The sequence below is a fragment of the Qipengyuania algicida genome (genome assembly GCF_009828025.1).
In the GTDB taxonomy this organism is placed as follows: domain Bacteria; phylum Pseudomonadota; class Alphaproteobacteria; order Sphingomonadales; family Sphingomonadaceae; genus Qipengyuania; species Qipengyuania algicida.
On record NZ_WTYA01000002.1, the window covers coordinates 57,672 to 449,432 of the forward strand.

Genomic DNA, 391,761 nt, shown 5'->3' on the forward strand with positions numbered 1-391,761 from the left:
TCTGGGCGAGACGATCCGACCATCGCGGACGCAAGGCGATGATGGCGGTCGGGCTGCTTGGCTTCATCTTCTCCTTCGGCATCTGCGGTTCGATTCTGCTGGCGGGGCTCGACGGGCTATTCTCGGCCACGGCAACGCTGTTGATGTTCGCCGCCGCGCGCAGCCTCTATGGCGGTTTCGGTTCCGCCGCCCCGCCTGCGGTGCAAGCCTATGTCGCCAGTCGCACTCCGCGCGCCCAACGGACCAAGATGCTGGCGATCATCACCTCCAGTTTCGGCCTCGGCACTGTCGTCGGCCCGGCGCTGGCGCCGATGATGATCTTCCCGCTGGCAGGCCTCGCCGGACCGTTCTTCATCTTTGCGCTTATTGGTGTGGTCGTGCTGGTTGCACTGCGCCTGCAACTGCCCAACGACAATCCGAGCTACGCTGCGCGCGGGTCGGTCGCGGGCGCTCCATTCAGCGCCAGTGCAAGCAATTCCTTCCGCCAAGAGGACGACAGCCCGGACCGTCCGGACGGAACACCGGATCCAACGCCCCCGTGCCAACGTCTTAGCTGGCGCGACGCACGGCTCCGCCCCTGGCTCGTTGCGGGCGTCGCCGGCGGCCATGCGCAGGCGGCCCTGCTCGGGATCGCCGGCTTCTTCATCCTCGACCGGCTGGGCCTGCGTGCAACTCCGACAGCGGGCGCGGGACCGGTAGGACTGGTGCTGATGTGTGGCGCGATTGCCACCTTGCTCGCGCAATGGGGATTGATCCCCAACCTCAACCTTGGCCCACGGGTATCTGTGCTGTCGGGAATGACCGTGGCGCTGTGTGGCACCATCGGGCTGGCATTTTCGCACGATTTGCACACGATCGCGCTGGCTTTTGCTTTCACCTCGCTCGGCTTTGGCCTGTTCCGTCCCGGATTTAACGCCGGGTCGAGCCTCGCCGTCACCAAGGCCGAGCAGGGGCAGGTCGGCGGCATCGTCACCTCGATCAACGGCACTGCATACATCCTCGCCCCAGCGCTGGGCGTGTGGTTCTACGACCATTACGAATGGGTCGCCTTCGGCATGATCGCGGCGCTTTGCTGCGTGGTGCTGGTCTGGGGATCGCGCACGCTCCATAGCGACGCGGCGTTCCAGGCCATGCCGGCGGAGGACGACTGAAGGCCGCTACAGGATTTCCTCGACCCGCTCCTGCGGACGACACAGCCGCACACCCTTGTCGGTTTCGACCAGCGGGCGTTCGATCAGGATCGGTTCGGCGACCATCGCGTCGAGCACCTGATCGGCAGCGGCGGCAGGCAGGCCGCGCTCCTCGGCGTCGGTTCCGCGCAGGCGCAGCCCTTCGTTCGGCGTCATCCCGGCATCGCGATACAGCTGCGCCAGCTTCTCGCGACTGGGCGGATTTTTCAAATATTCGACCACTTCGACCTCGACCCCGTCGCGCTCCTCCAGCAGCGCCAGCGTCTTGCGCGAAGTGCCGCATTTGGGATTGTGCCAGATCGTTGCCTTCATCGTGATTGGTCCTTGTCATTGGAATTGCCGAATGCCGGGACCGAACTCTTGGCGTCCCTGCTACTGATGCCGGGTGCAGGCGCCGCGCTGATGGTCTCGACCCGCCGCGCGACACGCCCCGCCCGCTCTATCGCTCGCACCAGCCGCGGCTGGACCCCACAGCGGCACAGATTGCGGATCGCCGCCTTGATCTCTCCCTCGCTCGGCGCTGAATTGCTCTTGAGGAGGGCGGCGGCAGCCATCACGATGCCGGGGGTGCAGAAACCGCACTGGATCGCCTGTTCGGCCACCATCGCCTGCTGCACTGGATGGGTACGGTCGGCACTGAGCCCCTCAATCGTGGTGACGACGCGCCCCTCCGCCTCGGCAATGGTGACAAGGCAGGACCGCAGCACCTCGCCATCGACGTGCACCATACACGCCCCGCAATCACCCACGCCGCAACCATATTTGGTGCCGGTCAGATTGGCGGCATCGCGCAACGCCCAGAGCAGGGGTGTGTCGCCGTCGAGCAGGAATTCGACCGGCCTGTCGTTGACCGTCATGCGCGCCATTATGTTGCCGAACCCTGTTTGCTATTGCTTCGAGCGAATGCTCAGCTCTGCCAGCTGTCGTCGATCCGGGTGATCTTGCGCTTCCACGCCTCGAAGTCGAACACACCTGCCCCGCCCTGGCTGCTCATCACCGACAGGTCACGCTGGTGGACGTCGACCACATCCTGACCGACCAGCATCGGTTCGCCCATGGCAAGTGTCGCCACCTGGATCTCGCAGGCGCGCTGGAGCGCCCAAATCTGGACGAACATTTCCGGGATCGTACGCCCCATCACTACCGGGCCGTGATTGCGCAGCATGAGGATGCGATGATTGCCCAGGTTCTGCACCAGCCGCTCGCCTTCTTCTGCCCGAACCGTAACACCTTCGAAGTCGTGATATCCGATCTGGCCCTGAAAATTGCAGGCGTAGAAATTGATCGGAAGAAGGCCGTCCTTGTGGCTGCACACAGCCATCGTCTCGGTCGTATGGACATGGCAGATGGCCGCCGCGCGATCCCCCAGATGCTGGTGGAAATAGGCATGCTGGGTGAAACCGGCCTTGTTCACCATATAGGGTGAGCCGCCGACATTGTTGCCCTCCACGTCGATCTTCACAAGGTTCGACGCCGTCACCTCGTCATACAGCAAGCCGAAGGGGTTGATCAGGAAGGTATCCTTCTCATCCGGCACCTTGACTGAGATGTGGTTGTAAATCGATTCCCCCCAACCAAGGTGGTCGAAAATGCGATAGCATGCCGCCAGATCGAGCCGCGCCTTCCATTCGGCTTCGCTGCATTCGTAATTGAGGTTGGCATGTTTGGCCTGGGTCGCCATCGCTCTCTCCATATTCTCTCGTTCACAGCCAGTATCGCACGCAGCTGCGCAGTATGGCAAGCAGGCACGCATTGTAGCCGCGCGCAAGCCGTCCCACACCAATCATTAACCAAAAATGCGCATAGAGGCTCGCGAGGAACGTGGGGACGCGCACGCAATGGATGATCTGCTGGCGGATTTTATCGCCGAAACAAGAGACATGCTGGAGGCCAGCGCCAGCGAAATCGTGGCCTGGGAAGCCGATCCCTCCGATCGCGCGCGCCTCGATACGATTTTCCGCTTCGTGCACACGGTCAAGGGCAATTGCGGGTTTTTCGACTTCCCCCGGCTCGAGCGACTGAGCCATGCCGCAGAGGATACGCTGGCCGATTGTCGTGCCGGGCGACGCGAACCAGACAGCGCTCTGGTCAGCGCCGTACTGGCGATCATCGATCGGATCGGCGAGATGGTCGAGGCGATCGAGGCTGGTGAAGATCTGGCCGCGGGAAACGACGATGGGCTTGTCTCCGCGCTGTCCCAAGATCCGGTCATCGGGATTGAGCCGGCCCCTGCGGCGACTTCCAAGGACACTGCCGCTTCCGGCGGCGACAAGCCGGGACGTGCCGCCGCGCAGCGTTCGATCCGCCTCCCGGTTGGCTTGCTCGACGAGGTGATGAAGGGCGTGTCGGACATGGTGCTTGCGCGCAACGACCTTTCGCGGCGCCTGCGCGAACAAAGCGACGATCCCGCCCTGCAAAGCTCCTTCGAGCGGCTGTCTGCAATTCTTGCCGATGTCCGCAATTCGATCAGCAGGATGCGGATGCAGCGGCTCGAGCATTTGTTCGCGTCGCTCCCGCGGCTCGTCCGCGACCTTTCGACCGAACTCGGTAAGCTGGTGATGGTCGATTGCGAGGGGGGCGACGTCGAACTCGATCGCGAAATGGTGGAAATCATTCGCGACCCGCTGACCCATATCATCCGTAACGCGATCGACCATGGGATCGAGGATCCTGCCGCCCGGCTCAAATCCGGCAAGCGGGAAATCGGGCTGTTGCGCTTCGCTGCGCGCCAGTCGGGTAACCAGATCACCCTCGTCATCAGCGACGACGGACGCGGCATCGACATCGACCGGATCGCCGCCAAGGCACTCGCCAGTGGGCTGCGCAGTTCTGATGAGCTGGGTCTCATGGGCGAGCGCGAAAAGCAGTCGCTCATATTCGAACCGGGCCTCTCCACGGCGGAGGAAATCAGCAAGGTTTCCGGTCGCGGCGTAGGCATGGATGTGGTGCGCGCCAATATCGAGAAGGTTGGCGGCACAATCGACATCTCAAGCACGCCCGGCGAAGGCACGGTGTTGTACCTCCAGCTGCCGCTGACGCTGTCGATCATTTCGGCCCTGACGGTTGAATCGGGGGGCCTGCGCTATGCCATTCCACGTAGCTACGTAGAGGAAGTGATGTTCGCATCGAGCGCCGGCGTCGACTACGCCGACGCCGGTGCTCGTAAGCTGCTGACCTTCCGGAACAGCCGCGTTCCCTGCATCGAACTCAACGACGTACTCGGGTCCGCGCCCGGGGAAAACGCGGATCAAAGCGATAGGACGCTGGTACTGATCCGCCTGGCGAGCGACGAGATATTGGCTCTGGCCGTCGACCGGGTGCACGATCATGAAGATGTCGTCGTCAAGCCTCTCGCACCCGCGTTGATGCAGACAAGGCTTTACGCTGGCACCACCTTGCTCGACGACGGACGTCCGATGATGTTGCTCGACATCCCGAGCATTGCGGCCACCCACGGCTTCTCGAGCGAAATTCGCAGCCGAGCCGCGCCGGATGAAAGCGCCGCATCCCGCGGTCAGGCGACGGGCGTCCCGGTGATTTTGTTTGCCGGGCTCGACGGGCGCCGCCGCGCCGCGCGCCTGGCGCTGGTACGCAGGATCGATACTGTCGCGCGCGAGGCCATCGATATCGAGGGCGCGCGTGCGCAAGTGGTGATTAATGGACGGATCTTCCCACTGGCCGGGCATCTTTGCGGTCCCCTGCCGGAGAAGCGATGTCGCCTGCTGCGCTTGAGCGATGGACAGGACGAACTCGCCTATGTCGTCAGGGAAGTTATCGACGCCAGCTGGGTGACCGGCGAAATTGCTCCAAGCGATGGCGATCCCAGCATTGAGGGCGTGGCGCTCATAGATGGCAAGCCGGTGACGCTGATCGACGCGCGCCAGTTGTTTGCCGAGCGCCTTGGCTCCACGCAAACGGCCGGTTTGTTGACCTGTCACTTGCCCGACGATGACGAATGGAGCCGCAATATCCTCCAACCGCTGTTGATCGAGGCAGGCTATGCCATCGAACACGACCGCTGCACCCAGGCCGATCTGGCGATCCTATTGAGCGAGAACCCTGCCTCAGCGAGCCAATCGGCGCGCACCACTATCCGGGTTTCGTCTGAACCGGTCGGTCCGGACCATGACGGGAGCGTTTACCTGTACGATCGAGAAGCGTTGTTGAACGCCCTCGCCCGCGCAAGAACGGAGCGAGCGGCATGAACCAGCTATTGCTCCTATGCATGATCGCCGGACGCAAGGCGGCGATTGCGGCTTCGGAAGTACGCTCGGTCATCGAGATCGAAGCCTTCACGCCGGTTCCGGGAGCACCGCGCCATATCCCCGGCCTGACCGCTTTACGCAGTCAAGCGTTGACGCTGATCGATTGCCGGTCGGTGCTCGGCTTCGAGCCAAGCGAAGAGATCATCGGACTTCGTGCCGCAGTGGTCGAACTCAACGGCCATTCCTACGCTTTGCTGCTCGACGAAGCCCATGACGTGGCTGAGGCGATGTCGGCTCCCGAGCCGGTTCCGGGTGGCTTTGGCGAAGGCTGGCAGAATGCGGCGACGGGGATGGTGGAGACGGTGGAAGGCCCGGCACTGGTTCTCGATGTCGAGCGTCTCATTGGCGGGCAACTCGCACAAGCCGCTTAAGCGAAAAGTTACCGCTTCCCTGTAAACGGATACAGAAATTGATTTTGTAGGGGCGCCAGCAACATGAAGACCTGTCTCGTTGTCGACGATTCGCGGGTGATCCGCAAGGTTTCGCGGCATATTCTCGAAACCCTTGGCTTTTCCGTGCGCGAAGCTGAAAACGGCCAGCAAGGCTTGGATCGGTGCGCAGAGGAGATGCCCGAGGTGGTCCTGCTCGACTGGAACATGCCGGTGATGACCGGTATCGAGTTCATCACCCAGTTGCGCCAGCGCGAAGGCGGGCAAAAACCCAAGGTGGTGTTCTGCACGACCGAGAACGATGTCGCCCACATTCGCGAGGCGATCGACGCTGGTGCGGACGAATACGTCATGAAGCCCTTCGACCACGAGACATTGCAGATCAAGCTGCAGCTCGTTGGCATGGCCTGAGGACAGGCACCATGACAGCGGCATTACGCCGGGATCAGTTCACGACCGGCACCACCGATTTATCCAGCAACACCAGCGGACCGGAAACGACCCGGGTCATGCTGATCGACGATTCGCTCACGGTGCGGACTGTTTTTTCGCGCATGATCGACCGGGAAGGCGATCTGGAGGTCGTCGCCCAGGCCGGAACTGCCGAACAGGCGCTGATGACGCTGCGTGCGGTCGCGGTGGACGTGATCCTGCTCGATCTGGAGATGCCGGGGATGGGCGGCATCGAAGCGCTGCCCAAGCTGCTCGAAACCGCAGGCAAGGCGCAGGTGCTGGTCGTTTCCTCACTGACCGCCGATGGCGCCGAAGCGACATTGACGGCACTGCAAATCGGCGCCGCCGACACGATGCTGAAGCCGCGTCCCGGAGGGTTCGACGAGGATTACAAGCAAAACCTGCTCAGCAGAATCCGGGCACTCGGCGGCAAGCAGGCCGAAGTAATCGGTGCAACACCGGAAGCAAGCGCGCCTGCGCCGGGTACACCGCTGAAGCCCAGGGCCGTCGCAATCGGCGCATCGACCGGCGGTATCCACGCGCTCAACCTGTTCCTACGCAAGCTGCCGCGCCAGTTCGACCTGCCGCTGCTCATAACCCAGCATTTGCCGGAAAGCTTCATCCCGGTGTTCGCCAATCAGATGGAAATGGCGTCAGGACGCAAGGCAAGGCTTGCCGACGAGGGTGTCATCGTCGAACGCGGAGAAATCCTGATCGCGCCGGGACATGGCCACATGATTTTGCGCAAGCAGGCTGGTCGGGTGGTTATCGGACTGGCGTTCCACGATGTTCCGAGCGGCTGCCGCCCGTCGGTCGACCCGATGTTCGCCAGCGCAGCCGACGCTTATGACGGCCATGTCGCGGCAATTCTGTTATCGGGCATGGGCAGGGATGGCAGCGAAGGCGCCCGGCATCTGGCGCAGGCTGGCGGCGCGGTTCTGGCGCAGGATGAAGCCTCCAGCGCGGTCTGGGGAATGCCCCGGATGGTCGCCGAAAGCGGCCTGGCTCATGCTGTTCTCCCGCCGGAAGGCCTGGCCGCGAAAGTGGCGGTCATGGCGGGCGGCAATTGGTGACTGCAAACGATCCAGCCTATCGGGTGATTGCCGACCTGCTCGAGGCGCGCACCGGGCAAACGCTGACTGAGGGTCGGATGTGGCGGGTGCCGTCCGCATTGGCTGGTGTATTCCGGGAGCGCGGCATTTCGAACGTCGATCAGCTGGTTTGCCTGCTTGACAATCCCGCCGAGCATCGGCTCGCGGGAGAGGTGGTCGAAGCCCTGCTCAACCACGAAACCTACTTCTTTCGCGATCAGGCCTCCTTCGCCGCACTGGAGAACGACGTGCTGCCCGAACTCGCGCGTGCCAATGCAGCCACCCGCCAGATCGCAATCTGGTGCGCAGGTTGCTCCACCGGTCAGGAGGCGCTGTCGCTGGCCATGCTGTTCGCCGAGCAGGCGTCCCAGTGGAACGGCTGGCGAATTTCAATCCTTGGCACGGACATTTCGGCCAAGGCGATCAGCGCGGCGCGAACCGGGCATTACTCCCAGTTCGAAATCCAGCGTGGCATAAGCGTTGCGCAAATGCTCGACTACTTTACCGAGCACAAAGGCGGCTGGCAGGCGAGCGAGACAATACGCTCGCTCGTGCGTTTCCAGCAACACAATCTGCTCGATTCTCCTCCGCTTCCAGCCCGTTTTGACCTGATCCTGTGCCGCAACGTGCTGCTTTATTTCGATCCGGCTACACGCGCCAAGGCATTCGCGCGGATGCGCGGCGCCATAAATCCCGATGGACGGCTGGTGCTTGGCGCCGGGGAAACGGTCGTCGGCCAAACCGACCAATTCGTCAGCGCCAGTCGCGGCGTTGCACTTTATCGACCGCAATCAACGAACGTGACTTCAACCCAATTTATCGATCAGCCTTACACGCTGCGAGCACGGGCATAATCACTTTACCTTTCCTTAGCCGGACGGCCGGTAGATACACAAAATCAACCGGTCAGCTGCTGATGAGACGAAAAATCAAAATGATAACTCAGCATCGCCCTACCGGCTCATACCGGCGTCTGGCCGCATTTGCGCCTCCGGCGTCGCTGTTTTTCATCTTTCTGACGACCGTAACGATGTTGATGATGGCGCGTCACCGCAGCGCCGTGTCCGATTACGTCGTAGCAGGGGTTCTCGTATTCGGTGTCATTACCCTGATCGCGATCCGGCGAGGGTTAGCGCATATCCGGCAGCTTGACCAGGTTAGCCTGATCGACGGCCTAACCGGACTGAGTAGTCGCGAATCGTTCCACGCCGACTACAAAGAGCTTGCAGCGAACGACGAAGAACTTGCCGTAGCTCTGGTCGATCTTGATGGCTTTCTGATGGTCAACGAGCATCACGGCCATGCGATCGGTGACGAGGTGCTGCGCCGATGCAGTGCGATCCTTAACACGCAGGTAGGCGATGAGGCGAAGCTTTATCGGATGGGTGGCGATGAATTTGCGCTACTGATGTCCGGCAAGCTTGCCGGCACCTTGCTCGAAGGCCTGTGCCGCAATGTAATCGAGCGGCTGTCGCGACCCCTGCAGGTATACAATCTGTCGCTGACACTAGGTGCCAGCATCGGCCTGTCCCGTTGCAGCCCGGGTAAACCGGCCAGCGCTTCGGAAATGCTGCGACGGGCCGATGTCTCGATGTATGCCTCCAAACGTGCCGGCAAGGGGCGGTGCACCTGGTTCACTGCCGAATTCGACGCCAACCGGGCGCAGACCCGCGATATCGATGAGGATCTGCGGCAGGCTTTGGTCCACGACCAGTTTTCCCTGCTTTACCAGCCGCTGGTCGATTGCGATACAGCCCGGGTCGCGTGCGTGGAAGCACTGCTGCGCTGGCATCGCCCGGACGGCAAATCCATCGGACCTGATGTATTCGTCCCGGTGGCCGAGCAATCGGGGCTAATCCTCCCGATCGGCCTGTGGGTGTTGCGGCGCGCCTGCATGGATGCGCTGGCGTGGGACGAGATCATGCTGAGTGTGAACATTTCCGCCGCACAGCTGCGCAACGCGGAGTTTCCTGTCCAGCTGGGCCAGATTCTCGAGGAAACAGGCTTCGATCCCGGTCGGCTGGAACTGGAAATCACCGAGACCTGCCTGGTCCTTGATCCGGTGGTGGCAGAACGCAGCCTGGCGATGATCCGCAACTTCGGCGTCAATGTTGTCCTGGACGATTTCGGCACCGGCTTTGCCTCCTTCGGCTTCCTGCGCCAGTTCCGGTTCGAAAAGCTCAAGATCGATCGGAGCCTGGTCGAGGAGGCGGAAACCGACGAAGCCAGCCGCGCGGTCATGCTCTCCAGCGTCACGGTAGCGCGCGCGATGCGTATGAAGGTCACGGCCGAAGGCGTCGAAACCGAGGAACAGGCGAGGATGGTTCGCGCGGCAGGTTGCGACCAGATCCAGGGATGGCTGTATTTCAAGGCTATGCCCGCAGCGGAAATCGGCAAATATCTCAACCGGCCGCTCGACATGGCATCCATCTACCTCGGGCATAGCAGCGCGCAAGCCGAACTGTTCGACGAACCGGAACGAAAGATCGCCTGAACCGCAACCGCGCAGGGCCGCACTTTAACGCGGTGTCAAGCATCTCCGAATATGGTGAACCCTGCATTGAGACACAGGAGATCACCGCAATCATGAACGCGCCGACGGCCATTGTCGCTCAGAGCCTGACCGAGGAAATCGCGCAGCTCGCGGTAGAGCCGACCAGCATCGTCGAAGAACGCTACTGGCTGGCCAAATGGTTCAACCGTTTGCCGGTCGATCGCAAGCTTCTGCTGACTTCGGGCACGCCGATGTTCGCACTCAGCGTGGTGACAATTCTTGCGCTGATCGGATTCATCTGGCCGGCGACCATCCATTTCATGGCGCCTCTGGTCATCATCGTCGCGGGTCTCGGCCTGTTCTTCGGCTTTCTCGAAACGCGTCGAATGATCCGCGATACGATTCGCCCGCTGCGCAGCATCGTCCGTGAGATGACCCGAATTAGTGAAGGCCAGCGCGATATTTCCGTTCCTGCTCTGGACCGAGTGGACGAGATCGGTGATCTCGCACGCGCGCTGAGGCTCAATCTCAAGGCTGCCCATAAGGTCGACGAATTGTTCGAGGCGCGCAAGCATTCCGCCCAGCAGCGCCAGGACGAGCTGCTGTCGCTCGCGGCGAGCTTCGAAACCTCGATCGGCGAAGTCGTCGGCGGCGTGGCTTCGGCATCGAGCCAGCTACGCTCGACCGCCAGCGCCATGGCCTCTGCTGCAGAGCAGGCGCATCGGCAAACCACGCTGGTTGCGCAATCGATGGATCGCGCTTCCGGGGGCGTCACCGCCGCCGCTGCTGCGTCGGACGAATTTGCCATGTCGATTGGCGAGATCAGCCGTCAGGCGACCAATTCGGCCGAGCTTGCGCGAAATGCGACCAATGCAGCCGCACAGGCCGACCACACGATCTCCACGCTCGCAAGCTCGGCCAGCGAAATCGAACAGATCGTCGAACTGATTTCCTCTATTGCGCAGCGCACCAACCTCCTGGCGCTCAATGCCTCGATCGAGGCCGCGCGCGGCGGCGAAGCCGGGCGCGGGTTTGCCGTCGTCGCCTCTGAAGTGAAGGAGCTCGCCGCACAGACCAGCCGCGCGACCGAACAGGTTGCCGAGCAGATTCGCGAGATGCAGAACTCTACCGGCGCCAGCGTGAACGCGTTGCGCTCCATCGGAGACCAGATCAAGCAGCTGGAAACGACTGCCGTGGCGATTGCCAGCGCGGTCGATCAGCAGTCTGTCGCAGGGCAAGACCTTGCGCGTTCCATCGACCTCGCGGCGCGAAGCTCCGACGAGGTTGCCTCGAACGTCGACCAGGTGCGCGAAGCGTCGAGCAGCACCGGAGCCGCCGCCAGCCAGGTGCTGACATCGGCGACCGAGCTGGAAGATCAGGCCGCCATGCTCAACCACAAGGTGGCGGATTTCCTCTCGCAGGTTCGCGCCTCCTGACGACGGCGCGCGTCACTCGCCGATCTGGGCGAGGATCTGTTGTGCGCGGGACAGGTGCGGGCGGTCGAGCATCCCCTTGCGCCAGCCGATTGCCCCGGCACCGGGGTTGGCCTCGAACAGGCTAACGATCTCGCGCGCTTCGGCAAGCTCTTCCTCGCTCGGCGTGAAGGCAGCGTTGATCACCTCGACCTGCGCGGGATGGATCGCCAGCATTCCGCGGAATCCGTCGCGCCGGACCTGCTCGGCGCGCGCCTTCAATCCGTCGAGATCACGGAAATCGCCCATGATCGTCTCGATCGGTGCGACCCCTGCTGACGCCGCGCCGAGGAGGCACAGGCTACGCGCGAGTTCGAACACGGGACGATAGCGCCCTTCACTATCGGTATTGCCGAGCGCGCCGAGCGCATCCGCCAGATCCTCCGCACCCCAGGTCATCCCCTCAAGCCGCGGAGCATTGCGATAGGTGCCGGTGGTGAACATCGCCGCCGCAGTTTCGGTCACCAGCGCGATCACCCGCGTGCTGCCCGCCTCAATGCCGTGCTTTTTCTCCAGCTTGGTGAGCATGGTATCGAGCCGCTCGACATCGTGACCCCCTTCGGCCTTGGGCAGCATGATTCCACCCGGAGCTTTGGGCATCACCGCATCGAGATCTTCTTGAGTCATTCCCCCATCTAGCGGGTTTACACGGACCCAGATCCGCCCGCGCTGGTCAGCATTGGCAGCAAGGAAATCGGCCACCATGCTGCGCGCTTGGGGCTTCGCCTCCAACGCAACTGCGTCTTCCAGATCGAGGATCACCCGGTCCGCCGGTCCGGCGAGAGCTTTCTCCATCTTCCTCTCGCTGTCTCCGGGTGCGAACAACCATGAGCGCAGGGGGAATTGAGTGGTGGACATGACTTTGATCCTCGAACTGTCTGGTTTGCGCATAGCGCCTAACAAATGATCTCGCCTGCGCACAGCCTCGCAATGCGGGCGACCAGTCGCTATGTGGCATTGCGTGACCGATCTCGCACTTTCTCAAACAGACGGGCAATCGCAGGTGCAACCTCGCGCACCTCTGGATCCCGACCACGCAGCACTGGCTGCTGCGTGCGAGGAGGGTGTCGGCCTCGCGACAATTGCCGGGATCGAGGGCAGTTTCTCCCGTCGCCTTGGCGCGCAGCTCGCCGTGCGATCCGACGGATCGGTTGTCGGCAGCCTCGCCGACGGTTGTCTCGAACGTCAGCTTGCCACCGATTTGCTCGCGCTCACCGAACCTTGCCTGAAGCGCTATGGGCGCGGATCGCCGCAGATCGATTTTCGGCTGCCCTGCGGCGGTGGGCTCGATATCTGGCTTGATCCCGCGCCCGACCGGATGGCGTGTCGCACCGCTATCGAGGCATTGGAGGCGCGGCGACCTGCAAGTCTCGCAATGCCGTCTGGCTCGCCGATGGCCCGCAGAGGCTACATCCCCGCCCTCAAACTGCGCATCTTCGGCGAAGGACCGGAACCAGAAGCTCTGGAACGACTGGCCATCGCGGCGGGCTACGCCGTCGACGGCATAGCCAAGGCCGACTTGTCTTTGGGACAGCCGTCGCGGCTGCCCGTCGCCGATACGTGGACAGCGATTATCCTGCTGTTCCACGACCACGAATGGGAAGCTGCATTGCTGCAGGAAGCGCTCGCCAGTCCGGCCTTCTATGTCGGAGCGCAGGGCGGTGAAGGCGCACGGGTGGCGCGGGCGGCGCAACTGCTTGCCAATGGAACGCCCGAGGAAGATCTTGCGCAGTTACGCAGCCCGATCGGGGCAGTCGCTGCCTGCCGTACGCCCGAAACGCTGGCACTGTCGATCCTTGCCGAGGTAGCCGGAGCCTATGAGCACCTCCACGCCCCTGCTTGATCCGGGCATCGCGCTGGTCCTGCTCGCAGCCGGGAGCGCGCGCCGGTTCGGAGGCGACAAGCTCAGCGCGGAATGCGGTGGCAAGCGGGTGATAGAATGGGCGTTGGAGGCGGCAGAAAAGGCCGGATTCGTTACGCGAACGATTGTCCTCCCAGTCGGCAAGGAATCTCTCATGACTAGCGTGTCGGGTTGGCAAGTCGTCGAAAATCCCGCACCGGATGAAGGGCTGGCGAGTTCAATTCGCGTTGCAGTCAAAGCTGTCGGAACCGCGCAACGACTGGTCATCGCGCTTGCCGATATGCCCTTGGTCGCGCCAAGCCATCTGCGCGCGCTGGCGCTGGCAGATGGGACGGTTTTTACCGAACACAGCGCTGGGCGCGCAGGCGTTCCCGCAGCTTTCCCGCGCGGCGCATTCCGGCAATTGTCGGAACTCAAAGGCGATCGCGGCGCGGCGATTTTGGCGGGGACGATCGACCACACGATGCTGAGCCCTGCCGATCCATCAAACCTGATCGACGTGGATACGCCCGCCGCGCTGGCCGAAGCGTCAGACCTCCTTGGCGCGCTCAAAAGATAGCAGGGCCAGCAGCGCGAAACTCGCCAGCCAGTGCTCACCCATATAATCGCCCGCGACATGCGGCAGCGCCGCGTCGAGATGCTGCTGTGCGAGCCTGCGTAACGGCTCACATCGGGCATCGGGCGCAATCCGTCGGGCGATGTCGGACAGACACCAGCTGCGACTGAGGTTGAGACCGTCGAGATGAGCGATCTTGCCGTCGCTGCGATCCGAAACGCTCACCGGGTGGCATGACGCCTCAAGCCAGCCGCCATCGGGCAAAACTTGCCCAAACCACGGCATGAATTCGCCCTGATCGAGCACGCGACTCATCAGCAAGGTCGCAGTCAGGACCGGCGAGAGAAATTCGTCGCCGCCCGGCTCCCATCCGGCATAGACACCGCGATCGGTGAAGGCATCGCGGGTCCAACCATCTATCGCAGCAAGCAATTCCCTATCCTGTGCCTCTGCCCATTCTCGCGCCAGCACCAGCGCGAAGCTGGTGTTGTAATGCGTGCCCACGGTTATCGGATAGGTCAGCAAGGGCAGGAACGCGATGAAGCGCTCGGCAAAAGCCTGGGCGAGAGGTGCCAATCGTTCGCCCCATGGCTTGTCGCCGTGACGCATCGCCTCGAGGTGGAGATACAGCAGCCATCCCCAGCCATAGGGCCGCTCGAACCCGCGCGCGGATGGGCGCTGGAGATAGGCCAGTTCCACGGCCAGCCGGTCCTCGGTGAAGGTACTGTCCGCCAGCGCCTCGATCTCGGTCGCCTCCGGCATATCGGGGAACAGGCGGCGCAATGTCAGCAACGTCCACCAGCCATGCACGCAGCTGTGCCAGTCGAAACTGCCGAAAAACACCGGATGCAGCACGTGCGGGGGAAGCGCGTCGGCATCGCCCTCCAGCACGTGATCGAGCTTGTGCGGATATTCGCGCGCCACATGGCCCAGCGCGATGCGAGCGAAATTGCGGGCGATGTCTTGAGTGAGTGCGGTCATCGGAAAGCCAGGAAATAGATAATGGCGACATTGCAGGCGAACAGTGGAATGGCCGTGCCTGCCTGCATCCTGATCACGCCGTTCTGGCTTTTGAGTTCCAGCAGCGCGGCAGGGACGATGTTGAAATTGGCTGCCATCGGGGTCAGCAACGTGCCGCAAAAGCCGGCCAGCATGCCGACCGCGCCGATCACCGCCGCATCGCCGCCATATTGATGGATCAGCACCGGAATGCCGATAGCGGTCGCCATCACCGGGAAGGCGGCAAAGGCGTTGCCCATGATGATCGTGAACATCGCCATTCCCCCGCAATAGAGCAGCACGGCGAGAAACACGCTGCCCTGCGGCATGATGTCCCCGGCGAGCGAACCGATGACCTTGCCCACACCCGCCGCCGCGAACAGCGCGCCCAGCGCCGCCAGCATTTGCGGCAGCACCGCCGCCCAGCCGATCGAATCCATCAGCCGCCTGCCCTCCTGCATGGGTGCGGATATCGGCGGGCGCAGCCAGACATGGCACAGCGCCAGTGCCAGCAGTACTCCCACGCCGAACAGGATCAGCGTTTCGCGCCTTGGCTCGAACAGCCCCCACTGCCCGACCGGCGAGTAATTATAGAGCAGCGTCCCGACGACGGCGGTGAGCGGAATGGCGAGCGCGGGAATGAACAGCCGGTTGCCGAACCGCGCCGCCAGCGCTGCGCGCTCCTGCGGCGCGGTTGTCGGCGGATCACTACGCCCCAGCCCGCCGAACCCGGCAATCGCCACCAGCACCAGCACCAGAATGCCGTTGGCCAGATCGGACAGATACAAACCGAACAGGAAGCTCGCTGACAACAGCCCCCAGAACGCGGCATTGCCCCAGCGCTTGCCATTGCTCGCATCGCGTGCGCTGAGCACAGTCCAGATGGCAAACACCAGACCGGTCAGCAGATAGAGCCATTCGAGCGTTATCATGCGCGATCACCTGCATGTTGGCGCCCGATCCTGCGTTCGAGCAGGAACAGGCGCGCACCGTGGATGATGGTCGCGCAGATGGCCGTGGGGATCGCCCAGACCGACAATTGCAGGGGTGTCAGCACGACCCCGTCGCTGGCAAGGATCCCCTGGATCAGCAGGATCGAGGCGATGGCAAAAAAGATGTCCTCGCCAAAGAACAGCCCGACATTGTCGGTCGCCGCCGCCATTCCCAAGACCTGTTCGCGCTCATCCTCGGTCAGAGTGCCGTGGCGCTGGCTGGCGGCGGCCTCTGCCATCGGCGCGACCAGCGGGCGCACGGTTTGGGCCGGACCGCCGATATCCTTGAGCCCGATGGCGGCGGTCAGCTGGCGAAACACGAGGTAAAGCGCCAGCATCCGCGCCATCGTCGCCCCCGTGACCCCGCCGATCAGCGTGCGGGCACGTTCCTGCAACCCATATCGTTCGAGCAGGCCGATCACCGGCAGGATGATCCAGGTAACGCTGATATAGCGGTTGTCGTTGAACGCCTTGCCCAATGCCTCGATCACCGGGACCAGGTGCAATCCACCCAGCAGGCCGGTTACGACGGCAGCCACCGCCACCACCAGCAGCGGATTGAAGCGCAGGGCAAAGCCCACCACGACAAGGGCAATGCCCAGCAGCGGCCAGTAATTCATTCATCCTCCTCGCCAAAACCGCCCCCGCCCGGGGTCAGGATCACGAATGTGTCGCCCGGCTGCATTTCGGCCGAGCCGGTGGCTCCCAAGGTCTCTCGCGTACCATCGGCGCGTTCGACCCAATTTTCGCCTGCCAGCGCATCGCCGCCGCCCGCCAGTCCGCGCGGAGCGATCTTGCGGCGATTGGCGAGGATATTGGCGCGCGCAGGCTCCAGAAACGTCACCCGCCGTTCGACCCCGTCACCGCCGCGATACCGCCCCGCCCCGCCCGATCCGCGCCGGATGGCAAAGCTGTCGACCCGGACGGGCAAGCGCATTTCGAGGATCTCCGGATCGGTCAGGCGGCTGTTGGTCATATGCGTCTGCACCGCGCTCGTCCCGTCATGGTCCAGCCCTGCGCCCGAACCGCCGGCGATAGTCTCGTAATACTGCTGCCGGTCGTTGCCGAAAGTGAAATTGTTCATCGTCCCCTGGCTCGGCGCGAGCCTCCCTGTCGCCGCGAACAGCGCATCGGTCACCACCTGGCTGGTTTCGACATTGCCCGCCACCACTGCCGCACCGGGCGCAGGATCGAGCATGGAGCCTTCCGGCACCACCAGCTCGACCGGGCGCAGGCAACCATCGTTCATCGGAATCGGATCGTCGATCAGCGTGCGCAGGACATAGAGCGCGGCGGCGCGGGTGATCGCGCGCGGGGCGTTGAAATTGTCGGGCAGCTGCGCACTGGTCCCGGTAAAATCGAACACCGCCGATCGCGCGGCACGGTCCACGCGGATCTCCACGCGAACCTCGGCTCCATTATCCATCGGATAGGCAAAGCTGCCATCCTCCAGCGTGCCGACCAGGCGACGCACCGATTCCTCCGCATTGGCAAGGACGTGGCCCATATAGGCAGACAGCACCGCGCCGCCCTGTTCCTGCGCGGCAGCCTGCAACAGTTCGGACCCGCGCGTGCAGGCGGCGAGCTGGGCGCGCAGGTCGGACAAATTGCGCGCCGGGTTGCGCGCGGGCCATTCGCTGTCAGCCAGCGCATCGCGCACATCGGCTTCGCAAAAGCGCCCTGCATCGACCATCAGCAGATTGTCGATCAGCACCCCTTCTTCGGCGATGGTGCGGCTTTCGGGCGGCATTGATCCGGGCGCGATCCCGCCGATATCGGCATGATGGCCGCGCGCCGCGACAAACGCATCGGGCGTGTCGCCGTCTTCGCCATAGAACACCGGCACGATGACCGTGATGTCCGGCAGATGCGTGCCTCCGCGATAGGGATCGTTGAGGACATAGGCATCGCCGCGCCGCATTCCGCGCCCATCGCGCGGGGCGCCATCCGGCCCCGCTCCGCGCGCGGCGATCACCTGCCGGATTGATTCCCCCATGCTGCCCAGATGCACCGGAATATGCGGCGCATTGGCGATCAGCGCGCCGTCGGCGGCAAAGATCGCGCAGGAGAAATCGAGCCGTTCCTTGATGTTGACCGAGGTGGCGGTGGATTGCAGCACCAGCCCCATTTCCTCGGCGATGACCATGAAGAGGTTGTTGAAGATTTCCAGCCGTACCGGATCGACTTCGGTCCCCGCAGCGCGCCGCGTGTCACGCGGGGTATGGCGGGTGAGGACAAGGCTGCCCTCTTGCGCCAGCGCCGCCTGCCAGCCTTGCTCGACCACGGTTGTGGAACCCGGATCGACAATAAGCGCGGGGCCGATCACCGGCTCGCCATCGGTCATCGCGGCGCGCTGGATGCAGCGCCATTCGCCGCTCGCCTCGGCGTCGAGCGCGATCGGGTCGGCTGCCAGTCCGGCGAGACCGCCGACCGTTCCGCTTGCCTCGACGCTCAGCGCCTCGCAGATCACCTCGGCGGCGGCATCGTCATAGCCGAAACGGCGGCGGTGTTCGGCGCGAAAGTCTGCTTCCATCGCCGACATATCGCCGCAATCGACCGTCAGCACGCTGTCGCTCCCGGTAAAGCGCAGCCGCGCCTTGGGGGTGAGCGAAATCGCATCGTCCGGCACCGCCTGTTCGGCGAGCGCGGAGCGCGCCTCAGCCTCAAGCGCGGCAAGCTCGCCAGCAAACCCATCGGACAACGCGCGCACCACGCTTTTCTCGCGGATCGCCTTCACCGGGGCGAGCCCAATGCCATAGGCGGACAGGATACTAGCGAGCGGATGGACCAGCACGGTTTCCATCCCCAGCGCATCGGCGATCCGGCAGGCATGCTGCCCACCCGCCCCGCCGAAACAGGCGAGCGCATAGCGGGTTACGTCATGCCCGCGCGCGACGCTGATCTTGCGGATCGCGTTGGCCATGTTGTCGATTGCGATGGCGAGGAAGCCCTCGGCGATATCCTCCAGAGATTTCGGTTCGTCGAGCGCGGCGGCAACCTCCTCCAGCCGCGAACGCGATGCCGCCACATCGAGCGGCTGCTTACCGTCTTCGCCAAAGACCTGAGGGAAGAACGCCGGGTCGAGCCGTCCCAGAAAAGCATTGCAATCGGTGACTGTGAGCGGCCCACCCTTGCCATAGCAGGCAGGACCGGGATCGGCGCCCGCACTTTCCGGTCCGACCCGGAAGCGCGCACCATCGAACCGGCAGACCGATCCGCCACCTGCGGCGACAGTGTGGATCTGCATCGCCGGGGCGGCCACGCGCACACCCGCGATCACCTCGCCATCGGTCAGCTCATATTGCCCGGCGTAGTGGCACACATCGGTGCTGGTCCCGCCCATGTCGAAGCCGATCAGCCGTTCGTGCCCCAGCGGCCTCGCCGCGGCGACCATCCCGACCACACCCCCGGCAGGCCCGGACAGGATCGCATCCTTACCGCGAAAGCTGTCTGCCGCCGCCAGTCCGCCGTTCGACTGCATGAAGGACAGGCGCTCATGCCGGGGCAGATTGGCGCGCAGACCCGCGACATAGCGGGCGAGAACCGGCGAAAGATAGGCGTCGACCACAGTGGTATCGCCACGCGGTACCAGCTTGACCAGCGGCGAGACCTCGTGGCTGACGCTGACCTGAGCAAAACCCAACTCGCGCGCGATCTCCGCCAGCCTGCGCTCGTGACCGGGATAGGCCCAGCCATGCATCAGCACGATGGCCAGCGCGTCGTATCCTTGGTTTTTGGCTTCGGTCAGCGCCGCCCGCGCAGCCTTTTCGTCCAGCGCCCTAAGCACTGCACCATCGGCGGTCACCCGCTCGCCGATACCGATAACGTGGGAGGGCAGCTGGTCGGGCAACACGATATGCCTGGCAAAGATCTCCGGTCGCGCCTGATTGCCGATTCGCAGGGCGTCGGTGAAGCCCTCGGTAATCGCCAGCGCCAGCCGTTCGCCCTTGCGCTCCAGCAGCGCGTTGGTGGCAACCGTCGTCCCGATCCTGAGCTCGGCGATTGGCCCTTCGCCATGTTCGGCCATCAACCGCCGCACAGCCTCGCTCGCCGCATCGTCATAACGGCCGGGGTCTTCCGACAGCAGCTTTGCGGTGACAAGAACTCCATCCGGCGTGGTCGCCACCACATCGGTGAAGGTTCCTCCGCGGTCGATCGCGAACCGCCATGCGCGCCCATTGCTCATGGCGACACGCCTAGGGCGCACAAAGCTGCAAAGCAAACATGGACGGAAGGCTCTAAACCGGTCTAGGTTTGCAACCGAATCCAAAACGAGGAGAGAGAGCCGTGGCAACCCAGCTGGACAGCAATCCGGCAAGCGATCTGGACAGCTTCCGCGACGAAGTGCGCCAGTTCCTCGCCGAGAATTTTCCCGCCGAACTCAAGGGCACCAACAACGCGCTGTCGAGCGTCGAGGGACCGACCGAGGAAAGTCCGGCACAGAAGCAGTGGCGCGAAGCGATGGGCGAGCGCGGCTGGGGGACCCCCACATGGCCCAAGGAATATGGCGGCGGCGGACTTACTCGCAAACAGGCGCGCGTGCTCGACGAGGAAATGGCCAAGGTCGGCGCCTATAACCCGATCGGTGGCATGGGGGTGATGATGTTCGGGCCGACCCTGCTCGAATATGGCAGCGAGGCGCAAAAGAAAGAGCATATTCCGCTGATCACCCGTGGGGAAATCCGCTGGTGCCAGGGCTATAGCGAACCCAATGCGGGCTCCGATCTTGCGAACCTGCAAACCTTCGCCGAGGACAAGGGCGATCACTACCTCGTCAACGGCCAGAAGACCTGGACCAGCGGCGGGCAATGGGCGGACAAATGTTTTGCCATCGTCCGCACCGATAAGAGCGACAAGCATCGCGGGATCAGCTTCATGCTGATCGACATGAACGCCCCCGGGGTCGAGGTTCGTCCGATCCAGATGATTTCGGGAATGAGCCCGTTCTGCGAAACCTTCTTCACCGATGTAAAAGTGCCCAAGGAAAACCTCGTCGGCGAGGAAGGTCAGGGCTGGACGATCGGCAAGCGCCTGCTCCAGCACGAGCGAACCAATTTGTCCGGCGGCGGCGCACTCGCGCGGCTGATGGGCACCAGCCTTGCCGATGTGGCGAAGAAATATGTCGAACTCGATGGCGATGGCGCGATTGCCGACAAGGTGTTGCGCGACCGGATCGCCGATTTCGAAATCCGCTGGAATTCCTTTCTCCTCACCGCGCGCCGCGCGACCGAAGAAAGCAAGGCAGCGGGCGGCGTTTCGGAAATCAGCTCGGTGCTCAAGAAGCTCGGCACCAAGCTGGGGCAGGAACGCGCCGAGTTGATCATCGAGATTGCCGGAATGCAGGGTCTTGGATGGGAAGGTGGCGGTTTCACCGAGGCCGAGCTGTCCGCCGTGCGCGCATGGCTCTTCGGCAAGGCGACCACGATCTATGGCGGGTCGACCGAAATCCAGAACAACATCATCGCCAAGCGCGTGCTTGGTATGCTGGACCACCAGTAAGGGAGCACGGGAAAATGGCAGTCCTCAACGAAGAACAGGAAATGCTGCGCGACATGGCGCGCGACTGGGCGACCAACAAAAGCCCGGTGACCGAATTCCGCAAGGTGCGCGCTGCGGGCGAACCGCAAGCCTTCGATAAAGGCGCGTGGAACACGATGGCCGAAATGGGCTGGGCCGGGGTCATCATCCCCGAAGCCTATGGCGGCTCCGACTTCGGCTGGCTCTCGATGGGGCTGATCGTGGAAGAACTGGGCAAGACGCTGACCGCCAGCCCGCTGGTCGCGAGCACGATTGCGGCAAGCGCGATTATCCTCGGCGGAAGCGAGGACCAGAAAAGCACCTGGCTGCCCAGGCTGGCGAGCGGAGAGCTGGTCGCAACGCTGGCGGTCGATGAAGGTCCGCGCCATGCACCGCATTCCTGTTCGACCAGCGTTTCGGGCGGCAAGCTGTCCGGGACCAAGGCCTTCGTCCAAGAAGCGCACGGGGCGGACCTGTTCGTGGTTGCGGCGAAGGATGGGCTGTATCTGGTCGAAAAGGGCGACGGCGTGACGCTTTCGACCCGCAAGCTGACCGATCAACGCAGCCATGCCGAGGTGACCTTCGATGGCACGCCTGCCGACAGTCTGGCGGGTGGTGGTGAAAGCCTGCTCGACGATGTGCTCGACCGTGCACGCATCCTGACTGCCTGCGAAATGCTGGGCATGGCGCAACAGGTGTTCGACACCACGCTCGATTATCTCAAGCAGCGCGTGCAGTTCAATCAGGTGCTGGCGACGTTCCAGGCACTGCAACACCGCATGGCGGACCTGTTCGGCGATTTGGCGATGATGCGTTCGGCGGTCGAAGGCGGGTTGCAGGCGCTCGACAGCGGCTTCGGCGTGGCCCGCGCTGCGACCATCGCCAAGTCGGAAGCCAACCGCGTGCTCCACACCATGAGTCGCGAGGGAATCCAGCTCCACGGCGGGATCGGCATGACCGACGAATACGATATCGGCTTTTACTTGAAGCGCGCCCGCGTGCTCGAAGCAAGCTGGGGCTCCAGCGCCTATCTGCGCGATCGGTTTGCAAAATTGGGTGGGTATTGACGTGACCGGAAAGACAGACGCGCCGGTGGCGCTGCGCGATGCCGCAGCGCTCGGCTTCGATCCCGAACGGCTGGCACGGATCGACCATTTCCTCGACGAGCAATATGTTGCGTCGGGGCGACTGCCCAATGCGCAAATTCTCGTCGCGCGCGATGGTCAGGCGGCTCATTACGGACATCTGGGCACCATGCGCGCCGATGGGACAGCCATGCGCAGCGATGCGCTGTTCCGTATCGCCAGCATGACCAAGCCGGTCACCTCGATCGCCTTCATGCAGCTGGTCGAACAGTGCAGGATCGCTCTGGAAGACCCGGTGACGCGCGTGTTTCCCGAATTTGCCGACCTCGCCGTCTACAAAGGCGGGGGCGGGTCGATCCCATTCGCGCCGGGCAAACCTGCCCCGCCGATGCGGTTCGTCGATCTGCTGACGCATATGTCGGGCTTCACCTACGGGCTGCAGAACCGCAACAACATTGATGCGGTCTATCGCGAGCATAACTTCGATTTTGCCCGCGACCATCTGGCGTCGGACGAGTTTGTTGCGCGCCTCGCAAAGCTGCCGCTGGAATTCGCGCCGGGAACGGGCTGGAACTATTCCGTCTCGACCGATGTCCTTGGCATCGCGGTCGAACGGCTGAGCGGAATGCGGCTGGGCGACTATTTCGCCAAGTATATCTTCGGCCCTCTCGGCATGACCGATACGGCGTTTGGTGCAACTGACGCCGACCGACTGGTCGATGCCTACGCCTACCAACCCGGCAAGCCGCCCAAGCTGGTGGACGCGGGCGCCAAGAGTAAGCTCAACCAGCCCGGAACCTTCGACAGCGGGGGCGGCGGGCTGATCGGCACGATTGCCGACTATCATCGCTTCGCCACCATGTTGCTCAACGGCGGAGAACTGGATGGCGCACGCATTGTCAGCCCCAAGACGCTCCAGCTGATGCGCACCAACCATTTGCCGAACAATGCCGATCTGACCGAGATGTCGAGCAGCCTGTTCTCCGAGGCGAACAACGCGGGAACCGGTTTCGGGCTTGGCTTTGCGATGGTCATCGATCCGGCAAAGACGCTGATGCCATCGAGCATGGGCGAATTCTACTGGGGTGGCGCCTATTCGACTGCCTTCTTCGTCGATCCGGTCGAGCGCATCACGATGGTGTTTATGACCCAGGTCTACCCATCGAGCACCTATCCGATCCGGCGCCAGCTCAAGACGCTGATCTATTCTGCGCTTACGCAAAGCAACGCATGATCGAAGACCGGTAAACAGGTTTTTTCCAGCAACTTAGCCATTGAATTGCCACAATTCGCGGACGTGATCGACGTGTTGGCCGGACTTGCATTGTGGCAATTTCGCAACTGACCAGGCCTGCCCCACAAGGCTAAGTCATTGATGCCGTAACGTCAGCTTGCACAATGCGAAACACGTGTTGCATTTGTTATGACCGCACTTGTCTCACCGTCTTGACGCAGGCCTCGCCAGACCGTCTAATTCGCGTGACTGACGCCGCTCCCCCGGCAGGACGTCAATCAGGAGAGGGAACCCATGAAAACCAGTTTACGCTACAGTTGCGCTCTGTCGGCACTCGTCGTTGCGTTTTCAGTTGCGCCGGCAATGGCGCAAGACACCGGCGACACTACCGCCGCGCAACAACAGGCGGATGCCACCACCACCGCAACCGGCGACGATCTCGCCGCCAACGACCAGACCGTGATCATCGTTACCGCACAGGGTCGCCGTCAGGCGCTGGCCGATGTGCCGGTGTCGGTCAATGCTGTCTCGGGCGACCTGCTCGAGAAATCGGGTGTCAGCGACATTCGCGAACTCAACCAGGTCGCGCCCTCGCTGCTGTTCTCATCGACCGGCAATGAAGCCAATGGTTCGGCGCGCATTCGCGGCGTCGGCACAGTCGGCGACAACCCCGGCCTCGAAAGCTCGGTGCCGGTGTTCATCGATGGCGTCTATCGCTCGCGTTCGGGCACCGCATTGAGCGAACTCGGCCCGATCGACCGGATCGAGATCCTGCGCGGTCCCCAGGGAACACTGGGCGGACGTAACTCGACCGCCGGCCTAATCAGCATCTACACCGCCCCGCCCGAATTCACCCTGTCGGGCTATGGCGCATTCACTTACGGCAATTACGACATGGTCAAGGGCGAGGCTGGCATCAACCTGCCCCTCAGCCAGACCATTGCGGCCCGTGTGGACGGCGTTTATCTCAAGCGCGACGGCTTCTATCACGACGTCGTCAACGACACCGACGTCAACAACAAGGACCGTTTCCTTGTTCGCGGACAGCTGCTGTTCGAACCGACGCCGGATATCAGCTTCCGCCTGATCGGCGACTACTCGGAAAAGAGCGAAGCCTGCTGCGCAGCGACCTTCGTGCAGCCAAGCTTCGCGCCGCTGGCACGGGTTAGCCCCGGCCTTGACCCGTTCACCCGTCCGACGGGCGGACCGGCGCTGACCAGCACTTCTAACCCGATCATACCGATTCTGCTAGGTATGGGGCAGGATCCCCGCGCGCTCACCCAAAGCACGTTCAACCGCGACATCTATGTTTCACCGGGACGCAGCTATGAGGGCAAAACCAAGGATTATGGGGTTTCGGGTGAACTCAACTGGAAGTTCGGTAACACCAAGCTGACCTCGATCACCGCCTATCGCGAATACTCGAACAATCAGGCATCGGATACCGATTACACCCAGATCGATATTCTTTATCGAGCTCCCGGACCGGACGCCGGTGCCCGCGAATTCCAGACTTTCAGCCAGGAAGTGCGCCTCAACGGTTCGGCTTTCGACAACAAGCTCGACTGGCTCATCGGTGGCTACTTCGCGCATGAAAAGCTGCAAGTTCGCGATAATCTGCGGTTCGGCAGCCAGTATGGCACCTTTGCCAACTGCCGCATCGCTCTTGCAATCAATCCATTGCTCGCCAATCCCAGCGCGGACAATTGCTTTGGCGCCAACATCGCCGCCCTGACAGGCGCAAACAACGGTGCCGGTGCGTTCGGACCGGCGACGCCGCTGATCGTGGCCGGGATCAACAATCTCGCCCAGATCAAGGATCTTGGCAGCACGCGAGATCTGTACAATCAGACCAGCGATAACTTCGCGATCTTCACGCACAATATCATCCATCTTACCGACAAGCTCGATCTGACGCTGGGCCTCCGCTACACCAACGAGACCAAGAAACTCAATGCGACCTTCGGTAACGACAACGTCTACTGCCCGGCCAATCGGCAATTGCTCAGCAGCCTGCTGACGACGCCGCTGGCAGGTCTAGCTGGGGGCCTGATCGGCTTGTCGTGTCAGGGCAACTCAACCGCAGAACTCAACGGCAAATCGATCAGCGACGAACGCAAGGAAGACGAGCTGACTGGGACCGCGATCCTGAGCTACAAGCCATCACGGGAATCGTTGCTCTATGCGTCCTATTCGCGCGGCTACAAGGCGGGCGGTTTCAACCTCGATCGCTCGGCCCTGTCGAACCCAGTGGCGCTCGACGCCAACAATCTGAATGTAGCCAACCTCCAGTTCGGGGCGGAAAAGGTCAACGCCTACGAAATCGGGTTCAAGTATTCGGAACGCAAGTTCACCTTCAGCATCGACGCTTTCCGTCAGGAGTTCAGCAACTTCCAGCTGAACACCTTCAACGGCTCGGTCTTCCTGGTGCAGAATATCAATTCTTGCGGCACTGACCTGTCTGCGACGGGAACCTGCTCACCCGACGACGTTAAGCCAGGCGTGATCTCCGAAGGTGTCGAGGTCGAAGGTTCGGTCAGCCCGGTCAAGGACTTCACCGTCACCATGGCCGTGACCTATGCCAACACGCACTACAAGAACAAGCTGATCGGTAACGACACCGGTGCGGCGCTCGATCCGGCCCTGCGCCTGCTGCCGGGTGACAATCTGTCGAATGCGCCGGAGATCACCGCGACGTCCTCGGTCAGTTGGACGCCGGAACTGGGCAGCAGCGGTATGCGCGGACTGGTGTTCTTCGATGCACGTATGGTCAGCGACTACAACACCGGTTCAGACCTTCTCTATGGCAAGGAACAGGACGGCTTCGTGGTCGTGAACGGACGCATCGGTGTGACGAACATCGGCGGCCACTTCTCGATCGAAGGCTGGGTCCGCAACCTGTTCGACAAGCAATACACGCAGGTCGCTTTCAACACGCCGTTCGTGGCTCCGCAACAGACCTACTCGGCCTTCCTCGCCGAACCCAGGACCTATGGTGTGACCGTACGCGGCAAGTTCTGATCGCCTGAACATTTGCCAATCCAGAGGCCCGGTGTGATAAGCATCGGGCCTCTTTTTTGTTTGCCGGAGCCACACCATGACCCTGTTCGACCTCAATGGAAAAACCGCCGTCATCACCGGCTCGAGCCGGGGGATCGGACGTGCGATTGCCGAACAGCTTGCTGCGCATGGGGCGCGGGTGGTCATCTCCAGCCGCAAGCAGGAGGTATGCGAGGAGGTTGCCGCCGCGATCAACTCCGAGCATGGCGAGGAACGCGCCATCGCGATCGCAGCGAGCATTTCCGACAAGGCGCAGCTTGAAGATCTGTTTGCGCAGACGGCTCAGCGCCTTGGCCCGGTCGACATCCTGATCTGCAACGCCGCCAGCAACCCCTATTACGGGTCAATGGATGGGATTTCGGACGAGCAGTTCCGCAAGGTGCTCGACAACAATATCCTCTCGAACCACTGGCTGATCCAACTCGCCCTGCCAGCCATGCGCGAGCGCGGGGACGGGGCGATCGTGGTGATCAGCTCGATCGGGGGATTGCGCGCCTCAACCTCGATCGGTGCCTATTGCATCTCCAAGGCCGCCGACATGCAGTTGGTGCGCAACTACGCCGCCGAGAACGGGCAGCACGGTATTCGGATCAACGCCATCGCGCCGGGATTGGTGAAGACCGATTTCGCCAAGGCCTTGTGGGACAATCCCAAGGCGCTGGAGGCGACCGAAAAAGCCTTGCCCATGCGACGCATCGGCGAACCGGTCGATATTGCCGGGGCGGCAGTCTACCTGTCCTCGCCCGCCGGGCGCTGGACCACCGGGCAGACGATTGTCGTCGATGGCGGCGCCACGATCTGACGCCGCCGCACGCTACTGAGCGTCGATCGGCGCCTGGGTGTCGACTTTCGTCTCGGCGTCGCTCGCCGGGCCTTTCTCCGACCAGCCACCACCCATCGCCTTGAACAGAGCGGCGGTATCCTGACGCAGCTTGGCATTGCTCGCAGCCAGGCTCTCCCGCGCCGAAAGCGCGGAGACCTGTGCGTTGATGAGCGAATCCTGCGCAACGAAGCCAGTCTTGTACTGAGCGGCAACAGCGCTCTCGGTTCGCTCCGCATCGCTCAGTGCGCTACGCAGTTGAGCATTGCGGGCTCGCTCTGCGCTGATCTGGGCCAAGGCGTCCTCGACGTCCTTGAGCGCGCGCAATACGGTCTTCTGATAAGCAAGATACGCTTGCTGGTCGTCTTCCTTGCGCGATGCGACGGTCGCCTTGCGCTTGCCCCAATCGAGGATCGGGAACATCGCCGAAGCGCTGGCCGTAGTCTGCACACTGTCACCTTGAAACAGTGAACCGAGGCTGGTCGATATAAGCTGGGCCAACCCGGTCAGGCTGAAGCGCGGATAAAGATCGGCAACAGCCACACCCACTTGCGCCGTAGCCGCTGCGAGGTTGCGCTCTGCCGCACGGACATCTGGCCGACGGCGCAGCAGATCGGAAGGCAGACCAGCCGGGATTTCCGGGGCAGGCCCAAGCTCGGCCTTGCTGTCGGCAAGCTCGGCAGACAGCGCATCCGGCCCCTTGCCCAGCAGTGTACCAAGGGCATGGATACGGATCTTCGCATCAGCCTCAAGCGGTTGCAGGCGCGCCCTTGTTTGCGTCAGGCTTGCACGCTGGCGCACCACGTCGATGGGTGGCTGAAGGCCAGTTTGCGCGATATGGGCCGAAATCTGGTCGGCGCGTTCGAGGTTGGCGATTTCATTCTTCAGGATCGCGATCTGGGCCTGGTCCAGACGATAGGCGAAATAGGCGTCAGCGACTTCGGCGGCCAGTGTGACTGCCGCGTCGCGCTGGTTCCAGACCGCTGCCTCCGTAGACGCGCGTGCTGCCTGCCTGGTACGGGTGCCTCGCCCGAACAGGTCGAGTTCCCAGCTGGCATCGAACCCGGCGGCATAGGTGGTGATGGAACTTCCCGGCAACGTAATCCCGCCAGCAGAGCCGCTGTTATCCGACGATCCGCCACCGAATGCCCTCGCCAGCTCGGAAAAGCCCGCGTTCTTGCTGAGATGGATATTGGTCGCACCGGCCTGTGCATCGACGGTGGGCAGGCCGATCGCGCGCGCCTCTATCTCCTGCAACCTTGCCTGCCGTACGCGCGATGCGGCGATGGCGATGTCCGGGTTGCCGGCGAGCGCGCGCTCAATCAGGCTGGTCAGCTCCGGATCGCCGAAAGCCGTCCACCAATGCGCCGGGTCAACCGTCGCTCCGCTGGGCTGCTGCTCGACGTAGCGCGCGGGAACATCGACCTTGGGTGCATGATAATCCGGCCCAACGGTACAGCCCGCCAGGGCGAGAAACGAAGCGGCAAAGGCGAATTGACGACGCATCAGTGCCCTACCCCCACCGGAGCGGAACCCGATTTCCCCGAGCGCAAGAAAAGGACAAGAGGCATGACAACAATCACCACGATCATGAGTGTGTAGAAAACATCGATAAAGGACAGCATGGTCGCCTGCTGCTGCACCTGCTGAGCCAGCACCGCCAAGGCTGTGCCTTGTGGATTGCCGGTACTGGCAAAGGCGCCCTGGGCGTTCTGCATATACTGCTGATATTCCGGATTGAGCGGATTGAGCTGGTACGTGAGTTCGGCGTGGCGCAATTGCATGTGGTTGGCGAGCACCACCTGCGACATGGAAATGCCCAGTGTGCCGCCAAGGTTGCGCGCCACGTTGAGCAGGCTCGATGCCTGTGCGGTCGATCTTTGCGCCAATCCCGTATAGGCTATCGCGTTGATCGGCACGAACAGGAACGGGAGTGCCGCCGACTGCATCATCCGCGCCAATGCTGCGTCCATGAAGCTGATCTGGGCGGTAAAATGGCCCATATGCCACAGCGCCAGCGCCTGCATGGCGAATGCGCCGCCGATCATGATGCGCACGTCCACCTTGCCTGTCAGGCGTCCGGCAATCGGAACCGCAATAAGGGTCGCAATCCCTCCGACCGTCAAGGCCATTCCGGCATCGAGCGCGCTGTAACCCAGCACCTGTTGGAGCATCTGCGGGATCAGCTGGGTAGTGCTGAACAGGATCATTCCGACCAACAGCATGATCGCCACGGTGGCGGCGAAATTGCGGTTCTTGAGCAGCCGCAAATCGATCACCGGATCGTCATGATTGAGCTCCCATATCACCAGTCCGATCAGCGATGCCGCCGCGACAATTGCGGAGAAGATGATCAGCGGGCTGGCAAACCATTCCAGTCGCTGCCCCCGATCGAAAAAGATTTCGAGAAATCCGAGGCCAAGAAACACTAGGATCACACCGACATAGTCGATCCGGATGCCCGTCTTGAGCAGTTCCCGACGGTCCTCCTGCACGGCTTCGGGTTCATCGACGAACAGCGTCACCAGTATCACCGACATGATGCCGATCGGCACGTTGATCAGGAAGATCCAGTGCCAGCTAGAATATTCGGTGATGAACCCACCCAGCGTGGGGCCGAGCACCGGCCCAACGACCACAACGATTGCAAAGGCTGCAAAGGCCATGCCTCGTTTTTCCGGCGGGAACGTATCGGCAAGGATCGATTGTTCGACCGGCGCCAGTCCGCCGCCACCGATCCCCTGAAACACGCGGGCGATCACCAGTGTCGTCAGATTTGGCGCAATTCCGCAAAGGAACGAGGACAGCGTGAACAACGTAATCGAGAACGTGAAGTAGCGTTTGCGTCCAATCACATTGGTCAGCCAGCCTGAGATCGGGATGACCACCGCATTCGCGACCAGATAGCTGGTCAGAACCCATGTCGCCTGGTCCAGCGAAATCGACAGTCCGCCCGCGATATGATCGAGGCTGACATTCGCGATCGACGTGTCGAGCACCTCCATGAAGGTTGGCAGCGAGATGATCGCCACCACCAGCCACGGGTTGATACGCCCCGCGGCGGAGCGGCTTGAATCCCACTCGTGATGGACGGCCTCAGCCATGGATCAGCGAACCTTTACGGTCGGGACGACCGACATTCCCGGACCGATCGGGTATTTGCTGGGATCGGGACCGTTCTTGGTATCGAAGGAAATCCGTACCGGCACACGCTGAACGACCTTGACGTAATTGCCGGTCGCGTTCTGTGGCGGCAGCAAGGAGAACGCTTGACCTGCACCGTGCTGAAACGATTCCACATGGCCGACGAATTTCACGTCCGGAAAGGCATCGACTGTGATCGACACCGGCTGCCCCACCCGCATGTGCTGAAGCTGCGTTTCCTTGAAGTTGGCGGTGATCCAGATGTGTTCGGGAATAATCGCCATAAGCTGCGTGCCCGGCGCCACATAGGAACCGACATTGACGCTGCGGTTGACGACCTGACCGGCAACCGGCGCCCGCAGTTCCAGATCGCCCATCGTGACCTGCGCCTGCTGGATTTGGGCCTTGCGCGCGGCAACGATTTGCTGTGCCGCCTGCACCTGACGCCGCGCCACCGTGATCTGAGCGTTGGCGGAGGCGACGCTGCGTTGGGCAGCTGCCGCCTGTGCGGCGGTGGAACGTGCCTGGGCCTGCGCCTGATCGAGTTGCTGGCCGGCAACCGCCTGCGGATCGAGGGCGAGGAGGTGCTTGTAGCGGGCGAGCTCCTTGGCAGCCTTGGCAGCCTCGGCCTGAGGTGCGAGCGCCTGCGACGCCGCTTGATTTCGTGCCGCGATCGCGGATTCGACCTGGGCCTGTGCCTGATCGACCTGCGCTTCTGCCTGGCGGGCATTGGCTTTTGCTTCAGCCAGTTGCGCTTCCGGTCCGCTGGGCTGGATCACTGCGAGCAATGTCCCGGCCTTGACGTGCTGGTTGTCGACCTGCGCGACCTTCTCCAGCGTCCCTGCCACCTGCGGCGCGAGCCTCACGATATGCGCATCGATAAACGCATCGTCGGTCGATTCATACTGGCGTGCGTGAAGGTAATACAGAATTCCTCCGATCAGCAGCACCGCCACCACGATGACAAGGATGATCCAGAAACCCCGACGCTGGAACAGCGGCTTCTTGCCGTTGCTCTTGCCTTCGCCGGAATCGCCACCCTGTTCAGTATCATTGGTCTGCGACTGGTCTGCATCGTGAGATGCGTCCTGCGCGGTGGTGTCATCACGATTTTCGGAATCGCTTGCAGAACTCATGCTGAAGTCTTTTCGTGTCTGGAGTGAATGTCGAGAATGGCGTTGGCGTTGGCGATGATGACCGCCTTGACCTGGTCGAGAACGTCAGCGTCGGCGAGAGTAGCGCCCAGCAAACGTTCGAAACTGGCACGTGAGGCACGAATGGCGATCGCCTGACCAATCAATGTCATCGCGATGATCCGACATTGGCGCAGATCATCGCTATTGGTTACGATGCACACCAGCTCGGTCAGCTTGCGCCACATCTTTCCCATCGGGCCATCGTAAATGTAGTCGAAGGCTTCGGTCGGGTTCATTTGCTCGCGCACGATAAAAAGCGCCTCGTTGGCCGACCGGCTGACCTTTTCGACAAACCTTTGCAAAAGCTGTTCGATGAGCTGGCGCGCTTCAGCCGGGTCGCGCCCGGCGATCACACCGTCGATATCCAGCCCTTCGACCACCATACTCATGCCGACTGCGATATGCTTGGCGGCGGCAACATACAGCCCTTCCTTGCCACCGAAGTGATAGGTGATCGAAGACATGGCAGTACCGGCCTTCGCCGCGATTTCGCGTGTCGAAGCGCCTTCGATGCCCTTGGCACCAAATTCGCTGATGGCGGTTTCAAGAAGGCTGGTATGAGTCACGCGGGGCCAACTAGTTCGTTCGAACGAACAAAACAAGTGGCTCAGAGAAACTTTTCCTTGAGACGCTTAACCTCGGCAGTGGTTCCGGCTGCAGTTCGGGGAAGCCGGACCTCTCGAAAGTCAGCTTTCTTGCGGTACGGCATTCCCAGGCGCGGCAGTCGAGTGACGCAGCGTAAGGCGTGCTGGAATAACAATCGGCTCCGTGGACTTGGATTTTTGTGGCTTACCCGCCTTGGCTTCGATCAGCAGGCGGATCGCTTCCGCCGAAACCTCGGCAATCGGCTGGTCGATCGCGGTCAGGGGTGGAACAGCCAGTCTCACCATCGGTGTATCGTCGAAACTCACCAGAGAGAGGTCGCGCGGGACGGCCAGCCCTCGCGCATTGGCTTCGCGCAGGGTGGCCAATGCCATCTGATCGTTGCTGGCGATGATTGCGGTCACGCGCTCACCGCGGTCGAACAGTCGACCTGCCGCTGCATGACCGGACTCAGCGCTGAAATCGCCCCATTCGAGCAAACCGCCATGCTCGAAGCCAAGCGATTCCATCGCCTTGCGCCAGCCATCCACACGCCAGCTGCTGATTGCATACTCTGGCGACCCGGCAATAAAGCCGATGCTACGGTGGCCAAGCTCGGCAAGATGCTCGGTCGCTAGTCGGGCGGCGCGTTCGTCATCCATGGTGAGCATAATGCCGGGCCTGTCGTCATCCACCCCAATCCGGGCCACCGCAATCTCGCGATCCTCCAGCAGATCGAGGATCTTATTGTTCTGCGAGTGAGGCGGCGTAAGAATGACCCCATCCGGCGAAAGAGCGGCAAGCGCTGCCGAAATCTCGCGCTCCACATGATCGGCATGGGTATCGATGAGTTCCACGACCAGGCGATAACCGGACGGCTCCCCGCCCATCACCGCTCCATAAAGCATCTGATCGATCCAGTCGGTGCCTTGCCTTAGCTGCCAATCCTCGATTGTGCGCGTGCGATCGTTCAGTGCGAGGATGAGATAGGATCGCGACCCGCCCATGCGCTGCGCAGCGATCGAGGGCACATAGCCCAGCTTCTCGATCGAACGCAGAACCTTGTCCTTGACCGCCGGTCGGACGTTTGGTTGCTTGTTGATGACCCGGCTGACGGTCTGGTGCGAGACCCCTGCATCCTCGGCCACGTGCCTGATCGTGACCGATCCCTTGCGCTTCGCCATCAGGCCGCCTCAGCCTGGCTGGCGCCGCAATACCGCGCCACATAATCGCCATGCGCGGGCAGAGAGGCGACTGTGTGTGCAACATCCTGCCGCAATCCACCGAGCAGGTGCGTCAGTTCATCCTCGGACAGCTTGCCCGCCACGGGATGGTAGGATTGCGGAATGATCCCCTGCCCCATCATGACCTGAACCCAGCTGTTTTCGGCGAATAATTCCTCATTCTTGCGAAACACCCGCCCGGTTTCGCGGAACAATTCGATCTTCTGCGCAAGCGTATCGGGGATCGGCAGGTCGGCGCACAATCTCCAGAATGGGCTGTCGCGCCTTTCGGTCGCGACGTAATGGAGCACCAGAAAATCGCGGATCTGCAGCATGTCGGTCATTTGCTGCTCGTTGAATTCAGCCACGTCGCGCTCGCTGATGCGGCCAGCCGGGAGCATCCGGATTACCCGCAGAACCGCGCGCTGGATCAGGTGAATACTGGTCGATTCCAGCGGCTCCATGAACCCGCCTGCCAGACCTATGGCGATGCAGTTGCGATACCATTGCTTGCGCCTTGCTCCGGCGCGGAACCTTAACCGGTTGGGCTTGGTCCTGACCGCGCCCTCGACATTGCCAAGCAGGCGTTCCTCCGCAGCGTCGTGGTCAAGATAGCCGCTGCAATAGACGATACCATTACCGGTGCGGTGTTGCAGCGGGATGCGCCATTGCCAGCCCGCATCATGCGTCATTGCACGCGTAAACGGTACCGGCGGCGCGATATTGTCGGTCTGGACTGCAATCGCTGAATCGCACGGCAGGTAATGCGTCCAGTCGTCGAAACCCGCGTGCAAGGCGCCTTCCATCAAGAGCGCACGAAACCCGGTGCAGTCAATGAACAGATCGCCTTCGATCCGCTTACCGCTGTCCAGCTGCAGGGCTGCGATGTGGCCGTTTTCGCCATCGAGTTCGACCTCGTCGATCCTCCCTTCAATTCGCGTCACGCCATCGCCTTCGGCCATGGTCCTGAGGAAGCGCGCATACAGCGTGGAATCGAGCTGGTAGGCGTAATTCATCCGCTCATTGGGCAGATGCGCGAACTTGCCCGCCATCGCTGCGACGAGTTCGAGGCAATAATCGTCATAGGGCTCGTCACGCCCCTGCGTCTTCCCGTGCATCCAGAAGTGCTGAAAGCCTGCCGACCAGTGATCGCGTCCGGTCACCCCGAATGAATGGAAATAGCGGTCGGTCCCGTCGCGCCAGCCATCGAACAGGATACCCAGCTTGAAGGTCGCCTGTGTCGCACGCATGAAATCGGCCTCGCTTATGCCGAGCACGCGATTAAAATTTGCCAGGGGCGGAATGGTGGATTCGCCAACCCCCACAGTACCGATGGCATCGGATTCAACGAGAGTGATCGCGACAGTCTTGCCCAACGTCCGCGCCAGCGCTGCGGCAGTCATCCAGCCAGCGGTGCCCCCACCGGCAACCACGATCCTTTGTGCAACCTGCATGGCGATCAGCCCTTCCCAAGCTGCTGTAGAATGAAATTGCGTATTCGCGATGCGCTTTGCGGTGTCAGTCGGTCGAGCACGCTGCGGGCCTTTTCAGGAATGTGCGCAGTCACCGCTTCGTCATTTTCGAACACGTAATAATCGAAAAGGTCGCGCCAGATACGCTTTTCTTCGTGTGGCAGGTCGCGGATCGAGAGCATTGCGTGGTTAAGCGCATCCTGCGGCTGACCCAGCCAGCGCGGTGTGTCGCGCCACCAGTAATTCATCAGCACGTTGAACGGGGCAAGACCTTCGACATGGTGCCACCACATCGACGGGATGAACAGCGCATCGCCTGGCTCCAGCTCGGTAATTTGAGCGTGCTGGAGCGCTTCGCGAAACCTTGGGAAGCGCGCAAAGTCAGGAGCATGGAAATCGACCATGCTGATCGCCCTGCCTGCCGGAGTGTTGTCGACCGGTCCGAGGTAGAGATTGCGGAACTGCTCTGGCGGGAACAGGGTAAAGCGCCGTCGTCCCACCGCACAGCAGGCGAGATTGTCAGGGAAGTCGTTGTGCGCAGCGATACGCGTGCGCGTTCCGATCCAGATACTCTTGAGCAGATCGCGGTCGCCGAGCGGGATCGGGTGATCCTCGTCCAGACCGTCAAAAAACTGGCGCGTATCGATCGACGCGAGATAGACCGCCGGGCAATCGGGATCGTTCTCGCGCACCGCCATCTGGCTGAAAATGTCGTCGAGCCGCCCGCGACCGCTACGGAAGTTCATCCCCATGGAATCGTCGTAGAACAGCCGGCCTCCGGCCCCGCTCTCGCCCAGCGAGACGGTAAACGGCACATCGCGCCGCTTCCGCAGCAGGTAAGCACGCGCATCGTCGGCTGAATTCAGACCGGCCCTGACCAACGGCCAATCCGCGACCAAGCCACGAACAACAAAGGGTTCGCGCGCCCCGCGCACGGCTTCATCGAGCGGGCCTGCCCCGGCGATCTCTCGCTCGGCTATCGGCGCTGCCTGCACCGCAATGTCGGGATCGGCCTCAGCCACGGTCCATCCGCTGCACCTTGCGCCGGGCAAGCGTCGCAAGGTGACCCAGCGAGGCCAGTGCCATGAAGATCGGCATCAAGTGACCTGCCTCATGCAATTCGGCCAAGGCGACGCTATCGAGCGAGCGCAAACGTTCTTCATCGATCGCGTGATAGCCGACGAGGCGGTTTGTCGCCCCGCCCTCCACCGGCACTTCGAATGCCATGGGCTGAAGCAGTTGATGCCGTTTCAACGCGTCGAAGAACGCTGCGCTGGCGCGGTATCCCTCGTCGAGTTCGCCGAGCATCGATGCGACTTGTTCGAGATAGGGGGTCGGCTGGCCATCCTCGTCAAAAACCCGCACGCCATCGGCATCGCTGTGCGCAATACGCGGGCTCGCCATATCGATATGCACCTGCCCCGGCCCGTCGCCGGAGGCATCGCGTCCGACGAGGAATGGCTGGATCGACAAAGCCAGGGGCCGATAGGTGGCCGTCCAGCCGCTCTCGCCAAGAAAGAGGTTTTCCCCGTCCTCAAGCCCGAACATCGCCAATGCGGTAAAACTATCGCGCTCGGGATTGAGGCGGAACAGGATCGGGAATTCACCCTGCACCCGGCGGAATTCGTCCGGAAAGGTAAGGCAGCCCATGACAGCATCGCCGAGATCGGCAGCGGCTTCGCTGCGCACCCGCAGGTCGCGATGGTCTTCGGCGGTCAGGATGGCGTGGCTGGACATCAGTGAGTGGTAACTTTCTGTCGTTCCGGGGGTGTCCCCAATGCATCGAAATAGGCGCGATTTGAAGGAAGACTTGCCAACAGGCTGCGCTCTCGCTGGTCGCGTTGGGCAGCGAGGGCGCGCACAGCACCGGGAGAAGAATGGCGCATCGGCGATGCGAGCGGCGGTACGAAGCCCATACCATAGAGGACATACTGCCAGCTCGCCGAGGGGAACACCTCGTCTATGGCAGAAAAATCTGCCGCAAGCGGCGGACGATCGTGCCACAGGTCGAGCAATTCGGCCAGACGCGCCGGGATGGTATCCGGATCGCGATGATCGCACCAATAGGGATCGATCCGGCGACTGAGAATATAATGGAGCTTGAGAAATTCGACGATGCGTGCCCAGCGGTAACGCATAAGCGCGTTGAATCGCCTGGCGCGGGGCACGAGTGCGGCGCGGTCCCGGGGGAAATCCTCAAGTAGCGCCTCCACTCCCAGCTCAACCATCACGATGGCGGAGGCTTCCAGAGGTTCCAGGAACCCCGCCGACTGACCGATCGCAAGGCAGTTACCTTCCCAGAAGCGCTCCCGATAACCTGAGCGAAACGAGAGCAGACGGGCTTCCTGTGCGCTTGCGGAACCTGTTCCGCCAGTGGCTGCCAGATAGGCATCCAATATCTCTCGTGCCTGCCCTTCTTCAACATGGCGTGACGAATAGACGCAACCCACACCGCGCCTTTCCGGAAGACCGATATCCCAGATCCAGCCCGCCTGATGCGCGGTAGCATTGGTCTGAGAAGCGAGCGGCGCGTCCTCCAGTTGGGGAACCTGAATGGCGAGCGCGCGATCGTTGAAAAGGATGCCACCGACATCTTCGAAGGGCACTTCGTACTCGCCCGAGATCAGCAAGGCTGCCGCGCCGGTACAGTCAAGGAACAGATCGCCTTCGATCCGCCCTGTATCGCGGGTGACAACAGCATCGATCATCCCGCTGCCTCCGCGCTCTACAGTGGTGACATGATCGCTGACATGCGTGATCCCGAGCCGCTCGACTCCATGCCGGGCCAGCAGGTGCGCAAACTTTCCCGCGTCAAGGTGATAGGCATAATTGAGCGCCCCGGCATAATCCGGCATCTGCCTTTGTCGCGGGGCGAGGTTACGCTCGCAAATGGCAGGCTGAGCGCTTGCCGAAGCCGCAAAGCCTGCGGTGCCGGGCGCACTGGCCCAGCGCATTACTGCATCGCGATCAGCACCGTATGGAGCTGTAAAAGGATGGTAATAGCGGTCATTCGCTCCACCGGTAGCCCAGCCATCGAAGCGTGTACCCTGCTTGAAAGACGCGCTGCACGCAGCAAGGAAATCGGCTTCGGCAAACCCGATCTTCTCCAGAGTGCCGCGCATGGTCGGCCAGGTCCCCTCCCCCACACCGATTGTCGGTATGTCGGGGGATTCGATTAGGGTGACGGAGACAGGGTCGTTGCATGCTGCATCGACACGTGAGGCGATCAGACAAGCGGCGAGCCATCCGGCCGTGCCACCGCCGACAACCACCACACGCCGGATCGGAGGCTCCCTATCCGGCGCGCCAGCATTCTTCTGTCCGCTTACGCTCACCGACTCCCCCGCAATGCAGCGTCACCCCTGCGCACCGGGTGCGATGTGCGGTGCGCAGGGGTGAACTCTAGGCGTCAGAACTTGTACCGCAAGCCAAGGCTGTAACGCGAGTAGCCCGGAGCCGCGAAGGTGACATTGTTGTCATTACGCATATGGCCGCGGCGATTGGCGTTGGTGATGTTGATGCCGTTCATGAATACCGAGAAGGCAGACGAGATGTCGTAGCTGGCGCTGACGTCGAACTGCCCATAGGCATCGGTATAGTACGGATCAGTGCTATAGCCCGACAGGAAGGCAGCACGCCAGTTATAGGCAATACGCGCCTGGATAGCGTTCTTTTCATAGAACAGAACAGCGTTGGCGCTGTCGCTGACCCCGGTGATCGCAAATTGCGTGGCCGTATAGCGCAAGGCGTTGTCATAAGTCTTGTCGCTGTTGACGACCGTGTAGTTCAGGATCGTGCCGAAGCCGGTGTTCCAGAAGTTGTGCTGAAGGGCAAACTCCCAGCCGGAAATATTGGCGACCTGATCGCTATTACCCGGCTGCGTGATGGTAAAGTCGAGCAACGGATCGCCCGCCTGCCCGATGATACCCACCGGCGTGCCGTTGTTATAGAACACTGCGCCCGGATAATTCGCGACGACATAGTCGAGAATACCCATCGGATCGGCCGGATCGGTACGCGCCGCGAACGGGGCACCCGCACCCAAAGCCGCGACCGCTTCCTGGAAAATCGCGCCCTGGCCGGGATTGGATAGCCCGAACAACGTCGAATTGGTGAACTGCGTCCCGATGAAGTCGCTTACCTGCTTGTGGAAATATCCCACCGACAGATAGCTCGACGGTCCGTAATACCACTCAGCCGACAGATCGATGTTCTTCGACTTGTACGGCAGAAGCCCTGGATTACCCGAACCAGCGGTACTGCCGCCGTTGATACGCGCCGGCGAGTTGACCGTGAAACTTCCGTTCATATCGGCATAGTTCGGCCGCGTAATCGTGTGGCTGTAGGATGCGCGCAGGGTCACGTTGCGGACCGGCGAGATATCGAAATCGATCGCCGGCAGCCAGTTATGATACTCACCACTTAAGGTGGTGAACTGCGTATCGGCCGATTGCAGCACGCCGATCTCGTTGTAGGACAATAGATATGTGCCGGTGTAAACCGGCGACAGCGACGTGCTTGACGTCTTGGTCCGCTCGTAACGCACCCCGGCCCGGAAATGGGTCAGCATATTGCCGATGTCGAACTTGAAGCTGACCTGGGCGTAGGGCGCCAGAGTCTTTTCGCGAATGTTGTTGTCGACCGAATATTCTGCGAGGCAATTGTCACCGCCGATAGGCGTCCCAGAAACCGGACTGCTGCAAATGCCCAGCTGATCCTGAAGGTAATTGGTGAGGCCCAGCGTATCGATTTGAAAATAGGTCGGCAGAATGCCTGGAGCCTGACCTCCATTCATATTGCCCAGATTGCCCGGAACGCTCGCCGGGATAAAAAAGCTGTCAGGCGTGTCGGCCGCGCTGAGCGTGCCACCCCAGGTATCGTTCTGAAGATAGCCATAGGCGGTGCGAACGGCATTGTCGGTCAGCGTGACGCCGAAATCGAGGCTTTCGATGAAGTTGGTGTCGAAATCGAATCCGCCACGCACCGAAAGCTGATTGATCCGGTCGCGCATGTAGGCGTTGTAGAACGCGTTGCCCGACGGACGGATGTTCGCGGCAGTAATCGCCGACCCGGGATACATTGAAACCGACATCACCGGCATGGGGGTAGTATAGTCGATCGTCTGGTCTTCAACGCCATAGATGGCCGTGCCCAGCGCCACATTGCTGCCCAACGGCGACGTGGGCTTGCTTTCCGCAGTCGAATGATGCGCATCAACCTCAAGCCGGAAACCTGCCGGGCCCTGCCACTTGATATTGCCGCCCAACGAACGGTTGATGTTGCGGTTCTTGGTGAGACTTCCGGTGATCGCGAGATCCTTGTTCTCGTTCTGCTGAAAATGCTCGGAATAGAACAGCGGACCCGCAACCGGACCATCGGTCCATGCGCTGCTGGTATCGTTGTGGTTGAACCAGACACCGATCGAATTGGTCCGCGCGTCGACGGTGTACTGCGAATAGGTGTAATCGAGAGTCGCGGTCAGCGAATCCACCGGACGGAACTGCAATACCGCCTGGCCATTGATTCGCTCACGATCGATATCGGTAAAGTTGTAGGCAGCATTCTGCGTGACCTGATAAACATCGTTGGGGCCGGGACGATTGGTGATATTGGCATAACGCGGATCCCCCGGCATCGCGAGAGAGCCCCAGTTGTTCTCCGACCCCAGATAGCCTTCGCGCCAGCCTGCGGAGAAGGTGTCGAGGCTCGCCTTGCGCCGCTGATATGCACCGCTCAGCAAGATACCGATCTTGTTATCCGCGAAAGTGTCACTGACGATGCCGGAGACTTCCGGCGTAATATCAAAGCCAGCGCCGCTTGTATGATCTTTGACCGACTTGACCGCGAGGCTGCCATGGAAGCCTGGCTTGTCGAGTGGGCGCGGGGTGAGGATATTGATCGTCGACCCGATGCCGCCGCTGGGCAGCGCCGCACGGCCGGATTTGTAGACCTCTACCGCCGCAATGCCTTCAGCAGCAAGGTTGGCAAAATCGAAGCTGCGCGAGGACGGCGGCTCTGTGCCGGGGCCGATATTCGAAGCGGGCATTTCACGCCCGTTGAGCAGGACAAGGTTGAACGCCGGGCCAAACCCGCGAACCGTCACATACTGCCCTTCGCCGTTTGAACGGTCAATCGACACGCCGGTGACGCGCTGCAGCGCCTCGGCAAGGTTGGTGTCGGGGAACTTGCCGATATCTTCAGCCGAAATCGCATCGACAACACCAAGCGCGTTGCGCTTCAAATTCATCGAGTCGCGCAAGCTGGCGCGCAGACCGGTGACGATAATTTCGTTGCCGGTCGAAGCCTTGTTCGCATCAGACGTTGCCGCAGGAGCCGGTGCCGGCTGGACCTGGGCGTCAGTGTCCGTCGAAGCCTGCGCATCCTGCGCCCAGGCGGCAGTCGATCCGGTGGCGATGGCGATCGTCGAAGCTGTGATGAAAGCGCGCGCGAACAGATGGCGCTTGGCGGTGCGCATAATCAAATCCTCCCCTGTTGACGCTTGAGCGCGTCAATTTGTGAACGTTCACTTGCGCGCAATAAAAACCGCTGTCAAGAAGGTGCCACAAGCGGACGGGGAGGGAATTGCCGATGCGCGACATTCTCGCAACACCTCTCTCTGGCACGCATTAAGGGAGAGAAAGTGATGAAGTTGCGCCTGCTCGGTTTTACCTCGATTCTGGCGATCGGTGTCTGCTGCACCCCGCTGCAGGCGCAAGAGTCCCCTGCCCCATCGACAGCTACGCCCGCCGCGGGCATGCCGGTTCAGAACGCGCCATCCGCCGCGCGACAGCAGGCAGACAAACTGGTCGCGCAAATGACGCTCGATGAAAAGATCTCGCTGGTCCACGGGCTGTTCCCACCCCTTGCCAACGGCAAGACCACGCATGAACTGATCCCGTCAGCCGGTCATATCGATGGTATCCCGCGTCTCGGCATCCCACTGGTGCGCGAAACCGATGCCTCGCTGGGCGTTGCCAATCAGGTCAATCAGCGTCCCGGCGATGTCGCCACTGCGATGCCATCGGGCCTGGCGCAAGCGTCAAGCTTCGATCCGCAGATCGCACATGAAGGCGGCGCGATGATCGGTTCCGAAGCGCGCGCCAAGCGCTTCAACGTGATGCTGGCGGGCGGCGTCAACCTGACCCGCGATCCGTGGGGCGGACGCAACTTCGAATATCTGGGCGAAGATCCGCTGCTCGCCGGCGACATGGCAGGCGCGCAGATCGCCGGGGTGCAATCGAACAAGATTGTTTCGACGGTAAAGCATCTTGCACTCAATTCGCAGGAAACCGGGCGCTTTCAGGCCGACGCGATCATCGGCGATGCCGCGATGCGCATGAGTGACCTGCTCGCCTTCCAGATCGCCATTGAAAAGGGCAATCCAGGCTCGGTAATGTGCGCCTACAACCAGGTGAACGGCACATATTCCTGCCAGAACGACTATCTGCTCAACAAGGTGCTCAAGCATGACTGGGGCTATCAAGGCTGGGTCATGAGCGATTGGGGCGCAGTCCACTCGACGGTGCAGGCGGCCAACAACGGACTCGATCAGGAATCGGGCGAAGAACTGGACAAGCAGATATTCTTCGGCGCGCCGCTGAAAGCCGCCGTCGAAGCAGGCAAAGTGCCGATGGCACGGCTTGACGATATGGTTGCGCGCTATCTGACAGGACTGATCGAAAGCGGCGCTTTCGACACGCCTGCGCCCGAGACGGTCCAGAAAATCGATTATTCCGCGCACGCCAAGGTCGCGCAAAAAGCGGCAGAAGCGGGTATCGTTCTGCTCAAGAACGAGGGCGATCTGCTGCCGTTCGCGTCAAACGCAAAACGCATCGCGGTGATCGGCGGTCATGCTGATGTCGGAGTGCTGTCGGGCGGCGGGTCAAGCCAAGTGCGCTCGGTCGGCGGCGTTCCCATCGAAGTGCCCATCGGAACCGGCCCGGCGGCCAGCTTCGTGCGGATCACCTACCACGATTCCTCGCCGCTCAAGGCGCTGCGAAAGGCGATGCCGAACGCAACGATCACCTTCACCGACCAGCGTGATGTCGCTGGCGCTCGCAAGGCCGCAGCCGAGGCGGACATCGCAATCGTGTTTGCGCCACAATGGACCAGTGAGGCGATTGACGCGCCCAATCTTGACCTGCCGTATCACGGTGATGCGCTGATCGATGCCGTGGTATCCGCCAATCCCAAGACGGTTGTGGTGCTGGAAACCAGCGGCCCCGTGCTGATGCCGTGGATCGACAAGGTCCCCGCCGTGGTCGAGGCGTGGTATCCCGGCCAGCGCGGGGGTGAAGCGATTGCCAATGTCCTGACCGGCAAGGTTAACCCATCAGGCCATTTGCCGATTACTTTCCCGCGTTCAGCCGAACAGGCCCCGCGCCCCGAGCCGGTCGATTACGCGCGAATTCAGGCACTCGATGCCAAGGCCACCGCCGATCCTGAAAATGCGGCAAAATACCAGCCGCCAATCTTTCCGATCCATTATATCGAAGGCGCGAACGTCGGCTATCGCTGGTACGAGCTGAAGGGCGAAAAACCGCTGTTTCCGTTCGGCTATGGCCTGAGCTACACGAGCTTTGCCTACGCTCATCCGCAGGTGACCGGCGGCAAGACGCTGACTGTCAGTTTCGACGTGACCAATACCGGCGGTCGCGCAGGATCGGATGTCGCGCAGGTCTATGTCACACGCAAGGGATCGGGTGAACCGATGCGGCTGGCCGCATTCCAGCGCCTCTCGCTCAAGCCCGGCGAGACGCGCCGCGTGACATTGACCGCAGAGCCGCGGATTGTTGCCGATTATGACACATCGCTGCCCGGTTGGCGGATTGCGGACGGCACATACCAGATCGCCATCGCCCACGATGCCGAAGACCGCGCCATGGTCGTGGAAACACAGCTCGACCCGGCGACCATGCGGCCCTGAGCCAAGAGTGACTGGCGGGACGCGGTGCGTCTCGCCAGCACCGTCAACAATATCGCTGCGACAAGCGATAGCACGGCAGGTATCGCCAGCATCGCTGGGAAACCAAAGGTCGGGATCAGCGTCAGCGCGAAGATCGGCATGACAATTGACGGGATCGTGTTGGTAAGGTTGAAAAACCCCAGATCCCGTCCCCACCGCAGAAGCCCACGCAGGGTTTGCGCAAATTGCAAAGCCGCAGGACGCGATGGACTCCAACAGGCGGAAGGCCAGCCGTCAATCCGGGATTTCGTCCTAAAGTCATGACCTTCAAGGAGGAGGTCATGTCCAGATTCAAGCTTCGACTGGAAGACGCTCAATCATCCAAGGTGAATGAAATCGAGTTTGGCGGAGATGATCCGCACGCTGCCTTTTCGATCATGGAACGCTCTGATGGAGGCAGGTCGGCGACCTTGTGGAAAGGCGAGCAATGCATCGGAAAGCTGCGCTATTCCAGCACCAAGATCTGGGAGATAACCTAGCACGACTATCGCCCCAGCATTCACCGCCACCAGTTTCAAATTCAACGATCTGGACTGCGTGAATCAAATACAGCGATGCTTTCGAGCCCCGGGGAACGATCGCCTTATCGGCTGCATTGGAAGGAAGAACCTCTTCGGGCTGCGATTTTTGCCCGGAGCAATCAAGGAGTTCTAGCAATGCGCCCAGATTCGAAGCCGCCAGTCGTTGTTGTGACCGGAGCATCGGCCGGCGTGGGACGTGCGGTAGTGCGCCGCTTTGCTAGGGACGGGGCGCACATCGCCCTGATCGCGCGCGGGAAGGAAGGCCTTGCCGCGGCGGCGCGTGAGGTGGAAGCCGCCGGGGGCAAGGCGCTGGTGCTGCCCTGCGACGTGGCCGACCACGCGGCGCTCGATGATGCCGCCAGCAAGGTCGAAGAGCAATTTGGCCCGATCGACATCTGGGTCAACGTCGCCTTCGCCGGGGTTCTAGCCCCGTTCCTCGACGTTGAACCGGAAGACTACAAGCGCGTCACCGAGGTGACCTATCTCGGGCAGATCAACGGCACCCGCGCGGCCCTGAAACGCATGGTGCCGCGCAATCGCGGCTCGGTCGTGCTCGTCGGCTCGGCGCTGGCCTATCGCGGGATACCGCTGCAATCGGCCTATTGCGGGTCCAAGCACGCGATCCAGGGATTTCACGATTCGATCCGGGCGGAGCTGTTTCATATGAAGAGTGACGTCCATGTTTCGATGGTCCAGCTGCCCGGCGTCAACACGCCGCAGTTCGACTGGATCAAGACGACGATGCCCAAAAAGCCCAAACCTGCCAGCCCGCCATATCAGCCCGAGGTGATCGCGCGCGCGATTCATTACGCTGCCCATCACCGTCGCAAGGCCATCTGGGTCGCCTATCCCACGGTCGAGGCGATCCTGGGCGATCGGGCTGCTTCCCCGCTGCTTGATCGTTATCTCGGGTGGACGGGATACAAGGGCCAGCAGGACAGCGAGCCGGTGGAGGCGGACCGCCAGAACAATCTGTGGTCCCCGGTCGAAGGGGACCGCGGGGCACGCGGGCGCTTCAATTCAACCGCCCGCGATTCCAGCTGGCAGCTGGCGCTGACGCTCAATCGCGGCAAGGTGATCGCCGGTGTCGCGGCGGGCGTGTTGGGCCTGGGCGCGTTGTTGCTGCGCCGGGGGAAATCGGCGGCATGACGAAGGACTGGCGCGCCGCGTCGATTGCCGGACACGCCATGCTGGCCGATGGCCGGACTGCAGCGCTGGTGTTCGAAGACGCCACTATCGATTGGCTGTGTCTGCCACGCTTCAACGGCGATGTCTGCTTTGCCGCATTGCTGGGCACGGGCGACAATGGCGGCTGGTGGATGTATCCCGAAGCACAAGTCACCGACCGTAGTCGCCGGTATCTGGGTGATTCTCTAGTTTTGGAAACGCTGTTCAGCACCGACGATGGACAGGTGGCGGTGATCGATTTCATGCCGCCTGATACCACCCGCCCAACCATCATCCGCATCGTCGAAGGGCGGCGCGGCACCGTGGCCATGCAGTCCAGCCTGCTGCCGCGTTTTTCCTATGGACAGACCCATCCCACCGTCGATTGCCGGACCCCGCGTGAGGCATTGGCGCTGGCGGGCGCGGACGCACTGGTCCTGCGGGCCGATTGCGACATCGATCACGATGATCGCGCGCTGATCAGCCGTTTCGAAGTGCGTGAAGGCGAACGCACATCCTTCGCGCTGAGCTGGTATCCCAGCAATGCAAGTCCGCCGCGCGAAATCGACCCATCGGCCATGCTGGAAGCCACGCGTGAGCAATGGCAGGGCTGGTCGGGCAAGACCGACTACTCAGGCTATGCCAAGGATAAAGTCGCACGCTCGCTGGTCGCGCTCAAAGGGCTGGTGTGCGAGGAGACCGGCGGCATCGTCGCTGCCGCCACGTCATCCCTTCCCGAACGCCCGGGCGGCGCGCGCAATTGGGACTATCGCTTCTGCTGGCTGCGCGATGCAGCGTTCACGCTCGTCGCCTTCCTGCGGACAGGACACGATGAAGAGGCCAAGGCCTGGATCGAATGGCTACGCCGCGCGCTGGCGGGTGAACCGATCGCAGTGCAACCCTTCTATGCCATCGACGGCAAGCGCCACACGGTCGAATGGGAGGCCGACTGGCTGCCCGGTTTCGGCGATGCGCGCCCGGTGCGGTTCGGCAATGGCGCTGCCGATCAGCTCCAGCTGGATATTTTCGGTGAGGTAATCGACACACTCTACCTCGCCGATCAGCACGGCATCGGCGGGGACGATACGCAGCTGGTTGCCGATCTGGCGCGGTGCCTGGAAGATATCTGGACCGAGCCCGACGCCGGGATCTGGGAAGGGCGCGGCGGGCCGCAGCAGCACACCTATTCCAACGCGATGTGCTGGGTCGCATTCGACCGCGCGGCAAAGATGCTGGCCGACATCTGCCCCGAAGACGCGCAGCGGTGGCACGATCTGGCCGGTGAGGTCCGTGCGCGCACGCTCGCCCACGGGTTTGACGAAAAGGTCGGCGCCTTTACGCGGGTGTTCGATAAGCCGGAACTGGATGCGTCGGTGCTGCGCCTGCCGCTGGTCGGGTTTATCGACGCAAACGATGATCGGATGCTACGCACGGTTGCCGCGCTTCAACGCGAGCTGACCGAAGACGGCTTGCTGTACCGCTATGCCAGCGAAAGTGTCGACGATGGCGTGGGTGGCGGCGAAGGCGCCTTCGTCGCGGTCAATTTCTGGCTCGTCGATGTGCTAGCCATGCAAGGGCGCCAGCACCATGCCGAAACATTGTTCGACCGTATGGCCGGTTTCGCCAATGACCTTGGGCTGCTGACCGAAGAGATCTGGGTCGAGGACAAACGTGCGATCGGCAATATTCCCCAGGCGCTCTCACATCTGGCGCTGGTCAACAGCGCGCTGGCCATCGATGCCGGGGGCACGCCGCCGCGCATCGATGAGCCTGACGGATAAACGGGCGCGCGGGCGATGCCAGCGGACAGCCGTAGGGCATCGCCAAGCGCTGCATACCTTCAAGAAATACGAAAAGGTGGATCCGCGATGTTATTCGAAACCGTCATCCCGCAACGGGCCACAATCGGCGAAAGTCCGTGCTGGGTAGCCGAAGAACGCTCGCTCTACTGGATGGATATCAAAAAGCCCGCGCTTCACCGTCTGGCAATCGACAGCGGAGAGCGGCACAGCTGGACCCTGACCAGCGACATCGGCGGATATGCCTTTATGGAGGATGGCGGCGTGTTGGTGGCGCTGCGTCGGGGATTGCATCGGCTGGACCGGGGCAGCGGCGATCTCGATCTTGTCGCGCCCCCTCCGTTCGATCCCGACAAGTTCCGTTTCAACGAGGGCGCCTGCGATTCCGCCGGACGGTTCTGGATCGGGGTGATGTACGATCCGATCGACGGGTCGGATGGGTGCGAGAAGGCGGACCTGCACAGTTTCACGCTGGATGGGGGTCTGCGATCAGAAGGCGAACCATCGGCACTGCACAATGGCATGGCCTGGACCGGCGATGGTGAGACATTCTATCTCAGCCACAGTTACGAGCGGAAAATTATCGCCTTCGATTACGAAGCCGAGGGCGGCAGGATTTCCAATCGCCGCGCGTTTGCAAGCCTGCCGGACGACGATGAGGGCATACCCGATGGATCCTCGCTCGACATCGAAGGGCGCTATTGGTGTGCCGATCATGGCGGCGGCCGACTGCGCGTCTTCCGCCCGGACGGATCGATCGAACGGGACATACCGCTGCCGATGAGCCAGCCCACCATGTGCGTGTTCGGCGGAGAGGATCTGAACGCGCTTTACATAACTTCGGCATCCGACGGAATGAGCGAGGCCGATCTGGCACGCGAACCGCTTGCCGGCGCGATGCTGCGGTTCGATCCCGGCACACGCGGGATTTCGAGGAATTACACAGTTCGGTGAAAAGCCGGGAACACTCGGCGCGTCCGATGGGTTCGATAAATACGCGAGGGGATAATTGATGGAGCTTCTTAATGGCCCAAAATGTCTCCGAATTCGTCTGGAAACGCCTCAAGGAATGGGGTCTCGATAGAGTTTACGGCTATCCCGGCGATGGTGTCGGCGGGCTCGACGTCGCGCTACAAAAAGCCAGCGATTTCATGCATTATGTGCAAGTCCGCCATGAAGAAATGGCGGCCTTTATGGCGTCTGCCCATGCCAAATTCACCGGACAGCCGGGCCTGTGCTATGCCACCAGCGGCCCGGGCGCGGTTCACCTGCTGACCGGGCTTTATGATGCGAAGCTCGACCATGTCCCAGTTGTTGCGATTTGCGGCCAGCAGGCCCGCACCGCACTGGGCGCGAGCTATCAGCAGGAAGTCGACCTGCAGAACCTGTTCTCCGATGTGACCGAATATGTGATCACCGCCACCGTGCCCGAACAGGTGCGCACCTGCATCGACCGCGCGGTCCGCATTGCGCAGGCCAAGCGTGCGGTGACCGCCGTGATCATCCCCAACGACTTGCAGGAACTCGCCTATGAAGACCCGCCGGTCGCGCACAGCGCCACCCATACCGGCGTGGGCTACCCTGGGAAGGCAGGAACGCCCGAACGCGCCGATCTGGAAAAGGCGGCCGAAATACTCAATTCGGGCAAGAAGGTCGCCATGCTGGTCGGTGCAGGTGCGCTGGGAGCGACCGACGAAGTTATCGCAGTGGCCGACAGACTCGGCGCCGGCTGTGCCAAGGCGTTGCTGGGCAAGGCCGTACTTCCCGACGATCTGCCGTGGGTAACCGGACAAATTGGCCTGCTTGGCACCAAGCCCAGTTGGGATCTGATGAAGGAATGCGACACCTTCCTGATGGTCGGCTCGGCATTCCCCTACAGCGAATTCCTGCCTGAGCCCGGCGATGCGCGCGGGGTGCAGATCGATATCGATGGCGCGAACCTGTCGCTACGCTATCCGATGGAATACAACCTTGTCGGCGATGCCAAGGAAACCCTCGCCGCACTGCTGCCGCTGCTGCGCCAGCAGGACGATCATAGCTGGCGTTACACAATCGCAAGCAATCTGTCCGATTGGTGGAAGCTGGTCGAAGACCGCGCGATGGTCGATGCCACGCCGATCAATCCACAGCGCATCTTCCACGAGCTGTCGCCCCTGCTGCCAGACGATGTGATCATGACCGGCGATTCAGGCTCGGTCGCCAACTGGTATGCGCGCGACATCAAGATGCGGCGCGGGATGATGGGTTCGCTGTCGGGCGGGCTGGCATCGCTGGGCGCGGCAACCCCCTATGCCGTGGCCGCCAAATTCGCTCATCCGCACCGCCCGGTGATCGGCTTCATCGGCGATGGGGCGATGCAGATGAACGGGCTTAATGTGATGATCACGGTGGGCAAATACTGGCGCGAATGGGCCGATCCACGGTTCATCATCATGGTGCTCAACAATGAAGACCTCAATCAGGTCACCTGGGAAGAGCGGGTCATGCTGGGCGAAGGGCGCACGCCGCTGACCCAGTCGGTGCCCAATTTCCCCTACGCCAAATATGCCGAACTGGTCGGGCTCGAAGGGTTCTATTGCGACGAACCCGACAAGATCGCCGATACTTGGAAGGCCGCGCTCGCCTGCGACAAGCCGTGTATCGTCGAATTCAAGTCAGATCCCGAAGTGCCGCCCTTGCCGCCGCATATCAGCCTGAAGGACGCGAAGAATTTCATGATGATGATGCGCAACGAGCCCGAGCGGGGCGAGGTGATCTACGACAGCCTGCGCCAGATGTTCTCGCGAGTGATTGGATCACACGATGACTAGGATTGCGCGTTTGATCGCAATCGCCGCAACCACTGCCCTCACACTTTCGAAAAAGCGCCAGTTGCAGCGGTCACCCGCGGCAACCGGGGCATTGGTGGGACAGTCGCGAACGATTGTGACCGCTGCCAGAAGGCTCAACCGCGCTTCTGGCATGATTGCCGGTTCGGTGCTGATCGACAGCGCGATGGAACATTATCGCGGCAATTTCAGCAATCGCGCGATGTGGACACCCCTTGCGACTGCGGCGATGACCATAGGAGCAAGCGCGCATGGTCTGGGCGATCGCCAGCACGGCGCGCATACAGTACGCGACACGATTTACAGCACGGCTGGGGCGGTCGGCCTGGTGGGCACCGCGTTCCATATCTACAACATCACCAAGCAGGTGGGCGGGCTGTCGTGGCAGAACCTGTTCTACGCCGCCCCCCTGGGCGCGCCGGCGGCAATTACCCTGTCCGGCATTACCGGCTTTCTGGCCGAACGTGTCCGCCACAACCGTCCAGGCACGCCCGAGCTGATCTTTGGCTATCCCGCCGGACAGGTGGTTGCAGGCGGAACCGCGCTGTCCTTGCTCGCCACCAGCGCCGAGGCTGGCCTGCTGCATTTTCGCGGCGCGTTTCACAACCCCGCTATGCTGCTGCCGGTGACGATGCCGCCCATTTCAGCGGCTCTTCTGCTGCGCGCGGCGTTGACCGGCAGTGCCGGCAGGATGACGACCTATTTCGTCGGCGCGACCGCCGCGATGGGCCTGGCCGGTGTGGTGTTCCACGCCTATGGCGTGTCGCGCAATAAAGGCGGGTTCAAGAACTGGCGACAGACCTTGTTCGCCGGACCGCCGTTGCCCGCCCCGCCATCGTTCACCGGACTGGCGCTGGCCGGTCTTTCCGCCCTGTCCCTGATCCGGAGAGCGCGCCGTGGCTGAAAAACCCAGCTTTCCCGGCTACGACACAATGGCGAGGCGCGACACGCAGTCGTGGAACGAGCCAACCCGGCAAGCCATCGATGCGCGGCTGTCCGTCCCGCGCGAACCGCGTTTCTTCACGGTCGAGGAATGGGATTGCGCCGATGCGCTGTGCCAGCTGATCATTCCCGGCGTGATCGATCCGCCATTGGTCGCATTGCTCGATGCGGCGCTGCACGATGGCGACGGACACGGGACGCGCACCCAGACGGTTCCCTATCGGCGCGAAGCGTGGCGGCAGGGCGTCAATGCGCTCGACAGCTGCGCGCGAGGATCGCACGGCAAACCGTTCGCGCAGCTTGGCAAGGACGATCAGTCCGCCTTGCTCGAAACCATCCAGCGCGGCGAACCGACTGCGGGGCAATGGGGCGCGATGGAGCCGCAGGATTTCTTCAAGCGCTGTGTGCTGGGCGACATACCGGCGCTGTTCTATTCCCTGCCGCAAGCGTGGAATGAGATCGGGTTCGGCGGGCCAGCGTCTCCGCGCGGCTATGTCCGGCTGGAGCTGGGCCATCGCGACCCGTGGGAGGCGGCCGAAGTCGGACCGGATGGCGACAGCGATACAGTAGAACGGAAGAACCGCCATGTGGTCTGATGCATTGAATGCACCGCGCGCGCGCGATGGCAAGGCGCCCGATGTCCTGCACCAGGGCGGCTGGGTGGAGATGCGCGAATATCGCGACACCGAAGAGGTCGACTTCGTCATCGTCGGAACCGGCGCTGGCGGCGGCACACTGGCTGCGCGTCTGGCGGAACAGGGGTTCTCCGTCGTGGCGATGGATGCCGGCGGCTGGTTCCGCCCGATCGAGGAATTCGCCTCCGACGAAACCGCGCAGGAAATGATCTACTGGAACGATCACCGCGTCACCGATGGTGCCAACCCGCTGACGATGGGCGGTAACAATTCGGGCAAGGCGATCGGCGGATCGACGGTACATTATGCGATGGTGGCGCTGCGTTTTCGGCCCGAATGGTTCAAGTCGCGCACGCTGCTGGGCTATGGCGCGGACTGGCCGATCGACTGGCGCGAGATGTGGCATTGGTATGCCGAGGCGGAAAGGCAGCTGAGCATCGCGGGGCCTTTGTCATATCCCTGGGGGCCGAAACGGGGCCGCTACCCCTTTCGCGCGCATGAGCTGAACGGCGCGGCCAAGCTGCTGGCCGAAGGAGCGCAGAAAACCGGCATCGAGTGGACCGAAACCCCGCTGGCCACGCTGTCTGCCCCCTACCGCGATGCCAATGGCACCAGCCCACCCTGCGTCTATCGCGGGTTCTGCCGCTTTGGTTGTTCGACCAATGCAAAGCGCTCCTCGCTCACCGTGTTCATCCCGCGCGCCTTGGCCGCAGGGGCGGAAGTGCGCGATCTTGCAATGGTGGGTAAAATCGAAACGGGGCCGGACGGGCGGGCCACGGGCGTCCATTATCATCGTGATGGCGAGTGGCGGTTCCAGAAGGCCAAGAACGTCATCGTCGCCGGTTATGCGGTGGAAACCCCGCGCCTGCTGCTCAATTCGGCAAACGATCGCTTTCCCGACGGGCTTGCCAATTCATCTGGCTTGGTCGGCAAGAACTTGATGACGCAGTCCAATTCCGCCGTCTGGGGCCGGATGGACACGCCCGTGCGCAGTTACAAGGGGCCGCCCAGCCTCGCGATCAGCGAACACTGGAATTACGACGACAACAACGATTTCCACGGGGGTTACCTGTGGCTGGGTCAGGGGCCGATGCCGATCGAATGGGCGGGCGTGCTGACCGGCGCGAAAGGCCTGTGGGGAGACGCGCTGCGCGAGGAGATGCGCGACTATAACCACATGGTCGGGGTCAAGATGGTCGGAGAGACGCTGCCCAACGAGGCGAACCGCGTGACCCTGGCCGACGATGTCGACCAATATGGCCTGAAGGTCGCGCGGATCACTTTCAGCTATGGCGACAATGACAAGGCGATGATCGACCACGCGTTGCAGCAGATGCGCGCATCGATCGATGCGGTCGATGCGAGCGACATCTTCGACCAGCCCGACGACAATTGCCATCTCGGCGGCACGATCCGCATGGGCGACGATCCCACCACCAGCGTGGTCAATGCCGATGGCCGCAGTTGGGATATTCCCAATCTGTGGGTCTGTGACGGGTCGCTGTTCCCCACCGTGGGCGGGGTGAACCCATCGCTCACGATCTATGCGCTCGCGCTGCGCATGGCCGACCGGATCGGCGAAATGAGCAAGCGAGGAGAGCTGTATCGATGCCGCATGTAACCACGCCACCCGCCCAGGACTGGGACCTGATCGTTATCGGCAGCGGGCCGGGCGGCGCCAGCCTTGCTCAGGCGATTGCACCGGGTGGCAAACGGATACTGATCCTAGAACGCGGCGATTATCTTCCGCGCGAAGAGGCCAATTGGGACCCGCACGCCGTGTTCGTCGAAGGGCGGTATCAGGCGCAGGAAGACTGGACCAACGCAAAGGGCGATACGCTCCATCCCCAGCTTCACAATTTTGTCGGCGGTAACTCCAAAGTCTATGGTGCCGCGCTGTTCCGCTTGCGCGAGCGGGACTTTGAGGAAGTCGCCCATAAGAACGGCGTCTCGCCCGCATGGCCGCTCAGCTATGCCGATTTCGAACCCTGGTACGCAAAAGCGGAAAAGCTGTTCCACGTTCATGGCGAGCGCGGCGAAGATAATACCGAGCCCCATGCCAGCGGCCCCTATCCCTATCCGGCAGTCTCCCATGAATCGCGGATAGCGCGGCTGGCCGACGAATTGCGCAGTCAGGGCCTCAACCCGTTCCACATTCCGCTGGGCATCCTGCTCGACGAAAAGGATGGCAAGCCGACCCCGACCAGCCCGTGCATCAAATGCAGCTATTTTGACGGCTTTCCCTGCCCGATGAATGGCAAGGCCGATGCGCAGGTGGTGTGCATCGACCCGATGCTCAAACTTCACGATAACGTCACCTTGTTCACCGGTGCGGAGGCGACTGCGCTCGAAACCGATGCCGCCGGCACAAAGGTCACGGCGGTTCATGTCGAGCATAAAGGACAGCGGCTGAAATTCACCGCGCCGGTCGTGGTGGTGGCGGGTGGCGCGCTTTCCAGTGCTCTGCTGCTGCTGCGCTCCGGCAGCCCGCAACATCCCAGCGGACTCGCCAACGGGTCGGGGCAATTGGGCCGCAACTATATGCGCCACAACATGAGCGTGCAGGTTGCCGTGTCGCACGAGGCGAACGACACCGTCTTCCAAAAGACACTGGCACTTTCGGACTGGTATTGGGGCGACGAGGATTATCCCTGGCCGATCGGCCTGATCCAGATGATGGCGACCAGCCACACCCCGCAATTGAAAGGCGAGAGTCTGCCGCAATGGCTAGAATGGCTGCCCGATTTGCCGTTCGACCAGATCAGCCGCCATTCGATGGATTTCTGGCTTCAGGCCGAAGACCTGCCACACCCGGAAAACCGGATCTATTACAAAGATGGCAAAGTTCATCTCGACCTTGTCCACACCGACAATGAACCGCTCGATCAACTGCAAAAGCGCCTCCACCGGACGCTGAACGCGGCGGCGCATCCATCGGTGATGCTCGAACGCTCGCTATATCTCGGCAAGCACATCCCGCTTAGCGGCACGGCGCACCAGTCGGGCACCGCGCGCTTTGGCGACGATCCGGCGACCAGCGTGCTCGACCGAGATTGCCGGGCGCATCAGCTCGACAATCTCTACGTTACCGATGCCAGCTTCTTCCCCTCGATCGGCGCGGTCAATCCGACGCTGACGATCATCGCCAACGCTTTGCGTGTGGCCGACATCGTAGGAGATCGCCTATGACCGCCGAAGCTTGGATAGAGCTGTTCGTACGTATCGGGCTGGTGATCCTGTTCTTCCCGTTCAGCGCGCTCGACAAGGTGATTTCCTTCGGTCACGCAGTGAAACAGGCGCAGGAAATGTTCCCCCGTGCGCTGGCGATCGTGATGATCCTCGTCGGCCTTGGCATCGAAATATTCGCCTCGCTCGGCGTGGTCACCGGTATCGCCGACCGGCTCGCGGCGCTGATCCTTGCCGGATACTGCGCGGCCACCGCCATGCTGTTCAAACGCTGGTGGGAGCCCGGCGATTTCTGGTCCGATCCCGATGGCAAGGCGCGCGGATTGTTCTGGGATTTCCTCAAGAACTTCTCGCTCGCAGCGGGTTTTCTGCTGATCGTGGTGGGAACGCAGGGGCAAGGATTCCACGCCTTCCTATCCGATCCGCTCGGCTCGAGCCACCCCTACGCAACCACTGCACCCGCCGCGCCCACCGCTTATTCTCTGGAGATTCCTCATGGCTGACGATGACGACAAAATGGGGCCGCGCCCCGAAGTCCCCTATTGGCACCTGTATGTCGATGAAGATGGGGTGAGCCACCAGAAACAGTGCCACCTCACCCATTACGAAAAAGCGGCGATGGGTGACGCCGATCCGCAATGGAACAATGAGCAGGAGGACGTGACCTCCACTGTGGTCTTCACCGAACAACCCGTAGGATGGGTCGGCGAATGGCACGAAAATCCCAAACCGCAATGGATCATGGTGATGTCCGGCCGCTGGTTCATCGAAAGCATGGACGGCACCCGCATCGAGCAGGGGCCGGGAGAATTCAGCCTGGGCGAAGATCAGGGCTGCACCGAGACCGACGGCAAGAACGGCCATCGGTCAGGTACGGTGGGCGATGAACCCTGCCGGTTGATGTGCGTGCAATTGCACCAGGACCCTGATCGCAGTCCCTGCCCGGACCGCTGACGCGATGGGCATCTGGACGATTATCGACGACCGCTTCCGTCCGCTGGTGCAAGGCAATGCGGAACTGGAGGTGCTGGGCGAAGGTTTCCGCTGGCTCGAAGGGCCGACATGGTTCGGCGATCACCATTGCCTGCTGTTCAGCGACATTCCCAACGACCGGATCATGCGTTGGTCCGAAAATGACGGCGTCAGCGTGTTCCGACAGCCCTCGGGATTTACCAACGGCCATGCGCGGGACCGACAGGGCCGGTTGATTTCATGCAGCCACCATGATCGCTGCATCACCCGAACCGAATATGACGGCAGCGTCACCGTGCTGGTCGACAGCCACGACGGCAAGCGCCTGAACGCGCCCAACGATGTCATCGTCAAATCCGATGGGACGATCTGGTTTTCAGACCCTGTCTATGGCCTGCAAAGCGATTTTGAAGGCGGCAAACAGGAGAGCGAACAACCAGCGCGCTTTTACCGCCTCGATCCCGAAAGCGGCCGGTTGGCGATTGCATCGGACGAATTCATCGGCCCCAACGGCCTTGCCTTCTCCCCCGATGAAAGCGTGCTCTACGCCGCCGAAACCGGCGATCAGTTCGCCGCCAGTCCCGATCGGGCAATCTACCGTATGGGAATCGGGAAGAGCGGCTTGCCCGGCAAACGCGAGAAATTCGCCACCGTCTCCCCGGGTTATTGCGATGGGTTCAAGATCGATATCGATGGTAATATCTGGTCGAGTGCTGGCGACGGTGTCCATGTGTTTGCGCCCGATGGGGCGCTGATCGGCAAAGTCGAAACGGGTTGCACTATCTCCAACCTCTGCTTCGGTGACCGCAATAACGCGCGGCTGTTCATGGCAGCGGGTCAACGGCTTCTGTCGATCTTCACCAACACACGCGGCATCAATCCATGCTGAAGCTGCTTGCCATCCGCGCGATCCGTCTCGTCAGCCAGGATGGTGAGCGGTTGGCGCGCTTTTATGCCGGTATCGGGTTCACGATCTGCAGTGTGCAGAATATTCCGGCTGAAGACATGGCCCGGCTCGGGCTAGAGGGTGGCGGGATGCGCTGGTCACTCTCACTGGGCGAGCAGCGGGTAGAAATCGACGAATACGAGCGATCTGGCGCCCCCTATCCCGAGAGCGCAGACGCCGCCGCCCCCTGTTTCCAACATTTCGCTATCGTGACCACGCGGATAGCTGAAGATTGGCGGAGAGCGATCTCCTTCGGCGCGACTCAAATCAGCAGCGGGGGTCCGGTGCGCTTGCCCGCCAGCAGCGGCGGCGTTACCGCTGGCAAATTCCGCGACCCCGACGGCCATCCGCTCGAACTGTTGGCATTTCCCGAACCGGCGGAACACGGTTGGAACGGCGAGGGTACGCTCGGTATCGATCATAGTGCGATCAGCGTAATCGATCTGGCGAAGACCATGCGTTTTTTCGAGGACCGGGGCCTGATCCGCCACAAGGGTTCGCACAATTATGGGCCCGAACAGGACTCGTTGGATGGATTGCGCGGTGCTGACGCTGAGGTGCGACCGCTTGCACCTGCATCCGCACCGCCTCACCTCGAGCTACTCGCCTACAATCGCTCGTCAGCCGGAGATCCATTTCACGGCTCAGCAAACGACGTCGCGAGCACGCGGATCGTGTGGAAAGCCGATGGCGAGAGCGAGCCTTTCCGCGATCCTTCCGGTCACTGGCACGAAATTGTCAGATGAAATTCGGGCGGGTAACGACCCGCAGTATCAAATTTGGAAAATACACAAACGGTCAAGCCACTCTGCTAGCCCAGCCCGCGTACGGACAAAATTATCTCTAATACGAGGGTATGTTTGCGATTGCCATTTGCGTAATGAATAGCGGTGGCCCAATGGCCGAAGTTCGGCGGAAAGCCGACAAGTCATCCAATCGTCCGGAATGACCTCTTTCCGCAATTCACTCCCCCTCAAATCCGCCGTTCCGGGCTGTCCGACACTGCTGAGATTTCCGTGAGCCCCTTTGTCGCACTCACATTCTGGTCAATATTGGGTTCTTTACGAAACTTTCCGCGAGAAATATCAAAGAGAAATCACACGAAATTTAATGATTTTACATCAGAAATTTTACACATTCGCCTCGCCCCCTCTGCGGGCATGGAGCGATTTCGGGGCTCCGAGAAGTACCCCAAAAAAATCCCCACTCGCCCGCTGGCTGCACACCGAACATAGTGGGAGCATAAAGACACACGAAGTCCTGCAACACGACTGAAATGTACGGATTTCTAACGCTTCCAGCATCTCTCCCAGATACAAGCGGAACCGTGCGGATGCATGTGGACGTTGAAAATGGTAGCGGAGGAGGGACTTGAACCCCCGACACGCGGATTATGATTCCGCTGCTCTAACCAGCTGAGCTACTCCGCCACAAGGGCTGGCCATGGATACAATCCCAGGCCGGGCAGGCGGCGCGTTTACGGCGGCGGAAGCACTTGGTCAACCGCGAAAGGGAAACCGCTTAACGAGTTCCCATGGGCCGCCTAGATAGCGATGCAATGTCAGTCCCCGGAAGAAGAAATTGCGCGGCCGGATCGTGGATCCGAGCGATTGCTGCAAAGCCTTCGCCAACACCGGTTCGACCTTGTTCTGGATCGTGACATGAAGCCTTGGGCTAGCCTGGTCCTGCGCGGTCAACATCCCATGGCAATGCTCTGCAACCTGCTGTCGGAGAAAGAGAAGTTTCGAACTCGAAAGTTTAAGCGCGGTGCCGCGACCCAGACTCATGACCCCTTCCATTCGCGCGAGCACAGGCGCGGTTTCACCACAAATCCGCGAGAGGTAGCGCAGCAGTTCCGCCTCCATTTGCGGAGCAAGCGCGTGGAACAGCGTCACATGCGCTTCCAGATAATTGCGCTCGGGCGGGAAATGTTCGGCCCGTAGCCGGGTTGCCCAGCCATGCAGGTCGCGTGGCAGTTCGGCAGTCAGGATCAGCGGAGCATTCTGCACAGTCTCTCACGCAGCCCCGGGCTGCGCTACTCGCCTCTCGCGCGGCGAATGGCACGCCATTTCGCGACATTGCGATTGTGCTCCTCTAGCGTGTCGGAGAACACGTGCCCCCCAGTGCCATCGGCGACATAATAAAGTGCCTTGGTCGGTGCGGGGTCGAGCACGGCGAGGATGCTCTCACGTCCAGGGTTGGTAATCGGCCCCGGAGGAAGGCCAGCCACCGCGCGAGTGTTGTAGGGATTGGGGTCACGCAGTTCCGATTCGCGAATCATTCGCCCCAACGGCTTGCCCTTGGTGATCGGATAGATCGTTGTGGCGTCTGCGCCCAGCATCATCCCGATGCGCAGCCTGTTGGAAAGCACGCCGGCGACCATGCGTCGCTCCCCCGCCTTGCCGGTCTCTTTCTCGACGATCGAAGCCAAGGTCACGGCTTGTTCGGGCGTCGTGACCACTGTCGTCGGTTTACGCTGCGGCCAAGCGACGGAGAGAAATTTTGTCATCGCATCCTGCATCCGCTTCACTACGGATGCACGCGTATCGCCGCGCTGGTAGGCATAGCTGTCGGGTAGTATGCTGCCTTCTGCAGGGATCGCGATCTTTCCGGTCAGCAGCGGCTCCGCCATCAGCCTTTCATAGACCATGACCGAGGGCATTCCTTCCGGGATCGTGACCAGTCGCCTGATCGGCTTGCCGTGCTGCAATTGGTCGAGGATGCCCGCTTCGCTGGCGTGCCTCGGCAGCTTGAAGTCGCCGGCTTGCACCGGGTCGTGCGAACCCAGCAGCTTGGCGCGAATCAGGAAGTCCCGCGAGGAACCGATCGCACCGGCCTTGCTCAAATCACCCGCCACCGATGTCAGTGTCGAACCGTCACGAACCGTGAATTCATGCGCGGACTGCAAAGGGCCACCCCGCCACCAGCCACCGACCAGCCACAGCAGCGCCATGACCGCGATGAACGCCGGTATGGCCACGAGGACGCGGCCGCTAAGGCGCATCTCAGTCGACTTTCTTCATGACCAGCGAGGCATTGGTGCCACCGAACCCGAAGCTGTTGTTGAGCACGGCGTTGACCTCGCGCTTCTTCGCTGTGTGGGGAACAAGATCGACACCCTCTGTTCCTTCGTCGGGATCATCGAGGTTCAGCGTGGGCGGGACGATCTGATCGCGAATCGCCAGAATGCAGAAGATGCTTTCGACGGCGCCAGCCCCACCGAGCAAATGCCCGATAGCCGACTTTGTGCTGCTCATCGAAGCCCCGCACAGATCATCGCCGAACACGCGCTTGGCCGCTGCCAGTTCGATGGTATCGGCCATCGTGCTGGTGCCGTGCGCGTTGATATAATCGATATCGCAAGGCTCCAATCCAGCCTTGCGAAGCGCCATCCGCATCGACAGTTCTGCCCCGCGCCCTTCGGGATGCGGCGCAGTCACGTGATAGGCGTCGCCCGACAGACCATAGCCGACCACTTCGGCATAAATCTTCGCACCGCGTGCCTTGGCGTGCTCATATTCTTCGAGCACGACCACACCCGCGCCCTCGCCCATGACGAATCCGCCACGGTTCTTGTCGTAGGGACGGCTCGCCTTCTCGGGCGTGTCGTTCATGCTGGTGTTGAGTGCGCGCGCCTGCGCGAAACCTGCGATACCCAGCGGGTTCACGGTCGATTCGGAGCCTCCCGCCAGCATGATGTCCGCATCATCGTCGCGAATCATGCGCGCGGCATCGCCGATCGAATGCGCACCGGTGGAACATGCGGTGACGACCGCGTGGTTCGGACCCATCAGGCCATAGCGGATCGACACCTGCCCGCTGATAAGATTGATGATCCGACCATGCACGAAGTGCGGGCTGACCCGGCCGGGACCGCGTTCGTGGAGGTTCACCGATTCATACTCGATGCCCGGCAAGCCGCCGATGCCCGCACCGATCGACACGCCTGCGCGTTCGCGCGTGGCCTCGTCCATCTCGGTCAGGCCCGCGTCCTCGATCGCCTGCCCTGCGGCATCGAGACCGTAGACGATGAACGGATCGACCTGCCGCTGGATCTTCGGATCGACGCGCTTATCTGCATCGAATCCCCATTCGTGGTCCTTGTCCTTTACCTCGCAGGCGATGGTCGCCTTCTGGTTGGACGCATCGAAGCGCGTGATCTGTCCCGCGCCGCTTTTTCCGGCGATCAGATTCGCCCAGGAAGTTTCCACATCTCCGCCAAGCGGGGTGACGAGACCGAGACCGGTTACGACCACACGACGCATTCACTACTCTCCAATCAAATGTGCGGCGCTGGAGGCCGCCGATGTCATTTCACCCAGAAACGCAAGCCCTGTAACCTACAAACGACTACAGGCCCAACCCATTGGGGCTGAGCCTGTCGAAGTCCCGTGATTTTTCCAAGCCATGGCAAGGAAAAACGCAGCCCTTCGACCTGCATCAGGCGAACGGGCTCACAATGGCAGCGCGTTAGCCCCGGTGTTCGTCGATGTAGCTCGTCGCATCGCCAACAGTGGTGATCTTCTCGGCTGCATCATCGTCGGGGATTTCGACACCGAATTCTTCCTCGAAAGCCATCACCAGCTCGACGATGTCGAGGCTGTCCGCACCCAGATCATCAATAAAGCTTGCATCGGGCGTCACCTTCTCGGCTTCGACGCCAAGATGTTCGACAACAATCTTCTGCACGCGTTCGGCAGTATCGCTCATATGTATTCCCTCTTGGACTGGGTTTGGAATCTTGCCTTTCGCCCTACTGAACGCTGCGAGTGCTGGCAAGTCCCGCAACTTACATCACGCGACGAACGTGTCGTCTGGACGGATTCAACTGGTTTGGTATGCAGGGAATCAACGGGCTCGCACGTATGCGGGGTATCGCAAAAGCGAACCTTGGCCATCGTGAGGTGAAGAGGGGATATCACCATGAACCGTTCGCGATTCTTCGCATTATTAGCCGCTGCAACCTTGCTTGCTCCCATACCAGCCGTTGCTAAGGACCGCTCATCCGGTCGTCAGGCCCAGGATCGTGGAACCGCCGAGATTCCGCGCTGCACCCGCAATCTGGGGACCGTCGCGATTGTTGAGCCCGACAATCAATGGTGGCGACAGCTCAGTCTGGGAAGCCCGGAAGCCATCCTGCGGGTCTTTGTGCAAAGATCCGGCTGCTTTACGCTGGTTAATCGCGGTCGCTCGATGCAGAACCGCGCGATGGAGCGTGCGCTCGCCGAACAAGGCGAGCTCCAGCAGGGGTCCAACCTCGGGCGCGGCCAAGTCAAGGCTGCGGACTACTTCCTCCAGCCCGATATCGTCACGACCAATCGTAACAGCGGCGGCGGCGGACTTGGTGCGGCGATGGGCGGCCTTCTCGGCAGCCGGTTACTCGGCGGGATCGCCGGAGGGCTGAACATCAAGAAGAAGGAAGCCAATGTCACCCTGTCGATCGTCAATGCGCGCACGACGGTCGAGGAAGCGCTGGTTGAAGGTTACGCCCGCAAGAAGGACATTTCCTTCGGCGGCGGGGCTGGCGGCGGCTGGTGGTCCGGATTTGGAGCGGCAGCTGGCGGCGGATACCAGAACACCGAGATCGGGCAGGTGATCGTGCTCGCCTACCTTGACGCCTATATCAAGCTGGTGACCCAACTGGGCGGCTTGCCAGCGGATGCCGCCGAGGCGGCTCCGCAGGCAGACTGACCTGCCGCGATTGTCGTCCCGCCGCTGCGCTTAGGCGGCGGCGGGATCGCTTTATCAATCGGCGTTCTTCGTCTCTGCCTTGGGCGCTTCGATCGTGCGGATGTGCACATCGCGCAGCTGGCGCGGGCCAACTGCGCTGGGTGCGCCCATCATCAGGTCCTGCGCGCGCTGGTTGAGCGGGAAGGCGATGACCTCGCGGATATTGGGCTCGTCTGCGAGCAGCATCACGATCCGGTCGATCCCGGGCGCAGAGCCTCCGTGTGGTGGCGCACCGAGCTTGAAAGCTTCGATCATGCCGGAGAAATTCGCATCGACGTCGGCTTTGGAATAGCCGGCGATCTCGAACGCCTTGTACATGATTTCGGGCTTGTGATTCCGGATCGCACCCGAGGACAGCTCATAGCCGTTGCAGACGATGTCGTACTGCCAAGCCTTGATTTCGAGCGGGTCCTGATTCTCCAGCGCTTCCATCTCGCCCTGCGGCATCGAGAAGGGATTGTGGCTGAAGTCGACCTTCTTGGCGTCCTCGTCATATTCGAACATCGGGAAGTCGACGATCCAGCAGAATTTGAAGCAGCCCTGCTCGATCAGGCCCAGTTCCTCGCCAACGCGCGTGCGCGCGGCACCGGCGAGCTTGGCGGCGTCCTTTTCCTTGCCCGCGGCAAAGAACAGCCCGTCATTCTCGCCAAGTCCCAGCTCGGCATAGAGCTTCTCCATGCCTTCGGTGCCGTGATTCTTGGCGATCGGGCCGCCGAACTCACCGCCCTTGCGGGTGACATAGCCAAGCCCGGCGAAGCCTTCGCGGCGCGCCCAGTCATTCATCTCGTCGAAGAACTTGCGGCTCTTTTCATGCGTGTTGGGCGCCGGGATCACCCGCACCCGGCCACCACCGCCGACGATCTTCTCAAACAGGCCGAAACCGGACTTTTCGAAGTGATGGGTAACGTCCGAAATAATCAACGGGTTGCGCAGGTCCGGCTTGTCGCTGCCATATTTCAGCATCGCTTCGGCATAGGGGATGCGCGGGAAGGTGCCCGCCGGGGTCACGCTCTTGCTGTTCGCGAACTCCTCGAACACGCCGGCCAGAACCGGCTCGATCGCCTGGAACACGTCTTCCTGTGTGACAAAGCTCATCTCGAAGTCGAGCTGGTAGAATTCTGGGGAACGGTCGGCGCGCAGATCCTCGTCGCGAAAACATGGTGCAATCTGGAAATAACGGTCGAACCCGGCCACCATCAGCAACTGCTTGAACATCTGCGGCGCCTGCGGAAGCGCATAGAACCGACCCGGATGCAGGCGACTGGGGACCAGATAGTCGCGCGCACCTTCGGGGCTGGAGGCGCCCAGGATCGGGGTCTGGAATTCGGTGAATCCCTGATCGGTCATGCGGCGGCGGATGGACGTGATGACCTGGCTGCGCAGGACAATGTTCTTGTGCACACGTTCGCGCCGCAGATCGACGAAGCGATATTTGAGACGCGTCTCCTCCGGATAATCCTCCGCCGAATTGACGATCAGCGGCAATTCCTCGGCCCGGCTCTGCACCGTGCATTCACGCGCGAACACCTCGATCCCGCCAGTCGGCAAATTGGCATTCACCGCTTCCGGGGCACGCGCCTTGACCGTCCCTTCGATCGTGACGACCGATTCGAGCTTCAACCGATCGAGCACCGGCAAAGCCTCGCTATCGCTGTCGGCAACGATCTGGGTGATGCCGTAGTGATCGCGCAGATCGACGAACAGCACACCGCCATGGTCGCGCTTGTTATGCACCCAGCCCGAGAGGCGGACGGTTTCGCCGACGTTGTCCTGCGAAAGCTGTGCGCAGGTGTGGGTACGATAGTCGTGCATCTAAACTCTTTCCAATTTCGGGGCTATGAGGCAAGGCGTGTGCATAGCGCAGGCATTTGCCATCGGCTCGCGCGCGCTAACAGGCCAAGCTTGCCCTTTTGTCAAGGCGCGGGCGATGCCGGGGGCGGCACTCCGCCCGAACGCGAACAAAAGAAAAGACTATGCAAATCCATGAGTTGATTACCGATACCGACACATTGAGCGCCTTGTGCGAGCGGCTCGCCAAATCGGATTTCGTGACGGTTGATACCGAATTCATGCGCGAGAACACCTATTGGCCGGAACTTTGCCTGGTGCAAATCGCCAATGACAAGGAAGCCGCCGCGATCGATCCGCTGGCTCCGAATATCGATCTGGCGCCACTGCTTGATCTGCTGGTCGACAATGAAGACGTGCTCAAGGTGTTCCACGCCGGGGGGCAGGATGTCGAAATCATCTACAACCTCACCGGCAAGACCCCGCATCCTATATTCGACACCCAGATCGCGATGATGGCGATCAGCCAGTCCGAGCAGATCGGCTACGCCAACCTTGTCGAAAGCTGGCTCGGCTTCACCGTCGACAAAGGTGCGCGCTTCACCGACTGGAGCCGCCGCCCGCTGACCGACCGGCAGATCGAATATGCCATCGGCGATGTCACCCACCTGTCCAACATCTTCCCACGCATCCTCAAGAAACTGATCAAGACCGGGCGCGGCGGGTGGCTCGATGCAGAGATGGAAAAGCTCGCCGAACCGGCGAATTATGCCAATGATCCCGGTCTGTCGTGGAAGCGCATTCGCTCGCCGGGGCGCAATCCGGCAGTGCTCGGACGCCTGAAAGCGCTGGCTGCGTGGCGCGAGGGAGAGGCCCAGCACAAGAACATTCCTCGCGGGCGGATTATGCGGGACGAAACGCTGGCCGATATCGCCAGCCACCCGCCCAAGGCACAGGGCGATCTGGCCAAGGTGCGCGGCCTGTCCAACTCCTGGCGGGACAATGACATCGGCAAGCGGCTGATGAAGGTGCTCGAAAAGGCCGAACCGCTGCCCAAAGACGAAATGCCGGTGAAGCCCAAGCCCGGCGCCCCGCTGGGCAAGGAAGGCGCGCTGGTGGCCGATTTGCTCAAGCTGCTGCTCAAGATCCGCGCGCGAGAGATCGACGTTGCCGCGCGGCTGCTGACCCGCTCGGATGAAATGGAAGCGCTGGCCGCCGGTACGCGCAAGCTCCCGGTGCTCGAAGGCTGGCGCTATGAGGTGTTCGGCCGTGACGCGCTCGATCTCGTCGAAGGCAAGCTGGCGTTCGCGGTCAAGGATGGGCGGCTGCTCATGACCCATATCGACGACATGGAGGCCGACCTGCGCGCCACCGCAAACCCAACCGCCGAAGCGGCGGAATAGCGGCGCGAGAGGGGCGCAAAACATGTCGACGTATTTGCCGACGCTCAAGCAGCTGCAATATCTCGTGGCGCTGCACGAGCATGGGCATTTCGGGCGCGCCGCGGACGCAAGCTTCGTTTCGCAGTCGACGCTCTCTGCGGGGATCCGTGAGCTTGAATCACTGCTTGGCGTGACTCTGGTCGAGCGCAGTCGCCGGGTCGTGCGGTTTACGGCCCTTGGCAACCAGGTGGTCGCCAAGGCGCATCGCATCCTGCGCGAGGCGGAGGAACTGGCCGATCTGGTGCAGGCCGCAGGCAAGCCATTGGCGGGCGAGCTGTCGATGAGCGTCATCCCGACCATCGCACCGTTCCTGCTGCCGCGCATCCTTCCAAGACTGCGACGCGAACGTCCCGAATTGAAGCTGTTCCTGCGCGAGGAGACCAGCCAGGACGCGGTCGAATCGCTGCACCACGGGCGCGCCGATTGCGTGCTGCTGGCCCTCCCCTTCGACACCGGCGAGGTCGAGATGGCGCATATCTCCGACGACCGGCTGTTCGTGGCCTTCCCCGCCAACGATCCGCGCGATCCGCCGGGAGAGGTGCCGCCGAGCATGATCGAAGAAGGGCGGCTGCTGCTGCTGGAGGACGGGCATTGCCTGCGCGACCACGCGCTGGCCGCCTGCAATCGCCCCGAACTGCGCGCCAGCGCGACGATGATCGGCACCAGCCTGCACACGCTGGTGCAAATGGTCGATGGTGGGCTGGGACTGACAATGTTGCCCGAAATGGCACTCGACGCGGGGATACTGACCGGCACCAAAGTGGTCGCCCGGCCACTGAAGGCGAAGCATGCCAGCCGCGAGATCGCGCTGATCTGGCGCAAGAACTCCCCCCGAAGGGAAGATTTCGAACTGCTCGCGGAGGAACTTCGGGCCGGATAACATCGTAAAGCATAAAATAATTATTGTAGATCGATAATTTTGCGATTAGTGCTCCCTTCCGATTCGGCAAGGAGGCATATTGGTGGCCAGCCCAGATTCCAGCAGCAAACATATAGCCGCGCGGCTTGCGCCCAGCCCTGCCCTTGCGCGGCGGGGGCGGCTTTATTTCGTTGTCGCCTGCACCCTAATGCTGGCGATGGCGTCGGTCGCCGTCGTGCAGGTGCTGTTGATCCTGCTCCGCGCGGGCGATGTCGCGGGAATGCTTAATGGCGGATTTGCCTTCGTGCTGCCTGGTGGCGCGGTGGGAGAAACACCATCCACCTTCATCGCCATAAATCGTTTTGCAGTGTGGCAATCGACGCTCGCTGCAGGATTGCTGATATTGCGTTTGCTGCCCGGACTGGTGTTGCTCGCGAGTCTGATCGGGCTGTTCCATCAGCTCTCGCTCGGTGTGGTGTTCGACGCACGTAATGCCCTGCTCCTGCGGCGGATAGCTTGGGCGCTGATCGCCTATGCGCTGGTCCCGTTCCTCACCCATGCCGCGCTCTATGCTGCCAACATGAGCCCGGTGGCGATCAAGCCGGAACTACGCCAGTTGGACGCGTTGGTGCTGGGTATCCTTATGCTCTCGCTGGTCCATATCCTCGCATTCGGAAACGCGATCGAACAGGATCGGGACGGGTTCGTCTGATGGCGATCACCGTGCGGCTCGACGTAATGCTCGCCCGGCGCAAGATGCGTTCGAAGGAGTTGGCGCAGGCGATCGGGATTACCGAAGCCAATCTGTCGCTGCTCAAATCCGGCAAGGTAAAAGGCATGCGTTTCGAAACCCTGGACGCAATCTGCGAGGTGCTCGACTGCCAGCCGGGCGATCTGCTCGAGTTCGAGCGTGATCCGTGACCGGCCGGGTACGCACCACCTGACACGATTTCCAAAGGAGAATTCCCATGCGTCGATTTACGGCGATTGCCCTCGGCTGCGCGCTGTTGGGCGCTCAGGCTGCATCGACCGTCCCGCTGACCCCGGCGGGCAACGGCCATCTGGTCGCCCCCGTATTCGTCAACGGCAAGGGCACGCTGCCCTTTGTCATCGATACCGGTGCTGATGGGTCCTATGTCTATGAATGGTTCGCTCGCCAACAAGGTCTTACAAAGGGTGAACCAATGAGGGTCAAGGGGATGACCGGTGCGGCGATGATGAACCGCTATCGCATTGAAAGCCTTTCGGTCGACGGACGGACCATCCGCAATGTCGAGGCGCTGGGCCTGCCCGACCGCATGGATGCCGAGATTGAGGCTGGGGTTATCGGCAACGATCTGATGGACGGGGCGCTGGTCGCATTTGACTTTCCCTGCCGAAAGATCAGCGTGACGCCCAAACCGGTGTCGATCAACACCATGCTGAACTCGCATGCTGCAATGGTGGAGGGAAAGCCAGTGCCCGATGGTACGCAGCTCGCCTTCACGGTCAACGTCAACGGGGTGCGCGGGACCGCTATCCTCGACACCGGATCGCGCGGGACCGAAATCAACCTGGTCTTTGCGCAGAAGGCAGGAATTAAATTGGGCGGCAAGGGCGATGCGCTCTATGGCGCAGCTGGGCACAAGTTAGACACGCACGCGGCGACCATAGAACGCCTGTCTTTCGCCGGGCACACAGAACAGGATGTCGCCATCAAGGTCGCCGACTTGCCGATTTTCGCATCCTTCGGTCTTGGTGACAAACCCGCCATGATCTTCGGCATGAACGCAATGGCGAGCTTTCGGCTGCTTTACGATCACGAAAGGCGCCGTTTCTGGTTCGACCGCTCTAGCTGTTAGGAACCGACCTGCGCAGTCCTAAAATCTGGAACAGATGGAACACGGTCCTGAAGCAAGAAAATTATGCCAGCTCAAGGGCCGCGCCCTGACGTTGTCGGAGTTTACTGAGCCCGATCATCGTCATCCAGCGCTGCTGGCACGGGTCGTAACGTGTAGGACAGCAAATTGTCGAACAGGTGGATTCGATCGATCAGCTAACTACATTCTATTGCGTCATTCATGGAAGCGCGCAGCGTTTTCAATGTATCCTCAAGCGGGGAGTGCGACGCGTGAAACGGCCTAAACCCTGGCGTCTGGAAGCTGGCATAGCGGCGGGCTTGGTCATGGGCGGGCTGTGGCTGTGGATCGAATACGACCCCTTCTTCGGTATTTTTCACGATCTCCACATCGTCGTCATAGCGGCGGCAATCGGCATGGCCGTTGTGGCAATTCGGAATCGACACAAGAAGGTCGGTCCGTGGGACCCGAACACTATCGCCCGCAATCGCAAGGGGCGACCTTAGGCTCCGTCAGCTTTCGCCTGAATTCAGGCGTCACGTCACCGCGGCTCTTTCGCTGAATTCAGCGCGGCGCCATTCGCCGCTGTCGAGCACTTCGGCCAAATGGCGCGCGGCTTCTGCCATGTCCGCGAAGCGCAGATAGGCCGGCGCGAAACCGAGGCGGAGAATATCGGGGTCGCGGAAATCACCGATCACGCCGCGCGCGATCAGTGCCTGACACAGCGCGAAGGCATCGCGATGGCGGAAGGACAGCTGGCTGCCGCGCTGGGCGAGATCGGTTGGGCTTACGACGTCGAGCGATACGCCCAGCTCGCTCAGGCAATGACGGAAGAATTCGGATAGCGCCTGCGACTTGGCGTAGAGCCGTTCGACGCCGATTTGCGTCACCAGGTCGACGCCCACTTCCAGCGCCGCGAGGCCGAGGATCGGCGGGGTGCCGCACAGCATCTGGTCGACGCCCGATGCCGGGGAATAATCGTCGGAAAATTCGAACGGTGCGCTGTGGCCCATCCACCCGGTTAGTGGCTGCCGTAGCGCCTGCTGGTGCCTTCTGGCGACATAGGCGAAGGCGGGCGCGCCGGGGCCGCCGCACAAATATTTGTAGCCGCAACCGACCGCAAAATCCGCCCCGCAGCCGTTGAGATCGACCGGATACGCGCCGCAGGAATGCGAGAGATCCCATAGCACAAGCGCGCCCGCGTCGTGAGCAGCGCGAGTGAGCGCGGCCATGTCGAACAGTTCACCGGTCTTATAATGAGCATGGGTCAGCAGCAGCACCGCGACGTCATCGTCGAGCGCGCCGACCAACTCGTTGCGTGGAGCGAGCCGTCTTTGGGCCAAGCCCTGTTTTTCCAACCCGTCGATCATGTAGAGATCGGTCGGGAAATTGCCCGGCTCGCTCAGCACCACCTTGCGGCCGGGTTTCAGGGACAGTGCGCCAGCGATAAGCTTGAACAGGTTCACGCTGGTCGAATCGCAGGCGATGACCTCCTCAGGCTCGGCACCGATCAGCGGCGCGATCTTCGCGCCGACACGTTGCGGCAGGTCGATCCAGCCGGCGCTGTTCCAGGACCGGATCAATCCTTCACCCCATTCGCCTCGCACAACCTCGGCCAGCCGGTCAGGGGTCGCCCTCGGCAAAGCTCCTAGCGAATTGCCATCGAGATAGATCACGCCTTCGGGGAGGATGAAGCGTTCGCGGTAGTCTGCCAGCGGATCGGCGGCATCACGCTGACGGGCGTCTTCATGCAAACTCATGCCAGTTCTCGCAAGATTGCGCGGGTGAGCCCGGCATCGCCGCCACCGATCTTCAACGGCAGCGCGATCAGTTCATAGCGTCCTTCCTCGACATCATCCAGCACGAGCCCTTCGAGGATGCGCATATCGGCGGCATGGACCGCCTTGTGCGCGTTCATGGTCTTGCTGTCCTGCGGATCGACTGAAGGCGCATCGGTCCCCACCAGCCGCACGCCCTGCGCGGCGAGCCAGTCGATGGTCTCGGGCGCGATGGCGGTGAAATCGCTCACCCACTCATCATGTGGAAAGCGTTCAAATGTTCTGAACAACACCCGGTCGATATGCCCGATATCGGGCAAATCTCCGATGTCGATCGTTCCTCCCGTCACTGCCCGCGCATCGATCACAAGGCATTCACCGACATAGGGGGTGATATCCATGCTCGCAGCATCGAGCCCGTCCGCTGCATAGTGGAGCGGGGCATCGCCATGGGTGCCCGAATGCGTGCTCATGGTCATTCGACCGACGTTGACCGGTGAGCCTTCCTCCATCCGCCAGCTTCGCTCGAAGGCGAATTCGGTGTCGCCCGGCCACACCGGCAAATCAGGGCGCAATGTCTGGCTGATGTCGATGATCCTGCGCGTGCTCATACCTCTGTCCTCACAGCGCGGTCCTGACGCTCAGCAGTTCGGGGAAAAACGCCTGCTTCAGCACGCCCGCGAGATAGGGAACGCCCGGCGTCCCGCCGGTGCCGCGCTTGAAGCCGATGATTCGCTCGACCGTCTTCAAATGTCCGAAGCGCCAGCGCTGGAAGTGATATTCGAGATCGACCAGCTTTTCCGCCAGTTCGTAGAGATCCCAATGCGTCTGCGGATCGCGGTAGATTTCGGCCCACGCCGCCTCGACTTCTGAAGTATGATCCCATCCTTCGGCATGGGGCCGCCGCAGCACCTTGTCGGGAACAGCGAAGCCACGCCGCGCCAACAGCGCCACCGCTTCCGCATAGAGGCTGGGGCGGGTCAGTTCCTCACGCAGTTCCGCGGCCACTTCGGGCACCGCTTCGTGCATGGTAATCATATCAGGATTGCGCCCGCCGAGGAGGAATTCCATCATCCGGTATTGCGCCGACTGGAACCCGCTCGACCCGCCCAGGTGGGGGCGCAGGGTTGAATAATCGTGCGGAGTCATGGTGCTGAGCACATCCCAGCTCTGGATCAACTGCCCCTGCGCGCGCGCCACGCGGGCAAGCATCTTGAACGCCGGGCGCAGCGTATCGGCCCGAATGCAGTCGCGCGCGGCGAAGAGTTCGTGAATGCACAGCTTGAGCCACAGCTCGCTCGCCTGATGGACAATGATGAACAGCATCTCATCATGGGCATCAGATTGCGGGTGCTGCGCCGAGAGAATGCGATCGAGATCGAGGTAGGAAGAATAGGTGACGTCAGCCATGACTCTCGCCCTAGCCGCTTCGGCGCCCCAAGAAAACTAACCCTCGATGATTTGCGTCTCGGGATGATGTTTGTCGAGGTGACGCTTCACGATCCTGAGGTTGCGGCTGTTCGACCGAAACAGCAGATCGAAAGCATCGCCGGCGAGCGGGACCGCGCCCAATGTTGTGTCGAGCGCGATATTGCCTACCATCCGCCACAATTTCCAGCGCGGCAGGCCGAGCCGCTTAGCTTCCCAGATGATGAAACTGCCCATGGCTGCCGCGATCAGGTCACCGACAACCGGCAACAGCCCGATCACCGCATCGAGCCCGATCGCATACTTCGTACCGGGAATCTGAATGCTGCGCTCGAGCAGAAACTCGATGGCTTCCATGCGCCGGCGAATATCCGCCGGGCTGTTGCCCAATGGCAGGTCGATCCCCATCGCCTGGGCCTGCCTGCGCTCGCGAAATGACTCCTGTTCCATGCCCCCTAAATGGGCGCACGGGACAGCGGGAACAAGGGATGCATCGCCATCGCGCTATCGGAAAAGCCTTCGACCCCAGCGCGCACCAGCGACCAGCGCACCGGTGCGCCGATAGGGATATAACCGTTGAGGTCGGTCAGCAGCTGGGTCGCCTGCGCGATGTCGGCATCGTATGCATGGGGGTCGGCGGTCTTGCTGGCCTTCGCCACCAGCGCATCGGCGTCGGGCGAGCAGAGGCTTCGACTGACCCTGCAATTGAACTGATCGAGAAACCAGCGCTTGCCAGCGAAGCGTGCAACGCGGTCGCGCAGTTGCAGATCGCCCGCAGCGCCCTGTTTGGCACGGACAAGCTTTATTCCGACCGCTGCATATTGTTGCGCCAAACCTTGGAAGAGGGTGTCAGACCCCGGTCCCGCGGGCAGCACGACACTGAGCGTCAGATCACCGCGATTTTTTGCCTTCCACCGCGCAATTCTGCGTGCAGCCTCTGCTTGTCGGGCCGTGAAATCCATGTCGGCCCAGCGCTCGGGACGCGCAACGTCCCCGCTGGCCAGACGGGGGGCGACAAGCTGGTTGGTCGGCGGCCAGCCGGAAATGTTGAACGGTGCAATCAGCTTTGCCCTATCGAGCGCCATGGCAAGCGCCTCCCGATTGTTCGGGCTGGCCAGAAAGCCCTTCGCGTTCACGACATCCAACCCGAACAATCCGAGCGGGGAATCGACCCGGATCGTTCCGCGCGACAATGGTCCAAGATCGATTAGCGGCAAGGTGGACAGCCTGCCGCCCAGCACCAGCTGGAAGTCTGCGTCCGAAAAACCCTTGACGGCGTGCCGCGCGGATACGGTCGAAATCACTAAGCGGCGCACGCCTGCATCCCAATCCGGCTGTTGCGGCAACCCGCGCTGTTCGGGAGGGAGCGCGCTCAACACTTTTGTCCCACCGCGGTCTTTCTCGACCATCGGCCCGACTGCCAATCCGGGCATAGCAAGCCCGAGTTCCGGCTGCGCCAGCAGCTGCAGCATACCCGGCATTGGTGTATCCAGCCTGATCTCGATCACGCGTCCGGTCATGGCGCGGATATCGCGCACCGGAGCAAGATCGAGACCGAGCGATGTCCCCGAAAGCCGGTCAAGCGTGCGTTGCAGCGATTGCTGCACCAGTTTGGCGGTCAGCCGTTTGCCATTGTGCAGATCGAATTCGCGTATACGGAAAATGTAGCTTAGCCCATCATCCGTCACGATCCATCTTTCCGCGACACCTGGCACGAGTTGTCCGTTGGCATCGAACCGGACCAAGCCTTGGTGGCTGGCAGCATAGACCTGGCTTGCGGGATACGAAAGGCGCAGACCGGAATCGTTCAGGTCGCCCGCGTTGCCGATCAAAGCGACGGCCAGATCGCCGTCCCCGCCCTGACCCTGGCACGCCGAAAGCAGCAGTAACGCCGAAAAGAGCGGGAGACGATTCATGGCCCTTTCGGGCCTAGCAGTTCACGTGCTGTCCGTCAGCCGTGGGAATGGGCAAATTCAAATCTTGCGGAGATGTGCAGCGGATGGGAACGCATAATTGGCACCGACCGCCGCGCGCGCGTAAGGCGGCGCTTCACGATTGCCCCCTGATACCTGCATTCGCGCAAGCTTGGGATCGATTTCCCTGACGAAGGCGAGACCGAATCGACGTCCCTGCACCCATGCAACAACGCCGCGCACCTTGCCTATATTGCGGATATCGACGCTGACTTCCATGCCGCGCGCCACTTCCGCCGGGCCTTCCGCCATCATTCCGCCAGCCGACAGATTGCGTACTTTGACGCGCACCGGCGTGTTTTCATGCTCGACCAACAAATCGGCGAGAAGAAAGAGGCTATCGCGATCAAGATGACGGGTTTCAACCATGCTTAAGCCTATTAGTGCAAAACGCCCTGCAACCCACGCTCTGTTTTCACCCGATCCCGATTTGGATCAGGTAGCACGGAAAAGGTGACGAAAATGTTTAGCGCAACCTAGGCGCCAAGCCAGAACGATCAGTCGTCGCGCGAAATCTTTTCGCGCCTTTCATGAGCTTCCTGCGCCTCGACCGTCATCGTCGCGACTGGCCTTGCGATCAATCGCTTGATTCCGATGGGATCGCCGGTCACTTCGCAATAACCGTACTCCCCGCCATCGATGCGCCGCAGGGCGGCATCGATCTTGGCAATCAGCTTGCGCTGGCGGTCCCGCGTCCTGAGCTCGATCCCCCAGTCCGATTCGCTCGACGCGCGATCGTTGAGATCCGCTTCGCGCAACGGCCCGTCCTGCAAAGACTGCAATGTGGTTTCGGCGGCGGTGTGGATCGAGCGCTTCCATTCGAGCAGCAACATACGAAAGTAGTTGAGCTGCCGTTCGCTCATATAGGGTTCATCATCGTCGGGCGTGTAATCCGCCCCGACGGCGGCCCGGACCTTGGCAAGTTTTTCACTGTCACCGAATGCGGCGGTGGCCATTCCTACCTCTATCCCCGACCCTAAGGATCGTACCCTACAGGTCCGCCGCAGCGATCTCGATCGCCAAAAGCGGTCCCTCAGGGCGCGGCCTATAAGCGGGCCGGGCACACGGCACAAGCGACAATGCCCGGAAAATCAAAAGCTGTGCCCCGAAATGACACCCACGCTCGAATTCAGGCATCGCCGTTAACCTTTTCTTGACCATGTTCCGCCGAAAACAGTCTCGCCGGCGGGGGATGCCGGTCTAAAACGGGGGATTTATGATGACTGTATTGAATGGGATTGAAGGCGGCGGCGGACGGATCGTTCAGGGCGCACAAGCCGAACCGATGATCGCCGACTGCCTCAAGCGCTATGACGCGGGCCAGCTCGATGCGCTGTACGATCTTGGAGTCGCTTTTTCGACCGGAAGCCATGGGGTTACCTGCGACCTGGTCGAGGCGCACAAATGGTTCAACATCGCTGCCTCGGAAGGCCATGAAGAGGCCGCCTGGTGCCGGTCCGATGTGTCCGAAGAAATGACCGCACGCGAAATCGCCGAGGCTCAGCGCCGCGCTCGCGAGTGGCTGCGACAGAGCGAATCGCGCGCCGCCTGAGAGCGAATCAGCCGCGCCTGAACGGGGTGCGGCGTTCAAGAAAGTTGGCGTCCGCCGCCACACCGGCGCGCTCACGCTCGAGGAAATCGGCGACTGCATCGGCAAAACCTGCATCGGCGATCCAATGCGCCGATACGGTCTGCACCGGTTCATATCCACGCGCCAGCTTGTGCTGGCCCTGCGCCCCGGCCTCGACCCGCGCCAGCCCCAGCTCGATCGCAGCGTCGATCGCCTGGTAATAGCACAGCTCGAAATGCAGGAAGCGGATGTCGCGAGTGCAACCCCAGTAGCGGCCGTAGAGCGCATCGCTGCCGATGATATTGAGCGCGCCGGCGACGGACTCGCCATCATGCTCGGCGAGGATCAGCAGCACCTTGTCGTCCAACCGCTGGTGAATGAGGTCGAAGGCTTCGCGGGTCAGATAGGGCGTACCCCATTTGCGAGCACCGGTGTCCTGGTAAAAAATCCAGAAGGCGTCCCAATGCTCGGCGCGAATATCGTCGCCGCGCAAGCGCTTGATCGCAACCTCGGCCTGCGCAGCGGCCCGTTCCTTGCGCAGATCCTTGCGCTTGCGGGACGACAGCGCGGCAAGAAAATCATCGAAACTGGCGTAGTCGCGATTGATCCAGTGGTATTGCAGATCGGTCCGACGCATCCAGCCCGCCGCTTCGAACAGAGGTTGCTGGTCAGGTTCGATGAAGCTGGCATGGGCCGAGGAAAAGCCATTCTGCTCGCACAGCTGTTGCGCGGCAGCGAGCAATGGCAGCGCGAATTTCTCGTCCTTCAGCAGCAGCCTTGGTCCCGTCGCCGGAGTAAACGGCGCAGCGATCTGGAGCTTGGGGTAATAGCGCCCGCCCGCGCGCTGGTAGGCATCCGCCCAGGCATGATCGAAAACATATTCGCCCTGGCTGTGTCCTTTGAGATAGGACGGGAGTGCTGCGCATAGGCGTCCCTGCCCATCCTCGACCACCAGCGGCGCAGGCTGCCAGCCGGTGCCCTCCCCCACACTACCTGAATCCTCCAGTGCGGTCAGAAAGCCGTGACTCATAAATGGGTTGGCATGTGGCACCAGCGCATCCCATTGGTCAGCCGCGAATGCGCCGACCGAACCGCCCAGCTTCACTATCAATTCGGTCATGTAATGCCCGCACCCTCGGCTATTGGCGCGTCGGCGCAAGTCAAAGCGAGCGCCAGCTTTACAGGCGTGTCGATCGTCCAGGTCAGCACCGGCATCCCGTAATCGCGCAAGCCTTGAACGAAGCGATTGGGCAAGGCTGCGATATGATAAGCCATGAAGTCCGGTTTCGCGATCCACAGTGCGAAGTGCCGCTGCCACGCTTTCTGCGTATACCCCTTCTCGTCCTCGCGCATCACCAGCCCACGCACGATTTGCGGGGCATGACGGCGCAGCCAGCGCGACACGCGCGGATCGAAGCTCATTACTGCAAACTGTCCGTCATAGCTCGCCAGAGTATCGGCAACCGCGCGGCACGTCCGGTCTACATCATAACCCTTGCGCGACTTGATCTCGATCAGCAGCGGCACCTTGCCCTTCACCAGCTCCAACAGATCGGTAAGCGCAAACGGGCTGTCATCCGAATCCAGATATTTGAGCGCCCGCCATTCCTCGTGCGTCAGCGTTTCGCCTGCCTCCGCACGCCCGATCAACCGGGCGAAATCCCAGTCGTGATAGACCATCGGCCAGCCGTCGCGGGTGCGCTGGATATCGCACTCGATGCCCAAGCCAGCCTCAACCGCTGCCCGGAAGGCGCTCGGCGAATTCTCGATCCGCCCGGCACCGTGTAGCCCGCGATGCGCATAGGTCCATGCGCCCAGCCAGCCCACCCGCGCCGGGTCGGGCGGGGGAGCGAAGAAACGGTCAATCCGTGAGAGCAATGACCGCATCCACCTCGACAGCGGCGTTGAGCGGCAGCACCGGCACGCCGACAGCTGCGCGCGCATGGCGTCCCTTGTCGCCGAAAACTTCCGCCATCAGGTCCGATGCGCCGTTCGCCACCTTGGGCTGGTCGGTGAAATCGGGGCTGGAAGCGATGAAGGCGCCCAGCTTGACCACCCGGCCTACCCGGTCGAGCAAACCGGCAGCTTCGAGCTGCGCGAGAATCATCAGCGCACACGCTCGCGCCGCCTGCTGACCGCGCTCGACACCGAGATCGACGCCCAGCTTGCCGGTCACCAGCTTGCCTTCGACGAACGGCAGCTGCCCCGAGATATAGGCGATATTGCCTTCGACCACGACCGGCAGGTAACTCGCCACCGGCGCGGCAGCCTGCGGCAGTTCGATACCCATATCGGCAAGGCGGGAGACAGTGTTCATGCAATTTGGTCCTCTTGTTCGAGACGATCGATCAGCCATGGCAATGCTTCGGCCCAATTGTCGATACGGGCGTCGGCATGGCCAGCCTCATAAGCGCAATCGATATGCGGCGCGAGCATCGGTTCGCCGCACAGATGCAATGTGGAAATGCCCGGCACGGTTTCGCGCGCGGATTGGTGGTGCTGCGGCAAATCATCGATGAAAATCGCCCGCGTGGGCGCGTATTCCTCGACTATCGCGCGGAGCGCCGGACCTTTCGGTCCCTGATTGGTGAATACGCGTGCTTCTATGCCGTGACGGATCAGCTGTTGGCGCCGCTTTTCCTGCCGCTCGTCGTTGAGATTGGTCAGGATGACCACATCAGCATGATCGGCAAGTGCATTGATTCCGGCAACTGCCCCGGCAATCGGCGTCTGACGATCCATTTGCGTATCGAAGAAGCCGCCAAGCAACCGCCAGATTTCCTGCGGCGCGACGGGATCGCCACTCGCACGGTGGCGCATCGCCTGACTGAAATCATTGCTGGCCATGGTGAAGTCGACGTCGTGCTCCTCCCCCAGCCAGTCGCGGAAATGCGCGACCATGTGGAGCAGCACCTCGTCACAGTCGGAGATCACGAGCGGACGGCTCATCGGGAAAGCTCCCCGCGCGCGGCGATCAGTTCTTCAGGTTTTACACCGAGCGCATCGGCAGCGGCGACAAGGTCCGGTTCATGCGCTGCGAGAAAATCGAGCACGGCACCCAATACACCCACATCCCCCAGGCCGTCACGCAACTGATCGGGTGTAAGGCCCGTCAGCGCCAGCAAACGCGCCGCACGATCGGGATCGCCCAGCACCCAGCCGAGCGCCGAAAGCGCCAATGTGTCGGGGCCCCGTTTCGGGACAGTGGATTCAGCTTGCACTTGCGGAATTGTCAGTCTCCGATGAAAACCCTAACTGGGCGTCGCGCCATTGAACGGGACAGACAAGCCAAGTGCCAAAGCGAATACTGGTTGTCGAGGACAACGATCTCAACCGTAAGCTCTTCTGCGACGTTCTGAAAGCGAACGGTTACGAAGTCGTGCCCGTCGCTGACGGGCAGAACGTGGTCCCCACCGCGCTGAAGTTCAAGCCGCATCTGGTGATCATGGATATCCAGCTACCCAATGTCTCGGGGTTGGAGCTGATCGCCGAGTTCAAGCGCGACAAGGCGCTTGCCGAAACGCCGGTGCTGGCGGTGACCGCCTATGCCGGCAAGGGCGACGAAGACCGTATCCGTGGCGCAGGAGCGGTGGACTACCTGGCCAAGCCCGTTTCGATCGGTCCGTTCATGGCTGCGATCACGCGGTTGCTGGGTGACGAACAGCGCGAGCGCGCTTGACAAGCGGGTGGCTTAACCGCTTTGCCGCGCCTATTGGGCGCAACACAGCCCCTTGAAAGGAACACTCATGGACCGCGCAGAGGTCGACAGCCGCATCCGCACCCTGATCGAACCCTTCAACAAGAAGGGCATCGCGGTTGGCGAGGATACCGGCTTTGCCAATGATCTGGAATTCGACAGCCTCACGGTGATGGATTTCGTCGCCGCGATCGAAGACGAATTCGACATCATCATTTCGATGAACCAGCAGGCCGCAATCGAGACCTACGGCCAATTGGTCGACGCCGTTACCAAGATGGTATCCGACGCATGAGCGAAGGTATCAGCCAAAGCGACCGACCGCAGGAGATCGAGGGCGACAGCGGCGATCTGTTCAGCAAATTCGATTCCCTGATCGCGATGCGCGAAAACCTGCTCTCCGGCGGGGTCGAAGATCCGTTCAACCTGGTGATGGAGAAAGTCATCTCTCCGACCCGCGCGATCTGCAACGGGCGCGACACGATCCTGCTCGGGACCTACAATTACATGGGCATGACCTTCGATCCCGACGTGATCGAAGCCGGCCAGCAAGCCCTCGCCGATTTCGGTAGCGGCACCACAGGATCCCGTGTGCTCAACGGCACCTATCAGGGCCACAAGGAGTGCGAGGAGGCGCTGAAAGAATTCTACGGCATGGATCATGCCATGGTGTTCTCCACCGGCTATCAGGCCAATCTCGGGATCATCTCTACGATCGCGGGCAAGGGTGACTACGTCGTCCTCGACATCGACAGCCACGCCAGCATCTGGGACGGGTGCAAGATGGGCGATGCCGAAATCGTGCCGTTCAAGCACAATGATATCGAGGCGATGGAAAAGCGCCTGCGCCGCATTCCCGAAGGCGCAGGCAAGCTGGTGGTGCTCGAAGGCGTCTATTCGATGCTCGGCGATATCGCGCCACTCGCCGAAATGGTGAAAGTCGCCAAGAGCCATGGTGCGATGGTACTCGTGGACGAGGCGCATTCGATGGGCTTCATTGGCGAACACGGACGCGGCGTCGCGGAAGCGCAAGGCGTGATGGACGATGTCGATTTCGTCATCGGCACTTTCTCCAAGAGCGTAGGCACGGTGGGCGGCTTCTGCGTTTCCAACCACCCCAAGTTCGAGATCATGCGTCTGGTCTGCCGCCCCTATGTCTTCACCGCGAGCCTGCCGCCCAGCGTGGTCGCCACCGCTGCGACCAGTATCCGCAAGCTGATGCAGGGCAGCAACAAGCGCGCGCATCTGTGGGAGAATTCCAAGACCCTCCATGGCGGTTTGAAAGCGCTGGGCTTTGAGCTCGGCACCGACGAACCCCAGAGCGCGATCATTGCTGTCATCATGCCCGATCTGGAACGCGGTGCGGCCATGTGGGAAGCGCTGATCAAGGAAGGCCTGTACGTTAATCTGGCGCGTCCCCCGGCAACTCCTGCAAACATGACCCTGCTGCGTTGCTCGCTGTGCGCCGAGCATTCGGAAGAGGAAGTTCAGACGATTCTCGGCATGTTCGAACGCGCCGGGAAAGCGGTGGGTATTATCTAGCTTACATCGTTAATATTGCTTGTGTTTCAGCTTCTCGTCGCGCACGGTCTACGCAAACAGGGGAGCAGGTATGGGGCGCAATTCGATTATTACTAGCAGCCGTAATGCGGTCTCGCTTTTTGGCCTTGCTTTTGCTTTGGCATCTTGTGGCGGCGGAGGAGGATCAAGCTCATCCATCAATCGCGCACCGCAATTCTCATCTGCTTCCAAGGTATCCGTCGCGGAAAACAGTACCGGCTCTTTCTATTCCGCTGAGGCCAGCGATCCTGAAGGTAGCACGGTCGTAATTTCGATTGCCGGGGGAGCCGACGGGCCAAAATTTTCTCTGGATGGCTCAGGCGCACTCACTTTCGTAAAATCGCCTAATTTTGACCAACCTACCGATGCCAATCACGACAATATTTATGAAGTAACTTTGTCGGCAGTCGATCCTAAGGGCGCCTCGTCAACGCTTGCTTTACAAGTAACAGTAACCAACGAACATGAAGGTGTGGCCACATCATTGGTCGCCAATGGATTCGGTCCGGATGCGGTCATAACGGCACGCACCGACAAGAGCGGCTTATTGATTGCCTCTCAGGATGGATCTGTAAGCCAGATCGACCCAGCAACTGACTCGATCAGTGCAGTAGGAAATGTGTTTCAAACCGGTGAAACAGGGCGCATTCTGGCCATAAGTCATTTCAATAAAATGGGTGTAGTGATGATCGATCTCGACAATGTCGGCGTGATCCTTCGCACCATTCCTCTATCAGATTCGCTTGCCACTTACTCAAGTGACAAACTTATTGCAGGCGCAAATACCGAGAATGCACGCGGCGCATTGTACATCGGAGGCGATGGCTATCTATACGCTGCCCTCGGCGATCCGAATGGCGATAATGCGCAGAATTCAAGTTCTGGTTTGGGCAAACTGTTCCGCGTTCAAATTGATCCTTATTGCGGTGCATCGGTCGGGACATACTGCTTTTCTGCTGGTGCAATCGGCGATGGACTACATGCCCCCGCCGGTGGAGGCGGCTACCAGCAGCAAAGTTTTCTGCTAGACCGAGGGACGGACCAGCAGGAAGAAGTTGATTTCTATAATCAGGCTGCAAGCCCGCTCGATTTCGGCTGGCCATATCGAGAAGGCACATATGACCGCACAGCCAATCCGCCGGCTGCAATCAATGGTCCGTCGTTGACCTATGGTTATGGCGACGATTTCTATTCCGGCGAAGGTATGACTGGGGCAGCTTATTACACCGGCGCAATTGCAAGTCTCAACGACAAGATCCTGATGACCGATCAGTCAGGCAAGATTTTCGATTTTCCGGCAAGCTTCCTCAGTGACGGTACCCTCCATTCCGCACAAGAAATGGAGAACAGGACAGCCGATTTTGCCCCTGATTCAGGCACAATGGGCAATCCTGAAGCTATTGTTTTAGACAAGTCCGGACGGATCTTCGTTTTGGACGATCAGGGGCAGCTTTTCGGAACCAGCTGAATGATCGATAAAAGTTCGCATTATTGTATGTCGAAATTTTGACTCAGCACTTCACGTCGTGGTGGCGCTGGAACGCTACCAATATTCAGGCGTCATCTTATTGAAGGAGACATGAGATGACCACCAATTCCGCCTCAGCGCGTTATGACGGCATGGGCAAGGAGGGCAAGGGCCATATCGCTACAAAGTCCGGCGCGCTCAATGCTTCCTATGGTTTTGGCACGCGCTTTGAGGGCAAGCCGGGGACCAATCCCGAGGAGCTGATTGCCGCCGCCCATGCCGCCTGCTTCACCATGGCGCTGTCTTTCAAACTTGCCGAGGCGGGGTTTGAGGATGGCACAATCGACACCGAGGCCAAGGTGACACTCGAGAAGCAGGGTGACGGATTCACAGTGACCAAATCCGCTCTGGCAACGAAAGCCGCGGTGCCGAAAATCGACAAGGCGCAATTCGAGGAGCTGGCCGCTGACGCAAAGGCAAACTGCCCGATTTCCAAACTCCTCGATTGTGAAATAACGCTGTTTCCAGAGCTTGTATCCGGCTAACCGGCACCAGCATGCGACGGGCGCAGCTTGTGGCTAACCTGCCTCGTCCATAACCAAAAAAATTGTGATGGACGTCGAGGAAGGTGGGGTGTTGATTGGCACCTATGTCGACGTCCAAGATTTCATCCGGCGCAATTGAGGCTCTGACCGACAAGGAGCTGGAAATCCTCCGGCTTCTCACAAATGGCCATACAGTAAAGTCTATCGCTGCACGCCTCGGGCGATCCGAAACATCCATCAACGAACGCCTGCGCGACGCGCGCCGCAAGACCGGAATCGGCAGCAGTCGGGAACTGGCACGCACCCTCGCCGCCCAGAAAATCTGGGACAAGAAAATCGATCTATCTTCGCACTCTTCCGCGACCGAAATCACTACGCAGCCCGCGGGTGGCGGGCGCAAATGGTCGAAAGGAACGATTGCCATGTTCATTACTCTTCCCATCGCCGCGCTCGGTCTGGCGCTGGCAGCGACATCAATGGATCAAACCGATCAGCCGCAAACCGCGCAGGTGGGTGCAGCCGCGCAATCGCCTCTGGTGGGACAATGGTCGCTGGATACGCAAAGGTTGCCGGCTGGCGGACGACCGCGTCAGGTGACGATCAGTTTTCACCTCTCCACCGACCAGAAATGGACCACTGACGTCGAAATGATCGGTTCGGACGGAACAAGAAGCCACGCCGAATCCACGGCGGCTCTCGATGGCAAAGCGGTGCCGATTTCAGGCAATATGGACTTCATCGATACGGTATCGCTCCGCCAGCCAGCGCCGAACACGCTGGTGATGACCCTCGGCAAGGATGGTAAGTCGGTGTCCACCAGGGTCTACACTGTCTCGCAGGATCGCAAGACGATGAAAGAAACGATCGTCTGGGCTGGAGACAAGATTCCTAAGCTGGAAACCACCTATTTCAACCGGGTGGGTTGACCACCATAGTTACGAGATGGCGATAACAAGCGGGCGGAAGCGCCAGGTTCCGCCCCTCTTTTTGTGGGGTTCACTAGGTAGCCGACGCCACAGTAGCGACCGGCTGTTCGTTCTCAGCCATCGCCCGGTTCTCCGGAAAGACCGGCCATAGCAATTGCTGGCCGAGCGTTGCGGGTGCGAGGTTTTCAACGCCGTAGCTCTGCGGGAACTTTCGGGTGATCTTGGCGGTGCGGAAGATCACGTCCCAGACGAACAGCAGATTGCCGTAATTCCCTTTGTAGTGAACCGCCGGGTCGTCGGCATGGCGACCGTGGTGGGCGTGATGCGTTGCCGGGGTCGAAATGGTCCGCTCGACCACCCACATCAGCGGAGACGTCCAGCGATTGCGATACAGCGGCACATCCCATGGCATATCGGAGTGGGCGCCGATAATCACCGCCAGCTTGACCACGATATATCCGGCGTAAACCCAGCCAAGACCCAGCCAGATCAGCACGCCCGATACCCACAGGCTCGGCATCAGTGCGTAGTAGATGACGTTGTTTCGGTATGTCAGCCGGATGCTCATGTACCGCGCGTTGTGATGCGCCCGGTGAAGGTTGTAGAGCCAGTGGGTCGAATGGCTCGCGCGGTGCCACCAATATTGCAGCATATCGTCAGCAATCAGGAAAAGCACGATCGCGGCAAAAACATTCATGCCCGACAGCACCCCGGCATATTGCGGTGCAATCCAGTTGGCCAGCGCGCCTGAAGCAAACAACACGGTCGGCTGAGTGATGGCCAGCAGGGCGATCATGCTGACCGCTTCGACGATGCCATCGTCGCGGGTCTGCTCCGCTTTTCCGAACAGGTTGGAGCGCCACAGTTCGAGCGCGGCGAAGCCGAAATAGATGGCGGTGATGGCGATGGTCGATGCGGGCATTTTCTCTCTCCCTTGTCGATTTCACGCATAAAGTTTACCGATGCGAAAGAATGTCAAAATTTATACATTCTGATACGATCCATCGTTCGCTGGTTACGCCGATGCTGTTTTCGGCGCTCGAACCCTCGCTTCAGGTCCATCTGACGCGAAACGCCGTCCGGCGCGAATTCAGCGACGGCCAGATGATCCAGCACCATGGCGAAATGGCCGATGGCTTCTGGCTGATCGAGGAAGGCTCCGTCATCGTGGGCCAATTCCTCCCAGACGGGGATTTTCGCGCGGTTGCCGTCCTGGGACCGGGCGATTCCTACGGCGAGCTGGCGATCTTCGCGGGACGTCCACGGATCGTCGACGCGATTTCGCGCGGGGAAAGCCGCCTGCGGCTGATTAAGGGTCGAATCTTCCTCGATGCGCTGGGCAATTACCCGCAATCGATGCGCGCATTGCTGGGCGCGATGTCGGTGCAATTGCAGGAGCTGTTGGCGCTGATCGCCGGACTGCGCCAGGGCACCAACCCGGCGCGGATCGCCGGACTTCTGGCGAATATGGCAGGCGAGGAATCCGGAACCGCCAGCATCGCCGTGACCCAGCAGGAACTCGCCGACCTGCTCGGCGTGACCCGCGCCACCGCGAATGCAGCACTGCGCGAGCTGGAACGGCTAGCCCTGATCAAACGCGGCTACGGAAGCGTGACCATTTCCGACCGCGCCCGTCTGGTCCAGTTCGCGCTGGCCTGAACGTCAGGCGTTCTCCACACTGGTAACGTGGGCGCATTTTTCGCTGGTCGCCTTGTCTCCTCCACCCAAGAAGGTCAGCGCGAGAAAGCCCAGCACCACCGCGGCCACGAAAGCGATCGTCACCAGGCCGAGATATTTGTCGATGAAGCGCTTGATCGATGCCCCGAACACGCGGAACAGCACGCCGACGATCATGAAGCTGATCGAACGGCTGACCAGGCTGGCGAGGATGAACGGGACCAGCGCCATGTGGATGAAGCCTGCGGTGATCGTCAGCAGCTTGAACGGGATCGGCGTCGCGCCTTTCACGATCAAAATCTCGACCCCGTATTCGCGCAGGTAACAGGCCGCCTGCGGGAAACTGGCGCTCAACCCAAGCCAGCGGATCAGATCCTTGCCGATGGTATCGTACAGCCCCCAGCCGATCGCATAGCCGAGCAGGCCGCCCGCGACCGAGGCGAGCGTGGCGATCAATGCGAAGCGGATCGCCTTTTTCGGTTCGGCGAGACACATCAGCCCGAGCAACGGATGCGGCGGCACCGGAAAGAAGCTCGCCTCTACGAAAGCGACCAGCGCCAGCCACCATGTTGCGTGCGGATGCGCCGATTTCTCGATCGTCCAGTCGTAGAGCCTGCGCAGCATGTGCCGTAAAATCCCTCAATCCCTTGCGCTTGCCGATTAGGCGAGCCATGACCTCTTGGCAATCATCTCTGCAATAACCTATTTGGTACTTTTTTATTGACATCGTAACGCTGTTTAGGCACACAAATGGGGCATCGGAAAATTGCGATTCGCCAGCCACGGCGCTGAAGAGGGTCGGCCGGGACGACATGTCCTCGGGCCGCCCTTCGCGTTTTGCAATCTGCGCAATCGGGAGGGACACATGGCATTACCGGAGGGATCGGATCGGCTGGCATGGAAGGACGACTTTATCGCCGGGGTGCACGAATACGGCTCGGTCTACCGCGCCGTTGAGGCAGTCGGCAGTAAGACCGGTGCCGCCTATGGTCGCCGCAGGACCAGCGAACGCTTCAAGCGCGCGTGGGACGAGGCGGTCGCGCAGTTCCGCAAGGCCAATGGCAAGGGCATCCGCAACAGCGTGGCCAAGCCCGCCCCGCGGCAGTGGAAGCGCGCCTTTATCGAAGCCTTGGGCGAAACCTCCAATGTCACGGCCAGCGCGCAGCAGGCCGATGTCTCGCCGCGCTAGGTCTATCGCGCCCGGCGCACCGACGAGGATTTCGCCGCCGATTGGCGTTCAGCACTGTTCGAAGGCTATGCCAATCTGGAAATGGAGGTGCTGTGTTATCTGCGCGATCCGGCACCCGAGCGGAAGATGGATGTCTCTGCCGCTCTGCGCCTGCTGGCAGCGCACAAGGAAACGATCGCCGCCGAACGCGCGACCCGCGCCAATGTGAGCGCGGCGGAGGTTCGCGCCTCGATTGGCCGCAAGGTCGATGCCTTGCGCGAACAATTGCTCGCCTAGCGCGAAAAGCGGCAGAGGGCGGCCAATGGCTAACGGCCCACTGGACTTCCTCGCATGCGGCGAGGAGCGCAAGCAGGACGTCGTCGCCAAGGCCTTCGACCAGCGGGAACGCAATGCCTTTGCGCACACACTTCGCCTTCACGCGCACAAGGGCCAATTGCCGCCCGAGGGCGACTGGCGCTGCTGGATGATCATGGCCGGGCGCGGCTTCGGCAAGACCCGCGCGGGTGCCGAATGGGTGCACAGCGTGGCGGAGGAGGACGATCCCCGCGCGCGGATCGCGCTGGTCGCGGCCAATCTGGGCGAGGCGCGCACCGTGATGGTCGAAGGGGAAAGCGGTCTCATGGCTTGCGCGCCACCGCACTGCCGCCCGATCTACGAACCCTCGCTGCGGCGGGTGCGCTGGCCCAATGGCGCGGAGGCGACGCTGTTCTCAGCCGCCGAGCCTGATAGCTTGCGCGGTCCGCAGCACGGCCACGCTCGTTGGGCAGGCCCAGTAGGAAATTTTCGCAAACGAGGCGCTGGCACGTCTAGACTTGTTGGCGAATCCGGCTGTCGAAGGGGTCGCTAGCGCGCCACCGAACGATCCAGCTGAGGGATCGCTTTACATCGTGGCAGTCGGCGCGACCGGCGAGTGGTCCGGGCGCGACGGCGAACTCGCCGGTTGGGAAGCCGGTGCATAGCTTTATCAAACTCCGTCCATTGGTTGCGCCGTGCACGATCTTTCGACCGGAGCGATAGCAATTTTCGACGGGCAGTGGCGATCCGCACAGGCCCCTGCACTTCCGACCAGAGGCTCGACGATCGATATGGAGGCAGGTAACGCAATCGACACACTCATCGTTCGACTTGGCGATTTGGGCATTTTTTCTGCGGGTTGTCTGGAACCACTAGCCTGAAAGCTGGTTTCGTGGCTGCAGAGGGCAAAGGTTCAGGGCGCTTTCGTGAAATACTGCCAACAAATAGCGGCATTATTGCAACAGTTGCCTATTATTGCCCACTTGCCTCCCCATCGGGGAGTGGTTAGTTATCCACCACTCGGTGGCTTAAATTCGCAATAAAGGGGAATTACTAATGCGGAAACTCGTCATAGGATTGGCGATGGCCTCCACGGCCCTTGCTACTCCGGCCCTCGCCCGCGACAAGTCTTGGTACGTGGGCGTTGAAGGCGGCCCAATGCTGGTCGAAGATGTAAACTTCGACGTGAACAGCGGTGCCGATACTCAAACGCTGAACTTCGATACCGGCTACGATTTCGGTGGCTACGTTGGCTACGACTTCGGGATGTTCCGTCTCGAAGCGGAAGGCAGCTACCGCCGTGCGTCGCTTAGCGACTACACGGTTGGTTCGACCGGCGCCATGTCGAACGCTTACAATGCTCCGGCTGGCACTTACCCGGCTAACGGCTACATGGATTCCCTCAGCTTCATGCTGAACGGTATGCTCGACTTCGGTCCTGACGATGGAATTCAGGGCTTTGTCGGTGGTGGTGTTGGCGTTGCCCGCACTGGCATCGCCGGAGATCTCACCACCGGATATCCAACTGTCGACGACTCCGACAGCGGCTTCGCTTGGCAGGTGCTTGCGGGCGTGCGCGCTCCGCTGACCGACCATATCGATGTTGGCCTGAAGTATCGCATGTTCAACACGCCTAATGCGTCGTTTACCGACGTTTCCGGTCGTACTCTGGAAGCGAACCTGCGGACGCATTCGCTGCTCGGCACTCTGACCTACAACTTTGGTGCGCCGACGCCTCCGCCTCCGCCGCCTCCGCCGCCGCCGCCTCCGCCACCGCCGCCGCCGCCGCCACCTCCTCCGCCGCCTCCGCCGCCTCCGGCTCCGGCTTGTGAATCCGGCCCCTACATCGTGTTCTTCGATTGGGATAAGGCTGACATTACTCCGGAAGCGGCAACGGTGCTCGACAATGCGGTTTCGGCTTATGCCAACTGCGGCAACGCATCGGTCATGCTGGCTGGTTACACCGACCGTTCGGGTACGGTTCAGTACAACCTTGGTCTTGCGGCTCGCCGTAATGCCTCGGTGCGTGCTTACCTCACCTCGCACGGCATTTCCGACAACGTCATTTCGAGCAAGGCCTTCGGCGAAGCGAACCCGCGCGTTCCAACTGCCGACGGTGTTCGCGAACTGCAGAACCGCCGTGTGGAAATCACATACGGTCCGGGTTCGGGCATGTAATTGCCGCAAACTCGTAACAAATGAATCAGGGGCTGGAGCAATCCGGCCCCTTTTTCGTTGGTAACCCAAGCACGATCACATGAAGGGGGACCAACAATGCTCTTTAGGATTGCACCTTTAATCGGCCTTACGTCCGCTCTTGCCCTAAGCGCTTGCGCTCACATGGACCGAGAAGAAGTCACAACGGTTGGAACTGCGCAGTTGCGCTATGGCGATGGAAGCACAGCCGGCAAGGCACAGCTGATCAGGCAGGATCAAGCTTTGGAATTAGCCGTCACGGTCACTGGCATGACTCCAGGGATGCATGGCTTTCATCTGCACAGCGTTGGCAAATGCCTTCCGCCCGATTTCAAAAGCGCTGGAGGCCATCTCAATCCCAATGGCAACACGCACGGCAAGAATTCCACCAACCCCGCGCATCTGGGTGATTTACCCAATCTGGACGTGAGCGACAGCGGCACTGCTTCTACCCAAGTACAGATCGGGGGAAATGCCAGCCGAGATCTTGCCGATGTTTTCGACCAGGACGGCACAGCGATCGTGATCCATGCCGGGGCGGACGACTATCGCTCCGACCCGGCCGGCAACGCCGGTTCGAGAATTGCCTGCGGCGTGTTGCGACCTCTCGATCGTTAGCCTTCCTAGGCCGGTCTCGTCGCTTCGCCCATCGCCTCGCGCGCTCGCTCGTGTACGCTGGCGGCTGCCGCAGGAACGGTACGGTAGGCGTGGAACAGCAGCAGCATGGCAATCGGCGCCACTGCTATCAGCGACAGGACCCCGATACGCATGCTTCCGCTCGTTTGCGAAATCTGCCCGACCATATACGGCCCGAGCGCAAGCCCGACCAAGGTGGTGGCCAGGAAGAACGCTGCCGTCGCCGTCCCCCTCATGCGTGGCAGAACAAGGTCCTGGGTCGTTGCTGCAGCTGCCCCAAGCGCGGTCGCCCCGAACATTCCGGCGAAGAAATTCATCACGTAGAAAACCACGGCACTATCGGTCGTATACCCGATCCAGATCGGCAAAATCGGTCCGACCACGCCAAACATGATGACGAGGATACGTCCCGCCGGAATTCGCGTCCGTAGTCGATCCGACATCCAGCCGCCGATGATGACTCCAAGGAAGCCGGCGATCGCTCCGTTCGCACCGAGGATAAACGCCAGCTGCGCCTTAGGCAATTTCAGCACGACTTCGGCAAATGGTGCCGCCCAGAATGACAACGCATAGGCGGCGAGCGAAACCAGCCCATACCCAAGGGCAGTGGTAATGAACGCCGGTGTTCCCCAGATCAGCTTGAACGTCGCCGGGTCACGTACTCGCAAGGTGGTGGCCCACGAAAATACGGCGTAGTATCCAAAGGCGATCGAGGCCCATTGCGGCAGATTGCCGGTCAGCCCGATCATTACCCATGCCACCAACGCCATTGCCAGACCTACCAATATATTGGTCCCGAGCGCGCCAACTCCCCTGCGACCGGCATGGATCAGGGTAAATGGCGGCAACAAGGTCGACAAATCGACAAAAAATGCCCGCAAGGGATGGGCACGGTCAGACGATGGATCAGGCTCACGCGCAGGTTCGCGCAAGGTCGCGACCCAACCGGCCAACAGCAGCCCAGGAATGCCGACTGCCAAAAAGGCAGCCTGCCAACCGACCAGGCCTGCTGGCCCGCCTCCGGGGAAAGCATCATCCCATGCCTTTGAAATCGATGCCCCAATCAGCAGGGACACGCCACCGCCGAGATAAATGCCAGAGGAATAGATCGCCAAAGCGGTCGCTCGCTTGCGCGCAGGGAAATAGTCGGAGATAAGGGAATAGGCCGTCGGGCTTGCGGTTGCCTCGCCAACACCCACTCCCATGCGGGCTAGAGAAAGCGTGGCAAAATTTTTCGCCAGCCCGGAAAAGGCGGTCATGGCGGACCAGAGCGAAAGCCCGATGGTTAGCAGGCGGATACGTCGCCAATTGTCCGCCAAACGTCCAAGCGGAACGCCAAACAACGCATAGAACGTCGCAAAGGCCGCACCGCCGAGAAAGCCGAGCTGGCTGTCATTGAGGCCAAGATCGCGCTGGATATCAACCGCCAGAATACTGACGATCTGCCGGTCGATGAAATTGAAAATATAGACGACAACGAGGACAACCAGAACGTACCAGCTATAGGCAGGTACTTTGTCGTCATCGCCCGCATTTTCCACGGGCGGTTGCGCTTGCGTCTCAGAAATAGCCCTACTCCCTCACATCCGGCGGATCGGCAGCATAGCGTGTGCTATCGACCACTCCGGCCTCTTCGAACCCTTTTCGCCGCAAGCGACAGGAATCGCAAGCGCCACAAGCGCTCCCGTCGGCCATCGGATCGTAGCAGGACCAGCTCCAGGCCGGATCGAGCCCCAGCCGCTCGCATTCGCGCGCAATATCAGCCTTGGTCATATGCTGCAGCGGCGTGTGCACGGTGAACGGCCGTCCCCCCACCCCTTGGCGCGTGCCGAGCCGTGCGGTTTCAGCAAAGCTGGCGATAAATTCAGGGCGGCAATCCGGGTAGCCCGAATAGTCGAGCGAGTTTACCCCGATGAAGATATCGCTGGAATCGGCAGTCTCGGCGAAAGCGGTTGTCAGCGAGAGAAAAACAAGATTGCGCGCCGGGACGTAGGTGACAGGAATATCATCGCCGACACCGCTTTTCGGTACCGGGATATCTGCAGTCAGCGCCGAACCGCCGAAGGCTCGCAAATCGAGCGGCAGGACCACATGGCGCTCGACCCCCAGTCGCTCGGCAATCTCAAGCGCGGAATCGATCTCGCGTTTGTGACGCTGGCCATAGTCTATCGTCAGCCCGTGCAGCGTAAATCCGGCTTCTTTGGCCAGAGCAGCGGACACCATCGAATCGAGACCACCTGAAAGCAGCACGACCGCTTTCGGTCCGGACAAAGTGAAATTCTCGGTCATGGCCCGCAGCTAGGCGAGCAATCCCACCGCGGCAAGTATCAGCGGCAGCTCCCGGTCCGCCGTGCCTCAGCGCTGAACTGGAACGGGCGACCATTGACGATACCCTGGCTTTCGATCTGCACCAGACGTTCCGTTTCCTTGCGGATGCTCGTGCGTCCGAAACCGTTCCCGTGGCACGCATATTGAACGGTCACCGCATCGGCCGAGTCTTCGATAACGATCCTTTTGCAATCGCTACCCAGATGGCGCAGCTGCAACAGCTGGCCTCCGTTCTTGACGCATAGGCGGCTGATCGCACCGCTATCGCGATCGTGAATCTGCCACAGCCCGGGCTCCAGCTTGCCAAGCATCGCCAGCGTACCGCCCTGCGACCAGGCCGGCACGGTTGCGAACGCGGCAACGACGGCAAGCCCCATCAGGGCAAGTTTACGCATAGCCGTGACTCCTTCCATCGCTCGGATTGACAATCGCCCAAGGCCCTTCCCAAAACGGCGGCCACACTGACAATATAATACGAGTGCCGGTGCTTTCTAGGCCGCGATAGCAAACAGGCGCGAGCAGAAGGCGCAATCGACGACGATTTCGCCCTCGTCATTGCGCATGTCTTGGCGGTCTTCCTCGGGAAAGCGGGCCAGCACTTTCTTGTAATGGTCGACCGAGCAGCGACAACCGCGCCGCAAGATCGGTCCGGTAAAGACCCGCACGTCCTGTTCCTCGTGGAACAGCCGCCAGGTGATCCCTTCAAGCGAAAGGGAGGGATCGAGCAATTCTTCGTGCTTGAGCGATCCGGCGAGAATCGCAACATGCTCCCATTCAGGATGGTCGAAGCGCGTGTGCAGGCGCTCCCGGCCTTCTTCGCCTTCGGGCAAATGCTGGACCAGCAGCCCGGCTGCCCGGCAGTTGTCACCAGCGGTCGAGATCGCAACGCGGATCAGCGTCGGGACCTGTTCCGACTGGAAGAAATAGGACTGGCACGCCTCCGCAAGGCTCGCCCCCTCGAGCGGGACAATCCCCTGATAGCGCCCACGATCGTCGGCGACGTCGAAAGTCAGCGCGAGATAGCCTTCTCCGAACAGGCTCGTAAGCGAAGGGTTGGCACCAAGCGCCGCCAACGCTTCCTCATCGAACTGGGCATAGCCGCGCAGCTCTCCGCCGCGATTGTCGCATACCAGCAGTCGCACCGGCCCCGCCTGGGTCTGCGCCTGCATCGTGACCTGCGAACCATCATCCTTGAGCAGCGAGCCGACCAGGGCGGTCAGTACCAGTGCTTCGGCGAGTAAATGCGTAATCGGCGCCGGATAGTCATGCGCTTTCAGGATTTCATCCAGCACATCGTCGAGCCGGACCGCACGTCCGCGCGCGTGATGCTGTGGCAGGGTGAAACCGAGCACCCGCCCCGAAAATGTCTCTGTCGTGTCGTTATCGCTCATGGCGCGCGATATGGGGGGCAAACCCTGACTTGGTAAGAGGGTTACAGGCGACCCAGCGCCCAAAGCAGGACCGATTTCTGCGCATGGATGCGGTTTTCCGCCTCGTCGAACACGATCGACTGCGGTCCTTCGAAGACCTCTTGCGAGACTTCCTCATCGACATGCGCCGGCAGGCAGTGGAGAAATTTCGCGTCCGGCGCGGCTAGCTCCATCAATCTCGAATCGACCTGGTAAGGTGCCATTGCGGCGAGCTTGTTGTGCGTGTGCTCCTGCCCCATCGAAACCCAAGTATCGGTTACGAGCACATCGGCGCCATCCGCCGCTTCGACGGCATCTTGGGTCAACGTCACCTTCGATCCGGCAGCGCGTGCCAGCTCGACGAATTCTGTCTCTGGCTCATAGCCTTGCGGCGTCGCAACGCGGACATTGAACTTCATCAGAGCGGCCGCTTCGAGCATCGAGTGCAGCACATTGTTGCCATCGCCGAACCACGCCAGCTCAAGCCCAGGCAGCGGCTTGCCATGCTCGACCAGCGTCAGCAGGTCGGCGACGATCTGGCACGGGTGCGAGCGGTCGGTCAGCCCGTTGATCACCGGAACGCTGGCATAACGCGCCAGCTCTTCCGCCTTGGCATGATTGTCGGTGCGGATCATGATGCAATCGACCATCCGGCTGAGCACGCGGGCGGTGTCGGCAATGCTTTCGCCGCGGCCGAGTTGCGAAGTCGACGAATCGAGGATCAGCGCGCTGCCGCCGAGCTGGCGCATGGCGATGTCGAAGCTGACGCGCGTGCGGGTGGAGGCCTTTTCGAAGATCATCGCCAGCACATGGCCAGCGAGCGGAGCGTCGGCGTCTACCTTGCCCTTGGGCCAGTCTAAACGCGCGCCCTTACGGTTGATCGCATCGTTGATCATCGCCGCAATGGCATCCCCGCCCGCATCGGACAGATCGAGGAAATCGCGCTTTTCCACCGCCGGACCCTCCTGTCAGCCGCTGGTATCGGGACTGTAGCTCGCCGCACCAGCGGAAAGCTTGTCGAAGAACTCATCGAATTCGGCATCGCCCGCGACCAAGGGCGGCAACACACGCAAGGTCTGATCGCCCGCTGCCACGGTCAGCAACTGATGGTTGTCGCGCAGGTGGGCGAAGAACGGACGGCTTTCGACCTTCATCCTGATTCCCAGCATCAGCCCCTTGCCGCGCACGAGATCGAACAGCTCGGGATAATTGCCGATGAACTGTTCGAGACGGCTGCGCAGACGCTCGCCCTTCTCGGTCACTTCGGCGAGGAATTCGTCATTGGCGACCGCGTCGAGCACCGCCATCCCGGCGGCCATCGCCAACGGGTTTCCGCCATAGGTCGAACCATGCGTGCCGAAGCCCATCCCCCGCGCGGCCTTTTCGGTGGCGAGGCAAGCGCCCAGCGGGAAGCCGCCCCCGATGCCCTTGGCAGTTGCCATCACATCGGGCTCGACGCCGTAATGTTCATAGGCATAAAGCTTGCCTGTGCGCGCCATGCCGCATTGCACTTCGTCGAACACCAGCATCAGATCGTTCTCGTCAGCAAGCTGGCGCAGGCCGGAAATGAACTCCTGGCTTGCAGGGCGGATGCCGCCTTCACCCTGGATCGGCTCGACCAGGAAGCCCGCGGTTTTCGGCCCCATCTGAGCCTTGGCGCTCTCCAGATCGTCGAACTCGGCGTAACGGAAACCTTCGAGCAGCGGCATGAAGCCCTTGTGCATCTTCTCCTGATTGGAGGCACTGATGGTCGCCATGGTGCGACCGTGAAAGGCGTTCTTGAAGGTGATGAGCTCTGTGCGCTGGGGATCGCCGCCCTCATGCTGGTGATAGGCGCGTGCGGTCTTGATCGCGCATTCGACCGCCTCGGCGCCCGAATTGGTGAAGAACACCGTGTCAGCGAAGGTCTTGTCGACCAGCCTCTGCGCCAGCGCTTCCCCCTGCGGACTGCCGTAGAGGTTGGAGACGTGCATCAGCTTCGCCGCCTGCTGCTGGATCGCATTGATCAGCCCCTCGTGCGAGTGGCCCAGCAGATTGACCGCGATACCGCTGGCGAAATCGAGATAGCGAGTGCTGTCCTCGTCGATCAGATGGCAATGGTCGCCCTCGACCGGGCGTACGCCGCAACGGGGATAGACGGGCATCAGGGGGGTAATCGACATAGGGCCTCCGGCAGGAACGGAATCGGGAAACGCAAATGGCGGCCTCGCACGGAAGCCGCCACTCGCCAATATCAACGCGGTCTATGCCTTGCGACCTTCCGGGTCAAACCCGGATGGCCTGGCACCCTTATTCCGAAGCCGGAACCAGGTTCACCGCGGAATATTTCCCTCGTCGGTCGACCTCGAGGTCGAACTCGTAACGCTCGCCTTCGTTGATCCCGGCAAGCCCAGACCGCTCGACCGCACTGATGTGCACGAACGCGTCGGGTTGTCCATCGTCACGCGTGAGGAAACCGAAACCCTTGGTGGAGTTGAAGAACTTCACCGTGCCGGTCGCCTTGTCGCCGGTCAGCTCACGCTGCGGAGCCGCAGGGCGCTGGGCCGGTTCGATCACATCGCCGACGATCTGGAGATCCTGCGCAGACACCTTGCCGCCGCGATCGACCAGATTGAATTCAAGCTCCTGACCTTCGGCCAGACCTTCGAGCCCGGCGCGTTCGACCGCGCTGATGTGAACGAACACATCTTCGCCGCCGCTATCCTGCTGGATGAAGCCGAAGCCTTTCTGGCCGTTGAAAAACTTGACCGTGCCCTTGCCGGTGCCGACGACCTGTGCGGGCATGCGGTTGAAACCGCCGCCACCACCACCACCGCCGCCGCCGCGATTGCCACCGCCGCGGAAACCACCGCCGCCGCCGCCATCGCGATCGCCGCCGAAGCCGCCACCGCCGCCGCGCCGGTCATCGAACCGACCGCCGCCGCCGCCGCCAAAATCGCCTTGAGGTGCAAATCCTCCGGGGGTTCCACCGAAGGGATCGAAATTGTCTTCGCCAAATCCGTCGCGTTTGTCCCGTCCCCGACGGCGGCCTCTATCGTAACCCATAATCGTGCAACAACCTTGTCGCGCAGCCCCGCTTCACGTTTCGCGCCGGATCGTGGGCCGCATAGCGAACCCGGCGCGCGGGGAAGTCCTCAGAAACGCCCCCCATCTTCATCCTTTATAGCGCAATTTGCGACACAAGCGAATGAATTACCGCAAATCCCATGATTCCGGTAAAAATGTGGCGTTTGCGACGCGCTTTATAACATTTGTCTACCCTCGTGAGGGCCTTGCGCAACCCTGTCAGGCCAGAAAATCGAATCACCGCAGGGAAATTCGCACGAATCGGACCGGTCGAAAATCGGCAGGTCGACGATTTTGCCTCATGCCTCTCGCAGCTTCTCGACCTGACCGGGCCGGTGTGGCAAATGGCGTGGCGATGAACCAGCTGATCCAGATCATCGGCTCGCTTGCTGCCATACTGGCGCTCGCCTGGATCGCCGCCAGGCTGAAGTTAGGGGGCGACCGGCGCATCGTCGACGAGGCCGAGGCCGGCAGGCTGGCCGACGAGGCGGTGAGCGGCTTTACCGCCAGCGATATCGCGATCGATCGCGATCGTACCGCCGCATTGATGCGCGATGCGCAGGGCCGAGTCCTGCTGCTGCGGCGCCACGGCGCCCATTTCGCCGGTCGTGTGCTGGATCCGGGTGCCGAGATTGCCCTGTCCGGGAATCGAGTCGAACTCGTCCCGGCGGATCGCCGCTTCGGACCAGCGACTCTGAACTTCGACAATCGGCCGCCGGAATGGGTCGTGCGCCTGACGACGGGAGGCAACTGACCCCATGGCATCGTTCAATCCGGTCGATTACGCGGTCCCCGCCTTCGTGGCGCTGGTGATGATCGAAATGATCTGGGCATGGAAGGCGCGGCCCGAAGCCTATGAGGCGAAGGACACGCTGGTTTCGCTCGCCTTTGGCCTCGGCAGCACCATTGCCGGGCTTGCTTTCGGAGGCTTCATCGTCGCCCTGTCGCTGTGGCTCTATTCCTTCCACCTCATCGACATCGGTTGGCAATGGTGGATCTGGCCGATCTGCTTCGTGCTCGACGACCTCGCCTATTACTGGTTCCACCGCACGGCCCACCGCGTACGCTGGTTCTGGGCGAGCCACGTCAACCACCATTCGAGCCAGCATTACAATCTCTCGACCGCGCTCCGGCAGACCTGGACCGGCTTCTTCGCGATCAGCTTCATTTTCCGCCTGCCGCTGGTTCTGGTCGGGTTTCACCCGGCGATGCTGGCGATCTGCGCGGGCTTCAACCTGATCTACCAGTTCTGGATCCACACCGAGGCAATCGGCAGGATGCCGCGCTGGTTCGAAGCGGTGATGAACACGCCCAGCCACCACCGGGTCCACCACGCCACCAACCCGCGCTATCTCGATCGCAACTATGCCGGCGTGTTCATCGTGTGGGACCGACTGTTCGGCACCTTCGAACCGGAATCCGACGACGAACGCATCCGCTATGGCATCGTCAAGCAACTAGGCAGCTTCAACCTGCTGTGGGCGGTGTTCCATGAATGGGTCGGCATCGCGCAGGACGTTTGGCGCGCGCCCTGGCGGCACAAGCTGTCCTATCTTCTGCGCGAGCCGGGATGGAGCCATGACGGCAGCCGCGAGACCAGCGACATGATCCGCGCGCGCTGGCTCGAGCGGCATCCCGAGAACAAACCAGTTTCATCCAAGAACGCAATTGCGGAGCGTGGCAAGGCGGCTTAACCTCTCGTCCGAGAGAGAGGATAAGCCATGGATGAGTTCGACGTTATCGTAATTGGTGGCGGCAGCGCTGGCAGCGCCGTCGCCGGACGGCTGGCCAAGTCGGGCAAGAGTGTCTGCCTGCTCGAAGCGGGCCCGCGCAATAACACCATGCTGGTGAAAACGCCGGGCTTCATGCCATTCCTGCGCAACGCGTCGAACTATCGTTACGAGACCGTCCCGCAAAAAGGGCTCAACGGTCGCACAGGCTATCAGCCGCGTGGGCGCGGCCTCGGCGGATCGTCGGCGATCAATGCTATGATCTATATCCGCGGCAACCGCTGGGACTACGACAATTGGGCGGATTTGGGCTGCACCGGTTGGGGCTATGACGATGTGCTGCCCTATTTCCGCCAGGCGGAGCACAATGTGCGCGGGGCCGATGCGTTTCACGGCGATTCCGGGCCGCTGTGGGTGTCGGACCAGAAATGGCCCAACCCGGGCAGTCTCGCCTTTGTCGAGGCGGCAGCCCAGATGCAATTGCCGCGCAACGCCGATTTCAACGGCGCCAATCAGGCAGGCTTCGGCATGTATCAGGTGACGCAGAAGGACGGCGAACGCTGGTCTGCGGCGCGTGCCTATGTCGAGCCTTTGCGTGGCAATCGCAATCTCGACGTGCGCATCGGCGTGACGGTGCAGCATATCGATTTCGAGGATCAGCGCGCCTGCGGAGTCACTTATTCGGTCGGTTCGAAACGCCGTCAGGTGAAGGCGCGCGGCGGGGTGGTGCTTTCGGCGGGAGCGTTCAATTCGCCGCAGGTGCTGATGCTTTCCGGTATTGGCCCGGCAAGCCATCTGACGCAGCACGGTATCCCGGTGCTGCGCGAAAGCAATGCGGTCGGGTCGGACCTGCAGGACCATATCGACTATGTCTCAAGCTGGGAGACCGAGAGCCACGATTTCATCGGCGACAGCTTCGAAGGCACATCCAAAATGATCAAGGCGATCATCGAGCATCGCCGCCGCCGGACCGGGCCGATGACCACGCCCTATGCCGAGGCGGGTGGGTTCTGGACCGTGATGCCTGATTCGCCCGCGCCGGACATTCAATGGCATTTCGTTCCCGCCATGCTGGAAGATCACGGGCGCACGCGGGTGAAGGGGCACGGCTTCTCGCTCCACGCCTGCGTCCTGCGCCCCGAAAGCCGGGGCACGGTGCGGCTTGCGAGCCAGGACGCGAGCGACGCGCCGCTGATCGATCCCAATTTCCTCGATTCGGATCAGGATATGGCGACGCTGCGCGCAGGGGTGCGCCTGTCGCATCGCATCGCCAGCGCACCGCCGCTCGTAGTTTATCAGCCGCAGGACCGCTATCCGATCAATCTCGACGACGATGCGCAGCTCGACGAACTGATCCGCAACCGCGCCGATACGGTCTATCACCCGGTCGGCACCTGCCGGATGGGTGCGGATGAGGACAGCGTGGTCGATCCCAAGCTGAAGGCCCGCGGAGTCGAGAACCTGTGGGTGGCCGACGCCAGCATCATGCCGCGCCTCGTCAGCGGGAACACCAATGCACCCAGCATCATGATCGGCGAACGCTGCGCGGAGTTTGTGCAGAGTCATTTGCAATAGCCTCAGGCGCCGGCGGGGCCATCCGGCCCCTTGGCTATCCTCGCTCCCTCCGGTCGCTGCGGGCGCGCGGTCGCGCTTGCGGGCTGCTGGTCGCAGCCCGAGCCATTCCCGGCCACTAATGTCTGGCGAAATTTCGGTTTGCGACAGCGAACCGCAAGGCCGACCGGCCGCCCGCAGGTGCCCTAAAGCGCAGCGGAGGGATTAGCACCGAGGACGAACGCGCGGAGGCGCTTTCGAAAAACAAAAAAAGGGGCCGGAGCGCTTGCGCGGCTCCGGCCCTCGATAGGCTAATGTTCGCAGGAGGAACATGGTTTGGCGGGTCCGGAGTAGGAGAGGAGAGAGATCCCCGGTCCCGCCAATTCGGTAAACTCTTGTTTGGCCGGTGCCGCGCAAGGAAGCCCCCCGGCATCCTGCGCGGCACCTTGCCTCAGTTGTAGGCGCGCTCGCCGTGCTCGCCGATGTCGAGACCTTCCTGCTCGACTTCCGGGCTCACCCGCAGTCCGGTGAGGAGCTTGGCGATATAGATCGCAATGATCGTGCCGACGGTTGCGATAACGATCGTCGCCAGCACGGTCTGGATCTGGATCCACACCTGCGCCCCCATGGCGGTCGATCCGTCGCCCGGTCCGCCGAAGATCGGCTGGTAGACGATGCCGGTGCCGATCGCCCCGATCATGCCGCCGATCCCGTGGATGCCGAAAGCGTCGAGCGAGTCGTCATAGCCAAGCGCGGGCTTGAGCTTGCTGACCGCGAAATAGCACACGACCGAAGCGACCGCGCCAAGGATGATCGCACCGAACGGGCCGGAGTTGCCCGCAGCAGGCGTAACCGCGACGAGACCCGCGATTACACCCGAGGCGAAACCAAGCGCCGAACCCTTGTGGCCCATCACGCGCTCCGTCAGCATCCAGAACAGGCCAGCCGAAGCGGTGGCGACGAAGGTGTTGATCATCGCAAGCCCTGCCGAACCGTCGGCCTCCAGAGCCGAACCGGCGTTGAATCCGAACCAGCCCACCCAGAGCAGACCGGCACCAACCATGGTCAGCGTAAGGCTGTGCGGCGGCATCGGCTCACTCGGATAGCCCTTGCGCTTGCCGAGAATGAGCGCGGCGACCAGTGCCGAAACACCGGCGTTGATGTGCACGACCGTACCACCTGCGAAATCGAGCGCGCCGAGCTTGAGGAAGTGACCATTGCCCGCCCACACCATGTGCGCGATCGGGAAATAGACGATGGTCAGCCAGACGGTTGCGAACACCATGACCGCGGAGAATTTCATCCGCTCGACCACCGATCCCAGCACCAGCGCCACGGTGATCGCGGCAAAGGTCATCTGGAAACAGATGAAGACATATTCGCTGATGACCTCGTCGGTGAAGGTCGCTGCGGTCGATGCCGGCGTGACGCCATGCAGGAACGCCTTGCCGAAGCCGGAGATGAAGCCGTTACCGCCATCGCCGAAGGCCATGGTGTAGCCCCACATCACCCAGATCAGCATCGCGAGGCACGCGACCGCGCCGATCTGCGTCATGGTCGAAAGCATGTTCTTCGAGCGGGTCAGGCCGCCGTAGAACAGTGCGAGACCCGGCAGGATCATCATCAGCACCAGCAGCGTGGAGGTCATCATCCAGGCGTTGTTGCCCGGATTGGGGACCGGCGCTGCCTTGGTGGCGGCTTCCTGCGCGAAGGCAGCGGCGGAAAAGCTCAGAACGGAAAGTCCGGCGCCGAGGCGCGCGAAGTGTCGAAGCATGGCGGTTTCCCTCATCTTGATCATAGCGCGTCCTCCCCGGATTCACCGGTGCGGATCCGGGTGGCGGTGGCGAGATCGAACACGAAGATCTTGCCGTCGCCGATCGAGCCGGTGTTGGCGGTTTCGGTAATCGCTTCGACCACTTGGGTGGCGATCGCATCGGCGACAGCCACCTCGATCTTCACCTTCGGCAGCATGTTGGTTGAATATTCGGCACCGCGGTAGATTTCGGTCTGGCCCTTTTGCCGACCGAACCCCTTGACCTCCGATACGGTCATGCCTGCAACGCCCACGCCAGCGAGAGCTTCACGCACCTCGTCGAGCTTGAACGGCTTTATGACGGCGATGATATATTTCACGCTGGCCATACCCCCTGTCTGCTACCGGCCAAGTCCGGCAGAGAGCTTGCAGCAAACAGCGTGCCAAAACGCGCTCAGGCGTAATTTCATATCCCGGCAGCAGCCAGAGCAGACACAAAAGATTAATAAATGGTCAATTGCCTATTTATCAGGCAATGTCAGCGATGCGCTGATGGGCAAATGGTCGGAAGCGACCGCCGCCAGCGCCGTGCGGTGCACGTCAGCCTTCCCATTGCGCCACTGTTTCGATGCGACGATCCGGTCGAGCCGGGCAATCGGGCGGCGGCTGGGGAAGCTCGCGCCCGGAGCAATCATCTGCCAGCCTTTTCCGAATTCGCGCATCGCACCGCTCGCATGGCCCCATTGATTGAAGTCGCCCATGATGACGGTCGGCACGTCCCGGGTCCGCGCGAGATAGGCAAGCAGGCTCCTGATCTGGTCGCGGCGACGCAGGCCCGACAGGTCGAGATGCGTGCCGATCACGCGGAACGGTACGCCTTCATGGACGATTTCGCCGCAGGCCGCTCCGCGCGGTTCGAGCGTGGGCAGTTCCAGCGCCTCGCCATGCACCACATCCATGTGTCGCCTGACGAGCAGTGCGTTGCCATGCCAGCCGATGCTGCGTGGCCGCCGCGCGACCGGCACGACGCGCCAAGGGCTGTCATCCAGCAGGCCGCGCGAAAGCACGCTGGCGCGTTCACCGAACCGTTCGTCCGCTTCCTGCAGGGCGATCACATCGGCGTCGATCTCGCGCAACACCGCCATGATCCGTTCCGGATCGCGCCGCCGGTCGGTGCCGACGCCCTTGTGGATGTTGTAGCTGGCGAAAGTGAGTTGCACGCTGCCCTATTCGCCCGCGAAATAGCGGTCGGTCGGGCGTGTCGGCAGTCCATCGATGCTCGACGTGCGGCCTTGCATCTTGGCGACCCAAACTTCCGGCTCGCTCTGGCCGTGATATTTGACGAGCGTGTCGCGTTCCTTTTCGAATTCCATCAAAGGAACACCATAGCCGCAACTTGTCTGAACAGTCTCCACCTCGATGTCGAAGATTTGTCGCGTGCCGGGCAGTACGGTGAAATGCCCGGCGAGTTCGCCCCAGGCCGCATCCTGCGGCAACACCGCATGACCCCTGCCATAGAGCCGCAGGATCAGCGCAGGTTGCTCGAAATTGCAGAACATCAGCGTGATCCGCCCGCCGCCCGATCCGGGATCGGCGGCGAGGTGGGCGTGAGTCTCGTTCCCCGACCCGCCGAGATCGAGATAGGCCACCCGATCGGGTGAAAGCACGCGAAAGGCATCATACCCTTTGGGGCTGAGATTGATGCGGCCCTCGCTGGTGGCGGTCGCGACAAAGAACACCGGCTGCTTGCCGATCATCGCGATATGCTTGTCTTCGAGCCGGTCGAAGAATTCCGCCATCAGAGAAACTCCCGCAATGTCCCCATGAAACGATCGAACTGGTCGTGGTGGAGCCAGTGGCCCGCTTTCTCGAATTCGATAACGCGCGCATTGCGGAAATGGTCCAGCCGCCCGTCGCCTTCCGGGTTGGAAGCCCAGCTGTCGGCGCCGTAAAGCAGCAGCGTCGGAGCGGTGATCGCCGCCCATGTCTGGTGCAGGAACGCGTCCGCCACGTCCTCGACCGGCCAGACGTTGAGATGCGGATCGAATTTCCAGCTATAGGTGCCATCCTCGTTACGATTGACGCCGTGGATGGTGAGGTGGCGTGCCTGATCCTCGGTCAGATAGCTGTTTTCCTCGATCATCCGCGCAAAGGCGGCTTCGATACTGTCATACCGGCGCGGGATGCGGCCCGAGGCGGCGCGCTTCTTGCCGATCCATTCGGCAAGCCGTTCAGGATAGGGCTTGGCGCGCATTTCGGCCTGTCGCTTGGGGCTCGGGCCAAGCCCTTCGATAGCAACGATTTTGGTGACCATATCGGGGAACGTCCCGGCATAGCGCAGCGCGACATTGCCGCCCATCGAATGGCTGACGATCGTGACCGGGCCGACGCCTAGCTGGTGGATGAGCTGCGCAAGGTCATAGACCATGTCGCCCGACTGGTAATTGCCGTCGCTCACCCATTCGCTGTCACCATGCCCGCGATGGTCCATCGCCACGACATGCCAGTCCTCGCGCAGCGCCTCGGCAGTCCAGTCCCAGCTACGCGCATGGTCGCGCCCACCATGAACCAGAACCAGTGGCGGCTTCTTGCGCCCCTCGTCGTCGAACTGGCCCCAATCAACATAATGCAGCCTGAGGCGCTGCGAGATGAAAGTCTGCGAGGTCGGTCCGGCGATTGTCATTCCACGTCCATGGCGCGAACCGAAGCGCGCGGCAAGATTACCGCTCCTTGGTGGCGGAGAAGTTCAACTCCGGGTTCTTTTCCTGCTGGTAATTCACGTCCCACGGGCTCTTCGCCATGAACACCCAGTCGCCGTCGCGATCCTTGGCCAGATTGGCGCGGTTGAACTGCTCGAAAGCATCCATCGCCTTGGCCTCACCCCTGATCCAGCGCGCCGTGGCGAAAGGTGACGCCTCCAGCATCGCCTCGACCTTGTATTCCGCCGACAGCCGGCTGATCAGCACTTCCAGCTGGAGCTGGCCGACCACGCCCACGATCCATTGCGCGCCGATCTCGGGATAGAAGACCTGGATCACGCCCTCTTCAGACAGATCGTCGAGTGCTTTCCTCAATTGCTTGGTCTTGGTCGGGTCTTTCAGCGCCACGCGGCGCAGGATTTCCGGTGCGAAATTGGGCAGACCGGTAAAGCGCACATCGTTTCTTTCGGACAGTGTATCGCCCACCCGCAGCGTGCCGTGGTTTGGGATGCCGATGATGTCGCCCGCCTCTGCCGTGTCGGCCAGCTCGCGGTCCTGCGCGAAGAACAGGATCGGCGAATGGATCGCGATCGGTTTGCCAAGGCCGCTGGGGGTGAGCTTCATGCCGCGTTTGAACGTGCCGGAGACCTGCCGCATGAACGCAATGCGGTCGCGGTGGTTGGGGTCCATGTTCGCCTGGACCTTGAAGATAAAGCCGGTAACCTCGTCACGGCTGGGCTCGATCGCCCCGCTTTCGCTCGGCTGCGGGCGCGGCGGCGGGGCATGGGTGGCGATCGCCTCTATCAGTTCGGTGACGCCGAAATTCTTGAGCGCCGAGCCGAAATAGACCGGGGTCAGATCGCCGTTGCGATAGGCTTCGAGGTCGAATTCCGGATAGCCGATCTGCGCCAGCTCGACATTTTCGGCGACGTCTTCGGGAAGCTCGGGATTGCTGTCGCGCTGGCCGAGAAACTCTTTCGACGGTCCTTCAGGCCGCGCCACTGCGCCGCTGGCAAAGTCCAACACCCCCTGAAACTGCCCGCCCATGCCAACCGGCCAGGCCTGCGGGCTGACATCGAGCGCCAGCATGTCGGCAATCTCGTCGAGCAGCTCGAACACCGGACGCCCCTCGCGGTCGACCTTGTTGACGAAAGTGATGATCGGCACCGAACGCAGGCGGCAAACCTCGAACAGCTTGCGCGTCTGCGGCTCGATACCCTTGGCCGCGTCGATCACCATGATCGCCGAATCGACCGCGGTCAGCGTGCGATAGGTGTCCTCGGAAAAATCCTCGTGCCCTGGCGTGTCGAGCAGGTTGAAGGTCACACCGTTACGCTCGAAGGTCATCACGCTGGAGGTGACCGAAATGCCGCGCTGCTGTTCGATCTTCATCCAGTCCGACCGCGCGCGCCGCGCTTGGCCGCGCGCTTTCACCTCACCGGCAAGATGGATCGCACCGCCGGTCAGCAGCAGCTTCTCGGTCAGCGTGGTCTTGCCCGCGTCAGGGTGCGAAATGATCGCGAATGTACGGCGGCTGGAAGTCATGAAAATCCGTTCGGGTGGTTCAGTCGCGCGCAACCTGGAAGCCCGCAAAGCTTTGCGTCACCGGCATCAGTTCGAGCGTGTTGATGTTGAGATGCGCGGGCAGTTCGGCCACCCAGCGGATCGTTTCGGCGATATCCTCTGCGGTCATCGGGTCCGCACCGCCATAGAGCTTATCATGAGCCTCTTTATTGCCGCCGGTGCGCACCAGCGTGAATTCGGTTTCGACCATTCCCGGCTCGATCGAAGTGACGCGCACCCCGGTTCCGGCAAGGTCGGAGCGCAGGCCCAGCGTGAACTGGCGCACGAAGGCCTTGGTCCCGCCATAGACGTTGCCGCCGGTGTAGGGATAATTCGCCGCGACAGAGGACAGGTTGACGATTGCCCCCTTGCGCTCGATCAGTTGCGGCAGCAGCTTGCGCGTGAGCGACACCAGCGCGGTGATGTTGGTATCGATCATCGTCTTCCACTGATCGATGTCGCTGTCCTGCGCGGGTGAGGTGCCCAGCGCCAGACCGGCGTTGTTGACCAGCAGATCGATGTTCGCAAAATCCTGCGGCAGCGCATCCAGCGCGATGTCGCGCGCGGCCTCATCGGTGATGTCGAAAGCTGCGGGGCAGACCTTGTCCGCACCCAACTCCGATACCAGCGCATCGAGCCGGTCCTTGCGACGCCCGGTTGCAACGCAGCGCCAACCGCTCGCCACTAGTGTACGAACGGTCGCTTCGCCTATGCCAGCGGTGGCTCCGGTTACGAGGGCGGTCTTCACTGTGTTTCTCCTGGAGGCGTTATTGTAATGGCGAGGTGAAACGAACGGGACGCGCCCGGCGCCAGTTCCATGATCCCCGGCTTCGCACGCAAATCGCCATCAAAGTCGACCGGATCGGCAAGGCCATGCCACGGCTCGATACACAGATACGGCGCACCCGGCTTTTGCCAGATGCCCAGCAGATGGGTGTCGGGAAACTCCAGTGCAACCATGCCGCTACCCGGCGCGCAGAAAGTGCAGGAGCGCGAGTGAAGCTGGTCCCAGATCAGCGCGTCAGGCTCGAACAGCTCCGCTGCCGGGACGAGCGTGTCACCGTCAACAGGCGTTGGCTGAGACTCGGGCAGCAGCAGGCCGCTGGCTGGATCGATCCGGCGGACCGCTTCGGGCTCGGCCTGCGCGAAAGTGACGCGATGCGCCGATTTCGGAGCATTGCCGGGGAGCGGCCATGCAAATGCTGGGTGGAAGCCAAAGCTGAACGGCAGGTTTGCCTCGTCGCGATTGGTTACGCTCGCTTCGAGGGAAAGACGGTTGCCCGCCAACGCAAACGCAATCTCCAGCGCAAAGGCGAAAGGATAATGCCGCCGCGTCTCTTCGCTGTCGGTGAGCCTGAAGCGCGCGCGATTCTTTGCTACCTCGACGATATCGAACCGGCTGTGGCGGGCAAAACCGTGCTTGCCCATCGCATAGTCCTGACCATCCACGCGGTAGCGATCGTCGCGCAGCGCACCTACCACCGGAAACAGGATCGGTGCATGACCGGTCCACCAACGCGGATCGGCGTCGGTCATATAGCTGCGCCCCGCCGTGTCGGTGATCGACCACAGCTCGGAGCCAAGCGGGTTGATCTCTACGGTCAGTTCTTCGGACGATATCGCGACCAGATCGCTCACCCGCGCAACTCCGCTCCGCGCTTGGCGGCCGCGGCCACGATTTTTTCGGACACCGCCTTGATCTCGGCGTCGGTAAAGCTCTTCTCACCCGGCTGGAGCGTGACTTCGATGGCGACCGAAGTCTTGCCTTCGGGAACGCCCTGCCCGGCAAACACATCGAACACGCGGGCATCGACGATGGCCTGCTTGTCCGCGCCCTTGATCGTCCGGACCAGTTCCCCGGTTGCCAAGTCGCTGGCGACGAGGAAGGCGAAATCGCGCGTGATCGCTTGCAGCGCGGGCGGCGCATAGGCCGAACGCGCGAAGCTGCCGCCGCCGCGCTTTTCCGGGATCTTGTCGAGGAAAAGTTCCACCGCCATCACCGGGCCATCGACATCGAAAGCCTTGAGCGTGGTGGGATGCAGCGTCCCGAAACGTGCGAGGACATTCTTCGACCCCAGCCGCAAAGTGCCGGACTGGCCGGGATGGAATTGTGCCCCGGCCTCACCCATCACCATCAGGTTTTGCGTCGGCACGCCTGCCGCTTCCAGCAGCGCCAGCGCCTCGGCCTTGGCGTCGAAGGCATCGAACATCGCAGCCTTGCCGCTCGCCCATCCGCGTGCGCGTTTCTCTCCAGCCATCACCACGCCCAGCGTCGGCCGTTCGTCGCTGGCGCCATCGGCCCCGCGGAAATAGCGCCGCCCGATCTCGAACAGGCGGCTCGAGGCCGCGCCGCGATCGGCGTTGCGCTTGGCCGCCGAGAGCAGGCCGGGGATCAGCGAGGGGCGCATCGCCTTCATGTCCTCGCTGATAGGGTTGTCGAGCACCCACAGCGGCGCTTCATCGGCGAAATGCTCCGCCTGGGGAACGGGCAGGAACGACCAGGTCACCGCCTCGCTCAGCCCGCGGGCAGCCGCGCTGCGACGCAGCTTGCGCTCGATGATCTGGAGCGGTGTAGCGGTGGGTGTCGCCACGCCCTCGGCACGCGGCAGCGGCGTACTTTGAACCGCGTCCAGCCCATGAATACGCACAACTTCCTCGACCAGATCGGCGGGGCCTTCGATATCGTGGCGGCGCGGCGGGCAGGTGACCTGCCAATCATCGGCGACTGCGAAATCGAGCGCGGTGAGGATGCGCCGCTGTTCTGCCTCGTCCACCTCGATGCCGCCAAGGCGGCTGGTGAGCGAGGGGTCGAAAGCGATCACCTTGGGCGCGATCGGCGGCGATCCGGCGCGAACCACTTCGCTTGCCTTGCCGCCGCAGATGCGCAGGATCAGCTCGGTCAGCAACGCCAGCCCATCGTCGAGAAACGCCGGATCGACGCCGCGCTCGAACCGCGTGCGGGCATCGCTGGCAAGGCCTAGCTTGCGTCCGGTCACACTGATCCGCTCAGGATCGAAATAGGCGATTTCGAGCAACACGTCGGTCGTGGCATCGGTCACACCCGAATGTTCGCCGCCCATGATCCCGGCAATGTCGTGCACACCCGCATCGTCGGCGATCACGGTCATGCTCTCGTCCAGCGTATAGGTCTTTTCGTTGAGCGCTTCGACGGTCTCTCCGTTCGCGGCACGGCGCGCAACCACCGCCCCGGTGAGCTTGGCAAGATCATAGGCGTGCGCCGGTCGCCCGAAGGCGAGCATCAGATAGTTGGTGATGTCGACGATGGCCGAAATCGGGCGCTGGCCCGCCGCGATAAGGCGGCGCTGCATCCACGCAGGCGAACTGCCATTGGTGACACCCTTGATGACCCGGCCATAGAAGGCCGGACACCCGTCAGGATCGTCGGTACGGATTTCGACCGGGCACGCGCCCTCCCCTGCAATCGCTTCGATGGCGACCGGATTGAACGTCCCGACCCCAGCCGCCACAAGATCGCGTGCGATGCCATATACGCCCATGCAATCGGGCCGGTTGGGCGTGATCGCCACATCGAAAACTGGCGAGGCGGCGTGGTATTCGGCGAAGCTTTGGCCGACGGGGGCATCTTCGGGCAGTTCGATAATGCCGTCATGCTCGTCACCCAGTTCGAGCTCGCGCACCGAACACATCATGCCGTTCGACTCGACCCCGCGAATCGCGCTCTTGCGCAGTTCCATGCCGTTCGCGGGCACCACGACTCCGGGGAGGCCGAGCACGCCGAGCATTCCCGCGCGCGCATTGGGTGCGCCGCAAACGACTTGCAACGGATCACCATCTCCCGTCTCGACCGTCAGCACCTGCAGCTTGTCGGCATCGGGATGCGGCTTGGCGGTCAGCACCTTCGCAACACGAAAGCCACTGAGTTTTTCCGCCGGATCTTCAATCCCCTCGACCTCATGGCCGATGCGGTTCAGCGCCGCTGCAATCTCGGCTGCGTCAGCTTGCGTGTCGAGGAAATATTTCAGCCATTCGAGCGAGAACTTCATGTGCGCGCTCCCACTCCGGCGGACAGGGTCGGCTGGTCGAAGGGCGAGAAGCCGTAGTGCGCCAGCCAGCGCTGGTCGCCGTCGAAAAAGGCGCGCAAGTCATCCATCCCGTATTTGAGCATTGCCAGTCGATCGACCCCGATCCCGAAGGCGAAGCCCTGCCATTCTGCCGGATCGAGCCCGGCAAATTCCAGCACGCGGGCGTTGACCATGCCGCTGCCCAGCAGTTCCATCCAGCCATGCCCCGGCGCATCGCCGTCACCGCCCAGAACGCGCCGCCCGTTCACGTCCTGCCAGCCGACATCGACCTCGACGCTTGGCTCGGTGAAAGGGAAGTAGCTGGGACGTAATCGCAGCACGATGTCGTCACGCTCGAAGAATGCCTTGAGGAAGGTTTCCAGCGTCCATTTGAGGTGACCGAGATGGATGCCCTTGTCGATCACCAGTCCTTCGACCTGGTGGAACATCGGCGTATGCGTCGCATCGCTGTCGGAACGATAGACGCGGCCCGGAGCAATGATCCGGATCGGCGCGCCTTGCGCCACCATCGAGCGGATTTGCACCGGCGAGGTATGCGTGCGCAACAACATCCTACGGCCTTCGGCATCCACATCGGGGAAGTAAAACGTGTCATGCATCGCACGAGCAGGATGCGTCTCAGACATGTTGAGCGCGGTGAAATTGTGCCAGTCGTCCTCGATCTCCGGACCTGTGGCGACCGCGAAGCCGAGATCGGCGAAGATTTCCGCCAGTTCGTCCATCACCTGACTTACCGGATGGACCGACCCTCGCGGAGCTTCGGGCGCTGGCAGCGTGAGATCGAGCGTCTCGGACGCGAGTTGCGCTTCAAGCGCCCGCGCCTCAAGTGCCGCCTTGCGCCCGGACAGCGCATCGCTCACCCCGGCGCGCAAGGCGTGGATCTTGGGCCCTTCGCTCTGGCGCTCTTCCGCGCTCATCCCGCCCAACGTCTTGAGCAGCGCGGAGACAGAGCCCTGCTTGCCGAGAAATTCGACCCGCAGGCTTTCGAGATCGGCGAGGGTTTCGGCGGCGGCAATCCGGGTGCGCGCGTCAGTTTCGAGTGTGTCGATATCGCTCATGACTGACGCCCCTAGCGCCAGCGCGGGCCGAGCTAAACCCTGCTTGTGGCCGAAGCCTGCGCCGAAGACAGATTTATTGCCGGATGCAGCACTTGCATTGGCTCGCCGAGCGCAATTCGCCGTGCGTTGAGTGCAGTCTGCGCAATCGGGTGCGGCATCGCCGCATATTCGCTCGGGCGCATTCCCATGAAAAATCGGAACTCGCGCACGAACTGCGCCTGATCGTGATAATGCGAATCGAGCGAATCGATCCACCGCATGGTCGGATCGACCATGTAGCGCGCGAGGCTGCGCAGGAAACGCTGGCGGCGCAAGAGCATTTGCGGAGTGAAACCGAAATAGCGCTGGCACAGACGCTCGACCGTGCGCGCGCTCACACCGACCTTCTCCACCAACGCAGCCACCGATTGCACGTCGTCGGACAGGATCGCCTCGTGCAGCGCGACGATTTGCGCCCCCTGTCGCAACGGCTTGGCTAGGCGTTGTTCGAACACCTTGTCCAGCAGCGCGACATTGCCTGTCATATCGCTCGGCGCAGCCGCGAGCCGATCGAGAACGGGGTGCAGATACCCTGCGGCCGGCTGATCCGACGCATCCACAAAGCGATCGGCGACATCGCTCGCGCTCATATCGAGAAACCGGGCAAAGCCGAGCGGCAACAGCCCCACTCCCCAAAAGTCCCCCCCAGCGATCCTCAGCCGCGTGCCTTTGCTGGAAGGGCCTGAGATGACGGCGGTCGGGACTTGGCCCAGTGACACATCGCCATTGGCCGCTTCATAAACCTTGCCATTTCCCACCCGGATATTCGCCCATTCAGGCGGCAGCAGGTCTTCGATCGGCTCATGCGAGAGCGCCTCGGTTCGGTAATAGACCGTAATATAGGGTCGCAAAGCCGGGGCCGGGCTGAACAGGTGCAGGCTTATTCCTGCCTCTTCGATCGCTGCGCCCCCGTTCATCGATACATTTCTAGACGCCGTTTCGAAAATTTACACTCCAATTCAATCGAAAGGCATCAGGTGGAGGATGGGTGCGGCGGGTCCAGCGTCTGGACCGGCGAGCCCAGCGCCAGCTTGCGCGCTTCCATGAATGCGCCAAGGACCGGATGGTGGAGCGCTCCATATTCGCTTGGGCTAATACCCATGAAAGCGTGAAATTCTCGGCTGAAATGCGCCTGATCGTGGTAATTGGTATCGATCACTTCCGACCAGCGTGCACCGTGCTCAAGCATATAGGCCGCAAGGCTGCGCATCATCCGCTGGCGGCGGATCAACAATTGTGGCGGAAAGCCGAAATGACGCGTGCAGATCCGTTCGAGCGTTCTGCGGTTCATTCCGGTGCGCTCCGCCATGGTCCCGACCTCGTTGAGCGACGGATCGAGCAGGGCCTCGTGAACGGTTGCGATGCGCTCCGCATCACGCACGGGCTGATCGAGCGCGAGGAAATGATCACAGATCAGATCGGCCTGATTCTTGTCGGAGGCCGTGCTGGCAGACAACCGGTCGAATAGCCGGACGAATTGCGCGAACGCCGGATGCTTCAGTCCATCGTATAATCCGTTGACGAAATTGCAGGCCGGAAGACCGATGAATTTCGCCCATCCGAGCGGCAACAGGCCAACCCCCCACATCCGGGTCGAGCGCAGCCGGAATCTGATCGGGGCGGTGCTGGGACCCGTTGCAGTAAAAGGTGTGTCCTTGAGCGAGCGCTCCCCTTTCACCTGGGCTTCTGGTGCCGCCCCAAGAAAAAAGCGCAGATTGCCCCATTCGGGCTGGAGCATATCGTCGAGATAGGGATCATCGCCCGAATCACACTCGAGCAGGTAAAAGCTGGTGAAACAGCCTGCGAGCGCTTCCGGCGGCGCGAAGAATCGCGCGTTGATCGAATATCCCCCCATAGCGAGAAGATATTTGCACAGATACGACAACGGCTCAACGCTGAGACGAAAGGCGCGCCAAAACGCAAAACGCGGACCCTCAGGGCCCGCGTCTCACACTATCCGATCCCGATGGGTCGGTTGCAGATCAGCCGAGTGCGGCCTTCGCCTGCTGAATGATCGCCTTGAAGGCAGCGCCTTCGTTCATCGCCAGATCGGCCATCACCTTGCGGTCCAGCTCGATGCCGGCCAGCTTGGTGCCGTGCATGAACTGCGAATAGGTCAGGCCTTCGGCGCGTACAGCGGCATTGATACGCTGGATCCAAAGGGCGCGGAAGTTGCGCTTCTTAACCTTACGGTCGCGATAGGCGTACTGACCAGCCTTCTCGACAGCCTGGCGCGCGATGCGAATAGTGTTCTTGCGGCGACCGCGATAGCCCTTGGCCTGGTCAAGAATCCGCTTGTGCTTCTGGCGTGTGGTCACGCCGCGTTTAATGCGAGGCATTTCTTATCTCCTGCGTGTAACCGGGCTCAATCGAGGCCGTAAGGGGCCCATTTCTTCACGTGCTTGACGTCGCTTTCGGACAGCACGGAAGTTCCACGGTTCTGGCGGATGTACTTCGCATTGTGGCTGATCAGGCGGTGGCGCTTGCCTGCGACACCATGCTTGACCTTGCCGGTCGCGGTGAATTTGAAGCGCTTCTTCACACCGCTCTTGGTCTTCATCTTGGGCATTTTCATCTCCTTTGTCAGAGACACGTCCGAACCGGCCCTGGCAGCCCTTTCAGCCAGGCAGGCGGATATTTCACGTGTCGGTGAAGGCCGCGCACATAGCGTCTGATCACAAAAACGCAAGTCAGAAGTGGCTGAGATAGCCGCCATCGACCGCCAATGTTTGGCCGGTGACATAGCTCGCCTCTGGCGAGGCAAGGAATGCGACAGCCCCGGCGATCTCTCCCGGCTCGCCCCAGCGCCCGAGCGATGTGCGCCGGGCAAGGTGCTGCGCGATGCTCGCATCTTCGACCATCGAGCGATTCGCTTCGGTAGCGAAATAGCCGGGTGCGACGGCGTTGACCGTGATGCCCTGCCCGCCCAGCTCGGCAGCGAGCGCGCGAGTCATCGCGGCCAGTCCGCCCTTGCTGGCGGTGTAGAGCACGTCGCCCCTCGCAATCTCGGCAGCGATGGAAGTGATGTTGACGATCCGCCCATATCTGCGCGCCCGCATCAGCTTGGCCGCACGGCGGGCCAGATCGAATGGCGCGACGAGGTTGGATTCGAGCATCGCCCGCATGTCCGCCCGCCCCAGCTCATCCAGGCCGCGCCGATCGCGCTGCCCGACGTTGTTGACGAGGATATCGAGTCCGCCTGCGTCCTCAAGCCTGGCAAACGCCTGCTCGCTCGCCGCATCGTCAGTGATGTCGAAGGTGAGCGCTCCCGCCTTGCGACCGATTTGGTGCGCCGCCTGTTCGAGAGCCTCTGGATCACGCCCGTTGAGCCAGACCTGTGCGCCACCCTCCGCCAGCCGCCGCGCAATTTCGAAGCCAAGCCCTCGCGCAGCGCCAGTCACCAGCGCGATTCGTCCCTCCAGCTGTCCAGTCATGTCAGTCTTCGTAGATCATCTTTACCGTCATGCCACCATCGACGTTGATCGCCTGCCCGGTGACGAACCCGGCGCCGACCAGCCATTCGACCGCGTCGGCGATGTCTTCGGGCCTGCCTACCCGGCCGGCTGGATGCTGTTTGCGATCACGTGGTCGATGCTCGGGATTGCTCCGGTCGGCCTGTTTCTGCCACGGCCCGGTCTCGATCCAGCCGGGGCGCACGGCATTGACGCGAATATCTGGACCGAGCGAGACGGCCATCGCCCGGGTCAGCGCATCGAGTCCGCCCTTCGCCGCCGAATAGGCGTAGGTCTCCGGCTCGCTCATTATGGCGCGGGTCGAGGATATATTGATCACGTTGGCCTGTTCCGCCTTGCGCAAAAGCGGCAGCGCCGCACGTGTGCAAAGGAACGCGCCGGTCAGGCTGGCATCGATCCAGCTGTGCCAGTCGTCGAGCGACAGATCCTCCAGCGGTCCGCAATAGGGATCGGCGATCCCTGCGTTGTTGACCAGAACACCAAGCGGCTGATCGCCCATTTGGGCGAAGGCCTCCTTGACCGCAGACTCTCTGCCGACATCACATTCGATTAGCGAGGCGGTCGAATCAGGCAGGGCAGCGCGCAATTCGTCGAGCGCCGCCGCGTCGCGGTCGAGTCCGATTACACGCCAACCCAAGCCATGAAAATGCATCAGCACGGCACGTCCGATACCGGCCCCCGCACCGGTCACGATCAGGGATTTTGTCTGCTCCATAGGTTTGCGAACGCGGCGCGTGGCTGACGGTGCCCGAGTTCGGAACCGGTTCGCCCTGCGATCCGTCTCATGGACATAACAAGGAGCATCTCATGCAAAGATTTGAAGGTCAGCGTTTTCTCATCACCGGCGGAACATCGGGTATCGGCCTGGCAACAGCCAAGCGCCTGAGCGAAGAAGGTGCGTTCGTCCTGCTGACCGGCAACACCCAAGAGCATATTGAAACGACGCGAAAAGAACTGCCGACAGCAACCGTCGTTGCCAATGACGCCTCCGATCCAGCAGCAGTCGACGCGCTGGTCAAACAGGCGCAGGATTTTGCGCCCGACGGTCTCGACGGTGCTTTCCTCAACGCAGGGATCGGCACATTCGCCGGGATCGATTCGATCAAGCAGGACGAGCTGGAGCGGTTGTGGGCGGTGGATTTGCGCGCGCCATTTCTCCAGTCGGCGAAGCTCGGCGATTTGCTCAAGGACGGGGCATCGCTGCTGCTGATCGGATCGGGAACCGTCGGCGGCGGACGGGCCGATATGGCTGCCTATTCGATGATGAAGGCGGGTATCCGCCAGCTTACCCGCTCATTGGCCACACAGTACGCCCCCCGCAAGATCAGGGTCAACACAATCACGCCGGGCGCGACCGACACGGGCTTCCACGCTGGCGGCGGCATGGCCGAGGACGAAATCGAGACTTATCACGAAAAGGTAGCCAAGGCCGTTCCCCTGGGACGGGTCGGCAAGCCGGAAGACGTTGCAGCGGCTGCCGCATTCCTCATGTCCAGCGATGCCGCATTCATCACCGGCACCGAGCTGCGTGTCGACGGCGGCCTGACGATGGCCTGATGCGCGCGTTCAGTGGTCGTGGTGGTGGTGCGCGCTTGTCGCGCCCATCGCCTCGAGCACGTCGTCCAGCCGCGCGGGATCGCCCAGTGCGATAACCCGTCCATCGCTTTCCGCATCGAGCGGGTGGCCCTGCCAGTCGGACATGGTGCCGCCCGCACCCTCGACCACCGGCACCAGCGCGGCGAAATCGTAGAGCTTGAGGCCAGCCTCACACACGATATCGACATGGCCGCCCGACAAGAGACCGTAATTGTAGCAATCGCCGCCCCAGATGATCTTTTTCTCCGCGACCGATCCGGCGAGGCCCATGAAGGCATCGATCTCGTCGCCGGTGAACAAATTGGGACTGGTCGTGCCGAGAACGGCATCACCCAGCGCATTACAGGTTCGCACCCGCGCAGCTTTGCCGTTGAAAGTCGTCCCCGCACCGATCCGCCCGACCCAGCGTTCCTTCAGGATCGGCTGATCGATCACGCCCACCACCGGCCAGCCGCTTTCGACCAACGCAATCAACGTGCCGAAAATCGGCCGCCCGGCGATGAAGCTGGTGGTGCCGTCGATCGGATCGAGTATCCACTGCCGTTCGCTGCCCTCGCGAACCGCGCCATATTCTTCACCCACGATGCCGTCGCCGGGACGCTCTGCGTCCAATATCGCGCGCATCGCCGCTTCAGCCGCGCGGTCAGCCTCGGTGACGAAACTGCGGTCGGCCTTGCGCTCTTCGGACCATTGTCCGCGGAACAGCGGACGGATGGCTTCACCTGCGGCATCTGCGAGGCGGTTGGCGAGAGTGACGTCTGACGAATCCGGCATGGGCAGCGCGCTACACCTTCCTTGCAGCTTGTGCTATGCTTCACAAATAGCCGGGGGTCGCGTGGGTTCGCATCACCGGTAGAGGGACCGGTGACAGTGGACGAAGGCGATGGACTGACGTCTCTGACGGGGGCGACACGCGCGGGCTTGCCGCTGGCGTTCAGTCGTGCGCCCTGCGCGCGTCTTCGACCCTGGATTGCAAGAATGGGCGTAACCCAGGTCGATCTGCCCGAAGGCCAAGCGGTCGAGGGGACAATTCTATCGGAGAGCGCCGCACTCCGAATTGTGTTCGGCAGCAATTGGTCGGCCACGACCCGTGACGGGCAGCAGCTGTTCAAACCGGGAGGTCGCGGTATGACTCTCCTGTTCGGCCCCCATTCCCGGGCGATGCCGGTACGTGTCAGCGGAAGCTTCGCCGTAGCGACGATAAATCTCACTGCCGGTGCCAATGCAGCTCTCGGCGGTCCGAATCCAGTCGAAATGCTTGACCGGATTATCGATTACGATGCCCACGTCGGCCACGGGAATTTGTCCGAACGCCTGCTGCACATAAACGGGGCGGAAAACTGGATCGAAGCGATCGAACGTGAGTATCTGAGGTTTGTAGATCGTTACCGGCCGCCTCAGCCCAATACGCTGATTACGCATTTTGAAATTGCGACACTGGGCGATCCGACATTTCCCCTTGGCGATTTCGCTGCTGCGCATTCGATCTGCCAGCGCACGCTCGAGCGGCTGGTACGCAAGGAGATGGGTGTGACGCCCGGTCTTGCACTGCGCCGCGCTCGCGCGCTCGATATGGCAGCGGTCCTGCTGGGCGTTGCCATAAAGGAGGACGAGCCCGAACTCCGCCTCAGATATTTCGACCAGTCCCATCTCATTCGCGAAATGCGCCATTTCTTTGACCTGACCCCAAGCCAGTTCATCGAGATAGACCGCCCGCTGCTCAGGATCGGGGTCGAGATGCGTCAGATTCGCCGGATCGAGCTGCTCGAGAGTGTCGCAAGCGGTGAACTCAGTCCATGGCGAGACCCTATGGCAGAACCACGCCCGCAGCTGCCTGCGCGAAAGCTCAGTCGAAGAGCGAGCTGACCGAGCTCTCGTCGGCGATCCGGCGCACCGCTTCGCCGATCAGCGGCGCTATAGTGAGGATGCGGATTCGCTCGGAATCGAGCGCAGCATCGGTGGGCCGGATCGAATCGGTGATGACCAGTTCCTTGAGTGCAGAACCATCGACCCGTGCCACCGCTCCACCAGAAAGAACGCCGTGGGTGATATAGGCGGCGACGCTCTTGGCACCATTGTCGAGCAGTGCCTGCGCTGCGTTGCACAGTGTACCACCCGAATCGATGATGTCGTCGATCAGGATGCAATGACGGCCCGAAACGTCGCCGATGATGTTCATCACTTCCGATTCGCCGGGCCGGTCACGGCGCTTGTCGACGATCGCCAGCGGCGCATTGTCGAGCCGCTTGGCCAGCGACCGAGCGCGGACCACACCGCCCACGTCAGGCGAGACGACCATCAAATCCTGGTCGCCATAACGTGCCTGGATATCCGCGGCCATCACCGGCGCGGCGAACAGATTGTCTGTCGGGATGTCGAAGAAGCCCTGAATCTGCCCGGCGTGCAGATCAACCGCCAGAACGCGGTCGGCGCCCGCCTGAGTAATGATATTGGCCACCAGCTTGGCTGAGATCGGGGTGCGCGGGCCGGGTTTGCGGTCTTGCCGGGCGTAGCCGAAATAGGGCACCACCGCTGTAATCCGCCGCGCCGAGGCGCGCCGCAGCGCATCGATGCAGATCAGCAGCTCCATCAGATTGTCGTTGGCCGGGAAGCTGGTCGACTGGACCAGGAAGACATCCTCGCCGCGCACGTTCTCGTGGATCTCGACGAAGATTTCCTCGTCGGCAAAGCGACGCACGCTGGCATCGGTGAGTGGCATCTCGAGATAGCCTGCGATCGCACGCGCGAGCGGCAGGTTCGAGTTGGCGGCCATGATCTTCATGCAACGAATCCCCGTCAGCGGCTGTGCCCACCGCCTAGCCGAGCGTCATGCGATTGCAACATGGGAGTCGCGGATTTGCCCGGTGTAGCGCAATTCTGCGCGGGAATTACTCCGCCTGGTGCACGCCCTTGATCCAGCGCGTGCCTTCGTCTGCGTGCGCAGGACCGACGCGCACTTCGATGGCACTGTACCGTTCGGTATTTACTTCGCCTGGTGCTCGCCCTTGATCCAGCGCACCGTGCGGCTGGAGGCGCGCATCACCACGCTCTCGGTGGTCATGCGTCCGTCGCGCAGATATTTGACGCCGTCGAGCAGCGAGCCCGAGGTGACGCCGGTCGCGGCAAAGATACAATCGCCCTTCACCAGATCCTCGCGCTTGTAGATCTTGTCGAGATCTTCGACGCCCCATTTGCGCGCGCGTGCCTTCTCATCCTCGTTGCGGAACACCAGCCGGCCATTGAACTGCCCGCCCACGCAGGTCAGCGCGGCCGCCGCCAGAACGCCTTCGGGCGCACCGCCGGTACCCATATACATGTCGATAGTGGTATCGGGATCAGTCGTGGCGATCACGCCGGCGACATCGCCATCGCCGATCAGCACGACGCCGCAACCAAGCTCGCGCAGTTCGGCGATCAGCGCAGAATGGCGCGGACGATCGAGCACGCAGATGATGAGATCGCCCGGCGCAACGCCCTTCGCCTCAGCCACGGCGCGCACATTCTCTGTCGGGGTCTTGGCGAGATCGATAATGCCTTCGGGATAGCCGGGTCCGACCGCAAGCTTTTCCATGTAAACGTCGGGTGCATGAAGCAGGTTGCCCTCGGCAGCTGCTGCCAGCACCGCCAGCGCGTTGGGTCCGGCCTTGGCGGTGATCGTCGTGCCTTCGAGAGGGTCGAGAGCAATGTCGATCTTGGGGCCTTTTCCGGGAGCGCCGCCGACCTTTTCGCCGATGAACAGCATCGGCGCCTCGTCGCGCTCGCCCTCGCCGATCACCACGGTGCCATCCATTTCCAGCGTATCGAAAGCGCGACGCATCGCTTCGACCGCAGCGGCGTCGGCGGCCTTTTCGTCACCGCGACCGATCAGCTTGGATGCGGCGATCGCTGCGGCTTCGGTCACGCGGACCATTTCCAGCACGAGAATGCGGTCGAGCGGGTTGTCAGCAGGTGAATTCATAACCAGTTCACTCTCGAAATTGCGATTGCCACTAAGCGGTTGGCCGCGCCGATAGCCGGAGGAGATACACAATGTCGAGCCGCCAATGGCGCAGTGTCCTGTTTCTGCTCGTCGGCACACTCACCTGTTTCACCTTGGCGACCCCGTCTTTCGCGCAGGATACGGCAAGCGGTGGAAGCAGCAACGGCACACCGACCGCGCTCGGCGCGACGCAAAGCAGCCCGCCGCAGACGATCGATATCCTCGCACCACCACCTCCAGGGCAGGAACTCGACTATCGACCCTGCACGAAGGAAGAAGAAGCCGCCAAGATTTCCGGCGAGATCGTGGTCTGCCGCGCGCGCAGGAACGATTCTGAAAACGCCTATTCGTCGAAGGAGTCGGCGATGGATCGTTATGCCGCGGCCACCGCTTTCCGCGATGCCCCGGCACCCCCTGACCCGTGTGGCCCCAATTGCGGGATATTCAGCGGTCCGGCGACGGTGAGCAACCTTTGCATCCCCGGCCTCGGCAAATGTCCGCCGCCTCCTGCGCTGTTCATCGACGTGTCGGCGTTGCCGAAGGCGCCGCCGGGATCGGATGCCGACCGCATCGCACATGGGTTGGCACCGCTTGGCGAGGACGATGAAGGGCGCGCCCGGCAGGTGATCCTCAAGCAGCAGGAAAAGGCGCTCGATCTTCCGCCACCGGCTGCCGTCACCCAGGAAGTCCGAGGCAACAGCTCAGGGAAAAAAATCAAAGCCGCTGGAGAACCGGCTCCGCCGCAAGCCGACAATTCGGCGACTAGTCCCGCAGAATCGGCAGAACCAACGGGGCAGAGGTAAGGCTGGGCGAACCTTCCAGCAGCGCGAGGGCTTCGGCGACACAGCGTTCCGGGCCTTCGTGCGTGACCATGGCGAGCAGCACCTCGCCGCCCGACTCCTTGGCGCGACCGCGCTGGATCAGGCTTTCGATCGACACCCCGGCATCGCGCATCGCCGCAGTAATTTCGGCCAGCACACCCGGCCGGTCGGTGACGGTGAAGCGAATGTAATCGCGACCCGTCCGTCCCCCCGGATCGGCCCGGTCCATCGCCTCCAGTTCGGCAACCGGTAATGAGAACGGCGGTCCGGCATCGCCGCGCGCCAGATCGATCAGGTCGGCAACGATCGCGCTGGCAGTCGGCCCAGCACCCGCGCCCGCGCCCTGAAATAACAGGCGACCGACGAAATTGCCTTCCGCCACCACCGCATTGGTCGGGCCGGATACGTTCGCCAGCGGGTGGTCGAGCGGGACAAGACATGGGCGCACGCGTTGCAGCAAAGCGGACCTCCCAGTCCCGTTCTGCGGATCATCGCAATCGGCCACCCCAACCAGACGAATAACGAACCCGAGCGCCTTGGCTTGGGAGATATCTGCGGCACTCACCTGAGTTATGCCGCTGATCGCCACACCGTTGAAATCGACCTTCGCGCCGAAACCGATCGCCGCCAGAATGGCGAGCTTGTGCGCCGCATCCACTCCTTCGATATCGAAGCTGGGATCGGCCTCTGCAAAACCCAGTTCCTGCGCCTCTGCGAGAGCATCGGCGAAATCCGCGCCGGTGCTCTCCATGCGCGTGAGGATGTAATTGCAGGTTCCGTTGAGAATCCCATAGATGCGGTCTATCGAATTGGCTGCGGCGCCTTCGCGCAATCCCTTGATGACGGGAATGCCGCCCGCGACCGCCGCTTCGAAGCGCAACGCTGCGCCGCTCTGGGCCGCCCGTTCGGCAAGCTCCAGCCCGTGATGGGCGACCATCGCCTTATTTGCCGTGACCAGCCCTTTGCCTGCACCCAGTGTTGCCCCGGCCAGTTCAAGAGCCGGTCCATCGGAGCCCCCTGCGGCCTCGATCACGACATCGACATCGTCTCGTTCGGCCAACGCTGTCATGTCCGATTCGAAAGCAAAAGCAGACAGGTCCACCCCGCGATCGCGCGTTCGGTCACGGGCGCTGACGGCGGTGATTTGCAATTGCCGCCCTGCCCGCGCCTCGATCAGCGCGCGATTGGCATCGAGCAGTCGAATCACCCCGCAACCGACCGTTCCCAATCCGGCGAGCCCGATTCGCAAGGGTCGCTGCGCCCCGTTCATGCGATTGCCTTCAGCTTTTTCATCCATGCCTGCGACCTAGCGCAGGGCAGGGATCGGATGGAATGATTTTGTCTTGGGCGCACCCTAGCCGCGGTTGCGCTTGCAGGGGCCGAGTTGGTCGAGCACGAAACGGTAATCGGACTGTGCCTGTGCGCGGTCTCTGGGGTCCTGCGCAAGATTCGCGCTATCGGGCAGGGTCGATGGCAATCCGCAAGCGAGGCGATACCATTCGAGCGTATCGGGCTCGGCCGGCTTGGCCGACTGATCGACCAGCTCGGTCCACGACACGCCCCAGTGCGGTGCCATGTTCGGCCTGCGCACGATGCTGAGCGCAGCCGGATCACCGTCTGCCGTGGTCAGGAAAATCTGCGTATCCGATTCGCCGGTCAGATTGCCCGGCGTCGACAACGCATCGCTCACCCCGGTAATCGCAGGCGGCGAATTGGGCGCGGCAAATGCTGCAAGAATCGGTTTCAGTTTCTCGGCCAACGCCGGAGACCACAAAAGCTGGGCGTCGGGCTTGACCAACTGTACCTGATCTGGACGTCCGGCGACCGGGCGCGCGAACAAAATAACCTCTTCTTTCTTGAGCTTGGGAGGTTTCCCCCTGGCGTCGAACGGCACGTCGACAAGATAGTGGAGGGCCGCGCCGATCGGGGCATTGCCCAGCAGCAAAGCCTGCGTCTGCGCTTCGATGTAAAGGCGTACATGGCCCGGAGCGACGTTCGGCGCGCGCTCCGGCGGAAGGGTAATCTGGCGGAGAATCTGCGCATGTATCACCATCGGCGTGCCATCGGCCAAAGTCGCCAGATCGGCGTAGGTCGGACCAGGCGTGGCGGCAGGAGCCTGGGCAAATACGGGATTGGCCAAAGCCAGAGCGAATCCGCTTAGAGAGACGAGAAACAGGCGATTTGCGTGCATGACATACCTCGATCGTTGGCGGCGGCATTTCCACGCATACAGCAAAGGCCGCAATTTCAGGCAAGTGCGTAGGGGCACGTGACTGAAACCCGGCTTAACCGATAAAGGGTTTGCTCGCGCAGCACAGGATGGCTAAGGCAAGCGACGCGTATGGGTTGTTGATATAAAATTACCCGACGCAGCCTTTTGGCGATCCCTTCGGGAACCCGGGCGGGGTATTGCACGTCTGGGTTAAGGATGGTTTCGTTAAAGGGTTAACAGTTCAAGACGGGCGTCAACGATTTTATGATGTCTGAACGAGTGTCGCCGGGGTGACCCGGCGTGTCGATGGAGTGATGCAACCGAATGGCTTATGCTGATCAACAAATGAGTGGCAATCGCATGGTGGCGATTGTCATTGTTGTCCTTATCCACATCGCTCTCGGTTACGCGCTCATCACCGGTCTCGCTATGGAGGCGGTGAAGAAGGCGGTCGAGAAAGTGACAACGGTGGACATCAAGGAGCCGCCACCACCACCACCGCCGAGCGAACCGCCGCCACCGCCCAAGCCGGACACTGCTCCGCCACCGCCGGTCGCACCGCCACCGCCGATCAGCGTCGCCACCGCGCCGCCGCCGATCCAGACACAGCAGACGATTCCGCCGCCAGCACCGCCGGCAATCCGGATTCCGCCGCCTGCTCCTGTGGCGCCGCCTGCGCCTCCGCCGCCTTCAAAGGCCCGTGCAGCGCAATCGGAAGGCAACTGGGCACAGCGTATCATCGACAACTACCCCTCGCGCGCCGTTCGCGAAGGCACCGAAGGTACAGTTGGCGTTGCTGTTGTGATCGGCACGAATGGCCGCGTCAGCAGCTGCTCGGTGACCAGATCGAGTGGGTCTTCGGTACTGGATAGTGCTGCGTGTGACGGAATGCAGCGCTATGCCCGGTTCAAGCCCGCACTCAACGCGGCTGGCGACCCGATTACCAGTAATTATTCCACCCGGATCGTATATCGGCTTCAATAATAACCTTAGCTTTCAGCCCCAAGGGACGGGGCACAAAGTACGGATTTAAAGAGGACTCTTCGCAATGACCATTGAACTTCTCGCTGCTGCCGGTTCGGCACCCCAGACCGACTTCGGCTTCATGTCTGCCATGGAGCAGGGCGGCATCATCTCGTGGGCCATTTTCAGCGTGCTCGCGATCATGTCGATCGGATCGTTCTACATCCTGTTCAGCAAGCTGTTCGAACAGCAGAAAATCCTGAACCAGTACCGCACCGTGCGTACCCAGTTCTGGCGCGCCGGCACTCTCAAGGAAGGCGCTTCCAAGCTCGACAAGAACAGCGCATGGCGCCAGCTCGTCGACGATGCCAACATGGCCGAAGACCAGCACCAGAAGATGGGCGACAGCCTTGAAGCGCATGACTGGCTCCACGGATCGCTCGCGCGTTCGGAAGCCTCGATCAACTCGAAGCTCGCCGGCGGCCTGCCGTTCCTTGCAACGGTCGGCGCAACCGCGCCTTTCGTTGGTCTGATGGGTACGGTTATCGGTATCTATCGCGCGCTAATCGGCATCGGCATGTCCGGCACGGCCTCGCTCGACAAGGTTGCCGGTCCGGTCGGTGAAGCACTGATCATGACCGCGATCGGCCTGATTGTCGCGGTTCCCGCGGTGCTTGCCTACAACTGGCTGCAGGCACGTAACCGCCGCATCGCCGAGCTTCTGTCGGGCTTTGCCACCGACCTGCTCGCCAACATCAGCTCGAAGGGCCAGGTCAAGCCGGCAACAGCAGCTGCCGCTCCGGCACGCACCGCAGCTCCGGCTGCTGCCAAGCCCGCTACTTCGACGACCACGACCACGACGACCAAGCGCTGATCTCATTACCGGGCGTTGCGCTCGTCGCGACGCCCGGATGAGACATATGAGTTCAGAAGCGAAGAAACGGATAGGATAAACCATGGCGATTTCGACGGGCGGAGGCGGCAGCGATACGCCGATGTCGGACATCAATACCACGCCGCTCGTGGACGTGATGCTGGTGCTTCTCATCATCTTTCTGATCGCCGTTCCGGTGGCGATCCAGACAATCGACAAGCTCCATATTCCGATCATTAAATCGACGCCGTCCAAGGACAAGGTCGAGAACCTGCTGCTGACAGTGAGCACCACCGACGCCGCAGGCCGCAGTGCCGGGCAACCCGGATTTGAGGGCGCGACGCGCACGGGCCAGTGCCGGGTGTATTTCAACAACATCACCCCGGTCGATTCCCAAGAACTGTACGACAAGGCATTCAAGCGCCTTGATGATATCGTGCAGCGCGCGGGCGGCCCGGACGCGATCAAGAACGATCCGGACAAGATCCCCCAAGTGTTCATTCGCGGCGACGTTCAGGCCCCCTGGTCCTGTGTCGCAGGGGCGATCTACAACGTGCAGGCTGCGGGCTATCCCACGGTCGGCTTCATTTCCAACCCGGTCGACCCGAACGGCTGATCGGCCGCCCGACGCAATAATTCAGGAGTAACCCACCATGGCAATGTCAGGCGGCAGCGACGATGGCAGCCCGATGATGGAGATGAACACGACGCCGCTCATCGACGTCATGCTCGTGCTTCTCATCATGTTCATCATCACCATTCCGGTCGCGACCAATTCGATCAACATCGATCTTCCGGTTCCCAATCCGGCGAACAACATCACGGTCGAACCGGTGAAGAACAAGCTGGTCATTACCCAGGCCAACGAGATCCTGTGGAATGGCAACACCATCAACGAAGGCCAGTTGGTCACGCTGCTGCAAGAATCCGCGGCAATGAACCCGGAACCGGAATTGCAGTTCCAGCCTGAAGCGCTGGCGAGCTATGATCTCTCGGCAAAGGTGCTCAACATCATCAAGAACTCGGGCGTTACGAAGTTCGGCTTCGTCGGCAACGAGCAATACCGGAATTTCGGCAAGGCTGGCTAACGCAGCTTTCCCAATCAGACACAATGAAGGGGCGGAGCGATCCGCCCCTTTTTGTTGTGCCCGCTTCACCAGCTATTCGCCGCGTGAATGGTCGATCTCAACCGACGTTGCCGATCGATGACGTCCTATTTCGCGATCGTAAAGCACCGCGCTTACCAGTGCGACCAGCACAACCAGCACCGCAAATCCACCGAGGCCGAGCGCCAACGCACGATTGGCACCTGGCAGCGCGGCAGCACGCCCCGCGGCGTGAGCCTGTGACGTGCCCATCCGTGCCCGGCGGTCGTCGGCGCGCTGTTCCTCCGCGCCCCAGCGATGCAGAATCAGGATGATCGAGATCGCAAACATCATCGCGCCGGGGATCCACATGAGAAGCCCGCCGATCTGCTCGTCGATCACCGGAGCCAGCCCCAGCATCCGCCCCATCACATCATAGGCGCTGTAAATCGGCGCGGACTTGAACGCGAGATAGGCACCCAGCAGGATATTGCCCATCGCCGCGCACCAGAACATGACCAGCCGCGTTCCCAGCCGTGCCCCCGCAGGCGCGGGTCTTGGATCGAAAATCACGAAGAAGAAGAACAGCCCCGTCACCAGCAGGCTGACGTGCCAGCAGTAATGGATCGCCTCATCGAGGATCGCGATGTCGTGAAAATGCGGGATCATCCAGAACAGGCTGGTGCCCACGAACAACACGGTCGCAATTAGCGGACTGGCGAAAAAGCCGAACACGCTCCTCACTCCGCCACTCCCGGCGATCGGCGCGAACACACCGCGCCGCAACCAGTTGGGCATCCCGCGAATGAGCGTGGCCTGCGGTTGCGAGAGCAGCAGCAGCATCGGCCCGATCGAGCGCAGCAGCATGTGCTCGACCTGATGCACTGCGAAGACGTGATCTGCCAGTGGCTCGATCGGCGAAAGCAGCGCCAGCGACAGCGCCACCAAACCGCCAAAGAACAGCGCGTGCCGCCACCAGCGTGCCCTCGCGCCCCGTCGGACCCCGGAGATATACAACGCCGCTGCGATCAATAACCCAGCGACGATCTCGGGTGGAAACTGCCACATCGCCATGATCGGCTCGCCGGGATGAATTTCATCGCCATGCGCCATCGCGGCATTCGAAAAGGCCAGCCAAGGTGCGGCCAGCACGGCATAGATTTTGCGAATAATGGCGCGTGTCCCCCGCGTCTGTTGGTTCTGCCCTCCGCCCGTGCCGCTATCAGATCGCGACACCGCCGACCAGTCTCCTCACTGGCCAGGATCAGGCAGATCGTCCACTCGCATCGCAGCGGCGGCGAGGCTTTCCGCTTCCAGCAGCAATTCGTCGTCGACGCTGCCCTGCGGCGTCGCTTCGCGCCCGATCATCACCATCACCGGCACCGCGAGCGGGCTGACCCGCTCCAGCGTGACATGGGCCAGCCGTCCCGCCGCCTCGTCGAGCAGATCGCCCAGCCGCCCGGCGTCGGTCATCTGCGTGCGCGCATCGGCCCACGCCGCTTCCAGCAGCAGGTGATCAGGTTCGTATTTGCGCAGAACGTCATAAATCAGGTCGGTCGAGAAGGTCACCTGCTTACCGGTCTTGCGCTTGCCGGGATGCTGGCGTTCGACCAGCCCACCGATCACCGCCACCTCGCGAAAGGCGCGCCTCAGCAGGTAGCTTCCTTGCACCCAGTCGATGAATTCGTCCTGCAAGATATCGGGCGAAAGCAGGGGTGCGGGATCGGTCACCGGCTTCAGCCCCCACACGGCAAGGCTGTAATCATTGGCGACGAAACCACCCGGCATCAGCCCGCGATCCTCCATCCGCTTGGTGATCAGCATCCCCAGGCTCTGGTTCGCGTTCCAGCCGATGAAAGTGTAATAGACGGTGTAGTGGGCGCCTGGCGTGCGGGAAGCTTTCGACCAGCAGGCTGTCCGGCCCCGGCAAACTGCTGCGCCAGTCCTGCACTTCCAGCCATTCGCGCACATCGTCAGGGAAGCGCGCCCACCCTGCGCGGTCGACCAGCATTTCGCGCACCCGCCCGGCGAGATGGGTGGTAAGTGGCAGGCGTTGGCCGCCATAGGAAGGGATGGTGGCGCTCGTCTTGGCCGCGCGCACCAGAACTTCCATATCCTGAAGCTTGACGACTTCGAGGCTCATTCCGGCAAAGGCAAAAGTGTCGCCGGGAGAAAGGGACGCAGCGAAACGCTCCTCGACCTTGCCGAGACTGCGCCCACCACGCCCGCGTCCGGCGGCGATGCGGACCTCGAGCATTTCGGAATCCACGATGATCCCGGCGTTCATCCGGTGGCGCGCCGCCTGTTCGGGGTGTGTCAATCGCCACGTCCCGTCATTGTCGCGAGTGATGCGTTTGAACTTGTCATAAGCGCGCAGCGCGTAGCCGCCATTCTCGACGAAGGAGAGCACGCGAGACCACACGTCTTCATCAACCCACGAATAGGCGAAGGTGGAGCGAATCTCGGAGAGCAACTCGCCCTCGTGGAATGGCTCCGCGCAAGCGCAGCCCATCACGTGTTGGGCCAGCACGTCGAGGCCGCCGGGGCGGAAATCCTCTCCGTCCCTCTGACCCTGATCCACCGCATCCTTGGCCGCGGTCGCCTCGAGGAATTCGAAGCGGTTTCCCGGCACCAGCAGCGCACGGCTGGGCTGGTCGAGCCGGTGGTTGGCGCGTCCGATGCGCTGGAGCAGGCGGCTCGATCCCTTAGGCGCGCCCATTTGTACCACCAGGTCGATATCGCCCCAGTCGACTCCGAGATCGAGGCTGGCAGTGGCGACGAGTGCCCGCAGTTCCCCGCGCGCCATCGCTCCTTCGACTTTGCGCCTTGCCTCCTTGCTCAGCGAGCCATGGTGTATCCCAATCGGGAGGGTGTCCTCGTTGACCTCCCACAGCTTCTGAAAGATGAATTCGGCGAGGAAGCGCGTGTTGGTAAAGATCAGCGTGGTGCGATTTTCGCGGATGCGCTGATAGAGCTGAGGCACCGCCCAGGTCGCGGCATGGCCGCCCCAGGGCACGCGCTGTTCTTCGGGCAAAAGGATTTCGACCTCGGCCGGAGCGCCCTGCTCCCCCGCAACCAGATCCACCGTATCGATATCGCCCCAAGGGGCCAGCCACGCGCGAAACGTCTCAGGGTCGGCTACGGTGGCCGACAAGGCCGCGCGCTGCACCTGCGGAGCGATCGCCTGGAGGCGGCTGAGCGCCAGCGCCAGAAGATCACCGCGCTTGCCGGTGGCAAAGGCGTGGATTTCATCGATCACGACGCGCTTCAACCCGGCGAACATCGCGAAGCTGTCAGGATAGGACAGCAGCAGCGAGAGGCTTTCGGGCGTGGTCAGCAGCACATTCGGCGGGCGGCTGCGCTGGCGCTTCTTGCGGTCCGAAGGCGTATCCCCGCTGCGTGTTTCGACCCGGATCGGCAGGCCCATCTCATCGATCGGTGCGATCAGATTGCGCTGCACATCATGCGCCAGCGCCTTGAGCGGAGAGATATACAGCGTGTGGAGGCTGTCCGGCGGAGGCTCGCCCGCAAGCCGTGTGGACGTGAAATCGGCTAGGGTCGGCAGGAAGCCCGCGAGCGTCTTGCCCGCCCCCGTATCGGCGACCAGCAGCGCGTGATGACCTGCATCGGCAGCCGCAAGCATTTCGCGCTGATGGCTGCGCATTCGCCAGTCCCGCCCGGAAAACCAGGCAAGTATTTCCGGCGGAACATTGTCCTGATTCATCGCCCTCCATCCTGGCCGGCAATTCCGAGCGCTGCCACTACTCTCACACGCTCCGCATGAGCCCTGGTGTTGCTAGGAATTGAAAGAATATTTCTACTTATTTCAGTGGCTTCGAAAGCGCCAAAGCGCCCTAACCACAAGCCGACAAGTGCAACGTCTTCCCCCACAGATCGTTTCAATAGCACAAGCCCGCAAACGGGCACTCTCGCCATCCGATCCGCTGCGGGCTGCCGGGCAATTCGGATGTCACTCTAGTGCAGCTGCAGGAGACCATCATGACAAATCGCTACAGATATTCGCAGGATTCGGAATATGACAGCAACACGCGTCGCGGAAATCGCCAAGCCGAACAGTTCGAAGCTGATTCCAAAAACCAATATGGTGACGATCGCTACAACAGCCGACAAGCTCGCCGCGACGAAAATTGGCGTGGTCGTCAGAATCGGGACCGCGACAACGGCCTGATTCATTCCGACACTAGCTACCGCGAAGATTACCGCCCGCTCGACGATTATGACCGGGCATCTTTCGGGTCAAAGTCCCGCTACGAAGAGTTGGGCTCAACCCACAGTTATTTCCGCCCGGACGATTTCGGGGGGGAAGACTACACTCGGGGAAGCCGTGGGAGTTACGGCGTGGGTCAGTCCAGCCGAGGCTACGGCTTTCGCGGAGGTTCCACCGCAGGCTATGGTGGAGCCGCAGAGCGCAACTACGCCGCAGATCGCTATGACTCGCGCCGGAATTATGGCGATGAGCGTGGTTTCTTCGACCGCGCAAGCGATGAGGTTGCCAGCTGGTTTGGCGATCGTGAAGCAGAACGCCGACGCGAGATGGATCACAGCGGGCGAGGTCCGGCCAATTATGAACGCACGCCGGAACGCCTGCTCGAAGATGCGTGCGAGCGCCTGACCCACGATCCGCGTGTGGATGCGCGCAACATCAATGTCACTGCAACCGAAAGCGAGATTACTCTCGATGGCACGGTCGACAGCCGCGCCGCGAAGCGCCGCGCAGAAGACTGCGTGCATGACATTTCAGGCGTGAAGCATGTGCAGAACAATCTGCGGATCGACGACAATTGGTCGATGCGCAACGATCAGACCGAGCCCCGTCTCGAAAGCTGATCCAATATACATGCAGAACATAAAGAGCCCGGATCACTCCGGGCTCTTTTCATTTCGGTCGTCGCAGAAAGCACCCGAATTAATCTTCGCTGGTGCGATTCTTGGCCGCCTTGTCCGCGCGTTTTTTGGCCGCCGAGGCCATTCCAGCCTTGATCTGCGCCTGGCTCAGCCCTGTGAGCTTCCCGAGCTCAGTGCGCTGTTCCGCGCTGAGGTCAGCGTAATCACGCGGCTGCGGCAGATCGGCTTGCGCCTTGTCGAACTGCGCCTTCATCGGCCCGAGTTCCGCCATCAGCTTGGGCAGGCTTTTCATCGAGGCCGAAAGCACATGCGGATCGGACGCCAGCGCAAACGAGCGACGGGCATAGGTCATGCCCGAGGGAGTCGCGAAGAACGCGGCGATATCCGCGAGCTCCTTGCTGTTGAAGTTGACTGCGTAAGCCTCGGCCATGCCTTCGCGCATGTCCGGTTCCATCGCAGCCATCGCCTTGGTCATCGCGGATTGCAACGATTCTATCATTGCCGCATTGCGTGTGGCCGCCCCGGGATCGAGAATAGCGGCCGCCTGCTTGGCGTGTTCATCCGTGAGATCGAGCTTGGCCGAATCCTGCCCGAGATTTTTCGTAACGTCGGTCGCTGGGTTGGACTCCGCCATTTTCATGATCGGATCCATGATCCGCTTGAACAGGCTGTGATACATCTCCGCCATCGTGCCGGACGGCATGATCTGCATCATCAGCGCCTTAGCGGCAGGCAGTCGCGCCCGCTGTTCCGCGGTCAAGGGCTCGGCCTTGAACATGTCCGTGAGTGCCGCCATTGCCGCGGCATCGTCACCCTTCTTGGGCGCTGCCGCAGCTGCGGGTTGCGCGCACAACAAGCCCAAGGCCGCTCCACCGGCCAGCCACTTCTGCCATTTCATCCCGATACTCCCTGTTTCAGATCCCGATTTCAGTGGCCGACGCTCTCCCCGCGTTCGAGCCCCGACAGCTGCAATTGCTCGTCGATCTGGGCCACCAGCCGCTTGAGCCCATCCCTGCTTTCGCTTTCAGCGCGAGCAACCAGCACGTCCTGCGTGTTAGAGGCGCGCAGCAGCCACCAGCCGTCATCGGTGGTCACGCGCACACCGTCGGTCGCATCGACATCGGCATCCGATTGCGCGACCCGTTCCTTGATTTCGTCGATCGCGGCAAACTTGCGGCTTTCATCGACCTGAAAGCGCATTTCCGGCGTGTTGATCATCTCCGGCATCGCTCCGCGCAGCTCGCTGACAGACTTACCCAGCCGCGCCGAGGCTGCGATCAAGCGCACCCCGGCATAGAGCGCATCGTCATAGCCGTAGTATTCATCGGCGAAGAACACATGGCCGCTCATCTCGCCGGCCAGCGGGCTGCCCGTTTCCTTCATTTTGGACTTGATCAGCGAGTGTCCGGTCTTCCACATCAGCGGCGTACCGCCATTTTTCGCGACATCGTCGAACAGCGCGCGGCTGGCCTTCACATCGGCAATAATCGTGGCGCCCGGACGCCGCGCCAGCAGGTCCTCAGCATAAATCATCAGCAGCTGATCGCCCCAGATCACGCGGCCCTCGCCATCGATAGCGCCGATCCGGTCACCATCGCCATCGAATGCCACTCCGAAATCGAGGTTCTTCTCCGCGACCAAGGACTTCAGGTCGGCTAGATTGGATTCGATAGTGGGATCGGGATGATGATTGGGAAAATTGCCGTCAACCTCCGTATACAGCAGATGGTGTTCGCCCGGCAGGCGCGCAGCGAGCAATTCAAGCGCCGGACCCGCCGCGCCATTGCCCGCGTCCCAACCGACCTTGAGATCGGAGAGCGCGGCATGGTCGACCCCGGCCAGCCCTTCCAGCAGACGGGTGATATAGGCCTCCATGATGTCGCGCGTCTCGACGCTGCCCGCACCATCGGCCCATTCGCCCTTCGCCGCCCGCTCGCCGAGCCTGGTGATATCCGCACCGAAAAACGGCCGCCCTTGGAATACCATTTTGAAGCCGTTGTAATTGGCGGGATTATGACTGCCGGTTATCTGGATGCCGCCATCCGCCTGTTCGTCTGACGCTTCGGCGTAATAGAGCATCGGGGTCGGCCCCATGCCCACGCGCACCACGTCGCAGCCACTCGCGGTGAGCCCTTCGACCAGCGCATGTTCGAGCACTGGAGAGCTGACCCGCCCGTCATAACCAACAGCCACGCGGCTGCCGCCAGCCTCGCGCAGCATCGAAGCGAAAACGCGACCGATCGCGCGCGCATCATCGGGGCCGAGTGTTTCTCCGATGATCCCCCGGATGTCATATTCGCGCAGTACGGTGGGGTTGAATTGATGGCTCATTCGAAGAAAGCTCCCTCTAGCGGGGGTTGAGATTAGCGAGCAACAGGTCGCGCGCGCCATTGATTGCGGCAATACGCGCGGTGCTGCCGCCGCGATCGGGATGCATCTTGGCTGCAAGCTTGCGATGCGCGGCGCGAATTTCCCCGGCATCGGCATTGGGTCGCACGCCCAGCAGGCGGCGCGCCCGCGCCAGCTCGCGCTTATGCAGCGATGTGGTGGAAAGATAATCCCACGGCCATGCGCCCATCACCCGGTGGAAGACCAACGCGGCCAGTCCAGCCAGGATGAGCAGCTTGATCACGCAGCGGTGCTTTCGCGTTGCGCGATACCCGGCAGGTGGAGCGCGGCAACAAGTCCGCGCAATTCCTGTCGCGCGACCAGATGGCTGGTGCCCAGATCGCCCAATTGCCCCTTGTCGAGCAGGGTCAGGCCGGACGGGAACAATTCGCGGTAGATCACGCGTTCGGACAATCCCTTGGCGGTGCGGAAACCGACACGCTTGGCCATCTCGCCAAGCGCCTTTTCGATCCGCGTCATATTGCGCGCTTCAGTATAGCCGGTGCGGTTTCTCACCACCACCCAATCCATTTGGGGGCGTTGCTGTTCCAGCCCCGAACGGCTGCGCTTGATCCGCGCTTCCCAGATCAGCTCAGCATAGAAGGACAGCTTCTTCACCTTGAAGCTTTCGCCCTCGACCTGACCGATGAGGTCGAAGTCGACGAAGCTGTCGTTCATCGGAGTCACCAAGGTGTCGGTTTCCGCCGCCGCATGGCGCGCGAGTGCATCGTCGCGCCCCGGCGTATCGATAACGATGAAGTCGGCATCCACCGCTTCGCGCGCGATCAGCGCCTCGAATGCTTCAGGGTCCAGCCCATCGACTACATGGCTGCGAGCGCTGGGCAGATCGATCCCGCGCTTTGCCGCGGTCTCAGCGCGGTTCTCGAAATAGCGGTCCATCGTCCGCTGGCGCGAGTCGAGATCGAAGGCGACCACCGACTTGCCGCTCTTGGCCAGAGCAACGGCGACATGGACCGCAGTGGTCGATTTTCCCGTACCGCCTTTTTCATTGGCGAAAGTGATGCGATGGGGGCGCTTGCTGGACACGGGGCGAATTCAACTCTCTTTGTCTTGGTGAGGCCCCGGCCTGACGCTAGAGCAATGCCATCCGTCCCTAATCAAGGTGTTTCGCCCGTGCAAACCATCACCCGTCTCGCGATGTTGAGAAATGCCGTTGCCGATCTTCGTGACGGCGGCAAGACAGTCGCGCTTGTGCCCACCATGGGCGCATTGCACGAAGGCCATCTGACACTGGTGCGCGAGGCGCGAGAGAAGGCCGACCACGTGGTCGCCTCGATCTTCGTCAATCCGCGCCAGTTCGGTCCAAAAGAGGATTTCGGTGCCTATCCACGCCAGCTCGCGCGCGATCAGGCGCTACTGGAGGAAGAAGGCGTCGCGCTGCTGTGGGCGCCCGAGCGCGATGAGGTCTACCCCGAAGGCTATGCTACCAATGTCTCAGTCACCGGCATCAGCGACAGGCTGTGCGGCGCCGATCGTCCGGGGCATTTCGATGGCGTGGCGACGGTGGTGCTCAAGCTGTTCAACGAAGTGATGCCCGATATGGCCTTCTTCGGTGAAAAGGATTGGCAGCAGCTCGCGGTGATCCGCCGCATGGCGCGCGATCTCGACCTGACCCGTCCGCATGTCGATGCTATCCACGGTGTCGCCATCGTGCGCGAGGCTGACGGGCTCGCGATGTCGAGCCGCAACGCCTATCTCTCACCCGAACAGCGCGAGGCAGCGGCCAATCTGCCGCGCGCAATCGGCTCTGCGGTGGCCGCGCTGACCGGGGCTGATCGAGCGGCTCCGGCGTTGGAAAGCTTGCGTGGGGAACTGTTGGCCGGTGGCTTCGATTCGGTCGATTACGCCGAATTGCGTCACGGCCATACGCTATCGCTGCTCGACCGCGCCGAAACCAATGCGCGGCTGTTCGTAGCAGCGAGGATCGGTGGCACGCGCCTGATCGATAACTGGCCGGTCGAGCGCTAGATTCGTAACGGTCGAGCGTCGGCGCAACGATCGCCGACAAGCCGCGAAATCTAGCTCGCAGGATCGAGGCGCGCTTCGTTGCGAGCGCTCCACAGCGCCAGCCTCGCATCGGCCCGAGGGCTCAATGGGTGTGGCAGGGAGTGCGTCGGGAAGAAGCGTGCTTCGAGCAGTTCGTGGCCGTTGGGCCGGGGCGCATCGGTTGTCACACAGGCGACGATATGAGAGGTGTGGGCGCAGCCCGACATCGTCTCCTCGATCGTGCCGATCATGCGCAAGGCGCTCGCGCGGCAACCCACTTCCTCCATCAATTCGCGCGCAGCTGTGGCGAGATAATCCTCTCCGCGATGGGGGCCGCCGGCCGGGAAAGTCCATTCGTCGGGGCCGTAGCTGTGCCGCACCAGCAGCAGTCGCCCGTCGAGATCGCGCGCGATCATCGTCACGCCGACAATCGGCTTGCCCCGAAATTTGCGCCAGCGATGGCGCAGCTGATGGGCGAGGCGATAGGCGACGCGGAGCAGCGGAGTAGGCAACCAAGACATCAAGCTAGGCGAAACAGGTGACGGGTTGGCGGGCGGCGCCAAGCAGCCGGGCAACGGGAAGATCGCTCTCACCAGCGGCAGCGGCATCGAACACGGCGCGCTTGTCGTCGCCGCGAATGACGAACACGATCTCACCACTTGCCAGCAACGCAGGCAGCGTCAGGGAAATGCGGCCGAACGGCGCTTCGGGCGGCAGCGGATCGGGCGTCAGGCGGATAATCTGGCGCGCTTCGTCGATCCGCGGGTCCGTGTTCGGGAACAGCGAGGCGATATGCCCATCTTCGCCCATGCCGAGCCAAGCGAGATCGAAGCGGGGAACTTCCTCCATTTCCGACAGCGTCACCACCTCTGTCCCGACGCGCTCGAAGGCAGCGCGTAGCTTGCCCGTGTTGGAAGCCGGATGATCCTGCGGCACAAGCCGGTCGTCATTCGGCCACACCACCAGCCGCGCCCAGGGCAGGTCGTTGGTGAGCAATTTGGCGATGATCGGAAATGGTGTCGATCCGCCCGGCACGGTGATGGTCAGCGGCCCATCCGTTGCGCCGAAGAGCGTCGCGAGACGGGCGGCCAACCAATCGGCCACCACCCCGTCATTCGCTTTGCCTATGGTCTGCACAATCGACACGGGGCGCGCATAACACAAACGTTAATAAATCCTAGCGATTCGTTGTAAACAGACACTTATTTCCCGGTTTGTCGCAGAAACCAGATACGTTCTTCGCATGAGTCGATCCATTCATCGACCAGCGCGCTAGTAGCGTAGTCGTCAGCCTGTTCGGATGCGTCCTTGAGCTCGACCAGCCTCTTGTGCAGCACTTCGTTATCGGCCTTCAATTCCTTGACCATCGCATCAGGCCCGACACTGCTGGAATCCTGATCCTTGATGCGCGAGTGCTTGGCGATCGACCCGATCGATGTCAGCGTGTCGCCATCGTTCTTGCGCGCGCGTTCGGCAATGATATCGACAGTTCCGAACAATTGCTGCGCCTGCTCGTCGAACATCAGATGCAGATCGCGAAAGCGCGGGCCTGACACGTGCCAATGGAAATTCTTGGTCTTTAGATACAGCGCATATGTATCGGCGAGGGTGCCGTTGAGCGCTTCAATCAGTGCGGTTTTCGAATTGTCTCCGGTATTGGCCATGAATGCCTCCTGTCTTTTCATTCAACTACAATACGCGCCTTCCCTCGTTCGGTTGCACCGATTGTTTTGATGATTTTGATCGCTCTACTCGATTGTATTGCTATTGGGTGGCGCGCCTCTCCGTAAAATCGAGCCGCGCGATCAGCGGATCGGTCTCGTGCCGCGCGCCGTTGGCATCGATCATCTGCACGCTTGTGTCGGTCGCCGTCGCTTTGGGCCATGCCGGCACCTCACCGCCGCAATCGGGCGATCCGCATTTGGCGAAATTGACCCAATAGCGATGGGTGAGCGTCGCCACCGGCGCTTCCGCCGGGATCATCGGTACAGCCCGTGCCGCTACCGTATCGAATACATAGGGGATCTCGCTGGCATGGGGCGCGCCGCCCACGCGCTCAGCCCAGTCCCCCGGCATCTGGTAAGCAAAGCGGTAAAGATAGACCGGCTGGTGCGGTGCCAGCGCGCGGGCAATGGCGCGCGCGGGTTCGATCATCGCCGCATCGGCACTGGCATCGGTCGCCACCTGGAAGCCGGGCTTGTCGCCATTCGGATCATAGAGCTTCATCGCTTCGGCCTTGTCCTGTCCGAAGCCGTCGAACACCTTCGTCTTGTCGTCGGTGCCCGGAAAGCCGTCGGCCGAATTGGTCCCGATCATCACCGGCACACGGGCGTAAAGCCCTGCCTCGGCACTGTCGACCGATTGGCCCAGCACCGTCTTCCCGTCCACCATCGGACCCGAATAATCAGGCTGGTTCATTTTCGAGAGCGACAGGTCGCCGGTGATCCGCTTGGCCGGGATCGCCCGCAGCTGCGCCGCATTGTCGCCGGGGGCAAAACGATCGGCTGCCTTGGCTCCCTCGGCCATGGTCGGGATCGGCACAACCCGGTCCCGCCCGCCGCCCGATTCGATGATCGCCTTGCCGAACAACCCACGCGCGAGCGGGCTTTGCAGCAATGTATTCACCGACATTCCACCAGCGCTCTCTCCAAACACGGTCACATTGCTAGCGTCGCCCCCGAAAGCCGCGATGTTCTTTTGCACCCATTTCAGCGCGGAGATCTGGTCCATGAAGCCGAAATTGCCACCGAACCCCTCCTTCTCCAGACCCGGATGCGCGAAGAAGCCGAACCGCCCGAGGCGATAGTTGAAGCTGACGAAAACGATGCCGTCGCGGGCGAAATTCTTGCCCGAATAGACCGCTGGCGAGGTGCCGCCGTTGACAAAGCCGCCGCCGTAGATCCACACCATCACCGGCAGTTTGGCGCTCGGCTGTGTCCCCTTGGGTTGCCAGACATTGAGGTACAGACAATCTTCCTGCGGCGTCGTGCGGATCGGCGCAGCGTCGGGCGGGAACGGTGCCTGCGAGCAATCAGGTCCATATCGCGTAGCCGCTTTTACGCCGGTCCAGTGCGGAGCCGGTTGTGGTGCGCGCCAACGGTTGGGACCGATCGGCTTGGCGGCATAGGGAATGCCCCTGAAGGCCGTGCTGGGACCGTCGGATGCCCCTTGCAGCGCACCCTGGTCGATAGTTACCCGCTGCGCGATGGCAGGCGCCGCGAGCACCATCGTCGCGCTCATTGCCAGTGCCGGTTTCCACATTCCTTTCGACATTGTCACGGACCCTTCATTTTCATTTTGACCACAGACGCCTAGAACGCCGTTTGCACATCGTCGATATACGATCGGTCAAAGCAGAGACAGAAAAAGGAACCCAAGACGCGCTATGGACACCTCAGCCAGAGGCTCTGCCAGCACCGCAGAAGCGGTGTTCTCCAAGGTTCCTGCGGTCACGCTGGGGTTCTGGATCATCAAGATTCTTGCCACAACTCTGGGCGAGACCGGCGGCGACACGCTCAGCATGACGTTGGGTTGGGGCTATTTGCTGGCGACCTTCCTGTTCGCTGCAATCCTCGTGGCGATGGTGTGGTGGCAGATTGCCGCCCAGCGCTTCCATCCGTTTCTCTATTGGGCGACGATCGTGGCCTCGACCACGGCGGGGACGACAATGGCCGATTTCGCCGACCGCTCGCTCGGCATCGGCTATACTGGCGGGTCGAGCCTCCTTCTGGCGCTGGTGCTGTTGTCGCTATGGGCGTGGCATCGCACGCTCGGCTACGTCGACGTCAACCGCGTGACGACGCCGAGGGCGGAGATGTTCTACTGGATCACCATCACTTTCTCGCAAACGCTGGGCACTGCACTGGGAGACTGGCTCGCCGATAGCGGCGGGCTCGGCTATATCGGCGCAGCAGCGGTATTCGGCGGCGCGCTGGTGGTTTGTGCCGGGCTATACCTGTTCACGCGATGCAGCCGGGTCGGCTTGTTCTGGGCAGCTTTCATCCTGACACGGCCATTGGGCGCGGCCGTCGGCGATTTCCTCGACAAACCGGTCGCGCAAGGCGGACTCGATTTCAGCCGTCCACTGGCAAGCGCGGTACTTGCCGCCGCAATCGTTGCGCTGGTGCTGATCCTGCCGCAGCGTGCCGGGCAGCATCCGGGAAGCTGAGCTCAGCCCATTCGCATATACTGGTTAAACAGTATCCAGATGGTGCCTGCCACCATCAGCAATACGATCAACCCGGTGAACAGCACCAGTTGCAAATCGTCGCGATGCGATCGGTCGAGATCGATATGCAGGAAATAGCGGAAGTGCCAGCCGACCTGAAGCAGAGCCAGCCCGCCTAGTCCGAACAAGAGCACGCTGCGTCCCCAAGGCTGAAATATAGCGAGCGCGAAGGCGATTAATGTCAGCACCACCGCGCCGCCCAGCCCGATCACGGAATCGCGCAATTCCCGAGTGCGGCTTTCGTCTTCGCTCTGGGGAAGATCGCGATCGTTGCTCATGTGCTTGCTCCGAACAGGAAGACGAAGGTGACGATGGCGACCCAGACCACGTCGAGCATATGCCAGAACAGCGCGAGCCGCATAATCCGCAGCCGCACCAGATCCTTGAGCCTTGGCACTTTCATCTGCGGCCAGATCATCGCCATCCACACGATCGCCGAGGCGACGTGGAGCATATGCGTACCCAGCAGCGCGTAATGCGCCGACAGGAAGCCGCTGACCTGCGGGATCTGCCCCTTGCCCGCCAGCGTGATGAAATCCTTGATCTCCATACCGATGAAGGCAGCGCCGAGCAGCGCGGTGACGATCAGCCAACGTTTCAGCGCGCGCTGGTTATCATCGTATTTGAGCGCGATCGAGGCTAGCGCAAAAGTGAAGCTGGAGGCGAGCAAAAGCGCGGTCTCGATCCCGGCGCTGGTGAGATCGGTGATCTGTTTGGGCGTCGGGCCACCGGCCATACCGTGGACGCTCATCGCGCCATAGGTCGCAAGCAGGAGCGTGAAGAGCACCAGATCGCTCATCAGGAAGACCCAGAAGCCGAACATCACCGGTTCTGCCTCGAGATGCGCCTTGGGATCGGTCTGTGCGATATTAATCCCGGGGTGGAGCTTTTTCTCGGTGCTCATCGGATGGGATCCGCCAGCCCGAGGTTGACAGGTTCGCTTTCGGCAAAGCGATCTACGGGCTTGGCAGCGCGCGCCTTCTCCAGCCACTCCTCGGTATGTTTGCGCACCAGTTCGGCAGGAAATTCCTTCATCGGTTCTCCCTGCCAGCTACGCCAGACGACCAGCGCCCACATAGCCACCAGCATCACCACCGCCAGCCACCAAATGTACCAGGTCAGCGCGAAGGCGCACAGGCCCCCCGCCACCCCGATCATCACCGGAATGCCGGTGTTGGCGGGCAGGCAGATATCCTCGTAATTCTCCGGTTGGGCGACATAAGGCTGGCCGTTGCGCTTCATCGCGGTGAACGCCTCGGTCCCGTCCACCTGCGGGATACGGGCGAAATTCCATTCGGGTGGCGGTGCGGAGGACCACCATTCGAGGCTGTGACCATCCCACGGATCGCCGACCGGCACCCTCATCTGCTCACGGCGGCGGATCGAGACGAACAACTGCACACCCAGCGCAGCAAGTCCGCACAGGATCATCCCAGCTCCGCCCAGGGCAATCATGAGGTAAGGTGTATAATGCGGATCGGTGAACATCGAGGTTCGCCGCATCGCCCCCATCAGGCCCAGCGCATAAAGCGGCATGAAGGCCAGCAGGAACCCAGCCGACCACAGGAACCATGAAATCGTCCCCCATCGCTCGTCGAGCCGGAAGCCGAACACCTTGGGAAACCAGTACATATAACCTGCAATCATTGCGAACAGCGTGCCCGGAATCAGCATGTTATGGAAATGGGCGACGAGAAACAGTGAGTTGTGCACCGCGAAATCGACGGGCGCATTGGCCAGCAGAACGCCGGTCAGCCCGCCGACCACGAAGCAGAACAGGAAGGTGATCGAAAACAGTAGTGGCGGCGTGAACCGGATACGCCCGCGATACATCGTCAACAGCCAGTCATAGACCTTCACGCCGGTCGGAATGCCGATCAGCATGGTGGCGATGCCGAAAACCGCGTTGACGTTGGCCGATTGCCCCATGGTGAAGAAGTGGTGCAACCAGACCGTAAAACTCAGCACCGCGATCGAGATCGTCGCCACTACCAGCGAGGTGTAGCCATAGAGCTTCTTGCCCGAGAACGTGCTGATCACTTCAGACCATACGCCGAACGCGGGCAGGATCAGGATGTAGACCTCGGGGTGCCCGAACAGCCAGAACAGATTGGCGTAGAGCATCATGTTGCCGCCCGCGCCATTGGTGAAGAAATGAAAGCCGGCATAGCGGTCCAGCGCCAGCATTGCAGTCGCCACGGTCAGCGGCGGGAGCGCGAAGATCATCAGGATACTGGTCGATAACGCGGTCCAGCAGAACAGCGGCATCCGCATCAGATGCATCCCTGGCGCGCGTTCCTTGTAGAGCGTAACGGCGAAATTGATGCCCGTCAGCGTGGTCCCGATGCCGGTCAGCGTCAGCGCCCAGATCCAGTAATTGACCCCCTCCCCCGGCGAGAAAGCCAGCTCGGTAAACGGAGGATAGCCGCTCCACCCGCCGGTCGAGAACTTGCCTACCACCAGGCTGGCGTTGACCAGCATCGCACCGGCCGCCGTCAACCACAGCGAGGCGGCGTTGAGGAAGGGAAAGGTGAGGTCGCGCGCGCCGATCTGGAGCGGCATCACGAAATTGATGAGGCCCGAAATGAACGGCATGACGACGAAGAAGATCATGATCGTGCCATGGGTCGAAAACAGCTCGCCGAAATGGTCCGCCCCGATCACCGGCGATCCGACATTGGCCATCGCCTGCTGGGTGCGCATCAGTCCCGCCTCGATCAGCGCGCGCACCAGCATCGCGGCGGCGAGCACGCAATACATCACCCCGATCTTCTTGTGATCGAGCGAGGTCAGCCACTCCTTCCAGATCCATGTCCAGCGCTTCGTCACTGTCAGGATCACCGCCACTGCAATCGGCGCAAGGATTACGAGCGATGCCGCAAACGTCGCGATCAAATCCTTCTTCGGCGGAAAATCGCTCCACTGCAGCGTACCGAACAACCAATAGGTCCAGTCCATCAGTGCGCCTCTGTCGCTTTGTTGGCGGAAACCGCAGATGGTGGCGGGAGCGCGCCGAGAGTATCGCCCGGCACATGATATTTGGCGATGATCCGCTGGAATAGCTGCGATGCGGGGGAACTAAACTGCATCGGCTGGTCCGGCTTGGACGGTTTCACGAGCGCATCGTATCGCGCCGCATCAAGCGCGGGCGCACCGCGCGCATGGGCAAGCCAAGTGGAAAACTGCACAGGGCTGACCGCGCTGTAAGTAAAGTGCTGCTGGTCGAATCCGGTGCCGGTATATTGCGTGTTCATGCCGCGATAATCGCCCTCATGATCGGTGAGGAGGTGGAGCTGCGTAGTCATCCCGGCCATAGCGTAGATCTGCCCTCCCAGCCGCGGCACTATAATACTGGCCATTGGACCATCGGCTGTGATGGACAAGGCAACCTCGCGCCCGGCAGGCACAACCAGTTGTCCGACACTGGCAACGCCTTGCTTGGGATAGATAAACAGCCATTTCCAGTCGAGCGCGACCGCCTGCACCTCAATCGGCGGAGGGCCAGCGGTTGCGATGGGCCGATAAGGATCAGCCTTGTTGGCGGAATGCCACAGCGTTACGCCCAGCACCGCGACGATGATCACCGGTATACCCCAGATCAGAATCTCCATGATCCAGCTGAAATCCCAGTCCGGCCGAAACGGCCCCCTGCCGCCGCGCAGGCGATAGCGCCACAGCACCCAGGGCAGCCCGATAAACAGAGGCAGGATCACCAGCGCGACCAGCACAGTAACGATCAGGAATTGTTCGCGTTGCAGTTCAGCAGCAGGCCCTGCCGCTGCAAACAGTCCTTGCGCAGGCCATTGCGCGCACCCTGAAAGCAGGAACACACTTGCCGCGCCCAGCACTCGTTTTGCCCCCGCTGCGCAACTCATCCGCCAGTCACGCTCATGTGCCTGACAACCGCAGGCTCTGCCTTGTCGATATCGAATTCGTGCCGCTCGGGCTTGCTCGCGATCAGCCGATCGAGCGCATTGTTGAGAGCATCGCCGTCACCGGCGCGCAGCAGGTCACGCAGCTCGATCTTCTGGTCGTGACCGAGGCACCCGTAGATCGTCCCAGTCGCGGTGATCCGCACGCGATTGCAACTGCTGCAGAAATTGGCGCTGAGCGGGGTGATGAAACCCACCCTCGTGTCAGTCTCCGAAACCTCGCAATAACGCGCCGGGCCGCCGGTGCGGTGGAGCGAGGGCGTCAGCGTGAACTCGCGCTCCAGCACATCGCGCGCCGCGGCGAGCGGGAGATAGGTCTCGGAGCGCTCGCCCTCGACCTCGCCCAGCGGCATGGTCTCGATCAGCGAGAGATCGCAGCCCCGCTCGCCCGCCCAAGCCAGCATGGAGGCAAATTCGTGGTCGTTGATGCCCTTCATCGCGACCATGTTGATCTTGACGTGCATCCCGGCGGCGCGCGCCGCATCGATGCCCGCGAAGACCTCCTCGATCTTGCCGCCGCGGGTTATCTGGGTAAACCGTTGCGCATCGAGCGTATCGAGGCTGACGTTGATCCGGCGCATTCCGGCAGCATGAAGCTCTGCCGCCATTCCCGGTAGGCGCGTTCCGTTGGTGGTGAGCGTCAGTTCTTTAAGCCCGGCCTCGCGCAGCGCCCCTAGTTGGTGCGCCAGTTCAAGCACCCCGCGCCGTACCAGCGGTTCGCCACCGGTCAGGCGAATGCGCCGCACCCCGCGCGCGATCAGCAGACCACCCAGCTCCGCCAGCTCCTCGATCGTGAGCAATTCGCGTTTGGGCAGAAACTCCATGTGTTCCGCCATGCAATAATGGCAGCGCAGATTGCAGCGGTCCGTGATCGACAGCCGGACATAGTCGATCCGACGACCGAAACTGTCAGTCATAGGTTTGTCGGAAGGGCGGATGGCGGCGTCCATTGCGTCAGGGGCTAAACCTGCGTCGGCTTCATCGCAAGCCAATCGGTTCGTTTGGCAGCTTGCACCATTTGCTCCGGAGCGCGTTACTGGCATGAAGGATGAAGTCATGAATTTACCGTCTCGCAACGACCTTCCCGTTCTTTCGTTCCGCAATGCACGGACCGAGCGTACGGATCGGCGTTTTGCCGAGGAAATGCCAGTTGCGTTTGAATACAATGGTTTCGGTTATGCAGTAATGATGGCTACGCCCCGAGCGCTGGCAGATTTCGCACTCGGCTTCTCGCTATCCGAAGGATTGATCGAGACTGCGGACGAGCTTCAGGCCTGCACCGAAGCGGAGGTCGATGGCGGACGCATCTTGCGCCTTTCCATCCCCGAAGAGCGCATGGCCCCCTTGCGCGAGAGGGTCCGGCTTCGTCTCACCGAGGGAAGTTGTGGGCTCTGCGGCCTGCAATCGATCGAGAAAGTCTTGCGTCCGCTCCCTCGGCTGATTGCAAAGCCCCAGATCAACGCCGACGGGCTGGAAGCGGCGCTGGGCTCCTTATCGGCGCACCAGCCGCTCGGGCGGGCAACCGGGGCAATGCACGCCGCCGCGTTCTGTGCCGCCGATGGCAGGATTGTCGCCGCACGCGAAGACGTCGGGCGGCACAATGCGCTCGACAAGCTGGTTGGCCATCTTGCGCACCAGAAAATCGATCCGGCGTCAGGCTTCATCCTGCTGAGCGCGCGCTGCAGCTACGAGCTGGTGGACAAGACAGTAAGGGCTGGCTGTCCGGCACTGGCGACGATCTCGGCGCCCAGCGATCTGGCGGTGACGCGTGCGCGCGAGGCTGGGCTGACCCTGCTGGCCCTGGCCCGTTCGGACAGCGCGCTGATCGCCAGCGATCCGCACGGGCTGTTCAGCTGATGCAAGTGCTTGGCGTGGTACTGGCAGGCGGAAAATCGCGCCGCTTCGGCAGCGACAAGGCGCTGGCCATGCTCGACGGACGCAGCCTGCTCGATCGCGCGCTCGAAAATCTCTCGCCGATGGTGGACGCGGTTGTTGTTGCCGGGCGAAAGGACGCAACGGCCACCACCGTTCCCGATCGCCCGCGTGCGGATATGGGGCCGCTCGGCGGGATTTGCGGGGCGATGGTCCATGCGCAAAGCGAAGGGTTCGACGCAATATTGACGGTACCGGTCGACGCGCTCCATCTGCCAAGCGATCTGCTGCAACGCCTCGCGCCCGGTCCAGCTTTTGCCGCCCAGCAGCCAGTGATCGCGCTGTGGCCGGTCACAACTTTGCCAGCGCTCGACGCTCTGCTTGCCAGCACTCGCAAACACTCGCTGCGCGCCTTTGCCGAGGCGGTCGCCGCCCGCGAAGTCGCGCTGCCGGGCGATCCTGCCAACATCAATACGCCCATGGACCTCGCAGAATTTCAATTGCGCGGAACGTCTGGCAATTCCAACGCATTACACGATTAGCATTTCTTCACGGAGAACACTCATGTCCAAGCGCCTCGCCAAGCCCAAGCAATACAAGCGCGCGAGCGGAGGATGGGGTTCGCTGGAAGGCATGAGCAAGATCGAGCTTTCGGCCAAGGCCCCGCCGGGCGCGATGGCGACGCTTGCGCAGATGAACAAGCCGGGCGGTTATATGTGCACCTCATGTGCATGGACGAGGCCTGAAGACCCGCACGCATTTGAATTCTGCGAAAACGGGGCGAAGGCGACATTCTGGGATCTCACCACCGCGCGCTGCACACCCGAATTCTTTACGCAGCACACGGTCAGCGAGCTGCGCGGCTGGGGCGATTATGCGCTGGAGAAGGAAGGCCGCCTGACCGAGCCGCTCAAATACAATCCCGTAACCGATAAATATGAACGCACCAGCTGGGAGCAGGCGTTCAACGAGATCGGCGCGGGACTGCGCAAGCTCGACCCCAAATCCGTCACCTTCTACGCCAGTGGCAAAGCCGCGCTCGAGCCGAGCTATCTCTACGCAGTGTTCGCGCGCGCCTATGGCCACAACAACCTGCCCGACAGTTCGAACATGTGCCACGAGACGACCTCGGTCGGGCTCAAGAAGGTGATCGGATCGCCGGTCGGTACCTGTCAGCTGGAAGATCTCGAGCATTGCGACGCGATCTTCTACATGGGGCAAAATCCCGGCACCAATTCACCGCGTATCCTCAAGAACCTGCAATCGGCGGCGCAACGCGGCTGCAAGATCATTGTTTTCAACCCGCTGCGCGAGAAGGGGCTGATCGAATTTGTCGATCCCCAAAGCCCGGTGCAGATGACCGTGGGCACGCCGACCAAGATCGATCACATGTATTGCCAGGTCCGCCCCGGCGGCGACATCGCCGCGTTGATGGGCGTATGCAAGCGCGTGGTCGAGCTGGACGAACTGGCCCAGAGCAAGGGCGAAGCGCGGGTGCTCGACCCGGACTTTATCGCCCAGCATACCCACGGCTTCGAAGCCTTCCTGGATAAGCTGCGCAGCACAGATTGGGACGCGATCGAGCACGAAAGCGGCCTGACCCGGGCAGAGATGGAAGCCGCCGGTGACGTCTATGCACAGTCCAAGGCGGTCATCGGGATTTACGGCATGGGCCTGACCCAGCACGTCCACGGTAGCCAGGGTATCGGGATGCTGGTCAATTTGCTGCTGCTCAACGGCAATATCGGGCGGCTGGGTGCGGGCTGCTCACCGATCCGTGGCCATTCCAACGTGCAAGGCCAGCGGACCGTCGGCATTACCGAGAAAGTCGCGCTCGCCCCGGTGGAGAAATATCGCGAGGTGCTCGGTCTCGAAACGCCGCAGCAGGACGGCCACACCACGGTCGAATTCCTCGAAGGGGTGATCGACGGATCGAACAAGGGCTACGTCGGTCTGGGCGGCAATCTCGCCAAGGCTGTGCCAGATCACGAACGCGTTCACGCCAAATGGGCGGATATGGAACTGACGGTCCATATCGCGACCAAGCTCAACACCACCCATTGCATACCCGGCAAGACGAGCTGGGTTCTGCCCTGCCTAGTCCGTGCAGAAACCGACGAGCAGGAGAGCGGAAACCAGTGGGTGTCGATCGAGGATAGCTTCAGCCATATTTTCGGCAGCCGCTCGGATCGCAAGACAGCAAGCCCCTATCTGAAGAGTGAAACCGCGATTATTTGCGGTATCGCCAAGGCCACCCTCGATGGCAGCAATCCCAAGCTCAAATGGGATGAATGGACGGCCGATTACGACCGCATCCGCCATCTGATCGCGCAGACTTACCCGGACGAATTCCACGACATGACCGCGCGGATGAACCAGGCTGGCGGGTTCTTTCGCGGCAACAGCGCGCGCGACCGGGTGTGGAAGACCGACAGCGGCAAGGCCGAATTCACCGATCCCAGCGTGCTCAACGCCTGCGGAATCGGCGATGCCGAGGGCCGCTATCACCTCGCAACCCTGCGCTCGAACGATCAGTTCAACACCACTGTTTACGGCCATGACGACCGCCTGCGCGGCCTCAAGGGCAGCCGGATGATCGTGATGATGCGGCCCGAGGATATGGCCGCCGAGCGCCTGCGCGAAGGCGACATAGTCTCGCTCGTCACCGACGTCAGCCGCGATGGCGAGCCCGAACGCCGGGTTTCTGGGCTGAAAGTAGTGCCTTACCAACTCCCGGCGAGGACGCTGGGCGGCTATTTCCCCGAACTCAATGCGCTGGTCCCGCTATGGTATCACGACAAGCTGTCGAAGACCCCGGCGAGCAAGGGTGTCCCGGTCAGGATCGTGCGCGACTAAGCGCTCTGTCAGGCAGTCACGCCCGGTCCATGGTTCCGGTTGCACGCACGCGCCCGCGAACCGGACGGCCCAACATGATCGAACGGGCATAGCTTTCGTCGATATCCACTTCTCGGCTGAGAACACGCTGTGCGCTCTTGCCGATGGCAATCCGATGCAGACCACTTTCTACTCGATAGCGCCCATCCGCCCCTAGTAAGCCGAGTTCCTTCATACCGAGCTCGAAACGCACCGTTTGCGCTTCGCCTGGGTCAAGGTTGACGCGCTCGAACGCCGCAAGCCTGATGTCCTTCGAGACGGCAGCGCCAGCATAAAGCTGGACTGTCTCGACCAGAGCGAACTCGCCAGGGTTATGCACGCGGATTTCCGCAGTTACTGCACTGTCGCAGTAATCCAGAGTGAAGTTCGAAAACACCGTTTCGGAATACCCCAGGCCGTGGCCGAAGGGGAAGCTTGCGGCCTCAATCTCGCTGGCGATTGCAACAGGTAGACGTCCACTGGGTGAAAATTCGCCGCTCAACAGTTCGGCGAGCGCGATCGGGCAATCCAGCGCCGACCGCCAGACGAATACGATGCTCGAGAATGCTTCGGCCGCCACACCCAGATCGACCGGATGCTCGCTCGCAACGATGGCGACGATGGGTCGCCCGATGCTGCCCAGCGCCTTGATGAGCGAAAGCACAGGTTCTGTCGGGCGTGGCAGGCGTCCATCCGAATGGCTGAACATGGACTCGTCAAGCGCCATCAGTACCACGTCGGAGCGGCGTGCCGCGTCGCAGGACAGCGCGATCGCAAACGGATCATGCTCACCCATGTCATGATAGGTTTCACCCTCTCCGCGCAGCGCCAGACCCGGCACAGATCTGGTGCTGATGCCGAAGGTTTCCAGCCCCTCACGACAGCCATCGGCGATGCCCCCGGGCCCGCCGACGACCAGAATACGCTGCAAGTCCTGGCTGAGCGGGAGGATCGCACCGCGATTGCGCAACAGCACCATGGCTCGACGGGCGAGATTGTCTTCCGCCTGCCTGAACCCGCCGACAGCTGACTCATTGCCATCTGCGCCATTTTCACCCGTGAGGCCAGCATAAGGATCGCGAAACAAGCCGAGCGCGCACTTGACCGAGAGCACACCACGTGCGGCATCCTCCACTTCGCCTTCGTTCAATCGTCCCTGGGCAATCGCCGTCTCGGCGGCGTCAACAGTCCATTCAAGCGGTCCGCCCGTAGCCTCGAGAATATTGCGGCACCGGCCAAGCGCGATACCCGCAAAGCGCGCCAATGCAGGAGGTTGTGGTTGCAGGCTTGCGAGGCAATCCTCGCGGATCGCTGCGAACAGCGGTTCAAGTACGGCAGGATCGGTTTCACTTGCGCTATCGCCGCCGGCATGACGGCATTGTAGCCCGGCAAGCACATTGGGCTCACCACTGTGCGAATAGCTGCCGACACCGCGTACATATGCGGCAGACAATTCTGCCAATAGCACCGGCTCGGCGGCACAGATCGCCGCCTCGTCAGCCACAACTTTGCGATCGATTGCCACCTTCGGCCCGAGCAGCCAGCGCGACCCACTGGATAGCGCATCCCCCGCCGCTTCGTGCCCAAGCGCTTCGACAGTCTCGATGTCCCAGCTTGCGGCACGGCTCCAACCGGAGGGTTTTGGTGCACCTGCAGTTCTCACGCGCCCTGATGTCGCGAAAATGAGCGGAATTCCAAGTCGGGTTTCCTCTACCGCCCGGCGCTGAAAAGCCCGCGCGGTATCGCGATCGGGAATGTCGACGATACCGCCGATCCGCCCACTAGCCACCGCTTCGGCATATTCCTCATCTGGTCCGGACGGTGCGTCCACGAGAACGGCGAGCTGCCCGAGCTTCTCCTCCAGTGTCATATAGGACAGGATATCGGCGACGAAGCGTTCCTGCTCCGCATCGAGGGGGAACGGGCGCCTCACCTGTTCGACGCCCGACAATTGTACAAAAGATAATGGTTGCGCGCTGTCGACACTGCTCGCTCAATTCCTCGCTCGGCCGGCGCAGCGTCATCCTTTCGCTACGACCACAATTCCTTCCGCCAGCGGGCGGCTCGAGCGAAGCATCGAGTAAAATGGTAAATATTCTGTTTGCCATACTCGCGGCATTCCTATCGGGGGCGCGGCAGATGGTGGATTTACAGATATAAGAATATCTTTATATCTATCGAGGAATGCGCAGTGAAACCATCTTTAGGGCCCTTGCGGACAGCACGCGGCTAAGGATCATGCGGCTGATCGCGGCGATGGAGCTGGCGGTTGGCGAAGTTGCGCAGGTGTTGGGCCAGAGCCAGCCACGCGTATCGCGCCATATCAGCATATTGTGCGAAGCCGGACTGGCAGAACGTCGACGCGAAGGGAGCTGGACTTTCCTGCGTGCCGTCAGTGGTAAGCCGGGAAGTGATCCTGTCGAAGCAGCACTGGCACAGCTGTTGGCGCTTGCCGAACAGCACGATCCGGAGTTTGCCGCGACTTGCCAGGAAGACCGGCGCAAGCTCGCCGCGATCCGTTCCGCTCGTGAGGCCGAGGCGGAGGAATATTTCGCCGCACATGCCGAAGATTGGGACGAATTACGCCGCTTGCACAGTTCGGACGACCGGGTGGAAGAGGCATTGAGCAAAGCGTTGGCAGGGCATTCATTGGGCCGGGTGCTCGACATTGGCACTGGCACAGGCCGTATGGCAGAGTTGTTCGCCGCCCATGCTGAACACATTTTAGCGCTCGACAAAAGCCTCGCCATGCTCCGCGTGGCACGCGCCAAGCTCCAGCACCTGCCTACCAACCGCGTCGAATTGGTACAGGGCGATTTCGCACAGCTTCCCCTTGCCGCCGATAGCATCGACACGGTGTTGTTCCATCAGGTGCTGCATTTTGCACAAGACCCGGCCTCGGCGCTGCGTGAAGCAGCGCGGGTGACGCGCGATGGCGGGCGCATCGCCATCGTCGATTTCGCCGCCCACCAGCGCGAGGATTTGCGCGACCGCCATGCCCATGCGCGTCTCGGCTTCGAGGATGGGCCATTGGCCGAGATGTTGCGCGCAGCGGGCTTCGCTCCGGAGCCGCCAACCGCACTCGATGATGGAGAACTGGTGATCAAGATCTGGACTGGCGAGCGCCTCCCGGCAGCGCGAGAGGTGGTATTATGAGCACAGGTCTCGACCCGCAAAGCGAGGCGCAACGCGCGCTCGACGGTCCGCTGTTTTCCGGCCTGCCGGGGGATATCGAGGTGAGCTTCGAATTCTTCCCGCCCAAGACCGACAAGATGGGCGAGACCTTGTGGCGAAGCGTCGAGACGCTGGCTCCGCTCGCCCCCCGCTTTGCCTCCGTTACCTATGGGGCGGGAGGGTCAACTCGTGCGCGCACGCATGACCAGGTCGTACGCATTCAGAACGAAGCAGGCATTCCCGCCGCCGCCCATCTCACATGCGTTGAGGCAACGCGCGAAGAAGTCGACGAAGTTGCGCGCCATTACTGGGAAGCAGGCATTCGCCATATCGTCGCGCTGCGCGGCGATCCGCCCGACGGCGCGAGCCGCTATACCCCGCATCCGGGTGGCTATGCTAATGCCGCCGAGCTGATTGCAGGCCTGAAGAATGTCGCCGATTTCGAGATATCGGTCGCGGCCTATCCCGAATGCCATCCCGATTCGCCCGATGCCCAGGCCGACCTCGACAATCTGAAGCGCAAGTTCGATGCCGGGGCCACCCGCGCGATCACGCAGTTCTTTTTCGAGCCCGACTGCTTTTTCGCATTTCGCGATCGTGCCGCGGGCGCAGGCATTTCGGGTGAGATCGTCCCCGGCGTCATGCCTGTGATGAGCTTTGCGGCAGTCCAACGCATGGCGGGGCTGTGCGGCACTGCGATCCCCCCATGGATGGAAGGATTGTTCGAAGGGCTCGACGAACGCCCCGAGGCTCGCCAGCTCGTCTCTGCCACCATCGCTGCCGAACTGTGCCGCCGCCTCTATGCAGGGGGGGTGCGGCAATTCCACTTCTATACCCTCAACCGTGCCGAGCTGAGCTATGCGATCTGCCATTTGCTCGGCCTGCGCCCGAAGGAGCATGGATGATGTCCGTTCGCCAGAAATTCCTCGATTCTGCCGCCCAGCGGATCCTGATAACCGACGGTGCCTTCGGGACCGAGATCCAGAACCGCAAGCTGACCGAGACCGATTATGCTGGCTCGCTTGGGCTGTCGCACGACCAGAAGGGCAATAACGACATCCTTGCGTTGACCCGGCCCGACGTCCCCGAAGCCATTCACCGCGCCTATTTCGAGGCCGGCGCGGATATCGCTGAAACCAACACCTTTTCCGCCAATCGCATCAGCCAGGCCGATTATGGCGCGCAGCATCTGGTGCGTGAGATCAATGTCGAAAGCGCCCGGCTGGCGCGCAAGGTCGCGGATGAATTCGCCGCGAAGGATGGCCGCCCGCGCTTCGTCGCGGGCGCGGTCGGGCCGACCAATAAGACCTTGTCGCTATCGCCCGATGTCAACGATCCGGGCTTTCGCGAAATCGACTGGGATGTCCTCGTCGACGTCTATCGCGAACAGGCCGCCGCGCTGGTCGAGGGTGGTGCGGATTTCATCCTCGTCGAAACGATCTTCGATACGCTCAATTGCAAGGCCGCGATCATGGCGGTCAAACAGCTCGAACGCGAGCTGGGCCGCGACGTGCCGATCATGCTGTCGATGACGCTGACCGATCTTTCCGGGCGGAACCTGTCCGGTCATACTGTCGAAGCCTTCTGGTATGCGGTTCGCCACGCAAAGCCCCTGACCATCGGGCTCAACTGCTCTTTCGGCGCAACCCAGCTGCGCCCGCACGTCCGCGGACTGAGCGAAATCGCCGATAGCCTCATCATGGTCTACCCCAACGCAGGACTACCCAACGAGCTGGGCGAATATGACGAGCTACCGCCAACAACGGCCGAACTTGTGGCGGAATGGGCAAAGGCGGGTCAGGTCAACGTCTTGGGCGGATGCTGCGGATCGACGCCCGCGCATATCGCCGCCATCGCCAAGTCGGTGCAGGGGCTGGAACCACGCAAATTGCCCGAAACGCCTGCCGCGATGCGCCTTGCCGGGCTCGAACCCTTCATTCTGGCGGCCTGAGCATGACAGATAGTTCCACTGCCCGCCCGTCGGGCTCGCAATTCGTCAATATTGGCGAGCGCACCAATGTCACCGGCTCGGCCCGTTTCAAGAAGCTGATCATGGCGGACGATTACACCACCGCGGTCGAAGTCGCGCGCGATCAGGTCGAAAATGGTGCGCAGGTGATCGACGTCAACATGGACGAAGGGCTGCTCGACGCCGAGCACGCCATGACGACATTCCTGAAGCTGATTGCCGCCGAACCCGACATTGCGCGGGTGCCGGTAATGATCGACAGTTCCAAGTTCTCGGTGATCGAGGCAGGACTGAAGTGCGTATCCGGCAAGCCGATCGTCAATTCGATCAGCATGAAGGAAGGCGAGGAGGCGTTCCTCGACCATGCGCGCATCTGCATGGACTATGGCGCAGCCGTCGTGATCATGGCGTTCGACGAGACCGGTCAGGCCGACACCAAGCAGCGCAAGGTCGAAATCTGCAAGCGCGCGTATGGCTTGCTGACCGCTATCGGCTTTCCAGCGGAAGACATCATTTTCGATCCCAATATCTTCGCCGTGGCGACGGGGATCGAGGAGCACGACCGATATGGCCTCGACTTTCTCGAGGCGGTGGCCGAAATCAAGGCCGCCTGCCCGCATGCCAAGACCAGCGGCGGCCTCTCCAACCTCTCCTTCAGCTTTCGCGGCAACGATACCGTCCGCCGCGCGATGCATTCGGTGTTCCTCTATCACGCCATCCCCGCCGGGCTCGACATGGCGATCGTCAACGCGGGGCAGCTCGACGTTTACGACCAGATCGATCCTGTCCTGCGCGAGGCGTGCGAGGATGTGATCCTGATGCGGCGTGCCGACGCGACCGAGCGGCTGATCGAACTCGCCGAAAGCTACAAGGGCAAGGACGCCAAGGTCGAGAAGGAAGCCGCCGAATGGCGCGGCTGGCCGGTCGAGCGGCGGCTCGAACATGCGCTGGTCAAGGGCATCGATGCCCATGTCGTCGAGGATACGGAGGAAGCACGGCTCGCCAGGGCTGAAGGCGGGGGGCGCCCGATCGAGGTGATCGAAGGCCCGCTGATGGACGGTATGAACGTGGTCGGCGACCTGTTCGGCAGCGGCAAGATGTTCCTGCCCCAAGTGGTGAAGTCGGCGCGCGTGATGAAGAAAGCGGTCGCCCACCTCATCCCCTTCATCGAGGCGGAAAAAGAAGCCAGCGGGCTTGCCGACCAGTCCAAGGGCACCATCGTCATGGCGACGGTGAAGGGCGACGTCCACGATATCGGCAAGAACATCGTCGGCGTCGTGCTCCAGTGCAACGGCTATGAGGTGATCGACCTCGGCGTAATGGTGCCCTGGTCGGACATTCTCAAATCCGCCAATGACAACAAGGCCGACATGATCGGCTTGTCGGGCCTTATCACCCCCTCGCTCGACGAAATGGTGACCGTGGCCGAGGAAATGTCCCGCGCCGAAATGACTATGCCGCTGCTGATCGGAGGCGCCACCACCAGCAAGGTGCATACCGCGCTCAGGATCGATCCCGCCTATCCAGGCCCGGTAATCCACGTGCTCGATGCCAGCCGCGCGGTTGGCGTCGCCAGCCGCCTGTTATCGGACACCCAGCGTGACGGCATTGTCGAAGATACAGCCGCCGAATACGAAAAGGTGCGCGAGGCGCGCGCAGGCAAATCGCCGAGTGTCTTGCTGAGCCTGGAAGAGGCGCGAGCAAATTATTACGACGCCTTCCTTTCTGACAAGCCTGCTCCGCCCGCCCAGCCCGGCGTCCATGCCTTCGACGATTGGGATCTGGCGGATCTGCGCGATTATATCGACTGGACACCGTTCTTCCGCGCTTGGGAATTGCATGGCACCTACCCATCGATCCTCGATGACGACGTGGTCGGCGAAACAGCGCGAACGCTGAAGGCCGATGCCGATGCGATGCTCGACCAGATAAACGCCGAAAAGTGGCTGGTCGCAAAGGGCGTCGCGGGATTCTGGCCCTGCGCGCGCGACGGCGACGACGTTACGCTGCACCTCGACGATCGGAACGTCGTGCTCCCCTTCCTGCGCCAACAGGTCAAGAAAAGCCGTGATCGCGCGAACATGTGCCTGGCCGATTTCATCGATCCGGCGGGTGACTGGCTGGGCGGCTTCGCGGTCGGGATCCATGGGATCGAGCCGCATTCGGCGCGTTTCCGCGAGGCGAAGGACGATTATTCGGACATCCTGCTCAAATCGCTGGCGGACCGTTTCGCCGAGGCTTTCGCCGAGCGGCTCCACCAGCATGTCCGCACCGATCTGTGGGGCTATGCGCCGGGCGAACAGCTCGACAATGTCGCGCTGATCAAGGAGCAGTATCGCGGCATCCGCCCAGCGCCCGGCTATCCGGCTTGTCCCGATCACAGCCTCAAGCCGATCCTGTTCGACCTGCTCGATGTAGAGAGAAACGTTGGGCTGTCGTTGACCGAAAGCTTTGCCATGTGGCCCACAGCAGCGGTTAGCGGGTTCTATTTCGGCCATCCTGAAAGCCAGTATTTCGGTGTCGCACGGATCGGGCGTGACCAGCTGGAAGATTATGCGCATCGACGCGGAGTGGATCTGGCAACGGCGGAACGGTGGCTGCGCCCCAACCTCGACTGAGCGCGCTGCCGCCCGGCGCGATGGTACGCATGGGGGGATCGGTGCTGGCGCTTGCCTATTGCGTGATCTGCGCGCTGGCGCCATTCGATTTCCTCCTGCTCCATCGGCTGTGGTTCCTGCCCGGAATCGGCGTGGTCGGCGCGATCGTCGCCAACACATCGGGAACGGGCGGCGGGGTGGTATTCGTACCGGTGTTCAATGCCTTGCGCGAGCAAGGCGTCATGGCGCTCGATCCGCTGCGGATCACGGCGGTTTCGATGGGCATCCAGTGCTTTGGCATGAGCATGGGCGCGCTGCGCTGGACGGACCGGCTCTATCATCAACCAGCACCAGCTGCCGGTTCGAAAGACGCGCTAGTCGACCCGCGTGACTATTTCACCGCCGTGCTGTGCGTCCTTGCGCTTGCCCTGCCGACATTGCTGATCACCCAGCGCATCGGCATCTTCGATCGGCGCGATGTACTGATCGGCTACAAGACGTTCTCGATCATCTTCGGCCTCGCGCTGCTGGTGACGACATGGACCGTGAACCGCCAGCGCCCAGAGCGCGGCCAACTGGAGCGGATCGACCTGATCGCCTTGCTGCTGCTGGCGATCCCCGGCGGAGTGCTGACGGCCTATTTCTCAGTCGGACTGGGTGAGCTTGTCGCGCTCTATCTCTTTATCAGGCATTATCCGGTCTTGCTGTGCACCGGTGTCGCCTGCTGTCTTTCGGCAGTCAGCGTAATCGCGGGCTCGGTATGGCACATCGCCCATGGGACGATGCAGTGGGAAGTGGTGATGCTGGCCGCTCCGGGCGCGGTGCTCGGCGGTTTCCTTGCTCGCCCGATCGCGCTCTGGCTCGGCGCCAGGCGGTTGAAAACGCTTGATGGAAGCTGGATCGTCCTTGCAGCGCTGTATCTGATCTGGCTGAGCGCCCGCTGATTATTCATACGCATGGCACTTGCGGACTTTGCCCTGCCGCCCATTTATTGCAAATAATTATTAGGAGCAATATATGAACTATGCAAGCGAAGCCCGCGTGCCCACCGCCAATGGCGCGCGCTATGCGGCGCAGCTAGGCAAGCACTGGGCGCATAACCTCAAGGTCGAGGAAGACGGCGCAGTCCGTCGCATCACTTTTCCGCGCGATGCGCGCGGCGCCGACTGGCCTGGCGAAGGTGTCGCGACACTCGCTCCTTCGGATGAAGTCCTCACCTGCCGCATCGAAGCCAGTGCCCCGGAACAGCTTGAAGGTCTGAAGGGCGCCGTCCAGCGCCATATCGACCGCTTCGCATTTCGCGAGGCACCCCTGGCCTATGAATGGCACGACGAAGCGCCGGCAAGCGCGTAAATCCCCCGCAAATTGCACGCGGCGCGTCCATTTGAGATTGACGCTGGACGCGGTTTCGCGCACCGGAGCGTCGTCGGCAGCGGAAGCGATTCCGTCGCAGGCACGCGCGGGAGAGCCTGCGGGGGAGCGATCCCTTGCGGCGCCGAAGGAGCAACCGCCCCGGAAACTCTCAGGCAAACGGGACCGCGCGGGCTATCGACACTCTGGAAAGCGTGACCGCCTCGGCGGTCGCCACCGAAGGGGTAAACGCGGGTTCCGCCCGCGTCAGTCTCTCAGGTTTCCCGACAGAGGGGGCATGGGTCGAAACGCCTCGCACCGGGGCCGCAACCCATCTGCCGGGGAAATCATGTGAGTTCTGAGAGCGAGACCGAAACGGAAATCCAGACGCTGCCACTCGATGCCTGGCATCGCGGCAAGGGCGCGCGCATGGTGCCCTTCGCAGGCTACGCCATGCCGATCCAATATGCTGCCGATCATGGCGGAGGGATCGTCGCGGAGCATGAATGGACGCGTGAACACGCTGGCCTGTTCGATGTCAGCCACATGGGCCAGCTGATGGTCACCGGCGAAAACGCCGCTGCCGCGCTCGAGACGCTGGTGCCGGGCGCCATCGCCAGCCTCAAACCGGGCCGGGTGCGCTATACACTGCTGCTCAACGAGGACGGCGGAGTGATCGACGATTTGATGGTCACCAACGCCACCCCGTGGATCGATGGCGACGAGGAAACTGGCACTGAAGGTCACTGGGGCGAGCCCGCCTATTACCTCGTGGTCAACGGCGCGACCAAGTGGGACGATATCGGCCATCTGCGCGAGCATCTGCCCGATGACGTAACCCTCACCCATATGGACGAGCAGGCGCTGATCGCACTGCAGGGGCCGCAGGCCGCCGCCGCGCTGACGCGGGTGATGCGCGGCGTTCCCGAAAGCCTCGTGTTCATGCAGTCGACGACGCACGACTTCGGTGAGTGGCCGCTGCGCGTCACGCGGTCGGGCTATACCGGCGAGGATGGCTTCGAAATCTCCGTCCCCGCCGAATTTGCGCAAGGCCTCGCCGACCGGCTATGTGCCGAAATCGAAGTGCGCCCTGCGGGGCTGGGTGCGCGCGATTCGCTGCGGCTCGAAGCGGGATTGCCGCTCTATGGCCATGACATGGACGAGAACATCGATCCCGTCAGCGCCGACCTCACCTTTGCGCTGACCAAGAAGCGCCGCGAAACCGGCGGCTGGATGGGCCACGAGCCGGTCGCCAAGGTGCTGGAGCAAGGGCCTGAGCAAAAGCGCGTTGGCCTCATCCTCGAAGGCCGCCTGCCCGCGCGGGAAGGGGCCGAAGTCTTCGTTGGTGACCGCCAGGTCGGGCGCATTACCAGCGGCGGTTTCTCGCCCACGCTCGGGCACCCCATCGCCATGGCCTATATTGACGCCGACCACACCGGCGAAGGCACCGCACTCGAAGTGGCGGTGCGCAACAAACGTCTCGCGGCCAAGGTCGCGCCAATGCCTTTTGTCCCCCACCGCTATTATAGAGGGAGCTGATCCGTGCCGCGTTACTTTACCGATGAACATGAATGGATCGACGTCGACGGCGACAACGCCACCGTCGGGATCACCGATTACGCCCAGAGCCAGCTTGGCGACATCGTCTTTGTCGAACTGCCCGAGACCGGATCGCAGGTGTCCAAGGGTAAGGACGCCGCCGTGGTCGAAAGCGTCAAGGCGGCAAGCGACGTCTATGCGCCGATCACAGGCGAAGTGCTCGAATCCAATCCCGCGCTCGATGACGATCCCGCGCTGGTGAACTCCTCGCCTGAGGATGAAGGATGGTTCTTCAAGCTCGCCATCGCCGACAAGGCGGAGCTGGAAGGGCTGATGGACGCGGCTGCTTACAAGGCTTTCTGCGACTCGCTCTAGCATTGAGCCCCAGCAAAGGCTGGAGCCGCGTTCGGCCACGCGCCAAACCGCATGAGGTCCCAGCCTTCGCTGGGACGCAAGACAGGTTGGAATGAAATGCGCTACCTACCCCTGACCGACGCCGATCGTTCGGCCATGCTCGCCAAGATCGGCGCGCCGAACATCGATGCGCTGTTTGTCGACGTGCCCGAAGAGGCGCGACTGTCCGGCCCGATCGAAGGCCTGCCGCTGCATGCCAGCGAAATGGCGGTCGAAAAGCATATGCGGCAGCTGTCGAAGAAGAACCTGGCCGCTGCCGATGCTGCTTTCTTCCTTGGCGCGGGGGCTTATCGCCATCATGTCCCCGCCAGTGTCGATCACATCATCCAGCGCGGTGAATTCCTGACCGCCTACACGCCCTATCAGCCCGAAATCGCGCAGGGCACGCTGCAGATGCTGTTCGAGTTCCAGAGCCAAGTCGCCCGGCTCTATGGCTGCGCGGTCGCCAACGCATCGATGTATGACGGCTCGACCGCCTGCTGGGAAGCGGTGGCAATGGCAGCGCGCGTGACCAAGAAAAAGCGCGTGGTGCTGTCGGGCGCACTGCACCCGCACTATGCCGAGGTCGTCCGGACCATGGCGAAGTTTACCGAGGACGAGATCGCAGGCGCACTCCCAGCGCTGCAGTCCACGCCCGACAATGCCGGGCTGATTGCGCGGATCGACGACCAGACGAGCTGCGTGGTGGTGCAATATCCCGATATCCTCGGGCGCATCCCCGACCTTGGCGAAATCGCCGAAGCCGCTCATGCCAAGGGCGCACTGCTGATCGCTGTCAACACCGAGCCGGTGGCGCTGGGGGCGATCAAATCGCCGGGCGAACTGGGCGCGGATATCGTGGTCGGCGAAGGCCAGTCGATTGGCGTGGGCCTGCAATTCGGCGGACCTTATCTCGGCCTGTTCGCCGTTCGCGACCCCAAGCACGTCCGCCAGATGCCGGGCCGGTTGTGCGGCGAAACTGTCGACGCCGAGGGGCGCCGCGGCTTCGTGCTGACGCTCTCGACCCGCGAGCAGCATATTCGCCGCGAAAAGGCCACGAGCAACATCTGCACAAATTCCGGCCTGTGCGCCCTCGCATTCAGCGTCCATATGACCTTGCTCGGCGAACAGGGGTTGCGCCAGTTGGCGGCGGAAAACCACCGCCTTGCCTGCCTTGCCGCGGACAGGCTGAGCGCCATCCCCGGCGTCGAACTGCTCAACGAAAGCTTCTTCAACGAGTTTACCATCATGATCGGGCGCGATGCGCGCGAGGTGGTGAAAAAGCTGACCGAGCAAAACGTGCTGGCAGGCGTTTCGCTGGGACGGCTTTATCCCGCCCATGACGCGTTGCACGAAGGGCTGGTGGTCGCGGTTACCGAAACGACGAGCGAGGATGACATCGACACGCTTGTTGCCGCCTTGAAGGGAGAACTCGCATGAGCACGCCCAACGCATCAGGCTGGAAGCCCGGCACTCCCGCCAAGGACGATCATGGCATGGATGGCCCACCGACCGTCACCGGCAACCGCGCCCTGATGTTGGAAGAGCCGCTGATCTTCGAGATCGGCACCAGCCAGACGACCGGCGTCGACCTGCCCGACGTGCCAAGCAGCACTTCAAGCCGGTTGGGCAGCTTCACGCGCGCGGACGAAATCGGCCTTCCCGGCCTGTCCGAGCCAGAAGCCATCCGGCATTACACCCGCCTCAGCCGTCAGAATTACGCCATCGACCTTGGCCTGTTCCCGCTCGGCAGCTGCACGATGAAGCACAATCCGCGCCTCAACGAAAAAGTCGCGCGGATGCCCGGTTTTGCCGATGTCCACCCGTTGCAACCGGTCGATACCGTCCGCGGCGCGCTGGAAGTCATCAATGAGCTGGCGGTCTGGCTGATCGGTCTGACCGGCATGGACGGCGTCGCAATGAGCCCCAAGGCAGGCGCGCATGGCGAGCTGTGCGGTATTCTCTGCATCCGTGCAGCGCTGGAGGCTCGCGGCGACGCGCGCGAGGTAATCCTCGTCCCCGAAAGCGCGCATGGCACCAATCCCGCCACCGCCGCCTTCGCCGGCTATCGGGTCGAGAATATTCCCGCCACCGGCGAAGGGCGCGTCGATCTCGAAGCGCTCAAATCGCGTCTGGGCCCGGACGTTGCGGCGGTGATGATCACCAATCCCAACACCTGCGGCCTGTTCGAGCGCGACATGAAGGCCATCTCCGACGCGGTCCATGCCGCCGGGGCTTTCGTCTATTGCGACGGCGCGAACTTCAACGCGATCGTCGGAAAGGTGCGCCCGGGCGACCTCGGCGTCGATGCGATGCATATCAATTTGCACAAGACCTTCTCGACCCCGCATGGCGGCGGTGGCCCCGGCTCCGGCCCGGTCGTGCTGTCGGAAGCGCTGTGCCCCTATGGCCCGCTGCCTTTCACCGCCCGCACCAAGGACGGTGTGGTCCATCTGGTTGAAGAGGAAAACGCAGAGGCATTCGATCACAAGCACGCGTTTGGCCGGATGACCGCGTTCCACGGGCAGATGGGCATGTTCACCCGCGCGCTCGCCTACATCCTCAGCCACGGGGCCGACGGGTTGAAGCAAGTTGCCGAGGATGCGGTGCTCAACGCTAATTATGTCCTGCGCAGCTGTGACGATCTGCTCGAAGCGCCGTTCGGGCCGAGCGGCCCTTGCATGCATGAGGCGCTGTTCTCCGACGCCGGTTTTGCCGAGGACACCACCACGCTCGATCTCGCCAAGGCGCTGATCGACGAGGGCTATCATCCGATGACGATGTATTTCCCGCTGGTGGTGCATGGCGCGATGCTGGTCGAACCGACTGAGACCGAGAGCAAGGCGTCGCTCGACCGTTTCATCATGGCGCTGCGCAGCACCGCCGAACGTGCGAAAGCGGGCGATCCGACGCTCAAGACCGCACCGCATTATGCCCCGCGCCGCCGCCTTGATGAAACACAGGCCGCACGCAAGCCGGTGCTGGCGTTCGACGGTCCCTGCGCGCCGGCAGGCACGCCGCAGCTCAGCGAACAGGGCGGCAGCTAAGGCTGGCCGACCACAACCCATGCGGATCATCTTCAGCCGCAAGGGGTTCGACAGCGCCAGCGGGGGCGGTCCCTCGCCGATCGTGGACGGCAGGCCGGTCAGCCTGCCGATCCCGGCGAGCGCGGCTTCGCGCACGACCTATGGCGATTTGGGGATGGGCGATCATGCCGCGCGTGCCAGCAAAGGACGCCTGGGCGCTGACGATCTGTGCCACCACGACCCGATGTTCCTCGACGATGGCACTTGCCTGTTCGGTCAGTGCGGCGCGGCGCAGACGCATCTTGCCAATCGCGGCGTCGGGATCGGCGATGTATTCGTGTTCTTCGGCCTGTTCCGCGAACCGGGCGGCCCTCCCCACCACCGGATTTTCGGCTATCTGGAGGTAGAGCAGGTCACTGATCTAACCCATGAGGCGTGCCCGCGCGCAACTGCGCAGGCGCATCCGCATGCGCTGGCGCTCCACGCCGCCAATGACACAATTTATTCAGGGCCGGGACGAACCGCCAAATCCGCAGACGCGCTCCTGCTCCTCACCGCGCCAGGCGAAAGCCCGAGTATCTGGCAGTGGCCCGACTGGCTCAAGGCGGGCGGGCTGAGCTATCACGACCGCCCCGACCGCTGGCTGCCCGGCGGGAGGCTGCGCTCCGTTGCGCGTGGTCAGGAATTCGTCGCCGATATCGGGCGCAGGCAGGCCCCGCGCGATTGGTTGGCTGCGGTGATTGCGGCGATCAATAGGTCTTGATGATCGCCGAGAAATCGAGGCCGCCGTTGCCCTTGCCCGCAAAGTCCTCATAGAGCGAAGCCGCGCGGCTGCCCAGCGGGACGCCCGCGCCCGCTTCCTCTGCCGCTGCCATCGCCAGGCGCAAGTCCTTCAGCATCAGCGCGGTGGCAAAGCCGCCCTGGTACTCGTTGTCCGCCGGGCTTTCGACGCCAACACCGGGCATCGGCGTATAGGCATTCAACGACCAGCAATAGCCGGAGGACTGCGAGCTGATCTCGTAGAACTTCTGCGGATCCAGGCCGAGCTTCTGAGCCATCTTCATCGCCTCTGCGGTGCCGATCATGCTGATCGCCAGCAGCATGTTGTTGCAGATCTTGGCGGTCTGGCCCGCGCCCGCCTGCCCCGCGTGGATCACCGCCTTGCCCATCGCTTCGAGCACCGGTTTGGCGCGCGCGAACGCTGCATCGCTACCGCCGACCATGAAGGTGAGCGTGCCGCCATTGGCCGCCACGATCCCGCCCGATACCGGTGCATCGACCATTGCGTAACCGGCGCGTTCGGCCAGACCGGTCACGTCCTTGGCAGTCGCAACATCGATGGTCGAACAGTCGAGCAGCACGCTGCCCTTGGGTGCATGGCCAATGACGCTGTCGCTGTAGACCGCCTTTACGATCTCGCCATTGGGCAGCATGGTGACGACCGCATCGACCCCTTCGGCAGCTTCGCGCGCATCTGTAAAGGTGGCGCAGCCGTTGTCTTTCGCAGCAGCCAGAGCGTCCTTGGAGAGGTCGAAAGCGCGGACCTCATGCCCTGCCTTGACGAGGTTCGCGGCCATCCCGCCGCCCATGTTGCCGAGCCCGATAAAGGCGATTTTCATATTTTATCTCCAGCTCCCGAAATGTTTCGGAAGTCATTTTTGTCGACCTGCAAAAGAGCGTATCAACACCCCTTCCAGTTCCCCTCGCGCTTCTCGATAAAGGCCGCCATGCCTTCCGTCTTGTCCTCGCTCGCGGTGAGGATCTGGAAGATGCGCCGTTCGACGATCAGACCCTGATCGAGGCTGGTTTCGAAGGCGGCATTGACCATTTCCTTGTTTGCGATCGTGGCCATCGGCGGCATCGACGCGATCTGCGCTGCGGTCTTCAGAGCTTCGTCGAGCAGGCTGTCATGCGGTACGACGCGCGCGATCAGATTGGCACGTTCGGCTTCCTCGGCACCCATCATCCGGCCGGTGAGACACATTTCCATCGCCTTGGACTTGCCGATGGCGCGGGTGAGCCGCTGCGATCCGCCCATGCCCGGCGCAACGCCGAGCTTGATCTCCGGCTGACCGAACTTGGCATTTTCCGAAGCGATGATGAAATCGGCCATCATCGCCAGTTCGCATCCGCCGCCCAGCGCAAAGCCGTTGACCGCCGCGATCCACGGCTTGCGGGTCTTCTTGACGACCTCGCTCGTCCAGGGGCTGAAGAAATCTTCCAGATAGAAATCGGCCGGTGCCTTCTCGCTCATCTCCTTGATGTCGGCACCGGCGGCAAATGCCTTGTCGCCGGAGCCGGTAATCACCGCGCACAGCTGGGTGTCGTCTGCCTGATAGGCGGCGAAGGCGTCAGTCAGGTCCGCCAGCACCTGCGAATTGAGCGCGTTCAGCGCCTTGGGTCGGTTCAGGGTGATCAGCGTAACCGCGTCACGTTGTTCGACGGTGATGGTCTCGTAGCTCATAGGGGTTTCCATTCCTCGTCTGCGGGCAATGGAGCGAAGATCTGATCGAGCAGCTCCTCGCTCACACCCTCCGGCGTCGCAGGGTTCCATTGCGGGTCGCCTGTCTTGTCAACGATCACCGCGCGCACGCCCTCGGCAAAGTCCGGGCGGACCAGCACGCGGCTGGCGATGCGGTATTCGCTGCGCATTTCCTCGGCAAAATCGGTGTAGGTCGACGCCTCCGCCAGTTCGCGCAGCGCAACCTTGCAGGTCTGCGGGCTCTTGGTGTTCAGCGTCGCCAGTTCCTTGGCTGCCCAGTCGCTATCGTCGGCCTCCAGGCTGGCGAGGATGTCCTCATACCGGTCCGAGGCGAAATGCTTCGCAATCCGTTCGGCATTGCTCTCGATCCGCGCCTCGGGCGGACTGACCGACAGTTCGGACAATATCCCCGCGATCCGCGCAGGCTTTTCGATGATCCGCGCCTTGGCTTCGGCCAGCTTGTCGCTCGGCAAATAATGGGTCGCGATGCCCGCCCACACGCATTCCGCCCCGTCGAGCCGCGCGCCGGTCAACGCAAGAAACTGCCCAAACCGTCCGCCCAGCCGCGCCAGATGCCAACCGCCGCCGACATCGGGAAACAGGCCGATCCCGGTTTCGGGCATGGCGAACCGCGTGTTCTCGGTCGCGATGCGGAACTTCGCCGGCATAGCAATACCGACGCCGCCACCCATCGTGATGCCATCCATGAACGCCACGATCGGCTTGGCATAGGTGAACATCTGGTGGTTGAGCTGGTATTCGTCGTGGAAGAACCTACGGCCCGACACGCCGCCGTCGTTGAGCGCGGAATGGCGCAGCAGGTTGATGTCGCCGCCTGCGCAAAATCCGCGACCCTCGCTGTGATCAAGAATCACCGCCTTTACCGCCTTGTCGCCCGCCCATCCGGTAAGCGCCGCGCTCATCGCGTGGCACATGTCCAGCGTCAGCGCATGGATCGCCTTGGGGCGATTGAGCGACATATGTCCCACCCCTGCATGGGTGTGGATCAGAACATCATCCGTCATTGGCGCAGCATCTCCCGGCCGACAATCATTCGCATGACCTGATTGGTGCCTTCGAGGATCGAATGCACCCTGAGATCGCGCCAGAAGCGTTCAATCGGGTAATCCTTGAGATAGCCGTAGCCGCCGAACAATTGCAGCGCGTCATTGACCACCTTGCTGCCGCTGTCGGTCGCCAGGCGCTTGGCCATGGCGGAAAACTTGCTCTTGTCGGGTGCGCCGTCGGTCACCTTGGCGGCGGCGAGATAGAGCAGCGCGCGCGCCGCCTCCAGATCGGTCGCCATGTCGGCCAGCATGAACTGGGTGTTCTGGAAATCGGCCACAGGCTGGCCGAACTGCTGGCGGTCCTTGGTGTATTTGACCGCCTCGTCAAGGCACCGCTGCGCCCCGCCGAGCGAGCAGGCGCCGATATTCAGGCGTCCGCCATCCAGCCCCATCATCGCAAAGCGGAAGCCGTGGCCTTCCTCGCCCACGCGGTTGGCCACAGGCACGCGCGCGTCCTCGAAGATCAGCTGCGCTGTGGGCGAAGCATTCCAGCCGAGCTTCTTTTCCGGTGCGCCGAAACTGAGCCCCGGCGTGTCCTTGTCGACCACCAGGCAGGTGATGCCCTTGGTCTTGTCCTCACCGGTGCGGACCATGGCGACGTAGACATCGTTGAAGCCGCTGCCGGAGATGAACTGCTTGGTGCCGTTGATGACGTAGTGATCGCCGTCCAGCTTCGCGCTGGTCTTGAGCGCGGCGGCGTCCGAGCCGGAACCGGGTTCGGTGAGCGCGTAGCTGGCGATCTTGTCCATGGTGACGAGGTCGGGAATGTATTTCGCCTTCACCTCGGCCCCGCCGAACTGGTCGATCATCCAGGCGGCCATATTGTGGATCGAGACATAGGCACTGGTGGCGGGACAGCCATAGGCCATCGCCTCCATGATCAGTGCGGCTTCGAGTCGCCCGAGGCCGATCCCGCCCGATTCCTCGGAGACATAGATCGCACCAAAGCCAAGCCCAGCACTCTGCTTGATCACATCGCGCGGGAAGTGGTGCTTTTCATCCCATTCGGCGGCGAAGGGGGTGATGTTGTCGGCGGTGAAGCGCTGCGCCATTTCCTGGATCGCGCGCTGGTCGTCGGTAAGTTGAAATTGTCCGGTCATGCGCGCGGCTCTAGCGCCGCCATGACTGCAGGGAAAGGGGGGCTTAGCCGGTAGCACCCTGACAGATATCGTTTTGCGCCACCTGCTTCACCCGGTCATAGGATTGGTGGTCCGGAGCCAGTCGGCGAATCAGGATCAGTCCCTTGCGGGACGGACTGGCAATCGCTCCACCCTTTGCATTGGCACCCGGCGCCACCAAAGCGACCTGCCGCTGCTTCCCATTGCCCCGCACAGTCAGGAAATTGTCGGTGCTGGCATCGAACAAGGACAGTGAGGAATAGCCCTTATAGGGCGCCATCACGATTTTGATCGGCCCCTGCTGTCGATTGAAATCGAAGCGGCAGATCGAATAGGCGAGATCAGGCGAAGGCCTTACCACTGTCTGCGTTTGCGGTGTCATCCTTGCGGCGAGCACGAAGCGATTGAGCGGAATGCCGCGTTGCTCCATGCGTTGCGTAGCCTTTCCCATGATGAAGCGCGGCGCTTCGTGCAGCACCAGAGCATGCGTGCCGACGGCAGCGACCAGCATCGTTAGCAGTGGCCCCAACCACCGCTTCATGCCGCACCTCGCGGACAGCCGAGCCGCTCGATCCGCGGCGGATTGAGTACGTCCTGCGGGTTCGAAAAAAGATTCTTGTCCGGAATATACAGACGCAAAGTCACGTCGAAACGGCCCGCATTGCGGCTCGACACCCATAAACCATTACCCGGACGCCGGGCAGAAATCAGGGCGCTCCAGCTGTTGCCATTCAACCTGCTGGCATCGATGGAAAGCGCATGGTCATCGTTCATCGGCAGGCGGCTTTCACCATCGTACAGCGTGATCGACCACCATTGAGCGGGCATTCCCGCACCGAAAATCCGGTAGTCGCATTGCTCGCGCAACGGCTGTCCGTCTTCATCGCTCGCGGTGGTGAAATAGACCGCTTCGCTGCGCGAAAGCGCAAGGAGGCCGCTGCGCGCAACGCGAGCGCGGACATAAGGGTTGGCCGAGGATGATCCGATCGCGAAATCGCTGTGCCAGCCGTTGACGTCTACGCCAGCCGAATCGAGGCCGCGCGATCCGGGCAGCAAACCTCCCATCGCCAGCGCGCTGTAGCCGCCGACCGAGACACCAATCAAAATTGCACCGACATAGAGTGCAGCGCGGCGAAGGTGTGAGCCGGCTTTATCCGTCATCGCCGCACCATGCCTCCGCCTCTATCTCGACCTTCCATTCCGTGCGGCACAGCCATGCCACGCCGACCATGGTCGCTGCCGGACGCGCCTTGCCGAAATGACGGGCATGGACCTCGCCAACCGCGCCCTGATCCGCGGGATCGGTCAGGAACATTCGGGTGCGGATCACATCGTCTGCGCGACCGCCCAACCGCTCGATCGCTGCGATAATCAATGCACAGCATCGCTCAGCCTGAGCTGCGGCATCGCCGGATGTGGAACTGCCGTCTTTCTCGATCGGGCCGGTTCCCGCCACCAGTATCCGCCGCCCGTCTCTTACCGCACGGGCAAAGCCGAAACGCTCTTCGAAGGGAGACCCGGATGCGGTCCGCTCGCGCGTCATCCGCAGCGAATTGCGGTGACCCGCATCTTACGATCATACGTCACGCGTACGCGATCCGGGCGAAAATCCATGGTTACGGCAGTATCGGGCGGTACCCATTGGAAAACCTGCGCCCCGGTATGCTTCTGAATCGCCAAGCCTAGCGCAGCGGTAGCCGTCTCGCCCATATAACCATCGACATCATCTGCCTTGCAGGGATGGTCCGTGCCCACAGGGCGGGTTTGCAGCGGTTCCGCAACGCTCGCGCAAGCGGCAAGCGCTGTCATGCAGGTGGCCGTCACCGCAGCAAGCAACAGCAGGCGTATCATGACGGGCAGCGCTTGAGCGCCGTCGCCATGCCCGGATGGTCGGCGGGCACCGGGCTGGCGGTCATCTGGTGCGCGTCGGGCGACAACGCGAAACGCATCTTCTGCGTCCATTGCTCGCCTTCCCCGTCCATCGCCATCGTCAGTTCGATCGTGCCCGGCCCATCGCGGGTCACCTGCTTCACCTCCCCGCTCGATTCGTAAAAGGCGAGGTGCTGCTTGCCGATTTCGACACGCATATCCGAATCGGGATCGCAATGTCCTTTCGCACCGTCCCACACGCCCAAAAAGGCTGCGGGAACCGCATTTGGTGCAGCACTCGCTGTCTGCGTCGGCGCCGTATTCGCCTTTGGGGACGGCGTGTTGTTTGCATCGCCGGATTGTGACGGCTGTTGCGAACACGCTGCGAGCGTCAGCATGGCGGCCATGAGAATGAGTCTACGCATCACGATGGTGTACCCTCATCGCGCGCCTCGCGCCAGCATCGGCACAGGACCGATGTCGGCGAGTAGCGTGGTTAGAGAGGTTTCACGGCCAAATGGTCATGCCCTGTCATTCCAATAGTCAACAGTGCTGCGCCGATAAACACCAGTTCGATACCAAGATAGAGCCCAAGGACTGCCATCGCCGAAACCGGATATGATATCAGGATAAGTAGCCCCAGACCGATCGCCACCAGTGCGGAGATCAACAGTATCACCTTAGCGCTCGAACGATAGGAAAACGCAGCAACAGCGCGCGTCCCACCCGAGAGGATTAACAGTATGGCAATCGCGAAGGTCAGGCTCAGCATTCCCTCCATCGGATCGATCAGCAGCCACAACCCGAGGATGACCGAAATCAGCCCAAACAGTGACTGCGCCACGCGATGCCCGTGACGCGGAGGGGAAAAGGCCCCAAAAATCTGGAATGCTCCGGCGATGATGAAAAGATAGCCGGCCAGCGCGGTCGCGGCGATCGAAGCGGCGAACAGATTGGTCAACGCGGCGATACCGCCAATGAGCGCGACCAATCCGCCGATTATATACCAAACCTTATGTGACATGAGGCCAGCCCCTGCCTTTGCCCAATCCAATGTCAAGATTACAACGGCTAGCTAGCTCGCTGGTTTCCACTCTGTCCCTCACCCCATAGTCGGGATAACGAAGGCGTTGGAGCCGTCGCCGCCGCCATCGGGCCAACGCTGGGTGACGGTCTTGACCTTGGTCCAGAACTTGAGCCCCTCAGTGCCGTACTGGTTGGTGTCACCAAAGGCGCTGCGCTTCCAGCCGCCGAAGCTGTGATAGCTGACCGGAACCGGGATCGGCACGTTGATCCCGACCATGCCCACATTCACGCGGCTCGCGAACTCGCGCGCGGCGTGGCCGTTGCGGGTAAAGATCGCGACGCCGTTGCCATACTGGTGCTCGCTCGGAAGGCGCACGGCTTCTTCAAAGTCCTTGGCCCGCACGATCTGGAGGACGGGTCCGAAGATCTCCTCCTGATAGCTGGTCATCTTGGGCGTCACCCGGTCGAGCAGCGTCGGGCCGACGAAGAAACCGTCCTCGTGCCCCTGGAGACTAAAGCCGCGGCCGTCGATCACGACCTCGGCGCCCTCTTGCTCGGCGGTGTCGATCCACTGCTCGATCCGCGCCTTGTGCTCAGGCGTCACCACCGGGCCGTAATGCGCATCCTTGTCGGTTGAGACACCTACGCGCAGCGCGTTGATCGCCGGGATCAGCTTGGCCTTCAGGCGCTCGGCGGTATCCTCGCCCACCGGCACCACCACCGGCAGCGCCATGCAGCGTTCACCGGCGCTGCCGAAGGCCGCGCCGGCCAGATCGTTCACCACCATGTCGAGATCGGCATCGGGCATCACGATACCGTGGTTCTTGGCCCCACCCATCGCCTGCACGCGCTTGCCGTTGTCGACCCCGCGCCGATAGACGTAATGCGCGATGTCGGACGAACCGACGAAGCTGATCCCGGCGATATCGGGGTGGTCGAGGATCGCATCGACCATTTCCTTGTCCCCATGCACGCATTGCAGCAGCCCTTCGGGCGCGCCAGCTTCAAGAAACAGCTCGGTCAGCCGTACCGGCACGCTGGGATCGCGCTCACTGGGCTTGAGAATAAAGGCATTACCCGCCGCGATCGCCATGCCAAACATCCACATCGGGATCATCGCGGGGAAGTTGAACGGGGTGATCCCCGCGCCGATGCCGAGCGGCTGGCGCATCGAATAGACATCGATCCCCGGCCCAGCGCCATTGGTGTATTCGCCCTTGCCTACCTGCGGGATGCCGCAAGCGTATTCGATCACTTCCAGCCCGCGCTGCACATCGCCTCTGGCATCGTCGATCACCTTGCCGTGCTCGCTCGACAGCAAGCGCGCAAGATCGTCTATGTTCGCCTCGATCAGCTCCTTGTAACGGAACATGACCCTCGCACGCTTCTGCGGATTGGTCGCGGCCCATTCCGGCTGAACCTTCTTCGCCGCCTGCACCGCCTTGTCGAGCAGCGCCGCATCGCCCAGCGCAACCTCTGCCTGAACCTCGCCCGTCGACGGATCCCAGACCTTGTGGGTGCGGCCCGCTGAACCGCCAGCCCCGCCGACGATGACGTGATCGATAGTGCGCATGTTACTTCTCTCCAAAATTCTCTCGTCTCTGGCGCGCGCTGTGGAACCGGGCGCTGGTGAAATCAACCTCACCTAATTGAGAAACCGTCGGCGGCCTGCTCGTTCCGGATTGACCGAGCGCATCGCGTGCGGCAAATGGCGCGGCGCAAGGCGGGTATGATGTAATGGTAGCCTGTCAGCTTCCCATGCTGAACGCGCGGGTTCGATTCCCGCTACCCGCTCCAACTACCCGTCCAGATTTTTGTATAAAGGCCTTGGATTTCCGAGGGCTTTATACAAAAATCTGGACGGCTGGGGACGAGGTGCTTGGAGCGGGTAGCGGGAATCGAACCCGCATAACTAGCTTGGAAGGCTAGGGCTTTACCACTAAGCTATACCCGCCCGCTCGCTGCAACGCATCGCGTGGTGCGCAGGACGCGGCAATTGCCACCGAAACCGACCCTGCGTCAACTGCCGAATTACTCGCCCGCTATCGCGGCGTCGCCTGTGCGGAAGGAGTGCCGCTTCCCGAAGGCGACGGCGACGGCTTACCATCGCTGCGTTGTTCGATCTCTTCGACCAGCGTGGGTGCACGCTCGTCGTCCGCGTTGGCCTGTTCCACCGCGACATTCACTTCCACGCGGCGATTCTTGGCCCGCCCAGCTTCATCCGGAGTGCCATCCGGCTTTGCGTTCGGCGCAATAGGGTTCTGCTCGCCGAATGCGATGAGTGTGATGCGCTTTGGGATAATTCCGTGTGCAATCATCCATTCTTTCACGGCCTCGCCTCGCTTCTTAGACGCCCGCATATTGGCATCGTCGCAACCATCCGAATCGCTGTGCGCCCGCAAGACGATCGGGCCGCCTTCGGCTACCTGTGGACTGGCGACCAGGTTTTGAAGCGCCTCTATGGCCTGTTCGTCGAGCTTTGCGCCGCCTTCGGGAAAGCCAATACGCACATCGAGCGGAGCGAGGGGCGGCGGCGTAAAAGTCGGCGTTTCAATTCCCGGTCGCATGATCGACGTCTGCGCCGGAGTTTGCGACACGGTGGGACTAGGGGACGCTTCACCGCCATTCGATGGATTGCGTTCACCGCAAGCGGACAGGGCCAGCGACGCGCCGATCGCCGTCGCCATGACCAAGGATCGCCTTGTGTTGCACACCCCAAACATCGGTACCCTCCCTGTTGCGCGTGTCTTGTGCCTCATGCCGGAGCCTGCGTCTTGCCCTTGGACTTTGCCGCCGCCTTCTTTGCCGCGCGTCGCTGGCCCTGCTCCTGCGCACTTCCCTGCGGCGGCGAAAAGCTGATCACCGTATCGCCCGGTCCCGGCGTTGGACGCGCGGCATGGGTGAAGAAGCGCATCTTGCCATCTTCAAGCACGAGCAGAAGCATATTGGCCGCTTGCGGCAAAGTGTCCTGCGCGTCCTCGAACTTAAAGTTGTCCGACAGCTTGGTTTTCCGAAAAACCCACCCGCTTTCGAGCCGGTTGGCGACCTCGGTTACCCCGAAACCGGATTCGAACAGTGCCCGGCCACGCAAGCTTTCGGGAAGCGCATGGCGATCATCTTCATCGCTCGATTGGCCGAGCTGGTAGACCGAATCGCGGCCGACTTCATAGGCGAACTCATTACAGACGAGCGTATTATAGGCCTCGTTATCGGTCGCTGCGACCAGCACCTGGAAAGGCGCGAGGTCGAGGTTATGCTCGGTTGCCTCATTGAGGATTTCGCCGTGATAGAACGGCAAGCCTTTCTGCCGTGCAGGACCAAGGCGTTCCCAGCTTGAGTCGACCACCATCACCGGCGTCTTGAGCTGATGCATCTGTTCGGCCAGTGCGATCGTCCATGGCGTACTGCCGACCAGCAGCAGTCCGGGCCGCGTCTCGCCTTTGACCTTGAGCAGTCGTGCAACCCAATCGATGGTAAAGCCATGCGCGATGATAGTGACCACCACTACCGCAAAGCTTAATCCGATCAGGACATTGCCATCGGCATATCCGAGTTCGCCCAGTCGGAGGGCGAACAGACCGGAAATCGCGACCAGCACGATGCCGCGCGGGGCAATCCACGCGAGGAACAGCCGCTCGTTCCACGGCACCGAACTCCCCAGCAGGCTGATGAGTATCGTGGCAGGCCGGACGAGGAACAGCAGCGCGAGCAGAAAAGCACCGAACCGCCAGTTGAGATAGGCCAGATCTTCCCATTTGAGCGACGCCGACAAGAGGATAAAAATACCCGACACCAGCAGTATCGCGACATTCTCCTTGAACGGATGGATTGAGCGCATCGACTGGACGTTCATGTTGGCTAGCGCGATTCCCATGACCGTCACCGACACCAGACCCGCTTCGTGCTCGATCAGATTGGCTACGACGAACACGCCTATGACAGACGTGAACAGCACCGGCACCTTGAGATATTCCGGGATCGTGCCACGTGGAAAGGTCCATGCGATGGCGACAGCGGCGACGTAGCCGATGAGCGCGGCGACCCCTGCAGCGATCAGCATGGGGGTCACAACCTGAAAGCCGTTGATCCCGGCACCTGTCAGCCGAAAATATTCATAGGCCACGACCGCACAGAGTGCACCGGTAGGATCGTTGACGATCGCTTCCCATTTGAGGATCGAAGCCGGGCGTTGCTGGACGGACGATTGTCGTAGCAACGGCATGACCACCGTTGGACCGGTGACCACCAAAATGCCGCCGAACAGCACAGCCACAGGCCAGACCACTCCGGCGATCTGGTGAGCCGCGAGTGCACCAAGCGTCCACCCGATCGCGACACCAAGGGTCGCCAGTCGCCAGACTGCGCTACCCGAATGGCGCAATTCGCGGAAATCCAGACTCAAACCGCCTTCGAACAGGACAAGCGCGACCCCAACGGCAATCATCGGTTCGAGCAGCGCACCGAAAGCATGCTCGGGATCGAAAATGCCCAGCACCGGACCAGCCAAAAAGCCCGCCGCCAGCATGAGCACGATCGCTGGCCAGCCCGTGCGCCAGGCGATCCACTGGGCACCAATGCCCAGGACGCCCACAAGGGCTATGACGATGGCTTGTTCTTGCATTTCGGTTGCGCTTCCCCTCCGGGAATAGTGTGACGCTATCCCCAGCCTGTTTCAATGCATGAGACGCCGGTTCTTTCCGAGTCAGTGACCGGCAAAGTCCATCAACGCTTGGGTGGCAACGCCAATTCCGCCGAGCTTTTTTGCGCCGCCCAATTCCGGCAGGTCGATGACGAAAGCCGCGCGCTCGACGATGGCACCGGCCCGGCGCAGCAATTCTGCCGCCGCGCATGCGGTTCCACCTGTGGCGATGAGATCGTCCACCAGCACCACCCGTTCGCCCTGATCGATAAGGCTCGGGTCGATCTCCAACCGATCGGTGCCATATTCCAGCTGGTAATCGATGCCGATGGTGGCGACTGGCAGCTTGCCCGGCTTGCGAACCGGGACGAAACCGATGCCGAGCTCGATCGCAACAGCCGCACCGAAAATAAACCCACGCGCTTCCATCCCGGCAATAGCCTGCGCCCCTGCATCGCGCGCGCTATCCGCCAGCCAGCTGACTGTTGCGGTGAGACCTTCACCGTGGCGGATCAGTGTGGTGATGTCACGAAACTGAATTCCCGGCGAGGGAAAATCCGGCACCGTACGAACCAAAGCCTTCAGCTCTTCGGGCGTCATGGGGAAATACCTCGCCCGGAGGCCGGATCGCAGTCCGGCCTACCGGATCGACGCATAGCTATGGTCAGGCCGCTTTCTTCGGCTTAACCGCCGCCCAGACCTGTTGCTTGGACATGTAGGCAAGGCCCGTCGCGAAGATCAGGAAGATCACTACCGGCCAGCCGGTCTGGCGACGTTTCACCAGCTTGGGCTCCGCTGTCCATGTCAGGAAAGCGGCCACGTCTTCGGCCATACTCTTGATGTCGCTGGGCGCACCATCGTCGAAGGTAACTTGCCCATCGGTATGCAGCGGTGGCGGCATGGCGATGTTGAGGTTGGCGAAATAGGGGTTGTAGTGCAGGCCCGGAGGCGTCTTGGCTTCGGGGAACCGCTTAAGCAGCTCCGCGGGCTGCTTCTGATACCCCGTCAGCAGCGAAACGACATAATTGGTGCCATCGTGACGCGCCTTGGTCATCAACGAAAGATCGGGCGGCACCGCATTGTTGTTCGCCGCACGCGCCGCAATCTCATTGGGATAAGGCGAGGGGAAATAATCGGTCGGCAGCCCCGGAACCGTGGTGGCTTCGCCGGTGTTCTTGTCGACCCCGGGCACCTGATGCTTGGCGGCAAACGCCTTGATCTGTCCAGGCGTCAGCCCGAGTTCGGCAAGGTCGCGAAACGCGACAAACTTCAGGCTGTGGCAGGCCGAGCAAACCTCGTCATAAACCTTCAGGCCGCGCTGGAGCTGGCCGACGTCCCAGTTTCCAACCGGCCCGTCGAAGCTGAAATCATAGTGGTTCGGATGCTTATGGAAGGCCTGCTCCACATTGGGTTCGGTGAACTGGCCATATTCGGCGAGGTTCGAAAACCCGGGTCCGATTCCACGGACCAGCGCCCACAGTACCGAGAGCGCGAAGAAAAGGCCGATGGCGACGGCGACGACGCGGATGGAAATGAGTTGGCGCATGATCGTGTTAGGTCCGTTCTCTTCGCTCGTCTCAGACCGCGGGATCCGCGGCTTCACCCTTTACCATTGTCTTGTCGGAACCCAGCACCGCTTCGGTGATCGAATTGGGCAGCGGCTCCGGCTTTTCCACCATGCTGACGATCGGCAGGACCACCAGGAAATGAAGGAAATAATACGCGGTCGCGATTTGGCTGAGCATCACATAAGGCTCTTCCGCCGGAGCGCCGCCGCAATAGAACAGCAGCGCCATGGTCGGGATCAGACCGAACCAGAAGAACTTGCGGAACAGCGGGCGGTAGTGGCCGGAACGCACCGGGCTGCGATCAAGCCAAGGCAGGAAGAACCACATCAGGATCGCGCTGAACATCGCCATCACGCCCATCAGCTTGGCGGGAATGAAGAAGATGTCCTGAGTGAAGGCGCGCAGGATCGCGTAGAACGGCCAGAAGTACCATTCGGGCACGATGTGCGCCGGGGTCGAGAGCGGGTTTGCCTCGATATAATTGTCCGGGTGGCCGAGATAGTTCGGCAGGAAAAACACCAGGATAAAGAACAATACCAGCGCAACGCCCAGCCCGAAACCGTCCTTGGCGGTGTAATAGGGATGGAACGGGACGGTGTCGCTTTCGTCCTTCACCTCGACCCCTGTGGGGTTGGAGGAGCCGGGAATATGTAGCGCCCAGATATGCAGGATCACCACGCCCAGGATCACGAACGGCAGCAGGAAGTGCAGGCTGAAGAAACGATTGAGAGAGGCGTTGTCGGGCGCGTAGCCACCCAGCAACCAGACTTCGATCGCCTCTCCGGCGAGCGGGATTGCACCGAACAGGCTGGTGATGACCTTGGCACCCCAGTAGCTCATCTGGCCCCATGGCAGCACATAGCCCATGAAAGCGGTCGCCATCATCAGCAGGAAGATGACCACGCCGAGCAGCCAGATCATCTCGCGCGGCGCCTTATACGACGAATAATAGAATCCGCGGAAGATGTGGATGTAGACAACGATGAAGAAGAAGCTCGCGCCATTGGCGTGCGCGTAACGCAGCAACCAACCCCAGTTCACGTCGCGCATGATGTGCTCGATCGAACTGAAGGCAACGGTCGAATTGGCGGCATAATGCATCGCCAGCACCACGCCGGTGACGATCTGGAATACAAGGAAGAACCCGGCGAGGACGCCGAAATTCCAGAAATAGGAAAGATTGCGCGGAACCGGGTAGCCCGCACCGACAGCATTATAGACCAGCCGCGGCAATGGCAGCTTTTCGTCCATGTACCGCATCAACGGATGCTGCGGTTGATATTCCTTGGCCCAGGGAAAACTCATTGCGTGCTCGTCCTGCCTTCTTAGCCTGTCGTATCAGCCGACGGTGATCTTGGTGTCGGTGTCGAATTTATAGTCGGGAACCACGAGGTTCTTCGGCGCCGGGCCTTTGCGAATGCGCGCGGCAGTATCGTACTGCGAGCCGTGGCAAGGGCAGAAATAGCCACCGTAATCGCCGCGATTCTGTTCCGAGGTGATCCCCAGCGGCACGCAACCCAAGTGAGTGCACACACCCATGGTAATCAGCCATTCCTTGCGACCTTCCTTCGTCCGCTCCTCGAGCGTTTCGGGATCACGCAGTTCGGACAGCGGCACCGCGTCCGCTTCGGCGATTTCCTTCGGCGTAAGCTTGCGCACGAACAGCGGCTGCTTGCGGAAAACCGCGGTAATGCCCTGCCCGGCTTCGATCGAGGACAGATCGACATCAGTCGTACTGGCAGCAAGAACGTCCGCAGAAGGCGCCATTTGGCTGATCAGCGGGTACAGCACGACGAGACCGCCGACACCCGCAGCGCTGACGGCGGCGACATTGGCCGGAATACCGAGAACGTCACGACGACGAAGACCGCCAGAGTCATGATCGCTATCGTTCGTGGTCGAAGAGTCAGCGGTTGCGGCGGTGTCTGCCATCAGTCCCTTGCCTTGTCCTGCACTCACCGGACGGACGAGCCGGGTGTGCGCGAATCCCTGTGATCGGAAAGGACAACCCCTCCCCCCTATACGCCCCCCACACCCCATGTAATGCGCCGGGAGGACGCGATTAATCTGAGCGTCTAGCGGCTCAAAGTGGGGTTGCCAACCGCCATTTTTTCACCATCCCCCGCAACACGCTAAAGATTAGGGAAGTATTCCGATGACGCTGGTCTGTCGGCCACCGGTCGGTTCGCCGCGGTGAGTGGCGCGGCGATAAGAGCAAAATCGCGCCTCATCGACATAGGTATCGCAGGCGAGATCGGCATGTTGTTCGATACCGGCCAATGCAAGACGGGATTCGATGTAACCGGGCAGGTCGAGCTGATAATGCCCCTCTCGCCCTTCTACAAAGAACCGTTCGTTTTCAACCGCCTGATCGCAAAACCTTTCGCGCAAGCCCGCATCGACCTCATAGCTTTCCTGCGCAATGGTCGGTCCGATTGCGGCACGAATGCGCTCCCGTTGCGCGCCGAGCGCCTCCATGGCAGCGATTGTGTTTTCGACCACGCCGCCCAGGGCACCGCGCCAACCGGCATGGGCCGCAGCGACCACGCCCGCCGCCTGATCCGCGAAAACGACCGGGCCGCAATCCGCGGTCACTATGCCTAGAAGCAAGCCGGGCACATCCGTCACCAGTGCGTCGGCAGCGGGTGGATCACCGGCGAAGGGCTCGGTGACGGTCGCAACGTCTGCCGAGTGTACCTGGCGCAACAACACGAGCTGCGCGCCCGGCAATACCGCCTGCGGATCGATCCCTGCGCGAGTCGAGAAGCCGTGCGGCACCTCGCCCAGAACCGGTGCGGTGAGAAAATCACGCATTGCGGTTACCCGAGCGAACGCGTGACCTGTTCGTAGGTGTCGCGCGACAGCTTCGGTGCATCGGCGATCCGCTGCAGTTCAGCCTGCATCATGCCTGCACGTTTCGGCTCGATCCGGCGCCAGCGGCCAAGCGAGGGGACGAACCGCGCCGCGGTCTGGGCATTGAGCGGGTCAAGTGCGAGGATAAGGTCGGCGATCATCCGATAGCCCTCGCCGCTCGCTGCATGGAACCCATGAGGGTTGCCCGCAAAGGCCATGTAGAGCGAGCGCACCCGGTTCGGGTTTTTGAGCGTGAAATCAGGATGATCGGCCAGTGCCTTGACGTGCTCGACAACCTGCGGGTGGAGCGAGGACGCCTGGATCGCGAACCATTTGTCGATCACCAGCGGATTGCCTTTGTAGCGCTCGTAGAAATCGAGCAGCCGCGCTGTCCGTTCGGGCGAATCGATGCCGCACAAGGCCATCAATGCGCCCTGCCGGTCGGTCATGTTGTCGGCCCGGTCATACTGTTCGTCCGCCATCTGCGATGCGCGCACCGGATCGGCGGCGGCGCAATAGGCAAGCGCCAGCGATTTGACCTTGCGCGCCCCCTTGGCCGCTGCGTCCATTGCAAAGGGCACTGCCGCCGCACGTTCGTGCAATGCCTTGAAGCTGTCGCCCAATGACGCGCCAAGCTTGGCTTTGAGGGCCTCGCGTTCGGCATGGATCAGCGCCGGATCGGCAATCAGCAACTGCTCCATCAGATAGGTCACACTCGGCAACAGCATCAGCTCGCCGCGCATGAGATCGTCGAGCCGATCGTCGGTCAGGATCGCTCCCAACGCCTGGACTATCGCATCTTCAGCTTCGGTGCGGGAATTGTCGCCCTGAGTGCCGCCTGCCGCTTCGACAAGATGGCCAACCACCAGATCCTGCATTGCCTCGTAGCGCGCGAAGGGATCGTCGTCGTGCATGGCCAGAAACGCGAGATCTTCTCGCGCAATGTCGCGCTCGATCCGCACGGGAGCAGAAAAGCCGCGATTGAGCGACAGGACTGCATTCTCGGGCGCGTCCTCGATAGTGACCTTGGTCTCGGCACTGTCGAGCACCACGAGCGATTCCTTGGCCGGCTCACCTCCGCCCCGGTCGAACAGCGCAGTCTTGAGCGGGATCACCATCGGTTGCTTGGTATCCTGCCCCGGCGTGGGAGGGACTTCCTGCCGAAAGGTCAGCTCAAGTTTGTCGCCTGACCGCTCGCTGTCGAGCTTGATGCGCGGCGTTCCGGCCTGACTGTACCAGAGGCGGAATTGCTTCAGATCGAGCCCTGCGCCATCCTCAATCGCGCTGACAAAATCCTCACACGTCGCCGCTTCGCCATCGTGGCGTTCGAAATAGAGGTCGGTCCCTTTACGGAACCGTTCCGGGCCCGCCATCGTGCGCATCATGCGGATCACCTCGGCTCCCTTGTTGTAGACCGTGGCTGTGTAGAAATTGCTGATCTCACGGAAAGAATCGGGCCTGATCGGATGCGCCAGCGGCCCCGAATCCTCTGGGAACTGCACGCTGCGCAGCACGCGCACATCCTCGATCCGCTTGACCGGGGCAGAACCCATGTCCTGGCTGAACAACTGGTCGCGCAGCACGGTGAAGCCTTCCTTCAGGCTCAGCTGGAACCAGTCGCGGCAGGTGATGCGGTTGCCCGACCAATTGTGGAAATATTCGTGGCCGATGACGCCTTCGATCCCGTCATAATCTCCATCCGTGGCGGTTTCCGGGTCGGCGAGGACGTATTTGGTGTTGAAGACGTTAAGCCCCTTGTTCTCCATCGCCCCCATATTGAAATCGCTGACCGCGACGATGTTGAAACAATCGAGATCATATTCGCGCCCGAAGGTCTCTTCGTCCCATGTCATCGCGCGCTTCAGTGATTCCATCGCGTGTTCGGTGCGCGGCAAGTCTTCGTCGCGCACCCACACCGCCAGATCGACCTTGCGCCCGCTCATGGTCGTGAAGCTGTCCACGCGCGCGACCAGATCGCCCGCGACCAGCGCGAAAAGATAGCTCGGCTTGGGCCAGGGATCGTGCCATTCGGCCCAGTGATTTTCGCCCTCCTCACCACTATCGGTGCGGTTGCCGTTGGACAGGAGAATGGGGAACAGAGCCTTCGGTCCGCTCATCCGCACGGTGTAGGTGGACAGCACATCTGGCCGGTCGGGGAAGAAGGTAATCCGCCGGAACCCTTCGGCTTCGCACTGGGTGCACAGCATCCCGTTCGATGCATAGAGCCCCATCAACTGCGAATTGGCCGAAGGCGCCAGCCGCGTGACGATGGTCAGTGTATGGCTGTCGCCTGAGAGTGAGATGACGAGATCGTCGCCATCCATCGTGTGACCTTCGCAGTCGGCGCCGTCGCAATGGAGCGACACCAGCTCAAGACCATCACCGTTCAGACGGATCGTTCGCGAAACCTCGGCAACCGGATTGCGTTCGACCTCCAGCGTAGCGGTGACCAGCGTTTCGTCGAGGCCAAGCTGGAAATCGAGAAACGTATTCGGCATGCGCCAGGCGAACGGTTTGTAATCCTTGCGAAAGATTTCCGCTGGCGGTGCGGGGGTTTGGACTGGCGCGTCGGCCATTTCGGGGTTGCCATCGGGCGAGGCGGGGGTGCGTGCAATATCCATGAATTTCGATCTAGGGTTTTTCCTTGGGACGTCCACCCGCTAGAACGCGTGGATGGGCAATCTGTTCATTTTCGGGCTCGGCTATACGGCAAAGAGACTCAGAGACCTGCTGATCAGCGATGGCTGGCAGGTACGCGCCACCGGCAGCGCGGGCGATGTCGCCTTCGATGACAGCGCCGCCGTGCGCAACGCGCTGGCACAAGCAAGCCATGTGCTCTCCAGCGTGCCCCCGGGCGATGGCGGCGATCCGGTGCTTGACCGCTATGGCGATGCTCTGAGTCATCACTGGCTCGGCTATCTTTCCTCCAGCGGAGTCTATGGCGACACCGGCGGCGCGTGGGTGGACGAAAGCGCGCCTACGGGGACAGGGCGGCGCGTAGCGCGCAACGAGGCCGATGCCGCATGGCTGGCGCGCGATGCACGGGTGTTCCGCCTGCCGGGCATCTATGGCCCGGGCCGCAGCACCTTCGACCGGATACGCGCGGGCAAGGCACATCGCATCGACCTGCCCGGACAGGTGTTCAGCCGTATCCATGTGGACGACATCGCCTCTGCCATCATCGCCGCGCTGGAGGGAGACGCACCAGCCGGAGCCTACAATATCGCCGACGATCATCCAGCGAGCCACAACGCCGTGGTCGAGGAGGCCTGCTGCCTGCTGGGTATCGCCCCACCGCCGCTGCAATCTATCGAGGAAGCGGGGCTATCCCCGATGGCGCGCGGGTTCTACGCCGAAAACCGCCGCGTCGCCAATGGCAAGGCGCGGCGCGTCCTAGTATGGCAACCCACCTACCGCGATTACCGTTCGGGTCTCACCGCCATTCTGGCCGCGGAAGGCACAGACGCGCTCTGATCGCCGCCAGCCGGGGCGACCTGCCGTGCCCGCAGCGCAATCACTAGCCCGATCATCGCCAGCACTGCCCCTGCCATCGCCAGCCCGGTCCAGCGATAGCCTTCGAGCAGTGTCGAAATGACCATCGCGATCACCACCACCAGCACGCCATTATAGGCCGCCCGTCCCGCGCCGAGCTGGCGCACCAGCCCGTAGTAGAGCGGGAACGTCACCACCGATCCGGCCAGAGCCAACCATGCAGTGCCGATCCAGTAATGCAGATCGCTCGGAAACTGCGGAGCGCCCGACAGCACGAGCGCCAGCACGATGTCGATCGCGGTGCCATACAGCATCGACCATGACAGCAGCGTCGGCAGCGGCAGTCCCTTGCCCGCAGGCCCGGCCTGAATGACATTGGCGATCGAGGCCGACAACATCGCGATCAGCGCCAGCCCCGCCCCCCATGCGACGCTGCCCCCCAGCGGGGCGAGCCGCGCTTCATTGACCAGCAGCAGCCCGATACCACCCAGCGCGATGATGCTGCCGATGATGAAGCGCCGCGTAATCGGCTGGCCGAGCAAAATGCGCCCAAGGATGGCGTTCGGCACCATCATCATTCCGATCAGCAGCGCGACGATGCCCGAGGTCAGGTGAAGTTCGGCCATATAGACGAAGGTGTAGTTGCCGCTGAACTGGAACAGCCCCATCGCCAGTGCCAGCAGGTGCGCGGCACGCGGCATCGCCAGCCGCCGGTGCATGATCGCTGCCAGCAGGAACATCGCCGGGGTCGCCATCGCAAAGCGGAAGGCAATCGCCCAATGCGCCGATATGCCCGCGATCTGGCCGGTGATGACATACCAGGTCGACCCCCAGATCAGCGCCGTGAGCACGAAGGGGATCGCAATTCCCGGTCTCAGCAAGGCATGGGGTGCGGGTTCGGTCATGGAAGCGCGCTCAAAGGCTGGCGATCGCCTGCGCCAGAGCGCGTGCATCGTCATGCCGCGTGTTCCAGGCGGTGACGAAGCGCGCGGCATCATCGCCCCAATCGTAGAAGGCGAAGCTCTGCGCACGCAAAACCTCGCGCTCGGCGGGTGAGAGTGTCACGAACAGCTCATTCGCTTCGACCGGATGCATCAGGCGGTTGCCGCATGACCCGGCAATCTCCTGCGCAGCCGCGTTGGCTGCGCGCGCATTCTCAAGCCACAGATCGCCATCGAGCATAGCGACGATCTGCGCGGCGAGGAAACGCCCTTTCGATTGCAGATGTCCCGCGCGCTTGCGGCGGTAATGCGCGACATCGGCGAGAGCGGGATCGAAGAACACAATCGCCTCGGCGCTCATCCCGCCGTTCTTAACGCAGCCGAAGCTCAGCGCATCGACACCTTCGGTCACCGCGCCCGGCGCGCAATCGAGCGAGGCGACTGCATTGCCGAACCGCGCCCCGTCCATATGAAGCCCAAGCCCGCGCGCTTTGGCGAGGGTAGCAATCGCGCCGACCTCGTCGGGCCGATAGACGCAGCCATACTCGCTCGCCTGGGTGATCGAGACCGCGTGCGGCTGAACCTGATGCACGTCATCGCGAATAGGATCGATCACCGCCGTGATGTCATCGGGGGTAAGCTTGGCTGCTTCGCCTTCGGCCAGCAGCAGCTTGGCACCGTGGAGATAGAAACCGGGCGCGCCGCCCTCGTCCATCTCGATATGCGCCTCGCGGTGGCAAACCACCCCGCCATGCGGTTGGACCATCGTGGCAAGCGCAAGGCAATTGGCAGCCGTCCCCGTCGCCACCCACAGTGCGGCGCACTCGCGCCCGAACAGGTCCGAAAAGCGTTCATCGAGTGCCTGCGAAAGCGCATCTCCATCATAGGGCGGCGCGCTGTCGTCGGCGGCGCGCATCGCTTCCCACACGCGCGGATGGACCGGCGCGGCGTTGTCGGACATGAACGGGCGAAGCGGTGTCGAAGAAGTCATCGGGAACGCGTCTAGCCGAGCGGAGATTGGACGCAAGAAGGAGAAATCATATGGCCGATGTCACTGTCACCCATGAAGGCGATGACCAGAGCGGGCGTTACAGCGCGACGCTGGACGGAGAAGACGCAGGTCATCTCGATTGGATCGGCAGGGGCGAGGACGTCCGCGTTGCGACGCATACGCTCGTCCCCAATTCAATGCGCGGCAAGGGCATCGCGGGGAAACTGGTCGATGCGTTGATCGGCGATGCCAAAAGCGAAGGCTTCCGCATCGTGCCTCAGTGCTCCTATGTCGAAGCGCAGTTCAGACGCCACCCGGAATGGGCGAGCCTGCGCGCCTGAGGCAAGCCATCAGCGCCGCTGGTCGAAGCGGCGACCGACCATTGCAGCAGTAATATTGGTCTTCTGCACATCGATTGCCCCGCCCGCGATCCCCCAGGCGAAACCGTCACGCACGCGCTGCTCCATTCCGTAATCCTTGTGATAGCCATAGCCGCCCATCACCTGCATCCCGAGCGCGGTCACCTCGCGCACGATCTCATTGGCGAAGCATTTGGCGACGCTGCTTTCGAACACGCCGGGCAGGCCATTGCTTTCATGCGCAGCGTTGGCCGCAGCACGATAGATCAGCAGCCGCGCCGCCTCGACCTTCATCGCCATTTCGGCCAGCTTGAGCTGGACTGCCTGGAAATCGACGATCGGCTTGCCGAAAGCCTCGCGCTCCTGCGTATAGGCCAGCGCCTGCTCGAGCGCGCCCGCCGCCAGTCCCAATGCCTGTGTGGCATTGCCACAGCGTTCAAGCCCGAAGGCGCTCATCAGTCTGCCGAAACCACCGGCGCCGATGACGAGGTTCTCCTTGGGCACCGCCACATCCTCGAAACTGATGTCGCGCGTGGCGATACCGCGAAACCCCATCAGCTCCTCGCGCTTGCCGAAGCTGACCCCGTCCTGATCGCGGTCGACGAGCAGCGCACCGATCCCCTTGGCCCCCGGCGCATCGGACAGGCGGCAATAGGTGACGTAATAGCGTGAATGCCCTGCACCACTCGTCCAGCGCTTCGTACCGTTGAGGATGAAGCGATCCCCGTCCTCGCGCGCGTGGGTGGTCAGATCGGTCAGCGCGGTCCCGGCGTCGGGTTCGGACATCGACACCGCGACCGTCGCCTCGCCAGCGGTCACTTGCGGGATGATTCGTGCTTTCAGTTCGTCGGTGCCAAACCGCTCGATCGTACGCACCGGCCCGACCAGTGCCTCGAACACCGGAAATGCGACCGCGTTCGACACCATCGCGAACTGCTCGAGCACCAGCAGCGCCTCAAGATGGCCGAGGCCGAGCCCACCATATTGCTCAGGCAGGTTTACGCCCAGGAACCCAAGCTCGCCATAGCGGCGAACCATATCTGCCGGGACCGAGACGTCCTTCTCCTCCAGCTCGCGCGCCAGCTCGATCAGCTCTCCGCGCGCAAACTTGCGCGCCGCCTCCTGCAACTCGCGTTGCTGCTCGCTCAGCTGAAAATCCATGGCACCTCTCTCCTCAGTTTCGGAGGGATGCAGGTTTTTTCGTTTGGCCTCAAGCGTCGGCGCGGGCGTCCGCCCGCGCTGGTACTCGAAGCCGTCAAAAACAAAAAATGGTGCTGCTGGGGAGGATTGAACTCCCGGCCTCACCCTTACCAAGGGTGCATTTCCGCATATCTCCGCACACCCTCGCACAGAAAAATATAGCATTTTCAACGATTGCTGTTTGCGCTTGTGCAGATTCGTCCACCCATGTATTCCGTACTTTTTCCGTACTCGGTCATTTGGAGCCCTGAGCGTTGGCGTTGGATCTCAGCAAAGTTGGCAAGCGAAACGAGTTAAAACCTCGGCGCGAGCCTTATTGGCAGCGCCTACGCAATGGGTGCTTCCTTGGCTTTCGCCCCTCCAAGTTGAGCGGCGCCGGTACATGGATAGCCCGTGCCTACAATCCCGAGTCGAACAGGTACTCAATGAAATCGCTCGGCGACTTCGGCACTGTTGCGCCGAACGAGCGCTTCGCTCTTGCTAAAATCGAGGCCGAGAAGGTTGCCGACCTGATTGAGTCAGGAGGACAGGTTCGTCGCAAGATCGAAACCGTCGCCGATGCGTGCAAAGACTATCTGCGAGAAAAGCCGAACAAGATCGCTGAAGGCGTATTTCGTCGCCATGTTTATGATGATCCGCTGGCGCGTGTGAAACTTGATAAGCTGCGCCGCCATCACCTCAAGGAATGGCGCAAGCGCTTGGAAGATGCGCCTGCGGTAATCAGTCGACGCAAGGATGGCGAAAAGCGGGTGAGGCAGCGCGCGCATTCCACCGTCAACCGCGATATGGCCCCCCTCAGGGCCGCTCTGAATATGTTCTTAGCCCCGGGAGCACCAGGAAGCGAAGCTGCTTGGCAGGAGGCCCTGAAACCCTTTGAGAAGGCCGACAAGCGGCGTTTGCTCTATCTTGATAAGGCTCAACGCAGATTGCTGCTGGAGCATGTCGAGGACGACGCTGCGCCATTCATCAGAGCGCTGTGTCTGCTTCCATTGAGGCCCGGAGCCATGGCGTCACTAGTTGCTGGCAATTACGACAAGCGGACCTCGGAACTCACTATCGGCCACGATAAGGCAGGCGGTGATCGGCGCATTCTCCTGCCTGCGGCGGCGGCGACTCTGTTCGCCAAGCAAGTGAAGGGTAAGCTTCCAGCCGCTCCTATGTTTATGCGCTCAAGCGGCAAGCCATGGGATCGCAATACATGGGGCGATGCCATCGAAAAGGCAGCGAAGTCAGCCAGTCTGCCAAAGGGTACTACCGCTTACACCCTGCGCCACAGCACCATTACCGATCTGGTGAGCGCCGGCCTGCCTCTGCTCACAATCGCACAGATTTCCGGCACCAGCGCCGAAATGATTGAACGTCATTACGGGCACCTTGCCCGCGATGCAGCTTTGCAAGCGCTGGGAGAGCTGGCGCTATGACATGAATTTCAACGGGCATTCGGCCCGATGAAGGCGGGTCGGCAAAGGGATGGAGCCCCAATGCCGACCCTCACCACAACCGACTGAAAAGGAGTCGATGAAATGGCTAGCAACCCTTTAGGGACCAGTTCACGCGTCGTCACGCTTCCCAATACAATTCCTCCAGCGCCTGCAGTGATGCGGATACTAGATCGCTTCAATCGCGATGAACTTGGTAATGCGATCGAAGTGCTTGTTGCGCTGCTTGATATTTGGGACGGCGAGCCGGACGATGAAGTAACTGAAGCTGAGGATGATTTTCTCGATCGGCCTAAACGCCCTTGGGATCGCCCTGGCTGCGACATTGCAGATCCGGGCGAGAACGCATGGATTGAATGGGACCAGTTGCGTCATCGCCATCGGCGAGGCCCCAATATCTCCAGCGAAGATGAAAACGCCGAAGATGATGATCCGGCAGGCCAGTATGATGAGGACACTTATTCTGGCCCCCGCCCAAAGGGGTTCGGCCCCGGATGCGATATTTCGGACCCTGATTGCGAACACGACGGAAGGGAGCACGACGGCAGGGGGTTAGATAATGTCTGACTGGCAAACAGCGTTCGACGCATTCGAACTCGCAAAGCATGACATCAGCGATGAGGTGCTTGGCGAAGATTATGCGGATGCGGAACTAAATTTCTACGTCGACAACTACGATTTAGCCGTTCGACGCTTGTTGCTTACCTCGGCTCCGAATTGGCCGTCTTTCATCCAGAAACTCGAAGTGTTCCGCGAGGATGAGGCATATCAACGCATGGGGGGCTCCAGTCTGTTCGATGTGCTAATTGCGGATGCCCGAAGATTAGCGGGCGAGCCGGATGGATCGCAATTTGTAAAGCCAGTCCGCAACTGATTTGATCGAACAGCCGGGGATAGGGCGACGGCCTGACAAGTGCGACACACCCGCTCGCATTTCCCCGGTTACTATTGTGGGTCCGCAGGGGTGCGGTGATGACAACTCCGAAAGGCACAATACCTTTCAAGCTATCTAGGTATCGTGCTGAAAAATTAGCTGATTGGCTGGATCGATATCGACCAGAACCGAGAAGTGCCCTCAGCGGTGCCGAGCTCGGGGAAGCTGGACGATTGGCGGCTGACGAGGCTGACCGCCAAGCGATCCTCGCACTCGCAACATCGCTCAGAAGAAAGCACACTGGGCGCCCGAGAAGTCCGGTTTCAACTTACTTCTTGCCTGTGAAAGGGCTTATCTTGTTGAACTCACCAAACGCCGCCGTGACATGTCCTCGAAACCTTCGTCCTGTGATGTGGGCAATTCACGCTCGTCTATCAGCGAAGCGCGGCGCTAGGTTGAGTCCAGAACAAAGGCGCCAAAATCTCAAGCATGGTGGCTACGCGCCGGAAACCGTCCGAAAGTATCAATGGATGCTTCGAACAGGGCGTGCCGAATTGGCGAAATCGAGTCGTGGCCTTCATGCATTCTCGCCTGAAAGTGAGTCGGAGCGAAAGAAGCGTATTCTGCCAAGTGGCATCACGTCATTAATGCTCGCGACTGCTCAATTTATACGACGCGGCTAGTTTTGCCCTTTTTGCGCCACGGACAGCGCAAAGCATATCAACCAACATGCACGCACAGACCCGCCCGGTGGCGATTTGTGCAGCGATTCAAAGCCTGAATCCAAGCCCATAAAACCGCCTCCGGACAACCAATGGAGGCATACTATGGGTACTGCTGCTGCCACAATGCCAAGCGAAAAGCTGGCTTATCGGATTGACGAAGCTTGCCGAGCAATCGGCATCGGTCGGTCAAAACTCTACGAACTGAATCGCGAAGGCAAGATCAAGATCGTCCGGCTGGGTGGTCGAAGTGTTGTGCCGGTCACTGAACTTCGTGCGCTTCTCGAAAGGGAAGCCGCATGAGCCCGCACCGCACATGGGTTCGCAAGGTCGACGGTCTCGGTTTCGAGGTCATGACCGATTGTCCAATACGTGGGCGCCGTCACGAGGCTTTCCGCTTTCATGCGGTCGATGCGAACGGCATCGCAGAGAAGCTTCACAGCTTTGCGCAAGCGACTGCGCCGACCGTGTTGGGCGCTGGCTGCGCAAACCCGCCTGTACCGGTCATCGAACTGTGGGGAGGCGACAATGGTAGCGCCTGAAAAACGAACGCCCGCACAGGGCGGGCGTCGTGATCTTTCTTGGCAGGCGGATCACGACTTTCAATACATCAAGTCGATTCCTTGGGCAAGTCTTCCTCCAATGTTGGCATTGCACCTTGGCGAGGATTTCCTGAGCGGCTGGGTCGCAAGGAGGGGGTCATGAAACGCGTTTTCAATGGCCAGACTTACACCCTTGCTGGCGAGGTTCCTCATCGACGGCGCGATGGGTCAATGACCACACTGCGCCGTTGGATTTCATGCTGCGCAGAGTGTGGCGCACCGTTCGAAGTCCTGACCCCTTCATCGTCTCGCAAATTCGAGCCCAATCGGCGTTGCCAGAAGCATAAGCGCCCCGGCCAGAAAGTGAGGGTGGCATGAACGCGCCAGCCAAACTGGATGACATCCAGACATTCATGGGCGAAATCCCTGCAGAGGAATATGAGCGTCGTACTCAGCTTCGCAGCTATCGCAATGCTGCTTCAGCAATGGTCTCGATCGCCAAAACCGAAACAGCGATGCAACTCGCTTGGCTGGTCGTCGATCGATTGACTCCATGGTTGTATGCGCCAGCGTCGACCGCTGCACTCGATGACCTTCTGCTGTTGTGCAAACGGCTGATGGCAGCCGCATCGCAGGTTGAGAATATGGACCTTTTCGGGCCCGGCGCCATTCCGGTGATCGGGGGTGCGTCATGAACCTGGCGGAACAGCAGGAGCCGTCAATGCTCGACGAAGCGCTAGGGTACGCAGCCAAGGGATTGCCGGTATTTCCCTGCAATCCAGCGACGAAACGGCCAAGGGTCGAAGGCGGACTACACAGTGCCACCACCGACGCCGAGCAAATCAAGGCATGGTGGGGTCGTTGGCCTAATGCAATGATCGGTATGCCGACTGGCAAGCGAACAGGATTCTGGGCTCTCGACGTTGATGATCCTGCCGCATTTGAAGCTGGTTGTGGGCTCGAACTTCCCGGGACAAGGCGATGCAACACCGGCAAAGGCTATCATCTGCTCTTCAAGTATGATCCTTATCGCGAGGTCCGCAATCAACAGCGCGGCGCAAAGGATGGCCCTTGGCCGATGCCAGAACTTCCCGGGGCGGAAGTGCGCGGGGAAGGTGGATACGTTATTGTGCCCCCATCGCTGCATCCTAACGGCAAGCGATATCGGTGGCATGACGACGCTACGGTGACCGATCCGCCCAGCGCGTTACTGTCAATTGTGCGAGGTAAGCGCAAGCAACGGGAGGCTGGCTATCCGGCGAACGATCTACCGTCTTTTCGGGAGCGAGACGGGTCTGACCGGTCGTATGGTCTTTCGGCATTGAAAAGCGAGTGTGAAGCCATCCGCAATGCTGGCGATGGCGAGCAGGAAGGCACCCTTAACGCGGCAGCGCTGAAAATCGGTGCCTTGGTCGCCGGGGGCGAGATCAGCCCTGTGACCGCTCGGGAGAAATTGATGGAAGCCGCCATGAACATGGCTTCGTTCGATCCGCGCAATCCGTGGACGGGTGAAATTCTTAGCCGCAAAGTAGACAGGGGTCTTGCAGATGGGGCCGCATCTCCACGATCGGCTAGGAAGCGCGGAGTAGGTCTTGATGATTTCCGCGCTTATATGCCGCAACATTCGTACATCTTCGCTCCGACTGGGGAGCTGTGGCCTGCGTCTAGCGTCAATTCTCGGATTCCGCCGGTCAAGGTGACTGGGGCAGACGGGGAGCCGTTACCCGACAAGAAGGGCGATGCCAGGGAAATCAAAGCATCCGCGTGGCTGGATGAGAATCATCCCGTCGAGCAGATGACTTGGATACCCGGCAAAGCGCAGGTCGTTGCTGACAAGCTGGTATCCGATGGCGGTTGGCGCGACCGCCCCGGCTGCAACGTGTTCAATCTCTATCGACCTCCGGTCGAGCGGATTGGCGATGCCGGACTAGCTGGGCCGTGGATTGAGCACTTGCGCCGAGTTTATCCCGAGGATGCCGATCATCTTATTCGGTGGTTCGCGCAACGTGTGCAGCGACCGTGGGAGAAGATCAATCATGCGCTCGTCCTGGGGGGCTCACAAGGCATCGGAAAGGATACAATCCTTGAGCCGGTCAAAGAGGCGATTGGCCCTTGGAACTTCGCCGAAGTTTCGCCTCAGCATATGCTCGGACGGTTCAACGGATTCGTGAAATCGGTGATTTTGCGTGTCAGCGAGGCGCGCGATCTGGGAGAGGTTGATCGCTTTGCATTCTACGATCACATGAAAACGTACACTGCTGCGCCGCCAGACGTGCTGCGTGTCGATGAAAAGCACCTTAGAGAATATTCAGTCTTCAACGTGTGCGGTGTGATCATCACATCAAACCATAAGACTGATGGTATCTATTTGCCCACTGATGACCGGAGGCATTACGTCGCATGGTCAACGCTAAGCCGAGAGAGCTTTGAGGCCGACTACTGGCAAAGGCTCTATGGCTGGTTCGCAAATGGCGGAACCGGACACGTTGCTGCGTATCTTCGCGAATTTGACCTTACCGATTTCGATCCCAAATCGCCGCCCCCTCAGACGACGGCATTCTGGGATATCGTGTCGGCCAATCAAGCACCCGAAGATGCTGAGCTAGCGGATGCCCTGGAGATGCTTAGTTGGCCGAACGCTGTGACTGTAGCCAGCATTGCCAGCGTGTCGCCCCCAGGTTTCGCGGATTGGTTGACGGACCGACGAAACAGCAGGCGCATTCCGCACCGTCTCGAACAATGCGGATACGTTCCGGTGCGTAATGATACCGCCAATGATGGACTGTTCAAGATCGGCGGGAAACGGTGCGTAGTTTATGCTCGCCACAACCTCGGCTTGAGAGATCAGATCGCCTCTGTCGAGGCCCTCATTCGTCGGTGAAGTCAGTGAAGTCAGTGATCTGCCATTGCAGCCCTTTTAGCTACACTCAATCAAAACAGCCTCTTAAAAATGGCAAAGCGTGTGCGCGTGAGGAGAATTGGAGCGCAATGTAAAATCACTGACTTCACTGACCAGACTGATCGGGAGCATGGCGAAGGACCGCGATTCAATCAGACCGACCCACGCCGCTAAGGCTTGTTCTCAAGCTTCAAGGGATTGGATGGGTGACATTCGTAAAGGGAACTAGCGGGAATCCGGGTGGAAGGCCCAAGGTCAAGCTGGCCGATGGTCGGACGCTGACAGACTTGGCTCGTGACCATACTGAGAAAGCGGTGACGGCCCTGGTTGCCGTACTGGACAGCGCGGAGGCAACGGATTCCGCAAGAGTGTCTGCCGCGACAGCCATCCTCGATCGCGGTTGGGGACGCCCTCGCCAAGATGTCGGTATCGAGATGAAGTCCGACGAAGCGATGGCTTCGCTACTGGAGGCCGCGCGAAAGCGGGCGATTGAGGCTAAGGCTGTGCCGGAGTTGCCTGCGAGCTAAGCTGCGCAGTAGCGGCTTACAGTGGCGGTCGACACTTTGAAGTGCTTAGCAGTTTCAGAAATGCTGGCCTGATTAGCCTTTCGCCATGCAGCGACCTCTGCAGCGTTTGCTGCAACGGGCCTGCCCATGCTCACCTTGCCCCTGTGCGTCTTGCCTGTAGCCCTTAAGGACGCTCTGGCAGCTTCTCTGCCCGCCTCAGTGCGTTCGGCGATCCTTTGGCGCTCCATATCTGCAACCTGCGCAAGCACAGCCAGAACAAGCTCCCCCACGCCTTTGCCGATTGGGCCAAGCCCATGAATGTCGACAGTCACGCCAGCATTGATCAAACGGCGAACTGTGGCCTGTACGTCCAAGGCATCGCGCCCTAGCCGGTCGACGGCATAGACGCAGACAGTATCGCCCTCGCGAACGTATTCCAGTAAACTCGAAAAGCCGGGGCGAGTAGCGGCGACCGTAGCACCGCTAATTCCCTCATCCCTGAACTCGCGATCAAACTGACCGCCCATGGCGCTTCGCTGTGCTTCAATGGACTGATCTGCGGTACTGACGCGATAGTATGCAATGCGGCTCATGCCTGCCTCCATCAAAAGATAGGCAACCTTATGAGACTATATCAAAAATGCGTCAAGCTATCATTTGAGGCATAATTGCAGGGTTAAATCACCCTCTATCAAAAGGACAAACTTTTGATGCACCGCAGTTTGCCGTGAGGTGGCCCTTGTGCATGCTGCACACGATAGGCCATGATAACGCTGAAAATTCGGGGGGATATTATGCGCTGGCCGATAATAGTGATGATAGGGCTGATGTCGCAACCGGCCTTTGCTCAAGCAGACTTATTACTGATCTGCAAAGGCAACATGCGGGGTATGTTTAAGGATCGCCGCGTGGGTGCGGTTGTTGCCGACAATGATGGTCACGCCGCCACCGGTGGAGCGTCAAGCTCACGTTATTCCGATATTCCCACCACCGCCATGTTCGAGCTGACGAATGGGAAGGCTCGGCTTAATCTTCCGCAGCCACCAACATGTGCAATTTGCGTAGGGGAAAAGGGCTGGCGCGAGGTCAAAGACTTGAGAATTGAACCCGACCGGATTTCAGGGCGCATCCACTATGGTATGTTGTCCGGGACTGAGTTCGAGATTGATCGGCGCACCGGTATCATGACCTCCAAGAATGGCTTTACGGGCACCTGTGAAAAGCAGGACGCAACAAAGACAAGGTTCTGATTCTACCCCCTGAGCACAGGCAGGCACTTACCCTCAATTGTTTCAATAGCGGATCTTGCGGCAACGCTAATATCATCTTCGCCCTCGCCGATCCTGCCCCAAATTTCTTTCCTAAGCTTAACGGCGAAGTCCGGGTCTGCCTCCACATCTTGAGAATAAAGATCTAAGCTTACGCGAATTTTCCATCTGCAATGGAGTAGGCTTTGAAGCGCTTTCTCCAGGTCGTCATCAAAAAGCGCTTTGGCCAAAGGAAGGACTTCCGTCACTTCGTCCCAAGCTTCCTCCGTAGATCGGATGCGTCGAATGATGGCCTGACAGGTGGCGAAGCGCTCCTTCTTGTCTTCCGCAATAAGCTGCCAGCCATCGTCGGCCTCTAGTTCTCTGCGCGCGCGCTCGAACTCAATCCCATGTACGAGTGGGCTCCTGATCTGATCGATCGCCTCTTTGGCATTGTAGGTGGCAGCCAATGTTCGCTCTGCATGGTCAAAGCGCCTCTCTTCAATCTTCTTGGTGCGCCATTTATCTACGGTTTCAGCAGCCTTCCACGCTGCAAAAGCAACAGCGCCAGCGCCTGCTAACGAGCCCCATCCAGAGAGCATTTGGCCGGTTGCGGCCCAGTCGATCGGCATAGGGTGGTCCTCCCTTCCGAACGAGACAGACCGGATTTTCTGTAGCGATTCAACCCCACAGTAGACGCGCCAATATGCGCGCATGACGCCAGACAAGTTCCGCGCCGCCGTAATCGCCGATCTCGGACGATTTACCCATGACCCTCTCGGCTTCGTCCTGTGGGCCTTTCCTTGGGGTGTAGAAGGCACATCGCTAGAGGATGAAGATGGCCCGGATGAATGGCAGCGCGAGCAGCTAACCGCGATTGGGGAGCGACTGCGCGAAGATCCTCACACTCCGATCAAGGACGCAACTGCGAGCGGTCACGGCATTGGTAAGTCGACTGAGGTTGCCTGGCTGATCCTCTGGTCGACCATGACCCACGAAAACACGCGCGGCGTCGTTACTGCCAACACGGAAAGCCAGCTTAGATCGAAGACGTGGCCGGAAGTGGCGAAATGGTACGGGCTGCTGCAGTTCGATGTTCTGCGCGAGATGTTCCGACTGGAAGCAACGTCACTGCACGCAACGGAACCGGGGCGTGAGCGCACATGGCGCTTCGATGCGATCCCATGGTCCGAACGCAACCCGGAAGCCTTCGCAGGGCTCCACAATGCCGGGAAGCGTATCGTCCTGCTGTTCGATGAGGCTTCCTCCATCATCGATGCGATCTGGGACACTGCCAGCGGTGCCCTGACCGATGCCGGGACTGAAATCCTGTGGTTCGCCTACGGCAACCCTACCCGCAACACTGGGCGGTTTCATTCCGCGATTGTCGGTCGTCATCGCACGGAATGGCAGCATCGCATGATCGATGGCCGGGACGTGAAGCGGACCAACAAGGCCCAGCTTCAGGCGTGGATCGAAACCTATGGCGAGGATTCGGATTTTGTTCGTGTTCGCGTGAAAGGGCAGTTTCCGCGCGCTGGCTCAACTCAGTTCATTGGTTCCGATCTGGTGCAGGCGGCGAGAAAGCGCGATGTCCCCGAACTGTTGTCCGAACCGCTTATCTTCGGCGTGGACTGCGCCCGGTTCGGGGGCGATCACTCGACGCTGGCCATGCGGCGCGGTCGTGATGCGCGGTCGCTGGAATGGCGGCGCTGGTACGATCTGGATGCCATGACGCTTGCGGGCGATATCGCGCTGGAAGCGAAGCGCTGGCACCCTCAGGCGGTATTCGTCGACGCTGGCAACATTGGTGCGGCGGTTATCGATCGATTGCGCCAACTTGGGGTGCAGAACGTTTTTGAAGTCTGGTTCGGCGGCAAAGGTCGCGAGGCAACCTGGGCGGGACAGGTGCGCGTCAAAACCAAGAACAAGCGCGCGGAAATGTGGACCACCATGCGAGCATGGCTGGCAACGGGCGCAATACCGGATAGCGATGATCTGGAAGCCGATCTGACGGCGCCTGAGTACGGCTATGCTGCCGATCAGGTATCGATCCAGCTTGAGAGCAAGAAGGACATGCGGGCTCGCGGTATGCCATCACCGGACGATGCTGACGCGCTTGCCTGTACGTTTGCTGAGCCGGTCCTGCCGATTGACGATGCCTCGTTCTACAATCCGACCGAGTGGGGCGTAGTGAAGGAATATGACCGGTACGCCGAGCTGGACTTGTGAGCGCCTGATCTGAGTGGCGCACGCCAACAACTGCAATCAGTGACGTTTTATTTTCCCAAGAGTCTGTTCTTAATATCTTAATATTGACTTTTAGCCTTGACGAAGGAACCCTGCGCTAGCTGCTCGCAAGAGTAGTGAAATAGGGGGTCATATGAAACGTCTAGTAAAAATTGCGGTCGCTTGTGCGCTTTTCGGTTCGTCGACAGCAGGCCACGCAGCCAAATTTAAGTTCGATCTTGACGCAGAGCCAGGTCAACATTCTCGGATGGATCACGGGATGAAGGCAATTGACTCAGACGAAGCAAAATCGAGCGTAAGGTTGTTTGAGACGGAAGGCACGGTCAAGAAACGTGGCACTCTGATGCTTTATGCACTCAACGCTGGAAGTGAACCGGTCAACCTCGGCGTTGAAAACGTCACAATGGAAACATCTAGTGGCGAACCTATCGAGATGATCAGCTATGAGCGTCTCGTCAAAGAGGAAAAGAAGCGTCGTGCATGGGCAGCAGTTGCCGCAGGTCTGAGCGCTATGAGCAACAGTTTGGCAGCATCGAACGCTGGCTACACCAACGGAACAGTTTCAGCTTATGGCTCAGGTGGATGGGCGACTGGCACGTATTCGGGTTACAACGGCGGGCAAGCTTACGCCGCCCAATCAATTGCAAATGCTCAGAATCAAGCCAACTTCCAACGTCTTGCCGAAACGAATGCGGCGGCCATGCAAGCGCTGCGAGTAAATTTGCGCACCACCACCATTGATCCCGGCAACTCCTTCGGTGGCCAAGTTATGTACGAATTGCCGAAAGATGTTCGCAGCTCAAAAGAGCCTGTCACGATCCTCATTCACGTGAAGATCGGGGATGAGATGCATGACTTTTTGGCACATCTCGTTCGGCAATAGCAGCTTAGGTGCTATTCGGCTTACCGAGGCCGCGAGCGAAGGGCAGCATTTCTGGATTTATTTTCCGAAAGCCGACATTCCGCTAACGACAACATTGCGGTCATAAGCCCTTCGCGGTAGCATCTTGAGATGAGCATAGTTCCGCAAATCATGCTGTGGGTTTTTATTGCGGCGTGGTGTGTTGCGGCGGTTGCTCACATCTACGCGACTAGGTTCTTCATTCCCCGCTGGGCCGCTGGTTTTAGGAAGCGCGAGGGCCACGAGGGATACGGGCGAAAAATACTCTTCGGTTATGGAATTTTCCTCGCTGCGATTGCGGTCGCATTCGTGGCTGGCGGTATCGCGGAACTCGCAGGTGGATGGGGCTAAGTCAGCTTTCCCCAACACACTGGACATTCGGCGTCCGCGCGAAGCTTCCTGAGAGCGGTCGTTCGTTCAGATCGGAATTTGTCCACCCGGCCTAACCAGCAGCGATTCAAACCACCACTTGCGCACCATAAAACCCTCCTGACGGATCAACCCCAAGGAGGTCGCCGCTATGACTACGCTTACCCGCGCTTCGTTCGAGAAGCGCCACGCTGAGCTTGAAGAGGCCGAACGCCTCGCAGATGATGCGCTGAAACAGGCGGCATTCGCAGAGACAACCGGCACCGGCTCAGCCGAAGAAACCGCCAATGCTCGCAAGCATCGTGACGCAATCCGCGAACAGCGCGAAACGCTGCGCCTTGCCTTCGATGAAAGCGAGAAGCACGCTGGCGAGAAGCGCGATAAGGCGCGCGCCAAGGCATATGCCGAACTGCAATCTGAAATCGACGATCAGCTAGCAGAGCGGCGCCATCTCGTCGCAACGATCATCGAACTTGCGGACAATCTCGGCAAAGCCCTGATCGAGCACGATGCGATCCGGGACCGGATCAATCGCAAGGTCAACGCCTACAACAAGGAATTTGGAGTCAATCGCGGGCTCGGTGCTCTCGACGGCTTCCAGCGTGCCCTGAACTTCGGGCACACCATGGGCGTTTTGGTCGGCCACCAGCTCGATCTGCATGGCATCCACTCCATGACCATTTCCGGCGATCGTCATTCGATGCGCGGCGAAGATCCGCTGACAATCGAAACGCGCGCTGCTGACGCTGTGAAAGCCCAGGTCGAAATGCTCGCTCCCAAGGGAGACGCGTGATGGCAACGCACGAAATTCTGGTCCCCATCCTTCATCCCGATGGCTCCATCCAACGGGCCGGGGCCGAGATCGATTATGACGGCGAGCCAAACTGGAAACTTGCACCGCTCGATCCCAAGGCAAAGGCTGCATGGGAGCGCACTATTGCTGACCCTGAGCGGGTCGACCGCGAATTGTCACGCGTGCCACTCTCGCAACGCTTCCACGAAGGTTCGCGCGCTCAGGCTGAGTACATGGCTGCACTTAAGGCGGCGGCTTATTCGTGATGCGCGCGCCCCAATTTGATCCCGCTGCGGTTATGCCGAGCCGCTACACATCCAGCACGCTCGACAATGGCCCTCGCGCCGCGCCGCGTCTGCCATCCGGTTTATCGCCGCGTGAGGCAGCGAACTTTCTCTATCTGCTGAAAGGAGGCCTTTGATGTGCGGCCCAGCCTTACCCCTTGTCGCTGCAGGCATGTCGATGCTTGGAACCGGCGTATCCGCGCTGCAGGCGAACGCACAGGCGAACTACCAAGCGCAGATTGCCGACCGCAATGCGGCGATGGAACGCGAGGCTGCGCAGCAGGAAATCGCCAACACGCAGCAAGAGGCTCTGGCGCACTATCGCAAGGTGGCGGCGCTGAAAGGTCAGCAGCGTGTGGCGGCTGCGGCTAATGGCGTGTCGCTCGACTTCGGAACTGCCGCCGATGTGCTTGCATCGACCGATCAACTGGCGCGCGAGGATACCAAGCGGATATACGAGACTGGCAACAATCGCCTGCGCTCGCGCGATATCAACGCTTCGAACTACACGGCGCAGGCTTCTGCCGACCGACAGGCCGGAACCGGCGCGCTGGTCAAGGGCGTGTTCGATATGGGCTCGACTGCATTGGGCGGTGTGCAGCAGTACGCCGCCCTCAAGGATGCTTACGGCAAGAAGCCGGTCAATTTGTTGACAGGGACGCCTTTCGGCTGATGGCCAGCGCTCAGTTATCCAATTGGGAAAAGACGGTCCTGGCCGAGATTGAGGCTGCGGCGCGCGATGGCGAGCCCTGTCCAACAAACCTAGATCTGGAAATGCTTATCGGCTGTAATTCGGGCTCGGTGGTGCCCACGATAGTAAAGCGGCTGGAGAAGCGCGGGTACATCCGTGTGAAGCGCTTTCAGCGGTCGCGGATCGTGGAAATTGTCGAGAGTGGAGACTGTACAGCTCGACGGTCAAACCAGCGTACGAACAGCGCTCATGTGCCGCGTGGGATGCGTTCTGGTGGTGGCGCGCCGACTGATCGCGCTAGGTATCGCGGATCGCTCAGGAAGGGTTGAGCCGCCAGTGGGCGGAATATTGGCAGGAGTGATTGTGGATAACCAAAGCGAGGAGGAATCTTTTTCAACTCCTCCTCGCTAACGATTCCCAATGCAAGAGCACTGGTCAGACTGCGCGATTTACAACGAACCCGCTAGCGAAGCGGGACCTTGCGATTGTCGAGGTCTAAATCTGCCAGTCGATGCGAGCCATCGCCCTGTCTCCCCTTCGATAACCATCTCTAGGAGCTTGGCTGCGCTGCTCAGTAAGGGAGAGAGAACTGGCCTCATTGGTGCTCATGAGCTTCCATCCGACGGACTTGCCACTCGAACTGCCACCAGCAACTTGCCAGACGCGCATGACGCGGTTCCCGGCCCTTGTAGTGCCAACAGCATGGACTTCGACTGTACGGCGGAATCCGTTGTAGGAGAGGAAAAGACAGACCCCAGCCTGTCCGGCGGTGATGGGAAGATCGTGTATCATAGCGATAACCTTTCAAGTCATCGCAACCGCCCTTGACCTTTGACCCATTCGGAGCAATCACACTCCTGCTATTTGGCTCATGCCCGCTGACGGTTGCTACAAAACCAAGGCGGTATGAATGGGGCCGAGTCGGAAGCTCGGCCCCTATTCATGTCATCGATTAAATGATCGCGCAGATTATGGTTAAAGGCGAGTCTCTTAGCCATCATTCGCCGGGGATAAATCCGCTTAAGAGCGGATAAACTCTAGCCGCAGCTCACCCGCATTCTGCTAATTTGGCGATCTTGCTGAAATCGCATACCCTCCGCGCTCAGGGGGAGAGAAACATGAAAGCCATACTAGCTGCTTTCGCGCTTGCTAGCGCTGGACTTATAGCCGGGCCTACACCTGTATGCGCAGCCGGTGGATGCTGCAAAGTATGCCACAAAGGCAAGGCATGCGGTGACAGCTGCATCTCGCGTGACAAGGAATGTCACAAAGGTAACGGTTGCGCCTGCGATGGCTAACGAATCAATGACTGCACCATGGAGACAGGGTTGCAATATCAGCCCTCGCTCGCTCCCTACAAGGCGCACCGACTTTCCGTACTTTTTCCGTACTGGGCGGGCCGAAGCCCTTTAAGTTATTGAAAAATGGTGCTGCTGGGGAGGATTGAACTCCCGGCCTCACCCTTACCAAGGGTGCGCTCTACCACTGAGCTACAGCAGCACGGGAAGCCCGCGCAAAAAGGGTGCGGGCAACGGGCGGGCGCTATTGTCGCGCAACGCCCCGATGTCAAGCAATGCTTGAGCCTTTCGTCATCTATCGCCAAGGCATTGCTGATGAGTGAAGGCACGAACAAGAATCTTTCACGCGAAGAGCGTCTGGCAGCAAAGCTGCGCGAAAACCTGCGGCGACGAAAGGCACAGTCTCGGGATATGGCGGGCCAGTTTGGCGAATCGCCTGCGGATACCCTTTCCAAGCCGGACAACGGCAGCTAACGCAGCTTGCTCCTGACCACCCTAGCGGAGCCACCATGTCCAAGCTGATCCTTTTGCGTCACGGCCAGAGCGAGTGGAACCTCGCCAATCGCTTCACCGGGTGGTGGGATGTCGACCTGACGGAAAAAGGTGTGGCCGAGGCCAGGGCCGCTGGCGATCTGCTGCGCGAACACGACCTGCTGCCGAGCGTGGCATTCACCTCGGTCCAGATCCGCGCGATCAAGACATTGCATCTCACGCTCGAACAGTGCGGGCGGCTGTGGATTCCCGAAACCAAGGACTGGCGCCTGAACGAACGCCATTATGGCGGGCTGACCGGGCTCAACAAGGATGAGATGCGCGAAAAGCATGGCGAGGAGCAGGTGCATATCTGGCGCCGCAGCTTCGACGTGCCGCCGCCGGACATGGAACAAGGCAGCGAATTCGATCTGTCGGACGATCCGCGCTATGCCGGGATCGCAGTGCCACGCACCGAGAGCCTGAAACTGACGATCGAGCGCGTTTTACCCTATTGGCAGAGCACGATCCTGCCCCAGCTTTCGTCTGGCGAGACAGTGATCGTGGCCGCGCACGGCAATTCGCTGCGCGCGCTGGTGAAGCATCTTTCCGGCATTTCGGACGATGAAATCACCGGTCTGGAAATTCCCACCGGCCAGCCGATCGTCTATGAGTTCGGCGAGAATTTGCGCCCCGCGCGCGAACGCTATTACCTCAAGGACGCCTGACACATGGCTGCGAAAGTCGCGATCATCATGGGCAGCCAGTCGGACTGGCCGACTATGCGCAAGGCCGCCGAAGTGCTTGAAGAGCTGGATGTCGAACACGAAGCGCGCATCGTTTCGGCCCATCGCACGCCCGACCGCATGGTCGCCTTTGCCAAAGGCGCCGCCGACGAAGGTTTTGCCGTCATTATCGCGGGCGCCGGTGGTGCAGCGCATTTGCCGGGAATGGTCGCCAGCATGACCCACCTTCCGGTGCTGGGCGTGCCGGTGCAATCGAAAGCGCTTTCGGGACAGGACAGTCTGCTGTCGATAGTACAGATGCCCGCCGGGGTGCCGGTCGGGACGCTGGCGATCGGCGAAGCCGGTGCCACCAATGCCGGATTGCTCGCCGCGAGCATTTTGTCGCTTGGCGACGATGATCTCGCCGAGCGGCTGACGACCTGGCGCGAGGCGCGCAGCGCCGCCGTGGCGGAGCGTCCCGAAAACTGATGCTGGCGCCTGGCAGCACGATCGGCATTCTGGGCGGCGGCCAGCTTGGCCGGATGATGGCGATATGTGCCGTCAACCTCGGCTATCGCTGCATCGGCTATGCGCCGGAAGGCGACAACGTCGCCGACCTCGTCTGCGCCGAATTCTTCTCCAATCGCTGGGACGATAGCGAAGCACTGGCCGACTTCGCGACGCGCTGTGACGTGGTAACGTGGGAGTTTGAGAATGTCCCCGTCTCCGTGCTCGGCACGTTCGACGCCAAATGCCTGCACCCGACGCGCATCGGGCTCGAAACAGCGCAGGACCGGCTGAAGGAAAAGCGTTTCGTCGAACAGCTCGGTGGGCGCCCCGCCCCCTATATGGCGATCGATACACGCGCCGATCTTGTCGGCGCGGTCGAACGGATCGGTGCGCCCGGCATCCTCAAGACCCGACGCGACGGTTACGATGGCAAGGGCCAGTGGCGGATCGCCTCCCCGCGCGATGTCGAAGCACTCCCCCCGCTCGCCCAGCCCGCGATTTACGAAGGGTTCGTCGAATTCGAAGCGGAATTCTCGGTCATCCTCGTGCGCGGACAGGACGGAGAGATCCGCTTCTGGGATTCGACCCGTAACGAGCACGACAGCGGCATCCTCGCACGCTCGCTTTTGCCCGCCGGCACGACAATCGAAGCGCAGGTCGAAGAAGCGCGCGCGCTGGCGCGGCAGGTGGCCGATGCGATGCGCTATGTCGGCGTGCTGACGCTCGAGTTCTTCGCCACCGCCAACGGTCCGGTGTTCAACGAAATGGCCCCGCGGGTGCACAATTCGGGGCACTGGACGATCGAGGGCGCGGCAACCAGCCAGTTCGAAAACCACATCCGGGCGGTCGCCGGATTGCCGCTGGGCGACACACGCACTGTCGCCACCCGCGTCGTGATGGAAAACCTTATCGGCAATCAGGTCGAAGGCGCGCAGCACACGCTCACCGACAGCGACGTTCACCTGCACCTCTATGGCAAGCGGTCGATCCGTGCGGGGCGCAAGATGGGCCATGTAACGCGGCTGGAGCGCGCGTGAGCGGCGAGGTGTTCGTCATCTATGCGCGCGCGGCCAATGGCGTGATCGGCAAGGACGGGCAACTTCCCTGGCACCTGCCCGCCGATCTCAAACGTTTCAAGCAGCTCACCATGGGCAAGCCGATGATCATGGGGCGCAAGACCTTCGAGAGCCTGCCCGGCCTGTTGCCCGGACGTCGCCATATCGTGCTGACCCGGAACCCGGGCTGGAACAGCGATGGTGCCGAAACCGTGAGCACGATCGATGGAGCCCTCGAATTGGCGGGCGAAGGGGATGTTGCGGTCATCGGCGGCGCGGCGATTTTCGCAGCCTTTTTGCCCCATGCAGGTCGGGTGGAGATCACCGAGATCCACGCCGACTATGACGGCGACGTGTTCATGCCCGAACTCGGGCAGCAATGGGCAGAAACCGCGCGCGTAGACCATCCCACCGACAATGGCCGCCCGGCCCATTCCTTCGTCACCTATCGCCAGGCAACGTCATGAGGTGGCTCGATCATCGTCTCCCGCTGCCCGATTCGCTGCGCGGGGCAGTGATCGCGCTCGGCAATTTCGACGGATTTCATCTCGGGCATCAGGCGGTGGCGAAGGAAGCGATAGACTGGGCGCGGGCCGAGGGCCGCCCGAGTATCATCGCCACTTTCGACCCCCACCCCGTGCGCTTCTTCAAGCCCGATGTGCCCCCTTTCCGCCTGACCACGCTCGAACAACGGCAGGAACTCTATCTCGCCGCTGGGGCGACCGCGATGCTGGTGTTCCATTTCGACGCCGAGCTTGCCAGCACCAGCGCGGAGGATTTCGTGAAAGTCATCCTGCATGAACGGCTCGGCGCGGCAGGCGTGGTGACGGGCGAGGATTTCACTTTCGGCAAGGGTCGCAGCGGCAACCGGCAGGTGCTCAGCCAGCTGGGCCGCGAAGTCGGGATCGAGACGCGCGCGGTACCGCCGGTAATGGACAATGGTGCGCCCATCTCCTCAAGCCGCGTGCGTGAGGCGTTGCGCCAAGGCGATCCGCAGGAAGCCGCACGCCTGCTTACCCGCCCGTTTGCGATTCGAGGCGTGGTCGAACATGGCGACAAGCGCGGACGGGAAATCGGCTATCCCACCGCCAATCTCTCGATCGAAAGTTACCTGCGCCCGCGTTACGGCATCTATGCCATCACCGGCCGCGTGCTTGCCACCGGGCAGGAGTTGCAAGGCGCGGCCAATATCGGCGTGCGCCCGCAGTTCGCACCACCCAAGGAATTGCTCGAACCCTATTTCTTCGATTTCTCCGGCGATCTTTACGGTCAGGAGATCGAAATTGCCTTCCACCATTTCCTGCGCGGCGAGGCGAAATTCGACAGCCTCGACGCCTTAACCGAGCAAATGGAGCGCGATTGCGTGGAAGCGCGGCGGTTGCTGGCCTCCTGAGGCCTTCCCTCAAGCGTGCGTTTGCTCTAGCGGCGGCCCCCTATGTCCGAAAAGCGCGACTATAAAGACACCGTCTTCCTGCCGAAGACCGAGTTCCCGATGAAAGCCGGCCTTCCGCAGAAGGAGCCGGGCATTCTGGCACATTGGCAGCAGGGCGATCTCTATCGCCAGCTGCGCGATGCCCGCAGCGGTCGCGAGAAGTTCATTCTCCACGACGGCCCGCCCTATGCCAATGGCGACATGCATATCGGCCATGCGCTGAACCATGTGCTGAAAGACATGGTCTGCCGCACGCAGAACGCGCTGGGCAAGGACGCGCCCTATGTGCCGGGCTGGGATTGCCACGGCCTCCCCATCGAATGGAAGGTGGAGGAACAGTACCGCAAGAAGAAACTCGACAAGAAGGCCGTCCCGCCGAAGGAATTCCGCGCCGAATGCCGCGCCTATGCCCAGAACTGGGTGGACGTGCAGCGCGAGCAGCTGAAGCGCCTCGGCATCATGGGCGATTGGGACAATCCCTACCTCACCATGGATTTCCAGGCCGAGGCGACAATCGTCGCCGAGCTGATGAAGTTCGCCGAAGCGGGCAATCTCTATCGCGGCTCGAAGCCGGTGATGTGGAGCCCGGTCGAGGAAACCGCGCTGGCCGAGGCCGAGGTGGAGTACGAGGATATCACCTCGACCCAGATCGACGTGGCTTTCGAGATCACCGAGAGCCCGATCCCAGAGCTGGTCGGCGCCCATGCGGTTATCTGGACGACCACGCCGTGGACGATTCCGGTCAATCAGGCGATCGCCTATGGGCCTGAAGTGGATTACACACTCTACGAGGTTTTCCCCGTGTTCGTGGGGGTTGAAGGCAATAGAGAAGCTTTTGACACTGCGCTTCGAAAAGTTTTCCCCCTCCACCAAACTAAAATTTTGATCTCGCAAGAGCTAGAATCGCAATTTCATGCGCGAATAACTGCTATACTTGGCAGCATTTTGGTCCCGGGGTTTGAAGGGGCGCAATTTGTTGATTTGCTTCTAGACGAAATGCCGCTCCCGTCAGTGCAAGCAGGTGGACCCTTTCCAATTGTCAAAGGCTCCGACCTCGCCGGAACCGTCGCCCGCCATCCGATGCACCATCTCGGCGGGTTCTACGCCAAGCCGCGCCCGTTCCTGCCGGGCGATTTCGTCACCACCGACAGCGGCACCGGCCTCGTCCATATGGCGCCCGATCATGGCGAGGACGATTTCGAGCTGTGCCGTGCCAACGGGATCGAGCCGCAATTCGCGGTAATGGGCAATGGCCTTTATCGTGACGACTGGCCATGGCTGGGCGGCAATGACGAGCGCCGTCGCAGCGTCATCAACAAGCCGTTCAATTCGCCCGAGGGCCCGATCTGTTCGGACCTGCGCGACGCAGGCGCGCTGCTCGCCGCGTCGGAGGATTACCAGCACTCCTATCCACATAGCTGGCGCAGCAAGGCGAAGATCATCTTCCGCTGCACACCGCAATGGTTCGTGCCGATGGACCAGCCGCTTGGCACCGGCGACTTCGAGGTTGCCCCCGGCAATCCCTTGGGCGCCGCGGTCGCACCCTTCGTCAGCCAGGATCATTCGACCCTGCGCCAGCGTGCAGTGCAGGCCATCGCCGATACCCGTTTCGTGCCCGAAAAGGGCCGCCGCCGCATCGGCTCGATGGTCGAAGGCCGCCCGGACTGGGTGCTCTCGCGCCAGCGCGCATGGGGCGTGCCGATCACACTGTTCGTGAAGAACGGCACGGGCGATTACCTGCAAGACCCAGCGGTCAACGCCCGCGTGGTCGCCGCGATCCGCGAGGAAGGCGTCGATGCGTGGGACGAAGCGCGCAAGGCGGAATATCTCGGGGCCGACTACAACCCTGGCGACTACGAAATGATCACCGACATCCTCGATGTCTGGTTCGATTCGGGTTCGACCCATGCCTTCGTGCTTGAGAGCGGCCGCTGGCCGGACCTCAAATGGCCGGCCGACCTCTATCTCGAAGGCAGCGACCAGCATCGCGGCTGGTTCCAGTCATCGCTCCTCGAAAGCTGTGCGACCCGCGGGCGCGCGCCGTTCGAAGCCGTCCTGACGCATGGCTTCACCATGGCGAGCGACGGGCGCAAGATGTCGAAAAGCCTCGGCAACACCATCGATCCGCTCAAGGTCATGGAGCAGTATGGTGCCGACATCATCCGCCTGTGGGCGCTGAGTGTCGACTTCACCGAGGATCACCGCATCGGCGATGAAATCCTGAAAGGCGTTGCCGACCAGTATCGCAAGCTGCGCAATACCTTCCGCTACCTGCTCGGCGCGCTCGACGGGTTTGAGTGGGAGAGCGAGCATGTCGAAACCACCGACATGCCCGAGCTGGAGCGCTATATGCTCAGCCAGCTTTGGCAACTCGACCACACTCTGCGAGACGCCATCGCGGCTTTCGACTTTAACGAATATACCCGCGCGCTGATCGAATTCTGCAACGAGGATCTCAGCGCCTTCTTCTTCGATATCCGCAAGGACCGGCTCTATTGCGATGCGCCGGACGGGGTGGAGCGCCGCGCCTATCGCACCGTGCTCGACATATTGTTCCAGTCGCTGATCCGCTATGCCGCGCCGGTGCTGGTGTTTACCGCCGAAGAGGTGTGGGGCACGCGCTTCCCCGACAAGGGCAGTGTGCATTTGCTCGAATGGCATCCGTTGCCGAATGACTGGTCCGACAACGCGCTGGCCACACGTTTTGACACGCTCAAGGCCCTGCGCGAGGAAGTGACCGAAGCCATCGAACCGCTGCGCCGCGACAAGACAATCCGCTCAAGCCTTGAAGCGGACATCACAGTGCCTGCGGGCGCAGTGCCGGAAGGGTTCAGCGATGAAGATCTCGCCGAATTGTTCATCACCGCGTCAGTCGCACGCGGGCAGGGCGACGGTGTGACCGTATCGCGCACCACCGACCACAAATGCGGCCGCTGCTGGCGCCTCCTGCCCGAAGTGGCGGAGGATGGCGATCTGTGCGGGCGCTGCGAGAGCGTAGTCGCGGGTATGGAGCAGGGCGCATGAGCCCCGTCGCACGCTATCGCGCCTTGGGAATGGCCCTCGCGCTGGCCGTCTTCCTGATCGATCAGGGCGTGAAATACTGGGTCACCGGCCCGCTCGGTATCAATCAGGTCGGCGATGTCCTGCCGCTCCTACCGATCTTCGCCCTGCGTTTCACCCAGAATTTCGGCGTGTCGCTGGGCATGTTCACTGCTTCCAGCGATGCACAGAGGTGGATGCTGGTGGGCGTTACCGCGCTGATCGCGCTGGTCGTGACCGTGTGGCTCGCGCGTGAGCGCAAGCTGGGCGAAATCGTCGCGCTGGCGCTGATCCTCGGCGGGGCGCTGGGCAATATCCGCGACCGGGTGCAACTCGGCTATGTTGTCGACTATGCCGACCTGCACTTTGGTACCTTCCGCCCGTTCCTGATCTTCAACATCGCCGATGCGGCAATCAGCATCGGCGTCGTCATTATCCTTGCGCGCGCCATCTTCCTGCGCGACAAGCCCGACCAGCACACACACGACAGGCCCGACGAGGCCCCGGAGACCTTTCGATGACCAAGACTTTCTCACTTGCCCTCGTTGGTAGCTGTGCGCTGCTGCTGAGCGGCTGCGCCAGCGGCGGATTGCTGCATGGCGGCAGCCCGGACGAATTCGCCGTGCAACGCGAAGCGCCGCTGATCGTACCGCCCGATTTCAATCTCGCTCCACCTGCGCCCGGCGCGCCGCAGCCTGCGCAGGGCACTGCCTCGCAGGAAGCGTTGGAAGCGTTATTCGGCGGCCCCGCTCGCCGCAGCACTGTCGAAACCAGCGCCCTGGATCAGGCCGGAACGGCAGAGCCGGGCATCCGCTCCGAAGTCGGCGATCCGGAAACCCATGCCGTGGCCAAGGGTACGGTGACGCGCGATATCCTCGCCGCCCCGGCGGGCGCAGGCGGTGCGGCGCAAGCGGTTATCCCAGCTACTGGCAGTTGATTCGGTGCGGGCCTATTCGCCCGGCGAACTGCGACAATCCCTGAAACGGGGGCGCTAAACGGCGTCCTCGCCTGGCGCATGCCCGGTCTCGATCGGCGTGACCAGCAGCTTGTCGATCCGGCGCCCATCCATGTCGACAACCTCGAACCGCCAGCCCTGCTCCTCGAATGTTTCGCCCTCTTCGGGCAGCTTCTTGAGCACCTCGAGCGCAAATCCTGCGGCGGTCGCGAAATCGCGGTCCGCGCCGTAATCGAGGTCCAGCCGGTCGGCCAGCGCATCGGCAGACAGAGCCCCCGAGACCAGATAACCGCCATCCTCGCGCTCGATGACATAGGGCGCCTCGCCGTGTTCCTGATCGCTGACGAAATCGCCGACCAGCGCGGTGAGCACGTCCACCGGCGTCACGATACCATCCAGATGGCCATATTCGTCGTGCACCATGGCCATGCCCACTTCGGCTTGCTGGAGTACACGCAGCGCATCCACCGCGTCGAGCTGATCAGGGACGACTTCCGCCTTGCGCATCAGCTGCGACAAATCCGTGCTGCGTCCGGCCACCATCGCGGCAAGCAGTTCGCGCACCTTGACCACGCCCAGCACCTTGTCGGGTGAACCGTCCGCGACCGGCATCAGCGAGTGCGAGCTGGATTCGATCGCGGCGCGGATCGCCGTTTGGTCGGCTGAGATATCGATCCAGTCGAGCTGGTTGCGAGGTGTCATCACCTCGCGCACCGGACGCTCGGCCAGCCGGACCACGCCGGCAAGCATCTGGTGCTGTTCCTGCTCGATAACACCACTGCGAGTCGCCTCGGCGAACAGCATATGCAGCTCTTCCGCATTGATCGACGCCTGTCCCGCGGGTCGCACACCCAGCAAGCGAATCAATAGGCCCGAAGACGTATCGAGCAGCCACACGAGCGGCGCGGCTACGCGCGCCATGAGTGCCATCGGGCGCGCCATGATGATCGCGATCGGGACGGCTGCGCGCAGCGCCACCTGTTTGGGCACCAGCTCGCCGACCACCAAGCTCAGATAGGTGGTCACCGCGATCACTAGAACGAAGCCCGCTTCTTGCACATAGGCGGTAGGAAAGCCGATCAGAGCCAGCCTGTCGGCCATCGGCCCGCCGAGGCTCGCCCCTGAATAGGCACCGGCAACAATGCCGATAAGGGTTATGCCGATCTGCACGGTCGACAGGAATTTCCCAGGATTGGCAGCGAGCGACAGTGCGATGCGCGCCCCGCCCGCACCGCGCTTCGCCGCCGCGCGCAGCCGTGCCGTACGCGCGGACACGATCGCCAGCTCCGACATGGCGAAGATGCCGTTGAGCACGATGAGCCCGGCGATAATGACGCAGTCTGTCCAGGGAAACGGTTGCACAGTCGCGCTGGCTAGCACAAAATTCGCTCGAAACCAGCCATAGCGGCCACCGTGTTCTGGAACGGAATTCAGTTCAGAAGAGTTATAGTGCTCGACGCGGGTCGGGCGCGTAGGCTTGAGGCTGTCACTTGGCCCCAGCACAAATCCGTTTCGGAGGAGGAAATACCATGAAAACACCTCGCATTCTTGTCGCCGCCGTAGCATCGGTTTCACTCATCAGCCTCAGCGGCTGTGTCACCGATCCCAACACCGGCCAGCAGAAAATTTCTCGCACCGCGCTTGGCGGCGTCGGCGGCGCACTTGCCGGCGGCCTGCTCGGCGGTGTGATCGGCGGCAAGACCGGCCGGATCATCGGTGCGGTGGCTGGCGGCGCAGCAGGCGGGTATGTCGGTTACCGAATGGACAACCAGATCAAGCAGCTCAAGGAAGGCACCGCGGGTAGCGGCGTCGATGTTAGCGAGACTGATGGCGGCCAGGCGATTCTCGTCAACCTTCCTGATGGCGTGACCTTCTCCACGGGCAGTTCGGCGATCAGCCCCGGCTTCCAGCAATTGCTCGATCGCGTTGCCAACAGCCTGACGCAGTATCCGGACAGTCTGGTCGACGTTTATGGCTATACCGACACGGTCGGCTCAGCCTCGTCCAACCAGGTCCTGTCCGAACAGCGTGCTCAGGCTGTGGCAAATTACCTCATCAGCCGCGGGGTCAACTCCTCGCGCATTCGCTCGATGGGCTTTGGCGAAACCCGGCTGAAGGTGCAAACCGGTGACAACGTGAACGAGCCGCTCAACCGCCGGGTGGAGATCAAGATCATTCCGTTTACCCAGCAGGACGTTCAGGCAGCCCAGCGAGCTCAGGGTAACTGATCACGAAAATCCGCGCGCATCATAACGCGCATTGGGTCATACGAGGGAGCCGCTTTTTCGAGTGGCTCCCTTTTTCATCTGCCTTTCGATTCTATCCGGCTGCCATCCTCGCTGCGCGGTCGGATAATCGCTCCACCGCTGCTGCATGAATGGCCGGCGCGCATACCAGCACGCCAAAAGCACGGGGATCGCGCTTGTTGAACGCCAGCGTGTTGCCGAAAGCGTCGCTCACCGCCGCACCGGCTTCGCGCGCGATCAGCGTGGCGGCGGCGACATCCCATTCCCAGCCCCAGCGCAACGTTGCGAGCAGGTCGGCGCGGTCGTCGGCGACCATTGCGATGCGCAGCGCGATCGAATTCGGCTTTTCAACCGCGACAAGGTCGGCATCCTCCTTTGTCAGGGCGTCAGTGGGAACGCGCGAGCCGGACAGTTGTTCGCGGCGCGATGCCGTGATGGCTTTGCCATTGAGCGTCGCGCCCTTGCCGGCCACAGCTTGCCACACCTCGCCCCGCGCGGGCGCGGCCAGCACTCCGATCAGGGGTCGCCCTGCGCTCACGAGCGCGACCGAGACCGTCCAGCCGCTCCGCCCACGGAGAAAGTCGCGCGTGCCGTCGATCGGATCGACGAGCCACACCAGATCGCCCCCAAGCCGGGTGGGCGCATCTGCGGTTTCCTCCGACAACCAGCCTGCCGAGGGCAACAGGCGGCCCAGTTCGCGCTTGAGAAACGCATCGACCGCGAGATCCGCGTCGCACACCGGCGAGCCCTTGTCTTTCTCCCAACTCGCAACGTCATGACCCGCTCCCGGCCACATGCCATGGGCGATACGTCCCGCTTCGGAGACGATGGAAAGAAGGCGGTCACTGTCGATCATGCAAGCGAAGCTTTGCCCTGCACCCGGATTGGCCACTTTTCAAGGCGGCCCATCCATGCTTATGCGGGCGGCGACTCCCCCCGTTTACCCCGAAGGAACCGAGACTCCCATGAACATCCACGAATACCAGGCCAAGGAACTGCTCGCCAAATACGGGATCGCGATCCCCGCAGGCTATCCCGCCACCTCCGCCGCGGAAGCGGTTGAAGGTGCCAAGAAGCTGCCCGGACCGCTGTATGTCGTGAAAGCACAGATCCACGCCGGTGGCCGCGGCAAGGGCAAGTTCAAGGAACTGCCTGCCGATGCCAAGGGCGGCGTGCGCCTCGCCAAGTCGATCGACGAAGTATCGAGCAATGCCGAGGAAATGCTCGGCAACACGCTGGTGACCGTCCAGACCGGCGATCACGGCAAGGAAGTGAACCGGCTTTACGTCACTGACGGTGTCGATATCGCCAAGGAATACTATCTTTCGCTCCTGGTCGATCGCGCATCGGGCCGCGTTGCGATGGTCGTTTCGACCGAAGGCGGTATGGATATCGAGGCGGTCGCTCACGACACGCCCGAAAAGATCACCACCATCACCATCGACCCCGCGCAGGGCTTCATGCCGCATCACGGCCGCGCCGTAGCCTTCGCGCTCAAGCTGTCGGGCGATCTGGCCAAGCAGTGCCAGCGCCTCGCCGCGCAGCTTTACACCGCCTTCATCGAACTCGACTGCGCGATGCTCGAAATCAATCCGCTGGTCGAAACCGACGATGGCAAGCTGCTGGTGCTCGACACCAAGATGAGCTTCGATTCGAACGCGCTCTATCGCCACAAGGATGTCGAAGCGATGCGCGACGAGAGCGAGGAAGACCCCGCCGAAATCGAAGCGAGCAAATACGATCTCGCCTACATCAAGCTGGACGGCAACATCGGCTGCATGGTCAATGGCGCAGGCTTGGCGATGGCCACGATGGACATCATCAAGCTGAACGGCGCTTTCCCCGCCAACTTCTTGGACGTGGGCGGCGGCGCGACCACCGAGAAGGTGACTGCAGCGTTCAAGATCATCCTGAAAGACCCGGCGGTCGAGGGTATCCTCGTCAACATCTTCGGCGGGATCATGAAGTGCGACGTGATCGCCAACGGGATCGTCCAGGCCGCCAAGGATGTGAACCTGTCGGTCCCGCTGGTCGTGCGACTCGAAGGCACCAATGTCGAAAAGGGCAAGGAAATCCTCGACAATTCGGGCCTTCCGATCGTCAGCGCCGACGATCTGGGCGATGCGGCGCGCAAGATCGTTGCCGAAGTCAAAAAGACGGCCTGACACCGCTGAATAAGCTCATGCCGGAGCGCGGCCCAGCTTAATGGGTCGGCTCCGGTTCGGGCAGGCGCGGCGGCGTGCTGTCCATATAGGTCAGCCAGTTGGCCCAGATCGTGTGGGTCCGGCGGTCGGTCAAATCGATCCGGCAGCCGAGCGCCATGACATCGCGAATCGTGCCTTCCTCCCAGTCTTCGTAGACTGCACCGCATTCGGCATCGCGATACGCCGCGAATGCCGCACTGGACTTGCGAATGGCGGTCTGCAACTTTGGCCTGTCAATCTGCGCTGCGATGGCCGCCGCAAGGTAGCGTTCGCGCCTTGCTTCCGCCCGATGGAGCACATTGGCATAGCAGCGATTCATGTCGATCGTCGTCTGGGCGTCCGGGCATTGAGGTTGCTCGGTTTCGGAGTGCTCGGTCGTCCCAGCCGCCGCAGTTGGCCCAGTCGGGATTGCGAAGGCGGCGCCGCCAATCGCAAGAGCCAACCGCCAATCAATCGCATGTTTCATCGCAGTTCTCCTCTATCCGTTGAGAAACTGGGCGGTGCCGACACAGACCGCAAATGATTCCTTGCTTGACGAATGAAGCGGGGAACGAGAGTGCATCTGGCACAGTTTCGACATCAAATGCTCGCCCGTTCGATTTGACGTTTACGTAAACGCAAGCTAGGCGAGCGGCAGATTTATTCGAGAGGAAGGAATCCCAATGAAAATCCTCGTGCCCGTCAAACGGGTGATCGACTACAACGTGAAACCCCGCGTAAAAGCGGACGGCAGCGGCGTGGACCTTGCCAACGTCAAGATGAGCATGAACCCGTTCGACGAGATCGCGGTGGAAGAAGCGCTGCGGATCAAGGAAGCGGGTAAGGCCGAAGAAGTCATCGCCGTGTCCGTCGGTCCGGCCAAAGCGACCGAGACGCTGCGCACCGCGTTGGCGATGGGCGCGGACCGCGCCATCCTGGTGCAGGTCGACGATGGCGTCGAGGTTGAACCACTGGCAGTCGCCAAGATCCTCAAGGCGATTGCCGACGAGGAACAGCCGGGCATCGTGATGCTGGGCAAGCAGGCGATCAGCGACGATTCAAACCAGACCGGCCAGATGCTGGCCGCGCTGATGGATCGCCCGCAAGGCACTTTCGCCAACACTGTCGAGGTTGAGGGTGACAGCGTGACGGTCAAGCGTGAGATCGACGGCGGGCTGGAGACGGTGAAACTCACCCTGCCCGCCATCGTCACCACCGACCTGCGCCTCAACGAACCGCGCTATGCCTCGCTGCCGAACATCATGAAGGCCAAGTCCAAGCCGCTCGACACCAAGAGCCCGGCAGACTTCGGCGTCGATATCGCGCCACGCCTCAAGACGCTCAAAGTGTCCGAACCGCCCGTCCGCCAGGCGGGCATCAAGGTTGCCGATGTCGATGAGCTAGTCGCCAAGATCAAAGCCCTCGGCATCGCCTGAGCCCGGACAGAAAGGAAAACACCATGAAAACGCTCGTCTGGGTCGAACACAATAACGCCCATGTGAAAGACGCAACGCTCAGCGCGGTTACTGCGGCCGGCAAGCTTGGCGAAGTGCATCTGCTGGTGGCCGGGTCCGGCTGCCGCGCGGTGGCTGAAGAAGCGGCCAAGATTGCAGGTGTCGGCAAGGTCCATCTCGCTGACAACGCCGCCTACGAACATTCGCTGCCCGAAAACGTAGCACCGCTCGTCACACAGTTGATGGCCGATCACGACGCCTTCGTCGCACCGGCGACCACCACCGGCAAGAACATCGCCCCGCGCGTTGCCGCAATGCTCGACGTAATGCAGCTGTCGGACATCCTGTCGGTCGAAGGCGACAAGACCTTCACCCGCCCGATCTATGCCGGCAACGCCATTGCGACGGTCGAAAGCTCGGATGCCAAGCTGGTCATCACCGTGCGCGGCACCGCCTTCGACAAGGCGGATGCCGAAGGTGGCTCGGCCGCGATCGAGGATGTCTCCGGTCCCGCCGACGCCGGCACCAGCAGCTTCGTCGGGCAGGAACTCGCCAAGTCCGAGCGTCCCGAACTGACCAGCGCCAAGGTGATCGTCTCTGGTGGCCGCGCGCTCAAGGATGCCGAGACCTTCCAGGAATACATCATGCCGCTCGCCGACAAGCTCGGCGCAGGCGTTGGCGCGAGCCGTGCGGCGGTCGATGCGGGCTATGTCCCCAACGATTACCAGGTCGGCCAGACCGGCAAGATCGTGGCCCCGGAAGTCTATATCGCGATCGGTATCTCGGGCGCGATCCAGCACCTTGCAGGGATGAAGGATTCCAAGACCATCATCGCCATCAACAAGGACGAGGACGCACCGATCTTTCAGGTTGCAGATCTCGGCCTGGTCGCCGACCTGTTCAAGGCTGTGCCGGAACTGACTGAAAAGCTTTGATTGCAATGCAATTTGCCCTATTCTGAGCCTGTTAAAGGGTCGGAATAGGGGCAGTTGTGAAAAGGATCATTTTGATCGCTGCGGTGGGTTCTCTGATTACCAGCAATCCAGCTGTGGGAAAGGACAGCCAACTCAGAGTTCTCAAGCCGTCTACGCCTTGGAACCTCAACTATGGTACCAATTCGTGCCGGCTCGCCAGGGTTTTTGGATCAGGTGATGAGCAAGTCGCCTTCTACATCGAGAAATACGGAATTTCGTCCGATTTCACATTGTTGATCGCTGGCAAATCGATCAGCAGTGTGCTCGATCCGAGTGCTAAGCTTCGCTTTAGCAATGGTGGCGGTGCAACCAATCTAACGGGAGGTGATTTCGGCACTTTCGGCCCGTCATTGTTTTCTACGAGCGCCACGCTGAATCCCGCGACTTTTGCAAAGCAGGAAGACCGGGCGAAGTTAAGACGTTTGATGAGATCAACGTATTCGAAGGACGCGGAGTCTCTGCCTGACGACGAAGATTTGGCCCCGGCAGCACTCCACCAGATCACATGGGTCGAGCTTTTGCGCGGGAAACGGACCGTCCGGCTCATGACCGGACCGTGGGACGCGACGATGGCGGCAATGGACAAATGCGTGGACGATCTTGTCAGGACTTGGGGAGTTGATCCAGCGGAACTGAAATCAATAAAAAGCGGCCCTACCCCGAGCGACAATTTTCGTATTTCAGTCGTTCGGCGGATCATAGACCACTATCCACATGCTGCGGTAAGCAATCATACTGAAGCAAATTTGAGTGCTCGGCTCACAATCGACACCAAAGGTCATGTCGAAGCTTGCGAACTTACCGATATTACCGACGCAAAGGACTTCGATGATTATCCGTGCGAAGTCTTCAAGAAATATGGCCAGTTTAGTCCGGCAGTAGATGCGAACGGAAATGCGGTGAAATCGATCTATCGCACGAAGATATTATATCGATTCGGTTGAAGCCTCTCACTACACGTTACGATTTGCGCGGACGCCATAACGCTAACCGGCCAGTGTCGACGCACCATGGATCGTCACCCCCACCAGCCCGCCTACCAGCGTGCCGTTCATGCGGATGAATTGCAGATCGCGGCCCACGGCTCCCTCGATCCGCGCGGTTACCGTTTCCGCATCCCAGCGTTTGACCGTTTCTGACACCAGTTGCACGATCTGATCGCCATAGCGGCTGGCGATGCCCACTGCCGTTCGCCTCGCGAAGCGGTTGACCTGATGCTGGAGGCGCGGATCGTCACGCAGCGCCCCGCCCAGTTCCGAGAAGCTTCCGACAAGCCCGGACAGGGCATCGGATCCCGGTCCGTCCTCGCCACGCAGCATAGCAATGAACGACTGCCTCAGCCGCTCCCACACACCCTGCCACCAATCGGCGACCGCCGGATTGGCAAGCAACTCGCGCTTCATCCCTTCGACCTTCTCCTGCATCGCCGGGTCTTCACGCAGGTCACGCGCGAGATTGTGCAAACCTTCCTCAACCTTGGCACGCAGCGGATGTTCAGGATCGACGAGTACCTCGGCCAATAGCTTGTACAGCCCGTCGAGCACCGAATTGGCGAGCCTTTCATCCAGCCCGGTAAAGCGCAGCAAGGCGTTGGCGCGCTGATGGATGATGTCGCGCACCATTTCCTCATTGTCTTCCAGAACTAGACCGGCCCAGCGGATGATGCTGTCGATCAGTGGGCGATGTCGCCCATCGGCAATCATCGCTTCCATCATGCGGCCAAGCAACGGCGCGACCGGAAGGCGCTCCAGGCCGCTCGCCAGTGCGCCGCGCACCTGATTTCCCAACCGCTCTGGATCGAGCGATTGTAACACCTCGACCAGCAATTCGCCCGCACCGGCGCGCACGCGCGACTGGCCGCGCTTATCCGGTTCGGCGAGATAACTGCCGACCGCGTGCGCAAGGTTCATCAAGCGCATCCTGCGCGCGACCACGGCGGGGGTTAGGAAATTGTCGCGAAGGAACCCCGCCATGGTATCCGCAATCCGGTCCTTGTTTTGTGGGATGATCGCCGTGTGCGGGATCGGCAGGCCCAGCGGACGGCGGAACAGGGCAGTAACCGCAAACCAGTCAGCCAGCCCGCCGACCATCGCCGCCTCCGCAAAAGCATGCAGATATCCCATCGCCGGATGCACGCCGAGGTAGCGGCCCGTCGCGATGAAGATCATCGCCATCAGCAGCAGCATTCCTGTGGCAGTACGCCGCATCGCCCGCGCTTTATCAATACGAATCGTGGTCCCTACCGGGCGGAACGAGGCGATGCTGCGCGAAAAGGAAGGCTTGGCGCTCACTCCGCCGGGAGTGCGTCCCTATCCCTGCCGCCGTCAAGCCCATGCGCATGGCTGCGCACTTCCTCGGGGTTGTGTGTCAGGAATGTCCGGCGCAATTTCGGTCCGATGCGCTTTTCGAAACCGGCCGCCAAGCTGAATCCGGCAGGTACGATCACCAGCGTCAGCAGGGTCGACAGGATCAGGCCGCCAATCACCACCATGCCCATTGGCGCACGCCACGCACCATCGCCCGAAATCGAGACAGCGGTAGGGATCATGCCCGCGGTCATGGCCACAGTGGTCATGATAATCGGCTGCGCCCGCTTCTGGCCGGCTTGAGTGATAGCCTCGAACCTTGTCTTGCCGCGCTCCATCTCCTCGAGCGCGAAATCGACCAGCAGGATCGAGTTCTTCGCAACGATGCCGAACAGCATCAATATGCCGATGAAAACCGGCAGCGAGATCGGCTCCCCGATGATTTTCAGCGCGATAAGACCGCCCAGAGGTGCCAGCAGGAGCGAGCCCATATTGACCAGCGGGCTCATCAACCGGCGATAGAGCAGCACAAGCACGGCGAAGACCAGCAGCACGCCGGTCGCCAGGGCGATCGCAAAATTGACCAGCAGTTCCTGCAGGAAGCGATCGGACCCCGACTTCTTGTTGATGACCCCGCGTGGCAGGTTCTTCATGATCGGAAGATCGGCGATCTGTGCGTCGGCGGTGCCTTTTTCCACGCCCGGCGCCAGATCAGCACCAACATAGACGCGCCGAAGCCTGTCATAACTCTGGATCGTCGTCGGACCTTCGCTGAAATGGATCTCGGCAACGCGCGAAAGCGGCACAGAGCCGCCGCTCGCGGTCGGCACCGGCAGGTTCTCGATCGTAGCAAATCGACTGCGCGAATTCTGCGGCAACATCACGCGGATCGGCACCTGACGATCGGACAGAGAGAATTTTGCAGCGTTCTGATCGATTTCGCCGATGGTCGCGATACGGATCGCCTGACTGAGTGCGGCAGTCGTCACCCCAAGCGAAGCGGCCAGATCCATCCGCGGCGTGATAACCAATTCGGGTCGCTGGAGGTCGGCCTCGATGCGCGGCGCGCGGACTGTCTTGAGCCCCTTCATCTGATCGACCAGCTTGCGGGCGGTCTGGTCCAGCAGCTGGGGATCGCTACCCGAAAGCATCACCGAGATGTCACGACCCGACCCTCCCGGAGGGCCTCCCTGATTGGACCGGAAATTGATCCGGGCATCGGGAATATTCTGGAACAGCAGTGCAGTCTGGCGTTCAAATTCCTGGCTAGTGCGCTTGCGATCGTCCTTGAGCGTTACATAAAGCGATGCGGTGCCTTCGCCAACATTCTCCATCACCAGCTTCGTTTCCTGCTGCTGCTTGAGAATCCTGACGACGCGGTCGGCCACCTTCTCTGTTTCCTGCAGGGTGGTCCCAGGCACCATCTTGATGCTGACCTGCGAGAAGTCGAGGTTGACGTTAGGGAAGAACTGCACCGGACTGGTGCCAATCAGCACGAGGGTAAGCAGAAAGGCGCCGAGGCCCATGCCCATCACCCATGTGCGATGATCGCGAAAGCGCGCGCCGATGCGTGCAAAAAAACCTACCCGTTGGCGCTTTTCACGGACACGATCACGATAACGATCCGCCTTCGACTTATCGAGCGTCCAGTTGAGAATGCGCTTGTAACGCTGCATCCACGGACCGTTGGCGTGTTCCGCCTCGCCATGTTCCTTGAGGAAATAAGCCGCAATCATCGGCGTGATCATGCGCGCGACCGCAAGGCTCATGAGGACCGAGGCGACCACGGTCAGGCCGAAGTTCTTGAAGAACTGGCCCGCCACGCCCGGCATCAGGCCGACTGGCAGGAACACCGCTGCGATTGAGAAAGTAGTCGCAACCACCGCAATCCCGATCTCGTCGGCCGCGTCAATTGATGCCTGATAGGCGGTCTTGCCCATGCGCATGTGGCGCACAATATTCTCGATCTCGACGATCGCATCGTCGACCAGCACGCCCGCGACCAGGCCAAGCGCCAGCAAGCTCATCGAATTCAGGGTAAAGCCGAGCAGATCCATGAACCAGAAGGTCGGGATCGCCGACATGGGAATGGCGACGGCAGATATAATGGTGGCGCGCCAGTCGCGCAGGAAGAAAAACACCACGACGACCGCCAGAATTGCGCCTTCGACCATGGCCGACATGGAGCTTTCATACTGACCCTTGGTGTACTGCACAGAATCGAAGAGCTTGACGAAGTGGACGCCGGGATTGTCCTTTTCGATCTGCTTCAGGACCTTCATCGACTCGTCGTAAACGGTCACGTCCGAAGCGCCCTTGGCGCGCTGGAGCCCAAAGGTCACCACCGGCCTGCCATCGACCTTGGCGATATCGCGAACCTCGCTCGTGCCGTCGGTAACCGTGGCGACATCGCTCAGCTTGATAGTTCTCCCACCACCCAACGAGATCTGCTGCTGGCTGAGCTGATATGCATCCTGGGCGTTGCCAAGGACGCGGACCGATTGGCGTGAACCTGCGATCTGTGCTTCGCCGCCACCTGCATTGACGTTGGTCGAACGAAGCATCGCATTGATCTGGGCAGCAGTAACGCCAAGCGACTGCATCTTGGCAGGATCCAGCGTAACGCGAATCTCACGATCAACCCCACCGCGCCGCGGCGCGGCGGCAACACCGGGAACGGCCAGCAATTGCTTGGTCACGACATCATCGACGAACCAGCTCAGCTGCTCCATCGTCATGTCATCGGACTGGACCGCGAAATTGGCGATGTCATTGCCCGAGGTCGAAACCTTGAACACCCGCGGCTCGAGGATACCATCGGGCAGATTGCCGCGGATTTGGTCGATCTGCTGCTTCACCTCGTTGACGGCGGTATCGATATTCTGGCCGATCTGGAATTGCACTTGAGTCTGCGAAGACCCTTCACTGGCCGTGCTTGAAACCGTGTCGATATTCTCGACATTGGAGATCGCCGATTCCACCTTTTCAGTAATCTGCGTGTAGATCTCGCTCGGTGCCGCACCCGGATCGCTGATGACCACGATCACCACCGGAAATTCGATGTCAGGATCGTTCTGCACGCTCATGCGCACGAAGCTCAAAATCCCGGCGAACAGCAGGCCGGCGAAAATCACCAGCGGTATGATCGGATTCTCGATCGACCAAGCGGAGATGCGGCGAAGATTCATCGCCCCGTCAGTTCGCTTCTGGCTTGTGCAGGACGGGCTTGATCTGATCGCCAGGATTGAGGAAGGCGCCGGCGCGCATCACGACACGCTCGTTACCGGTCAGGCCGGAGGTGATCGCGATGCCTTGATCGGTGACGAGCCCCGTTTTCACCGGGCGGCGCACGACCTTGTCATCTTTGCCGACAACGTAGACATAGCTGCCGTTTTCATCCGACATCAACGCACTTTCGGGTAGCATCGGCGCATCAACGGCGCCGGACTGGAACACCGCACTCGCAAAACCGCCGGGCCGCAAACCGGGCGCATAGTTGAGCGAGACGCGCGCCGTTCCCTGTCGGGTTTGCGCATCGATCGTCGGTGCGACCTGCCAGACCTGGCCGCTATAGGTCTTGTCCAGCCCGACCGGTGTTACTTGTACCTGGGTACCAACGCCAACTTTGGCCAGATCCTGTTCGCCGAGCTGGGCATCGAGCTCCATCTGGCCATTTTCGGCCATGGTGAAAACCGGCTGCGCGCCGGGGCTGACAGTCTGACCAGGTTCGACATTGCGCGTCAGCACAAGCCCCGATACCGGCGCAACGATATTCAACCGGGCATTGCGGGCCAATAATTCACGATAAGAGGCCTCGGCAACCTTAACCCGCGCAACCGCTGCATCGCGGGTCGCGGTCAACTGATCGACATTGGCCTTAGAGATAAACCCGCGATCGACCAATTGCAGCGCGCGATTGAGATTGTCTTGCGCGAGCTTGGCATCGGCGCGTGCCACTTGAATCTGCGCAGCCGCGCCTGCTGCCTGCTGCGTTTGCACCGAGCGATCGATTACCGCGAGGATTTGGCCCTTTTTGACCCAGCTTCCCTGATCGACCCGCACCGAAACAACACGGCCACCTTCACCGACCACGCCGACCGGGATTTCGCGTCTCGCGGACAGCGTTCCCGTGGCATTGATCGTGCCTTCGACCGAGGAGCGCCCCGGCTCCATCACCGTGACGACGGGCAATTGATTGCTCTGATCAGCCGCAGGCGTCGCCTCACCCGATCGCGAATGCATATAGAATGCCAGCGCCACGATTGCCGCCAGCACAAGCGCGACAATAATGATGACGCGCCGCTTGCTCCGCGGAGCGTCGGTCAGGTCGGCATCATAGCTGCCGGATAGATTGTCGGCCCTGTCCGCAGTGACCGTCGTTTCGTAATTCATGCCCCTGCGCCTCTATGGAGGAATGCGAGTGTATTACCGACATAAATCAGTTCTCGCAAGAACCCGCGTCGATTTCATTATGCGGAGCAGGATAAAGAGGCAATCGATCTCTCGACCGGGGGTCAAGAGAGCCAGACGAGTTGCAGTTAATGCTATCGACAAAAAAGGCGGCCTCGCGGGCCGCCTTTCATGGTCTATCGAGATCGCGACTTAACGTGCGCGACCGCGCTGAAACAGGTTGAGAATCAGCAACAGAACCACTGCGCCGATAAAGGCGGTGATGAGATAACCAATCCAGCCCGACAGGACGAGGCCGACAGCCGGCAGCAGGAACCCACCGATAAGGCCGCCGATGATACCCACGACGATATTGAGCAATACGCCCATTGACGCGTCGCGAGCCATGACCATCGAAGCAAGCCAGCCAGCGATGCCGCCGACTATAATCATGATAATAATATTCATCCCGGATCCTCCTTATTGTGCCTTATGGCGTGGCATTTGGGGTGCCGTTCGCAGTGATTTGAACGACAGCCGCAGGAGGTAGTTCCCGGACAAGGTTAAATGCCTGGTCGGGATCGGTCGATTGCTTGGCCTTGATTCGGGCGACCCCGGATCAATATTTGAGTTGGCGCTCGTAAAGTTCGCGATAATGCTGGATCCGCGTGACACGCAAGCCCTGCATCCCAGAACGATCGACCGCCCGCTGCCAGCTGGCAAATTCTTCGAGCGTCAGACTGTAACGCTCAAGCACCTCGTCGATCGTCAGCAAGCCGCCGTTGACCGCTGCCACGACCTCGGCCTTGCGCCGAACGACCCAGCGCTTGGTACTGGGAGGAGGCAAATCCTCTAACGTCAAGGCTTCGCCCAGAGGGCCGATCACTTGCGCTGGGCGGATGTCCTGTTTCTCTATCATTCTTTCTCTCGGTCGCCGGGTGCCGCGTCGTCCGCGGCCTGACCCCGACTTAGCCGGGCGATTTTTCCATGGCTTAAAACATCGTGGTTACCGGTCTGTTTACTTTCTGGAGTGGGGCTACAATGAAATGCGGCGAAGCTTGCCTGTCCGGGCTTCCCCTCGTCGGTGAGCGCTTGGCGAACATCACGAGTCGCAGCGATCCGCGCGACAAGCTCGGTCCAGCGTAACTGCCGTAAAACCGGGGATTCTCCGGCGTTGGCATAGTCGGCTGCTTTGATTGGCCCCTCGTACATATCCACAGCCTATACGGCTTTGTGGTAAACAGACCGTGAAACATCTTAGCCCGCAGAATGCGGAGGCATTTCTGGCCATTCGCGGCAATGCAATGTAACGCCCGCGTCATGCCCCAACTCGACAAGCTCCCCCTCCCGCTCACTGCGAACGGTGCCGCCGCGCTGTTCGATCTGCCGCGAGCCGCGTGTGAATGCCGGATCGTGGTCGCGATGTCGGGAGGTGTGGACAGTTCGGTTGTCGCAGCGCTCGCGGCGCAAAGCGGCGCGGAAGTGATCGGCATCACGCTCCAGCTTTACGATTATGGTGCGGCTACCGGACGCAAAGGCGCGTGCTGCGCAGGCGACGATATCGCCGATGCGCGCGCGGTTGCCGACCGTCTCGGCATCGCCCATTACGTCAAGGACCATGAGAGCGCCTTTCGCGAAGACGTGGTCGAACAATTCGCCGACAGTTACATGGCCGGGCGCACTCCGGTGCCATGCATCAGCTGCAATATGGGGCCGAAGTTCACCGACCTGCTCGCGATGGCACAAGAACTGGGCGCGGATTGCCTCGCCACCGGGCATTACGTGCGGCGCGTGATGGACGCGGCGGGGCCTGAACTGCATCGCGCCAGCGATCCGGCGCGTGACCAGTCCTATTTCCTCTTCGCAACGACTGAGGAGCAGCTCGGTTTCCTGCGTTTCCCGCTCGGCGGATTGCCCAAAGACGATACGCGCGCACTCGCCCAGGCGGCCGGGCTGCGCAATGCGGCCAAACCCGACAGCCAGGACATCTGCTTCGTGCCCGATGGCGATTACGCGAAGATCGTCAAGTTGCTACGCCCCGAAGGCGGCGAACCCGGCGCGATCGTCCATGCGCATTCTGGCGAGGTGCTGGGCGAACATCGCGGGATCATTCACTACACGGTGGGCCAGCGGCGGGGGCTGGAGATCGGTGGGCAGGCGGAACCGCTCTATGTCGTGGGAATCGATGCGCAAACCCGCGAAGTCAGGGTTGGGCCGCGGGCGATGCTGGCTGTCGAGAGTGCAAGGCTGAGAGCCACCAACCGAATCGGTCCGCTGCCAGACGTCCAACTGACCGCGAAGGTTCGCAGCCTCGCGAAGCCGGTGCCCGTGACGCTTGCCGGGCCGCTAGGCGAAGGCGCCGAGACCGAGATCGTCTTCGCCGATCCTGAATTCGGCGTTTCTCCCGGACAGGCGGCGGTGCTTTACGCCGGGGAACGCGTGGTCGGCGGCGGATGGATCGAAGAGACCCGCGCCGCCACCGACTGACTTTCGCGTCTTACTGGACGCCGATGAACGGCATCGGCCCCGGCCCGCTGTAGGTCGGCAACTGGCCGTTCCATTTCTCGACCGCGCGCATCTTGACGATTTCCGGGTTGGTGCGGATCGCCTGCGCTTCGACCTGAATCGCCTTGGCATCGCCTTCCGCCTTGGCGACGCGCGCTTCGGCATCGGCCTTTGCGGTCGCGACATTGGCCTGCGCAGCCAGCGCCGCCTGTTCATTGGCGATCTTGGCGTTGATCTGGTTCAGCACCTGCTGGGGCACAACGATGTTCCCGGCCCAATAGACCTGTTCGATCTGCAAACCCACGGGCGCGAAGAATTGTTGCACTCGCTGCTGGGCGGTTTGGATCAGCTCGGCCTTGTGATCGCCATAGATCTGTTCGACGCCCAATTGCGCCGCCCGTTCGACGATCGCGTTGCGGATCGCGTTGCGCAGCGGCCCCGCGATGATCTCGTCCATGCTCGTGCGATAGCGCTGGAACAGGATCGAAGCCCGCGTGGGATCGACATGATAGCTCACCGCGACATCGGCCTTCAGCGACAGGCCGTTCTTGTCCTGAAAGCTGAAGCTTTCGTCGATCGGGCTCTGCTCGGTGTCGGACGAGGTCCAGGTGTAATAGCGCGTGAACACCGGGTATTCGTAGATATGCGTGCCCGGAGGCGCGAAATACCAGCCGACGCCCAGCGAATGTGGCGAGACACCGCCAGCGATGTTGTTGACGCGGATGCCGACATTACCGGGTTCGACGCGGGCAAAGCTGCTGGCGGCCAGCGCCAGTGCAGCCACTCCGGCGAAGATCCAGCCGGTCCGGCCCAGCGCGCGCTTGCCGATCCGGCGCAGGCGATTGCCCGTGCTCAGCTCGTCGAAATGCGATGCATATGCCATGTGAATTACTCCCTGTTGCAAGAACGGGAGCAGACGCGCGGGCGCGCGAACCTGAGCTGCACGAGGCGGCCGTGTCAGGGTCGATTTTCGGTCGGATTTCGGGGTCGACGGATGCGCCGGTTAGGGCAGCAGGCGAGGACGACGAAGCAACAACTCATGTGCCGGACATTTGCGCGGGAAACGCGCTGGGGTCCAGCCCTCAAGCTCAAGCCATTACGCCGTTACACCTGCTCCTTTCGGTCGAACAAACCATTCGTTCGATGGAAGGAATATTATCCTGCAGGGGCCGGAGGGCAAGCAAAACCGGACATGAATCCGGCGCCATAGAGGTTGCAGCCCATGCAATTCAGCCGACAGGATCGCCTTCCCACGGCTTGAGCAGACAGCCATAGCCGGGCTTGTACGTCGCGGTATCGGAGGCAAGCAGCGGGACGCTGGCGGTCACGCTTTTCGCCGCATCGTCTTCGCTGAATCGCACCATTCCCATGCCCGCCAGCTTGTCATTCTCGCACTGCTTGAGGGGGCGCCCTTCGATAAAGCGGCACGAACAGGCAACATGCGCGCCATAGGCCGCCCCGGCAATTGCATCGCCGCGCAATCCCGGCCCCCAGGTGAACCATGCAGCCGCCAGCAAAGCTGCGACCACCACCAATCCGGCAAGCCACTTCCTGCGTGCGCGAACTGATTTTTGCGTTGCCAAGGCACAAATTCCCATGCGAGTGCGCGGCCATGCCGCTCAAGTTTCGCTCCCTTATCGCGCCTCTCGCTCTCGCCACAAGCCTTGCCTCGTGCCACGGCCCAAAATCCGACACGCTGCCACCTCTGAGCAAGCAGGCGATGGCCGCGGTCTCCGAAAAACCGGGTGCCCCTCGCGAAGAACTGGCCCGCGCGGTGGACGCGTTGTTCACCGCCAAGGATGTGGGCGAAACGCGTGCAGTGGTGGTAATGGAGAACGGCCGAATCGTCGCCGAACGCTATGCACCAGGGTACACGCGCGACACGCGGCTGGTGAGCTGGTCGATGGCCAAGACGATCACTTCGGTCATGATCGGGATGCTCGTCGCCGATGGAAGGCTCAGCCTCGACCAGCCGGCCCCGATCCCGCGCTGGCAGCGACCCGGCGATCCGCGCGGCGCGATCACGCTGCGCTACCTGCTACAGATGCGTTCGGGCCTCCAGCACACCGAGGCGGGGCCGATCCCCTATGAGAGCAGCGAGGTACGGATGCTGTTCCTCGACGGGCGCGACAACATGGCGCAATGGGCCGAGGAACAGCCGCTCGAAACGGTGCCGGGGTCGGAGTTCAAATATTCGACCAACACCACGGTAATCCTGTCCGACATTGCCGCGCGCGTGCTGACCAACAACAGCAACGATCCCGAAACCCGGCGGCGCGCGGTCTACGATTATCTGAAAGCGCGGCTGTTCGATCCGCTGGGAATGACCAGCGTGGTGCCCGAATTCGACCGTTCGGGCACGCTGATCGGTGGGAGCCTGATGCACGCTACCGCGCGCGATTTCGCCCGCTTCGGCGAGCTGCTGAGGAACAAGGGCTCGTATCGCGGAGCGCAGATCGTGCCGCGTAGCTGGGTCGTCGCGATGACCACGCCGAGCCCGAAAAGCCCACAATACGGCCTCCAGACCTGGCTCAACAATCCGGTCAAGCCGGGCGCCGACGATGCGCTGTTTCCGAAACTCGCGCCGCATTCGCTGTTCGGCATGGTGGGGCACATGGGACAATATGTGCTGGTTTCGCCAAGGCAGGGGCTAACCATGGTGCGGCTGGGCCATTCCGACGAGAAGCAGCGTGCGGCGCTCAAACCGCTGATGGCCGATGTGATCGACCTCTATCCAGAAAGGTAGAACCGCCCCTCAACCACGGTGACGCAGCCGCCGGTCAGGATAGCCTTGTCCCCCGCGAGCGTGCACACTGCATCGCCACCGCGAGATGATGCCTGATGCGCGGTAAATCGTTCACGCCCCAGCCGCGCAGCCCAGAACGACGTCAGACAGGCATGGGCTGAACCTGTGAAGCTGTCCTCGTCCACCCCGCCCCCCGGCACGAAAACCCGGCTTACGACATCTTTACCTACCCCCGGCGCGGTACAGATGAACTGGTCATCACCCAGCTTGCCAAGAGCGCGTAGATCGGGATCGAGCGCGCGGATCTTTTCCTCGCTCTCGAACAGGTAAATGCCGTAGCGATCGGCGTTGAGCCAGATTTCTTGCGGTACATCACCGAGTAGCCGAGCCGCTTCCGGCCAATCGCCACGCTCTGTCGGGATCGCCGGAAGGGCAAGTGCATAGCCGTCACCGTCTCGGCTGACTTCAAGGACCCCGGCCTTGCGCGTGCGAAAGGTCACCCGCTTCCCGCCATCGCGGGTCAAAAGCACGTGCCCGCTGGCGAGCGTGGCATGGCCGCACAGGCGGATCTCCGTCGTCGGCGTGAACCAGCGCAATTCCCAATCCGCTTGGCCGCTCGAATCCTCCACCACGAACGCGGTTTCGGCGAAATTGTTCTCTTCCGCGATGGCGAGCAGCGTTTCGTCGGGCAGCCATTCATCGAGCGGCATCACCGCCGCCTGATTGCCGCTGAACGGCGCAGTGGCGAAGGCATCTACGTGCCAGTAATCGAGCGTAGTCATTCCTCGTCCTTGAGCTTGGCGAATTCGTTTTCTTCCGCCAGCGGATTGTCGGGTTCGTCGACATGACCTTTCGGATCGATATGGATCAGCAATTCAATACCGGGGAAGCGGGCAACAAGGTCCTCCTCCACGCGGTCGATGATGTCATGGGCTTCGTTGACAGTCATCGTGCCCGGCAAATCGACATGGAATTGCACAAACTCATGGGTGCCGCTGCTGCGCGTGCGCAGATCGTGGAGGTTAGACAGTTCGGGATGGCGCGCCGCCGCCTCGACGAAGGCTGCACGGCGTTCGTCGGGCCATTCGCGATCGAGCAATTGCGCCACCGCCTCGCTCGACGCGCGCCATGCACCCCATAGTAGCCAGCCCGCGATGGCGAGACCGAACAGCGGATCGGCGGCAGAAAATCCGGCATATTGATCCAGCACCAATGCCGCGATCACCGCCAGATTGAGCAGCAGGTCCGACTGGTAGTGCACGTGGTCGGCATGGATCGCGACCGATTTCGTATGGGCGATGACGTAGCGTTGCCAGAACAGCAACGCGAAGGTCGCCGCAATCGCCACCAGCGAAACCACGATTCCATCGCCCGCCGCAGATGTCGTATGTCCGGCTGCCAGCTGCATGACCGCTCTTGCGCCGATTCCCGTGGCGGAGATTGCGATCAGGATGACCTGCACCATCGCCGCAAGCGCCTCAGCCTTGCCATGGCCGAACCGATGTTCCTCGTCGGCAGGCATGGCGGCGACCCACACGCCGACCAGCGTGCCGAGGCTGGCCAGCAGGTCGAGCGCGGAATCGGCCAGGCTGCCGAACATGGCCGTCGATCCGGTGCGCCACGCAGCCCACGCCTTGAGCCCGACCAGCACCAGCGCCACCGAGATCGAGGCAAACGCCGCGCTGCGGGTGAGAAATGATCGCGACTTGGTGGTCATGGGTAGAGCAGGCTGCTGGCCCAGCCGTCGCCGGAACGGGAGAACCGCCGCCGGTCATGCAGGCGATTGGGCCGATCGAGCCAGAATTCCATCGCTGCGGGAATCAGGCGGAAACCGGTCCAGTGCGCGGGCCGCGGGATATCACCTTCGGGATAGCGCTCGGCCAGCTGCTCCACACGCTGTAGATAGTCGCTACGCTCATGTAATGGTCGCGACTGATCCGATGCGGCAGAGCCGAGTTGCGATACGCGGTTGCGCGAATGGAAATAGGCGTCGGCTTGATCCGGCGATACTTCCTCCAGCGTCCCCTCGATACGAATCTGGCGACGAAGGCTTTTCCAGTGGAACAGCAAGGCGGCGCGGGGGTTGGCGCGAATTTCCTCGCCCTTGCGGCTATGGGCATTGGTATAGAAGACGAAGCCGTCCGGCCCATGCTCCTTGAGCAACACCATGCGTACCGAAGGGTGGCCATCGGCAGTCGCTGTCGCGAGGGCCATTGCGTTGGAATCGTTGGGTTCGCTCGTTCGTGCTTCGGCAAACCATGCGTCGAAGAGGGAAAAAGGGTCGTTCACGGGCAGAGCGCTCATTTCTTCGGTGAATCCATCTGTCGTTCCCGCTGTCACTTGTCGGCCTCCTTTGCGCCCGCCGCGCGGTCGGCGCTGGGCTCGAAAAATCCTCTAACTCGAGAACATCGGTCGGGAAAGCTCCGGCTTCGAATGGCACCGGTTTGTTTCGAGATGCTTGCGCGGGCGCGGCGTTGCACCTAGCTAACACGCCATGGCCGATCCCTATTCCACCCTTGGCGTTGCGCGCGGCGCGAACGAAAAGGATATCAAGAGCGCCTATCGCAAGCTCGCCAAGGAGCTGCACCCTGACCGCAACAAAGACAATCCCAAGGCGGCGGAACGGTTCAGCGAAGTCACGCAAGCTTATGATTTGCTGTCAGACAAGGACAAGCGTGCGCAGTTCGACCGTGGCGAAATCGACGCCGACGGCAATCCCACCAACCCCTTCGCCGGTATGGGCGGCGGCGGATATGGCGGCGGCTCGCAGCGCGGCTTTCGGCCCGAGGATATGCAGGGTTTCGCCGGCGCGGAAGATCTCGACATCGGCGATATTTTCGAAGGTCTGTTTGGCGGCGGCGCAAGGCGATCGCGTTCAAGCCCGTTCGGCCAGTCGCGCCCCACCCCGCCGCCGAGCAAGGGGGCGGACATCGGCTATCGCCTGCGTGTGCCCTTCGTCGATGCGGCGACGCTCAAGGACCAGCGCATCACGCTGGCCGATGGTAAGACCATCGACCTCAAACTGCCCAAAGGCGTCGAGGACGGCACTCAAATGCGCCTCAAGGGCAAGGGCGAACACGGTCCGGGCGGCACGGGCGACGGACTGGTGACGATCAGCATCGACAAGCACCGCCTGTTCGAACGCAAGGGCGACGATGTGCGCTGCGACCTGCCGATTACGCTGGACGAGGCGGTGGAAGGCGGCAAGGTGCGTGTCCCCACGGTCGATGGCGCGGTGATGATGACGATCAAGCCTGGAACCAGCGGCGGGACAGTGCTGCGCCTCAAGGGCAAGGGCTTTTCGAAGAAGGATGGCGGACGCGGAGACCAGCTGGTGACACTGGAAATCCAGTTGCCCGAGGACCTTGGCGAGCTTGCCAAGCGCCTCGAAGGATGGAAAGACACCAGCGATCCGCGCAGCAAGCTCGGGGCTTGAGCCTTTGACCGAACCCAATTTGCCCGAACCGGAGGAACGCGAGATCCGTTCGCTGACCCCGGAAGCGCGGCGACGGGCAGCTAAACGCGAACGGAGCACCGAAGGCGGCCGGGTTGCGGCCAGGCTGGGGATTGGGCCGCGCAGCTGGGAAGTGATCAAGCGCGTCGCGATCGGCACCTTCAACGACGGTTTCATCCATGCAGGCAACCTTGCCTATCTGGCGATGTTCTCGATCTTCCCCTTCTTCATCCTCGGAGCGGCGCTGTTCTCGCTGGTCGGCGAGCAGAGCGAGCGCGCCGCGACCATCAACGCCGTGCTGTTCGCCATGCCGCCGATGGTCGGCAATGTGATCGAGCCGGTCGCGCGTGATGTCATCGCGGCGCGCAGCGGCTGGCTGCTATGGGCAGGCGCTCTGGTCGCGCTGTGGACCGTGGGCAGCCTGATTGAGACGATCCGCGACATCCTGCGCCGCGCCTATGGCACGCGCATGACCAAGGCGTTCTGGAAATATCGCCTGTTTTCGGCCGGGATCATCATTGCCGCGGTCGTGCTGCTGATGCTTTCGCTCATCACCCAATTCGTGATCGGCACCGCGCAACAGGTCATCGAGGCATACTTCCCGACGCTGGTGGACTATATCTCGGAACTGCAACTCTCACGGCTGGTGCCAGCTTTCGGGCTGTTCGGATCGCTTTACCTGCTGTTCCTGACCCTCACACCCGCTACCTATCGCCATCGGCGTTATCCCAAATGGCCCGGCGTGCTGTTCACGACGCTTTGGTGGCTGGCCACCTCAAGCGCGCTGCCGCCGGTGCTGCGGATATTCTTTCGCTACAACCTGACTTACGGCAGCCTTGCGGGAATAATGATCGCATTATTCTTCTTCTGGCTCGTCGGGCTCGGGGTGGTTATAGGCGCCGAACTCAACGCTGCTCTGGCCGAAACGCCGGAGGAAGAAATGAACAGAATTGGCCAGGAAGGCGACCGGACGCGCACGGCTAAAGCCGCTTCGGTCCGGGCAGAGGCTTCGACGCAGGAGAATTGACATGACCGGATTGATGGCGGGCAAACGCGGATTGATCATGGGGCTCGCCAACAACAAGTCGCTCGCTTGGGGGATCGCCAAGCAGCTTGCCGAACATGGCGCCGAGCTGGCCTTCTCCTATCAGGGCGACGCGCTCAAGAAGCGGGTCGAGCCGCTTGCCGCCGAGTTAGGCAGCGGCTTCACTTTCGATTGCGACGTGTCGGATATGGACGCACTCGACGCGGCTTTCGACAAGCTGAAAGAGCGCTGGGAAACGATCGATTTCGTGGTCCACGCGATCGGCTTTTCAGACAAGACCCAGCTGCGCGGCAAGTTCTACGACACCACGCTCGATAATTTCCTGATGACGATGAACATCTCGGTCTACAGTCTGGTGGCGGTGGCAAGCCGCGCACAGGCGATGATGCCGAACGGCGGATCCATCCTCACGCTGACCTATTATGGCGCGGAAAAGGTCGTGCCGCATTACAATGTGATGGGCGTGGCCAAGGCGGCGCTGGAAACCTCGGTCAAATATCTCGCCAACGACCTCGGACCGCAAGGCATCCGCATCAACGCGATCAGCGCCGGTCCGATCAAGACGCTGGCGGCCAGCGGGATCGGGGACTTCAATTACATACTGAAGTGGAACCAATACAACTCACCACTACGCCGCAACGTGACGATCGAGGACGTGGGCGGTTCGGGGCTCTATTTCCTGTCCGATCTCTCATCCGGCGTGACGGGTGAAACGCATCATGTTGATGCGGGGTATCACACGGTGGGGATGAAACAGGAGGATGCGCCGGATATTGCCTTGAGCTGAGAACTGTTGCTGCGAGCTATGGCTCGAATTGCCGTATACTACTAATTCACATAAGGCTTTTTAGGCATCCGATTGAAAGCCGCGCGCGCTCCATCTCATCTTGGTGCTTGCTAGCAAGCTGCGCTCGATCCCGGCTTATATCTGCCCGTGACTTGGATTGCTCCTTTGCAGCGGCAGATGCACGCTCATCATAGATTTTCTTTGCTTTTTCAACCGACGCAAGCTGTTGTGGAGAGAACGTACCGGTGTCCCGTAGCTTACTCATGATCGACTCTATCGATATGCTGCACAATAGTGATTGGTCATATTGATTGGAACCGCCTTTCAATGCCGCAGCGTTTCCAAGCGATAGCGCTTGAGCCGCCCGCTTGTCGTCAGCTGTGAAGTTTATCGGCTTTGTTATTTTGCTCTCACGCGGGGAAACTGGGGCGGGCTCAGAGCAAGAAACGACAATGAATAGAAGCGCTAGAATGACCGCAGTCGGCGCTGCTCTTGAGCGAACCGCGATTTTCAGCGATTGGAAATGTGTCATTCGAATTGCCTCTGAAGCTTACAGAACGCTATCGGGGTCTTGTCGGAAAGGTCGAATGCACATTTTTAGTCGCGGCTTCGATTGAAGAAGACGCGCTCGCACGTGGGGTGTAGGCTTGATCGATTCGATTATGCAAACGACTATCAATCCTGTTCTCAATTCGATTGGATATTCGACCTAATGGCTGAGCAGAGACGAGCATATCAGAAGAGCTTTGGCGCGTACCGATCTGTCCATTTCCGGCATCAGCTGTCTGACCCCCATCGGAATTCGAATTCGGCTGGGCCCTTGATTTAGTTTGATGCAGCGGATTTGAATAATTTTCGTTCGCAGTTTGGTGTGCTATTTTCGCAAACGCTGGGCTTGTGACAAGTCCTCCCGCAACAACAATACTTATCGCCCTGGCTATTGCTAGCCACGACTTGCGCACTTTCGGGCTCAACTGCTCCATTTGCCTATCGCCCTTCTTTTGGTCTCAACGCGACATGTAAGATTTGCCCGGTAAGCCCTTCAACCTCGTCAGAAGATCGCGCGATCAGCGACAATACTTGAATGTTACAGTGTGCTGGTACTTTGAGCTCGCCCGAGAAACGTCCGCCGTTTACATCTGAATTGGTCAGATTGAATCGTCCCAGCTGGTTGCCATTCAAGCATGTCAGGGACCAATATGGAAGTGATCCGGAAGGCTGAGATATCCCGCTGCTCTGGCCATCCAAATGATAGATGCCGGGCGGAAGCATTTCCAATTGCTTGAGCATGGCTCCGCCTGTTGCAGGTGGCATTGAAAATTCAAATAAACCGCCTTGACGTGTCCGAAGGAGTGTAGCGAAACCGATCGCATCTTCCGGAACATGCCAATCAAACGGTGTTCTCAGACCCTCCTCAACGACGAAGTTTGGATCACGTGACATTCGCCGATCTGCTTGTGGGTGCAATGTCCGATAAAAATTCCAAGCATCGTCATATTTGCCATCCGATATCAATGCTTTAACTAAATTGGCGCGGTCCTGATTCGTCGCTGGTAGATTGGACCCACCTTCAATGAAAAGGTGCATCGCTGCGACCGCATTTGTACGGCTGCTCCCAAGATAGCTCAAGAAGCTCGGCGCCCATTTTGGCCGCTTAGACAAAAGTTGCAAAAGAGCAGCGCGAATTTTCGGTTCAGAAATGGCAACTTTAAGTACCGGGTACAGAAGACTGTTCGCCTCTGTCGACGTTCGCAAAGCCAAGTCATAATTATTGAGCGCCCCTCGAATGTCACCTCGTGCAACTGAGCTCTCAATTTTCCATATTTGAGGTCGCAACTCCCGCCTAGAGAGATTCGCGGAATAGGCGAATATTTCGTTCGCCCTCCTCGTATCGCCCCGCAACTGCGCCTGAAAAGCGAGCACGTTCAATGCTTTCACGGTTGTTGGATCCTGTCGGAGCGCAAGTTTGGCCAGCTTTGCGGGATCGGAACTTTCATTTGCGTCTGGACGCATTGCAAAGCTCAAGTTCGCCGCGTCGGCAGTTATCCGACCATCCCAAGGCGCCAGCACATGGGCTTGGATCGGGTCGACCTTGGCTACGACGTTTCCAGCCGCGTTCGCCACTGCCAGACCACCAAACATAACGGCAACAAATGCCAGCGTAACCCTATGTAACTTTACGCTATGCAGATCAACCACCTGCTTCGTACTGGCAAGAGACACGGCTAGGCTTCCTCCGCACGCTCGTCCGATCGTCCGTAGCTGTACCCGTAGTCATAACCATAGCCATAAGCGACTTTGCGTGCATCGAACTTGGTGAGCACACCGCCAAAGATATGCGCATTTCCGGCTTCCAATCTCGATATGGCCGTTTTGACCTGATTTACGCGGATTCCCCTTGATTCAACTACGTAGATGATTCCCTCTACGCGTGTGGCAATGAGTGGTGCATCAGCGAGCCCCATTACTGGAGGTGAATCAATCACCACATGATCATAGGTGTCGCGCAACCGAGTGAGTAAGTTCGATAGTCGTGATCCTGTCAACAACTCGGCCGCATTGGGAGGAATTGGACCTGCAGTCATGGCAAAGATGCCTAGGTCTGACATCTCAAAAGTTAAACTTGAAATATCCTCTTCGCCGGCAAGGAAATTGCTCAGCCCGCGTTCATGGCCAACCCCGCCCAACTGATGGACCGACGGTGAGCGCATATCGCCATCAATAAGTAAAACTTTCCGCCCACCTCTGGCCAGCGTTGTTGCCAAAGCAAGTGCCGTCGTAGATTTCCCCTCCGCGGGTCTCGTTGAGGTAACGGCTATGGCTCTTGGCACGCCGTGCTCTGTGGTGAATGCTAAGCTTGTTTGAACAGCGAGATAAGCCTCGACCAGATCTGACTTTCTATCTTGCAAAGCCTCTTTCGGGGTTTCGTGTTCGACTCTCGGGATCGATCCCAGAAGTGGCAGTCCAAGCCGTCGCTCGACCTCGGAGGGATCCGTGATGGTTTCATCCAGCTGCTCTAGTCCGAAAGCAAGAGCTGCACCGAGTACGGAGCCGAGGACAAGCGAGACGGCAATATTTAACAACAGCCTGGGGCTTGAAGGCTTGTCCGGCACCTGCGCTGTATCGACAATCGAAATATTGTTGACACCAACTCCGCCAGCAACTCCAATCTCCTTGAAACGCTGTAGCAATCCGTCATAGAGTGCTCGGTTGGTATCAACTTCTTGTTGGAAAATATTGTATTGAATGCTGCGTCGGCGTAAGTCGAGATAACTGCCCTTTAGACTATCGACTTTAGACTGCAGAACCCGCTCTCTTTTTTTGGCTTGCTGATAGTCCGATTCGAGAGATTGCGAGACTCGCGCTTCTTCGCGCGAAATTGACTTGTCAAGTTGGTCAATCTGCGATTTCAGAGCGACTGCCGCCGGATAGGTCGGCTCGAACTGCACCATCATCTGCTGATATTGAGCCGCCAATTCTGCCCGACGCTGGCGCAGATTATTTATTGCAAAGTTATTGAGCGCTTCAGTTGATGCACCTGAACCGCCAGCAAGGCGATAGCGGGCTTCAGCCTCGATCCGGTCTGCAGTTGCCTTGCTTAACGCGGCATTCAATGCTGCAAGGTCGTCAGAAACTATTGAACGTTCCTGCCCCGCCGCCCCGTTCTCTCCGGGCGTACCAGGAAGATTTATGATTTGCTCCTTGGAAGCGTACGCAACAAGCTGGCGCTGCGAGTCGTCAAGCTTCTGTTTGTAGTCGGCCAACTGCTGCTGAAGCACGTCTCGGCCATACGAAGTCGCCTGCACCTTGCGTTCGAGATTCACTTTGATGAAATTATCAGCCCAAGCATTCGCGACCTTCGCCGAAAACGGAGCGCTTGGACTTGTAAAATGAATATCGACTAATCGCGAAAGTCTGGTCGGGTCGACACTCAGATTTCTGAGCAATATTTCACCGGCCATCCGTCGACGATAAGCTCGTCCAGCCGCAGAATAACGACCATTCGTCAAGCGGAATGCATTGCCATTATCATCGTGATCAAACATGCCAAAAAAACTGGGATCGTCGACCAGACGCAATTCGGTGGCCACTCGTTCTGATAGGGAGCGCGATCGCAGAAGCCCGTACTGAGTTTGATAGAACTCCTGATCGGCGACACTTACGTCGCGTTGTACGCCCTGAAAGTTTGTGACCTGATCCCCGTCACGGGAAATTTCAATCGTGGAAGTTGCGGTGAATTTCGGCGTCATCAGCAGCGTGATGATCAAACTCAGCAACACTGCCGAAACAATTGCCCCCAAAATTACCCAGCGCCAACGCAGCGCAATACGAAGATAATCGCGAAGGGGAGAGACGGACTCAGCGGAATTCCTCGAGTCAGATCCAGCCTCGGGCATTCCCGACCCAATCTTAGATGAAAGTATGTTCATGGCCTCACAGTCGGAATAGCGCGATGATTGGCGACACCAATAGCGGCGATAGGGAAACGATATCCTTGAATCGACGCCTTGCTGGACTGTCCCCGACAACGATCACATCGTTGGCGAAAATTGGTGGGTCATCATACACGCCTCGCCTAATTGCATCGATATTGTAAAGCCCCGCGAAATGCTGGCCACGCACGCTTCGAAGAATTACGACGTCCTTGTCACGCGCAAACTCCGTGGTTCCCTTAGCCGAAGCAATCGCGCGCAGTAATGTCATCTGGTTGGTCACCGGATAAAGGCCGGGCTCGACGACTTGCCCGTCCACCGTGACAACCTGGCTGACAGAGCTCCGTATGTTCACGGTAACATCTGGATTTCGAACGAAACGGCCCGCAAGTCTCTTGCTAATCGAGCTTGACAGCTCTTCTGCGGTCTTGCCCCCGGCATCGACCGTACCGATTAGCGGCATGGATATCCTTCCGCTAGCATCTACCTGCATTTCTCTGCTAAGCTCTGGAACACCGAATACATCCACATAGATCGTATCCAACGGCCCGATCAGAGACACACGATCTGGTGCGACTAGATCGCTGCGGACGGGTGCAGGCAGTTCAGTTTGCGACTGCAATACAGTTAATCGACCCGTGGATTCGATTGGCGGACTTCCAGCGCACGCCGAAAGTGCAACGACCAACGCTATCGGAAAAAGACGTTTTAGCATAAAATCACAAGAAGCTCATCAATCAAGGTCCATCGAGGTTGATCAAGACCAGCGACGGCAAGGATAATGGCATGATCCTTCAAATGTAGGTCCGGCGAAACCCCATAGCCGCCGCGACCGAGTCCGCAAAGCTCTAATCCTCGTTATTCGCAACCAATTGTTTCTCCATGTAGAACTGAGACCCATGGAGCGCTCGGACCGCAAAGCCACGTGACCCATAGCGATTGATTGCGCCAATATTGTCGACATTTACATAAAGCCCCATACGATCCGCTCCAGCTTCTCTCGACTGAGACAATGCGGCATCCAGCAAATGCCCCCCGATGCCACGGCGGGGCCGGCAAACTGCGATAGAGAGCAGGAGATGATCTGCGGGCGGTGGGGCGTTCGATTTAGTCGAACGCGCCATTAGTCGACGTATCAGTTTGGAGGAGGCTTGCATGGGATGCTGGGCTGCGGCTCGAGAAATTGCGCCCCAGTTTTCTTTCTTGAATTTGGCAATTTTTTCAGCGATCCCGGTTCCGAATACTGCGAAGCCAACTATTTCGCCGCGCCGTTCGTCCGCAGATGCCTCAAATACAAGAGCTTCGGATCCGCCATCCAGAAACAATTCATAATAACGCATAAGCGCATTTGACGACAGCCGAGATGTGAAGTGCGATGTTGAATAGGCAGCGAGATGTACCGTAGCGATCGCCGCAAGGTCTTGCGTCACCGCGCGACGAATAGGCGCTTTCCGCTCCATCATTTATTATACAAGCTTCACAGCCTGAACGACTGCCTGGATCACATAGTCTACCTGATTATCACTCATCATCGGATCAATCGGCAGACTGAGGCTGTGATCAGCATAATTCTCGGCAATTTCGAGCGAACGCCCGCGGAAATCGCAATCACGATATGCAGCTTGACGATGCGGCGGAACTGGATAGTGAATCAATGTCTCGACTCCTGATTGCTGCAACAAAACTCGCAGCCGGTCACGTTCTGGATGCAAGATGCAGTAAAGGTGCCAAACCGGCTCAACCCCCTCGGCAACCGTAGGGACAACAATGTTCGGCACTGAAGCAAGACCCTCTTGATACCGACGAGCTATGGCACGGCGCCGCTCGTTCCAACCTTCCAGATATGGTAGTTTCACACGGAGAATTGCTGCCTGAACCGGGTCCATTCGGCTATTGTAGCCGCGCTCAAGATGGTGATAGCGAACGATAGAGCCGTAGTTGCGCAGCAAGCGCAGTTTCTCGGCAAGCGAAGCATCGTTAGTAGTAATCGCCCCCGCATCACCAAGCGCCCCCAGGTTTTTCCCTGGATAGAAGCTCCAGGTGCAAAGTTTCGAATGGCTTCCTATGCGTCTCCCAAGATATCTAGCGCCGTGAGCCTGTGCTGCATCCTCAATGACGTTCAACGAATAACGTTCGGCAATCGCTAGGATAGGATCGATAGCGGCAGGTTGTCCGTACAGGTGGACCGGGATAACCGCCCGAGTTTTGTCGGATATGGATTCCTCGATCCGTCTTGGATCGATATTCCAAGTTGCCGGATCAGGCTCGATCGGAATGCAAGTAGCACCACAGTGACTAACCGCCAGCCAAGTCGCGATGAAGGTATTTGACGGGACAAGCACTTCGTGACCGGCGCCGATTCCCAGCGCCACAATCGATAGCTGCAGCGCCTCAAGTCCATTTGCAACTGCTACGCAATATTCAGATTCGCAAAACTGCGCGTACTCACTTTCGAACGCCTCGACCTCCGGCCCGCCGATATATTGGCCAGACCGGAGCGACCGCAGAACTGCGGCCTCAACTTCAGATTGTATGCTTTCGTAGTTGCTACGAAGGTCAAGGAAGTTGACGTTCACTCTCGGCCACCGCTCTCTTAAACTTCAAATAGTCACGAAAATAATCCCGCTCGTCGTATGGATGCGAAGCGAGAACAAGAACAACTGCGTTGCTGGAGAAACAACGTAGGTCCCGCCATACCATTGGGCAAAGGTATAGGCCCTTTGTTGGATCATCTAGCGTATAGCTTTTCTGGCTATGGCCATCATCGATGACAAGCTCAACACTTCCCGCAACTGCAATGATCAGTTGCTCCAATTCTCTGTGTCCGTGTGCGCCGCGCTCAGCGTCAGTAGGAACGCCGTAAAGGTAGTAAACACGCGCAATGTCAAAGGGGATATGCCGTCGCGATTCAACGTATGTCAGGTCACCCCGACGGTCACCGATCTTGGGTAGCTCCATCAGCCTACAATCAGCAATCGCCAAGCTAGCCTCTCACAATTTTCGCACAAAAAGAGCTGGATTTCCGACAACGACTGTGTCTCCTGGCACATCGCGCGTTACAACAGCACCCGCCCCGACCATTGAACCTGCACCAATGGTAACGCCTGGCAAAATTGTCGCCCCCCCCCCAATTGAAGCGCCCGATTTCACTGTTGCACCTACCAACTCGCCGGAGCGGGCGCGACTACGAGGGAAAAGGTCATTTGTGAAAGTCACATTAGGACCGACAAAGACATCATTCTCTAGCGTAATGCCATCCCACAATTGAACTCCAGATTTGACTGTCACCCGGTCACCTATGACCGCCTTCCCTTCAACAAGGACATGCGAGCAAATATTGCAATCCTCGCCAATTCTCGCGCCAGAGATCACAACAACAAACTGCCATACCCTAGTGCGTGCGCCGATCGCACAGCCTGGCTGCACCTCAGCGAGTTCGTGAACACTAGCTGATCGGCTGATCTTCAGCGTCATTGCAATTACGATCGCACCAATCGCGACCAAACGAAGTCATGAACGAAATGAAGAGCAATAGCCGTCAAACGTCTCAGTGGAGAAACCAAATTTCGGTTTTTCGATAGTATTTGCATTTTCTGTTGAAATATCCTGCTGCGCTTCGAAGTCTTCATCGTGTTCGTTGCATGAGAGCGGTAATAAAGCAACGGCTCCGCAATTGCACAAAATTTTGTTGCCGCCGCACTGCGAATGACGAAATCCCAGTCCTCTTCGCGCAACGATTCGTCGAATCCCCCCAATTCGTCATACAAGTCTCGAGAAAACAGCATTGTTCCAGCAGGAACATGCTGCCTGAGGAACACTTGATTAAGAACGGAGCCTCGTCGCACGTGGTGAGGGAAAATTCGGCCGCCATCAAGCTGTGCCTCGTCCGAAAATGTGCGGGCTTGCGAAAAGCAGAAATGCGAGTGAGGATTTTTAGCAATTTCGGCCATCTGCAAGCGGAGTTTATCCGGACGCCACAAATCATCTGAACCCAGCAAGGCAATCCAATCGCCGCGAGCATGCTCTCGTATCGCTCGATTCAGAGTGCGGCAAACTCCCTGATTCTCCTGCTCAAAAAGCTCGAACGAGCCGCCTTTAGCCAAATTTCGTAGGAGATCTGCCGATCCGTCCGTCGATCCGTCGTCTATCACAACCAATTGAACGGGTGAATAGTCCTGCGCCAGCACGCTTTCAATCGAACGGGTGATGTAGTCCCGATGATTAAAACTCGGAATTACCGCGGTCACCAGCGACGAGACAGAGCGAAGATGCCCCATTAATCAGCACCGATCGCATCTTTGACAAGTAGTCGACCTGGCCTGACCGTAGCGAATACCAATATAAATAACAAACCCAAACCGCCCGTGAGAAATCCGACTAGTAAGTCGATTGAATTCACAAAGCTAAATATGGGCACGATGAAGGCAGCTCCAATAAAGCTATATCCGTATCGCCCCCCTAATATATCAACAACGTGAAGAGTTACGGCCAAAATGACTCCGTAGAACGCTATTCCGATAACTCCTGCATTCATGAAGCCATTAGCAATCCATCCGGTATTTGCGCCGATCTGTGCATCGCCAGTCATCAGGAAACCAATATAGTTGACTGAGGGCAAAGGGAGGTCCGACGCGTGTAAGCCAAACCCAAACCTACTTTCGGCCCAGTATTGTGGGCCAATTTCGGCAAATTCTCTAAAGAAGTAGTAGTGGATTTGAGCCGGAATGAAAACCAGACGGTTTGCAAACGAAGACCCAAGCAAATCTTCCCATCTTGTACCAACAGCAATCACGGTGAGAAAGGTAAGAAAAAGGAAAACGCCTATCAAATACAGGTGACCTGACCTGTGTGACAAGGAAATATAAATCATAATAACAAAAAATGGGTAAAATAACATTGCCTTGTGTGATGACAATCCGAAGAATAAAATTCCAGATATTACCGTCATGGCGATAATATAATATTTCTTCTCATGGAGCGCGCATGCAACAATGAGGCCTGAGAGAGGACCTGCCGCGAATGGCAGGAGATAATTGAGCGGAAATCTAAGCGACTCATTGAAGTCTTCGCGATAGTCATAAACGCTTGAAAGCGAAAAGTTCATCTTTCCGCCAACATGGAAAGCAAGAAACGCTAGGACAGCGAAAAGCATTGCCAACAATACAGCTATATTTATTTTCGCTTGGCGTGGCCTAGTATCGAGTGAAAAATCAACTGCATTTTTTTGCATGATCCAGCACAGAAACATGACGAACCAAACCCCGCCGAACATCAGAAACATAGCGTAACGATCGCTTCCCTGTATCGCAGACAGGACGGCTGCCGGGAGAAGTAGAAATATCGCCGAAAGCCAAGCGAATATGTGGCTCATGCGCCGAGGATCGGTTGGAAGCGAGAGGCCAAGGATAGCTATAACCCCGAATTCCACCCATCTATCAGGGCGCGGATCTATTCGAAAAGAGCCAAATGCATAGCGAGGAGCAACGATGTGGTCATAAAGAGTGCTGAGGACGCTATAAAGTGCTATCAGCGCAACCACGCTTATTAGCCGTGAGCGCGTTACCCACCCCAATAGTCCGGTTCGTGGCCGACTGTCGGCTCCAAAGCGATGCGCGTCAGCTCGCAAGAAGGTCATCATACACCTCGACTAGCCGCTCGCCTTCGCGATTCCAATTGTAGAGTTCACGCACGAGCCTGGCACCTTGCTGCCCCATGCGCTCAGCGCGCACACGATCTTCATGGAGTACCTGGATTGCGGCAGCAATCTGGGACGGTGAAGACGGGTCGACGAGAAGCCCTGCCTCACCGTCCTCAATAACGCTCTTCCATATCGGAAAGTTAGACCCAATGACCGCGAGCCCAGATGACATATACTCGAACAGCTTGTTCGGCTGAGAATTGACATGGTTTGGCGCCGGGAGGAGGGTAACGATTCCAGCGAAACATGATGCATAAATTTGACCGACCACCTTTCGGTCTACTTGGCCATGATAAGTGATATATCGCCAACTTGGATGAGATCGCACAGCTTCTTCAAATGCATCATTTGCAAAAGTACCAGCGATATGAACCGGGATGTCACGATCGATCAGCGCGACGGCATCCAGAAAAGGTAAAATTCCACGCGCAGGACTGAGCGCGCCGGCATAACAAACGCCAGTGCGATCAATTTCCTGTAAATTTGGAAATTTAAATTCGTCAGCAATAGGATAATTATTAATTGTTACGACACTATTGGCTCTACTTGAAAAGAATTTTTCAATATGGGGAGTAGCAGCAATCACAAGATCTATTTTTTCGACAACAAAGTCTTCAATTGCGCCGACACCATAGCTGACACTCTTTCGTAATATTTTTGGGATCCAATCCTTTTCTACTACATCCTCACGAAAGCACTCGTGCGAGTCGAAGACTACTTTGGCTCCTGTGAACTTCTTCAGCATTAAGCCACAGGGAAGTAGCTCGGGGTCGTGAAAGTGATATACTTGGGCATTTGCCTTCAAAGCCTCTCGATACACCCGATAGGTCTGGCCAATCATTCGCGTCGCACGGTTCTCTGGAGTTGGCAGATTGACGATTTGTATGTTTGTTCCCGACAAAATTTCCGGCGATTTGACACCCACAAGTGTCACATCGAAGCCAGCGCGGGACAATGTCGCACATTCCTTGCGAAATATGCGTATGTCGTTGACTCTGTGGACCGATGTAAGATGGCACACTTTACCGCGCGAAGCGCTTCGATTTACCTTCGATTTCATAGCAATCACCTAAAACGGCCCCGCAAAGACTACCCGGATGATTCCCACTATACATGAAGCAGTAATGCATTGAATATCGATAAAGGTCTTTGTCAAGCTCGTATTTATTTGAAAAAATGGATACCTGTAAATATTTTTATGCATCATACCGTCTCGTAGAGTACCATATTATTCCTGTTTATTTATTTGATGGTGAAAGGATGGAGTTTTAGATATACTTATTAGGGATTATAAACTAATTATAATAAGGTATTTGCCGACGATGGCGAGGGGGCACGGAAGAGATTGCATCAGTGGCATTGTTAATTTGTATCCAAGGGATTTCCGAATCAGTGAGAATGCAAAACCACGGCAGGGTGTAAATGAACATTGCACTTCTCAAATGGGGCAACTGTGGCTCGGTTGCGGAACGCTCATGAAAGCGCCCGAACGTCTGCAGCTCCCGACCGTAAGCTGCAAAGACACCCATACCAACTACGCGAGTCTCACGCAGGCGCCATATAGGAGCAGGCTAGCTGACGCCCCAGACTACCGAAGCAACTGATCATTCGCCGTTCCGCGGAACTAGTTTGAGGGAAGCGCCAACTGCGCCACAGATATTGTGTCGCTATCTTTAAGATCTAAATTTTTGGCCTTTCATTTGCGTTGCTCGCAGCCCAACTCGATAGAGTCAAGTACGCCGCATACATAAAGAAACATCCAATACCAAAAATAAGTAGCAAATCATCGAGATTCAGAAGCCTTGCACCAATTTCGAGCGTAACAACAGTATAAACGAAGTAGGCTAATTGCCATGCGCCAAGAGTTCCGATGCGATTGGTGAGGACCAGAATGAACGAAACCGGACTCGCTATGACACGCCAGAGCACAGGAAGCAGCACGAGAACAAGAAATGTTCCATCGGTTCTCCATCCCGGCCCCACCAATGAACGTAGAATCGGGTGTCCAACGGTTGCCGTAGCTGCCATGGTCATGGCAGCCAGAACCGTCATCGCCGCGACAAAACGCCAGAACAGCGGCGTCACCGATGAGCCAGCACGCAAGCGATCGCCAGCGTGCTTAATGAAAGTCTGCCCTCCTGCGGTCGCAACCAAGATTAGAGGAGCACCAAGTAGGCGTTGCACTTGTGCGTAGTCGCCCGCTGAACGGGCGCCATAGGCAGTTGCGATCGCAAGCAATGGCAGTGCGAGCGCAAGAACATTTAGAAGAGCCATGGGTGTGGATATAACCGGGTATTGCCACATCCGAATAAGCGCACCAGCACTTTCGCGCCAACCACGACGCAGAGTAATTCCACGAAGAGCAGTCAAACCGAAGCCCGCCGATACCGCCGCACCGATCGCCATGGAGATCACAAGATTGTGAACCGCCAATAATGCTGCCAGCGCAAAGACCAAAGGCTGTACTACCTTGATGGTTGCAAACAGCCAGAACATGCCTAGCCTCGTGCAGAGCCCCGAAGCAATGAAAATTAATCCTTGAAAGAGCCCGATTGCTCCAATCATCGGCAAGTCTGATGCGGAAAATGGGATATTGACGCTCAAAGGAGTTTTCAGCGCCACCCAAAGTATCGCAATTGCCAACGGGACGACCAGAAAGGGCAGCACCACACAGGCACGCGCAAATACCGCCACATCGACATCGTCCGCACCACCAAGTGCAAGATCCATTCGCAGTGCAGCAATAGTCCCCACGATACCGGCAACAGCGTAAATTACCGAATAGGTGCCAAATTCCGCAGAACCGTAGGCTCGCGCTAGAAGTGGCATCGACACTAGCAGGATAAATTGACCTGCGCCTATCCCAAACATCGACAAAAAGAGATCGCGCCTGATCATGCGGTAGATTACGCGTAGCCACTCAGGGACACGTGCACGTCACCTTGGTTCATGCGCCAATTCGAGCAGATACTGCCCATATGAACTGTTCTTCATAGCCCGCCCAGAGGCCAACAGTACATTGCGCTCAAGCCAGCCACGCCGGAATGCAATTTCCTCCAAGCATGCGATCTTCAAACCCTGCCGAGTTTCAACTGTCTGCACGAAGTGTGATGCCTCCAGAAGGCTTTCGTGGGTGCCCGTATCTAACCAGGCGAAGCCTCGTCCAAGCAATTCAACCTTAAGATCACCACGCTCAAGATAAGCTTGATTAACACTCGTAATTTCAAGCTCGCCCCGCCCGGACGGCTTGACCGCCTTCGCGATCTCAACCACATCATTATCATAGAAGTAAAGACCAGTTACCGCAAACTGCGATCGCGGCTCTTGGGGCTTTTCCTCGATTGACATGACGCGCATCGATTTGTCAAATTCGACCACACCAAATCTTTCGGGATCGGTCACTCGGTATCCGAATATCGTTGAACCCTTGTCGCGTGCATCTGCACCCTTGAGCAATTCCGTGAGCCCCTGACCAAAAAATAGATTGTCGCCGAGGATCAGGCAAACTGGGTCTTGACCGATAAACTCTTCGCCCAAAATGAATGCTTGAGCCAAGCCATCGGGGCGCGCCTGAATAGCGTACTCGATACAAATCCCGTAATCACGACCGTCTCCAAAAACGCGCCGGAAAATTTCAAGATCTTCCGGTGTAGTAATGATCAGAATTTCGCGTATGCCTGCAAGCATAAGGACGGAGAGAGGATAATAGATCAGCGGTTTGTCATAGACGGTCAGCAGCTGCTTTGAGACACCCTTGGTCGCCGGGAACAGCCTAGTACCGGAACCACCCGCCAAAATTATGCCTTTGCGTCGCGTCATTCACCTACTTCCTCTATTGCGATACTCAGAGCATCTATGACACGGTTCTGATCTTCCCTGCTTAGATCCGCGCCCATCGGCAAGCTCATCACCATACTCGCAACTTCTTCACTGTTCGGAACCCATGCATGGGGGTCGCATTTTTCGTAGGCTGGCTGCCTATGAAGTGGCCGGGGATAGTGAACCGCAGTGGGAACTCCCATCGCCTGCAGCTTTTCCCGAACGCGATCCCGGTGTTTGATGAAAACGGTATATTGCCCCCAAACACATGTTCGATCGGAGCGAACCGTTACTGGACTCACACCGATGCCTGACAGTCGTTCGCTGTAATACTGTCCGAGAAATTGCCTACGCTCGATTTCCCAATCGAAACGTTCCAACTTTGCAAGCACAACCGCACACTGCAGTGTGTCCATTCGCCCGCCTACGCCAACCCGGGTGTGATAGTAGCGATCCGACTGTCCATGAGTACGAATCTCACGCATTGCGTGCGCAAGATCGGGGTCGTCAGTGAATATCGCGCCGCCATCGCCATAACATCCCAGAGGTTTGCTTGGGAAAAAGCTCGTGCAGCCCACAAGCGAGGTGGCACAGCTCCTCCGGCCACGATACAACGCTCCGAAACTTTGAGCGCCGTCTTCGATTACGGGAATACCGAGAGGCTGCGCAACGGCAGCGACCTCATCCATATTCGCAATCTGGCCATAGAGACTAACAGGTACAATCGCCTTGGTTTTTGGGCCAATTCGCCGAGCGATCTGATCGGGATCGATATTGCAGGTGTCAGACTCAACATCGACGAAGATTGGGCGCGCCCCCAACAGAACGATCACTTCTGCGGTCGCCACGAATGTGAAAGGCGTCGTAATGACTTCATCACCGGGACCAATGCCTAGTGCCATGAGCGAGATAAGAAGTGCCTCAGTCCCGCTCGCAACCGTAATACAGTGATTGGCGCCGGTGAAATTTGCTAGCCTGCCTTCAAGTTCTACAACTTCTGGCCCCATAATATACTGACCATGGGCGAGTACTTGGTCGATCCTGCTGTGGATAGACGTTCTTAGGGCGTCATACTGGCTGTGCAGATCGATGAAACGCATCAAGAGGGATCCTCCACAATTCGGCCACCATTAAGGCGATAGGCTTCACCGGTTGCAGGGCAACGCGCCAATGCACATCCGTCAAGCGGGAGATCAAGCCGTTCACCAAATCGGCTCATCCAACCGATTTGTCGCGCCGGCACCCCAACAACAAGGGCGTAAGGTACGACATCTGTCGTTACGACCGCGCCTGCTCCAACGAAAGCATAGCGACCAATTGTTGTCCCACAAACGATGGTGCAGTTTGCACCCAATGTCGCCCCTCGTTCAACCAATGTCGTACGATATTCCGTCTTGCGACTGACTTCTGAGCGCGGATTGTAAACGTTGGTGAAAACCATTGACGGCCCACAAAATACGTCGTCCTCAAGCGTTACGGCGTCATAGACACTAACGTTGTTCTGGATCCGAACTCGATTTCCAATCATCACGTTATTGGCTACAAAAACACCTTGGCCGAGCGAAGAGTCGGTGCCGATGCGAGCTCCACTGCACACATGCGTCCAATGCCAGACGCGCGTGCCTCGGCCGATCGTCGCGCCAGGGTCAACAACTGCTGTTGGGTGAATCAGTTCTTCTGGCATCACAATGATCGGATCATCGCTCTAGTGGCAGGGAAACGGTCACACCGTCTCTTGCGCTACGGTAGGCGGCCACGAGCAGCTCTAGCGACTTGAGCCCTTCTCTTCCATCAGTATGGGGCAAGTCTTTGCCACGCAAAGTATCGACAACATTCTGATAATAGAGAGGATGGCCAAAGCCATATACCGAAGTAGTTGCGTAAGAAGCATTTTGAACTTGCTCATCATAGTCACGTTCGTCAGCAAACGCCCAGTGCTGCACGTCGTTTACCGCAAGTCCGCCTACGCGCACCGTGCCTGTCTCGCCCACTACTGTAATGCTTCCCTCCAAGTTCTTTGGATAGGTCAACATGGTCACGGCCATGGAACCCAGCGCTCCACTGCGCCAGTGCACATTTAGGACGCCAGTGTCCTCGGATTCGATCTTTCGAGTTGTCGACATCATAGCCTGAACCTTGTCAACTGGCCCAAAGAGCCATTCGAACAGGTCCACGTAGTGGCTAGCCTGATTCATGAAGGCACCACCATCAAATTCCCAGGTGCCGCGCCAGTCCGCTTGATCATAGTAAGCCTGGTCCCTCGCCCATAAGACATTAACATGGACCAAGTGAATTCGGCCAAATCGCCCATCATCAATTGCCCTTTTAAGCAATTGCAAGGTCGCGTTGCGGCGGTTCTGTTTGACGACGAAAAGGTATACTCCCGCTCGGTCGCAAGCGCCAACCATATTCAAGCCATCTCGCCAACGAGTGGCCATTGGTTTTTCGGTCACCACATGCGCGCCATGGCGCGCTACAGCAATCGTATGGGCAGGATGCAAACCACTAGGTGTACACAGCGAAACCACGTCAGGCTTGCATTGCTCGAGCATAAGCTCAAGATCGGTGAAAGCGATACAGCCATACTTGTCGGCCGCCTCTTGCGCCAGATCCTGCATCACGTCGCAGACAGCGACGATTTCGAAATCCTCCGGATAAGCCTCGATCGCTCCGAAATGATTTTTGGAAATACGCCCGCAGCCGATCACAGCGATACGGATCTTGCGTCCGACAATCGCAAGTGGCCTTCCATTCATTCCAGTCAGCATTGCTGCCCCTCAAAGTCTAAATACATTGAAGCCCGCCTCGGCCAACAAGTGCCTGTTATAAAGCGATTTTACGTCGGCCAAAACTGCACCATCCCCGGGACATATCTCCCTCAATTGTGAAGGTGACATGCTGCGATATTCATTGTGCCCGACAGCGACGACAAGCGCGTCCACCGGCTCGGCTGCGCTGATGCTGCCTAACCGAAGGCCGGTCTCACGGTAAAGCTCATCCGAATCACACCACGGGTCAACGACTACCGTTTCTACGTTCCAGCGATGCAGCTCGGCAATCAGATCGACTACCTTACTGTTCCTAATATCCGGGCAATTCTCTTTGAAAGTAACTCCAAGGATCCCAACTCGATTACCTAGTATCGGCTGCTTATGAGACAACATCATCTGCACAACCTTACGCGCTACATAGCGCGCCATATTGTCGTTGATGCGGCGACCTGCGAGAATGACTTGCGGATGGTAACCCATTTCCTCAGCTTTATGCGTGAGGTAGTATGGATCAACCCCGATACAATGCCCGCCAACCATACCAGGACGATAAGGAAGGAAATTCCACTTACTGCCAGCCGCCTCGAGGACCTCAATCGTATCAATTCCGAGACGTTCGAATATGACAGACAACTCATTTACGAATGCAATATTCAAGTCTCGCTGGGCATTCTCGATGACCTTTGCAGCCTCCGCCACGCGAATTGCAGAAGCTGGGTAGGTCCCTGCTAATATTATTGAAGAATAAAGATTATCAATTATTTTGGCGACTTCAGGTGTCGATCCGCTCGTTATCTTTTTAATCCTGGTCAGAGTATTAATCTTGTCTCCAGGGTTGACTCTTTCCGGGCTATATCCACAAAAAAAATCTTTATTGTATTGAAGACCCGAGATTGCCTCAAGGACAGGGACACATTGTTCTTCAGTACACCCGGGATAGACCGTGGATTCATAAATCACGATATCGCCAGCCTTGAGTACGCTTGCGACCGTTTCGGTAGCCTTTAATAGCGGCCTAAGGTCAGGTCGATTAGCACCATCAATCGGCGTCGGAACGGTCACTATCAAGATTGAGCATTGCTCAAGGTCAGCAGCATCTGCAGAAAAGCTCAAAAAGCGGGCGCCCGCAAGAGATGCGCCCGCAACTTCTCGCGTCACGTCGTAACCGCTTTCAAGCTGAGCAACACGCTCGCGATTTGTGTCGAAACCGACAACTTCCCGGCTTCTTCCAAACTCTACCGCGAGTGGTAGTCCGACATACCCCAAGCCAACGACACCGACCCTCGCATCCTCAAGCGTCACAACCGCGCCCTCCAAATATCCGCAATACATTGCCTCGACCCGCGATCGCTTCGAGAGCAAACTACTGACCTTATAAATACATTGAAAATCTTGCCGCAAAGAGCCGCCTTGGAGCGCCCTCTATCAGCAGGAAATTGTTTGCGCAACGCAACCGCGGTGACGGGTCAACTAACCACTTCATCTTGAAATCTCTACGAGTGAATTTCCCCCTCGTAGATCTGTGATCCGATTGTACTCCAATTGCGCGCCAACTAGGCGTCGCAACTCTAGTCCATTTTTGCCGCCACCAAGATCGTTCCGCACTATTGCCGCACCGGACACGTAATTCGGCGGCACCCCAACGACTCGAACGCAGTTTCGCCAAGATGCCTCTCCGGAAGCCGAAACGGTATTCCCGACAATTCGAATGTTCGACGCTCGACCAGATTGGGCATAAATACAAATGGCATCCTGCAGCTCTGAAGAATGACTGGCAGCAATAATTTCATTATCAATAAATTCCGTGCCAGATATACTATCTTTATAATCCCCTTGAAAAGATGCGTAAATTCCAGCTTGCATCACATTGCTAAATTTGCAGTTTCTAACTATATTATCTTTCCCATTGTAAATAGAAACTCCGCCCTTTATTCTATTTCCGCTCAACTTTTCGACTATGTTCCTTGAACCTACTAAGCGAACAATGTCAGTTTGGACTGCATCATGAACCAAATTATCGGTGATCAATGCATCGCTCGCATAGAGATAAGCTAATTTTTCATGCACATCTGCGATGTTTTTTTCAATAACATCTCCGGTTGTTTCGCCATGAAGGCCGCCGGCAAAATAGCCAGAAATCAATCTTCTACCTAAGTCATCTCGCTCAAATCGATTCCCAACAATATGATGTCCGCCTCCACCTGTTGCGCGGATGCCGAAAAGGGCTGTGTTGCCTCTGATATAATCCCTGATGCCGCCGCGCCACGTCGCGCTGATTGCCGCATTTCGGCAGTTCCACAAGTGGATGCCGATTTTCGGCACATTTTGGACCAAAGGGCCTGAGAAACAGAACCGGTCGCCCGTCACAAATATCAAGCCGGGATGACTTATGTCTGCTTTTAAATTTCGTGAATCTGACGCCCCAGGCCCGCTGATGAAACCATTGCCCACAATCGCAACATCATCCCCTTCGACCCGAAAGAGGTAAGGTGGATTTTCACGTACTTCGCCATGAGTGGCCCTGATCCCTCCATTCAATATGATGCGCATTTTGCGCTGTATTGCCAGCGCCTCAGTTAGCCCTCCGGACGTGTCGATTGCAAACACTCCACCTTCGGACGCCGGGACAACAAGCGCGCCCCCAGTTGGAACCTTATCTATTGCAGCCAAAAATGCAGAACGGTTGTGAACAGGATCAGCCGTGACGCTCGCACCGAAATCAGTCACACTTAATTCAGTGCCAGCACAAGCAGCTTGACCCGTAATAAAAGCGCCACAAACAATCGATGAGCTTGTCCAGGCGAGCGCCTTACGACGATCGATTTGTATCATTCTACCTCATAACGCTCGGGTTGTGCCGTTTGCCGCACCGCCCGACCCTCGGAGCGCGGCTGAGTGACCATGTGCACGAGATCAATCACGCCCGATGATCGGAACTCTGGCACAGCACGCTTGAGCAGTTCGTGAATGGCATGGGTATCAAAGCGCTCTAATGCGCCCTCAAGACCGAGCATAACCGCTGAAAATTCACTCATGCTCATGTGAGCTTCGCGCGACTTAAGGATCAGTGGGTGGCGGGTTTCGATCGGATCATCGCCAATCAACAGCTCCTCGTGGAGCTTCTCTCCAGGCCGTAAGCCAACGATCGTGACCTCAATATCCCCATCCGGATTATTGTCGTCCTTTACCGTCGAGCCCGACAGCTCAATCATTTTGTAAGCAAGGTCAGCGACGCGAACTGGCTCACCCATGTCCAGCAGAAACACTTCCCCGCCTTCAGCCATTGCACCAGCCTGAATGACCAGCTGCGCCGCCTCAGGAATTGTCATGAAGTAGCGCGTCACCTCAGGATGCGTAATTGTCAGAGGGCCACCGCGCGAGATCTGCGAACGAAACAATGGGACGACCGAGCCGCTGGACCCAAGCACATTGCCGAAGCGAACCATGGAAAAGCGTGTTTCATTAGATTCTTCTGCGAGCGCCTGAAGTGAAAGTTCCGCAAGGCGTTTGGTCGCCCCCATCACATTCGTTGGCCTAACTGCCTTGTCTGTCGATATGAGCACGAAATTTTCTACCCCTGCCGAACATGCAGCGAGCGCGGTGCGATAGGTACCGAAAACGTTATTCCAGACACCTTCCGCGATGTTCTCCTCGACCAGAGGTACGTGCTTGTATGCCGCGGCGTGGTATAGCGTATCTGGCCGCCAAGCATCGAGGATTGTCGCCAAACGGGAGGCGTCGCGCACCGATCCAAGGAGGGGGACAAGGGTCGTTCGCAAGCAGGTTTCGATTGCCTTGAGTTCTCTGTCGATCGCGTATAGGGAATATTCATTCTGCTCGAATAATATCAAAGTACGAGGACCCGTTCGCAGGATCTGACGACAAAGCTCGCTCCCTATAGAACCGCCTGCCCCCGTCACCATAACAACTTTGTCTCGAATATGGCGCGCGAACAACGCTTCGTCTGGCTCAACAGGATCCCGCCCCAGTAGGTCCTCGATATCCAAGGGTCGCAACGCATTAACTTCCACACGACCGTTTGCGAGATCCATCAAACCCGGGACCGTTCGCACATTGACGTTCAACTTTCGAAGTTGGTCAAGTATCTCTCCGCGTCGCTTTCGGCTTGCAGATGGCATCGCAAGCAGGATGTCGGAAATGCCCCGCTTTTCAACAATCTTTGGAAGTAGGGACGGGCTGTAGATGTGTTTTCCGTTGAGGACTGACCGTTGCAACAATCGATCGTCATCGACAAACCCCTGCAAATCCATCTCCCGGCTGCCAATAACCGCAGAGGCTAGTTGCCGCCCAGAGGCGCCGGCCCCGTAAATAAGCACTCTCGTGCGATTACTTCGAACCTGCATATTGCCGAGAACCGAGCCCAGTGCAATCCGACTTATTGAAAGAGCAAGAAAATACAATAGCGGCTGAATCAAGCCCACTGTTCTGGGAACACCATGCACGCCGAGCAGCAGGAAAACTGCAGAATAAAACATCGCGTAAACGAAGCATGCTCGGGCAATTCCGACTAGAGCCTCAAGGCCTATGTGTCGGAATAAGGCCCTGTATAGGCCAAATAACCAAAATATTGGAAGTGCAGATAATGATAGAAGTGCGGCAATCCACTGACTGCCATAAAGATAGTTCCAAGCACCAAGACGAAGGTAGAATGCCAGCCACACTGCCGCTAGTGCGAGGCAGGCATCAATCAGAATCACAATTATCCGCTTGGCAGATCGTGGAAGCCCCAGAGAATCATGAATAATTCGCCGGGCTTGGTCTTGAACCAATAACAAAATTCTCGAGAACATCACGTGACCCGCATTAAACTTTTCGTGCGGCGGATATAGTGCAAAGTAGCAGCAAAGCCTAGCTTGGGCCGGAATGAAACCCGGCACTCGCTAACACACGGAAAGGTAATCAAAGGAGAAAACCTGACGAGGCGCCCTTGATGGACGACAAGGCCCGCAATATGGCTGCTGCATAAGCCGCCTTAGCGGCTCAATCCGCGAGGACTTTCCGTTGACAAAACCCTTCCTGCCATTCGCCATGCCCGATATCGGAGCGCACGAGCAGGAGGCCGTCTGCAAAGCGCTGTCTTCTGGGTGGCTGACAACAGGCCCAGTAACCAAGCGCTTCGAGTGCGACTTCGCTGCTTTTCTTGGCGAAGAAATTGAAACAATTGCGGTAAACTCAGCCACCTCGGGGCTTCATCTCGCCCTTGAGGCGCTTGGAGTTGGCGTTGGCGACGAGGTCATTGTGCCTTCGCTGACTTTCACTGCAACAGCTGAAGTCGCCAGGTATCTTGGCGCTGATCCGGTGTTCGTAGAGGTGATGCGGGATTCTCTAACAATGGACCCAGACAGTGTGCGTAGGGCCATTTCACCTCGAACCAAGGCGATCATACCCGTTCATTACGGTGGGATCTCTTGCGACATGCCGCGCCTACTAGAACTTGCGCGCGAGGTAGGCGTGGCGGTAGTCGAAGACGCGGCGCACGCGCTTCCTACGACCTGTAAAGGAAAGCTCATTGGTACGCTCGATAGCGATATTACCGTTTTCAGCTTTTACGCTAATAAGACGATGACGACCGGCGAGGGCGGTATGATCGTTACCCGCTCGAAGGAGCTTGCAAAGCGCATGAAGATCATGCGGCTGCACGGAATTGACCGCGATGCTTTCGAGCGATTTCGATCGGAGAGGCCGAGCTGGTATTATGAGGTTGTGGCTCCGGGGTTCAAATACAACCTCACAGACCTGGCATCGGCGATTGGTATCGAGCAACTCAAGCGATTACCTGAGTTTCTAGAACGGCGTACTGTTCTAGCACAGCGCTATCACGAAGAACTCGCCCATTTGCCTCTCGTGCTTCCGGCGCAGTCGCCGACCGGCGACACGCACGCGTGGCATTTGTATGTTGTGCGGTTGAGCGATGAAGCGATTGCCAATGCGGTTGAGCGAGATTGGGTCATTCGCGAACTTGCTGACAAAGGCATCGGGACCAGCGTTCACTATGTACCGCTTCATCGGCAACCATACTGGCGCGACCGCTATGGTCTTTTACCGGGCGACTTTCCTGTGACCGAAGCCGCCTATCAGAGTATGTTCTCGATCCCTATATACACTCGCATGACACAGGATGACCAACAAAGAGTCATCGAAGCCCTTCACGCCGTCCTAAGTTAATGTCCAAACGCCTGTTCGATATTTTTGGCAGTCTACTCGGTCTTGTTTTGCTATTACCAGTCTTCCTGGTCATAGCGATAGCAATAAAGCTTGAAAGCAGTGGTCCCGTTTTCTTCCGACAAATTCGTATTGGCAAAGACGAAGTTCCATTCCGTATTCACAAATTTCGGACCATGCGGGTTGAGCAAATGACTAGTGCTTCCAAGGTCACCGCCCTAGGGGATCCTCGGATCACACCACTTGGTGCGAAGTTAAGACGGTACAAAATTGACGAGTTGCCGCAGCTTATAGATGTTCTCAATGGAGCGATGAGCTTGGTCGGACCAAGGCCCGAAGTGCCAATCTTCGTTAAAGCCTATCCAGATCATATTAGAGCCCGAGTTTTTTCGGTGAAGCCCGGCATTACTGAGCGATCATCAGCGGAGTTCATCGACGAAGAGAGATTGCTAGCATCTTCAGATGACCCGCATTCTTACTATATTACTAATATACTACCAAGAAAGTTAGCCTTGAATTTGGAGTATGTGGACAACGTTAGCTTAATAAATGACCTGAAAATCATATGTGCCACACTTCTTATTCTCTTCAAGCGAAGCTCAAACTGAACGAATGACCAAACGACAACGGCCAGTTCATGGGAACGACTTCATGTCATCGGGCAAAAGTTCCGAGTGAGGTCGGCGCCGCACGTGCCTGGGGCCTGCCCCCAGACACGTTACCATCCCATCAAACATGGAGTGCTCTGCCACCTGAATTTTGGACCATTCGCAGTTAGAGTTTTCCGCCGTAGACATCCTTGGCTGGACTAGGAGTTACGGCATGAGCCGAAGGCAGGCGAAGCCAACGCATCGAAGTTCACTGACGCGCAGAAGGCGTTCGTCATCAAGCAAGGCGAGGAAGGCACGCCGGTGGCGGAGATCTGCCGCAAGGCAGGCATCAGCCAGGCGACTTACTTCAACTGGAAGAAGAAATATGCTGGCCTGATGCCGTCGGAGATGCGGCGGATGCGTGAGCTGGAAGACGAGAACGGACGGTTGAAGAAGATCGTTGCCGATCTGACCCTGGATCGGGAGATGTTGCAGGACGTCATCCGCCGGAGCCGCAGGCGGCCAAGCGAAGCGCGGCCAACGCTCTGAGGCCGGATCGGAAGCGCGAGCTGGTCGACGGGATGCTGGCGGACTGGGGCGTGTCGATCCGGAGGGCCTGCCGGGCACTGCCGTTCGACACTTCCAGTTATCACTACCAGTCCCGTCGTACCGATCCGGCCTTTCTGAAGAAGCGTATCAAGGATATCTGCGAGACGCATGTCCGCTACGGCTATCGGCGTGTGTATTACATCCTGCACCGGGACGGTTGGTGCGTGAACCTGAAGAAGGTCTACAGGCTTTACAGGGAGTTGGGCCTGCAGCTGCGGAACAAGACGCCCAAGCGGCGGGTCAAGGCGAAGCTACGGGAGGATCGGGCGCCGGCGATCAGGCCGAACGATGTCTGGGCAATGGACTTCGTGCACGATGAGCTGGCGACTGGTCGCAAGTTGCGCATCCTGACAGTGGTCGACACGTTCTCCCGGCTATCGCCGGTGATCGATCCCCGGTTCAGCTATCGCGGTGAGGACGTGGTTGCCACGCTGGAACAGGCATGCAGGAAGGTCGGCTATCCGAAGACTATCAGGGTGGACAATGGCAGCGAGTTCATCTCGCGGGACATGGATCTGTGGGCTTACCAGCGCGGTGTGATCCTGGAGTTGGCTGCGCCGCCCTTCGGGTCTCCCGCCCTGGCAAGCCCACAGACAATGCGTTCATCGAAGCGTTCAACAGCAAGCTGCGCAGCGAGTGCCTGAACGCCCACTGGTTCCTGTCGTTGCAAGATGCTTGCGAAAAGCTGGAGGCGTGGCGTAGACACTACAACGAAGAGCGACCGCACAGCGCGATCGGGAATATCCCCCCGATCATGCTGGCAAACTCAGCCGGTGAAACCAGCCCACCGGATCTGAGAAAGGCGGAAAACTCCAGGCCCGAGCGGTCCAAGGTTGGGTAGCAGTGCACCCGCAATACGCTCCACCCATCACACCCAGCGATCGGCATCAAACCGGCGCAAGGCTTCACTGGAAATTATTAGAGACATCGGATTCAGACCATTCACAATTTCAGTAACGGAGACGCTCGGCGAGACTTTGCCGAACATACACGCACGGACGATCGACGAAGAGATGTTGATGAACGTCGTGCCAATCATGAAAAATTTCAAAGCGGCGACGGAATTATCGAAGGCCGAGATGCCTGACTTTCTCGGAGTCGCGCCTCGTCAATTCCCAAATACAGTATACGCTGAAACCAAACTTCCAATTTCTATGGCCGATCCTTAGTTCTACTTGCGCCTCCAAGCCAAAATGCGGCAATCGTAATTATAGCCATAATCATAGGTGTTCGTGCCGGATAGTCAGTTATGCTAGCAACCAACACTAAACCTAAAGCTCCCGATCCGACTTTAGGCAAAGTTGACCCAGGGCCATGAGCACGCCAAGCTCGTATACTTGCCAATGCCCACCAAATCACCGATGCGGCGAGCAGCAGAAGCGCCAAAATCCCTCCACTAAGAATGACTTCAAGCCAGTCGTCGTGCGCATGGTTGAGATAAAGTGGGCTCAGCAGGCTGTCGGGCTCCCAAATCCGATAAACTGGATCGAACCCACCAAAGCCTGAGCCAACCGGGAAATAGGCTGAAATCATCTTAAGGATGACTGGAAGAGCCTTAACTCGTAAGTCTTGGCCCGCATGCATCTCTGTCAAGCGATTAAGAGCTACAGCTCGATCAAGAAAAATGCTCAAGCCGATTATCGTCGCCAGCGCCAGAAGGAACACGCCAATGATAAACAATTTCGACCGCTTGGGTATCTTACCTAGAGCTTTTGCAAATTGAGTTCTGACTGCCAGCAAGCCGAGTACCACGCCGCTTACGCAAGTAAGGATTCCCATTCTCGATCCGGTTCCCAGTACAATAAGCACGAAGAACGGGATGAGTGCAGAGCAGGCCATAATTCTCCAACGCTGGTGTTTACTTTCCGCAAACGCCCAAACGAGTGTCAGTATGCACCCGATTGAGATAAAAAGCGCAAAATGATTTCGGTTCGCAAAGCATCCGCTGATTTCGCCGGATATGCTGAAATAAAATGGGTTTTTGAAATGAGCACCAGATATTTGCAACAAACCCAGAAAAGCTCCACCAAGTACAAGAAAAAACACGAATTCGAGAAGGCTCCTTTGGCGGCCTGTAGGTAGTTGTGAAATCAGAATTACTACAACTAAAGGTACTACAAGCGAAGATAAAGCATTGACAGCCGCAGACGGGACTATCGCAATAGGTCTCCAAGGCTGAAGCTCTCCACTTGCCTGGGCCGCTGCCTGAAGCATCGCTCTTCCCGGTAACGAAGTCCACAAAGCTGGCGGAAGAGGCAAGAGTTGAATGGCGACAATTGTAATAGTCGCGAGGAGAATGACAAAAACAGGAGGCGAACGGCGCCATACAGGCTTCATTCCAAGCAAAATCATAACAAGCACGATAAGCCATGCGCTGGCACGGACGATGACCTGACCAGAGGCATCGGCTCGTGAGGATCCGCCAGCAAGCCAAAGTACCGTGAAAAATGCGCAAAGCAGCCAATAAGGGAAATTAAATCGAATCTGATTCGCGCGAGAATGTCCTCGGACTCCGCCTTGTCGTGGAAGCACTGCAAACTCCAATACGTAATCTCAGTGTTTTCAGATAATCGGGAATTCAGTCTGAAAAAACAGTGGCACCTCGCCGTTTTGTGGCTCTGGCTGTCAAAAGCGGGCGCCACCAGCGCTCGTTAGCCAAATACCACAAGACAGTCTTGCGAAGACCGCTTTCAAAACTCTCTTCCGGATGCCAACCCAACTCGTCTTCAATTCTTTTAGTATCGATTGCATAGCGCATATCATGCCCCGGACGGTCTTCAACGAACGCAATTTGATCACTGTATGAACTACGGTCAGGCTTTGGCACGAGTTCATCAAGGATAGCACACAAAGCCCTGACGACTTCTATGTTCTTTTTTTCACATTTACCGCCGATGTTGTAACTACGGCCTGGAATTCCACTTTCGAAAATCATTTGCAGTGCGCGCGCATGATCAGCCACGTAGAGCCAGTCTCGAATTTGCTCACCCATCCCGTAAACCGGTAATTCCTGACCCTCCAAAGCTCGCAGAATCATGAGTGGAATGAGTTTCTCAGGGAAATGGTAGGGCCCATAATTGTTTGAGCAGTTTGATATGAGAATGGGCAAATCGTAAGTATGGCCCCAAGCCGAAACCAAGTGATCAGACCCGGCCTTTGACGCCGAGTACGGTGAGCGCGGATCGTACGGCGTATTTTCCGTAAAAAGCCCAGTTGGACCTAAAGAACCATATACTTCGTCGGTGGATATGTGGTGAAATCGAAATTTTCTTCGATCTTCACTGTCCAAGCCGTCCCAATAGGCACGAGCCGCCTCGAGCATCGTGAAGGTTCCGACCAAATTTGTTTCCACAAATGTGCGGGGGCCATCGATAGAGCGATCGACATGGGTTTCAGCAGCAAGATGCGTGATCACGTTAGGGCGGAAGCTCGCTAGCGCCTCGCCAACAGACTTAGCGTCACATACGTCGCCGTGGACAAATCGGTAGTTCTTGCTCTTAGCTGCGTCAGCGACCGTTGAAAGGGAGCCCGCGTAAGTTAGTTTATCGTAATTGAGAACCTGGTGCTCCCCCTGCACGACAAGCTGACGGACCAACGCGGAGCCAATGAACCCTGCGCCGCCGGTAACGAAAACTCGCATTCAAATACCCTTAGATTGATTCATATCGAGCTCGGCAGTCTTGAACCAGCATGCTTTTCAAAAGAATCGAAACATTCAACAAAGACCACTTGGATATTTCAAGTCCAAGATATGGCTGGCAAAAAATCGTCCTAATCTACGAAAGCTGGCCAATCAACCAACTCCATTGAACTGTCTTCTTTAAGTCAGGCGGCGTGGACAAGTTGGTTGACGTTGCGCTGGTTGGTTGATGCAAAGCTGCCCTTTGGAGGCGGGTTTGAGGCGCGGCGATCTCACTGAAGCAGAATGGCGTGTTTTGACGGGAATGCGACTGATTTAGGCATGTGCGAACTGCGTCCTTAGGCCAGCCGTGCGATCAACAACGGCATATTCTGGCGATTTCGCTGCGGCACGCGATGAAACGACGTCCCGTCCAAATACTGAAGTTGGAACGCGATCGATCGGCAGCTGCGGTTTCGTGACCCCCTGCTTTTCCTCCAAGTTGGATTAGAGTCCGGCCCTACGAGACGGACGGACGATATGAAGAGAAGGAGGTTTTCCGAAGAGCAGATTATCGGGATGCTGAAGCAGGCGAAGGCGGGAGCGAAGACTGCTGACCGACACGATGTGGGACAACGTAGCGCTGACGGATCATTTGGCAAATAGTTCTGGCGCCCACAGCCATGCGGGAAGCTGTAGCTCATCTCCAGACCTGCCACGGGATAAGCGAACGGCGGGCGTGCCGTTTCATCGATGCCGATCGCAAGAGCACGCGCTCCCGCTTGACGCGGAAAATTGATGCTGGGTTCAGAGAGAAGCTACGCGAGCTTGCCAACCAGCGTCGTCGGTTCGGTTATCAGCGTCTGCACATCCTGCTGCACCGGGAGGGAATTATAATCAAGCGGAAGAAGACCCACGTGAGCAATGGGCGACGAAGAAGCAGCAGGGGTGCTGTCGGCAAGTAGGCACCGGCTCCGGTGCCTACTTGCCGAATCAGCGCTGGAGCCTGGAGTTAGGCTCTACGCGCCCCTCTACAATGCGCCACGAGTCCATTCACGACCAGATGGCATCAGGCAGGCGGCTCCGGGTACTTAACGTGGTCGATGATGCGACGAGATCGGCGAAGAGCGGCAATATATCGCCCCAAGCAAGCCGATGCAAAAATGGCTACGTCGACAGCTTCAACTGACGCATGCGTGACGAGCTTCTCAACGAGATATTGTTCATGAGTCTGGCACATGCCCGGATCGAATTCGCCGTCTGAGTGTAGGACTACAACCGGGAAAGGCCCCACTCGTCTCTCGACTACGAGAACCCGTGGGCGTTTGCCGCCAAACTGGATAAGCAATGGCCTGCTTCGCTACGCCCTTGGGGCTGCCATCAGATCATCCAGCGATTGCCCCGCGTGCATCGCATCGAGCCGGCACCCGCGAAGTCGAGCACATCGTCGACCATCTCGCGGTGCTGTCCGGTGGCAAACAACGCAATCGAACCGTGGATCGTCCCGCAAGGCGTGCACCACCGGAAATAGCTCGATTGCTTCGGGACGCGTCCTGACGATCACCGGTATTTTGTTCACGACCCCTTATCCCCCAAAAGCGGTGTTAGCTTCGGAGGAGATGTTAAGCCTGTAATTCAGCTACTTCTGATCTTGTCCGCCGTCGGCGGGTTTCTCGCTTGCCACCACCACCGGCGGGGATGCTGGCGACGGGGATGTGGTCGATTTGCCCATGCGCTCCATATATTCCTTCTCGAGCTGCTCGACCCGTGCCTGCTCTTCGGTAGCGTCCTTGTCGATCGAAGCCAGTCGCTGCTTGCGCGCCGCCGCAATCAATTCGCCGAAACGCACCGATGGCGAAGCGCTCTTGTCGGCATAAGCCTTGCGGATCATTTCCTGCGTGCAGCCAGTTGAGCCGCCAGCGCCCACAGGCGAGCATGACAGCGTCCCGAAATTGCCGACGAACTCAAGGCTTTGCACACGCGATGTCCAGGACGTGTTCTGCGGATCGTCAGAATCGCGCAACTCCTTGGGAATGCGATAGCGGTCCGCCTCTGGCAAGCGCGCGACGACCACGATCTCGTTGCCTTCGGGCTTGGGTGCCGGATCGTTGCCGTAGCGGATCACCATCTGAACCTTGTCGCCACCTGCGTCCTGGGCCTGGGCAGGGCCGATACCGGCGAGCACGCTGGCGGCGAGAAGTGCGGGAAGCAAGCGGCGGATCATAATGTGGCCCTCTAATCTAATGATCCCGACAGACTGCACGGGATGCGGTGAACTGCTGGTGAAGCGCAGGAAGACAACGGGCCGTTCCCACGATCAAACCTTTTCGCTGAGCCGGATGGCTGCACGGCATCCCAATCGGATCGCGCCGGACAAGAGCGGATAGGCTGGTGCTCGCTCTGCGCCAGCTGCAAGAGCCGCGTCGCGATGGGCGCGTTCATCTTCGCGGCATTCTTCGATCAGAACGGCCAGTTCGGAATCCGAGCCATCCTCGCACAGGCTATCGAGCTGCTTGGTGTAATGGCGATCGATTTCCTCCTCGATCGCTGCCGTACAGGCCATCGCCGCTTCGGGGCCGATCAACGCGGTCGCAGCGCCCAACGCATAGCCTGCAACCGACCAGAATGGCTGGAGCGCCGTGGGGCGCACGCCGCGTCGCGCCATCAAGGCGTCGAATTTTTCACGATGGCCCGCCTCCTGCTCGGCCATCGAGGCGATTTCAGCCGAATCCGGGCCGCGATTGCCCATCACCGCCAGTTGCCCGGCATAGATGCGCGTCGCGCCGAATTCACCCGCCTGATCGACGCGGATCATGCGTTCTGTGTCGGGCATGGTCATGCGTCGCTTTCCTTGCGCAAAAGCAGCCAGAACACGCTCAGTCCGCCAATCGTCGAAATGAGGAAATTCCAGCCCGCCAGTGAAATTCCGATCAACCGCCACTGCGCCTCGTCGCAACGGATCAGCGGCGTGTTCATGATCGTATCGAGAGCATTTGCGCCCTGCGGCACATCCAGTCGCGCACAGCTGGTAACCCCATACCACCAGCCGTATTCGACCCCGGCATGATAGGCTCCGATCGCGCCCGAAACGAGGATCGCCAGTGCCGCAAGGACGACCCAGAGCCGCGCGGGGGGTATGATGAACGCCAGCAACGCCAGCACGATCGCGGCGAAATGCGGATAGCGTTGCCACCAGCACATCTCGCAAGGGTAGAGACCGAAGCCATATTGCGCGATGTAGGCGCCGGCAATCAGCAGCGCCGGGATCGCAAGCGCCAGCAATCGGGCCAGCCACAGGTTCGAGGAGATCGTCATCCGGCCAGCCATGTCAGGGACGCTTGGCCAACGTCTTGGCGCCAACGCCCGCCGTCCGGCGCAGGGTCTCCACCGCGTAGTTCAGCTGGAAATCCTCAATACCCTTGGCCTTGAGCTGTTCGGCGGTCTGCTGGAAACGCGGATCGGCGCGCTTGTCCTGCTCCAGATCGGTATCCTTGAGCGCCGCCTCGTTGACCAGATGCCCGCGCAGGTCGGATTCGCGCAGCGACATCTTCTCGCGCAAGGCGAAATCCGGATCTGTCAGTTGCGGCACGACGATGTCGGGCTGAATCCCGCCCTCTTGCACCGAATGGCCCGACGGCGTGTAATAGCGCGCGGTGGTCAGCTTGAGCGCGGCATCCGGCCCGAGCGGGATCAGCGTCTGGACGCTGCCCTTGCCGAAACTGCGTTCACCCATGATAACCGCACGGTGGTGATCCTGCAGCGCACCCGCGACGATCTCTGAAGCCGAAGCGGTGCCTTCATCGATCAGCACGATCACGGGCACGCCCTGCGCCATTTCGCCGCGGAAGACAGTCTCCGCATCATAGACGATCGTTTCACCCGGTGCGCGCCCGCGCTGCGAGACGATGCGGCCATTGGTCAGGAACAGGTCCGACAGCGCCACCGCTTCGTCGAGCGATCCGCCCGGGTTCTTGCGCAGGTCGAGTACCAGCCCGTTGAGCTTGCCCCCCGCCTTGGCGCGCAGTCCCTCATAGGCGGTGAACACGTCGTTGCCGACGTCCTTGGAGAATTCGTTGACCGAGATATGCCCGATATTGCCCTTGAGCAGTTCCGACGTCACCGGCTCAAGCTCGATCACCCCGCGCGTGACCGACACGTCGAAAGGTTCGTCGCGGCCAGGGCGATAGATGGTCAGCTTCACCTTGGTCCCGGTTTTCCCGCGCATCTGGTTGACCGCATCGTCGAGACTGCCGCCGTAGATCAGCTTGCCGTCGAGATGGGTGATATAATCGCCCGCCTTAATCCCGGCCTTGTCCGCCGGGCTGCCCTTGAACGGAGAGACGACTTTCACCGCGCCATCGTCCATCACAACCGACAGGCCAAGACCGGAATAATTCCCGTCGATCATCGTTTCGAGCCGCTGGAGATCCGACCCGTCGAGATAGGCGGAATGCGGATCGAGCGCGGCGAGCATCCCGTTGATTGCGCCCTTGACCAGCTTGTCGTCCTGAACCGGATCGACGTAGTCGGCCTTCACCTTCTGGTAGACGGCGAACAGCTTGGCGAATTGTGGCCCGGCGCGGCCATCGATCTCGGCCATGCCCGAGGTGGTCGCGGGAATCAGAGCCACGGCGGCAACCAAGGCGGTAGAACGGGCGAAGGTGGCGAAATTCATTGCGGGAAACTGTCTCCGTTGCAGCAGCGCCATAGCCTATCGCGCACAAACCGTGAATGCCAGATTAGGATCGCACTGTCTTTATCTTGCCCCACGCTTACCGAAGCAAGGGGATTGGGTTGACCGGCTCACCCTTGTGCCTGAGTTCCAGCGTAATCGATGGCGTTTGGGCGGCGGCAGTCCCGAGCGGCGATCCGGCGACGACTTTATCGCCCACCGCCACTTCGAGCGTTGCAAGCCCAGTGATCAGGCTCGTCCAACTGCCCGAATGTTCGATGATGGCGATCTGACCATACCCACGATAGGGGCCGGCGAAAGCGATCCGGCCCGCACCCGGAGAGACCACCTGCGCACCATTCGCGGGCGCCAGCGTCAATCCCTCGCGCCTTTCGCCGCTGCCGCCGACTTCACCGAAGCCCGATTGGATGCGCCCGACGACCGGCAGGCGATAGGGTTGCGGGGCGTCAGTCGACACCATTGCGGGCGACCCAGGTGCAGGAATCGCTGCGCGCAAGGGATCGCTCGGACGCAATACCGGCCCCGGCAGAGCGGCGAGACGTTGCCGCAGCGATCCGGCCTGTTCGAGCCGGTTCACCAGTGAGCCCAGATCACGCGCCTGTTCCGCCAAAGCAAACGCCCGCGCAGCTTCGCGATCGGCTGAACCGGTCGCTCTCCTCGCCACGATTCGCTGGCTGGCGGCAAAGACGGAGAGCCGGTTGCGTTGTTCGACCAGCGATGCACGAGCCGACAGCTGTCTTTCGGCGGCTTTTTTCGAGGCAGACTGGAGCGCCCGAGCGCGTTCGAGTTCGCCACGCAATTGGGCGGTCTGTGCGCGAATGCGGGGGATCGTCCCTGCAAGGATCGCGTTGAGATGGACCGTATCCTGCAAGGATGAAGGACGCAGCAGTCCAAGCACCATCGGTCGACGAACCATTGCGGCCAGCGCCGCGCTCAGATCGGCGATCGGCTGCCGCTCGACAGCCAGCTTGCGGTCGAGCGCGCTACGTTGCCGGGTGATGAGGGCGAGCGCGGCGTCCGCTTCGGACACCGCCGCTTCGGCCTGCTGAACCTTGGCGGCAAGCGCCGCGGCTTGCAGCATCGCCTTGTTCGCCGCCTCGCTCGACCGGCGCGCCTCCTGCTCGAAATTGGCCGCGCGTTGACGCGCCCGCAACGCCTGTGCACGCGCTTGCGCCAGTTCTTCGGCAGTGGCGGTGCGCGCCGTGTCTGGAGTGGGGCCCTGTGCCAGCGAAGGCAGTGTCAGAACAACGAGCAAAAGCGCCGTCAGCCCGCCTGCCGCCAGTCCTGTTACCCTGTCCCGCATCCCCGCCTTCATGCCCGCAAGTCAGCTGCGATGATAGGGGTGACCGGCAAGGATCGCGGTCGCGCGATAGAGCTGTTCGGCCAGCATCGCCCGGGCGAGCAGATGCGGCCAGGTCGCCTTGCCAAAGGCGAACAGCAGATCGGCCTCCTCGCGCTGCGCCTTTTCGTGCCCGTCAGCAGCGCCGATCAGAAAGCGCGTCTCGCGCACGCCATCATCGCGCCAGCGCCCGATCAGCGCGGCAAAGTTCTCCGAGCCGAGCTGCTTGCCGCGCTCGTCAAGCACCACGTGGCGGCACGGCTGCAACGCGTCGGGTACGCGCCCACCGGTTTCGGGTAATTCGGTTATCCTGAAAGGCCATGCGATACGCTTGGCATAGCGGGCGACCAGCTCCGCTTCGGGCGAGCGCCCGATTTTCCCCCTGGCGATGATATGCAACAACATGACACGCCATGCATAGCGAGCCGCGCGAAGCAGGTCGAGGTGATAGCAGAGGCAGCCGCCTGAGCGACTGCTTCACATCACTGGTCAGGCGCGGCCGATCGCCTTGTCGGGCGTATCGCCGAAAGCCCACATCCGCTCGAGGTTGTAAAAGCTACGCACCTCTGGACGGAACAGATGTACGACCACGTCTCCCGCATCGAGCAGTACCCAGTCGGCCGCAGGCAAGCCTTCCAGCTTCACCGGGCCATAGCCGTTCTGCTTGAGCGTTTCGGCGAGTTTCTGGGCCATGGACGCAACCTGGCGGGTCGAACGGCCCGAGACGATCACCATGTGATCGGCGATCGAACTTTTTCCCTCCAGATCGATCGTCACGATATCCTGTGCCTGATCGTCATCGAGCTGCTTGAGCACGAGGGCCAGCAGCGCGTCGGTCTGGTGCTCAGCCAAGGGCGGCACCTGTTTGGCGTCGACCGAAGCCGACGAAGTATGCGCCTGAGTCATAGGCGTTTGATATGCTCCTTGAGGTTGGGACGAAGTGCATGAAGACCGAAACGCCGATCATACCGGTGCGGTTTCCGCCGTCGGGATGAGCCGATGCGTCAACTGGTCGCGCAGAGCGATGTCGCTATGGCGCGATGCCCAGTCGGGGTCGTCGCGGCGGATCGCCGTGGCCGACCTGTCATCGGGATCGAAACGCAATATCACCAGTGCCGGTGCGCTCCATTCGCCCCTACTTTTGAATCTGGCCGCAGACATACGATAACGTCTGAGCCAGGCCATCGCGGGGCTCGCGAGGGCAACACCATCATAACCCGGACGGGCGATGACCGCAATCGGCATCGTTCGCGCAATTCTCCGCCAGTCGCGCCAGCGGTGGAACTGGGCGAGATTGTCGGACCCCATCAGCCATACGAACCGGCATTTGGGATACCGCCGTTGCAACGCCCTTAACGTGTCGACCGTATAGCGCGTGTCGAGCTCGCGCTCGATGGCTGTCACGCGGATCGGCGCACGCCGCGCCTGCTCGCGGGCCGAGGCAACACGTGCGGCAAGCGGCGCCATGCCCTTGTCCGATTTGAGCGGATTGCCCGGCGAAACCAGCCACCACACCTCGTTCAGCCCAAGCGCCTGCGCGGCGAACAACGAAATCCGACGATGCCCGCCATGCGAGGGATTGAAGCTCCCTCCCAGAAGCCCGATGCGCCTCGCCGGACCGGCTGCAAAATTCACAGTCCCCTTCCTCGTTCCATGTTGTGTGCCGCCTCTGCGAATTGAGCTCGATTCGCCCCTTTGTTGCACGAAAGCGCGTTTTGTTCCCGGGGTTTGGATAAAAATTATCCTTAGTGGTTCGATTCATCCCGCCCGTGGCTCGACTCACCCAAAACACGTGGGCAGCGATTCGATTCATTAGGGAACCCCGGATAGCCCAGCTGCGGGGATACAAATCAACGGGACGGGTCAAACGTGATACAATCGCTTCGAAACGGCGACTGGGGGCGCCGCGTAAAAAGCTGGTTTCCGGATCGCGAATTCTTCATGCGGTCCGAAGGGCAGGTACGTTTCATCACCATCAGCTCGCGCGTGCAGATGGCCATGGCAGGCGCAGTGCTTGCCGCGCTGCTGGCATGGGGTGGCAGCATGGGCGCGATGGCATGGTCGAGCTACAGCGACGCGGCCAACCGTGCCTCGCTGATCGACCGCGAGGCCAAAGTCGCCAGTTCGGAAGAGCGCGTTGCCGCCTATCGCAAGGACATCGGTCAGGTGCGCGACGATCTGGAACGTCGCCAGAGTTTCCTCGAGGACATGGTCGCTTCGCTACCCGCCGATGTGAAATCTTCCGGCAAGGTCAGCGATTCAACGGGTGAAGCCGCCAAGACGGTTTCCAAGGTCAGCATGGCGGTCCCCGAGGCCAAGGGACTCGCGCAGATGGAAGCACGCCAGCTCGCGCTGGTGGAACGGCTGACCCATTTCGCCGATTGGCGTGCCAACCGCGCTGCCGCTGCCTTGAAGAAGCTCGGGCTCGATCCCAAGCGCGTACTCAACAAGGTCGAGCACGAGGCAATGGGTGGTCCGCTCGAACGCCCCAGCACCGATGCCAATGGCGGAATGGACCCACGCTTCGAACGGCTCGGATTGAGCCTGGCGCGGATGAACGCGCTCGAACAGGGTCTGGCCGGCGTTCCGCAGGTCGTGCCGGCGCATTTCACCCGGATTTCCTCCACCTTCGGCTTCCGCCGCGATCCCTTCACCGGTGGCGGCGCGATGCACAAGGGTCTCGACTTCGTCGCGCCGAAGGGCACGCCGATCCTTGCAGCAGCGCAGGGCACCGTCACTTTCGTCGGGCAAATTCGCGGCTACGGCAATGTCGTCGAGATCAGCCACGGCAATGGCCTCAGCACTCGCTACGCACACATGTCCGCATTCCATTCGCATGTCGGAGAGAAGGTTTCGGCGGGCGAAGTCATCGGCGCGATCGGCAGCACTGGCCGATCGACCGGGCCACACCTGCATTTCGAAGTCCGTATCAACGGCCGTGCCGTCAATCCGCGCCCCTTTCTGGAGCAAGCGCCCGATGTTCTCAAAGAAGTCCACAGCGTCCCGCAACGCATCAGCCAGTAATCAGGAGCGAACCATGGCCAGCCGCGGCAGCAATGCCTCCTCGACCTTTTCCGTGCTCGGGTCCGACATCAAGATTACCGGCGACATCAGCGCCTCGGCCGACCTGCATATCGATGGTTCGGTTGAGGGCGACATCTCTTGCGCCTCTCTGGTGCAAGGCGATGCCAGCACGATCAATGGCGCTGTCGTGGCCGAAAGCGCAAGGCTCGCCGGACGCGTGACCGGCTCGATCACCGCGCGCGAACTGGTGATCCTCAAGACCGCGCAGATCGAAGGGGACGTGCATTACGATGCTCTGACCATCGAGCAGGGCGCGCAAGTCGAAGGCCGCTTCGCCCATCGCGAGCGCCGCACGGGAACTGCAAGTGAAGCTGCGGCGACGCAACCGTCCGGCAAACCGGAGCTGACCATCGCCGGCTGACGGGCGTTAGTCGAGCACTTCGGCGCGCAGCGCCTTGCGGTCTAGCTTGCCGATCATCGTCTTCGGCAAATCTTCCCGTATGATCACATCCTTGACTCGCTCGTGCTTGCCGACCCGGCTGTTGAGCCAGTCCTTCAACTCGGCAGCAGTCGCCTCATCCTCCGGGTTCATGACAACATAGGCCTGCGGCATTTCGCCATGATAGGCGTCCGGCACACCGATCACTAGCGCTTCCTTGACTGCGGGATTGCGTAAAAGCACAGCCTCGACCTGGCTCGGGAAGACCTTGAAGCCGCCCACGGCGATCATGTCCTTGCTGCGATCGACGATGGCCAGGAACCCGTCATCGTCGAGCGTCGCGATATCGCCGGTGCGGAGCCATTTCTCGCCATAGACGGTCGCGAAAGCCGAGCTGTCGGCATCACGGCGGTTCCAGTATCCAGCCATGATCTGCGGACCGCGAACCGCAAGTTCCCCAGCCTCGCCTTCGCCCGCCAGCTTGGCAGGGTCTTCCTTGTCGAGCAGCAGCACGCGCGTGCCGGCAATCACCTGGCCGATCGTGCCCGGCTTTCGCGTCGCTTCATAGGGATTGGCGGAGACCACACCCGAACTCTCGGTCAGCCCATATCCTTCGACCAGCCGCGCGCCGGTCGCCGCCTCGAACTGTTCGCGCAAGGGCGCAGGCATCGGGGCCCCACCCGATATGCACACGCGCACGCTCGACCAGTCGCACTTGTCGAAGTCGCGATGGTCGAGCAACGCCTGATACATCGTCGGAACGCCGGGAAATCCCGTTGGCTTGTGCTGGGTTATCGCCTTGATCACCTGCTTGGCATCGAAGCGCGGCAGCATCACGATCGTGCCACCGCGCTGCATGGTGCGGTTGAGCACGCAGGTGTTGGCGAAGACATGGAACAGCGGCAATGCGCCCAGGATCACATCGGGTTCTTCGCGCGAAAACGGGTCCATCAGATCGGCCTGCTGGGCATTGCTCGAAAGATTGCCGTGTGTGAGCATTGCGCCCTTGGGCGTCCCGGTCGTCCCGCCGGTGTACTGCAACAGGGCCAGATCGTCCGGCTTGGGAACCATAGGTTCAGCCAGATCGCCCAGCCAATCGCGCCAGTGGTCGACCTTGTCGCGATGGGGAATGGGCGTCACTTGCTTGCGCCCGAACAGGCGCAGGGCAATCGATTTGCCGGTCGGCAGAAGATCCGCCAGCCGCGCCACCACCAGCCGTTCGAGCGGCGAGCGATCGAGCACTTCCAGGGCCGTTGGTAACAGCGCAGAGGAATCGAGGGTCACGATCATCCGCGTGCCCGAATCCTCGACCTGATGCGCCAGTTCTGCGGCGCTGTAGAGGGGAGAGAAATTGGCCAGCACCACCCCCGCCATCATTGCCCCGTAATAGGCCGCGATATAGGTCGGGATATTGGGCAGGAACAGGCCGATGCGCTCACCCGGAGCGATGCCATTTGCCTTGAGTCCACCTGCGAACCGGCGCGCCTCGTCATACAGTGCAGCGTAAGAGAAATCGCGGCCGAGAAAATGGGCCAGCGCATGATTGCCATGCGCTTCGGCCTGCCTGCGAAACAACTCGGGCAAGGGCACGGGATCGACCGGTGTGTCCCACGGCGTGGGATGGTGATAGCCTGACGCCGGGGGCGGGAACGGGAACTGTCTACTTACAGCCATGTAAGCAGTATGCTTGTCGCAGGCTCGTCCGACAAGACCCTTTACCTCATTGTTCTTTTGCGAAAGGGAGCGAGCGCAAATATCGGCAAAGGGCACGGACAATGGCAATTCTGATCACAGGCGGCGCTGGCTTTATCGGAGCCGCAACCGCCGAGAGACTGATCCGGCGGGGTGACGAGGTCGTGCTGGTCGACAATCTCAACAGCTATTATCCGGTGGCCGTCAAACAGGCACGGTTGGAGCATCTGCGCAAGATTGCTCCCGATCTGCAGTTCATCGAGATCGATTTCAGCGACTATGCGGGTTTGACCGATGCACTGCGCAACGTAGCTATCGACCGCATCGTTCACCTGGGGGCGCAGGCGGGCGTACGCTATTCGATCGAAAATCCCTTTGCATATGCCGCATCGAACCTCACCGGTCATCTCGCGTTGCTGGAGCTGGCGAGAGCGCGCGAAGTCGGACACATGGTCTACGCCAGCTCGAGCTCGGTCTATGGCAACAGCGCCAAGGTGCCGTTTTCCGTCGAGGACCGCAGCGACCACCCGATCTCGCTTTATGCGGCGACCAAGCGTTCCGACGAGCTGATGAGCGAAACCTACGCCCACCTCTATCGCATTCCGTTGACGGGGCTGCGGTTCTTCACCGTTTATGGCCCATGGGGCAGGCCCGATATGATGGTGTGGAAATGCACCGACAGAGTGCTCAAGGGAGAGCCCGTACCGGTGTTCAACCAGGGCGAAATGTTCCGCGATTTCACCTATATCGACGATATCGTCAGCGGTATTCTCGCCACCCTCGATGCACCGCCGCGCGACGATGGGGCGAACAAGGCGGGCGGCAGCATTTCACCGCACGCGCTGTATAATATCGGCAACAACAAGCCCGAGCATCTGATGCGACTGATCGAAAGGATCGAGCAGGCTTGCGGCAAGAAGGCGATCATCGATTTCCAGCCGATGCAGCCGGGCGATGTCGAGCGGACCTACGCCGACATCGACGCGATCGCACGGGATGTCGGCTACAGCCCGACTACGCCGATCGAAGTCGGCGTCCCGGCTTTCGTGGACTGGTATCGCGGATTTACGGGTCTCTAGCGACCCGCAACGCTCAGGCTTCTTCGGCGCCTTCGCTCGAACGGCGCGATTCGAGCCATGCGGCAGCTTCGGCTTCCTGCGCCGCTTCGACGGCGGCCTTTTCGCCTGCGTCACGCTCGGCGCGCAGTTCCTCGATCAGCTTTTCACGATCGGTGCCAGTGCCGGTGGGCTTAGCTTCTTCCTCGATACCCGCCTTCTTGGCGGCGCGTGCGACCACCGAATCGAGCTCGCGCTGCGAGCACAGGCCGAGCGTCACCGGATCCTTGGGCTGGATGTTCTGGATGTTCCAGTGGCTGCGCTCGCGAATCGCTGTGATGGTGTTGCGGGTGGTGCCGATCAGCTTGGAAATCTGCGCGTCGGACACCTCGGGATGGTTGCGCAGCAGCCAGGCGATGCCATCGGGCTTGTCCTGACGCTTGGATACCGGCGTGTAACGCGGACCCTTGGTGCGGCTCACCGCGACCGGCGCGCGCTGCATCTTCAGGCGATATTCGGGATCGGCCTGCCCACGCTCGATCTCCGCCTGCGTCAGCTCGCCGGCATGGACCGGATCGCGGCCGGTGTATTTGCTGCCCGCCAGATCGTCCGCCATTGCCTGCACTTCGAGGATATGGAGGCCGCAGAAATCGGCGATCTGCTGGAAAGCGAGGCCCGTGTTGTCGACCAGCCAGGTGGCGGTCGCGTGGGGCATCAGCGGAGTGGGTTGGTCGGCCATGAAGAGAGGTCCTGAAGCGTGCCTGAAATAGAAGGGCCGCCCCTTTCGGAGCGGCCGCGCAAGGCCCGATCTAGTCGCTTTAGGCGCAATGGGCAAGCGTGGCGAAAGCCTGCTCGCCCGAGGCGACCGGCTGAAGCCCGTCGAGAAACTGGCTGGTGGCCGCTTCCCAGCTGAAGCCGCGCGCCGATTCGACGCAATCGGCCCGTCTGCAGAACAGGGCTGCATCGATAGCGCGCTCCATTTCTTCGGACACGGCGCCATTGCTGTCGTCGAGCAGGTCGATCGGGCCGGGAACGGGGAATGCGGCGACGGGCGTCCCGCAGGCCAGCGCCTCGATCATCACCAGGCCGAAAGTATCGGTGCGGCTCGGGAAGACGAAAACATCGGCCCCGGCATAGCATCCGGCAAGTTCGCTTCCGGCCTTTCGCCCGAGATATAGCGTATCGGGATAGCGTGCCCTCAGATCATCGAGCGCCGGACCATCGCCAACCACCACTTTCGAGCCGGGATGACTGTTCGCCAAAAATGCTTCGACGTTCTTTTCGACCGCAACGCGCCCGACATAGAGCTGGATCGGACGCGGAAGTCCGGCAAATTCGGCTGGTGGCGCAGCTTGCGGCGAAAAGTGCTCAAGATCGACGCCCCGGCTCCAGTGATGCAGGCTTTTCAGCCCATGTGCGGCCAGTTCCTCGCAAATCGAGGGCGTCGCTACCATCACCCGCTCGGCTGGGCGGTGGAACCAGCAGATGTAACGCCAGAACAATGCTTCGGGGAGATGCGTGCGACGCGCGACATAAGCCGGAAACTGCGTATGGTAGGCGGTGGTGAAGGGTATGTGGTGCCGGAGGCAGTAAGCGCGCGCGCGCAAACCCAGCGGCCCTTCGGTGGCGATATGGATCGCATCGGGCGCGAACCGGTCCAGCCGCCGCGCGATCTCCTTGCGCGCGGGTAGCGCCAGACGGATCTCGGGATAGGTCGGGCATGGCATCGAGCGGAACTGGTCGGGCGAGATCACCAGCACATCATGACCCCACTCGCGCAAGATGGTGCAAGTCGCGGTCATCGTACGCACCACCCCGTTCATTTGCGGGGTCCAGGCATCGGTGACGATAGCGATTCGGCGTGGTTCGACGGCGCGCCAGGAAAGGATCGGTTCGATGTTCACGCGGCCTCCCGAACGGTGCCGTCAACGTCGGACGATGCCGGCTTGCGGGCGGCGATCACCTCCGGCCAGTGCAGCAATTCCATGCGCCCGTCGAAATGCTCGACCAGCGCGTTGCACCCTTCGACCCAGTCGCCATCGTTGTAATATTCGATACCGTCGAAGGTGCGGATCTCGGCGGTGTGGATATGGCCGCAGACGACACCATCCACTCCGCGTTCGGCAGCGGCACGGGCGACCAGCTCTTCATACTTCGAAATGAATTCGACCGCGTTCTTGACCTTGTGCTTGGCCGCCTTGCTGAGCGACCAGTACGGCAGGTCGAAGGTCTTGCGCACGCGGTTGACCAGGCCGTTGAGCCGCATCATGAATTCGTAAAGCGCATCGCCGACGAATGCGAGCCAGCGATGCGCCAGCATCACCGTGTCGAATTCGTCGCCGTGCAGGACCAGCAGGCGGCGGTCGTCTGCCGTGGTGTGGACAGCGGCGCGGGCAATCTCCACCCCGCCGAAATTCATGCCCGCAAACTGCCGCACGATCTCGTCGTGATTGCCGGGGATATAGACCACCCGCGTGCCGCGCCGCGCGCGCTTGAGGATGCGCCAGACGATGTCGTTGTGCGAAACCGGCCAGAAAACCTTCTTCTTCAACCGCCAGCCATCGATGATGTCGCCGACGAGATACATCGTTTCGCTGTCGGTATGGTCGAGGAAATCGATCAACATCCCGGCATTGCAGCCCTTGGTGCCGAGATGGACGTCGCTTATCCAGATCGTGCGGTAGCGCTGCCGTTCACCGACGACGGTTTCCGGTATGGCCATTGGGCGCAAGGGAAGGCTGGCAACCTTGGTCCGTTCGCTGCCCGATACGGTGAAATTGCCCAGTGGATCGCTCACATCGATTCCCCGAAGAAACAATCTTCCTCGGCAGCGACATAGCGAGCATTTGTGACAGGCGATTCACAGGGCGGTTACAGTTCCGGGTCAGAAATCCGCAATGTGACAGAACGTTGTCAGCCGATATCGAGCACGATCTTGCCGATATGGTCGCCCGCTTCCATACGCCGATGCGCTTCGCCCGCCTCGACCAGCGGGAAGCGCTTGTCCATCACCGGCCGGATCGTACCGTCCTCGACCAGCGGCCAGACCTGTCGATGGATCTCGTCGGCAAGCAGCGCCTTGAATGCGTCCGGCCTTGCACGCAAGGTCGAGCCGGTCAGTGTGTGGCGCTTCGCCATCAGCTTGGCCATGTTGACTTCGGCCTGCATCCCGCCCAGCACGGCGATGGTCACATGCCGTCCATCCTCGGCCAGGCAATCGAGATTGCGCTGGACGTAATCGCCCGAAACCATGTCGAGCACCAGATTGGCCCCGCGACCATCGGTGAAGCCGCGTACCTTCTCGACAAAATCATCCTGCTTGTAGTTGATCGCGAGATCCGCGCCGAGTTCGCGAGCGGCCGCGCATTTGTCATCGGACCCGCAAGTGGTGATGACCGTCAGCCCAAACGCCTTGGCCAGCATGATTGCCATTGTGCCGATCCCGCTGGTACCGCCGTGAACGAGCAGCGTTTCGCCCTCGCTGGCCCAGCCGCGATCGAACACATTGTGCCACACCGTAAACACGGTTTCGGGCAGCGCGGCAGCATCGGCCAGCGAAAGGCCCTCAGGCACGTGCAGGCAGTGTTCGGCCTTGGCGATGCAATATTCGGCATAGCCTCCGCCGGTAACGAGCGCGCACATCTCCTGGTTGAGCAATTCGGGCGCAACATCATCGCCGATGGCAACCACCACGCCCGAAATCTCGAGCCCGGGAATCGGGGATGCTCCCTTCGGCGGCGGATAGTACCCTTGCCGCTGAATCACATCGGGGCGGTTGACCCCGGCATGGGCGACCTTGATCAGCACCTCGCCTTTGCCGGCCTGTGGCACGGGCAGCGTCTCAGGTCGCAGGACATCGGGACCACCCGGGGCATCGAAACCCATCGCGGTCATCGTTTCGGGAATTGAATGCGGCATTCGGTGCGTCTTTTGCGCCTCTTGCTGACAGGAAATGCGCATCTAGCGAGAGCGCCGATTGACAGCAAGGGATAGCATCTCAATGATAGTGCACGGATGGAAGACGATGATCGTCCGCGCCCCCGCGGGGATGCCGCCAGCCTGCTGGCCGGGGAAGACCTCGGCCCTTATTCGCAGGACGAATTGCAGCTACGTATCGAACTGCTCGAAGCCGAAATTGCGCGGGTGGAAAAACATCGCCTTTCCGCCGCCGCTCACCGAGACGCAGCCGAGGCCCTGTTCGGGCGAAAGAGCTAGCGCGATGGCCGGGGTTCTCGCATTTCCGGCCATGCCCACCATATTAGAACCGCATACAGGTTTGGCTAACCTGTTGGCGCTAATCTCCTCCGCGCGTGACCAGACCGCGGATCTCCAACGAAAGACGTGAATCCCATGCCAAGTTTTGCCGCAAACCTCGAAAAGACCCTCCATCAGGCGCTCGCCGATGCGTCCGAGCGTCGGCACGAATATGCAACGCTCGAACATCTTCTGCTGGCGCTGATTGATGACGAAGACGCCGCACAGGTGATGGTCGCCTGCGGGGTCGACCTTGCCGAGCTGGGCGCAGTGGTGCGGCAATATCTCGAACAGGAATACCAGAGCCTCAAATCCGACGATGGCTCCGATCCGCAGCCGACCGCCGGGTTCCAGCGGGTGGTCCAGCGGGCGATCCTGCATGTGCAGACATCGGGCAAGGACACAGTAACGGGCGCGAATGTGCTGGTGGCGCTGTTCTCGGAGCGCGACAGCTACGCGGTCTATTTCCTGCAGCAGCAGGATATGAGCCGGCTCGATGCGGTCAGCTATATCAGCCACGGCATCGGCCGCGGCGGCAAGCAGATCGAGAGCAAGACCCCGCGCGGCGCGGCGGAAGAGCAGCCCGAGGCGGAGGAAAAGGAAGCCGCCAAGGCGAGCAAGAAGGAAACCGCGCTCGACCAGTTCACGGTCAACCTCAACGAGAAAGCCGATGCGGGCAAGGTCGATCCGCTGATCGGGCGCAATGCCGAGGTCGACCGGACGATCCAGATCCTGTGTCGGCGTTCAAAGAACAACCCGCTCTATGTCGGCGATCCCGGCGTGGGCAAGACCGCCATCGCCGAGGGGCTGGCGCGCAAGATCATCGAGGGCGACGTCCCCGAGGTGCTCCAGGACGCCGTCATCTACTCGCTCGACATGGGCGCGCTGCTGGCCGGAACGCGCTATCGCGGCGATTTCGAGGAGCGGTTGAAGCAGGTCGTCTCCGAACTCGAAAAAATGCCCGAGGCCGTACTTTTCATCGATGAAATTCATACGGTTATCGGGGCTGGTGCGACGAGCGGCGGGGCCATGGACGCGTCCAACCTCTTGAAGCCTGCGCTCTCCAGCGGTGCGATCCGCTGCATCGGCTCGACCACCTACAAGGAATTCCGCAACCACTTCGAGAAGGATCGCGCGCTGCTGCGCCGGTTCCAGAAGATCGATGTGAACGAGCCGACGATCGAGGATACGATCAAGATCCTCAAAGGCCTCAAGAGCGCCTTCGAAGAGCATCACAAAGTCACCTACACCGTCGATGCGCTCAAAACAGCGGTCGAGCTGTCGAGCCGCTACATCAACGATCGCAAACTGCCCGACAAGGCGATCGATGTGATCGACGAAGTCGGCGCGATGCAGATGCTGGTCACGCCCAGCCGCCGCAAGAAGAAGATCACTGCCAAGGAAATCGAATCGGTGATTGCAACGATGGCGCGGATTCCGCCCAAATCTGTCTCCAGCGACGACAAGAAGGCGCTCGAAAACCTCGAACGCGATCTCAAGCATGTCGTGTTCGGGCAGGACGCCGCCGTGCACAAGCTATCGACCGCGATGAAGCTGAGCCGTGCAGGTCTGCGCGATCCGGACAAGCCGATCGGCTCGTTCCTGTTCTCCGGCCCGACTGGCGTCGGCAAGACCGAAGTCGCGCGGCAGCTCGCCAGCATCATGGGGATCGAGCTCAAGCGTTTTGACATGTCCGAATATATGGAACGCCATTCGGTCAGCCGGTTGATCGGCGCACCTCCGGGCTATGTCGGGTACGATCAGGGCGGATTGCTCACCGATGCGATCGACCAGAACCCGCATTGCGTGTTGCTGCTCGACGAGATCGAGAAAGCCCACCCCGACCTGTTCAACATCCTGTTGCAGGTGATGGACAATGGCCGCCTCACCGATCACCACGGCAAGACCGTCGATTTCCGCAATGTCGTGCTGATCATGACGACCAATGCCGGGGCCGCCGATATGGCGAGCCAGGGCATCGGTTTCGGCAACGTGAGCAAGGAAGACGCCAGCGAAGAGGCCGTGAAGCGCATGTTCACGCCCGAATTCCGCAACCGCCTCGATGCCATCGTGCCCTTCTCCTATCTCGGCAAGGACACGGTCGCGCGGGTGGTCGACAAGTTCATCCTCCAGCTTGAGCTGCAACTGGCCGAACAGAACGTCGATATTCAGTTCGACAAGGATGCTCGCAACTGGCTGGGCGACAAGGGTTACGACCGGCTCTATGGCGCGCGCCCGATGGGCCGCCTGATCCAGGAAAAGATCAAGCAGCCGCTCGCCGAGGAGCTGTTGTTCGGCAAGCTCGCCGATGGCGGCGAGGTGCAGGTCAGCATCAAGGATGGCAAACCGTCCTTCGAGCTGACCCCGGCCCCGCCCAAGTCGCGCGCGAAGCCCAAGCGCAAGCCGAAGAAGGCAGCGCCGAAGAAGCCAGCGGCCAAAACCGGCAGTGACAGCGCAGACGACACCAGCGAGAGCTGATCCAGCGGGGACGGTGGCATCCACGGATGCTTGACCGTTCTGCTGAGAACCTTAAACCTCCCCGCGGCCATCGGCAAAGCAGCCCGATGGCCGCGGGGAGCATTTCATGGCAGTTCTTGAAGTCGATGCGCTGACCAAGCGGTTCGACGAAGTGGTCGCAGTCGACAATCTCAGCTTCGCCGTGCAGCCAGGAGAAATCTTCGGCTTTCTCGGCGGCAACGGCGCGGGCAAGACCACGACGCTGCGCATGGTGCTCGATATTATCCGCCCGACATCGGGCCGGATCAGCGTGCTTGGGGCTGCGCCCGACCGGCGACAGGCGGCAGCGATCGGCTTCCTGCCCGAGGAACGCGGTCTCTACGACAATATGACCGCGATCGACACCATCGTCTATTTCGCCCGGCTCAAGCAGATGGATGGAGGCGAAGCGCGAAAGCACGGGATGGAACTGCTCGAGCGGTTCGACCTTGCAAGCCGCGCCAAGTCCAAGATCGGCGAGATGTCCAAGGGCATGGCGCAAAAGGTCCAGCTTGCCACCGCGCTGGTCAACCATCCGCAGCTCTTGATGCTGGACGAGCCGTTCTCCGGCCTCGACCCGGTCAATCAGGGCCTGCTCGAAGAAGAAATCCTGCGCGCCTCGAAGCGCGGAGCCGCGGTAATCTTCTCCACCCACGTCATGCAGCACGCCGAACGACTGTGCGACCGGTTGCTGCTGCTACGCAAGGGTGCCAAGCGGTTCGAAGGCACGCTTGATGAGGCGCGCGCCGAATTGCCTGCTGCGATCGAGGCAATCGCCAAGGAGGATATTATCCGCGTTGCCGGTATCGCATCGGCCGAACCGAAAGAACAACTGGATGGCGAGTGGCGGCGCTGGTCGATCCGGCTCGATCCGGGCGTGAGCGCGGGTGAGGTGCTCGAACGCTGCACGACCAGCGGCGTTGCGCTGCGCAGGTTCGAGGAACAGCGCGCCAATCTGCACGATGTGTTCGTCCAGCTCGTGGGCGGGGAGGAAAACCGGTGATCGCCAATATTCTGCTCGTCGCCAAACGCGAGTTCCGTCAGGTCACCGCAACCAAGAGCTTCTGGCTGACATTGCTGCTGGTTCCGATTGCTCTCGCTATCGGTCCGCTCGTCGGCGACAAGCTCCAGGACGATACCGCCACCAAGGTGATGATCGTCGACCAGACCGGCGGCGGTGTCGCCCGCACGATCGAGGACAGCTTCACCATCAACGAAGATCGGGCCTTGCTGGTGCGCCTGTCGCGCTACGTCCAGCGCCACGATTTCGACAAGGCCGATCCGCAGGCCGTATGGGCGCAGCATGACCGCTGGTACACCAATGCCGATGTCGCGAGCTTCCGCGCCGCCGGCGGACTCAAGGCCGCACTCGCGAAGATCGACACGGTGCGGCCTGAGGGTGTGCCCGCGTTCGATGCCCCGACACCCGATTACAGTTTTCTCCCGCCGCCCGCCGGACTGACGGAAGCTCCCGCAGACACCATCGGCACGCAGGCCAAGCAACTCACCCAGGCAAAAGGTGGAGACGATAAGAAAGCGGCCGCCGACATCGTATTGCTGATCGGCAAGGGTTTCCCGCAAGATCCCACCGTCAGCCTGTGGTCGAACGACCGTCCGCGCAGCAGCTTCGTCATCCAGTTGCAGCAGGTCCTTACCCAGGCGATGCGTGGCAGCCTGCTCCAGCAGCAGGGTGTCTCACCGCAAGCAGCCGTGGCGATCGAGACTGCCGCGCCCGCCATAGCCGTGTCCACGCCACCGCCGGGTGGTGGCGCGCGAGAAGCAATGCTGGTGCGCTCGATCGTGCCGTTGGCGCTCGCCTACATATTGATGATGAGCCTGATGCTGTCGGGCAGCTGGATGTTGCAGGGCTCGGTCGAGGAACGATCCAACAAGTTGCTCGAATCGGTGCTCGCCTGCATTTCTCCCGAGGAACTGATGTATGGCAAGCTGCTTGGCGCGCTGACCATCGGCCTGTCGATGGTAGCGGTCTGGCTGGGCTGCGCAGCCTTCGCCGCCTATGCCACCCATGGCGCGATCGCCGATATGATCCGTCCCGCCCTTGCTCCGCTGACTTCGCCGGGCGCGATCATCGCGCTGATCTATTTCTTCGCGATGGGCTATCTCGCGATCTCGATCATCTTCGTCGCCATTGGCGCAATGAGCGATTCCATGCGCGAGGCTCAGGGTTATCTCATGCCGGTGATGCTGGCAGTGTTGCTGCCGATCACCATGCTGATCCAGGCGGTGCTGGCGGGCAATAACGGGATCATGGTGCAGGTGCTGACCTGGGTGCCGCTGTGGACGCCCTTCGCGGTGTTGGCGCGGCTGGGGATCGGGATAGAGACATGGGAGCTGATCGGCTCGGGCGTGGTGCTGGCTATCTTCGTTGCTCTCGAAGTCGTCTTTCTCGGGCGACTGTTCCGCGCCAGCCTGCTCGCACAGGGGCAGAAGCTGGGACTGAAGCAGATTGTTGGCCGCCTGAAAGCCGCGCCGCGCTGACAAGGATGGGAACGCTGGCGCGCGCCGCGGCTTGATCCGCTGATGCTTGCGCCCTTTTCCTGGATCAGGCCCGAACCTTGGGGCATCCATGTCGTGCCTGCCGATTGCTGGATCGATCCTGCGCGCGCAGTGGATAGGGCGCTGGTGACCCACGGCCACGCCGACCATGCGCGCGGCGGCCACGGGCAGACCTTTGCCACGCCAGAGACGCTCGCGATCATGGAGCTACGCTACCAGACGCGTGAGGGCGCGGTGCCGGTCGCTTATGGCGAGACCGTCGATCTTCCCGGCGACGTCAAGGCGACATATGTCCCGGCAGGCCATGTGCTGGGCAGCGCGCAGATCCTGCTCGAACACGCAGGCGAGCGCGTCGTCGTGACCGGCGACTACAAGCGCCGCCCCGATCCGACCTGTCCACCCTTCGAGGTAACGCCCTGCGATGTGTTCATCACCGAGGCGACCTTTGGGCTGCCGGTGTTCACCCACCCCCCGATTGCACAGGAAATGGCCAAGCTGCTGGACCGGCTCGCCGCCTATCCCGATGCTTGCGTCCAGGTCGGTGCCTATGCTCTGGGCAAGGCGCAAAGGGTGATCGCGGAACTGCGTGCAGCGGGGCACGTTGATCCGATCTATCTCCACGGCGCGCTGGAGAAGATGTGCCGCCTGTATCAGGATTTCGGCGTGGAGCTGGGCGAGTTGCGGCTGGTCGCCGATCACGACAAGGACGATATGCGCGGAGCGATCGTGCTCTGCCCGCCCAGCGCGCTCAACGATCGCTGGAGCCGCCGCCTGCCAGACCCGATCACCGCGATGGCTTCGGGTTGGATGCGCGTGCGCCAGCGCGCGCGCCAGCGTAATGTCGAACTGCCGCTGGTGATTTCCGACCATGCCGACTGGGGCGAACTGACCCGCACAATCGAGGAAGTTGGCGCGCAAGAGAACTGGATTACCCATGGGCGCGAGGAAGCGCTGTTGCGCTGGTGCCAGCTTTACCAGAAGCGCGCCCGCGCGCTGGCGCTCGTCGGCTACGAAGATGAGGACGACTGAGCGGTGGAGGAATTTGCCGCCCTGATCGACGCGCTCGTCTTCACCCGCAGCCGCAATGAAAAGCTGCGACTGATCGCCGAGTATCTGCGTCAGACGCCCGATCCCGACCGCGGTTGGGCACTCGCCGCGCTCACCGATGGACTGGATTTCCCGGCGGTCAAATCCTCGACCATCCGCAAGCTGATGCAGGAACGGATCGACCCGTTGCTGTGGACGCTGAGCCGCGATTTCGTCGGCGACACGGCGGAAACTGCCAGCCTGCTGTGGCCACAACCCGATGCTCCGCCAACACCGCCCAGTGTCAGCGAGACCGTCGCCGCCCTTTCAGCCATGAATCGGGCAAGCGTGATGAGCGAACTGCCGCAGTTGCTCGACCGCCTTGATCCATCGGGCCGTTACGCCCTGCTCAAGCTCGCCACCGGCGCGATGCGCGTGGGCATTTCGGCAAGACTGGCTAAGACCGCGTTTGCACAAGCCTTCGCGGTGCCGGTCGAGGAGGTCGAGGAATATTGGCACGGGCTGGCACCGCCCTACGAACCGCTGTTCGCCTGGGCGGCTAAAGGCGAACCGCCGCCCGACATCGCGAGCCTACCCACCTTCCGCCCGTTTATGCTGGCCCATCCGCTCGAAGATAGCGTGGTCGACCTTGCCGACTATGTCGCGGAATGGAAATGGGACGGCATCCGTGTCCAGATCGTCCATGCAGGGGATGAAACCAAGATCTTCTCTCGCGGGGGCGACGATATTTCCGCGACCTTTCCCGAGCTGCTCGATGTGCTCGACTTTCCTGCGGTGCTGGATGGCGAATTGCTGGTTCGCGGCAGCCATCAGGGGGGCGAGCAAGGCGGCGCGGCCAGTTTCAACGCGCTGCAACAGCGGCTGGGCCGCAAGACAGTGAGCAAGGCAATGCTTGCCGAAAGCCCTGCGTTCATCCGGCTTTACGATGTGCTGCTGCTGGACGGGGATGATCTGCGCGAGCGCAGGTGGACCGAGCGGCGCGACCAGCTCGAAAAACTGATTGCGCGCCTGCCCGCCGAACGCTTCGACCTTAGCCAGATCGTCGAGGCACGCGATTTCGACCATCTCGCGCAAATTCGCGAAGGCGCGCGCGACGATGCCATCGAAGGGCTGATGCTCAAGCGTCGCGACAGCCCCTATGTCGCGGGCCGCAAGACCGGGCTGTGGTACAAGTGGAAACGCGATCCGCTGCTGGTGGATTGCGTGCTGATGTACGCACAGCGGGGCAGCGGGAAACGATCGAGTTTCTATTCCGACTACACTTTCGGTTGCTGGGACGGCGATCCCGAGCAGGGTGCAGAGCTGCTGCCGGTGGGCAAGGCCTATTCCGGTTTCACCGACGCGGAACTGAAAAAGCTCGACCGTCATGTCCGCAGCAACACCGTCAACCGTTTCGGTCCGGTACGCGAAACGACCCGCAGCCTGGTATTCGAAGTCGCCTTCGACAGTGTCCATTCCAGCAAACGGCACAAGTCCGGTCTCGCCATGCGCTTCCCGCGTATCCATCGTATCCGCTGGGACAAGCCGGTCGAAGAGGCAGATCGCCTTTCGGCTCTCAAAGCACTGATTCGGGATTGAAGTCGCCCCTGTGCAGCGTAAAACCCCAGCATAACGTTGGAGAGCTACGCATGGATTACGCTGACAACGCGCTTGCCACTTTCGACAATATGATCGGGACACTGCAACATCTGGTGAGGAAGGCGCAGGACGCGGGAATGGGCGACGAGGTGCTTGCGGTGAAGCTGGCGGAGGACATGTTTCCGCTGGAAACCCAGTTCCGCATCGCCATCAACCAGCTGATCCTGGCGCTTGGGCGTGTTTATGGCCTCGATATGCCGATGGATGAACAACCGTATGCCTCGCTCGAAGAGGTTGGACGACAACTGTCAAGGGTAAGGGACAGGCTCGCGCTAGCCCGCAAAGCCGGCGGCGCATCGGCTGATACGCCGGTCGACTTCAGCCTGCCCAACAATATGCGTTTCGTCATGTCGTCGGAAGAATATCTGCGCGACTGGACGATGCCCAATTTCTATTTTCATACGACCATGGCCTATGCCCTGCTGCGCCACGAAGGTCTGGAGATCGGCAAGGCGGATTTCGTGTCGCATATGCTGCGTTACGCGAAGCAGCCCGATAACGCCTGAGCCGGGGCGCAAAATCATGCACCGCTATGATCCATCACGCCGCTTGCTGGGCGTTGCTCTGGCCGGGCTCGCCGGGTTTACCGACGCGCTCGGTTTTCTGACTGCGGGCGGGTATTTCGTGTCGTTCATGTCGGGCAATACCACGCGGCTGGGTGTCGATCTTGCGCGGGACTGGTCGCTGGCCATCCTGCCTGCGCTGCTGATCACGGGCTTCGTATTCGGGGTGGTTGTGGGCGCGCTGGTTGCGGAACGGGCAGGCGCGCGGCGCAAGACCATCGTCATCGGCATGGCGGGCGGGCTGCTGATCCTTGCCGCAATCGCCGCCCAGATCGGGTCTGACAGGATTTATCTCGCCTTTACGTTGGTGGCGATGGGCGCGCTCAACAACGCCTTTTCACGCAAGGGCGCGGTGCTGGTCGGCGTTACCTACATGACCGGCGCGCTGGTACGATTCGGACAAGGGCTGGCCGCGCACCTTTCCGGCCACGCGCAGCCGGGTTGGCTATGGAACGGCGGATTGTGGCTGGGTCTGGCGATTGGCGCGACCGCAGGCGCATACAGCTGGAGCCGGATCGAAGGGCAGGCGGCGTGGATCGCGGCCGGGTTTGCATTGATCTTGCTGGTCTGTGCCTGGCAGATCGAACGCCGAACGCCTCAGTCGGCGAGTTGAACCAACTTCTCGCGAGAAGTCGCGCCGCGCAACAACTCAAGGTGAGAGGGAGCGCAACCGAGCGCCTTCGCCAACAGTGCGATCAGGGCGGCGTTGGCTTGCCCATCGGTTGGCTTGGCACGCAATTTCACCAGCAGCTTGTCCGCACCCAGTTCGATGGATTCTACGCGCGCACCCGGTGTAACCCGAACCGCCAGACGACCGACATCATCCGCCAGGGCGCGGATTGCGGATGCTGCTGGAAAATCAGCCTTAGGCCGCGCCATCGCCTTGCGCGATTGCAGCCGCGTGATGCTTTGCATTCTCTGCATAATGCGCCACGCCTATACGCATGCCCATGATGGCAGCATCATCGAGATCGCGCATCTTGCGCGCCGGTCGCCCGCCCCATAGTTCGCGCTCGCCCATGACTTTTCCTTCGGTCAACATGGCCCCGGCAGCGAGCATGGCATCGGAGGCTATCACCGCATGGTTCATGGCAATCGCACCAAGGCCGACGAACCCCCGGTCGTGAATCCTGCAACCATGCACCATCGCCATATGGCCGATCAGCACATCATCGCCGATCAGCAGCGGCGCGCCGTCTTCCATTCCCGGATGCGGGCCGTCGCAATGGAGCACGCTGCCGTCCTGGACATTGGTCCGCTCGCCGATCACGATCCGGCTGACATCCGCGCGCAGCACGCAATTGTACCAGATCGAACTACCCGCGCCGATAGTGACATCGCCCACGATCACACAGCCGGGTGCAACAAAGGCGGTTTCGTGAATTTGCGGCGTCTTGCCATGGATCGCGATGATCCGGACGCCGGGGCGTTCGCTGCTCATGCGGCAGTCTCCCATTGTTCGCGCGTAAGGCTGTAGAGGATCGTAGTGCGATCTTCGGGCGGATAGGCGGGGTCTTCAAAATCGAGGTCGCGCCGACGCTCCATGCCGAGCTTTTCCATCAGCTTCCAGCTCGGCACATTCAATTCGCTGGTGAGCGCCACCACATGCGGCGCGCCGACAGGGCCGAACGCCCAGCCGATGATGGCCCTGACCGCTTCTGCGGCATAACCCATCCGCCAGCGATCTTCACGGATCAGCCAGCCGATCTCATGATCGCCGGGATTGCTGGCAAGCGGGTTGTCGACGCGCTTGATCCCTGCATGGCCGACCATCTCGCCGCTGTCCTTTTCGATCAGGAACAGGAAGCTGAAACCCTCTGCGGCATACATCGCCATCGCCTTGGCGTGCTTTTCCCGAATCTGCTCAAGCGTCTTCGGGCCACCCAGTCGTGCCATCACCATTGGCGTGTTGAGTACGCGAAACTGCTCTTCGGCATCGTTTGGCCCGATCGAGCGCAGCATCAGCCGCCCGGTTTCGAGCACGGTTTCACTCACCCGACGCTTCCCAGGACCCGCGGTCGATCGAATAGACAATCGTGTCTCGCCACGGCGGATCGTAACGCTCGTCGGCGTAGTCCAGCTCCTCGCGCCGCTGCATGCCGAGCCGCTTCATCAGGCCCCAGCTCGGCGAATTGTCCTCAACCGTCAGTGCGAACACCTGCTTGGCCCCGAACAGCGCAAATGCTGCGGCCAGTGCAGCTTCCGCCGCCTCGCGCGCATAGCCATGTCCCCACGCATCTTCGCGCAGGCGCCAGCCGATTTCGAACTCACCCGTAATCGTGCTGCCAGGCGCATCGGCGCGCTTCAGCCCACAGAAACCCAGCACCGCGCCATCTTCCTTGCGCTCGACCAGCCAGAAGCAGAAGCGATTGCGCGCGGCACATGCTTCAACCCGTTCGCGCTGCTTGGCCTGCCCCGCCTCGTCGAGCACACCGCCCAGCCAGCGCATGACATTGGGCGTGTTGGTGACGCGGAAAAATTCGGACCAGTCGTCCTCCTGCCATTCACGCAGGGCCAGGCGCGGGGTCTCGAGCCGCAAAGGTACCGTCATCGCATCAAGCTCCGAGCAAGCGCGCGGCGAGCGGCGCGTGATAGGTCAGCACGCCGGAGCATCCGGCGCGTTTGAAAGCGATGAGCTTTTCCATCAGCAAGGCTTCGCGATCGGCGATCCCGGCCGCTGCGCCCGCTTCGATCAGCGCATATTCGCCGCTCACCTGATAGGCGAACACCGGCACGTCGAAGCGCTGCTTCACCCGCCAGATGATGTCGAGATAAGCGAGGCCGGGCTTGACCATCACGCTATCCGCACCTTCGGCCAGGTCCAGCTCAACCTCGCGCAGCGCCTCGGCTGCATTGGCCGGGTCCATCTGGTAGCTCTTCTTGTCGCCTTTCAGCAGTCCACCCGAACCGACCGCGTCGCGGAACGGGCCATAGAAGGCGCTGGCGTATTTTGCGGCATAGCTCATGATCTGGACGTTGGGATGGCTGTTCATTTCCAGCGCCATGCGGATCGCTTTCACGCGCCCGTCCATCATGTCCGACGGGGCAATGATATCTGCGCCCGCGTCAGCCTGGTTAAGCGCCTGATCGACCAGCACCGCCACCGTGTCGTCGTTGACGACATAGCCTGCCGGATCGAGCAGCCCGTCTTGTCCGTGGCTGGTATAGGGATCGAGCGCCACATCTGTGAGGATCCCGATATCGCTGCCGCAGGCATCGCGGATCGCGCGGATTGCCTGACACATCAGATTGTCCGGGCTGAGCGCTTCGGCCCCATCGTCACTGCGCTTGTCCGACGGCGTATGGGGAAACAGCGCCACACAGGGAATGCCGAGCCGCACCGCTTCCTTGGCGCGGAGCGCGATCTGATCGACCGACCAGCGCGAAACACCGGGCAGACTGGCAATCGGTTCTTCGGCCCCGGAACCCGACGTGACGAACAGGGGCCAGATGAGATCGCTTGGCGTGAGAACCGTTTCGCGATGCATCGTGCGGCTCCAGCCGCTCGCTCGGGTGCGGCGCAGGCGCAGATTGGGATAGGCAGCAAGACTCATGTCGCGCTGATGCCGCAAAGCCGCCCGCGGCGCAACGCAATCGGTGCTTCAGGAAGTCTGGATCAGTTGAGCGTCTGGCGCGAATCGAGCTTGTCGATCTCGCGCTGCGGCTCGCTCGCCGCCTGCTCGCGCTGTGTTGGCGCAAGTTCGGCCAAGGCCGCACCCGGTTCGACCCGCTTGAGCTGGGCAAGCTCGGTGCGGAACTGCTTGAGGTCGGCACCGGCCAGCTGCGCGCGGGTGACGAATTTAATCGTTTCGGGATTGACCGGCCGGCCGTTGCGATAGACTTCGTAATGAAGATGCGGCCCGGTCGCGAGCCCGGTTGCCCCGACATAGCCGATCACCTGCCCGCGCTTGACCGCCTGCCCTGCGCTCACGGCCATCCGGCTCATGTGGCAATAGCGCGTCTGCAACCCACCGCCATGGTTGAGCTTGACGGCATTGCCGCAGCCGCCCGCGCGCCCGGCGCTGACAACCCGGCCGTCGGTAACGGCGCGGATCGGTGTGCCATAGGACGCAGCGAAATCCTCGCCGGCGTGCATGCGCACATAGCCGAGGATGGGATGGCGGCGCATTCCAAAGCCCGAGGTCTCACGCCCCGGTACCGGACGCACCAGCCCGTTCTTCTGCTCGCCGACGCCCGATGCTTCATAGAAATTGCCGTCCGCCCCCCAGCGCATCAACTGGACCTTGGGCTTGCCGTCGCGCTCGATCCCGGCGAACAGCAGCTTGCCGTTCTCGCTCTCGCCGGTCGCCGCGCGGCGATGGGAAATGATGATATCGAATGTGTCGCCGGGCCGGATCTTGCCGTCGAGTTCACCCTGCTTGTCGAGCGCCTTGAGGAAGGCCTGCACCGCACTTGCCGGAGCACCTGCCGCACGCGCGGAGCGATAAAGGCTCGCCCCCACCTGCGCCTGGATCCTGAGCGGTGTGTCATCGACCCGGATCGGGTGGCGGGTCAGAGATAGCGGACCACCAGGAACCGCGCGATCGACGCTCAGCGCAAGGTCGAACCGCGCGCGGAAGGACAGCGACTTGAGCGGGCGCGGGTCGCCCGGCTGCTCACGACGCCCCAACGTCAGATCGACCTGCGTGCCCGGCTCGATGCTGTCGAGCGGCAGCGCGCCGCCGACAAGCGCCAGCACCCGGCTGGCATCGCCTGCACCGACACCGGCGCGCTGGAGCATGGTGGAAAAGCCATCGCCCTGCGCCAGCGTCGCCAGCAATTCGACTTGCGGTCGCTCCGGCGCGGCTGCGAGCGGACGGACAGCGCCGGTCTCGGCCATGTGGCGGCCGCTGTCAGCACCCAATGCGAGCGGGCCGATCGACTGGCTGCGATATTCATCGAGCGCGGATGAATCGAGGCGCATGTGCGGCGCCGCTTCGACCGGGCTGAAGCCGGGCCAGAACGCAATCGCGGCTGCCGAAAGGCCCAGCATGGTCGCGAGGCCGCGAAACCACCGGCGACTACCGATATTTTCGGCGAGGTCGGGTGCAAGGTCTAGCGACGCGATACGGTCCGCCAAACCATAATTTCGGCGAACGCTGGTACTCGGCGCGATCATATCTGCCGTCAGGACGGCAGCAGGCGCGCCGCGACCGGCCAATGCGGCCTCGCCGAAATACTCCAGCTGCTCGTCGCGAAATTTCGCCAAGCGTGACCTCCCGACGGCCTGCGCCGCAATCCCATTGCGCAAGACCGGACCCGTCCAAACATGTGTCTGGCGCAAATCCTTGCCGCATTAAAGTTAACCACGCCCTAAATTACGTTCAATCGAGTCAGTCGCGCGATGAAGCGAACGCATTGCAGGACAAACGGTTGTGCCCGCCGATGGCCCATGCCATTTGGGATGATGTGCAGGGTAGCGCGATCAAGGCGGTCCTCGGACCCACCAACACCGGCAAGACCCATCTCGCGATCGAGCGGATGTGCGCCCATTCGAGCGGTTCGATGGGCTTCCCGCTGCGCTTGCTGGCGCGCGAAGTCTATGATCGGGTGCGCGCCATCAAGGGCGATAGCCAGGTTGCGCTGATTACCGGAGAGGAGCGGATCGAGCCGAAGGACGCGCGCTACCTGTGCTGCACGGTCGAGGCCATGCCGCGCGACGGCGGCGGGCGGGCCTTCGTCGCGCTCGACGAGGCACAACTCTCCGCCGACCGGGAACGCGGCCATGTCTTTACCGACAGATTGCTGAACGCTCGTGGTCGCGAAGAGACCATGTTGCTCGGCGCGGCAACGCTCGAACCGATGGCCCGCGCGCTCGTCCCCGGACTGGAAGTGATCGAGCGGCCGCGTTTTTCGACTCTCACCCATATCGGCCCGCGCAAACTTTCCCGCCTGCCGCCGCGTAGCGCAATCGTCGCCTTCAGTTCCGAGGCGGTCTATGCCGTCGCCGAGATGCTGCGCCGGTTTCGCGGAGGAGCTGCGGTGGTGATGGGCGCGCTGAGCCCGGAGACGCGCAACCGGCAGGTCGAACTGTTCCAATCGGGCGAGGTCGATTACATCGTCGCCACCGATGCCATCGGCATGGGACTGAACCTCGATGTCGGCCATGTCGCCTTCGCCGGGCTTTCGAAGTTCGATGGTGTGCGCCAACGCCGGTTGCTACCCGCCGAAATGGCTCAGATCGCCGGACGCGCTGGCCGCCACCAGCGCGACGGCACTTTCGGCACGTTGGCTGGTGGCGGCAAGCGATTGGGCGAGATACCCGAATTCGCCGAGGAGGAAATTTACGCGATCGAAGAGCACCGCTTCGCTCCGCTGACCAGCCTCTATTGGCGCGATGCCGAGCCGCGCTTCGATTCCATCGCGACGCTGATCGCAGACCTCGAGACGCCACCCGAAGAAGATGGTTTGCGGCTCGCGCCCGAGACGATCGACCTCACCACACTCAAGCGGCTCGCCGAGGAGCCTTTCGCGTCAACGATCCGTGGTGCGGGTATGGTTAGGCGCTTCTGGGAGGTGTGCTCGCTTCCCGATTTCCGCCAGCGCGGGCCGGATGTCCACGCGCGCTTCGTTGCGCGGCTGTGGCAGGACTTGCGCGAAAGCCACATCGGTGCCGATTTCGCCGCCGCCCGCATATCGGAACTCGACAACACCAGCGGCGATATCGATACTCTGCAGGGGCGCATCGCGGCTATCCGCAGCTGGGCCTACATTTGCCAGCGCCCCGACTGGGTGCTGGCACGAGACGAAATGGCCGCGCGGGCTCGCGCGGTCGAGGCGCGACTGTCGGATGCCCTGCACGCCAGGCTGACCGAGAGGTTCGTCAACCGGAGGACTGCACTTTTGATGAAATCGCTGGGAGAGGACGCTTCCATGCTGCCGATCGCATTGGGCGAAGATGGCGTGTTACGAGTCGAGGATGAAGCGATCGGCCATCTCGAGGGCTTCCGCTTCGTCGTCGATCACGGCGCCAACCATAGCGACCACCGGATGCTGCTTGCCGCCGCCGAAAAGGCCTTGCCGCGTATTCTGGCAGAGCGTGCAGAAGCACTCGTCTCGGGTGGGCTGGAAGGCGTGGCGATCAGGGATGGCACAATCCGCTGGAACGATCGCATTTTGGCCAAGCTGGCATTCCGCGAAAACCAAATTCCGCCCCGGGTAGAGCCGGCACGCGAATTGTCGGGCTTGCCGGATGACGCACGCAAGGCCTTGCTCGCAGCCATCGAGACCTGGCTGGCCAAACAGCTCGAACCGCTGGCGCCGCTGACAAAGCTTCAGGAAGCGGCGCGTGATCCGCAGGCCGGGAGCGAAGCGCGCGCGTTGCTGCTGAACCTGATTGCCGGACACGGGCTGGCGACGCGCGAGCAGGCGGGCATCGTCCATTTGCCCAAGGAAATGCGCCCATTTCTGCGGCGGATTGGCGTCACTTTCGGCGCACTCGACATTTTTGCGCCCGCCCTGCTCAAACCTGCTGCACGGCAATTGTTGCACGATATCGGCCTCGACAAGCGCGCGCTCCAGCCAGCAATGCTGCCGGTCATTCCCGATGCAAAGCGATTGCCAGCCGGTTATCGCCATGCCGGGAGCCAGGCGATCCGCGTCGATTTGGCGGAAAAGATCTTTCGTGCCGCACATGAACAAAGGGTCGCAAAGCAGAAGAACGATCGGCGCAAACGCTTCGTGCTTGATCTGGCGCTTCCAGTTTCGATCGGTCTGGACACCAGTAACATCGCCCGGCTGCTGGGTCAGGCAGGCTTCCGCCAGCAGCACGCGCATCCGCTCGCCGAAGGGCAATTCGGGCCGCCGCGGCCGGATACGTGGGACTGGCGCCCGTCACGCCCGCCAAGCCCGAAATCCGCGCAACCCGCCAAGCCGCGTGAGGGCAACGCCTTCGCCGGTCTTGCAGAGCTGATCCGCTGAGCAACGGTCCATCCGCGCTGCGGATCGACAAATTGCTGTATTTCCTGCGCTTCGCACGCTCTCGCAGCGCTGCTTCGGGCGTGATCGCAACCGGTACTGTGCGCCGCAATGGCGAACGAATTACCAAGACCAGCCAAGCGATCCATGCGGGCGACATATTGACCTTGCCACTGGCAGGCGGGGTAAGACTGGTGGAAGTTTTGGCGCTTCCTGACCGGCGCGGATCGGCACGCGATGCGCAAGCATGTTATCGCGTGCTTGACCCGCACGGGCAATCCGACATAGCAGCGTCGCCAGAACAGCCACTCAAGGGAACGCCCGACCCATGACCTATGTCGTCACCGACGCCTGCATCAAATGCAAATACACCGACTGCGTCGAAGTTTGCCCCGTAGATTGCTTCTACGAGGGTGAAACGATGCTGGTCATCAACCCGTCCGAATGCATCGATTGCGGCGTGTGCGAACCGGAATGCCCGGCAGAGGCAATTCTTCCCGATACCGAGGACGGACTTGAGCAATGGCTTGAGCTGAACACCAAGTTCTCGGCAGAATGGCCTAACATCACCCAGAAAAAAGATCCGCCCGAGGATGCCGACGAGCACAAAGGCGAAGAAGGCAAATACGAAAAGTTCTTCACGACCGAACCCGGCGAGGGCGACTGAACTTAACTCTTCGGCCTAACCCTTCCGACAATTTGCAGCCCCATTGAATTGCGATTCGCAATCTTGTTGCGCATGTGCTATATAATGGTTGCGCCGCACCGGCTTTTGCTCCCGGTCGGTCGATTTGTTGGAAAGGGCAGGATTACCCCATCGGCTGATTGAAAGTCTGCGTATCCCACCAGGGTTCGCGGGAAACCAGATTTTCTAGTGCCCAGCCGCCTCCGCCCGAAGAGAAAGGATTTTGCATGGCAAGCAATGCCGATGCCTTCGACGTTGGTGATTACGTTGTCTACCCCAAGCACGGCGTAGGCCGGGTGATCGAGCTGCAGAGCGAGGAAATCGCCGGAATGAAGCTCGATCTCTATGTCCTCCGGTTCGAGAAAGAGCGCATGACGCTGCGCGTTCCGGTGAACAAGGTGGAATCGATCGGGATGCGCAAGCTTTCGAGCGACAAGACCCTGAAAGAAGCGATGGAGACGCTTAAGGGCAAGCCCAAGGTGAAGCGCACCATGTGGAGCCGCCGGGCCCAGGAATACGAAGCGAAGATCAACTCGGGCGACCTTGTGTCGATCGCCGAAGTGACGCGCGACCTGTTCCGTCCCGACGACCAGCCCGAACAGAGCTATTCCGAACGGCAGATTTTCGAGGCCGCCTCAAGCCGCCTTGCGCGCGAGCTGGCCGCGATGGAAAAGACCGACGAGCCGACCGCGCTCGAAAAGATTCTCGACGTGCTGCGCGAACATGCGCCGCAATATTACGAGAATTCCGAAGACGCCTGACCGCTGTCGTCAGCGTTTGATCGAAAAAGGCGCCGCCCACAGGGTTGGCGCCTTTTTTCATGCTTGCGGCCAACTCCTTTGCTGTATTATATGAGCAATACGCCAATCAGGAGAGTTGCCGTGTTGCACTGGAAACCCGCAAAATTCTTGCCGATTGCCGCGCTGGCCGCCGTGCTGGCGCTGGCCGGCTGCGACAATGCCCATATCAGCATCAACGATGACGACGGTGTGCCGCTGTCCGAACTGAAAACCGATGGACCCGCGCCGACGAAACTGGTGCTTGCCTCACCCGACAAGGTGAGCGTCAGCGATGGCGGCAAGCTCGACATTTCGGTGTCCGGGGACAAGGATGCTGTCGATGCCCTGCGCTTCTCGCTTAAGGACGGGACGCTGGGCATCTATCGCAAGGGCAAATGGACGGGCAATGGCACCGCGCTGGTCAAGGTAACCATGCCGTCTCCACGCGAGATTGTTCTCGCCGGTTCTGGTGATGTCGAAGCGCAATCGCTCACGGGCGATGCAGAGGTTACCATAGCCGGTTCGGGGACCGCGAAGGTCGCCCATATCGATGCCAACTCGCTCGACGTGAACCTGCTTGGCTCGGGATCGATGGCAGGGTCTGGCAAGGCAAACTCCCTCGACCTGAAAGTCGCCGGGTCAGGCGAAGGCCGGATGCACGATCTCAACGTGAATTCCGCCGATGTGAAGATCCTGGGTTCGGGAAGCGCGGCCTTCTCTTCCAACGGCACCGTGGAAGCCAAAATTGCCGGGTCAGGCAGCGTCGACGTCTACGGACGGGCAAGTTGCAAGATCAATTCGGTCGGATCGGGGACACTCAATTGCCATAATAGCGACAGTGCGACGGCATCCTACGCTCCCGACGCTCCCGACGCTCCGGCTGCGCCGAATGCACCGGACGCGCCGCCTCCGCCAGCTCCCGGCGCATAATTCATCGGCTGCTAACCGCTGGCAGGATAAGCCCCTCGGCTCCGCAAGAGTCGAGGGGTTTTGTCATGCGCGGTGTGTCTCTGACCATAGTTGCCGGTTGCAGCCTGCTGGTGAGCGGTTGCATCGCCAAGACCGCGGTCGATGTCGTCACCTTGCCAGTCAAGGCCGCAAGCAAGGGCGTGGACATGATGACGACCAGCCAGTCCGAAGCCGACGAGAAGCGCGGTCGGGCGCTGCGCAAGCGCGAGGCGAAGCTTGGCAAGCTCGAGCGTCAGTATCGCAAGCAAAGCGCCAAATGCGATGCGGGCGATCGCAGCGCCTGCGCCGAGGCGCGCAACTCCTATGACGAAATCCAGGCGATCCTGCCGACCATTCCTCAGGAACCAGAGCGTTAGTCGCGCGGTGCCGCAGCGCGGCGCAAGCGATCGTTGATCGCGCGACCGATCCCATTTTCCGGAACGGGCGCAACCGCAACAGCAGACCGGTCAGCTATCGAAGCGCGATGCAGGCAATCGTATAAACTCGCCGCGGCCTCGGTAAGATCGCCGGACGGGGACAAGCTCACATCCCCTTGCCATTCACCGAAGCCGATCCAGAATTCATCGTCATGTGGCTGCGTGACGTCCAGCCGGACGGGCTTGCCCGGCGAGTAGTGGCTCAGCATCTGCCCCGGTGCCTCGATCCTGCCCTGTGCCGCCTGCCGAACCCCTTCGATGGAGACCGGCCCCTCTCGCAACAACGCCAGCGATCCGTCGTCCCTCACGGCAACGATCGTCGATTCCAGCCCCGCCCGGCAGGGTCCGGCATCGAGCACGGCATCGATCCGTCCATCGAGCGAGGCCAAGACATGCGCAGCAGCAGTGGGGCTGACAAAGCCGCTGCGGTTCGCCGATGGCGCGGCAAGCGGAGCGCCCACCGCTTCGATTACCGCGCGCATCACGGGATGATCGGGCATTCTCAGCGCGATCGTGTCCAATCCGGCTGTAACATCGGCGGCCAGATCAGCGTCTGCGCGCCTGGGCAGGACCAGCGTCAACGGCCCAGGCCAATAGATATCCGTTAACGCTGTCGCTTGGTCGGAGAACTGCGCAAGTGCCTGGGCCTGTTCGACGCTCGCCACATGGACGATCAAGGGATTGAAGCTCGGACGGCCCTTCGCCCGATAAATGCGCGCTACCGCTACATCGCTGTCGGCACGCGCCGCGAGTCCGTAAACCGTCTCGGTCGGAACAGCCACCAGACCATCATCGCGCAGGATTTGCGCGGCACTGGCGATTCCTCCCGCATCGGCGGGCAGCGTTTCCGTAGCGTTCTTGCCGCTCATCCCGTCGCGCTATATTCGGTATCGGCACAAAGCCAAGAGGACTTGCGAACCGTGTCTGATTTTACGCCCCCCACCAAGGACCAGTTGCTGGCGATCCGCGTTAATGCGGGTATCGAAGAACTGGCAGCAGCCGAGCGCTTTGCCGCCGCAGAGCCTGAACTGGTCGAAGCCATCGCAGAGGGCATAGGCCAGTTTGCCGCGGGCGAATGGGCGCCGCTCAACCGGGTGGGCGACCTTCAGGGAGCGAAACTGGAAAACGGCGTAGTTCGCCTGCCTGACGGATTTGCCGAAGCCTACAAGGACTATGTCGAACAAGGCTGGAACGCCATCGCCGGACCGGTCGAATTCGGCGGGCAGGGCCTGCCTTTCACGCTGGCCTGCACGGTGCTGGAAAACCTCGGCAGCGCGAACATGGCCTTCACCCTCCTGCCGATCCTGTCGGTAGGCGCCATCGAGGCACTGGCGCACCATGGCAGCGATGCGCAAAAGGCGACGTATCTTCCCAAGCTGGTTGATGGCGCATGGTCGGGGACGATGAACCTGACCGAACCACAGGCCGGTTCCGATGTCGGTGCGCTGCGCAGCTCCGCGGAGCCGATCACCGAGGGCGAACACGCGGGCAAATATCGGATCGCAGGACAGAAGATCTATATCACCTGGGGCGATCACGAACTGGCCGAGAACATCATCCATCTGGTCCTCGCGCGCCTGCCCGGCGCGCCTGAGGGAAGCCGCGGTATCTCGCTGTTCGTCGTCCCGAAATATCATGTGAACGCCGATGGTAGCCTCGGCGAGCGCAACGATTTGCGCGCGGTCAGCCTTGAGCACAAGCTCGGCATCAATGCCTCGCCCACGTGCGTCATGTCGTTCGGAGACAATGGCGAGTGCATCGGCGAACTGGTTGGCGCGGAGAATCGCGGCCTCGCAGCGATGTTCACGATGATGAACAATGCGCGGATCAATGTGGGCAACCAGGGCGTTCAGATCGGCGAGCGCGCGACACAGCAGGCGCTGGCCTATGCCCGCGACCGGGTGCAGTCCGCCCGTGCAGGAGCCGCAGATCGCAGCCCGGTGGCGATTATCGAACATCCCGATGTGCGGCGGATGTTGCTCAGGATGATGACGCTGACGCAAGGTGCGCGGGCGTTGCTCTATTATACCGCCGGGCAGGTTGACCGCGGCACGCTGGGCAGTGCGAATTCCGCCGCGCGCGCCGAAGTGCTGGTGCCTTTGCTCAAGGCGTGGGGCACCGATGTGGGCGTCGAGATCGCCAGTATCGGGGTGCAGGTCCACGGCGGCATGGGTTTCATCGAGGAAACCGGCGCGGCGCAGCATTATCGCGATGCGCGTATCGCCCCAATCTACGAAGGCACCAACGGCATTCAGTCCGCCGATCTGGTGACGCGCAAGCTCGCGCTCGAAGGCGGTGCGGCGCTCGACGGGCTGATCGAAGACATCATTGCAGGCAGCGCCGCAGACCCGACGCTTGCCGCGCTGGCGCAGGATTGTGCGGATATCGTGGCATGGATGCGCGATACGGCCAGCCTCGACGATCGCCTGGCCGCAAGCGTGCCCTTCTGCACCATGCTGGCGGTAGCAACCGCTGGATGGCAGCTGGCGCGACAGAGAGACGCCATTGCGGCGGGTGGGAACGACGGTGCCATGCCCACCAAACCCGCGGTGGTGGAATTCTTCCTGGACCGGATTGTGCCCGAGGCGCGTGGCCTAAAGGCCAGCGCCGTGGCGGGCGCCGCATCGCTTTACGAAGTCAGCACCGCCGCGCTAGTCGGATAGTCTGGTGCGCGCTTATTGCGGCTGATCGGCCGGGATGGTCGCCTGCATGTCGCCCCGAAGTTCCTTCTGCGGTGGCAGGGGTGGACCTTTGAGTTGCTTGATTCCCGGCGCCGCGGCAGCTCCGGGCTTGATAGCACGCCAGATAATTCCGGCGGTATCGTCGCTCACCAGAAGGGCGCCATCTTTCGACCAAGTCAACCAGGTCGGGCGACCATGCGTCTGGCCCTTGCCGGTGAGGAAGCCCGTCAGCACCGGAACCGGCTTACCCTTCGGATTGCCGCGCGCATCGAAGGGGATGTACACGACATCGTAACCGGAAGGCGGTTTGCGGTTCCACGAGCCATGTTCGGCAACGAAGGCTCCGGAGTCGAACTCTTTGCCGAGCCGCGCCCCGCCCTCGGTAAACACGAGGCCCAGCGCAGCGACATGGGGGCCGAGCGCATACTCGGGTCTGCGCGTATAGCTCGTCAGGAACTGCGGCATCGGCGCGGTGACCCGGTCGTCGATGATATTTTTCCAGTAAACCCACGGCCAGCCATAATGCACGCCGACAGGCACGTTGGTGAGATAGTCGGGCACGAGATCCGGCCCGGTCATGTCGCGCTCGTTGACGGTGGTCCACAGCTCGTCGGTCCATGGGCTAAAGGCGAGGCCATTGGGATTGCGCATTCCGGCGCCGAAAATGCGCTGCTGGTGATCTTTCAGATTGTACTCCCAGATCAGCGCGCGGCCTTCCTCAGCCTTGAGTCCATGATCGGCGATGTTCGTTGCAGAACCGACAGCGACATAGATCTTGGTGCCATCGGGGCTGAGCACGATATTGCGCATCCAGTGCTGGCCGCCCGGGGCGAGATCCATCAGCTTGGTCGGATTCCATGCCAGCGTGGTATCGCCCAGCTTGTAGGGAAAGGAGAGCAAGGCATTGTGGTCGGCGACGTAAAGCGTCCCGTCGCGCCAGGCCATGCCCGAAGGCGAATCGAACTTGTTCGACAACACGAAGCGCTGATCCGCCTTGCCGTCACCGGTGGTGTCGCGCAGAAGCACGATCTCGTTGGGCGATTTGCCCGCCGCCCCGGCCTTGCGCATCATATGTTCGGTGATCCAACGAACGATGAAGTTGTCCTTGCTGTCTGTCCCCGCAGGCGCGCGGGACAGTGCCACCAGCACATCGCCGTTGGGCAGCGTGATCATTGTGCGCGGATGGTCGAGTCCTTGGGCAAAGCGCGTCACGACCAGCCCCGCCGCCGGTGTCGGAGCCTGATTGGCCTCCCAGCCGATTGGCTTGGCAATATCGATCGTTGGGAAAGTCTCGTCCTTCGGCTTGGTCAGTTCGGGATCGATCCCGGTGACTTTGGCGAAGGCGACCTCGGCCGTGTTGCCTCTGGTCAACCAGAAACTCAGGCCTGCAAGGATCAGGACGATGACGAGAAGGGCGATGAGAATTTTTTTGCCGGTGCTCATACGCCCTGCATCTACGCCGCTCGCGCCCTTGCGGCAATGGCGCACGTCACTAGATAGCGGCAATTATGTATGATTTCAGACCCGCATCCGGCCTCCCCAAGCCCGAGCTATACGAAGATCTGCTCGCCGCTGCCACGGGCTTGACCGAGGGCGAAAGCGACGCGGTAGCCAATATGGCCAATGTCGCTGCGCTGCTGTTCGAGTTCCTGCCACAGGTCAACTGGGCGGGTTTCTATCGCGTGGTCGAGAACGAACTGGTGCTCGGCCCCTTCGCCGGACGTCCGGCATGTATCCGGATTCCCATGGGCCAGGGCGTATGCGGGACCGCCGCGGCAAGTGGTGAAACGCAGCTGGTCGAGGACGTCCACGCCTTTCCGGGCCATATTGCCTGCGACGGGGCAACCGCTTCGGAACTCGTCGTCCCGGTAGTGCGCGATGGTCAGGTCACCGCAGTCATCGATCTCGACAGCCCCGAGGCGACACGATTCGATGCAGACGATGCACGCGGGATCGAGGCGTTGGCGCGGCTTCTGTCGGACCGTATCTGAGAGCGGAGCGTCAGGGGTTGGCCGCAATGAGTTGCGGTGCCGCGCGCAAGCGAATCTTGCCAAGCCGACCGACATCGGCGCCGCTTTTGATCACCACCGCCTCGTCAAGGTCTGCGCGCACCTGCAGCGCCTTCGCGGTACTGGCCGCGACGCGTACGCGATACTGGCCATATGGCACCTTGTCGAACAGGAAGAAGCCGTCGAACTCGCTCAGCGTTGTGGCCACCACGCTGCCATGCGCATCGACCAGTTCCAACGTGATTCCCGCTTGAACGATGCCTGCCGGTGACAACACGGTTCCCTCGATCTCGCCCGAGGCGGTGACCGCCAGCATGACCTCGCTCGGGACACCGGGACGCGGCACGATCACCACGCCTTTTTCCGAAGGTGCGAGGAACGGATCTTCGAGCGTCGAAGTGTCGACCCCGATCAGGATCGGGCGATAGGGCGTGAGATTGTCGACCAGCGCCTCTCCTTCGCCATTGGTCTTCGCATCGGTCCCGCGCAAACCGGCGGTAATGGTAACGCCGTTGAGCAGCTTCTCGCCCGGCTCCCAGTGCCCGTCGCCATTCTCGTCGCGGAATACCGTGACCTTGGCCTGGCCCTGCCGCGCCAGCCGCTGTTCGGACACGCGCACCCCGCCATAGACCGGATCGGGTCCGATGCTGAAATTGAGCGACAGGCCCAGATGCCAGATGCCGGAACTGCCCGCGCCCACTTCACCACGCAGGCCGAAGCTCTTGAATTGCCGGGCATAGGACAAGGTCGCGTCGGTTTGGCCGGTTTGCACGCTGTAGCGCAGATCCGCCGAACCGATCCCCTCTCCCAACATTCTTTCGGCAGCGAATTGCACTGTCTGGACACCGCGCTGCGATCCGGAGAGCGCTGCGTCGATCCCACCTCGCAGTCGAAACCCCGCCTGCCGCGTGCTGAGCAGCAGTCGCGCCTGCGTCTGGCTTTCGTCCTCGGGTGTGGTGGGATCATCGACCAGTCCGTGATCAAGCGATGCGGTGATTGCCAGTCCCCTGACGCTGAGCGAAGCATTGGCGGCCAGTTGCGTGACCATGGTGCCGTTGACCAGCCTTGCTCGCCCGATGGCAAGTTGCACCGGCAGGGCGACCGATCCCAGCTTGAGTGAGGTGGATGCGTTGAAGCTTGCACGGTAGTCGAACTGACTGGTGATCGCCTCGCTCACGTAAGTTCCTATAACTTTTGTGAAATCCGCGCCGAGACTGAAATTTGCGACACGTCCTATGGCAGCCAGCCTTACCGCCCCGCCCGCGCGGAGCTCGTGCGCGCCACCCAGCTCGACCTGCATCCTTCCGAACGTCCGGGTCAGCGACCCTTCGAGAAAATCTCGCCGCTTTCCAGCAAGATAATCGCCGCTCGCCGCCAGCATCATGCTTGTCCGGCGGTCGAACCCATGTTCGAAACCCATGCCATAGCGCCAGTGACTCTCGGCCGGCGTATCCAGACTGCGCAGGGTGATGAGATCGGTATTGGGCTGGACGATGTTCGCCCAATAATAGGTCTTGCCGGGTTCCACATTCGCCTGGCCGATGGGATAGGAAAACCTTTCGCGCCGAACCTGCCCCTGCGGGCCGTAGAGTACGACTTCGAGATCGTTGTTCCCGTAATAGAGTTCGATGTCAGTGAACGCATACCGACCGTTCGTACTCGCCGACTGATAGCCGATGAGCTGGCCGTTGCGATACAGTTCCGCATCCCAGCCGCTGGGCAGAACGCCGTAGAGATCGGTGGTCGAAAAGCGCGAATCCTGACCCAGAGGCCGGTTGCCAACATAAAGTCCGCGGCCGATCGCGCTGGCCAGAGTCAGGCGCCCCGGATCGGTCTGGATATCGCCCGCCGCGACGCGCGTCGCGTGCAAGGGACCGAGCAGGCCACCATCGGGGTCCTGACGAAACGCGGTGACTCTGAGCGCCGCGGGGACCAGTTGCTGGTCGGTGCTGACCCGCGCCGAATAGCTCGCACCCAGCGCCTCCCCTGCCGCATAGAGTTCTGCCGTAGCGCTGGTGCCCGTATTGCCGCCACCCGCCGTAGCGGTCGCATTGATCGTCACGTCGACCGAGGGCGTGCGCCACACGCGATAGGCGGTATCGGCGCGGCGATAATCGGAGAGATCGAAATCGGGCTTCTGCTGAGAAAGTTGCGCCGCGCGACTGCGTCGCTCGAGCGCCTTGAGGAATGGCAGATCGTCGGCCCCTTGCAGGACGATGCGCGCGTTGAACAGATCGGGCTTGAAGGTGATGCCGAACCAGCGCGACAAAGCCTTGGTGTCGACGCACCACCCCTCGGGCGTATCGGTAATCTCACCGGCCAGTGGTGCGGATCCCATGTTCATGGTTTGTACTGTTTTGGAGTCGCGATCCAGCGTGAATTTCTGATCTTCCGAAAAAAGCCAGCCAGTTGCGCGGCGCGACTTTTTGTCCAGACGGATCGGCAGATCCAGAGCCTGAATGGTATCGCCGAGATCGAGGCACACGCCGTTGCCGATGCGATAGCCGCGCACGTCGGTTTCGAGCCGGAAATTGCGCACGGTCAATTGCAGCAGCAGGAAATCATCCTGGCTTAGTGCTTCCCCAGGGGTGACGGCTACCGGGCTTGGTTGGGCAAATGCAGGCTGCGCGGCAGCAAGCGTCGCCGCGCCCAGCGCAGCAACGCCTGCCAACCGAAGAAATTGCCGCAGCATCGCCCCTTAGCCCGAATGCATCGCTCAATCGAGCGTCGTGTCGAGCTCGGCGATCAGTTTGCCGCCATCTTCCGGCATTTCGGAGTATTCGATATGGACCGGGCCACGCAGTGCAGCCGCCTGCTCATCGCTGAGCCGCAGGCTGAACAGGCGCTTGGTGAGTTCGGGATAGACGGCCACGCCCGCGACTTGCAGGACCGGCTTGTCAGAGCCCTTTGCGAACACGCGCAACTGCCCGAAGGTTGACGCCTTGCCGCTGCGGTTCAGCACCAGCTCGAAATATTTTCCTTCAGGCCGATTGGCGATACCGGCATGGTCGAGCACGATCTGCGCGCTGATATTGCCCAGCCGGACGATGATCGGAATGGAGATCGCATAGACCGGGACGAGCGCGATCGTGACTCCCTGCGCGTCGCTTGCCGTTTCCGCAGGTTGCGGCTTGGGAATGGCGCGAAAGGCCATATGCGCGCGATATTCACCGTCGGGGAGCCCGGCCGGAGCCCGCGCGGCGATGCGAATCGCCTGCGGTTGCCCCGGTGGCAAGACCACCCGGCGCGGCGCGAAACGGATCATGTCGAGCGCGGCCTGTTCGGTCGGATCGGCCTGGGCGACATCGACATCGCTCAATTGCCCATCCGAACTCATCCGCCGCAGCTCGAGGTCGACCCGATAGGTCGCTTCTTCTGAGCCAATGTTGCTGAGGATAACCTCGGTTCCGCGGCGTCCATCGAGGATAACGCGCGTCGGCGCGATCAGCAGATCGCCCTGCGCATTCGCCTGCTGAAACGGCAAGGCTGCGCCCACCATCGCAAGGGCGGTCGCCCCCGCCAATATGGCGCGGCGCGGAAAAGATAAACTGGCCATGCAATGCTCCCTCTCGCCTTCCCGTGCCACACAGGAAGGTGTCTGATCCGCAGACCGTGGTAGAGGTCTATGGTTAAGAAGCTTTAAACCCGGCGCTTTTCCGCCACCAAAAGCAAATGGGGGACGCGCTTTTCGCGCATCCCCCATCCTTGTCTCAAGAGGTCCTGGTCGACTTAGTTGTAGTCGACCGAGACGTTGAAAGTGCCCTGATACACGCCGACTGCGGCAGTGCCGGGGATGTTCAGATTGGCGCCAACGGTGAAATAGGCATCCTGCGTTGTCGGATCGAGCGTGATCGTCTTCACCGGGATCGGGTTGCCACTGCCATCGAGCTTGTTCTTCAGCAGCGGGTTGCCCGCGCCGTCATTCTGGATCAGCCCGTTGGCATCGAGTGAAAGTTCCTTCACCGTGGTGTTGCCGATAGCGTTGCTGGTCGGGCTCGACATGGTGAAGGTGTCGGCGGTCAGCGACCCACCCGAACCGTTGGTAAGCGTCGCTGCGAGCGGCAGGTCGACACGGACCTGCTTGCCACCCTGTCCCTCGACATGGAACTGCGCGCCCGACGTCACGCCGGTGCAAACGAGACCCGTCGGGCAAGCCACCTGCATCGTGCTGGGGTCGAGCGTCAGAGTGTAGTTGCCGGTGTTGTTCGAGATGATGAGATCACCGAAGTCGAGCACGCTGCCGGCGACTTTGGTCAGCTTGAGCGCAGCGAGAATTTCAGCCCGAGCGTCCGCAGATGCGGTCTGCTGGGCAGCAGCCGGTGCAGCCGTACCGAGCACGGCAGCGAAAGCCAGCGCCGCAGCGCTGAAACGAATCGGATTGGTCATGGTCTGTTTTGTCCCTGTAGTCTTGATCCCTGGACGGAAAGGGCCTGATCCTTCCTCTCCGCCGGACAAGCTGATCCCTCGTCCGTGGAACTACTTATGAGCCGCAGGGTTCAGCTTTCATGTGCAGATATGGTTAATTATCGCTGACCAGCTGCAGGGACCGTCGGTGAGACAAGGTCAAACACACAATAAAGCTATAAATCTCCGCCGGTTAGCCGCTGGCAAATGAGATCGAGCTGATCCAGCGTGCGATAGTTTATCGTTACCGCACCCTGATTTGGCGAGCTTCCGGTCTTGATTCTTACGGGCAGGCCAAGGAAATCTTCGAGATGGCCTTGCACTGCAGCGATGTCCGCATTGTCTGACGGACTAGGCTGATTCTCCGACGATTTCGGGGTCGATTGGCGCGGCTTTCGGGTGAGCCGCTCCATTTCGCGCACGGAAAGTTTCTGATCGACCGCTTTTCTCGCGAGCTCGACCGCATCGTCACGTCCGACCAGCGCGCGTGCATGGCCCATGCTCAGCGCGCCTCCTTCCACCAGAGCCAGTACCGATTCAGGCAGGCCCAGCAGACGCTGGAAATTCGCCACGTGGCTGCGCGATTTATCGACCAGTTCGGCGATTTCGCTCTGGGTAAGATTTTCCTGCTCGGCGAGCCGCTGATAAGCCCGCGCCTCTTCGACGGGATTGAGATCCTCGCGCTGCAAATTCTCGATCAGCGCCAGGGTCATGACGTCACGGTCGTTGAGATCGCGGACGATCGCCGGGATTTCATGCAGCCGCGCTCTTTGTGCGGCACGCCAGCGACGTTCGCCCGCGACAAGCTGATAGCGCCCAGCCCCGCGCGGTCGAACGATAATGGGCTGGATGACCCCGCGCGCCTTGATCGAGCTGGCGAGCTCATCAAGAGCATCCTCGTCGAAATGTGTCCGGGGCTGCCCGGGAAGAGGGGAGATCGAGGCGATATCCAGTGATTTCAGACCTTTAGCATCGTCACGCTGAGGTGCTTGCGTGGTCTGCGGGTCGGTAGTGTCGTCGTTCGACATCCGCATGACCGGTTCGTCGCGCCGCACTTCACCCAACAGGGCATCGAGCCCTCGGCCGAGTTTCTTCTTCTGGCCGGAGAGCTTCTTTGTGTCGGTCGTATCGCTCATGCGGCTTTCCTCTTCTCGGGCAGACGGCCGATCAATTCGCGAGCGAGCGCAATATAGGCACGGCTGCCAGCGCATTCATGGTCGTAGATCAATGCCGGAAGTCCATGGCTGGGCGCCTCCGACAGGCGAACATTGCGCGGGATCACCGTCTCGAACACAAGCTTTCCAAGGCAATCGCGCACGTCATCGGCGACCTGATCGGTCAATCGGTTGCGGCGATCGAACATCGTCAGGACGATGCCGATGATCCCGAGGTCCGGATTGAAGCGTTCCTGCACACGTTCGACCGTCTGCAGCAGCTGGCTCAATCCTTCCAGCGCAAAGAATTCGCACTGCAGTGGAACAAGCAATGTGTCGGCAGCGCCCAGGGCATTGAGCGTAAGCAGGCCGAGCGATGGCGGGCAGTCGATAAAGCAGATTTCCGGCTGCTTGTATGCCGGATCGGTCCGGTTCAATGCTTGCGAGAGACGCGACGTCCGGTCCTCTACCGATACCAGTTCGACCTCGGCGCCCGAGAGGTCTTGTGTCGCCGGAATGATCTGGAGATTGGGGATATCGGTATCCTGGGCCGCTTCATGGATTGCCGCATCGCCAATCAGAATATCATAGCTGGACGTTTCGCGGGATCCTGAATGGACGCCAAGTCCGGTGGATGCGTTGCCCTGCGGGTCGAGATCGATCAGCAGAGTGCGCGAGCCTGTGGCCGCCATAGCCGTGGCAATATTGATCGCCGTGGTGGTCTTGCCCACACCGCCCTTCTGATTCGCGATGGCAATGGTAATCACGACCTTATCTCCGCCTTGCCACTTCCTACGAGTATCCCAGCACTTGCGTCTGTTTGCGACTGTTTCACGTGGAACATTTGCTGCAATCGACGCGGTAACTCCTGCCATTCTTGCGCCGCCGACTGCCCTTTGGGCAACACCCAGATGGTGTCGCTTGTGGAGAACCGTGCGGACAAGTCGATCAACTTGGGAAGTGGGGCAAATGCGCGCGCACTGATAACATCGGCTCTAAAGCCAGAAACCGATTGCAGTGTCGAGCCCACCACGCGCGCTCGCACGAGACCGAGCGATTGCACCATATTCTCAAGCCAAATTATTCGCTTCTTTCGTGATTCAACCAAAGTTACATTAAATTCGGGTCGCATGCAGGCGATCACGAGACCGGGAAATCCGGCGCCGGAGCCCAAGTCGATCCATTCGGGTTCGCTAAGCGGTACGAAATCGAGCAATTGGGCGGAGTCGGCAAAGTGGCGCTGCCAGATGTGCTCCAGGCTGGCGCTCGAAACGAGATTCTGATGTCGGTTTTCCTCAGCTAGCGCCTCGGCAAATCGATCCAGTCTCGCCATCGCCTTAAAGTCGCTGCGTTGCGCCACGAAGCGTCGCGCCTGATCTTCGTCTTCTATCACGCCTCAGTCCGCTCAAATTTGCGGACATGGACCATGACGGCGGCGAGCGCTGCGGGTGTGACGCCGGAAACTCGGCTTGCTGCAGCCATGTTGGCAGGTCGGCTAGCGCTCAACTTTTCGATCATTTCGTTGGACAATCCGGGGACATCGCCAAAACGGAAATCATGTGGGATGCTTTGTTCTTGGCCCGCTTTCAGATCACGCAATTCACGGTCCTGCCGGGCAAGATAGGGGGCGTAGCGTATGTCTTCGACCACTTCGGACAGCAGCGGTAGATCGGCATAATCGGGGAAATGATCGACCATAGCATCGAGATCCATCTTTCCCGCCGAAATCCATTCCTCAAGGCTGCGCTCCCCCGCATTGGTTTCACGTGAAACACACTGGGTACTCATCGTCTCGACCAGCGCCGACTTGCGAAGTTCCCGATGTTCGTACCATTGCGTCCGCTCGGATCCGACACAACCCAGCGCAATGGCTTTGGGTGTCAGGCGACTGTCGGCATTGGACGCGCGCAAACGCAGGCGATATTCGGCGCGCGAAGTTAACATACGATACGGCTCGGTTACCCCCTGCAAGGTGAGGTCGTCGACCATCACGGCAAGATACGCTTCCGCCCGATCGAGTTGCAAAGGCGAGCGATCCAGCGCGGCGCAGGCGGCTTGTAGCCCCGCCACCAGGCCTTGCGCCGCAGCCTCTTCATAGCCGGTCGTGCCGTTGATCTGGCCGGCACAATATAACCCAGTTAGCCCCCGCATCTGGAGATCCGCCCCCAGCGAGCGCGGGTCGACATGATCGTATTCCACCGCATAACCCGGCGCGACCATCTCGACGTCGGCGAGACCATCAATGCTGCGGAGCATGGCGAGCTGCACATCGACCGGGAGCGATGTGCTGATACCGTTCGGATAGACCAGATGGGTTGCCAGCCCCTCAGGTTCGAGGAAGATCTGGTGGCCGTCGCGGTCGCCGAAGCGATGGATCTTGTCCTCGATCGACGGGCAATATCTCGGGCCCTGCGCGTCGATGGCGCCTGAAAACAGTGGTGATCGGTCGAGTCCGCTACGCACGATGTCGTGCGTTTGCTCGTTCGTCCGCGTGATCGCACAGAACACCTGCGGATTGCCGCGGCGTTCGGTGAGCGAAGACATCGTCCAGTCCTCGCGGTCGGACGGTTGCTCCGCAAGTTGACTCCAGTCGATGCTTCGGCCGTCGAGGCGCGGCGGCGTGCCAGTCTTGAGGCGAGCCATGGCTGGGACCACTTCTCGCATCTGCTGTGCAAGCCGTAAGGAACTTGCCTCGCCCCAGCGCCCACCCTCGAGCCGCTCTTCGCCCCGGAAAAGCACGCCGCCAAGAAAAGTCCCCGTGCACAGAACAATTCGATTTGCCGAGATCAGCCGACCATCGCGCATTTCCACCCCGGTGACGGCAGAACCTGCAATCGATAGAGCAGCTGCTTCACCTTCAATGAGCGACAATCCACTCTGACGCCGAACCATCGACTGCACCGCGCGCTTGAACAGCACACGGTCCGCCTGCACGCGCGGTCCCCATACCGCGCTGCCCTTGGAGCGGTTGAGCATCCGATAATGGATCGCTGCAGCGTCGGCAGCCTTTGCGATGATCCCATCGAACGCATCGACCTCACGGACCAGATGGCCCTTACCCAACCCACCGATAGCGGGGTTGCAGCTCATTGCACCGATGGCTGCAAGATCGAAACTGACCAAAGCGGTGCGCGCACCCATTCGCGCGGCCGCGCAAGCAGCTTCGACGCCGGCATGACCGCCGCCTATGACAAGAACATCGAAATCCGGCATTTGTGGCCGCATTAATACGCGCCAGCTGCACAGTCAAAAGCCTGTTTCACGTGAAACATCACTTTCCGATGCAAAAGCGTCCAAACAGCTGGTCAAGCATGTCCTCTGTCGACGATTGTCCGAGCAAGCGATCGAAACACACGCGCGCCTGACGCAAGCTCTCACCGACAAGCAAACCGTCCTCGCCCTCGCAAACGCCTTGCAGCGACTCAAGCGCCTGCCCGACGAGCGTGGCCTGCCTTGCATTGAGTGCTGCGCTACCCGCCTTCGGCAACAAAAGTCTGGCGCGCTCGATCAAATCTCTTTCCAGTTCTCGAACGCCCAAACCGGTTACGGCTGAAACTGTGTGGTCGGGAGCAGATTTGCGCACACAATCGCTCGCATCCGCCCGAGACTGAATTTCGATAGCGTCCGCCGGTCCCTGACCCTCCGATCCGAGCCAAAGGACGATGTCCGCTGATTTCAGCTGATCCTTCGCACGGTCGATACCGATCGTCTCCACCGGATCATCGCTCTCGTCACGCAGACCGGCCGTATCGACCAGCACGAAGGGTATGCCTGAAAATGCAATCGAGCGCTCGATCGCATCGCGCGTGGTCCCGGCAACAGGAGAAACTATGGCCGCCCCATCCTGAACCAAAGCATTGAACAGGCTCGACTTCCCCGCATTGGGAGGACCGGCCAGCACAACCCGTATGCCCTCGCGCAAAATTTCGGCGCGAGGGCGTTCAAGCCACTCGCGCATATCGGCTCGAACATCCTCCAAACGCTGCCAGAATGCTGCGCTCAAATCCTGCGCATCATCTTCGTCGGCAAAATCGAGCACCAACTCGACCTCTGCCGCCAGTTTTAGCACCGTATCGCGCCACTCGCGGGTCTTCCGGGACAATGCCCCTCCCGCCCCGGCCTGTGCTGCCAAACGCTGCATTTCGGTTTCAGCTGAAAGCAGGTCAGCAAGACCTTCGGCCTGAGCCAGATCGATGCGGCCATTGGCAAAGGCACGCCTGGTAAATTCACCCGGTTGCGCCTCCCGCAGCCCCGTCATCTGTGCCAAAGACTTGGTTACAGCAGAAACTACTGCCCTCCCCCCATGGCACTGCAGCTCCGCGCAATCCTCTCCCGTGGCGCTCGCCGGACCGGGAAAGTATAATACGAGAGCGGAATCGAGAAGATCGCCATTGCCATCCCGAAGATCGCGCAAGACAGCCCGCCGGGCCGGCGGCATCGACCCTGTCAATCGTTGCAGTGCGATCCCTGCACTGGGCCCGCTTATCCGTATGACACCGATAGCGGCAGGCGGAAGCCCGCTCGACAGCGCAAAAATTGTATCCGGAACGAAGTCGGTCGAGGATCCGTCAGTCGGACTGAGAGGGTGCATCCTTGCCCTTTGTCCGCGCAGCAGAGGCGCCTTCCATAAAGCTCTGGAACAGCTTGAAACCCGCCTGACCCATAGGCGCGAGCTGGCGCGCATAATCCTGCAGCTTTTCGGTGTCCGACACGCCCTGCATCGCTTTCGACATCATGTCGACGTAGACATCATTGGCCTTGCCCACATCGGGCAGCCCCATGAAGCTACGCGCCTCTTCCGGCGTACAATCAATTTCGACATGGACCTTCATGGCGCTTTCTCCGTTAGGCTTAGGCAAGGTCTTACTTGGGTTTGCCACAAGCACAAGACAAGCTAGGCCACATCTTCAGCACACCAAGGGAGTTCCCATTCCATGAGCGAGACCGTGACGATAGAGACGCTGGACCACGCTGGCACCTTTTCGGCCTATGTCGCCAGACCTGCAGGCGACCCGTGCGCCGCCATCGTCGTTATCCAGGAGATCTTCGGGGTCAACGCCGGGATCAGGCGCAAGTGCGACAAGCTCGCCGAAGACGGTTATCTCGCGGTAGCGCCAGATCTGTTCTGGCGGCTTGAACCGGGAATCGAACTCGATCCCGACGTCGAACCCGAGTTCCAGCGCGCGCTGGAATTGATGGGCAAATTCAATCAGGATGCGGGCATCCGCGACATCGAGGCGACTATCAAGTGGGCGCGCAACACCACCAACGGCAAGAAAGTCGGTGCGGTGGGATACTGCCTCGGCGGTCGACTTGCCTATATGACCGCCGCGCGCACCGATAGCGATGCATCGGTCGGCTATTACGCGGTCGGCATTGACGGACTGCTGGGTGAGAAGCACGCCATCTCCAATCCGCTCATGCTCCACGTCCCGACCGAAGACGGGTTCGTCGATAAAGAAACGCAGAAGAAGATGCACGAAGGGCTGGACGATCATCCCAAGGTCACCCTCCACGATTACGAAGGCATGGATCACGGTTTCGCAACCGAATTCGGCAAGCGCCGCAATGAGGCCTGTGCCGAAAAGGCCGACCAGCGCACGAGCGCCTTCTTTTCCGAGCACCTCGGCTGATGGCTGTCCCTTCCGCGCACAAACCCCCCTCGTCCCAGATTCTGATGCGGTTTGGCCTGCCGGTAATCTTACTGGCCGTAAGCGCCGCTTTGATCGCTTTGCAGTGGTATTGGGGGCTGATCGTCACCGTACCGCTGCTCCTCATTGCGGTGATCGATTTCTTCCAGGACGAACACTCGTTACGACGCAACTATCCGCTGCTCGCACGCGTGCGGTGGATAATGGAGGGCCTCCGGCCCTATCTGCGCGCCTATATTGTCGAGAGCGACCTCGACGGCCGACCCTTCAACCATGATGAACGTGCGCTGGTCTATGCCCGCGCCAAGGGAGAGCTGGATGCGCACCCCTTCGGCACCGAGCTCGACGTCTATTCGGAGGAATATGAGTGGCTCGCCCATTCGATCGCGCCCAACAAGGATGCGCAAAATGACTGGCGCGTGCACGTCGGTACCAGCCAATGCGCGCATCCCTATGATGCTGCGCTGCTCAACATCTCGGCAATGAGCTTCGGTGCCTTGTCCGCCAACGCCATAGAGGCGCTCAACAAGGGCGCGGCGGACGGCAATTTCTATCACGACACCGGGGAAGGCGGCTTGTCGCGCTATCACAAGTCGCACGGCGGTGATCTAGTCTGGGAAGTCGGCAGCGGCTATTTCGGATGCCGCAACAAGGATGGCAGTTTCGACCGTGCGAAATTTGCCGAAACCGCTTCGATCGAACAGGTCAAGATGGTTGAAATCAAGCTCAGCCAAGGCGCGAAGCCCGGTCATGGCGGCTTGCTGCCGGGCGGCAAGGTCACCGAGGAAATTGCCGAGGCACGCGGTGTCGAAAAGGGCGAGGATTGCCTCTCCCCGCCGGGACATTCGACATTCTCGACCCCCATCGAGCTGGTCGAATGGGCAGCAGACCTGCGTGAGGCATCCGGCGGCAAGCCGGTCGGCATAAAGCTGTGCGTCGGCAAGCCGCATGAGGTCTTTGCGGTAATGAAGGCGATGCTCGAAACCGGTATCCGGCTCGATTACATCGTCGTGGACGGCGCCGAAGGCGGCACCGGCGCGGCACCGGTCGAGCTCTCCAACCGCGTCGGCATGCCGCTGCGCGAAGGGTTGATCCTCGTGCGCAACGCGCTCGTCGGCACCGGACTGAAAGACGAAATCAAGCTCGCCGCTTCGGGCAAGGTGCATTCCGGCGCCGGGCTGGCCACGAACATGGGGCTGGGCGCAGACTGGTGCAATGCGGCGCGCAGCTTCATGTTTTCATTGGGCTGCGTGCAATCGATGAAATGCCACACCGACACCTGTCCGACCGGCATCGCAACCCAGGATCCCACCCGCCAGCGCGGTCTGGTGGTCGAGGACAAGGCAGAGCGTGTCACCCGCTTCCAGCGCCAGACCCTCAAAGCGTTGCGCGAGATGGTTGTCGCGATGGGTCTGGATAACCCGTGGGAAATCAAGCCGTCCCATATCAGCGAACGGCAGAACAGCGCCCATTCCGACACGATCGACCATATCTACCGATTCCTTGAGCCCGGCCAGCTGCTTGCCGATGCGTCGAGCACGCAATACGAACGCTACTGGAATGCAGCGAGCCCGCAGCAGTTCAGGGGGATATGATGGGTGCACAGGCAGGCCTCAAGCGCTGGCATGCGGTAATCGAAGGCGGCAGCGATCCGCAGGCTCTGGCCGAGATTATCCGTGACGACGCAGTGTTCCATTCCCCTGTCGTCCACACCCCGCAACAAGGACGCGCCATCGTGGTCGCCTATCTCGCGGCCGCAGGGAAAACGCTCGGCAACGACAGCTTCTCCTATGTCCGTGAACTGATCGACGGCGAGAACGCTATGCTAGAGTTCACCACCGAGATGGACGGTATCCACGTCAACGGCATCGACCTGATCCGCTTCGATGAAAACGGCATGATCGCCGATTTCAAGGTGATGGTGCGCCCGTTGAAAGCGGTGAACAAGGTGTGGGAAATGATGGCCGCGCAGTTGGAGCGGCAGAAGTCTTAGTAAGCTTGGGGGCACAAGGACCATGCGCCCCCAATGCTCTCGATTACTGATTCATCGTCGCGAAGAAATCTTCGTTGGTCTTTGAATCCTTCATCTTGTCGAGCAGGAATTCCATCGCGTCGATCGTGCCCATCTGCATGAGAATGCGGCGCAGCACCCACATCTTGGTGAGCTTGTCCTTCTCAACCAGCAGCTCTTCCTTGCGGGTGCCGGACTTGCCGACGTCGAGCGCGGGGAAGATGCGCTTGTCGGCAACCTTGCGGTCGAGCACGATTTCGCTGTTACCGGTGCCCTTGAACTCTTCGAAGATGACCTCGTCCATGCGGCTGCCGGTGTCGATCAGCGCAGTGGCGATGATCGAGAGTGAGCCACCCTCCTCGATGTTGCGCGCCGCGCCGAAGAAGCGCTTGGGCCGCTGGAGCGCATTGGCATCGACACCGCCGGTCAGCACCTTGCCCGAGCTGGGCACCACGGTGTTGTAGGCGCGGCCGAGGCGGGTGATCGAATCGAGCAGGATCACCACGTCCTTCTTGTGTTCGACCAGACGCTTGGCTTTCTCGATCACCATTTCGGCGACCTGGACGTGACGCTGCGCGGGTTCGTCGAAGGTCGAGGAAATCACTTCGCCCTTCACCGAACGCTGCATGTCGGTGACCTCCTCAGGCCGCTCGTCGACCAGAAGCACCAGCAGGAACACTTCCGGATGGTTGTCCGTGATCGCCTTGGCGATGTTCTGCAGCAGCACCGTCTTACCTGTGCGCGGCGGCGCAACGATCAGCGCGCGCTGGCCCTTGCCCTGGGGCGAAATGATATCGATCACCCGCGCCGACTTGTCCTTGACCGTCGGATCGAGCGTGTCGAGCGACAGCTTTTCTTCGGGATACAGCGGCGTCAAATTGTCGAAATTGGTCCGATGGCGGACCTGTTCGGGATCTTCGTAATTGACGCTGGTTAGCCGGGTCAGTGCGAAATAGCGCTCACCCTCGCGAGGTGCACGGATTTCGCCTTCGACGGTGTCCCCGGTGCGCAAGCCCATTTTGCGGACCTGATTGGGCGAGACGTAGATATCATCGGGGCCGGCGAGATAGTTCGCCTCGGGCGAGCGGAGGAAGCCGAAGCCGTCCTGCAGCACCTCGATGGTGCCGATACCCATGATCTTTTCTTCGTAGTCCTCGTCTTCGGCGAGCTCACGCAGAATGCAGAACATCAGGTCCTGCCGGCGCATGGTCGAAGCGCCTTCGACGCCCAGTTCCTCGGCCATCGAGACCAGCTCTGCTGGCGGTTTCGCTTTGAGATCTTTAAGATGCATTTGTTTTTTATTCCAAAAGGGTAGGTTGGCCGGCAGGTCTTGTGGGCTTTGGGAAAGCAGACCCGGTCCAGACGTGATGCGGGACGAGTGCCGTTAATGAGATGCGTAAAATAGGATCGCTACGCGGTAGCGTCAATCGCCTTTCCGCGATTAGCCGAAAGGATCATCGCCCTGTCAGAACGGTCTGACGACCACCAGCACCACGATCAGCGCCAACGCAATGCCAGGGACTTCGCCCCACATCCTCAACTGCTTCTCACTCAACGGACGTTCGCCGCGGCCCATCTTCTTCGCCTGAGCGACCATCCAGCCATGATAGCCCGAGAGAGCCAGCACGATGGCGAGCTTGGCGTGCAACCACGGCTCGCTCCACGCACCGATCGCAGCCGCAAGCGCAATACCGAGAATCCAAACCACGATCAGGCTGGGGGTGAGGATGATACTGCGCAGCTTGCCCATGCGATGCGCCCATTTCGCCTCCTCCGCAGACCCTGGCGCAGTATCGAGACAATAAATCATCTGGCGCGGCAGCATGAACAGCCCCGCCATCCAGAACACCACGAAAATGATATGGCCGGCCTTGAGCCAGAGATAGGTCATCGAAAGCACATCCTGCATGGGCGGGCTGATACACTGTTAGGTCAAACAGTCTCAAGCATCATATCGCAACATTGCCGATCCGTCACACGATCAGCGAAATTGCATTGCCGAAGTTATGCATCACGACTGGCAACACCACGCTGCCGCTACGCAAGCGCAAATAGACCGCGATAAAAGATGGCAATGCAGTAAGCGCCATAATCATCGGATCGAAAGCAAGCTGACCATTTGAATAGCTGAACGCATGAGCCAGGCCGAACAGGGCACAGGACAGCACCGCGCCCCAACCCCAATCGACGCCGAGGATGCGTACTCGTCCGCGAAATGCCTGATCGAGCGCGAACAGCAACAGGCCACGATAGAAGCATTCCTCTTCAAAACCGGGCATGGTGAGCTGGAACGCAATAGTCTCATGGCTTGCCGGGCCGCTCGGAAAAACAAACGCCAGCACCACGAAAAACGCGCAATAGATCACCAGCACCGGAAACGTCGCGCGCAGGCTGCCTGGCTTCTGCCTCAACGTAATACCGCAACGACCCCAGTTTAACGCCGGCAGGCTGGCGATCATCAGCGTGGCGGCAAGCGCAAGAATCTTGCCCTGCCAGTTCCATTCGGCCGAAGGCAGAAGATTGGGCAGCACGCCATAAGCACGGGTAAGCAAGGCATCGTTGATCAGCACCAGCACAGCTGCCACCAGCAGCCAGCCGAAGGAAAAATCCTTTCGGCTGCTCAACCCCAGCACCACTCCCACGGTCAGCAACATCACCTCGATCAAGGCGATGGAGATCAATCCGTCCATTCATTTATCTTTCCCAACTCCGAACCGCAGCGATCAACCGCTCGACGTGGGCAATCGGAGTATGCTGGCCGATCCCGTGACCAAGATTGAACACATGCGGGCGATCGGAAAACGCCTGGAGGATGTCCCGCGTCCGCCGTTCCAGCGCATCCCCCCCTGCCAGCAGAAGCAGCGGGTCGAGATTGCCTTGCACCGGCATCCCGTTGGGCAATTCGCGCGCGACCCAGACCGGATCGAGCGTTTCGTCGATCCCGACCGCATCGACCCCGGTTTCTCGCGCATAAGCGACAAGTTTCTCGCCCGAACCCTTGGGAAAACCGATCACCGGGACGCCGGGCCGTGCCTCATGCACCCGCGTCGCCAGCCGGGCATTGGGTCCAATGACCCAGCTTTCGTACTGATCGGGAGCAAGGCTGCCTGCCCAGCTGTCGAACAATTGCACCGCTTCGACCCCGGCATCGATCTGGCCGAGCAGATAATCGAAAGTTGCATTCTCCAATGCATCGACGAGCGATTGGAAGGCTGCAGGATCGCGGTACGCAAGCGCGCGTGCATCACCCTGGTCCTTCGAGCCCTGCCCAGCGATCATGTAGGTCGCGACGGTCCAGGGCGATCCGGCAAATCCCAGCATGGTCGTTTCCGGACCCAGCTCTGCGCGGGTGAGGCGAACCGTCTGGTAGATCGGATCGAGCCGTTCCGGCACTGCCTCGAGTGCCTGCCATGCACCATCGACAAGGGGCGGCGCCAGCCGTGGGCCCTCGCCCGCTTCGAACCACAGATCCTGACCCATGGCATGGGGAATCACGAGTATGTCGGAGAACAGGATTGCCCCGTCGAAACCGAACCGCCTGATTGGTTGCAACGTGATTTCTGCTGCCGCCTCAGGATCATATGCCAGCGCAAGAAAGCCACCCTTTTCTGCACGCAACTCCCTGTATTCCGGGAGATAACGGCCCGCCTGACGCATCAGCCAAAGCGGTACTTTTGGACCGATACGTCCGTTCAGAGTGTCGATGAGCAATCCGGGCATGGCGTGTGTTCAACCAAATAATAAGTAATTTTAAAAGGGATGATGGAGTCTGTTGGCCCTGTGGAAATCGGGGATTGCGGCGATCTGCCGGATTTTCCCAGCGATGAACAGTCCGCAGCTGGTCGCGAATCGCGAACTTCCTTGAGTCGAGTCAAACTTATCCGGCTTGTCCCCAGCCTGTCGATGATCGCGCAATCTGTCCAAAACTTGCTGTAGCGATTGGCCGATAACGGGGAGCGAATCCTGTCCCGAACTTGTCGTCAGCTGCATCCCATGGTTTATGCCGGTAGTTCTCCACAAGCGCACCGCCGGGGTTTCGTGAAACGCATCCATCTCCATCTGATGTCCGATTCGACCGGCGAGACGCTGGAGATGATCGCCAAGGCGGCGCTCGCGCAATTCGAGAACGTCGACGTTGTCCGCCATTTCTGGCCCATGGTGCGCTCGCGTCAGCATCTCGACCGGATCGTGCCCGAAATGACCAGCAATCCGGGACTGGTGCTCTATACCCTGGTGAATGCCGATACCCGCCAACGGTTGGAGGAGCACTGCCGCCACCTCGCGCTCCCTGCGGTTCCGGTGCTCGATCAGGTGACCGAAGCGCTGGAAGTCGCGCTTGGCCAGGAGGCGCATGGCCGCCCCGGGCGCCAGCACCTGATGGACGATGCCTATTTTCGCAGGGTCGAGGCGATTCAGTTCACCATCGCACACGACGACGGGATCGGGCATGAGGAATGGGAGGAAGCCGATATCTTGCTCGCCGGCGTTTCCCGTTCGTCGAAAACCCCGACCAGTATCTATCTTGCCAACCGCGGCTACAAGGTCGCCAATATCCCGCTGGTTGTCGAAAGCCCGCCCCCACCTGCTCTTTATCAGCTCAAGCATCCCATGGTTGTGGGTCTGACAAGTTCCCCCGATCGGCTGGTGCAGATACGTCGCAATCGGTTGCTGACGCTCAACCAGCAGGCGCGCACGGCCTATGTCGATGGCGAGAGGGTCAAGGCAGAAGTGGCATTTGCGCGGCGATTGTTCGCCGAGAACGGCTGGCCGGTGATCGATGTGACGCGCCGGTCGATCGAGGAGACTGCTGCAGCGATCATCAAGCTTCTCGGTGAACACGAGCGCGAACAGCCCGGCCGTTTCGAAGGGGTGAAGCCCATATGAGTGTGTCCCTGTCGCGGGAGGAAGTCATCCTTGCGTCGAACAGCGCCTCGCGCCGGGCGATGCTGGAGCAAGCCGGGGTGGCGTTCCGCAGCATCCCGGCAGACATCGACGAACGCGCAATAGAAGAGGAACTCGGCGCAAGCGATCCGGCGGAAGTGGCGCAGGTGCTCGCTGCGGCAAAGGCCGCACCTGTGTCGATCGATCATCCCGAACAATGGGTATTGGGCAGCGATTCTCTGGTCGAAGTCGATGGGCAAAGGTTCGATAAGCCGCAGAGCCGCGAACAGGCAGCTGAGCATTTGCGGTTCTTTTCCGGCAAGGTGATGACTTTGCACAGTGCGGCGTCGCTGGCGCGCGGGGGCAAGATTGACAGGATGACGAGCGATTTCGCCCGGCTTGCGGTGCGCGAACTCAGCGAGGATTTCATCTCATCCTATCTCGATGCCGAGTGGCCCGCAGTGGCCGGTTGCGTGGGCGTGTTCCGGATCGAGGCGGCAGGCGTGCAGCTGTTCGAGAGCATTCGCGGCGATCAGTTTACCGTGCTCGGGATGCCGCTGCTCGGCGTGCTCGATGCACTGCGCGAGCGCGGGGTGCTGCTCGCGTGACACACTATGCCGAAGTGATCGGCGATCCGATAGCGCAGTCGAAATCTCCCGCGATTCACAATTTCTGGCTCGGCAAGCTGGGGGTGGAGGCGGAATACCGTGCCGAGCGTGTCGCCGACGGACAATTGGAGTCCTATCTCTCCCGGCGGCGCGGCGATGCGGACTGGCTGGGATGCAATGTAACCATGCCGCTCAAGCTGGCGGTTGCGTCATTGCTCGACCGGATCGAACCGCGTGCGCAAGCGGTCGGGGCTATCAACACGGTGTTCCGCGGCGAGGATGGCGCGCTGGTCGGCGACAACACGGATATTGTCGGCTTTCTCGAACCGCTGGAGCGCGAACTGTCGCAGCAGCATCTTTTTCGCATGGCGCGGATTATCGGGACCGGCGGTGCGGCTCGGGCGATCGTTTTCGGGTTGGCGAAGCAGGGATTCACCCTCGTCCTTGCCGGACGCAACCCTGCAAAGGCGCGTGCCCTGCTCGACGAGCTGGCGCCATCGGGCGAGCATCATGCGATCGATCTGGCGCATTTCGCCGATGCGACCGATTTTGCCTTCGATGACCGCGAAGGCTGTTTCGACCTCGTGGTGAACGCCTCGCCACTGGGAATGCGCGGCCAGGCCCAACTCGCCTTCGACTGGAGCCACGCCCCGCCCGGCAGTATTGCCTATGACATCGTAACCGACCCGACCGACACCTCTTTCCTCGCCAATGCTCGCGCCGTCGGTTTGCAAACGATCGACGGACTCGCAATGCTGATCGGGCAGGCCGACCATGCGTTCCGGCATTTCTTTGGGGTGCAACCTCCGCGCGAACATGATGCGGAGCTGCGCGAGCTGCTGCTCGGATGAATAAGCCGCTCATCCTCGGGCTCACCGGTTCGATCGGCATGGGCAAATCGACCGTCGCGGCGATGTTCGCCGATGAAGGCGTGCCGGTTTTCGATGCCGATGCCGAAGTGCGCGCGATGCAGGTGCCGGATGGAGAGCTGCTTGCTGCGATAGAAGTTGAATTCCCCGGCACAACTGGCCCCGAAGGCGTCGACCGTCAGGCGCTGGGCGCACTGGTATTTGGCAACAGCGAGGCGCTCGCGCGGCTCGAGGCGATCGTGCATCCTGCAGTTGCCCGCCGCCGCGCCGCCTTTCTGGCCGATCATTCCGACGATCCAATTGTCGTGTTCGACATACCGCTATTGTACGAAAAGGGCGGGCATGAGGCAGTGGACCGAATCGTGGTCGTTACCGCACCCGCTGCTGTCCAGCGCGAGAGGGTATTAGCAAGGGCGGGAATGAGCGCGGAAAAATTTGCGCATATTCTGAAGATCCAGACTCCTGACGCCGAAAAGCGTGCCCGCGCGGATTTCTGCATCGATACGGGAGTTTCGCTGACCGAAACACGGCAGCAGCTGCGCACATTGATCGATAAACTGCGGGCTGAGCTACGCTAGGCGGCGGCATTAGGTAGTTGCGAGCCCTTGCACTCACGCGACAAGAAGCGCAGATATATTGCGATGCGCGAAATCGTATTCGATACCGAGACGACCGGGCTTGACCCCCGAACCGGCGACCGGATGGTGGAAATCGGTTGCATCGAGATGGTCAATCTCGTGCCTACCGGCGAAACGTTTCATGCCTATTTCAATCCCGAGCGTGACATGCCTGCCGCTGCCGAAGCGGTCCACGGCCTTTCGGCAGCGTTCCTGTCGGACAAGCCGCTGTTTCGTGACGGTGTGTCGGCATTGCTCGATTTTCTCGGCGATTCACCCCTCGTAGCGCACAACGCAGGGTTCGATTTCGGTTTCCTCAACGCTGAACTGGCGCTGTGTGCGCTCGATCCGCTGGGCACCGACCGGATGGTCGACACCGTCGCGCTCGCCCGCAAACGCCATCCCGGAGCCAAGCTCTCGCTCGACGCATTATGCACGCGCTACGGCATTGATCGCAGCCATCGCGTCAAGCATGGCGCCTTGCTCGATGCGGAACTCCTTGCCCAGGTTTACGTCGAGCTGCGCGGCGGGCGGCAGATCGGTCTCGAACTCGCTGCCGAAGCTGCATTGGGAATCGATACCGGCACAGGTACGGACGATCAGCGATCCGCGTTCAATCTTGGTCCGTCTCAGCGCAGCGAGCGTCGTGCGCCTCGCCCCCATGTGCCGAGCGCGGAAGAAATGGTGCGGCATCGCGCCTTCATCGAGCAGATGGAGAACGCGCTCTGGAGCACCTGAGGTCGGGCACTCGAAGTCGGCTTCTGCGTTGAGGAGATACAGGGGTGAGCGGCCGGCAAACCGGCAAATCGACAGGAGAAAACAACAATATGGATATCCGCGTCTCGGGACATCAAATCGATACCGGCGAGGCCTTGCAGGCCTATGTGGCCGACCGTCTCAACGCCATGGTCGAGAAGTATTTCAACAAGGCACTCACTTCGCATGTTACTTTCGGCAAGGGTGCACATGGCTCCTTCACCAGTGATATCGTAACCCACGTCAATCGTGGCCTGATCCTCAAGAGCCATGGCGATGCGCAGGATGTTCATCTCAGTTTCGATCAGGCGGCGGAAAAGCTCGACAAGCAATTGCGGCGTTACAAGCGCCGAATTCAGGATCGCCACGAGCAGAGTGCCTATTCGGCGGAGGAAGAAGAGGCGGCCTATCGCATCTTCGCCGCGTCAGCCGAGGACGGTGCAGACAGCGAATCGGTCGATGCGCCGCCGATCATTGCGGAGACGACTGCGGACGTTCCGGAAGTGAGTGTAGCCGATGCGGTAATGATGCTCGATCTGCGCGATACAGGGGCATTATTGTTCAAGAATGCCGGGACAGGACATCACAATATGGTCTATCGCCGCCGCGACGGGTCGATCGGCTGGGTCGAGCCGCGCTGAACCAACCACTGGCGGGAGGGTAACTGGTGTCGGACGAAAGCGGTGCGGAACGGCATTTCCGTGCGCTGGAGCGCCTGTATGCTTCGGCGCCGATCAACCGGTTATTCCTCTCCCGCCTTGCCATCCCTGAAGAGGGGCAATCGCGGATTGCATTCAGCGTGCGAGAAGACGTTTATCACGCCGCGGGCGCCGCGCATGGAACGATTTATTTCAAGATGCTGGACGATGCGGCTTTCTACGCGGCCAATACGCTCGCGACTGACCGCTTTTTGCTGACGACTTCGTTCAATCTGCATTTCACCAAGCCTGTTCGGGCGGGTGAAGTGATTGCCGAGGGGCGCTGGGTCAGCGGGCGCAAGCGCGTCTTCGTAGCCGAATCGCGGCTGGTGGATGCTCAGGGCGATGAGATCGGTCGCGGCACCGGCACCTTCATGCGCAGCCGCATTCCGCTTTTCACCCTGCCCGGCTACAGCGTTCAGCCGTGAGCGAGGCACGTCTGCCGTCCCATCTGATGGTCTCCGGGCTGATCCGCGCAACGCAAACCGCTGGTGGCTTTGGTACGGTTATTTCCAAGGGAGACAGGGACTCCGGTATCGTACTGATTTTAACTATGGAACGTGGCGAAAACATAAGATTATGGGAGCGGATGCCGCGGCTCGACGGAACCCGCCCCTTTTTGGTATCAAAGACACAAAACGTTGATAAAAAACAAGAATTCGAAGAATATTTGCGCAAAAGGATCGCTCAGGACCCCGATAGCTGGCTAATCGAACTGGATGTCCCGAATGCGGAACGCCTGATCGCGGAGTCGACCGGTTAACTTGACTTGATTTCATTTGCGACTATTTGCGCGCCCACTTCGGTGCGTAGGCGACGAGTGCAACAATACGGTTGCAGGGTCAGCACGCAGTCGGGGTTCGGCCGGCAGGCCGCCAAGGATCGGAACCGATGCGTCAACCACGCGCCCGATCACGCCCTGCGCAGGTCCGTTCACCGCCGATGAACACGGGATCATGCTTCGTAAGACTGTTTTTCTCGGCGTGGCCGCTTTGGCCGCGTCCACTGCACTTACTCTGACCGGCGGCGAAAGTTCCCTCGCGCGCGCGGCCGGAATCGATAATCAGCCAGCAGTCGCGCTCCCGGGCGAATCCCCGGTTGAGACGCGCTTCGTGACCAAGGAAGTGGTTCAGCCTCTTCCGGCGGAAGACGATGTGAAGGCGCTGGCCGACGGCGACAGCAAGGCAAGCAGCCTCCGCCAATTGGTATCACGCGTTTCGGACGACCGTCAGGTGCTGTCGAAGAATCTCCAATGTCTGGCCGGTGCGGTCTATTTTGAATCGCGCGGCGAACCGCTTGCGGGCCAGCTTGCGGTGGCGCAAGTGATCGTCAATCGCGCCGCGTCGGGGCAGTTCCCTTCAAGCTATTGCGGGGTCGTTCGCCAGCCCGCCCAATTCAGCTTCGTTCGGCACGGCCGGATACCCACGGTTCGCAAGCACTCGGCCGCTTGGCGCCGGGCAAAAGCCATTGCGCGGATCGCGCATGAAGGGCTGTGGGACAGCAAGGCCGCCGACGCGCTCTATTTCCACGCCAAATATGTGAGCCCCCGTTGGAGCAGTCGTCATCAGGCGATGGCAACGATCAATAGCCATATCTTCTATCGCTGAAACTTGAAAAGATCGCGGATCAGCCGGTGATCTCGACCCAGACGGGGGCGTGATCGCTGGCTTTTTCGCGCCCGCGATAGTCCTTGTCGACGCCGGTTGCCTTCATACGATCAGCCAGTTCGGGCGACAGCAGCAGATGATCGATTCGGAAACCGTGGTCGCGCTGCCATGCACCCGCCTGATAGTCCCAATAGGTCCAGACACCGCCGCGCGGATTGAGTGTGTCGATCGCATCGGTCCAGCCATCGCCGAGCAACTGCGCATAGGCATCGCGCGATTCAGGCTGCATCAACGCATCGCTGGCCATCGCTTTGGGTGACCAGACGTCCTTGTCTTCCGGGATCACATTGAAATCGCCGAGCACAATTGCGGGAATTTCCTGCGTCCATAATTCGGTCATGCGAGCGCGCAGCCGCGCCATCCATGCAAGCTTGTAATCGAATTTCGGCCCCGGTTGCGGATTACCGTTGGGCAGATAAATGCACGCAATCCGCACCCCGTTTACATCCGCTTCGAGATAGCGCGACTGCTCGTCATCGGGGTCGCCGGGCAAGCCGCGCTGCACCTCTACCGGCTCCACGCCATCGGCCAGAATGGCAACGCCGTTGAAGCTCTTCTGCCCGTACCAGATGGCCTTGTAGCCGATCTTCTCGAATTCCTCGACCGGGAAGCCTTCATCCTGGCTCTTGATTTCCTGCAGGCACGCAACGGTGGGCCGCGTCTCCTCCAGCCATTCGAGGAGCCGTGGGAGGCGCGCTTTGACGCCGTTGATGTTGAAGGACGCTATTCGCATCCTACCCGCTTAGATGCCGAAGCTGGAACCGCAACCGCAACCCGCGGCTGCTTGCGGATTTTCGACCCGAAATGCCGCACCTCCGAGCGATTCGACGAAATCGACGGTGCTTCCTGCCACCAGATCGAGACTCACCGGGTCGACCACCAGTCGCACGCCTTCCGTCTCGCTCACCGAATCGTCGTCTTCAGGCGCATCGGCGAGGTCGAACTTGTACTGGAAGCCCGAACACCCCCCGCCCTCCACCGAAAGGCGCAGGATCGCCGGCTTCGCCTGTTTGGCGGCGATGGCCGAAACGCGCTTGGCGGCAGCCGGGGTGAGAGTGAGCATAACTGACATGGACCTAATCTAGGAGGCGCGCACGCCACTCTCAAGCAGTACGAATGTAATCGCGCATCGCTTCGGCCTCATGGCTGATCTGCTCGAGCCGCGCCTTAACCAGATCTCCGATCGAAACGAAACCGCAGAGTTTGTCGCTTTCGACCACTGGCAAGTGGCGAATCCGCCGCCGCGTCATCAGCGCCAACGCCTCGTCCGAGGTAGTATCGCGTGTGACTGTGATGGCGGGCGCTGTCATTACTTCGCCGACCGCCCGGCCAAGGCATAATTCGCCTTCATCGGCGAGCCGGTAGATCACATCCCTTTCGGAAAATATCCCGGCGACCTGATCTTGCATGATCACGGGCAATGCACCGATCCGTTTCGATGCAAGCAGGGCAATCGCCTCGCGCACCGGCATCGATGCACTGCAGGTAACGATGTCCTTGGCCGTCTGGCCCTCGATGAGTTTGCCGATCAGCATCCTGATTTCTCCCCTTCTTGATGGAAGAGAGAATGCCACTTTTTCCCGTGCATTGCCATGGTCTCGGCGCATGAGCCTGTCATTGCGCCGCGTTTTCGCGCATATGCTGATCCCGCCATGCCCAGCAAGTCACCTCTCGACGATCCGGAAACTGCCGCCTACGCGTGGCGGCGTTTTCGTCGGCTGATGTTGCTGGTGGCAGCGACGACCGCCGTTACCATCGCCGTGGCATTGCTATGGTTGCACAGCCTCACAGAGCCGGTTTCGATTCATTACTACATCGCCGCTGCGCTCGGTATTGGCATCACCATGATGATGGGTGGTGCACTGATGGGGCTGATGTTCCTGTCGAGCGGCACCGGCCACGACGATTCGGTCGAACGATAAGGTTTGTTCAATCGCGGCTGGAGAGGCGAAAGTCCTGCACCGGAACGCCGCCGATCAGATGTTCCTGAATAATCCGCTCCAGAACTGGCGGCGAGCAGGAATGATACCATACGCGGTCCGGCCACACGACCGCGACCGGTCCGGCGGCGCAGATCTGCAGGCAATCGGCCTTGGTCCGCTGGACGCCGCCCTGCCCGGCAATGCCGAGTTCCTTGAGCCGCCGCTTGAGATAGTTCCACGCTTCCTTGCCTTCCTCCCAGTTGCAGCATTTCTGCTTTTCCGAGAGCGCGCACAGGAAAATGTGGCGAGAGACCGTCTCGCCGCCGATCTTCGCGAGTGCGTCGCCAGCTTTTGACAGTTCGCCCCTCTGACTCATGGCTTGAGCCAGCGCGCCAGCCATTTGAACACGGTCTGGTGCCATTGGAGCGAGTTTCTGGGCTTGAGCACCCAGTGGTTCTCATCCGGGAAGACCAGCAGCTCGCCGGGAATATTGCGCATCTGCAAGGCGGTGAAAGCGGCGATGCCCTGAGTATAGGGAATACGGAAATCCTGCTGCGAAGTCACCACGAGCATCGGTGTCTGCCAATTGGCGACATAGTTGGCGGGATTCCATTTCTCGTAAGCTTCGGGATCCTCGAAATAGAACTTCCCGCCATGTTCCCATTTGTCAAACCACAGTTCGTCGGTTTCATAGGCCATGGCCCGCGCATCGAACACGCCGTCATGCTGGACCAGGCATTTGAACCGGTCGGGCCATTGCCCCTCGAACCAGTTCATCATGTAGCCGCCATAGCTTGCCCCCATGGCGCAGGCGCGGGTGCCGTCGATCTGCGGGTCTCCGGCAAGTGCGGCGGCGAGGCCGAGCTTTAGGTCAACCAATGGTTTGCCGCCCCAGTCCTGATTGATGCTGTTGGTGAAGGCCTGCCCGTATCCGGTCGATCCATGGAAATCGATCGAGATCACCGCATAACCCTGGCTTGCCAGCACGCGCGGATTCCATCGGCTCGACCAGCTGTCGTCGAAGCTGCCCTGCGGGCCGCCATGGACGTAGAGGATCGCCGGGATCTGGCCGGAGACATGCTCGGGCTTGGTGATCTGCCCCCAGACGGTATCACCCCCGGCCCCGGCAAAATGGAAACGCGTGGTCACGATCCCGGCAAGCTTGCCGATCGTAGAGGTGGCGACATCACTCATGGGCTTGGCCTGGTGCCAGTCGCGCGACAGGAACAGCTCGGCGGGTGCGCCGATCGAATCGCGCGTGAACAGCAGGCGGCCACTCGAAAGCGGGATGACATTGCCGATATGCGCTTCATTGCCTGCCATCAGATCGAGCTTCACCACCGTGCCGGTGCGCGGATCGATGCGGAAAGCGGGCTTGTCGAGCGTATCCTGGGCAGTCGCGACCAGCCAACGGCCATCGGATGTCCACGCCAGCGATCCGACCGAGCGATCCCAGTTTTCGGTGAGCGGCGTGACGGTCCCGGTCTTCAGATCACGGATCTGGACGACTTGCCGATCCGATTCATACCCCGGCCGCTGCATCGCGACATAGGCGAGGTAGCGCCCGTCCGGCGACGGTGTCGGCAGCATGTCGGTGGCGTCGTTGAACACGGTGATATCGAGCGGCGCATTGCCCGACAGGTCGGAATGCCAGATGTCGAAATTTGTCGACTGCGGCTCTTTGGTATCGGCGCGCTTGGCGACGAAATAGATGCTCTTGCCGTCGGGCGCCCAGGCGATGTCCTCGCTACCGCCGAAAGGCATTGTGGGCGTGTTGCCGGTCAGTGCGCCGGGGCCGGTAGGACCATCGAGCGGCACGCCCTTTCCGGTGACCTGTCCATCCGAAAGGTCATAAGCGAACACGCGGTTTACGGTTCCGGGCGACTGCCACACATCCCAGTGGCGCACGAAACCGTCGCTGGTCTTGTAAAGGCGGCCATCGCCGGGACCGGGACTTTCGCCCGACCCGTCCTGCTTGCAGCCGAAGCCGGGACAATCGCGGGCGATGTCGGCCCACACGGCGATCTTGTCGCCGGTCGGGCTGACCGAAAATCCATCGACCGGCTTGCTGAAGGTGCTGACCTGCTGTTTGTCCGCCACGCTGCCGTCGCTTTTGACGTGGGCACGCCAGACCTGGCTCGCCGAATCCCTGCCATCGGCCAGAAAATAGAGCCAGCCATCCTTGGCGAAACTGGCCGAACCGGCGCCGTCGAGACCATCGATCTTGACCGGTGCAGGTGCGTCAGCGGCCAACGAGCGGACATAGAGCGCGGTCGTTCGCTGATACGTCTCGGGATCGGTCGTCGTCACCGGGAATACCACAAGGCTGCCATCGGAAGAGGCCGTCGGCACGCCCAGACGAGGCATGGTGACGAGATCCTGCGCTCTCATCGCCGGGCGATCCTGCGCTGCCACGCTCGCCATCGGGCAAGCCACGGCCAACAGCGACACGATACCGGAAAGGCCGGTGATGAAAGTTGGGATGGGCCCGGTTCGCACAATCATACGCTGCGGTCTATCCACGCGCAGAGGCAAAGTTAAGCCTTCAGCCGCGTTTGCCCGCAATCCGCGCGATTTCCGCCTTCACCAGTTCCTCCACCATCGGCGGTAGATGCTCATCGAGCCACTTCGCGAGCATCGGTCGCAGCAATTCCCGCGTAAGCTGTTCGAGCGAGGTTTCACCCGATCGCACGATGCGTGGCTGGGCGCCCGGCTGCGACAGCATGGCCAGCGCGGCAAGGTTTTCGCGCATGGCAGAGCGCGTGGTTTCGCCGGTCAGCGGTTCGTTGTCATCGATATCGTGATCTTGCGGCGCGGCGGTTTCGTCCTCGTCGGACCAGTTTTCATCATGTTCCATGGCGCTCGTCTCGTCCTCGGCAAAGGCAATCATCGCATCCGGCGCGAGTTCGAGGACTTCGTCTGCCCCGTCTTCGCTGACCTGTTCAGCGGGTTCTCCGACCGGGGCATTGCGCTGAGTCGCGAAAGGACGGCGTGCGTCCATCTCGGCGCCATCGCGCGAGATCACTTTCTTGATCGACTGCAGAATTTCCTCGACCGATGGTTCGCCCGGCTGGTGCATACTCCGCCCCCGAAATAGATGACCTGTTGCGAACACCTTAACGTGATTCGCAGTTGGTTAATACCCGCTTTTGTCCGGAGTTTCATCTGCAGAAGGAATATCTGCGGTGGCGGGCGGGATATCGGCGGTGCCCTTGGTCTGGGTCGTCGGATCACGATCGTGACTCCAGTCGAACCACTTGCCTTTCACCCGATCGTAATTGGTCATCGGGTCGTAGAGCAGCCCTTCGCCCTCCAGCCCGAGATCGCGTGCCTCGGCCTTGCCCATCGCCGCGAGCAGGGTGAAGGCCGCGACATAAGCATTGCGCCTTGCGGTCACCAGTTGCACGCGCGCGTTGACCAGTTCCTGTTCGGCATTGAGCACGTCCAGCACGGTGCGATTGCCGATCGAGTTTTCCGCCCGCACGCCTTCGAGGCTGAGAGAAGCCGAATCGACGGCTGCTTTCGAGCTGGTGATCACCGCGTTGGCTGCCTGCCAGCTCGACCAGGCCGAACGCACCTGCGACACGACCTGTCTTTCGGTTGCGACCACCTGTTCGAGCGCAGCGGAAGAGCGCGCCTGTGCCTGACGCTCGCGTGCGGCTGGCAACCCGCCCTGAAACAGCGGTAGGCTGAGCTGCACGCCGACCTGCACAGCGGTGCTGGTCTGAGGCAGCGGGACCGCGCCCAATCCGCCGCCGGTCAGCGAGCCGAGGTAATTGTTGTACGTCCCGCCGGTAATCACCGAAACCTTGGGCAAGTGGCCTGCTCCGGCGGCTTTGACGTCATAACCGGCCGCCTTGGCCGATTTCCGTGCCGCCAGAAGATCGGGATTGCTGTCGAGCGCGGTCGCGAGCGCTTCGGCCACATTGTCCGGCAGGCCCGGCAGCGGTGGCGGCGGTTGCAGGTCATTCGGTGCGGAGCCGGTCAGGCGGGTATAGGTCTCGCGCGCCGCGATGAGATTGGACTGCGCGGTACTCAGGTCGCTTTGCGCCACCGCCAGTCGCGACTGCGATTGCGCGACATCGGTGCGCGTGAGGTCGCCGATCTGAAAACGGTCGCTGGTGGCGTTGAGATTGACGTTGAGGACGTCAACCTGGTTCTTCTGCAGCCCCACGATCGCTTCGTTGCGCAGCACATCCATATAGGCGGCAACGACCTGGCTGAAGATCGAGCTTTCGGTGGCGCGCAGGTTGGCCTGCCCCGCCAGCACCCGTTCCTCGGCGCCATGCACGCCGTTCCGCACCGCACCGCCCGAATAGATCGGCACGGAAAGATTGAGCTGCGCGCCGACCGATCGGTCAGGGCTGATGTATGAGCTGGAGCTTTGCTTGACGTATTCGAGGTACTGGCTGTCGACGCTGGCGCTGGGGCGACCGGCAGCTTTGGCGATCGGTACGCCTTCATCGGTGGCGCGCTGGTCGGCACGTGCGGCGGAGAGAGTGGGGTTGTTGCTGTAGGCTTCTGTCAGCGCCTGTTGCAGCGTATCTGCCTGCGCCGGGATGGCCGACATGGCGAGAAGCGCGGCAATCGACACCGAAGCGGCTAACCCGGTTCCCCTCCCCGTTCTCATCAGAAGCTCCAGGTGCTTGCCCGGTCGAAAGCCGCCATGCGCGGTACGCCGACCTCGGTCAGAGGTACGAGTGCCAGGCCGTCACCGACCTTTCGGCCAGCAGCAAGCTGCGTCACACCGCGTTCGATGAGACCGGTGACGATTCGCGTACCATCGTCCAGCTTTGCGACCAGTGCATCAGGCAGGTGCTCGATTGCGCCATCGATCAGCAACAGGGTTGGCGTGGTCTTACCGACCTTGCCATCGACGGCCGCTTGCGTGTCGATCGTGACGAGTGAAGCGACCAGGGGTTCGAGCAGGGCAGATAGATAACCGCTGCCACCATCGACTACGACCGCGTGATCGTCGGCTTGCGGATTGGCCTCTGCCAACATCATTCCGTGAAACACGGGTGCTGGCAGGAACCCGCCGTCGGGAAGGCGAATGGCGCGGTCCATATAGGCGGCGGCGCGCTGCGCTTCGGGCACGAATTCCTCGCGCCTCACGTCGGCCATGCGCTTGAGCACGAAAGGCTCGTTCACGCCACTGGTGCGCAGCTGGCTATCGATCATCGCGCGCCGCGCATCGTCGAATCGGGTGTGGATCTGGGTGGCCATGGTTCTTGTCGTCTCCGGACCGGTTGGGGGCCCGCGGGGTGTTTTATAAGCTTAATACAGGGCGTCAACCCTGCCGCGCTTGCCCGAGGGTACATTCGCGCGCGGTGCATTAAGGCGAATAGACCTTGCGGCCAAGCGCTTTGACGCTAGCCGGGCAGTGCGACTATGTCGCGCAGGCGTTCGACCGGCAGGAGGCATGAATCGATGAGCGACATTTCGGTACCCGATCAGGTGATTATTCGCGAAGAGGACCTGATCGACAGCGTCGCCGACGCCTTGCAGTTTATCTCTTACTATCACCCGATGGACTATATTCGCGCGCTCGGTGCCGCGTATGAGGCCGAACAGGGGCCAGCCGCCAAGGATGCAATCGCCCAGATTCTCACCAACAGCCGCATGTGTGCGGAAGGTCATCGTCCGATCTGTCAGGACACCGGCATCGTCAACGTCTTCGTCAAATGGGGACAGGACTGCCGACTCGCCTCGCAGCGCAGCTTGCAGGAGGTGGTCGATGAAGGTGTGCGCCGCGCCTACACCAACGCCGATAATAAGCTGCGCGCCTCGATCCTCGCCGATCCTGCATTCACCCGACGCAACACCCGCGACAACACGCCTTGTGTGCTCTCGGTCGACATGGTGCCGGGTAACAAGGTCTCGATCGATGTCGCGGCCAAAGGCGGCGGCAGCGAGAACAAGGCCAAGTTCAAGATGATGAACCCGTCGGACAATATCGTCCAATGGGTGCTCGATCAGATTCCTTCGATGGGGGCAGGCTGGTGCCCGCCGGGGATGCTGGGCATCGGGATCGGGGGCACGGCGGAACATTGCGTCAAGCTCGCCAAGGAGAGCCTGATGGATCCGATCGACATGGCCCAGCTCAAGCAGCGTGGGCCGCAAAACGATATTGAGAAGTTGCGGATCGAGATTTTCGATGCGGTCAATGCGCAGGGCGTCGGCGCGCAGGGGCTGGGAGGTCTTGCGACGGTGCTTGATGTGAAGATTTACGATTGGCCCTGTCACGCGGCGGGCAAGCCGGTAGCGATGATCCCCAATTGCGCGGCCACGCGCCATGCGCATTTCACGCTCGACGGATCGGGGCCGAGCTATCTCGAGCAGCCCGATCTCGACCAATGGCCCGATGTGCACTGGCAGCCCGATGCGGCAGCCAAGCGCGTCGATCTCGACCTCCTCACGCCCGAGATCGTCGCGAGCTGGGAGCATGGCGACCGGCTGCTGCTTTCGGGCAGAATGCTGACCGGGCGCGATGCGGCGCACAAGCGGATCCGGGACATGCTCGATCGCGGCGAGGAGCTGCCGGTCGATTTTCGCGGCCGCGCGATCTATTACGTCGGCCCGGTCGATCCAGTGATGGGTGAAGTCGTCGGCCCCGCCGGCCCGACGACCGCCACGCGGATGGACAGCTTCACCGAGATGATGCTCGACCAGGGGCTGCTCGCAATGATCGGCAAGGCCGAGCGCGGTGCCGATGCGGTTGATGTCATCAGCCGCTTCAAGGTTGCTTACCTCATGGCGACCGGCGGAGCAGCCTATCTCGTCGCGCGGGCAATCAAGGCGGCCAAGGTCGTCGCGTTCGAGGATCTGGGCATGGAAGCGATCTATGAATTCACGGTCGAGAACATGCCGGTAACGGTGGCGGTCGATGCGGCGGGCAACAATGTCCACACGCTCGCCCCGGCCAAGTGGAAACGCCGCATCGCCGAGGAAAAGTTGCTCGCCGACTGATACGGCTCGACGAATGATGCGCGCCGTCCGACGAGGATGCTGGCGCCGACGCGGCTCTAACGGCTAAGATCGCGCGATGAATGCTGTCGAGGCAAAGGGCGCTGACTCGGGCGCGACCGTCACTTTCCGGCTGGTGATCCTGTCGATCGTCGCGCTGTGGCTGTGCTATTTCGGACTGACCACGGTTCGCGGGTTGATCGCCGGTTTCAGCTATCAGGGAGAGTTGTTGTGGCGACGTGGGATCGTCACGCTTGTCGGTATGGGCATGACGCTGCTCGTCTGGCTGGTGCTGCGGCTGTTCGACAAGCGTCCGTTGTGGGTCAAGAGTGGCATTGCCATCCTGATCGCCATGCCCGCTTCGATCCCGATCGCGCAGACCAATGAATGGATTTTCAAAACGGTTGCACAGGCCGAAGAGAAGCGCGCTGCCAAAGAGCAAGGCTTCAACATCAGACGTGACGATGCGGGCAATATGCTGGTCGATGTTCCTGCTGCGCGCCTCGAGAATCTCGATGGCACGGTCAAGACGCTCAATGGTGGCCGGGCGGTGGCGACGATTAGGCTGGAGGACAAGCCGACCGAGGCTGATCGCTGGAAAATGATCCTCGATGTCGCGCTGGGTCGCTATTTCCTGCTGCTGGCATGGGCATCGCTCTATTTCGCTATGCTGGCGGGCGCACAGGCGCAGGAAGCGCAACGGCGGGAAGACCGGTTTCGTAGCGCCGCCAAGGCAGCCGAGCTGCGTTCGCTGCGCTATCAGGTCAATCCGCATTTCCTGTTCAACGCTCTCAATTCGCTGTCCGCGCTGGTGATGACCGACAAGAGCGATAAGGCCGAGGAGATGATCCAGACGTTATCACGCTTCTATCGCCACAGCCTCTCTAGCGATCCGACGACAGACGTTTCGCTGGAAGACGAATTCGATCTCCAGCGCGAATATCTCGCGATTGAGCAGTTGCGCTTTCCAAGCAGATTGCGCACCCAATTCGATCTTCCGCACGAACTGGAACGATGCTGTGTCCCGGGCATGATTCTGCAGCCGCTGATAGAAAATTCGGTAAAATATGGCGTGTCGGCCAGCAATCGGCCTGTCACCATCACAATTGCGGCACGCGAGGAATATGGTCGGCTGGTCATCACCGTAGCCGACGATGGCCCGGGTTCTGCGCCGCCAGCCGGCGGGCTGGGCATCGGCCTGGGGAATGTGCGCGACCGGCTGCAGGCAGCCTTCGGCAATGCAGCGAGTGTGACGTCCGGTCCGGCGCTGGGAGGGTATGAAACGGAACTAAGGATACCATTGGTGCGGCATGGCTGAGCAGGATCGAGAACAGCTCAAGACGTTGATCGTCGATGACGAACCGCTCGCGATCGAGCGGATGCAGGTGGTGTGCGCGAAGCTCGACGATGTGCAGGTGGTTGGCACCGCCAGCGACGGCGCGGCGGCACTTCGACTGGTCGGGGCACTGAAGCCCGACCTGCTGCTGCTCGACCTGACAATGCCCGAAGTCGACGGCCTGTCGGTCGCGCGCCAGCTCGCTGGCAAGGAGCATAAGCCGGCGGTGATTTTCGTGACCGCACATGACAATCACGCGGTCGAGGCGTTCGATCTCGATGCGGTGGATTACGTCCTCAAGCCGGTCGAGCGGGGCCGTCTCGAACGGGCCATTGCGAGAGCCTTGTCACGCCGGCGCAAGCGCATTGGTGGCGATAGCAGATGGCTTGAGGAATTGTGGATCCCGCATCGCTCGGAGTTGATCCGGATTGCGGTGGCGGAAGTCGGCCAGATCGATGCAGAGCGCGATTACGTGCGCCTGCACGTTGGTATGGGCGAGGACATGCGCAGTTACCTGTTGTTGCAGACGATCGCCGGATTGGAAGAACGCCTCGATCCCTCGCAATTCATCCGAATTCACCGCTCGACCATCTTGCGTCGGGACCGGATTGTCGGGCTACGCCACGATGGCCTGGGAGTGTGGTCGGTCGAACTGGCCGACGGCGCCATGCTGCGGATCGGACGAACGTATCTGCCCAAGGTGAAGGCGATGGCCGGCCGTTGAAGGCCATTTACCTCAAAGCATCGTCCCGACCCGCCGGATTACGGCGGATCGGGACATAGCCGCAGTCCATCAATTGCCGTTTCTGGCGACACGCACCGCGTTTGAAGCCTGATTTTCTTTCGCTATCGCGATCATGCGCTTGGCCGAAATCATGGCTTGATCGTAGCATTCGAGCGAATGTTGCGAACGAATACGCGTTCCTGTGCGTATATCGTTCACACCGCATACCTTCTGGGCGGCGTTGTGAACGCGTCTTTCGAGCGTCTTCATGCCGCTTTGGGACAGCAGATTGAGATCGTCGTGCAACACAACGATCTGGTGCACGCCTTCCGCGTCGATTTCCGCATGTGCGGGGATTGCCGTGGCGGCTAAAGCTGTGGCGATAATGCAGGCAATGGGGGTCTTCATATCCGTTCTCCTCTGGTTGCAGGCCGGACTGAAACCGCATTGGGGGACTCGGTTAACTCCGGCCTGCAGATAAGAAGATGCCGCCTATCTGCGTGGTCCTCATGAGACTTTCGATGAGCGATCAGACCATTTGACGACAGACTCGATCCCACCGACGAACACCTGTCCCCACTCCATCGATGACATGTGTAAACGAAACTTCTGTGCTCATGGTCGGAGTAAGGTAGTCCAGGCAACGGGAACCGGCAGAGGGTTGCGATGCTTGAGAACGCATGGAGAGGTTTGCCAAAGCATGGTTGGTCGCGAACGAGGCAAGCGGCAGCAATTCGCCGACCGCACTCGACGATTTGCGCGGCTGCTTTGCCGACCACGGGATCGAAGTCGCTCGGACGATCTGCTTTCCCGAAGACGACCTGCCGACACCGGCAGGTCTGGACAAAGACGGTATCGACTTGCTGGCGATCTACACCGGCGATGGCACGGTCAATGCCGCGCTGAATGAGCTGACGGGATGGTCGGGCGCGGCGCTGGTGCTGCCCGGTGGAACCATGAATCTGCTCAGCCAACGATTGCACGGCGCATTCGACAATCCTGCGATCATCGGCCTGGTGGCCAGCGGCGGCGCGCGCCGCCGCCGGGTTGCGGCGCTGCGCTGCGATGCAGGCTTTGCCTATGCCGATTGCCTGATCGGCCCCGGCACGCAATGGGCGGACGTGCGCGAGGCGATGCGCGAATTGAACGTGATTGACATGGCGAGCAGCGCCGCCGAGGCGTTCAGCCAGTCCACCGGCGGGGTGACCGTCAGGGCGGATCGGCCGGAGCTCGGTTCAAGGCAAGGCTATCCGCTGCTCGAGATAACGCCGGGCGAGCATGGATTGCGGCTCAATGCTTACCATGCTCAGTCGCTTGGAGAGATGGCGCAACAGGGCTGGGCATTGCTGCGCAGGAGATTTCGCGAGGGTCCGCACGAACGGCTTGGCATGGTCGATGAAGTGACGATTGCGTCCTCGGATGGTGCCCCGCTCGACGTGCTGCTGGACGGCGAACCCGCAACGCTCGATCCGCGAGACCGCTTCTCGCTGGCGACAAGCGAATGCGATCTGCTAGCAACCCATCATGGCTGACGCGACGCGCTTGATCTTTCACCTGTCGGATATCCACTTCGGACTTGAGAACAACCGCGCGCTCGATTGGGTGCAGCGCGAAATCGCCCGTCTCAGACCTGACGCGATAGCGATAACCGGCGATCTGACGATGCGCGCCCGTTCGCGAGAGTTCGCCGCGGCGACGCGCTGGATCAATACGCTCGAAGCGCCTGTAACCGTCGATGTCGGCAATCACGACCTGCCCTATTTCAATCCGCTCGAACGCTTCCTTATGCCATATCGCCGGTTTCACGGCATGGAGGAGAAGGTCGAGCGTGAGATCGACCTGCCGGGCCTCGCCATCGTGCCCTTGCGCACGACCGCGCGTGCCCAGCCACGCCTGAACTGGTCAAAGGGATGGGTTTCCAGCGCCGCGCTCGAGAAATGCCTTGCAGCAATCGATCGCCTGCCCCCCGGCACGCGGGCATTGGTCACCGTTCATCACCCTTTGCGCGAAGTGGGAACAGCGGGCACCGCATTGACCCGGCATGGCAACAGGGCGCTGGCCGAACTGGCCAAACGCCCGGTCGCGGCAGTACTTTCGGGCCATGTGCATGACCCGTTCGATATTCTCGAGGACACGCCGCATGGCGCGGTGCGGATGATTGGCGCAGGAACGCTTTCGCAGCGCACCCGTTCGACCCCGCCAAGCTTCAACCAGATCGGTTGGGATGGCACCAAACTGACGGTGAAAGTGCGCAGTCTGGCCGAGGTGCCGACACGCGACATGCTTATCGACGATGTGCCGGAAGACGCGACCCCGCCGCGCCAGCCGGGTGAGCCGGTGGCCCCGGTTAATCAGGTTCCGCGTACAGACCCACCAGTTCGCTGACCGATTAGCGATTGGCCGAAGCAAGCTGGGGCGGGCAACTCCAATTGCGTTGCGCATCGGCGATAAGCTGTTCGCGTCCCTTGCGCAGATCCTCACCACCACGCGTTTGTGGTTGCAGCCCATTGCCGAGCCCTCTCCACAAGGCAGCGTTAAAGGCGTGGGTGTTGAGCTGGTCTTCCTTGCGGAAGTCCTGCCCCTTCATCGCCTCCGCCCACCAAGCGGAATCGCGCTTGCTGCATGAAGGTGTGTCGGTCAATGCGAACCGTTCCGCAGGGATCGGCAGCTTGGTCGAACGCAGGACCGGGGCGGCGACCGCGCGATAGGTCCATGTCTTCTGCGCCGGATCGAACAGATCGGCCATGGGGGCGGCAAGCCCGTCGTTGAGCCCGAGGGGTTTCAATCCCAGAATGTCCTCGATCGTGCGCAGCACATTGACCGTGGTGTAGCGGCTCGAAACCAGCGCATGGTGTTTGACGTAAGGGCCGATGACGAAGGCCATGCTGCGCCGAGCGCTGACATGGTCGGCGCCGTTCTGGGCGTCATCCTCGATCACGAACACCAGCGTCGATCCGGCGGCATTGCCGTGAGCGACGGTTTCCATCACCCGACCGAGCGAATAATCGTTGTCGGCCATTTCGGTCTCAACCGTGTTCACCCCGTCGATCGCATCGCTGAAATCGCCGAAATGGTCATGACTGAGCCGTAGCAGAGTGAGCGCGGGCAGGGTGCCGGACTGGTCCATTGCACGATATTCGCGCTGCCACTCGAGCATCCGCCAATAGTCGGGCAGCTTCTGGTCGAATCCGGCAAAATAGGGGTCGCTGCGGCTGGCGAGCAGCTTGTCACCGGGTGTGTAGACCTTGCGCTTGTCGGCAAACGGATGACGGATCGGCGGAACGTAGCCCGGCTTGCCATTGTCGTAGATGCTCGCGTCCGAGAAGCCGTAATTGCGCACGGCGAGGCCGGCGCGGATGGCGGCATCCCAGATGTAGCCCTGGTTTTCGAATTCATCATCGTCCGCATCGGGTGCGGTTACCAGCCGCGGACCGGGCAGCAAGTCGGGATCGGTCGAGAGCGCCGGGTTGGTCTTGTGGCGCTCGGCCATGCTCTGCTGGGTGTAGATGTAGCGGTCGGCTTCCTCGCTTTCATAGGCGAGTCCACGTTGCGCGTAATTCACCGGTGCGGTCTTTTCCAGCACATCGGTTGCGCGTGCCGCGGTCGACCAACTCCATCCGGTGCTCGATTGCTCCCCGCTGTCGTAGAAATTGTCGAGCGTCACGAATTGCTGCGCCAATCGATGGTGATTGGGCGACAGCGCGTTGCCGAGGATCGCCAGCTTGGGATCGCCATTGCCGATCGGCAGATCACCAAGAACCTGATCGTAGGTACGGTTTTCCTTGATGATGAAAATCACATGCTTGATGTGCTTGCGGATGACAGCCATCTTCGCGATCGCCGCATCGCGCTCTCGTGTTTCTTTAAGCCCGATGTTGCGCCCGACCTGCAAGGATGTCTGCGCCAGTTCCGCCTGATCGGGCAATGGGAATTGCAGCAGTCCAGCCTTTTCAAGCTGGTAGATATACTGGTTCGCCGGCCCGCAAGCGTCAGGCTGGCTGCGGTAAATCGCCAGCGCGGGGACGCATCCTTGCGGGTTCGGCCCCGGAGGGCTCTTTCGATTGGCGACGAGGATGCGGTTGCTACCCGGCTCCACAGCTACGGCGGAAGGGTACCAGCCGGTCGGCACCAGTGCCTGAACCCTGCCGCCTTGCTCGCCCGGTGTAACAAAGGCGAGCGCATTGATCCCGCCCAGCGTCACCAGCAGCCGACCGTCAGGAAGTTGCGCGAGGGCGTTGGAGTTGAGTCCCTTGCCGAGTGTTTTGCCACCTAGCTCTTCGGGCAGGGTGAGGCGCGGTTCCTCGACCATGGCGCCGGTTGCTGCGTCGAGTACCGCCAGCCGGTCGGAATTGTCCTCAGTCGCGAACAGGCGTTTGCCTTCGCGTCCGAACATCAGCGCGGTCGGTTCGCCGATGGTCTTGGTTCGTCCGGCAACATGGACAGCATTTTCGGTGACATGCAATGCAACGATCTCGCGGTCGCGCGGCGAGCTGACATAGGCACGATCGGGCGATCCCCAGACTATGGAGAAAGGATATTCGCCTCCCGGTACGCCGCTCTTGGTGGGATCGATCTTGCCCGGTCGCAGATCCTGTTCGGCAATGACCTTGCGCGTTGCCAGATCGACCAGACTTACCGAATCATTGTAATAATTGGCGACCAGCGCATGGCTTCCGTCGGGACTCAGCGCCACACCCGCAGCCTGTGGTTCGACCCCCGCACCCAGCCCTGCTTTGTGGCCGAGCGGGATCGCGCCGTCGGCAGCGAAATAGCCGTCCTTTCGTGCAAACAGATAGAGTTTGTCGTCCGCGCCGCCCCCGACGATGAAACCCGAGCCATCGGGCAACCACGCGATGCCGCCGAAACTGTTCGGGACAGGCACGGTTTCGCGCCAATGCGCACCCGTTTTGTCCAGATCGTACACGAAGATCGATTGCAGCGACTGGGCAATTGCGATTTTGCCATTCGGCCCGACATTGCGGTTGAACCCGCTGGTGAGGATCAGGAGTTCTTTGCCATCAGGGCTTACCGTCATCGCTGCGGCACCATCCGCGACCGTGTCGGGTATCGGTCCGATATGCGTCACCAGCGGTTCGAACCGTGCACCGGGTGCAGCAGTGGGAGTCAGCGTTTGTCCGGTCGGCAGATGCTGCACCTTGGTTTCCGCAGGCGTCTGTGCGGGGACGGGCGAAGCCATGAAGCAACCAAGCGTGGCGGCGATTGCCAGCATCGAAACGGGAAGCAGGCGCATACGATCCTCTCTGTCGTTTTGCTCGCTATAGCCGATGATGTGTCGGTTGCGTGACGAATTCGAGAACCGAAAACAAAAAGGGCGGTCTCTCGCGAGACCGCCCTTCCTCGGTGATCGAAAAGATCTTTGTATTGCGGTTTAGCGCTTCGAGAACTGGAAGCTGCGGCGTGCCTTGGCGCGGCCGTACTTCTTACGCTCCACCACGCGGCTGTCGCGGGTGAGGAAGCCGGCGGCCTTGACCGTCGAACGCAAGGCGGGTTCGTATTTCGTCAGCGCCTGGCTGATGCCGTGCTTCACAGCGCCTGCCTGGCCCGAAAGACCGCCGCCCTTGACCGTGGCGACGACATCGTACTGGCCCTGACGCTCGGTGATCGAGAACGGCTGGTCGATGACGAGACGCAGTGTCGGACGCGCGAAATAGACTTCCTGGTCCTTGCCGTTGACGGTGACCTTGCCGCTGCCGGGCTTCAGCCAGACGCGCGCGGTGGCGTCCTTGCGGCGACCGGTGGCATAGGCACGGCCCTGCGCGTCGAGTTCCTGCTCGCGCAGGGGAACGTCGGCAGTGCGAGCGATTTCCGCGGCGTCACCCTCGGGTGCGTCGGCGGCGATGTCCTTCAAATCGGCGAGATCGGTGACGGTGTTGTTGGTATCGGCCATTATGCAGCAGCCTTGTTCTTGCGGTTCATCGCGGCAACGTCGAGCACTTCGGGCTTCTGCCCATCATGCGGATGTTCGGTGCCGGCATAGAGGTGGAGCGCCCTCATCTGCGCACGGCCAAGCGGCCCGCGCGGGATCATGCGTTCGACTGCCTTTTCCAGCACACGCTCGGGGAAACGGCCTTCGAGGATCTTCGCAGGCGAAGTTTCTTTGATGCCGCCCGGATGGCCGGTGTGCTTGTAATAACGCTTGTCACCCATCTTCTTGCCGGTGAAGCGCACCTTGTCGGCGTTGATGATGACGACATGGTCGCCGCAATCGACGTGCGGGGTGTAGCTAGGCTTGTGCTTGCCGCGCAGGATGTTGGCGGTGATCGCGGCGAGGCGGCCGACGACCAGACCTTCGGCATCGATGATATGCCATTTCTTTTCGACGTCGGCCGGCTTGACCGACTGCGTCATCTTGCTGAGCGCCTTCATGGCTGTTGGTATCCGTTCAATGGGTGATCACAGGATCGAAAGTTCGGACCGAAGCAAGCCGTTGACGGCAAACTATCGGTCGCGGATCGTGGGGGATGATCGAAACCCACCCCACGAAGCGCCGCGCAAATGCGGCTGAACCTTCCAAATGTCAAGCGTTTCTGCGGCTCACTGAGGAGGTAAAATAATACCGCGCACTTACCCAGGGGGCGGGGGCGAGCGTCCAGGTCTCGCTCGAGACGCGATCCTTGGGACCGACAGTGGTGACAATACGCTTTTCGCTGCTGGCCAGTAGCGGCGACTTCTGACGCGTGGTGGCGGTATGGAAAATCGCGATCTTGCCGGTTTGGCCATCGGCCAGCGGGATCGCGCGATCCGTTTGATTGCTGCCGGGGGCGGGGAAGAACAGATCGGTCGGGATGCGGCTCACCTGCTCCGAGGTCATGCGATTGACACTCATGAGGAAACTCCGGTGATCGGCATAGCTTTGTCCCTCCTCGCCGCGCTCCTTCAATTGCCGGAGGGCTGTATCCACCGCCTCGGCAACGGATTTGGGGCTGCTTGCATCGGTCAAACTCGTGATGAGCCCAGTGCGGTCGAGTTTGATGGGAAACATGTCACTGGCATCGCGCTTCCGCTCGATATCGGCGATGGCTGACAGCTTAGCCGGTGCGTCCACGGTCGCCGAGAGCTGATGGCCAGTGACCGTGATGCCAGTCGCTGTCGTGGAAAAATGGATCAGCCAGCGACGCGTGACGACGATCTTCGCGCCCTTGCCGAGGCCGCGTTCGACCACACGCGTGAGAATCCATTCACCTTGAGGGGTTGTTACCGGTCGGCGCTGTGCGGCGGCCAATGCAGACGTGCTGATGCCAAAGACTTGCGCCCCGCACAGATCGCCAGAAATCCAATCGCGGCGCGGCGATCAATCGTTCGAAATTCCAATGTTTTCCGTCTACGCCCCCACGGCATCCACACCGTTTGTCGCGAAACTCATAGCTGCATTGGCGCAAATGCGGAAGAGACCGAGGCGTTGTCGCGTGGATCAGCCGGGGCGGCGGCCCAGCACATGGGCGCCCCACGTAAAGGCGACGACCACCAGCGCCCCCACCAATTGATGCGCGGCGGCGAGCCACAAGGGCACGTCGAGCAGGATCACGGAAATGCCGAGCAGGATCTGGGTGCCAAGAGCGATATGAATGGCGACCGAGGCGGCGCGATCGAGTGGACGGACGCGACGGGCGAACCAGACCAGCGCAACGACAACCGCCCAAGCCCACCAGCGATGCTCGAAATGGATCAGGAACGGGTCGTGCGTCATCGCATGGAACAGCCCTTGCGAATCGTTGAATTGCGGGACGAAGCGGTCCTGCATCAGCGGCCAGCTGTCCGAAGCATGACCCGCATTGAGTCCGGCGACCCATGCGCCCAGCATAAGCTGGATCGCCAGGATCGGCGCGGCCAGCGTCGCCGCCCTCGTCCAGCGAGCGGGCCGGGTGCGTGCGATCCGAGCCAGCCGCCTGAGATCGAGCGCAGTCCACACCAGCCCGCCCAGCGTGAACAGTGCGGTCAGGAGATGGATCGAAAGCCAGAAATGGCTGACCGCAATGCGATCGCCATGCAAGCCGCTCCTGACCATGTACCAGCCGAACACCCCTTGCAGCCCGCCCAGTGCCAGCAGCGCCAGCAGGCGCGGCTTGTATCCCTTCGGGATCGCGTTGCGCGCCCAAAACCATACCAGCGGCAGCGCGAAGACCAGCCCGATGAGCCGCCCGAGCAATCGATGCGACCATTCCCAGAAGAAGATGAAGCGGAATCCGGCCAGATCCATTCCTGCCGGTCCTGCCAGATTGCGATATTGCGGGGTCGCCTGGTAGAGCGCGAACTCGTGCTCCCACTGGGCATGGGTCAGCGGTGGAATGACGCCAGTAATGGGTTGCCATTGCGTGATGGACAGTCCGCTTTCCGTCAGACGGGTAATTCCTCCGATTACCACCATAGCGATGACCATGGCCGCGATGATTTGGAGCCAGAGTGCGATTGCGGCAGGCCGGGTGCGGGAAAGGTGCGGAGCGTTGGCAGCGGAATCCATGGGCGCTGCTGTTAGGTCTGTAACCCCGATCAAGGCAAGCGGCTTCGACACGAAATTCTTTTTTGGCTGCGCCCCTTGTTCAATGTTACAACATAACATATGTGGTCGCGACCATGTTCGAGCAGTTCCTCGCCCCGATTCGCCACCGGCTCGACCGGATCGGCATTGCGATTTCCGGATTATGCGCGGTGCATTGCGTGGCAACGGTCGTGCTCATCTCGGGCTTGGGCCTGAGCGGCGGCTTGCTCGCTTCGCCCGAAATTCATCGTGTTGGCCTGATGCTGGCAGTGATCATTGCTGCGTTCACGATCGGCTGGAACGCGTTGCAGCACCGGGCTTTCGCCTCGCTCGGCATCGCGCTCGTCGGGTTGAGCTTCATGGCCAGCGGATTGTTCGTGCCGCACGGCCCTATGGAAGCTGTGATGACTGTTATCGGTGTGGCGCTGGTGTCGACCGGTCACATACTCAACTTGCGCCGCTGCCATTGCTGACTATGTCGCGGGGGTCATGAGCACCCCGATCACAGTCACCATCAACGGTGAAAGCCGCAATACCTCCGCAACCCGCCTTGGCGACCTGCTGCGCGAGTTGGAACTCGATCCAGCCAAGGTCGCGGTGGAGCGCAATGGCGTGATCGCCCCGCGCTCGCAGCTTGCCGGGCAAATGCTGTCTGGAGGAGACGTGCTGGAGATCGTCCATTTCGTGGGCGGCGGAGAAGGCGACAGCGCGGACGGGTGGAGCGTGGCGGGCCACCATTTCCGCTCGCGGCTGATCGTGGGCACCGGCAAATACAAGGATTTCGAACAGAATGCCGCTGCAGTTGAGGCATCGGGGGCGGAAATCGTCACCGTGGCGGTACGACGGGTAAACATCAGCGATCCCAAGGCGCCGATGCTGACCGATTACATCGACCCCAAGAAAGTTACCTACCTCCCCAACACCGCAGGTTGCTTTACCGCCGAAGAGGCGATCCGCACCCTGCGCCTTGCGCGCGAAGCGGGTGGCTGGGAGCTGGTGAAGCTGGAAGTACTGGGAGAAGCGCGCACGCTCTATCCCGATATGCGCGAGACACTGAAGGCGACCGAGACCCTTGCGAACGAGGGGTTCAAGCCGATGGTCTACTGCACCGACGATCCGATCGCGGCGAAGCAGCTGGAAAGCGCCGGCGCGGTTGCGGTCATGCCGCTGGGCGCGCCGATCGGTTCTGGCCTCGGTATCCAGAACCGTGTCACGATTAGATTAATCGTCGAAGGGGCGAGCGTTCCGGTGCTGGTGGATGCCGGTGTCGGCACCGCCAGCGATGCTGCCGTCGCCATGGAACTGGGCTGCGACGGGGTATTGATGAACACCGCCATAGCCGAAGCGAAGGATCCTCTGTGCATGGCACGTGCAATGAAGCTGGCGGTCGAAGCAGGGCGTGATGCCTATCTCGCCGGGCGCATGGCAACGCGCAAATACGCCGATCCATCGAGCCCGCTCGCGGGCCTGATCTAGGGATTCCCAACACGAATAATTAACCATTATCGGTGACTATACGACCTGCAACAGGGAGGGCTTTATGGCCATTGCAGGGACGGCGTCGGTCACTATCGCCGAAATGCGGGAATTCGCGAGTTTTACGGCAGCCGAGCAGCGTTACATTCGTCGTAGCCTCGACATAGGGCTGGCGCGCTGTGACGCCTTCCGCCTGTGGGGCCGCAGTCCCGAGGAATGTGCAGCGATCCGGGGGCAATATGTCGCCTATCAGGAACTGAAGCTGCTGCGTTACTCGATCCCCGCAGATCACAATTTCGAAGGTATTGAGCAGTTTCTCGGCAAACTGGCGCGTGTTGCCGCTTATGACTTGTCGCAGGAGCGGATCGATTGCTTCGGCGCATTCCGCTTCCTGTATGAGCGGCTGCTTGGCGCGCGCTCGCGCCCTTGGCTGCCGAGCGCCTTCTGCGCCGCCGCCGCGCTGCCGCAGATTGCGCCGTCGCGTCGCAAGCTGCTGCTGCAATCGCTCAGCGAGGCAGCTGCAACGGCTCCCGGCTGGTCAGACCGTGCGCCGGGGTTCTTTCCCGAGTATATCGACGAAGTCGCCGCCTAGCTGCGATACAAGGCATCGAGCCGCGCGCCATAGGCTTCCCGGATCTTGTGGCGCCGGATCTTCATTGACGGCGTCAGCTGCTCGTTCTCGATGGTGAAGGGTTCGTCGGAAAAGGCGAAGCCGCGTAGTTTCTCGATCACAGACAGATCGCCGTTGATTGCATCGATCGCTGCTCGAACCGCACTGCGGAAGGCGGGCAGATCCTGCAGAGCCTTGAGATCGAACTTTTCGCCGTTGGCGCGTGCCCATTCCAGAGCCCATTCGGCATCCGGCACGATCAGCCCGACGACATAGGGCCGCTTGTCACCCGCGACCATCGCCTGGGCGATTTCGGGGCGTAGCGTCAGCATCCCTTCGAGCTTTTGCGGGGCGATATTGTCGCCCTTGTCGTTGACGATCATGTCCTTCTTGCGGTCGGTGATGACGATCCGCCCGCGCTGGTCGATATGGCCGATATCGCCGGTATGCAGCCAGCCGTCACGAATCGCACGCTCGGTTTCCGGCGCATTGTGCCAATAGCCATGCATCACCAGCTCGCCTCGGCAGAGGATCTCGCCATCCTCCGCGATACGGATCTCTACCCCGCGCATCGGCGGCCCGACCGATTCCATCGCGATTCCGGCTGCCGGACGATTACAACTGATGACGGGACCAGCCTCGGTCTGGCCATAGCCTTGCAACATGGTCAGACCCATTGCCTCGAAGAAAATGCCGACTTCGGGGTTGAGCGGTGCGCCACCCGAAACCATCGCCTTGATTCGTCCGCCGAACCGCTGGCGGATCTTCGGGCGGAGCAGTTTCTCGACAATGAGGTCGAGCGCGCGATCGGCGAGTTTTCGACGCCCCTCGGCGCGGCGGCTGGCAACTGCCAGCGCGGTATCCATCAGCTTGGCGGCAACGCCGCCCTGTTTGGTTATCTGCTTCATGATCCGCGCACGCAGCACCTCGAACAAGCGCGGCACGACCACCATGAAGGTCGGCCGCGTTTCCTCGATATTGCTGGCGAGCTTTTCCAGCCCTTCGGCATAGAAAATCTGCGCCCCGACGGCGATCGGCAGGAATTGTCCGCCCGTGTGTTCGTAAGCGTGGCTGAGCGGTAGGAAGGACAAGAACCGTTCCTCTTCGTCGACACCGAAATCCTCCAGCAGGATTTCCGCTGCGCCAGCGACGTTGCACAGGATCGCACCGTGATGCTGCAATACTCCGCGTGGCGCGCCGCCGGTGCCGCTGGTGTAGATGATGCAAGCGGTTGTCGCGCGTTCGATTGTCGCGATGCGCTGCTCGACCGCGCGGCGAGCTTCGGCGGCATCGCCTTGGAACATGGTGTCCCAGCCATGGCAGTGCAGGCCACCCGACTGGTATGGACGAAGCTGCTCGATCGGGACGAAATGTTCAGCGATTCCGGTGCGCATGATCGCGCGCAGCAGCGGCTGGGCAAGCTTGTCGGTCGACACGACCACCGCCCGCGCGCCCGAATTGTCGAGGATGTGAACGTGATCGCGTTCGGTATTGGTGACATAGGCGGGCACGGTAACGAGCCCCGCGGCCATGATCGCCAGATCGGCAATGCACCATTCAGGCCGGTTCTCGCTGACCAGTGCAACCCGGTCGCCGTCCTTAAGCCCCAGCTTGCGCAGGTTTTCGGCCAGCAGACAGACCTGGCTTGCAGCCTCGTTCCAACTGATCGTGCGCCACTCGCCCGCCTGTTTGTATCCCAGAAATGCGTGTTCTCCGCCTTCGTCGGCGCGCTTGAGAAACAGCTCCACCAGATTGTTGGCGGTGTCGATATCGGTCAGCACCGTCTGCTCTCCTCACCCTTGGCCGTTTGCTGCGGTTCTCTTTCAGGCGAGCGGGTCTACGCCGGAGGCCGGACGGCGGCAAGCTCCGGCGGGTAGGCTGTTGGTTGAAAAGTTAACGGGTGCCAACTGCTTCGCTGATCGAGGAAAAGCCATCGCGCTTCATCAATTGTTCGATGCCGTGAACGATTTTCCGTGCCAATCCCGGCCCTTCGTACACCAGTGCGGAATAGAGCTGCACCAGGCTCGCCCCGGCGCGTATCCGCTCCCATGCGTCCTCTACGCTGGCAATCCCGCCCACGCCGATCAGCGGCAATGCGCCACCCGTGGCCTTGCGGAAGTCGCGCAGTCGCTCGAGCGCGAGCGGTTTCAGCGGGGCTCCGGACAGGCCACCTGCTTCCTGCGCCAGCGGGCCGAGCGCTCCGGGGCGTTCGATGGTGGTATTGCTGACGATCAGCGCTCCCAATTTCCGATCGATGACCAGTCGGGCTATGGCGTCGATGGCCGGCGGATCGAGATCGGGCGCGACCTTGAGGAATACCGGTGGCCCGGCCTGCCCGCGCGCTTCGAGCACCGCATCCAGCAGTTCGGCGAGTGCGCTTGCTTCCTGCAAGGCGCGCAGGCCCGGTGTGTTGGGACTTGAAATATTGACCGCAAGATAATCTGCAAACGGGGAAACCGCACGAGCCATGACCGCGTAATCGGCGATCCGGTCGGGCGAATCCTTATTCGCGCCGATATTGATGCCGAGAATGCCGCGACTGTTGCTTCGTTTCTGTGCACGTCTTTCGAGCCGCCCGAGCGCCATTTCGAGCCCGTCGTTGTTGAAGCCCATGCGGTTTATGACGGCATTCGCATCGCTCAGACGGAAAAGGCGTGGCTGCGGATTGCCTGCCTGGGGCAAGGGGGTGATCGAGCCGCATTCGACGAAACCGAAGCCGAGTCGCAACATCGCATCGGGAACTTCGGCATTCTTGTCGAAGCCCGCCGCAAGACCGACCGGATTGTTAAAGCGCAATCCCGCCATCTCTACCGTAAGCGGCCCATTCGTGCCCGGCGAACCGGGAAGCGTCGGGATCGGCACGGTCCTGAGCATCGCCAGCGTCAGGCGATGCGCACGTTCCGGTGGCAAGGTGAATAGGGCGGGGCGCAACAGTCGGAACAGCATCACTGCAGCCTATGGCGTGCACCATCTGCGCTGTCGAGCAGCATGGGGCAGAGCGGCACTAAGGGTCTGTCGCGGAAACGCACTGAAATGGGACGAAGCTTAGTTTGTCGCTTGGATACAATCATCGCCAGGCGATTCGGGGTAACACACTTGTGCGACCCGAAGGGCTCGGCGCAAGATTGTGACGAGTTCCTCAACTTTAATGGGCGGTCCCTTCGTGGGGCCGCCCTTTTTTTCTTTATATTTAACGCGATGGCGGTAAGGCACGGCCACAATTCGAACGGGTCGGCATTCTCGAAGAGTTTCGGCGTCTTATCCGTTGTTCCCAGTGGAGAGAAGCCCCAACCGGAACAGTGGCGGGACGGCACGCGAAAGTTGTGGGGCGAGCCAAAATGCCAGACGAACTGCTGCGCTCGGTGCGCGCACCATATATTGAGGATGATTCGCGACGCGAACTGACGGCGATGTCGCTGTTCACCCTGGACTATATCCCGGCACAAAATGAGCTGGCCGATTTCGTCACGACTTTCTATCATTTTCGCTGTGACGAGAGCCATATGCGCGACATTCAACCTGCCGCTGTCGGGCATCTGATTCTGTTTTTGCGCGGCGAAGGGGTGATGCACTTCGCCGCAGGCCATTCCGAACCGTCGCACCGGGTTTCGTTGATGACGCCCGGGAGTGCGGCGAGCCCGATCGAGATCGACGGTCCGTTCCACTGCGTAGGGGCCGCCTTGTCGCCGCTCGGCTGGGCCGCGCTGACAGGATTGTCGGCAGGCGAGACTGCCGACAATCTGCTCGCCGCGCACGAGGTTCTCGGTGCTGAGATCGACGAATTGGGCGAGTCCCTGATCGACGATTATCTGTCGGGCGAGGCGACCGGCCAGCAATTGTGCGAAAGGCTGGCAGAGTTCATCGCCGGACACCTCAAGCCCGTCAATCCGCGCCATGTCGCGCTGATGCGAGCAGTGACGTCGTGGCTCAGCCAGTCGATGAGCCCGCCGGTCGAACGACTTTATCAGCTGAGCAATTATTCGCCGCGGCAGACGCAGCGCCTGGTCGAGCGGTACTTTGGCCTCCCGCCGCGTGAGTTGATGCGCAAATATCGTGCTCTGCGCGTGGTGGCGATGCTCAATCAGCCCAATCTCAGCGACGAGACGATTTCGCTGCTGGCAGGGCAGCTTTACGATCAATCGCACATGATTCGCGAAATTCGCCAGTTTGCGGGGCGCACGCCCGGGCGGCTTTTGGGGGGGCGACCAATCAATCCTGTCCGCACTGCTCGATCTCAAGAACTTCAGGGAGATAAAGCCACAAGTCGCGCCGATGCCGGAGAGCATCGATTGTGCGAACGACTCGCAATAAGCATTTGTGGTTGAAGTGGTTGTCCGCGCTGCATAGATGAAATCGGAACGAAGCAGTCCGATTTAGCTATGCGCCTTTCCAATCTTGCCGATTACGCGGTCGTCACCATGAGCGCCGCCGCCCGCCATTGCGGTGGCGGACGGGTGAGTGCGGCCGAGCTGGCGACGGAAACCGGCCTGCCGGTGCCTACGGTTCAGCGGCTGGTGAGCCGCTTGACCGCAGCGGGCCTGTTGCGGTCGACCCGCGGTGCGGGCGGCGGATTGCAGCTGGCGCGTCCGGCGGCGGCGATCAGCCTAGCCGATATCGTCGAGGCGATGGAGGGGCCGATCGCTCTCACCACCTGTGTCGAGGGCGACGATTGCTCGATCGACCACGAATGCCGGGTCAAGCCGCACTGGCCGCTGGTCAACAATGTGCTGCGCGACGCGCTGGCCGGAATTTCACTGACCCAGCTCGCGCTCGAAGGAGAGCCGGCATGAGTGAGGATCTCGACATCGAACAAACGCTCGAAACCGACCGCGATGCGCGCGAGGCCGCAGCGAAGGCCGCCGATTATGAATTCGGCTGGCACGCGGAGATCGACACCGAATTCGCTCCCAAGGGGCTGAGCGAGGACACTGTCCGCTTTATCAGCGCCAAGAAGGGCGAGCCGGAATGGATGCTCGAATGGCGGCTGAAGGCATTTCGTCTTTGGCAGACCATGGATGAGCCCGATTGGGCCAAGGTCGGCTATCCGCCGATCGATTACCAAGACGCGTATTATTACGCAGCGCCGAAGAAGAAAGAGCAACTCGAATCGCTCGACGACCTCGATCCCGATATCAAGTCGGTCTATGACAAGCTCGGCATTCCGCTGGCGGAGCAGGAAGTGCTCGCCGGCGTCAAGGGTGCGCGCAAGGTCGCGGTGGACGCGGTGTTCGACAGCGTCTCGGTCGCCACCACCTTCCGCGAGGAATTGAAAAGGGCTGGCGTGATCTTCCTCTCGATTTCCGAGGCGATCCGCGAGCATCCCGAGCTGGTCAAGAAATGGCTTGGCCGCGTCGTGCCGCAGCATGACAATTACTTCGCGACGCTCAATTGCGCGGTCTTTTCGGACGGGACCTTCGTCTACATTCCCGAAGGCGTGCGCTGTCCGATGGAGCTGTCGACCTATTTCCGCATCAATGCGGAGAACACCGGCCAGTTCGAGCGCACGCTGATCATCGCCGAAAAGGGCAGCTACGTCAGCTATCTCGAAGGCTGCACCGCACCGATGCGCGACGAGAACCAACTCCACGCCGCCGTGGTGGAACTGGTCGCGCTCGAAGATGCCGAGATCAAATATTCCACCGTGCAGAACTGGTACCCCGGCAATGCCGAGGGCAAGGGCGGGATCTACAATTTTGTGACCAAGCGCGGGCTGTGCCAGGGCGCGCGGTCGAAGATCAGCTGGACGCAAGTCGAAACCGGCAGCGCGGTGACGTGGAAATATCCCTCATGCGTGTTGAACGGTGAGGACAGCGTGGGCGAGTTCTACTCGGTTGCGGTGACCAACAATTACCAGCAGGCCGACACCGGCACCAAGATGATCCACAATGGCAAGGGAAGCCGTTCGACGATTATCTCCAAGGGCATTTCCGCCGGAAGATCGAACAACACCTATCGCGGGCGCGTGGCGGTGGCCGCGAACGCCGACAATGTCCGCAACTTCACCCAATGCGACAGCCTGCTGCTGGGCGACCAATGCGGCGCGCACACCGTGCCCTATATCGAGGTGAAGAATCCCACCGCCCAGATCGAGCACGAGGCGACCACTTCGAAGATCAGCGACGACCAGCTTTTCTACGCGATGCAGCGCGGGCTCGATGCGGAGCAGGCGGTGGCGCTGATCGTCAACGGATTTGCGAAAGAGGTACTGAAAGAGCTGCCGATGGAGTTCGCCGTCGAGGCACAAAAACTGCTGGCGATTTCGCTTGAGGGGAGCGTGGGGTGATTACGATCTTGATGCTCGCGCAGCTTTCAAGTGGCCAAGTGATGGTGCCGGCCTACCTTCCCGACGTCCTTCGGGGTGCTTGGGATTTTTCCGCAGAGGCGTGTCTTGATCAAGGCAGCCTCACTCGGGTCGAGTTCGGACCAAACTGGATGCGGGATAATCTTGGTTTAGGACTGCTCCAATTTTATACCTCAGTCGGCCCCAGACACGATTTCGACGAGGCCCTCGAAGCCAGATTTATCATGGGTGGAGACGCGGGCCTTAGAGATCAGCAAGTTTTGCTGAATCTGAGGGGCTCACGGGGAAAACGAACGCTTTCGTGGGAAGATAGTCGTGGTTCCGGTCATATCGATGAAGCTAGCCAGCCTATCGACCTTGTAGAATGTCCGGATGAGGGGCGCCAATGACCGACCGTAAAACCCTCCAGCTCCGTGATCCGTCCGAGACCGATGCCGCGCCCGCGCTCAAGAAGCGGGGTCGCGGCTGGGAAATCAGCGAGAAGCGGCTCGACGTGCTGCATGAGCGGGCGCGCGAGATGCGGCGCGATTCCAGCGAGGCGCACAAGGTCCTCGCCGCGCGTTTCGCCAAGGCCGATCTCGGGCGTTACAAGTTCACCCGCCACGCGGTGGTCGGCAGCGCGATTGTCGATTTCAACTGTCACATTCTGGGCATGGCCATCGCCATCGATGAAGAGGGGGCGGACGAAAAACTCACCCGGCGGCGCGACAAGAGCCTCGAAAGCGTCGGCATCCGCGTCATGCGGATCCGTGCCACCGACATTCTGAACGACATCGACGCCGTCCTGGCTCGCATTACCGCAGGTATGCGGATGCGCATCGGCGACAAGCAACAGGCGCGCGCCGAACACCGGCGCAACAGCGCACCGCGTCGGCCCGGTCCGGCGCGCGGCAACAGGAACGACAATGCTGAAAATCGATAATCTCCACGCCACTGTCGGCGATACCGAAATCCTGCGCGGGCTCAGTCTCGAAGTGAACGCGGGCGAGATCCACGCCATCATGGGGCCGAACGGCGCGGGCAAGTCGACGCTTGCCTATGTTCTGGGCGGTCGCCCGGGCTATGAAGTGATCGCCGGTACGGTCAGCTTCATGGGGCAGGACCTGCTCGCGATGGAACCACACGAGCGCGCCGCCGCCGGCCTCTTCCTCGGCTTCCAGTATCCTGTCGAAATCCCCGGCGTCTCCAACGTCCAGTTCCTGCGCGAAGCGGCCAATGCCCAGCGCAAGGGGCGCGGGGAAGAACCGCTGTCCGGCGGAGAATTCCTCAAGCTTGCAAAGGAAAAGGCCGCGCTGCTCAAGCTCGACATGGAGATGCTCAAGCGCAACGTGAACGTCGGTTTTTCGGGCGGCGAGAAGAAGCGCGCCGAGATGGTCCAGATGGGCATCCTCGATCCCAGGCTGGCGGTGCTCGACGAGACCGACAGCGGGCTCGACATCGATGCGCTCAAGACCGTGGGCGAGGGGATCAACGCGATCATGCGCAGCCCTGACAAGGGCGTGCTGCTGATTACCCATTATCAGCGGCTGCTCGACTATGTGAAGCCGGACTATGTTCACGTCCTGTCAAAGGGGCGGATCGTGAAGACGGGGAATGCCGAACTCGCGCTCGATTTGGAGCGTGAGGGCTATGACGAGGTGATTGCCGCATGATGTTCTCCCTGTTTCTCGCCGCTGCACTACAGGTTGCGACACCCGCCCCGGCGCAGGCCGAAGGGCCGCCGGAAGGCCCGGTCGATACCGAACAGAAAAGCGACAGCATCGATGATTCGCGCGCTGCGCCCACGCCTGCGCCCGCCGATGAGACGGACGCCGCAGCCAGCGATCCCAAGGTCGCCAATCAGGAAATGCTGATCCGCAAATCGCTCGCCACATGGCAGGGCGGTGCAGCCAAGCACGATGGCAAGGTCGGCTGCGTCACCAAGCAGACCACTGGCGACAAGCAGATCGACGCAATCCGCTGCGGTGCGATCGTGACGTGCTTCACGCCGGTTGCGCCCAAGCTGGATGCACTCGAAGCGAATGAGGCGCTTACCGACGAAGAGCGCCAGCGGCAGATGGCGGCGGTCTCGGAAACGACCGCTCCGTGCCTCAAGGCCTATACCGACAAGGCCATCGGAATACTGGCAAAGACGCGAGCCGGCGAATGAGTCAGGCAGCGCTCCTTCCTACACGCCGCGACGAGGCGTGGCGCTATTCGGACACCGATGCGCTGGGCACACTCGCGCCCGGGAGGCTGGACGCATGGCGCAACATCGATGTGGGTGCTGGCGAGCAGCTGGTCGAGACGCTGGTGCTTGATGGTAGCGATCCGGTCGCGCTCGACCGCCTGCGCGTGACCATCGGCGAAGGTGGTCATTTCGCCCTGTTCGCTCTGGTGATCGGTGGCGATCTCGGGCGGCTGGAGGTCGAGGTGAGCCTGGCCGAAGGCGCGCATTTCGAACTGGGTGGGGTGACGCTGGGTGGCGGTGAAACCACGCGCGAGATCGTGACCAAAGTCGACCACGGCCAGCCCGGTGCGACCAGCAATCAGGTGGTTCGCTCTGTCCATTGGGGCAAGTCGGCAGGCAATTTCCTCGGGCAAATCGAGGTTGCGCGCCACGCACAGAAAACCGATGCCGGGCAAAGCTTCAAGGGGCTGCTGCTGGAACGCGGGGCGAGTGTAAATTCGGTGCCGCAACTCGAAATCTTCGCCGACGACGTCAAATGCGCGCATGGTGCGGCCATCGGCCAGCTCGACGAGCAGGCGGGCTTCTACATGGCTGCGCGCGGCCTTCCCCCCGAAACGGCGAGACGACTGATGGTGCAAGCCTTCATCGGCGATGCTTTTGTTGCGATGGTAGATGATGAGGCGCGCGAGGCGATGACGGAGCGTGCGTTGGAGCAACTCGAGGCGCGATTGTGATCACCGCCGACGTTCTCGACCGCCGGAGCGACTTCGCTGGCCTGCTCACCGCCGATGGCGAGCCGTGGCACTATCTCGACACCGCCGCCTCCGCGCAGAAGCCACGTGCGGTGATCGAAGCGATGAGCCGCGCTCTGGGCCCGGACTATGCCACCGTACACCGCGGCGTTTACGGTCGCTCGGCGCAGATGACGCTGGGCTACGAAGCGGCACGGCGCAGGGTCGCAGAATTCATCGGCGCGACTTCGGAAAACGAGGTGGTCTTCGTGCGCGGGGCGACCGAGGCGATCAACCTTGTCGCATCGAGCTGGGGCGGCGCGAATTTGCGTGGAGGCGACCGGATCATGCTCTCTACGTTGGAGCATCATTCGAACATCGTACCCTGGCAAATGCTGGCCGAGCGCACCGGCGCTGAAATCGACGTTTGCCCGCTGACCGAAGACGACCGGATCGATCTCGATGCGCTTGAGGCGATGCTGACGGAGCGCCACAAGATCGTCTCGTTGGCACATGTTTCGAACGTGCTCGGCAGCGTGCTCGATGTACGCCGCGCTGCCGACCTGGCGCATTCGGTTGGCGCGAAAATCCTGCTCGACGGATGCCAGGCGGCACCGCGCATGGTGCTGGACATGGCGGCGTTCGACTGTGATTTCTACGCCTTCTCCGGGCACAAGCTCTACGGACCGACGGGCATTGGCGTGCTGTGGGCGCGTGAGGACCTGCTCGACGCGATGCCGCCCTATCAGGGTGGCGGGTCGATGATCGACAAGGTGACTTTCGCCAAGACGACCTATGCTCCGCCGCCGCAGCGGTTCGAGGCGGGAACGCCGATGATTACCGAGGCGATCGCGCTCCATGCGGCGATCGATTACGTCGATGCACTCGGCCCCGACCGGCTGTTCGCACACGAAAGTGCGCTTGCGAATAAATTGCGCGAAGAATTGCGTAACATCAATTCGGTGCGCCTGTTCGGGCCTGACGAGAGCGCAGGCATCGTCTCCTTCGCGATGGAGGGGGTTCACCCGCACGATCTAGGCACCATATTGGATGAAGAGAATGTCGCGATCCGCGCCGGACACCATTGCGCGCAGCCGCTGATGGAGCATCTCGGCGTCCCCGCGACAGCACGAGCCAGCTTCGGGCTCTACAATGATGAGAGCGACATTGCCGCGCTGCTACGCGGTATAGAGCGCACCCAGAGGATTTTCGGATGAGCGAAGACGTAAACGAGAAGGATTTCATCGCCGCTCCAGCACCTAACGAGGGACTGGCGAGCAAGCCGCCGCGCGCACGCGTGGAGGATGCCGTCGACTCCGAGGAGAGCCCTCGCGAGACATTCGAGCGCAAGCGCGACTATCTCGACGGCTTCCTGAAAAAGCCGCCCGAATCCGCATCTCCGGGCGAGCCGGGTGGCGCGCTGTACGAGGCCGTGGTCGATGCGATGAAGGACATTTACGACCCTGAAATCCCGGTCAATATCTATGATCTCGGCCTGATCTATGGCGTCGATGTCAGCGAGGACGGGGCGGTTGCCATTACCATGACGCTGACCACGCCGCATTGCCCGGTGGCCGAAACGATGCCGGGCGAAGTCGAACTGCGTGCCTCTGCGGTGCCGGGTGTACGCGATGCCGAGGTCAATCTGGTGTGGGACCCGCCGTGGGGCCCGGACAAGATGACCGATGAGGCCCGTCTCGAACTGGGGATGCTGTGATGGAAGACACCAAGACACGCCCAGCACCGAAGGCCGCAGTCATCCTGACGGCCGCCGCCGAAGCGCGCATCGCCGAACTGATGTCCAAGGCGCCAGCCGACGCTATCGGCGTCAAGCTTTCGACCCCGCGCCGGGGTTGCTCTGGCCTTGCCTATTCGGTCGATTACGTGAGTGAGGAAGCCGGCTTCGACGAGAAGATCGAAACCCCCGGCGGCACTTTCTACATCGACGGGGCGAGCGTGCTATACCTCGTCGGCAGCACGATGGACTGGGTGGAAGACGATTTCACCGCCGGTTTCGTGTTCGAAAACCCCAACGCCAAAGGCGCTTGTGGCTGCGGCGAGAGTTTCATGGTCTGACTTTCATCAGGGTGGCCTGCCACGGCATAGCACTGACGACCATCGATCAGAGATCCTGCGCGAGCTCTTCCAAAACCGCGCGGTCTAATTCGTCGACTTCGCCATTGGCGTCGATCATCGAATCGAGCCAGTTGCGCTCGTTATCGGTAATCTGTTCGCCTGCGGCCTGCCGCCCTTCATAGCTTTCGCTTGACTGCTTGCGCCCGAAGACCTTGCCGAAATGGTTGTAAACCTGCGGCGTTTCGCGAGCCATGCGGCCAAGAAATCCACCCACGCTGGTACGGTTATCGGCGATGAATGATTCCAGCTCTTTCATCCGCGCATGGCTGATCTGCGCCACCGGCAGGGTGAAGCCGCGCAGATAGTTGACGATGCCATCTACGAACAGTGGCTGCCATTGTGGAGCATTGTCGCACCCCAGCGTAGCATCCTTGATACGGAACAGCATCTCGGCGTCAAACCGGCTGACCGCCGCCGCGGCGATCCCGCCGCTGGCAAAGATCACGCGGCGGATGATCGCGCATTCGGCAGTCGTGATATGGGTGTCTGACAGGGCACCGCCATCGCGTGTCGGCCCCTTGCCGAACAGCACTGCGCGTTCGACTTGCTCAAGCACGTAATGTTTCAAGCTGTCGGGGACATTGCGCGACTTTTCGAGCACTGAGACGGCCAGTTCGAGCTCGGCCATCGTTTCCAGCCGCCCGTCGGCATCGATCTGGTCGATTAGCCAGCTCGCCTCTTGCTCGTCGCACATTCCGCGTGGTTCGCTGCCGTTGAGCACGAATTCGCGCAGCGCCTCGGTGAAGAAATCGACCCATTGCGCATCCGCGCCGCCCAGCGAGCGGTTGATCGCAAACAGCGCCTCGGCCTCACCACGCGTGATCCGTCCGTCACCCCATCCTTCGCGGCGCAGGGCCATCAGGTCGTCGGGCGCGATGGCGCGGCTGGCGGCAATACGCTGCGCAAGCTCGGTGAATTGAATGGTCATCGGCGTAAATGTCCCCTCTGAATTGGGCCGATCTTTACGCAAATGTCCTTAAAAGCGGGTTATCGCCTCAGCGCAGCCACGCAGGCGGCGCGATCCACGTCCAGCCCGTCACTCGCGCGGCGCGCCTCGACATCGGTTGCCGTTGGCTGCGCCCCCGGCCGGAGCGGGTAGAGATAGACGTCGAGCACGCATTGCGGCCCGGCGAATTGCAGTTTTACCGCATCTCCTTCCTTCACGTCGAGCCGTGGCTTGCCGAACACGCGCTGCAGCGCCGAGGTGTCGCGTCCGATCACATCTTCCAGGCCCGCACGATGCATGACTGTCGGCGCGATAAAGCCCTGTTTTGCAGGCGGCGGGACGGTCGGGCGCATTGGTGGCGGACGGTGAGCGGTGGTTGCCGGACGCGCAGGACCGCGCGAGGGCGTGGACACGCAGCCGGCCAGCAGGCTGGCGAGGATCAAAGCACTAAAGCGGCGCATCGGGGCTCCGTTGGCGATGGACGAGATGAGTTGCGGCTGCCGCTCCGAGCACCGGGGCGAGAAAATTGATGAAGGGCACCACCAGCATGACGGTGACGATCCCGCCAAGCGCAAACCGGGTCAGGCCACCGATGGGGGCGGTATCGGCGTCGCTCCGACGATGCCGCAACCAGACCATATCCATCAGCTCGCGCCCCAGCAGGAAAGCGTTGGCAAGGCCATAGACCAGCGCGGTACCGATCCCCGTCACCAGCAGCGCCAGCGCAATCGGCGTCACGACGAGATTGACGATGAGTGTACGCATCAGTGCGCGCAGGCTCGCCCCCAGTTCGCGCATGAAAGGAAGGCCAGCGACTTGTGCGGCGGCAGGATAGTGCCGAGCTTCCACGGCTTGCACGATCTCGTCGGCAAAGAATTGCAGCACCGCCAGCGCGACCACGCGGAACAGCAGCCAGCCCGCCAGGATCATAAGCACCAGGCCGAGAACAGCTCCCAACCCAGTTCCATACCCTGCAGCATAAGCATTGATTGTATGGGCGGCGGCAAACCACAAAACCGCACCGAAAACGCCGAATAACGCCAGCGTGACGAGCAGCGATTTCAACAGAACCCGCACAATCGCTGGGTCGCCCAACTGGGCCAGGGACAGGGCAAGGGCGCGGGGCAGATTGGTCATGGCTGGTGGCGAGGCTTGCTGGAGGCGGACGCCCAAGTCAACGCCGCGCTTGGCGCAAGGGCGACGAGCCGCTAACGCGCCCCGACAGTCTGAATTTTATTCCCCCTGACGGAGCCCCAATGTCTGAAACCCGCTACGACGTTATCGCTATCGGAAATGCCATCGTCGATGTCATGGCTCCGTGCGAAGACGACCTCATCGAAGAACTTTCGCTCAACCGCGGGGGCATGACCCTGGTGGATACCGAGCGGGCCGAGGAACTCTATTCGGCGATGGGTCCGGCGAAGGAAATTTCGGGCGGTTCGGCAGCCAACACGCTTGCCGGAATGGCGGCGCTTGGCGCTCAATGCGCGTTCATCGGGCAAGTCGCCGATGACCAGCTCGGCGCAGTCTTCAGCCATGACATTCATGCCGTCGGGATCGATTTCGACACCCCGCGCCGCGCCGGCAACCCGCCGACCGCGCGCTGCCTGATCTTCGTGACGCCCGATGGCGAGCGGACGATGAACACCTTCCTCGGTGCGAGCCAGTTCCTGCCGCCTGCAGCGCTCGACGACGAGATGATCGCAAGTGCGGCCATCCTCTATCTCGAAGGCTATCTCTGGGACCCCGAAGAGCCGCGCAGCGCGATGCGCAGAGCCATCGACGTGGCGCGCGCTGCCGGTCGAAAGGTCGCCTTTACCGCCAGCGAAAGCTTCGTGATCGATCGCCACGGCGATGATTTTCGCGCGCTGATCGAGGAAGGCAAGATCGATATCCTGTTCGTCAACGAGCACGAACTGGCTTCGCTGACCGGCGAAAGCGACTTCGAAGCTGGCGTCGCGGCAATTGCTGGTAAAGTGCCCGTGCTTGTCGCCACGCGCAGTGCCCAGGGCGCGATTGCGGTGGCCCATGGAGAACGCGCCGAAGTCGCTGCCGAGCCGATCGACAAGGTCATCGACACGACCGGGGCAGGGGACCTTTTTGCCGCGGGCTTCCTCACCGGCTATGCGCGTGAGGAAAGCCTTGAGCGCTGCCTTCGAATGGGGGCAATTTGCGCCGCGGAAGTCATCAGCCACTATGGCGCCCGGCCCGAAGCCGATCTGGCCAGGCTGATCGATAGCAAGCTCGGCTAGCTCACCTTGTTCCGCGCGCGATCGATCGCGTCGCGGAACTGCTGTTCGCTCGCCTTGCCGACAATCCGGATCGGTCCGATGAGGAAGCCCGGTGTGCCGGGCAGGCCCAGGCGAACCGCGTCCTCGCCTGACCGGGTAATCATCGCGTCGATGCGCGGCCCATGGGCTTTGAGGTCGGCCTCCAGTTTTGCCCAGCTGCCGCCGGCGTGGGCGACGGCGCTACGCAATTCGGCTTCGTCGAGGCTCGGCGCGCGCATCAGCGTATCATGCACCGGGCGATAGATGCCCTGATACTGCGCGGCCAGCGCCACACGGGCCGCACGGATGGAGGCCGGGCCGAAAATCGGCCAGTCGCGATAGATCACCCTGACCCGGCCATCCGCCTTGACCGCGGCATCGAGCGCAGGCTCGGTCGCGCGGCAGACCGGGCAGTTGTAATCGGAGAACACCAGCAGGCTGACATCGGCGTCGCTTGGGCCGGACGCAGGGTATCCTGGTGCATCGGCGATATCGGAAACCGCTACATGGCCCGAAACATCCGAGCCCAGCGGCAAGCCGAGCCGCAGCCATGCCCCCATTGCAAACGCGCCGACCAGCATCACCGCAAGGGCGATCCAATGCTTGCGGGGAATGTCGGGCAGGTGTGGGCTGGCCATGGAGAGAGCCTAGCCGTTACTCGCCTCGCGTGCGACTTCGCGCCAGCCGATATCGCGGCGGCAGAAGCCGTCGGCAAAGTCGATCGCGTCGAGCGCGGCATAGGCTGCGCGCTGCGCCTGAGTGACATTCTGCCCGCTGGCGGTGACATTTAGCACGCGCCCGCCATTCGCCACGAGCGCGCCGTCGTTCAGCGCCGTTCCTGCGTGGAACACCTTGGAGCCGTCACTTTCTGCCTGTCCCAGATTGATCGCTCCACCCTTCTTCGGTGTGTCGGGGTAGCCCTCGGCGGCCATAACCACCGTCATTGCGTAGTCCTCTACGAATTGCGGCGTTCCGGCTTCGCCCAGCTGCCCCTGCGCGCAGGCCAGCATCAGCGCCGCCAGATCACCGCAATAGCGCAGCATCAGCACCTGGCACTCGGGGTCGCCGAAGCGGACATTGTATTCGATCAAGCTCGGCCCTTCGGCGGTCAGCATCAGCCCGGCATAAAGCACCCCGCAATAGGGCGTGCCTGCCTCACGTAGCACACGCACGGTCGGTTCGACGATCTCGCGCATGGCCCGTTGCTCAAGCTCCGGCGTCAGCACCGGAGCGGGCGAATAGGCGCCCATGCCGCCGGTATTGGGGCCGGTGTCGCCTTCGCCCACGCGCTTGTGATCCTGCGCGCTGCCGAATGGCACGATCGTCTCGCCATCGGTTAGCGCGAACAGGCTCGCTTCCTCGCCGGTCATGAATTGTTCGATCACCACCTCGGCTCCGGCTTCGCCGAATTTCCCATCGAACATCTCCGCCAGTGCGTGTTGCGCCTCCTCGCGCGTTTCGGCGATGACAACGCCCTTGCCCGCCGCGAGGCCATCGGCCTTCAGTACGAAGGGGGCATCGAAGCGCTTGAGCGCGCCCCATGCTTCTTCCAGCGTATGGGTGCGGATATAGCGCGCGGTGGGGATGTTTGCGCGGGCGCACAGATCCTTGGTGAACCCCTTGCTCCCCTCAAGCTGGGCCGCCGCCGCCGATGGGCCGAAGACGGCGACATCGGCTTCCCGCAGGCTGTCTGCAAGACCATCGACCAACGGCGCTTCGGGGCCAACCACGACCAGATCGACGCCATTTTCGCGGCAGAACGCTGTGACAGCGGCGTGATCGGTGGCATCGAGCGCCACGCATTCGGCCTCCTGCGCTATTCCGGGATTGCCCGGACTCGCCCAGAGCTTGTCGCAAGACGGCGATTGCGCCAATTTCCACGCCAGCGCATGTTCGCGTCCGCCGGACCCCAGCAAAAGGATATTCATGACCGATCAACTCCCAGGCAATGACGCGGACGATGGGCTGGTAGCGCGCGGGCGCGATGGGGACAACGCCCCGCCGCTCACCGTGAGCGAGATTGCCCAGGCTTTGAAGCGCACGGTGGAGGAGCGTTTCGGCTTCGTGCGCCTGCGCGGCGAGTTGTCGGGGGTGAAGCGCGCAGCCTCGGGCCATCTCTACGCCAGCCTCAAGGACGAGAACGCGGTGATCGATGCCGTGATGTGGCGCGGCAACGTTCAACGCCTGGCCTTCGCACCCGAAGACGGGCTGGAGGTCGTGGCCAGCGGCAAGATCACCACCTATCCGGGCCGCTCGAAATACCAGATCGTGATCGAACGGATGGAATTGGCAGGTGAGGGTGCATTGCTCGCCCTTCTGGAAAAAACGCGCCAGCGGTTGGCGGCGGAAGGATTATTCGATCGCGACCGCAAGCGACCGCTCCCGTTCCTGCCGCGAACTATCGGCGTGGTGACTTCGCCGACAGGCGCCGTAATTCGCGATATCCTTCACCGGCTTGCCGACCGCTTCCCCAGCCGGGTCATTGTCTGGCCGGTGCTGGTTCAGGGGCAGGGCGCGGCTGCGCAGGTCGCTTCGGCGGTGCGCGGCTTTTCAGATCTACCCGAAGGCCACGCCGACCGTCCGAACCTTGTGATCGTTGCGCGTGGCGGTGGTTCGATCGAAGATTTGTGGTGCTTCAACGAGGAGGAAGTGGTGCGGGCCATCGCCGCATCGACGATCCCAACGATCAGTGCGGTCGGTCACGAAACCGACACCACGCTGGCCGATTACGCCGCCGACCGCCGCGCGCCGACGCCGACCGCCGCTGCCGAGATCGCGGTGCCAGTACGCGCCGATCTTGCCGCCACGCTGGAAGATTTTGCGCATCGACAGCGGCGTAGCGCGTTGCGCCCGGTGACGTTGGGGCGCGAGCGGCTGGCCGCGCGCGCCGAGCGCCTTCCACGGCCCGAAGTGCTGCTCCAGCCACAGGCGCAAAAGCTCGACGATCTGGCCGAACGCTTGCGCCGCGGGCTGACCGACAGTGCAAGCCGGGGCCGGGAAAAGCTCGGTGGGCTGAGACTGTCGCCAGCAATGCTCGAACGATCCCTGCGTGATTCGCGGCAGGCCTTGCAGCACGTCAGGCTGGAGCCTGCGCTGGTTCTGCGCCCGATTGCGGAGCGCAGCGAACGTCTCGCCGGCCTCGCAAGACTCGCCCAGCAGCTCCACCCCGATCGTCCGCTCGAGCGTGGCTATGTCCGGGTGACGGGAGCGGGCGGCGTTACGGTCACCTCGCGCAAGCTCGCTGCCAGCGAAAGAGCGCTGGCGCTGCATTTTGGCGATGGGGTGCTCAATGTCGTTCCAAAAGGCGAGAGAGCGCCGATACCGGCTCCGGCCAAACCACGCAAATCTGCGCGTCGTGACGTCCCGCCTGCGGGACAAGAGGATTTGTTCGACTGACCCGGTGATGCTAAGATCAAGGGTATGTTGATGTCTTCCAATTCCTCAGGGTCGGGCAGTGAAGCCCGGCTGCAATATGGTCCCAATGGCTTTCGCGTGATTCGCCCCGGCCAACATGTGTTCTGCGCGGCAACGGGCGAGGCGATCCCGCTCGCTGACCTGCGCTACTGGAGCGTGGAACGGCAGGAGCCCTACGCCAGTGCGCAAATCGCTGCGGAGCAGCTCAAGCCGTGAGATTTTCTGCTTTTGCGCCGATTTTCGGGTCGGCGCTCGTATTGCTTGTTACCGGCTGTGTTCCTGCTGCACCGTCCGCGCATGTGCCGGTAAAGCCGCTCCCGCCTTTGCGTGCGGCGACTGTGCCTCCAGCGGCACCGCAGTCCACTCCTGCGCCAGCCGCGCCATCTCCTCGCGCGACTCCAGCAACCCTCGTCCGTAGCGATTTCTCCGTTGCGGGAGAGCTGGAGCAAGGAGGTTGGATTCGTGGACGGGTGCCAAGCGGAACTGTCAGCGCCAGACTCGGCGATGAGCCGGTCCGTTTCGATGCCATCGGGCATTTCTTCGCCGGTTTCGACCGCAACGCACCTGAGAGCGAAACGCTATTCGCGACATTGAGCAATGGGCAGACAATCACGCGCACGCTGGCCATCGCTCCGCGCCAATGGCGGATCGAGCGCGTCAATGTGCCGATGCGCAAGGGCGGGCCGAGTGCGGCCTTCATGAAGATTCGCCGCCCCGAACTCGCCGCGATCAATGCTGCGCGTGCCGAGCAGACCGATGCTGATGGCTGGAAGCAGAAATTCATCTGGCCGGTGAAAGGACGGATCTCCGGGCTTTTCGGCTCCCAGCGGATCTATCAGGGCGTGCCGGGCGCGTATCATTCGGGAATCGACATCGCGACCGGCGAATCGGGCACACCCTATGTCGCTCCGGCGGATGGGGTGGTCGTGCTGGCGAGCCAGAAGCCGTTCAGTCTCGAAGGCAATCTGCTGATCATCGACCACGGCATGGGCCTCAACAGCGCCTTCCTGCACTCATCGAAAATCGTTGTGCATCAGGGCGAGCATGTGAAGCAGGGGCAATTGCTCGGCTATATCGGCTCGACCGGGCGCGCGACCGGCCCGCATTTGCACTGGAGCCTCAAATGGGAGGATTCGCGGCTCGACCCGCTGTTGTTCACCGGGCCAATGCCCTGACGGCTTGCGGCGGATTTCAGACGCGCGAAAAGAGCGCGCGGGGAATGCCCCGCGCGCCCTTTCTCATGTTCGCCAAGGGCGTTGTGCGCCGCCTCAGGCGGCGACAGCGGCCTTCTTCAGCTCACGCTTCACCTTGAGGGCGCGCGCGCTGAGCTTGGTGTCGCTGGTCTTGAGCAGCCAGTTGTCCAAACCGCCATTGTGCTCGACCGAGCGCAGGCCCTGGGTCGACACGCGGAACTTGAAGCTGCGATCGAGCTTCTCGCTCATCAGCGTGACATTCTGCAGGTTGGGCAGGAAGACCTTCTTGGTCTTGTTGTTGGCGTGGCTCACATTGTGGCCGACCTGGCGGCCCTTGCCCGTCAGTTCGCAAATGCGCGACATGATAAATCTCGTTCGTAAAAGGTTGCCGGTAAGTCCGGGAAAGGCGCGCGCATAGCGAGAGGCTCGCGAATCGTCAAGCTTCACGCTACCTCACTGGCCTATGACCCGCTGGCCAATACCCCCATCGATGCAGCGCGCCCTTGCCTTGGCGCAGGAGGCCGCGCGGGCAGGAGAAGTGCCGATTGGCGCGGTTGTGGTCAAGGAGGGCGCGATTATCGGCGAAGGGCGCAATGCTCCGCGTGGCACCCACGATCCGACCGCCCATGCCGAAATCGCCGCGATTCGCGCGGCCGCCGTGGCGCTGGGCGACGAGAGGCTGACCGGCTGCGAACTGTTTGTGACGCTGGAGCCTTGCGCGATGTGCGCTGGCGCGATCGTTCATGCGCGCATCGCGCGCGTAACTTACGCCGCTTCAGACCCCAAGGGCGGCGCGGTGGAGCATGGTGCCCGCGTGTTCGATCATCCGCAGGCACTGCACAAGCCCGAAGTCGTCTCCGGACTTGGCGAGGCCGAATCGGCGGAGCTGTTGCGAGACTTCTTTCGCGAACGGCGCTGAGATCAGTCCAGCGGGCGAATTCGCACGCGCGCCGGGTCCGCCGGACCCCATTGCTGCCGGGTGCAACGCAGCGGCTTGAGCATCTTGTCATAGCATAGCCACAATTCGGTGAGCCAACCGCTGCGGGTGAGGGCCAAGCCGACCATGTCCGGTGTCCAGCCCGGATTGGCTGCTGCGAAAGCTTCTCGAACATTGGCTGCGGTCACGATGCGCTTTTGCGCCAAGCGGTTAAGATCGGGGAGATGATATGACCGATACAGCATACGCGTCGTGCGGAAGAATTCGTCGGGGTTCATGCTGGTGCAGCTGCCATGTTTGCCCCATTCATGCGCGAGCAGGCGGCGCGATGGGGTGATGCAAATCTGCTTCGCGATAGTGCTGGCATTGGGCTGCTGGCGTGTTGGGCACCATTGCGGCCAGCTGGTCTTGCCATTGGGCCACAACCCATGGACCGTCAGCCCGAAACGCCCGTTCTTGCCCGAACATTGTAGCTTGCCCCATCCCGAAACCTTGCGGTCATGGCAGAACTGCGGGCTCCAGATCAGCGACATGATGTAATTGTCGATGGGCATGATCCGCGTCGGCCCATCGGGCTTCGCGGGCAGCGGTGCGCTAATCCTGGGCATCCGGCAATTCTCGGCCTGCGCGGAAGCAGCGCTCGGCAAGGCGGCGACAGACATGGCGCAGGCGATGGATGCCAGCACAGGAAAACGGGTGGAGGCGAGCGATGTCATAGCGGCGTGAAATCCAGTCCGATATCGGCAGCAGGTGCGCTTTGCGTCAGCCGCCCGACCGACACATAATCGACGCCGGTCGCCGCCTTGGCCTTGATGGTTTGCAGATTGATCCCGCCGCTTGCCTCGGTCGGGACGCGACCGGCGACCAGCGCGACCGCCTCGCGCAAAGTGTCGGGTTCCATATTGTCGAGCAGCAGCCGCGTTGCTCCGGCAGCCAGCGCGGGTTCGATCTGGTCGATGCGGTCCACTTCGCAAATGATCTCGGCAACGCCAGCCGTGACCGCGCGGCGCACCGCCTCGCCCACCGATCCGGCGACCAGCACGTGGTTGTCCTTGATCATCGCCGCGTCCCACAGCCCCATCCGATGATTGGATCCGCCGCCCATGCGGACGGCGTATTTCTCAAGATGACGCAAGCCGGGGATGGTCTTGCGCGTATCGAGCAGCGTACAATCGGAATTGTCCATCGTGCGGACATATTCGGCAACCAGAGTGGCAATTCCCGAAAGGTGCTGGACCGTATTGAGCGCCGCGCGCTCGGCGGTCAGCATGGCGCGGGCATTGCCGGTAAGCCGCATCAGATCGGTTCCTGGCGCAACCGCGTCGCCTTCCGCCACCAGCAGCTCAATCTCCATGTCCGGATCGAGTGCGCAAAAAAACGCCTCTGCCACCGGTAGCCCGGCGACGCGAATCGCATCACGGCTGTCCATCACCCCGGAAAACCGCGCATCGGCGGGGATGACGCTTTCAGATGTCACATCATGCCCGCCGCCCGGCAGGCCTTTACCGAGATCTTCGGCAAGGGTCTCGCGGACGAAGCGGCCCATGTCGAAGCCGGGAAGGGTAAAGCTCATGCAAGTGTCCTAACCGGGCCGGGGGAGGCCCGGCAAGGGCAAGCGCGTGTCCACAGGTGCCCGTAGCAAAGCAAAGGAACAGTTTCGAGAACGCAAGCACGGAGGGGCTTGCGCAAAACATCAGTGCACGAAGCGCGCGACCACATCGCGATAGGAGCGCGACACTTTCACCTCCGCGCCCGAATCGAGCACGAGGAAACATTCGCCATTGGTGTGCGGTTTAACCTGGCGCACCTGGTCGAGGTTGACGATGGTCGAGCGATGGACGCGCTGGAACTTGCGCGGGTCGAGCCTGCGTTCGAGATCCTTCATCGTCTCGCGCAGGATCAGCGAATTGTCGCCGGTATAGATGCACATATAGTCGCCTGCCGCCTCGATATGCTCGATCGTGTCGACTTCGACGCGGAAGATTTGCCCGCGATCCTTGATGTTGATGAGCTTTTCGAACCGGCCAGCGGCCTCTGTGTCCTCGCCGACGAATTCCTCCGCTGCCTCGGGTGCGACTTCGGAGAGAACATTCATGAGCTTTTCGGCTTCCTCGGAGGATTTCTTCTCCGCGATGCGCTGGCGTACGCGCTCCACCGTATCGGCCAACTTGTCCTCGTCGACCGGCTTCATGAGGTAATTCACTGCATTTGCCTCGAAAGCGCGAATCGCGTGCTCCTCGTAGGCGGTGACGAAAACGAACAGCGGGGGTTCGATTTCCATGACGCCTTGTACGACGGAAAATCCGTCGAAACCCGGCATCTGGATATCGAGGAACACGAGATCGGGTTTCAGCGTCTTGATCGCGCGGATCGCTTCGCGGCCGTTCTGGCAGGTTTCGATGATCTCGACGTCCTCGAAACGCTCCAGCCTCAGCTGAAGTCCTTGAATGGCAAGCTTTTCGTCATCGACGAGAATGGTGCGAATGGTCATGGTTCAAGTAGCCCTTTGGGGGGTTGGCATACCGCCAACGAGCGAAGCCGTTGCCGGTTGCGTGGCCGCGGCCGATTGCGCAGGTGCGGATGAATGAGGCGTTGATCGTTCGCCGGTTTCGATCTCTTCGAAGGGCAGCTCGATCAATACGGAAAATCCGCCGCTGTCCGGGGAGCGTATCTCGAAACGATGCTCGTCGCCATAGGCCTGTGCGAGCCGGTCGCGAATATTGGCAAGGCCAACACCGGTCGAACTCGGGCGACGGATGCGTCCGGGAAGGTTTGCGCCCAGACCCTCAGAACCGCCTTTGCGAATGCCGGGGCCGGTGTCGGACACGGTGACTCGCAAGCGCGGACCGACGACCTGCGCAACCAGGCTGATCATTGCACCCTCTTCCTGCGGGGTTACGCCATATTTGATTGCATTCTCGATCAAGGGTTGTAGCAGCATGGAAGGGATCGCGGCTAGGGCCGCCTGCGGTTCGACGCGAAAATCGGTTTGCAGGCGTTCCTCGAAGCGCATCCGTTCAATCTCGAGATAGAGCTTCAACGTCTCGACTTCCTGCTCGACGCTGACCGTCCCGCCGGGCTGGCTGACGAGCGTATGGCGCAGGAAATTGGATAGGCGTGTGAGCATAGCGTTTGCCGGTTCGGTCTGCTTGAGCAGCACCAGCGTACTGATCGAATTCAAGGTGTTGAAAAGGAAATGCGGGTTGAGCTGGTAACGCAGCATCGCCAGCTGCGCGCTGGTCGCCTGCGCTTCGAGCCGTTCCAACTGGTCAGCCTGTTCCTCGACCCGGAGGAAGAAATTGATCGCGTAATAGAGCGCCGACCATGCGCCGAGCACTGTCAGATCGTAGAGATAAATGCCGATGAACAGGCTGACGAAATCGCTGTCGCTCTGCGCACTGGCCATTTCGAGGATCCAGCCGTCGATAAAGGCATGGACGCCGACCGCGACCGCGAGCGAGACCGCTGTCAGCCCCCAGGTCACCAGCGGCTTGCGTGTGATCAGCTGGCGATAGGCGACCGACAGGATCAGGCTGATGAAAAAGCCCGTCAGCGCGGCCATGAAATAGATCAGCAGGCGCGAAGGCGGCTGGTTGTTGGCGAACGCGGTAATCGCGCGCAGCAGGAAATAGCCGCCCCAACCGGCAAATTGCAGGTTCCAGAATGCGCGGCTCTTGTTGGCGAAGAACGGCGTCGGTTCGAAGGGCAGCACGGCCATAGGTGCACTGCCTTAGCGTAATTGCAGGGGCGAGCGCCAGCCGCTACACTCATGCAGAAGGGGCGGGACGAGGGAGAGATACGATGGATGTCATGGACGATACGCAGCATGGTGCCGCCGAACGCGCCAAATTCCGCGAAATGAAGGAAGGCACGGCCGAGGACTGGGCGATCATCGGCGGTGAATACATGGCCTTCGCCAAGGGCTTGCCAGATCGCGTTCTGGACCATCTCAAACTGCTCGATGGCGATTTCGGCGGGTTTCCCGTCGATCGGCTGGAGCACTCGTTGCAAACCGCCACCCGCGCCCATCGCGACGGGCGGGATGAGCGCTATGTGGTGATGGCATTGCTGCACGACATCGGCGATACGCTGGGCAGCTACAACCATCCCGAAGTCGCCGCTTCGATCATCAAGCCTTTCGTGTCGGAGGAGGTGCACTGGATCTGCCAGAACCATGGCGCTTTCCAGGGCTATTACTATTTCCACTTCCTCGGCATGGATCAGAACGCACGCGAGAAATTCCGTGGGCACGAGCATTTCGAAGCCTGCCGCGAATTTTGCGAAAAATACGATCAGGCTGCGTTCGATCCCGATTACGACAGCGAATCGCTCGAGTTCTTCGAACCGATGGTGCGCCGGGTGATGGCGCGGCCGCTGGCCTCGATGTACGCCAAGGCGCTTGCGAAGGAGTAGTCGCGCAGCCTAGGGTCAGGACCCTAGAGCTTGCCGTTGGCGATATCCTCGCGGATGAAATGCGCCGCCCAGTCGGCCTTACCGTCTTTCGCAATGGCAGCGCGGACTTTGGCAACTTCCTGCTCGATCATCGCCGCGCGCTCGTCCCACCCGTCATGGTCGCGCTTGCGGAACAGGCCGCCATCGTGGACCGGCCCCCAATGACGCATGAAGTGCACCATGGATTCCGGGTCATAGCCCGCATTGGCGAGCAGCCACGGTGCGAGACGATCGGCCTCGCGTTCGGTCAGGCGCACGCGGGTCATACTGCGCCCCAGGCTGTCGAGCAGCTTGCGGTGGGCGAGCAGATTATGCGCCAGCTCATGCGCGACCGCACCGGCGAGTTCATTTTGAGGGTAGGAGAAGGCAGCAAAATCATGCCCCAGGATGACGCGTGTTCCATCGGCCTCGGCCTTGCTACCCTTGGCCAACACCTCGAACCGGGTCGGGCAGGCGGGTACGCCCGTAAGGGTCGCGCGATGCAATGTGCCCTCGGGCGTTGACCAGCTCAGCGTTACGGAGCCACGAGCGGTGGCCGCCGCAAGTGCCTCATCCACAGCGACCAGCCGCTTCCAGCGTGGCTTCTGCTCCGGGAACGCGGTGGCGATGTTCTCGTCATCGAGCGACAGCAAGGTGTCGTCCCGGGTCAGCCCTGCTTGAGCCGCTGGCGAGTCGGCGGCCACTGCCTCGACCGCAATATCTGCTTTGAGGCCAAGCTCGCGGCGGACCTCGGCGGGATCGTCATAAGCCCCCGCATCATGCAGCAGCAGCCCAAGCCGCGGCGCCGCATCCTTGCAGAACGCTGCATTGCCTCGCACCAGACGCCACCCCACCGCGAACAGTTCGCTGTCACGCTGCTGCAGTTCCGCCAGATCCTTGCTCGGACCGGTCGGGGTAGCGCTGGCCTGGGCGAGCGGCGTCGCATCAACCACGGTGCTTGCAAATAGCCAGATGGATAATGCCAGCCCTATGGCAGGCAGACGGATACGCCAGATCATGCGCTCTTTTCGTCGCTAATCGCGTCGGCCAGGGCACGATAGCCGACTGCGCCCTGAAGAATCTGATTGCCAGCAATCCAGCTCGGTGTTCCGGTAAAGCCGAGCGTGCTGGCCAACGCATTGTTTTTGGCTAGCTCGTTGGTCACTTCCTGCGAGGCGGCGTCCCTGCGCGCCTGCGCCATATCGAGATTGGCTTCCTGCGCGGCGCGGTCGATCGAGGCTGGGCTGGGTGGGCCATCCTTGAACATGGCACGGTAAAAAGCGGCGTATTTGCTCTGCTTGGCTGCTGCCAGCGCCATCCTTGCCGCCGCTTCGCTGCCGTCGAAGATGGGCCATTCGCGCACCACTATCCGCAGGTTGGGATCGTTGCGGATCAGCTTCTGCACGTCGGCTTCGCTCGCGCGGCAATAGGTGCAGCCGTAATCGGTGAACTTGACCAGTGTCTTGGTGCCCTTGGGATTGCCCAGAACCGCGCCGGGAAATGGCGTATCGGCGATCGGGCCGACCTGTGCCAGCCGCGCTTTGTTTCGCTGATCCTGAAGCTTGCCGGCCATGTCCGACAGGATTTCCGGGTTGGCCATCAGATAGCTGCGGGTTTGGCCATCGCCAAGACCAGTGAGCGACCATGCCGCTGCTCCGGCAAAACCGAAAACTGCCGCGATCAGCGCGGTGACGAGATTGCGTAACATTTCTATTTTCGCCCTATTTCCTGCGCATCTGGCGCTGCTCGTCATAGAGCGCACGCGCCTGCATTTCTACATCCTGCGCCCGCAACCGGTCGCGCGATCCTTCTGGCAGTCCGGCCTCGGCCTTGCGCGCGCTGGCGACGGCCAGGGTATAGTCGCCAGTGATGACCTGCTGTTCGGCGGTGGCGAGATTGGCGCGGGCCATGTCGCCGCGCGCTGCATACACGAAGCCGAGCTGGCGCCAGGCGAACGGGTTTTCATTGTCGCGCGCCACTGCTGCGCGCAGCACTGTTTCAGCTTCGGCATAGTGCGAGGGATCTTCGGTTGCGATCAGCGCATGACCGAACAATGTCGCGATCAGCGGGGCGGAGCGAGACAGCTCGGTCGCCTTGCGCAAGTCGCCCAGCGCCTGATCGGGACGCCCTGCCTCCAGCAGGATCTGCCCTTCCAGTTCGAGGAAATAGGGATCGTCGGGCGATTTGGCGATCAGGGCCCTGGTTTCGTCCAGCGCTTTCGCCGTTTCGGCTTCCTTGTGGTACGCATAGGCGCGCGCATAGTGTCCGGCCACGCTGTCGTCGCCGGGAGGATAATCGCGCAGGGTTTTCTTGGGATCGTCGAGATATCCTTCGAGCTTGCCCTTGATGCGGATGAAGCGGGCCTGGAGCTCGGGATCGTCCGGCTTGTTCCAGGCCGGGTCGCGAATATAGGTTTCGCGCAAGGTCGCGATACGATCGCTGGTGAGGGGGTGCGTCTGAACGAATTCCGCGTCAGGACTGCGGCTCACGCCATAGCGCGATTCTAGATTGGACAGCTTCTTGAAAAAGTCGAGCGAGCCACGCCCGGAAATGCCCGCTTTGGATAGATACCTGGCACCCGCCGCGTCAGCCGATGATTCCTCGCTGCGGCTATAGGCCAGCATCTGGCCGACAGCAGCGCGCTGGCCAATCATCATCGCCGCCATGCCAGCGTCCCCGGCACCGGCCAGCATTGCTCCAAGGCCGGCGATAAGCGACAGGATCGAGATGTTCGACGGGCCTTTCATGCCTTCGCCCTGGCGGATGATATGCCCTCCTGCGATATGGCCGAGCTCATGCGCGACCACGCCCTGCACTTCGGATGCCTTGTCGGCCGCCTCGATCAAGCCGCTGTTGACATAGACTGTCTGGCCACCGGCGACGAAGGCATTGATCTGCGGATCGTTGAGCAGCACCACCCTGACGTTTTCGGGATCGAGTCCCGCCGCGTTGATCAAGGGCGCGGCCATGTCATGGAAGAATGCTTCGGTCTCGGTGTCGCGCAAAACCGATTGCGCCAGCGCGGGTTGCGCGGCGATCAGGGCGAGCGACACAAAGGCGAGCAGCCGGGCGGCAATGCGGAGCACACGCATGGCTGCCCTGCTAGCGCATTTCGCGCTGAACCGGAACTGAAGTAGCAGCCTTGGGAAAGAAAACGGGCGTTCCGGCGGGTTTCGCTGTTCAACCGAGCATCCGCCGTCCGGCGCGTTCGACTAGCTGCACATCCTCGGGCACTTCTCCGAGAATGGCGATGGTCCCGTCGTCCATGCGGCGGATCATCACCAGCCCGAATTCCGAACCCTCGGATGCAAGATCGTCCAGCGCGACCGGCTCAATCTGCCGCAGTTTCTTCGCAAGCGATGCACGTATCCCATCGACGGCATCGACGGCTTTTCCGCTGGCTTCCTTGCGCGCGCGACGCTCGGCCTGGACGATCCCCTTCAGTCCGCCCTCTGCTTCGCGCAGCACTTGCGACAAGGTTCCACGCTCGACGCCGATACGATGAGCGTAGTCGAGCACCGCGGCATATTCGGTAAGCCGTGTCTTGTCGTAGTCGGCCCCGAACACCAGTTTGACCACGGGGGTCATCGGCGCACGATCCTGGACGCTGAGCCCGTTTTCAGAGATCAGGTCGGTGAAATCTTCCGGATTGGCTTCGGCTTCAAGGCTGAAATCGTAAGCCCGGCCGACCGCCTGGTAGAGCGCCTTGCGGCTGCGGTCCTCGCTCGAGCGGGCGAGTTGGGCCATTTCGCGCGCTGCGGCGAGGCAATCGTAAAGGCCTTCCCGTTCCTCGTCATCATCTGCCGCGAAGTCGATAGCGACGTCCTCGTCGTCCTCGTCGTCCTCGGCAAAGGGCTCGGTCTGGCTGGCGAGGAAAGTAAAATCCTCGGAGCTGGCGCTGTTATCGAAAGGTGCCGAAATCTCTTCACTCGCCTCGTCCCGATCGACGCCTTCTTCCGGCGATCCGGCAAGCGACACGGTGACTTTCGTGCGTGAGGCTGCCGTACGGTTGACCAGAGAGGATAAGCCCATGCCGACGCTCTGATCGGCGAGCGGATCGACTACGCCTTCGACATCGTCACCCTCTTCTTCGTCTTCCAGCGGGTTGTCGCCGTAATCGACCGCGTAGATCGGGTCGTCCTCGCCAAAGCCGGAAAATCCCCGCCCCCATTCGGTTTCACCGGCGTACACATCGCCGTCTTCATACGCGGGAATGGCTTCCTCGGCGTCCGTTGCAGCTACAGCGTCACAGGCGTCGGCAGTTTCCTCGATATGCGATTGCCCGAATGCCGGTTGCGGCATCTCGGCCCCGAAAGTGTCGATGTCTTCAGTTGAACGGCCGCCAAGATCGCGAATCGAATCGGCTTCGGCGAACTGCGACAGGTCCAGCATGCTGTCCATGGCATGGTATCCCGACGTGTCATCGCTTGCCGCACGGGGCGAACCCAGCGCCTGGTCTATTTCCGCCAGCAGCGCATCCGCCGTCGCGGCATCGGCGGTTTCCTTCCAGTTGATCACACCGTAGATATAATCGATCGTTCGATCGTCGCTGGAATAGGGCAGCAGAATTCCTCGATAGAGCGAGGTAAGTCCGCGCTGGTTGATGAACTCAGCCTCGAATCCGATCGGCGCTTCATTGGCGAGGATCTGCATGTAATGGTCGGTAATCCGGCTGAGCAGCGAACGACCGGGCACCTCGTCGAGCTTGGTGATCGTGACCGGTGCGCCGCATTCGGCCGCCAGTTCGTGGCCGAGATGGCGGATCGTGGGATCGTCCACCCCGTCACTGAAGTCGAGCAGTACGGAATGCGGGCCGAAGTCCTCCATCGCGTCCGGATCGAGATCGTCGATGGCAGGATAATTGCGATCGCCTAGCTGGCTCGCCCAGTGATTATAGGCGCGCACCTGCATCCGGCGCTCGTCCTGCCCCACCGGAGAAGGCGGGGTCTCGGCTTCGACGCTTTCGAAATCCTCGGTCTCCGCATCGTCGTGCGTGCCAAAGATCCTGCCAAGTCTGTCCATTGCCGCGTTTACCCCCGGGTTCGATGGTTCGCAGCAGTCTATGCCAGCGCCATGGTAAACATCCTGTAAACGCTGGGGTCGGGGTTAATAGATGCGTTTGTCGCGCGCAGCGGCGCCTGGACCACCAATTCAGAGCAGATAACGCATGTGGATCGTCAGATGCTCGCTTTGGCCATTGACGACGTCGAATGCGGCGCTGCCGAACTTGGGCGGACCCATCTTGACCTTGGCGTCGCGGGAAAAGCCGAATCCTTCGCGCGGGATCACCAGCATCGCGCGATCCATCTTGCCGTTGTTGTTCTCATCATGGAGCAGGGCGATAGCGTAACGGCCCGGGGCGACATCCTTGAACGTCAGGGTCACCGGATTGGCCGGTGCAATGCTTTCGCTGATATCGTGGCGTGGACTGGCGCATTTGGGAAAATCGCTTGCTTCATCGGTCATGCATGCCCGCAAGGTTCCACGGTCGTTGCGCAGGCCCAGCACCGTCACCACGACAATGCTGCCCTTTGGCGGAACGGGCGAGGGCGCCGCGCCAGCCAGCAAAGTCATGGCTCCGGTGGCGAGGATCAGGCGTTGGGCGAGAGGCCGCGATCTGTTCCGCACAGATGGTCCCAAAGCCGGAAATAGAGTCCGTAATTGCATCGATACTCTTCGTGGTGAAGCTGGTGGTGGCTGGCTGTTATCAGCCATTTGCCTACACGGGAATGAACGAGCGCGCGCGGGAAGATTTCCCAGCCCATATGGTTGGTGACGCCCATGACCGTCATGATCGCGAGCACCGCGCCAAGTATGGCGACATGGATCGGCACGAGCAAAGTCAGCGCCGGGATCACCACAGCTCCGCTCAGTGCCTCGATCGGGTGAAAGCTCATCGCCGCCCAGGCGGTGGGCGGGCGGCTGGCATGGTGAACCCCATGTGCCAGACGAAACCAGCGCGGGCGGTGCAGCAGGCGGTGCGTCCAGTAGAACCAGCTGTCATGCGCGAACAGGTAAACCAGCAGCGATACCGGCGCATACCACAGGGGATAGGCGTGCCAGTCGGTGTAAATCTGCGTCCAGCCGTGCGTTCGCCAGCCCCATGCCAGCACGCCGGCAGGAATGCCGTAGATTGCCGCCGAAGCCAGCGACCAGCGGATCTCCCTGCCGATTTGGCGCGACAGCCCGCGGTGGGCATCGGGATGCCGCCGCAAGGTGAGCCAGGCAAAAAACCCGCTCGAGGCAGCATAGCGTAGCGCGACGATCACGGTCATCGCCAGCGCGGAAAGGAGGATCGCCAGTGCCATTCGATCATGCTTATGGCGCAAAGCCGCGAACGAATACAGGGGGCAAGCGCGTTGCCGCGATCAGTCAGACACGCCCCAGCCCGTGCATTCCGGATCGAGCCCGGTGGTCAGCCGCCGCAGCGCCGTGCGCGCCAGCCGCTCGACCTCGCATTTGCGACGCGCCGCCGCTAGTGGCAGCAAGGGGGCGGGACGCAGGATTTGCGCATCATAGCCATCCGCGACGATCACGCCGCAGCAGTCGGGACGGTGGCTTTCGCTCTCCAGCGGAGCACGGTCGAGCCCCGGGGGCACGCCCCAGTAAAACCGGTCGCAGAAATCGAGATAATCGGGCCATTTTGCATCGCCGAGCAGGTCGCCGCGCTGGACCTTGATCTCGACGATCACGATCCTCCCCTTGGCATCCACTCCCATCAAATCCGCCCGCCTGCCATTGCGCAGCGGCATTTCCGCAAGGCACCAGATGTCATTGCGAGCAAATAATCGTATGACCCCGCGCGCTACGTCACCAGCGGTTTCGCAATATGGCTCGATAAGCGGGATGGCGCAGGATTCGTTCATGCGCATTTTGTGGAACAAAATGGGAACTCGGTCAAGCCGGGCGTTGCCGGTATCAGTGGTCGGAAGAAAGGTGCTGCCCGTCGACGGAAGGCGGTCCTGCCAGAGCGGCCAACGCTGCGCTCGCTGCGTCGTATTCGCGCCATAGCGCCAGCGCCGCAGCTGTCGTGTCGCAATCGTTCTCCGCCGCAAACAGCAGCGCCGTCAGGCCGGTGTGAAGCACCGCCGTCAGATCGTCGAGCATCTGCTCGCAGCGCGCCAGCCGCTCGCCGTCGCCCCTCAGCAGGGCCACTTCCAGCGCAGCGCAAGGCGCGCTCGGCGCGGGTGCGAGCTGGGCCAGTCCCGCGATCGCTCCGCCTGCCTTTTGTGCCGCGTTCCATTGGTTGCGCATCCGCTCGACAAGAGCTGTCGGGGCGGTGGTGGCATATGGATCGTTGCGGGCGAAGTCGAAATCGTGGCGTAATGCGTTCATGCGCGAAAGGATTAGGCGAGCGACCTTGCCAAATGCCTAATTCGGGCACCCGGGCATCTGCCGCAAGCAGATAGTGGCTGGTCTCGCTCGCCAACCCTTGCTAAGCGCGCCATCCGCATCTGCGACAAAGGCAATGCACCCGTAGCTCAGCTGGATAGAGCGCTGCCCTCCGAAGGCAGAGGCCACAGGTTCGAATCCTGTCGGGTGCGCCATCTTGCCCATTTACTTACCCTTTTTCAATGACTTGTGAGAGTCATTGGCTAACCTTTTTCGAAGGTTAGCCATCAACATCTCTGCAGCTGCGTCCGAAAGTGCCTCTTGATCTGCGGCGGCGGTGTACCGGGAAACCTCGCTGTCGGTTGTGTGTCCGGTCCAAGATTTGATTTGCTGATTCGTGCAGCCAGCCTCAGCGAACCGGCGGGCCGCCGCCTTACGAAGACCGTGCGCAGAGCATTGGGGCAAGCCCGCCTCATCGCACCATTGACGCACTTTGTTGCCAAAGCCCTTGCGCGTGTACGGCTTGCCGTGGCCGCTCAGCAGAAAGACGAGCGAGCCGCCTGGCGCAGCCATAATCGACGCGGCGAGCGGCGGGAGGATCGGCAGCGATACAATCGCGCCCGTTTTTTCCTGCCGTACGACTAACCGCTTTTGCCGGATATGCTGGGGGCCGATCACGCGCGCATCGCCGCCGCGCTGGCCGGTCCACAGCATCAGGTCGAGCGCAAGCCGAGCCATCGTGCCGACAGGATGCCTTGCCTCGTAGCGCGCAATCTCGTCCTCGCTCCAAGTGTGAAACCCGGCGCTATCGACCTTGTACGGCTTGGTTGCGATCACTGGATTGGTCTGGGCCATGCCCTGACGGATTGCGAATTGCATCAGCGCACGAAGGCGCTTGCGGAGCATGTTTGCTGCCGTCCGATGCGGCAACATTTCGGCCATCATGTCCTCGATGTGGCGCGCCTCGAGGTCGCGAACCTTGGCGCTCCCGTACTTCCTACGCCACCGCTCGATCACGCCGCGATAAACTTCGCGCGTTCTGTCGGAGGGGTCGAGGAAATCAGGCGAGCGGTAATAGCGGGAGATCAGATCATCGAATGTGCCAGGGATCGTGCGAGCCGCGCCCGCCTCGATCTTTGGAGCCGCCAGCCCTTCGCAGCAAGCCCGATACTCAGTGCGGAATTCTTCGGTGCCTGGCGCACTCTTGAAGAGATACTGGCCAAAGCCCTTGCGCCGGAAACGATAGCGTTTCTTGCCGTGCCGGTCCTCGTACTCCGAGACCCATTTTGGGAGCCATCTCTTGGCCATCAGCGCGGCCCCATTAGTCGATCGAAACTGTTCGACGCCGAATTGACGGTGCCGCCCAGCTGTACCTCGATTGCGCCGGTTGCAGGGTCGATGCGATACCCGCTCGGCGTAAGACCGGCGGCTTGCGCAGCCTTCAATGCCCGCGAGACATCCGCTTGCTTGAAGGATGCACGGGCGCTCACAGGACTTGTTCCTTGGCCTTGCGCGGGTTCCAGCCCTCGACCTGGCGCACTTCCTCCGCATCGAGAACGCCCGTCTCGATCGCGATCTTGTGGGCGTTCCAGCGGGTGGCGGGATCACCGCGCAGGAAGCCCGACAGATCCAGCTCCATCTCGTAAGCGCCCGAGCTGGGGAACACACTCCGGGCAAATTCCGCCTCGATCTTGCGCGCCCACGGCGCGAGCGTGAACATCGCGAACCATCGGCCCGCCGTTTCGGAATTCGTGAACGTGTTGTGCGAGTAGTCCTGCACCAGCGGAGGCGGTACCTGGAACAGGCGACAGACTTCCTCGACGCCGAATTTGCGCGATTCCAGAAGCTCCGCGTCTTCCGGCGAAATTTGCGCCTGCACCCATTCCAGACCGGCGGACAGGATGCCTACCCGACCGGCATTGGCGGCGCCCGAATGACGTTCGGCCATGTTGTCGCGGAGCTGACTAATCTGCTTATCGGTCAGGTTCGTTGCCGACCTGATAAAGCCCGAAGGATGCGCTCCATTCTCAAGGAATTTGCGGGCAAAGGTGTTGCTCGCCTGAACGGTCTGCATCGCCTCGGCGGCGCGAGCGAGGCGCGACACGCCCACGCCGCTTCCATTGGTTCGGTCGCGCAGGTGCAGCACCTCGTCTTGCAGCAGACGCCGCGCCTTGCCGCGACCGTTCGAGACATCATAGGCGAGCCGCCCGCTGGACAGCTCGACCACGCTCACATTGCCCCATGGGAGAAAACGAAAGCCGGTCAGCGCCCCGTTCGCACCGCGCACGATCTCGGCGAGGCCATTGCCGGTCAGCAGGGCGGATGCGACCAAGTGCTCGATGAAATCCGGCCACGTCATCCCCGGACTGACGCCCTGCCGAGCAATGCGGTAAAGCGGATGGCCGATCGCCTCGAGGCGGCTGCCGCCATCGCGGCGATAGACCAGCGCGGGAATGCTGGCGAGCGAAGTTGCAATCACGGTCGAACACGCCAGTACCGCAGAAAGGTTTTCCGCTGCGCGTGTCGATGCGGCGGCGAAGTGCCCAGTCATGGGTGCGAGTGCCCGCCAGCTTGGATCGAGGGGCGAGGTGTCTTGCTCCCGCCGCTCAAAGCCTGCGATGGCCGCTATCCGATCGATCATGCCCATTGCCGCGCCTCCGCGAGTCTGAGGGCACGGGCGCGACGGTGGACCGCGATGGTGCCAGCGCGGGCGCGCAAGGCCACCTCGGTCCCCCCATAAGCGGGCCACGCCGATACCACGCTAATCTCGCGTAGATCGATCGCGGTCAGCGTGCGGGTCTCGCCCTGCCAAGCCTCGCCGCCTTCCGGCACGGTAAAGCCGAAGCTCATGCCGCCCAGGTCTCCGCGCTCGGCAAGTGCGATCACATCGCGCCCGCTTTGCGTGTCGGGCAGCTGGATGGCGAAGGCGAGGCCGTGACCGTCTTCGCGCAGTTCCAGCGTGCCGGTGCGCGTGCGCCCCAGCACCTTGCCCGCGTCATGATCGAGCAAGGCCAGAATGTCACCTGCCAACGCAGCGCGGAACGCTCCGGGCGCGATGCGCTCCCGGAACGCTCCAAGGTCTGCCTCGGCGTTGAACGTGGCGGCGTACCCTTCGAGCTTGCGCCCTAACGCGCGAAGCTCGGTCGTGAAACGCCGCTCGATGGTCGCCGCCGCGCTCATTACGTCACCGGCACGATGGCTTTGCGGAACGACGCCGGGCGACGAACGCCGAAATCCACCGTCGCCATTGCCCGCACGAGGATGTTGCCCTTCGAATAGGCCGTCTCCGCATAGGGGTTCACCAGCACGTCCAACTGGGACCAGATGCCGATCAGCAGGTCGCGCCAGTCGCCATAGACAAGGCCATGGTCGTTGCCGTCGCCAAGGTCGTTTGGTGCCTGGTTGGTGAAATAGGCGGGTTCGGCGTGGAAGGTTTCCGACACAGGGATAGGACGGCCCTGCGTATCGCGTAGCTTCATGGCGATTGCCCGGACGCCGTTGGTCGACAGGAAGGCCCTCCCGTCGCCGATGTTGGCCAGATCAGCCGCGGCCATCATGTCCGCTGTCGTCGTGAACAGGTCGGTATCCCACGACACCTCCTGCACGCCCGCGTCATTCAACACGCCCGTCGGCTCAGCGCCGGTTCCGCTGCCAGCGATGGCAGCTCGATCAATTTCGAGTGCCACGTCGCGGCTCATCATGTTCCGCACCAGCTGCTCGACCTGGGGGCTGGACTGCTGCAACAGCTGGCGGGACAGCTCAGTGATGACGCCCACGTGATGCGGCGTCAGCGTCAGCGAATCGAAGGTTGCGTTGCCGGTCGGCAGGGCCTCGTCTTCGTTGACCCATCCCACATTCGGCGCTCCCGTTTCACGCGGAATGACCACGTCTCCAGTAAGGCCGGTAAGGGTTGTCGCGCCCAGGCGAGTGACGATCGCCGAGTTCGTCAGCGCGGAGGTAAACAGGTCCGGCCGGAAATCGGTCGGGGCGATCGTGCCTGCCGTCGCGGTCGTTGAGGCATCGCGCTGCTCGAATAGCTCGGTCGCGATGTAAACGCCCTTGGCTGGACCACCGGCCCGCTCCGCTAGCATTGCCTGCTCGCGTTCGACCTTTGCGCGTTTCTCGGCATCCAGCGCCATGCCAGCGCCGAAGCGCAACGTATCGACTAGGCTCTGCTGGCGTAGCTCGGCGAATTCGCCGCCGCCCTGGCCAGCGATCACGGTGCCGCGTTCACGGCGATCGGCTTCGTCGATTTTGCGCTGACGATCGAGTTTGCCGTCAATAGCGCGCAATTCAGTCTCAGCCTCGCCAAACGCCTTGTCGTCGTCTGCCTTATGGGCCTCGTCCATGCGTGCCACTATCGCCGCCCGCTGCTCTAGCAGTTCCGCAGTCTTCATACGTTAATTCCTTCTATCGGGCCGGGGCACCATGCCCCGGCACAGAGATTGCCCACTGTCTCGCGACGTTGGCTAAGCATCCGGTTTCTCCGGAAGATCGGGAAATTCGACATGGACCAGCGCGCGACCTGATTTGGTCAGCAAAGCGCTCGCCAGGCTCTGGAGGTCGAGCAAAAGCGCCGGACCAGCAAGCCGCTCGTCGTCAGTGGTCATATCACCACGCGCCTGGTCGAAACTGTCGTGAAACAGATGGTCACCGTTCGCCCACCAGATGAAGAGTTCGCCCGGAACCACGCCCGTCTTGAATTTTTCGCGGTAAACCTGCTGGGCCAGCCAACTGCCTTTGTCGCCCCAACGGGCCCGGCTTTCCAAGCCTTCCGGTAGCTGTACCCTTGCCTCATTTGCAGCCTTGCGGAGGAGCGCGACCTCCTGCTCGCCGAGTTCTAAAATCTGCTCAGGGAGTCCGCGCGCCTCGTTGGTTCTCAAGTGGTCGCCCTCATAGGCGTTTACCCATAAGAGCGCCCGATAGCCGATCCCCATCGCGCACCAGTCGGCAACGGTTGCGGCATCGTCCAGTGAGATGCCCCGTTCGGAAAGAAGCTTTAGCGCCATCATTTCCGATAAATCGAACAGGTCGTATCGAGCGTGACCCTCTCCACGCTTTGTGAGGATACCGCGACGACGCCAATCACGCTGCGTCACGGTGGTCGCGCCAGTGATACGCTCGGCTTCAGCGGGGGTGAACTGCGTGAGAGTCAATATCCGTTCCATTCGTGAGCGCCTATCACGAAATAATAAGTGTGGCAAGCCCTCACGAAATGCTTAGTCCCAGTAAGCATGATCGCTGTCGCTGATTATGCAGCCTGGGCCGCAGTTCCGGGTCAAGAATTGCGAGGTGTTGATTCCGTCCTCGTCGCATTGTCCGGACGGATCATCCTCCTCGGCATCGTCGAGATCGCCAGCGCCTCCTGTCAGATCGCCGCAAGCACCCATCGAATAGGGGCGATCATCGTATGCAGGGCAGCAATCCTCGTCGCCGTCTTCGATATCGGGGTCACCGTCGGCGGCGTCGAGGAACGCGATCAGCGCCTCGACCTGCTGTTCGATGATGGCACGGGGAAAAGGCAAGGGATTGGCGCGAACGAATGCGCCGGGTAGGGGCAAGTCAGCCATGATCGTCTCCACATAAGACGGTTGAGGTCAGAGCCGGGTGGGAAGCGCCAACTTCCCCTCGGCTCGTTTTCGTGGTACCAGCGACACATGACGCAGTCAACTCATGGCACCACGAAAAATCGGCGCGCCTCGCAAGCCGGAAAATCGATCAATGTCCGATTGCAACCGGACCAACTTGCGCGCCTCGACGACTGGATAGAGGAGGATGGGGGCCGGTTCACTCGCCCGGAGGCAATACGCACGCTGCTGAACCATGCCTGGGGCCTCACAAATGGCGCGAAGGGCATCAAGCCAGCACCAGACCGCGTACCGCCCGCGCCCGACTAAAGCCACACGATCCCATTGCCGCGATAAGTCTGCTCGCCTTCGTCCCGGTTCGCCAGTCCGATTGCCATGATCGCGGCCACGATGGGATCGATCCTGTCGATCGAGCGATTCTTGCTCGGCTTGCGCAGGCCCGCAGGGTCCATCTCGTAGACGAGGTTTCCTGCCGTCCATCGCAGTAGCGGGTGCATTCCGTGGCGAAGCTTGCCCTCAAGCATGGCAATCTCGAAGGCGTCGACCGCTGGCCCCATATCGCGGTAGCCTTGGCCCCATTCGGTCAAGGGCAGCTCTATTCCCTCGATATTCAGCAGCGCACGAAAATCGGCCATACCCCAGCGATCGAAGGCGATCCCGCGCAGATCATAGCGGGCTTTGGCTTCCGCCAGCCTGCTCGCGATAAATCGCTTGTCGATCGCGCGCCCTGGGGTGGCCTCGATATGCCCTTGCTTTGCCCAGGTGCGATAGGGAACGCGGTCGGTCTCTTCGCGCTCCGCCATGTTGTCCTTCGGGCACCACGCATGGATCACCAGAGCGCCTCCGTCCTCGGGGAAATACAGTGCCAGCGCCGAGAGATCGCGGGTGCTCGAAAGATCGAGACCAGCGTAGCACGGGCGCCCATGCAGCGCCCCAAGGTCGAAAGGCTGGCCGCATAGCTCCCATTCTGCCGGATTGATCGCCTTCGGCTCCGCATCGACGCGCTGGTTGAGGTAGAGGTTGCGGAACGCCGGTTCGAAGGTCGGCATCCTCCGCGCTCGGTTGGCTTCCTCCTGCAGCTCGCGCGCCGATCGAAAGCGCCCCAGCGCCGGATTGGCCAGCGGCCAGTTCTCGGGGTCGAACGGATCCACGTCCTCCGGCACTGTGTAGACCCTGCCGTGAAAGCTCTCGTCCTCGATCTCGCCCGAATCGACGCGCCCCGAATAGTCGACCAGTTCGCTCATGATATTTTCGGCGCGTGGCGATTGCGTGCCGATCACCAGCAAAAGCGGCTGCTCACGCTTGCCGAGGCTGGTGCGGAGAACGTCGAACAGCTCCCGGCTTTTCCATTGCGCCAGCTCGTCACAAACCACGAACGACGATGCGAGGCCGTGAACGCTTTTGCCGTCGCTCGCGAGCGCGCGGTAGATTGAGCCGGTAATCGGGTCTTCGATCACCTTATTGAAGGTCTTCACGTTCAGGCGCGCCGCCATCCACGGAGAGCACATGATCGTCGCCTCCATCTCGGCGAAGATCAGCGCCGATTGCTCCTTCGTTGCGGCGGCGGAATAGCATTCGCCACGCCGCTCGGATTCGGGGCCGACTAGGTGGCACAGCGCGAGACCAGCGCAGAGCACGGTTTTCCCGTTGCCGCGTGCGACCGACAGCAGGCCGGTACGAACGCGCCGCTGCGCGTGCTCGTCCTCGTCATAGATCGCGAGCAGCCAATCGCGCTGGAACGGTTCGAGGCTCACCTTCTGCCCAGCGCCAAAGCCTTTCGTAACCGGAAGGTCCTCGATGAAGGCGATCACGCGCTCGGCGCGTGTCAGGCCCTCCAATTGCCACGGATGTGCCTGGGGGAGCGCCGGAGACTGGTTGAACAGGTCCGACCGCTGGGGCGCTGCGAGCGCCGCCACCGCCAATCGTCGTCCCGAACCTGGCCCACGCTTACCCATTCAACCTCAACTAACTATCTGCTTGGCCTCGATGTTGGTCCTAGCCGCCCAGCCCTGAGAGATTTTGCGTTCGAGGTGCGGATTGTCCCGCCACCATGCCAGCACTGCTTCGACCATGCGTTTGCTTTGGCCGTGGCGGGCCGGGTCCGCATTGATCCGCCGGATGCACTCGATCGCGGGCGTGGTGAGCACCTCCAGGCGACCGCCCAGGCGGCGCGCCCACACGTCCCGCTCGTATGGTCGCGGCGCGGACACGATGAAGAACGCGGCGTGATCGCCCTTCTCGTTCGCCAGCGATCGGAGCATGGCATTGCGCTTGGTGAGCGCGCGCGACAGCAAGTGCGGCGGCGCTTGGTGCTCTGGCAGGCCTGAAATCTTCTGCATGATGGTATCGAGGCAGATCACCACATCCTTGGGTGCAGCGTGTTGACGCACATAAGTGGTTTTGCCGCTGCCGGGAGGACCGCACACGATGGTCAGCGGGATGGCAGAGCGCTTGAGGTCGCTCGGCATACGGCGCTCGATTACCTTGCCGCTCCACTTGCCATTGCCACCGTTCCAAGGATGCGTGTCCGACAATGGCAATCCATCCGGAGTACAGCCCTTTTTTGGCCCCCTGCTCTTGAAGGCCCCTGCTTCCGGGCCGCTCGCTGTCTTGATCGAGTGGTGACGCTGGCACAGGCTGGCCAGCCCATCGAGTGGCGGGAACGGCGCGCCGCCCTGGGAGATGGCGTGACGATGGTCGACAACATTTGCCGGAACGGTCCTGCCCTCAGCCTCGCAATCCTCGCACAGCGGCGACGTCTGAAGCTTCAACCTGCGCAGCTTGAGCCACGCGGCGGTGCTATACGGCCACTTAGCCAAGTTCGACCTCCCGTGCTGCGCGCCGAAGCTCCCGCTCGATCTCCGAGCGCTCTTCGAAAAATTCCTCGGGGTTCTGCCAGTTTGGCGACAGCCGCCCCAATCGCCACGCCGCTTCCCTCAACCGTTCGGCGGTCGATGCTGGGGAGACGGGGGACACAGGGACACCCCCCCTTCGGGGGTGTCCCATAGTGTCCCCTCGTCCCCGCATCGGGACAATTTCAATTTGTCCCGCCGTGTCCCGCGTGTCCCGGCCCCTCATTCGCCCTGCTCCAGCAACCACACAGCATCGCCGACAATCTCGATTAAGCCCTTGTCCTCAATAGAATTCTTGGCGCGATTGAACCGCTTCTTGATCGCCTCAAATTCGCCATTTTCAGCCGAGATGAATTTGTCCCGCCATGTCCCGAGCGGGACACTTGGCAAATGTCCCGCCATGTCCCGCGTGTCCCCGACCACATCGCGCAGCACGGAAAGGGCGCGGCGTTCGGCGTCGGTTAGCTTGGTTCGCTGATTGCCCTGGCGCGCACCGGCGGGCTCAATGACGCAAGAGACGATCGGCTCGCCCTCCTCGTCAGTCCCGACGGTCGATTGCGAAAGCGTATATGCGAACGGGCCGACCTCAGCCCCATCCTTGATATCCGTTACCCGCGCTTCGCAAGTACCGGTGTCGGGATCCTTTTTGACGCAGACCACCACGTCAGCAGCGCCGGGCAAGGCATTGCTGCCTCGCGTCCCACGCTTTTCGTCTTTGCCCGAGTGGTGCACATAGCAAACCGTCGCGCCGGTGGCATCCTGGATCAACCGGGCGCGGGCAACCATGATGTTTTGATCGGGTGCGCGGTCCTCATCGCCTGCCCCGATCATTCGCGAGAACGTGTCAAAGATCACCAGTTTGACCGGCTCCCCCATCGCAATCGCTGCGCCCTGAATGTCACGAATAAGTCGCCCTACCTCGTCTTCGCTATCGAATAGGTTCACGGCTTTCGGAATCAGTGCGAATGGCACGCCGAGCTCGCCGCCCCTTTCTTGCCGCCAAGCCTTCATTCTCTGGCGAACCCCAGCTTCGCCCTCGCCGCAAACGTAGATCACGCCACCGCGCTTCACGTGAAGATCATACCAGTCGCGCCCGTGCGCGATGTGCAGAGCCATATCGAGAATCATGAAAGTCTTGGTCGACTTTGGTGCGCCATAGACGACGGCCAGCCCACCTTCCGGCACGAGGCCTTTAACCAACCACGACAACGCCGGTCGGCTGTCTTCCTCGCCCCACCACACGAAAGGGAAGGTTGGCCGGAAAGTAGGCCGCCAAGGCGGCGCGGCCTTGACCATCTCAACCAGGCACGCAGCCGTGCCCCCCGCGTCGAGCCAGTCGGAAACATCGGCTTTCTCTTCGGCGGTGCCTAGATCGATCAGGCGCACGTCATCCGCAATACCGCGAAGCGAGAGCGCCACTTCGTCAGCGTGGGCACTGCCGGTGTCGTCATTATCGGGAATGATTGCCACTCGCGCGCCCGTCAGCTGCGCGGCGTGCTCGGCCCGCCACTTGCCTCTTCCTCCGCCCCCGGCGTTGCAAGTGGCGACTAAGCCCAGCGCCTCTAGGCGCTCAACATCCTTTTCACCCTCCACAACAAACACGGTGAGTTCCTTAGCGATCGCCTCCATTACACGAGGCAGGCGGTAAAGGACCGGCCTGACGCCTTTCGCCTTCCAATTCCATCCGCCTTTCCCGTCAGGCCGACGCTGAAGGAATTTCTTCGGCGCGTAGCGCAGCACCTCCTGCACCAGTTCGCCGCGCTCGTCCTCGTAGCGATACACCGCCACCGGCTCGCGTGAGGCGGATTGCCCGTCGTGCTCGCGAAGCCAAGCGGCAGCGCTCGTCCGATCGCCTCCTAGCTTGTGCGCGATCAGATCCAGCACGCCGCCGCTTTCTTGCGCTTCGTGATCCGTCCAAGTGCCGCGATACTCGCCTGCGATCGAGACGCGCAGGCTTCCGTTTCCGCCAAAGCGCAGCTCGTCCTTCGACGAAAGCCGCTTGTTTGGCTCCCCGAATAAGGCCTTGGCGATCTCCTCGATCCGGCCAGCAAGGTCGGCAGTGGTGCTCACATCAAGCCCGAAAAGCGGTTAGCCTTCGAAGCTTGAAACCCACGGGATTGCGTTGGTCCGGAGACACCGGTTAGCCGATGTATCTGCCTGAATTTACGAGATTGTTGCCCCTCTGTCGGGTGCGCCATTAGCAAAAATCCGCTGAATTCTTAGATTTCCCGATTCACCCGACAGGAATATGATGGGCACCTGATGGCGACTTTTGGGCCTATTCTGTTGAAAAAGTCGGACCCGCCAAGCTGGAGCCTAACTTCTGGCAACAATGATACAGAGTGAGTTCGCTGCTTGAATCATTGCTGTGTCGAGAGATGCATCCAAATTCTATTGTTGCCCACCAAAACGGACGATGGAGTTTTTCAACACAATAGGGCCGGTTCCGGACTGGCAGCTTTTAGTAGGGTGCCGGCGGAAAGCCGCCATGCGGAGAGGCAAGGAGCGGGTCCGCAGTCGCCAACAAAGGCAATATTCACGATGCCTCGCTTGGCCGCCGAAACTGGTCGTTCATTCATGCGGAAAATTATAGCGCCTTTTGGGCCGGCTCGGACTGACAGGTTTCTGGACCGCACTCGGCAAAGAATGTTCGGAACGGGAAACGTTTCGATACGATGATCTCATTCGCGCGCCAGCACCACTTGTGCAGCACCCTCGGCGTGATCGGTTTGATCGTCCTCGATCGTAACGACGATCTTCGCCAGTTCGCCGGTAAATCGAAAAGGAGCTGGATATAGCGAGACCGGGCTTGAACGGTCATGACCGATATCAAGGCCGGACCATGAAATGAAATTGACGAATCCGAAAACAATGTCCGCGCGAGCGACCTCTTTGTCATCGACCAGCAGAACACCCTGCATCGGTCCGCTCTCCTGACGTATTGCACGGTAGCTCAACACGTGCGCTCCGGCTGCGAGATCATTCAGCTGCGCGCTGACGATCTGATGCTGGCCGACATTTATATCGTGATGAAGCGCGCTATCCTTGAGGTAAAAACTGTAGCCGCAGGTCGCATCGCCATGCGCCACGAGAACCCCCTCATCCCCGCCCTTGAGCGAAACGTGGGCATCAATGCGGTAGCTGCGCGATCGCAGGTCGGGCGTTACGTCTGTAGGAAGGTGCCCCATACCCTTGTGGAAGGTGAATACTCTCCGGTCGCCAAGCCGGCGCGCAGCGTTTTCGGCAAATCGCGGTCCGAAGCGATCATCGAGTGGCAGGACTTGATGCTTCTCGGCTTCGTCCCACCAGAGCGACACCAGCTCGTCCAGCTTCTCCGGCATCTCGTCAGAGAGATCGTGAATTTCGGAAAAGTCCTCATCGAGGTGATAGAGTTCCCAGCGGTCGCTCTCGAAGGCCGTGCCCGGCGGATGAAATGCCACTGCCTTCCAACCCTCATGCACGATCCCGCGATGGCCGAACATCTCGAAATATTGCGGACTGCTGCGCGACGGTGCATCCGGGGCGGCGATCGCCTTGGCAAAGCTTTCGCCTTCCAGAGGCATCTGGGCGACACCATTGATCACATCTGGAGCAGTGACGCCGATTAGATCAAGCAGTGTTGGCACTAGGTCCACGGCATGAGCGAATTGATGACGAATCTCTCCGCGGGCGGCGATCCCCTTGGGCCAACTCATAACCAGCGGGTCGCGTATCCCGCCGCCATGGGTGTTCTGCTTGTAACGCTTTAGCGGGGTGTTGGCGTTCATCGCCCAACCGAACGGGAAGTTGCTGTGAGTGTCCGGACCACCGATATCGTCGATCCGCTCAATTTTTTCAGCCATCAACTCGGGCCGCATATTGTAGGGCCCCATCGCGTTGACAAAGCCCTGAGCAAGCCCTTCTTGGCTAGCGCCGTTGTCCGACATGACAATGACCAAAGTGTTCTCGGCAAGATCTGCAGTCTGAAGGAAATCGAGGACACGGCCGATATGATGATCGGCATGGTCGAGCATTGCCGCATAAGCACCCTGTAAGCGCCTAAAGAGACGTCGCTCGTCTTCACCATGTGCGGCCCATGGCTGCACGAAATCGTTGAGGGGTGGCACCGCTGCGTTGTCGGGCACCAGCCCCATTGTCTTTTGCCGAGCCAGCCGCGCATCGCGCTCTTCATCCCAGCCATGCTCAAAATGCCGATCGTAATGCATGATCAGGTTGCGTGGTGCCTGATGCGGAGCATGGCATGCTCCAGGAGCCAGCCACATCAAAAACGGCGCATCTGGTTCGGCCGCGACGTGATCGGCGAGATAACGGATCGCCTGGTCGGCCAGGTCTGCGGTCAGATGATAGCCGCTTTCATAGCTGCCGGGCGAAGGAATCGGCGTGTTGTCGAGTACCAGCTCCGGCGCGTACTGATCGGTTTCGGCATCCATGAAACCGTAAAAGCGGTCAAACCCGCGCCCAAGCGGCCAGCCATCGACTGGCCCGCGTGGTCCTGTCTCATCGACCGGTACAACGTGCCACTTGCCCACCATGTATGTCGAATAGCCATGCGGGCGCAGCATTTCCGCCAGTGTACCGGCTTCGCGGCAGATCTTGCCTCGATAACCGGGAAAGCCACTGTCGAAATTGGCCAGGCAACCGACCCCCACGCTATGGTGATTACGACCTGTGAGTAACGCTGCGCGGGTAGTTGAGCACATTGCCGTGGTGTGGAAGCCAGAAAAGCGTAAGCCCGAGGCCGCCAGCCGGTCGATATTGGGAGTGGAGATTGTCGAACCGTAACAGCCAAAATCGGAAAAACCGACATCGTCGAACAAAATCACGAGAACATTGGGGGCGCCTGCGGGAGGTTGCGCGCGCCTTGGCCAATGCGGCGCCTGCGCCGCGAAACGAGCATTCCGTTCGCCGTTCATCGCTCTCTCCAACTACGTTTTCCAAGCTTCTTGGAAACAAGCATCGACTCATTTCCTGGTCTTGGTTGCCCATCGAGTAGGTCGCCAACGTTCTGGGGACAAGGGCCGCTGGCTTGAATGATCAGCCCAGCTCGAAGGTCGATTTGCTGGTCCGACGGTTTTAGTTGCCCTGCGAAGGGGTCCTTTGTGGGCCGTTAGCGGAATGGCAGGATTTGGGGTGAAATAGTGCAAAAGCTGCCCTTCAAAATCTTCGAGGTTCACGACGTTCTTGAATGTCCGCTTCGGAAGTTTTCAAATTCAAACCGGACATTCCGGACACGACTCCATTGCGGACTTCCACCGAAAAGTGCAGCCTCATATTATGAAACATGGTTTGATCGTCGCGTTTCTCACAGGCCCACTATCTCCAGAAAATCTAGCCGATGAGATCAGCACGGAGGTCGCGCGCTTTCGTTCCACTCTGAAGAAGACTGGCGAAGGTCGCGTTCAAGTTACTCAGGGGCCGCTTTTTGTAGTGACAAGAGCGGACGCTCGCCGGTTGCTGGAAGCGGTCGCTGATAATCGCTTGCCCTTCGATGCCGCAAACTATCTCGCAGATTGCATTGTTATGAGTGACAACTTTGATTTCGCGGACGAGGCGGTGAGAGACGCCATCTTTTTCATTGAAGATGATACTGGAAGGTTCGCGACTGGCGACGATAACTGGCAACCCTCGCGAACTGAGACCGTTGCCGCGTTAAGTCTGCTCGATTGAACGACCGCTTCCCCCAACTTCGAGACATAACGGTCGGAGCGAGATCGACGGCATTGCGGACATTAGACTCAGTTATCATAGGTACGCGTATGTTTCCCAAGTTCGTCGCTGGTCGCGGCCTGAGAGTTCTCGTCTCAGCGATCATCTTGCTTTCTGTCGCCAGTTGCGCTCACCGCGCGAGCAAAGT

The 391,761-nt window shown here is 61.0% G+C and carries 393 protein-coding genes, 5 tRNA genes, 3 pseudogenes and 1 riboswitch (1 of these 402 cut by a window edge); of the genes and pseudogenes, 178 read left to right on the top strand and 223 right to left on the bottom strand.

Annotation, left to right across the window (positions count from 1 at the left end; translation table 11 throughout):
- Window positions 1-1,151, top strand: partial view of an MFS transporter gene (locus tag GRI58_RS02680; RefSeq protein ID WP_237452052.1) — the 3' portion only. Its footprint begins 229 nt before the window's first position; the window shows 1,151 of its 1,380 coding nt (coding positions 230-1,380); the start codon falls outside the window, past its left edge; it ends in the stop codon at window positions 1,149-1,151.
- A 6-nt stretch (window positions 1,152-1,157) separates the two neighbouring features.
- Here the strand turns inward: GRI58_RS02680 and arsC are convergent, their stop codons facing one another.
- The 3 genes from arsC to GRI58_RS02695 are packed head-to-tail and all read right to left on the bottom strand — an operon-like array spanning window position 1,158 to window position 2,871.
- Window positions 1,158-1,502: an arsenate reductase (glutaredoxin) gene (gene arsC / locus GRI58_RS02685; protein ID WP_160752036.1), complete on the bottom strand. Its 345-nt coding sequence runs from the start codon at window positions 1,500-1,502 to the stop codon at window positions 1,158-1,160.
- The gene (locus GRI58_RS02690) at window positions 1,499-2,056 is read right to left on the bottom strand and encodes a (2Fe-2S)-binding protein (protein WP_160752037.1); all 558 of its coding nucleotides are present in this window, start codon (window positions 2,054-2,056) and stop codon (window positions 1,499-1,501) included. The genes arsC and GRI58_RS02690 overlap by 4 nt, the downstream gene beginning before the upstream one ends.
- A gap of 41 nt (window positions 2,057-2,097) precedes the next feature.
- On the bottom strand, window positions 2,098-2,871 hold the full coding sequence (locus tag GRI58_RS02695; protein ID WP_160752038.1) for a class II aldolase/adducin family protein: 774 nt from the start codon (window positions 2,869-2,871) through the stop codon (window positions 2,098-2,100).
- Between the two features lie 157 nt (window positions 2,872-3,028).
- Between GRI58_RS02695 and GRI58_RS02700 the strand changes: the two genes are divergently transcribed.
- From GRI58_RS02700 to GRI58_RS02730, 7 genes are all read left to right on the top strand, one after another.
- Entirely contained in the window at window positions 3,029-5,395 is a 2,367-nt protein-coding gene (locus tag GRI58_RS02700) for a chemotaxis protein CheA (RefSeq protein WP_160752039.1), read from the top strand.
- Window positions 5,392-5,826, top strand: a complete 435-nt coding sequence (locus GRI58_RS02705) for a chemotaxis protein CheW (RefSeq protein ID WP_160752040.1) — start codon at window positions 5,392-5,394, stop codon at window positions 5,824-5,826. The genes GRI58_RS02700 and GRI58_RS02705 overlap by 4 nt, the downstream gene beginning before the upstream one ends.
- Window positions 5,827-5,889: 63 nt before the next feature.
- The gene (locus tag GRI58_RS02710) at window positions 5,890-6,255 is read left to right on the top strand and encodes a response regulator (protein WP_160752041.1); all 366 of its coding nucleotides are present in this window, start codon (window positions 5,890-5,892) and stop codon (window positions 6,253-6,255) included.
- 11 nt (window positions 6,256-6,266) lie between these two features.
- On the top strand, window positions 6,267-7,370 hold the full coding sequence (cheB, locus tag GRI58_RS02715) for a chemotaxis-specific protein-glutamate methyltransferase CheB (protein WP_237452053.1): 1,104 nt from the start codon (window positions 6,267-6,269) through the stop codon (window positions 7,368-7,370).
- Window positions 7,367-8,242 carry a CheR family methyltransferase gene (locus GRI58_RS02720; protein WP_337190866.1) on the top strand — a complete coding sequence of 292 codons (876 nt, stop codon included), beginning with the start codon at window positions 7,367-7,369 and terminating at the stop codon, window positions 8,240-8,242. The genes cheB and GRI58_RS02720 overlap by 4 nt, the downstream gene beginning before the upstream one ends.
- A gap of 80 nt (window positions 8,243-8,322) precedes the next feature.
- Window positions 8,323-9,882, top strand: a complete 1,560-nt coding sequence (locus GRI58_RS02725; protein WP_237452054.1) for a putative bifunctional diguanylate cyclase/phosphodiesterase — start codon at window positions 8,323-8,325, stop codon at window positions 9,880-9,882.
- Between the two features lie 92 nt (window positions 9,883-9,974).
- Window positions 9,975-11,318, top strand: coding sequence for a methyl-accepting chemotaxis protein (locus tag GRI58_RS02730; protein WP_160752042.1), 1,344 nt, complete (start codon window positions 9,975-9,977; stop codon window positions 11,316-11,318).
- A 12-nt stretch (window positions 11,319-11,330) separates the two neighbouring features.
- On the opposite strand, the gene GRI58_RS02735 is transcribed toward GRI58_RS02730, so the two are convergent.
- A complete protein-coding gene (locus GRI58_RS02735) occupies window positions 11,331-12,212 on the bottom strand; it encodes an HpcH/HpaI aldolase/citrate lyase family protein (RefSeq protein ID WP_160752043.1) in 882 nt (293 codons plus the stop codon).
- A gap of 103 nt (window positions 12,213-12,315) precedes the next feature.
- Between GRI58_RS02735 and GRI58_RS02740 the strand changes: the two genes are divergently transcribed.
- The gene (locus GRI58_RS02740; RefSeq protein ID WP_160752044.1) at window positions 12,316-13,197 is read left to right on the top strand and encodes an XdhC family protein; all 882 of its coding nucleotides are present in this window, start codon (window positions 12,316-12,318) and stop codon (window positions 13,195-13,197) included.
- Window positions 13,172-13,774: a nucleotidyltransferase family protein gene (locus tag GRI58_RS02745; protein ID WP_160752045.1), complete on the top strand. Its 603-nt coding sequence runs from the start codon at window positions 13,172-13,174 to the stop codon at window positions 13,772-13,774. Before GRI58_RS02740 ends, GRI58_RS02745 begins: the two co-directional genes overlap by 26 nt.
- Here the strand turns inward: GRI58_RS02745 and GRI58_RS02750 are convergent.
- From GRI58_RS02750 to GRI58_RS02765, 4 genes are read right to left on the bottom strand one after another with little or no spacing between them, the layout of a single operon-like run.
- Window positions 13,745-14,752, bottom strand: a complete 1,008-nt coding sequence (locus GRI58_RS02750) for a DUF2891 domain-containing protein (protein WP_160752046.1) — start codon at window positions 14,750-14,752, stop codon at window positions 13,745-13,747. The genes GRI58_RS02745 and GRI58_RS02750 overlap by 30 nt on opposite strands.
- The gene (locus tag GRI58_RS02755; RefSeq protein ID WP_160752047.1) at window positions 14,749-15,702 is read right to left on the bottom strand and encodes a DUF979 domain-containing protein; all 954 of its coding nucleotides are present in this window, start codon (window positions 15,700-15,702) and stop codon (window positions 14,749-14,751) included. The genes GRI58_RS02750 and GRI58_RS02755 overlap by 4 nt, the downstream gene beginning before the upstream one ends.
- Window positions 15,699-16,382 carry a DUF969 domain-containing protein gene (locus GRI58_RS02760; RefSeq protein ID WP_160752048.1) on the bottom strand — a complete coding sequence of 228 codons (684 nt, stop codon included), beginning with the start codon at window positions 16,380-16,382 and terminating at the stop codon, window positions 15,699-15,701. The genes GRI58_RS02755 and GRI58_RS02760 overlap by 4 nt, the downstream gene beginning before the upstream one ends.
- Window positions 16,379-19,948 carry a hydantoinase B/oxoprolinase family protein gene (locus GRI58_RS02765; protein WP_160752049.1) on the bottom strand — a complete coding sequence of 1,190 codons (3,570 nt, stop codon included), beginning with the start codon at window positions 19,946-19,948 and terminating at the stop codon, window positions 16,379-16,381. Before GRI58_RS02765 ends, GRI58_RS02760 begins: the two co-directional genes overlap by 4 nt.
- 101 nt (window positions 19,949-20,049) lie before the next feature.
- On the opposite strand from GRI58_RS02765, the gene GRI58_RS02770 reads away from it, so the two are divergent.
- The 5 genes from GRI58_RS02770 to GRI58_RS02790 all read left to right on the top strand — a co-directional run bounded on the left by GRI58_RS02770 (window position 20,050) and on the right by GRI58_RS02790 (window position 27,460).
- Window positions 20,050-21,261, top strand: coding sequence for an acyl-CoA dehydrogenase family protein (locus GRI58_RS02770; protein WP_160752050.1), 1,212 nt, complete (start codon window positions 20,050-20,052; stop codon window positions 21,259-21,261).
- 14 nt (window positions 21,262-21,275) lie between these two features.
- The gene (locus GRI58_RS02775; protein ID WP_160752051.1) at window positions 21,276-22,346 is read left to right on the top strand and encodes an acyl-CoA dehydrogenase family protein; all 1,071 of its coding nucleotides are present in this window, start codon (window positions 21,276-21,278) and stop codon (window positions 22,344-22,346) included.
- A complete protein-coding gene (locus tag GRI58_RS02780) occupies window positions 22,342-23,598 on the top strand; it encodes a serine hydrolase domain-containing protein (RefSeq protein ID WP_419957024.1) in 1,257 nt (418 codons plus the stop codon). The genes GRI58_RS02775 and GRI58_RS02780 overlap by 5 nt, the downstream gene beginning before the upstream one ends.
- 294 nt (window positions 23,599-23,892) lie before the next feature.
- Complete coding sequence (locus GRI58_RS02785; RefSeq protein ID WP_160752052.1) at window positions 23,893-26,619, top strand: TonB-dependent receptor; 2,727 nt, start codon at window positions 23,893-23,895, stop codon at window positions 26,617-26,619.
- 76 nt (window positions 26,620-26,695) lie between these two features.
- Window positions 26,696-27,460: an SDR family NAD(P)-dependent oxidoreductase gene (locus tag GRI58_RS02790; protein ID WP_160752053.1), complete on the top strand. Its 765-nt coding sequence runs from the start codon at window positions 26,696-26,698 to the stop codon at window positions 27,458-27,460.
- A 12-nt stretch (window positions 27,461-27,472) separates the two neighbouring features.
- On the opposite strand, the gene GRI58_RS02795 is transcribed toward GRI58_RS02790, so the two are convergent.
- The 10 genes from GRI58_RS02795 to GRI58_RS02840 all read right to left on the bottom strand — a co-directional run bounded on the left by GRI58_RS02795 (window position 27,473) and on the right by GRI58_RS02840 (window position 41,570).
- The gene (locus GRI58_RS02795; RefSeq protein ID WP_160752054.1) at window positions 27,473-28,984 is read right to left on the bottom strand and encodes an efflux transporter outer membrane subunit; all 1,512 of its coding nucleotides are present in this window, start codon (window positions 28,982-28,984) and stop codon (window positions 27,473-27,475) included.
- A complete protein-coding gene (locus GRI58_RS02800) occupies window positions 28,984-30,582 on the bottom strand; it encodes a DHA2 family efflux MFS transporter permease subunit (RefSeq protein WP_160752055.1) in 1,599 nt (532 codons plus the stop codon). Before GRI58_RS02800 ends, GRI58_RS02795 begins: the two co-directional genes overlap by 1 nt.
- Window positions 30,583-30,585: 3 nt before the next feature.
- Window positions 30,586-31,758, bottom strand: a complete 1,173-nt coding sequence (locus tag GRI58_RS02805; RefSeq protein WP_160752056.1) for an HlyD family secretion protein — start codon at window positions 31,756-31,758, stop codon at window positions 30,586-30,588.
- Window positions 31,755-32,384: a CerR family C-terminal domain-containing protein gene (locus GRI58_RS02810; protein WP_337190868.1), complete on the bottom strand. Its 630-nt coding sequence runs from the start codon at window positions 32,382-32,384 to the stop codon at window positions 31,755-31,757. Before GRI58_RS02810 ends, GRI58_RS02805 begins: the two co-directional genes overlap by 4 nt.
- 120 nt (window positions 32,385-32,504) lie before the next feature.
- Window positions 32,505-33,584: a LacI family DNA-binding transcriptional regulator gene (locus GRI58_RS02815; protein ID WP_160752057.1), complete on the bottom strand. Its 1,080-nt coding sequence runs from the start codon at window positions 33,582-33,584 to the stop codon at window positions 32,505-32,507.
- Window positions 33,584-35,077 (bottom strand): tryptophan halogenase family protein, encoded by a 1,494-nt coding sequence (locus GRI58_RS02820; protein WP_160752058.1) that lies wholly within the window; start codon window positions 35,075-35,077, stop codon window positions 33,584-33,586. Before GRI58_RS02820 ends, GRI58_RS02815 begins: the two co-directional genes overlap by 1 nt.
- A gap of 5 nt (window positions 35,078-35,082) precedes the next feature.
- Window positions 35,083-36,117: a cupin-like domain-containing protein gene (locus GRI58_RS02825; protein WP_160752059.1), complete on the bottom strand. Its 1,035-nt coding sequence runs from the start codon at window positions 36,115-36,117 to the stop codon at window positions 35,083-35,085.
- Window positions 36,110-36,832: a SapC family protein gene (locus GRI58_RS02830; RefSeq protein ID WP_160752060.1), complete on the bottom strand. Its 723-nt coding sequence runs from the start codon at window positions 36,830-36,832 to the stop codon at window positions 36,110-36,112. The genes GRI58_RS02825 and GRI58_RS02830 overlap by 8 nt, the downstream gene beginning before the upstream one ends.
- Window positions 36,832-38,430 (bottom strand): tryptophan halogenase family protein, encoded by a 1,599-nt coding sequence (locus tag GRI58_RS02835; protein ID WP_337190869.1) that lies wholly within the window; start codon window positions 38,428-38,430, stop codon window positions 36,832-36,834. Before GRI58_RS02835 ends, GRI58_RS02830 begins: the two co-directional genes overlap by 1 nt.
- 74 nt (window positions 38,431-38,504) lie before the next feature.
- Window positions 38,505-41,570: a TonB-dependent receptor gene (locus GRI58_RS02840; RefSeq protein ID WP_160752061.1), complete on the bottom strand. Its 3,066-nt coding sequence runs from the start codon at window positions 41,568-41,570 to the stop codon at window positions 38,505-38,507.
- A gap of 168 nt (window positions 41,571-41,738) precedes the next feature.
- Here GRI58_RS02840 and GRI58_RS02845 point away from each other — a divergent pair, with 168 nt between their 5' ends.
- The 14 genes from GRI58_RS02845 (at window position 41,739) to GRI58_RS02910 (ending at window position 57,802) form a co-directional block, all read left to right on the top strand.
- Window positions 41,739-44,021, top strand: a complete 2,283-nt coding sequence (locus tag GRI58_RS02845) for a beta-glucosidase (protein ID WP_160752062.1) — start codon at window positions 41,739-41,741, stop codon at window positions 44,019-44,021.
- A gap of 320 nt (window positions 44,022-44,341) precedes the next feature.
- The gene (locus GRI58_RS02850; RefSeq protein ID WP_160752063.1) at window positions 44,342-44,539 is read left to right on the top strand and encodes a hypothetical protein; all 198 of its coding nucleotides are present in this window, start codon (window positions 44,342-44,344) and stop codon (window positions 44,537-44,539) included.
- 177 nt (window positions 44,540-44,716) lie between these two features.
- On the top strand, window positions 44,717-45,730 hold the full coding sequence (locus tag GRI58_RS02855) for an SDR family oxidoreductase (RefSeq protein WP_160752064.1): 1,014 nt from the start codon (window positions 44,717-44,719) through the stop codon (window positions 45,728-45,730).
- Window positions 45,727-47,529, top strand: a complete 1,803-nt coding sequence (locus GRI58_RS02860) for a glycoside hydrolase family 15 protein (RefSeq protein WP_160752065.1) — start codon at window positions 45,727-45,729, stop codon at window positions 47,527-47,529. The genes GRI58_RS02855 and GRI58_RS02860 overlap by 4 nt, the downstream gene beginning before the upstream one ends.
- An 87-nt stretch (window positions 47,530-47,616) precedes the next feature.
- Window positions 47,617-48,501: an SMP-30/gluconolactonase/LRE family protein gene (locus GRI58_RS02865; protein ID WP_160752066.1), complete on the top strand. Its 885-nt coding sequence runs from the start codon at window positions 47,617-47,619 to the stop codon at window positions 48,499-48,501.
- A 71-nt stretch (window positions 48,502-48,572) separates the two neighbouring features.
- Window positions 48,573-50,357 (top strand): thiamine pyrophosphate-requiring protein, encoded by a 1,785-nt coding sequence (locus GRI58_RS02870; RefSeq protein WP_160752067.1) that lies wholly within the window; start codon window positions 48,573-48,575, stop codon window positions 50,355-50,357.
- A gap of 10 nt (window positions 50,358-50,367) precedes the next feature.
- Window positions 50,368-51,279, top strand: coding sequence for a hypothetical protein (locus GRI58_RS02875; protein WP_237452057.1), 912 nt, complete (start codon window positions 50,368-50,370; stop codon window positions 51,277-51,279).
- Complete coding sequence (locus tag GRI58_RS02880; protein ID WP_202386762.1) at window positions 51,272-51,913, top strand: gluconate 2-dehydrogenase subunit 3 family protein; 642 nt, start codon at window positions 51,272-51,274, stop codon at window positions 51,911-51,913. Before GRI58_RS02875 ends, GRI58_RS02880 begins: the two co-directional genes overlap by 8 nt.
- Entirely contained in the window at window positions 51,903-53,573 is a 1,671-nt protein-coding gene (locus GRI58_RS02885; protein ID WP_160752068.1) for a GMC family oxidoreductase, read from the top strand. Before GRI58_RS02880 ends, GRI58_RS02885 begins: the two co-directional genes overlap by 11 nt.
- Complete coding sequence (locus GRI58_RS02890) at window positions 53,561-55,141, top strand: FAD-dependent oxidoreductase (RefSeq protein WP_160752069.1); 1,581 nt, start codon at window positions 53,561-53,563, stop codon at window positions 55,139-55,141. Before GRI58_RS02885 ends, GRI58_RS02890 begins: the two co-directional genes overlap by 13 nt.
- The gene (locus GRI58_RS02895) at window positions 55,138-55,641 is read left to right on the top strand and encodes a DoxX family protein (protein ID WP_160752070.1); all 504 of its coding nucleotides are present in this window, start codon (window positions 55,138-55,140) and stop codon (window positions 55,639-55,641) included. The genes GRI58_RS02890 and GRI58_RS02895 overlap by 4 nt, the downstream gene beginning before the upstream one ends.
- Window positions 55,634-56,092 carry a cupin domain-containing protein gene (locus GRI58_RS02900; RefSeq protein WP_160752071.1) on the top strand — a complete coding sequence of 153 codons (459 nt, stop codon included), beginning with the start codon at window positions 55,634-55,636 and terminating at the stop codon, window positions 56,090-56,092. Before GRI58_RS02895 ends, GRI58_RS02900 begins: the two co-directional genes overlap by 8 nt.
- A 4-nt stretch (window positions 56,093-56,096) precedes the next feature.
- Window positions 56,097-56,999 (top strand): SMP-30/gluconolactonase/LRE family protein, encoded by a 903-nt coding sequence (locus GRI58_RS02905; RefSeq protein WP_160752072.1) that lies wholly within the window; start codon window positions 56,097-56,099, stop codon window positions 56,997-56,999.
- Window positions 56,993-57,802, top strand: a complete 810-nt coding sequence (locus GRI58_RS02910; protein WP_160752073.1) for a VOC family protein — start codon at window positions 56,993-56,995, stop codon at window positions 57,800-57,802. Before GRI58_RS02905 ends, GRI58_RS02910 begins: the two co-directional genes overlap by 7 nt.
- A 607-nt stretch (window positions 57,803-58,409) precedes the next feature.
- On the opposite strand, the gene GRI58_RS02915 is transcribed toward GRI58_RS02910, so the two are convergent.
- The 5 genes from GRI58_RS02915 to GRI58_RS02935 all read right to left on the bottom strand — a co-directional run bounded on the left by GRI58_RS02915 (window position 58,410) and on the right by GRI58_RS02935 (window position 61,766).
- Window positions 58,410-58,486: transfer RNA gene (locus GRI58_RS02915), tRNA-Met, on the bottom strand.
- A gap of 69 nt (window positions 58,487-58,555) precedes the next feature.
- Window positions 58,556-59,065 carry a 2'-5' RNA ligase family protein gene (locus GRI58_RS02920; RefSeq protein ID WP_160752074.1) on the bottom strand — a complete coding sequence of 170 codons (510 nt, stop codon included), beginning with the start codon at window positions 59,063-59,065 and terminating at the stop codon, window positions 58,556-58,558.
- Window positions 59,066-59,091: 26 nt separating this feature from the next.
- On the bottom strand, window positions 59,092-60,060 hold the full coding sequence (mltG, locus tag GRI58_RS02925) for an endolytic transglycosylase MltG (RefSeq protein ID WP_160752075.1): 969 nt from the start codon (window positions 60,058-60,060) through the stop codon (window positions 59,092-59,094).
- A gap of 1 nt (window position 60,061) precedes the next feature.
- Complete coding sequence (fabF, locus tag GRI58_RS02930) at window positions 60,062-61,321, bottom strand: beta-ketoacyl-ACP synthase II (RefSeq protein ID WP_160752076.1); 1,260 nt, start codon at window positions 61,319-61,321, stop codon at window positions 60,062-60,064.
- A gap of 205 nt (window positions 61,322-61,526) precedes the next feature.
- Window positions 61,527-61,766 carry an acyl carrier protein gene (locus GRI58_RS02935; protein ID WP_160752077.1) on the bottom strand — a complete coding sequence of 80 codons (240 nt, stop codon included), beginning with the start codon at window positions 61,764-61,766 and terminating at the stop codon, window positions 61,527-61,529.
- A 213-nt stretch (window positions 61,767-61,979) separates the two neighbouring features.
- On the opposite strand from GRI58_RS02935, the gene GRI58_RS02940 reads away from it, so the two are divergent.
- The gene (locus GRI58_RS02940; RefSeq protein ID WP_160752078.1) at window positions 61,980-62,747 is read left to right on the top strand and encodes a CsgG/HfaB family protein; all 768 of its coding nucleotides are present in this window, start codon (window positions 61,980-61,982) and stop codon (window positions 62,745-62,747) included.
- 54 nt (window positions 62,748-62,801) lie between these two features.
- On the opposite strand, the gene aspS is transcribed toward GRI58_RS02940, so the two are convergent.
- Complete coding sequence (aspS, locus tag GRI58_RS02945; RefSeq protein ID WP_160752079.1) at window positions 62,802-64,598, bottom strand: aspartate--tRNA ligase; 1,797 nt, start codon at window positions 64,596-64,598, stop codon at window positions 62,802-62,804.
- A 161-nt stretch (window positions 64,599-64,759) separates the two neighbouring features.
- Here aspS and rnd point away from each other — a divergent pair, with 161 nt between their 5' ends.
- From rnd to GRI58_RS02975, 6 genes are all read left to right on the top strand, one after another.
- Entirely contained in the window at window positions 64,760-65,977 is a 1,218-nt protein-coding gene (gene rnd, locus GRI58_RS02950) for a ribonuclease D (protein ID WP_160752080.1), read from the top strand.
- Between the two features lie 22 nt (window positions 65,978-65,999).
- On the top strand, window positions 66,000-66,896 hold the full coding sequence (locus GRI58_RS02955) for a hydrogen peroxide-inducible genes activator (RefSeq protein WP_160752081.1): 897 nt from the start codon (window positions 66,000-66,002) through the stop codon (window positions 66,894-66,896).
- Window positions 66,897-66,978: 82 nt separating this feature from the next.
- Window positions 66,979-67,587 carry a hypothetical protein gene (locus tag GRI58_RS02960; protein ID WP_160752082.1) on the top strand — a complete coding sequence of 203 codons (609 nt, stop codon included), beginning with the start codon at window positions 66,979-66,981 and terminating at the stop codon, window positions 67,585-67,587.
- On the top strand, window positions 67,587-67,796 hold the full coding sequence (locus GRI58_RS02965) for a helix-turn-helix domain-containing protein (RefSeq protein ID WP_160752083.1): 210 nt from the start codon (window positions 67,587-67,589) through the stop codon (window positions 67,794-67,796). Before GRI58_RS02960 ends, GRI58_RS02965 begins: the two co-directional genes overlap by 1 nt.
- A gap of 47 nt (window positions 67,797-67,843) precedes the next feature.
- Window positions 67,844-68,716, top strand: coding sequence for an aspartyl protease family protein (locus GRI58_RS02970; RefSeq protein WP_160752084.1), 873 nt, complete (start codon window positions 67,844-67,846; stop codon window positions 68,714-68,716).
- Between the two features lie 269 nt (window positions 68,717-68,985).
- Window positions 68,986-69,219 (top strand): hypothetical protein, encoded by a 234-nt coding sequence (locus GRI58_RS02975; protein ID WP_160752085.1) that lies wholly within the window; start codon window positions 68,986-68,988, stop codon window positions 69,217-69,219.
- A gap of 30 nt (window positions 69,220-69,249) precedes the next feature.
- Here the strand turns inward: GRI58_RS02975 and kynU are convergent, their stop codons facing one another.
- The 7 genes from kynU to dksA all read right to left on the bottom strand — a co-directional run bounded on the left by kynU (window position 69,250) and on the right by dksA (window position 74,848).
- Entirely contained in the window at window positions 69,250-70,473 is a 1,224-nt protein-coding gene (gene kynU / locus GRI58_RS02980; RefSeq protein WP_419957017.1) for a kynureninase, read from the bottom strand.
- Window positions 70,470-71,102, bottom strand: coding sequence for an arylformamidase (gene kynB, locus GRI58_RS02985; protein ID WP_160752086.1), 633 nt, complete (start codon window positions 71,100-71,102; stop codon window positions 70,470-70,472). The genes kynU and kynB overlap by 4 nt, the downstream gene beginning before the upstream one ends.
- Before the next feature lie 10 nt (window positions 71,103-71,112).
- The gene (locus GRI58_RS02990) at window positions 71,113-71,901 is read right to left on the bottom strand and encodes a tryptophan 2,3-dioxygenase (protein WP_160752087.1); all 789 of its coding nucleotides are present in this window, start codon (window positions 71,899-71,901) and stop codon (window positions 71,113-71,115) included.
- Window positions 71,902-71,937: 36 nt separating this feature from the next.
- A complete protein-coding gene (locus GRI58_RS02995; protein ID WP_160752088.1) occupies window positions 71,938-72,369 on the bottom strand; it encodes a DUF4112 domain-containing protein in 432 nt (143 codons plus the stop codon).
- A 5-nt stretch (window positions 72,370-72,374) separates the two neighbouring features.
- The gene (locus GRI58_RS03000; RefSeq protein WP_160752089.1) at window positions 72,375-73,835 is read right to left on the bottom strand and encodes an ABC transporter substrate-binding protein; all 1,461 of its coding nucleotides are present in this window, start codon (window positions 73,833-73,835) and stop codon (window positions 72,375-72,377) included.
- Window positions 73,836-73,892: 57 nt separating this feature from the next.
- Window positions 73,893-74,261, bottom strand: a complete 369-nt coding sequence (locus GRI58_RS03005) for a PilZ domain-containing protein (protein ID WP_160752090.1) — start codon at window positions 74,259-74,261, stop codon at window positions 73,893-73,895.
- 128 nt (window positions 74,262-74,389) lie between these two features.
- Window positions 74,390-74,848, bottom strand: coding sequence for an RNA polymerase-binding protein DksA (gene dksA / locus GRI58_RS03010; RefSeq protein WP_160752091.1), 459 nt, complete (start codon window positions 74,846-74,848; stop codon window positions 74,390-74,392).
- A gap of 329 nt (window positions 74,849-75,177) precedes the next feature.
- On the opposite strand from dksA, the gene GRI58_RS03015 reads away from it, so the two are divergent.
- Window positions 75,178-75,444 carry an SEL1-like repeat protein gene (locus GRI58_RS03015; protein ID WP_237452090.1) on the top strand — a complete coding sequence of 89 codons (267 nt, stop codon included), beginning with the start codon at window positions 75,178-75,180 and terminating at the stop codon, window positions 75,442-75,444.
- A gap of 7 nt (window positions 75,445-75,451) precedes the next feature.
- Here the strand turns inward: GRI58_RS03015 and GRI58_RS03020 are convergent, their stop codons facing one another.
- From GRI58_RS03020 to GRI58_RS03040, 5 genes are read right to left on the bottom strand one after another with little or no spacing between them, the layout of a single operon-like run.
- Entirely contained in the window at window positions 75,452-76,582 is a 1,131-nt protein-coding gene (locus GRI58_RS03020) for a GNAT family N-acetyltransferase (protein WP_160752093.1), read from the bottom strand.
- Window positions 76,579-77,349 carry a glycerophosphodiester phosphodiesterase family protein gene (locus GRI58_RS03025; RefSeq protein ID WP_160752094.1) on the bottom strand — a complete coding sequence of 257 codons (771 nt, stop codon included), beginning with the start codon at window positions 77,347-77,349 and terminating at the stop codon, window positions 76,579-76,581. The genes GRI58_RS03020 and GRI58_RS03025 overlap by 4 nt, the downstream gene beginning before the upstream one ends.
- Window positions 77,324-77,779, bottom strand: coding sequence for a RidA family protein (locus GRI58_RS03030; RefSeq protein WP_160752095.1), 456 nt, complete (start codon window positions 77,777-77,779; stop codon window positions 77,324-77,326). The genes GRI58_RS03025 and GRI58_RS03030 overlap by 26 nt, the downstream gene beginning before the upstream one ends.
- On the bottom strand, window positions 77,776-78,411 hold the full coding sequence (locus GRI58_RS03035) for an HAD family hydrolase (RefSeq protein ID WP_160752096.1): 636 nt from the start codon (window positions 78,409-78,411) through the stop codon (window positions 77,776-77,778). Before GRI58_RS03035 ends, GRI58_RS03030 begins: the two co-directional genes overlap by 4 nt.
- Window positions 78,408-78,641 carry a DUF3572 domain-containing protein gene (locus tag GRI58_RS03040; RefSeq protein ID WP_160752097.1) on the bottom strand — a complete coding sequence of 78 codons (234 nt, stop codon included), beginning with the start codon at window positions 78,639-78,641 and terminating at the stop codon, window positions 78,408-78,410. The genes GRI58_RS03035 and GRI58_RS03040 overlap by 4 nt, the downstream gene beginning before the upstream one ends.
- Window positions 78,642-78,754: 113 nt before the next feature.
- On the opposite strand from GRI58_RS03040, the gene GRI58_RS03045 reads away from it, so the two are divergent.
- The 6 genes from GRI58_RS03045 to GRI58_RS03070 all read left to right on the top strand — a co-directional run bounded on the left by GRI58_RS03045 (window position 78,755) and on the right by GRI58_RS03070 (window position 83,658).
- Window positions 78,755-79,141 (top strand): response regulator, encoded by a 387-nt coding sequence (locus GRI58_RS03045; RefSeq protein WP_160752098.1) that lies wholly within the window; start codon window positions 78,755-78,757, stop codon window positions 79,139-79,141.
- Between the two features lie 67 nt (window positions 79,142-79,208).
- On the top strand, window positions 79,209-79,454 hold the full coding sequence (locus GRI58_RS03050) for an acyl carrier protein (RefSeq protein WP_160752099.1): 246 nt from the start codon (window positions 79,209-79,211) through the stop codon (window positions 79,452-79,454).
- On the top strand, window positions 79,451-80,701 hold the full coding sequence (gene spt, locus GRI58_RS03055; RefSeq protein ID WP_160752100.1) for a serine palmitoyltransferase: 1,251 nt from the start codon (window positions 79,451-79,453) through the stop codon (window positions 80,699-80,701). The genes GRI58_RS03050 and spt overlap by 4 nt, the downstream gene beginning before the upstream one ends.
- 70 nt (window positions 80,702-80,771) lie before the next feature.
- The gene (locus GRI58_RS03060) at window positions 80,772-82,187 is read left to right on the top strand and encodes an Ig-like domain-containing protein (protein ID WP_160752101.1); all 1,416 of its coding nucleotides are present in this window, start codon (window positions 80,772-80,774) and stop codon (window positions 82,185-82,187) included.
- Window positions 82,188-82,303: 116 nt separating this feature from the next.
- A complete protein-coding gene (locus GRI58_RS03065; protein WP_160752102.1) occupies window positions 82,304-82,732 on the top strand; it encodes an OsmC family protein in 429 nt (142 codons plus the stop codon).
- Between the two features lie 104 nt (window positions 82,733-82,836).
- A complete protein-coding gene (locus tag GRI58_RS03070; RefSeq protein ID WP_160752103.1) occupies window positions 82,837-83,658 on the top strand; it encodes a helix-turn-helix transcriptional regulator in 822 nt (273 codons plus the stop codon).
- A 73-nt stretch (window positions 83,659-83,731) separates the two neighbouring features.
- Here GRI58_RS03070 and GRI58_RS03075 read toward each other — a convergent pair whose 3' ends face one another.
- Window positions 83,732-84,580: a sterol desaturase family protein gene (locus GRI58_RS03075; RefSeq protein ID WP_160752104.1), complete on the bottom strand. Its 849-nt coding sequence runs from the start codon at window positions 84,578-84,580 to the stop codon at window positions 83,732-83,734.
- 50 nt (window positions 84,581-84,630) lie between these two features.
- Here GRI58_RS03075 and GRI58_RS03080 point away from each other — a divergent pair, with 50 nt between their 5' ends.
- The gene (locus GRI58_RS03080) at window positions 84,631-85,317 is read left to right on the top strand and encodes a Crp/Fnr family transcriptional regulator (protein ID WP_160752105.1); all 687 of its coding nucleotides are present in this window, start codon (window positions 84,631-84,633) and stop codon (window positions 85,315-85,317) included.
- A gap of 3 nt (window positions 85,318-85,320) precedes the next feature.
- Here the strand turns inward: GRI58_RS03080 and GRI58_RS03085 are convergent, their stop codons facing one another.
- A complete protein-coding gene (locus tag GRI58_RS03085) occupies window positions 85,321-85,959 on the bottom strand; it encodes a YqaA family protein (RefSeq protein WP_160752106.1) in 639 nt (212 codons plus the stop codon).
- A 241-nt stretch (window positions 85,960-86,200) separates the two neighbouring features.
- Here GRI58_RS03085 and GRI58_RS03090 point away from each other — a divergent pair, with 241 nt between their 5' ends.
- The 6 genes from GRI58_RS03090 to GRI58_RS03115 all read left to right on the top strand — a co-directional run bounded on the left by GRI58_RS03090 (window position 86,201) and on the right by GRI58_RS03115 (window position 89,632).
- Entirely contained in the window at window positions 86,201-86,524 is a 324-nt protein-coding gene (locus tag GRI58_RS03090) for a hypothetical protein (RefSeq protein ID WP_160752107.1), read from the top strand.
- Window positions 86,525-86,611: 87 nt separating this feature from the next.
- Complete coding sequence (locus GRI58_RS03095) at window positions 86,612-86,800, top strand: hypothetical protein (protein WP_237452059.1); 189 nt, start codon at window positions 86,612-86,614, stop codon at window positions 86,798-86,800.
- 25 nt (window positions 86,801-86,825) lie between these two features.
- Window positions 86,826-87,371 carry a terminase large subunit domain-containing protein gene (locus GRI58_RS03100; RefSeq protein WP_160752109.1) on the top strand — a complete coding sequence of 182 codons (546 nt, stop codon included), beginning with the start codon at window positions 86,826-86,828 and terminating at the stop codon, window positions 87,369-87,371.
- Window positions 87,340-87,483 (top strand): DUF2793 domain-containing protein, encoded by a 144-nt coding sequence (locus GRI58_RS15900; protein WP_160752110.1) that lies wholly within the window; start codon window positions 87,340-87,342, stop codon window positions 87,481-87,483. Before GRI58_RS03100 ends, GRI58_RS15900 begins: the two co-directional genes overlap by 32 nt.
- Window positions 87,484-87,874: 391 nt before the next feature.
- Entirely contained in the window at window positions 87,875-88,996 is a 1,122-nt protein-coding gene (locus tag GRI58_RS03110) for an OmpA family protein (RefSeq protein ID WP_160752111.1), read from the top strand.
- A 162-nt stretch (window positions 88,997-89,158) separates the two neighbouring features.
- A complete protein-coding gene (locus GRI58_RS03115; RefSeq protein WP_237452060.1) occupies window positions 89,159-89,632 on the top strand; it encodes a superoxide dismutase family protein in 474 nt (157 codons plus the stop codon).
- A 5-nt stretch (window positions 89,633-89,637) separates the two neighbouring features.
- Here GRI58_RS03115 and GRI58_RS03120 read toward each other — a convergent pair whose 3' ends face one another.
- The 7 genes from GRI58_RS03120 to GRI58_RS15770 all read right to left on the bottom strand — a co-directional run bounded on the left by GRI58_RS03120 (window position 89,638) and on the right by GRI58_RS15770 (window position 96,432).
- Window positions 89,638-91,191, bottom strand: coding sequence for a spinster family MFS transporter (locus GRI58_RS03120; protein WP_337190870.1), 1,554 nt, complete (start codon window positions 91,189-91,191; stop codon window positions 89,638-89,640).
- A gap of 31 nt (window positions 91,192-91,222) precedes the next feature.
- Entirely contained in the window at window positions 91,223-91,939 is a 717-nt protein-coding gene (gene queC, locus GRI58_RS03125) for a 7-cyano-7-deazaguanine synthase QueC (protein ID WP_160752113.1), read from the bottom strand.
- Between the two features lie 38 nt (window positions 91,940-91,977).
- Window positions 91,978-92,373 (bottom strand): DUF3617 domain-containing protein, encoded by a 396-nt coding sequence (locus tag GRI58_RS03130; RefSeq protein WP_160752114.1) that lies wholly within the window; start codon window positions 92,371-92,373, stop codon window positions 91,978-91,980.
- 96 nt (window positions 92,374-92,469) lie between these two features.
- A complete protein-coding gene (hslO, locus tag GRI58_RS03135; protein ID WP_160752115.1) occupies window positions 92,470-93,369 on the bottom strand; it encodes an Hsp33 family molecular chaperone HslO in 900 nt (299 codons plus the stop codon).
- A 41-nt stretch (window positions 93,370-93,410) separates the two neighbouring features.
- Window positions 93,411-94,340 carry an ornithine carbamoyltransferase gene (gene argF, locus GRI58_RS03140; RefSeq protein WP_160752116.1) on the bottom strand — a complete coding sequence of 310 codons (930 nt, stop codon included), beginning with the start codon at window positions 94,338-94,340 and terminating at the stop codon, window positions 93,411-93,413.
- Window positions 94,341-94,355: 15 nt separating this feature from the next.
- Complete coding sequence (locus tag GRI58_RS03145) at window positions 94,356-95,549, bottom strand: aspartate aminotransferase family protein (protein ID WP_160752117.1); 1,194 nt, start codon at window positions 95,547-95,549, stop codon at window positions 94,356-94,358.
- Between the two features lie 127 nt (window positions 95,550-95,676).
- A complete protein-coding gene (locus tag GRI58_RS15770; RefSeq protein ID WP_160752118.1) occupies window positions 95,677-96,432 on the bottom strand; it encodes a cold-shock protein in 756 nt (251 codons plus the stop codon).
- 376 nt (window positions 96,433-96,808) lie between these two features.
- Here GRI58_RS15770 and GRI58_RS03155 point away from each other — a divergent pair, with 376 nt between their 5' ends.
- From GRI58_RS03155 to GRI58_RS03165, 3 genes are read left to right on the top strand one after another with little or no spacing between them, the layout of a single operon-like run.
- A complete protein-coding gene (locus GRI58_RS03155; RefSeq protein ID WP_160752119.1) occupies window positions 96,809-97,207 on the top strand; it encodes a hypothetical protein in 399 nt (132 codons plus the stop codon).
- Between the two features lie 4 nt (window positions 97,208-97,211).
- Entirely contained in the window at window positions 97,212-98,147 is a 936-nt protein-coding gene (locus GRI58_RS03160) for a sterol desaturase family protein (RefSeq protein WP_160752120.1), read from the top strand.
- Between the two features lie 27 nt (window positions 98,148-98,174).
- Window positions 98,175-99,758 (top strand): GMC family oxidoreductase, encoded by a 1,584-nt coding sequence (locus GRI58_RS03165; protein WP_160752121.1) that lies wholly within the window; start codon window positions 98,175-98,177, stop codon window positions 99,756-99,758.
- Window positions 99,759-100,185: 427 nt separating this feature from the next.
- Here the strand turns inward: GRI58_RS03165 and GRI58_RS03170 are convergent, their stop codons facing one another.
- The 16 genes from GRI58_RS03170 to GRI58_RS03245 all read right to left on the bottom strand — a co-directional run bounded on the left by GRI58_RS03170 (window position 100,186) and on the right by GRI58_RS03245 (window position 115,074).
- Entirely contained in the window at window positions 100,186-101,508 is a 1,323-nt protein-coding gene (locus tag GRI58_RS03170; RefSeq protein ID WP_160752122.1) for an ammonium transporter, read from the bottom strand.
- A 20-nt stretch (window positions 101,509-101,528) separates the two neighbouring features.
- Window positions 101,529-101,867 carry a P-II family nitrogen regulator gene (locus GRI58_RS03175; protein ID WP_160752123.1) on the bottom strand — a complete coding sequence of 113 codons (339 nt, stop codon included), beginning with the start codon at window positions 101,865-101,867 and terminating at the stop codon, window positions 101,529-101,531.
- Window positions 101,868-102,008: 141 nt separating this feature from the next.
- Window positions 102,009-102,707 (bottom strand): endonuclease/exonuclease/phosphatase family protein, encoded by a 699-nt coding sequence (locus GRI58_RS03180; RefSeq protein WP_160752124.1) that lies wholly within the window; start codon window positions 102,705-102,707, stop codon window positions 102,009-102,011.
- Window positions 102,708-102,713: 6 nt separating this feature from the next.
- Window positions 102,714-103,286 carry a pyridoxamine 5'-phosphate oxidase family protein gene (locus GRI58_RS03185; protein WP_160752125.1) on the bottom strand — a complete coding sequence of 191 codons (573 nt, stop codon included), beginning with the start codon at window positions 103,284-103,286 and terminating at the stop codon, window positions 102,714-102,716.
- The gene (locus GRI58_RS03190; protein WP_160752126.1) at window positions 103,286-104,170 is read right to left on the bottom strand and encodes an alpha/beta fold hydrolase; all 885 of its coding nucleotides are present in this window, start codon (window positions 104,168-104,170) and stop codon (window positions 103,286-103,288) included. Before GRI58_RS03190 ends, GRI58_RS03185 begins: the two co-directional genes overlap by 1 nt.
- Window positions 104,171-104,207: 37 nt before the next feature.
- Window positions 104,208-105,731 (bottom strand): peptide chain release factor 3, encoded by a 1,524-nt coding sequence (locus tag GRI58_RS03195; protein WP_160752127.1) that lies wholly within the window; start codon window positions 105,729-105,731, stop codon window positions 104,208-104,210.
- A 19-nt stretch (window positions 105,732-105,750) separates the two neighbouring features.
- Window positions 105,751-106,497, bottom strand: coding sequence for an SDR family NAD(P)-dependent oxidoreductase (locus tag GRI58_RS03200; protein WP_160752128.1), 747 nt, complete (start codon window positions 106,495-106,497; stop codon window positions 105,751-105,753).
- Window positions 106,494-107,387 carry an aldose epimerase family protein gene (locus GRI58_RS03205; protein ID WP_160752129.1) on the bottom strand — a complete coding sequence of 298 codons (894 nt, stop codon included), beginning with the start codon at window positions 107,385-107,387 and terminating at the stop codon, window positions 106,494-106,496. Before GRI58_RS03205 ends, GRI58_RS03200 begins: the two co-directional genes overlap by 4 nt.
- A complete protein-coding gene (gene pheT / locus GRI58_RS03210; RefSeq protein WP_160752130.1) occupies window positions 107,384-109,774 on the bottom strand; it encodes a phenylalanine--tRNA ligase subunit beta in 2,391 nt (796 codons plus the stop codon). Before pheT ends, GRI58_RS03205 begins: the two co-directional genes overlap by 4 nt.
- Complete coding sequence (gene pheS, locus GRI58_RS03215; protein ID WP_160752131.1) at window positions 109,771-110,871, bottom strand: phenylalanine--tRNA ligase subunit alpha; 1,101 nt, start codon at window positions 110,869-110,871, stop codon at window positions 109,771-109,773. Before pheS ends, pheT begins: the two co-directional genes overlap by 4 nt.
- Before the next feature lie 32 nt (window positions 110,872-110,903).
- Window positions 110,904-111,827: a helix-turn-helix domain-containing protein gene (locus GRI58_RS15565; RefSeq protein ID WP_237452061.1), complete on the bottom strand. Its 924-nt coding sequence runs from the start codon at window positions 111,825-111,827 to the stop codon at window positions 110,904-110,906.
- A 56-nt stretch (window positions 111,828-111,883) separates the two neighbouring features.
- A complete protein-coding gene (locus GRI58_RS03225; protein WP_160752132.1) occupies window positions 111,884-112,765 on the bottom strand; it encodes an AraC family transcriptional regulator in 882 nt (293 codons plus the stop codon).
- Between the two features lie 127 nt (window positions 112,766-112,892).
- Window positions 112,893-113,249, bottom strand: a complete 357-nt coding sequence (gene rplT / locus GRI58_RS03230; protein WP_160752133.1) for a 50S ribosomal protein L20 — start codon at window positions 113,247-113,249, stop codon at window positions 112,893-112,895.
- Between the two features lie 26 nt (window positions 113,250-113,275).
- Window positions 113,276-113,479, bottom strand: coding sequence for a 50S ribosomal protein L35 (rpmI, locus tag GRI58_RS03235; RefSeq protein WP_160752134.1), 204 nt, complete (start codon window positions 113,477-113,479; stop codon window positions 113,276-113,278).
- Between the two features lie 121 nt (window positions 113,480-113,600).
- On the bottom strand, window positions 113,601-114,344 hold the full coding sequence (locus tag GRI58_RS03240; protein WP_160752135.1) for an SDR family oxidoreductase: 744 nt from the start codon (window positions 114,342-114,344) through the stop codon (window positions 113,601-113,603).
- A 1-nt stretch (window position 114,345) separates the two neighbouring features.
- Window positions 114,346-115,074, bottom strand: coding sequence for an SDR family NAD(P)-dependent oxidoreductase (locus tag GRI58_RS03245; protein WP_337190872.1), 729 nt, complete (start codon window positions 115,072-115,074; stop codon window positions 114,346-114,348).
- 116 nt (window positions 115,075-115,190) lie between these two features.
- Here GRI58_RS03245 and GRI58_RS03250 point away from each other — a divergent pair, with 116 nt between their 5' ends.
- Window positions 115,191-115,940: an SDR family NAD(P)-dependent oxidoreductase gene (locus tag GRI58_RS03250; RefSeq protein ID WP_160752137.1), complete on the top strand. Its 750-nt coding sequence runs from the start codon at window positions 115,191-115,193 to the stop codon at window positions 115,938-115,940.
- 9 nt (window positions 115,941-115,949) lie between these two features.
- Here GRI58_RS03250 and GRI58_RS03255 read toward each other — a convergent pair whose 3' ends face one another.
- A complete protein-coding gene (locus GRI58_RS03255; protein ID WP_160752138.1) occupies window positions 115,950-116,753 on the bottom strand; it encodes an inositol monophosphatase family protein in 804 nt (267 codons plus the stop codon).
- Window positions 116,754-116,849: 96 nt separating this feature from the next.
- Here GRI58_RS03255 and GRI58_RS03260 point away from each other — a divergent pair, with 96 nt between their 5' ends.
- Window positions 116,850-117,845 carry a helix-turn-helix transcriptional regulator gene (locus GRI58_RS03260; protein WP_160752139.1) on the top strand — a complete coding sequence of 332 codons (996 nt, stop codon included), beginning with the start codon at window positions 116,850-116,852 and terminating at the stop codon, window positions 117,843-117,845.
- On the opposite strand, the gene GRI58_RS03265 is transcribed toward GRI58_RS03260, so the two are convergent.
- Both GRI58_RS03265 and glpX read right to left on the bottom strand, forming a co-directional pair.
- Entirely contained in the window at window positions 117,826-118,761 is a 936-nt protein-coding gene (locus GRI58_RS03265; protein ID WP_160752140.1) for a ribose-phosphate pyrophosphokinase, read from the bottom strand. The two genes, GRI58_RS03260 and GRI58_RS03265, sit on opposite strands and share 20 nt — an antisense overlap.
- A 201-nt stretch (window positions 118,762-118,962) precedes the next feature.
- Complete coding sequence (glpX, locus tag GRI58_RS03270) at window positions 118,963-119,937, bottom strand: class II fructose-bisphosphatase (protein WP_160752141.1); 975 nt, start codon at window positions 119,935-119,937, stop codon at window positions 118,963-118,965.
- 71 nt (window positions 119,938-120,008) lie between these two features.
- Between glpX and GRI58_RS15380 the strand changes: the two genes are divergently transcribed.
- Window positions 120,009-120,761, top strand: coding sequence for a hypothetical protein (locus GRI58_RS15380; protein ID WP_202386764.1), 753 nt, complete (start codon window positions 120,009-120,011; stop codon window positions 120,759-120,761).
- On the opposite strand, the gene GRI58_RS03280 is transcribed toward GRI58_RS15380, so the two are convergent.
- Window positions 120,721-122,076, bottom strand: coding sequence for a homoserine dehydrogenase (locus tag GRI58_RS03280; protein ID WP_237452062.1), 1,356 nt, complete (start codon window positions 122,074-122,076; stop codon window positions 120,721-120,723). The two genes, GRI58_RS15380 and GRI58_RS03280, sit on opposite strands and share 41 nt — an antisense overlap.
- Before the next feature lie 57 nt (window positions 122,077-122,133).
- Complete coding sequence (locus GRI58_RS03285) at window positions 122,134-122,970, bottom strand: hypothetical protein (protein ID WP_160752142.1); 837 nt, start codon at window positions 122,968-122,970, stop codon at window positions 122,134-122,136.
- Window positions 122,971-123,336: 366 nt separating this feature from the next.
- Between GRI58_RS03285 and GRI58_RS03290 the strand changes: the two genes are divergently transcribed.
- The 4 genes from GRI58_RS03290 to GRI58_RS03305 all read left to right on the top strand — a co-directional run bounded on the left by GRI58_RS03290 (window position 123,337) and on the right by GRI58_RS03305 (window position 125,916).
- Window positions 123,337-123,975, top strand: a complete 639-nt coding sequence (locus tag GRI58_RS03290; protein ID WP_237452063.1) for an energy transducer TonB — start codon at window positions 123,337-123,339, stop codon at window positions 123,973-123,975.
- 64 nt (window positions 123,976-124,039) lie between these two features.
- The gene (locus GRI58_RS03295) at window positions 124,040-124,828 is read left to right on the top strand and encodes a MotA/TolQ/ExbB proton channel family protein (RefSeq protein WP_160752144.1); all 789 of its coding nucleotides are present in this window, start codon (window positions 124,040-124,042) and stop codon (window positions 124,826-124,828) included.
- A gap of 82 nt (window positions 124,829-124,910) precedes the next feature.
- Entirely contained in the window at window positions 124,911-125,444 is a 534-nt protein-coding gene (locus tag GRI58_RS03300) for an ExbD/TolR family protein (RefSeq protein ID WP_202386765.1), read from the top strand.
- 37 nt (window positions 125,445-125,481) lie between these two features.
- Window positions 125,482-125,916 carry an ExbD/TolR family protein gene (locus tag GRI58_RS03305; protein WP_160752145.1) on the top strand — a complete coding sequence of 145 codons (435 nt, stop codon included), beginning with the start codon at window positions 125,482-125,484 and terminating at the stop codon, window positions 125,914-125,916.
- 72 nt (window positions 125,917-125,988) lie between these two features.
- Here GRI58_RS03305 and GRI58_RS03310 read toward each other — a convergent pair whose 3' ends face one another.
- Window positions 125,989-127,149 carry a cytochrome c oxidase assembly protein gene (locus GRI58_RS03310; RefSeq protein WP_160752146.1) on the bottom strand — a complete coding sequence of 387 codons (1,161 nt, stop codon included), beginning with the start codon at window positions 127,147-127,149 and terminating at the stop codon, window positions 125,989-125,991.
- 15 nt (window positions 127,150-127,164) lie between these two features.
- Window positions 127,165-129,637 (bottom strand): annotated as a pseudogene (locus GRI58_RS03315) (ligase-associated DNA damage response DEXH box helicase).
- A gap of 275 nt (window positions 129,638-129,912) precedes the next feature.
- Here GRI58_RS03315 and GRI58_RS03320 point away from each other — a divergent pair.
- On the top strand, window positions 129,913-130,761 hold the full coding sequence (locus GRI58_RS03320; RefSeq protein ID WP_160752147.1) for a BON domain-containing protein: 849 nt from the start codon (window positions 129,913-129,915) through the stop codon (window positions 130,759-130,761).
- A 79-nt stretch (window positions 130,762-130,840) separates the two neighbouring features.
- Here the strand turns inward: GRI58_RS03320 and GRI58_RS03325 are convergent, their stop codons facing one another.
- From GRI58_RS03325 to GRI58_RS03340, 4 genes are read right to left on the bottom strand one after another with little or no spacing between them, the layout of a single operon-like run.
- The gene (locus GRI58_RS03325; protein WP_160752148.1) at window positions 130,841-131,677 is read right to left on the bottom strand and encodes a DUF2059 domain-containing protein; all 837 of its coding nucleotides are present in this window, start codon (window positions 131,675-131,677) and stop codon (window positions 130,841-130,843) included.
- Between the two features lie 29 nt (window positions 131,678-131,706).
- A complete protein-coding gene (pgmG, locus tag GRI58_RS03330) occupies window positions 131,707-133,110 on the bottom strand; it encodes a phosphoglucomutase/phosphomannomutase PgmG (protein ID WP_160752149.1) in 1,404 nt (467 codons plus the stop codon).
- 16 nt (window positions 133,111-133,126) lie between these two features.
- Window positions 133,127-133,411, bottom strand: coding sequence for a DnaJ domain-containing protein (locus GRI58_RS03335; protein WP_160752150.1), 285 nt, complete (start codon window positions 133,409-133,411; stop codon window positions 133,127-133,129).
- A complete protein-coding gene (locus GRI58_RS03340; protein ID WP_160752151.1) occupies window positions 133,408-134,214 on the bottom strand; it encodes a division plane positioning ATPase MipZ in 807 nt (268 codons plus the stop codon). The genes GRI58_RS03335 and GRI58_RS03340 overlap by 4 nt, the downstream gene beginning before the upstream one ends.
- Window positions 134,215-134,301: 87 nt before the next feature.
- On the opposite strand from GRI58_RS03340, the gene panC reads away from it, so the two are divergent.
- A complete protein-coding gene (panC, locus tag GRI58_RS03345; RefSeq protein WP_160752152.1) occupies window positions 134,302-135,156 on the top strand; it encodes a pantoate--beta-alanine ligase in 855 nt (284 codons plus the stop codon).
- 50 nt (window positions 135,157-135,206) lie between these two features.
- Here panC and GRI58_RS03350 read toward each other — a convergent pair whose 3' ends face one another.
- The 4 genes from GRI58_RS03350 to GRI58_RS03365 form a co-directional block, all read right to left on the bottom strand.
- On the bottom strand, window positions 135,207-135,695 hold the full coding sequence (locus GRI58_RS03350; protein WP_237452064.1) for an NUDIX hydrolase: 489 nt from the start codon (window positions 135,693-135,695) through the stop codon (window positions 135,207-135,209).
- A 4-nt stretch (window positions 135,696-135,699) separates the two neighbouring features.
- Window positions 135,700-136,320 (bottom strand): 6-phosphogluconolactonase, encoded by a 621-nt coding sequence (locus tag GRI58_RS03355; RefSeq protein WP_160752154.1) that lies wholly within the window; start codon window positions 136,318-136,320, stop codon window positions 135,700-135,702.
- A 56-nt stretch (window positions 136,321-136,376) separates the two neighbouring features.
- Complete coding sequence (locus tag GRI58_RS03360; RefSeq protein WP_160752155.1) at window positions 136,377-136,838, bottom strand: Dps family protein; 462 nt, start codon at window positions 136,836-136,838, stop codon at window positions 136,377-136,379.
- A gap of 100 nt (window positions 136,839-136,938) precedes the next feature.
- Window positions 136,939-138,447: a carboxylesterase/lipase family protein gene (locus GRI58_RS03365; protein WP_237452065.1), complete on the bottom strand. Its 1,509-nt coding sequence runs from the start codon at window positions 138,445-138,447 to the stop codon at window positions 136,939-136,941.
- A 112-nt stretch (window positions 138,448-138,559) separates the two neighbouring features.
- On the opposite strand from GRI58_RS03365, the gene GRI58_RS03370 reads away from it, so the two are divergent.
- The gene (locus GRI58_RS03370; RefSeq protein ID WP_160752156.1) at window positions 138,560-139,342 is read left to right on the top strand and encodes a COG4705 family protein; all 783 of its coding nucleotides are present in this window, start codon (window positions 138,560-138,562) and stop codon (window positions 139,340-139,342) included.
- A gap of 2 nt (window positions 139,343-139,344) precedes the next feature.
- Here the strand turns inward: GRI58_RS03370 and GRI58_RS03375 are convergent, their stop codons facing one another.
- From GRI58_RS03375 to moaA, 5 genes are read right to left on the bottom strand one after another with little or no spacing between them, the layout of a single operon-like run.
- Complete coding sequence (locus GRI58_RS03375) at window positions 139,345-139,680, bottom strand: cytochrome o ubiquinol oxidase subunit IV (RefSeq protein ID WP_160752157.1); 336 nt, start codon at window positions 139,678-139,680, stop codon at window positions 139,345-139,347.
- Window positions 139,677-140,306 carry a cytochrome c oxidase subunit 3 gene (locus tag GRI58_RS03380; RefSeq protein WP_160752158.1) on the bottom strand — a complete coding sequence of 210 codons (630 nt, stop codon included), beginning with the start codon at window positions 140,304-140,306 and terminating at the stop codon, window positions 139,677-139,679. The genes GRI58_RS03375 and GRI58_RS03380 overlap by 4 nt, the downstream gene beginning before the upstream one ends.
- Window positions 140,303-142,360 carry a cbb3-type cytochrome c oxidase subunit I gene (locus GRI58_RS03385; protein ID WP_160752159.1) on the bottom strand — a complete coding sequence of 686 codons (2,058 nt, stop codon included), beginning with the start codon at window positions 142,358-142,360 and terminating at the stop codon, window positions 140,303-140,305. The genes GRI58_RS03380 and GRI58_RS03385 overlap by 4 nt, the downstream gene beginning before the upstream one ends.
- A complete protein-coding gene (locus tag GRI58_RS03390; protein WP_160752160.1) occupies window positions 142,360-143,277 on the bottom strand; it encodes a ubiquinol oxidase subunit II in 918 nt (305 codons plus the stop codon). Before GRI58_RS03390 ends, GRI58_RS03385 begins: the two co-directional genes overlap by 1 nt.
- A complete protein-coding gene (gene moaA, locus GRI58_RS03395) occupies window positions 143,274-144,284 on the bottom strand; it encodes a GTP 3',8-cyclase MoaA (protein WP_160752161.1) in 1,011 nt (336 codons plus the stop codon). The genes GRI58_RS03390 and moaA overlap by 4 nt, the downstream gene beginning before the upstream one ends.
- A gap of 106 nt (window positions 144,285-144,390) precedes the next feature.
- Between moaA and fdhD the strand changes: the two genes are divergently transcribed.
- The 3 genes from fdhD to GRI58_RS03410 are packed head-to-tail and all read left to right on the top strand — an operon-like array spanning window position 144,391 to window position 148,062.
- Window positions 144,391-145,191 (top strand): formate dehydrogenase accessory sulfurtransferase FdhD, encoded by an 801-nt coding sequence (gene fdhD / locus GRI58_RS03400; RefSeq protein ID WP_237452066.1) that lies wholly within the window; start codon window positions 144,391-144,393, stop codon window positions 145,189-145,191.
- Complete coding sequence (gene mobA / locus GRI58_RS03405; protein WP_160752163.1) at window positions 145,191-145,748, top strand: molybdenum cofactor guanylyltransferase; 558 nt, start codon at window positions 145,191-145,193, stop codon at window positions 145,746-145,748. Before fdhD ends, mobA begins: the two co-directional genes overlap by 1 nt.
- Window positions 145,749-145,770: 22 nt before the next feature.
- The gene (locus GRI58_RS03410) at window positions 145,771-148,062 is read left to right on the top strand and encodes an FdhF/YdeP family oxidoreductase (RefSeq protein ID WP_160752164.1); all 2,292 of its coding nucleotides are present in this window, start codon (window positions 145,771-145,773) and stop codon (window positions 148,060-148,062) included.
- A gap of 16 nt (window positions 148,063-148,078) precedes the next feature.
- Here the strand turns inward: GRI58_RS03410 and GRI58_RS03415 are convergent, their stop codons facing one another.
- A complete protein-coding gene (locus GRI58_RS03415) occupies window positions 148,079-150,013 on the bottom strand; it encodes a glycoside hydrolase family 3 C-terminal domain-containing protein (protein ID WP_160752165.1) in 1,935 nt (644 codons plus the stop codon).
- 251 nt (window positions 150,014-150,264) lie between these two features.
- On the opposite strand from GRI58_RS03415, the gene GRI58_RS03420 reads away from it, so the two are divergent.
- From GRI58_RS03420 to GRI58_RS03470, 11 genes are all read left to right on the top strand, one after another.
- Window positions 150,265-151,236, top strand: a complete 972-nt coding sequence (locus GRI58_RS03420; protein WP_160752166.1) for an ArsR/SmtB family transcription factor — start codon at window positions 150,265-150,267, stop codon at window positions 151,234-151,236.
- Entirely contained in the window at window positions 151,233-152,159 is a 927-nt protein-coding gene (metF, locus tag GRI58_RS03425) for a methylenetetrahydrofolate reductase [NAD(P)H] (protein ID WP_160752167.1), read from the top strand. The genes GRI58_RS03420 and metF overlap by 4 nt, the downstream gene beginning before the upstream one ends.
- Window positions 152,159-153,205 (top strand): homocysteine S-methyltransferase family protein, encoded by a 1,047-nt coding sequence (locus tag GRI58_RS03430; RefSeq protein ID WP_160752402.1) that lies wholly within the window; start codon window positions 152,159-152,161, stop codon window positions 153,203-153,205. The genes metF and GRI58_RS03430 overlap by 1 nt, the downstream gene beginning before the upstream one ends.
- Before the next feature lie 2 nt (window positions 153,206-153,207).
- Window positions 153,208-155,841 (top strand): methionine synthase, encoded by a 2,634-nt coding sequence (gene metH, locus GRI58_RS03435; RefSeq protein ID WP_160752168.1) that lies wholly within the window; start codon window positions 153,208-153,210, stop codon window positions 155,839-155,841.
- Complete coding sequence (locus GRI58_RS03440; protein WP_160752169.1) at window positions 155,817-156,764, top strand: TSUP family transporter; 948 nt, start codon at window positions 155,817-155,819, stop codon at window positions 156,762-156,764. The genes metH and GRI58_RS03440 overlap by 25 nt, the downstream gene beginning before the upstream one ends.
- Before the next feature lie 73 nt (window positions 156,765-156,837).
- A complete protein-coding gene (locus GRI58_RS03445) occupies window positions 156,838-157,173 on the top strand; it encodes a DUF2218 domain-containing protein (RefSeq protein WP_160752170.1) in 336 nt (111 codons plus the stop codon).
- A gap of 97 nt (window positions 157,174-157,270) precedes the next feature.
- Window positions 157,271-157,369, top strand: a riboswitch (glycine riboswitch).
- A gap of 152 nt (window positions 157,370-157,521) precedes the next feature.
- On the top strand, window positions 157,522-158,709 hold the full coding sequence (gcvT, locus tag GRI58_RS03450) for a glycine cleavage system aminomethyltransferase GcvT (protein ID WP_160752171.1): 1,188 nt from the start codon (window positions 157,522-157,524) through the stop codon (window positions 158,707-158,709).
- A 3-nt stretch (window positions 158,710-158,712) separates the two neighbouring features.
- Window positions 158,713-159,084, top strand: a complete 372-nt coding sequence (gene gcvH, locus GRI58_RS03455; protein ID WP_160752172.1) for a glycine cleavage system protein GcvH — start codon at window positions 158,713-158,715, stop codon at window positions 159,082-159,084.
- Window positions 159,085-159,180: 96 nt separating this feature from the next.
- Window positions 159,181-160,542 carry an aminomethyl-transferring glycine dehydrogenase subunit GcvPA gene (gene gcvPA / locus GRI58_RS03460; RefSeq protein ID WP_160752173.1) on the top strand — a complete coding sequence of 454 codons (1,362 nt, stop codon included), beginning with the start codon at window positions 159,181-159,183 and terminating at the stop codon, window positions 160,540-160,542.
- Window positions 160,539-162,149, top strand: coding sequence for an aminomethyl-transferring glycine dehydrogenase subunit GcvPB (gene gcvPB / locus GRI58_RS03465; RefSeq protein ID WP_160752174.1), 1,611 nt, complete (start codon window positions 160,539-160,541; stop codon window positions 162,147-162,149). The genes gcvPA and gcvPB overlap by 4 nt, the downstream gene beginning before the upstream one ends.
- Window positions 162,150-162,168: 19 nt before the next feature.
- On the top strand, window positions 162,169-162,891 hold the full coding sequence (locus GRI58_RS03470; RefSeq protein WP_160752175.1) for an Nmad3 family putative nucleotide modification protein: 723 nt from the start codon (window positions 162,169-162,171) through the stop codon (window positions 162,889-162,891).
- On the opposite strand, the gene mmsB is transcribed toward GRI58_RS03470, so the two are convergent.
- From mmsB to GRI58_RS03525, 11 genes are all read right to left on the bottom strand, one after another.
- Window positions 162,878-163,747 (bottom strand): 3-hydroxyisobutyrate dehydrogenase, encoded by an 870-nt coding sequence (gene mmsB / locus GRI58_RS03475; RefSeq protein ID WP_160752176.1) that lies wholly within the window; start codon window positions 163,745-163,747, stop codon window positions 162,878-162,880. The two genes, GRI58_RS03470 and mmsB, sit on opposite strands and share 14 nt — an antisense overlap.
- A 62-nt stretch (window positions 163,748-163,809) precedes the next feature.
- Window positions 163,810-164,592, bottom strand: coding sequence for an enoyl-CoA hydratase-related protein (locus tag GRI58_RS03480; RefSeq protein WP_160752177.1), 783 nt, complete (start codon window positions 164,590-164,592; stop codon window positions 163,810-163,812).
- Window positions 164,589-165,635, bottom strand: coding sequence for an enoyl-CoA hydratase/isomerase family protein (locus tag GRI58_RS03485; RefSeq protein WP_160752178.1), 1,047 nt, complete (start codon window positions 165,633-165,635; stop codon window positions 164,589-164,591). Before GRI58_RS03485 ends, GRI58_RS03480 begins: the two co-directional genes overlap by 4 nt.
- The gene (locus tag GRI58_RS03490; protein ID WP_160752179.1) at window positions 165,632-166,777 is read right to left on the bottom strand and encodes an acyl-CoA dehydrogenase family protein; all 1,146 of its coding nucleotides are present in this window, start codon (window positions 166,775-166,777) and stop codon (window positions 165,632-165,634) included. The genes GRI58_RS03485 and GRI58_RS03490 overlap by 4 nt, the downstream gene beginning before the upstream one ends.
- 43 nt (window positions 166,778-166,820) lie before the next feature.
- A complete protein-coding gene (locus GRI58_RS03495; RefSeq protein ID WP_160752180.1) occupies window positions 166,821-167,336 on the bottom strand; it encodes a DUF1254 domain-containing protein in 516 nt (171 codons plus the stop codon).
- Window positions 167,333-167,956: a DUF1214 domain-containing protein gene (locus GRI58_RS03500; protein ID WP_160752181.1), complete on the bottom strand. Its 624-nt coding sequence runs from the start codon at window positions 167,954-167,956 to the stop codon at window positions 167,333-167,335. Before GRI58_RS03500 ends, GRI58_RS03495 begins: the two co-directional genes overlap by 4 nt.
- On the bottom strand, window positions 167,946-168,338 hold the full coding sequence (locus tag GRI58_RS03505) for a RidA family protein (RefSeq protein WP_160752182.1): 393 nt from the start codon (window positions 168,336-168,338) through the stop codon (window positions 167,946-167,948). The genes GRI58_RS03500 and GRI58_RS03505 overlap by 11 nt, the downstream gene beginning before the upstream one ends.
- On the bottom strand, window positions 168,335-168,646 hold the full coding sequence (locus tag GRI58_RS03510; protein ID WP_160752183.1) for an I78 family peptidase inhibitor: 312 nt from the start codon (window positions 168,644-168,646) through the stop codon (window positions 168,335-168,337). Before GRI58_RS03510 ends, GRI58_RS03505 begins: the two co-directional genes overlap by 4 nt.
- The gene (locus tag GRI58_RS03515) at window positions 168,643-169,089 is read right to left on the bottom strand and encodes a hypothetical protein (protein WP_160752184.1); all 447 of its coding nucleotides are present in this window, start codon (window positions 169,087-169,089) and stop codon (window positions 168,643-168,645) included. Before GRI58_RS03515 ends, GRI58_RS03510 begins: the two co-directional genes overlap by 4 nt.
- Before the next feature lie 71 nt (window positions 169,090-169,160).
- Window positions 169,161-169,688, bottom strand: a complete 528-nt coding sequence (locus GRI58_RS03520) for an HdeD family acid-resistance protein (RefSeq protein WP_160752185.1) — start codon at window positions 169,686-169,688, stop codon at window positions 169,161-169,163.
- Window positions 169,689-169,766: 78 nt separating this feature from the next.
- A complete protein-coding gene (locus GRI58_RS03525; protein ID WP_160752186.1) occupies window positions 169,767-171,263 on the bottom strand; it encodes a CoA-acylating methylmalonate-semialdehyde dehydrogenase in 1,497 nt (498 codons plus the stop codon).
- Window positions 171,264-171,413: 150 nt separating this feature from the next.
- On the opposite strand from GRI58_RS03525, the gene GRI58_RS03530 reads away from it, so the two are divergent.
- Window positions 171,414-171,487, top strand: a tRNA-Gly gene (locus GRI58_RS03530).
- An 83-nt stretch (window positions 171,488-171,570) separates the two neighbouring features.
- Here GRI58_RS03530 and GRI58_RS03535 read toward each other — a convergent pair.
- From GRI58_RS03535 to pepN, 9 genes are all read right to left on the bottom strand, one after another.
- Window positions 171,571-171,644 (bottom strand) — tRNA-Gly (locus GRI58_RS03535).
- Between the two features lie 88 nt (window positions 171,645-171,732).
- Window positions 171,733-172,377 (bottom strand): OmpA family protein, encoded by a 645-nt coding sequence (locus GRI58_RS03540; RefSeq protein WP_160752187.1) that lies wholly within the window; start codon window positions 172,375-172,377, stop codon window positions 171,733-171,735.
- A 68-nt stretch (window positions 172,378-172,445) separates the two neighbouring features.
- Window positions 172,446-174,311 carry a cation:proton antiporter gene (locus tag GRI58_RS03545; protein WP_160752188.1) on the bottom strand — a complete coding sequence of 622 codons (1,866 nt, stop codon included), beginning with the start codon at window positions 174,309-174,311 and terminating at the stop codon, window positions 172,446-172,448.
- 81 nt (window positions 174,312-174,392) lie between these two features.
- Complete coding sequence (locus tag GRI58_RS03550; RefSeq protein ID WP_160752189.1) at window positions 174,393-174,929, bottom strand: adenine phosphoribosyltransferase; 537 nt, start codon at window positions 174,927-174,929, stop codon at window positions 174,393-174,395.
- 64 nt (window positions 174,930-174,993) lie between these two features.
- Complete coding sequence (locus GRI58_RS03555) at window positions 174,994-175,875, bottom strand: cytochrome c1 (protein WP_160752190.1); 882 nt, start codon at window positions 175,873-175,875, stop codon at window positions 174,994-174,996.
- A 31-nt stretch (window positions 175,876-175,906) separates the two neighbouring features.
- Entirely contained in the window at window positions 175,907-177,202 is a 1,296-nt protein-coding gene (locus GRI58_RS03560; protein ID WP_160752191.1) for a cytochrome b, read from the bottom strand.
- 33 nt (window positions 177,203-177,235) lie between these two features.
- The gene (gene petA, locus GRI58_RS03565; RefSeq protein ID WP_160752192.1) at window positions 177,236-177,829 is read right to left on the bottom strand and encodes a ubiquinol-cytochrome c reductase iron-sulfur subunit; all 594 of its coding nucleotides are present in this window, start codon (window positions 177,827-177,829) and stop codon (window positions 177,236-177,238) included.
- Between the two features lie 207 nt (window positions 177,830-178,036).
- Window positions 178,037-178,711, bottom strand: coding sequence for a peptidoglycan editing factor PgeF (gene pgeF / locus GRI58_RS03570; protein WP_160752193.1), 675 nt, complete (start codon window positions 178,709-178,711; stop codon window positions 178,037-178,039).
- Window positions 178,712-178,716: 5 nt separating this feature from the next.
- A complete protein-coding gene (pepN, locus tag GRI58_RS03575; RefSeq protein WP_160752194.1) occupies window positions 178,717-181,371 on the bottom strand; it encodes an aminopeptidase N in 2,655 nt (884 codons plus the stop codon).
- A 52-nt stretch (window positions 181,372-181,423) separates the two neighbouring features.
- On the opposite strand from pepN, the gene GRI58_RS03580 reads away from it, so the two are divergent.
- The gene (locus GRI58_RS03580) at window positions 181,424-182,224 is read left to right on the top strand and encodes a Rossmann-fold NAD(P)-binding domain-containing protein (protein WP_160752195.1); all 801 of its coding nucleotides are present in this window, start codon (window positions 181,424-181,426) and stop codon (window positions 182,222-182,224) included.
- Here the strand turns inward: GRI58_RS03580 and GRI58_RS03585 are convergent.
- A complete protein-coding gene (locus GRI58_RS03585; protein ID WP_160752196.1) occupies window positions 182,170-183,147 on the bottom strand; it encodes a DMT family transporter in 978 nt (325 codons plus the stop codon). The genes GRI58_RS03580 and GRI58_RS03585 overlap by 55 nt on opposite strands.
- A gap of 10 nt (window positions 183,148-183,157) precedes the next feature.
- Window positions 183,158-184,174: a threonine aldolase family protein gene (locus tag GRI58_RS03590; RefSeq protein ID WP_160752197.1), complete on the bottom strand. Its 1,017-nt coding sequence runs from the start codon at window positions 184,172-184,174 to the stop codon at window positions 183,158-183,160.
- 50 nt (window positions 184,175-184,224) lie between these two features.
- Here GRI58_RS03590 and GRI58_RS03595 point away from each other — a divergent pair, with 50 nt between their 5' ends.
- Window positions 184,225-184,515 carry a GNAT family N-acetyltransferase gene (locus GRI58_RS03595; protein ID WP_160752198.1) on the top strand — a complete coding sequence of 97 codons (291 nt, stop codon included), beginning with the start codon at window positions 184,225-184,227 and terminating at the stop codon, window positions 184,513-184,515.
- A gap of 9 nt (window positions 184,516-184,524) precedes the next feature.
- Here the strand turns inward: GRI58_RS03595 and GRI58_RS03600 are convergent, their stop codons facing one another.
- Window positions 184,525-185,694: an acyl-CoA dehydrogenase family protein gene (locus tag GRI58_RS03600; RefSeq protein WP_160752199.1), complete on the bottom strand. Its 1,170-nt coding sequence runs from the start codon at window positions 185,692-185,694 to the stop codon at window positions 184,525-184,527.
- Window positions 185,695-186,158: 464 nt separating this feature from the next.
- On the opposite strand from GRI58_RS03600, the gene GRI58_RS03605 reads away from it, so the two are divergent.
- From GRI58_RS03605 to GRI58_RS03640, 8 genes are all read left to right on the top strand, one after another.
- A complete protein-coding gene (locus GRI58_RS03605) occupies window positions 186,159-187,154 on the top strand; it encodes a tyrosine-type recombinase/integrase (protein WP_237452067.1) in 996 nt (331 codons plus the stop codon).
- Window positions 187,155-187,256: 102 nt separating this feature from the next.
- Window positions 187,257-187,739, top strand: coding sequence for a hypothetical protein (locus tag GRI58_RS03610; RefSeq protein WP_160752201.1), 483 nt, complete (start codon window positions 187,257-187,259; stop codon window positions 187,737-187,739).
- Window positions 187,732-188,046: a hypothetical protein gene (locus GRI58_RS03615; RefSeq protein WP_160752202.1), complete on the top strand. Its 315-nt coding sequence runs from the start codon at window positions 187,732-187,734 to the stop codon at window positions 188,044-188,046. Before GRI58_RS03610 ends, GRI58_RS03615 begins: the two co-directional genes overlap by 8 nt.
- An 827-nt stretch (window positions 188,047-188,873) precedes the next feature.
- Window positions 188,874-189,071, top strand: a complete 198-nt coding sequence (locus GRI58_RS03620) for a helix-turn-helix domain-containing protein (protein WP_237452068.1) — start codon at window positions 188,874-188,876, stop codon at window positions 189,069-189,071.
- Window positions 189,068-189,310 carry a hypothetical protein gene (locus GRI58_RS03625; RefSeq protein WP_160752203.1) on the top strand — a complete coding sequence of 81 codons (243 nt, stop codon included), beginning with the start codon at window positions 189,068-189,070 and terminating at the stop codon, window positions 189,308-189,310. The genes GRI58_RS03620 and GRI58_RS03625 overlap by 4 nt, the downstream gene beginning before the upstream one ends.
- A 374-nt stretch (window positions 189,311-189,684) precedes the next feature.
- Entirely contained in the window at window positions 189,685-190,005 is a 321-nt protein-coding gene (locus GRI58_RS03630) for a hypothetical protein (protein ID WP_160752204.1), read from the top strand.
- Window positions 190,006-190,031: 26 nt separating this feature from the next.
- A complete protein-coding gene (locus GRI58_RS03635) occupies window positions 190,032-192,191 on the top strand; it encodes a bifunctional DNA primase/polymerase (protein ID WP_160752205.1) in 2,160 nt (719 codons plus the stop codon).
- Window positions 192,192-192,415: 224 nt separating this feature from the next.
- Window positions 192,416-192,736 carry a hypothetical protein gene (locus GRI58_RS03640; RefSeq protein WP_160752206.1) on the top strand — a complete coding sequence of 107 codons (321 nt, stop codon included), beginning with the start codon at window positions 192,416-192,418 and terminating at the stop codon, window positions 192,734-192,736.
- On the opposite strand, the gene GRI58_RS03645 is transcribed toward GRI58_RS03640, so the two are convergent.
- On the bottom strand, window positions 192,733-193,308 hold the full coding sequence (locus GRI58_RS03645) for a recombinase family protein (RefSeq protein WP_160752207.1): 576 nt from the start codon (window positions 193,306-193,308) through the stop codon (window positions 192,733-192,735). The two genes, GRI58_RS03640 and GRI58_RS03645, sit on opposite strands and share 4 nt — an antisense overlap.
- Before the next feature lie 171 nt (window positions 193,309-193,479).
- On the opposite strand from GRI58_RS03645, the gene GRI58_RS03650 reads away from it, so the two are divergent.
- Window positions 193,480-193,965: a hypothetical protein gene (locus GRI58_RS03650; RefSeq protein ID WP_160752208.1), complete on the top strand. Its 486-nt coding sequence runs from the start codon at window positions 193,480-193,482 to the stop codon at window positions 193,963-193,965.
- A 2-nt stretch (window positions 193,966-193,967) separates the two neighbouring features.
- Here GRI58_RS03650 and GRI58_RS03655 read toward each other — a convergent pair whose 3' ends face one another.
- Window positions 193,968-194,594, bottom strand: a complete 627-nt coding sequence (locus GRI58_RS03655) for a hypothetical protein (protein WP_160752209.1) — start codon at window positions 194,592-194,594, stop codon at window positions 193,968-193,970.
- A gap of 82 nt (window positions 194,595-194,676) precedes the next feature.
- On the opposite strand from GRI58_RS03655, the gene GRI58_RS03660 reads away from it, so the two are divergent.
- The 6 genes from GRI58_RS03660 (at window position 194,677) to GRI58_RS03680 (ending at window position 199,232) form a co-directional block, all read left to right on the top strand.
- Window positions 194,677-196,194, top strand: coding sequence for a terminase (locus GRI58_RS03660; RefSeq protein ID WP_160752210.1), 1,518 nt, complete (start codon window positions 194,677-194,679; stop codon window positions 196,192-196,194).
- 151 nt (window positions 196,195-196,345) lie between these two features.
- Window positions 196,346-197,095: a hypothetical protein gene (locus tag GRI58_RS03665; RefSeq protein WP_160752211.1), complete on the top strand. Its 750-nt coding sequence runs from the start codon at window positions 196,346-196,348 to the stop codon at window positions 197,093-197,095.
- A gap of 129 nt (window positions 197,096-197,224) precedes the next feature.
- The gene (locus tag GRI58_RS15570; protein ID WP_237452069.1) at window positions 197,225-197,464 is read left to right on the top strand and encodes a hypothetical protein; all 240 of its coding nucleotides are present in this window, start codon (window positions 197,225-197,227) and stop codon (window positions 197,462-197,464) included.
- A 169-nt stretch (window positions 197,465-197,633) separates the two neighbouring features.
- Window positions 197,634-198,275, top strand: a complete 642-nt coding sequence (locus GRI58_RS03670) for a hypothetical protein (protein WP_160752212.1) — start codon at window positions 197,634-197,636, stop codon at window positions 198,273-198,275.
- Window positions 198,275-198,541, top strand: coding sequence for a hypothetical protein (locus tag GRI58_RS03675; RefSeq protein WP_160752213.1), 267 nt, complete (start codon window positions 198,275-198,277; stop codon window positions 198,539-198,541). The genes GRI58_RS03670 and GRI58_RS03675 overlap by 1 nt, the downstream gene beginning before the upstream one ends.
- A 190-nt stretch (window positions 198,542-198,731) precedes the next feature.
- Window positions 198,732-199,232, top strand: coding sequence for a hypothetical protein (locus GRI58_RS03680; RefSeq protein WP_237452070.1), 501 nt, complete (start codon window positions 198,732-198,734; stop codon window positions 199,230-199,232).
- Between the two features lie 1,443 nt (window positions 199,233-200,675).
- Here the strand turns inward: GRI58_RS03680 and GRI58_RS03685 are convergent.
- A tRNA-Thr gene (locus tag GRI58_RS03685) sits at window positions 200,676-200,750 on the bottom strand.
- Window positions 200,751-200,863: 113 nt separating this feature from the next.
- On the opposite strand from GRI58_RS03685, the gene GRI58_RS15385 reads away from it, so the two are divergent.
- The 9 genes from GRI58_RS15385 to GRI58_RS03725 are packed head-to-tail and all read left to right on the top strand — an operon-like array spanning window position 200,864 to window position 208,717.
- Complete coding sequence (locus GRI58_RS15385; RefSeq protein ID WP_202386768.1) at window positions 200,864-201,022, top strand: hypothetical protein; 159 nt, start codon at window positions 200,864-200,866, stop codon at window positions 201,020-201,022.
- A gap of 35 nt (window positions 201,023-201,057) precedes the next feature.
- Window positions 201,058-201,747, top strand: coding sequence for a 2,3-diphosphoglycerate-dependent phosphoglycerate mutase (gpmA, locus tag GRI58_RS03690; protein WP_160752215.1), 690 nt, complete (start codon window positions 201,058-201,060; stop codon window positions 201,745-201,747).
- A 3-nt stretch (window positions 201,748-201,750) separates the two neighbouring features.
- Complete coding sequence (gene purE / locus GRI58_RS03695) at window positions 201,751-202,233, top strand: 5-(carboxyamino)imidazole ribonucleotide mutase (RefSeq protein ID WP_160752216.1); 483 nt, start codon at window positions 201,751-201,753, stop codon at window positions 202,231-202,233.
- Window positions 202,233-203,291 carry a 5-(carboxyamino)imidazole ribonucleotide synthase gene (locus tag GRI58_RS03700; protein ID WP_160752217.1) on the top strand — a complete coding sequence of 353 codons (1,059 nt, stop codon included), beginning with the start codon at window positions 202,233-202,235 and terminating at the stop codon, window positions 203,289-203,291. The genes purE and GRI58_RS03700 overlap by 1 nt, the downstream gene beginning before the upstream one ends.
- Entirely contained in the window at window positions 203,288-203,776 is a 489-nt protein-coding gene (locus tag GRI58_RS03705; RefSeq protein ID WP_160752218.1) for a dihydrofolate reductase, read from the top strand. Before GRI58_RS03700 ends, GRI58_RS03705 begins: the two co-directional genes overlap by 4 nt.
- Window positions 203,773-204,702: a bifunctional riboflavin kinase/FAD synthetase gene (locus tag GRI58_RS03710; protein ID WP_160752219.1), complete on the top strand. Its 930-nt coding sequence runs from the start codon at window positions 203,773-203,775 to the stop codon at window positions 204,700-204,702. The genes GRI58_RS03705 and GRI58_RS03710 overlap by 4 nt, the downstream gene beginning before the upstream one ends.
- A 42-nt stretch (window positions 204,703-204,744) precedes the next feature.
- A complete protein-coding gene (locus GRI58_RS03715; protein WP_160752220.1) occupies window positions 204,745-207,765 on the top strand; it encodes an isoleucine--tRNA ligase in 3,021 nt (1,006 codons plus the stop codon).
- Window positions 207,762-208,301 carry a signal peptidase II gene (gene lspA, locus GRI58_RS03720; RefSeq protein WP_160752221.1) on the top strand — a complete coding sequence of 180 codons (540 nt, stop codon included), beginning with the start codon at window positions 207,762-207,764 and terminating at the stop codon, window positions 208,299-208,301. The genes GRI58_RS03715 and lspA overlap by 4 nt, the downstream gene beginning before the upstream one ends.
- A complete protein-coding gene (locus tag GRI58_RS03725) occupies window positions 208,298-208,717 on the top strand; it encodes a DUF3035 domain-containing protein (protein ID WP_160752222.1) in 420 nt (139 codons plus the stop codon). The genes lspA and GRI58_RS03725 overlap by 4 nt, the downstream gene beginning before the upstream one ends.
- Window positions 208,718-208,771: 54 nt before the next feature.
- Here the strand turns inward: GRI58_RS03725 and GRI58_RS03730 are convergent, their stop codons facing one another.
- Window positions 208,772-210,097 (bottom strand): CNNM domain-containing protein, encoded by a 1,326-nt coding sequence (locus GRI58_RS03730; RefSeq protein WP_160752223.1) that lies wholly within the window; start codon window positions 210,095-210,097, stop codon window positions 208,772-208,774.
- 167 nt (window positions 210,098-210,264) lie between these two features.
- Here GRI58_RS03730 and GRI58_RS03735 point away from each other — a divergent pair, with 167 nt between their 5' ends.
- Window positions 210,265-210,963: a YiaD family glycine zipper/OmpA-like lipoprotein gene (locus tag GRI58_RS03735; protein WP_160752224.1), complete on the top strand. Its 699-nt coding sequence runs from the start codon at window positions 210,265-210,267 to the stop codon at window positions 210,961-210,963.
- Window positions 210,964-211,054: 91 nt separating this feature from the next.
- Here GRI58_RS03735 and GRI58_RS03740 read toward each other — a convergent pair whose 3' ends face one another.
- Window positions 211,055-211,837 carry a 3'(2'),5'-bisphosphate nucleotidase CysQ gene (locus GRI58_RS03740; protein ID WP_160752225.1) on the bottom strand — a complete coding sequence of 261 codons (783 nt, stop codon included), beginning with the start codon at window positions 211,835-211,837 and terminating at the stop codon, window positions 211,055-211,057.
- 109 nt (window positions 211,838-211,946) lie between these two features.
- Here GRI58_RS03740 and sucC point away from each other — a divergent pair, with 109 nt between their 5' ends.
- Complete coding sequence (gene sucC / locus GRI58_RS03745) at window positions 211,947-213,146, top strand: ADP-forming succinate--CoA ligase subunit beta (protein ID WP_160752226.1); 1,200 nt, start codon at window positions 211,947-211,949, stop codon at window positions 213,144-213,146.
- 37 nt (window positions 213,147-213,183) lie between these two features.
- Here sucC and GRI58_RS03750 read toward each other — a convergent pair whose 3' ends face one another.
- Window positions 213,184-213,651 carry a lysozyme inhibitor LprI family protein gene (locus GRI58_RS03750; protein ID WP_160752227.1) on the bottom strand — a complete coding sequence of 156 codons (468 nt, stop codon included), beginning with the start codon at window positions 213,649-213,651 and terminating at the stop codon, window positions 213,184-213,186.
- A gap of 196 nt (window positions 213,652-213,847) precedes the next feature.
- Here GRI58_RS03750 and GRI58_RS03755 point away from each other — a divergent pair, with 196 nt between their 5' ends.
- Genes GRI58_RS03755 through GRI58_RS15840 form a run of 3 tightly spaced genes read left to right on the top strand, consistent with a single transcriptional unit; the run spans window position 213,848 to window position 216,536 of the window.
- Window positions 213,848-214,600 carry an electron transfer flavoprotein subunit beta/FixA family protein gene (locus tag GRI58_RS03755; protein ID WP_160752228.1) on the top strand — a complete coding sequence of 251 codons (753 nt, stop codon included), beginning with the start codon at window positions 213,848-213,850 and terminating at the stop codon, window positions 214,598-214,600.
- A 23-nt stretch (window positions 214,601-214,623) separates the two neighbouring features.
- Window positions 214,624-215,553 carry an electron transfer flavoprotein subunit alpha/FixB family protein gene (locus GRI58_RS03760; protein ID WP_160752229.1) on the top strand — a complete coding sequence of 310 codons (930 nt, stop codon included), beginning with the start codon at window positions 214,624-214,626 and terminating at the stop codon, window positions 215,551-215,553.
- Window positions 215,554-215,609: 56 nt separating this feature from the next.
- Complete coding sequence (locus GRI58_RS15840) at window positions 215,610-216,536, top strand: energy transducer TonB (RefSeq protein ID WP_160752230.1); 927 nt, start codon at window positions 215,610-215,612, stop codon at window positions 216,534-216,536.
- A gap of 42 nt (window positions 216,537-216,578) precedes the next feature.
- Here GRI58_RS15840 and GRI58_RS03770 read toward each other — a convergent pair whose 3' ends face one another.
- The 5 genes from GRI58_RS03770 to sciP form a co-directional block, all read right to left on the bottom strand.
- Window positions 216,579-217,799 (bottom strand): DUF445 domain-containing protein, encoded by a 1,221-nt coding sequence (locus tag GRI58_RS03770; RefSeq protein WP_160752231.1) that lies wholly within the window; start codon window positions 217,797-217,799, stop codon window positions 216,579-216,581.
- 80 nt (window positions 217,800-217,879) lie between these two features.
- Window positions 217,880-221,086 (bottom strand): efflux RND transporter permease subunit, encoded by a 3,207-nt coding sequence (locus tag GRI58_RS03775; protein WP_160752232.1) that lies wholly within the window; start codon window positions 221,084-221,086, stop codon window positions 217,880-217,882.
- A gap of 7 nt (window positions 221,087-221,093) precedes the next feature.
- On the bottom strand, window positions 221,094-222,290 hold the full coding sequence (locus tag GRI58_RS03780; protein WP_160752233.1) for an efflux RND transporter periplasmic adaptor subunit: 1,197 nt from the start codon (window positions 222,288-222,290) through the stop codon (window positions 221,094-221,096).
- Between the two features lie 210 nt (window positions 222,291-222,500).
- On the bottom strand, window positions 222,501-222,755 hold the full coding sequence (locus tag GRI58_RS03785; RefSeq protein ID WP_160752234.1) for a GlsB/YeaQ/YmgE family stress response membrane protein: 255 nt from the start codon (window positions 222,753-222,755) through the stop codon (window positions 222,501-222,503).
- A 151-nt stretch (window positions 222,756-222,906) separates the two neighbouring features.
- A complete protein-coding gene (gene sciP / locus GRI58_RS03790) occupies window positions 222,907-223,206 on the bottom strand; it encodes a CtrA inhibitor SciP (protein ID WP_160752235.1) in 300 nt (99 codons plus the stop codon).
- A gap of 401 nt (window positions 223,207-223,607) precedes the next feature.
- On the opposite strand from sciP, the gene mnmA reads away from it, so the two are divergent.
- Window positions 223,608-224,774 carry a tRNA 2-thiouridine(34) synthase MnmA gene (gene mnmA / locus GRI58_RS03795; RefSeq protein WP_237452071.1) on the top strand — a complete coding sequence of 389 codons (1,167 nt, stop codon included), beginning with the start codon at window positions 223,608-223,610 and terminating at the stop codon, window positions 224,772-224,774.
- A gap of 10 nt (window positions 224,775-224,784) precedes the next feature.
- On the opposite strand, the gene GRI58_RS03800 is transcribed toward mnmA, so the two are convergent.
- Both GRI58_RS03800 and GRI58_RS03805 read right to left on the bottom strand, forming a co-directional pair.
- Complete coding sequence (locus tag GRI58_RS03800) at window positions 224,785-225,675, bottom strand: SPFH domain-containing protein (RefSeq protein WP_202386770.1); 891 nt, start codon at window positions 225,673-225,675, stop codon at window positions 224,785-224,787.
- Window positions 225,676-226,021: 346 nt separating this feature from the next.
- A complete protein-coding gene (locus GRI58_RS03805) occupies window positions 226,022-226,375 on the bottom strand; it encodes a hypothetical protein (protein WP_237452072.1) in 354 nt (117 codons plus the stop codon).
- Between the two features lie 29 nt (window positions 226,376-226,404).
- Between GRI58_RS03805 and GRI58_RS03810 the strand changes: the two genes are divergently transcribed.
- Entirely contained in the window at window positions 226,405-227,538 is a 1,134-nt protein-coding gene (locus GRI58_RS03810; protein ID WP_160752237.1) for a serine hydrolase domain-containing protein, read from the top strand.
- Here the strand turns inward: GRI58_RS03810 and GRI58_RS03815 are convergent.
- Genes GRI58_RS03815 through pdxH form a run of 3 tightly spaced genes read right to left on the bottom strand, consistent with a single transcriptional unit; the run spans window position 227,523 to window position 229,842 of the window.
- On the bottom strand, window positions 227,523-228,320 hold the full coding sequence (locus GRI58_RS03815) for a PhzF family phenazine biosynthesis protein (RefSeq protein ID WP_160752238.1): 798 nt from the start codon (window positions 228,318-228,320) through the stop codon (window positions 227,523-227,525). The two genes, GRI58_RS03810 and GRI58_RS03815, sit on opposite strands and share 16 nt — an antisense overlap.
- Window positions 228,317-229,255 (bottom strand): cation diffusion facilitator family transporter, encoded by a 939-nt coding sequence (locus GRI58_RS03820; RefSeq protein WP_160752239.1) that lies wholly within the window; start codon window positions 229,253-229,255, stop codon window positions 228,317-228,319. The genes GRI58_RS03815 and GRI58_RS03820 overlap by 4 nt, the downstream gene beginning before the upstream one ends.
- The gene (gene pdxH / locus GRI58_RS03825; RefSeq protein ID WP_160752240.1) at window positions 229,252-229,842 is read right to left on the bottom strand and encodes a pyridoxamine 5'-phosphate oxidase; all 591 of its coding nucleotides are present in this window, start codon (window positions 229,840-229,842) and stop codon (window positions 229,252-229,254) included. The genes GRI58_RS03820 and pdxH overlap by 4 nt, the downstream gene beginning before the upstream one ends.
- Before the next feature lie 190 nt (window positions 229,843-230,032).
- On the opposite strand from pdxH, the gene GRI58_RS03830 reads away from it, so the two are divergent.
- Genes GRI58_RS03830 through fabI form a run of 3 tightly spaced genes read left to right on the top strand, consistent with a single transcriptional unit; the run spans window position 230,033 to window position 232,824 of the window.
- Window positions 230,033-230,974, top strand: coding sequence for a DnaJ C-terminal domain-containing protein (locus GRI58_RS03830; RefSeq protein ID WP_160752241.1), 942 nt, complete (start codon window positions 230,033-230,035; stop codon window positions 230,972-230,974).
- A gap of 4 nt (window positions 230,975-230,978) precedes the next feature.
- Window positions 230,979-232,019, top strand: a complete 1,041-nt coding sequence (locus GRI58_RS03835) for a YihY/virulence factor BrkB family protein (protein ID WP_160752242.1) — start codon at window positions 230,979-230,981, stop codon at window positions 232,017-232,019.
- A 1-nt stretch (window position 232,020) separates the two neighbouring features.
- Window positions 232,021-232,824, top strand: coding sequence for an enoyl-ACP reductase FabI (fabI, locus tag GRI58_RS03840; RefSeq protein ID WP_160752243.1), 804 nt, complete (start codon window positions 232,021-232,023; stop codon window positions 232,822-232,824).
- A 46-nt stretch (window positions 232,825-232,870) separates the two neighbouring features.
- Here fabI and GRI58_RS03845 read toward each other — a convergent pair whose 3' ends face one another.
- The 19 genes from GRI58_RS03845 to GRI58_RS03935 all read right to left on the bottom strand — a co-directional run bounded on the left by GRI58_RS03845 (window position 232,871) and on the right by GRI58_RS03935 (window position 254,041).
- On the bottom strand, window positions 232,871-233,356 hold the full coding sequence (locus GRI58_RS03845; protein WP_160752244.1) for a hypothetical protein: 486 nt from the start codon (window positions 233,354-233,356) through the stop codon (window positions 232,871-232,873).
- A 455-nt stretch (window positions 233,357-233,811) separates the two neighbouring features.
- Window positions 233,812-235,047 (bottom strand): hypothetical protein, encoded by a 1,236-nt coding sequence (locus tag GRI58_RS03850; protein WP_160752245.1) that lies wholly within the window; start codon window positions 235,045-235,047, stop codon window positions 233,812-233,814.
- A 2-nt stretch (window positions 235,048-235,049) separates the two neighbouring features.
- Window positions 235,050-237,254, bottom strand: a complete 2,205-nt coding sequence (locus tag GRI58_RS03855; RefSeq protein ID WP_160752246.1) for a GumC family protein — start codon at window positions 237,252-237,254, stop codon at window positions 235,050-235,052.
- A gap of 4 nt (window positions 237,255-237,258) precedes the next feature.
- Complete coding sequence (locus GRI58_RS03860; RefSeq protein WP_160752247.1) at window positions 237,259-237,972, bottom strand: polysaccharide biosynthesis/export family protein; 714 nt, start codon at window positions 237,970-237,972, stop codon at window positions 237,259-237,261.
- Between the two features lie 133 nt (window positions 237,973-238,105).
- On the bottom strand, window positions 238,106-238,597 hold the full coding sequence (locus tag GRI58_RS03865; RefSeq protein WP_237452073.1) for a GNAT family N-acetyltransferase: 492 nt from the start codon (window positions 238,595-238,597) through the stop codon (window positions 238,106-238,108).
- A 126-nt stretch (window positions 238,598-238,723) separates the two neighbouring features.
- A complete protein-coding gene (locus GRI58_RS03870; RefSeq protein ID WP_160752249.1) occupies window positions 238,724-239,833 on the bottom strand; it encodes an aminotransferase class I/II-fold pyridoxal phosphate-dependent enzyme in 1,110 nt (369 codons plus the stop codon).
- Entirely contained in the window at window positions 239,814-240,215 is a 402-nt protein-coding gene (locus GRI58_RS03875; RefSeq protein WP_160752250.1) for a sugar 3,4-ketoisomerase, read from the bottom strand. The genes GRI58_RS03870 and GRI58_RS03875 overlap by 20 nt, the downstream gene beginning before the upstream one ends.
- A gap of 33 nt (window positions 240,216-240,248) precedes the next feature.
- Entirely contained in the window at window positions 240,249-240,731 is a 483-nt protein-coding gene (locus tag GRI58_RS15775) for an acyltransferase (RefSeq protein ID WP_160752251.1), read from the bottom strand.
- A 5-nt stretch (window positions 240,732-240,736) separates the two neighbouring features.
- Window positions 240,737-241,534, bottom strand: coding sequence for a glycosyltransferase family A protein (locus tag GRI58_RS03885; protein WP_160752252.1), 798 nt, complete (start codon window positions 241,532-241,534; stop codon window positions 240,737-240,739).
- On the bottom strand, window positions 241,534-242,796 hold the full coding sequence (locus GRI58_RS03890) for a hypothetical protein (protein ID WP_160752253.1): 1,263 nt from the start codon (window positions 242,794-242,796) through the stop codon (window positions 241,534-241,536). Before GRI58_RS03890 ends, GRI58_RS03885 begins: the two co-directional genes overlap by 1 nt.
- 76 nt (window positions 242,797-242,872) lie before the next feature.
- Window positions 242,873-243,910: a glycosyltransferase family 4 protein gene (locus tag GRI58_RS03895; protein ID WP_160752254.1), complete on the bottom strand. Its 1,038-nt coding sequence runs from the start codon at window positions 243,908-243,910 to the stop codon at window positions 242,873-242,875.
- Between the two features lie 725 nt (window positions 243,911-244,635).
- On the bottom strand, window positions 244,636-245,853 hold the full coding sequence (locus GRI58_RS03900) for a lipopolysaccharide biosynthesis protein (RefSeq protein ID WP_160752255.1): 1,218 nt from the start codon (window positions 245,851-245,853) through the stop codon (window positions 244,636-244,638).
- A gap of 39 nt (window positions 245,854-245,892) precedes the next feature.
- The gene (gene rfbA / locus GRI58_RS03905; protein ID WP_160752256.1) at window positions 245,893-246,774 is read right to left on the bottom strand and encodes a glucose-1-phosphate thymidylyltransferase RfbA; all 882 of its coding nucleotides are present in this window, start codon (window positions 246,772-246,774) and stop codon (window positions 245,893-245,895) included.
- Complete coding sequence (locus tag GRI58_RS03910; RefSeq protein WP_160752257.1) at window positions 246,771-247,874, bottom strand: DegT/DnrJ/EryC1/StrS family aminotransferase; 1,104 nt, start codon at window positions 247,872-247,874, stop codon at window positions 246,771-246,773. Before GRI58_RS03910 ends, rfbA begins: the two co-directional genes overlap by 4 nt.
- Complete coding sequence (locus tag GRI58_RS03915) at window positions 247,874-248,458, bottom strand: DapH/DapD/GlmU-related protein (RefSeq protein WP_160752258.1); 585 nt, start codon at window positions 248,456-248,458, stop codon at window positions 247,874-247,876. Before GRI58_RS03915 ends, GRI58_RS03910 begins: the two co-directional genes overlap by 1 nt.
- A 13-nt stretch (window positions 248,459-248,471) precedes the next feature.
- A complete protein-coding gene (locus GRI58_RS03920; protein ID WP_272916320.1) occupies window positions 248,472-249,542 on the bottom strand; it encodes a Gfo/Idh/MocA family protein in 1,071 nt (356 codons plus the stop codon).
- Between the two features lie 9 nt (window positions 249,543-249,551).
- Window positions 249,552-250,847: a nucleotide sugar dehydrogenase gene (locus tag GRI58_RS03925; protein WP_160752259.1), complete on the bottom strand. Its 1,296-nt coding sequence runs from the start codon at window positions 250,845-250,847 to the stop codon at window positions 249,552-249,554.
- A 177-nt stretch (window positions 250,848-251,024) separates the two neighbouring features.
- Complete coding sequence (locus tag GRI58_RS03930) at window positions 251,025-252,377, bottom strand: right-handed parallel beta-helix repeat-containing protein (protein ID WP_160752260.1); 1,353 nt, start codon at window positions 252,375-252,377, stop codon at window positions 251,025-251,027.
- Window positions 252,374-254,041 (bottom strand): polysaccharide biosynthesis protein, encoded by a 1,668-nt coding sequence (locus GRI58_RS03935; protein ID WP_419957018.1) that lies wholly within the window; start codon window positions 254,039-254,041, stop codon window positions 252,374-252,376. The genes GRI58_RS03930 and GRI58_RS03935 overlap by 4 nt, the downstream gene beginning before the upstream one ends.
- Before the next feature lie 526 nt (window positions 254,042-254,567).
- Between GRI58_RS03935 and GRI58_RS03940 the strand changes: the two genes are divergently transcribed.
- The 3 genes and pseudogenes from GRI58_RS03940 to GRI58_RS03950 all read left to right on the top strand — a co-directional run bounded on the left by GRI58_RS03940 (window position 254,568) and on the right by GRI58_RS03950 (window position 257,768).
- Window positions 254,568-255,731, top strand: coding sequence for a DegT/DnrJ/EryC1/StrS family aminotransferase (locus GRI58_RS03940; protein WP_272916321.1), 1,164 nt, complete (start codon window positions 254,568-254,570; stop codon window positions 255,729-255,731).
- Window positions 255,731-256,336, top strand: a complete 606-nt coding sequence (locus GRI58_RS03945) for a sugar transferase (RefSeq protein ID WP_160752261.1) — start codon at window positions 255,731-255,733, stop codon at window positions 256,334-256,336. Before GRI58_RS03940 ends, GRI58_RS03945 begins: the two co-directional genes overlap by 1 nt.
- 276 nt (window positions 256,337-256,612) lie before the next feature.
- Window positions 256,613-257,768, top strand: a pseudogene (locus tag GRI58_RS03950) (IS3 family transposase).
- Window positions 257,769-257,795: 27 nt separating this feature from the next.
- Here the strand turns inward: GRI58_RS03950 and GRI58_RS03955 are convergent.
- From GRI58_RS03955 to rfbB, 3 genes are all read right to left on the bottom strand, one after another.
- Window positions 257,796-257,966 carry a hypothetical protein gene (locus tag GRI58_RS03955; protein WP_160752262.1) on the bottom strand — a complete coding sequence of 57 codons (171 nt, stop codon included), beginning with the start codon at window positions 257,964-257,966 and terminating at the stop codon, window positions 257,796-257,798.
- Window positions 257,967-258,079: 113 nt separating this feature from the next.
- Window positions 258,080-259,471, bottom strand: a complete 1,392-nt coding sequence (locus GRI58_RS03960; protein ID WP_160752263.1) for an O-antigen ligase family protein — start codon at window positions 259,469-259,471, stop codon at window positions 258,080-258,082.
- A gap of 34 nt (window positions 259,472-259,505) precedes the next feature.
- Complete coding sequence (gene rfbB, locus GRI58_RS03965) at window positions 259,506-260,567, bottom strand: dTDP-glucose 4,6-dehydratase (RefSeq protein ID WP_160752264.1); 1,062 nt, start codon at window positions 260,565-260,567, stop codon at window positions 259,506-259,508.
- Window positions 260,568-261,086: 519 nt separating this feature from the next.
- Here rfbB and GRI58_RS03970 point away from each other — a divergent pair.
- Window positions 261,087-261,921, top strand: a pseudogene (locus GRI58_RS03970) (integrase core domain-containing protein); the annotation flags it as partial.
- Between the two features lie 264 nt (window positions 261,922-262,185).
- Here GRI58_RS03970 and GRI58_RS03975 read toward each other — a convergent pair.
- The 8 genes from GRI58_RS03975 to GRI58_RS04010 all read right to left on the bottom strand — a co-directional run bounded on the left by GRI58_RS03975 (window position 262,186) and on the right by GRI58_RS04010 (window position 268,213).
- Window positions 262,186-262,770 carry a hypothetical protein gene (locus tag GRI58_RS03975; RefSeq protein WP_202386772.1) on the bottom strand — a complete coding sequence of 195 codons (585 nt, stop codon included), beginning with the start codon at window positions 262,768-262,770 and terminating at the stop codon, window positions 262,186-262,188.
- A gap of 93 nt (window positions 262,771-262,863) precedes the next feature.
- Window positions 262,864-263,385 carry a demethoxyubiquinone hydroxylase family protein gene (locus GRI58_RS03980; RefSeq protein WP_160752265.1) on the bottom strand — a complete coding sequence of 174 codons (522 nt, stop codon included), beginning with the start codon at window positions 263,383-263,385 and terminating at the stop codon, window positions 262,864-262,866.
- Window positions 263,382-263,861: a disulfide bond formation protein B gene (locus GRI58_RS03985; RefSeq protein WP_160752266.1), complete on the bottom strand. Its 480-nt coding sequence runs from the start codon at window positions 263,859-263,861 to the stop codon at window positions 263,382-263,384. The genes GRI58_RS03980 and GRI58_RS03985 overlap by 4 nt, the downstream gene beginning before the upstream one ends.
- A gap of 13 nt (window positions 263,862-263,874) precedes the next feature.
- Window positions 263,875-265,221 carry a S41 family peptidase gene (locus GRI58_RS03990; protein ID WP_160752267.1) on the bottom strand — a complete coding sequence of 449 codons (1,347 nt, stop codon included), beginning with the start codon at window positions 265,219-265,221 and terminating at the stop codon, window positions 263,875-263,877.
- 97 nt (window positions 265,222-265,318) lie between these two features.
- Entirely contained in the window at window positions 265,319-266,554 is a 1,236-nt protein-coding gene (locus tag GRI58_RS03995; RefSeq protein WP_160752268.1) for a murein hydrolase activator EnvC family protein, read from the bottom strand.
- A 9-nt stretch (window positions 266,555-266,563) separates the two neighbouring features.
- Entirely contained in the window at window positions 266,564-266,983 is a 420-nt protein-coding gene (locus GRI58_RS04000) for a 23S rRNA (pseudouridine(1915)-N(3))-methyltransferase RlmH (protein ID WP_160752269.1), read from the bottom strand.
- Window positions 266,984-267,067: 84 nt separating this feature from the next.
- The gene (gene rsfS, locus GRI58_RS04005; RefSeq protein ID WP_237452074.1) at window positions 267,068-267,484 is read right to left on the bottom strand and encodes a ribosome silencing factor; all 417 of its coding nucleotides are present in this window, start codon (window positions 267,482-267,484) and stop codon (window positions 267,068-267,070) included.
- Between the two features lie 57 nt (window positions 267,485-267,541).
- Window positions 267,542-268,213, bottom strand: a complete 672-nt coding sequence (locus GRI58_RS04010; RefSeq protein ID WP_160752270.1) for a nicotinate-nucleotide adenylyltransferase — start codon at window positions 268,211-268,213, stop codon at window positions 267,542-267,544.
- Between the two features lie 234 nt (window positions 268,214-268,447).
- Between GRI58_RS04010 and GRI58_RS04015 the strand changes: the two genes are divergently transcribed.
- Window positions 268,448-269,602 (top strand): M23 family metallopeptidase, encoded by a 1,155-nt coding sequence (locus tag GRI58_RS04015; RefSeq protein ID WP_337190873.1) that lies wholly within the window; start codon window positions 268,448-268,450, stop codon window positions 269,600-269,602.
- A gap of 13 nt (window positions 269,603-269,615) precedes the next feature.
- Window positions 269,616-270,023 (top strand): bactofilin family protein, encoded by a 408-nt coding sequence (locus GRI58_RS04020; protein ID WP_160752271.1) that lies wholly within the window; start codon window positions 269,616-269,618, stop codon window positions 270,021-270,023.
- A 6-nt stretch (window positions 270,024-270,029) separates the two neighbouring features.
- On the opposite strand, the gene GRI58_RS04025 is transcribed toward GRI58_RS04020, so the two are convergent.
- Entirely contained in the window at window positions 270,030-271,715 is a 1,686-nt protein-coding gene (locus GRI58_RS04025; RefSeq protein WP_160752272.1) for a long-chain-fatty-acid--CoA ligase, read from the bottom strand.
- Between the two features lie 101 nt (window positions 271,716-271,816).
- On the opposite strand from GRI58_RS04025, the gene GRI58_RS04030 reads away from it, so the two are divergent.
- Entirely contained in the window at window positions 271,817-272,812 is a 996-nt protein-coding gene (locus GRI58_RS04030; RefSeq protein WP_160752273.1) for an SDR family NAD(P)-dependent oxidoreductase, read from the top strand.
- Window positions 272,813-272,825: 13 nt separating this feature from the next.
- Here the strand turns inward: GRI58_RS04030 and GRI58_RS04035 are convergent, their stop codons facing one another.
- The 4 genes from GRI58_RS04035 to GRI58_RS04050 form a co-directional block, all read right to left on the bottom strand.
- Complete coding sequence (locus GRI58_RS04035; RefSeq protein ID WP_160752274.1) at window positions 272,826-273,527, bottom strand: DUF1013 domain-containing protein; 702 nt, start codon at window positions 273,525-273,527, stop codon at window positions 272,826-272,828.
- Between the two features lie 79 nt (window positions 273,528-273,606).
- Complete coding sequence (locus tag GRI58_RS04040) at window positions 273,607-274,611, bottom strand: glycosyltransferase family 4 protein (protein ID WP_160752411.1); 1,005 nt, start codon at window positions 274,609-274,611, stop codon at window positions 273,607-273,609.
- 77 nt (window positions 274,612-274,688) lie between these two features.
- Window positions 274,689-275,510: a UDP-2,3-diacylglucosamine diphosphatase gene (locus GRI58_RS04045; protein ID WP_160752412.1), complete on the bottom strand. Its 822-nt coding sequence runs from the start codon at window positions 275,508-275,510 to the stop codon at window positions 274,689-274,691.
- A 191-nt stretch (window positions 275,511-275,701) separates the two neighbouring features.
- Window positions 275,702-276,706, bottom strand: a complete 1,005-nt coding sequence (locus GRI58_RS04050) for an NAD(P)H-quinone oxidoreductase (RefSeq protein ID WP_160752275.1) — start codon at window positions 276,704-276,706, stop codon at window positions 275,702-275,704.
- Between the two features lie 96 nt (window positions 276,707-276,802).
- Here GRI58_RS04050 and GRI58_RS04055 point away from each other — a divergent pair, with 96 nt between their 5' ends.
- The 8 genes from GRI58_RS04055 to GRI58_RS04090 all read left to right on the top strand — a co-directional run bounded on the left by GRI58_RS04055 (window position 276,803) and on the right by GRI58_RS04090 (window position 285,916).
- Window positions 276,803-277,003, top strand: a complete 201-nt coding sequence (locus GRI58_RS04055; protein ID WP_160752276.1) for a DUF1192 domain-containing protein — start codon at window positions 276,803-276,805, stop codon at window positions 277,001-277,003.
- A 135-nt stretch (window positions 277,004-277,138) separates the two neighbouring features.
- Window positions 277,139-279,520 (top strand): ATP-dependent Clp protease ATP-binding subunit ClpA, encoded by a 2,382-nt coding sequence (clpA, locus tag GRI58_RS04060; protein WP_160752277.1) that lies wholly within the window; start codon window positions 277,139-277,141, stop codon window positions 279,518-279,520.
- Window positions 279,521-279,626: 106 nt separating this feature from the next.
- A complete protein-coding gene (locus GRI58_RS04065) occupies window positions 279,627-280,541 on the top strand; it encodes an ABC transporter ATP-binding protein (protein WP_160752278.1) in 915 nt (304 codons plus the stop codon).
- Entirely contained in the window at window positions 280,538-282,037 is a 1,500-nt protein-coding gene (locus tag GRI58_RS04070; RefSeq protein WP_160752279.1) for an ABC transporter permease, read from the top strand. Before GRI58_RS04065 ends, GRI58_RS04070 begins: the two co-directional genes overlap by 4 nt.
- Before the next feature lie 42 nt (window positions 282,038-282,079).
- Window positions 282,080-283,084, top strand: a complete 1,005-nt coding sequence (locus tag GRI58_RS04075) for a ligase-associated DNA damage response exonuclease (RefSeq protein WP_202386773.1) — start codon at window positions 282,080-282,082, stop codon at window positions 283,082-283,084.
- Between the two features lie 3 nt (window positions 283,085-283,087).
- Entirely contained in the window at window positions 283,088-284,680 is a 1,593-nt protein-coding gene (locus GRI58_RS04080; RefSeq protein WP_160752280.1) for a cisplatin damage response ATP-dependent DNA ligase, read from the top strand.
- 50 nt (window positions 284,681-284,730) lie between these two features.
- Window positions 284,731-285,246: a DUF1993 family protein gene (locus tag GRI58_RS04085; RefSeq protein ID WP_160752281.1), complete on the top strand. Its 516-nt coding sequence runs from the start codon at window positions 284,731-284,733 to the stop codon at window positions 285,244-285,246.
- Between the two features lie 16 nt (window positions 285,247-285,262).
- Complete coding sequence (locus GRI58_RS04090) at window positions 285,263-285,916, top strand: YoaK family protein (RefSeq protein WP_160752282.1); 654 nt, start codon at window positions 285,263-285,265, stop codon at window positions 285,914-285,916.
- Here GRI58_RS04090 and GRI58_RS04095 read toward each other — a convergent pair.
- The 6 genes from GRI58_RS04095 to GRI58_RS04120 form a co-directional block, all read right to left on the bottom strand.
- Complete coding sequence (locus GRI58_RS04095; RefSeq protein WP_160752283.1) at window positions 285,901-286,182, bottom strand: DUF167 domain-containing protein; 282 nt, start codon at window positions 286,180-286,182, stop codon at window positions 285,901-285,903. The genes GRI58_RS04090 and GRI58_RS04095 overlap by 16 nt on opposite strands.
- Window positions 286,169-286,744: a gamma carbonic anhydrase family protein gene (locus GRI58_RS04100; protein WP_160752284.1), complete on the bottom strand. Its 576-nt coding sequence runs from the start codon at window positions 286,742-286,744 to the stop codon at window positions 286,169-286,171. Before GRI58_RS04100 ends, GRI58_RS04095 begins: the two co-directional genes overlap by 14 nt.
- Window positions 286,741-287,298: a GNAT family N-acetyltransferase gene (locus GRI58_RS04105; protein ID WP_160752285.1), complete on the bottom strand. Its 558-nt coding sequence runs from the start codon at window positions 287,296-287,298 to the stop codon at window positions 286,741-286,743. The genes GRI58_RS04100 and GRI58_RS04105 overlap by 4 nt, the downstream gene beginning before the upstream one ends.
- Window positions 287,291-287,854 carry a GNAT family N-acetyltransferase gene (locus tag GRI58_RS04110; RefSeq protein ID WP_160752286.1) on the bottom strand — a complete coding sequence of 188 codons (564 nt, stop codon included), beginning with the start codon at window positions 287,852-287,854 and terminating at the stop codon, window positions 287,291-287,293. The genes GRI58_RS04105 and GRI58_RS04110 overlap by 8 nt, the downstream gene beginning before the upstream one ends.
- Window positions 287,855-287,858: 4 nt before the next feature.
- Complete coding sequence (gene hemB, locus GRI58_RS04115; RefSeq protein WP_160752287.1) at window positions 287,859-288,857, bottom strand: porphobilinogen synthase; 999 nt, start codon at window positions 288,855-288,857, stop codon at window positions 287,859-287,861.
- Window positions 288,858-288,919: 62 nt separating this feature from the next.
- Entirely contained in the window at window positions 288,920-290,512 is a 1,593-nt protein-coding gene (locus tag GRI58_RS04120) for a M23 family metallopeptidase (protein WP_237452075.1), read from the bottom strand.
- Between the two features lie 176 nt (window positions 290,513-290,688).
- On the opposite strand from GRI58_RS04120, the gene GRI58_RS04125 reads away from it, so the two are divergent.
- The 6 genes from GRI58_RS04125 to GRI58_RS04150 all read left to right on the top strand — a co-directional run bounded on the left by GRI58_RS04125 (window position 290,689) and on the right by GRI58_RS04150 (window position 296,009).
- A complete protein-coding gene (locus GRI58_RS04125) occupies window positions 290,689-293,223 on the top strand; it encodes a helicase-related protein (RefSeq protein WP_160752288.1) in 2,535 nt (844 codons plus the stop codon).
- A gap of 32 nt (window positions 293,224-293,255) precedes the next feature.
- The gene (locus GRI58_RS04130; RefSeq protein WP_237452076.1) at window positions 293,256-293,552 is read left to right on the top strand and encodes a S4 domain-containing protein; all 297 of its coding nucleotides are present in this window, start codon (window positions 293,256-293,258) and stop codon (window positions 293,550-293,552) included.
- A complete protein-coding gene (gene fdxA / locus GRI58_RS04135) occupies window positions 293,549-293,887 on the top strand; it encodes a ferredoxin FdxA (RefSeq protein ID WP_160752289.1) in 339 nt (112 codons plus the stop codon). The genes GRI58_RS04130 and fdxA overlap by 4 nt, the downstream gene beginning before the upstream one ends.
- A gap of 245 nt (window positions 293,888-294,132) precedes the next feature.
- Window positions 294,133-294,666 carry a CarD family transcriptional regulator gene (locus GRI58_RS04140; RefSeq protein ID WP_160752290.1) on the top strand — a complete coding sequence of 178 codons (534 nt, stop codon included), beginning with the start codon at window positions 294,133-294,135 and terminating at the stop codon, window positions 294,664-294,666.
- Window positions 294,667-294,756: 90 nt separating this feature from the next.
- A complete protein-coding gene (locus tag GRI58_RS04145; RefSeq protein WP_160752291.1) occupies window positions 294,757-295,614 on the top strand; it encodes a head GIN domain-containing protein in 858 nt (285 codons plus the stop codon).
- Between the two features lie 65 nt (window positions 295,615-295,679).
- On the top strand, window positions 295,680-296,009 hold the full coding sequence (locus GRI58_RS04150) for a hypothetical protein (protein WP_160752292.1): 330 nt from the start codon (window positions 295,680-295,682) through the stop codon (window positions 296,007-296,009).
- Here GRI58_RS04150 and GRI58_RS04155 read toward each other — a convergent pair.
- A complete protein-coding gene (locus GRI58_RS04155) occupies window positions 296,006-296,938 on the bottom strand; it encodes an L-threonylcarbamoyladenylate synthase (RefSeq protein ID WP_160752293.1) in 933 nt (310 codons plus the stop codon). The two genes, GRI58_RS04150 and GRI58_RS04155, sit on opposite strands and share 4 nt — an antisense overlap.
- A 51-nt stretch (window positions 296,939-296,989) precedes the next feature.
- Here GRI58_RS04155 and GRI58_RS04160 point away from each other — a divergent pair, with 51 nt between their 5' ends.
- Entirely contained in the window at window positions 296,990-298,732 is a 1,743-nt protein-coding gene (locus tag GRI58_RS04160) for an acyl-CoA dehydrogenase family protein (protein ID WP_160752294.1), read from the top strand.
- 12 nt (window positions 298,733-298,744) lie between these two features.
- On the opposite strand, the gene GRI58_RS04165 is transcribed toward GRI58_RS04160, so the two are convergent.
- Complete coding sequence (locus GRI58_RS04165; protein WP_160752295.1) at window positions 298,745-300,193, bottom strand: PQQ-dependent sugar dehydrogenase; 1,449 nt, start codon at window positions 300,191-300,193, stop codon at window positions 298,745-298,747.
- Window positions 300,194-300,258: 65 nt separating this feature from the next.
- Between GRI58_RS04165 and GRI58_RS04170 the strand changes: the two genes are divergently transcribed.
- Window positions 300,259-300,741: a GAF domain-containing protein gene (locus GRI58_RS04170; protein WP_160752296.1), complete on the top strand. Its 483-nt coding sequence runs from the start codon at window positions 300,259-300,261 to the stop codon at window positions 300,739-300,741.
- Window positions 300,742-300,751: 10 nt separating this feature from the next.
- On the opposite strand, the gene GRI58_RS04175 is transcribed toward GRI58_RS04170, so the two are convergent.
- From GRI58_RS04175 to GRI58_RS04215, 9 genes are all read right to left on the bottom strand, one after another.
- A complete protein-coding gene (locus tag GRI58_RS04175; RefSeq protein WP_160752297.1) occupies window positions 300,752-303,451 on the bottom strand; it encodes a carboxypeptidase regulatory-like domain-containing protein in 2,700 nt (899 codons plus the stop codon).
- Between the two features lie 24 nt (window positions 303,452-303,475).
- On the bottom strand, window positions 303,476-304,315 hold the full coding sequence (locus GRI58_RS04180) for a fimbrial biogenesis chaperone (protein WP_237452078.1): 840 nt from the start codon (window positions 304,313-304,315) through the stop codon (window positions 303,476-303,478).
- 173 nt (window positions 304,316-304,488) lie between these two features.
- Window positions 304,489-305,145 (bottom strand): DUF4402 domain-containing protein, encoded by a 657-nt coding sequence (locus GRI58_RS04185; protein ID WP_160752298.1) that lies wholly within the window; start codon window positions 305,143-305,145, stop codon window positions 304,489-304,491.
- A gap of 194 nt (window positions 305,146-305,339) precedes the next feature.
- Entirely contained in the window at window positions 305,340-306,299 is a 960-nt protein-coding gene (locus GRI58_RS04190; protein ID WP_160752299.1) for a ParB/RepB/Spo0J family partition protein, read from the bottom strand.
- A complete protein-coding gene (locus tag GRI58_RS04195) occupies window positions 306,296-307,084 on the bottom strand; it encodes an AAA family ATPase (RefSeq protein WP_160752300.1) in 789 nt (262 codons plus the stop codon). The genes GRI58_RS04190 and GRI58_RS04195 overlap by 4 nt, the downstream gene beginning before the upstream one ends.
- Window positions 307,081-307,710 (bottom strand): 16S rRNA (guanine(527)-N(7))-methyltransferase RsmG, encoded by a 630-nt coding sequence (gene rsmG, locus GRI58_RS04200; RefSeq protein WP_160752301.1) that lies wholly within the window; start codon window positions 307,708-307,710, stop codon window positions 307,081-307,083. Before rsmG ends, GRI58_RS04195 begins: the two co-directional genes overlap by 4 nt.
- Complete coding sequence (gene mnmG, locus GRI58_RS04205) at window positions 307,707-309,530, bottom strand: tRNA uridine-5-carboxymethylaminomethyl(34) synthesis enzyme MnmG (RefSeq protein ID WP_160752302.1); 1,824 nt, start codon at window positions 309,528-309,530, stop codon at window positions 307,707-307,709. The genes rsmG and mnmG overlap by 4 nt, the downstream gene beginning before the upstream one ends.
- Before the next feature lie 58 nt (window positions 309,531-309,588).
- Window positions 309,589-310,908 (bottom strand): tRNA uridine-5-carboxymethylaminomethyl(34) synthesis GTPase MnmE, encoded by a 1,320-nt coding sequence (mnmE, locus tag GRI58_RS04210; protein WP_160752303.1) that lies wholly within the window; start codon window positions 310,906-310,908, stop codon window positions 309,589-309,591.
- A complete protein-coding gene (locus tag GRI58_RS04215; RefSeq protein WP_160752304.1) occupies window positions 310,886-311,149 on the bottom strand; it encodes a DUF6489 family protein in 264 nt (87 codons plus the stop codon). The genes mnmE and GRI58_RS04215 overlap by 23 nt, the downstream gene beginning before the upstream one ends.
- A gap of 102 nt (window positions 311,150-311,251) precedes the next feature.
- Between GRI58_RS04215 and GRI58_RS04220 the strand changes: the two genes are divergently transcribed.
- Genes GRI58_RS04220 through GRI58_RS04230 form a run of 3 tightly spaced genes read left to right on the top strand, consistent with a single transcriptional unit; the run spans window position 311,252 to window position 313,961 of the window.
- A complete protein-coding gene (locus tag GRI58_RS04220; RefSeq protein ID WP_160752305.1) occupies window positions 311,252-311,950 on the top strand; it encodes a dienelactone hydrolase family protein in 699 nt (232 codons plus the stop codon).
- A gap of 44 nt (window positions 311,951-311,994) precedes the next feature.
- Window positions 311,995-313,563, top strand: coding sequence for an FMN-binding glutamate synthase family protein (locus GRI58_RS04225; protein WP_419957025.1), 1,569 nt, complete (start codon window positions 311,995-311,997; stop codon window positions 313,561-313,563).
- On the top strand, window positions 313,560-313,961 hold the full coding sequence (locus GRI58_RS04230) for a nuclear transport factor 2 family protein (protein ID WP_160752307.1): 402 nt from the start codon (window positions 313,560-313,562) through the stop codon (window positions 313,959-313,961). Before GRI58_RS04225 ends, GRI58_RS04230 begins: the two co-directional genes overlap by 4 nt.
- Window positions 313,962-314,004: 43 nt before the next feature.
- Here the strand turns inward: GRI58_RS04230 and rho are convergent, their stop codons facing one another.
- The 4 genes from rho to hemE form a co-directional block, all read right to left on the bottom strand.
- A complete protein-coding gene (gene rho, locus GRI58_RS04235) occupies window positions 314,005-315,270 on the bottom strand; it encodes a transcription termination factor Rho (protein WP_160752308.1) in 1,266 nt (421 codons plus the stop codon).
- A gap of 174 nt (window positions 315,271-315,444) precedes the next feature.
- On the bottom strand, window positions 315,445-315,888 hold the full coding sequence (locus tag GRI58_RS04240; protein WP_160752309.1) for a CopD family protein: 444 nt from the start codon (window positions 315,886-315,888) through the stop codon (window positions 315,445-315,447).
- A gap of 64 nt (window positions 315,889-315,952) precedes the next feature.
- Window positions 315,953-316,669: a CPBP family intramembrane glutamic endopeptidase, BDIM_20840 family gene (locus tag GRI58_RS04245; protein WP_160752310.1), complete on the bottom strand. Its 717-nt coding sequence runs from the start codon at window positions 316,667-316,669 to the stop codon at window positions 315,953-315,955.
- 4 nt (window positions 316,670-316,673) lie between these two features.
- Window positions 316,674-317,699 (bottom strand): uroporphyrinogen decarboxylase, encoded by a 1,026-nt coding sequence (gene hemE / locus GRI58_RS04250; protein WP_160752311.1) that lies wholly within the window; start codon window positions 317,697-317,699, stop codon window positions 316,674-316,676.
- Window positions 317,700-318,017: 318 nt separating this feature from the next.
- Between hemE and GRI58_RS04255 the strand changes: the two genes are divergently transcribed.
- The 9 genes from GRI58_RS04255 to GRI58_RS04295 all read left to right on the top strand — a co-directional run bounded on the left by GRI58_RS04255 (window position 318,018) and on the right by GRI58_RS04295 (window position 324,015).
- Window positions 318,018-318,863, top strand: coding sequence for a pyruvate, phosphate dikinase/phosphoenolpyruvate synthase regulator (locus GRI58_RS04255; protein ID WP_160752312.1), 846 nt, complete (start codon window positions 318,018-318,020; stop codon window positions 318,861-318,863).
- Window positions 318,860-319,468 (top strand): Maf family protein, encoded by a 609-nt coding sequence (locus GRI58_RS04260; protein WP_160752313.1) that lies wholly within the window; start codon window positions 318,860-318,862, stop codon window positions 319,466-319,468. Before GRI58_RS04255 ends, GRI58_RS04260 begins: the two co-directional genes overlap by 4 nt.
- A complete protein-coding gene (gene aroE / locus GRI58_RS04265) occupies window positions 319,465-320,319 on the top strand; it encodes a shikimate dehydrogenase (RefSeq protein ID WP_160752314.1) in 855 nt (284 codons plus the stop codon). Before GRI58_RS04260 ends, aroE begins: the two co-directional genes overlap by 4 nt.
- A complete protein-coding gene (gene coaE, locus GRI58_RS04270) occupies window positions 320,316-320,915 on the top strand; it encodes a dephospho-CoA kinase (protein ID WP_160752315.1) in 600 nt (199 codons plus the stop codon). Before aroE ends, coaE begins: the two co-directional genes overlap by 4 nt.
- Window positions 320,916-320,978: 63 nt before the next feature.
- Window positions 320,979-321,692, top strand: a complete 714-nt coding sequence (gene dnaQ / locus GRI58_RS04275; RefSeq protein WP_160752316.1) for a DNA polymerase III subunit epsilon — start codon at window positions 320,979-320,981, stop codon at window positions 321,690-321,692.
- Between the two features lie 89 nt (window positions 321,693-321,781).
- Complete coding sequence (gene hpf, locus GRI58_RS04280; protein WP_160752417.1) at window positions 321,782-322,351, top strand: ribosome hibernation-promoting factor, HPF/YfiA family; 570 nt, start codon at window positions 321,782-321,784, stop codon at window positions 322,349-322,351.
- 26 nt (window positions 322,352-322,377) lie between these two features.
- Complete coding sequence (locus tag GRI58_RS04285; RefSeq protein WP_419957019.1) at window positions 322,378-322,836, top strand: PaaI family thioesterase; 459 nt, start codon at window positions 322,378-322,380, stop codon at window positions 322,834-322,836.
- Complete coding sequence (locus tag GRI58_RS04290) at window positions 322,833-323,171, top strand: DUF1491 family protein (protein WP_337190874.1); 339 nt, start codon at window positions 322,833-322,835, stop codon at window positions 323,169-323,171. The genes GRI58_RS04285 and GRI58_RS04290 overlap by 4 nt, the downstream gene beginning before the upstream one ends.
- A 193-nt stretch (window positions 323,172-323,364) precedes the next feature.
- Window positions 323,365-324,015, top strand: a complete 651-nt coding sequence (locus GRI58_RS04295) for a cell wall hydrolase (RefSeq protein ID WP_160752317.1) — start codon at window positions 323,365-323,367, stop codon at window positions 324,013-324,015.
- Between the two features lie 19 nt (window positions 324,016-324,034).
- Here the strand turns inward: GRI58_RS04295 and xth are convergent, their stop codons facing one another.
- Genes xth through GRI58_RS04310 form a run of 3 tightly spaced genes read right to left on the bottom strand, consistent with a single transcriptional unit; the run spans window position 324,035 to window position 325,610 of the window.
- Complete coding sequence (gene xth, locus GRI58_RS04300) at window positions 324,035-324,808, bottom strand: exodeoxyribonuclease III (protein ID WP_160752318.1); 774 nt, start codon at window positions 324,806-324,808, stop codon at window positions 324,035-324,037.
- A 9-nt stretch (window positions 324,809-324,817) separates the two neighbouring features.
- Window positions 324,818-325,147, bottom strand: a complete 330-nt coding sequence (gene erpA / locus GRI58_RS04305; protein WP_160752319.1) for an iron-sulfur cluster insertion protein ErpA — start codon at window positions 325,145-325,147, stop codon at window positions 324,818-324,820.
- A 31-nt stretch (window positions 325,148-325,178) separates the two neighbouring features.
- On the bottom strand, window positions 325,179-325,610 hold the full coding sequence (locus tag GRI58_RS04310) for a CBS domain-containing protein (RefSeq protein ID WP_160752320.1): 432 nt from the start codon (window positions 325,608-325,610) through the stop codon (window positions 325,179-325,181).
- 117 nt (window positions 325,611-325,727) lie between these two features.
- On the opposite strand from GRI58_RS04310, the gene GRI58_RS04315 reads away from it, so the two are divergent.
- Window positions 325,728-325,997 (top strand): hypothetical protein, encoded by a 270-nt coding sequence (locus tag GRI58_RS04315; protein WP_160752321.1) that lies wholly within the window; start codon window positions 325,728-325,730, stop codon window positions 325,995-325,997.
- A 7-nt stretch (window positions 325,998-326,004) separates the two neighbouring features.
- Here the strand turns inward: GRI58_RS04315 and GRI58_RS04320 are convergent, their stop codons facing one another.
- From GRI58_RS04320 to GRI58_RS04340, 5 genes are all read right to left on the bottom strand, one after another.
- Window positions 326,005-326,373 (bottom strand): (2Fe-2S) ferredoxin domain-containing protein, encoded by a 369-nt coding sequence (locus tag GRI58_RS04320; RefSeq protein ID WP_160752322.1) that lies wholly within the window; start codon window positions 326,371-326,373, stop codon window positions 326,005-326,007.
- On the bottom strand, window positions 326,370-328,421 hold the full coding sequence (locus GRI58_RS04325; RefSeq protein ID WP_237452102.1) for a S9 family peptidase: 2,052 nt from the start codon (window positions 328,419-328,421) through the stop codon (window positions 326,370-326,372). The genes GRI58_RS04320 and GRI58_RS04325 overlap by 4 nt, the downstream gene beginning before the upstream one ends.
- Before the next feature lie 121 nt (window positions 328,422-328,542).
- On the bottom strand, window positions 328,543-329,076 hold the full coding sequence (locus GRI58_RS04330) for a DUF2497 domain-containing protein (RefSeq protein ID WP_160752323.1): 534 nt from the start codon (window positions 329,074-329,076) through the stop codon (window positions 328,543-328,545).
- 57 nt (window positions 329,077-329,133) lie between these two features.
- Window positions 329,134-330,627: a TolC family outer membrane protein gene (locus GRI58_RS04335; protein ID WP_160752324.1), complete on the bottom strand. Its 1,494-nt coding sequence runs from the start codon at window positions 330,625-330,627 to the stop codon at window positions 329,134-329,136.
- Window positions 330,627-331,223 (bottom strand): protein-L-isoaspartate O-methyltransferase family protein, encoded by a 597-nt coding sequence (locus tag GRI58_RS04340; RefSeq protein WP_237452079.1) that lies wholly within the window; start codon window positions 331,221-331,223, stop codon window positions 330,627-330,629. The genes GRI58_RS04335 and GRI58_RS04340 overlap by 1 nt, the downstream gene beginning before the upstream one ends.
- 204 nt (window positions 331,224-331,427) lie before the next feature.
- On the opposite strand from GRI58_RS04340, the gene GRI58_RS04345 reads away from it, so the two are divergent.
- From GRI58_RS04345 to GRI58_RS04355, 3 genes are all read left to right on the top strand, one after another.
- The gene (locus tag GRI58_RS04345; protein ID WP_202386777.1) at window positions 331,428-332,966 is read left to right on the top strand and encodes a fumarate hydratase; all 1,539 of its coding nucleotides are present in this window, start codon (window positions 331,428-331,430) and stop codon (window positions 332,964-332,966) included.
- 76 nt (window positions 332,967-333,042) lie between these two features.
- Window positions 333,043-334,281, top strand: coding sequence for a sensor histidine kinase (locus GRI58_RS04350; RefSeq protein WP_160752326.1), 1,239 nt, complete (start codon window positions 333,043-333,045; stop codon window positions 334,279-334,281).
- On the top strand, window positions 334,274-335,023 hold the full coding sequence (locus GRI58_RS04355; protein ID WP_160752327.1) for a LytR/AlgR family response regulator transcription factor: 750 nt from the start codon (window positions 334,274-334,276) through the stop codon (window positions 335,021-335,023). The genes GRI58_RS04350 and GRI58_RS04355 overlap by 8 nt, the downstream gene beginning before the upstream one ends.
- A gap of 69 nt (window positions 335,024-335,092) precedes the next feature.
- On the opposite strand, the gene GRI58_RS04360 is transcribed toward GRI58_RS04355, so the two are convergent.
- Window positions 335,093-335,431 (bottom strand): UrcA family protein, encoded by a 339-nt coding sequence (locus tag GRI58_RS04360; RefSeq protein ID WP_160752328.1) that lies wholly within the window; start codon window positions 335,429-335,431, stop codon window positions 335,093-335,095.
- Between the two features lie 272 nt (window positions 335,432-335,703).
- Here GRI58_RS04360 and GRI58_RS04365 point away from each other — a divergent pair, with 272 nt between their 5' ends.
- On the top strand, window positions 335,704-336,555 hold the full coding sequence (locus GRI58_RS04365) for a diacylglycerol kinase family protein (protein ID WP_160752329.1): 852 nt from the start codon (window positions 335,704-335,706) through the stop codon (window positions 336,553-336,555).
- Window positions 336,548-337,408 (top strand): metallophosphoesterase family protein, encoded by an 861-nt coding sequence (locus tag GRI58_RS04370; RefSeq protein ID WP_160752330.1) that lies wholly within the window; start codon window positions 336,548-336,550, stop codon window positions 337,406-337,408. The genes GRI58_RS04365 and GRI58_RS04370 overlap by 8 nt, the downstream gene beginning before the upstream one ends.
- A 4-nt stretch (window positions 337,409-337,412) precedes the next feature.
- On the opposite strand, the gene GRI58_RS04375 is transcribed toward GRI58_RS04370, so the two are convergent.
- The 5 genes from GRI58_RS04375 to GRI58_RS04395 all read right to left on the bottom strand — a co-directional run bounded on the left by GRI58_RS04375 (window position 337,413) and on the right by GRI58_RS04395 (window position 343,502).
- Complete coding sequence (locus tag GRI58_RS04375) at window positions 337,413-340,274, bottom strand: hypothetical protein (protein ID WP_237452080.1); 2,862 nt, start codon at window positions 340,272-340,274, stop codon at window positions 337,413-337,415.
- A gap of 138 nt (window positions 340,275-340,412) precedes the next feature.
- Complete coding sequence (gene rpsI / locus GRI58_RS04380) at window positions 340,413-340,931, bottom strand: 30S ribosomal protein S9 (RefSeq protein ID WP_160752331.1); 519 nt, start codon at window positions 340,929-340,931, stop codon at window positions 340,413-340,415.
- Window positions 340,931-341,410: a 50S ribosomal protein L13 gene (rplM, locus tag GRI58_RS04385; RefSeq protein WP_160752332.1), complete on the bottom strand. Its 480-nt coding sequence runs from the start codon at window positions 341,408-341,410 to the stop codon at window positions 340,931-340,933. Before rplM ends, rpsI begins: the two co-directional genes overlap by 1 nt.
- A 151-nt stretch (window positions 341,411-341,561) precedes the next feature.
- Complete coding sequence (locus GRI58_RS04390; protein WP_160752333.1) at window positions 341,562-342,206, bottom strand: hypothetical protein; 645 nt, start codon at window positions 342,204-342,206, stop codon at window positions 341,562-341,564.
- 249 nt (window positions 342,207-342,455) lie between these two features.
- Window positions 342,456-343,502 (bottom strand): COX15/CtaA family protein, encoded by a 1,047-nt coding sequence (locus GRI58_RS04395; protein WP_160752334.1) that lies wholly within the window; start codon window positions 343,500-343,502, stop codon window positions 342,456-342,458.
- A 113-nt stretch (window positions 343,503-343,615) separates the two neighbouring features.
- Here GRI58_RS04395 and GRI58_RS04400 point away from each other — a divergent pair, with 113 nt between their 5' ends.
- The 3 genes from GRI58_RS04400 (at window position 343,616) to GRI58_RS04410 (ending at window position 345,588) form a co-directional block, all read left to right on the top strand.
- On the top strand, window positions 343,616-343,993 hold the full coding sequence (locus GRI58_RS04400) for a MerC domain-containing protein (RefSeq protein ID WP_160752335.1): 378 nt from the start codon (window positions 343,616-343,618) through the stop codon (window positions 343,991-343,993).
- A gap of 16 nt (window positions 343,994-344,009) precedes the next feature.
- A complete protein-coding gene (gene thiS / locus GRI58_RS04405) occupies window positions 344,010-344,996 on the top strand; it encodes a sulfur carrier protein ThiS (protein WP_160752336.1) in 987 nt (328 codons plus the stop codon).
- Between the two features lie 64 nt (window positions 344,997-345,060).
- Window positions 345,061-345,588, top strand: coding sequence for a hypothetical protein (locus tag GRI58_RS04410; protein WP_160752337.1), 528 nt, complete (start codon window positions 345,061-345,063; stop codon window positions 345,586-345,588).
- On the opposite strand, the gene GRI58_RS04415 is transcribed toward GRI58_RS04410, so the two are convergent.
- Together GRI58_RS04415 and GRI58_RS04420 are read right to left on the bottom strand one after the other, a co-directional pair.
- Entirely contained in the window at window positions 345,585-347,387 is a 1,803-nt protein-coding gene (locus GRI58_RS04415) for an AMP-binding protein (protein WP_160752338.1), read from the bottom strand. The two genes, GRI58_RS04410 and GRI58_RS04415, sit on opposite strands and share 4 nt — an antisense overlap.
- 112 nt (window positions 347,388-347,499) lie before the next feature.
- Window positions 347,500-348,552, bottom strand: a complete 1,053-nt coding sequence (locus GRI58_RS04420; RefSeq protein WP_160752339.1) for a quinone-dependent dihydroorotate dehydrogenase — start codon at window positions 348,550-348,552, stop codon at window positions 347,500-347,502.
- A gap of 392 nt (window positions 348,553-348,944) precedes the next feature.
- On the opposite strand from GRI58_RS04420, the gene GRI58_RS04425 reads away from it, so the two are divergent.
- The 10 genes from GRI58_RS04425 (at window position 348,945) to GRI58_RS04470 (ending at window position 356,884) form a co-directional block, all read left to right on the top strand.
- A complete protein-coding gene (locus GRI58_RS04425) occupies window positions 348,945-349,931 on the top strand; it encodes an AraC family transcriptional regulator (RefSeq protein WP_160752340.1) in 987 nt (328 codons plus the stop codon).
- Between the two features lie 54 nt (window positions 349,932-349,985).
- A complete protein-coding gene (locus GRI58_RS04430) occupies window positions 349,986-350,396 on the top strand; it encodes an SUF system Fe-S cluster assembly regulator (RefSeq protein ID WP_160752341.1) in 411 nt (136 codons plus the stop codon).
- Window positions 350,393-351,889, top strand: a complete 1,497-nt coding sequence (gene sufB / locus GRI58_RS04435) for a Fe-S cluster assembly protein SufB (RefSeq protein ID WP_160752342.1) — start codon at window positions 350,393-350,395, stop codon at window positions 351,887-351,889. The genes GRI58_RS04430 and sufB overlap by 4 nt, the downstream gene beginning before the upstream one ends.
- A 403-nt stretch (window positions 351,890-352,292) precedes the next feature.
- Window positions 352,293-352,829 (top strand): endonuclease domain-containing protein, encoded by a 537-nt coding sequence (locus GRI58_RS04440; protein ID WP_160752343.1) that lies wholly within the window; start codon window positions 352,293-352,295, stop codon window positions 352,827-352,829.
- Entirely contained in the window at window positions 352,813-353,559 is a 747-nt protein-coding gene (sufC, locus tag GRI58_RS04445; RefSeq protein WP_160752344.1) for a Fe-S cluster assembly ATPase SufC, read from the top strand. The genes GRI58_RS04440 and sufC overlap by 17 nt, the downstream gene beginning before the upstream one ends.
- Window positions 353,556-354,056, top strand: coding sequence for a hypothetical protein (locus GRI58_RS04450; protein WP_160752345.1), 501 nt, complete (start codon window positions 353,556-353,558; stop codon window positions 354,054-354,056). The genes sufC and GRI58_RS04450 overlap by 4 nt, the downstream gene beginning before the upstream one ends.
- Window positions 354,053-354,811, top strand: coding sequence for a SufD family Fe-S cluster assembly protein (locus GRI58_RS04455; RefSeq protein ID WP_160752346.1), 759 nt, complete (start codon window positions 354,053-354,055; stop codon window positions 354,809-354,811). The genes GRI58_RS04450 and GRI58_RS04455 overlap by 4 nt, the downstream gene beginning before the upstream one ends.
- On the top strand, window positions 354,808-356,025 hold the full coding sequence (locus GRI58_RS04460) for an aminotransferase class V-fold PLP-dependent enzyme (RefSeq protein ID WP_419957020.1): 1,218 nt from the start codon (window positions 354,808-354,810) through the stop codon (window positions 356,023-356,025). Before GRI58_RS04455 ends, GRI58_RS04460 begins: the two co-directional genes overlap by 4 nt.
- The gene (locus GRI58_RS04465) at window positions 356,022-356,525 is read left to right on the top strand and encodes an SUF system Fe-S cluster assembly protein (RefSeq protein WP_160752347.1); all 504 of its coding nucleotides are present in this window, start codon (window positions 356,022-356,024) and stop codon (window positions 356,523-356,525) included. Before GRI58_RS04460 ends, GRI58_RS04465 begins: the two co-directional genes overlap by 4 nt.
- Window positions 356,525-356,884 carry a HesB/IscA family protein gene (locus GRI58_RS04470; RefSeq protein ID WP_160752348.1) on the top strand — a complete coding sequence of 120 codons (360 nt, stop codon included), beginning with the start codon at window positions 356,525-356,527 and terminating at the stop codon, window positions 356,882-356,884. The genes GRI58_RS04465 and GRI58_RS04470 overlap by 1 nt, the downstream gene beginning before the upstream one ends.
- A gap of 46 nt (window positions 356,885-356,930) precedes the next feature.
- Here GRI58_RS04470 and GRI58_RS04475 read toward each other — a convergent pair whose 3' ends face one another.
- Genes GRI58_RS04475 through GRI58_RS04485 form a run of 3 tightly spaced genes read right to left on the bottom strand, consistent with a single transcriptional unit; the run spans window position 356,931 to window position 359,027 of the window.
- Complete coding sequence (locus GRI58_RS04475) at window positions 356,931-357,872, bottom strand: hypothetical protein (protein WP_160752349.1); 942 nt, start codon at window positions 357,870-357,872, stop codon at window positions 356,931-356,933.
- Between the two features lie 59 nt (window positions 357,873-357,931).
- A complete protein-coding gene (locus GRI58_RS04480; RefSeq protein WP_160752350.1) occupies window positions 357,932-358,351 on the bottom strand; it encodes a hypothetical protein in 420 nt (139 codons plus the stop codon).
- The gene (locus GRI58_RS04485; RefSeq protein WP_202386778.1) at window positions 358,338-359,027 is read right to left on the bottom strand and encodes an EI24 domain-containing protein; all 690 of its coding nucleotides are present in this window, start codon (window positions 359,025-359,027) and stop codon (window positions 358,338-358,340) included. Before GRI58_RS04485 ends, GRI58_RS04480 begins: the two co-directional genes overlap by 14 nt.
- A 119-nt stretch (window positions 359,028-359,146) precedes the next feature.
- Here GRI58_RS04485 and GRI58_RS04490 point away from each other — a divergent pair, with 119 nt between their 5' ends.
- Window positions 359,147-360,142 (top strand): adenosine kinase, encoded by a 996-nt coding sequence (locus GRI58_RS04490; protein WP_160752351.1) that lies wholly within the window; start codon window positions 359,147-359,149, stop codon window positions 360,140-360,142.
- On the opposite strand, the gene GRI58_RS04495 is transcribed toward GRI58_RS04490, so the two are convergent.
- Together GRI58_RS04495 and purD are read right to left on the bottom strand one after the other, a co-directional pair.
- The gene (locus tag GRI58_RS04495) at window positions 360,139-360,798 is read right to left on the bottom strand and encodes a thioredoxin domain-containing protein (protein ID WP_160752352.1); all 660 of its coding nucleotides are present in this window, start codon (window positions 360,796-360,798) and stop codon (window positions 360,139-360,141) included. The two genes, GRI58_RS04490 and GRI58_RS04495, sit on opposite strands and share 4 nt — an antisense overlap.
- Before the next feature lie 9 nt (window positions 360,799-360,807).
- The gene (gene purD, locus GRI58_RS04500; RefSeq protein WP_160752353.1) at window positions 360,808-362,088 is read right to left on the bottom strand and encodes a phosphoribosylamine--glycine ligase; all 1,281 of its coding nucleotides are present in this window, start codon (window positions 362,086-362,088) and stop codon (window positions 360,808-360,810) included.
- Here purD and xseA point away from each other — a divergent pair.
- The 3 genes from xseA to GRI58_RS04515 all read left to right on the top strand — a co-directional run bounded on the left by xseA (window position 362,087) and on the right by GRI58_RS04515 (window position 364,749).
- A complete protein-coding gene (gene xseA / locus GRI58_RS04505; RefSeq protein WP_160752354.1) occupies window positions 362,087-363,556 on the top strand; it encodes an exodeoxyribonuclease VII large subunit in 1,470 nt (489 codons plus the stop codon). The two genes, purD and xseA, sit on opposite strands and share 2 nt — an antisense overlap.
- A gap of 24 nt (window positions 363,557-363,580) precedes the next feature.
- Window positions 363,581-363,790 (top strand): DUF2093 domain-containing protein, encoded by a 210-nt coding sequence (locus tag GRI58_RS04510; protein ID WP_160752355.1) that lies wholly within the window; start codon window positions 363,581-363,583, stop codon window positions 363,788-363,790.
- A 254-nt stretch (window positions 363,791-364,044) separates the two neighbouring features.
- On the top strand, window positions 364,045-364,749 hold the full coding sequence (locus GRI58_RS04515) for a M23 family metallopeptidase (protein ID WP_419957021.1): 705 nt from the start codon (window positions 364,045-364,047) through the stop codon (window positions 364,747-364,749).
- Between the two features lie 93 nt (window positions 364,750-364,842).
- Here GRI58_RS04515 and rpmB read toward each other — a convergent pair whose 3' ends face one another.
- A complete protein-coding gene (rpmB, locus tag GRI58_RS04520) occupies window positions 364,843-365,130 on the bottom strand; it encodes a 50S ribosomal protein L28 (protein WP_160752356.1) in 288 nt (95 codons plus the stop codon).
- A gap of 100 nt (window positions 365,131-365,230) precedes the next feature.
- Between rpmB and tadA the strand changes: the two genes are divergently transcribed.
- Window positions 365,231-365,686: a tRNA adenosine(34) deaminase TadA gene (gene tadA, locus GRI58_RS04525; RefSeq protein ID WP_160752357.1), complete on the top strand. Its 456-nt coding sequence runs from the start codon at window positions 365,231-365,233 to the stop codon at window positions 365,684-365,686.
- A gap of 2 nt (window positions 365,687-365,688) precedes the next feature.
- On the opposite strand, the gene GRI58_RS04530 is transcribed toward tadA, so the two are convergent.
- A complete protein-coding gene (locus GRI58_RS04530) occupies window positions 365,689-366,258 on the bottom strand; it encodes a ribonuclease T2 family protein (protein ID WP_160752358.1) in 570 nt (189 codons plus the stop codon).
- Here GRI58_RS04530 and GRI58_RS04535 point away from each other — a divergent pair.
- Window positions 366,257-366,430, top strand: coding sequence for a hypothetical protein (locus GRI58_RS04535; RefSeq protein ID WP_160752359.1), 174 nt, complete (start codon window positions 366,257-366,259; stop codon window positions 366,428-366,430). The genes GRI58_RS04530 and GRI58_RS04535 overlap by 2 nt on opposite strands.
- Here the strand turns inward: GRI58_RS04535 and nadC are convergent.
- From nadC to GRI58_RS04550, 3 genes are all read right to left on the bottom strand, one after another.
- Entirely contained in the window at window positions 366,417-367,277 is an 861-nt protein-coding gene (gene nadC / locus GRI58_RS04540) for a carboxylating nicotinate-nucleotide diphosphorylase (protein WP_160752360.1), read from the bottom strand. The two genes, GRI58_RS04535 and nadC, sit on opposite strands and share 14 nt — an antisense overlap.
- A gap of 120 nt (window positions 367,278-367,397) precedes the next feature.
- Window positions 367,398-368,195 (bottom strand): LytR/AlgR family response regulator transcription factor, encoded by a 798-nt coding sequence (locus GRI58_RS04545; RefSeq protein ID WP_160752361.1) that lies wholly within the window; start codon window positions 368,193-368,195, stop codon window positions 367,398-367,400.
- 3 nt (window positions 368,196-368,198) lie between these two features.
- Window positions 368,199-369,422 (bottom strand): sensor histidine kinase, encoded by a 1,224-nt coding sequence (locus tag GRI58_RS04550; RefSeq protein ID WP_160752362.1) that lies wholly within the window; start codon window positions 369,420-369,422, stop codon window positions 368,199-368,201.
- 83 nt (window positions 369,423-369,505) lie between these two features.
- Between GRI58_RS04550 and GRI58_RS04555 the strand changes: the two genes are divergently transcribed.
- Complete coding sequence (locus GRI58_RS04555; protein ID WP_237452081.1) at window positions 369,506-370,117, top strand: HD domain-containing protein; 612 nt, start codon at window positions 369,506-369,508, stop codon at window positions 370,115-370,117.
- Between the two features lie 23 nt (window positions 370,118-370,140).
- Here the strand turns inward: GRI58_RS04555 and GRI58_RS04560 are convergent, their stop codons facing one another.
- The 8 genes from GRI58_RS04560 to GRI58_RS04590 all read right to left on the bottom strand — a co-directional run bounded on the left by GRI58_RS04560 (window position 370,141) and on the right by GRI58_RS04590 (window position 377,470).
- Window positions 370,141-371,154 carry a PDZ domain-containing protein gene (locus tag GRI58_RS04560; RefSeq protein ID WP_160752363.1) on the bottom strand — a complete coding sequence of 338 codons (1,014 nt, stop codon included), beginning with the start codon at window positions 371,152-371,154 and terminating at the stop codon, window positions 370,141-370,143.
- Window positions 371,151-371,843: a DsbA family protein gene (locus GRI58_RS04565; RefSeq protein ID WP_160752364.1), complete on the bottom strand. Its 693-nt coding sequence runs from the start codon at window positions 371,841-371,843 to the stop codon at window positions 371,151-371,153. The genes GRI58_RS04560 and GRI58_RS04565 overlap by 4 nt, the downstream gene beginning before the upstream one ends.
- Window positions 371,844-371,856: 13 nt before the next feature.
- Window positions 371,857-373,227 (bottom strand): M48 family metalloprotease, encoded by a 1,371-nt coding sequence (locus tag GRI58_RS04570; protein WP_160752365.1) that lies wholly within the window; start codon window positions 373,225-373,227, stop codon window positions 371,857-371,859.
- An 88-nt stretch (window positions 373,228-373,315) separates the two neighbouring features.
- Window positions 373,316-375,157, bottom strand: coding sequence for a PAS domain-containing protein (locus GRI58_RS15905; protein ID WP_202386807.1), 1,842 nt, complete (start codon window positions 375,155-375,157; stop codon window positions 373,316-373,318).
- Window positions 375,158-375,286: 129 nt separating this feature from the next.
- Window positions 375,287-375,709, bottom strand: a complete 423-nt coding sequence (locus tag GRI58_RS04575) for a DUF2141 domain-containing protein (protein ID WP_160752366.1) — start codon at window positions 375,707-375,709, stop codon at window positions 375,287-375,289.
- A 17-nt stretch (window positions 375,710-375,726) separates the two neighbouring features.
- Complete coding sequence (locus tag GRI58_RS04580; protein WP_160752367.1) at window positions 375,727-376,443, bottom strand: sterol desaturase family protein; 717 nt, start codon at window positions 376,441-376,443, stop codon at window positions 375,727-375,729.
- A 60-nt stretch (window positions 376,444-376,503) separates the two neighbouring features.
- Window positions 376,504-377,001 (bottom strand): MmcB family DNA repair protein, encoded by a 498-nt coding sequence (locus GRI58_RS04585; RefSeq protein ID WP_160752368.1) that lies wholly within the window; start codon window positions 376,999-377,001, stop codon window positions 376,504-376,506.
- Window positions 377,002-377,053: 52 nt separating this feature from the next.
- A complete protein-coding gene (locus GRI58_RS04590; RefSeq protein WP_160752369.1) occupies window positions 377,054-377,470 on the bottom strand; it encodes a hypothetical protein in 417 nt (138 codons plus the stop codon).
- Window positions 377,471-377,605: 135 nt separating this feature from the next.
- On the opposite strand from GRI58_RS04590, the gene GRI58_RS04595 reads away from it, so the two are divergent.
- Window positions 377,606-377,682: transfer RNA gene (locus GRI58_RS04595), tRNA-Arg, on the top strand.
- A 10-nt stretch (window positions 377,683-377,692) separates the two neighbouring features.
- Here GRI58_RS04595 and GRI58_RS04600 read toward each other — a convergent pair.
- From GRI58_RS04600 to GRI58_RS15395, 7 genes are all read right to left on the bottom strand, one after another.
- Window positions 377,693-378,775, bottom strand: a complete 1,083-nt coding sequence (locus tag GRI58_RS04600) for a tyrosine-type recombinase/integrase (protein ID WP_160752370.1) — start codon at window positions 378,773-378,775, stop codon at window positions 377,693-377,695.
- Window positions 378,775-378,957 (bottom strand): hypothetical protein, encoded by a 183-nt coding sequence (locus GRI58_RS04605; RefSeq protein ID WP_160752371.1) that lies wholly within the window; start codon window positions 378,955-378,957, stop codon window positions 378,775-378,777. The genes GRI58_RS04600 and GRI58_RS04605 overlap by 1 nt, the downstream gene beginning before the upstream one ends.
- Window positions 378,954-380,018: a phage portal protein gene (locus tag GRI58_RS04610; protein ID WP_237452082.1), complete on the bottom strand. Its 1,065-nt coding sequence runs from the start codon at window positions 380,016-380,018 to the stop codon at window positions 378,954-378,956. The genes GRI58_RS04605 and GRI58_RS04610 overlap by 4 nt, the downstream gene beginning before the upstream one ends.
- Window positions 380,019-380,104: 86 nt before the next feature.
- Window positions 380,105-380,647, bottom strand: coding sequence for an HK97 family phage prohead protease (locus GRI58_RS04615; RefSeq protein WP_160752373.1), 543 nt, complete (start codon window positions 380,645-380,647; stop codon window positions 380,105-380,107).
- Window positions 380,647-381,864 carry a phage major capsid protein gene (locus tag GRI58_RS04620; protein ID WP_160752374.1) on the bottom strand — a complete coding sequence of 406 codons (1,218 nt, stop codon included), beginning with the start codon at window positions 381,862-381,864 and terminating at the stop codon, window positions 380,647-380,649. The genes GRI58_RS04615 and GRI58_RS04620 overlap by 1 nt, the downstream gene beginning before the upstream one ends.
- Before the next feature lie 72 nt (window positions 381,865-381,936).
- Window positions 381,937-382,635: a MerR family transcriptional regulator gene (locus GRI58_RS04625; protein WP_160752375.1), complete on the bottom strand. Its 699-nt coding sequence runs from the start codon at window positions 382,633-382,635 to the stop codon at window positions 381,937-381,939.
- 51 nt (window positions 382,636-382,686) lie between these two features.
- On the bottom strand, window positions 382,687-383,037 hold the full coding sequence (locus tag GRI58_RS15395; protein ID WP_202386779.1) for a hypothetical protein: 351 nt from the start codon (window positions 383,035-383,037) through the stop codon (window positions 382,687-382,689).
- An 87-nt stretch (window positions 383,038-383,124) separates the two neighbouring features.
- Here GRI58_RS15395 and GRI58_RS15400 point away from each other — a divergent pair, with 87 nt between their 5' ends.
- Window positions 383,125-383,364 (top strand): ribbon-helix-helix domain-containing protein, encoded by a 240-nt coding sequence (locus GRI58_RS15400; RefSeq protein WP_202386780.1) that lies wholly within the window; start codon window positions 383,125-383,127, stop codon window positions 383,362-383,364.
- Here GRI58_RS15400 and GRI58_RS04630 read toward each other — a convergent pair.
- The 5 genes from GRI58_RS04630 to GRI58_RS04650 form a co-directional block, all read right to left on the bottom strand.
- Window positions 383,361-384,971, bottom strand: a complete 1,611-nt coding sequence (locus tag GRI58_RS04630) for a terminase large subunit (RefSeq protein ID WP_337190877.1) — start codon at window positions 384,969-384,971, stop codon at window positions 383,361-383,363. The two genes, GRI58_RS15400 and GRI58_RS04630, sit on opposite strands and share 4 nt — an antisense overlap.
- Before the next feature lie 45 nt (window positions 384,972-385,016).
- Window positions 385,017-385,874, bottom strand: coding sequence for an AAA family ATPase (locus GRI58_RS04635; RefSeq protein WP_160752377.1), 858 nt, complete (start codon window positions 385,872-385,874; stop codon window positions 385,017-385,019).
- Window positions 385,867-386,031, bottom strand: a complete 165-nt coding sequence (locus GRI58_RS04640; protein WP_160752378.1) for a hypothetical protein — start codon at window positions 386,029-386,031, stop codon at window positions 385,867-385,869. Before GRI58_RS04640 ends, GRI58_RS04635 begins: the two co-directional genes overlap by 8 nt.
- A gap of 98 nt (window positions 386,032-386,129) precedes the next feature.
- The gene (locus GRI58_RS15845) at window positions 386,130-387,977 is read right to left on the bottom strand and encodes an AAA family ATPase (RefSeq protein ID WP_160752379.1); all 1,848 of its coding nucleotides are present in this window, start codon (window positions 387,975-387,977) and stop codon (window positions 386,130-386,132) included.
- 611 nt (window positions 387,978-388,588) lie between these two features.
- On the bottom strand, window positions 388,589-390,820 hold the full coding sequence (locus GRI58_RS04650) for an arylsulfatase (RefSeq protein WP_160752380.1): 2,232 nt from the start codon (window positions 390,818-390,820) through the stop codon (window positions 388,589-388,591).
- A 361-nt stretch (window positions 390,821-391,181) separates the two neighbouring features.
- On the opposite strand from GRI58_RS04650, the gene GRI58_RS04655 reads away from it, so the two are divergent.
- Window positions 391,182-391,574 carry a hypothetical protein gene (locus GRI58_RS04655; RefSeq protein ID WP_237452083.1) on the top strand — a complete coding sequence of 131 codons (393 nt, stop codon included), beginning with the start codon at window positions 391,182-391,184 and terminating at the stop codon, window positions 391,572-391,574.
- Window positions 391,575-391,761 lie beyond the last annotated feature (187 nt).

What these genes read in the sequence shown, in the direction of transcription:
- GRI58_RS03785 (WP_160752234.1), bottom strand. Translation starts at nt 222,755, where the DNA reads ATGAATATTATTATCATGATTATAGTCGGCGGCATCGCTGGCTGGCTT.
- GRI58_RS03060 (WP_160752101.1), top strand. Translation starts at nt 80,772, where the DNA reads ATGGGGCGCAATTCGATTATTACTAGCAGCCGTAATGCGGTCTCGCTT.
- GRI58_RS03525 (WP_160752186.1), bottom strand. Translation starts at nt 171,263, where the DNA reads ATGCGCACTATCGATCACGTCATCGTCGGCGGGGCTGGCGGTTCAGCG.
- GRI58_RS04470 (WP_160752348.1), top strand. Translation starts at nt 356,525, where the DNA reads ATGGAAGACACCAAGACACGCCCAGCACCGAAGGCCGCAGTCATCCTG.
- mobA (WP_160752163.1), top strand. Translation starts at nt 145,191, where the DNA reads ATGCAAGTGCTTGGCGTGGTACTGGCAGGCGGAAAATCGCGCCGCTTC.
- GRI58_RS02840 (WP_160752061.1), bottom strand. Translation starts at nt 41,570, where the DNA reads ATGCGCACCGCCAAGCGCCATCTGTTCGCGCGCGCTTTCATCACAGCT.
- GRI58_RS03700 (WP_160752217.1), top strand. Translation starts at nt 202,233, where the DNA reads ATGCTGGCGCCTGGCAGCACGATCGGCATTCTGGGCGGCGGCCAGCTT.
- lspA (WP_160752221.1), top strand. Translation starts at nt 207,762, where the DNA reads ATGAGCCCCGTCGCACGCTATCGCGCCTTGGGAATGGCCCTCGCGCTG.
- GRI58_RS04370 (WP_160752330.1), top strand. Translation starts at nt 336,548, where the DNA reads ATGGCTGACGCGACGCGCTTGATCTTTCACCTGTCGGATATCCACTTC.
- GRI58_RS03760 (WP_160752229.1), top strand. Translation starts at nt 214,624, where the DNA reads ATGAAAACGCTCGTCTGGGTCGAACACAATAACGCCCATGTGAAAGAC.
- gcvPA (WP_160752173.1), top strand. Translation starts at nt 159,181, where the DNA reads ATGCGCTACCTACCCCTGACCGACGCCGATCGTTCGGCCATGCTCGCC.
- GRI58_RS04110 (WP_160752286.1), bottom strand. Translation starts at nt 287,854, where the DNA reads ATGACGGTACCTTTGCGGCTCGAGACCCCGCGCCTGGCCCTGCGTGAA.
- GRI58_RS04585 (WP_160752368.1), bottom strand. Translation starts at nt 377,001, where the DNA reads ATGAACGAATCCTGCGCCATCCCGCTTATCGAGCCATATTGCGAAACC.
- mltG (WP_160752075.1), bottom strand. Translation starts at nt 60,060, where the DNA reads ATGCGCCTTAGCGGCCGCGTCCTCGTGGCCATACCGGCGTTCATCGCG.
- GRI58_RS03240 (WP_160752135.1), bottom strand. Translation starts at nt 114,344, where the DNA reads ATGACTGGACAGCTGGAGGGACGAATCGCGCTGGTGACTGGCGCTGCG.
- GRI58_RS15395 (WP_202386779.1), bottom strand. Translation starts at nt 383,037, where the DNA reads ATGGCTGACTTGCCCCTACCCGGCGCATTCGTTCGCGCCAATCCCTTG.
- GRI58_RS03365 (WP_237452065.1), bottom strand. Translation starts at nt 138,447, where the DNA reads ATGTCGAAAGGAATGTGGAAACCGGCACTGGCAATGAGCGCGACGATG.
- GRI58_RS03165 (WP_160752121.1), top strand. Translation starts at nt 98,175, where the DNA reads ATGGATGAGTTCGACGTTATCGTAATTGGTGGCGGCAGCGCTGGCAGC.
- GRI58_RS02970 (WP_160752084.1), top strand. Translation starts at nt 67,844, where the DNA reads ATGCGTCGATTTACGGCGATTGCCCTCGGCTGCGCGCTGTTGGGCGCT.
- GRI58_RS03085 (WP_160752106.1), bottom strand. Translation starts at nt 85,959, where the DNA reads ATGCTGCGCAGGCTCTACGACTGGACGATCGAGAAATCGGCGCATCCG.
- GRI58_RS03090 (WP_160752107.1), top strand. Translation starts at nt 86,201, where the DNA reads ATGGCATTACCGGAGGGATCGGATCGGCTGGCATGGAAGGACGACTTT.
- spt (WP_160752100.1), top strand. Translation starts at nt 79,451, where the DNA reads ATGAGCGAAGGTATCAGCCAAAGCGACCGACCGCAGGAGATCGAGGGC.
- GRI58_RS02795 (WP_160752054.1), bottom strand. Translation starts at nt 28,984, where the DNA reads ATGCGTCGTCAATTCGCCTTTGCCGCTTCGTTTCTCGCCCTGGCGGGC.
- GRI58_RS02855 (WP_160752064.1), top strand. Translation starts at nt 44,717, where the DNA reads ATGCGCCCAGATTCGAAGCCGCCAGTCGTTGTTGTGACCGGAGCATCG.
- pdxH (WP_160752240.1), bottom strand. Translation starts at nt 229,842, where the DNA reads ATGAGCGCTCTGCCCGTGAACGACCCTTTTTCCCTCTTCGACGCATGG.
- pgmG (WP_160752149.1), bottom strand. Translation starts at nt 133,110, where the DNA reads ATGAGCCATCAATTCAACCCCACCGTACTGCGCGAATATGACATCCGG.
- thiS (WP_160752336.1), top strand. Translation starts at nt 344,010, where the DNA reads ATGAGCACCCCGATCACAGTCACCATCAACGGTGAAAGCCGCAATACC.
- GRI58_RS04040 (WP_160752411.1), bottom strand. Translation starts at nt 274,611, where the DNA reads ATGAACGGGGTGGTGCGTACGATGACCGCGACTTGCACCATCTTGCGC.
- GRI58_RS04425 (WP_160752340.1), top strand. Translation starts at nt 348,945, where the DNA reads ATGCCAGACGAACTGCTGCGCTCGGTGCGCGCACCATATATTGAGGAT.
- GRI58_RS03410 (WP_160752164.1), top strand. Translation starts at nt 145,771, where the DNA reads ATGTCCAAGCGCCTCGCCAAGCCCAAGCAATACAAGCGCGCGAGCGGA.
- GRI58_RS03740 (WP_160752225.1), bottom strand. Translation starts at nt 211,837, where the DNA reads ATGATCGACAGTGACCGCCTTCTTTCCATCGTCTCCGAAGCGGGACGT.
- GRI58_RS02900 (WP_160752071.1), top strand. Translation starts at nt 55,634, where the DNA reads ATGGCTGACGATGACGACAAAATGGGGCCGCGCCCCGAAGTCCCCTAT.
- GRI58_RS02710 (WP_160752041.1), top strand. Translation starts at nt 5,890, where the DNA reads ATGAAGACCTGTCTCGTTGTCGACGATTCGCGGGTGATCCGCAAGGTT.
- GRI58_RS03915 (WP_160752258.1), bottom strand. Translation starts at nt 248,458, where the DNA reads ATGCCAGAAGAACTGATTCACCCAACAGCAGTTGTTGACCCTGGCGCG.
- arsC (WP_160752036.1), bottom strand. Translation starts at nt 1,502, where the DNA reads ATGAAGGCAACGATCTGGCACAATCCCAAATGCGGCACTTCGCGCAAG.
- GRI58_RS02860 (WP_160752065.1), top strand. Translation starts at nt 45,727, where the DNA reads ATGACGAAGGACTGGCGCGCCGCGTCGATTGCCGGACACGCCATGCTG.
- GRI58_RS03300 (WP_202386765.1), top strand. Translation starts at nt 124,911, where the DNA reads ATGGCGATTTCGACGGGCGGAGGCGGCAGCGATACGCCGATGTCGGAC.
- purD (WP_160752353.1), bottom strand. Translation starts at nt 362,088, where the DNA reads ATGAATATCCTTTTGCTGGGGTCCGGCGGACGCGAACATGCGCTGGCG.
- GRI58_RS03075 (WP_160752104.1), bottom strand. Translation starts at nt 84,580, where the DNA reads ATGCCCGCATCGACCATCGCCATCACCGCCATCTATTTCGGCTTCGCC.
- GRI58_RS02745 (WP_160752045.1), top strand. Translation starts at nt 13,172, where the DNA reads ATGAGCACCTCCACGCCCCTGCTTGATCCGGGCATCGCGCTGGTCCTG.
- GRI58_RS04575 (WP_160752366.1), bottom strand. Translation starts at nt 375,709, where the DNA reads ATGACTTTGCTGGCTGGCGCGGCGCCCTCGCCCGTTCCGCCAAAGGGC.
- GRI58_RS03555 (WP_160752190.1), bottom strand. Translation starts at nt 175,875, where the DNA reads ATGCGCCAACTCATTTCCATCCGCGTCGTCGCCGTCGCCATCGGCCTT.
- GRI58_RS03480 (WP_160752177.1), bottom strand. Translation starts at nt 164,592, where the DNA reads ATGAGCTACGAGACCATCACCGTCGAACAACGTGACGCGGTTACGCTG.
- GRI58_RS03430 (WP_160752402.1), top strand. Translation starts at nt 152,159, where the DNA reads ATGTCCGTTCGCCAGAAATTCCTCGATTCTGCCGCCCAGCGGATCCTG.
- GRI58_RS04510 (WP_160752355.1), top strand. Translation starts at nt 363,581, where the DNA reads ATGTTGATGTCTTCCAATTCCTCAGGGTCGGGCAGTGAAGCCCGGCTG.
- GRI58_RS04320 (WP_160752322.1), bottom strand. Translation starts at nt 326,373, where the DNA reads ATGAGTCAGAGGGGCGAACTGTCAAAAGCTGGCGACGCACTCGCGAAG.
- GRI58_RS03360 (WP_160752155.1), bottom strand. Translation starts at nt 136,838, where the DNA reads ATGGCCAATACCGGAGACAATTCGAAAACCGCACTGATTGAAGCGCTC.
- GRI58_RS02850 (WP_160752063.1), top strand. Translation starts at nt 44,342, where the DNA reads ATGTCCAGATTCAAGCTTCGACTGGAAGACGCTCAATCATCCAAGGTG.
- GRI58_RS02815 (WP_160752057.1), bottom strand. Translation starts at nt 33,584, where the DNA reads ATGGCGAAGCGCAAGGGATCGGTCACGATCAGGCACGTGGCCGAGGAT.
- GRI58_RS04485 (WP_202386778.1), bottom strand. Translation starts at nt 359,027, where the DNA reads ATGACCAATCTGCCCCGCGCCCTTGCCCTGTCCCTGGCCCAGTTGGGC.
- GRI58_RS03190 (WP_160752126.1), bottom strand. Translation starts at nt 104,170, where the DNA reads ATGACAATCGCCGGACCGACCTCGCAGACTTTCATCTCGCAGCGCCTC.
- GRI58_RS02765 (WP_160752049.1), bottom strand. Translation starts at nt 19,948, where the DNA reads ATGAGCAATGGGCGCGCATGGCGGTTCGCGATCGACCGCGGAGGAACC.
- GRI58_RS03285 (WP_160752142.1), bottom strand. Translation starts at nt 122,970, where the DNA reads ATGCACGCAAATCGCCTGTTTCTCGTCTCTCTAAGCGGATTCGCTCTG.
- GRI58_RS04620 (WP_160752374.1), bottom strand. Translation starts at nt 381,864, where the DNA reads ATGAAGACTGCGGAACTGCTAGAGCAGCGGGCGGCGATAGTGGCACGC.
- GRI58_RS02910 (WP_160752073.1), top strand. Translation starts at nt 56,993, where the DNA reads ATGCTGAAGCTGCTTGCCATCCGCGCGATCCGTCTCGTCAGCCAGGAT.
- GRI58_RS03680 (WP_237452070.1), top strand. Translation starts at nt 198,732, where the DNA reads ATGTCGATGCTTGGAACCGGCGTATCCGCGCTGCAGGCGAACGCACAG.
- clpA (WP_160752277.1), top strand. Translation starts at nt 277,139, where the DNA reads ATGCCAAGTTTTGCCGCAAACCTCGAAAAGACCCTCCATCAGGCGCTC.
- GRI58_RS04315 (WP_160752321.1), top strand. Translation starts at nt 325,728, where the DNA reads ATGCCCAGCAAGTCACCTCTCGACGATCCGGAAACTGCCGCCTACGCG.
- GRI58_RS03605 (WP_237452067.1), top strand. Translation starts at nt 186,159, where the DNA reads ATGAAATCGCTCGGCGACTTCGGCACTGTTGCGCCGAACGAGCGCTTC.
- GRI58_RS03540 (WP_160752187.1), bottom strand. Translation starts at nt 172,377, where the DNA reads ATGGCGACGGCGATCGGCGCGTCGCTGGCCCTGTCCGCTTGCGGTGAA.
- GRI58_RS03080 (WP_160752105.1), top strand. Translation starts at nt 84,631, where the DNA reads ATGTCAAAATTTATACATTCTGATACGATCCATCGTTCGCTGGTTACG.
- GRI58_RS04545 (WP_160752361.1), bottom strand. Translation starts at nt 368,195, where the DNA reads ATGACCATTCGCACCATTCTCGTCGATGACGAAAAGCTTGCCATTCAA.
- GRI58_RS03160 (WP_160752120.1), top strand. Translation starts at nt 97,212, where the DNA reads ATGGCATCGTTCAATCCGGTCGATTACGCGGTCCCCGCCTTCGTGGCG.
- GRI58_RS04355 (WP_160752327.1), top strand. Translation starts at nt 334,274, where the DNA reads ATGGCTGAGCAGGATCGAGAACAGCTCAAGACGTTGATCGTCGATGAC.
- GRI58_RS04055 (WP_160752276.1), top strand. Translation starts at nt 276,803, where the DNA reads ATGGAAGACGATGATCGTCCGCGCCCCCGCGGGGATGCCGCCAGCCTG.
- GRI58_RS04530 (WP_160752358.1), bottom strand. Translation starts at nt 366,258, where the DNA reads ATGCCCATCGACAATTACATCATGTCGCTGATCTGGAGCCCGCAGTTC.
- GRI58_RS03660 (WP_160752210.1), top strand. Translation starts at nt 194,677, where the DNA reads ATGACGCCAGACAAGTTCCGCGCCGCCGTAATCGCCGATCTCGGACGA.
- GRI58_RS03130 (WP_160752114.1), bottom strand. Translation starts at nt 92,373, where the DNA reads ATGCGTAAACTTGCCCTGATGGGGCTTGCCGTCGTTGCCGCGTTCGCA.
- GRI58_RS04650 (WP_160752380.1), bottom strand. Translation starts at nt 390,820, where the DNA reads ATGAACGGCGAACGGAATGCTCGTTTCGCGGCGCAGGCGCCGCATTGG.
- coaE (WP_160752315.1), top strand. Translation starts at nt 320,316, where the DNA reads ATGAATAAGCCGCTCATCCTCGGGCTCACCGGTTCGATCGGCATGGGC.
- GRI58_RS03935 (WP_419957018.1), bottom strand. Translation starts at nt 254,041, where the DNA reads ATGTTTTATTCTGCAGTTTTCCTGCTGCTCGGCGTGCATGGTGTTCCC.
- GRI58_RS04360 (WP_160752328.1), bottom strand. Translation starts at nt 335,431, where the DNA reads ATGAAGACCCCCATTGCCTGCATTATCGCCACAGCTTTAGCCGCCACG.
- GRI58_RS15400 (WP_202386780.1), top strand. Translation starts at nt 383,125, where the DNA reads ATGACGCAGTCAACTCATGGCACCACGAAAAATCGGCGCGCCTCGCAA.
- GRI58_RS04085 (WP_160752281.1), top strand. Translation starts at nt 284,731, where the DNA reads ATGGATTACGCTGACAACGCGCTTGCCACTTTCGACAATATGATCGGG.
- GRI58_RS04180 (WP_237452078.1), bottom strand. Translation starts at nt 304,315, where the DNA reads ATGGCCAGTTTATCTTTTCCGCGCCGCGCCATATTGGCGGGGGCGACC.
- GRI58_RS04465 (WP_160752347.1), top strand. Translation starts at nt 356,022, where the DNA reads ATGAGCGAAGACGTAAACGAGAAGGATTTCATCGCCGCTCCAGCACCT.
- GRI58_RS04610 (WP_237452082.1), bottom strand. Translation starts at nt 380,018, where the DNA reads ATGACTGGGCACTTCGCCGCCGCATCGACACGCGCAGCGGAAAACCTT.
- GRI58_RS04295 (WP_160752317.1), top strand. Translation starts at nt 323,365, where the DNA reads ATGCTTCGTAAGACTGTTTTTCTCGGCGTGGCCGCTTTGGCCGCGTCC.
- GRI58_RS03020 (WP_160752093.1), bottom strand. Translation starts at nt 76,582, where the DNA reads ATGACCGAATTGATAGTGAAGCTGGGCGGTTCGGTCGGCGCATTCGCG.
- GRI58_RS04325 (WP_237452102.1), bottom strand. Translation starts at nt 328,421, where the DNA reads ATGGCGAGCGTGGCAGCGCAGGATCGCCCGGCGATGAGAGCGCAGGAT.
- GRI58_RS03510 (WP_160752183.1), bottom strand. Translation starts at nt 168,646, where the DNA reads ATGATACGCCTGCTGTTGCTTGCTGCGGTGACGGCCACCTGCATGACA.
- GRI58_RS04220 (WP_160752305.1), top strand. Translation starts at nt 311,252, where the DNA reads ATGAGCGAGACCGTGACGATAGAGACGCTGGACCACGCTGGCACCTTT.
- GRI58_RS03115 (WP_237452060.1), top strand. Translation starts at nt 89,159, where the DNA reads ATGGACCGAGAAGAAGTCACAACGGTTGGAACTGCGCAGTTGCGCTAT.
- pheS (WP_160752131.1), bottom strand. Translation starts at nt 110,871, where the DNA reads ATGAGCGATATCGACACACTCGAAACTGACGCGCGCACCCGGATTGCC.
- dksA (WP_160752091.1), bottom strand. Translation starts at nt 74,848, where the DNA reads ATGGCCACCGCCGCATTCGGTGACAGTGAAAAACTTGCCAAGGTCCGG.
- GRI58_RS03500 (WP_160752181.1), bottom strand. Translation starts at nt 167,956, where the DNA reads ATGACGGATAAAGCCGGCTCACACCTTCGCCGCGCTGCACTCTATGTC.
- hpf (WP_160752417.1), top strand. Translation starts at nt 321,782, where the DNA reads ATGGATATCCGCGTCTCGGGACATCAAATCGATACCGGCGAGGCCTTG.
- GRI58_RS03485 (WP_160752178.1), bottom strand. Translation starts at nt 165,635, where the DNA reads ATGACGGATGATGTTCTGATCCACACCCATGCAGGGGTGGGACATATG.
- rpmI (WP_160752134.1), bottom strand. Translation starts at nt 113,479, where the DNA reads ATGCCCAAGATGAAGACCAAGAGCGGTGTGAAGAAGCGCTTCAAATTC.
- rsfS (WP_237452074.1), bottom strand. Translation starts at nt 267,484, where the DNA reads ATGACTCAGGCGCATACTTCGTCGGCTTCGGTCGACGCCAAACAGGTG.
- GRI58_RS02885 (WP_160752068.1), top strand. Translation starts at nt 51,903, where the DNA reads ATGTGGTCTGATGCATTGAATGCACCGCGCGCGCGCGATGGCAAGGCG.
- GRI58_RS03325 (WP_160752148.1), bottom strand. Translation starts at nt 131,677, where the DNA reads ATGAAATGGCAGAAGTGGCTGGCCGGTGGAGCGGCCTTGGGCTTGTTG.
- GRI58_RS03515 (WP_160752184.1), bottom strand. Translation starts at nt 169,089, where the DNA reads ATGCGTAGACTCATTCTCATGGCCGCCATGCTGACGCTCGCAGCGTGT.
- GRI58_RS03900 (WP_160752255.1), bottom strand. Translation starts at nt 245,853, where the DNA reads ATGATCAGGCGCGATCTCTTTTTGTCGATGTTTGGGATAGGCGCAGGT.
- GRI58_RS04375 (WP_237452080.1), bottom strand. Translation starts at nt 340,274, where the DNA reads ATGCGCCTGCTTCCCGTTTCGATGCTGGCAATCGCCGCCACGCTTGGT.
- GRI58_RS03390 (WP_160752160.1), bottom strand. Translation starts at nt 143,277, where the DNA reads ATGAGTTGCGCAGCGGGGGCAAAACGAGTGCTGGGCGCGGCAAGTGTG.
- GRI58_RS04560 (WP_160752363.1), bottom strand. Translation starts at nt 371,154, where the DNA reads ATGATCTGGCGTATCCGTCTGCCTGCCATAGGGCTGGCATTATCCATC.
- GRI58_RS04430 (WP_160752341.1), top strand. Translation starts at nt 349,986, where the DNA reads ATGCGCCTTTCCAATCTTGCCGATTACGCGGTCGTCACCATGAGCGCC.
- GRI58_RS15385 (WP_202386768.1), top strand. Translation starts at nt 200,864, where the DNA reads ATGAGTGAAGGCACGAACAAGAATCTTTCACGCGAAGAGCGTCTGGCA.
- GRI58_RS03420 (WP_160752166.1), top strand. Translation starts at nt 150,265, where the DNA reads ATGCGCAGTGAAACCATCTTTAGGGCCCTTGCGGACAGCACGCGGCTA.
- sufB (WP_160752342.1), top strand. Translation starts at nt 350,393, where the DNA reads ATGAGTGAGGATCTCGACATCGAACAAACGCTCGAAACCGACCGCGAT.
- petA (WP_160752192.1), bottom strand. Translation starts at nt 177,829, where the DNA reads ATGGCAGACACCGCCGCAACCGCTGACTCTTCGACCACGAACGATAGC.
- GRI58_RS04225 (WP_419957025.1), top strand. Translation starts at nt 311,995, where the DNA reads ATGCGGTTTGGCCTGCCGGTAATCTTACTGGCCGTAAGCGCCGCTTTG.
- GRI58_RS02965 (WP_160752083.1), top strand. Translation starts at nt 67,587, where the DNA reads ATGGCGATCACCGTGCGGCTCGACGTAATGCTCGCCCGGCGCAAGATG.
- GRI58_RS02865 (WP_160752066.1), top strand. Translation starts at nt 47,617, where the DNA reads ATGTTATTCGAAACCGTCATCCCGCAACGGGCCACAATCGGCGAAAGT.
- GRI58_RS03820 (WP_160752239.1), bottom strand. Translation starts at nt 229,255, where the DNA reads ATGACCACCAAGTCGCGATCATTTCTCACCCGCAGCGCGGCGTTTGCC.
- GRI58_RS04260 (WP_160752313.1), top strand. Translation starts at nt 318,860, where the DNA reads ATGAGTGTGTCCCTGTCGCGGGAGGAAGTCATCCTTGCGTCGAACAGC.
- GRI58_RS04335 (WP_160752324.1), bottom strand. Translation starts at nt 330,627, where the DNA reads ATGAGAACGGGGAGGGGAACCGGGTTAGCCGCTTCGGTGTCGATTGCC.
- GRI58_RS03025 (WP_160752094.1), bottom strand. Translation starts at nt 77,349, where the DNA reads ATGCGGTCATTGCTCTCACGGATTGACCGTTTCTTCGCTCCCCCGCCC.
- GRI58_RS03715 (WP_160752220.1), top strand. Translation starts at nt 204,745, where the DNA reads ATGTCCGAAAAGCGCGACTATAAAGACACCGTCTTCCTGCCGAAGACC.
- moaA (WP_160752161.1), bottom strand. Translation starts at nt 144,284, where the DNA reads ATGGACGCCGCCATCCGCCCTTCCGACAAACCTATGACTGACAGTTTC.
- GRI58_RS02830 (WP_160752060.1), bottom strand. Translation starts at nt 36,832, where the DNA reads ATGTCCAGCCACGCCATCCTGACCGCCGAAGACCATCGCGACCTGCGG.
- GRI58_RS04095 (WP_160752283.1), bottom strand. Translation starts at nt 286,182, where the DNA reads ATGGCGCGGCCTAAGGCTGATTTTCCAGCAGCATCCGCAATCCGCGCC.
- GRI58_RS03985 (WP_160752266.1), bottom strand. Translation starts at nt 263,861, where the DNA reads ATGACGATCTCCTCGAACCTGTGGCTGGCCCGATTGCTGGCGCTTGCG.
- GRI58_RS04310 (WP_160752320.1), bottom strand. Translation starts at nt 325,610, where the DNA reads ATGCTGATCGGCAAACTCATCGAGGGCCAGACGGCCAAGGACATCGTT.
- GRI58_RS03610 (WP_160752201.1), top strand. Translation starts at nt 187,257, where the DNA reads ATGGCTAGCAACCCTTTAGGGACCAGTTCACGCGTCGTCACGCTTCCC.
- GRI58_RS04450 (WP_160752345.1), top strand. Translation starts at nt 353,556, where the DNA reads ATGATGTTCTCCCTGTTTCTCGCCGCTGCACTACAGGTTGCGACACCC.
- GRI58_RS03770 (WP_160752231.1), bottom strand. Translation starts at nt 217,799, where the DNA reads ATGCGGCGTACTGCCACAGGAATGCTGCTGCTGATGGCGATGATCTTC.
- GRI58_RS03370 (WP_160752156.1), top strand. Translation starts at nt 138,560, where the DNA reads ATGGACACCTCAGCCAGAGGCTCTGCCAGCACCGCAGAAGCGGTGTTC.
- fabF (WP_160752076.1), bottom strand. Translation starts at nt 61,321, where the DNA reads ATGCGTCGTGTGGTCGTAACCGGTCTCGGTCTCGTCACCCCGCTTGGC.
- metF (WP_160752167.1), top strand. Translation starts at nt 151,233, where the DNA reads ATGAGCACAGGTCTCGACCCGCAAAGCGAGGCGCAACGCGCGCTCGAC.
- GRI58_RS03875 (WP_160752250.1), bottom strand. Translation starts at nt 240,215, where the DNA reads ATGGAGCTACCCAAGATCGGTGACCGTCGGGGTGACCTGACATACGTT.
- GRI58_RS04240 (WP_160752309.1), bottom strand. Translation starts at nt 315,888, where the DNA reads ATGCAGGATGTGCTTTCGATGACCTATCTCTGGCTCAAGGCCGGCCAT.
- GRI58_RS03265 (WP_160752140.1), bottom strand. Translation starts at nt 118,761, where the DNA reads ATGAAGATCATGGCCGCCAACTCGAACCTGCCGCTCGCGCGTGCGATC.
- GRI58_RS03845 (WP_160752244.1), bottom strand. Translation starts at nt 233,356, where the DNA reads ATGACACATTTCCAATCGCTGAAAATCGCGGTTCGCTCAAGAGCAGCG.
- GRI58_RS03445 (WP_160752170.1), top strand. Translation starts at nt 156,838, where the DNA reads ATGAACTATGCAAGCGAAGCCCGCGTGCCCACCGCCAATGGCGCGCGC.
- GRI58_RS03645 (WP_160752207.1), bottom strand. Translation starts at nt 193,308, where the DNA reads ATGAGCCGCATTGCATACTATCGCGTCAGTACCGCAGATCAGTCCATT.
- GRI58_RS03865 (WP_237452073.1), bottom strand. Translation starts at nt 238,597, where the DNA reads ATGCGTTATTATGAATTGTTTCTGGATGGCGGATCCGAAGCTCTTGTA.
- rnd (WP_160752080.1), top strand. Translation starts at nt 64,760, where the DNA reads ATGCAAATCCATGAGTTGATTACCGATACCGACACATTGAGCGCCTTG.
- GRI58_RS02700 (WP_160752039.1), top strand. Translation starts at nt 3,029, where the DNA reads ATGGATGATCTGCTGGCGGATTTTATCGCCGAAACAAGAGACATGCTG.
- rplM (WP_160752332.1), bottom strand. Translation starts at nt 341,410, where the DNA reads ATGAAGGCGCTCAGCAAGATGACGCAGTCGGTCAAGCCGGCCGACGTC.
- GRI58_RS02755 (WP_160752047.1), bottom strand. Translation starts at nt 15,702, where the DNA reads ATGATAACGCTCGAATGGCTCTATCTGCTGACCGGTCTGGTGTTTGCC.
- GRI58_RS04330 (WP_160752323.1), bottom strand. Translation starts at nt 329,076, where the DNA reads ATGCACCAGCCGGGCGAACCATCGGTCGAGGAAATTCTGCAGTCGATC.
- rpsI (WP_160752331.1), bottom strand. Translation starts at nt 340,931, where the DNA reads ATGGCCGATACCAACAACACCGTCACCGATCTCGCCGATTTGAAGGAC.
- mnmA (WP_237452071.1), top strand. Translation starts at nt 223,608, where the DNA reads ATGCCCCAACTCGACAAGCTCCCCCTCCCGCTCACTGCGAACGGTGCC.
- queC (WP_160752113.1), bottom strand. Translation starts at nt 91,939, where the DNA reads ATGACCGAGAATTTCACTTTGTCCGGACCGAAAGCGGTCGTGCTGCTT.
- GRI58_RS03595 (WP_160752198.1), top strand. Translation starts at nt 184,225, where the DNA reads ATGGCCGATGTCACTGTCACCCATGAAGGCGATGACCAGAGCGGGCGT.
- GRI58_RS04025 (WP_160752272.1), bottom strand. Translation starts at nt 271,715, where the DNA reads ATGGCTGTAAGTAGACAGTTCCCGTTCCCGCCCCCGGCGTCAGGCTAT.
- GRI58_RS03975 (WP_202386772.1), bottom strand. Translation starts at nt 262,770, where the DNA reads ATGATCCGCCGCTTGCTTCCCGCACTTCTCGCCGCCAGCGTGCTCGCC.
- mmsB (WP_160752176.1), bottom strand. Translation starts at nt 163,747, where the DNA reads ATGAAAATCGCCTTTATCGGGCTCGGCAACATGGGCGGCGGGATGGCC.
- sucC (WP_160752226.1), top strand. Translation starts at nt 211,947, where the DNA reads ATGAACATCCACGAATACCAGGCCAAGGAACTGCTCGCCAAATACGGG.
- GRI58_RS02870 (WP_160752067.1), top strand. Translation starts at nt 48,573, where the DNA reads ATGGCCCAAAATGTCTCCGAATTCGTCTGGAAACGCCTCAAGGAATGG.
- GRI58_RS03630 (WP_160752204.1), top strand. Translation starts at nt 189,685, where the DNA reads ATGAACGCGCCAGCCAAACTGGATGACATCCAGACATTCATGGGCGAA.
- GRI58_RS04230 (WP_160752307.1), top strand. Translation starts at nt 313,560, where the DNA reads ATGATGGGTGCACAGGCAGGCCTCAAGCGCTGGCATGCGGTAATCGAA.
- pgeF (WP_160752193.1), bottom strand. Translation starts at nt 178,711, where the DNA reads ATGCGTGATTTTCTCACCGCACCGGTTCTGGGCGAGGTGCCGCACGGC.
- GRI58_RS02775 (WP_160752051.1), top strand. Translation starts at nt 21,276, where the DNA reads ATGGCAGTCCTCAACGAAGAACAGGAAATGCTGCGCGACATGGCGCGC.
- GRI58_RS03550 (WP_160752189.1), bottom strand. Translation starts at nt 174,929, where the DNA reads ATGACGCCCGAAGAGCTGAAGGCTTTGGTTCGTACGGTGCCGGATTTT.
- fabI (WP_160752243.1), top strand. Translation starts at nt 232,021, where the DNA reads ATGACCGGATTGATGGCGGGCAAACGCGGATTGATCATGGGGCTCGCC.
- GRI58_RS04125 (WP_160752288.1), top strand. Translation starts at nt 290,689, where the DNA reads ATGGCCCATGCCATTTGGGATGATGTGCAGGGTAGCGCGATCAAGGCG.
- hemE (WP_160752311.1), bottom strand. Translation starts at nt 317,699, where the DNA reads ATGCCCGGATTGCTCATCGACACTCTGAACGGACGTATCGGTCCAAAA.
- GRI58_RS04555 (WP_237452081.1), top strand. Translation starts at nt 369,506, where the DNA reads ATGGATGTCATGGACGATACGCAGCATGGTGCCGCCGAACGCGCCAAA.
- GRI58_RS02990 (WP_160752087.1), bottom strand. Translation starts at nt 71,901, where the DNA reads ATGGCTGACGTCACCTATTCTTCCTACCTCGATCTCGATCGCATTCTC.
- GRI58_RS02995 (WP_160752088.1), bottom strand. Translation starts at nt 72,369, where the DNA reads ATGGAACAGGAGTCATTTCGCGAGCGCAGGCAGGCCCAGGCGATGGGG.
- GRI58_RS02735 (WP_160752043.1), bottom strand. Translation starts at nt 12,212, where the DNA reads ATGTCCACCACTCAATTCCCCCTGCGCTCATGGTTGTTCGCACCCGGA.
- GRI58_RS04580 (WP_160752367.1), bottom strand. Translation starts at nt 376,443, where the DNA reads ATGGCACTGGCGATCCTCCTTTCCGCGCTGGCGATGACCGTGATCGTC.
- GRI58_RS03655 (WP_160752209.1), bottom strand. Translation starts at nt 194,594, where the DNA reads ATGCCGATCGACTGGGCCGCAACCGGCCAAATGCTCTCTGGATGGGGC.
- GRI58_RS04065 (WP_160752278.1), top strand. Translation starts at nt 279,627, where the DNA reads ATGGCAGTTCTTGAAGTCGATGCGCTGACCAAGCGGTTCGACGAAGTG.
- hemB (WP_160752287.1), bottom strand. Translation starts at nt 288,857, where the DNA reads ATGAGTCTTGCTGCCTATCCCAATCTGCGCCTGCGCCGCACCCGAGCG.
- GRI58_RS04215 (WP_160752304.1), bottom strand. Translation starts at nt 311,149, where the DNA reads ATGAAGGTCCATGTCGAAATTGATTGTACGCCGGAAGAGGCGCGTAGC.
- GRI58_RS03675 (WP_160752213.1), top strand. Translation starts at nt 198,275, where the DNA reads ATGGCAACGCACGAAATTCTGGTCCCCATCCTTCATCCCGATGGCTCC.
- GRI58_RS03225 (WP_160752132.1), bottom strand. Translation starts at nt 112,765, where the DNA reads ATGGGGGGATATTCGATCAACGCGCGATTCTTCGCGCCGCCGGAAGCG.
- GRI58_RS03995 (WP_160752268.1), bottom strand. Translation starts at nt 266,554, where the DNA reads ATGAAGGCGGGGATGCGGGACAGGGTAACAGGACTGGCGGCAGGCGGG.
- GRI58_RS04185 (WP_160752298.1), bottom strand. Translation starts at nt 305,145, where the DNA reads ATGACCAATCCGATTCGTTTCAGCGCTGCGGCGCTGGCTTTCGCTGCC.
- GRI58_RS03810 (WP_160752237.1), top strand. Translation starts at nt 226,405, where the DNA reads ATGCCGCTCAAGTTTCGCTCCCTTATCGCGCCTCTCGCTCTCGCCACA.
- GRI58_RS02705 (WP_160752040.1), top strand. Translation starts at nt 5,392, where the DNA reads ATGAACCAGCTATTGCTCCTATGCATGATCGCCGGACGCAAGGCGGCG.
- GRI58_RS03050 (WP_160752099.1), top strand. Translation starts at nt 79,209, where the DNA reads ATGGACCGCGCAGAGGTCGACAGCCGCATCCGCACCCTGATCGAACCC.
- fdhD (WP_237452066.1), top strand. Translation starts at nt 144,391, where the DNA reads ATGAATTTACCGTCTCGCAACGACCTTCCCGTTCTTTCGTTCCGCAAT.
- GRI58_RS03620 (WP_237452068.1), top strand. Translation starts at nt 188,874, where the DNA reads ATGGGTACTGCTGCTGCCACAATGCCAAGCGAAAAGCTGGCTTATCGG.
- GRI58_RS03585 (WP_160752196.1), bottom strand. Translation starts at nt 183,147, where the DNA reads ATGACCGAACCCGCACCCCATGCCTTGCTGAGACCGGGAATTGCGATC.
- GRI58_RS02940 (WP_160752078.1), top strand. Translation starts at nt 61,980, where the DNA reads ATGAACCGTTCGCGATTCTTCGCATTATTAGCCGCTGCAACCTTGCTT.
- GRI58_RS02730 (WP_160752042.1), top strand. Translation starts at nt 9,975, where the DNA reads ATGAACGCGCCGACGGCCATTGTCGCTCAGAGCCTGACCGAGGAAATC.
- GRI58_RS02750 (WP_160752046.1), bottom strand. Translation starts at nt 14,752, where the DNA reads ATGACCGCACTCACTCAAGACATCGCCCGCAATTTCGCTCGCATCGCG.
- GRI58_RS03000 (WP_160752089.1), bottom strand. Translation starts at nt 73,835, where the DNA reads ATGAATCGTCTCCCGCTCTTTTCGGCGTTACTGCTGCTTTCGGCGTGC.
- GRI58_RS04000 (WP_160752269.1), bottom strand. Translation starts at nt 266,983, where the DNA reads ATGTTGTTGCATATCATCGCCAGGGGGAAAATCGGGCGCTCGCCCGAA.
- GRI58_RS04550 (WP_160752362.1), bottom strand. Translation starts at nt 369,422, where the DNA reads ATGGCCGTGCTGCCCTTCGAACCGACGCCGTTCTTCGCCAACAAGAGC.
- GRI58_RS03860 (WP_160752247.1), bottom strand. Translation starts at nt 237,972, where the DNA reads ATGCTAAAACGTCTTTTTCCGATAGCGTTGGTCGTTGCACTTTCGGCG.
- hslO (WP_160752115.1), bottom strand. Translation starts at nt 93,369, where the DNA reads ATGAGCGATAACGACACGACAGAGACATTTTCGGGGCGGGTGCTCGGT.
- GRI58_RS03065 (WP_160752102.1), top strand. Translation starts at nt 82,304, where the DNA reads ATGACCACCAATTCCGCCTCAGCGCGTTATGACGGCATGGGCAAGGAG.
- GRI58_RS02955 (WP_160752081.1), top strand. Translation starts at nt 66,000, where the DNA reads ATGTCGACGTATTTGCCGACGCTCAAGCAGCTGCAATATCTCGTGGCG.
- GRI58_RS03980 (WP_160752265.1), bottom strand. Translation starts at nt 263,385, where the DNA reads ATGACCATGCCCGACACAGAACGCATGATCCGCGTCGATCAGGCGGGT.
- GRI58_RS03580 (WP_160752195.1), top strand. Translation starts at nt 181,424, where the DNA reads ATGGGCAATCTGTTCATTTTCGGGCTCGGCTATACGGCAAAGAGACTC.
- GRI58_RS03600 (WP_160752199.1), bottom strand. Translation starts at nt 185,694, where the DNA reads ATGGATTTTCAGCTGAGCGAGCAGCAACGCGAGTTGCAGGAGGCGGCG.
- nadC (WP_160752360.1), bottom strand. Translation starts at nt 367,277, where the DNA reads ATGAGCTTTACCCTTCCCGGCTTCGACATGGGCCGCTTCGTCCGCGAG.
- rplT (WP_160752133.1), bottom strand. Translation starts at nt 113,249, where the DNA reads ATGCCTCGCATTAAACGCGGCGTGACCACACGCCAGAAGCACAAGCGG.
- GRI58_RS04175 (WP_160752297.1), bottom strand. Translation starts at nt 303,451, where the DNA reads ATGCTGCGGCAATTTCTTCGGTTGGCAGGCGTTGCTGCGCTGGGCGCG.
- erpA (WP_160752319.1), bottom strand. Translation starts at nt 325,147, where the DNA reads ATGTCAGTTATGCTCACTCTCACCCCGGCTGCCGCCAAGCGCGTTTCG.
- pheT (WP_160752130.1), bottom strand. Translation starts at nt 109,774, where the DNA reads ATGAAGTTCTCGCTCGAATGGCTGAAATATTTCCTCGACACGCAAGCT.
- GRI58_RS03560 (WP_160752191.1), bottom strand. Translation starts at nt 177,202, where the DNA reads ATGAGTTTTCCCTGGGCCAAGGAATATCAACCGCAGCATCCGTTGATG.
- GRI58_RS15775 (WP_160752251.1), bottom strand. Translation starts at nt 240,731, where the DNA reads ATGACGCTGAAGATCAGCCGATCAGCTAGTGTTCACGAACTCGCTGAG.
- sufC (WP_160752344.1), top strand. Translation starts at nt 352,813, where the DNA reads ATGCTGAAAATCGATAATCTCCACGCCACTGTCGGCGATACCGAAATC.
- GRI58_RS03035 (WP_160752096.1), bottom strand. Translation starts at nt 78,411, where the DNA reads ATGAGCCGTCCGCTCGTGATCTCCGACTGTGACGAGGTGCTGCTCCAC.
- GRI58_RS03100 (WP_160752109.1), top strand. Translation starts at nt 86,826, where the DNA reads ATGGCTAACGGCCCACTGGACTTCCTCGCATGCGGCGAGGAGCGCAAG.
- GRI58_RS03635 (WP_160752205.1), top strand. Translation starts at nt 190,032, where the DNA reads ATGCTCGACGAAGCGCTAGGGTACGCAGCCAAGGGATTGCCGGTATTT.
- GRI58_RS04480 (WP_160752350.1), bottom strand. Translation starts at nt 358,351, where the DNA reads ATGCGCCGCTTTAGTGCTTTGATCCTCGCCAGCCTGCTGGCCGGCTGC.
- xseA (WP_160752354.1), top strand. Translation starts at nt 362,087, where the DNA reads ATGACCGATCAACTCCCAGGCAATGACGCGGACGATGGGCTGGTAGCG.
- GRI58_RS03665 (WP_160752211.1), top strand. Translation starts at nt 196,346, where the DNA reads ATGAAACGTCTAGTAAAAATTGCGGTCGCTTGTGCGCTTTTCGGTTCG.
- GRI58_RS04565 (WP_160752364.1), bottom strand. Translation starts at nt 371,843, where the DNA reads ATGTTACGCAATCTCGTCACCGCGCTGATCGCGGCAGTTTTCGGTTTT.
- GRI58_RS03290 (WP_237452063.1), top strand. Translation starts at nt 123,337, where the DNA reads ATGAGTGGCAATCGCATGGTGGCGATTGTCATTGTTGTCCTTATCCAC.
- mnmG (WP_160752302.1), bottom strand. Translation starts at nt 309,530, where the DNA reads ATGCCGGATTTCGATGTTCTTGTCATAGGCGGCGGTCATGCCGGCGTC.
- GRI58_RS02690 (WP_160752037.1), bottom strand. Translation starts at nt 2,056, where the DNA reads ATGGCGCGCATGACGGTCAACGACAGGCCGGTCGAATTCCTGCTCGAC.
- GRI58_RS03170 (WP_160752122.1), bottom strand. Translation starts at nt 101,508, where the DNA reads ATGCTTCGACACTTCGCGCGCCTCGGCGCCGGACTTTCCGTTCTGAGC.
- GRI58_RS03920 (WP_272916320.1), bottom strand. Translation starts at nt 249,542, where the DNA reads ATGCTGACTGGAATGAATGGAAGGCCACTTGCGATTGTCGGACGCAAG.
- GRI58_RS03625 (WP_160752203.1), top strand. Translation starts at nt 189,068, where the DNA reads ATGAGCCCGCACCGCACATGGGTTCGCAAGGTCGACGGTCTCGGTTTC.
- GRI58_RS02890 (WP_160752069.1), top strand. Translation starts at nt 53,561, where the DNA reads ATGCCGCATGTAACCACGCCACCCGCCCAGGACTGGGACCTGATCGTT.
- GRI58_RS04350 (WP_160752326.1), top strand. Translation starts at nt 333,043, where the DNA reads ATGAATGCTGTCGAGGCAAAGGGCGCTGACTCGGGCGCGACCGTCACT.
- glpX (WP_160752141.1), bottom strand. Translation starts at nt 119,937, where the DNA reads ATGAATTCACCTGCTGACAACCCGCTCGACCGCATTCTCGTGCTGGAA.
- GRI58_RS04495 (WP_160752352.1), bottom strand. Translation starts at nt 360,798, where the DNA reads ATGGCCAGCCCACACCTGCCCGACATTCCCCGCAAGCATTGGATCGCC.
- GRI58_RS03295 (WP_160752144.1), top strand. Translation starts at nt 124,040, where the DNA reads ATGACCATTGAACTTCTCGCTGCTGCCGGTTCGGCACCCCAGACCGAC.
- aspS (WP_160752079.1), bottom strand. Translation starts at nt 64,598, where the DNA reads ATGCACGACTATCGTACCCACACCTGCGCACAGCTTTCGCAGGACAAC.
- GRI58_RS03030 (WP_160752095.1), bottom strand. Translation starts at nt 77,779, where the DNA reads ATGAACACTGTCTCCCGCCTTGCCGATATGGGTATCGAACTGCCGCAG.
- GRI58_RS04600 (WP_160752370.1), bottom strand. Translation starts at nt 378,775, where the DNA reads ATGGCCAAGAGATGGCTCCCAAAATGGGTCTCGGAGTACGAGGACCGG.
- GRI58_RS15380 (WP_202386764.1), top strand. Translation starts at nt 120,009, where the DNA reads ATGTCGAGCCGCCAATGGCGCAGTGTCCTGTTTCTGCTCGTCGGCACA.
- GRI58_RS04050 (WP_160752275.1), bottom strand. Translation starts at nt 276,706, where the DNA reads ATGCCGCATTCAATTCCCGAAACGATGACCGCGATGGGTTTCGATGCC.
- GRI58_RS02725 (WP_237452054.1), top strand. Translation starts at nt 8,323, where the DNA reads ATGATAACTCAGCATCGCCCTACCGGCTCATACCGGCGTCTGGCCGCA.
- GRI58_RS03930 (WP_160752260.1), bottom strand. Translation starts at nt 252,377, where the DNA reads ATGATACAAATCGATCGTCGTAAGGCGCTCGCCTGGACAAGCTCATCG.
- tadA (WP_160752357.1), top strand. Translation starts at nt 365,231, where the DNA reads ATGACCCGCTGGCCAATACCCCCATCGATGCAGCGCGCCCTTGCCTTG.
- GRI58_RS03005 (WP_160752090.1), bottom strand. Translation starts at nt 74,261, where the DNA reads ATGGTTGAAACCCGTCATCTTGATCGCGATAGCCTCTTTCTTCTCGCC.
- GRI58_RS04090 (WP_160752282.1), top strand. Translation starts at nt 285,263, where the DNA reads ATGCACCGCTATGATCCATCACGCCGCTTGCTGGGCGTTGCTCTGGCC.
- GRI58_RS03670 (WP_160752212.1), top strand. Translation starts at nt 197,634, where the DNA reads ATGACTACGCTTACCCGCGCTTCGTTCGAGAAGCGCCACGCTGAGCTT.
- GRI58_RS04165 (WP_160752295.1), bottom strand. Translation starts at nt 300,193, where the DNA reads ATGAGCACCGGCAAAAAAATTCTCATCGCCCTTCTCGTCATCGTCCTG.
- GRI58_RS04590 (WP_160752369.1), bottom strand. Translation starts at nt 377,470, where the DNA reads ATGAACGCATTACGCCACGATTTCGACTTCGCCCGCAACGATCCATAT.
- xth (WP_160752318.1), bottom strand. Translation starts at nt 324,808, where the DNA reads ATGCGAATAGCGTCCTTCAACATCAACGGCGTCAAAGCGCGCCTCCCA.
- GRI58_RS02805 (WP_160752056.1), bottom strand. Translation starts at nt 31,758, where the DNA reads ATGAGTTCTGCAAGCGATTCCGAAAATCGTGATGACACCACCGCGCAG.
- GRI58_RS03350 (WP_237452064.1), bottom strand. Translation starts at nt 135,695, where the DNA reads ATGTCTTGGTTGCCTACTCCGCTGCTCCGCGTCGCCTATCGCCTCGCC.
- GRI58_RS03990 (WP_160752267.1), bottom strand. Translation starts at nt 265,221, where the DNA reads ATGAATTTCGCCACCTTCGCCCGTTCTACCGCCTTGGTTGCCGCCGTG.
- purE (WP_160752216.1), top strand. Translation starts at nt 201,751, where the DNA reads ATGGCTGCGAAAGTCGCGATCATCATGGGCAGCCAGTCGGACTGGCCG.
- GRI58_RS03305 (WP_160752145.1), top strand. Translation starts at nt 125,482, where the DNA reads ATGGCAATGTCAGGCGGCAGCGACGATGGCAGCCCGATGATGGAGATG.
- GRI58_RS04140 (WP_160752290.1), top strand. Translation starts at nt 294,133, where the DNA reads ATGGCAAGCAATGCCGATGCCTTCGACGTTGGTGATTACGTTGTCTAC.
- GRI58_RS03725 (WP_160752222.1), top strand. Translation starts at nt 208,298, where the DNA reads ATGACCAAGACTTTCTCACTTGCCCTCGTTGGTAGCTGTGCGCTGCTG.
- GRI58_RS04410 (WP_160752337.1), top strand. Translation starts at nt 345,061, where the DNA reads ATGGCCATTGCAGGGACGGCGTCGGTCACTATCGCCGAAATGCGGGAA.
- GRI58_RS04625 (WP_160752375.1), bottom strand. Translation starts at nt 382,635, where the DNA reads ATGGAACGGATATTGACTCTCACGCAGTTCACCCCCGCTGAAGCCGAG.
- GRI58_RS02905 (WP_160752072.1), top strand. Translation starts at nt 56,097, where the DNA reads ATGGGCATCTGGACGATTATCGACGACCGCTTCCGTCCGCTGGTGCAA.
- GRI58_RS02790 (WP_160752053.1), top strand. Translation starts at nt 26,696, where the DNA reads ATGACCCTGTTCGACCTCAATGGAAAAACCGCCGTCATCACCGGCTCG.
- GRI58_RS03750 (WP_160752227.1), bottom strand. Translation starts at nt 213,651, where the DNA reads ATGAAACATGCGATTGATTGGCGGTTGGCTCTTGCGATTGGCGGCGCC.
- GRI58_RS04100 (WP_160752284.1), bottom strand. Translation starts at nt 286,744, where the DNA reads ATGAGCAGCGAACGCCCCGGCGTCCGGATCATCGCGATCCATGGCAAG.
- GRI58_RS03910 (WP_160752257.1), bottom strand. Translation starts at nt 247,874, where the DNA reads ATGCGTTTCATCGATCTGCACAGCCAGTATGACGCCCTAAGAACGTCT.
- mnmE (WP_160752303.1), bottom strand. Translation starts at nt 310,908, where the DNA reads ATGCACCCTCTCAGTCCGACTGACGGATCCTCGACCGACTTCGTTCCG.
- GRI58_RS02895 (WP_160752070.1), top strand. Translation starts at nt 55,138, where the DNA reads ATGACCGCCGAAGCTTGGATAGAGCTGTTCGTACGTATCGGGCTGGTG.
- fdxA (WP_160752289.1), top strand. Translation starts at nt 293,549, where the DNA reads ATGACCTATGTCGTCACCGACGCCTGCATCAAATGCAAATACACCGAC.
- GRI58_RS03380 (WP_160752158.1), bottom strand. Translation starts at nt 140,306, where the DNA reads ATGAGCACCGAGAAAAAGCTCCACCCCGGGATTAATATCGCACAGACC.
- cheB (WP_237452053.1), top strand. Translation starts at nt 6,267, where the DNA reads ATGACAGCGGCATTACGCCGGGATCAGTTCACGACCGGCACCACCGAT.
- GRI58_RS04455 (WP_160752346.1), top strand. Translation starts at nt 354,053, where the DNA reads ATGAGTCAGGCAGCGCTCCTTCCTACACGCCGCGACGAGGCGTGGCGC.
- GRI58_RS02785 (WP_160752052.1), top strand. Translation starts at nt 23,893, where the DNA reads ATGAAAACCAGTTTACGCTACAGTTGCGCTCTGTCGGCACTCGTCGTT.
- GRI58_RS03755 (WP_160752228.1), top strand. Translation starts at nt 213,848, where the DNA reads ATGAAAATCCTCGTGCCCGTCAAACGGGTGATCGACTACAACGTGAAA.
- kynB (WP_160752086.1), bottom strand. Translation starts at nt 71,102, where the DNA reads ATGAGCACGCGCAGGATCATCGACATCAGCCAGACATTGCGCCCTGAT.
- GRI58_RS02695 (WP_160752038.1), bottom strand. Translation starts at nt 2,871, where the DNA reads ATGGCGACCCAGGCCAAACATGCCAACCTCAATTACGAATGCAGCGAA.
- GRI58_RS02845 (WP_160752062.1), top strand. Translation starts at nt 41,739, where the DNA reads ATGAAGTTGCGCCTGCTCGGTTTTACCTCGATTCTGGCGATCGGTGTC.
- GRI58_RS02935 (WP_160752077.1), bottom strand. Translation starts at nt 61,766, where the DNA reads ATGAGCGATACTGCCGAACGCGTGCAGAAGATTGTTGTCGAACATCTT.
- GRI58_RS03195 (WP_160752127.1), bottom strand. Translation starts at nt 105,731, where the DNA reads ATGACTTCCAGCCGCCGTACATTCGCGATCATTTCGCACCCTGACGCG.
- GRI58_RS03375 (WP_160752157.1), bottom strand. Translation starts at nt 139,680, where the DNA reads ATGAGCAACGATCGCGATCTTCCCCAGAGCGAAGACGAAAGCCGCACT.
- GRI58_RS04490 (WP_160752351.1), top strand. Translation starts at nt 359,147, where the DNA reads ATGTCTGAAACCCGCTACGACGTTATCGCTATCGGAAATGCCATCGTC.
- GRI58_RS04150 (WP_160752292.1), top strand. Translation starts at nt 295,680, where the DNA reads ATGCGCGGTGTGTCTCTGACCATAGTTGCCGGTTGCAGCCTGCTGGTG.
- GRI58_RS15770 (WP_160752118.1), bottom strand. Translation starts at nt 96,432, where the DNA reads ATGGGTTACGATAGAGGCCGCCGTCGGGGACGGGACAAACGCGACGGA.
- GRI58_RS03070 (WP_160752103.1), top strand. Translation starts at nt 82,837, where the DNA reads ATGTCGACGTCCAAGATTTCATCCGGCGCAATTGAGGCTCTGACCGAC.
- GRI58_RS03155 (WP_160752119.1), top strand. Translation starts at nt 96,809, where the DNA reads ATGAACCAGCTGATCCAGATCATCGGCTCGCTTGCTGCCATACTGGCG.
- GRI58_RS03650 (WP_160752208.1), top strand. Translation starts at nt 193,480, where the DNA reads ATGATAACGCTGAAAATTCGGGGGGATATTATGCGCTGGCCGATAATA.
- GRI58_RS02820 (WP_160752058.1), bottom strand. Translation starts at nt 35,077, where the DNA reads ATGCAGGTTGCACAAAGGATCGTGGTTGCCGGTGGGGGCACCGCTGGC.
- GRI58_RS03855 (WP_160752246.1), bottom strand. Translation starts at nt 237,254, where the DNA reads ATGAACATACTTTCATCTAAGATTGGGTCGGGAATGCCCGAGGCTGGA.
- GRI58_RS04395 (WP_160752334.1), bottom strand. Translation starts at nt 343,502, where the DNA reads ATGGATTCCGCTGCCAACGCTCCGCACCTTTCCCGCACCCGGCCTGCC.
- GRI58_RS03015 (WP_237452090.1), top strand. Translation starts at nt 75,178, where the DNA reads ATGATCGCCGACTGCCTCAAGCGCTATGACGCGGGCCAGCTCGATGCG.
- GRI58_RS04155 (WP_160752293.1), bottom strand. Translation starts at nt 296,938, where the DNA reads ATGAGCGGCAAGAACGCTACGGAAACGCTGCCCGCCGATGCGGGAGGA.
- GRI58_RS04475 (WP_160752349.1), bottom strand. Translation starts at nt 357,872, where the DNA reads ATGACCATTCAATTCACCGAGCTTGCGCAGCGTATTGCCGCCAGCCGC.
- GRI58_RS04535 (WP_160752359.1), top strand. Translation starts at nt 366,257, where the DNA reads ATGATCCGCGTCGGCCCATCGGGCTTCGCGGGCAGCGGTGCGCTAATC.
- rho (WP_160752308.1), bottom strand. Translation starts at nt 315,270, where the DNA reads ATGCATCTTAAAGATCTCAAAGCGAAACCGCCAGCAGAGCTGGTCTCG.
- GRI58_RS03490 (WP_160752179.1), bottom strand. Translation starts at nt 166,777, where the DNA reads ATGACCGGACAATTTCAACTTACCGACGACCAGCGCGCGATCCAGGAA.
- metH (WP_160752168.1), top strand. Translation starts at nt 153,208, where the DNA reads ATGACAGATAGTTCCACTGCCCGCCCGTCGGGCTCGCAATTCGTCAAT.
- GRI58_RS04655 (WP_237452083.1), top strand. Translation starts at nt 391,182, where the DNA reads ATGAAACATGGTTTGATCGTCGCGTTTCTCACAGGCCCACTATCTCCA.
- rpmB (WP_160752356.1), bottom strand. Translation starts at nt 365,130, where the DNA reads ATGTCGCGCATTTGCGAACTGACGGGCAAGGGCCGCCAGGTCGGCCAC.
- GRI58_RS03830 (WP_160752241.1), top strand. Translation starts at nt 230,033, where the DNA reads ATGGCCGATCCCTATTCCACCCTTGGCGTTGCGCGCGGCGCGAACGAA.
- GRI58_RS03590 (WP_160752197.1), bottom strand. Translation starts at nt 184,174, where the DNA reads ATGACTTCTTCGACACCGCTTCGCCCGTTCATGTCCGACAACGCCGCG.
- GRI58_RS04190 (WP_160752299.1), bottom strand. Translation starts at nt 306,299, where the DNA reads ATGAGCGATACGACCGACACAAAGAAGCTCTCCGGCCAGAAGAAGAAA.
- GRI58_RS03545 (WP_160752188.1), bottom strand. Translation starts at nt 174,311, where the DNA reads ATGCAAGAACAAGCCATCGTCATAGCCCTTGTGGGCGTCCTGGGCATT.
- GRI58_RS04440 (WP_160752343.1), top strand. Translation starts at nt 352,293, where the DNA reads ATGACCGACCGTAAAACCCTCCAGCTCCGTGATCCGTCCGAGACCGAT.
- GRI58_RS04570 (WP_160752365.1), bottom strand. Translation starts at nt 373,227, where the DNA reads ATGCGTGTGCTCCGCATTGCCGCCCGGCTGCTCGCCTTTGTGTCGCTC.
- GRI58_RS03280 (WP_237452062.1), bottom strand. Translation starts at nt 122,076, where the DNA reads ATGGATGAAAAAGCTGAAGGCAATCGCATGAACGGGGCGCAGCGACCC.
- sciP (WP_160752235.1), bottom strand. Translation starts at nt 223,206, where the DNA reads ATGATAGAGAAACAGGACATCCGCCCAGCGCAAGTGATCGGCCCTCTG.
- GRI58_RS04245 (WP_160752310.1), bottom strand. Translation starts at nt 316,669, where the DNA reads ATGGACGGATTGATCTCCATCGCCTTGATCGAGGTGATGTTGCTGACC.
- GRI58_RS04020 (WP_160752271.1), top strand. Translation starts at nt 269,616, where the DNA reads ATGGCCAGCCGCGGCAGCAATGCCTCCTCGACCTTTTCCGTGCTCGGG.
- GRI58_RS04030 (WP_160752273.1), top strand. Translation starts at nt 271,817, where the DNA reads ATGGCAATTCTGATCACAGGCGGCGCTGGCTTTATCGGAGCCGCAACC.
- GRI58_RS03470 (WP_160752175.1), top strand. Translation starts at nt 162,169, where the DNA reads ATGCGGATCATCTTCAGCCGCAAGGGGTTCGACAGCGCCAGCGGGGGC.
- gpmA (WP_160752215.1), top strand. Translation starts at nt 201,058, where the DNA reads ATGTCCAAGCTGATCCTTTTGCGTCACGGCCAGAGCGAGTGGAACCTC.
- GRI58_RS04340 (WP_237452079.1), bottom strand. Translation starts at nt 331,223, where the DNA reads ATGGCCACCCAGATCCACACCCGATTCGACGATGCGCGGCGCGCGATG.
- GRI58_RS04400 (WP_160752335.1), top strand. Translation starts at nt 343,616, where the DNA reads ATGTTCGAGCAGTTCCTCGCCCCGATTCGCCACCGGCTCGACCGGATC.
- GRI58_RS04365 (WP_160752329.1), top strand. Translation starts at nt 335,704, where the DNA reads ATGGAGAGGTTTGCCAAAGCATGGTTGGTCGCGAACGAGGCAAGCGGC.
- GRI58_RS03710 (WP_160752219.1), top strand. Translation starts at nt 203,773, where the DNA reads ATGAGGTGGCTCGATCATCGTCTCCCGCTGCCCGATTCGCTGCGCGGG.
- GRI58_RS02760 (WP_160752048.1), bottom strand. Translation starts at nt 16,382, where the DNA reads ATGAATTACTGGCCGCTGCTGGGCATTGCCCTTGTCGTGGTGGGCTTT.
- GRI58_RS03505 (WP_160752182.1), bottom strand. Translation starts at nt 168,338, where the DNA reads ATGACGCGCGAGCGGACCGCATCCGGGTCTCCCTTCGAAGAGCGTTTC.
- GRI58_RS03815 (WP_160752238.1), bottom strand. Translation starts at nt 228,320, where the DNA reads ATGACTACGCTCGATTACTGGCACGTAGATGCCTTCGCCACTGCGCCG.
- GRI58_RS03735 (WP_160752224.1), top strand. Translation starts at nt 210,265, where the DNA reads ATGAAAACACCTCGCATTCTTGTCGCCGCCGTAGCATCGGTTTCACTC.
- GRI58_RS03780 (WP_160752233.1), bottom strand. Translation starts at nt 222,290, where the DNA reads ATGAATTACGAAACGACGGTCACTGCGGACAGGGCCGACAATCTATCC.
- GRI58_RS04345 (WP_202386777.1), top strand. Translation starts at nt 331,428, where the DNA reads ATGAGCGACATTTCGGTACCCGATCAGGTGATTATTCGCGAAGAGGAC.
- kynU (WP_419957017.1), bottom strand. Translation starts at nt 70,473, where the DNA reads ATGAGTTTGCATGAAGACGCCCGTCAGCGTGATGCCGCCGATCCGCTG.
- gcvPB (WP_160752174.1), top strand. Translation starts at nt 160,539, where the DNA reads ATGAGCACGCCCAACGCATCAGGCTGGAAGCCCGGCACTCCCGCCAAG.
- GRI58_RS03145 (WP_160752117.1), bottom strand. Translation starts at nt 95,549, where the DNA reads ATGTCGATTACCCCCCTGATGCCCGTCTATCCCCGTTGCGGCGTACGC.
- pepN (WP_160752194.1), bottom strand. Translation starts at nt 181,371, where the DNA reads ATGGATATTGCACGCACCCCCGCCTCGCCCGATGGCAACCCCGAAATG.
- GRI58_RS03775 (WP_160752232.1), bottom strand. Translation starts at nt 221,086, where the DNA reads ATGAATCTTCGCCGCATCTCCGCTTGGTCGATCGAGAATCCGATCATA.
- GRI58_RS04615 (WP_160752373.1), bottom strand. Translation starts at nt 380,647, where the DNA reads ATGAGCGCGGCGGCGACCATCGAGCGGCGTTTCACGACCGAGCTTCGC.
- rfbA (WP_160752256.1), bottom strand. Translation starts at nt 246,774, where the DNA reads ATGACGCGACGCAAAGGCATAATTTTGGCGGGTGGTTCCGGTACTAGG.
- GRI58_RS03945 (WP_160752261.1), top strand. Translation starts at nt 255,731, where the DNA reads ATGTCCAAACGCCTGTTCGATATTTTTGGCAGTCTACTCGGTCTTGTT.
- GRI58_RS04075 (WP_202386773.1), top strand. Translation starts at nt 282,080, where the DNA reads ATGCTTGCGCCCTTTTCCTGGATCAGGCCCGAACCTTGGGGCATCCAT.
- GRI58_RS03885 (WP_160752252.1), bottom strand. Translation starts at nt 241,534, where the DNA reads ATGGGGCATCTTCGCTCTGTCTCGTCGCTGGTGACCGCGGTAATTCCG.
- GRI58_RS03495 (WP_160752180.1), bottom strand. Translation starts at nt 167,336, where the DNA reads ATGAAGCGGTGGTTGGGGCCACTGCTAACGATGCTGGTCGCTGCCGTC.
- GRI58_RS03520 (WP_160752185.1), bottom strand. Translation starts at nt 169,688, where the DNA reads ATGTCACATAAGGTTTGGTATATAATCGGCGGATTGGTCGCGCTCATT.
- GRI58_RS04035 (WP_160752274.1), bottom strand. Translation starts at nt 273,527, where the DNA reads ATGGCCGACCAACCCACTCCGCTGATGCCCCACGCGACCGCCACCTGG.
- GRI58_RS15565 (WP_237452061.1), bottom strand. Translation starts at nt 111,827, where the DNA reads ATGAACGGGGGCGCAGCGATCGAAGAGGCAGGAATAAGCCTGCACCTG.
- rfbB (WP_160752264.1), bottom strand. Translation starts at nt 260,567, where the DNA reads ATGCGAGTTTTCGTTACCGGCGGCGCAGGGTTCATTGGCTCCGCGTTG.
- GRI58_RS03955 (WP_160752262.1), bottom strand. Translation starts at nt 257,966, where the DNA reads ATGATTGGCACGACGTTCATCAACATCTCTTCGTCGATCGTCCGTGCG.
- GRI58_RS03255 (WP_160752138.1), bottom strand. Translation starts at nt 116,753, where the DNA reads ATGCCGGATTCGTCAGACGTCACTCTCGCCAACCGCCTCGCAGATGCC.
- GRI58_RS03185 (WP_160752125.1), bottom strand. Translation starts at nt 103,286, where the DNA reads ATGGCGGAATTCTTCGACCGGCTCGAAGACAAGCATATCGCGATGATC.
- GRI58_RS03800 (WP_202386770.1), bottom strand. Translation starts at nt 225,675, where the DNA reads ATGGCATATGCATCGCATTTCGACGAGCTGAGCACGGGCAATCGCCTG.
- GRI58_RS04145 (WP_160752291.1), top strand. Translation starts at nt 294,757, where the DNA reads ATGAGCAATACGCCAATCAGGAGAGTTGCCGTGTTGCACTGGAAACCC.
- GRI58_RS15570 (WP_237452069.1), top strand. Translation starts at nt 197,225, where the DNA reads ATGAGCATAGTTCCGCAAATCATGCTGTGGGTTTTTATTGCGGCGTGG.
- GRI58_RS02800 (WP_160752055.1), bottom strand. Translation starts at nt 30,582, where the DNA reads ATGGCTGAGGCCGTCCATCACGAGTGGGATTCAAGCCGCTCCGCCGCG.
- GRI58_RS03615 (WP_160752202.1), top strand. Translation starts at nt 187,732, where the DNA reads ATGTCTGACTGGCAAACAGCGTTCGACGCATTCGAACTCGCAAAGCAT.
- GRI58_RS03110 (WP_160752111.1), top strand. Translation starts at nt 87,875, where the DNA reads ATGCGGAAACTCGTCATAGGATTGGCGATGGCCTCCACGGCCCTTGCT.
- GRI58_RS15905 (WP_202386807.1), bottom strand. Translation starts at nt 375,157, where the DNA reads ATGGACAGACTTGGCAGGATCTTTGGCACGCACGACGATGCGGAGACC.
- GRI58_RS04420 (WP_160752339.1), bottom strand. Translation starts at nt 348,552, where the DNA reads ATGCTGTTCCGACTGTTGCGCCCCGCCCTATTCACCTTGCCACCGGAA.
- GRI58_RS03250 (WP_160752137.1), top strand. Translation starts at nt 115,191, where the DNA reads ATGCAAAGATTTGAAGGTCAGCGTTTTCTCATCACCGGCGGAACATCG.
- GRI58_RS04045 (WP_160752412.1), bottom strand. Translation starts at nt 275,510, where the DNA reads ATGGCCATACCGGAAACCGTCGTCGGTGAACGGCAGCGCTACCGCACG.
- dnaQ (WP_160752316.1), top strand. Translation starts at nt 320,979, where the DNA reads ATGCGCGAAATCGTATTCGATACCGAGACGACCGGGCTTGACCCCCGA.
- GRI58_RS03320 (WP_160752147.1), top strand. Translation starts at nt 129,913, where the DNA reads ATGACAAATCGCTACAGATATTCGCAGGATTCGGAATATGACAGCAAC.
- GRI58_RS04170 (WP_160752296.1), top strand. Translation starts at nt 300,259, where the DNA reads ATGTATGATTTCAGACCCGCATCCGGCCTCCCCAAGCCCGAGCTATAC.
- GRI58_RS03385 (WP_160752159.1), bottom strand. Translation starts at nt 142,360, where the DNA reads ATGGACTGGACCTATTGGTTGTTCGGTACGCTGCAGTGGAGCGATTTT.